The organism is Actinomadura graeca, assembly GCF_019175365.1.
Lineage (GTDB): Bacteria > Actinomycetota > Actinomycetes > Streptosporangiales > Streptosporangiaceae > Spirillospora > Spirillospora graeca.
The window spans coordinates 613,052-1,065,847 of sequence record NZ_CP059572.1 but is presented as its reverse complement, the minus strand read 5'-3'; the positions used below and the strand labels follow the sequence as shown (position 1 = coordinate 1,065,847).

Sequence of the window (452,796 nt, the reverse complement as noted above, 5' to 3'; positions counted from 1 at the left end):
GACGATCGAGCGCCTCGCGGCGTCCCGGCTGACGGGCGTCGTACGGGGCGCGCGCCCGCCCTATCCGGAGGGGAAGCGGCCGTCCGGCCGGCCCGGTGCGCGGGCCTCCGGGGAGCCGTCCGCTCCGCCCAGCCCGGCCCGCGTGGCCGCTCGAACTCCTATCGGGATGTGACCTATGCGAGACACCACCGTGCCGGGCCTGGAGATCGGGACCCGGCGAGGCTTCATCGTGCTCAGCCTGCCCGCGCAGGTCAGCTGGCAGAACTACGCGGGCATCAGGGAGGGGATCTGCCGGGCGCTGTCCCTCGCCTCGGGGACGGCGGCCGCCGGGCGGCGCCGCAGCGGCGTCGTCGTCGACTTCGGCGACTCGGTGCTGCTGGACGCCTCCGGGCTGGTCCTGCTGGCCCGCACCGAGACCCGCGCGCAGCTGCTCGGGTGCCCGCTGCGCGCCGTGGTCCCCGCGCTCGACGGACCGGTGCGGCGCGCGCTCCACCTGACCGGCCTCGCCCAGATCGTCCCGGTGTTCCCGGACGTGGCGGCGGCGACGGCCGCGCCGCCGCCGGCGGGCGCCCCGACGGCCGTGGACACGGCGCACGTCCTGGACGCGATCAGGGCGATGCACCCCGGTGACACCGGGTTGTCCCCGGCCCCGGCGGCCGCCGCCGAATTAGTGATCACCACGACGGAGGCCGGCGACGGCGACCACACGGTCGTCCACCTGTCCGGCGTGCTCGACCGGATCACGGTGCGGCGGCTCGGCGAGACGCTCACCACGCTGGTCGAGGGGAACCTGCGGCACCTCATGGTGCGGATGCACGAGCGGCTCGGGTTGCGCTGCGACCCGCTGCCGATCCTGCTCGGCATCCGGTGGCGCGTCGCGGCCGAGGGCGGCTGCCTGTCGCTGCCGGCGCCGCCCGTCCGGCTCCGCGAGATCATCGACCGCGAGGGCCTCGGCCCGGTCTTCACCGCGTGCCGGAGGGCCGGGACCCGCCGGACGGCCGCCGGACCGATCTGACCCGGCCCCGTTCCGGGAGGCGTGCGCCCGCGCCGTCCGCCCGCCGGCCCGACGTTCCCGTCCCGCTGCCGGACGGGCACCCGCCGGCCCGCCCGCGTCCGCCGTCCGTGTCGACGGTCAGGATGTGCGCGGGCTGCGTATGCGGATCGAGCCGGATGTAGTTGGAGCGGTGCCAGGTGTAGGTGGCGCCGGTGAGCTGGTCGGTGACGGTGTGGGGGTGGTCGGGGTCGTCGGGGAGGCCGAGGGCGGGGAGGTCGAGGTGGAGGGTGGCTTCGCGGGGGTGGTGGGGGTTGAGGTTGATGACGGTCAGGACGGTGTCGCCGGTGGGGTGGTGTTTGGAGTAGGCCAGGAGTTCTGGTTGGTCGATGGTGTGGAAGTGCAGGTTGCGCAGTTGCTGGAGGGCGGGGTGGGTGTTGCGCAGTGTGTTGAGGCGGGTGATGAGGGGGGCCAGGGTGGTGTGGTGGCGGTCGGCGGCGTCGAAGTCGCGGGGGCGGTACTGGTATTTCTCGGAGTCGCGGTATTCCTCGCTGCCGGGGCGGACGGGGGTGTTCTCGTGGAGTTCGTAGCCGGTGTAGATGCCCCAGGCGGGGGAGAGGGTGGCGGCCAGGATGGCGCGGATGGCGAAGGCGGGGGGTCCGCCGTGCTGGAGGTATTCGCTGAGGATGTCGGGGGTGTTGGTGAAGGTGTTGGGGCGCATGTAGGCGGCGGCGGGGCCGGTGAGCTCGGTGAAGTAGTCGCGTAGTTCGTCGGCGGAGTTCTTCCAGGTGAAGTAGGTGTAGGACTGGTGGAAGCCGATTTTGGCCAGGGTGTGCATCATGGCGGGGCGGGTGAAGGCCTCGGCCAGGAAGAGCACGTGGGGGTGGGTGGCGGCGATGTCGGCCAGCAGGCGTTCCCAGAAGGGGACGGGTTTGGTGTGGGGGTTGTCGACGCGGAAGATGTGCACGCCGTGGCCGATCCAGTGGTGGATGATGCGGCGGACTTCGGTGTACAGGCCCTCGGGGTCGTTGTCGAAGTTGAGGGGGTAGATGTCCTGGTATTTCTTGGGCGGGTTCTCGGCGTAGGCGATGGTGCCGTCGGCGCGGGTGGTGAACCACTCGGGATGCTCACTCACCCAGGGATGATCGGGCGAACACTGCAATGCCAGATCCAGGGCCACCTCCATGCCCAGGTCCCCCGCATAGCCCACGAAGGCGTCGAAGTCCTCCATCGTCCCCAGGTCGGGGTGGACGGCGTCGTGGCCGCCGTCGGCCGAGCCGATCGCCCAGGGAGAGCCGGGGTCGTAGGGCCCGGCGTCCAGGGTGTTGTTGGGGCCCTTGCGGAACGTCGTCCCGATCGGGTGGATCGGCGGCAGGTAGACGACGTCGAAACCCATCTCGGCGATCGCCGGCAACCGCTTCATCGCCGTGCGGAGCGTCCCCGACATCGGTCCTCGCCGCCCCTTGCGGTCGAGCAGTGCCCCCTCTGAGCGGGGGAAGAACTCGTACCAGGCGCCGGTGAGGGCGCGCTGCCGGTGCACGGCCAGCGGGAACCACTCGCTCACCGTCAGCAGGTCCCGCAGCGGATGCCGCTCCAGCACGTCCAGGACGGCGGGGTGCCTGGCCGCGTCCAGACGGCCCAGAGGGTCGGCGTTCTCGTCCGACAGCGTGCGGGACAGCCGGGCCAGGACGCGCCGGTCCCCGGCGGTCAGCCGGCCTGCCGCCCGCGTGACCAGGGCCGCGCCTTCGGCGAACATCAGCTCGACGTCCTGGCCGCGCGGCACCTTGATCTCCGCGTCACGCCGCCAGTGCGCCACCGGATCGCCCCACGCCTCCACCCGGAACGACCACGACCCCGGCTCGCCCGGCGTCACCGGCGCCGCCCACCGGTCCAGCCCCTCACCGACCTCCGCCATCCGCGACGGCGGCAGCTCCTCGCCCTCCGGCGTCCGCAGCACCACCGCCGCACCCAGCATCTCGTGCCCCTCACGGAACACCGTCGCGGCGACCTCGACCGTCTCCCCCGACACCGCCTTCGCCGGCCACCGGCCCCCATCCACCACCGGCGACACGTCCAGGATCGGGATGCGGCCCAGCCCGGCCTCCGCCTTCCCCCGCATGCCCCCGCTCCCGCCTCTCAGGATGCGCGTCCCCCGTGAGGCGCCCCTCCCGGAGATGTACCAAGGGCATCCATGCCCCGTCCTCAAGTCCCGGGCGTCTGCCGGGCGACAAGATCATGCAAAGAGATCCCCGGCCCGCGCGCCCTAGGGCCGGCCACACCCGCCGGCCGGGGGGCAGCCCGATGGCGGCGGGGGCCCGGCCGCGGCCAGGCTGGACGCATGAGACCGCTCCCGCCGTCCCGCCGCCGTTTCCTCGCCGCCTCGCTGCTCGCCGTGCCGGGCGTGCCGGCCACCCGCGCCGCCGCCGCGGACGGGCGCCCCGGCCCCGTCCCGGCCCTCGACCGGCACGCGCGCCCGCTGCGCTCGACCGAGCCGTCCGGCGGGCCCGGCGACCTGCGCGCCCTCGGCCGCGCGGTCGGCGGCGCGGCCGTGGTCGGCGCCGGGGAGGCGACGCACGGCTCGCACGAGTTCTTCACGATGAAGCACCGGATCTTCCGCCATCTCGTCGGGCACCACGGCTTCACGACGTTCGCGATCGAGTCGAGCTGGAGCACCGGGCTGCGCCTGGACGACTACGTCGTGCACGGCACAGGCGACCCCCGCGCGATCATCGAGGAGGAGTTCGGCTCCAGGGTGCCGTGGAGCACCCGCGAGTTCCTCGACATGCTCCTGTGGATGCGCGCGTGCAACGCGCGCGGGCACCGCCGGGTGCGGTTCATGGGCGACGACCTGAACTACCCGACGCTCGGGACCGAGCTGGCGGCCAAGGTGACCGGCTACGTCCGCGACCGCCATCCCGCCCATCTGCCCGGGTTCGAGGCCCGGTACCGGGACCTCCGCGGGGTGAAGGACGGCGACGCCTACATGGCGCTGTCCGTCGCCGAGCGCCAGAAGATCGCCGGTCAGGCCGCGGAGGCGCACGGCCTGCTGGCACGGCTCCGCCCGTCCTCGGGGGCCGGCCCGTCCGGGAGGGCGTCGCGTTTCGAGTGGACGCTCCAGCACGCGCGCTCCCTCGTCCATCGCGCTCGGCCGCGCGTTCGACACCGTGATCCACCTGCGCGGCGTCACGGCCGCGAAGCTCCTGCGCTAGTTCAGGGGGTACGGGACGGCCAGCGCCTCGCGGGCCGTGGCCACGTCGGGCGCGATGGCGACGCGGCGCTGGAGCCCCGCCACGTCCGACACCCGGCGGACGATCCCGCGGTGCGGCAGCACCACCCACATCGGGACGCCAAGCTCCGACGCCCGCATCTGCGAGCGGGTGATCACGTTCAGCCCGCTGGAGTCGCAGAACGTGCAGCCGGTCAGGTCGAGGATGAGGCCCGGCACCCCCGCGTCGAGGAGGCCGACGGCCTGGGCCAGGATCGCCTCGCCGTTGCTCAGGTCGACCTCGGCGGGGAACACCAGCACACCGCAGGTCTCCGTGCTCTCCACTCGCGCTACACCGAGGTCCATGCCCAGCCCCAAGGTCGATTCCTCACCTGGATGACAGTCGGGGGTACTTCTCTGCGACTGTAAGCCCCAAAGCTGGACGAAACCTGAAAGAGATGGTCAAGTCTCGGGAGTCGCTCCACCATCACCAACCCTCCGACGTTTACTACGATTGATCCGGGTTTGCCGTTCATAGGGGTCCTCACATGCGCGAGCCGCTCACCGTCGCCGTGGCCCAGCCCGCATGCGCGCCCGGCGACGTCGGGGCCAACGCCAGGGCGCACGCGGACGTGGTCCGGTCGGCACGCGCCCGCGTCGTGGTCTTCCCCGAGCTGTCCCTGACCGGCTACGAGCTGGACGCCCCCGCCGTCGCCCCGGACGATCCGCGTCTCGCGCCGCTCGCCGGCGCCTGCCGGGAGACCGGCACCCTGGCCCTGGCGGGCGCGCCCGTCGCCGGGGGCCCCGGCGCCCGCGGCGACTCCATCGCGATGCTGGCCGTCGGCGACGCGGTGACCGTGGTCTACCGCAAGATGTGGCTGGGGGCCGCCGAGACCGCCCGGTTCGCCCCGGGCACCGGACCGGCCGTCCTCACCGTGGACGGCTGGCGCCTCGGCCTCGCGATCTGCAAGGACACCGGCGTCCCCGAGCACGCCGCCGGGACCGCCGCCCTCGGCATCGACGCCTACCTCGCCGGCGTGTGCGACCACGACGCGTCCACCGTGGACGAGCGCGGCCACCGCGTCGCCGCAACCCAGCGGGTCTGGGTGGCCGTCGCCAGCTTCGCCGGTCGCACCGGCGGCCACGACCCGGCCGCCGGGCGCTCCGCCATCCGCGCCCCCGGCGGGGACGTGGTGGCCCAGGCGGGTCCCGGGCCCGGCGAGACCGTCCGCGCGGCGTTCCGGCCCCCGGTCGTCATCGACGGCGGGGACAAGGCATGCGTCCGCCTCCTGCTGGAGCTGCGGAGCCACCTCGCCGAGCTGGCGCCCGGCACCATCGTCCACCTGATCGCCACCGACCCGGCCGCGCCCATCGACCTGCCCGCCTGGTGCCACCTCACCGGCCACGGCTACCTGGGCCCCGTCGGCTCGGACCCGCCCGCCTACGCCCTCCAGGTCACGGACGCGCCCGTCCCGACCCACCCGGCCTCCCCCTGGCGCCCCCGCTGACCCGCCCGCCCGGCGGCGCCCGCGCGGGGCCCTGTCGGCGGCGCGTGCGAAGCTGGGACGGTGAGCGCCGATGAGGAGCGGGACGGTGTGCCGCTGACGAACCTCGGCCAGCCGCTGTTCGCGGGGTCGGAGGCGACCAAGCGCGACCTGGTCGACTACCTGGACGCCGTCGCCGGGCGTCTCGTCCCGCAGCTGGAAGGCCGGCCGCTGTCGGTGGTCCGCGTGCTGCGCGGCCAGAAACCCTTTATGCAGAAGAACGTCCCGAAGTACACGCCGTCCTTCGTCAAGACGATCGGGGTGTGGGCCGAGACGTCCCGCCGCGAGGTCTCCTACGCGCTGTGTGACGACCGGCGCACGCTGCTGTGGTTCGCCAACCAGCGCGCGGTCGAGTACCACCCCCCGCTCGTCCGCGCCGGGGCGTGGGACCGGCCCACCCACCTCGTGATGGACCTCGACCCCCCGTCCGGCGGCGCGTTCGCCACGGTCGTCGGCGCCGCGCACCTGGTGCGGCGCGCCCTCGCCGGCGCCGGACTGGAGGGCGCCGTCAAGACCAGCGGCGCCAAGGGCGTGCACGTGTTCGTCCCGCTCGACGGGACGGCCCCCGCCGAGGACGTCGCGGCCGCCACCCGCGCCCTCGCGGCGCGCGCCGAGCGCCTCGACCCCGCGCTCGCCACCACCGCCTTCATCCGCGAGGACCGCGAGGGCAAGGTGTTCCTGGACTCCACCCGCGCGGGCGGGGCGACGGTCGTCGCCGCCTACAGCCCGCGGATCCGCCCGGGCACCCCCGTCTCGTTCCCCCTTCCCTGGGACGGGCTCGACGGCGCCGACCCCGCCGCGTTCACCCTCCGCACCGCCGTCCGCCTGCTCGGCGACCGCGACCCCTGGGCCGAGCTGATGCCCGCCCCGCAGCCCCTGCCCGCCGACCTCGTCGAGGAGGGACGCGCGATCCCGATCGCCCGCGTCCAGGCGATGCATGAGGGCCGCCGCCGCGCCCGCGCCCGCGCCCGCCGCGCCGCCGCCGACCCCCCGGACGCCCCATCGCCCGAACCGTGACCCCCGCCGGGTGATCGGTGGCCCTCGCCGGGCCGGGGAGCTTGCCGGGGGCGCCGGATGCGCCGTGGGGCGCGGAAGGCGGAGGTCAACGGTTCTTCCATGATCCTTTAAGGGCCGCGTGCGGGGCCGCCGGGACGGGTATGCCGCCGCCGTCGCGGGAGGCGGCGCGGGGGGAGTGGGATGCCGGTGGGCGCGCAGTGGGCGGCCGCCGCCACCGGGGCGGACCTCGGGGCGGCGCGGACGCAGATGGGGCTGTCCCTCGGCTGGCACATCGTGCTCGCCTGCCTCGGCGTCGGGATGCCCGCCATCACACTGATCGCCGAATGGCGGGGGCACCGGACGGGCGACGCCGCCTACCGGCTCCTCGCGCGGCGCTGGGCGCGCGCGATGGGCGTGCTGTTCGCCGTCGGCGCCGTGTCCGGGACGATCCTGTCCTTCGAGATGGGCCTGCTGTGGCCGGGCTTCATGGGCGCCTACGGGCAGGTCATCGGGCTGCCGTTCTCCCTGGAGGGCATCGCGTTCTTCATCGAGGCGATCTTCCTCGGCCTCTACCTGTACGCGTGGGACCGGCTGCCGCCCCGCCGGCATCTGCTGGCGGGCCTGCCGATCGTCGCCGCCGGGGTCGCCAGCGCGTTCTTCGTCGTCACCGCCAACGCGTGGATGCAGCGGCCGGTCGGCTTCGACACCGAGGACGGGCGGGTCGTGGCCGTCCGGCCGTGGGAGGCGATGTTCAACCCGGCGATGCCGTCCCAGACCGTCCACATGATCCTGGCGGCGTTCATGGTCGCCGGGTTCGGGATGGCGTCGGTGTACGCGGTGGCGATGCTGCGCGGCCGCCGCGACCGCTACCACCGGCTCGGTTTTTTGCTGCCGTTCACGGTCGCCGCGCTCATCACGCCCGCGCAGATCGCCGTCGGCGACTGGTCGGCGCATTTCGTCGCGGACGACCAGCCGGTCAAGCTGGCCGCGATGGAGGGCCTCTACGAGACCGGGCGCGGCGTCCCGCTGCACATCGGCGGCATCGCCGTGGACGGCGAGCTGCGCTACGCGGCGGAGATCCCCGATGGGCTGTCGCTGCTGGCGCACTGGGACCCCGACGCCGAGATCGCCGGGCTGGACGGCGTCCCCGGCGCGGACCGGCCGCCGGTCAACGTCGTCCACCTGGCGTTCCAGGCGATGGTCGGGCTCGGCTTCGCGATGCTCGCGCTCGCGGCCTGGTTCGCGCTGTGCTGGTGGCGCCGCCGGGACCTGCCGCGCACGCCGTGGTTCCTGCGGGCCGCGTCGCTGTCGGGCGTCGCCGCGGTCGCCGCGCTGGAGGCCGGGTGGGTGGTCACCGAGGTCGGGCGGCAGCCGTGGATCGTGTACGGGGTGCTGCGCACGGCCGACGCGGTCAATCCCGCGCCCGGCCTGGTGTGGGGGTTCGCGCTCGTCGCCGCCGTGTACGCGGTCCTCACCGTCGCGTCGGTGTACGTGCTGCGCCGCATGGCCCGCGACAAGCCCGTCCCGATCGCGCCGCAGGAGCACGACGTCACCGGCTTCACGGTGGTCTGAGGATGCTGCCGGAGATCATGCTGGCCGTCCTGTGGGCCGGGCTGAGCGCCTACGTCCTGTTCGGCGGCGCCGACTTCGGCGGCGGCGTGTGGGACCTGCTCGCCGGGGGCGCCGAGCGCGGGTGGCCGCAGCGCGCCCTGGTCGAGCACTCCATCGGCCCGGTCTGGGAGACCAACCACGTCTGGCTGATCTTCGTCCTCGTCATCACGTGGACGGGGCTGCCCGGCGTGTTCGCCGCGGTCGCCTCCACCCTCTACGTCCCGCTGACGCTCGCCGCGCTCGGCATCATCGCCCGCGGCGCGGCGTTCGCGTTCCGCAAGGTCGCCACCGGACCGCGGCAGCGGCGGCTGTTCGGCGCGACGTTCGCGTTCTCCTCGCTGGTCACGCCGTTCTTCCTCGGGACGGTGGCGGGCGCGGTCGCCTCCCGCCGCGTCCCGCCCGGCGTCGCGCGCGGCGACCTGGTGACGAGCTGGGCCAACCCGACGTCGCTGGTCAGCGGCGCACTCGCGGTCGGCACCGCCGCCTACCTCGCCGCGGTCTTCCTCACCCGCGACGCCGAGCGCGCCGGTGACACCGCCCTGGCCGAGGGGTTCCGCCGCCGTGGCCTCGCCGCGGGCGCGGCCGTCGGCGCCCTGTCGGCGGCGGGCCTGCTCGTCCTGCGCGCCGACGCGCCCGGACTGTTCGACGAGCTGACCTCGGGGAGGGCGCTGCCGCTGCTGGTGCTGTCCATCACGGCGGGCCTCGCGTCCCTGGCCCTGCTGTGGCGGCGCTCCTACGTCGCCGTCCGCGCGACGGCCGCTCTCGCCGTGGTCGGGCTGCTGTGGGGCTGGGGCGTCGGCCAGTATCCGCACCTGCTGCCCGGTGTCGACCTGGACGACGCGGCGGCGACGCACGCCGTGCTGGCGGCGAGCCTCGGTTCCCTCGCCGTCGGAGCCGCGCTGCTCCTGCCGTCACTGTGGTGGCTGTACTCGACGTTCCAGCGCGACTGACGCGGCCGGTCAGCCCGGCGCCAGCGCGACCGGGAGGCGGCGGTGCCCGTTGGAGATGAACGACGGCACCGGACGCAGCTCGGACGGGTCGACCGCGAGCGCCATACCGGGGAACCGCCCGAACAGCTCGGGGAGCGCGACCTCGGCCTCCAGCCGGGCCAGGGGCGCCCCGACGCAGAAGTGGGCGCCGTACCCGAACGACAGATGCTCCTTGTTCGGGCGGGTCAGGTCGAAGACGTCGGCGTCGCGGCCGTGCAGGACGGGGTCGCGCCCGGCGGCGGCGTACCCCGCGAGGATCGCCTCGCCCTTGGGAATCGTCACGCCGTCCACCTCCACGTCCTCCACCGCGTAGCGGAGCGGGAGGTTCGCGACGGGCGCCTGCCAGCGCAGCGCCTCCTCGATCACCTCGCCCCACCCGGCCCTCCCCGCCCGGACCAGCCCGCGCTGGACGGGATGGGTGAGCACGGCCGCGATCGCGTGGTCGAGCAGGTTCACGGTCGTCTCGTGGCCCGCCGAGATCATCAGGATCAGCGTCCCGACCAGCTCGTCCTCGCTGAGCCGGGAGCCGTCGTCGTCGCGGGCGGCGATGAGGACGCTGGTCAGGTCGTCGCCCGGCGCGCTCCGCTTGCGGTCGACGAGACCTTGCAGGAGGGCGTACATGTCCTCCCGGCCGGAGGTCTCGGTCGGCGCGGTGGTGAACACGCCGTCGACGGCGCGCCGCAGGGCCGGGCGCGATCCGTCCGGGACGCCGAACAACCGGCAGATGACCTCGATGGGCAGCGGGTAGGCGAAGCCCTCCCGCAGGTCGACCGGGCCCGGCGGGAGCGCGGCGAGGCGGTCGAGCAGATCGCGGGCGATGTGCTCCACCCACGGGCGCATCGCCTCCGTGCGGCGCGGCGTGAACGCCCGCGAGACCAGCGAGCGCAGGCGCCGGTGGTCCGGGCCGTACGCGGTGAACATGTTCCTGACCGAGACCCAGTTGCGCAGCGGCCAGTCCTCCGGGATCCCGCCCTCCGCCCACGCCCGCCAGTGCAGGTCGGGGTCCTTGGAGACGCGCGGGTCGGCCAGTAACCGCTTCAGGGACTCCTGCCCGGTCACGGCCCACGCGACGACCCCGCCGGGCAGTTCCACGGGCGTCACCGTCCCCCGCTCCCGTATCTTCGCGGCCTCGCCCTGGATGTCGTCGCCGAACGGGTCGATGACGTACGGACGCTCCATCGGTGCTCTCCCAGACGCCGCGGAAAGGGCAACTCCGCCAACGTACGGCGCGCCGTGCCGGGCGCCACCTCACCGGGACGATGCAGTTTCCTTCTCCCGAACGCGTGTCCACGCGCTACCGGACGCGCCGCCGCGCCCGCCCCACCGGGCCTCTCGAGATCCCGCGGCGCTGAATCGTCCGAATGAATCTGCATCAGAGTGGTTGACGGCCGCGTCTCGCGATGATTGCGTGTGCATTGCTGTGAATAGTGACGGGTCGGGGACGGGGATGGGAGAGCGGGAGCGGCTCGCGGCCGAGCTGCGCCGCCTCCGCGACCAGGCGGGCCTGTCCGGCCGCCGCCTGGCGGAGGGGATCGGGGGGCTCAGCCAGTCGAAGGTGTCGCGCATCGAGGCGGGCGGCGCGATGCCGACCCTCCCGCAGGTCGAGCGGTGGGCCGACGTGACCGGCGCGTCCCCGGGGCAGCGCAGGTCGCTGCTCCGCCTCGCCGAGCGCGCGTTCACCGAGATCCACGCCTACCGGGCGTCCCAGCGCGACCCGTCGTCGCACCGCCAGGAGGAGGTCCGCACGCGGGAGGCGGGAGCACGCATGGTGCGCACCTTCCAGCCCTCGGCCGTACCCGGGCTGCTCCAGACGGCCCAGTACGCCCGGCAGGTCTTCGCCCTGTCGCAGCTGCCGGGCGCCGCGGAGGGGCTGCCGTCCGCGGTGGCGGGCCGGATGGACCGCCAGCTCGCGCTGTACGAGCAGGACCGCGCCTTCGAGTTCCTCATCGCCGAGGCGGCGCTGCGCTGGCGGCCCGGCCCGGACGCCGACCGGCTGCTGCCCGCCCAGCTCGACCGCGTCGCCTCGCTCAGCACGCTGGACAACGTCTCCATCGGCATCGTCCCGGACGGCGCGCAGGCCCTCGCCTACGTCTCGCACGCCTTCGTCATCTACGAGGGGCACGACATCGACGACACCTTCGTGACGATCGAGGCCGTGCACGCGGCCATCACCGTGCACGACCCCGACTCGATCACCCTCTACGAGCGGACCTGGTCCGCGCTGGCCCGGATGGCGGTGTTCGGCGACGAGGCCCGCGGGCTGCTCGCCGGGCTCGCCGCCCGCGTCAGGGTCCCGGTGGAGTGACCGGTGCGTCAGCCCTCGGCGAACTGGCGCACCGCCTCGGCGAACGCCAGCCGTCCCGCGCGCGCCAGCCGGACCATCGGGCCGTCCGGGTCCTTGGAGTCGCGCACGCAGAACACCGCCCCGTCGACGGCGATCTCGACGCATTCGCCATGCGGCCCGCTCCGGCTGCTCTTGCGCCATTTCAGTGAGCCCCGCACGCTCCCGTTTCCGATTTTATCCATTTCGACCGACCTTTCTGTTCGGGGGACGAATCCCCGCTCCGACAGGAAGAGGGTCGAATACCGTTCCGGCGTCCTTCCGGCAGCGGACCGGCCGTACCGGCCGCCGTCCGGCGGGATTCCGGCGATCGCAGCTCCCGTCTGGGGTGAGACGTCATGAGATTCCGCTTGCTCGGTCCCGTCGAGGCCGAATCCGATGGCCGTCCAGTCGAACTCGGGGGCCCGAAGAAACAGCTTCTGCTGGCCGTTCTGCTGGAGGCCGAGGGCCGGCCGGTCACCCCGTCGCAGCTGCTCCAGCGCGTCTGGCACGAGGGGCTGCGGGAGGGCTCGACGCCGCAGGAGACGGTGCAGTCCGGCGTGCGGAACCTGCGCAACGCGCTCGGCCGGGGGGAGCCCGGGGCGAACGAGCTGATCCCCAAGAAGGACCCGCGCTACCGGATGACGGCGAGGGCGGGCGACGTCGACCTGCACCGGTTCCGCGTCCGGGCGCGGCGGCTCCGCCCGCTCGTCGCGCGCGGCGACGCGGGGAACGATCCGGGGATCGCGGCCCTCGGCCGGGAGGCGCTCGCCGAGTGGCGGCAGGGTCCCGTGGCGGGCCGCGGCGACGAGGCCCTGGCCGGGCTGGACGGGCACTGGGCGGACGGCGTCCGCAAGGAGCTGGTCATGCAGTACCACGAGGTGCTGGTGGCGTGCCTCGGGGCGGAGATACGGCTGGGCCACGGGCCCCGGCTCGTTCCGGAGCTGGAGGAGCTCCACCAGGCGCGCCCGCTGAACCGGCAGCTCGCCTTGCACCTCATGCGCGCCTGCCACCTGGCGGGTGACCGGCAGCGGGTGATCGAGGTCTACGAGCGGTTCCAGCGCCGCGTGGAGCGGCGCTACTCGGCCGGCCCCGACCCGGCGGCACGGGACCTCTACCGGCGCATCGTCGAGGACGACCCGACGCTGCGCCCCCGGGTCGCGGCGCCACCCGGAGCGCACCCGGGAGCGGCCACCGGCTCGGCGGCCCGTGCGGGCACCGGCGCGGACCCCGGCGCGGGCACCGGCGCGGACACCCGCGCCGCCGCCCGGGAGGACGCCGAACGAACCACCGGAGAGAACACCGAAGCGACCGCCGAGGGAGCCCGCATGTCATCATCCGGAAAGCCCGATATCGCGGGAGAGATGCTCGATCTTCTCGCGCCCGCGCTGCCGGTCCTCACCGGCCGCGCCCCCGAGAACGCGAATGGGGCCGTCCCGTCCGCGCGGGCCAGGGAACTGTGGCGCGTCCTCCAGATTCATGAGGCGGTGAGCGATCTCCCCGAGGCGTGGCGGAATTCGCCCGACCCCGATACTCTGCACGCTCAGCTCGCCGATGTGGTGGCCCGCGACGGGACACTGGCGGAGGACGTGGCGGCCATTCTCGCCGGAAGGTTCACCGAGCACGAAAAAGGGCAGATCACCAATTTCGGCCAGTACTATCAGCGGGGGGACAACATCCTCGGCACCTCGATAAAGAACTATCACCGGTAGGCCATGGAAGAGCCTCCCCGGCCCCGTGGCGGGCACCTCCGCAACGACGGATGGCTGATCGTCAACGGGGATCTGATCTTCGGTGACCAGTTCACGACCCATGTCGGAGGCGACGGCGCCGGGCCGGAGTCTGGCGGGGGGACCACCCCCCGGAACGGCCCGATCCTCCCGGTCCGTATCCCCGCGGGCGAGACCGCCGGGACCGGCGGGGCGCGCGACTGGCGGGGCGGCGCGGACCTGGAGTTCGGCGGCGAGTCCTACCTCCTGCACGACCTCCACCTCGGCGAGCGCCCGTCCCGCGACGGCTCCGCCGTCCACCGGGAGGCATGCGCCCTGCGCCGTGCCCCCGGGCCCGGCCCCGCCACCGCGCGGCGCCCCCGCCGCGGGCGGGACCGCCGTCCCCGGGAGGGGCCCCGGTACGCGTGGCTGCGCCAGGTCGCCGTCCGCGAGGACACCCCGGCGGCGCGGCGCGCGCTCGCCGCGCTGTCCGGCGAACGCGACCTGCTGACCGGGCTGGGCGGCGTCCAGGGCGTGCCGGAGCTCCTCCGGCACGACGGCTCGCCCGACGGCCGGACGGCCACCCTCATCGTCACCTGGCCCGTCTCGAAGTTCGCCGGGCGCCCGTGCCAGTCCCTCGACACGGTGGTCGAGCCCGGCGAGGATCCGGGGGCGTTCGCCCTGGCCCGCCTGTTCGGCGGCCTGGCCGGGCTGTGCGCCACCCTCGCGCACCTGCACGGCCGCGGCCTCGCGCACCGCGCGCTCACCCGCCCCGGCGTCATCGTGCTCGACGGGGGGCGCCTCGTCCTGCGCGACCTCGGCCTCGCCGCCCGCGGGCCCGAGCCGGGCGAGGGACCGCCGGACTACCAGGCCCCCGAGCAACGGCGGCGGCAGTCCGCGCCGCCCGGCCCGCCCACCGACGCCTACCGGCTCGCGGCCCTCGTCCACCACCTGCTGACCGGCCGCCTCCCGGCCCTCCCGGCGCCACCGCCCCTCGGCCGCCTGGTCCCCGGCCTGCCCGAGCGGCTCGGCCTCGTCCTGGACGGCGCGCTCGCGCCCGACCCCGCCCGCCGCCCGGACGCCCGCACGCTGGGGGCCGCCTTCCGGGCCGCCCGTGACGACCTCTCCCGAGGAACCTATGACGTTTCGTCCAGTCCGCCTCCCCGGCCCCCTCACCCTCGTCCCCGGTGACAGCCTGGCCGGCAGGACGCGGGCGCTGGCCCTCGACCACCCGCACCTGCGCCCGATGGCCGACCCCGGGCGGCTCGTCCAGGCCCTCAACGACATGCCGGACGGCGTGGCGGCGACGTTCGACGAGCCGAAGCGCGCGGGCGGCGACCCCAGCCTCGTGCTGTACCTGCCGTCCTGCACGGTCCGGCTGTTCCTGACGCCGAAGTACAGGGACGCCTACTCGATCGCCTCGGTCAACCCGATCCGGATGCGCGACCACCAGCGGCTCGCCCGGGGCTGCCTGCTGGTCAGGCCCGCGCTGTGGCGGCTGGCGTTCGACGTCCACGCCATCCCCCGCCCGTCCGACTCGCACTGGGGCCCGCTGACCGCCGAGTGGCGGCTGCTCGGCGACCGGCTGGCCGCGGTCCGCGGCGTCCCGGAGCTCACCCCCGGGCAGGCGGCGTTCCTGGACACCCTCGACCGGACGATCGAGGCCACCGAGCGGATCAGCGAGGACGCACCGGACTCCGGCCGCCTCTACCCGTACCGGGACGTCGCCTCGACGGGGGAGCGGCGGCACGGCACCCGCTCGGTCTACGTCTTCAGGATGGTGGGGGCGGCGCGGCCCGAGGAGCGGGCGTTCGTCCAGGTGCACGGCGAGCCGGGGCTGCGCGGGCAGGTCACCCGCGTGGACCGGGACGCGGTGACCGTCCGGTTCGAGAAGGCCGTCGCGTGGGCGCGGTTCGGCGACGCCCGCCAGGGGCACCTGGAGGCGACGCCGAGCCGGGTCGTGTACGCCAAGCAGACCGAGACCGTCGCGCTGCTGCGGTCGCGGCAGGCGCACAACACCACCCTGCTCCCGGCCATCGTCGAGGGACGGGTGCGGCGCATCCCTCCCGCGCGGGCGCGTCCCGCCGAGGACCTCGACCTCGGCGGCCAGCTGGAGGCGTTCGAGAAGGGGACGGCGACCGAGGACGTGCTGGTCGTCCTCGGCCCGCCCGGGACGGGCAAGACGCGGGTGATCAGCCAGCTCGCCCTCGCCGCCGCGGCGCAGGGGGAGCGGGTCCTCGTCACCTCCAAGACCCACCGCGCGGTGGACAACGTGCTGGCCCGCCTGCCCGCGCACCTGGAGGTGGTCCGCGTGGGCCACGAGGGCAGCGTCACCGCCGAGGGCAGGCCGTACCTGCTGGAACGCCGGGTCGCCGAGCTGCGCGGCCGGGTCGCCGACGCCGCGGCGCGGGCGGAGGACGGCTACGGCGGGCTCGACGCCGCCCGGGGCTGGACCGCCGAGCTGGACGCCCGCGTCCGCGAGCTGGACGCCGCGCGGGACGGGCAGGCCCGGGCCGGGGAGCGGCTCGACGCCGTCCGGCGCGCGGTCGGCGGCCCGGCGCAGGCCCGCGTCGACGCCCTCACCGCCGAGCGGGACGCGCACCGCCGGGCGCTCGACCGGCACCTGCGGTGCGCGGAGCGCCAGGGGCGGCGCGTCCAGCAGGCCAGGTCGTGGGCCCGGCGGCCGGTGCTCGGTGTCCTCTTCGGGAGGTTCGCCGCGTTCCTGGACGCGCGGCGGGCGGCCGGGGAGGAGCAGGGCCGCGCGTGCCATCAGGCGTGGAGCGCGGCGTGCGGGGCGCTCGCCGCAGCCGCGCGGGACCTGGACGCCGCCACCCGCGCCGACCCGTCGGTCCGCGCGGCGGCTGATGCGGCAGAGGCCGCCGCCTTCCGCCTGGACGGCTGCCGCGCGGCCGCCCGGAAGGCGGCGCTCGAAGCGTCCGCCGCCGTCGCGGCCGTGGCTTTGCCGCCGTCCCTCGACGACACCGGCCCCGGCCCCGGCGCGGGCACCGGCCCCGACGCCGGGCTCGCGCGGCTGCTCCAGTGGCTGCACCGCACCCTGCCGCTGCTGGAGGCCCGCGCAAGGCTGCTCGCCGAGTGGCGGCGCGAGGTCGCGGGCGCCGCCGAGCAGCTCTACCCGGAGCTGGTCCGCTACGCCGACGTCATCGCCGCGACGTGCATCGGCGCCGCGTCCCGCCCGGAGCTGTCCGGCGTGGACTTCGACCTCGCGATCGTGGACGAGGCCGGGCAGATCGGCGTGGCGGACGCGCTCGTGCCGCTGGCGCGCGCAAGGCGGGGCGTGCTGGTGGGCGATCCGCAGCAGCTCCCGCCGTTCCTGGACTCCGACGTCGAGGCGTGGGGCAGGACGGCCGGCGACGACGCCGTCCGCGAGCTGCTGGGGGTGAGCGCGCTCGAACGGCTGGCCGCGCGGCTGCCGCGCGACCACGTCGTCCGGCTCACGCGGCAGCGGCGGATGCCGAGGGCCATCGCCGACTTCGTCTCCGCCGCCTTCTACGACGGGGTCCTGGTCACCGACGTCGAACGCGAGCACCGGGACGCGCTGTTCGCCCGCCCGCTGGCGCTCGTCGACACCGCGCGGCTGCCCGGCGGCGGCCGCTTCGAGCGGCCCGGGCAGGCGCGGGAGCGCTGGGGGCGCGCCGGATACGTCAACCAGGCCGAGGCCAGGCTGCTGTACGAGCTGGCCCTGCACTACCACCGGACCGGCGGCGACTGGGCGGTCATCGTCCCGTACCGGGCCCAGGCGACGAAGATCACCGCGGCGCTGGCGCGGCGGATCGGCGCGGACGCGGCCGAGCTGCACGTCGGCACCGTCGACTCCTTCCAGGGCGGCGAGCGCGACGTCGTCCTGTACGGGTTCACGCGCTCCAACACCGACGGGCGGGTCGGGTTCCTCAAGGAGCTGCGGCGGGCGAACGTCGCCTTCACCCGCGCCCGGCGCCAGCTCGTCCTGGTCGGGGACGTCACGACGCTGACCACGGCGCGCGACGTGCCGTTCCGCGCGATGGCCGGGGCGCTGCGCGACCACGCGGCCGCGCACGGCGACGTCCGCCAGTACCAGGAGGTCCTCGACCAGGTGACCAAGCTCAACAGGGGAGGCCGGGCGTGACCGCGGAGACCGCCGCGACGAGGCTCATCCGCTACCCGGAGACGCGCGCGCTGGAGGACGCCGCCTTCACCCGGGGGGTGACGCCGACGCGCCTGTTCCCGATGCTGCTGCCGCTGTGGTGCGTCGAGATCGAGGCGGAGGTCCGGGAGGCCGAGGACTACTGGCTGATCGACCGCTTCATCGAACTGGGCATCGCCAGGGCCGGGCTGGACAACGCCGCCGACCTCGCGCGGTTCCTCTCCCTGGACGAGACGCTCGTCGACCGGGCGCTGCGCGTGCTGTCGCGGATCGGGCACATCACCGGCGACTCGGCCGGACGCGTCGCGCTCACCCCGATCGGGCACGAGTCCGTCCGGGACGGGAAACGCTACGTCCGCACCCAGCGGGACCGCCGCAGGCTCTACTTCGACGCGTTCGGCTCCCGCCCGCTGACCCGCCCCTACTACGACTCGTCGCGGGTCGGGCTGCTGTCGCCGCAGGACGTCATGGAGGTGGCGGCGCGGCGCGACGGCCCCGCGTTCCGCCCGGTGTACAGCCTGCGGATGTTCAGCGACCGGGCCCTCGCCGATCTCGCGGCGCTGCGCGACCGCGACCGCTTCAACCTGCCGGAGCGCGTCGAGTCGCCCGCGCGCGTCGGCGACCCGGAGCCGCTGCACCTGCCCGTCTACCTGGTGCGCGCGGTGGAGGGGACGGGGCGGACCCGCTACCTCGCCTACACGCAGGCGGCCGACACCGCCGACGAGGACGTCACCGCGATCTGCGAGCACAGCCCCGAGATCGCCGGTGTGGTGGAGGCGGAGGAGGCCGACGCGCGCGGCGGACGGGACGAGCGGCGCGTCCGCGAGTGGCTGCGCAGGCGCGGGCTGGAGGAGTCGTGCCTCGCCCGGACGGCGGAGGGGATGCTGCGCGTGACGCTGCCCGCGGCGGCGTTCGGCGACGGGGACGGCGGCCTGCCGCCCGGCAGGCTCGGGACGTTCACGGTCCTCGGCAACGACTTCTTCCACGTCTGGTGCCCGGACGAGGGGCTCCGCCGCGGCGTCCTGCTCGACCGGGCCGGCTCCTACGTCGGCTCGCGGGCGCGTCCGGACGCCGGGGACGTGGCGGCCCGGCTCGGGTCGTTCGGCGTGCAGCTCGGCTTCGGGCGGGTCGGCACCGCCGCCGTCCGCCGGATGGCCGCGGACGCGGGGCGCCGCGACCTGGCGAGGCTGCTCGACGGCCTGTGACCCGGCACGCGGCGGGGCGGGCGGGCCGGCCCGGGGGCGCCGCTCAGGCGAGTGCGCCCCCGGGCGGGCCGTCAGGCGGCCAGCTCGGGCACCGGGGTGTAGTGGGCGGCCTCGTCACCCTCCAGGATGTAGCTGACGTCCCCGGTGACGCCCGCCGGGGCGTCCCCGGCGACGGTGACGCGGTGCAGGACGCGCGGCAGGTCGCCGTAGTCGTCGGGCGCGTAGTGCTGGGTGATGCGGTTGTCGAACAGCACGAGGTCGCCCGGGTTCCATTGGACGCGCACGATGTTCTCCGGGCGGGTGACGTAGGACTGGAGGATCCGCAGCACGTCCCGCGACTCGCTGCCCGACAGCCCGATGATCTTCTGTGCGAACCCGCCGATGAACAGCCCGCGCTCGCCGGTCTCGGGATGCACCCGGACGACGGGGTGCGCGGTCCGGTAGGTGCGCGACACGAACACCCTCCGGTACTCGGCCGCCTTCTCGGCGTTGGTCCTCGGGACGGCGTAGTCGTAGTCGTTGGTGTGCACGGCCCACAGCCGGTCGGCGAAGTCCCGCAGCAGCCGCGGCAGGTCGCGGTAGGCGGAGGCCGCGTTCGCGATGAGCGTGTTCCCGCCGTACGGCGGGACGACCAGGGCGCGCAGCGTGCTCAGCTTCGGCGGCGTCCGGACGAACGTGACGTCGGTGTGCCAGGTGTTGGAGCGGACGCCCTCCTCGCCCCGCACCGGCAGGATGTCGGGCTGCCCGTCCACGGACGGCACGGTCGGATGCGCCTTGGTGAGCCGGCCGAACCGGGAGGCGAAGCGGAGATGGCCCTCGTCGTCGAGGCCGGCGTCGCGGAACACCAGCACCTTGTGCCGGCGCAGTGCGGTCGTGATCTCGTCCAGGGACAGCGCGTTCGGGTCGGTGCCGGTGTACTCGGCGCCGATCCGGCCGCCGATCTGACGGAGCTCGGACATGGATCTTCCCTTCTGACGGCGGACGGTCGATCTAGCGGCGGACGGTCGGGTCGGCGAGCCGCAGCAGCAGCCGGAGCAGCCCGTCGAAGGCGAAGCCGAGAACGGCGATCTCGGCGATCCCGCTGAAGATCAGCGGGGTCTGCAGGTAGTTGCCGGCCTGGAGGATGAGGAAGCCGACGCCGCCGGTCGCGGCGATCATCTCGGCGGCGATGATGGCGGTCCAGGCGCCGCCCATGGCGAGGCGCATCCCGGTGATGACGCCGGGCACCGCGGCGCGCAGCCGCACGTGCAGCATCGTGCGCAGCGGCGACGCGCCGAGGCTGCGGCTGGCGTTCAGCAGGTCGGAGGGCACCGCGTCCAGGGCGCCGAGCGTCGCGACCGTCACCACCGGCAGCACCCCGAAGAAGATCAGCGCGATCTTGGAGGTCTCGCCGATGCCGAACCAGACCACCAGCAGCGGGATGAACGCGATCGGCGGCAGCGGCCGCATCACCCCGATGATCGGGTCGGCCAGCTCGCGGACCACCCGCACGCCCGCCATGGACGCGCCGAGCAGCAGGCCCGCGGCCGTGCCGAGCAGGAACCCGGCGAGGATGCGGCCGGTGCTGATGAGCGCGTCCTCCAGCAGCGTCTTGCCCTGCACCTCCGGGTACGGCCTGGTGAGATAACGGGCGAACGTGCGCGCGGTCTCGGTGACGGTCGGCAGCGTGACCGCGTCGCCGATGACCAGCGCCGCCGCCTCCCAGAGCACCAGGGCGAGGCCGAGCGCGGCGGCGCCCGCCCAGATCCTGCGGTACGACCGCGGCCGCCGTGCGGCGGGCGCGACCGCGGGCGCGTCGGGCGCGGCGGGCGTGGCGGTGCGCCCGGGGTCGTGCCCGGTCGCCGTCGTCATCGCTCCAGCACCTCCCGGATGCCGCGCTTGGCGTTCACGAACGCGAGGGTGTCGGTGTCCTCGTAGGAGCGCGGCCGGGGCAGGCCGATGTCCAGGACGGCCTTGGTGCCGCCGGGCGGCGCCGACAGCACGCACACCCGGTCGCCCAGCAGGGCCGCCTCCTCGACGTCGTGGGTGACGAACACGATGGTGGTGCGCCGCCGCTGCCACAGCTCCAGCAGGAACCGCTGCATGCCGGCGCGGGTGATGGCGTCCAGGGCGCCGAACGGCTCGTCCATGAGCAGCACGCCCGGATGGTTGATCAGCACCCGGGCGAACGCCGCGCGGTGCCGCATGCCGCCGGACAGCTCGTGCGGGTAGGCGTCGCGCGCGTCGGCGAGGCCGACGGTCTCCAGCAGCTCCGCCGCCTCGTCCCGGACGTCCGCGGTGAGGGCGCCGCGCGCCTTCGGCCCGTACAGGACGTTCTGCCAGGTGGTCAGCCAGGGGAACAGGTTGGGGGTCTGGAAGAGCACCCCGCGCTCGTGACCCGGCCCCTCGACCGGCCTGCCGCCGACCTGCACCTCCCCGGAGTCGGCGGGCGTGAACCCGGCCAGGATGTTCAGGAGGGTGGACTTGCCGCATCCGGACGGTCCCAGCAGGCACAGGAACTCACCGGGCGCGACGTCCAGGGACACCCCGTCCAGGGCGACGCGGCCCGGGCGGCGCCGGCGGCTGAACGTCTTGCGGACCTCGCGCAGCCGGACCCCGGTCGCGGGCGGTGCCTCGACGGCGCTCACGTGCAGCCTCCCGCCTGGGCCTTGTCCCAGAACCGCGGGTCGACGTGGGCGGCGATCTCGTCCGGCGTGGGCACGCTCTTCGCGCGGCCCTGCGCGACGAGGAACCCGGCGGTGAGGGTGAAGTTCTTGACGAGCCGGCCGGAGGCGACCCTGCCGTCCGGGCCCTTGAGCCAGGACGCCTCCTCCGCGGCCGGGATGTAGGGGTAGGTCCGCGTGGCCTCGATGGCGTCCTCGGGCTTGACGCCCTGGAACCGGGCCGCGGGCCTGATGTACTTCTCCGCCTCCGGGCCCTTCACGAGGGCCGCCGCCTTGGAGATCTGGCAGACGAGCGCCTGCACGACGTCCGGGTGCTTCTCGGCGTAGGAGGACGACACGGCGAGCATGTTGACCGCCGCGTACCCGAGCTTGGCGATGTCGGTCGAGCGGACCAGGACCCGCGCGCCGTGCTTCTGCAGGTCCAGCAGGTACGACTGGCTGATGTAGACGGCGTCGATCTTGCCCGCCTTCCACGCCGCCGCCTCGGCGGCCTCGCTGGCGAAGGCGGCGACCTGCACCTTCCCGGTGCGGCCCTGCGACGTCAGCCAGCCGCGGAGCTGGAAGTCCAGGGTGGAGCCGACGAGCACGCCGACCTTCCGCAGGTCTCCCGCCGAGACGCCGTCCCGGACGGCCAGCCCGGAGGCGTCGATCCCGAGGACGTACACGGCCCGCACGTCGGTGCCGCTGGTGAACGCGCCGACGAACGGCGGGTTCCCGACGCCGGACACGAACGGGAAGGCCCCGGCGCGCAGCTGCGCCATGCCGGCGACCCCGCTGTCGATGGGCCGCAGCTCGATCTTGCCCGGCACCTTGGAGGCGAGTCCCGGGTCGGCGGCGACGATGGCCTCCGGCCCGGTGACGGCCCCCTGGAAGTAGCCGATCTTGACACCTGCGGTGGCGCCGCGCGCGGACGTGCCGCACCCGGCCGCCGCGACCGCGAGCACGGCCGCGAGGATCTTCTTGAACATGGGGAAAGCGCTCCCTGGGCGTGGTTCGGCGGACGGCCTGGAAGATCGTCAGGCCGGACAGCAGGCGGCGGCCACGCGGAGGAGGTCCACGTGGCGCCGCCGGATGAGGTAGAGCCGAACACGCATGCCGGTATCAGAACACGCGGACCCGCCCGAAATCAACTATTCCTACCATTTTTATCGAGAATCGCCGTTCGACTGCGGCTCCGGTCGAACGGCGCCCTCCGGGTGGGGCCGGTGCGGGCCGGTCCCCGCCGCGCCCACTACGGCGCGGGAGGGGAGGCGGGCCCCGCGCCCGGGGCCCGCACGGAGACCCGGGTGACGCCGGGGACGGTACGGGCGAGCACCTCGGCGATCCGCCGGGCGGACTCGCCCGCCGAGCCGCGCAGCTCCACGGCGCCGTCGTCCACGGACACGTCCCACGGCGCGGCGCCGTACTCGGCGATGGCCGCGAGGACGTCGTCGCGGATGCGGGCGTCGCCGCGCGCCAGGATCGCCACGAGGTCGCGCCGGCCGACGATCCCGACGATGTCGGGGCCGTCCAGGACCGGGACGCTCTTGATCCGCGTCCGCATCATCATCTCCGCCAGCTCGGCGACGTCGGTGGTGGGGCGGGCGGTCCGCACGTCCCGCGTCATGACGTCCCCGACGTGGCGGGGCGACGGCGTCCCGGGCGTCGCCACCGGGCGGGCGAACGCGCGGGGGTCGGCCTCGAACTCGCCGCGCAGCAGGTCCATCTCGCTGACGATGCCGACCAGCCGCCGCCCGTCCACCACGGGCAGCGCGGTGATCTCGTGCTCGTCCAGGACGCGGACGGCCTGCCGCACGGTCGCGCCCGGCGGGATCGTCACGACGGGGGACGTCATCGCCTCTCGGACCAGCATGGCGTTCTCCTTTGCTCGTCCCCCACCCTCTCCCCTCACGCGGACCGTCGTATGCGTCGCCGCGGCGGCCGCCTCTCCGGCCGCCGCCACGTGTCCGGGCGGACGCGGCGCCCCGCCGGTTCTAGAGTGTCGGCGACATGCGTGCGGTTTTCGTGATCGTCGGCGCGGCGCTGCTGCTGGCGGCGGCCGCGGGCGACGGCCTGCCCGCGGGCGGCGCCGGGCGGCCCGCGCGCGGCATGGCGGCCCGCGGGGTGGTCGAGGCGGCGGCGGGCCGGTGCGGCGCCGGTTGGACGCCCGCACGCGCGGGACGGCAGACGCTGATGCTGCGCAACGGCGGCAGCGCCGTCGCGGAGGTCGCGCTGGTCGACGCGGGGAGCGGCGCGGTGTACGCGGAGATCGAGGGTCTCGCGCCGGGGACCGTCCGCCCGATGCGCGTCCGGCTCGGCGCCGGGGTGTACGCGCTCCGCTGCGCCGACCACGGCGCCGTCGACCCGGTGACGGGCCCGCCGGTCCGCGTCACCGGGCCGGGACGGGGCGGCCCGGCGGTCGTCCCCGTCGGCGAGAACGACCTGTACGGCCCGGCCCGCGCGTACGAGCGGCACGTCGCGGCGGGGCTCGGCCGTCTCGCCGCCAGGACGGACGGGCTGCGCGCCGCCGTCCGCCTGCGGGACCGGCGCGCCGCGAAGGCCGCTTGGACGTCCGCCCATCTCGCCTACGCGCGGCTGGGCGCGGCCTACGGGGCGTTCGGCGACCTCGGCGACGCCGTCGACGGCCTGCCGGACGGGCTGCCCCGCGGCGTCCGCGACGCGGGTTTCACCGGCTTCCACCGGCTGGAGCGCGGGCTGTGGCGCGGCGAGCCGATGGCCGCGCTCGCGCCGGTCGCCGACCGTCTCGCCCGCGACGTCCGCGCCCTGCGGACGGCGTTCGCGGGCGAGCGCGTCGACCCCGCCGACCTCCCGCTGCGCGCCCACGAGATCCTGGAGGACACGCTGCGCCTCCAGCTCACCGGCGCCGCCGACCAGGGCAGCGGCACCGCGCTGCGGACGGCGGCGGCGGACCTGGCGGGCACCCGCGAGGTCGTCGGGCTGCTCCGCCCCGTCCTGCGCCCGCGGTTCCCCGCCCTGGGCGAGGTGGACCGCTGGATGGACCGGCTCGGGGCGCTGCTGGAGGGGTGGTCGTCGCTCGCGCGGCTGTCCAGGGAGGAGCGCGAGCGCCTGAACGGCACGGCCGGGCGGCTGGTCGAGCTGCTGGCGTCCGTCGCCACCATCGCCGAGCCGAGGCGCACCCCCGCGGGTGCACGACCCCCCACGCCCCCTGTCACGGGAGGTGGCCGGTGACCGGCAGGCGGACGTTCCTGCGCGGCGCGCTCGCCGCCGGGGCCACCGGGGCGGCGGGCCTCGCGGCGGGATCGGCGGCCGCGGGTCCGGCCCGTCCCGCGCCCCCCGCGCGAGGCTTCCACGGCGAGCACCAGGCGGGCGTCCTGGAGGAGCCGAGGCGCCGTACCGTCGTCGCGGCGTTCGACGTCATCGCCGGCGGCCGGGCCGAGCTCGCCGACCTCATGCGCGCGCTCACCGCGCGGGCCCGGGCCCTGACCTCCGGCGGCCCGCCCGACGAGCCCGGCATCGCCGCGCCGCCCGCCGACTCGGGCGTCCTCGGCCCGGACGTGCCGGGCGGGGGGCTGCTGGTGACGGTCGGCGTCGGCGCCTCGCTGTTCGACGACCGCTACGGGCTGGCCGCACGCAGGCCGTCCGGGCTCGTGCCGATGCGGACCTTCCCCGACGACGCGCTCGAACCCGGCTGGTGCCACGGCGACCTCAGCGTCCAGCTGTCGGCCGACGACGAGGACACGGTCGTGCACGCGCTGCGCGACATCACCCGGCACACCCGCGGCGCCGCGCAGCTCCGGTGGCGGATCGGCGGCTTCTCCGGCCCGCCCCGGCCGGACGGCGCGCCCCGCAACCTCCTCGGCTTCAAGGACGGCACCGCCAACCCCGACGCGTCCGACCCCCGCGAGATGGACCGGCTGGTCTGGCTCGACGGCCGGGACGGCCCGGCCGGCGGCACGTACGCGGCGATCCGGCTGATCCGGATGCTGGTGGAGTTCTGGGACCGGGTCGGGCTGCCCGAGCAGGAGCGGATGTTCGGCCGCGCCCGCGACACCGGCGCGCCCCTGGACGGCGTCCGCGAGACCGACGAGCCCCGCTACGCCGAGGACCCGGCCGGCGAGGTCATCCCGCTGACCAGCCACATCCGGCGCGCCAACCCGCGCACGCCCGCGACCTCCGGAAGCCGGATCCTGCGCCGCGGCTTCAGCTACGACCGCGGCGTGGACGGCGCCGGCGACCTCGACATGGGCCTGATCTTCACCGCCTACCAGCGGGACCTGCGGCGCCAGTTCGAGGCGGTGCAGGACCGGCTGGCGGGCGAGCCGCTGACCGACTACGTCCGCCCGTTCGGCGGCGGCTACTTCCTGGTGCTCCCGGGCGTGCGCGACGCGTCGGGCTTCCTCGGCCGCGGTCTGATCATCTAAGGTCGCGGCATGGGCCCGGGAACGTGGAGGCGGCGGGCCGCCGGCGCGGCGGCGGCGCTCGCGCTCGCGGCGGTCCCGGGGTGCGCCCCGCCCGGCGGGCAGGGGACGGCCCGCACCGCCGCCCGCGCGCCGCGGGGCCCCCGGACGCCGATCGAGCACGTCGTCGTCATCTTCGGCGAGAACATCTCCTTCGACCACTACTTCGGCACCTACCCGAAGGCCGCCAACACCGACGGGACGAGGTTCGCCCCGGCGCGGCACACCCCCCGCGTCGACGGGCTGACCAGGCGGCTGCGCGAGCACAACCCCAACCGGTACGACCCGAGGCGCCTCACCCACGAGCAGGCGCTCACCTGCGACCAGGACCACTCGTACGCCAACGAGCAGAAAGCCGTGAACGGCGGGCGGATGGACCGGTTCGTCGAGTTCACCGAGCACGACAAGTGCACCGGGCAGCCGATCCTCTACGGCGCGCCCGGCCTGGTCATGGACTACTACGACGGCAACACCGTCACCGCGATGTGGAACTACGCGCAGCACTACGCGATGAGCGACGCCTCGTGGGACACGGTCTTCGGGCCGTCCACGCCGGGCGCGCTCGACCTGGTCTCCGGCCAGACCCACGGCGCCCACGCCGTGGACCCCTACACCCACGAGCGGGTGACGGACGCCACCGTCGTCCAGTCCCCGGACGGGAACGGCGTCGGGACGGTCATCAACGACCCGCAGCCCGCCTTCGACGACTGCTCGGCCAAGAACCACACCGCCCACAACAACCTGGCGGTGATGACCGGCCGGAACGTCGGGGACCTGCTCAACGCCCAGGGGGTCACCTGGGGCTGGTTCCAGGGCGGGTTCCGGCCGACGGGCAAGGCGAACGGGTACGCGGTCTGCGGCGCGGCCCACGAGAACATCGGCGGGAACCCCGTCGTCGACTACGTCCCGCACCACGAGCCGTTCCAGTACTACGCCTCGACGGCGAACGAGAAGCACCTGCCGCCGTCCTCGCCCGCCGCGATCGGCCGCACCGACCAGGCCAACCACCAGTACGACCTCGCCGACTTCGACACCGCGCTCGGCGCCGGGCACATGCCCGCCGTCAGCTTCCTCAAGGCCCCCGCCTACCAGGACGGGCACGCCGCCTACTCCGACCCGCTGGACGAGCAGCGCTTCGTCGTCACGGCCGTCAACCGGATCCAGCGGTCACCGGAGTGGCGATCCACCGCGATCGTCCTCGCCTACGACGACTCCGACGGCTGGTACGACCACCGGGCGCCGGTGATCCTCAACGGCTCGGCCGACGCGGCGGCCGACTCCCCGCAGTGCGCGGCGGGACCGCCGCCCGCCGGCGGGTACCAGGACCGCTGCGGCCCGAGCCAGCGCCTGCCGCTGCTCGTCGTCTCCCCGTACGCGAGGGTGAACCATGTCGATCACCGCTTCACCGAGCAGACGTCGGTGCTGAGGTTCATCGAGGACAACTGGGGCCTCGGACGAGTCGGCGACGCGTCCTTCGACGCCCGCGCCGGCACGCTGGACGGCCTGTTCGACCTCCGCCGCCCGCGCGCCGGCAGGCTCGTCCTCGACCCGCGGACCGGGGCACCCGCCCGCTGACCCGTGCGGGAGGCGGGCCGTGCGGAAGGCCGGGCCCGTGCGGGAGGCGGGGCCGGCCCGCCCCCCGCGCCGGATCAGGACGCGCGGTCCCGCTCGGCGACCAGCCCGAGCGCCACGTCGATGATCATGTCCTCCTGCCCGCCGACGTAGCCGGCCTCGCCGACCCGCTGCAGGATCTCGTGCGCGGGCACCCCGTAGCGCTCGGCCGCGCGCTCGGCGTGCAGCAGGAAGCTGGAGTACACGCCCGCGTACCCCTGCGTGATCGCGCCGCGGTCGGCGAACGGGAGCCGGTGCAGGAACGGCTTGACCACGTCGTCGGCCGCGGCGAGCGCGCCCTGGACGTCCACGCCGGTCGGGACGCCGAGCCGCTCGAACGTCGCGACGAGCACCTCGGTGGGGGAGTTGCCCGCGCCCGCCCCGAGGGCGCACAGCGCCCCGTCGATCTGCCGGGCGCCGTTCTGCTGCGCCAGGACGGAGTTCGCGACGCCGAGCGAGAGGTTCTGGTGGCCGTGGAAGCCGACCTGCGCCTCGTGCCCGATCTCCCTGACCAGGGCGCTGATCCGCTCCTGCGCGTCGCCGAGGACGAGCGCGCCCGCCGAGTCGACGACGTAGACGCACTGGGCGCCGCCGTCCACCATGATCCGGGCCTGCGCCGCCAGCGCCTCCGGCCCGACGCGGTGCGAGAGCATCAGGAAACCGACGGTCTCCATGCCGAGGTCGCGGGCGGCGGCGAAGTGCTGGAGCGACACGTCCGCCTCGGTGCAGTGGGTGGCGATCCGGGCGACGGACGCGCCGGCCCCGTGCGCCTTCCGCAGGTCCTCCACGGTCCCGAGGCCCGGCAGCAGCAGGACGGCGATCTTCGCGGCGGCCGCCTCGTCCACCGCGGCGGCGACCAGCGAGATGTCGTCCTCCAGCGAGAAGCCGTAGTTGAACGACGAGCCGCCGAGCCCGTCGCCGTGCGTGACCTCGATGACCTCCACGCCCGCGCGGTCCAGGGCGTGCACGACGCCGCGGACCTGCTCCTCGGTGAAGCGGTGCGCCATCGCGTGGCTGCCGTCCCGCAGCGTGGAGTCGGTGATCCTGATCTTCTCGCTCATGTGGCGGCGACCTTCCTGCGTGCCAGCTGCTCGCCCACGCGGGCCGCGGCGGCGGTCATGATGTCCAGGTTCCCCGCCCACGGCGGCAGGTGGTCCCCGTTGCCGCGGACCTCCAGGAACACCGCGACGCGGGCCATCCCGTTCCAGATGTCGCGGGGCCCGTCGAACTGCGGCTCGGCGCGCAGCGTGTAGCCGGGGACGTAGACGGCGACCTCGGCGGCCATCGCCTCGATCGAGGCGGAGACGGCCGCGGTGTCGGCGTCGGCCGGGATGGCGCAGTACACCGTGTCCCGCATGATCATCGGCGGCGACACCGGGTTCAGGATGATGATCGCCTTGCCGCGGGCGGCGCCGCCGACCTGCTCGATGGCGCGGGCGGTGGTCTCGGTGAACTCGTCGATGTTGGCGCGGGTGCCGGGCCCCGCCGACCGCGAGGCGATCGACGCGACGATCTCGGCGTAGGACACCGGCACCACCGACGAGACGGCGTGCACGATCGGGATCGTCGCCTGCCCCCCGCACGTGATCATGTTGAGGTTCGGGGCGTCCGACAGGGTGTCCAGGTTCACCGGCGGGCACACGAACGGCCCGGCGGCGGCGGGCGTGAGGTCGATGGCGGTGACGCCGGCGGCGGCGTAGCGCGGCGCGTTGGCCAGGTGCGCCTTCGCGGACGTGGCCTCGAAGACCAGGTCGGGCAGGTCCGGCTGCGCCAGCAGCCAGTCCACGCCCTCGTCCGAGGCGGGCACGCCCAGCGTGCGGGCGCGTGCCAGCCCGTCGGACGCCGGGTCCACCCCGACCATCGAGTGGACGTCGATCAGCTCGCTGCGCAGCAGCTTGACGAGCAGGTCGGTGCCGATGTTGCCGGGCCCGACGATCGCCGCGGTCAGCCTGTCCATGGGTCCTCCGCTCATGTCCGCTCCCTCCCGAACCGGGCGGTCACGGAGCCGATCCCGCCGAACGTCGCGGTGAAGACGTCGCCGGGCGCGACCGGGACGGCCGCGGTGACCGAGCCGGGCAGCACCACGTGCCCGGCCTCCAGTGTCTCCCCCCGCTCGCCGAGCACGTTGGCCAGCCACACCAGCGCGTTGACCGGCGAGCCGAGGACGGCGCCGCCCGCGCCGGTGTCGATCAGCTCGCCGCCGCGGTGCAGCAGGCACCCGGTGAGGGCGAGGTCCAGCGCGTCCAGCCGGGCGGGGCCCGTGCCGAGCACGACGCCGCCGCTGGAGGCGTTGTCGGCGATCGTGTCGGCGATGGTGATCCGCCAGTCCGCGATCCGGGAGTCGATGATCTCCAGGGCGGGCAGCACGAAGTCGACGGCGGCGACGGCGTCGGCCGCGGTCACCCCCGGCCCGCGCAGCGGGCGGCCCAGCACGAACGCGATCTCCGGCTCGATCCGCGGCTGGAGGAACCGGCCGGGGTCGATCGGGGTGTTCTCGGGCAGGAACATCGAGTCCAGCAGTACCCCGGAGTCCGGCTGGTCGACGCCGAGCTGCCGCTGCATCGCGGCCGAGGTCAGCCCGACCTTGTGGCCCTTGATCCGCGCGCCGCCGGACGTCCACGCCGACACCTGGGCGAACTGGATCGCATAGGCGTCGGCGACCGACATATCCGGATGGCCCGCCGTCAGAGGGGGGAGTGGAGTGCCGCCGGCGTACGCGTCGAGCAGCGTGCCCGCGGCCTTCTCCACCGAGTCCGCGTCCATGGGGGTCCTTTCATCGTCGTCGCGACCGAGCCTCGCCCCGCGGGGCACCGTGCGGCAACGTCCGCGTCCCGCCAGGTGGGACGTCCCTTTCCGGCTCCTCCTACAGTGGGGGCATGACGTCCGACGGCTCCTTCCTCCGGCGCGCGGTCGCGGTGCTGACCGCGTTCCGCGCGGACGACGACGGCCTCGGCGCGGCCGAGCTGGCGCGGCGCAGCGGGCTGCCGAGGTCGACGGCGCACCGGATCGCGCTCGACCTCGTGGAGGCCGGGCTGCTGGAGCGGCAGGGGACCAGGGTGCGGCTGGGGCTGCGGCTGTTCGAGATCGGCCAGCGGGTCCCCCGCCAGCGGGTCCTGCGGGACGCGGCCGTCCCGTACATGTCCGACCTGCGGGAGGCGACGCGGCAGACCGTCCACCTGGCGGTCCTGGAGGGCGCCGAGGTCGTCTACGTCGAGATCCTCGGCTCGCCCGGCGGCCCGCCGATGCCGTCGGAGGTCGGGGGGCGGCTCCCGGCGCACGTGACCGGGGTCGGCAAGGCGATCCTCGCGTTCTCCCCGCCGGACGTCGTGCGGGCCGTCCTCGACGCCGGGCTGCCGCGGGCGAGCGGCCGCAGCGTCGCCGCGCCGGGGCTGCTGGCCCGGGAGCTGGACCGGATCCGCGAGGAGGGCGTCGCCTACGACCGCGAGGAGTCCGGCCTCGGCATCGTCTGCGCCGCGAGCCCGGTCCTCGGCCCGGACGGCGAGGCCCTCGGCGCGCTGTCGGTGTCGGGGCGGTCGGGACGGATGCGCCTGACGGCCGTCGCCCCCGCCGTCCACACCGCGGCGCTCACCCTGTCCCGGGCGCTGCGGGAGAGGGACCGTCTCCGATCCAGCTGAGCGGGGCACCGTCACCGCCGCCGGCGAGGGGCCGCGGGCGAGGACCGGCCGGGGGCTTGACCTCAAGCGCGCTTGACGTCCCAGAGTGATCGTCATGGACAGGACGGACATCGGCCCGCGGGCCCGCGAGACGGAGATCGCCGCGATCGGGCGGCTGGTCGCCACGGTCGAGCACGCCCAGAACAACGAGCTTCCCGACGAGTTCCTCGCCCTCTTCCGGGCCGACGCGGTCTGGACGACGGGCGGCGGCAAGCGGCTCTTCGGCATCGACGAGATCGAGGCGTTCACCCGCGAGGTGCTGCCCGGCGGGATGGAGGGCATGACGGTCGCGTTCGAACTGGAGCACGTCCTGTTCGTCCGTCCCGACGTCGCCGCCGTCAAGCTGCGCCAGGTGTACGAGACGCCCGGCGGGCGCGACGTGGGCTCGCCCCTGTGGATCCTGTCCAAGGAGGACGGGCGGTGGCGGCTGGCGGCCGCGCAGAACACGGCTGCCCCCGACGACGAGCTGGAGGCGGGCGCGGAGACCAGGCCCGTCTTCACCACCGGGCGGTGACGCCGTCAGAGTCACCTCCAGGTCACCCTGAAGCGTCCTGGCCGATATGTGCCGGACGGAATACGCTGCGAGCAAAACGGAGGAACCAGCCCGGCGATTCTGGACTCGGGAGGCGCCGTTGCGGCCCAGTGCCCCCTCGGCGGGCGAACTGGCAGGGTGGGTGATCGACGCGGCCACCCGGGCGTGGCAGCTCGTCGCGGACCTGGACGCCGACCAGCTGGCCGTGCCGCTGCTGCCGACCGTCAACCCGCCGCTGTGGGAGGTCGGGCACCTCGCCTGGTTCCAGGAGAAGACCGTCCTGCGCGACGCGTGCGGGGAGGCGCCCGCCCTGGAGTCCGCCGACGCCCTCTACGACGGCGCCGCCGTCCCGCACGACACGCGCTGGCGGCTCGACCTGCCTCCGGTGGCGGTGATCGCGGCCTACGCCCGCACGGTGGCGGAGCGGGTCGCGGAGGAGGTGACCCGCCCGGACGCGACCGACGTCGTCCGCCATCTCGCCCGCCGCACGGTGCACCACTACGACGCCCGCGCCGAGGCGCTCACCTCCGCCCGGCAGACCCTCGGGTATCCGCCGCCCTTCCTGCCCGGCCTGTCCGGCGCCGAGCCGCCCGCGGGCCACGCCGGCGCGCTGTCGGGCGACGCGGAGTTCGCCGGGGGCCGGTTCCTGCTCGGCGCCCGCATGTCCGAGCCGTTCGTCCACGAGGCCGAGGAGTGGGCGCACGTCGTCGAGGTCGCGCCGTTCGCGATGGCCCGGGCCGCGGTCACGCAGGCGGAGTACGCGGAGTTCGTGGAGGCCGGCGGCTACTCCGACGCCCGGCTGTGGCCGGACGGCGGCGCCTGGCTGGCCACGACCGGCGCGACCCGGCCGCGGTACTGGCGGGGCGGGCGGGGCGGCTGGCGGCGCCGCCACTTCGACACCTGGGTCGACCTGGAGCCGCACCTGCCGGTGAGCCACCTCTCCTGGTGGGAGGCCGCCGCGTACTGCCGGTGGGCCGGGCGGCGGCTGCCGGGCGAGGCCGAATGGGAGTTCGCCGCGGCGGGCGGCGCTCCGGACCGTCCGCGCTACCCGTGGGGCGACGAGCCGCCCGCGGCCAAGACCGGCGTGACCGACTGGCGCTCCAGCGGCCCGGTCGACGTCGGCGCCTGCGCGGCGGGGGAGGGGCCGGGCGGCTGCCGGCAGCTCATCGGCAACGTCTGGGAGTGGACCGCGAGCGACTTCGCCGCCTACCCGAACGCCGGGCCCGGCGCCCCCGCCGCGAGCCCCGGGCGGTTCCCCGGCGGGCGGCGGACGCTGCGCGGCGGGGGCTGGGCGACACGCGGCCGGCACGTCCGGTCCACCATGCGCGACGGCCTGGCCCCCGGCCGGTGGGACGTGGCGGCCGGCTTCCGCACCTGCGCGGTGACCGCCCCCGCAGACGCGCCTACATGAAGTTGCGGGTGTGCAGCGCGGACAGCTCCGCCGCCTCGTCGGCGGGGAAGCCGAGCCGGATCAGGCGGTGCCGCCTGCCCTCGTACATCTCCCGCTGGAGCAGCCGCACCCTCTCGTAGCCGCGCCGGACGCCGCGGGGCGTCCACTCCCCGGCGGCGAGGACCACGAGGGCCTCTAGGACGTCCTCGCCGAGCCCGGCGGTGCCCGACAGGGCGTCGTGCCGGCGCTCGACCGCGGCCCGCAGCCGCCCGTGCAGCCCCGGATCGACGGCGGCCTGATGCTGGATGTGCGCCACACCGAACGCGACGTGCCGCGCCTCGTCCTGGCGCGCCAGGCGCGTCACCTGGCGCGTGACCGGGTCGGGCGCGTGCCGGTCCAGGAAGCTCAGCAGGTTCAGCAGGCTCCCCTCGCCGAGCACCGACAGCAGGAACGAGGCGAGCGAGAAGTCCGGCTCGGCGATCAGCGTGGCCAGCGACTCCCGCCCGCCCGCCGACGACGTGCCGAGGGCGCGGCCCTTCAGCAGCGCCCGGCGGCTGAACACCTCCAGGTGCCGCGCCTCGTCCGCCACCTGCACCGCGAGCAGCTGCTGGACCTCGCGGAAGTGCGGGTGGATCCGGCCGAGCAGCCGCGCCGGGACGATCAGCGCCGCCTGCTCGTTCTCGGCCAGGTACGTCATGACCTGGACGACGGCCCGCTCGAGCTCGTCCGGGAGCGTGAACTCGGCGTCCCAGGGGATCGCCACGTCGGGGTTCCACTGCGCCGCCGCCGCGCTGGTGTACAGGCCCGGCGCGATGTCGGCCCAGATCAGGTCCCGGTCGATCAGGTCGCACGGCAGCGCGGGCCCACCGGGCTCGACGAGCGCGCCGCGCGCCGCCAGGCCCCAGCCCGGATCGGCACGCGGGACGATCCCGTCCGGCGCCGGGCCCCCGGCCCGCCGCGCCTCCGCCCAGCGGCCGTCGCCGGTGCCGCGCACCACCCAGGCGCGGACGCCGGAGTCCGGGTCGTCGGCCGGCCGCACGCCGTGCCCGTGCTCCCCGCACCATTCCGAGAGCCGGTCGGGCAGGTCGCGGCCGCGGCCGGCGACGCCGAGTTCCGCGCCCGGCGGCAGGTCCTTCAGCGCGCGCCGCACCAGCAGGTGCGCGCCCTCCTCGAAGCCGAGGTCCGTGAGGTCCACGATCGGGACGGTCGCCGGCGTCACGGCGCGTGCCCCACGGTGATGATCGCCCCCGCCGGGGCGCGGAAGCCGGCGTCGTCGACGGCTTGTGGATGCGCCATACCACGTCCTTTTCGGGCACGTCGCTGTCAGCTGATCTCGTCCTGCGATTGCGACGATCCCACCAATGTCTTGGCGCGGCAAGGGGGCGGGCGGTGACCACTGAGTCCTCCTTCACAGAAGGCTCGGATCCGTGCCCGATGTGCGATACGCATGCGAATGGAAAGTGATATTGGAACGTTCGCCGAACGGGCCGCCGCGGCCGCCGCAACGGGCCGAAACCCCTTCCCCAGCGCACCGCGCGCCGCCGCGCGGGCACCCGCCGCGGTGATCGGCGCCCGGCTGGCCTGATACGGCCAGGAATCGTCGGCCAGAGCCATTCTGAAAATTTCCGCCAAAGTCGCGAACGTCGGCGGTAACGTTCTGGCACGACTGCGCGGCTTACTGATGCGGTTCAGTTCATTTCTTCGGGGGCATTCGCCGCATCACCTCATTGGCGCGGGCGGCGGGTCCGCCGCGCGGGAAGCGCGACCCGCACCGGACCGCCACCCGGGCAGGCGAACCTCTCGCGGGAGATGTCGTCGGGCTCGACGGACGTTGAGGCCTGATATGTCCAAGCGGACACGCCGCGCGACCGGAAGATCCCGATGGAGCCGCCGCTGCGCGCCCGCCGCCCGGTGCGGGGCCGACCGGCGCCGAGGCGTCGATGCCGCCGCGGGCCAGCGCCGCCGGGCGCTCATCCCGTAGGACCGATCACCGCTACCCCTCAGCCGGACGTCGGCCCACACTCGCCTGCGGCCGCCGTGGAGGCGCCGCCTGCCCTCCTGTGCCCGGCGAAGAACCGGCCCCGGCCAATGCGGCGCTCGGCTCGGCGGGCGGCGGGCACGATGTCGGACACGGTGTGACCGCCACGCGGAATGCATCGTTCCAACGAGAATGACCCGATAGCCGCGTGACGGCCTCCGCGGTCGATGTCCCGAATTCTGGTGTACCGTTGCCGCCATGCCGCCCGCCATGCAATCACGGCGTATCGGATTGGCGCTCCTACTGTTCTGTACCGGAGCCGCCGCCGGGGGAGCCGTGTTCCATTACCAGGCGACGCAGGAGGCCAAACCACGCGTCGTGCGGGGTACGTTCACGGCCGTGTCCTCCGACGAATTGCAGGCCGCGTTCCATGCCGACGGCTCGGAGGCGGCCAGGTCGCCGTCCTATGGGCTGGTGAAGCCGACACCCTGGGAAGACGGGTCGGGCCGATGGCAGGAAGGCCGCCGCCCGGACTGCCTTTCCGCCGGGCGGCGGGCCGAGATCGCGGTGGCCGATATCCCCTACTCCGAGGGTCATCGCTCCGCGAAGATAATCGTGTCGGTACGGTGCCGCTGAGTCGCTAAAGGACTCCTTTCAGACATTGGCCGAGACCGTCCACGGAACCGTGCGGGCGTTCGACCGGATCCGCGTCCGAAACCAATTGAGCGCAGAACGGATCAGACGGGAAGGCGTGACCGTGTCCTTAGGGGACACCACCGCGCACACCTTTGGACGGAAGCCGGTCGAGCGTCATCTTCTGTCGGGGGATCGCGCCGCACGGGGGCATGCTGCGCGATGAGCACGTCTCGGGCGGTCCTGATCTCGGAGAGCCCGCCGGGCGCGGGTCCGGTCGCCGCGCAGACCTCCTGGAACTTCGCCAGGTTCGCCGGTGAGAGCGAGCCGACGCCGTACCGCTTCCACAGGTCGTCCGACAGCCGCGCGACCTGCCCGGGGTCGCGCTTGAGGATCCCGGCCGTCCGTCCGGCCTCGGCGTCGCCCGCGGCGACGACGGCCGACGCCTCGTCGAACACGGTGACCGGGAGCGAGCGCTCGGGCAGGGTGGTCGCAGGCCGCCACGGAACGCCCGCGGAGTCCCCGGCAAGGAGCCGTGCGCGCTCACGGATCAGGGCGGGCCCGCCCACGCCGACCGGGAAGGGCCGGACCAGCACAGCCCAGTCGACGACGGTGGTCCTCAGGTGTGCCAGCCGGATGGCGCCCCAGGAGTGCCCGATGAATCCGCGCAGCCTCAGCCCCCGGCTCTGCGTGACGCCCGTGACGACCTGCTGGAAGGTGCGCGCGTCGAAGCCCCACATCGGCGCGCCCCCGGCGAGGCCGCAACGGCGCGCCATCTCCTCACCGGCGGCGCGGACGTCCCGCGGTGCCGAACGCGCCGCCCGGTAGTAGCCGCTGAGCGCCGCCGCGCACCCGGGATCGGTCTCCTGCGTCACCCAGGGCTCTTCGAGGACGAGCAGGTTGTACCGCTCACCGAGTTCCGCGAAGGCCGCCTTGAAGCGGCCCAGTCCGATCTCGCCGGAGAGTGCGGCTCTGCCCGGCCCGCCGAAGTCGACCAGAACCGTGTCCGCGGTCGCGGCGCGGCCCGCGGGCAGCAGCGCGTACCGCCGGATCCGCCCGTCGATGACGAGCTGGCCGCACGGCTCCCGGGTCGGCTGTTCCTTGCAGGTCGCGCCCGCCGGGTGCGGGACCGCCGTCGTCCGCGCGCCGTCGCCCGTGCTTCCGTGCCGCGCCGTGACGAACAAGCCGGCGACCAGGACCGTCACGGTGGTCAGCAGGGCGGGGACGGCGCGCCGGAGGTGCCGCCCGTTCACCACCCGCTGTCGGCTTTCTCCCAGGTCTCCTGCCGGCAGAGGGTCAGGGTGCAGTAGCTGAGCTGCACGTAGTTGCGGTCGGCCAGATCGATCACGACGTTCTTGTCCTTCGCGTCATACTTGCCCGCGATGTCCATGTACATCTGGTTGGTGCGCTTGCCGTCGAAGTCGATGGTCATGCGGTTCTGCGTGCCCTCGCCGGCGCTCACGTTGAGCCAGTAGTTCTCGCACGTGTTGATGGGCATCGTCACCGAGCCGCTGATGCCCGGCACCCCGCCGCTCAGCGTGAACTCCGTCTTGGTGTCGCACTTGTCCTTGGGGGCCCGCGGGACCCAGTCGGCCAGCTGCTTGACGTTGGCCTCGCGCCCCTTCCACGGACGGGCGGAGACCTCCATGTCCACGGTCTCGGCCTTGATGCCGAACGGTGTCGGGGCGGGCGTCCACAGCGTCCAGCGGTTGTAGTACCAGACCGGTGTGTTGCGCAGCGCGTACTTCTCGAAGCACGAGACGATCTTGTGGTCCCGCTCGCTGTCGTAGTGCGGCTTGAACCAGCCCGTCGAGCACGCGTTGTTCGCCAGGTAGGTGTTGTCGGTGTGCTTGAACACCGCGTCGTACCCCGCGGAGCCCTCTGCCGGCGACTTGCCGGGGACGCGTTCCTCCGGCAGGCCGGACGTGTCGCCGCCGCCCAGCTGGATGCCCATCGCGGTGTTGTAGCCGGAGCCGGAGGAGTGCTCCTTGCGCGAGTACAGGACCTCCTCGGGCGCGGAGCGCCCCTCCCACACGACGGTGATCTTCTCGCCGGAGGCGAACGGATCGGGGACCGAGGTGATCTGAAGCTGCTTCTGGTCCACCAGCCTGCCGTTGCGGGCGGCGTCGTCGAGGTGCTCCTGGACCTTCGCCTGCGCCTCCGTCTCGGACCGCTGAAGCCGGTCGACGTGGCGCCGCGCCCGCATGAGCTCGGGGCCGGTGTACTTCTTGATGTGCGCCCGCGGTTCTCCGGCGGTGGCCGCGCCGGCCGTCCCGGCGAGTCCCGACATCAGCGCCGGAACGCCCGCGGCCACGGCCACCGCCGTGACCATGCCCTTGTTCCGCCTCATGTCGACTCCTTTCGTTGCGCTTGGTCAAGCAGATGATTACTGGAGTGTCCATGCGAAAGATCGACTCGTCCACAAAGGCTGCGGTGATTTGAATCACAGATTGCACTTTCGTCCCATTGACATGATCATTTCGAGAGTGGAGATGCTGGTCGAAAGCCATTCTTCACTTGCGGTGAACGAGGTGCCACGATCAACGGTCTTGCGGACATGCGCGCACCGTCCTACCTTCTCGTCGTCCGCTTGACGCCGCCTCATCGAGAGGGGATCACAGAGTGGAAAACCGAGGCAGGACGCTTGTCGTCGCGCTCGCCGCCGCAGGCGGGATGGTCGGTTTCGCGGTCGCCGGGGTGCCCGCGAACTCGGCCTCCCGGTATGTCGGCACCCCCGGCCAGGAATCGCGCTGCCGTGATCATGATTCGGTTCTGGCCTGTTACTACTACAGCGAGTGGACCAGTGCCTATTGGGGCAAGGGGGTGAACGATCCAGATCTCGGCGACAACCGCTATTTCGCCGGGACGGGGACGGGCGCCGACCAGGTGGTGCGGAACAACTCTCGCAGGATGGTGTGCAAAGTCCAGGTCCCGACCAGGTGCGAAAGCTTTTACAGCACCAATTACATGGGGAATATGGACTGGATGTACAACGGAGAGCGCGGCGAGTTGTCCTACACCAGGAACGACAACGCCTCGGTGATGATCCGGTAGTCGCCGGTGTCCAGCAGACCGTCCCGCCGCCGGGCCCCGCTCGTCGTCGCGGCCCTCGTCCTGGCGACCGGGGGCTGCGCCTCCGGCGGGGCGCCGGGCGCCGCACCGGCCTCGCAGTCCCCGCCCGCCGCTCCCGGCGACTTCGCCCTGCCCGTCAACGCCTACCTGCCGACGGTCACCGAAACCGGCCGGCTCACCCGGGCAAGGACGCTGCTCCTCAGGAAGTGCGTCAGCGGCTTCGGCCTCGCCGTCGGTTCCGACGACGGCTCCGTGGAACGCGCCGCCCGGGCGGAGATCGCCGATCACGGTGTCTACGGGAACAAGCGCCGCTACGGCGTCACCGTCCTGAGCGACGCCGTCCGCAACGGGTACCGGCTCCCCTCGGCCGTCGGCGGAACAGCCGCCCCGGGACACGGCGGTGACCGCCATCCCTGGCTGGGAGAGCTGACCCCGGTCAAGATCAGCGTGCTGTACGGACGGGGCACCGGCGGCGGGCCCGCACCGGTCGTGAACGGAAGGCCCGTTCCCCAGGGCGGCTGCACGGCGCAGATCACGGCCAGGCTGGCGAGGGCAGGAGGCCCGCCCAGCTTCCAGCAGGCCGAGCTGCCGTCCCGCATCAAGGCGGAGTCGTTCACGTACTCCCTGGCCCACCCCCGGCTGATCGCCGCCTTCCGCGCGTGGAGCCGGTGCATGAGGTCACGGGGACACGAGGTGACGCACCCCCTCGACGCCGGAAAGGGCACCGGTGACGACGGCCGGACGGTGCCCCCGGCGGAGATCGCCCTGGCACGCGACGACGTCGGCTGCAAGCAGCGGGTCCGGCTGGTGAAGACCTGGTTCGATATCGAGGCGGCGTTCCAAAGGGAACGCATACGCGCCCATCACCGGGAACTCGAGTCAATCCGCTCGGCCAACCGAAACCGAATGAAGGCCGTCGCCGACATCATCCGGACCGGCGCGTAATGCACGCTGCGCACCGTCCAATACCGAGATCAGGCGCCCTCCTCCCATCCCGACGGCACCTGACCCTCGCCACCGGCGCGGCCAATCCGCCCTCTACCGACTCTCAGGCGACCGCCACCACACAGGTACATCGACCCGGACACCGCGAAGGCTTGCGGCTATCCGTACATCACAGCGGGAGGGCTCACGTATCGGGGCAGCGTTTCCAAGCGAGGTGATAGGTGCTGCGTACGCTGCCGTCGGTGGCGTCCAAGGTGAGCAAACTGACCCTGGTTTTGTCGGAGGTCCCAAATCGGCCTGCAACTGCGTGCTGAGCGTGATCTCGTTCTTCTCGCCGCAGGGCTTATAGACGATCCAGGTGATGTCGTCCTTGGCGGTGAAGTCCCAGAAGTCAGAGAACGGGCCGGAGAGCGTGTTGTCTCTGAAGACGGACCTCTTCTGCGCATAGGTGAACGTCGTTTTCATTGCACCGGACGCGCCGGGCTCAAGGGAGGCGAAGCCGCGGAGGCGACTGCGGGACCGCCGAAGCGGGGGCCGCGACAAGGCCGATCGAGACGCTCAGGGTTGCGGTCGCAATACGCCCGGTGTTCATCATCGAACTCGACCTTCCAGGACCAGGTCCTGATGACGGCCATCGAGGAACTCGTGGTCGCGTAGCCGTCCCTCCTCGGCGAAGCCGAGCTTACGGTGGAGCGCGATCGAAGGCTCGTTGAAGGCGTAGATGCCCACTTCGCACACATGTCCGCAGAGTGCTGGTCGAACTCTCTGAACGCCTGCCAGTCCTCGGGCTCGACGCCGCGCAGACGCACCCGTTCACCGGCCCAAAAGGAGGATGCAACCGAACAGAGGAGGTCGTCGGGCCGCAAACGATCGGCTTCCGAAGCGCGGCCCACTCCCGCGTATGCGCCTAACAGGCAGGCCAGGACACCCGATCGGTCAGGAATAGAGAAGCTCCCATGACCGAGTCATACCTAGGGTGACTGGCATGGACGCCAAGACGACCGGCAGGAGGCGCACGATGACGAAGGATCAGAAGACGAGGAACGACGGAGGACATGGGGCGGTGTCGCGGTGGTTCCAGCACCGCATGAACGCCCGCGTGAACCGGAAGATCCGCAAGGGCCGTGGCGCCTTCATGGGCATGGACGTCCTGATCCTGCACACGGTGGGACGCCACAGCGGGCAGATGCGGGAGACGCCGGTCGCGTGGTTCGCCGACGGCGAGGACGCCTGGCTGATCGTCGCATCGGGAGGCAAGAACCGGGACCCGGATTGGCACCTCAACCTGATGGGCCGCCCCGGACGGGCGTCGATCGAACTGCCCGACCGCCCGGCCGTCCCGGTGACGCCGCAAGTCCTTGAGGGCGCCGAGCGCGAGGAGGCGTGGCGGCGCATCACGGCGGCGCAGCCCCGCTACGAGAAGTACCAGCGCAAGAGCGGCCGCGAGTACCCGATCGTCCGGCTCACTCCACGCTGACACCCCGCAGCGGGATGCCGTTGAAAGGGGCAGCGGGCCCCTTGCGCAAGAGATCACCCACGACGTAGGCGGCCCAATCCTCCGGCGGGTCCCCCAGGTTTCGAACGCGCAGGGTGGGGCTGCCGCCCACACGAGGACCCTGGCATTTCCTATCGGTCTCATACGAACGTTGGCCCGGGCCCTGTGGAACCGGATGCGGGTACATCTCCGTGCTTCAGGTGGGCGTCAATCTGGTCGGCTGCGGCCTCGGGGCTGCCGCAAAGGAGCAGGATGTCGGACCCTCCTCGTCCGAGCGAGAAATAGCCCGCCATCTCGCGGCGTGACGCCCCCGCACAGTGATCACCATTCCGGCACCGCGGTTCTCGGTCCGGCCTTCGACTGCGGCCTTGACGATGCTCTCGGCCTCGTCGCGGCCGCCCGCCGTCACGTGCGCTTCGAGGTTCTGGGTCATAGGGCCGGCCCCAGCCATGGGCGGACGGTCGGGGCGGTGCAGATTCGAGGAGTGTAGGCGCCCGCTTTTGAGCAGGCGGCTCTTGTGCGGTGCCTAGTGCGGGTTGGTGTGGGTTTCGCTTAGCCATTTCTCGATGGTGCGGTAGTCGGCTTGGGTGATGCCGCTTTCGGGGTTGATGGTGTGCAGGAGGGACGGCCCTGGGTGGTGTGCGGATGCCCAGGTGCGGTCGTTGTCGGTGATCTCGTCGTCGAGCCAGGCGAAGGGGCGTTCCGCCGCGTATGTGACGAGGGTCCTGGTCTTCCAATGCAGGCCCGCGCGCTCGTCCTGCTCCTCGGTCGCGGACGCGTCCGGCCAGGTCACGAGAGGCAGCGGCGGGAGGCCGAGGCGTGGCGCGATGCATTCGTTCGCGTCCTCCATCCAGGTGGTGGCCCAGACAAGCTCGCAGTCGAGCCTTTCCAGCCGCCTTCCATGCTCCGGATCGATCCTCGACAGGAGCGGATTGTCGTCGGCACCGGACGGCCGGTGAGTGGGGTAGGTCCCGGATGCGGCGCCGAAAGGGATGAGGGGGCCGTCGATGTCGAGGAAGAGCAGCGGACGGCGGATGGTCACGGGCGTGTGAGGGTGGTGGTGAGCACCAGGGCCGTGTAGTGCATGGTGAAGGAGCCTCCGGCGGCGTCGATGACCTCGCCGATGCCCGTCAGGAGTTCCTCCAGCTTGGCGGGGGAGAACAGGGTGTGGCCGCCGGACGTGGGGACGAGGTCCAGCCACTCGTCCCGCGTGTAGTCCCGCTCCCATTCGAAGTTCCACTGCTCCGGGTCGCCGAAGGCGTCCACGGCCCGCATGCCGTCGATCGGCTTGGCGAGGAGGGCCGTGTGGTCCCCGGGAGGCGGCAGCATGCGGCTGAAGATCGGCGAGTCGGGCAGCACGCGGCGGTAGACCGCGGAGAACGCCTCGCCCAGGTCGGGCGGCGGCCGGAAGACGTTCCAGAACGCCGCCAGGCGTCCGCCGGGACGCAGGATCCGCGCCGCCTTGGCCGGTCCGGCGGCCGGGTCCACCCAGTGCCATGCCTGGCCCGCGGTGACCGCGTCGAACGCCCGGCCGGCGGGGTCCCAGTCCTCGAAGGACGCCACCTCCACCTCGACGCCGGTCCGCCGCGCGAGGGCGGCCATGCGGGCGTCGGGTTCGACGCCCAGGACGCGGCAGCCCGCGTCCTGGAACTGGCGGGCGGCGATGCCGGTGCCGCAGCCGACGTCCAGGACGCGGGGGCCGGGGCTGCCGGTCACGATCGCCTCGATCATGGCGCCGGGGTAGCGGGGGCGGTTCCGGTCGTAGCGCTCGGCGTCCGAGCCGAAGGACTCCGCCATCGACCGGTGGCGGTGGGGGGCCTCGTGGAAGGGCCGGGTCTGGTCCGGCGGTTGAGTGGGCACATGCCCACTCTAGTGGGACGTGTACCTCCCGTCCACGGGGCGACTCAGCGGCGCGGATTTGACGGTTCGGGGTGCCGCTTGTGGAAGCGGCCGTCCTTCATGATGTAGTGCAGTTTCGCGGGGTCCTGCAGGACGGTGATGTCAGCCAGGGGGTCACCGTCGACGAGTAAGAGGTCGGCCAGGTAGCCGGGCAGGACCTTGCCGAGCTCGTGGGGGCGGAGCATGATCTCGCCGCCCGTGGCGGTCGCGGCGATGACGGCCTCCATGGGGGTGAAGCCCAGCAGCTCGACGAAGTGCTGGAGGTCGCGGGCGTAGGTGCCGTGGGGCGTCCAGGCGAAGCCGTAGTCGCCGTCGGGCAGTAGCCGGACGCCGCGGCGGTGCATCTCGCGCAGCCCCTGGACGGCGATCTCCAGCTCGCGTTTGTAGCCGGCGGCCTCGGCGGCGGCCTGGGGGAAGCCGAACGACGCGGCCTCGTACAGGGTGGCGACGAGCCAGTTGATGCCGGGGGCGACGAACACCCAGTGCCTGCCGGCCTCCAGCATGTCCATGCCCTCGGCGTCGGTGAAGCTGGCGTGGTAGATGACGTCGACCCGGTGCCGCAGGCACATCTTGACGCTCTCCGCGCTGCGGGCGTGGGCGCACACGCGCTTCCCGCGGCGGTGGGCCTCGGTCACGGCGGCCGCGACCTCCTCGTCGGAGAAGTAGGTGTCCTCGGCCCGCCGGGTCCCGGTGATCTCCTCGCCGGTCATCGAGAGCTTGATCTGGTCCACGCCGAGGGCGACGAGCTCGCGGACGGCCTTGCGCATCTCCTCGGGCCCGTCGGCGAACTTGGTGATGCCCTCGACCAGGGCACCGCCGGTGACGGCGATCTCGGGGCCGTTCGCCAGGTAGCGGGGGCCGGGGACGCGGCCCGCGTCGATGGCGTCGCGGCAGACGACGTCGAGGCGGTCCTTGGCCGAGGCGGCGCCCAGGCACATGGTGTAGCCGGAGTCGAGGTAGGTGCGCGCCGCGTCCAGGCAGTCCAGCAGGTGCTCCTCGACCGGCAGCGCGCCGAGGCCGTCCAGGTCGGCGCTGTTGTTCCAGGACAGGTGGGTATGGGCGTCGCACAGCCCGGACATCAGGGTCCGCCCGCGGCCCTCGACCACGCGGGCGCCGGTGGCGTGCGCGGCGTCGACCGTGCCGACGGCGGCGATGCGGTCGCCGTCGACGAGGACGTCGCCGGGATAGGGGGCGGCGCCGGTGGAGTCGAGGATCCGGACGTCACGGAAGAGGGTCTTCGGCATGGCGGATACTCCCGGGGTTCGGCCAAGCGCGTCAGGGGTGCCGCGTACTGTCGTCCCCCCGACGGCACGGCGCTACGCTGCCTGCCCGGCTGCCATCGGCGGGTGCCGGTCACCCGTCCGCCGGGCGCCCTGGCCATAGGGAACGCGTGAAGATCGGGGCCCGGCGCGTAGGGAAGTCGTCAAGATCCGCACCTCGGCCCGGCCGCCTCCCACCAGGGCTGAGAGGATGACGGCCATGGCCAGGGGGCAGCTCCGCATCTACCTGGGGGCCGCCCCCGGGGTCGGGAAGACCTACGCCATGCTCTCCGAGGCGCGGCGCCGGGCCGAGCGCGGCACCGACGTCGTCGTCGGCTACGTCGAGACGCACGGCCGGCCCCGCACCGCCGCGCTGCTGGAGGGCCTGGAGACGCTGCCGCGCGCCCGGTACGCCTACCGCGGCGCCGAGTTCACCGAGCTGGACGTCGCGGCGGTGATCGGCCGCGCCCCCGAGGTCGTGCTCGTCGACGAGCTGGCCCACACCAACGCCCCCGGCGGCCGCCACGGCAAGCGCTGGCGGGACGTCGAGGACATCCTGGACGCCGGGATCCACGTCATCTCGACCGTCAACATCCAGCACCTGGAGTCCGTCAACGACGTCGTGGAGGAGATCACCGGGGTGCCGCAGCGCGAGACCGTCCCGGACGAGGTCGTCCGCCGCGCCGACCAGGTGGAGCTGGTCGACATGGCGCCCGAGGCGCTGCGACGCCGGATGGCGCACGGCAACGTCTACACGCCCGAGAAGGTGGACGCCGCGCTCTCCCACTACTTCCGCGTCGGCAACCTGACGGCGCTGCGCGAGCTGGCGCTGCTGTGGCTGGCCGGGAAGGTCGACGAGCAGCTCGACCGGTACCGCGGCGAGCACGGCATCGGCGGCACGTGGGAGGCGCGGGAGCGGATCGTCGTCGCGCTGACCGGGGGGCCGGAGGGCGAGGCGCTGCTGCGCCGCGCGACCCGGATCGCCGCCCGCTCCAAGGGCGCCGACTTGCTCGCCGTGCACGTCACGCGCGGGGACGGGCTGGCCGGGGCGCGCCCCCGCGACCTGGCCAGGCAGCGGGAGATCGTGGAGGGCCTGGGCGGCACCTACCACCAGGTCGCCGGGGACGACATCCCGCGCGCCCTGCTGGACTTCGCCGGGGCCGTCAACGCGACGCAGCTCGTCCTCGGGGTGTCGCGGCGGCGGCGGATCGCGCAGCTGCTCCGGCCGGGCATCGGGGTGACGACGACCGCGATGTCCGGCACGATCGACGTGCACATGGTCACCCACGACCAGGCCCGCCGCGGCATCGTCCGCCCGGCGCGCGACGGGGGCCTGTCCCCGGGACGCCGCATCGCCGGGTTCGCGCTGGCCGCCTGCGGGCTGCCGCTGCTGACGGCCGGGCTCGTCCAGGCGCGTCCCGCGCTCGCGCTGCCGAGCGACATCCTGTTCTTCCTCGCGGCCGTCGTCGGGGTCGCGCTGGTCGGCGGGATGTGGCCGGCGCTGCTCACGGCGGTGACCGGGTTCCTGCTGCTCAACTGGTTCTTCACCCCGCCGCTGCACCACTTCACCGTCGCCGAGGAGGAGAACCTGGTCTCGCTGGCGGTGTTCGTCCTCGTCGCCGTCGGCGTCAGCCTGGTCGTGGACCGCGCCGCGCGGCGCTCCCGCGAGGCCGCGAGGCTCGGCGCCGAGGCCGGCGTGCTGTCGGCGCTCGCGGGCAACGTCCTGCGGGGGGAGCGGGCCCTGGACGTGCTGCTCGGGCGGCTCCGCGAGACGTTCGCGCTGACGTCGGTGACGCTGCTGGAGCGGCCCGCGCCCGCGACGCCCGACAGCCACGGCGACCCGTCCGGCTGGCGGATCGTCGCGACCGTCGGCGGGCGGCCCTGCACGTCGCCGGGGGAGGGTGACACCGAGATCCCGGTCGGCGACGACCTGACCCTCGCGATCCGCGGCCGCCCGCTGCCCGCCGGTGACCGGCGCGTCCTGGAGGCGTTCGCCGTCCAGGCCGCCGGGGCGCTGCGCCACCGGCGGCTGGAGGCCGAGGCGGAGCGGGCCCGCCCGCTGGAGGCCGCCGACCGGATGCGGACCGCGCTGCTCAACGCCGTCAGCCACGACCTGCGCACCCCGCTCGCCTCCGCGAAGGCCGCCGTCGACAGCCTCGCCACGTCCTCGGTCGCGTGGACGCCGAGCGAGCGCGAGGAACTCCTGGACACCGCCCGGCAGTCCCTTGACCGCCTCGACCGCCTGGTCGCCAACCTCCTCGACATGAGCCGCCTCCAGGCGGGCGTGCTCGGCATGGCCGCCCAGCCCATCGCGCTGGACGAGGTGGTGCCGCGCGCCCTCGACGACCTGCGGCCCGACCTGCTGGACGGCGGAGGCGAGGTGTCGGTCCGGCTCGCCGGGGACCTGCCGGAGGTCACCGCCGACCCGGCGCTGCTGGAGCGCGTGCTGGTCAACCTGATAGCCAACGCGGTGCGGCACAGCCCGCCCGGCGCGCCCGTCCTCATCACCGCCGGCGCGCTTCGCGACCGCGTCGAGCTGCGCATCGCCGACCGCGGGCCCGGCGTCCCCGCCGCCGACCGGGAGCGGATCTTCCTGCCGTTCCAGCGGCTCGACGACCGCGACAACCACACCGGCGTCGGCCTCGGCCTGGCCCTGGCCCGCGGGCTGACCGAGGCGATGGGCGGCGAGCTCGTCCCCGAGGACACCCCCGGCGGCGGGCTGACGATGATCGTCGCGCTGCCCGTCCACCACCGCGCGTCGCCCGCGCCGGACCCGAACGGGCCGGGCATGGCCGGGCCGGATGCCGGCGGGCCGGACGGGGAGGGGGCGCCGTGACGCGCGTCCTCGTCGTCGACGACGAGCCGCAGCTGCTGCGCGCACTGCGGATCAACCTTCGCGCCCGCGACTACGAGGTGCAGGTCGCCGCGGACGGCACCACGGCGCTGCGCCAGGCCGGGGCGTGGAAGCCGGACCTGGTCGTCCTCGACCTCGGCCTGCCCGACATCCCCGGCCTCGACGTCATCCACGGGCTGCGCGGCTGGACGCACGTCCCGATCATCGTGCTGTCCGGCCGCGCCGGGAGCCAGGACAAGGTGGAGGCGCTGGAGGCGGGGGCCGACGACTACGTCACCAAGCCGTTCGACATCGAGGAGCTCGTCGCCCGCATCCGCGCCGTGAGCCGCCGCGTCCCCGGGCCGGAGGCGCCCGCGTCGGTGGAGGTGGGCGAGCACACGGTCGACCTCGCCGCCAGGACGGTGACCGGCGGCGTGCACCTCACGCCCACCGAGTGGGAGCTCCTCGGTGTCCTGCTCCGCAACCCCGGCAAGCTCATCAGCCAGCGGCAGCTCCTCACCACCGTCTGGGGCCCGTCCTACCTGCGCGAGACGAACTACCTGCGCCAGTACATGGCCCAGCTCCGCCGCAAGCTCGAAGCCGACCCGGCGCACCCCCGGCACCTCCTGACCGAGCCGGGCATGGGATACCGCTTCCAGCCCTGAGCATGAGCGTGCCCGGCCCGGCCTTCCCACCCCTGTGGTGAAGGCCGGACCGGGCACGTTCTGACTGTGTTAGTGGTCGCTGCTGGTGGTGTCCCGGATCGCGGTGTCAGCGGATCCGGGTGGGGTCAGGACCGCCTGCTGGTGGCAGGTGGTGCCTGGGGGCTGACGGCGACCTTCCACAGGGCGTGGGCGATCGCGTCGGAGCAGCGGTCCAGGGCGGTGGTGTCGATGTTGTCGGGGTAGCGGTCGCAGGCCTGGTGGTAGCAGCGGTCGAAGGCCTGGTTGGCGGTGCCGCCCCATTTTTGTGGCTGGGCGGCGGATTTTTTGGCCGGGGCGCCGGTGAACAGGAAGGTGGTGGCGATGCCGGCGTCGCGGAAGGAGCCGTCGTCGCTGCAGCATTCGGCGACTTCTTCGGTGGGGATCTTCAGGGTGTCGAAGTATTCCTTGAGGTTGCCGGCCAGGGGGGTGCTGAGGTTGTCGATGAAGTAGCCGGGGTTGGGGGAGCCGACCATGTCGAAGTTGAAGTAGCCCTTGATCTTGGTTTTTTCGGCGGCGGTGAGGCGGCCGACGTAGGATTTGGAGCCGCGCAGGCCTTGTTCTTCGTCGGTCCACCAGCCGAAGCGGACGTGGTTGAGCATGGCGGGTTTGGCTTTGGCCAGCTGGAGTGCGACCTCCAGCTGGGCGGCCGAGCCGGTGCCGTTGTCGTTGATGCCGGGTCCGGCGGCGACGCTGTCGAGGTGGGCGCCGAACATGTAGACGGTGTTGTCGTTGCCGCCGGGCCAGTCGGCGATCAGGTTGGGTCCGGCGCCGCTGGTGCAGCCGGAGGTGCAGGGCTGGCGGGCCACGGTGAACCCGGCCTCTTTGAGCTTGCCCTCGATGTAGGACACCGAGCCGGTGTAGCCGGCGCCGGTGGAGCGGCGGGTGCCGCCGTTGGCCGTCGCGATCGTCTGCAGCTGCTGCAGGTGCGCCTTGACGTTCTCGACAGGGACGTCAGGCGCCGCCGACAGCGGCTTGGCGGGCGGTGCCTGGCCGCCCACGGCGACCTTCCAGAGCGCGAACGCGATCGCGTCGGCGCTGCGGTCCAGCGCGGTGGTGTTGATGTTGCCGGGGTAGCTGTCGCAGGACTGGTGGTAGCAGCGGTCGTACGCCTGGTTGGCGGTGCCGCCCCACTTCTGCGCCTGCGCCGCGGTCTTCCTTTCCCCCGCGCCCGTCGACAGGGTCGTGGTGGGGATCCCGATGTTGCGGAAGGAGCCGTCGTCGCTACAGCACTCGTTGACCTCCTCCGTCGGCACGTTGATGGAGTCGAAGTACCCCTTCAGGTTCGCCGCCAGCGGCGTGGTGATGTAGTCGATGAAGTAGCCGGCGTTGGGCGAGCCGATCATGTCGAAGTTGAAGTAGCCCTTGATCTTCGACCGCTCGGCGGTGGGCAGGCGGCTGGCGTAGAACTGCGAGCCGCGCAGGCCCTGCTCCTCGTCGGTCCACCAGCCGAACCGCACATGGTTGAGCATGGTGGGCTTGTTCTTGGCCAGTTCGAGCGCGACCTCCAGCAGGGCCGCCGACCCCGAGCCGTTGTCGTTGATGCCCGGGCCCGCGGCGACGCTGTCGAGGTGGGCGCCGAACATGTAGACGGTGCTGTCGCTGCCGCCGGGCCAGTCGGCGATCAGGTTGGGTCCCGCGCCGCCGGTGCAGCCGGAGGTGCACGCCTGCCGGGCCACGGTGAACCCGGCCTCCTTCAGCTTGCCCTCGATGTAGGACACCGACCCGGTGTAGCCGGAGCTCGTGGAGCGCCGGTTGCCGCCGCTGCCGGAGGCGATCGTCTGGAGCTGCTGGAGGTGGGCCTTGACGTTCTCGATGTTGATGTTGGGCGCGGCCGCCGTGGTGGGCGCGCCGGTGACCTCGACGGTGTACGAGGCGGTGTGCGTGCTGCCGCCGGCGGCGTTCACGGTGACCGTGTACGACCCGGCGCGTGCCTTCTCACCGGCCGTGATGGTGAGGGTGGAGGTGTTGCCGGCCTGGACCCGTGCCGGGTCGAAGGCCGCGCTCAGCCCGGAGTCGGCGGGGGAGACCGTCGCGGTCAGGTCGACCGGCTGGGACTCGCCTCCGGTGACGGTCGTGTTGACGGTGGTGCGCGCCGACTCGCCGGCCTTGATCGAGCCGGTGCCGGGCGACACCGTCAGCGAGAAGTCGTTGCCGGCGGCGGAGCAGGACGGCTCGCCGGACTGCGCGCCGAGCTGGACGGCGTTCCAGGCGTCCTTGACCTTGTTGTACCAGTTGCAGGTCGGGTCGAGGTTCTTCGCCGCGGTCAGCGTCAGCGTCCGGTACCGGGCGTAGTCGGTGCCGGAGGTCTTCAGCAGCATCGCGTTGTAGAAGATCTTCGCCGCGTTCAGGGCGCCGATCCCGGTCACCGACGAGGGACCGCCCTGGCAGATCGGGCTGCTCGGCTTGCCACCGCCGGGGTTGGAGCCCTCGGCGAGCAGGTAGAACCAGTGGTTGCCCGGTCCCGCCGCCTTGTGCACCTCCATGTTCGGCACGGAGGAGGAGTAGCAGTTCGGGTCGTTGTCGACCAGCGACGGGTTGTACATGTTGCGGATCGGGCCCTGCCCGACCAGGTCGACCATCTCGCCGACGGTGTAGTCGGGGGTGTCGACGCGGTTGTTCAGGAAGTGCTCGGCGGCCGCTCCCCAGACGTCGCCGACGAACTCCTGCGTGCCCCCGCCGGAGATCCCGCCGGGGGTGAAGTTGTCCAGCGCGTGGCCGAACTCGTGGTCCACCACGTCGGTCGCGGTGATCCACTCGTTCCGCTCGTTGAAGCCGAAGTTGGCCTCGTTGCCCGTCCAGTAGGCGTTGATGTCGTTGAGGCCGACCTTCGCCGGGGCCCACCGGCCGTTCTGCAGGCCGGTCCGCCCGAAGGTCTTCAGCAGGTCCCAGAAACCGGCGGCGGCGTACATGACGTCCACGCAGCCGGACTCCTTGTCGGTCTTGGACGAGCTGCCCCAGACGTCGTCGGGCCCGGAGAGGACCTGGCCGGTGCTGTAGTCGGCGCACGAGAGACCGGGCCTGCCCGGGTCGTTCATCGTGTAGGAGCCGCCGGACTGGGTGGTGCCGATGGTCAGGTTCGACCCCTCCCAGACACCGGTGCCGGTGCCCGCGTAGATGGTCTCCTGCTCGTCGAAGCGCTTGCCGGTCAGGGCGTCGACGTAGACCTTCTTGCGGCTCATCTGCTTGCCGTCGCGGCCGGAGACGACCGTCTCCCACGCCAGCCGGGGCTTGGCCAGCGCGTGCACGACCAGACGCGGCTTGAGCCGCTGGCCGTCCGGCTTGGTCAGCGCCGTGCGCGACCGGCCGGCGGCCGTGTCCGCGCCGACCTTCGGGGCGACGCCGACCGCGATCCGCTGCTTCTGCGCCACCGACACGGTGCGCACGTGGCCCTTGGCGTCGGTCGCGACGACGAAGTCGCCGCCGACCACGGGCAGGTCGCGGTAGGTGCGCTCGTAGGCGACGTAGTACTGGTCCCAGGGCGTGCCGACCACCTGGGTCCGGACGAACTTCTCGTCCTTCCCGGCGCGCAGCTCGGCGACGCGTCCGCCGACCAGCCGGTCCGCCGACGCCATCGCGGCCGCCTTCGGATCGGCGCCGGGTCTCGGGCTGCTCGCGGGGGCCGACATGGCGAGGGCCGCCATGCCGGTGACCGTGAGCGCGGCGACCAGAACGGTCACCAGAAGGAATTTGCCTTTCACAGCCGCATGCCTCCATGGGGCGGGGGGTGGCCGCCCCGCGGGGTCGGGGCGGCGGCCGACGCGACGACCTGCCCCGGCGCGGAAGAAGGGGCGCGGTTCGGTGACGGGAGCGCGCACGGGTGGCGAATTGTCGCGTCTGCGAAGACGAGAGTGACAGGTGATGCGCTCTTGCGGACCCTCGCAATTGGGCATAGCTTCCCGGCTATGCAGGTTGAACTGCGCCACCTGCGCGTGCTGAGCCGGATCGCCGAGGCGGGCAGCATCACGCGCGCCGCCGCCGACCTCGGCGTCTCCCAGCCGACGCTGAGCGCCCAGCTCCGCCGGATCGAGCAGGCGTTCGGCGGCCCGCTGTTCCACCGCGGCCCGGACGGCATCGCCCCCACCGCGCTGGGACGGCACGTCCTGTCCCGGGCCCGCGGCGTGCTGGCCGACATGGACGACCTGCTCGCCACCGCCCGCACCAACGGCACGCGGACCGGGCTGCGGCTCGGCACCCACCCGAGCATCCTGCTGGGGGAATGGCTGCGGCGCCTGGAGACGGGGCCGCTGGGCCGGACGGTCAGCACCAGCCTCGACTACTCCGGCGGCGTCCTCAACCATCTGCTCGCCAACGACCAGGTCGACGTCGTGTTCATGGGCCGGGTCACCGACCACCACGCGCCGGCGTGCCCGCCCGGGACCGACGAGCGGATCATCAGCATCGAGCCCTGCGGGGTCGCGCTGCCCTCCACCCACCACCTCGCGAAACGCGGGCGCATCGAGCTGGCCGACCTGGCGGACGAGACGTGGATCCCGCCGCAGGGCGGCGACGACGGCGGCACCGCCATGCTGCGCTCGGCGTGCGAGGCCGCCGGGTTCTCGCCCCGGTTCCGCTACCACGACGTCGACGCCAACGGCATGGCGGGCTTCGTCGCCGCCGGGTTCGCCATCGCGCTCGTCTCGCCCACCTGGCAGCCTGCCGAGGGCATCACCGTCGTCGCGCTCGCCGGCCGCGCCACCGACGCCCACCTCGTCCTGCGCTGGCGGACGGCCACCGTGACCCCCGAAGAGATCGACATCCTGCACAGGAGCTACCACGAGATGTACGAGCCGGTCGTCCGGCGGCACATCGCCGAGCTCCCGTGGCTGGCCGACAACCCCGACGCCCGCCCCAGGCTGATCGCCTGCGGGGCGGCCCCGCCTTGACCGCCACCGCCGCCGGCGGGCGCCGGGGAGCCCGTGCTACCCGGCGGCCGTCGCGGTCCCGGGGCCGCGACGCATCGGGAACGCGCGCCGGGCCAGCTCGTCGTAGGGGCGGCCCGCGGCATCCTTCCGGTTCCGGGTGACGAGGCTGGCGGCCCAGGCGCACAGGAACCCGGCCGGCACCGACACCAGCGCCGGGATCGACAGCGGGAACAGGTGGCCGTCGCCGAGCACGTCCGGCCCGACGAGGACGAGCCCGACCGAGGACACCAGCCCGCCGAGCAGCCCGGCCACCGCCCCGTACCGGGTGAGGCCGCGCCAGTAGATGGTCAGCACCAGCACCGGCATCGTCGTGCTCGCGGCGACCGCGAAGGCGACGTTGCCGAGGAAGGCGATGTTGAGGTCCTTCGCCCACAGCGCGAGCAGGATGGCCGCCAGCGAGATCGCGACCCCGGCGAGGCGGCCGACGACGAGCTGGCCGCGCGGCGAGACCCGCCCGCGCCTGAGCACGGTCGTGTACAGGTCGTGGGCGATCGCGCCCGACGAGGCGATGGCGAGGCCCGCGAGCACCGCGAGGATCGTCACCATCACCACGCTCGCGGTGACGGCGAAGAGCAGGTTGCCGCCGAGCTCCTCGGCCAGCCGCGGCGCCGCGAGGTTCCCGGCCTTGTTGTCGGTCACGATCCGCTGCCGGCCCACGAGGTTCAACGCCGCGTAGCCGAACACCGGCAGGACGGCGAAGAACCCGGCGAAGATCCACATCGCGACCTGCGCCGAGTCACGGGCGGCGCGGGCGTCCCGGACGGTCAGGAACCGCACCATCACGTGCGGCAGGCCCATCATGCCGAGCACCATCCCCATGGTCAGCGACACCGTCTCCAGCGAGGCCGCCGTCCCGCCGCGGTGGGGCGCGACGGCGCCGTCCCCGAACCGCGCGGCGGCGTCCCGCATGGAGCCGAGGACGTCGCCGCCGGTCCGCACCGTCAGCAGGACCAGGAGCAGCAGGATCGTGGCGATCAGCACGCCGGCCTTGAACACCTGGATGTAGGTCGTCCCGACCATCCCGCCGAGGAAGGTGTAGACGGTCATCAGCGCGCCGACGACCAGCACCGCGACCGGGAAGTCCACGCCGAGCAGCAACTGCGCGAGCAGCCCCGCCCCGACGAACTGGATCACCATGTAGATGATGCTGATGACCAGGGTGGACACCGCCATCGCGACGCGCAGGCCGCGTCCCTCGAACCGTGCCGCCACCGCGTCCGCGAGCGTGTACCGGCCGAGGTTGCGCAGCGGCTCGGCGATCACCATGAGCATCAGCAGGTACGCGGCGGGCACGCCGACGGCCAGGTAGAACCCGCCGAAGCCCGTCAGCGCCACGGCGCCGGTGATGCCGAGGAACGAGGCCGCCGACAGCTGGTCGCCGGCGAGCGCGAGGCCGTTCTGCCAGCCGCCGACACGGCCGCCCGCCACGTAGTGGTCGTCGGTGTCCTTGTTGCGCCGCGCGGCCCGCGCCGTGAGCACGAGCGTGACCGCGATCAGGGCGAGGACGATCAGGACCGCCGTGCGGTTCACCGCCGCACCCCCCGGCCGGGACGCGCGGCCCACCTGCGGTAGGCGATGGCCGCGAGGACGGGGGCCACGATCACCGCGAGGCCGGCGGCGTAGCCGATCCCGATGCCGTGGACGACCCCGTCCAGCGCCCCGGTGAACGAGGTCGTGACCGGGAAGGCCATGAACAGCAGGAACGTGGCCGCCGCGGCGGTGAGGACCAGGCGTTTGTGCCGTGCGATGGCGGCGTCGTGCTCCGCGAGGTGCGTCTCCTCCGCGAGGTGCGCGTCCTCCGCGACACGGGTGCCGGTGTGCTCGGAATCGTGCGAATCGGTCATGCGCGTTTCGCCTTCCCCGGCGCCCGCACGGCGCCGTTCCGTCGCTGCGCCCCCGATCGTTCGTATGAGATTACATACACGAAATCGTATATGACAAGACCCGGGCGGCCTCCCGTGTCCGGGCGGCGCCCGGCCGTCACCGCCCCCGCCGTGCCCGCGGAGGGCGGGACGGCCGTTCCGGAGATCCGGGCCCTGTCATGGCGGCACCGGTGCCCCCGCGGCCGATCTTTGCTCGGGTTTGGCCGCCGGGCAATGCCGCCGGAAGTGATCGGCGCGAGGATGGGGAACCGGTGCCGCCGCGCGAAAAGAAGGGGGCACGGAACGACGGACCGCCATTGTAGGGAATTGCCATGATCTGTGTTCGGAAAACGGCCCCGTGACGACGGCGGAGCGACCATCGCCCGGAATGCGCGCCGCCCGGGACGGCGTGGTCGTCGTCATGCCCGCCTACCACGAGGCGGAGAACCTGGCCGCGACCGTGCGGGACTTCCTGACCACGCTGGAGGGGGCGGGCCACGACCACCGGATCGTGGTGGTCGACGACGGCAGCGCCGACGCCACCGGCCGGGTCCTGGACGACCTGGTCGAGCGGTACCCGGACCGCGTCATCGGGGCGCGGCACGAGCGCAACCGGGGCTACGGCGCGGCGGTCCGCACCGGGATCTCCGTCGCGCTGGCCCGGACCGACCTGCGGCTCCTGCTGCTGACCGACTCCGACGGCCAGTTCAAGGCCGCCGACCTGCCCGCGATGCTGCTGGCCAGGCGGGAGCAGCGGGCCGACGCCGTGACCGGGTTCCGGCGCAGGCGCGCCGACCCGCCGGCGCGCCGGGCCGGCGGGCGCCTGTGGACGCTGGTCAGCCGGCTGCTGCTGGGCACGCGGAGCCGCGACGTCGACTGCGCCTACAAGCTGCTCGACCGGTGGCTGCTGGAGGACCTGGTCCTGGTCGGCGACGCCGCGGCCATCGACCCGGAGCTGCTCGCCAAGATCGGCAAGCGGGGCGCGCGGGTCATCGAGCACCCGGTCGATCACCACCCGCGCGTGCACGGCCGTCCGACCGGCGCCTCGCCCTGGGTCATCGCCCGGTCTCTGCTGAGCCTGGCGCGGGTCCACCGCGGCCTGGTCCGGGACGGCCACGGCCTGCGCTGGGCGCGGTGGGCGTTCGACCCGGGGGACCCGGTGCTGACGCTGGTGACGCTGGCGGCGGCCGTCCTGTCGGCCGGGGCGCTCCTGCACCACCTCGGTCTCGGGACCGTGCTGGCCTACGACGACGCCGTTTCGCACCTGCTCATCGCCCGCCGGGTGATCGACAGCCCGACGGCGGGCGCGGCCCAGCTCGGCGCGGTGTGGCTCCCCCTGCCGCACCTGCTGGACCTGCCGCTCACCTGGCAGGACGCCCTCTTCCACTCCGGGCTCGGCGGCACCGCGATCTCGGCGCTCGGCTACGTGATCACGGTGCGGTACGTCTACCTGATCGCGCTCTGGATGGCGGCGGGCCACACCCGCCCGGCGCCGCGTCCCCGCGACCGCGCCGCGGGCGCCGCCGCGGCCGGGCTGTTCGCCCTCAACGCCAACGTGCTGTACATGCAGAGCACCCCGATGACCGAGCTGCTGCTGTTCGCCTGCATCGCGGCGGCCGTCCACCACCTCCAGGCGTGGTGCCACGGCGGGCGCCTTCCGCGGCTGGCGATGGCGTCGGCGGCGACCGCGGCGGCCACCCTGACCCGCTACGAGGGCTGGCTGCTGGCGGTGGCCGTCCTCGCCGTCGTCGGCTACACCGCGCTGCGGCGCCGGAAGGGATACGCCTATCTGGAAGCGCACCTCGCCTTTTTCGCGATCGTGGCCTTCAGCGGTATCGCGGCCTGGACGGGATGGGCCTATGTGATCTTCGGTGACCCTTTCTTCTGGTATTCCGGCGAATATGCGAAACCCTCGAATTGGGTCATGGCCGGGGACGAGAATGTCGGTGCCCTGGCCGCCTCGGCGCGGACGTACGCCATGGCCGTCGTCCACGATCTCGGTTATCCGGCGCTCGCGGCGGCCCTGGCGGGGCTGGCCGCCTACGGGTGGCGGCTGCGGCTGCGGCCGTCCGCCGTCGCCCCCTACGTCCTGCTGGTCTTCGCGCCGTTCTTCGTCTACGCCCTCTTCAGCGGGCAGCGTCCGCTGCACGTCCCCGAGGTCCACGGGCACTTCTACAACGTCCGGTTCGGGCTGGTGATGGCGCTGGCGGTGGCGGTCTTCGCCGGGTACCCGGTGTCCCTGCTGCCCTCCAGGCCGCGGATGCTCGGGCGCGTACGCGCCGCCGCGGCGGCCGCCGTGGCCGCCACCGTGGTCGCGGTGCCCGGGACCGCGACCCTCGCCGAGCCGCTGGGCTGGAAGGACGCCGCCCCCGGGCAGCGCGCCCGCGACGCCGCGCGGTGGCTGCGGGCCCATTACGACGGCGGCACCGTCCTGATGGAGAACCACGGGAACGAGCAGGTCGCCTTCGGGTCCCGGGTCCCGATGGGGCGGGTCCTCTACGAGGGGAGCTTCCGCCTGTGGGAGCGGGCCCTGGCGGATCCGGCCGACAGCCGCGTCCGCTGGATCTACGCCCGCACCCTCGCCGGTTCGCCCGACCGGACCTGGCGCACGCTGCGCGGCGACCCGTCGGCGCTCCGCGGCTACGCCCTCGTCTACCAGGACGCGGACCAGCGCGTCTACCGCCGGGCGGGCACGCCATGACGCTGACGGGGACCGCGCTCGGGTCGTCCGCCCCGTCCGTCCCGATCACGCCGCTGGATGACGGGCTGAGCGCCCGGCGGGTGCTGAGCCGCGGACAGGTGGCCGTCGCCGCCGTCCTGGTCACCGCCGTCGGCGCCGTGTCCGTCCTGCATGTGACGGCGGGCCTCGGGCCGCCGCCGGGCCGGCTGGCCGAGACGGCGGTCACCGTGGTCACCGCCGTCTACCTGCTGTCGCTGGTCTTCCGGGCGGCGATGGTGGCCGCGGCCTGGACGTCGCGGCCGGCCGATCCGGGGGAGGACGGGACGCCGCCCCTCCCGGACGGCGAACTGCCCGTCTACACCGTCCTGGTCCCGCTCTACCGCGAGGCGAACGTGCTGCCGGAGCTGCTCGACCGGCTCGGGCGGCTGGACTATCCCGCCGACCGGCTCCAGATCCTCCTGCTGATCGAGGACGACGACGAGGAGACCCGGGCCGCGCTGCCCGGCCTGGGCCCGCCGTTCGAGGTCGTGCGCATCCCCCCGTCCCTGCCCCGCACGAAGCCGAAGGCGTGCAACGTCGGGCTCGCCAGGGCGCGCGGCGAGTTCGTGGTCATCTACGACGCCGAGGACCGTCCCGACCCTGACCAGCTCCGCAAGGCGGTGCGGGCGTTCCGCTCCCAGCCCGACCGGGTGGTGTGCGTCCAGGCCGAACTCCAGTACTGGAACCCCTGGACCAACTGGCTGACCCGATGTTTCGCCGCCGAGTACGCCACCACCTTCGGCCTCTGGCTGCGCGGTCTCGACCGCCTGCGCCTCGCGATCCCGCTCGGCGGCACGTCCAACCACTTCCGCGGCGACGCCCTCGCGGCGCTCGGCGGCTGGGACCCCTACAACGTCACCGAGGACGCCGACCTCGGCATCCGCATCGCGCGCCGGGGCTGGGAGGTGCGCATGATGGCCTCGGTCACCGAGGAGGAGGCCAACAGCAGGCTCGGCAACTGGATCCGCCAGCGCAGCCGCTGGATCAAGGGCTACCTGCAGACGTGGCTCGTCCACACCCGCCACCCGGTGCTGCTGTGGCGCCAGCTGGGGACGAGGCGGACCCTCGCCTTCCACCTCACGATGGGCTTCCCGGCGCTCACCACCCTGGTGAACCCGTTCTTCTGGACGCTGACGCTGGTCTACCTCTGCACCGGCACCCGCCACATCCAGCCGATGTTCGCGCCCCTGACCCTCTACGGCGGCGTCACCACGATGATCGTCGGCAACCTCCTGATGATCTACTGCGCGATGGCCGGGTGCATGGAGCGCGGCCTGTTCCCGGCCGTGCGCACGATGGTGACCGTCCCGCTCTACTGGGGTCTGATGAGCGTCGCCGCCTACAAGGCGCTCTACCAGCTCGCCAGGCCAAGCCGACGCCACTTCTGGGAGCTCACCGACCACGGCCTCGTGGGGCAGGACCGACCGTCAACGCCCCCTCGTCCTCGGGTAAATCCGGCTACCGAATCGCCGATAAGGCGCTAAAAAGTGACAAATGGGGTGTTCTGGGGCCGGTGTTCCGCGCCTCAATGGAAGTGAGCGGACCCAAGCCATCACCGGGGCATGAGATGGAACTCTACGAGCGGGAGCACGACCGGCAGCGCGCGGAGGCGGCGCGCCGGGTGGCGGAGCGCACGCCGGAACGGCGCGAGCGCGAGACGGCACTGGCCTCACCGGGCGGCCTGGCCGTGGCCGACAGCCCGGAGCGGATCGCCAGGCGGGTCGACCGGCTCGGCCGCCTCGCCGGGGACGGCGGCGTCCTGGAACCGGACCCGCGCCTCCAGCGGATCATCGACACGGTCGACTACCTCGGCGTGCGGTACCTGGACGCCGGCGTCGCCGCGTCCCGCGCCGTGGCGCGGATCGACATCCGAGACGGCGACGGGCGCACCGTCGGATACGGGACCGGCGCGCTGGTCTCCCCGGTCCTGCTGCTGACCAACCACCACGTGCTGCCGAACGCCGCGACGGCGCGCACCAGCGCGGCCGAGTTCGACTACCAGGACGGCGTCGACGGCCGCCCGCTGCCGAGCGTGGTCCACCCGCTGGACCCCGACCGGTTCTTCCTCGCCGACGCCGGGCTCGACTTCGCCCTGGTCGCCGTGGGCGCCCCGCCCGCCGACCTCGCGGAGTTCGGGTTCGACCCGCTGATCGAGGCCGAGGGCAAGGAGATCGTCGGGGAGTTCGTCACGATCGTCCAGCATCCGCGCGGGGGGAGGAAGCAGGTGGCGCTCCGCGAGAACCGGATCGTCGACGTCCCCGGCGGGTTCCTGCACTACGCGGCCGACACCGAGCCGGGCTCGTCCGGCTCGCCGGTGTTCAACGACCAGTGGGAGGTCGTCGCGCTCCACCATGCCAGCGTGCCCGCGCCGCGGCAGGACGAGCTGGGCGGGTTCGTCAACGAGGGGATCCGCATCAGCCGGATCTGCCGCGCGGTGCGCGAGGCGGACCTGACCGGCGAGCAGCGTGGGCTCGCCGAGGCGATCTTCGCGCCCGCCCGGCCCGAGGGCACCGCCCTCCGCGACGCCCCCGCCGTCGCGCTCGACCCCGACTACGCGGGCCGCGGCGGCTACGACCCGGCGTTCCTGGCCCGGCCGCTGCCGCTGCCCGTCCCGTCCGCGGAACTGGCCGCCGTCGCGTCCGCCGAGCTGCGCTACCACCACTTCAGCGTCGTCATGCACAGGCGCCGCAGGCTCGCCCTGTTCACCGCCGGGAACATCGACGGCGCGCTCGCCAAGCGGCCCAAGCGGCAGAGCGACCGCTGGATCTTCGACCCGCGGTTGCCGGTGGGGGAGCAGACCGGCGAGAGCGTGTACCGCGACAACGACCTGGACCGCGGGCATCTGGTGCGCCGCCTGGACCCCGCGTGGGGCACCACCGCCGTCGAGGCCAAGGCCGCCGAGGACGACACGTTCCACTTCACGAACTCCACCCCGCAGCACCACGCGTTCAACGCGGGCCAGACCCTGTGGCTCGGGCTGGAGGACTACGTCCTCGGCAACGCCGACAACCACGACCTGGCCGTCACCGTCTTCACGGGCCCCGTCCTAGCGGACGACGACGACGCCTACCGGGGCGTCCAGCTGCCCCGCGAGTTCTGGAAGGTCGTCGCGATGGCCCGCGAGTCGGGCGAGCTGTCGGTGACCGGCTACCTGCTGAGCCAGGCGGCCCTGATCGAGGACCTGCCGACCGAGGAGTCCTTCTCCTACGGCGCCTACAGGACGTTCCAGGTGCCCGTCCGCCGCATCGCCGACATCACGGGCCTGGGCTTCGACCAGCACATCCAGGCCGACCCCCTGGAGCGCTTGGAAGCGACACCGGCGCCCCGAGAGCTCACACGCCCCGAGGACATCGTCCTCTGATCCCGGGCGGCTGCCCGCCAAGCATGCGCCGAGAAGGGTCCGAGCCGACCTGCCAGAGGACGAAAGTGCAGGCCAAAGCGTCTCGTTCACCAATACGACCTACTAGCCAACCCCCGCCGCGCTGGCGAAAGCACAGCGGGCAACCGCAAATCCGCCCGAAGGGCAGTGAGCATACGTTGCTGCCGTGGAGCTCGTCCGCTGGTAGGCCAACCGAGTAGATATTCTCATTGATCTTGAACACACCGCGCGGAACCTACGCGCGAGCTTCGAGGACGGCACCGAGACCTCCACCAGCGTGCGGTCAGTACGGACGTTTCGCCCGTCGCGCCGCGTCAAAGATCGGCTGACCGAGGACGACGATTACAGCGATGGTGTCGCGCTATCGCCGGTGAGCCAGCATGGAAGCTAGCTGAGGCTTACGAGGTGGGGCGAACGACGTTGAAACAAATCTTGCGTGAGCGTGGGGCCCTACGCCGTGACCAGCGTTGAGCGTGGCTCAGTCACTGCTCAACCGCTCCGCCACCGCTTGAACCGCCAGATGCCAGGGGTAGCGGTCGAGGTACTGGCTACCGGTGCCGGGCTCGTGGAGGGCGTAGACGTCGGGACCGACCAACATGGTCACGCCCCAGGACCGTAGCCGGGCAACGTTCTCGACGAAGGCGGGGTGGGCGGCGTGAGCGCGGTTGCTAAAGGGCAGCGCCACGGTTGGCAGCTCCAGTCCAATGGCCTCCACCAGCAGTCCCAGGGGCAGCGTGTCGCAAATCCCGGCGGCCCACTTGTTCACGGTGTTGACGGTCGCCGGAGCCACAATCAGGGCGTCCGGCGGCGGCAGGACGTCGGGCGTGCCCGGCTCCTTGTACTCGCTGCGCACCGGGTAGCCGGTCTGGTGCTCTAGCGTCGCCACATCAAGGAAGCGGCGAGCCGACGGCGTGGCCAGGACGCAAGCTGACCACCCCTGCGCGTGCACGAGCGTCACGAGCGTGCCCAGGTCGCGGGCCGGTGGGGCAGCGCAGGCGATGAGGTAGACAACCGGTCCGTTCGTCATACCGCCACGCCCACATCCCGCGCCAAGACGCTAAAGGCCGCACTCGGTTTGGACCCGCGCGGGTAGCTGCGCACCAGCTCGCGGATCAGGGCGCGCGTCGCGGGACGGCAGCGTACCTCTTCCCGGGCGAGAGCGTCCGCTTGGAGGACGTGACTCACCGCCTCCTCCCGCTTGCCCCACTGGGCGTAGCCCCGGGCTACGTCAATGGTGTGGTTGGCCCGCCGCTCCCGGGGGAGGGTGGCGAGCTGCTGCGGGGTGAGCGTGCGGGCGTACTCCACCACCCGGCCGCCCTCCTGCAAGTCGGCGAGAGCCGCCACCCGGTGGACACCTACGTTTGTTGGGCCGAAGGCGCTCCAGTGCTCGTTCCGGTCGCCGCCCAGGAGGCCGGCCACGGTCGCAGCCTCGCTATTGAAGTCGCGCGCCAGACGGGCATCGCCCTGGTGACCCGCCGCTATGGAGCCGTTGAGAAGCAACATGCCCAGCGCTGAAAGATGCGCCGGGGTGGCCGTGCCCATGCCGGGCTCCAAGCGGTCGGCCACCGTGCGCACGAGCGCCACGGCGTTGCGCCGGCTCGTCTCGTCGGGTGACTCCGCCATGGCATGCACCACCCGCCGGGCCGTCCCGCCAATGAGCGTCAGGTCCCCCGTGCTTTCCGCCAGCACCATGCCCCGGTCAGCCGCCACCCAGCCCAGATCAGTGCGGCCGAACTTGAGGGCGACGCCCGCGGCCAGCCAGTACCCATAGGTGAGCAGCTCGGCCGCCTGGTCGCGGTCATCGCCTTCGCGGGTGCGCACGGCCCGTTGGAGATCAACCAAGAGCTGAGGCAGTACGCGGGTGGCTACTTGGTAATGGGAGGCTTGAAAAGCCGTCCAGCCATAGGCGACGGAGCGGCGCAAGGCGGGCATTGTGGCAATAGTGCCGGGGCCGTCACTTATCAGGCCGTCATAGCGCTGGAGGGCGTCACGTAGCTGCGCAATTTCGACCTCATCTGCGCAGTGCTGTGAACGCCGGGCCTCGTCCGGGTCGATCAAGGCGGCGAGCGGCACGGCCAGGATGTCCGCGATCTTTTCGAGCACGCTCAGCCGGTCGAGCTGGCGATCACCCCGCTTGACCTTATCGACCCAGCTCACGGACTTGCCGATGCGGTCAGCGAAGACCTGGCGGGTGAGACCTCGGCGAGCCATCCAGTACTCCAGACGTTTCGCGATCTCGTGGCGTCGGACGTCGGTTGGTTCATTCATGTGGCCAACTTCCCAGGTCAGGGCATTTTCGACACTAGACAAACTGTACAGCGTCCTGCCCGCCCGTGGGCAATAACGTCGCCAGACCGTGCCGGCATTCGTCCTGAACCGATCTTGTGGGGTTCTCAGTGCGTGATCTTCAGGGCGGAAGGGAGGACACCATGGCAAGCCGGGTATTTGCGCCCCCGATTGCAGAGCCATCGATTGAGATTGGGCTGGCTTCGGCACCAAATGCCGTGGGCCTCGTACGCAAGCTGGTCTGTGAGTGGTACCGACATTGGCAGTCGCCCGCGACCGTCATCGAAGCAGCGGAACTGGTCACCTCAGAACTCGCCACCAACGCCATTAAGGCCGACGGCCGGGAATTTCGCGTCCGGCTGCGCTGGGACGGTACCTGTGGCTACGTCGAGGTATGGGACGCCGACCCCAACCCGCCGGTGCAACAGGTGGTGGATGAAACTGACCTTGGGGGACGGGGCTTGCTTCTGGTGAGCCAGTACGCCGCTCGCTGGGGCTTCTACTCCTCGGATGGCGGCAAAGTGGTGTGGGCGGAGCTGCGGGTGGCGGGGGCATGAGCAATTTGGAAGAGGTATTTGGAAAGGAGGTGCCATCTTGGCCGGAGTGAGCTGGGTGTGAGGTGAGGTGTGACAACGAGAAGCCCCCCTGATTCTGGCGGGGCTTTCTCGTTACTCAGATACAGTCTGTGCGTTGCTCGACCTCTAGATGCACAATAAGGCGCGCAATGGCGGCACGATTAGCCGGACCAAGGTGGGTTACCTGAACGTGCGCAAACGTATCGGCGGAGCGGAAGTGCGGACGGTTGAACCTGACCCGGAGCGGGCCGCGTTCATGGCCAGCGCCTTCGAGTGGTTTGCTACCGGGCGCTACACGGTGGAGACCCTCTAGGAGCGGCTGACGGACGCCGGGCTGTACCTGCCGCCGACGGCCAAATGGCCTGCCGTCCGATATCTGAGGAGTCGCTAGGCAAGGCGCTGCTGGAGCGCATCGCGTACGGCTATCGCCTGGACGGCGGCCTGTTCGAGCTCTCGATGAGGGCTTCGCCTGAGCGCTTCCTGATCGAGGTGAGCGCACCATACCTGCACGAACTCCTGGAGCGGACGCACGAGACCGTCCACCTGGGCGTCCTGCGGGATCTCGAGGTCGTCTACCTCACCAAGATCGACGGCTGGAGGCGGGCGGCGGCGCCCTCCCGGACCGGCGGCCGGATCGCCATCCAGCTCAGCGCCACCGTCGCCAAAAGCAACGACACCCAACCACTCAGCTAGCCTTAAGGATCCCGACAGGGGCAACCCGAACAGCTCCGCGCACGCCCGCTTCCCGTCCCGCGCCCCCCAGGCCGACCACGCTCGTCGGCCTCAGCCGACACGCCAGGGGAGTGGAGGCAAACTTCGCATCGGCGCTTGAGAATCGTCCGAGGAAAGCACTATGAGCGACGGTAACTCGGCCGAAGGCCGGTGGGTAACCGCCACCACCGGGTAGGGCGGGGCCCTGACGTCGAAGGGGTCTGGGAGCTGTCCCCGAGGTAAGCGGTGCGGGCAACGGTGGATCTGGCCGAAGGCCGAGGAGTGACCGTCACCACCGGGTGGGGGCGGAGCCCCCACACCGGGGGTCTGGGGGTCGCCCCCCAGAAAAACACTGCGAGCAACGGCGAAACTGCCCAAAGGGCAGTGAGCATACGTTGCTGCCGTGGGCGATACTGGGATTGAACCAGTGGCCTCTACCGTGTCAAGGTAGCGCTCTCCCACTGAGCTAATCGCCCTTGTGTACTACGAGGTGGAGACGGGATTCGAACCCGTGTACACGGCTTTGCAGGCCGTTGCCTCGCCTCTCGGCCACTCCACCAGAGCGAGGCCAGGGCCTCTCAGAGCGGACGACGGGATTCGAACCCGCGACCCTCACCTTGGCAAGGTGATGCTCTACCAACTGAGCCACGTCCGCGTGGCGGGCCGGTGCTTGCCCGGCGCGCATGGACAACTCTAGCGGAATCCGGGGGCTGCTGCGTACTCGGAATCGGTGCTCTCGGCGTGCAGGGAGTTCCAGAAGGCGAGCTCCTGATCCTCTTCGAGGTGGGCGATGCGGCCCCAGAACTCGCGGTCTTCGGCCTCGTGGGCTGCGGCGAGGGAGAGGATGGGCATGAGGGTGGTCCCGGCGTCGGCGGCGTCGAGGTCGGCGGGGGTGACGTCGGCGGGCAGGGCGACCGGGGTGGCCGGGCGGTGGTGCTTGCCGCGCTTGCGGACGCGGATGGGGGCCGCCGTGGGGGCCTTCGCGGCGGCGACGCGGCCGGCGGCGAGGGCGACGGTGCCACAGAGGATGAAGGCGAGGATGCCGCCGAGGACGACCTCTTGTGTGGGGAGGGGCTGATCGGGGGCGCTGTGCTCGCGCTCCTGGGTGTTGCTGGCGGCGGCGGGGGCGCCGAGCTTGTCGACGGTGGGGGCGGGGGCGGCGTGCTTGGGGGCGTACTTGGGCGCGGCCTCGACCTTGATCTTGCCGGGGTAGCCGAAGCCCACGACGGTGTCGAGGTCGCGGGTCTTGCGCGTGAGCTTGTAGCCGTCGGCGTTGCCCTCGATGGTGTGCAGGGTCTTGCCGTCGACCTTCTCGACGATGCCGACGTGGTCGATCTGGTCGGGGTCGTCGGAGCCGCTCCAGTCGTAGAAGACGAGGGCGCCGGGCTCGGGCTTCGTCCCCCAGGCGTCGTGCTTCCGGAACCACTGGGCGTGCTCGATGGTCGAGGCGAACTGGCCCGCCTGCTCGGTGACGCCCGCCTTGTCGGCGGCCCAGGCGAGGAACATGTCGCACCAGGGTGCCGTCTTGAAGTAGTCGTCGTGGTCGCCGTCGACGTTCTTGGCGTACCAGTCGCCGAACTTCGTGTAGCCGTCGCCTTTCTCGGTGTAGCCGAGCTGGGCTTTGGCCACGTCGAGCAGCTTCTTGCCGATGGGGTCCATCACGCTCCCTGCCGCCTGACTGGGTTCGGGCAGGGGAGGCGCCCGACCGGGGAAGATCGGAACGTTCAAGGTCACGCTTCGATCTCGACGGAATGTAGTGGAGGTAAACAGCGGCGGCAAGTCGTTCTGTGGAAACGGTCAAAACGGGCCACTCAGAAGTAGCCCCTCGGGAGGACGGTGACCGGACACGGGGCGGCCCGCAGGACCTTGAGGGCCACTTCGCCGAGGAAGACCCGATGGGCGGAGGCGTCCTCGCTGGACGCGCAGACGAGCACCTCGCCCTCGGCCCAGTCGAGGTCCTCCAGGGCGGCCGCGACGTCGTCGCCTTCGGCGAGCTCGGCGGAGACGTCCTCGGGGAGGAGCTCGGCGGAGTCGAGGGCGAGCCGGATGGCGAGGGCGAGGTCGTCGCGCAGGCGCTCGGGGTGGGCGTCGCCGAGCGAGAGGGTCACGAGGCGGAGCGGGACGTCCAGGAACTCGGCGGCCCGCGCGGCGCGGATCACGGCGTCGTCGCACTGGGGGCGGCGGACGTACATGACGGTGATGCGGTCCAGTTCCTCGGGGACGGTGTAGCCCGACGGCGCGAGCATCACGGCCTCGGTGGCCGAGTGCAGCAGGTGGTCGGCGGCGGAGCCGACGCCGATGCGGCCGCGGGCGCCGCCTTCGGGGGAGCCGACGACGATCAGGTCGGCGCCGGCCCTGCTGGCCAGCAGGGTGAGCCCGCGCCCGACGCCGCGTCCCTCCTGGACGAGCAGGTCCACGGGCAGGCCGTCGAGGCGGCCGGTGGCCTGTTCCAGCGCGGCGCGTGCCTCGCCCTCGGCGGCGGGCAGCCCCGGCGGGTGGACGGTGGCCACGCTCAGCCGCCCGCCGGTCAGCCCGACGATGGCGCGGGCCAGGTCGAGGGCCTCCCGGCCGCCCGCGCCGGGGGCGTATCCGGCCAGGACGTGTTCACCGATCATGTCCGGAGCATTCCCCGGGAGAGCCGTGTCAGACGTCGGGCGATCTTGACGATCTTGGCGTCATTTGGGGTAACTTCTCCGGATTGCAACGGATTTCACTGTTTAGGGGGATTTATATGGGAGCCGAGGTGTCCGGGCTCGAACCCGGCCGCTGGCGGATCGATCCCGTCCATTCCGAGATCACCTTCACGATCAGGCATCTGATGACGACGGTGCGGGGCAGCTTCCCCGACTTCGGCGGCGAGGTGGTGATCGGCGCCGACCCGCTCGACTCCAGCGCGCACGCCGAGATCCGGATGGAGTCGATCGACACCCGCAGCGCCGAGCGGGACGCGCACGTCCGCTCCGCCGACTTCCTGGACGTGGAGAAGCACCCGGTCATGACCTTCGACGGGACGGGGGTGGAGCCCGCAAGCGTCGGCCGCCGCGCCCGCACGCCGCGCTACCACCTGGACGGCGATCTGACGATCAAGGAGGTCACCCGGCCGGTCCGGCTGCTCGCCGAGTTCCACGGCGTCGAGGACGACCCGTGGGGCGGCACGCGCGCGGGCTTCACCGCCACCGGCTCGATCAGCCGCCGCGACTTCGGCATCGAGTTCAACGTCCCGCTCCAGGGCGACAAGGTCATGCTCGGCGACACGATCACGATCGCGCTGGAGATCCAGGCCGTCCACGACCTCCCCTAGGCCCGCCTCCGCGGTCACGGGGGCGTCTCGTCGGGCCGGCGGGGCGACGCCGGGGGCGCGGTGAGCCCGGTGAGCGCGAGCAGGTCGCGGGCCGGGCCGGCGGGACGCTGGCCGGACGGCCAGACCGCGCGCAGCGGCCGGGACAGGTCCAGCTCCGGGACCGGCACGCGGACCAGCCGCCCGCCCGCCAGCTCGTCGGCGACGGCGAGGTCGCTCACCACGACCGGGCCCGCCCCGGACACGGCCGCGGCCTTCAGCGCCGTGGTCGAGGCGAGCTGGAGCAGCGGCGGCGCCGTCCCGCCGTGCCCGGCCAGGGCCCGGTCGAGCACCTCGCGGGTGCCCGAGCCCTCCTCGCGCAGGACGAGCGGGGTCTCCGCCAGCTCGCCCGCCGTCACCCCCGACCGCCGCCGCGCCCAGGGGTGCCGCGGGGACACGACCACGACGAGGTGGTCGCCCGCGACGACGGTGCCGCTCAGCCCGGAGGGGGTGCGCGCCCCCTCCACGAACCCGAGGTCCGCCTCGCCGCCGCGCACCTGGTCGGCGACCACGGTGGAGTTGGCGGTGCGCAGCGTCACCGCCACGTCCGGGTGGACGCCCTTCAGCGCGACGAGCCAGCCCGGCATCAGGTACTCGGCGACCGTGAGGCTCGCGGTGACGCGGAGCCTGGCGTCCCGGCGCCCGCGCAGGGCCGACAGCCCCGCGTCGAGCGCCTCGGCGGCGGCGATCACCTGGCGGGCCCACTCGGCGACCAGCGCCCCGGCCTCGGTGGGGCGCGAGCCGCGCGGGGAACGTTCCAGCAGCGCCACGCCGACCTGGCGTTCCATCGAGCGGACGCGGGCGCTGGCGGCGGGCTGCGTGACGCCCAGTTCCGCGGCCGCGCGGCCGAGGCTGCCCAGCCGGACCACGGCGAGCAGCAGTTCCAGGGCGCCCAGGTCGGGGACGCGGTGCGAGACGGTCATGGCGGCCACTCTACGTCACTCATAAGCCCTCCTTATGTCCTCATAGGGCCGTGACCTCTACCGGCGCCGCCCGGGCGCCCCCACGCTGGACGTCATGGGCCTCCTCACCGCACCCCCGGACGGCGTCCTGCTGGGCGCGCTCGACCGTCCCGCCGACCTGTTCCGGCACCTCGGGCCCAACTGGTACGCCGCGGTGATGGGCACGGCGATCGTGGCGAACGGCGCGAACGCGCTCCCGGTGGGGGTCCCGGGCCTGCACGCGTTCGCCGTCGCGGTGTGGGCGCTGTCCCTGGCGATGCTCGCGGCGCTGATGGCGGCGCGGGCCGTCCACCTCACCCGGCACCGGGACGTGGCGCGCGCCCAGCTGCTGGACGATCCCGCGACCGCGGTGTTCTACGGCTGCCCCCCGATGGCCATGCTCGCGGTCGGCTACGGCACGCTGACGCTCGGGCCCGCGGTGCTCGGCACCGGCGCCGCGGTCGCGCTCGACGCCGTCCTCTGGACGTCCGGGACGCTCTACGCCGTGCTCGCCGCCGCGGGCGTCCCGTACCTCATGATCACTCGCCATGGCCGGGTGCCCGGCGGCGCCGCCCCGACGTGGCTGCTGCCCGTGGTCGCGCCGATGGTCGCCGCCGCGCTCGGCCCGGCGCTCGTCCCGCACCTGCCGGAGGGGCAGGCGCGGGCCACGATGCTGTACGGCTGCTACGGGCTGTTCGGCGCGAGCCTGCTGGCCACGCTTGTCCTGCTGCCGGGGATCTGGGGCGGGCTCACCGGGGGGAGGGCCGCGCCGGTGACGCTCACGCCGACGCTGTTCCTCGTCCTCGGGCCGCTGGGGCAGTCCACGACGGCCGTCGTGCAGATCGCGGGGGCGGCCGGGCAGGCGGCGCCGGAGTACGCGGCGGCGATGCGGGCGTTCGCGGTCCTCTACGGGGCGCCGGTCATGGGCTTCGCCCTGCTGTGGCTGGCCCTCGCCGGGGCGGCGAACGCGCGGGCGCTGCGCCGTGGGATGCCGTTCGCGATGACGTGGTGGGCGTTCACGTTCCCGGTCGGCACGTGCGTGACGGGCGCGTCCGGGCTGGCGAGGGCCACGGGGCTGGACGCGCTGACCGGCGTCGCCGTGCTGCTCTACCTGCTGCTCGTGACGGCCTGGGCCGTCGCCGGATACCGGACCGCCCGCGGTGCGCTGACCGGACGATTGTTCCTTCCCGCCGTCCCGCAACCGTTTTAAGGAAACTTTCCATTTTCGGTCGACTCTCAGTCCGTTTTTTGCTTCCATTCCCGACTCGTCCGACACCTTTCTGACGCTCCGCGTAAGGGGATGGTTGCGAACGGTTCACGCGTGGGTACGATCTGGCTGTCCTCCCCGCGCGCCGGCCCGGCCGGCGAGAACCGAACAAGAGGCGGCGGTGTTGCCGACTAGAAGGCTGGAACTGCGGTCGGGACGGCCGCCCGCGGAGCTCACGAGCTTCGTCGGCCGCCGCGAGGAGCTGGCCGAGCTGACCCGGCTCCTCGACCGGTGCAGGCTCGTCACGCTGACCGGTCCGGGAGGCGTCGGCAAGACCCGCCTCACGCTGCGGGCCGCCGCGGCGATCGGCGGGTCGTTCAGGGACGGCGTGGCGTTCGCCGACCTGTCGGCCCTGCACGAGCCCGGGCTGCTCACCCAGGCGATCGGGGAGACGCTCGGGCTGCTCGACCAGAGCCCGGCGACGGCCCTGGACGCGCTCGTCCACCATCTCGCCGACCGCGACCTGCTGCTCGTCCTCGACACCTGCGAGCATCTGGTGGACTCCTGCGCGATGCTCGCCGAGATCCTCCTGCAGAACGCGCCCGGCCTGCGGATCGTCGCGACCAGCCGGCAGCCGCTCGACATCCCGGGCGAGCACAGCCTGGTCGTCGCGCCGCTGGCCCGCCCCGAGCCCGGCTGCTACGACCCCGAGCTGCCGTGCGACTCGATGACGCTGTTCGCCGAGCGGGCCGCCGCCGTCGTCCCCGGCTGGAGGCTGACCAAGGGCAACCGCCCGGCGGTGGCGCTGCTGTGCCACCGGCTGGACGGCATCCCGCTGGCGATCGAGCTGGCCGCAGTCCAACTCCGGGCGCTGTCCGTCGAGCAGATCGTCGAACGGCTGGACCACCGCATCCTGCAGGTGCGCGGTCGGCGTTCAGGTTTGCCCCGGCACCAGACGCTGCGGGCGGCGATCGACTGGAGCCACGAGCTGTGCTCGCCCGGCGAGCGGCTGCTGTGGGCGCGGCTGTCGGTGTTCGCGGCCGACTTCGACCTCGACACCGCCGAGCAGGTCTGCGCGGACGACGCGCTGCCCGCCGACCGGGTCTTCGAGCTGATCGCCGGGCTGGTCGACAAGTCGGTCGTGCTGTGCGTCGACCGCGAGGGCGCCGTCCGCTACCGCATGCTCGACATCATGCGCGAGTACGGCGCGTACCGGCTGGACGAGGCCGGTGAGACCGAGGCGGTGCGGGCCCGCGCGTTCGACCGCTTCGCCGGGGCGATCACCGAGGCCGCCGCAGCGCTGGCGGGCGCCGACCAGCCCCGCTGGCTCGCCTGGTTCCGCCGGGAGCAGGCCAACGTCCGCGACATGATCGACTACGGTGTGCGGCGCGCCGGGGACGACGTCCTCGTCCGGGTCCTGCTGGGCCTCGGCCGGATCTTCGCACTCCAGGGGATGATCGGTGAGGCGCGGCACTGGTCGCTGCGCGTCATCGACGGCCGCGACCTCGGGCCCGGCGCCGCCTGGACGGAGGTGCTGGCCCTGGCGGGCCTGCTCGCCGCCCTCCAGGACGACCTCGACCCCGCCCGCGACCTGCTGCGCCGCGCCGAGCGGCGCGCCGTGGCCGAGGACGACCCGCACGGCCTCGGCTACGTCCGCGAGGTCGAGGGCGTGGCCGCGCTGTGCTCCGGCGACCTCGGCGAGGCCGCCGCGCGGCTGGAGGAGGCCCGCGACCTGCACCGGCGCGCGGGCACGGCCGACGTGCTCGTCCCGATCGCCGACGTGTTCCTCGCGGTCACCCGCACCATGGCGGGCGAGGCCGCCGCCGCCGTCCGGCACGCCGACGACGCCGTCCGCATGACGGAGGCGGCGGGGGAGCAGTGGTGCCGCTCCTACGGGCTGTGCGTGCGCGGCCTCGCGGTCCTCACCGGCGGGGACGCCGAGGCGGCGCTGGCCGACGTGCGCGCCGGCCTCCGGATGAAACGCGACCTCGGCGACCGGCTCGGCGTCGCGCTGGCGCTGGACATGGCGGGCTGCTGCCTGGTCGCCCTCGGTGACGCGGTCGCCGGCGTCCGGCTGCTGGCGGCCTCGGACTGGGCGCGCGACTACACCGGCACGTCCATGTTCGGCCCGCAGCACGCCCTGCTGCGCGAGGTCTACGAGCAGCAGGCCCACCTGGTCCTCGGCGACGCGCTGTTCCAGGCCACCCTCGAAGCCGGGGCCGGGCTCGACATGGAGACGGCGGTCGCGGAGGCGCTCGGCGAGGGCCCGCCGCCCCCGCCGCCCCGGGAGCCGCCGCGCGGCGGGACGGCCGGGCAGGCGGCCCTGACCCCGCGGGAGAACGAGATCGCGGCGCTGGTCGCCGAGGGCCTCACCAACCGTCAGATCGCCGAGCGCCTCGTCATCGCCAAGCGCACCGTCGACTCCCATCTGGAGCACATCCTGGCCAAGCTCGGCTTCGCCTCGCGCGCCCAGATCGCCGCCTGGTTCACCGCGATCCCGGCCCCGAGGCGCTCGCCCGGCCGCTCGCCCACGTGAGCGTGCCCGGGCGCGCGGCGTCGCGCCCGGGTGGTGGGCGGGCTACTCGCCGACCTGGCCGTCCGACAGTTCCCGTACGACGTCGAGGTGGCCCAGGTGCCGCGCGTACTCCTGGAGAAGGTGGAACAGGATCCAGATCAGCGACGGCGTCTCCCCGGCGTCCCCGAAACGCCCGCCCGGAGCCGCGAAGCCGTCGAGCGGCGCCTCCGCGACGATCCGGCGGGACCGCTCGCAGGTGCGCAGGAACGCGGCTTTGAGGTCGTCGAGCGTCTCCTCCGCGCCGACGTGCCAGCGGTCGTCCGGGCCCCGGTCGCCCCACGGCTCGGGGACCTCCTCGGCCGCGAAACCCCACTGCAGCCACCTGATCTCGACGTAGGTGAGGTGCTTGAACAGCTCCAGCGGCGTCCACCCGGACGGGAGCGGGCCGTCACGCAGCGCCGCCTCGGACATGCCGTCCAGCTTGCGCAGCAGCGCGTCGCGGTAGAAGTCGAGGTACCCGGCGAGCAGCTCGCGCGGATCGGTCAGCGTACCGGGCGGTTCGGGCGGGGGCTCCACGGGCGTCACCATGATCCCGACCCTAGCCGCACGTCCCGGCCGGATCGGGATCCCGGTGGGGAGACGGCGTCAGAAGGCGGTGTTGGCCAGCCAGTGGTCCAGGACGGCGCGCTCGCCGGTGATCACGGCGCCGGCGTCCTCGGGGGACAAGCGGCGCGTGAGCATCAGCAGCAGGTCCCGGGCGGGCGCGCAGGCCGAGACCGCCGCCTCGCCGTCGGAGCGCTCGCACCTCGGCCCGTCCGGCTCGCGCGTGAGGAGCCAGCCCGGCCCCTCCACGTCGTCCGCGCGCAGGTACAGGGTCTCGCCGCGCCCCCGCAGGGCGGCGAGACCAGGCTTGATCTTCACGGCGTGGGGCGAGGTCATCAGCTCCAGGCCCTCGCTGATCGCGTCCGCCGCCAGGTCGGGCGCGATGGCGAACGGGACGCCCACCGCGAGCGCGGCGTCCGCGTGGTGGACGGACGTGTCGTGCAGCATCCGCCGCAGCCAGAACGCCGCCGGGAGCGGGCCGATGGGGCCGCGCACCACGGTCTCGGGCCCCCTCTTCTCGACGGCGGCGGCGAGGTCGTCGGCGCCCCCGCGCAGCCAGCCGGGCCAGTCCCCGACCGGGCCGGGGTCGGCGTGGGCCGGGTCCGGGGTGGGGGCCGCCTCGCCCGTCAGCACGAGTCCCGCGGCCCAGCGGTGGGCCTGCCCGACGTGCCCGACCAGGTCCCGCAGCCGCCACTCCGGGCAGGTCGGGACGGGGGCGGCCGGGTCCCGTCCCGCGACGGCGGCCGCCATCGCGGCGGTGTGCTCGCGGAGCCCCTCGGCCAGGCGTGGGATGTCCGGTGTGCTCATGTCCGTGTCCTCTCTCGCGGGTGCCCCCGTAACGTAGGAGCTCCACCCGGGTGGAGGTTCAAGTGACTGTGACGCACGCCACAACCGCCACGGCACTCGGGATCGGCGACCTGGCCGCGCTGACCGGTGTGCCCGTCCGGACGATCCGCTTCTACTGTGACGAGGGCATCCTCGAACCGGAGCGCAGCGCGGGCGGGCACCGCCGTTTCGGCGCTCCGGCGGTGGAGCGGCTGAGGCTCGTCCGGCGGCTGCGCGGGCTGGGCCTCGGCCTGCCCGCCATCGCCGCGGTCCTGCGCGGCGAGCGCTCGGTCGGCGAGGCCGCGGCGGCGGAGCGGGCCGCTCTCGACGTGGAGCTGGCCACGCTGGCCTGGCGGCGCGCGGCGCTCCGCGCGGTCGAGGACGCGGGCCCGGCCGAGCGGGCGGCGCGGCTGGAGCTGCTCGCCGCGGTCGAGGACGGGCCCGCGGCGCGCGACGTCCTCGCGGCCTTCTGGCGGCGGCTGGTGCTCGCTCCGGTGCCGCCGGAGATCGAGTTCTCGTTCGTGGACATGAGCGTCCCGCCGCCGCCCGCCGACCCGACGCCCGGCCAGGTGCTCGCCTACGCCGAGATGGTCGTGCTGGTCGGGGACGAGTCGCTGGTGCGGAGGCTGATGGCGCGGGGGCGGGTGAACGCCGAGCGGGTCCGCGACGAGCGGACGCTGCTGAACGGGATGAGCGAGGCGATCCGGCTGGCGCTGCCGAGCGTGGCCGCGGGGGAGGAGCCGGGACCCGGCCCCGCGCTGGACCTGTACGTCGGCGCGCACGCCTCCGGCCGCGACGAGCGGGACACCCCGGAGTTCCGGCGGACGCTGCTGGCCGGTGCCGTGGTCGACGGGGACCCCCGGATGCGCCGGTACTGGGACCTGTTCGGCGCGGTCACGGGGGAGACGGTCACGGGCGGCACGGCGCACATCTGGCTGGTCGACTCCCTCGCCCGGACGGTCGGCTGAGCCCTCCCGCCCCCCGGAATACCCGGGGCCCCGGCGCCGTTCCGGTACAATAGTTGAAAGTTCTACTACTTGGAGGACGGCATGCAGTTCGGGATCTTCTCGGTCGGCGACGTCACCCCGGACCCGACGACCGGCCGTACCCCCTCCGAGGCCGAGCGCATCAGGGCGATGGTCACCATCGCCGAGCACGCCGAGCGGGCGGGCCTGGACGTGTTCGCCACCGGCGAGCACCACAACCCGCCGTTCGTCCCGTCCTCGCCGACGACGATGCTCGGCTACATCGCCGCGCGCACCGAGCGGCTGATCCTGTCCACCGCGACCACGCTGATCACCACCAACGACCCGGTGAAGATCGCCGAGGACTTCGCGATGCTCCAGCACCTGGCGGGCGGCCGGGTGGACCTGATGATGGGCCGCGGCAACACCGGCCCCGTCTACCCGTGGTTCGGCAAGGACATCCGCGACGGCATCCCGCTCGCCATCGAGAACTACCACCTGCTGCACCGGCTCTGGCGCGAGGAGGCCGTCGACTGGGAGGGCGAGCACCGCACGCCGCTCCAGTCGTTCACCTCGACGCCGCGCCCGCTGGACGGCGTGCCGCCGTTCGTCTGGCACGGCTCCATCCGCAGCCCCGAGATCGCGGAACAGGCCGCCTACTACGGCGACGGCTTCTTCGCCAACCACATCTTCTGGCCCAAGGAGCACTTCCAGCGTCTCATCGGGCTGTACCGGCGCCGCTACGAGCACTACGGGCACGGCGCGGCCGACCAGGCGATCGTCGGGCTCGGCGGGCAGGTGTTCATGCGCCGGAACTCGCAGGACGCCGTCCGGGAGTTCCGGCCATACTTCGACAACGCCCCGGTGTACGGGCACGGGCCGTCGCTGGAGGAGTTCACCGCCGAGACGCCCCTCACGGTCGGCAGCCCTCAGCAGGTGATCGAGAAGACGCTGACGTTCCGGGACCACTTCGGCGACTACCAGCGCCAGCTGTTCCTGATGGACCACGCGGGGCTGCCGCTGAAGACCGTCCTGGAGCAGATCGACCTGCTGGGGGAGGAGGTCGTCCCGGTCTTGCGCGAGGAGTTCGCGTCGCTGCGCCCGGCGCACGTCCCGGCGACCGCACCCACGCACGCCTCCCGCGTGACCGCGGGGGCCGTCCGATGAGCGGGCTGGTCGTCGTCTCCGCCGGGCTGGGACAGCCCTCGTCCACGCGCCTTCTCACCGACCGGCTCGCCGCGGCGGCGTCCGATGCCCTGCGCCCGGGCACCGCCGTCGAGACGGTCGAGCTGCGCGACCACGCCCACGCGATGGTGGACGCGGCGCTCACCGGATTCGCGTCCGGCGCGCTCCGGGCCGCCCTGGACGCCGTGGCGGACGCCGACGGGCTCATCGCGGTGACGCCCGTCTTCAACGCCTCCTACAGCGGCCTGTTCAAGACGTTCTTCGACGTCGTCGAACCCGGTGCGCTGGAGGGGACGCCGGTGCTGCTCGGCGCGACGGGCGGCACCGCGCGGCACTCCCTGGCCATCGACTACGCGATGCGGCCGCTGTTCGCCTACCTGCGCGCCACCGCGGTCCCGACCGCCGTGTACGCGGCGTCCGAGGACTGGGGCGGCGCGGGAGGCGGCCTCGCCGAGCGCGTCGCCCGCGCCGGGGCGGAGCTGGCGGCCCTCGTCGAGGCCCGTCCCGCCGCGGCGGCGCAGGACCCCTACGACGACCCCGTCCCCTTCGAGGAGCTCCTCGCCGGCGGCGGCCGGTGACGTTTCCTAACGCGTGACTTATATAAGCTGAGGCTGTATCTTGTCGGGTGTGCACGCCTTCGATGTGCTGGGCGACCCGGTACGGCGCCGGATCCTGGAGCTGCTCGCGGACGGCGAGCGGGCCTCCGGTGAGGTGTCGGCCGTCGTCCAGGAGGAGTTCGGCATCTCGCAGCCCGCCGTGTCGCAGCACCTCCGGGTGCTGCGCGACACCGGCTTCGCCGTCGTGCGGGCGGAGGGCACCCGCCGCCTCTACGCGGTGAACGCCGCGCCGCTGCGGGAGGCCGACGCCTGGCTCGACCGCTTCCGGCGGTACTGGACCCCGCACCTGGACGCCCTGGCGACCGAGATCGCCCGGGGCGGGCGTGCCCGACGACCACCGGGGAGCAAGCCATGATCGACGTGACCGAGCAGATCAACTCCGTCGCCCGCCGGGTCGGCGACCGCGTGCTGGAGGCCGGGACCGCCCGCACCGTCACCATCGGCCGGACCTACGACACCGGCGCCGACGACCTCTGGGACGCCTGCACCAACGCCGAGCGCATCCCGCGCTGGTTCCTGCCCGTCTCCGGCGACCTGCGCCCCGGCGGCCGGTTCCAGATCGAGGGCAACGCCGGAGGGACGATCGAGCGCTGCGACCCGCCCAAGGGGTTCTCCGCCACCTGGGAGTTCGCCGGCCAGACCAGCTGGATCGAGGTGCGGCTGATCCCCGAGGGCGACGGGCGGACCCGCTTCGAGCTGGAGCACATCGCCCACGCCGACGACCACTGGGACACCTTCGGCCCCGGCGCCGTGGGCGTCGGCTGGGACATGGCCGTCCTCGGGCTGACGCTGCACCTCGCCTCCGGCGGCGACCCCGGGATCGGCCCCGACTGGCCGGCCACCGACGAGGGCAAGGAGTTCTCGCGGCTGAGCGGCGCCGCCTGGGGGGCCGCCCACGCGGCCGCCGACGGCGACGAGGCCCTCGCCCGCGCCTGCGCGCAGCGCACCATCGCCGCCTACACCGGGGAGGACGCGGACACCGCCTGACGCCCAGGCGCCGCCCTCGTCGCCGGTGGCCCCGGGCGTGTCCCTGACCTGGAGGCTCTGACCAGGCAGAATGACGCGGGTGGACGTTCGGGTGGGCGTCCGGGTCGAGGGCGTCGTGCAAGGGGTCGGGTTCCGGCCGTTCGTGCACGGCCTCGCGACCGGCCTCGGGCTGTCCGGGCTGGTCGGCAACGACGCGGGCGGCGTGTTCATCGAGGTCGAGGGCGCCCCCGACGAGGTCGGGCGGTTCCTGGACGGGCTGCGCGCGCGCCCGCCGCGGCTGGCCGTCGTCGAGCGGGTGACGACACGCGAGCTGGCGGCGGACGGCCGGGCCGGATTCGCCATCGTCGGCAGCGACGCGGCGGGCGAGCGGCGCGCGCTGGTGTCGGCCGACTCCGCGACGTGCGGGGACTGCCTGCGCGAGATGCGCGACCCGGGGGACCGGCGGTACGGGTACCCGTTCATCAACTGCACCGCCTGCGGGCCCCGCTTCACGATCGTGACGGGCGTCCCCTACGACCGGCCGAACACGACCATGGCCGGGTTCGCCATGTGCGGCGCGTGCGCCGCCGAGTACGCGGACCCCGCGGACCGCCGGTTCCACGCCCAGCCGGTGTGCTGCCCGTCCTGCGGCCCCGCCCTCGCGCTGCACCCCCCGGCGGACGATCCGCTGGCGGCGGCGCGGGCCCTGCTCGCGGACGGAGGCGTCCTCGCGGTCAAGGGCCTCGGCGGCTACCACCTCGCGGCGCGGGCGGCGGACGGGCCCGCGGTCGCGGCGCTGCGGTCGCGCAAGCGCCGCGCGGACAAGCCGTTCGCCGTGATGGTCCCGGACGCGGCGGCGGCGCGGGAGCTGTGCGTCCTCGACGAGGCCGAGCGCGCGCTGCTGTGCGGGGCGCGGCGCCCCATCGTCCTGCTGGGCCGCCGCCCGGACGCCGCGCTCGCCGACGCGGTCGCGCCGGGCGGCCGCTCGGTCGGGCTGATGCTCCCCTACACGCCGCTGCACCACCTCCTCGTCACCGAGCCCACCGTGATGACCAGCGGGAACGTCGCGGACGAGCCCATCGCCCACCGCGACGAGGACGCCCTGGACCGGCTCGGCGGCATCGCCGACGCGTTCCTCACCCACGACCGCCCGATCCACGTCCGCACCGACGACTCGGTGGTCCGGTCGTTCCGCGGGCGCCCCCTCGCGGTCCGGCGATCGCGCGGCTACGCGCCCGAGCCGCTGCCCATCGGGCGGGGCGCGCCCGTGCTGGCGTGCGGCGCGGAGCTGAAGAACACCTTCTGCCTGACCCGCGAAGGGCGGGCGTTCCTGTCCCACCACATCGGCGACCTGGAGAACCACGAGACGCTCCAGGCGTTCGAGGACGGGATCGGCCACTTCCGGCGGCTGTTCGGGATCGTCCCCGAGCTCGTCGCGCACGACCCGCATCCGGAGTACCTGTCGACCAAGTACGCGCTGGAGCTGGACCTCCCGGCGGTCGCCGTCCAGCACCACCACGCGCACATCGCGTCCTGCCTCGCCGACAACGGGGCGGACGGCCCGGTGATCGGGGTGGCGTTCGACGGCACCGGCCTCGGCGCGGACGGCACGCTGTGGGGCGGCGAGTTCCTCGTCGCGGACCTGCGCGGCTACCGGCGCGCCGGGCACCTCGCGCCGGTGCCGCTGCCGGGCGGCGCGGCGGCGGTCCGCGAGCCGTGGCGGATGGCCGCGGCGTACGGCGTCCCGGACGACCTGCCCGTGGCCCGCCGCCCCGGATGGGACGCCGTCACCGCCCTGGCCGCCGCCGGGCCGCCCCTCGCGCCGGCCACCTCCAGCATGGGACGGCTGTTCGACGCGGTCGCCGCCGTCCTGGGCGTCCGGGACAGCGTCACCTACGAGGGGCAGGCCGCGATCGAGCTGGAGCAGCGGGCCGATCCCGGCGAGCGGGCCGCCTACCCCGCCGCCGTGACCGCGGGGGACGTCTTCACGGTCGCCGGGTCCGACCTGGTCGCCGCGGTGGTGGACGACCACCGCGCGGGCACGGGCGTCCCGGTGATCGCCGCGCGTTTCCACAACGGGGTGGCGGCGCTGACGGTCGGGGCGGCGCGCCGCGTCCGTGACGCCACGGGGCTCGGGACGGTCGCGCTGTCCGGCGGGGTGTTCCAGAACATGCTCCTCCTGGAACGCGCGGTGACCGGCCTCTCCGAGGCGGGCTTCGAGGTGCTGACGCACCATCGCGTCCCGCCCAACGACGGCGGCATCAGCCTGGGGCAGGCCGCCGTCGCGACGGCCCGGAGCGGCGCCGTCGCGGACGCGGCTCAGCCGTCCTCCAGGTCGCCCTCCACTTCGAGGTAGAGGCGCTTGAGGGCCTCCAGGGTCTCCGGCTCGGGGTGCTCCCACATGCCCCGGTCGGCGGCCTCCAGCAGGCGCTCGGCGATGCCGTGCAGCGCCCACGGGTTGGACTCGTCGAAGAACGCGCGGTTCTCCTCGTCCAGGGCGTAGGTGTTGGCGAGCTGCTCGTACATCCAGTCGGCGACGACCCCGGCGGTCGCGTCGTAGCCGAACAGGTAGTCGACGGTCGCGGCCAGCTCGAACGCGCCCTTGTACCCGTGCCTGCGCATCGCGGCCAGCCAGCGCGGGTTGACGACCCGGGCGCGGAACACGCGTGAGGTCTCCTCGTCCAGCGTGCGGGTGCGGACGGCGTCCGGGCGGGTGCTGTCGCCGATGTAGGCCCGCGGGGCCCGCCCGGTCAGCGCCCGGACCGTCGCGATCATGCCGCCGTGGTACTGGAAGTAGTCGTCGGAGTCGGCGATGTCGTGCTCGCGGGTGTCGGTGTTCTTGGCCGCGACGCTGATCCGCCGGTAGGCGCTCTCCATGTCGCCGCGCGCCGGGACGCCGTCCAGGCCGCGGCCGTAGGCGTAGCCGCCCCACACCGCGTACACCTCGGCGAGGTCGGAGTCGTCGCGCCAGTTGCGGCTGTCGATCAGCGGGAGGATCCCGGCCCCGTACGCGCCCGGCCGCGACCCGAAGACCCGCAGGGTCGCGCGCCGCTCGTCGCCGTGCGCTTCACGGTCGGCGCGGACGTGGGCGCGGACGTGGTTGTCCTCGTCGGGCTCGTCCTGGGCCGCCGCGAGCCGCACGGCGTCGTCCAGCATGGCCACCGCGTGCGGGAACGCGTCGCGGAAGAAGCCGCTGATGCGGATGGTGACGTCGATGCGGGGACGGCCGAGCTCCTCCAGCGGGACGGGCTCCAGCCCGGTCACGCGCCGGGACGCCTCGTCCCAGACCGGGCGGACGCCGAGCAGGGCGAGGACCTCGGCGATGTCGTCGCCGGAGGTCCGCATGGCGCTGGTGCCCCACACCGACAGGCCCACCGAGCGCGGCCACTCGCCGGTGTCCTCGCGGTAGCGGGCCAGCAGCGAGTCGGCCATCGCGCGGCCCGTCTCGTACGCCAGCCGGCTCGGGACCGCCTTCGGGTCCACGGAGTAGAAGTTGCGCCCGGTCGGCAGGACGTTGACGAGCCCGCGCAGCGGCGAGCCGCTCGGACCGGCCGGGACGTATCCGCCGTCCAGCGCGTGCAGCACGTTGCCGATCTCGTCGGACGTCCTCGCGAGCCGGGGGACGATCTCGGTCGCGGCGAACCGCAGGATCTCCGCGACCCGCCCGCCCGCGCCGTCACCGGCGATCTCCCCGGCGACCGCGCCGGCGGCGGACGGCTCCCAGCCCCGCTCCTCCATCGCCGCGACCAGCGCCCGCGCCCGCTCCTCGAACGCGTCGACCTCCCGCCGGTCGGTGCTCTGCTCGTCCAGGCCGAGGGCCTCGCGCAGGCCGGGCAGCGTCGTGGACCCGCCCCAGATCTGCCGGGCCCGCAGCATCGCCAGGACGAGGTCGATCCGCGGCCCGCCTTCCGGCGCGGCACCGAGCACGTGCAGCCCGTCGCGGATCTGGACGTCCTTGACCTCGCAGAGCCAGCCGTCGACGTGCAGGAGGAAGTCGTCGAACTCCGCGTCGTGCGGGCGGTCGTCCAGGCCGAGGTCGTGGTCGAGCCGCGCCGCCTGGATCAGCGTCCAGATCTGCGCGCGGATCGCCGGGAGCTTCGCCGGGTCGAGCGCCGCGATGGTGGCGTGCTCGTCCAGCAGCTGCTCCAGCCGGGCGATGTCGCCGTAGCTCTCGGCGCGCGCCATCGGCGGGATGAGGTGGTCGACCAGCGTCGCGTGGGCGCGCCGCTTGGCCTGCGTCCCCTCCCCGGGGTCGTTCACCAGGAACGGGTAGACCAGCGGCAGGTCGCCGATCGCGGCGTCGGGCCCGCACGACGCCGACATCCCGGCGGACTTGCCGGGCAGCCACTCCAGGTTCCCGTGCTTGCCGACGTGGACCACCGCGTGCGCGCCGAACTCGTCCGCGATCCACCGGTACGCGGCCAGGTAGTGGTGGCTGGGCGGCAGGTCGGGGTCGTGGTAGATGGCGACCGGGTTCTCCCCGAACCCGCGCGGCGGCTGGACGATCAGCACCACGTTCCCCGACCGCAGCGCGGCGAGGACGATCTCCGGTTCGCCCGAGTCGTCCACGAACAGCTCACCGGGCGGCGGGCCCCAGTGCCGCTCGACGTCGGCGCGCAGCTCTCCGGGGAGGGTGGCGTACCAGCGCTCGTAGGCCGCCGCCGGGATGCGGACGGGATTGCCGGCCAGCTGCTCCTCGGTCAGCCAGCCGGGGTCCTGCCCGCCCGCCGCGATCAGCGCGTGCATCAGCGCGTCGCCGTCGCCCGGCAGGCCGTCGCCGACGTCGTAGCCGCGCTCGCGCATCGCGGCGAGCAGCGCGACGACGCTGGCGGGCGTGTCCAGCCCGACCGCGTTGCCGATCCGCGCGTGCTTGGTCGGGTACGCCGACAGCATCAGCGCGACCCGCTTCGCGCCCGCGGGGACGTGCCGCAGCGCGCCGTGCCGCACCGCGATCCCGGCGACCCGGGCGGCGCGCTCGGGATCGGCGACATAGACGCTGAGCCCGTCCTCGTCGGTCTCCTTGAACGAGAAGGGGACGGTGATGATCCGCCCGTCGAACTCGGGCACGGCCACCTGCGTCGCGGTGTCCAGCGGCGACAGCCCGTCGTCGTTGTCCTCCCAGGCCGCGCGCCCGCCCGTGAGGCACAGCCCCTGGAGGATCGGCACGTCCAGGCCGGCCAGGGCCCCCACGTCCCACGCCTCGTCGTCGCCCCCGGCGCCGGCGAAAGCGGGCTTCGTCCCTCCGGCGGCGAGGACGGTGACGACGAGGGCGTCGGCGCGCCCGAGGGTCTCCAGCAGGGCGTCCTCGGCGGTCCGCAGCGAGGCACAGAACACCGGCAGCGCCCGCCCGCCCGCCGCCTCGATCGCCGCGCACAGCGCCTCGACGAACGCGGTGTTCCCGGCGAGGTGGTGGGCCCGGTAGTACAGCACCCCCACCAGGGGCCCGTCCTGGCCTCCGGCCTCGCGCTCCAGCACACCCCACGTGGGCGTGGCGGCCGGCGGGGCGAACCCGAAGCCCGTGAGCAGGACGGTGTCGGAGAGGAACCGGAACAGCTCGCCCAGGTTCCCGGGGCTGCCGTGCGCGAGGTAGGCGTGGGCCTCCGCGCAGACGCCCGCGGGCACGGTGGACAGCGCCATCAGCTCGGCGTCGGGGGACTGCTCCCCGCTCAGCACGACGACCGGCCGCGGCCCGGCGAGCAGCGCGTCCAGGCCCTCCTCCCAGGCCCGCCGCCCCCCGAGGAGCCGGACGACGACGAGGTCGGTGCCCTCGACGAGCGCCGGGAGGTCCTCCGCGCCGGTGCGCGCGGGGTTGGCGAGACGGAAGCCGGCGCCGCTGGCGCGCGCGCTGAGCAGATCGGTGTCCGACGTGGACAGCAGCAAGATCACGCGGATCGTGTCCTCACCCGGGGTCCTCGCCCCGAATCGCAGGCTGAAACGGCGGCGGCCCGGAGTCTCCTGGCTCCCGGATCGGCGCTCGCCCCGGCCTTCCCGCTCGCGCGGTGGCCGTACGCGGGGTCCGCTCCCCGGTGACAGTGGCGGGACCGCGCCGGATTCGCACCGGCTTCCTCCACAAGTCGCCGCCCACACCCTAACCGGTCGCCGCCCGCCGCTCCTGGCCGAGGCCGGACGGTACACGCGCGGGACCTGCCGCCGGGAGGACGGCCGAGTTCGCAAATCTCCCGAAACCGGTGTGGATGCCCGGCGGACCCGCCATGATCATCGGATGGAACCGGACATCGCGCGGGACGCGGGGACGGGGACGTGGCGGCTGCGGCGGTGGGCGGCGCCGATGGCGCTGGCCGTGCTGGTCGCCGTCTCCATCGGCGGCGTGCGGCTGGCGGTGGGCGGGCACGTCCCGTCCGCGCCGCCGCCGCACACCGAAAGCCGGGACCCGCGGTTCCTGGTCGGCGTGGGCCGGGCGGGCCCGCCCGGGCAGGAGGGCGGGCGGACGCCGTTCGTCGAGGTCCACGCGCTCCGGGCGGACGGGTACCGGCGCCCCGCCGACTCGGTGCCCGCGCCCCGGTCGGCGGGGGAGGCGCAGGAGGTCGTCGCGGGCCCCGGAGGCACCTTCGTCGTCGCGTCCTTTTCGAGGCCATGCGAGTCGCATCTGCACGGCTTCCGGCTGACCGGCGACGGGCACGTGACCGGCCTGGTCCCGCTGCGCGGCGGCACGGCGCCCGGCCTCGTGGCGGGCACGGCGGTCAGCCCCGACGGGCGCCGCGTCGCCTACGCCACGGCGCCCTGCGGGGGAGGGCCGCGCCTGGCGGGTGCGCCGCGCGCCGCCGTGACCGTCCTGGACACCGGCACGGGCCGGCGCCGCACCTGGACCGCCGCCGGGAACACGGTCGTCGGCCACATCGTCTGGGCCGCGGACGGCCGGACGCTCGGCTACACCACCAGCGACGTCGTCCCGGCGTCCCCCGGCGGGCTCCCCGGCGGGAAGGTGGCGAACGGCACCGTGCACGCCCTCGACACCGCCGCCCCAGGATCGGACCTCGGGGCGGGCCGCGTGCTGTTCCGCGCCCCCGCGGGCGCCGTGACGGTCACGACCGCCGTCATGGCCCCGGACGGGCGCACCGGCTACGGCGTCCTGCGCAGGGGCACGCCCGCGGCGACCGTCCTGTTCACCTTCGCCGAAGGACGGGGGATGCGGGTCACCCGGACCTACCCGCCCGACCCGAACAAGGTCCAGCTGTTCTCCTTCGTCTCGGACGACGAGCCCCGGCACGCCTGCCTGAGCGGGCCCGACGCCTTCGGCCGGGTGATCGAGGGCCGCTTCGACGCGGACTCCCCGGCCACTGGCCGCTGCACCACCGCCATGGGCGGCTGAACCCGGGGGCGCCGTAGGATCCGGTCATGCGGTCTGGGGTGGACGGATGTCCGGGTGCTCTGCGGGTGCATCCCGCCGCCGACGGGGGCCTCGCGCGCGTCCGGCTGCCCGGCGGCGCGCTGGACAGGCCCCGCCTCACGGCGCTGGCGGACGCCTCGCGGGAACTGGGCGACGGGTTCCTGGAGCTGACATCCCGCGCGAACGTGCAGGTGAGGGGGCTGGCGGACGGCGCGGAGCGCGAGCTGGGCGCCCGCCTGAGGGCCGCCGGTCTGCTGCCGTCCGACACGCACGAGCGGGTCCGCAACATCGTCGCCAGCGTCCTGAGCGGACGGGACGGCGGCGGGCTGCTGGACGTCCGTCCCCTCGTGGCCGAGCTGGACGCTGCGCTCCGCGCCGACCCCGGGCTCGCGGAGCTGCCGGGGCGGTTCCTGTTCGCGCTGGACGACGGGCGCGGCGACGTCATCGCGATGCGCGCGGACGTGGGCCTCTACGCGACGCGTCACGACCGCTTCGCCCTCGTCCTCGCCGGGGCCGACAGCGGCCTGCGGGCCGGCCCGGACGGCGCGGTCGCGCTCGCGCTCGACGCCGCCCGGACGTTCCTGCGCGTCCGGACGGGCGAGTGGCGTGTGGCGGAGCTTCCCGGCGCCCTCCCGCTGGCCGGCCCGCGCGAGGACCCGGTGCCCGTCCCTGCGGCGCCCCGGCGCACGCCGGCCGGCCGGATCGCGCAGCGCGACGGGCGGACGGCGTTCTCCGCGCTCGTCCCGCTCGGCCGCCTCGACCCCGCGCCGCTCCGGGACGCCGAAGAGATCATCATCACGCCGTGGAGGGGGGTCGTGATCCCGGACCTCACCGACGTGCCACACTTCCCTGGCCTGGTCACCACACCGGAGTGGGAGGGACTGACCTCCTGCGCGGGACGGCCGGGCTGCGCCAGGTCGCTGACCGACGTCCGCGCCGACGCCGCCCGGGCCAGGGGCCCGGCGGGCGGGTTGCCGGTGCACTGGTCGGGCTGCGAACGGCAGTGCGGCCGCCCGGCCGACCGGCACGTGGCGGTCGTGGCGACCCCCGGCGGCTACGAGGTGCGGCTCGACGGGACGGCGCGCCCGGGGGGCCTGACGGCGACGGCGGCGGCCGTCGCGACGACACGGAGGAGCGAGTGATCGACTACGTCCGCGACGGCGCGGAGATCTACCGGCGGTCGTTCGCGACCATCAGGGCGGAGGCGGACCTCGCGGGGCTCCCCGGGGACGTCGCCCGGGTCGCCGTCCGCATGATCCACGCGTGCGGGATGACCGACCTGGTGGAGGACCTGGAGTACACGCCCGGCGCCGTCGCCGCGGCGCGGGCGGCGCTGCTGGACGGGCGGCCCGTCCTGTGCGACGCGCGCATGGTCGCCGCCGGGGTGACGCGCGCGAGGCTGCCGAAGGACAACGACGTCGTCTGCACGCTCGGCGACCCGCGCGTGCCGGGGCTGGCGAGGGACCTCGGCACCACCCGCAGCGCCGCGGCCCTGGAACTGTGGCGGGACAGGCTCGCCGGGTCGGTGGTGGCCATCGGCAACGCGCCGACGGCCCTGTTCCGCCTGCTGGAGATGGTCGCCGGCGGGGCGGGCGTCCCGGCGGCGGTCATCGGCGTCCCGGTGGGCTTCATCGGCGCGGCCGAGTCCAAGCAGGCCCTCGCCGCGTCCGGGCTGCCCCACCTGGTCGTGCACGGGCGGCGGGGCGGCAGCGCCATGGCCGCCGCCGCGGTCAACGCCATCGCCAGCGAGGAAGAGTGATGACCGGACACCTGTACGGCGTGGGCCTCGGCCCCGGCGACCCCGAGCTGATCACGCTCAAGGCGGCCCGGCTCATCGCCGCCGCGGACGTGGTCGTCTACCACTCGGCGCGGCACGGGCGCAGCATCGCCCGGTCGATCGCCGAGGGCCACCTGCGGGACGGGCAGGTCGAGGAACCCCTGATCTACCCGGTGACGACGGAGGCGACCGGGGACTACCGGCGGGTCCTGGAGGAGTTCTACGACCGGTGCGCGGCACGCCTCGCCGGGCACCTCGACGCCGGGCGCGACGTGGTCGTGCTCTGCGAGGGCGACCCGTTCTTCTACGGCTCCTACATGCACCTCCACAAGCGCCTCGACGGCCGGTACCCGACGACGGTGGTGCCGGGCGTCACCTCGGTCAGCGGCGCGTGCGCCGACCTGGGCAGGCCGCTCGTCGAGCGCGACGAGGTGCTGACCGTCCTGCCGGGGACGCTGCCGCCGGACGAGCTGGCCCGCCGCCTCGCCGCGACCGACTCGGCCGCCGTCCTCAAGCTCGGCCGGACGTTCGGCGGCGTGCGGCGGGCCCTGGAGGAGGCGGGCCGCCTGGACGACGCCTGGTACGTCGAGCGCGCCACCACCGGCCGGAGGCGCGCCCTGCCGCTCGCCGACGTGGACCCCGCGACCGTCCCGTACTTCTCCGTCGCGGTCCTGCCCAGCCGGGTGCACGAGCGGACGCGCCGGAGCCTGCCGGAGCCCGCGGCGGCGGGCGGCCCCGGCGAGGTCGCGGTCGTCGGCCTCGGCCCCGCGGGCCGCGCGTGGCTCACCCCCGAGGCGCAGGACGCCCTGGCCGCCGCCGACGACCTGGTCGGCTACGCGCCCTACCTGGCGCGCGTCCCCGCCAACCCCCGGCAGGCCCGGCACGCCACCGACAACCGGGTGGAGTCCGAGCGGGCCGAGTTCGCGCTGGCGCTGGCCGAGCGCGGGCGGCGGGTCGCGGTGGTGTCCTCCGGCGACCCGGGCGTGTTCGCGATGGCCGCCGCCGTCCTGGAGGTGGCCGCCGAGGACCGCTGGAAGGACGTGCCGGTGCGCGTCCTGCCCGGCCTGACCGCCGCGAACGCCGTCGCGGCCCGGATCGGCGCGCCGCTCGGGCACGACTACTGCGTGCTGTCGCTGTCGGACCGGCTCAAGCCCTGGGACGTCGTCGAGGCGCGGCTGGCCGCCGCCGCGGCCGCCGACCTCGTCATCGCGATCTACAACCCCGCGTCCCGGACCCGCACCGCGCAGCTGGCCAAGGCGCGCGACGTGCTGCTCGCGCACCGCTCCCCGGACACCCCCGTCGTCATCGGCCGCGACGTCGGCGGCGCGGAGGAGAGCGTCCGCGTCGTCCGGCTGGAGGACCTCACCGCCGACGGCGTGGACATGCGCTGCCTGCTGCTGGTCGGCTCGTCCCGCACGCGCGCGGCCGAACGCGGCGACGGCGCGACCACGGTCTTCACCCCGCGCCGCTACCCGTGACGCGCCAGCCAGGCCACCGCCTCCGCGGCCGTCGCGGCGACGGGCACCCCCTCGGGGGCCGGGGGACGGTCGACCATCACGACCGGCAGCCGCAGCGTCCGCGCGGCGGTGAGCTTCGCCGACGTCATCGCGCCGCCGCTGTCCTTGGTGACCACCACGTCGACGGCATAGCCGCGCATCAGCGCCAGCTCCTCCTCCACGGTGAACGGGCCCCGCGCGAGGACGGTCCCCATGCGCGGCGGCAGCGGCGGCTCCGGCGGGTCCACCGACCGCACCAGGAACCAGCGGCGCGCGTCCCCCGCGAAGGCGGCGAGGTTCTTGCGGCCCGTCGTCAGGAAGACCCGTTCCCCGGGCAGGGCCGCGGCGGCGGCCTCCAGGGACGGGACGCGCCGCCAGTCGTCGCCCGGCCCCTCCCGCCAGCCCGGGCGGCGCAGGACCAGCAGCGGGACGCCCGCGCGCCCCGCCGCCACGACGGCCGAGGCGGTCATCAGCGCGGCGAACGGGTGCGTCGCGTCCACCACGGCGTCGATCCCCTCCTCGCGCAGCCAGGCGGCGAGGCCGTCCGGCCCGCCGAAGCCGCCGACCCGCACCCGCCCCGGCAGGGGAGCGGGGGCGGCGGTGCGCCCCGCCAGCGAGCTGATCACTTCGCGGGACGGGTCGGCGGCCAGCTCCTCCGCCAGCCGGCGGGCCTCACCGGTGCCGCCCAGCAGCAGTACACGCATGGTCACCCGGGCATGGTAGGGGTGTGAGCGGGCCGGGAGCGGGAGGGCTCCGCTACGGATGGACGACCGGCGCATGTGCGACGGCCGCGACCAAGGCCGCGCACACGGCGCTGCTCACCGGCGAGTTCCCCGACCCGGTGGAGATCACCCTGCCGAAGGGGCAGCGCCCCGCGTTCGCGCTGGCCGTGGAGGAGCTCGGCGACGGGTTCGCCACCGCCGGGATCGTCAAGGACGCCGGGGACGACCCGGACGTCACCCACGGCGCCCTCGTCCGCTCCACCGTCCGGCCCGGCGCGCCGGGGACCGGCGTCGTGTTCCGGGCGGGCCCCGGGGTCGGCACCGTGACCCGCCCGGGCCTGCCGCTGGAGGTGGGGGAGCCCGCGATCAACCCGGTGCCCCGGCGGATGATGCGGGACGTCCTCGGCGACGCCGACGTGATCGTGGAGATCTCCGTGGACGGCGGCGCCGAGCTGGCCCGCCGGACCTGGAACCCGCGCCTCGGCATCCTCGGCGGGCTGTCCATCCTCGGCACGACCGGCGTCGTCGTCCCGTACTCGTGCTCGGCGTGGATCGACAGCATCCGGCGCGGCATCGACGTCGCCCGGGCGGCCGGGCGCACCCACGTCGCGGGAGCGACGGGCAGCACGTCCGAGCGGGTCGCCGCCGAGCTGCACGGCCTGCCCGAGGACGCGCTGCTCGACATGGGCGACTTCGCCGGGGCCGTCCTGAAGTACCTGCGGCGGCACCCCGTGCCGCGGCTGACCATCGCCGGCGGCATCGGCAAGCTCGCCAAGCTCGCCGCCGGGCACCTGGACCTGCACTCCAAGCGCTCCCAGGTCGACTTCGCGCTGCTCGCCTCGATGGTGGAGGACCCCGAGACGGCCGCCCGCGTCCGCGCCGCCAACACCGCGCTGGACGCCCTCCAGATCTGCGGGCGCGCGGGCGTCCCGCTCGGGGACCTGGTGGCCGCCCGCGCCCGCGACACCGCCCTCGGCGTCCTGCTCGGCGCCCCGGTGGCGGTCGACGTCGTGGTCATCGACCGCGCGGGCACCATCGTCGGCCGAGCGGGGTAGACGGCGGTCCCGGCCCTGGACGCGGACCGGGACGGTGTCAGCGGGGGCGGTCGGCGGAGTACAGGTGGCTGTCGGCGAAGCCCTCGGCGGCGAGGGCCGCGCCGACGACGATGACGGCCGTCCGCTCGATCCCCGCCGCGCGGACCTGCGCGGCGATGCCGGCCAGCGTCCCCCGCACCACCACCTCGTCCGGGCGGGACGCGCGGGCGACGACCGCCACCGGGCAGTCCGTCCCGTAGTTCGGCGTCAGCTCCTCCACCACCGCCTCGATCCGCTGCACGGCGAGGTGGAGCACCATCGTGGCGCGGCTCCGCCCCAGCGTGGTGAGGTCCTCGCCCGGCGGCATCGGCGTGGCGCGCGCGGCCGTCCGGGTGAGGACGACGGTCTGCGCCACCTCCGGGACGGTCAGCTCCCGCCCGAGCGCGGCGGCGGCCGCGGCGAACGCCGGGACGCCGGGGGTCACGTCGTAGGGGACGCCCCGCGCGTCGAGGCGGCGCATCTGCTCGGCCATCGCGCTGAACACCGACGGGTCCCCGGAGTGCAGCCGCGCCACGTCCTGCCCCCGGGCGTGCGCGCCCGCCAGCTCGTCGACGATGTCGTCCAGCACCATCGCCGCCGTGTCGACCACGCGCGCGCCCGGCGGGCACCACTCCAGCACCTCGCGCGGGACGAGGCTGCCCGCGTAGAGGCAGACCGGCGACGCGGCGATCAGGTCGCGGCCGCGCACCGTCATCAGGTCGGCGGCGCCGGGCCCGGCGCCGATGAAGTGCACCGTCACTCCTCCCGCACCGCCGTCCACTGCGTCACCGGCATCATCGGCCTCCATCCCGTGAACCCGCCGACGGGCGCGGCCCGGCTGATCGCGATCCTGGTCAGCTCCCCGCCGAGCCGCCCGCGCGCCTCCGCGACGACCTGCTCCGACTCCACGGTGACGGCGTTGACCACCAGCCGCCCGCCCGGCCGCAGCGCGTCCCAGCACGCGTCCAGCAGGCCGGGCGCGGTGGCGCCGCCGCCGACGAACACCGCGTCCGGCGGGGGGAGCCCGCCGAGCGCGGCGGGCGCCGCGCCGGTCACCACCCGCAGCCCGGGCACGCCATGGGACGCGGCGTTCGCCTCGATCCGCGCCGCGCGGCCCGGGTCCCGCTCGACGGCGACGGCGCGGCACGACCGGTGCGCCCGCATCCACTCGACGGCGACGCTGCCCGCGCCCGCCCCCACGTCCCACAGCAGCTCGCCCGGGACGGGGCCGAGCCGCGCCAGGGTGATCGCCCGGACCTCCCGCTTGGTGAGCTGCCCGTCGTGGTCGTACGCCGCGTCCGGCAGTCCCGGCACGAGCGAGACGCCCTCGCCCCGGCAGCGGACGGCAACGATGTTGAGGGCGTCGACGCCGTCGCGGAGCGGCCCGACCCGCTCGTCGGGCGCGCCGAGCCGTTCCAGGACGGTCAGCCCGCTGCCGCCGTAGCCGCGTTCCTCCAGCAGGGCCGCGACCCGCGCGGGCGTCCCGGCGCCCGCGCTGAGCACCAGCACCCGGCGGCCCGGTGCCAGCACCGCGTTCAGCGCGGCCAGCGGCCTGCCCACCGCGCTGACGACCTCGGTGTCCTCGACGGGCCAGCCGAGCCGCGCGCAGGCCAGGGACACCGACGAGGGATGCGGCAGCACCCGCACCCGGCCCAGGAGCCCGACCAGCGTGGACCCGACGCCGTAGAACAGGGGGTCGCCGCTCGCCGCCACCGCGATCCGCCGTCCCCGGTGCGCCTCGAACAGCCCCGGCAGGGCGGGCAGCATCGGCGACGGCCACGGGACGCGCTCGGCGGCCAGGCCGTCCGGCAGCAGCCCGAGCTGCCGCGCGCCGCCCATCACCACCTCGGCGTCGCGGAACGCCTCCCTGGCTGGGGCGGCGAGGCCGTCCCAGCCGTCCGCGCCGATGCCGACGACGGTGACCTCCGGCGCGGTGTCCTCCGGCACGGTGACCTCCGGCACGGGGGCCTCAGACATTGCCGAGGACCCGGGTGACCGCGATCTCGATGACGACCCGCCGCGGGTTCTCCCGCGGCGGCCTGTACCGCTCGGCGTAGCGGCGCTCGGCGTCGGCGACGGACTCCGCGTCCGTCCTCAGCACGGCGCGGCCCTCGATCGTCGCCCAGCGGCGCCCGTCGACCTGGCCGACCGCGACGGGCAGCCCGGCGGCACCCGCGCGCTCCACGTGCCGCGCCTTCGCCGACGTGCCCGAGGTGATCACCCGGACGAGCCCGGCGGCGGCGTCCAGCGTGGCGCCCACCGGCACCGCGTGCGGCGTCCCGTCCGGGCGGACGGTGACCAGCGTGCACAGATGCCGCTCCCGCCAGAAGGCCAGCAGCCGCTCGTCGTCCAGGTCCAGCCGGTGTCGCGTCGTCCCCTGCATGGCCAGCAGGATTTCAGAACCGCCCCGGCGCGCGTCCACCCGGGGCGGCGGGCGTCCCCGGCGACCGTCCCTAGGGGGTGCCGGACGGGGTGGGGCAGGGCGCCTGCGGAGCCGGTTTCGCCTTCTTGCGGGCCGGGGCGGCGGCCTTCGGGCCGGTCCTGCGGAGGTTGTGGCGCTTCATGACGGACTGGAGGTCGGGACGGCCGCCCGTCCCGTCGGCGTCGGCGAGCGTCGGGCACGCCCACGCGTCCTGGCGGCCCCACGAGTAGCTGATGTCGAACGCGGGATCCGGCACGACACGGTCCCAGCGGTTCAGGATCGACTGGAGCTGCGCGCCGTCCGGCAGCCGCCAGTTCCGCTCGCCGTCGTTGCAGGACTGCCCGAACGTCTGCACGACGGGGACGATCATCCGGCGCGGGTATCCGGCGCGGGCCGCCTGGCCGACCATCGTGTCGATGGTCCCGAGGTCGCAGCCGGCGGAGCCCGCGCGGCAGGGATAGGGGTCGAGGCCGATGAGGTCCAGGTGGGTGTCGGACGGCCCGAGCGACCCCATCGGCCAGTCGGTGAGCGACGCGAACGCCTTCTGGCCCGGCGCGAACTTGTGCACGATGTCGGCGCGTTCCCGGATCTTCGCGGCGATCCCGGGACATTCGGCGGGGTTCGGCTCGTCCGAGAGGTACCAGCCATAGACGCGCTTGTCCCGGGCGAACCGCCTGACCGTGCCGGCGAACGCGGAGGTGTCGGCGATCTGGAAGCCGCCGCAGGTGGTGTTGCCGACCCACAGCAGGGCCCGGCCGCCCTCTGGCAGGCCGGCGAGGTCGCCCTCGTCGGGGTCGGCGTCGAACAGGTCGTAGCCGAGCCGCGCGGCCTTCGCGCGGTCACCGGCGGGCATGTTCAGCGCGAGGTGCAGGGTGCCGCCCGCGCGGGCCGGGCGGGCGAGCGCGGCCGGGCGGGCGGCGGCGTCCCCCGGCGAGGGGGCGATCAGGTATCCGGTGAGGGCGCCGCCCAGTGCGGCGACGGCGGCCACGGCGGCGAGACGCGTCTTCATTCGCTCTCCCGGCATCGCTGGTGCGGACGTGCCCAGCGTCGCACGGGCGGAGCGTGATCGCGGCGATACGCCGGACAACGGCCGCTTCGGGACGGATCCTGCGGGCCGGGCGCGACCTCAGACGCGCCAGGAGCGGACGAGCTCGTCCAGCGCCGACTGGTCGAAGAGGATGCCCTGCGAGATCAGCTCCTGCGCCACCAGGTCGCCGTCGCCGTGGTGCTTGGCCAGCAGCCGGTACACCGCGTAGGGGAACCAGTGGTTGTCGCTGATCCGCTGGATCTCGGCCTCGTCGCAGGTGTAGCCCTCGGCGCGGACCTCCGCGAGGGTGGCCGCGACGTCGCCGTGCCGCCGTTCCAGGATGTCGATGACCAGGCCGCGCAGGTTCTCGCTGTTCTGCGCGGGCGTCGGGTCGTCATGGACGGTGCCGTAGCCGCTGTGCCCGTTGAGGCTGCCGCGGGAGGCGGCGCTCACGACGGCCAGCTCGGGCTCGGGCTCGGGCACGGGGACCGGCTCGGGCGCCGGTGCGGGGGCGGAGGCCGGGGCGGCCTGCTGCTGCGCCTTCGCGGCGGCGGGCGCGGGCTCGGGCGCGGCCTGCGCGGGCACCTCGGCCGGGGCCTCCTCGGCGGCGCCGTCCTCGGCGGTGCCGGAGGCGGCCGCGCCGGCCGCGCTGCCCGACTCGATCGCCTTCCCGGAGTGGCCGGGCACCTGGATCTGCGGGAAGGGGCCGGTGTTGCGCAGCGGCATCAGCGTGATCTGCTGCAACGTGACGGGCCCGGCGATGGCGCGGTGCTGGGGATCGGGCTGCTTCGGCGCCTCGTCCTTGTCCTCGTCCTGGCGCGACACGTACCGGTGCAGCGTCCTCAGCAGGACGAACAGGCCGAGCATCGACACGATCGGCGGGACCGCGGCCGTCGCCTGGTAGGAGAACGTCCGGTGCCCGACGTGCCCGACGTTGAAGATCAGGCTCGCCGTCCAGCCCGCGAGGGCGATGCTCAGCGGGAGGAAGAAGTCGAGCCAGCTCAGCAGCTGGCGGCGGTGCAGCACGAAGGCGTCCACCGCCAGCAGGAACAGGCCGAGCTCGCCCACGATGATGAACAGGTCCACCAGCAGGGGGAACGAGTCGGCCTTCCAGCCCCGCAGCCCGTGTTCGAGGGCCCAGTGGTAGAGACCTGCGTACGACTGGGCGAAGCCGCCCACGGTGGCGGTCATCACCGCGGCGGCCATGAACGCGATGGCCCCCCACCGTGTGATGGCCTGTGCCCGGTTGGCAGCGCTCATGCGGGGTGTGCTCCAGATTTCCCAACGCGTACAAGAGTGATCGCTGGGAGACTATCGATTCCTTTGCGGTTTCGTGGGGGAATCGCGTCACGTCTCGGTCGCGGTCCGCGTCGGGGCCCGGGCATGAGCCGTCCCCACCAGGCCCAGCGGTGGCCTGGCGGGGACGGGGTTCCGCAGAGGGAGCTTCTACGGGACGTTGAGCACGAAGTCCATCACGGCGTCGCGGCCGGTGGGCGTGTTCGTGACCTTCATGAGCAACCGGGCGTCATAGATCGTGTCCGTCTGGTTGCGGGGCTCGCCCGGGAAGTACGTCTGCGTCGTCAGGATCGGACGGTTGGGAGCCTGCAGCTTCACGTGGATGTGCCGGGTACGGCCGGGGTACAGGCCGGGCACGATCGTGGTGAGCTTGTAACGACCCTGGTCGTCGGTGAACAGGTGACCGCGCAGCGTGAACCCGGTGTTGTCGTACTCCCCGGCGTTGTCGGCCTGCCAGAAGTCCAGCAGCGCCTTCGCGATCGGCTTGCAGGACGTCGAGTAGACGACGCCGCTCACCGTGAGCTTGGTGCCGGGCATTCCGGGCGTGGTCAGGTCCGATCGCTCAGGCGAGTTGGGCTTGAAGTACGGGCCCTCCGTCTGAGCCGGGGTCTTCTCGCTGTCCCCGTCCGTGCACTTGGGGGTCGGGGTCAGGAGCTGTCCGCCCTTGAGCGCGGCGGTACGCGCCTGGGCCGGCGCGGCGGCGGACAGGGCGGCCGGGACGGCCAGTGCACCGGCGCCGACGGCGACGATGAAGTGCTTGCGGCTGATGCCGCCGTGTTGCTGCTCGTCCTCTGGCATGGCGGGTTCCTCTCGGCGGGTCTTCGAGGTGTGTGGGGGCGCGCACCCAGGACGTTCGTCGGGATATGTATAGGCCGCATGCGGACGGACGGTCTTGGCCATGCCTGCCGCGACTTTGGCGGCGTGTGCCAAAGACCCCCGATATCGTCGTGCCGACTCGCTCATTGACCTTCTTGACCCATCGTAGAAGCCTTGCAAGTGGCGTCCGGGAACCGTCCATCCAGCGCGAGGGAGCGCAATGCCCACGCTCGTCAACACCTCGGACCACCCTGCCGCCGATCAGGCGGACTACTGGCGCCACCTGATCAACAGCGCGTTCGGCCCCTTCCACCTGCAGCCGGCAGGCCGCGGTCCGTTCGCCGCGCGCCTGGTGGCCCGAGCGCTCGGCCCCATCGAGGCCAGCGACGTCCGCGCCCCGGCCCACGCGGTGCGTCGCACCACCCGCCAGATCGACCGCGACACCCGCGAGTGCTACAAGCTCGGGCTCGTGCTGCGCGGCTCCTGCGTCCTGCGCCAGAACGACCGGCAGGTCAGGGTCGGGCCCGGTGACGTGGTCTTCTACGACCTCACCCGCCCCGTCGAGATCGCCTTCGACGCGCACCACATCTTCACCGTCGTGATCCCGCACCGGGCGGTCCCGCTGTCGTCGGACCGGCTGGCCGAGCTCGGCGGCACGCTGCTGTCGGAGCGCGCCCGCACCGGGCGGCTCGTGACCTCGCTGCTCGCGGCGCTCGCCGAGGAGGGCGGGGAGGCGGACGAGCCGTACGCCCACCACCTCGGCGGCGCGGTCGTCGAGCTGGTGACGGGCGCGGCCAGCGAATGGCTCGGCGCGGAGCCCGCCCCGTCCCCGGAGGCGGCGGAGATGCTCCGCGCCATCGTGGACTGGATCGAGACACGCCTGCACGACGCCGGGCTGACACCCGCCGCCATCGCCGCGGCGCACCACATCTCCGTCCGGCAGCTCTACCGGGTGTTCCAGCCGCAGGGCACCACGGTCGCCCGGTACATCCGCGCCCGCCGTCTGGAGCACTGCCGCCGGGAGCTGCGCGACCCCTTCCTCGCCACCCAGCGGATCGGCGCGATCGCCTGCCGCTGGGGCCTGCCGGACGCGGCCGCGTTCAGCCGCGCGTTCCGCGCCGCCTACGGCGTCACTCCCAGCGCCTACCGTGCCGCGGCGACGGGGATCGACCGGGCCGACTGACCGCGTGGACCGGCCCCCCGGCCTCCGGGCCGGGACGCCGGCCGGGTCCGGCCTGCGCCGCGCGGTCCCGCGCCGGCGCACGGCCGCGGGGCCCCGTCCGGCGGGCCGGCGACGATGCCCACCGGCGGCCGGGGAGGAACGGTCCTCCCGGACGCCGCCGACGGGCGCCGCCGCACCGGACCACCGTTCCGATGGCGGACGTCACGGCGGGCGCGGGCGTGGCCGGGACCACCCGGCAACCGGCTTCCCCTGGTCGGCATGACCGGTTTACCGTTCGGGTAACCCGGTCATGACGAGGGAGAGGGGGCCCGGTGACGTCGTACGCGCCCTCCTCCTCGCGCCCCGGCTTCTGGGCCGCGCTCGACCGCGTCCAGCAGGCCGCGCTGCGGTCGGCCGCGCGGCCCCGCCACTTCGCCGTCAAGGCGCCGCTCGTCTACCAGGGGGACGAGTCCGACCACGTCATCATCATCGAGCGGGGCTGGGCGAAGGTGACCTCGGCGACCGAGGACGGCCACAACGTGGTGCTCGCCGTCCGCGGTCCCGGTGACCTGCTCGCCGAGAGCGCGGTGCTGGGCGGGCGCACCCGCTCGGCCACCGTGACGGCGCTGTCGCCCATCCGCGCCCTGGTGGTCCCCGCCGCCCGCTTCACCGGCTTCCTGGACGCCCACCCCGAGGTGTGGATGCTGGTCACCGGCACCTTCGTCCAGCGGCTGGACGACTCGGACCGGCGGCTGAAGGCGCACGTCACCAGCCGGGGCACCCGGCGGCTCGCGCAGCTGCTCGCCGACCTCGCCGAGCTGTCGGCGCAGCACACCCCGCCGGCTCGCGACGGCAGCATCGACATCGGGCCGCCGCTGTCGCAGGAGGAACTGGGCAGCTGGATGGACGCCTCCCGCGAGACCGTCGCGCGCGCCCTGAACGGGCTTCGCCGCGACGGCCTGATCCGCACCGGCTGGCGCAAGATCACGGTCGTCGACCTGCCCGGCCTGCGCGCCGCCGCGCGCGACCGCGACTGAGCGCGGTCCGGCACCGCCCTCGCGGCACCCGCCTCACGAACCGCCTTCCTGCCGGGCGGTGTCCTGCCGGTCGGCGCCGTCCTTGGTGGTGCCTTTTTCACCGGTGCCGCCGTCGGCGATGCGCTGCCGGGCGATGCGCTGCTGGGCGTCGGGCCACCCGATGGGCAGGTCCGCCGCCGGCACGTTCCAGAAGACGAAGGTGGAGTCGCGCATCACCGCCCGCTTGCGGCGCATGGTGGACACGTGCGGCTCCGCGGCGGCGTAGGACCGGAGGGCCTCGCCGCCGCTCCACGCCGAGAGCGTCCAGAACGTGCGTTTCAGGAGCTGGGCCTTGAGCGTGACGCCGTGCGCGCCCTCCGCCCGGCGGGCCTGGCGCAGGAGCGCCAGGGAGGCGAGGAAGAACCCGGGCACATGGCGCAGCGAGCGCACTTCGAGGCGTGAGGCCATGACCAGCACCTCGGCGTCGGGGCCGGCCTTCGCCAGCGGGATCCACGGCAGCGTCGGCATGGCGCGTCCTCTCGGTCGATGAATCTTGACACTGTCTATATTGCCGGGACGGCTTCCGTCTTGTCAATGACAAGATAGAGTGGCGGTGACCGGCGACAGAGGAGGCGAGCGAGATCGACCAGCCGAGCTATCACCACGGCGACCTGCGGCGGGTCATCCTGCGGGCCGCGGTGGAGGCGATCCGCGAGTCCGGGCCGGCGGGCTGGAGCCTGCGCGAGCTGGCCCGCCGGGCGGGCGTTTCGCACTCCGCGCCCGCCCACCACTTCGGCGACAAGACCGGGCTGCTGACCGCCGTGGCCGCCGAGGGGTACGCGCTCTTCGCGGACGCGCTGGAGCGCGCCGGCGGCGGCCTCCAGGAGGTGGGGCTGGCCTATGTGCGCTTCGCCGTCGACCACCGGGCGCACTTCGAAGTGATCTTCCGGCCCGAGCTGTACCGCGCGGACGACCCTGCGGTGGACACCGCCCGGCGCCGTGCGGACGGCGTCCTCACCGCGGGCGTCCGGGACGTCGCGCCCGGCGACCCCGGGCGCGAGCGGACGGCCGCGATCGCCGCGTGGTCCATCGTGCACGGCTTCGCCGCCCTGTGGCTGAGCGGCGCGCTGCCCGACGACCTGGGCGATGACCCCGTGGCCGCCGCGCGCCCGGTCATCCACCTGCTGTTCGCCCGCTGACCCGGACCCGCCAGGCTCAGCCCGAGGGCGCGTCCGAGCCGGCGGGCCGCCGCTCGTCCCGCCGCTCGTCCCGCCCCTCCAGCGCGGCCGCGGGACGCTCGGGGACGACGGCGAGGTCGGCCCTGAACCTGCGGTTGAGCGCGGCGCGCAGCCGCCCGGCGGCGCGGCGTCCCCGGGGGCTCTCCACGCCCCCCACCGGCGGCGGCACCTCCAGGTCGACGGCGGCCGGCGGGCGCGGATCGGTGATCGCGGCGATCCGCTCGGCGGGGAGGTGCCGCTCCGCCTCGCTGAACCCCCCTTCCGGGGACCGGAGGACGATGCCGGTCTCCAGCCCGTGCCGGACGAGCCCGAGGTCGCGGCGCTGGAGCCCGACGCAGATCCGGTAGGCGACGCTGTAGGCGAGGACCGGCCCGAGGACGACCGCGCCGCGGAAGAACCACGTCGTCCAGAACAGCGGGACGTCGAACCTGGCCGCCAGGACGTCGTTGCCGCCCGCCGCCCACAGCACCCCGTAGAACACGATGCCGCCGACGCCCACACCCGTGCGCGCGGGCACGTCACGGGGACGGTCGAGCAGGTTGTGGATCCGGTGGTCACCGGTCACCCAGCGTTCCAGGAACGGGTAGACGGCCAGCCCGGTGAACAGGATCCCCGGGACGGCCAGCGCCGGGACGATCACGCTCAGCGTCACGGTGTGGCCCCACGCCGTGACCTCCCAGGCCGGCATGATCCGCAGCGCGCCCTCCAGCCAGCCCATGTACCAGTCCGGCTGGGAGCCCGCGCTGATCGCGCCCGGGTCGTAGGGGCCGAACAGCCAGATCGGGTTGATCTGGACGAACGCCGCCAGCAGCGTCGTGACGCCGAGGACCCACAGGAACAGCGCCGTCGTCTTGGCGATGAACACGGGGAAGAACGGATAGCCGCGGACGGTGGTGTTCGAGCTGCCCTTGCCGGGGAACTGCGTGTGCGTCTGCCGCCACGTCAGCACGACCGCGTGCAGCGGGATCAGCGCAGCCAGCAGCCCGGGGATCAGCAGCACGTGGACGACGTACAGGCGGGGGATGATGTCGCCGCCCGGGAACTCCCCGCCGAACAGGAACATCACCAGGTAGGACCCGACCAGCGGGATCGAGGCCAGCACCCCTTCGAGGATGCGGATGCCGGTGCCCGACAGCAGGTCGTCCGGCAGCGAGTAGCCGAACAGCCCGTTCACCATGACGAGCATGAACATGGTCACGCCGATGATCCAGTTCAGCTCGCGCGGCTTGCGGAACGCGCCGCTGAAGAAGTTGCGCAGCAGGTGGACGAGGATCGCGCCCATGAAGATCAGCGTCGACCAGTGGTGGATCTGCCGGACGAGCAGCCCGCCCCGGACGTCGAAGCTGATCTTCAGGGTCGAGGCGTACGCCTCGCTCATCGCGACCCCGCGCAGCTTGGTGTACGAGCCGTCGTAGACCACCTCGTGCATGCCCGGCTTGAAGAACAGGGTCAGGTACACCCCGGTCAGCAGGATGATCACGAAGGAGTACATCGCGATCTCGCCGACGAGGAAGCTCCACTGGTCCGGGAACGCCTTGCGCAGTGCCTTGCGGGCGAAGCCGGACGTGCCGAACCGCTCGTCCAGTGCCCGGGACGTCGCCTCCACCGCCCTCGGCGGCCTGCCGGATCCGGTCCTCCCGGTGGTCGCGCCGCCGCCGGGCGCCCGTGTCCCCGCCATCGTCACAGTCCTTTCGTCGAGCCCTCCGCCCTCAAGACCGTTCCGGCGGGGCGAATGTGACATCGGCGGGCGGTCCCCCCACGCGAGACCGGGCCCCGGAAGTGTGACATCGGCCTGGTCACCGGGGGTGATACCGCTATTACGGGAACGGTCCAATTCTGGGGAAACGCTGCCACGACGCACGTCCTGGCGTAGCCTGCGCCGCGTGATCGACGACCAGACGCTGATGAGCTCACGTCATGTCCTGTGCGTTCTCGGCACCGGACTGGACCTCGGCGCGGTGGAGGCCACGGCCGCGAAGGAGGGCTTCGGGCTCGACTGGGAGTACTCCGCCGCCGAGCCCGACCCGCGGATGGGGGAGGCGTTCGAGGCGTGCGCGGCGCGCGTGTCCTTCACCGCCGCCGACTGGGACGCGGTCGAGTCGCACGACACCGTCGCCTACGTCCTGTCGCCGCCCGTCCTGCCGGACGTGGCGTTCACCGTCGCGCGGCGGACCCTGGTGCTGGCCGCCGACCTGCTGCGCTCCGGGGCGACGGCCGTGAAGAACGAGAGCAACGGCCTCACCCACGGGCGCGACCGCTGGCTCGACCTCGCCGCGGGCATCTACGACGGGAGCCCGGACGATTCGGCGATCCCGCTGTACCGCGCGCTGGTGAAGCGCCCGATCTCCGACGGGCCCCTGCACTACAGCTGCGGCATGCACCTGCTCGGGTCGCCCGACGTGGAGCTGGACCCGGGAGAAGGGCTGGAGCCCGAGGACGTGGCGGGGCTCATCGACTCCCTCGCCCTCTACCTGCTGACCGAGTGCCGTGCCGGGGAGATCGAGGACGGCGAGGGCTTCCGGTCCGCGCCCGGCGAGCCCCGCTGGATCCTCGGGCACCGCCCCTGCGACCGGTACGACGAGGACGACATCTTCTTCAATCCGCACGGCTATCTGCGGATGACCCCCGGATGACCGGCGGGGCGCCGGACGCCCCGGCCGGGATCGGGGCGATCCAGCGCTGCGCGACCCACCGGCGCACCTGACGGCCCGCGGCGGCGGCGTCCATCCCCGCCCGGGCGGACGCCGCGTCCAGCGGCGACCCGGCGAGCAGCACCTCCAGCAGCACGAACGCGGCGGGAGGCGGCGATGCGGTGACGACCCGGTAGTCGCGGCGGAACACCACGAGCCGGACCGGCACGGGAGGGGGCACCGCCGCCCGCCCGCCCCGCCGGACCGCGGAGTGGTACCGGTGGACGTGCGCGCGGGCCCGCAGCAGGCGGACCCCGGGCGCGGCGCGCACCCTCTCCGGCGGCTCGGCGGGCCAGGCCCCGGGCGGCTCCTCCTCGGTGCCCGGGCCGTCATGGACCTCGGCGAACAGCCGCTCGTAGCGGACGAGGTCGATCACCAGGTCGATCCACGGCTCCCGCCGCCCGGCGGGCAGGACGCGGTCGGGCCGGTGCTCTTCGAGGTGGGCGGCGAACCGCTCGCCGAGCCGGGCCGGAGTGCTCGCGCGCGGCGGCGGCACCGCCTTCAGGTACGCGGCGGCGAAGGCGTCGAACAGCTCGCCGCCGAGCAGCTCCCGCAGCGCGGGATGACCGTCCCGCATCGACTCCATCGGGTGCGGCTGTTCGCCGGTCCGGCGCGGCGCCTGCGCTGCGTGCGGGGTCGCCGGGTCGCTCGTCGCGGGGCGCGCCGCCCGCTCGTCGATGACCTCGCGGGCCCGCTCCCACAGGCCGGTGCCGGGGGAGGGGGCCGCGGATTCTTCCCTGCGTCCGGCGAAGGCGTCCGGTTCCACGGGCTCAGCCGCGCCGGTCGCGGCAGCGAGCGGGTCGGCTCGTCCGGTTCACGGGGCTCCCATCGCGAGACGACTACTCGTACCAGCCTAGTGACTTTGAGTAATCACCGGGTGACAGATCCGTGTCACCCGCCCCAGAGGAATCCGTACCGGAGCGGAGACGGGCCCGGCCGGCGGTCAGCCCTGAGGCTCCGACGAGGCGGACGCCGCCCGGGCGCGGGCGTCGATCCGCTCACGCTGCGGGACCACCGTGTACTTGGGGTCCTCCGCCGACCGCACGCCCGCGTAAAAGACGCCGAACCGCGTGCACGCGGACGCGGTGAGCAGCGCGGCGCCGCTCAGCGCCGCGGCCGCCCGGCTCCGTCCGGCGAGCAGTGCGGCACCGGCGGCCCCGGCCGCGCCGAGGACCTCCGCCGCGCGCATCAGCCGGCCGGCCCTCCCCTCCTCGTAGTTCTCTCCGATCATCCCGAGCCGCCGCCGCATCAGCCGGGCGGCCCCGGCCTCCAGCGCGGCGCCGAACACGGCGGCGCTGCGCAGCGGGCCGGTCTCGGCGACCGGGGAGGTGAGGAGCGCCATCCCGGACGCGGCGGCCGTCGCCGACCCGGCGAACACGAACGGCAGCTCCCGGTGGGCCTCGTGCCACGCGGGGACGGCCGTGTCCGCGGCCAGCACGGCGGTGTACGCGGCGACGGCGGGTCCGAGGACGGCCGCGCCCGCCGTGGCCGCGGTGCCGAGGCGCGGGAAGAGGCGCGTCACGTCCAGGACGGCGGCGGCGCCCGCGGCCGGGCCGTACGCCGCCAGCAGCCAGGAGCCGACGCTCATCGGCGAGGTCGGCTTCATGACCCGGAGCATGTGGTGGAAGCGGGCGGGCCGCCCGAGGTCGTGGACCAGCGCGGCGGTCGAGCCGCCGATGGCCACGAGCGAAGAGGTCTTCAACGCCCGGGCCGTCGCGGGACGGCCCGTGAGCTGGGCGCCCGCCGCGAGCACCGAGCCCGCGCCCGCGAGCCCGCCGAGGAAGAAGTACCCCGCGATGTCCAGGGCCTTCCAGGTGGGCGGGTTGAGGATCGGCTTGCCGTAGTAGGAGGTGAACTCCGCGTCCGGCACCATCGCCCGCTCACCGCGCCGGCCGCGCCGGTTCCGCCGCCCGCCCCCCTTGCGGTGCGCTTCCTTGCCCGTGGTCTCGTCGCCGGGGACGCCTTGGCCCACCTGCGCCTCCCGGCCGGGGCGTGCGCCCTCCCCGGCGCCGGGGCCGCTCACCGCCGTCCTCGCGCGCGGCCGTGGACCGCGAAGACGGCGGCGGCCCCGCCGAGCAGGGTCAGCGCGGCGGCGCCCGCGTGCCGCCACATGGACGGCAGGTCGCGGGTCGTCACGACCGGATCGGGCGGCAGGCCGTACACCTCGGGCTCGTCCAGCAGGAGGAAGAACGCTCCATCGCCGCCCACGCCGTCCTCCGGGTCCTCCCCGTAGAGGCGGGCGTCGTCCACGCCGAGATCGTGGAGCTGGTCGAGACGCGCGGCGGCGCGTTCGCGCAGCTCCTCCAGCGGCCCGTACTGGATCGAGTCGGTGGGGCACGCCTTGGCGCAGGCGGGCTGCTGCCCCGCGCCGAGCCGGTCGTAGCAGAGCGTGCACTTCCAGGCGCGGCCGTCGCCCTTGCGCTGGTCGATGACCCCGTACGGGCAGGCGGGGATGCAGTAGCCGCAGCCGTTGCAGATGTCCTCCTGGACGACGACAGTGCCGAACTCGGTGCGGAACAGCGACCCGGTGGGGCAGACGTCCAGGCAGGCCGCGTGCGTGCAGTGCTTGCACACGTCCGACGCCATCAGCCAGCGCATGCCGGTGCCGTCGGCGGACGTGCCCGTCGCGGCGTTCCCCATCGGCTTGTCCTGCTCGATGAACGCGACGTGCCGCCAGGTGTCGGCGCCGAGCCCCTGGGTGTTGTCGTAGGACATCCCCGTGAACTCCAGGCCGTCCTCGGGGACGGCGTTCCACTCCTTGCAGGCGACCTCGCACGCCTTGCAGCCGATGCACACCGACGTGTCGGTGAAGAAGCCCATCCGCGCGGGCGCGTCCGGATACCCGGCGTCGGCGGCGACGTCGGGTTCGGGTCCGGCGAGCAGGTTGCGTCCGATCAGGCCGCTCATCCGCCACCTCCATCGATGGACAGGGCGCTGGGCCCTTTCCCCAGGTGGCCACTCCTACACCTCCGGAGGTGCCGGCGGTGCGGGCGCCGGTGGGCGGGCGGGCCTGCGGGGGAGGGCCTCCGGCCTGCGGCGACTCGCCGTCCGTGACATCCCGGACACGCCGCCGGGGGACGCCGGGAACGCGTTCGGGGGCGTGCCGCGGGCGGGGGCCGGGCTTCCGCCACCGCCCGCCCGCGCCGTCGTCCCGCCGCAGGCCGGAGCCGTTTTTCTAGCCGATCTGAACGGTTTCTGAAATTCGATTGAGTCTGTTCCTGGACCGATCCGGGGAGATGCCGGGGACCGCTCGGAATGTTGGACGGTCCGTTTCCGCAGATTGGACGGGTTTCCCTCCCTGGCCGGTGGGCTTTGCCGGGCCGCCGCACTGAAGGTTCAAGGGAAGTTAAAAACAGGACGTTGACCCCCTTGATCGGCGCCGTTACTCTTCGGGCAAGATCCTGGATCACGTTCCACTCTTCGGCCGCCGAAGGAAAAAAACGCGTCCGCCCCCAGCGAAGAGGAATCGCATGCGTAAAGGGATCGCTATTTCCGCAGCCGCCCTGGCGATGACCGCCACGGCCGCCGTGGCCGCCCCCCCGGCCTCGGCTTCAGCCTCCTACTTCACCCGCGGGCCCAACGGGGTCACCATCGAGATCGCGACGGTGAACGGCTCCGGCTGCCCCACGGGCACCGCCGCCGTGGCCATCTCCGATGACAAGGAGGCCTTCACCGTCACCTACAGCGACTACATGGCGCAGGTGGGAGGCACCTCACCGGCCACGGACTTCCGGAAGAACTGCCAGATCGCGATGAAGGTGCACGTCCCCCAGGGCTTCACCTACGCGATCATGTCTGCCGACTACCGGGGATTCGCGTCCCTCGAGCCCGGTTCGTCTGGCCTGGAAAAGGCTCACTACTACTTCCAGGGCATGTCGCAGACCGGTAAGGCCGAGCACCCCATCAAGGGCGCTTACGCCGACAACTGGCAGTTCACCGACAAGAACGATGTCGCGCAGCTCGTCTACAAGCCATGTGGCGAGGAGCGCAACTTCAACATCAACACCGAGCTGCGGGTGAACAAGGGAACGTCCGACCCGAACAAGGTCAGCTTCATGGCCATGGACTCGACGGACGGCAGCATCAAGACCACCTACCACTTCGCCTGGAAGCGCTGCCCCTAGGCGAGCAGACCATTCACATCCGGCGCTCCCCCGAATTCCTCCAGCGCCGGATGTGAATGACCCCGAGTTCCGCGCCTCCACCCCCGTAAGGAGAGAACAACCGATGCGTAAGGCAATCACCGCCACGGCGGCCTGCGCGACCGCTCTGGCCCTGGCGGGCGCAATGGCTCCCACCGCCTCCGCCGGCACCGACGACCCGCCGCCCCCGGACCGGATCGTCATCGACGTCCTCACCGTGAACGGCTCCGGCTGCCGCGCCGGCACGGCCGCCGTCGCCACGGCGAGCGACAACACCGCGTTCACGGTCACCTACAGCGACTACCTCGCCCAGGCGGGCGGGGACTCCAAGGCGACCGACTTCCGCAAGAACTGCCAGATCAACCTGCGGCTGCACGTGCCGCAGGGCTTCACCTACGCGATCGCCGGCGCGGACTACCGCGGCTTCGCGCACCTGGAGGCCGGCGCGTCGGGTCTGGAGCGCGCCAGTTACTACCACCAGGGCATGCAGCAGACGACCCCGGTCAGCCACACGGTCAAGGGCTCGTACTCCGACAACTGGCAGTTCAGCGACCGCACCCCGGTCGCCGAGCTGGTGTTCAAGCCCTGCGGTGAGGACCGCAACTTCAACGTGAACACCGAGCTGCGCGTGAACAAGGGCAGCGACGCCAACAAGACCAGCTTCATGGCGTTCGACTCCACCGACGGCAGCGTCAAGACGACGTACCACTTCGCCTGGAAGCGCTGCCCCGCGTAACACCCCGCCGACGGTCGCCGAACCCCGCCGGCGACCGGCTTACCGGGCCGCGTCCACTCTCGGGGGTGGGCGCGGCCCTAGCGGCGTCCGCGGCCGGGGCCGCGGGGGTCAGCGGGCGAGGTGGCGGGAGATGACGAGCCGCTGGATCTGGTTGGTCCCCTCGAAGATCTGCATCACCTTCGCCTCGCGCATGAAGCGCTCGGCCGGGAAGTCGCGGGTGTAGCCGGCGCCGCCGAGGACCTGGACCGCGTCGGTCGTCACCCGCATCGCGTTGTCGGTGGCGACCAACTTCGCGATCGACGCCTCCCGGCCGTAGGGGCGGCCCGCGTCCTTGAGCCGTGCGGCGGCGAGGTAGGTGGCGCGGGACGATTCGACGGCGGCGGCCATGTCCGCGAGCACGAACGCGAGCCCCTGGTGCTCAATGATCGCCTTGCCGAACGCTTCACGTTCCTTGGCGTAGCCGACGGCGGTGTCGAGCGCCGCCTGGGCGAGGCCGGTGGCGACCGCGGCGATGCCGAGCCGCCCCGCGTCCAGGCCCGCGAGGGCGATGGCCAGGCCCTGGCCCTCCGCGCCGATGAGGTGGTCGGCCGGGATCCGCGCGTCGACGAGCCGGACCGTCGCCGTCGTGGAGCCCATCAGGCCCATCTTGTCCTCGGGCGGGTCGAACTCCAGCCCCGGCGTCCCGGACGGGACGTGGAAGCAGGAGATGCCGCGCGACCCCTCGGCGGACGTGCGGGCCATGACGGTGTAGAAGTCGGCCTCGCCGCCGTGGGTCGTCCACGCCTTCGCGCCGTTCAGGACGTAGGAGTCGCCGTCGCGCACGGCCTTCGCGCGCATCGCGGCCGGGTCGGAGCCCGCGTGCGCCTCCGACAGGCAGTACGCGCCGAGCCGCTCGCCCGACAGCAGGTCGGGGAGCCATCGCCCGCGCTGCTCCTCGGTGCCGTACGCGAACAGGGGGAAGCAGGAGAGGGCGTGCACGCTGACGCCGACGCCCACGCTCGCCCAGGCCGTGCCGATCTCCTCAAGGGCCTGCAGGTAGACCTCGTAGGGCTGGTCGCCGCCGCCGTACCGCTCCGGGTAGGGCAGTGTCAGGAGCCCCGCCCGTCCGAGCGTCGTGAAGACGTCGCGGGGGAAGTCGCCGGCGCGCTCGGCGTCGGCCACGCGCGGCGCCAGCTCCTTGGCCGCTATCTCGCGGACCAGTGCGACCAGGTCCGCCGACTCGGACGTCGGCAGGTGGCGGGTGGCGGGCATGGTGACTCCTTTCGCCGACCCTCAGAGTACCAGTGTCAGTACTGGAGAACCCTCTTTGGTACTGTCTCCGGATGGACGGCATGACGCGGACGCTCACGGGGCTGTCACGGGCGGAGCGGCGGCGCGAGGACCTCGTCGAGCGGCTCATCGAGGTGTTCCTCGACCGGGGCTTCGCCGGGCTGAGCGTGGCGGAGCTGGCCGCGGTGCTGCACTGCTCCAAGAGCACGCTCTACGCCGTGGCGCCCAGCCGGGAGCAGATCATCGTCACCGTGGTCCGCGCGTTCTTCCGCCGCGCGACCGCGCGGGTCGAGGCCGCGCTGGACGGCGGCGCCGACCCCCGCGACCGCGTCGGCGCGTACCTGCGCGCGATCTCCGACGCGCTCGCGCCCGCCTCGCCCGCGTTCTTCGCCGACCTCGACGCCTTCGCCCCCGCACGCGAGATCTACCAGCGGAACACCGCCTTCGCCGTCCGGCGCGTGCAGGGGCTCGTCACGGAGGCGGATCCGGGAGGGGACGCGGACGCGGCGTTCGTCGGCGCCGTCGCGGGCCAGGTGATGGAGTCCATCCACCGGGGCGAGATCAAGGCCCGGACGGGCCTGGACGACTCCGCCGCCTACGCCGCGCTCGCGTCCCTCATCGTGGCCCGGATGACTGCAGGGCGTGCTCGACCAGTGTGACCAGGATGTTCTTGGCCACCTCCGGGCGGCGCACGTCGCACAGCATGACCGGCACCTGGGGATCGACGTCCAGCGCGCTCCGGATGTCGTCGACGGTGTACCGGCGCGCGCCGTCGAAGACGTTCGCGGCGATCACGAACGGGATCTCCCGCTGCTCGAAGTAGTCGATGGACGCGAAGCTCGTGGTCAGCCGCCGGGTATCCACGAGCACGATCGCGCCCACCGCCCCGTAGGCGATCTGGTCCCACATGAACCAGAACCGCTCCTGCCCCGGAGTCCCGAACAGGTAGAGCCGCACGCCGCCGGAGAACGTGAGCCGGCCGAAGTCCATGGCCACGGTGGTGGTGGACTTGCTGGCCAGCCCGTCGAGGTCGTCCACACCGGTCGAGGCGTCGGTGAGCCTCTCCTCGGTGCGCAGCGGGCGGATCTCGCTGACCACCCCCACGAACGTCGTCTTGCCGACGCCGAAGCCGCCGGCCACGAGGATCTTGAGGGTGTGCTGGGGGATGTCGTCGGCGTCGTGTGGCGGGACGGCGCCGAAGGTGTCAGAGGCGGCGAAGTTCATCGAGCACTCTCATCAGTATCCGGGGGTCTGGGCGATCGGGCTGCTCGGACTGCCGCTTCTCCTCGATCAGGCCGTACTGGTGCAGGTCGGCCAGCAGGATCTGGACGACTTGTAACGGCAGATCGGTCTCCGAGGCCAGGTCCGCGGGAGTCGACGGCTGCCGGCACAGCTCCAGCAGCCGCCGTTGTTCGCGTGAGAGCCACACCCGGTCGGCGGGCGTCCGCCCGGTGGCGACCAGGATGGTGACGATGTCCATGGCCGGGCCTATCGGCCGGGTGCGGCCGCGCGTCACCGCGTACGGCCGTACGACCGGCCCGGCGTCGCGGCCGATCCAGCGCTCCTTCGGCGTCTCCACGGCGGCTCAGGTCCGCGTGGGCGGGTCCGACGGCTCGCCCGTCGCGCGCGGCGCGGCGCCCAGCTGCCGCCGCACCCGTTTGATCAGCATGGTCGTCTCGTAGGCGACGAGCCCGGCGTTGCCGCCGGCGTCGCTCAGCACCGCGAGGCAGCTGCCGTCGCCGGCGGGCATGACGAAGAACAGCATTCCGTCAAGCTCGACGACGGTCTGCCGCACCTGCTTGGCCCCGAAGTGCTCGCGCGCGCCGTTGGCCAGGCTGTGGAAGCCGGACGACAGCGCCGCGAGGAACTCGGCGTCCTTGCGGGTGACGCGGCCGGAGGCTCCCATGACCAGGCCGTCGCGCGACAGCAGCACCGCCTGGCGAACCTCCCCGACCCGCTCCACCAGGTCGTCGAGCAGCCAGTCGAGCTCACCGCCGGCATGTGCCTGCTGCGTCATGATTCCCCCCATTCGTCACGTGCACCGGATTCGCCGGTCTCGTCGTCGGTGTCCCGGCCGCGGAGCCATCCAGACTGTAGCGAGGACATGAGGTCCCGGCTGAGCTCAGGGCTCGGCTCGTCGAAGTCGTCCGGCTGCTCCTCCGGCTGCGCGCGGTCGGGACGCTTCCGCAGCTGAGGGGCCAGATTCCGTTGCCGTATACGGCGCGGGAGCCTGCCGGTGATCTCGCTGGACGCGCCGTTGGACGCAGGCGGATCCTCGGGGGACGGCCGGGTGTGGCCAGCGAAACGTCCGAGCGGATCGCTCCCCGGTGCCGGCGGCGCCGAGGGGGCCGTCGGCGCCATGGGCGCCATGGGCGGCATCGGGGCCGCGGGCGCCGCGGGAGGCTCGGCGGGCGGCGTGTACGAGGGAGGCCCCGGCAGTGCCGGCAGGGGGGAGGTGACCATGCCGCCGGGCCGCAGCGCCGTCGCCGTGACGGCGGGCTCGGGCATCGCGACCTCGCCGAGCGCCGGGCGCCAGTCCTCGTCCAGCACGACCAGGGCGTGCGGGACCAGGACGATCGCGGTCGTGCCTCCGTAGGCGGAGGGCTGGAGCTGCACCCGGATGCGGTGCCGGGCGGCCAGCCGCGCGACGACGAACAGCCCGAGCCGCTCGGTGTCGACCAGGTCGAACTCGACGTCGGAGGCGAGCCGCCGGTTCAGCTCCGCGAGCTCCTCGGGGTGCAGGCCGACGCCGCGGTCCACCACCTCCACCGCCAGCCCGTTGGCGACGGTCTCCACCTTCACGGTGACCTCGGTGGACGGCGGGGAGAACGCGGCGGCGTTCTCGATGAGCTCGGCCAGCAGGTGGATGACGTCGGCGACGACGTTGCCGGTGACGGCCGCCGACGAGGCGCCGGTCACCTCGATCCGCCGGTAGTCCTCGACCTCGGCGATGGCGGCGCGCACGACGTCCTCGGCGGCGACGGGATGGTCCCAGGCGCGGACGGTCGGCGAGCCGGACAGGATGACCAGGCCCTCGGCGTGCCGCCGCATGCGGGTCGTGAGGTGGTCGAGCCGGAACAGGTCGTCCAGTTCCTCGGGGCTGCGGGCGCGGCGCTCCATGGCGTCCAGCAGCCGGAGCTGCCGGTGCAGCAGCGACTGGCTGCGCCACGACAGGTTGATGAAGACGCGGTTGATGCTCGCGCGCAGGTCGGACTCGCCGACGGCGGTGCTGACCGCGGTGCGCTGGACGGCGTGGAACGCCTCGCTGACCAGCGCGACCTCCAGCGTCCTGCCGGTCTCCGGTGGAGGCGCCTCGGCCTCCACGTCCACCCGCTCACCGCGCCGCAGCCGCGCCACGACGCGGGGCAGCCGCTCGTGCGCCAGCACCTGCGCCGTCCGCTGGAGGGCGCGCAGTTCCTCGGTGAGCCGCCGCGCGAACACCAGCGACAGCACGATCGAGGCGACGAGCCCGATCAGGCCGATACCGCCGACGAGGTAGAAGCCGATCAGGATCTTCTGGCCGGCCGGCTTGACCTCGTTGGTGTCCACCCGTTCGCTGGACTGCTGGGCGGCGCGCTGCCATGCGGGGATGACCGCGTCGAGCGTGGCCTTCCACCGCCGCGGGTTCGGCGCGATGCCGTTCCACAGGATGGCCCCCTCCAGGGTCGTGTAGCTGGAGTAGGGGATGCTCCCTTGCAGGCCGGACATGATCGTGTTGACGTCGTCGCCCGCCGTGGCCCGGCCGAGGTCCAGCATCTGCTCGCGGCTTCCCGCCCACGAGCCGAACGCGGCGCGTTCCTCCGGCGTCATCCGGGCGACCCTCAGCCCGGACATCAGCGCGTGCTCCCGCAGCATGAACTCGCGGGCCCAGTAGTTGTACAGGACACCGTTGGTGTGCTGGTAGACGGTGACCTCGTCGACGCTCACCAGCGTCGTCAGCACGCGCATCGTGATGTCGACGAGCGAGCTGTACCGGTTGACGGCGAAGAGGCGCGTGCCGCCGTCGCCGCGCACCTCGTTCCGCAGCGCCGGCAGGCCGCCGTAGATGGCGTCGAGCTGCTCCACGCGGTGCAGCACCGCGTCGTCCATCGCGTCCTTGCTGTCCGAGGAGAAGGCCGACCTGCGGAACGCGGCCACCGCCTCGTCCGTCTTGGCCATGCGCTCCTGGAACTGCCGTTCGCTCCCGCTCGTGCGCGACCCCGCGGCGACGAGGGCCGCGAGGCGCTCCTCCTGGATCGCGTCGGTGACCGACTGCGCGGGCACGGCGACCTTGTCGTAGACGGTCGAGTAGTCGAACCGCTGGAGCGCCTGGGTCCACGTGACGACCGTGGGGACGGCCCACTGGACCACCAGGGAGACGAGCGGGATGGCGAGGAGCAGCGCGACACGCTGCGTCACCGTCCGGGTGCGCGGCCGTGGCGGGGCGGCCGGAGGCAGGGCCGGGGGGCCGGCCGGGGGAGCGGCGGGGGGAGAGGCGGGCATCTGCCCGGGTCGCGTCACTGGCTACTCCCTGGTCATCCGAAACCGCCATCAAACGGTGAGGCAGCATACTTAGTTTGATTTAGCGAACGCCAGCGTTCTCCTGTTAATCAGATGTGTGTCGTTCGCCTGCCGTGACGCATGATCTTGCTGGTGGGACCCCGCGGAGCCCGGCGGACCCGGCGCGGGCGGCCCCGGGGGGAGTGCGGGGGACGGGGGCGGACGGGCCGTGTGGGGCGTCCGTCACCGGCCGTACCGATGCCGATTTGTGCCTTGTAGCGGTTTTTGGCACATGCCAGGCTTCGGATGCTTTGTCCCCCTCGTCATCGGAGACCGAGTCATGCGCAAAGTCGCGCTAGCATCACTCCTCGGCCTGTCGCTCGCCGCCACCACCCTGACGGCGGCCGGGGCCCAGGCCGCGCCGGCACCACCGAAGCTGGCCTCGCTCGTCACGCTCAAGGCCGTCCGCCACCACCAGCTGAACCTGGAGAAGATCGCGGACGCGAACGGCGGCAACCGTGCCGCCGGGCTCCCCGGCAACAAGATCACGGTCAAGTACATCGCGGACCAGCTCAAGCGGGCCGGCTACGCGCCGCAGGTGCAGAACTTCACCTTCGACTTCTGGCAGGAGAAGTCCCCTCCGGCGTTCGCCGTGACCGCCCCGAACCCGAAGGCGTACACGCCGGACAGCGACTTCGAGACGTTCCAGTACTCGGGGTCGGGCGACGTCACGGCCGCCGCCACCCCCGTCGACCCCGGCGCCACCGGGACGGGGAGCGGCTGCGAGGCCGCCGACTTCGCGGGCTTCCCGAAGGGGCACGTCGCGCTGATCCAGCGGGGCGGCTGCCTCTTCTCCGTCAAGAGCGACAACGCCGTCGCCGCCGGCGCGAGCGCCGTGGTCATCTACCAGCTCCCCGGCACGCCGGGCCCGGTCGCGGGGACGCTGGGCAAGCCGTACACGATCCCGGTGGTCGGCCCGACGAACGCCATCGGCACCGACCTGGTGAAGCAGGCGCAGAACGGCGGCCTCACGCTGCGCGTGCGGACCGACACCCTCACCCAGAAGCGCGAGACGTCCAACGTCATCGCCAACAGCAAGCGCGGCCGCGCCGACAACGTCGTCGTCCTCGGCGCCCACAACGACAGCGTCACCGAGGGCCCCGGCATCAATGACGACGGCTCGGGCACCGCGACGCTGCTGGCCGTCGCACAGCAGATCGGCAAGCTCGGCGGCAAGGTCCGCAACCAGGTGCGGTTCGCGTTCTGGGGCGCCGAGGAGGAGGGCCTGCTCGGCTCCCAGCACTACGTCGACGGGCTCCCGCAGGCCGAGCGCGACAAGATCGCGCTGGACCTGAACTTCGACATGCTCGCCTCGCCCAACTTCGTGCGGTTCGTCTACGACGGCGACAACAGCGCGGGCCAGAACAACGTCGAGCCGCCCGCCGGTTCCGGGGCGATCGAGAAGGCGTTCAACGACCACTTCGCGTCCGCCAAGCTCGCCACCGACCCGACCCCGTTCAACGGGCGGTCGGACTACAACGCCTTCATCACCGCGGGCATCCCGGCAGGCGGCATCTTCACCGGCGCCGAGGGCATCAAGACGCCGCAGCAGGCCACGGTGTACGGCGGCACCGCCGGGAAGCCGTACGACCCCTGCTACCACCAGGCATGCGACCGCTACGGCAACGTGAGCACCACGGGCTTCGAGCAGATGATCGGTGCCACCGCGGCGGTCACGGAACTGTTCGCCCACAGCACGCTGACGGTGAACGGCAACGAGTTCGCCAAGCGGCGGGCGCAGCCCAAGGCCGTGGCACCGCGGCAGGCGGGCCCGTACGCCACGGAGTGACCCCCGCGGGGTGATCTCCGCCGAGTGACCTTCCTCTGAGGGACGCGCCCATGCCGGGCGCGTCCCTCGGCCATGTCAGGCGTCCCTCACCGCTTCCGGCCGAGGCCCGCGTAGAACCAGAACCGCTCGGGGTCCTCCGGGACGTCCTGCGGGGAGTCGGGACGCCAGAGCGGGCCGTGCACGAGCCCGGGGTCGAGGAGGTCGAACCCCGCGAAGAGGTCCCTGATCTGGCCGGCGGTGCGGAGGGTGGCCTGGCCGCCCGACACCGCGCGGCGGTAGACCTGCCGGACGGCCTCGGCCGTCTGCTCCTTGTGGGTGCCGTGGCTGATGGCCAGGTGGCTGCCCGGCGGGAGCGGCGCGGTCAGCGCGGCGAGGATCGCGGCGGGGTCGCGGTCGTCGGGGACGAAGTGCAGCACGGCCACCAGCAGCAGCCCGACCGGCTCGTCGAAATCGATCATCTCGCGGACGGCGGGGTGCTCCAGGATCGACCCCGGGTCGGTGATGTCGGCCTGCACCACGTCCGCGTGCGGGTTCTCGGCCAGGATCGAGGTGCTGTGCGCCACCGCGACCGGGTCGTGGTCCACGTAGACGACCCTGGCCTCCGGGTCCACCCGCTGGACGATCTCGTGCACGTTGCCCTGTGTCGGGATGCCCGAGCCGATGTCGATGAACTGCCGGACCCCCGCCTCCGCCGCCAGGTACCGGGTCGCCCGGGTGAGGAACGCCCGGTTCGCGGCGGCGATCGCCCGCGCCCGCGGCTCGATCGCCTCCAGCGTGCGCGCGACGTCCCGGTCGGCGGAGAAGTTGTGCGCCCCGCCGAGCAGGTAGTCGTAGACGCGCGCGACGCTTGCCCGCCCCCGGTCGATGCCGGAGGTCCAGTCGGGTCCGTCCACGTGCTACCTCTCCTCTGGTCCGGGGATCTCGTCCTGGTCGTGGGCGCGGACGAGCATCACCGTGACGTCGTCCTGGCTCGGCGTGGAGACGAGCTTGGCGACGACGGCGCCGCACGCCTCGTCCAGGCTCGCGGTGGCGTCGGCGAGCGCGGACCGCAGCGCGGCGAGGCCGGCCTCCAGGTCGCGCTCGCGTGACTCGATCAGCCCGTCGGTGTACAGGACGAGGGTCGTCCCGTCGGGGAAGGGCACGCTGACGTCCTCGTAGACGGTGTTGCCGAGGCCGAGCGGCAGCCCGGGCGGCATGTCCACGATGTCGCAGCCGCCGTCGGGGCGCAGCATGATCGGCGGTGGGTGCCCGGCGCGGCCGAGCACGCCCGTCCGCGTGGCGGTGTCCAGGACGGCGCAGGCGCAGGTGGCGAACTGGACGGGGCCGAGGCTCGGCGCGATGCGGTCCAGCCAGGTGAGGATCCGCGCCGGGCCGAGGTCGAGCATCGCCAGCGTCCGCGCCGCGGCGCGCAGCTGCACCATCGCCGCGGCGGCGGCCGAGCCGTGCCCCATCGCGTCGCCGATGACGAGCGCGACCCGCCCGGCGGGCAGCGGGACGATGTCGCACCAGTCGCCGCCGACCAGGTTGGCGTGCCCGGCGGGCACCGAGCGGTGCGCGACCTGGACGCCGGGGACGGTGCCGGGTGTCCGGGGCAGCAGGCCCGCCTGGAGGGCCCGCGCCGCCGCGTGCTCGCGCTGGTAGCGGCGGGCGTTGTCCAGGCAGCCGGCGGCCAGCGCCGCCAGCTCCGCGGCGACCGCGGTGTGCTCGGCGGTGAACGGGCCCGCGTCGGCGTCGCGCGCGAACGCGGCGAACCCGAGGACCGCCGTGTCGGTCCGCAGCGGGACGAGCACGAAGTCGACCAGGTCGCCGAGCCGGTCCCGCGCGCCGGGGTGCGCGGTGCCGATGTCGGCGGGCAGCTCCGCGAACCGTTGGAGCGTGCCTTCCCGGACGCAGGCGGCGACCGCGGTGTCGGGGGCGAACACGAGGACCTCGCCGGGTGGGAAGCAGTCCTCCAGGTCGGCGTGCGCGGCGCCGAGCGCGATGCGCCGCACCTCGACCGACCGGGACCCGGACGGCCGGGGGACCTCGTCGCCGACGATGAGGTGCTCGGCCACGTACACCCCGGCGGTGTCGGCGAACCCGCCCAGCGCCACCTCGACGAGCTGCCGGGCGACCCGCTCCATGTCCAGGGTGCCGGCCATCCGGGCGCCGGCCATGGTCAGCAGGCTCAGCCGCGCGATCGCGGCGTCCGCCGGGGCCGGGTCGCGCGGCGGCCCGCCTGCCTCGACATCAGCGTTCACGCCTCGCGCCTCCCGCCGGACGGTCAGATGAAAGGCAAGCCTAACCATGAGAGTGGGACACCCCTTATCTGTGCATGCATTCGTCCCGTCTCCAGACGGGCCGTAATAGAGGGGAGCCGTTAAAACGGTGGCCGGGACAATTGCGGTGGCCCGTCGAGAAAGCAGGAATCGGCGGTCGCGGTGCCATGTGCGCACCCTCGAACGGTGCCCGCGCGGGCGCGGATGCCAGGATGGGCTCATGACCGACCGGCCCCGCCTGCTGCTCCTGGACGGCCACTCACTGGCCTACCGGGCGTTCTACGCGCTGCCGGTCGAGAACTTCAGCACGACCTCCGGCCGGCCCACCAATGTCGTCTACGGGTTCGCGAACATGCTGGCCAATGTCCTGCGCGACGAAAGGCCCACCCACGCGGCGGTGGCCTTCGACGTCTCCCGCCGGACGTTCCGCACCGAGGCGTTCCCCGGCTACAAGGCCGGCCGGTCGCGGTCCCCCGAGGGGTTCGGCGAGCAGCTGGCGGTCCTGGACGACCTGCTCGCCGCGATGAACATCGCGACCGTGCGGGCGCCCGGATACGAGGCCGACGACGTCATCGCGACCCTGGCCGCGCGGGCCGAGGCGGCCGGGCACGGCGTGCTGATCGTCACCGGGGACCGGGACGCGCTCCAGCTCGTGAAGGACGACGTGACCGTCCTGTACTTCTACCGGACGGCGTCGGAGATGGTCCGCTACACGCCCGCCCTCGTCCAGGAGAAGTACGGCCTGACGCCCGCCCAGTACCCGGACTTCGCGGCGCTGCGCGGCGACCCGTCCGACAACCTCCCGGGCATCCCGGGTATCGGGGAGAAGACGGCCGCCCGGTGGATCCGCGAGTACGGGTCCCTGGACGCGCTGGTGGAACGTGCCCACGAGGTCACCGGCAAGGCGGGGGAGAGGCTGCGGGCGGCGCTGGACAGCGTCCTGCTCAACCGGCGGCTGACCGAGCTCGTCCGCGACCTGGACCTCCCCGCCGGCCTGGACGACCTGCGCCGCCGCCCCTACGACCAGGCGGCCCTCACGGCGCTGCTGGACGACCTGGAGTTCCGCAACCCCAGCCTCCGGCAGCGGCTCTTCGCCGCCGACCCCGGCGGCGGGCGGCCCGCCGGGGCCCGCGCGACGCTGAAGGGCCGCGGGCTCGGCCCGGGCGAGCTGGCCGGCTGGCTGGCCGCGCGGCCGGCGGGCCTCATCGGGATGGCCGCCGACCACACCTGGGAGCGGGGCGCCGGACGGATCGGGCGGATCGCGCTCGCCGCCCCCGACGGCCACGCCGCGTCCTTCGAGCCCGCCGCGCTGACCGCCGCCGACGAGCGGGCCTTCGCGGGCTGGCTCCGCGACCCCGGCCGCCCGAAGGCGCTGCACGACGTGAAGTCGCTGCTGCGGGTCCTGCCCGAGCACGGCTGGACGCTCGACGGCGTCGCCTCCGACACCGCGATGGCCGCCTACCTCCTCCTGCCCGGCCTGGCCGCCTACGGCGTCGCCGACCTCGCGGCCCGCCACCTCGGCCGCCGCCCGTCCGCCGAGGGGGCCGCCGGGACGATGCTGCGGGCCGGGGCCGTCCTCGACCTGGCGGGCCGGCTCGCCCCCGAGCTGACCGCGGCCGGGATGGACACGGTGATGGACGAGGTGGAGCTGCCCCTGTCCGCCCTGCTCGCCCGCGCCGAGCGCACCGGCGTCCACGTCGACGGGGACCTGCTGCGCGAGCTGGAGCGGCGCTTCGCCGCCGGGATGGACAGGGCCGCGGACGAGGCCGCCGCGATCGCCGGGCGCCGGTTCAACCCCGGGTCGACCAAGCAGCTCCAGGAGGTGCTGTTCGGCGAGCTGGACCTGCCGAGGACCAAGAAGATCAAATCCGGGTACTCCACCGACCTGGACGCGCTGACCTGGCTCGCCGGCCGGACCGGGCACGAGCTGCCGCGGATCCTGCTGCGCCACCGCGACCAGGCGCGGCTGCGCGCGACGGTCACCGGGCTGATCCGGGAGATCGGGCGGGACGGGCGGATCCACACCACCTTCCAGCAGACCGTCGCCGCGACCGGGCGGCTCACCTCCGCCGACCCGAACCTCCAGGTCATCCCCGTCCGCACCCCCGAGGGCCGGCGGATCAGGCGGGCGTTCCGGCCCGGCGAGGGCTTCGAGTCGCTGATGACCGCCGACTACGGCCAGCTCGAACTGCGCGTCATGGCGCACCTGTCGCAGGACCCGACGCTGCTGGCCGCCTTCGCGTCCGGCGAGGACCTGCACACCACGACGGCGGCGCAGGTCTTCGGAGTCCCGCCGGACGCCGTCACCCCGGACATGCGCCGCAGGATCAAGGCGATGTCCTACGGCCTGGCCTACGGGCTGTCGGCGTTCGGGCTGGCCAAGCGCCTCGGCGTGCCGATATCCGAGGCGCGCCCGCTGATGGACGCCTACTTCGCGCGGCTGGGCGGCGTGCGCGACTACCTCGACCACGTCGTCGCCGAGGCCCGGGTGACCGGGTACACCCGCACGCTCCTCGGCCGCCGCCGGTACCTGCCGCACCTGTCCAGCGACGACCGGCGGCGCCGCGAGGCCGCCGAGCGGATGGCGCTGAACGCGCCCGTCCAGGGCTCGGCCGCCGACATCGTCAAGATCGCGATGCTGCGGGTGGACGGGGCGCTCCGCGCCGCGGGACTGCGCAGCCGCCTCCTGCTCCAGGTGCACGACGAGATCGTCCTGGAGGTGGCGCCGGGTGAACGGGACCGTGTCGCCGGGCTGGTCCGCGCGGAGATGACCGCCGCCTATCCGCTCGCCGTCGGCCTCGACGCCGCGATCGGCTGCGGGCCCGACTGGGACGCCGCCGCGCACTGACCATTCCCGGCACCGCCCCTCACCTTCTTTTCGCACCGCAGTCGAACATCCCCCGGCGGCCCGAGAAGAAATGATCGATTCGAACATCGTTAAGGCGTTCCACGGTTACCGGCCAGTGTTATCGTGCTCGATATCGTTCTGCTTTGTTCGCCAAAGGCTGCGCGTCTCCGGGTCCGTCGGCGCCTACGAGGCGGCGTGGACGCCGGACCGACGGCCGAGGATGAGGCGCAGGAGCCGCCGGCTGCGCCCGCGGCGGAATTCCTCGCGGTCGTTCACCCGGGGGAACGGCTCGTCCGGCACCGGCACGCCGAGGAACGCGCACAGCGGCTCCCAGCCCTCCCGCACCTCGTAGACGAGCAGGCGCCCGGGCGGGATCGCGGCCTTCACCTCTTCGGTGTGCCGGCGGAAGACCTCGATCGCGTGGGCGCGGTCCCCGGCGCGTCCGCCGAACACGCCGTCGCTGATGATCGCCTTGTGCATCCGGGGGTAGAGCGCGACGCCGGGGGACCGGCGTTCGGCGAGCCGCTGCAGCACCCGGTGGCGCAGCGGCCGGCGGCCCTGCCGGGCGCGCTCCCTGGCGAAGATCGTGGCGTCGGCGCTCTCGTACCACCGCTCCGGGTCCCGGACGGTCAGGACGACCTTGGCGTCCGGGTAGTGCGCGGCGAGCTCACGCCAGTAGGCGGCCGCGGGCCAGTCGACCGTGGAGCGGAAACCCGCGAACACCTCGTCCCAGTCGGGCGGACGGCCCTCGCCGATGTCGAACCAGTGGCCGACCCGGAACGGCTCGTCGATGACGACGTGCATGTGGTAGCAGGGACCGAGCCCCAGCGTCTCCAGCGCCGCCCTCAGCGACGCCGTGCCCGTCCGGCCGAAGCCCGCGCCGATCACCTTCACGCCGTGGTCCCTCCCCGCCGTTCTGATCGGGCTCTCATCCGCGCCGCCTAGCTTCGTCGTCGACACGACGGTTGTACGACGGTCCGCTGCGCCGGGCAAGCGGCGCACGGAGAGGGGACGGGCCATGGTCACCGAGACGGCGCGGACGCGGCCGGTCTTTCCGCAGCAGGTGCTCGACGCCCTCCGGCGGAACCCGGGCGGCCCCGCGTTCGAGCACGAAGGACGCGTCGTCTCGCGCGGCGCGCTGCTGGAGACGATCGGGCGGGTGGCGGCGGCGATGCGCGACGCCGGGCTCGGGCCGGGATCGGGGGTGGCCGTGCGGACGGCGGTGTCGCCGGAGGCGTTCGCCGCCCACATCGCCGCGCACACGCTGGGCTGCCGCGTCGTCGGCGTCCGGCCCGGGTACCCCGCCGCGCATCTCGCCCACGTGCTCGGCATGGACGTCGACGCCGTCGTCGTCGACCCGTCGACGGCGGCGCCGGAGCCGACGCGGGCGGGCCCGGTGCTGTCGCTCGGGCCCGTCCCGGGGGCGGACGACCTCCTGGCGCACCCCGGCGCCACCGCCGGGGCGGCCCCGCCCGCCGTGCTCGCCCGTCCGGACGACGTGGCCCTCCTGGCCTTCACCAGCGGCAGCACCGGACGTCCCAAGGGGTGCGCCTTCACCTACCGGGCGCTGGGCGCCCACTGGGCCTGGCAGCCCGCGGCGTGGAGCCCCGTCGCCGCGGAGATGGCCGCGGGCTTCGGCCGCTACCTGCTCTTCGGGACGCTGGCCAGCATGGTCGTCTTCGAGTTCCTCGGGCTGTGCGTGCTCGGCGGCGGCACGGCGGTCATCCCCGGCGAGGACGGGCGGCCCCTGTTCCCGGACGCGATCGAGCGGTACCGGATCACCGGCTCGATCGTGACCGTGCCCCGGCTGTGCCGGATGCTCGACACGCTGCGGGACGCCCCGGCGGACGTGTCGAGCCTGCGGGCGCTCCTGGTCTCAGGGTCGCCGATCGCCCCCGGCAGGCTCGCCGAGGCGGCGCGGCGTCTCGGCCCCGTCGTCTACCAGGGATACGGCCAGACCGAGGCCGGCTCGATCTCGCTGCTCACCCCCGCCGACCTCGCCTCGGGCCCGCCCGGCGCGGCGGCCTCGGTCGGCCGTCCGCACGCGGGCGTCGAGATCGCCGTCCGGGACGCGGCGGGCCGCGGGCTCGGCGTGGGGGAGACCGGGGAGATCCACGTGCGCGGCCCCTACCTGATGACCGGATATTGGGGACGGCCGGAGGAGACCTGTGAGACCCTGCGCGGCGGGTGGCTCGCCACCCGCGACCTCGGCCACGTCGACGCCGACGGGTACCTCCATCTCACCGGCCGCGCCCGCGACGTGATCATGGTGGACGCGATGGTCGTGTACGCGGGGCCGGTCGAGCGGGTCCTGGCCGCCCACCCCGACGTCATGGAGTCCTACGTCGTGGGGGCGCCCGACGAGGAGACCGGCGAGGCCGTCCACGCGTTCGTCGTCCCGGTGCCCGGCCGGACCCCGGACCGCGGCGACCTGGCCGTCCGGGTCCGCGCCGAGCTGGGGGCGGGCAGCGTGCCCCGGACGGTCACGGTGGTGCCGTCCGTGCCGGTCGCCGCGAGCGGCAAGCCGGACAAGCGGGCGCTGCTGCGCCTGCTCTGATCGAACTCTGAGAATCGCCCGTCACGCTGGCCGTTGTCGCTTCAACCACATCGCCGTGACGGAGGGGTGCCGTGCCTGACGAGCCGCTGGACCACCTGGTGATCGGAGCAGGCCCCGCGGGCCTGCAGCTCGCCCACTTCCTGGAACGCGCGGGGCGGAGCCACCTCGTCCTGGAGGCGGGCGCCAGGCCGGGCATGTTCTTCACCACGTTCCCGCGCCACCGCCGGTTGATCTCCATCAACAAGAAGCACACCGGGACCGCCGATCCCGAGCTGAACCTCCGGATGGACTGGAACTCCCTCCTGTCCGACGACCCGGAGCTGCTGTTCACCCGCTACAGCGACCGGTACTTCCCGGACGCCGAGGACATGGTCCGCTACCTCGCCGACTTCGCCGGGACCCACTGCCCCCGGATCGCCTACCGCACCCGCGCCGCGCACATCACACGCGACGGCGCGGCGGGCCCCTTCCGGGTGACCGACGAGCGCGGCGGGACCCACACCGCGAGGCGGCTGGTCGTCGCGACCGGGTTCGGGCTGCCGAACGTCCCCCCGATCCCCGGCGTCGAGACCGCCGACCTCTACGGCACCGCCCCCACCGACCCGTCCGACTACACCGGCCGGCGGGTGCTGGTCATCGGCAAGGGGAACTCGGCGTTCGAGACGGCCGGCAACCTCATCGAGACCGCCGCCGTCGTCCACGTCGCCGGGCCGCGGTCACTGCGGCTGGCGTGGCGGACGCACTTCGTCGGCCACCTGCGCGCCGTCAACAACGACTTCCTCGACACCTACCAGCTCAAGTCGCAGAACGCCGTGCTGGACGGCGACGTGCGCCGCATCGAGCGGCGGCCGGACGGCACGTACCTGGTCACGGTGGCGTTCGTCCGCGCGGACGAGGTGACCAAGGACATCCCCTACGACCGGGTGATCGTCTGCACCGGCTTCCGGATGGACGCCTCGATCTTCGGCGAGGGCTGCCGTCCCGAGCTGGCGATCCAGGACCGGTTCCCGGCGCTCACGCCCGCGTACGAGTCGGTCAACGTCCCCGGCCTGTACTTCGCCGGGACGCTGACGCAGTCACGGGACTTCAAGCGGGGCACGAGCGGGTTCATCCACGGCTTCCGCTACGGCGTCCGCGCGCTGCACCGGATCCTGGAGCTCCGCCACCACGGCGTCGCGTGGCCCGCCCGCGACCTGCCCGCCGGCCCCGGGCCGCTCGCGGCGGCGGTGATCGAGCGCGTCAACCGGTCGTCGGCGCTGTTCCAGCAGTTCGGGGTCCTCGCCGACGTCATCGCCCTCGACGGCCGGGGCGGTGCCCGCTACCTGGAGGAAGTGCCGGCCGGCCTGACCGGCCCCCCGCTCGGCGACGGCGCGGACGGCCACTTCGCGATCACGCTGGAGTACGGGCCGGACCACGACAGGCACGACCCGTTCGACCTCTCGGTCGGGCGGATCTCCCAGAGCGACGCGAACCGCGCGCACGAGGGCCACTACCTGCATCCGGTCGTCCGGTTCCACCGGGCGGGCGCGCCGCCGACCGTCCACCACGTCACCGAGAACCTGGAGAACGAGTGGACGTCCGAGGAGGTCCACGTCGCACCGCTCCGGGCGTTCCTCGCCCGGCACCTGGCCCCGGCGGCGGTGTGACCGCCGTGGCCGGCGTGCGGTCCCCGGCGACCCCGCGCGACTTCGAGGCGGCGGCGCGCGCCCGCCTGGACCCGGCGCACTACGACTACTTCGCGGGCGGCGCGGGCGGCGAGGCCACCCTGCGGGCCAACGAGGCCGCGTTCGGGCGGCTCGCGCTGCTCCCCCGCGTCCTGCGCGGCGCGGGCGCCGCCCGGACCGGCGTCACGCTGCTCGGCCGCCCGGCGGGCATGCCGGTGCTGGTGGCGCCGACCGCCTTCCACCGGCTCGCCGACCCCGAGGGCGAGCGCGCCACCGCGCGCGCCGCGGCCGCCACCGGCACGATCATGATCGTCAGCATGGCCGCCACCGTCGCGGTCGGGGACGTGGCCGCCGCCGCGCCCGGGGCCGTCCTGTGGTTCCAGCTCTACGTCCAGCCGGACATGCGCTTCACCGAGACGATCGTCCGGCGTGCCGAGGCCGCGGGCTGCGCGGCGCTGGTCGTCACCGTCGACTCGCCCGCCCGCGGCGTCCGCGAGCGCGAGCTGCGGCACGGCTTCGACGACCTCCCCGACGGCCTGAACTGCGAGAACCTCCGCGACGGGACGCGCGTGCGGCCGATCGTGATGTCCCCGGAGATCGGCTGGGGGCACATCGCCCGGCTCCGGGGGATGACCGACCTGCCGATCGTCCTCAAGGGCGTCCTCAACCCCGCCGACGTGCGCCCGGCGCTCGACCACGGCGCCGCCGCGCTGATGGTGTCCAACCACGGCGGCCGCCAGCTCGACTCGCTCCCGGCGACCGCCGACATGCTCCCCGAGATCGTCGCCGCGGCGGGCGGGGCCGTGCCGGTGCTGCTGGACGGCGGCGTCCGGCGCGGCACCGACGTCGTCAAGGCGCTCGCGCTCGGCGCCGCCGCCGTCGCCGTCGGCCGCCCGGTCCTCTGGGGCCTCGCCGCGGACGGCGAGCGGGGCGCCGCGCGCGTGCTCGGCCTGCTGCGCGCCGAGGTCGCGGACGCGCTCACCCTGTGCGGCTGCGCGTCCGCCGCCGACGTCGGCCCGGACCTGGTGCGGCGCGCATGCTGATCCCGGCGGCCGCGGCGGTGCTGGCGGCCGTGCTCAGCCTGCCGTGGTGGCTGCCGGGCCGGGTCGTCGCCCTGCGGGTCCGGCTGTTCGCCCGGATCAACGGCGACGAGGGCATCCCCGTGCCCGGCGACCTGGTCGGGGTGGAGCGCTTCATGGAGGTCTACTCCCACCCCGCCGCCGGTGGGCGGAGCAAGGGCGCCGCCCTCTCGGACCTGTTCTGGTACTGGCTCGCCCCCGGCCCCCACGTCCACCAGGAGCACCTGGAGGCGGGGGAGCGCTACGAGGCGGTCGCCGCCGCCACGCGCGGGTTCCTCGCCGTCCGGCGCACCGACGCCGAGGGCCTCGCCCGCCGCTGCGTCGCCGAGGTCCTGGACGACACGGGTGTGCGCGCGCACGTCCGGCTGCGGGACCTGATGATGCCCGTGTGGGCCGCGTTCTACTACGAGACGGTCTTCGGCGAGCCGTGCCCGCGCGGCGCGCGCGACCTGATCGTCGGCCACGCCGACGACGTCGTCACCGCACTCAAGTGCTGCGGGCTGCGGCACATGCGCCGCCGTGACCGGCTGACCCGCTACCTCGCGGCCCGGCTGCCGGACGTGCGGTGCCCGCTCCCCGCCGGGCTGCCCGACGAAGAACGCGCCCTGTACCTCCAGGGGACGTTCTTCAACACCGCCGTCGTCCAGATGTCGGAGGCCATGGCGCACCTGCTGATGGTCCTCGCGCAGCACCCGCGCGCGCAGGAGGAGGCCCGGACCGGCGACGACCGGCGGCTCGACCAGCTGATCGCGGAGACGATGCGGCTCTACCCGCTGTTCGGCGTCGCGCACCGCATCACCACCGCCGACATCCCCCTCGGCGGCGGCGCCGCGATCCCGTCCGGATCGGTGCTGTGCTTCAACTACCCCGACTACCACCGCGCCGGGCTCCCCGACCCCGGCCGCTTCGACCCGGACCGTTTCGCCCCGCCCCGCCACCGCGACCTCAGGCACATCCCGTTCGGCGTCGCCGCCAACCGCCCGTGCCCGGCCTGGCGGCTCGCGCCGATCACCATGCGGGCCGCCGCGCGGGAGGTCCTGCGCCGCCACACGCTCGTCTCGTCCGCCTCGCACACCCGGTCGATGCCCAACCGGGGGCCGTGCCTGCTCGTCCCGCGCGGCGACACGCGCCCGCACCGTCCCGCGCTGCTGCTCATGCGGCTGCGCGACCGCTGGGAGGACGTCTGGCGCAGCCTCGTCCAGCTCGTCCTCGGGACCTACATGGTCCGGGACGCGCGGCGGCGGCGGATGTGCGGACGCCACTTCGACCCCGACCCCTCGTGAGTGGAGGAGCGCATGGACACCCCCGCCCCCGCCGCCGTCCTGGCCGCGCCGGCCGACGCGAACCTGGCCCTGGTCCTCGACGTGCTGCCCGCGCTGGCGGTCATCCTGATCACCGCCGCGGTGTGCGGGCGGCTCGCGACGATGATGATGCAGCCGCGCGTCCTCGGCGAGATGGTCGCGGGCGTCCTGCTCGGCCCGACCCTGTTCGGCGCCCTGTTCCCGGACGCCCAGAAGGCGGTGTTCCCCGCCGACGCCCGGCCCGTCCTCTACGTCCTGAGCACGATCGGGCTGACGCTGTACATGTTCCTCGTCGGCGCCGGGATGGACCACGCCGCCGCGCCGCCCGGCGAGGGACGCCGGGCGGCGGTGCTCGCCGCGTCGGGCGTCCTGCCCTCGCTGCTGCTGGGCATGGTCACCGGCGCCCTGCTGTGGGGGACGCTGTCGCGCGCCGACGTCCCACGGCTCCAGTTCGCCCTGTTCGTCGGCGGGGCGCTGTCGCTGACCGCGTTCCCGATGCTCGCGCGGATCCTGTACGAGCGGAACCTGGAGAACAGCCCGCTCGGGCGGCTGTCGCTGCTCGCCGCGTCCGTCGACGACGCCCTCGCCTGGTGCCTGCTGGCCGTCCTGTCGGCGCTGCACCTCGGCTCGGGCATGGGCGGGGCGGTGCGCACCATCGTCCTCGCGGTGGTGTTCGCGGCGGTGACCCTGCTCGTCGTCTCGCGGCTGCTGCGCCCGCTCGGCAGGGAGTTCGCCCGCACCGGCGAGTTCGGCCCCACGATGATGTACGCCGCCGTGCTCGTCCCGCTCGTCGGCGGCTGGCTCACCGACTGGATCGGCGTCTACTCGGTGTTCGGCGGCTTCGTCGCGGGCCTGGCCATGCCGCGGGACGCGGCGTTCCGCAGGGCGCTGCACGAGCGGATGATGGGCGTCGTCTCGACGCTGCTCCTCCCGGTCTTCTTCGCCTTCTCGGGCCTGAACACCGACCTCGGCGGCATCACCGGCGGCACCATGCTGCTCGCGCTGCTGCTGATCATGGCGGCCGGGTTCTCGGGCAAGTACTTCGGCTGCTCGCTGGCGATGCGCTCGCTCGGATTCGGCCGCCGCGAGTCGTACGCGGTCGGCGCGCTGATGAACGCGCGCGGGCTGATGATCCTCATCTTCATCAACATAGGGCTGGCCCAGGGGATGATCACCCGTGAGCTGTTCGCCATGCTCGTGCTCGTGGCGGTCATCACCACGGCGGGGGCGCTTCCGCTTTACAAGCTGGCCCTCCCGGAGAGGCTTGAGCAGAGGGAAAAAGACGTTCCCCTCGGAGTTCCGGTTCAATGATCACCAAAATTGTCCACATCTGCCCTCCGCTATGGAGCTTCCCTCGCCGCGGTGCGACGGTGGCGTCGTGGCCGCGCTACCCGCCCAAGCCGGCCGGACCGCACACCGGTTGCTCATCGTCGAGGACGACGGCGAGCTCGGCCGGACGCTGACCGGCCTGTTCGCCGCGCAGGGGTACGCGGTCGACCTCGCCGCCGACGGCCAGCGCGGGCTGCACCTCGCGCTGAGCCGCGGCCACGACGCGATGATCGTCGACCGGGGGCTGCCGGACGCCGACGGGATCGAGCTGGTGCTGCGGCTGCGCCGCCGCGCGGTCACCGCCCCGGTGCTGGTGCTCGGCGCGTCCGGCGCGGTCGCCGACCGGGTCGCCGGGCTGGACGCCGGCGCCGAGGACTACCTGGTCAAGCCGTTCGAGGTGGACGAACTGCTGGCGCGGGTGCGGGCGCTGCTGCGCCGGAACCTGGACCTGGCGTGGCTGCTCCCGCTCGGCGCCGGCTGGTTCGACGCCGAGTGCCGGGTCGTCGGCCTGCCGAGCGGCGAGCAGGTGCGGCTGTCGGACCGCGAATGCCGGCTGCTGCGCGCGCTCGTGACCCGCCCCCGGCAGGTGCACACGCGCGCCGCGCTGCGCCAGCGGGTCTTCGACGGCGCCCGGACGGAGTCCATCGTCGACACCTACGTCTACTATCTGCGCCGCAAACTGGGCGACGGCGTCGTGCACACCGTGCGCGGTGTCGGCTACCGCATGGGCGAACTGTGATGATCAGGTGAAACGCCGCGAGAACGGCCGGCCTGGCGGATCGGGTGGGCCGGTTCCGGGGCGAATCGTCAACATTTGTTGATACCGAACCCACCACGCCTTCACCCTTCGCGCGTCATTATCAGCAGGTCCTGTTTCTGCTGTGAAAGGCGTTGCCGTGGTGACGAGGATTGCGGCCGTGCTCGCGGCCGGGACGACGATCGTGCTGGTCGCGGCGGTCCCCGGCGCCGCCGCCGGGTCGCCGCCGCGGCCGGGCCGTCCCGGGCCCGACGGCGCCGGATCGGGCGAGCGGCCGGAGAGGCGGTCGGGGGGCGCCCCGGCCGGGCCCGTCGTCGTGGCACCGCCGCGCTACACCTCGACGACCCGGCTGGCGCCGGGGGTGGTCTTCAAGACGTTCGAGACGTCCGGGTCCGGCGGGCCGGTGCTCGGCGACCTGCTGGAGGTCGATCTGCGCGCCCCCGGCGTCCGCGTGGGCCTGCTGCGCCCCCCGGCCGTCGCCTCCCGCCGGACCGTCTCACGGATGGCGGACGCGCAGCACGCCCTGGCGGGGGTGAACGGCGACTTCTTCAACATCAGCGAGACCCGGCCGGGCGTGCCGGCGACCGGGGCCGCGTCCGGCCCCGAGATCGACGACGGCGAGCCGCGCAAGGCCGCCGTGCCGGACGGGCAGCGGTTCGGCCCGGCCCTGCCGCCGGGCACCTCCGGTGAGGACGTCATCGGGGTCGGCGCCGACCGCCGCGGCCGGGTCGCGCGCCTGCGCCTCAGCGGCACGATCAGCGCCGGGGACACCACGATCCCGCTGCGCGGGCTCAACCAGTACGCGCTGCCGGACGACGCCGCCGGGGCGTTCACCAGCGCGTGGGGCACGGTGTCGCGGCGCCGCGCCGTCTGCGGCAGCGACACCCGCCGCGACGACCCGTGCGACACCGACACCGCCGAGGTGACGGTGCGGAGCGGCGTCGTGGTCAAGGTGTCCGACACCGTCGGCGAGGGCGCCATCCCGGACGGCACGACCGTCCTGGTCGGGCGGGGCAAGGCGGCGGGCCGGCTGCGGGAGCTGGCCGAGGGGCGGCGCGTGGGCGTCCGCTACCGGTTCACCAAGGCCGAGGGGCTCCGGTTCGCCGTGGGCGGCTTCGCCATCCTGCGCGGCGGCGAGCCGCTCGACGGCCTGGACCCGCGCGGCCCCGCCCCGCGGACCGCCGCCGGCGTGGGCGACGGCGGCCGCCGCTTCTACCTGCTCGTCGTGGACGGCCGGTCGGCGAAGAGCCGCGGCCTGACCGTCGCGGAGATGGCCGGGCTCCTGGAGGAGACGGGCTCGGACGACGGGGTGAACCTCGACGGCGGCGGCTCCACCACGTTCGCCGCCCGCCGCCAGGAGGAGCCCGCCGTCACCGTGCGCAACGCGCCGTCCGACGGCTCCGAGCGCGCCGTCGCCAACGGCATCGGCGTCTTCACCGGATCGTGACCTCGGCGTCCCGGCCCCCGGGTTGACGGGCCCGTCTGACAGATCACCCGGACCGGGTCGGCCGCGGGCGCTCCGCGTGTAATTGGAACGTTCCCACGATTGACGCGTAACCCTGACTCCGACGGCCCGCTGACCGACTCCGTGCACGTCAGAGCGGTGATTGACGGACTTCGATCACATCCGCCGCGACTGATGACCGAAGTCATGCAGAAGTGTTACGTTCGCCTGCGTGACATCGAGCAAGCGTCGTGCGCAGATCGTGTCGTCCGTGCGCACCAAGGGAGCCGCCTCCGTCCGCGAGCTGGCCGCGACCCTCCAGGTGAGCGAGTCGACGATCCGCCGCGATCTCGACGTGCTGGACCGCAACGGCGAGCTCGTCCGGACCTACGGGGGAGCGGCACTGTCGCCGCAGGCGGCGTCACCGGAGATCTCCTTCGCGGCGTCGGCGGAGCGCGACAGCGCCGAGAAGGAGGCGGTGGCCGAGCGCGCCGCCTCCCTCGTCGAGGACGACATGGTCGTCGTCCTCGACATCGGCACCAGCACCCGGCTGATCGCGCGGCGGCTGCGCGGCCGGCCGGTCACGGTGATCACCGCGAACCTCGCGGTGCTCGACGAGCTGCGCGACGACGACGCCGTCCGGGTGTGCCTGCTCGGCGGCGTCGTGCGGCGCAACTACCTCTCGCTCGTCGGGTCGCTGACCGAGGCGGCGCTGCGCCAGGTCAGCGCCGACCTGGTCTTCCTGAGCTGTACCGGCGTCCGCCCCAACGGCCACGTCGTGGACGACATGGAGATCGAGACGCAGCTCAAGCGGGCCATGATCGAGGCCGCCGACCGGGTGGTCCTCGTCGCGGGCGAGGCCAAGTTCCCCGGCACCGGGTCGCTGCGCGTCTGCTCCCTCGCGCAGATCGACACGCTGGTCACCACGCCCGGCGCCGACCCCCGGACTCTCGGGCTCTGCCGGCAGGCGGGCGGGAAGGTGTTCATCGCATGAAGCTGGCCATTCTCGGCGGCGGCGGGTTCCGGGTGCCCTACGTGTACCAGGCCCTGCTGCACGACCACGGCTCCCCGCGCATCGAGGAGGTCCGGCTCCAGGACTCCGACCCCGGGCGGCTGGAGGCGATGGCGGCGGTGCTCGCCGCGCTCGCCGAGGGTGTCGCGGACGCGCCGGCGGTCCGCACCGGCACGGACCTGGACAGGGCGCTGGAGGGTGCCGACTTCGTCTTCGCCGCCGTCAGGGTCGGCGGCGTCGCCGGGCGCGTGTGCGACGAGCGCATCGCGCTCGACCTGGGCGTCCTCGGGCAGGAGACCACCGGGCCGGGCGGCATCGCCTACGGGCTGCGCACCATCCCCGTCATGGTCGACATCGCCCGCCGGGTCAAGGCGCTGGCCCCGGACGCCTACGTCATCAACTTCACCAACCCCGCCGGCATGATCACCGAGGCGATGCAGGGCGTCCTCGGGGACCGCGTGCTCGGCGTCTGCGACACCCCGTCCGGGCTCGGCACGCGGGTCGCCGCCGCGCTCGGGCTGGAGCCCGCGCGGCTCCAGCTCGACTACGTGGGCCTGAACCACCTCGGCTGGATGCGCCGCATCCTGCACGACGGCGTGGACGTGCTGCCCCGCCTGCTCGCCGACGACGCGCTGCTCGGCTCGCTGGAGGAGGGCGTCGTCTTCGGCCGCGAGTGGCTGCGCGACCTCGGCGTCATCCCCAACGAGTACCTGTACTACTACTACTTCAACCGGGAGGCGGTGCGCGCCACCCTCGACGCGCCGCGGACCCGCGGCGAGTTCCTCGCCGCGCAGCAGGAGGCGTTCTACGAGCGGATCGCGGCGGCGTCCGGCGGCGCGGCGCTGAGGCTGTGGCGCGAGACCGTCGCCTCCCGCAGCGCCAGCTACATGGCGGAGATGAAGGGCGCGGAGACCGGGCAGGCGCTCGACGGCCACGCCGGGGTGGACCCGGTGGACGAGGGGTACGCCGGGGTCGCGCTCAGCGTGATGGCCGCGATCAGCCGCAACGAGCCCGCCACGATGATCCTCAACGTCCGCAACGGCGCGACCGTCGCCGCGCTGCCCGCGGACGCCGTGGTCGAGGTCCCCGTCACCGTGGACGCCAACGGGATCCACCCGCTCGTCCTGGACCAGCCGGACCTGCACCAGACCGGCCTCATGCAGCAGGTGAAGGCGGTGGAGCGGCTGACCGTCTCGGCCGCCCTCACCGGGTCGCGGACCGACGCCGTCAAGGCGTTCGGCCTGCATCCCCTGGTCGACTCGGTGTCGGTCGGCCGCCGCCTGCTCGACGGCTACATCGACCGCGTCCCCGAGGTGGCGGCGGTCTTCACACCCGGAGGCGGCAGGTGACCCGCGCCCGCCCCCCGGCCCCGACCCCCCGACAGGAGCGCATGATGACCAGACGATCGATCACCGGCGCCCCCAGAAGTTCCGGGGGGTGTGGGGGGTCGTCCCCCCGCAAGGGACAGGGCAGTTCCGGGGGGTGTGGGGGGTCGTCCCCCCACAAGGGACAGGGCGGTTCCGGCCGCCTCGCGTGCGCCGCGGCGGCGTCATGACGGCGGAGATCCTGAACGGGGCCCCGCCCCGCACGGACGCGGCGGAGCCCGCACGGGAGGAGGCCGCCGGGCGCGCGCCCGAGCCGTCGCTCGCCGACCCGTGCGCCGAGCGCGGCCGCGCGGGCGAGCTGCTCCGCCGCGCCGGCGACACCGGCGCCTCGCCCGGCCTGGACGTCTTCCTGTCCGGCCAGGTGTTCATGGACATGATCTTCACCGGGCTGCCCGGGCTGCCGCCGCCCGGCACCGAGCTGTTCACCGACGGGCTCGGGTCGGCGCCGGGCGGTATCGCCAACATCGCGGTCGCGATGAGCCGGCTCGGCCTGCGCGTCGGCCTCGCGGCCCCCTTCGGCGACGACCTGTTCGGCGCCTACCTGTGGCGGACCCTCGCCGAGCAGGAGGGCGTCGACCTCGGCCACTCCCGGCGGGTGCCGGGCTGGCCCACGCCGGTCACGGTGTCGCTGGCCTACGACTCCGACCGCAGCATGGTCACTTACGCCAAGCCCATGCCGGACCTCTCGTCCGGCGCGGTCGCGGGTCTCGCCGGCGGTGCGGGGGGTGCGGGCGCCACGGGGGCGGTGCTCGGCTCCCCGCCACCTCCCGCGCGCGCCTGCTTCGTCGACATCGAGCGCCCCGTGCCGGGCTGGGCCAGGGAGATGCGGAGGTCGGGCACGACGGTGTTCGCCGATCTCGGCTGGGACGCGACCGAGACGTGGTCCAGCGAGGTCCTGGACCGGCTGGAGCACGTGGACGTGTTCCTGCCGAACGCCGTGGAGGCCATGGCCTACACCCGCACCGGCTCGCCCGAGGAGGCCGCGCGCGTCCTCTCGGGGCGCGTCCCCGTGGTGGTGGTCAAACGCGGCGGCGACGGCGCCATCGCGATCGACTCCCGGACGGGCGAGGTCGCCGAGACCCCGGCGCTGCCCGTGGAGGCCCTCGACGCGACCGGGGCGGGAGACGTGTTCGGCGCGGGGTTCCTGTTCGGGACCCTCGCCGGGCTGCCGCTCGCCGAGCGGCTGCGGTTCGCCAACCTGTGCGCGGGCCTGTCGGTCCGGCACCGCAGCGGCTCGCTCGGCGCCCCGTGCTGGGGCGAGATCGCCGCGTTCGGCGAGTCCGGCGAGGTCCCCGAGTCCGAGCTCGAGAAGTACGCCTTCGTCGTCGACTACATCCCCGACTCGGCCACCGACACCGTCGTCCGGGCCGAACCCACCCTCCGGGCCGACCCCCCGCGGCCGTCCTAGGGACGGGGACGGGGGCGGACCGGCGCGGCGCACGGCCCGGGGGCGGCGCACGACCGGAACAACGCAGTAGCAGGAAGAAGCAGGGAGCCGCTGAAATGCCGACACTGATGAGGCGAGGGGCGGTCGCGGCCGCGGCCGCCCTCGTGACCGCGCTCGCCGCCGCGTGCGCCCCGGGCTCGTCCGGCGACAAGCCCGCGGGCAAGGCGCCCGCGGCGGTCAGCACCGACGTCGCCAAGGCGGGGAACGTGACGCTCACCGTCTGGGACCAGGAGGTCCAGGGCGGGCTGAAGGAGCAGATCGAGAAGCTGAACGCCCAGTTCCAGGCCACCTACCCCAACGTCAAGATCAACCGGGTGTCGCGGTCCTTCAGCGACCTGCAGAAGACCCTGCGGCTGGCGCTGTCGGGGAGCAACCCGCCGGACGTCGTGGAGGCCAACCAGGGCTACGCGTCGATGGCGCAGTTCGTCAAGGCGGGCATGCTGCTGCCGCTCGACCCCTACGACCAGGTGTACGGGTGGAAGAAGCGTTACCCCAAGGGCCTGCTGGACCTCAACAGCGTCACCGACGACGGGAAGCTCATCGGCTCGGGGAAGCTGTACGGCGTCTCCCTCAACGGTGAGATCGTCGGCCTGTACTACAACAAGGAGAAGCTGCAGAAGCTCGGTATCCAGCCGCCGAAGACGTGGGCGGAGTTCGACCAGGCGCTCGCCACCGCCAAGGGCAAGGGCGAGGTCCCCATCGCGTTCGGCAACGTCGAGAAGCTGCCCGCGATGCAGCTCTACGGCATCCTCCAGGACGGCCTCGCCGACAAGGAGGCCGTCCGCAGGCTCGTGTTCGGCAGTGGCGGCTCCTGGACCGACGGCCCGAACGTCCAGGCCGCGCAGAAGCTCGCCGACTGGTCCAAGAAGGGCTACTTCACCAAGAACGCCAACTCCATCAAGTGGGACGACACGCCCGTGAACTTCGCCAAGGGGGAGGGCGTGTTCATGTTCGGCGGCACCTGGTGGGCGCCCGACCTGAACGACCGCATGAAGGAGAAGGTCGGCTTCATGCTGCCGCCCGCGTCCCAGGCCGGGGCGCCGGTGGCGACGATGGGCGGCGAGAGCCTGCCGTGGTCCATCACGGCCAAGTCCAAGCACGCGGACGTCGCGGCGGCCTACATCAACTTCATCACCTCGCCGAAGGCGATGGACGTCTCGGTCGAGACCGGCAACCTGCCTGTGCTCCCCGCGCCGTCCAGGCAGCCGTCGGCGGCGCTGATGCGCGAGGTGTCGGCGGCCTGGGGTGAGCTGAGCAGGAACGACGGCACCACTCCCTACCTCGACTACGCGACGCCCACCTTCACCGACGCGTTCGGCGGCCCGCTCCAGGAGCTCGTCGCGGGGAGGAGGTCGCCGGAGGAGGCCATGAAGGCGGCCCAGGACGACTACACCGCCTTCCAGAACAAGAAGTGACCGGGGCCGGGCGCGGACCGGCCCGATGAGGACGAGGAGCCCGCACATGACGACGGCCGCGCGGCACGAGGGGCCGGGATCCCGGCGCGAGGCACCGGACGCCCGTGCCGCGCGGCGCCCGGGGGGACGCAACGGGGGCCGTCCCCCCGGCGAGGCCCGGGGGATCGGGTGGCTGTACGTCCTGCCCGCCCTGCTGGTGTACGGGGGGTTCCTGCTGTGGCCGCTGGTGCGGGGCGCGCAGTTCTCCCTGTACCACTGGGACGGGCTCGGGACGGCGACGTGGGCGGGCGTCTCCAACTACACCAGCACCTGGTCCGACCCGGCCCTGCGCGGCGCGTTCGGCCACCTCCTCGTCCTCGTCGTGTTCTATTCCGTGCTGCCGTGCTGCATCGCGTTCGTGCTGGTCGGCGCGATGTCCCGGACGAAGATCCGCGGCCTGGCGTTCTTCCGCACCGTGCTGTTCCTGCCGCAGGTCATCGCGATGGTCGCGGTGGCCGTGGCCTGGCGGTGGGTGTACTCGGCGGACGGCCCGGTCAACACCGTCCTCGGCGGGCTGCACGCGCTCGGCCTGCCGGACTGGCGGCGCGGCTGGCTCGGCGACTTCACCTTCGCGCTGCCCGCCGTCGGGGTCGTCGGCACCTGGGTGGGGATCGGGCTGGCGCTGGTGCTGTTCCTGGCCGGGGTCCAGAAGATCCCCCGGGAGCTGTACGAGGCCGCGCGGATCGACGGCGCCGGGCCCGTCCGCGAGTTCATCGCGGTCACGCTGCCCGCGCTGCGCCGCGAGCTGGCGGTGGCGCTGACGCTGACGACGATCATGGCGATCCGCAACTTCGACCTCATCTACATGGCCACCGAGGGCGGGCCGGGCAACGCGACGAAGGTGCCCGCCTACGAGGTGTACAACCGCACGTTCAACACCGGTGAGGTCGGGCTCGGCTGCGCCATCGGCGTGACGCTGGCCGTGCTGGCGTTCGCCGTCACGGCCGGCATCGGCCGCCTGGTGGAAGGGAGGGACGCATGAACCCGCGGGGGGAACGGGTCGTCAACCACGCGATCCTCGCCGTCTTCGCGGTCATCGCGGTGTTCCCGATGATCGGCGTCGTGACGCAGGCGCTGCGGCTCCCGGGCCTGGACCTCTCCTCGTTCGAGACGGCGTGGCGGGACGGCCACTTCGCCACGTACCTGCGCAACAGCCTCATCGTCACCACGGTCACCGTGGTCGTCGCGGCGGTGCTGTCGATCATGGCGGGGTACGCGCTCGGCGCGATGCGCTTCCGCGGGGCGCCGGCGCTGTTCCTGCTGTTCCTCGCGGGGCTGACCATCCCGACCGAGGCGGTCGTCGTCCCGCTGTACTTCGACCTCAGGTCGATGGGGCTCGACAACACCTACGCCGGGCTCATCCTCCCGCAGGTCGCCATGTCGGTCGCGTTCGGCACGTTCTGGATGCGCGCCTACTTCCGCAGCGTCCCCCCGTCGCTGCTGGAGGCCGCGCGGATCGACGGCGCGTCGAGCTGGACGACGCTGTGGCGGGTGCTGGTGCCGATCGGCCGTCCCGCGATCCTCACCATGCTCCTGCTCACCACCATGTGGACCTGGAACGAGTTCCTGCTCCCGCTGGTGATCATCAATTCCGACGAGGGGCTGCGCACCGCGCCCCTCGGCCTGTCCTTCTTCCAAGGGACGCACAAGACCGACTACTCACTGCTCATGGCGGGCGCGCTGATCATCGCGGCGCCCATCGTGATCGTCTATGTCTTCCTGCAACGCCAGTTCATCGCAGGGATGCTCTCGGGGGCCATCAAGGAGTAGGGAAGAACAGGAGATTCGATGCGAAGACTCGCCCTACCCGCAGTCCTGTCCGCCGCGCTCGCGGCGTCCGCTCTCGTCCTGACGGGCCCGTCCGCGCAGGCGGCGCCCGATCCCGGCGGCGGCGCGCCGCCCGGGGCGCCGTCCGGGGCGCCGTCCGATGCCGGGTCCGGGGACGGCCGGCTGGACGTCCTGTTCGTCGGGGCGCACCCCGACGACGAGGCGGGCACGCTGTCCACGCTCGGCCAGTGGAACGAGTTCGAGAAGGCGAAGACCGGCGTCCTCACCGTCACGCGCGGCGAGGGCGGCGGGAACGCGGCCGGGAACGAGGAGGGGCCGCCGCTCGGCCTGCTGCGCGAGAACGAGGAGCGGCGCGCCGTCGGCAAGGCCGGTGTCACCGACATCCACTACCTGGACGAGGTCGACTTCTACTACACGGTGAGCACGCCGCTCACCGCCAAGACCTGGGACCACGGCAAGACGCTGGAGAAGGTCGTCCGGCTGGTGCGGGAGACACGGCCCAAGGTGATCGTCACCATGGTGCCCGCGCCGCTGCCCGGCCAGCACGGCAACCACCAGGAGGCCGCGCGCCTGGCGACCGAGGCGTACTTCGCCGCGGCCGACCCCCGGGCCTATCCCGCGCAGCTCGGCGAGGAGGGACTGCGCACCTGGGCACCGGGACGGATCTTCCAGACCGGCGGCGCGTCCGGGCCCGCGGGCGCCGCCTGCGCCACCGACCTGAGGCCGGCCCGCCCGGGCTCGCTCGTGCGGGGCGTGTGGGGCGGCCGCGCGTCCGCCCGCAACGGCGGCAAGACGTGGGCGCAGGTCGAGCGCGAGGCGCAGCGGACGTACGTCAGCCAGGGCTGGGGCGGGTTCCCGGACGTGCCGTCCGACCCGTCCAAGATCGGCTGCGACTACTACACGCAGATCCACAGCCGGGTGCCGTTCACGCTGGGGAACACCGGCCCGGCGGCGATGCTGGAGGGCGCGGTGCGGCCCGGCGAGGGCGGCCTGCCGCTCGGCACGGAGTTCTCCCTGACCACCCGGTCGCTGGGGGTGACGCCCGGCGCCGGGTTCGCGGTGACGGCGCACGCGAGCTCATCGAGGACGCTGCGCGAAGCGAAGGCTGTTTTGTCCGTTCCGTCTGGTTGGAACGTTACAGGTTCGGGTGATCTGGGCACGGTGGGCTCCCGGGAGCGCACCGCGACCTTCACCGTCACGCCCCCGGCCGGGGCCGCCTCCGGGCGGGTCCAGCTCGCGGCGACGCTCAGCAGCGGGAGGGCCAAAGGCCAGGCCGTCGCGCAGGTGCAGGTGCAGCCGTCCGTCACCGGGACCATGGAGCCGCTGCCCCGCGTGTCCGACTTCGACTCCTGGGCGGCCAGGACCGGTGTCCCCGCGCTCACCGGGCAGGTCAAGCCGGTGCTGACGCTGGCGTCCGGGAAGTCGCGCAAGGTGCGCGTCGACCTGGCCAACACCACCGCGTCCGCGCAGTCGGGGACGGTCCGGCTGGACCTGCCGAAGGGCTTCGCCGCGGACGCACCGTCCAAGCCCTACACGCTCGCGGCCGGGGCGAAGGGCTCGGCGACCTTCACCGTCACCAACACCGACGCGTCCCTGCCCACCTCCAACGAGGGCGGCAGCGGCGGCGACTACGACGCGACCATCACCACGACACCGTCCTCGGGCGCCGCGGACGTTCAGACGGGCGGGCTGGAGCTGGTCCCGGCCGCCGTCCTGCCGAAGGCGCAGGGCACGCCCGCCGTGGACGGCAAGGAGGGGCCGGGCGAGTATCCCGGGCCGGAGCTGAACCTGTCACGCCTCTGGGAGGGCTCGCCCTGCGCGTCGGCGGCGGACTGCTCGGCCACCGGCAAGGTCACCTGGACCGGCGACGCGCTGCACGTGCTGGTCAAGGTCCGCGACGACAAGCCCGGCACCGTGCTGGACGCCGGCGACTGCAAGCGGCACTGGCGGACCGACTCCGTGGAGATCGCCGTCGACCCGCGCGGTGACTCCGAGAACACCTCGACCACGTTCAAGACCGGCATCTTCCCGAAGATGGCCGACGGCAGGCCGTGCTTCGAGCGCGACGCCGACGCGCACCAGGGCGGGCCGGAGACCGCGCCCGGGATGCAGGTCGCCTCGACGGTGGCCGACCCGTACGACGGGTACGTGATCGAGGCGAAGATCCCCTTCAAGGTCCTGCCGACCGCCGTGGACCCGGCGCGGATGGGACTCAACATCTTCGTGTACGACTCCGACACCCAGGACAAGGTCGGCAAGTCCCGGATCGGCTGGTCCACCTGGGGCGGGGTGCAGGGCGACCCGTACCGCTGGGGCCTGGTCTCGCTTCCCGGCCACACGCCGCCGCCCGGCATGCCGACCACCCCGGGGGACCCGGTCATGCCGACCGACGCGGCGTCCTCGCTCGACTCGCCCGAGTCCATCCTCCAGGCGGTGCGCACGGGCGTCCCGCTGGCGGGCGGTCCCGCCGCGCCCCGGTCGGACACGGCGCGGATCGTCGGCAGGCCGGAGGTCTCGGGCGGCTCGGCGGCCGTCAGGCTGCGCGCCACCGGGCCCGGCACCGCGCACGTCCACGTCTGGGACGGCAAGGTGCTCGGCACGAAGAAGGTCGAGTTCCGCCGCGCGGGCGTCCAGACCGTGACGGTCCAGGGCGCGAGCGGGATCGTCGCGCTGGCCTTCGAGGCGGCGAAGGGGGGAACGGCGAGTTCCGTCGCCCGGATCTCCCGGTGACGTGACGCCGCCGCGCCGGGCCGCGGTCCCTCCGGACCCGCCCGGCGCGGCGGTGCCGCTACTTGCCCACGAGTGTGTGCGAGAACGTATACCGATCGGCACGGTAGACGTGGCAGCCGTACTCGGCGGCGGCGCCCTTGTCGTCGTAGGCCGTACGCGTCATGGTGAGCAGGGGCGTGCCGCGACGCTCGTCCAGCAGCCGGGCCTCGGCCGCGGTGGCGGCGCGCGCCCCGATCGTCTGGTGCGCGATCCGCAGGTTGACCCCCGCGTCCCGGAGCGTCTCGTACAGGCCGTGCTCTTCAAGATGGGCGGAGGTGATGTCTATCAGCCCCACCGGCAGGACGTTGGTCATCAGCGCGAGCGGCTCGCCGCCGGTGGAACGCAGCCGGCGCATCCGCAGCACCTCGGTGCCGGGCGCGACCCCGAGCCGCCCGGCGGCCTCCTCGTCCGCGGGGACGGGGCCGAGCTCCAGCACCCGCGTGCGCGGCTCGGCGCCGGCCGCGGCGAGGTCGTCGTACAGGCTGGACAGCTCGATCGGCCGCCGCACCGGGGACCGGACGACCTGCGTGCCGACCCCGCGCCTGCGCACCAGCAGGCCCTGGTCGACCAGGTGCTGGATCGCCTGCCGGACGGTCGGCCGTGACAGCCGGTAGCGGGAGGCCAGCTCCAGCTCGTTCTCCAGCCGCGCCCCGGGTGGCAGCTCGCCGGTGCGGATCGCCTCCTCCAGCTGCCGGGCGACCTGGAAATAGAGCGGGACGGGGCTGCCGCGATCCACTCTGACGGTGGGTCCGTGCACCTCGGGACTCCTTCGGCTCTGTCGCGATGAGGATAACGGACAGTCCACAACAAAGCGCTAAAGTCCTTATGTCATGACATACCCTTGACAGAAATTGGAGCGTTCCATGAAACTCGGTCACGGGCGACGCGGCACCGGGAGGGGGACCGGATGAGGATCGGGCTGGCCGGTGTGGGCCGGATCGGCGGGGGACACGCGGAGACGCTGCGGGGGATCGCGGAGGTCGAGGAGGTGGTCGTCGCCGACGCCGACGCCGGACGGGCGCGCGAGGTGGCGCGCAAGCTCGGCGTCCGGGCCGCCGCCGGAGTGGACGCGCTGTTCGCCGCCGGGCTGGACGGCCTGGTCGTCGCCACGCCCACCGCCGCGCACGCCGGCCTGGTGATCCGCGCCGTGGAGGCCGGGCTGCCGGTCTTCGTGGAGAAGCCGGTGGCCACCGATCTTGATGGAACGATCCAAGTGCTGACGGCCGTCCGCGGCTCCGGCGTGCCGGTGCAGGTCGGCTTCCAGCGGCGCTTCGACCCCGGGCACCGGGCCGCGCGCGAGGCGGTCCGCTCCGGCCGGCTCGGCTGGGTGCACACCGTCCGCTCCTGCACGCTCGACCCCGTCCCCCCGCCGGAGGAGTACCTGCCCACCTCGGGCGGGCTGTTCCGGGACTGCTCCGTCCACGACTTCGACGCCGTCCGGTTCGTCACCGGCCGCGACGTCGTCGAGGTGACCGCGGCCGGGGCGGACCGCGGCGCCGCCGTCTTCGCCGAGTCCGGCGACGCCTCCGCCGCCTCGGCGGTCCTCACGCTCGACGACGGCACCCTCGCGGTGGTCTCCGCGAGCCGCTACAACGCAGCCGGCTACGACGTCCGGCTGGAGGTGCTCGGCTCCCGTGACTCGGTGGTCGTCGGCCTGGACGACCGGACCCCGCTGTCACCCGCCGGTCCCGGCACGCGCCCGGCGGGCCCGCCGCACACCGGCTTCCTCGAACGGTTCGCCGAGGCGTACACCGCCGAGCTCCGGGCGTTCACCGGCATGGTCGCCGAGGGCGCGGCCAGCCCGTGCCCGCCGGAGGAGAGCCTGGAGGCGTTCTACGTGGCCGAGGCGTGCGAGACCTCCCGGCGCGAGCGGCGCGCCGTCGCGATCGAGGAGGTCCGCCGATGATCGCCGCCGGGCGCGTCGCCGCCGCGCCGATCTCCTGGGGAGTCTGCGAGGTCCCCGGCTGGGGGCACCAGCTCGCCGCCCGGCGCGTCCTCGCCGAGATGCGCGACCTCGGCGTCGCCGCCACCGAGTTCGGCCCGGACGGCTTCCTCCCCGCCGACCCCGCGGAGCGTTCCGCGCTGCTCGGCGCGTACGGGCTGCGCCCCGTCGGCGGGTTCGTCCCCCTCGTCCTGCACGACCCCGGCCGCGACCCGCTCCCGGGCCTCGCCCGCGCCCTCGACTCCTTCGGCGACGCGGCGGTCGTGGTGCTCGCCGCCGCCACCGGGCGGGACGGCTACGACGCGAGGCCCGTCCTGGACGGGCGGCAGTGGACCGCCCTCCTGGCCAACCTCGGGCGCGCCGCCCGCCACGCCGCCGGGCGCGGCCACCGCGCCGTCCTGCACCCGCACGTCGGCACGGTCGTCGAGCGGCGCGAGGAGGTCGAGCGCGTCCTGGACGGCTCCGACATCGGGCTGTGCCTCGACACCGGCCACCTGCTCATCGGCGGCACCGACCCGCTGGCCCTGGCGCGCTCGGCACCGGACAGGATCGCCCACGTCCACCTCAAGGACGTCGACGCCGCCCTCGCCCGCGCGGTGCGGACCGGCGGGACCGGCTACACCGCCGCCGTCCGGGACGGGATCTACCGCCCCCTCGGCCGGGGCGACATCGACATCGCCGGGATCATCGGCGCGCTGGAGGACGCGGGATACGGGGGTTGGTACGTCCTCGAACAGGACATGGTCCTCACCACCGACCCCGCGCCGGACGCCGGGCCCCGCGACGACGTCCGCGCCTGCCTGGAGTTCCTGGAGGCCGCATGACCCACGACCTCATCACGATGGGCCGGGTGAGCGTCGACGTCTACCCGCTCCAGACGGGCGTCCCGCTGGAGAAGGTCGAGTCGTTCGGCAAGTACCTGGGCGGCAGCCCGACCAACGTCGCGGTCGCCGCGGCCCGCCTCGGCCACCGCGCGGCCGTCATCACCCGGACGGGCGAGGACCCGTTCGGCCGCTTCGTCCACCAGGCGCTCACCGGCTACGGCGTGGACGACCGGTTCGTCACGGCCGTCCCCGGGCTCCCGACGCCGCTGGCGTTCTGCGAGATCTTCCCGCCCGACCATTTCCCGCTGTACTTCTACCGCCATCCCAAGGCGCCCGACCTGGAGATCCATGAGCACGAGCTGGACCTGGACGCGATCCGCGCCGCCCGCATCTTCTGGGCGACGGTGACCGGGCTGTCCGAGGAGCCGAGCCACGGCTCGACGCTCGCCGCGCTCGCCGCGCACCCGGGCACGACCGTCCTCGACCTCGACTGGCGGCCGATGTTCTGGGCGTCGCCCGGGGAGGCCCGGGCCCGCGTCGGCCGCGCGCTGGAGCACGCCACCGTGGCCGTCGGCAACCTCGACGAATGCGAGATCGCCGTGGGCACCCGAGGGCCCCGCGACGCCGCCCGCGCGCTGCTGGACCGCGGCGTGTCCGTCGCCATCGTCAAGCAGGGCCCCCGCGGGACCCTCGCCGCGTCCGCCGAGGGCGTCGTCGAGGTCCCGCCCACGCCCGTGCGGGTCCTCAACGGGCTCGGCGCGGGCGACGCCTTCGGCGGCGCCGTCTGCCACGGGCTTCTGGAGGGCTGGGACCTGGAGCGCACCGTCCGGTTCGCCGGCGCCGCCGGCGCGCTGGTCGCCTCCCGCCTGGCCTGCGCCGACGCCATGCCCACCGAGGACGAGGTCGGGCACCTCCTGGCCGGCCGCGAGGAGGCCGGACGGTGAGCACGGGGACGTTCGCCGGGCGGCTCGCGGAGATCGCCGAGATCAGGGCGGTGCGGCCGGCGGCCATCGCGGAGGCCGCCGCCCGGCGCGTCCGGTCCGCGGCGCCGCCCGCCCGCCTGATGATCATCGCGGCCGACCACCCGGCCCGGGGCGCGCTGCGCGCCGGGGGCGATCCGCTGGCCCTGGGCGACCGCGCGGACCTGCTGGAGCGGATGTGCGTCGCGCTCGCCCGGCCCGGCGTCGACGGCGTGCTCGGCACCCCGGACGTGATCGAGGACCTGCTGCTGCTCGGCGCGCTGGAGGGCAAGGTCGTCATCGGCTCGATGAACCGCGGCGGCCTCGCCGGCGCCGCGTTCGAAGCCGACGACAGGTTCACCGCCTACACCGCGCCCGCCCTCGCACGCGCCCGGCTGGACGGCGGCAAGATGCTGCTGCGCGTCGACCTCGCCGACCCGGCGACCGCGCGGACGCTGGAGGCGTGCGCGCACGCGGTGACCGACCTCGCCGCGCACGGGCTGATGGCGCTGGTCGAGCCGTTCATGTCGTCCCGGGAGGGCGGCGGTCGCCTGCGCAACCTGCTGACGCCCGAGGCGATGGTCCACGCGGTGTCGATCGCCTCGGGGCTCGGCGCCACGTCCGCGCACACCTGGTTGAAGGTCCCGGTGGTGGACCGGATGGAGGAGGTCATGGCCGCTTCGACGCTGCCCGCCCTGCTGCTCGGCGGGGAGGTCCCCGCCGACCCGGACGCCGCGCTGGCCGGCTGGAAGGCCGCGCTGGCGCTGCCGACCGTCCGCGGCCTGGTCGTGGGCCGCTCCCTGCTCTACCCGCCCGGCGGCGACGTCGCGGGGGCCGTCGACGCCGCGGCGGGCCTGCTGTGAGCGGGGGACCGGCCGTGGACGGCGGGACCGCGGTGTGCACGGTGACCCCCGCGAGCGCCGGGTGGGCGTACTCGGGGCTGCGCGTCCTCGCGCTCGGGCCGGGGGAGGAGGCCGCGCTGGAGACCGGCGACGCCGAGACGCTCGTGCTGCCGCTGGCCGGGGCGTGCGCCGTGACGGTCGCCGCCCCGGCGGGCGGCACCGTGACGTTCGAGCTCACCGGCCGCCGCGACGTGTTCTCCCGGGTGACCGACTTCGCCTACGTGCCCCGCGACGCGGCGGTGCGGGTCTCCTCCCGGGAGGGCGGCCGGTTCGCGCTGCCCTCCGCCCGCTGCGAGCGGCGGCTGCCGCCCCGCTACGGCCCCGCCGAGCGGGTGCCCGTGGAACTGCGCGGCGCGGGGGGCATGGCCCGGCAGGTCAACAACTTCTGCACGCCCGGCGCGTTCGAGGCGGACCGGCTGATCGCCTGCGAGGTGCTGACGCCGGGCGGGAACTGGTCGTCCTACCCGCCGCACAAGCACGACGAGCAGACGCCGGAGGAGTCGGTCCTGGAGGAGATCTACTACTTCGAGGTCGCGGACGCGCCGGACGGCGGCCCCGGCATCGGCTACCAGCGGGTCTACGGCACCACCGACGTGCTGGAGGAGGTCCGGACCGGCGACACGGTGCTGATCCCGCACGGCTGGCACGGCCCGTCCATGGCCGTGCCCGGCTACGACCTGTACTACCTGAACGTGATGGCCGGACCGGGCGAGCGCGCCTGGCGGATCTGCGACGACCCCGCGCACGCCTGGATCCGCGGCACCTGGCCGGGGCTGCCGGCCGACCCGCGGCTGCCGATGACCTCGGCCGCCGGACCCCGCGACCACCGGGAGGGCGGACGATGACGGCGACCGAGCGGCTCACCGTCGGGCAGGCGGTCGTCCGCTTCCTGGCGAACCAGTGGACCGAGCGCGACGGCGAGCGGCGCCGGTTCTTCGCCGGCTGCTTCGGCATCTTCGGCCACGGGAACGTGGCGGGGCTCGGGCAGGCGCTGCTCCAGCAGGACGGCGCGCTGCCCTTCCGCGCCGCGCGCAACGAGCAGGCCATGGTGCACGCCGCCGTGGGATACGCGCGGACGCACGACCGGCTGCGCGCGTACGCGTGCACGACGTCGATCGGGCCGGGCGCCACCAACATGGTGACCGGCGCGGCGCTCGCGACGATCAACCGGATCCCGGTGCTGCTGCTGCCCGGCGACGTCTTCGCCACCCGCGTCGCCAACCCGGTGCTCCAGGAGCTGGAGGACGCCCGCTCCTACGACGTGTCGGTGAACGACTGCCTCAGGCCCGTCTCGAAGTACTGGGACCGGATCAACCGTCCCGAGCAGCTCCCCGCCGCGCTCCTGGCGGCGATGCGGGTGCTGACCGACCCGGCGGAGACCGGCGCGGTCACGCTCGCGCTGCCGCAGGACGTCCAGGCCGAGGCGCACGACTGGCCGCCGGAGCTGTTCGCCGGGCGCACCTGGCGGATCCCCCGCCCGGTGCCCGAGCCCGCCGTGCTGGACGAGGCGGCGGCGCTGCTGCGGGCCGCGCGGCGGCCCCTGGTCGTCGCCGGTGGCGGCGTCGTCTACTCCGGCGCGGCCGCGGAGCTGGACGCGTTCGCCAGGGAGACCGGGTTCCCGGTGGCCGAGACCCAGGCGGGCAAGGGCTCCCTCCCGTGGGACCACCCCGCGTCGGCGGGCGCGATCGGCGCGACCGGGACGTCCGCCGCGAACGCCCTCGCCCGCGAGGCCGACGTGGTCCTCGGCGTCGGCACCCGCTACAGCGACTTCACCACCGCCTCGCGGACGCTGTTCGCCCGTCCCGGCGTCCGGTTCGTCAACCTCAACGTCGCCGGGCCGGACGCCGCCAAGCACGCCGGGCTCCCGCTGACCGCCGACGCCCGCGCGGGACTGGCCGCCCTGCGCGGCGCGCTGGCCGGGCACACCGTCGATGAGTCCTACCGGGCGGAGGCCGCCGCGCTGACGGCCCGCTGGAACGCCGCCGTCGACCGCTCCCGCGAGCCCTCCGGCGGCGGCCTCCCGTCCCAGCCGGAGATCATCGGCATCGTCAACGAGACCGCCGGCCCGCGCGACGTGGTCGTCTGCGCGGCCGGGTCCATGCCCGGCGACCTGCACCGGCTGTGGCGGACCCGCGACCCGAAGGGCTACCACGTCGAGTACGGCTACTCCTGCATGGGCTACGAGATCGCGGGCGGCCTCGGCGTGAAGCTCGCCGCGCCCGACCGCGAGGTGTTCGTCCTCGTCGGCGACGGCTCGTACCTGATGATGGCGCAGGAGCTCGTCACCGCGGTCGCCGACGGCGTCAAGCTCGTCGTCGTGCTCGTCCAGAACCACGGGTTCGCCTCGATCGGGGCCCTGTCGGAGTCCGTCGGCGCGCAGGGGTTCGGGACCCGGTTCCGGCTGCCGGGCGACCTCGCCGCGAACGCGGCCTCGCTCGGCGCCGACGTGCTGCGCGCCACCACCGCCGCCGGGTTCCGCGCCGCCCTCGCCAAGGCCAGGGACGCGTCCAGGACGACCGTCGTGCACGTGGAGACCGACACCTCCGTGGCGGTGCCCGACGGCGGGGCGTGGTGGGACGTCCCGGTCGCGGAGGTGTCCACCCTCGACTCGACCGTCCGGGCCCGAGCCGCCTACGAGGAGGGGAAGGCCGGGCAGCGCCCCCTGGTCTGATCGCGGGGCGAGAATCCCCGACGGAAAGTGGTGTTAGGCCCACCGGCGGCGGGCCCCCAGTCCCACCGACATGTGCCGCGCGCGGGCACAGGATTGCGGTCATCGGCCCATCCGTCGGACAAAGGATTCCCATGAACGAGAACCTCGCGCGGCGCTTCACCGGCATCGCGGGCACCGCCTCGGCCGCCGCGCTCATCCTGGAAGTGCCGCTCTACTTCGTGTACTCGGACGAGCCCCCGGCCTCCAACGTGCTGAGCCGGATCCTGATCGGGCTCTTCGCCCTCGCCGCGCTGCTGCTGTTCGTCACCGGCTTCCGGGAGCTCGTCAAGAGGGTGGCCCCGGAGTACGAATGGGCAGGGTCGATCGCGTCCGCGGCCGGTCTGACGTACGTCGCGGTGACGCTCGTGTCCTCGGGCCTGGAGGCGGGCGCGGTCATCGCCGCCGACCGTCCGATCGACCCGACCATCGCCGTCGACGGCACCTACATCCTCTACGGGACGATCGGCCGCATCCTGCTGGCGCTCTTCCTGGCCTCGGTCGGCTTCGCGCTCCACCGCACCCGCGCCCTGCCCCGCTGGACGAGCCGGGCCGCCTACGTGCTGGCGGCGGTCAACCTGGCCTTCGTCCCGTCCCTGTTCTTCGGCAACACCCCGGCGGACTTCTACGCGGCGAACGGCTGGGGCACCACCGCCCTGATGGGCGCGATCCTCAGCTACTGGCTGCTGGCGATGGGCGTCACGCTGCTGCGCAGTGCCCGCGCCGGGCGCTGACCCGCACGCGGCCGCCGGTGCCCGCGGGCGGCGGTGGCCGCGGCGCGACGAAAGATTGTGGAAGAACCCGCCGGGCATGTCGAAGACGGCGGCGCGGCTCCGATCTGTTGGTGAGCGGCGCCGGAGGGGCGCCGGGAAACGGAGGCAGTGAGATGGGCGAGGTCACCTGCGACATCACGATGTCCCTGGACGGTTTCGTCGCCGGCCCGGACCAGGGCCTGGCCGACCCGCTGGGCCGGGGCGCCGAGCGGCTGCACCGCTGGATGTTCGAGGAGCCCGAGGCCAACGCCGAGGCCATCGAGAAGATCACGTCGGCGCGCGCCTACATCATGGGCCGCAACATGTTCGGGCCCGGCCGCGGCGCGTGGGATCTGGAGTGGAACGGCTGGTGGGGCGAGGAGCCGCCCTACCACGCGCCGGTGTTCGTCCTGACCCATCACCCGCGCGACAGCGTCACGATGAAGGGCGGCACGACCTTCGAGTTCGTGACCGACGGGATCGAGGCCGCGCTCGCCCGGGCGCGGGAGGCCGCGGACGGCGCGGACGTCGCGATCTGCGGCGGCGCCAGCACGGTCGGCCAGTACCTCGCGGCCGGGCTGATCGACGAGCTGCGGCTGCACGTCGCGCCGATCACCCTCGGCGCCGGGGAGCGGCTGTTCGAGGGGGCCGGTGACCTCCGGCTCGAACAGACCGCCGTGTCGGGGACCGGCCTGGTGTCCCACCTCACCCTCCGCCGCGCCCGCGGCTGAGGCCCGCGGCGACGGCGCCGGCCTCCGGGCCGGCGCCGCGCGCGGCGGTGGCGCGTCAGACCTCCAGGACGCGGACCGCGGGGTTGCGGACCGTGTTCAGGTAGAGCTTCTCCCGGGTGTGGTCCTGCTCCAGCTCAAGGACGAACCGGTACCGGTAGAGCCCCGGCCGGGCCGTGCTCAGGATCGCCCCGGCCCAGTAGTAGTAGACGGGGGTGTACGGGGAGCGCATCCGGTCGGGCGCCCCGTAGATCTTCAGCTCCGTCATGATCCGCCGCTCCGCGACGTCCTCCTCGTCCCCCCGCTCGGTGTCGAGGAACACCAGGTTGTTGATCTTGGGCATCGGGGGCCAGGTGCCGTCCGGCCGCTTCTCCATCTCGACGGGACGGATGATCCAGTTGAGCACCTGCCCCTGCTTGCAGACCGTCTCCAGGTGGTCGGTGCCCTGCCCGACACCGCCGACGCTGTTGTCCATCATGAACAGGGCGTCCTCCAGCGAGCCCGTCGCCGCCGCCCGCTCCATGTTCACCAGCGTCACGATGTTGAGCTGCACCGAGTTGAGCTGGCCCCGCTGCTCGGACTCCACGACACGCTGCGGCCCGGTCATGCGCGCTCCTTCGCGACGGTGGCCCGCGCGGGCGCGCCGTGTCCGACGAGGGCCGACTCCGCGGTGGTGAACGGCTCGGTGACGGTGCCGAGCCGGAACCGCAGCCGGTAGGGGACCGGCTCGGTGACGGCCCGCTTCACCGTCCCCGTCCAGTAGACGATGTCGGTGCCCGGGTACACCTTCCGCACCGGCTCGCAGACCCGCTCGTCGATCTCGATGCCGTCGATGGCGGCGTAGGTCTCGCACTCCAGGACGACGACGTTCCACAGGAGGCGGTCGCCCGACCGCACCCGGGTGCGCAGTTCCCCGGTGCCGAAACCGGTGGACCCCTCGGCCTTGTTGGTGTCGTACAGGTAGAGGCTGTTCTGGATGTTCCCGGCGGCGAGGGCGGCGACCGGGTCGACGACGGCGGTGATCGAGACGGGCCGGGTGGCGACCGGCTCCGCCGGCTTGGCCTTGGGGGGCATGGGCTCCTCCGTTTCCAGTGCTGCGGCTACGGGACGTGGTTCCGGGCGGCTCGTGTCAGGGCGACGGGGCGGCGGGGACGGGCAGCGGCCCCAGCCCCGCGCCGGTGAACGCGTTGTACTTGGGCTCGGTGGTGACCCGGATCGCCGAGTCGCAGGTGAGGTCCACCGGCTCCCAGACCTGCTCGCCGTCGCGGATCACCAGCTCGTGGAGCTGGATGTGCATCGTGTAGGCGTAGGTGCCCGGGCGGGCGGTGTCCACGGTCGCCGACCAGTACCACCCGTCGGACACCATGTCCGGTGAGCCGTACTGCGCCGGGTACATGATCTTCTCGTCCACCGCCTCGCCGGTGACGTCGGTGATGATCGGCGCGGGGGGGTTCACGGCGGCGGTGCCGGCGCCGGTGACGGCGTTGCCGGTGATGTCGAGGAGCTTGCCGCCCACCGGGGCGCGGCCGCCGCGCGCCCGGCGGGCCCGCGTCCCGACCCGGCTCCGGATGTCGGCCAGCCCGGCCGCGGGGTCGGCGCCGGGGACCGTGCCCTGGCCGGCGAGCGCCGTCAGGTCCTCCAGCGCCTGCCGGTCGATCGCCTGCGACCGCTCCGTGTGGTAGCCGCGGGGGACGGTCGGCGGGATCGACCCGAGGCTGGACGGCAGCCAGTTCAGCACCTGCTCGCTGCCCTGCGACCCGTCGCTCCAGTACGAGCCCGGGATGGCGGTCACCAGGTCCCCGGTCCCCTCCCCGGTGGAGCCGAGGAAGCGCATGTTGTCGAAGAGGTAGACGTTGCCGCGCAGCGTCCGCTCACGCAGCGCGTTCGCGATGTCGACCAGCACGATGATCGCTTGTTGTTGGGCCATCGGTCCGCCTTCCGGGTCGGGGTGTTGTCACGCGCTCATCAGCGCGGGCGAGTCGACGTGCAGCACGCTGTTCGGCCCCTCGTGCATCTGCAGCTCCAGCCGGTACCGGTAGGGCGCCCCGGGCACCAGGTAGGGCGGGACGAACCCGGACCACACCTTGAGGTCGGGCGCGGTGCCCTCGTGCGCCGGCACGTCCTGCGCGTCCGCCGCGTCCGGTTCCTCCAGCGCGGCGTCACCGGACCCGAGGAAGGTGATGCTCCGGATCTCGACGGGCGTCTGCACGTCCACGGCCACGGCCGTCCACTGGACGAGCTGCCCCGGCGAGACGACGGTGCACAGCCGGGTCGTGCCCTGGCCGGGGCTGTCGAACTGCCCGTCGTCCACCAGGGACAGGTTGCCGTCGTTCAGCGTCCGCTCCGACAGCGCTCCGACGACGTCCACGAGGACGATGATGTTGACCTGCGGTTTCATTCCCGCTCCTGTCGTGGTTGCCGATGACCGCCGTGCGGCGGCCGCTTCTCATCCCCGGTCGCGCACCAGGGGGACCTTGCCGACGGCCGTCCGCTCGATCTCCGGGGACGCCCGGTGGACGAAGACGAGCCGGAAGCCGTACCCGGACTTCTCCACCGCCGCCTGGGTGGCCTCGCGGTCGTTGAACAGCGACAGCGACCGGGCGAGCGCCCCGGCGAACACCCGCTGGACGCCGGCGGGGCCGAGGGCGGCGGCCGTCGTGTGCGTCAGGCCCTCGGCGTCGTCGACCGACGCGAACAGCGTGATCGTCTTGTACTCGCGGTGGTTGACGAACTGGACCTCGTGGGCGGCCTCGTCCAGGTCCACGCCGGCGGCCTTGCGCAGGTCGTCGCGCAGGGCGTTGTAGGCGAGCGCCGCGGAGTACTGGCTGTCGTTCAGGTGCAGGACATCGCCGGTGCGTCCCGCGAACTCGAACCGCCGGGTCTTCAGCCCCGGCCCGGTCAGGGCCGGCCGGCGGATCATCCGGTCGCCGAGCTTGAGCCGCAGCAGCGGCGCCTCGTGCGCGTGCAGCCGCGTGACGACCAGCTCGCCCTCCTCGCCCTCGGCGACCGCGCGGCCGTCCGCGTCGACGATCTCGATGTGGTGCAGGCCGGGCACCGCCGACAGAACGGGCGAGTCGTCCCGGAGCTGGAGCCCGATCGTCTCGGCCTGGGTCGCGGCGAAATAGCTGAGGATCGCGATGTTCGGGTACAGCGCCCGCAGCTCGGCCCGCTTGCGGTGCGGCAGCACCCCGCTCCCGTACAGCGCCACCCGGAAGCTCTCCCGGGCCTCCCTGCTCAGCCCGGCGCCGAGGTCGCTGAGGATCGCGACGCCCGCCGAGATCCCCATCAGCGCCTTCGGCCCCTGGTAGGAGAACATGTGCTGGAACACCGGGCCCGTGACGGGGCCGGCACCGATGTAGTTGACGCCCGGCACCTGCTGGAGGACGCCGCCGACCATCGTGCCGCTGCTCCACATCTGGTAGTCGGCGAGGCTCGTGAACAGCCATTTGGGGTCGCTTCCCCGCAGGTGCTCGCGGAGCTGGTAGGTGCCCATGAAGTGCCCGGCGACGCGGTAGGTGTCGTGCAGCTCCCGCAGCGAGTAGACGATCTCCAGGGGCAGCCCGTCGCTGGTGCCGCCGCTCGCCACCACCTCGAACCCGCCGTGGCTGAGCGGCACGACCATCCCCGGGCGGTCGCCCATGAACATGTCGCGCTGGACGGTCTTGTCCGACAGCGGGATCCGCTCCCACTCCTCGAACGTGGCGGGCGGGCCCCCGATGTCGGAGGCGGCGAGCCGCTCCTTCCACAGCGGGTTGAGCAGCATGGTGTTCACCATCTGCTGGAGGCGCCGCAGGACGAGGGCGTCCTGGACGTCGTGCGGCGTCTCGCTGTAGGGCGTCCCGCGGAGCCGCTCGCACTGCCGCATCTTGCTCGCGAAGGAGGGCAGCGACGGCACCGCCTCCACCGACCACGGCTGGAGCTCCTCGTCGGGGATCAGCCGTGCCGCGAGCTCCGCGGCGTCCCCGCCCGCCCGGTCGATCTCCACGGTGCCCATCGGGTTCATCGTCCACTCCTCTTCGTGAGCAGGTGCGCGCCGATCCGCCTGATCTCATCGACGAGCATCCGGAAGTGTTCGCCAGTGGTCTGGTGGTTCATGAAGACGACGCGCAGCGCGGCGACGCCATCGAGGTCGACCTTGGATATGAAGAACCGGCCGCCGCCCCTGACCTGGTTCCTTATCTGTAATTGCAGGTGGTGGACGTGTTCATCCTCGACTCCGCCGGGACGGTACCGGAAACACAGGATGTTGGCCTCTGGAGAATGCGGTGTCTCGAAGTCGGGCTCGGCCGCGACAATGCGGTGCGCCTCTTCGGTGAGGTGGCACAGATATTCGATCTTCTCGGCGAACAGCGCCCGCCCGTACATTGCCCACAGCGTCCATAGGGGCATGATCATCGGGCGCTTGGTGCATTCGAGGTTCTTGTCGCCCCCGTCGAAATCGTGGTAGGCGTCGGGCTCCTCGTCGAAAACGTAGCTCGCGCGCTGCCGGAAAGCGCCGATCGCCTCATGCGCGTGGCGGTAGAAAAGCAGGGTGCAGGGGGCGGGGACGAACATCATCTTGTGGGCGTCCCAGGTCAGGGAATCGGCCTTGTCGATGCCGCGGAGTTTCCGGCGCAGCCGGTCGGATACCAGCAGGCTGGCGCCGTGCGCGCCGTCGACGTGCAGCCAGGCGCCGGCCTCGGCCGCGACGTCGGCGAGCTCGTCGACCGGGTCGAAGGCGCCGACCGGCGTGGTGCCGGCGGAGGCCACGACGCAGAACACCTTGAGGCCGCGGGCCTCGGCCGCGGCGATCGCCTCGCGCGCCCGGTCCGCGCGGATCTGCCGCCTCCGGTTCACCGGCAGGCGGACGATCCGCGCCTCCCCGACGCCGAGGACCCCGGCCGCCCTGGTCACGCTGTAGTGCACGTCCTCGCTCACCGCGATGGCCGGCCGCGGCCCGCCCGTCTCCCCGCCGGTCTCCCCGCGCGCCCAGATGCCGGGGAAGGCCCTGTTGCGGGCGGCGAGCAGCGCGGTCAGGTTCGCCAGCGAGCCGCCCGACGTCGTCACCATGGCGAAGCGCCCGGGCTCCCACCCGATGAAGCGGTTGAGCTCGTCGGCCATGATCCGCTCGGCGACGCTCGGCAGCTGCCCCGCCTCGTAGAACGAGGACGGCTGGTTCACCACCGAGCCCACGAAGTCGATGACGCCGGCCAGCGGGACCGTACCGGAGAACTGCCGTCCCATATACCCGGGGGAATGAACCTGTATCCCCGTACGGACATAGAGCTCTATGATGGCCGCCAGTTTCTTCTCGTCGAAACGGGCGATACTTTGGTGCTCCGTCGTCATCAGCGCCCGCGCGGCTTCGGATAAGACCAGCGGATCGGTGAGTTCGAGACCCCGGATGGAGAGGTCCGCGAGATGGGACTCCAGCTGGGCGACGGCCGTCTGTGAATTCTCCCGGAAGAGCCGGGGGTCGAAAACGGCGGTCAGTGGTTCGTTACGCAGAGTCACCGGGTATTCCCCGGCAGGCTTCGTCACAGTACGGACTCCCCGAATCCCACGACAAGCGAAGGAAAAGCCTCTGACGCCAGCGATCTTAGGCAGAATCCAACGGGCGTAACAAGGGAAGTCATTCCTAGCCGTCAGGACATGCGGAGTACCGCGGGCACTCCCCGCGCCTCTCTATCGCTGTCCGCTTTATCCTCATTGTGAGGAAAGAAAGAATGCGGCCGGGCCATGTGCGCGCCCCGGCGCCGGCCCGCCTCCGAGATCCTTGCCGCAGGTCGCGCGCACATCGGAGCCCCCCATGCGGGGACGGTCCCGCCGGGGTGTCAGGGACCGTTCCTCAGTCCTCGGGGCCGGCCGCCTCCGCCGCCTCCGCGTCGTCGGCCGTTCCGGTGTCCTCTTGCGGACGCCGGGTGACCTGATGGACGCGGACGGCCAGGATCGCGCGGGCGAACCGCGCGGCCGTCTCGCCGTCCAGGACGTCGGGCACCCGCTCGATCCCGATCAGGCCGCCGGGCCGGGCCATGACCGCGCCGGACTCGCCGACCGGGACGCCGTGCCCGTCGCCGACGTCCTCGACGCTCGGCAGGTCCAGCGCCGAACGCAGGGTGTCCTGCAGGGCGTGCGCGGCGGCGGCGTCGCGGTCGGCGCGGGCGCCGGTGGCGTCCGCGCGCCGTTCGGCGCGCTCCGCCCGCGCCTCCGCCTCGGCGGCGCGGGCCGCGGTCTCGTCGGCGAGCCGCTCGGCGCGGTCGGCGCGCGCGGCCTGCTCCTCGGCGCGGGCGGTGGCGGCGTCGCGCTCGATGACCAGCCGGGCCGTCTCGGCCTGGGAGGTGGTGAGCTCGGCGCGCAGCCGCCGTTCGGACTCGGCGGCGCCCTCCGCGCGGATCCGCGCGTCCTCGGCCTCGGCACGCCCGTCCTTCAGCTCGGCGTGCACGGCGGCCAGCGCGACCTGCTCGGCGGCGAGCCGCGTCGCCAGGTCGTCGCGCTCCCGCTCGGCCTCGACGCGCGCCTGGTGCTCGGTGCCCCAGGCGGCCTCGGCGCGCTTGCGGAGCCCGTCGGCGTGGGCGGCCTCGTTGGCCGCGGTGGCGCGGACCTGCTGGGCCGCGCCGGCCTCCTTCCACGCGTTGGCCTCGCTGGCCTGCGCGGCCGCCACGGTCGACTTGGCCGCGGCCAGGCCCTTGCGGAGCTCCTCCTGCGCGGCGGCGGTCTCCTCGCGGGCGGCCTCCGCGCGGGCCTCGGCCTCGCGCATGAGCTCCTCGGCCTCGGCGGTCGCGCGGCGCGCGGCGGCCGCCTCGGCGAGGGCCTCCTCGGCGCTGTCGAGGACGCCGCGCACCTCCTCGTCCAGCCGTCCGTCCAGCGCGGCGGCGGTGGCGGTGAGCCGCCGGACCAGCTCGCCGAGCCGGTCGACGTCCTCGGCCAGGCCGCGCACCCGCGCGGTGCCCGGGGCCTCCGGGCCGGGGGCCTGCCGGTCGGCGGCGGCGCGCCGCGCGCTCACCGCGGTGGCCGCCTTGGGGGACGGGCGGCGCCCGCCCGTCGTGACGTCGCCCGCCGGTTCCAGGGGCGCCGTCGTGATGTCGTCGGTTCCGGTGTCCGTGGTGGTCCGCCCACCCCCGCCGTCTTGATCTTCGTTCACGGGAAACATCCTAGTAAACGACCCGATAGGCACTTATCTCATCTGCGTCACGGGTCTTCTCGATGTCACAGGCCGGGCTCCTCGGCGGCGCGCTCGTACAGGCGCGCCGCCTGGAGGGGCTGGTTGTTCCGGCTGTGCAGCTCGGCGGCGCGCTTCAGCTCCCCGGCGACCTCCAGGGCGTACGCCTCCTCCTGCCACGACGGGGCCCGGCGCGGCGTCCGCCTCAGGTCCCGGACGGGGGCGGAGCGCGCCCGGGAGGGGCGCGGCGACGGGTCCCTCGGCTCCCGCTTCGACGTCCTGGGCGCGGGGACGAGGTCCCGGTCGATCTCGTGGAGGAGCCCGGTCACGGCGGCGGGCAGCTGCGGGTCGACCTCCGGGGCCGGCCCCGCCCACAGCGTCCAGACGGGCACGGCGGTCGCCAGGTCGAAGCCGAGGCACTCGCGGGGCGTCATGACGACGGCCCGCCCGTCCGCCGCGGGGAGCAGGGCGCCCCGGGCGGCCGCGGGGAGCCGGGGCCTGAGCCGGTGGCCGAGGGGCAGGAAGAACTGCCCGGGCCCGGCGCAGTAGAGGGCCTCGCCCACCGGGACGTCCTCCAGCAGCCCGCCGGGCGCCGTGAGCAGGTGGCGGTCGCGGCCCCGCACGAGCAGGGCCGTCTCGGCGAGGGGATGGCCCTCCAGCACCATGGGGAGCGCGGCCAGCGCCTCGTCGGTGAGCAGGACGGCGTCGACCGGGAGCCCGCGGGTCCGGGCGGGGACCACGGTCAGCTCTGGCGGCTCGGGGATCACGTCGGGCCAGCCGTCGGGCGGCGGATCGGCCAGGGGGAGGTCGGTGCCCAGGCGGACGAAGGCGGTGCCCGGCTGCGGCTCGCCGTGCAGGACGAGCCGCAGGCAGCCGTGCCCGTCCGCGGCGAGCACCCAGGCGTCCTCGTCGACCAGGGCCGAGAGCGCGCCGTCGGCGAGCGGGGACTCGTGCCGGTGCTGGACCAGCAGCCGCTCCGACACCCGGCGGCAGACCACCACGAAGGGGTCGTCCTCCAGCGCGGTGATCAGTGCGGCGGGTATCTCGCCGGTCGCGGCGGCCAGGGTGACCGCATAGGCGGGCCTGCCGGGGCCGTTGGCGAAGAGGGGCCTGAGCCCGGCGCGCTGGTAGGTGACGGTGAGCCCGAGGTCCAGGGACCGGCGCACGGTCCCCGGCAGGTGCGCGCCGGGGAGCAGCAGCGTGACCGCGGTGACGGGCGTCGGCGGCCTCCTGCTCAGTCCGGCGGTGCGGACCAGGTCGAGGAGGGAGGCGGCGGTGAGCGCGGCGAGGGCCGGGCCGGTGCCCGAGGCGGGCGGGTCCCCCCAGCCGCGGTCGGGGACGAGCAGCCCGCCGACCTCCACGTGGACCTGCCCGCCGCAGCTCAGCGCCGCGTCCCTGGCGGCTTCGAGACCGAGGTCCATCGGCACCCACCAGGCGGAGTCGCCGCGCAGGCAGCGCGCGTTCCGCAGGTCATCGGCCGGGTGGAGCTGGCCCGCGAACACCAGTGCCGCGGTCGCGGTGGGGAAGCGCGCCGCCAGCCGCGGCGGGCCCGGGGCCGCGGGCGCCCGCCGTCCGCCGGGGGCCGGGAGGGAGAAGGGCGGCAGCGCCTCAGCCGACCCGGCGGGCGGCCTTGGAGGAGACGGCGGCGAAGGCGGTCCCGCGGGGGAGGGCGCGGGGGCCGGGACGGGGTTCGGCGCGGTGGTCGCGGCGGCCTCGTCCGGCGGGGGCGCGGCGGGCAGCGGCTCCAGATGCCCGGACGGCGGGCGGGTGCCGTCGTTCTTGGGACGGCGCAGGAATCGGGGCGACATGGCTCATCCTTCGGCGATCACGAGCGGGGTGCCCAGGACACGGTCGGCCCAGCGGCTCCACCGGCCGGTCGCGCCCGGGCGGCGGCCGCGGACCGCGGCGGCGAAGATCAGGGCGGCCTGGTCGAACCGCTGGGCGAGCTCGGCCACGATCAGCCCCCACTCCTCCAGGTCGCGGTGGGGATAGGGGACGCGGCCGGGGTCGGCGAGGTCGTCGCGGACCCGGCGGAGCGCGGGCAGGACCAGGGCGGGCGGGCCGCCCTCGGCGAGGTCGCAGCGGGCGAGCACCAGGTCCCGCCGGGGCCCGTCGGACGCGCGGGCGACCGCGTCCCGGGCGGGCCCGGGGGCGTCGAGGCGGTGCACCAGCAGCCAGCCCGCGGTCTCCGGTTCGCCCGCCGCGCCGTAGTCCTCGGCCGCCGCGTCGAACTGGCCGAGCCGCTCGTGCAGGGCGGCGGCGCGGAGCGGCATCCCGGCGGCGCGGTAGCAGCGGGCCGCGTCCGTCCAGTGCCGTGCCCGCTCGTAGCAGGCGGCGGCCTCGCGGTAGAGGGTGGCGTCAGGCATCGCGGCCCCGCTCGCGCTCCTGCTCGCCGCCGTCGTCCTCCGTGAGCGGCCGGGGCGCCGCGGCGGCCTGGCCGGGCGCGACCTCCTCGATGAGCGCGCCCCGCTCGACGACACCGGCGATCTCGGCGGCGATCCGGTCGTGCTCGTCGTCGTGGCCGGCCTCCTGCGGGCCGGCGGACACGTCGTCGACGCGGAACGTCTCGACCCGCCCGGTCTCGGGGTCGTAGCGGAACCTCACCCGGACGCGCATGTCAGACCTCCAGCTCGAACTGGATGTCCACGACGCCGTCGGCGCCCTCGGCGCAGCTGACGCCGGTGGCGCCGTGCGTGCGGGCGTAGGCGAGGATCGCGTCGCGGTACGCCTCGGCCAGCGCCCGGTGGAACAGGCCGCGGCCCGTCTCGCCGATCGCGGCCAGCACGTCCGCGGCCTGGGCGCGCAGCTCCCGCTCGCGCTTGCGCCTGGTGGCGGCCAGCGAGTCCTCGGCGTTCCTGCGGGCCTGCTCCCGCACGTCCTGGGCGTGTGCGCTCTCGGCGCGCTCGCGTTCGCGGGTGCGGGCCCGTTCCGCCGCGTCGTCCAGGGCGGACTCGGCGGCCAGGTCCGCCGTGCGCTCGGCGCGTTCCCGGGTGTGCCCGCCCCACTCGTCGTCGTAGTATGTCCCCGTGCCGGACGCCCGGAGGAGGTCGCCGACCTCCGCCCGCACGATCGTCACCGCCTCACCCGACGCCTCGACCCGGGCGCTCACCCGCGCCACGATCTCCAGTTCGCGGGAGTCGGGGTCGAAGGAGATCACGCCGCCGTCGAGCCGGTGGCGGAACACGCCGTCCTCGCCCTCCTGCCAGCCCTCGGTGCGGGCGAGGACGCGGGCGAGCGCCGCGAGCGTGGGGGCGCCGACGGTCGCGGCGAGCCGCTCGCGGACCCGCGCCTCGCCGGACGCCTCGCCGGACAGGACGACGCGGCGGCGGACCTCCTGGTCCCACGCCTCGGCCAGCTGCCGGGTCGCCCTGACCTGGATCCTGCGCGGATTGCACATCAGCTCAGCCACCTGTCCGGGTCGAGTTCGCGGAGCCTGGTCATCAGCGCGGTCTGCTCCCGCTCGACCGCGCGGAGCAGCTCGGGCTCCCCGGGATGGTGGCGGCGCACCTCGTTGGCGAGCCGCCGGTTGTCCTGCGCGAGCCGCTGGATCTCGGCGCCGGTGGCGGCCCGCGCCCGCAGCTCGCCGATCTCCCGCAGGTCGATCCCGATGAGCACGGGGTCGCGGGTGCCGCCGCCGGGCTCGTCCACCGGGATGCCGCTGTCGGCGGCGATCCGCCGAATCGTGGCCTCGTCGCGCGCGTCGGTCCACAGGTGCACCAGCCGGGCGAGGTCGCCCTCCTCGGCGGTGCGGCCGCCGCGCAGCAGCGCCGACGCGGCGAACACCTTCTGCGCCTTGACGGCGCGCCGGTCGGAGAAGGTGACCCCCTCGCTGCGCAGCGCCTGGAGGATCTTGGCGTACGGGCCGCGGACGGGGGTGAGGTCCACCTTCGCGACGGCCTGCTGGAGCGTGGCGAGCTCCGGCGCGGTCAGCGGCACCAGGTCGCGGTCGTGGTCGTCGCCGCCGTCGCCGGTCTGCCCGGCGGCCCTGATCCGGTCCTGCTCGTCCTGCCAGCCCAGCTCCAGCAGGTCCTCGATGGCGTCGTCGCCGACGTGGTCGACCGTGCAGCGCAGCAGGAAGCGGTCGCTGAAGGCGGCCAGCTCGGGGTCGTCGGGGATGTCGTTGGCCGAGCCGACCAGCGTGATGAGCGGGCACCGCAGCGAGGTCTGGCCGGTGTGGAACGTCCGCTCGTTGATCAGGGTGAGCAGCGTGTTGAGGATCGCCGAGCTGCCCCGGAACACCTCGTCGAGGTGGGCGATGCGGGCCTCGGGCAGCATCCCCGCGGTGTTGACCTTGTAGACGCTGTTGTCCTGGAACTCCTTCACGTCGATCGAGCCGAAGATCTCGGCGGGCTCGGTGAAGCGGGTCAGCAGGTAGCTGAACGGCTCGGTGTCCAGGAGCCGGCAGAACCGCGTGAGCAGCCGGCTCTTGGCGGTGCCCGGCGGCCCGACGACCAGGACGTGCTCGCCGCACAGGGCGCCGAGCGCGAGCAGGTCCACCACCTCGTCGCGGTCGACGAACAGTTCCTTGACGGCGCGGAGCCGGCCCGCGAAGGCCAGCCCGAGCTGTTCGGGGGTGCGGCTCACTGGTGTCCGCCTTCCTGGTTTCCGGTGGGCTGCGCGGGGACGGTCATCTCCGCGAGGAACGGCCGGGCGCGCGCGTCGAGCGCGATGTAGGCCGTGTCCGGCGCAGGCCGGCCCGCCGGCCTGCGCTGGTCGGCCTCGCGCTGCTGCCGCTCCCGGTGCAGGGCGCCGATCAGCTCGCCGAGGCGGTGGGCGTCCGGGCGCGCGGCGGGGCCGTTGATCAGCTCGTCGGCCCGCGCGTCCCGGAAGATCGAGCGGATCTCGTCGCCGTTGAACCCCTCGGTCGCGCGGGAGATCGCCCGCAGCAGCTCCTCGCCCGGCCGCTCCCGCAGGAACGCCTCGGCGTGGACCCGGGCGATCGCCTGCCGGGCCTGCTCGTCCGGGAGGTCGATCTTGATGGCGCGGAACCGGCTGGGCCGCAGCAGCGCGTCGTCGATGATGTCGATGCGGTTGGTGGTGCCGATGATCAGCACCGGCACCTCGGGGCGGAACCCGTCCAGCTCGGTCAGCAGCTGCGCGACGACCGCGTTCCCGGCCCGGCTGCCGCCGTCGTCGCGGCCGGTGCGCTTGGCGGCGATCGAGTCGAACTCGTCGAACACCAGCACCGAGGGGGCGTTCCGCCGCGCCTCGGCGAACAGCTCCCGCACCTTGCGCTCGCTCTCGCCGACGTACATGTCGGTGACCTCGGGGCCCGACACCACCAGGACGGTGGCGTTCAGCTCGGTCGCGACGGCCTTCGCGAACAGCGTCTTCCCGGTGCCGGGCGGGCCGTGGAAGATGAACCCGCGCGGCACCAGGTCCTGGCGGACGGGCTCGGGCAGGTCCGCCAGGCCCGCCGCCGCCCCCGAGATGATGGTCAGGGCCCGGCGGAGCTCGTCCTTGACCGGCTGGTAGCCGCCGATCCGGTCGAACGGCACGTTCGGCACCTCGAAGGAGTTGGAGGTGTGCGCCTTGAACAGCGCCAGCTCCTGGAGCAGGTCGGTGAAGGTCGGCGAGGGCCGCTGGTGGTGCTCGTGGTAGGCGAAGCGCATCCCGAGCCGGAGCCGGACGGCGTTCATGCCGGCGATGTTCTTGTACAGGGCCACCGGGTCGAACCGCGCGAACAGCTCGGCCTCCTCCCTGCGGACCAGCGCCTGCCCCACCGGGACGGGACGGCCGTCGGTGGCGGCGACCTCCCGGGGCAGCACGTCGAGGGACAGCCGCACCGCGAACCGGTCCGCCAGCACCTCGGGCAGCACCAGCGACGGGTCGGTGAAGGCGAGCAGCACCCGTGTGCTCCGCTCGTAGAGCACGTCGGTGAGCTCGCGGGCCTCGGAGCTGATCGCCGTGTTGCTGCCGCCCGCGAGCAGGTCCAGGTGCGGCACGACGACGATCCTGTCCTCGTCGTCGTCGTTGACCTCCCGTTCGAGCGCGGCGAGCAGGGACGCGCGGCGGCCGGCGGGAGGCAGCCCCAGCGGCGACTCGGCCGCCTCGCCCGCCTCGGCCTTGATCACGGTGCGGGTCCGCCCTGACTGGCCGACGATCTCGTCGATGAGGTGCTCGACCAGCAGCTTCTCGCACTGGATCAGCACCGACAGGCCGCGCCTGAGGTAGGCGCCCACCCGGTCGATCTCCACCTGGTGCGCGATGAGCACGGCGGCGCGCTCGCCGAGGTTCTCCGGATGCCCGCCGGCCTCGGCCAGTTCCCGCCCGGCGCCGGTGGCCGCCGCGTCACCGGGGACGTCCGGGTCCGTGGTGATTTCGGCGGCGGCCTCGTCCGCCTGGCCGTCCCCGCCGGGCCCGGCCCGGCAGAGGGCGGCGAGCGGGACCCCCGGGGGCAGGTGGAGCGCGACACCCTCGGCGGCGGCGGTCGCGCCGACGTTCAGCGAGCTGAGGGCGACCTTCAGGTAGTCGGGGTCGAGCGCCTCCAGCGCGAACGCGGGACTCTCGCTCAGCAGCCGGCCCAGCGTCCAGTCGTCGTTGTGGAGGATCGCGAGGTCGTCGAACGCCTGCGGATCCGTGCTGACGAACCTGAGCCGGGGACGTCGCGGTGGCATCAGCCCGTTCCTCCTGTCCAGTTGCGGTGGCGGCGGACCAGCGTGAGCGCCCTCTCGTGGCCCCGGGCGACGGGGCGCCGGAGCCGCAGCGGCACCCGCTCCGCCGCCGTCCAGTAGCGGGCGGTCCCGGTCATCACCGGGTCGGGCCTGCCGTGCCAGTTCAACGCCGCCCCTATCTGCTCGTCCCAGCGTTCGCCGTACCGCAGCCGCGCGAGGGCGTAGGTGTCGAGGACGAGGTCGGTGCGCCCGTGCCGGAGCCAGAGGTTGAGCAGGTGCGCGCGCCAGGCCAGCACGTCGGGGACCCGGCTGTCGGCCGCCAGCGCCGCGACGAGGACCTCGCGTCCGCGCGGCGCCTCCAGCAGTGTCTCCGCCGTCCGTTCGGCCGCGGGGTAGTTCCGCTCCGCGGCGGCGCCCCCGGGCGGGTGGTGCAGGACGGCGGTCAGCGGCGAGGCGTGCAGGAGGCTCTGGACGAGGGCGCCGTCGGTGCGCCACCGGGGCGATGCCCGCAGGACGGGCAGGAGCACCGCGTTCCGGGCGGAGAGGTCGTGCCAGCCGGGCGCACCGCCGGCGTCTCGCGGCGGCGTGCTCGCCCTCGCGATCCGCTCGGCGTGGTCGGCCTGCTCGCGCCCGCCGATCGCCGCCGCGAGCAGGACGGCCCCCAGCCCGACCGGCGCCGCGTCCCCGAACGGGGGATCGCCCGCACCGGCCAGCGCGTTCGCGGTGCGTGTGACCGAGCGCAGCCTGTCCAGGACGGCCTGCCCCGGCGCGGCCAGCTCGGAGGACTCCCACAGCGTCCCGTTCGGGACAAGGCCGGTGGGCCGCGCGACCCAGTCGAGGATCCGCCGCGCCGTCTCCACGGCCCCCATCACGGCACCGTCCAGTAGGGGGTGCGCGCCATCCCCTCGTCGGTGCGCCGGTAGAACCGCAGCAGCCGGCCGCCCGCGGAGATGTTGACCAGCGCGGCGACCTGCCAGGGCCGCTGGAAGGTGGAGCGGTGCAGCCGCATGTCCACCGACGACAGCCCGAAGCCGCGCCCGGCCGCGAACAGGTGCGTGTGGTACCAGCCGACCAGCTCCTCGCCGTCGTGGCGGGCGTCGAGCGCGGCGCCCACGCGCAGGAAGCTCTCGCCGGTGAACGTGAACTCCAGCAGCGACGCGCCGGTCCGCTCGGCCGGGATGAGCGCGGTCATTTCGATGAGATGGCAGCCGGGCGCGTCGGCGTTCCGGTAGACGCGGCCCGCGAGGAACCCGCCCTCCTCCACTTCGGCGGAGAACGGGTGCCCGGCGGTGAACGCCTCGTACAGGCGCTTGCCGATCACCACCGACACGGGCGCCGCCGCCTCACCGCCGGGGCCGCCGTCCGGCACGTCCGCGCCGAGGTCTGCCAGCGTGCGGAGCGGGGCGTCGGGCGGTTGCAGCTCCTCCATCTGGAAGACGCGCCCGCGCCGGGCGCCGACCTCGATCTGCACGCCGTGGTCCATCTCCGGGACCGGCCTGACGAGCGGGACCTGGTCCAGGTTCGGCCCGCGCAGGCCGACGCCCCAGCGCCGCTCCTGCGGCGCCCGCTCGGTGAGCGTCTCGCGCAGCACCCGTCCCAGCAGCTCGCTCACCGGATGGGGATGCTGGTAGAGCAGCTCGCCGTCGAGGAGGACCTTCACCTGCACGTGGCCGTACCGCGGCCGGAGGTTGGCCAAGGAGAACCCGCCGGTCTGCTCGCTGGAGAACGCCGCCGTCTCCGGGTCGGGCAGGAACAGCAGCTGGATCACGGCGCCGTCGAGCCGCTGGTCGAGGTGGCTTTCGAAGAACCGGCGCAGCAGCGGCTCCAGCGGCAGCCGCCCGTTCGGCCGGAGCTCCTCGCCGCGGAACAGCTCGACCTCGTAGCCGCTCATGCGCGATCGGTCTCGATCCGCTCGACCAGATTCGGGTAGCTGCCCTTGGCCTGCCTGCGCGCGAGCGACGGGGCGCCGCCGATCCCCATGATCCGCCGTGCCCCCTCCGGCGACATCGCCCACGCCGCCGCCGCGCCGTCGAAGTGGTCGCCCTGGAGCCCGGCGCGCCCGGATGCGGTCACCGTCCCGTCGGGCTTGAAGATGGCGTAGTTGCGGTACGCGGCGATGTCGCAGAGCATCGCGCACAGCTCCCCGAAATGCAGCGCGGCGTGGTAGCCCTCGTCCAGCGCGCCCAGGCAGACCAGCCCCCCGGCCGCCTTGTTCTCCCGCAGCAGGGGGCTGTCGTAGTTGGGGTAGACGTTCGGATGGAAGATCGGCGTCATCCAGAACGCCGTGGGCGCGGTCACCGGGAACTCCGGCCCCAGCATGATCACCACGACGTGGCGCGAGACGTCCACCGGCTCGCCCCCCTCGGGCGGCGGCGGCCCGAAGCTCGGCTGGACGAAGGTCAGCCGGTACTCGGTCGGCGCCAGCGGGAGGTTCGCCGCCACCTCGAAGCCGGGCCGCCCCGCCGCGTACGCCAGGATCTGGTTCTTGACCCGGTACAGCGCAGCCTCCCGGTCGGCGGGGTGGACGGCGGCGGCCGTCGCCTGGAACCCGACCCGGAGCCGGTCGCCGTCGCGGACGCCCGCGTCGTGCAGGGTCCGCTCGGGGTCCACCCGGCGGCCGGAGCCGTCGGAGTCCACGCGGTCGACGACGGTGGGCCGCTTCGCACCGGGGAAGTTCGGGCCGTAGGCGCCCACCACCTCGGCGGCGATGTTCCCGACGGTCTGCTGGGCGGGCGCGTCGACGATCCGGAAGCGGCGGCCGTCCGGGCCGTCCACGTAGATCTGGCGGAGCAGGTAGTCGGGGGCGCCGGGCGGCACGACCGTCCAGCCGAACGCGGTGCGGTCCAGGAGCCTGCGGATCTCCCCGGGATCGCCCGAGGAGACCCGGAACGACAGCGACGACGGCGTGGACCAGACCTCGACCGGCGCCAGGTCCGCCCGCTCAAGCCACTCCCGCAGCGCGGCGCGCTCGTCCTCGGTGTCCGCGCGGAAGATCACGTGACAGGCCGGCGGCCCGGGCGGGGACGTGGCGCCGGGTACGGCACCCGCCGTGCTGCCAGCCGTGCTGCCCGCCACCTCGTTCGCGGCGGGATGCGCGGCGGGCGCGCCGGGCCGCGGCGCCGCGGCGGGCTCGGGCTCGGGCGCGGCGGGCGGCTGGAGGTACCGCTCGCTGAGCGCCAGGAACGCCGCGTTGCTCCCGTAGACGCGCAGGGAGTTCTCCAGGAGGCGCCGGAACCCCGCGTGCACGACGCCGTTCACGATCTCCCGGAAGATGTCGTTCCACGCCTGCTCGGGCGAGCCGGTGAACGAGGGCCGCAGCCGGGCGGGGAAGTCGATGGTGTCCAGGATCCGGTCGGCGCGGCTCGCCGTGGAGTAGATCTCGGCGAGCGCCTCCAGGAAGTACGCCCGGTCCTGGCCCGTCATGGGGAGCTCCTCGGCCCGCTCCCGCCCGGATCCGGGATCCTCCCCGGGGCCTAGCCGCGATTCAAACGCACGCATCGGTGTTCTCCCTCCGCTCCCCGCACGGGGAGGATCTCCTGCGGCGCGACGCCCAGCTCGCGCAGCTCGCTGCCCGGATCGGCGTCCCGCAGGCGCACGCTCGTCACCGGCCGGAGCAGCGCGCCGCACCCCTCGCAGGTGAGCGCCCCCGCACGCGGTGCCGCGCGCCCGCCGTCCCCGCCCTCGCACACCCGGCACCGCGGCGGCAGCGGGAACTCCGCCCACGTCTCGGGCTCGTCGCCGTCCGCCAGCTCCGCGAGGAACTCCGCCACCGTCGCCCGGTCGGTCGCCGCGACCCGATCTGGCGGTCCCTCCCACGGATGGTGGTACGGGCAGCCGGGGTCGCGCGCGACCTCCACGGGCCCGGCGCGGCCCGCGGACTCCACGGCGAGGAACCGCCAGGCGGGCCGCCGTCCCATCAGCAGCTCCAGCGCCGCCGTGGTCATCCAGCCCGCGACCAGCGCGGTCGCGGCGATGCTCGACGGCTCGGGCCCGTCCGCGCGCGGCTCGAAGCAGCTCCACGGCAGGTCGCCGTGCCCCCGCTGGTGCTCGGTGAGCGAGCACCCGTGGCACGGCTCGTCCGGCGACAGCCGCAGCCGCACCTCGCCGCCCCAGGGATGGGTGCCGCCGTCGACCAGCGCCGCCCCCACCAGGGCGCAGCGGCCGAGCAGCTGCATCCGCGCCCGCAGCGTGTCCACACAGCCGACGACCAGCGCCGCGTCGGCGAGCTCACCGGTGCCCACCCCGCTGACCAGGGGCGCCACCCGCGCCTCGACCTCGGTCCCGGGGGCGATGCGGCGCAGCCGCCGTGCGGCGGTGCCCGCCTTGGCGTCCCCGAGGTCGGCGGACGAGAAGAGCACCGTGCGGTCGAGGTTGGCCGGCGACACCGTGTCGGGATCGCACAGGATCAGCCTGCCGACGCCCGCGAGCGCGAGGTTCTTGGCGACCTCGTTGCCGAGGGCGCCCACCCCGGCCACCACCGCGGTCGCGGCGGCCAGCCGGTCCTGGTCCCACCCGGGCAGCAGCCGCTGCCGGTCGTGGACGCGCTCAGCCATTCCCGTCCGCCCTGGCCTTGGCGACGGGGCAGATCGTGACCGTCCCGTCCGGGCGCCAGCGCTCCCAGCACGGCAGGCCCCGCGCGGGGTCCCGGTGCACGGCCGCGTCGCACACCGGGTCGTCGCGGTGGCACGGGCAGACCACGACGTACTCGCCCGGGCGGAAGGTGTTGGCGCAGTGCAGGCACCGCGGCGCCGGGCCCTGCCCCGGCCGGGGGAGCCGCGGGTCGCCGTCGGCGAGGCGGACCACCGGCGCGTCCGTCGTCCAGGCCGACAGCAGCCCGGCGGCGAACTCGTCCGCCTCGGTCGTCCGCTCGGCGGCAGGGCCGCCCGCGCAGCCCAGGCCGGGTTCCAGGTGCTCGGCGGTGCGGTTCTCCGCGTCCACCCGGACCCGGTCGCCGCGTCTGAACGTGTGCCCGCAGGATCGGCAGTCCAGGCTGAACCACCAGGACGGGGGAGCGGTCACCGCGACGCCGCCCGCGTCGCCGTCGTCCGGTTCCTCCGGGCGCGGGACGAGACCCTCGTCGATGCCCCGCTGGAGCTCGTTCTCTATCCGCACAGCATCTGCTCCATCTCGGGCCCCTCGTCGTCCGGGCCGGACAGGCTCCGCAGGACGGCCTCGATGTGCTCGGGGCGCATGCCGTCGCCGAGGACCTCGACGCCGTTCCCGGTCACGGTGATCTTCAGCCGCACCAGGCCGCCCTCGGGGTGCGCGGCGTACTCGCCGGGGTCGATGAGGTCGGGCAGCGAGGGGACGAACGTGTGCTTGTCCATGGAGGCGGCTCCCGCGCGCTGTGTCCGGGTCATCGCGCCGCCCCCGGGAGGAGCAGGGCGCTGACGAGGTCGTCCAGTTCCATGCCGCCCGGCTCGGGGGGCAGCTCGTGGTGGTCCGGGTGCGCCGGCCGCGGCCGTGCGGGCTCGACGGCGTGGCGTGTGGTGACGAACGGCGTGGCGGGACCGGGTGCGCGGTCCTTCCCGGCGCTGTGGTGGTGCAGGAGCAGCACCGTCGTGCGGCCCGTCTGCGCGGCGGTGTCGAGGGCGCGGTCCAGCGCCGGATACGGGGGCTGGAGGGTCCTGCTGGTCCACATCGTCAGCAGCTGCCTGGGCCCGGTCAGCGTCAGAGCCCGGTCCGGGTCGGTGAGGGTCACCAGCACCGGTTCCAGGCCGTGCTCCCAGGACGCGACCGTGAGCGCGTGGACGGCCATCCGCAGGACCAGCTCGACCGTCCCGTACGTCGGCGGCGTGGTGTCCAAAACGAGCGTCAGCGGCCGGGGCGTCGGCGGTTGCGGCGTCGTGTGCCGCCGGTAGAGCAGCTGGTTCTCCAGCCTGCGGAGCGCGAGCAGGTCCGGGGGCAGCGCCAGGTCGGTGTGGAGCATGTGCCGCAGCAGGCCGTGCCGGACGATCCCGGCGGTGCCCGGCGTGTGGCGCGGCGTCCCCCCGCCGGACCGGCGCAGCCGCCGGTCGGGCGGGTGGCCGTGCTGGGCGAGCAGCCGCAGCTGCCGGTCCGTCAGCGGCGGCAGCGCCACCTCCAGGTGGCCGAGGTGCAGCGGGAGCAGCGGGTCCTCGGCCGCGGCCCGCGGCCCGATCAGCGCGAGCAGCGCGACGGTCTGCTGGGTGATCTCGTCCGCCGCCGCGGCGAGCGCCTCCGGCTCCGCGGCCGGCTCGGCGGCGGGCAGCGTCGCCGTCGCCAGCGCGCGCCCGAGCGCCTCCTCCAGACGCCGCACCCCGGCACCCGGCGGGCCGAACCCGGCGTCGTCCGGCAGCCGGGACGCCAGCAGCGCGGCGAACGCGACGCGCGCGGCGGCCGGCCAGCCCAGCTGACGCAGGCGGGCGACCCCGGGATGCGCCTCCAGCACGGCGAGCCGCGGGTCGTGCAGCTCCCCGGTGTGCCGCCCGGTGAGGCTGAGCAGATCCGCGACGAGCCCGAGCGCCGGCCACAGTGCCCCCGACCCCAGCTTGAGCAGCCCGAGCCTGGCCGGGACGAGCGCCCGGCTGGGGGCGGGCGCGTCCGCGGCGGCGGGAGGCGGCCCGCTCCCGGGCGGAGGCGGCGTCACCGTGACGTCGGAGACACCGCTCTGGTTCGAGTCGCCGAGGACGATCTGGAGTGGTCCGTGCTCCTGCCGGATCCAGGACACCGTCGGAGGCTCCGCCGTCCCGACATGGGTCCCGAGCCGGTGGGCGGCGCCGGTGCGGGCGTCGTGGACGCGGACCTCGCGGGTGGCGAACCCGACCGTCGCCAGCAGGAGACGCCCGTCGGCAAGGGCCGTCAGGTCCACGGACGTCAGCGGCTCACTCTGGAGAAGGGGGAACGCCCGCAGGACGGTGCCGCCCTTGTCGACGATGAGGATCTCGGACGACGCGAAGATGGCGAGATAGGCGGTCCCGTCCGGGAGCACGGCCCACCGGAGCGACGTGATCGGGTACACGTGATGGGGCATGGACATGCTGAAACGTCCGCGCTCGTCCCAGATCTGGACCTTGCCCTGGTCGTCGGCGGTCGCCAGCCGCGCGTGGCCGTCCGACAGCACCGCCCACCTGGCCGAGGTGATCGCGCCGCCGTGTCCCGGCACGTTCCCGGCGACATAGGTGTGCCCGGGAAGGGGCAGCGGGCGGTCGCCGGTCTCGTCCCAGAGCGTGAGCTCCCCGGACGCGGTTCCGGCCACCGCCACGAGACGCCCCTGGGGCAGCGCGGCCAGCGCCACCGCCGTCACCCGGCCGGGGCAGGTGACGGCGGTGATCAGGCGGCCCGACTCGACGTACCAGACGCAGAGCTGCCCGGTCTCCCCGCCGGCGGCGAGCACGAGCCTGCCCTCGGAATCGGCGGTCCAGTCGTACGACGTGATCGGCTCGGTGTGACCGGCGAGGCGGGCCACCTCCTCGCCGGTCTCGCGCCGCACGATGCGGATGCCGAGCCGCTCGACGACGGCGTTCACCCCACCCGGCAACGCCCGGCCGGGCGTCGGCACCGGATCGTTGATGAGGACTTCCTCGACGGGCGGGATCACCTCCGGGACGCCCGTGGGTGCCACTGCGGCCGTCGCCCGGGGCGCATCGGGAAGCGTCAGGGAGAACACGCGGATGCCGTCGGTGGCCCCTCCGGCGGCCAGGAGAAGGCGGCCGTCGGGGCTCCGGCCCCACGAAACGGCGTGGAGGACCCCGCCCAGATCATCGGACGTCGCGAGGCACACACCCGTCCGGCCGTCCCACACACGCACGGTCCGGTCGTAGCTGCACGTTGCGAGGAGGGCCCGCCCGTCCGGCAGGACCGTCCAGTCGACGCAGGAGACCTCCATCAAGTGCCCGCGCAAGGTGTGCAGGAGATCGCCGGTCAGGGGATTCCAGATACGCGCGAAGCCGTCGTTCGCGGCACTCGCGAGCAGCGATTCCCCATCGGGCATCTCGGCGAACGCGACATCGGAGACCCAGGCGCGATGCGCGAGCACATGGAGCCGCTGGTGCCGCTGCCAGTCCCACACGTGGACGGTCCCGTCGGCGCTCCCGCTGGCCAGCAGGCCGTGTGCGCTCCAGCCGACGGAGAGGACGAGGTCCGAGTGCCCCACCAGCCTGGAGATGGAACTCGGATCCGGCTCGTTGATTCCCCATACGCGCACGACGCCATCGGTGCTGCCGGTGGCGATCAGCTCGCGGAGGCCGTCGAAGGCGATGGCACGAACGGACTCGCCCTCGACACTGGCATACCGGGTCCGAGTGGAGCCCGGCGAGTCGGGATGCCACAGCGTGGTCCGCAGACCGTCTGTGGACAACAGATGCCACGTGCCCGCCGCCTGTGCCCAGCGCACCAGCAGCCCCGCATGGAACCAGCTTCCCCGCCTTTCCCCCTGGCTTCCGCCGAGTATGGTGACGCCTTCGCCGTTCCCGCACGCCAGCAGCGGCTCGCCGTCGTCCGCCGGCTTCCAGTCGAGGGAACGGACCACCTCGGGGCCGGGCAGCCACGTCCCGACGTCGAGGAGGTCGCCGTCTCCGCCCGTCGTGCCCGGACGGGAGCCGACGCCCGCGCGGCCCGCCGAGCGGGCGTGGGCGGCGGCCCAGGCGTCGAGTCGCGGATCGCTCACGTGCCCACCCTCCACCGGCCTGGCACGCGCGTGCCGCAGTCCGGGCAGGCGCCCGCGTCCAGGCGAGAGCCGGCCGTCTCCCAGATGCCGCGCTCCACCAGCGTGCTCCCGCATCCGGGGCAGAGCGTCCTGCGGCCCTCCGCGCCGAGGGCCCTTTCGACGTAGACGTACCGGAGGCCCGCTTTGCGGCCGATCTCCCGTGCGGACGCGAGATCCTCGGGCGGTGTCGGCCGCTCCCGCCGCATCTTGAAGTCCGGGGTGAACCGGAGCAGGTGCCACGGGAGGTCGGGGGAGAGGTCCGCCAGCGTCGTCGCCATCGCTTCGAGCTGCCCAGGCGAGGCGGAGACCCCGGGGATGAGGGGCGTGCTGACCTCCACCCAGACGCCCGCGGCCCGGAAACCCGCGATGGATTCGAGGACGGGTTCGAGTGGCGCGCCGGTCAGTGCCCGGTGGGCGCGCGAATCGGCGGCCTTCACGTCGATGTTCACGGCGGTCAGCACCGGGGCGACCAGGTCGATCGCCTGGGGGGTGAGGAACCCGTTGGACTTCCAGACGATCGGGAGCCCGTGTTCGGCGAGGGCGAGCGTCAGCTCGGGGGCCAGTGAGGGCTCGGAGTAGGAGAGGCCGAGCATCGCGCCGTCCGCGCGGGCCCGCGCGGCCAGGTCCCCGGGAAGCGCCGGTGTGCCGATCCAGGGCGCGGTGTCCTCGCGGCCGTACTGGGAGAGCCTGTGGTTGACGCAGTACCCGCACGCGAAGGTGCAGCCCGGCCCGGCGACCGTGAGCACCTTCGCGCCGGGGCTCAGATGATAGAAGGGCTTGCGCTCGACGGCGTCCAGGTGCGCGACCGCGGCGGTGAACGTGGCGGTCTCCAGGGTCCCGGCCCTGTTCCGCCGGACGCGGCACGGCCCGGTCCGGCCCTCCGCCAGGACGCAGCCGAAGGGGCAGAGCCCGCACCGCACCCGCCCGCCCGGCTCGGCCGAGGCCAGCAGCGCCGTCCGCCAGGCCGGGCCCATGTCAGCACCCCTCGCCGAAGGTCATCAGGTTGCCCGCGATCCCACCGCACTCCTCGTCCTCGCGGGCCATGTCGTCGGCGGCGTCCCGCGCGGCCCGGACCAGGGACGGCACGTCGCGCAACCCCTCGTACAACCGGCGGGTGAACAGCACCGCGCAGGCGTCGTCGAGCGGCCCGCGGTGCGCGACGACGGAGTCGGCCACGTCCAGGAACGCCTCGGCGGCCGCCTCGCTCTCGCAGGACGCGAGCACCAGGCCGCCGAGCCGCACGCCGTCGGCGTCCCGGTACCGGGCGAGCGTCGCGGCGACCTCGGTGACCGGAACGGCCTGCCGGTCGCCGAAGGAGGACTCGAAGTACAGCAGCGAGCCGTCGCCGTGCGTGGACAGGTGCAGGACGTCGGGCCGCGCCCGGAGGATCTCGCGCAGGTCGGACGCCTGGGCCGCCAGCACCGCGGAGACGTCGAGATGCCCGAGCCGCGCCGCGGCGCGTATCTCCCGCAGCTCCCGGTCCGCCCGGACCGCGTCGTCCTCGTCGGGACTCGCCCCGATCAGCAGCACCCGCCGCACCCGCCCCGCCGCGAACGCCTCACCGGCCGGGAACGCCCGGTGGGCGGCGGCGAGGATCCGGCGCCGCCCACCGGGCAGGGCGCCGTTGGCGAGGGCCCGGGAGACCTCGCTCCAGAAGTCCCCGGAGTTCAGGACGGTGCTCGGCATCGTCCTGTCCGGGAAGCCGACGCCCCAGAGGAACTTCTCGGCCCGGACGGAGGGATAGGCCCGGGCGAACGCGTCGATCTCCGCCTCGGTCAGTTCGTCGCTCATCGGTCAGAGGTCCGCCGACAGCCGCAGCGGATCGGCGACCGCCCGGTAGCGGCGCAGGACGGAGGACCTGGTGGTGGCCGTGACCTCCAGGCCGAGCGTCGTGTCCGCCTTCCGATCCCCCCGGACGATCATCACCAGGCGCTGCTTCCCCTCCAGCGGCAGGCCCTTGGTGCGTCTCAGCTCCCATCCCGGGTCGGACCGCAGCTCGCGCAACGCGAGGAGGAACGGCTCACGCGCGCGGGGAAGGGAGCCCGTCACGCCACCGGCGGACACCTCGACCCCGGCGAGCTTCAGCTGGGGCCGCAACTCGATCCGCAGGTCGCGCTTGGACGGGTCGTCGATCAGCGACGGCGCCAGCGACCAGGCGATCGGCGGCTCCGCCGGCGCAGGCGCGCTCAACGTGACACCGACCATGACCGAGTGCAGCCGCGGGCCGTCGTCCGGGTCGGCGAAGCTGAGGGACAGGTGCACCTCGTGATAGCGGTGGTCCTTGTCGCTTTCCAGGTAGGAGCGCATATCGGGGTAGCGCTTCGCGTTCATCGGAAAGGCGACCGGCCCGCCCAGCAGGACGCGGCCCTGGAGGGAGCCCTGCGGCCCTCCGGAGACCCCTCCGGGAGCGCGGACCCGCGCCTCCGCTTCGAACTCGACCGGATGCTCCGGTAGTTCCGGCAACCGCATGTGGACCATCGCCCAGCCCCCATCGGGAACACCGTTCGACCCTGACCCCCGTCAGATTTCCCTTAAAGGATGTCACGGGAGGCGTCGGAACGAGGCGGAGGAATACAGAGAGAATGGCGTTATGTGGACAAGGACGCACAACCGCCGTCCGAAGCGCTGGTGAGCCAGACGCCCACCCCATCCAGGCGGAACACAAACTCCCCGGGCACCGCTGGACGAAGCCCAGCGGTCCGCACGCCACCAAGGCCCCCACCCACCCCAGCCCCCGCAACGGGAACGCGGGCGAGGCCCCAACATCGAGACTGAGGGTCGTCCTCCAGGAAGACATGCCGGACGCCGGGGAAGCCACGCGAAGTGCGACGGGCAAGCGCCACCAACAGGGGACGGAGCCCCTACAACGGGGGCCTGGGCGTCGCCCCAGGCAAAACATGACGGACACCAAGGAAGCCGCGCGAAGCGCGGCGAGTAAGCGCCACCACCAGGTGGGGAGAGTCCCCATACTGGGGACCTGGGGGTTGTCCGAAAAGAAGAGGACGAGCACCAGGGAAGCCGCGCGCAGCGCGGCTGGGCAAGGCCACCACAGCGTGAGGGCGGAGCCCCCGCATCGGGGGTCTGGGGGTCGCCCCCCAGGTAGACATGATGGGAACCGGCGAAACCGCGCGCAGCGCGCCGGGGTAAGCGCCACCACCAGGGGGCGGAGCCCCACATCGGGGGTCTGGGGGTCGCCCCCCAGGTAAACATGACGGGCACCGGCGAAGTCGGCCAAAGGCCGACGAGCAAGCGTCGCCGCCGCGTGGGCGATACTGGGATTGAACCAGTGACCTCTACCGTGTCAAGGTAGCGCTCTCCCACTGAGCTAATCGCCCTGAGCCGCCGCCTCCGGGGGGAGGCACGGTGTCGAGGTGGAGACGGGATTTGAACCCGTGTACACGGCTTTGCAGGCCGTTGCCTCGCCTCTCGGCCACTCCACCAGAATCGGAACCTTCTGGGTCATAGCCTGAAAGGCCCCTCAGAGCGGAAGACGGGATTTGAACCCGCGACCCTCACCTTGGCAAGGTGATGCTCTACCCCTGAGCCACTTCCGCGTGTGCGCCCCGTGCTGCGGCGACGGGGAAACATTAGCGCGTCCGGGCGCGTTCCCCAAACCGGTTTGGTGGCGGGTCGCTTCGCCGGCCGTCGAAGGGTGGGCCGCATAGGCTCGGGTCATGGACTCCGAACTGGCCCTCACCTCCGACTTCGCGCCGGTGGCGGCGCTGCTGGCCGATCGGGCGCGGGCGGCGATGCTGACGGCGCTGCTGGACGGGCGTCCGCTGGCGGCGGGGGAGCTGGCGCGGACGGCGGGTGTGAGCGCCCCGACGGCGAGCGCGCATCTGGCGCGGCTGCTGGACGGCGGGCTGGTGACGGTGGTGAAGCAGGGGCGGTGGCGGTACTACCGGCTCCGGGGGGCGGACGTCGCGCAGGTGATCGAGGCGCTGTCGCGGATCAGCCCGCCGGTGCGGGTGCGGAGCCTGCGGCAGTCGCGGGACGCGAGGCGGCTGCACGCGGCGCGGACGTGCTACGACCATCTGGCGGGGGAGGCGGGCGTCGGCCTGTTCGCGGCGCTTCTGGACGGGGGGCTCATCGAGCCCGACGGCGACGAGGCATACGAGGTCACGGGCAAAGGCGAGGAGCGGCTGGAGGCGCTGGGGCTGGACGTCGCGGCGCTGCGGAGGACGCGGCGGAAGTTCGCCTCGCACTGTCTCGACTGGACGGAGCGGCGCCCGCATCTGAACGGGGCATTGGGGGCAGCGCTGACCGACCGGATGATCGAGCTGGGCTGGTTCGAGCGCGGGACGACGCGCCGGGCGCTGACGGTGACCGAGGCGGGCCTGGCGGGGCTCGCGGACTCGTTCGGGTGTGTCCTGCCGTGAGTTTCGCGTACGCAGGGGGGCTCCTGGCGACCGGTCTCGCGGATGTGACCACCGACCTGGCGGCGCTGGACTCGCGGGGCTGGTGGGCCGTGGTGGTCACCTACGAGGGCAAGGTCACGTGCGCGCGGTTCGACACGGTCCGCCCGGCGCGCCATCCGGGGGGTGCCTGGCACGCGCCGGGGGAGTGGACGAGCTCGCTGGACGAGTCCCGTTACGTGGCGGGCGTCGAGCGGATCAAGGCGTCGATCGCGGACGGCATCGTCTACCAGGCGAACCTGTGCCGGGTGCTGTCCGCGCCGCTGGCGCCGGGCGCGGGTGTCGCGGGGCTCGGCGCGCGGCTGGCGCGGGGGAACCCGGCGCCGTACGCGATGACGCTGGAGGTTCCGGGGACGGCGGTCGCCTGCGCGTCGCCGGAGCTGTACCTGAGGCGGGACGGCGAGGTCGTGGAGTCGCGTCCGATCAAGGGGACCGGGCGGACGGCCGCGGACCTGCTGGCCAAGGACGAGGCCGAGAACATCATGATCGTCGATCTCGTCCGGAACGATCTGGGGCGGGTGGCGCGGACCGGGTCGGTGACGGTGCCGGCGCTGTGCGAGGTGGAGCCGCATCCGGGGCTCGTGCACCTGGTGTCGACGGTGCGCGCGCGGACCACGGCGGGGTGGCCCGAGCTGGTGGCCGCGACGTTCCCGCCCGGGTCGGTCACCGGTGCGCCGAAGTCCAGCGCGCTGAGGTTGCTGGATGAGCTCGAACCCGTCCCGCGCGGCCCGTACTGTGGGGCGATCGGCTGGGTGGACGCGGACACCCGGCGCGGCGCGCTCGCGGTGGGGATCCGGACCTTCTGGGCGGAGGACGGCCTGCTCCGGTTCGGCACCGGCGCCGGGATCACGTGGGCGTCCGATCCGCGGAGCGAATGGCGCGAGACCGAGCTGAAGGCGGCTCGGCTTTTGGAGGTGGCCTCGGGTGACGCAGCCCAGGATCTGGATGAACGGGGAGCTGCTCGACCCTGAGCGCGCCGTGGTGTCGGTGTTCGACCACGGCATGCTCGTCGGGGACGGGGTCTTCGAGACGGTGAAGGCGGCTCAGGGGGAGCCGTTCGCCCTTACCCGGCACCTGCGGCGGCTGGCCCGGTCGGCGGCGGCGCTCGGGCTGCCCGCGCCCGACCACGACGCGCTCGCCCAGGGGGTGCTGGAGGTGCTGGCGGCCGCGCCGAAGTGGCCGCTGGCGCGGATCCGCGTCACCTGCACGAGCGGGCCGGGCCCGCTCGGCTCGGACCGGGGCGACGCGGGCCCGACCGTGTCGATCATCGTGGCGGAGCAGCGCCCGTTCCCCGCGACGGCGGACGTGGCGGTGGTGCCCTGGCCGCGCAACGAGCGGGGCGCGCTCGCCGGGGTCAAGTCCACCTCCTACGCCGAGAACGCGCTGGCGCTCGCCCACGCGCGCGAGCGGGGCGGCGGCGAGGCGATCTTCGGCAACGTCGCCGGGAACCTGTGCGAGGGGACGGGCAGCAACGTCTTCGTGGTGCGGGGCGGGCGGCTGGTCACGCCGCCGCTGTCGGCGGGCTGCCTGGCCGGGGTCACCCGCGAGCTGGTGCTGGAATGGTGCGGCGGCCAGGAGGAGGACGTCCCGCTGGAGGAGTTCCCCCGGGTGGACGAGGCGTTCCTGACGTCCACGACCCGCGACGTCCAGCCGATCCGGGCGGTGGACGGGACGGTGCTGCCCGGCGCGCCGGGGCCCGTCACCGCCAGGGCCATGGAGGTCTTCGCGGCGCGCGCCGCGGGCCTGATGGACCCCTGACGAATCCTGGCGGACACCCTCACGAACAATGATCTCCGGGGGGTTTACGCGGCCTGATTCATCGGTCACGTTGTGTGGTGACGCGTGTAGGAGGTCACCATGGCTTTCTCCAGTAGCGGCTCCCTCGGCCGGCGCCCGTCCCCCAGGCGGACCGGCGTCGCGGCGGCACTCGTGATGGCGGGCGCGGCGCTCGCCGGATGCGGTGGCGGATCCCCGGCCGATCCCGACCGCGGCAGGGACGCCAAGAACATCACCCTGACGATCACCCGCAACGCCATCGAAGGCGGCAAGAACACCGAAGAGGCCGAATGGATCTCCAGGACGGTGATCCCCGGGTTCGTCGCGGCGCAGAAGGCCAAGGGCGTCACCGCGAAAGTGACGTTCCGCGGCCAGGGCGTGGACGACGAGGCGTACAAGACCAGGCTGGCGCTCGACCTGAAGTCGCGCTCCGGCGCCGACATCATGGACGTCGACGGCATCTGGGTGGGGGAGTTCGCCCAGGCCGGCTACCTCAGGCCGCTGGCGGACGTCGTGGGTCCCCCGGCGGACGCCTGGGAGGGCTGGTCGAAGATCCCCGGTTCGGTGCAGCGGCTGGCCTCCTTCGAGGGCAGGCGGTACGGGATCCCGCCGGCGACGGACGGCCGCGTCCTGTTCTTCAACAAGAAGCTGTTCGCGCAGGCCGGTCTCCCAGGGAATTGGCAGCCCCGAAGTTGGCAGGACATCCTCACCGCGGCGCGCGCGCTGAAGAAGGTCCCCGGCGTGACACCCGTCCAATTAGACGCGGGCACCGCGATGGGCGAGGCGACCAGCATGCAGGGGGCGCTGCCCCTGCTGGCCGGTGCGGGGGCGGAGATCTACTCGGGCGGGAAATGGACGGGCGGCGGGCCGGCCGTCCAGCAGGTCCTCGGCCTGTACGCGCAGGTCTACGGGCCTGAGGGCCTCGGCGACCCCAAGCTCCAGCAGGAGGCGAAGGGACGCGACAAGTCCTTCGAGGAATTCGCCGCGGGGAAGATCGGGATCCTCGCCGAGGGCGACTACTTCTGGCGCGACGTCCTCAACCCCAGGAGCGGCGTCGCGAAGATGCGGACCCGCGACCAGGACGTGGGGTACGCGCTCATCCCCGCCGTGTCACCGGGGAGGGGGGTGCGCGGGCAGTCGTTCGTGAGCATGTCGGGCGGCGCCGTCACCACTCTCAACCCGAACACCAGGTATCCGCAGCAGGCGTTCGAACTGCTGGCGTTCATGAACTCCGCCGCGATGACCAGGGCGCGCACGGCCGGGACCCCGGAGATCACCTCCCGGACGGACGTGAACAAGCAGATCCTCGCGGGCGACCCGTTCCTGACGTTCGTATCGGAGAAGGTGCTCCCGGTGACGTCCTACCGCCCGGGCCTCACGGTGTACCCGCAGGTGTCGACGGCCTTACAGGAGGCCACGGCGGCGGTCGTGTCGGGCGCGAGCCCGCAGGAGGCGGCCGCCCGGTACGCCGGGAAGCTGGAGGGGATCGTCGGTGGCGCCGCCAACGTCGCGGCCCGCTGACCCCCGCCCGCCCGGCCGCCGCCCGCCCGGCCGCCGCCGCTTCGGCGGCGGCGCGGCCGCCGAAGACGCCGCGGGTCTCGGACGCGGGCGCGCCGCGGCGTTCGTGGCGCCCGCGCTCGTCCTCATCGCGGTGTTCCTGGTGTTCCCGGCGCTCTGGACGCTCTACCTCGGCGCGACCGACTACCGGCTCACCGGTGTCGCGGCGAGCGACCCGTCGTTCGTCGGCGTGGACAATTACCGCCGCGTGCTCGGCGACGGCCGGTTCCACCGGTCGCTATGGCTGACGCTCCAGTTCGTCGCCGGGTCGGCGGTGCTCGGCCAGACGCTCCTGGGGTTCGCCGTCGCGTGGGTGATGCGCGACCGGCGGGGCCCGCTGCGGCGGCTGGTCGAGGGGCTGGTGCTGCTCGCGTGGATCCTGCCGTCCTCGGTCATCGCGTTCCTGTGGATCGCGCTGCTCGACCGCGACGGCGGCACCCTGAACGCGCTGCTGGGCACGCCCGGGACGGCCTGGCTGCTCGACCATCCGATGGCGTGCATCGTGGTGTTCAACATCTGGCGCGGCACCGCCTTCTCGATGATGTTGTACGGAGCGGCGATCGGGAACGTTCCACCGTCCCATCTGGAGACCGCGCGGCTGGCCGGGGCCTCGACCCTCCAGACGCTCCGGGACGCGGTGTTCCCGCAGGTCCGCGGGCACGTGCTGACGAGCCTGCTGCTGGTCGGCCTGTGGACGTTCAACGACTTCACCCCCTTCCTGATCACGGCGGGCGGCCCGGACGGGCGCTCGGAGATCATGTCGGTGTACGTGTACCGGACGGCGCTCGGCGACGGCCGCCTGGGCTTCGGCGCCGCCGTCTCGCTCGTCATGCTCCTCATCAACCTCGCCATCGCGCTGGTCTACCTGCGTGCCCTCCGCGACCGCGAACCGGCCCGCGCGGGCCGGTCCCGCGGCGGCCGGTCCCGCGGCGGCCCGACGCGCGGTGGCCCGACGCGTGGCGGCCCGACGCGCGGGGGCCGGGCGGGGAGGGCCGCCGCGTGAACGACGCCGTCCGCGAGGCGCTGCGCAGGATCGGGCTCGCCACCTTCCTCTCGGCCGTCCTCGGGTTCTTCGCTCTGCCGCTGCTGTGGCTCGCGTTCGCGCCGTTCGACGCGAGCCCCGGCGTCGCGGCGTCGCTGCCCGAGTTCACCCTGGACAACTTCCGCGTCCTGATGGACGACCCGTACGCGCTGGCGTCGCTGCGCAACTCCGTCCTGCTCGCCGCCGGGACGGCCGCGCTCGTCGTCACCTGCGCGGCGCTCGCCGCGTACGCGCTGAGCCGGGTCCGCGTGCCGGGCCGGGACCTGCTCCTGTACGTCCTGCTGCTGCTGTCGTCCATCATCACCGGCACCGCCGCGATGGTGCCGGTCTTCCTGCTGGCCTTCGACCTGCACCTGATCGACTCGCGGCTCGGGGTGGTGCTGGTGCTGTCCGGCGGGCTGCTCCCCGCGGCGATCTTCCTGCTGAAGGACTTCACCGACGGCGTCCCCGCGTCCTACGAGGAGGCCGCGCGGGTCTTCGGCGCCTCGCCCCTGCAGGTCCTGCGGCACGTGGTCGTCCCGGTGATCAGGCCCGGTCTCGCCACCGTCGCGGTGTGGACGGTCGCGCAGGTGTGGGGCGACTTCCTGATGCCGTTCCTGCTGCTGCGCGACCCGGGCAAGGCGCCCGCCTCGGTGATCATGTACACGTTCTACACCGAGGGCGGGCAGCCGGACCTGGCGCTGATCTCGGCGTTCTCGCTGCTGTACTCCCTGCCGGTCGTGGCGATGTACCTGGTCGTGAGCCGCCGGTACGGGTTCCGCTTCCACGGAGGGATCAAGCGCTGATGGCGACGATCACCCTGCGCGGGCTGACGAAGGTGTACCCGGGCGGCGCGCGGGCCCTGGACGCCCTCGACCTCGACGTGGCGGACGGCGAGTTCTTCGCGCTCCTCGGCCCGTCCGGCTGCGGCAAGACGACGCTGCTGCGCACCGTCGCCGGGCTGGAGACCGCGACCGGCGGGACGGTCCGCCTCGGCGCCGCCGACGTCACGCGGCTCCCGCCGGGACGCCGCGACGTCGGCATGGTGTTCCAGGACTACGCGCTCTTCCCGCACATGACCGTCCTGGACAACATCGCCTACCCGCTGCGCATCAAGAAGCGGCGCCGCGCCGACCGGTACCGGGCCGCGCGCGAGGCGGCGCGGGAACTGGGCCTCGACGGGCTGGAGGGACGCCGCCCGGCGGAGCTGTCGGGCGGCCAGCAGCAGCGGGTCGCGCTGGCCCGCGCCCTGGTCGCCCACCCGCGGACGTTCCTGCTCGACGAGCCGCTCTCCAACCTCGACGCGCGGCTGCGGCTGGAGGCGCGCACGTTCCTCAAGCGGCTCCAGCGGCGGCTCGGCGTCACCACCGTGTTCGTCACGCACGACCAGGCGGAGGCGCTCGCCCTCGCCGACCGGATCGCGGTCATGGACGCCGGCCGCGTCCGCCAGCTCGGCACGCCCGCCGAGGTCTTCCGGCGGCCCGCGAACCTGTTCGTGGCGTCGTTCATCGGATCGACGCCCATGAACCTGCTCCCCGGTATCGTCCGGGGCGGGGCCGTCGCCACCGCCGGGGCGGAGCTGCCCGTCCCGGACGAGGCGCGCGGGCGGCTCGCCGACGGGGAGCCCGTCGTGTGCGGGATACGGCCCGAGTACCTCGACTACGGCGAGGAGCCGCTGGACGGGGCGTTCCGCGGCACCGTGTCCGTCGTCGAGCACCTCGGCGGGTCTTCGCTGGTGACCCTGGACGTGGAGGGCGGGCCGGTGCGCGTCGTCGTGGGAGAGGACCTCGACGCCGCCCCGGGCACCGCGGGCTGGGCGCTGCCCCGCCCCGGCCGCCTGCTGCTCTACCGCGACGGCGAGCTGGTGACGGCCGCCGCCCGACCCGCCGCCCGACCCGCCGCCCGACCCGCCGCCCGACCCGCCGCGCGTCCCGCCACCGACACGACACGCCAGACCGACCCGACCGAGGGAACCCACGTGCCTGATGACACACCGCCGGAGCCTGGCACTCCGCCGACCAAGGACGGAGGACGCGGATGACCTCCCACAGCGGACGCTGGACCCTGGAGGACCGCCTCGAACAGGGCCTTCGCGAGCTGCCCTTCGACGTGCCGCCGGGCACGGCGTCCATCACGGTCGAGCTGTCGCACGAGGGCGGCGTCATCGACCTCGGCTGCCACGGGCCGTCCGGGTTCCGCGGCTGGTCGGGCGGGGCACGCCGGGCCTTCACCGTGGCCGCGGACTGGGCCACGCCCGGCTACCTGCCCGGCGAGCCGGAACCGGGCATCTGGCACGTCTGGCTCGGCCTGCACCGGATTCCGCCCGGCGGCACCCCGTACGAGGTCACGGTGACCACGTCCACCGTCCCGCCCGACGCGCCGGACGCGCCGCCACCGCCGCCGCGCCCCGCGCGCCCGCCGCGCCGCGCCCTGCCCGCGCCCGCCGGGACCCGCTGGCTCGCCGGCGACCTGCACTCCCACACCGTCCACAGCGACGGGACGCTCACCGTCCACGAGCTGGCCTGCCTCGCCGCGGGCCGCGGACTGGACTTCCTGGCGGTGACCGACCACAACACCGTGAGCCACCATCCGCTGCTGCCCGCCGCGGGCGCGCACGCGGGCGTCCTCCTGCTGCCCGGCCAGGAGGTGACCACCGACCTCGGCCACGCGAACGTCTTCGGCGACACCGGCTGGATCGACTTCCGCCGCCCGAGCGCCGACTGGGCCGCGGCCGCCGCCGGGAACGGCGGGCTGATGTCGATCAACCATCCGCTCAGCGGCGACTGCGCCTGGCGGCGGCCCCTGCCGGAGGAGGACCGGCCGCCCTTCGTGGAGATCTGGCACTCGTCCTGGTGGGACCGGACCTGGGGCGCCCCGCTGGCCTGGACGGACCTGTGGCTGCCGGGCGGCGGCGCCGTCCCCCTCGGCGGCAGCGACTTCCACGACCCCGCCCAGCACAAGACACTCGGCGAGCCCACCACCTGGGTCCTCGCCGAGGACGATGACGTGCTCGGCGCCCTCGCCGCCGGCCGCACCTCCGTCTCGGCGGACCCGGGCGCGCCCGTCCTGCTGCGCGTGGAGGACGACCTGATCGCGATCGGCGCCGACGGCACCGTGGTCGTCCGGCCCGACGGACGGCGCGTCGCCGTCCGCGGCGACCACGTCCGGATACCGGCGGGCGGCCCGGGGATGCACCGGCTGGAGACCTCGGTGAACGAAGTGATCGCACTGTGCGGGTGAAACCCTGCGAGTGAAGGAGTGTGGATGAGCGAGCCCGGCCCGATCGTCGTCGTCCCCCACACGCACTGGGACCGGGAGTGGTACCTGCCCTTCCAACGGTTCCGCCTGCGGCTGGTGTCGCTGCTCGACGGCGTCACGGACCGGATGGCCGCCGACCCGCGCTGGCGGTTCACCCTGGACGGCCAGATGGCCGCGGTCGACGACTACCTGGAGATCCGCCCGGAGCGGCGCGAGGAGATCGCCGCGCTCGTCCGCGACGGCCGGCTGGCCGTGGGCCCCTGGCAGATCCTCCACGACGAGTTCCTGTGCTCGGGGGAGAACATCGTCCGCAACCTGGAGCTCGGTCTGCGGCGCGCGGAGGAGCTGGGCGCGGCCATGATGGTCGGTTACCTGCCGGACCAGTTCGGGCATTGCGCGCAGACACCGCAGATCCTGCGGCTGGCGGGGCTGGAGCACGCGTGCGTGTGGCGCGGCGTGCCGTCCCGCGTCCGGTCCAGGGCGTTCGTCTGGGAGGCGCCGGACGGGACGGCCGTCCGCACCCAGTACCTGCCCGAGGGCGGCTACGGCAACGCGGCGTCGATGTTCGAGCAGGCCGGGGGAGCGGCGCCACCGGCCGGACGCGTCGCCGGGTTCGCGGCGTCGATGGGCCGCTGGTATCCCGACGGCGGCCCGCTGCTGGCGATGTACGGCGCCGACCACACCGCGCCCGCCGCGGACCTCGCCGACCGTGTCGCCGCCGCGGGCCACGGCATGCGGCTGGACACCCTCGCCGGGTACTTCGCCGGGCAGGACCCGTCCGTGGAGGGGCTGACCCGCGTCCGGGGCGAGCTGCGCTCGCACGCCCGCGCCAACATCCTGCCCGGCGTGATCTCCGCAAGGGTCCGGCTGAAGCAGCTCATGGGGCGCGGCGAGCGGCTGGTCGAGCGGTACGCCGAGCCGCTCGCCGCGCTCTGGTACGCGGGCGCCGCGCAGCGGTTCCTGGACCTCGCCTGGCGCCGCCTCATCGAGGTGAGCTGCCACGATTCCGTCACCGGCTGCGGCAGCGACGAGACCGCCGAGCAGGTCGCGGCGCGGATGGCCGAGGCCGAGCAGCTCGGGCGGGCCGTCTGCGACCTCGTGACGGCGGAGCGGGCCGCGGCGGTGCCGCTCGGCGCGCACCTGGTCTTCAACCCCTCCCCGCGCGCCCGCCGCGGGCTGGTCGTGCTGGACGTCCCGTCCGATGGGGAGCCCGTCCTCGCCACCGGGGAGGGGGCGCGCGTGCCCGTCCAGACCCTCGACGTCGCGCCGACCGTGCTGGACGACGCCGTGCATCCCGCGTCCGCGCTGCCCGTCCTGCTGGAGCGGATCTACGGGCGGGTCCTGTTCGGGCGGGAGATCCGCGACTGGACGGTCTCCCAGGACGACCGCACCCTCACCTTCCACGTGACGGCCCGCTCGGACACCCCCTTCGACATCGGCGACGTGCGGGCGGCGCTTCGCGGCGCGGACGGGGACTGGCGGGTCCGGATCGTGGCCGACCCGCGCCGCACGGTCGCCGCCCTCGTCGACGTGCCCGCGCTGGGACTGACCGCAGTGGGCCCGGCGACCACGCCCACCACGGCCGACGCCGCGGGAGAGGCCACCCCGCCTGGGAAGGCCGCATCGCCGGCCTCCGCGGGGGGCGGAGCATCCGTCCTGAACGCGACGACCCTGGACAACGGGCTGCTGCGCGCCGACGTGCGCGACGACGGCACCGTGGGCCTCCGCACCCCGTCCGGCACGGTCGTCGAGGGCCTCGGCCGGATCGTGGACGGCGGCGACCTCGGCGACACCTACAACCACGCGCCGCCCGCGGACGACCGCCTGGTCACGACGCCGCTGGCCGTCCGCGTCGAGCCGGTGAGCGAGGGGCCGCTCGTCGCCGCGCTCGACATCGTCCGGACCTACCGCTGGCCGGTGTCCGGCGACGTCCTGGGCCCGGTCCCGGGCAAGGGCCGCTCGGACGTCGAGGAGGACGTCACGGTCGTCACGCGCGCCGAGCTGCGCGCGGGCGAGCCGTTCCTGCGGCTGCGCGTCACGTTCGACAACCGGTGCGACGACCACCGCGTGCGGCTGCACGCGCCCCTGCCCCGGCGGGCCGCGTCGTCGTTCGCGGACGGGCAGTTCGCGGTCGTCGAGCGCGGCCTGACCGCCGAGGGCGGCTTCGGGGAGCGGCCCGTCCCGACCTATCCCGCGTCGGGGTTCGTCGCGGCGGGCGGCCTGGCCGTCCTGCTGGAGCACGCCAGCGAGTACGAGGTCACCGGCGGCGGGCGCGAGCTGGCCCTCACCCTGCTGCGCTCGGTGGGCTACCTGTCCCGCGACCGCAACGCGCACCGCGACCAGCCCGCCGGCCCGCAGCTGCCGACGCCGGCGGCCCAGTGCCGGGGGGAGCGGACGGTCGGCCTGGCCGTCCTGCCCTACGACGGCGACCGGCCGGGCGAGGAGGTCCTCCGCGCCGCCGAGGAGTACCGGCACGACCTGCTCGCGGCGCCCGGGTACGGGCCGCCCGGCGCGCCCGTACCCGCGTCCCGGGAGGGCATGTCGGTCACCGGCGCCGGCGTCGTGATGACCTCGCTGCGCGGCCGGGACGGCGGCTGGACCGAGGTCCGGATGGCCGCCCAGACCCCGGCGCCCGCCACGGCCGTGCTCCGCGGCCCGTTCACCGAGGCCGCCCACGCGGACCTGCGCGGCCGCCCCGGCGAGCCGCTGGAGGTCCGGGACGGGACGCTGACCCTCGCCCTCCGTCCCTGGGAGATCGCCACCGTCCGCCTCAGGCTCTGAGGCGCGGCCCGGTCAGCCGCCGGAGCCCTCCGCCGCCATCGCCGCCCCGACGATGCCCGCGTTGTTGACCAGCTTCGCCGGGACGATCGGCGCCCGCACGCCCTTGATCAGCGGCAGGAAGTGGCCCGCCTTCTTGCTCACCCCGCCCCCCACGATGATGAGCGACGGGGAGATCAGCGCCTCCAGGTGCGCCATGTACTCGCCGAGCCGCTTCGCCCACTTCTCCCAGCTCAGGTCGTGGTCCTCGCGCGCCTTGGCGGACGCGCGCGCCTCGGCGTCCTTGCCGTGCAGCTGCAGGTGCCCGAACTCGGTGTTCGGGACGAGGACGCCGTCGGTGAACACGGCGCTGCCGATGCCCGTCCCGAGCGTGAGCAGCACGACCGTGCCCGGGCGGCCGCGGCCGGCGCCGAGCCGCATCTCCGCGATCCCGGCGGCGTCGGCGTCGTTGAGCAGCGTCACGGGCCGCCCGGTCGCCTCCGACAGCAGCGCCCGCGCGTCCAGCCCGATCCAGTGCTTGGACACGTTCGCCGCCGACAGCGTCACCCCGTCGATCACCACGCCCGGGAACGTGACGCCGACGGGCCCGTCCCAGCCGAAGTGATCCACGATCTTGGCGGCGACCGCCGCGACCGGCTCGGGCGCGGCCGGCCGGGGCGTGTCGATCCGGAACCGCTCGCGGGTGAACGCACCGTCCGACAGGTCGACCGTGGCGCCCTTCATGCCCGTCCCGCCGATGTCGATCCCCAGCATTTCCGTCGTCATGCCCCCCTTCCTACCCACTTGTCCCTCACCTTCGCCGGCGCGGGCCGATCACCCGGGTCGCTCACACCAGTTTCAGGAGCACCGCCGGCACCAGCAACACCCTGGGCATCAGGCCGCGTACCCTCCGTCGACCGCGATGGACGCCCCGGTGATCCGGCGTTGTCGACCAGGACGTCCAGCCGCCCGAACTCCGCCCCGGTGCGGTCCACGGCCACGGTGACGGCCGACGGGTCGGCCGCGTCGGCGGCGATCGCGAGGCCCCGCCCTCCGGCGCCCTCGATCCCCCGGACGACCTCGGCGGCCCGCTCAGGGGCCCGCACATAGGTCACCGCGACGTCGGCGCCGTCCCGCGCCGGCCGCAGCGCGATCGCCGCGCCTATGCCGCGTCCGCCGCCGGTCACCAGTGCCGCCCGCCTCACCGGCTCGTTCCTGCACGCCCTGGCCGACCGCACCGAGGCCCAGGCGGATCTCCTGCTCATGGCCGAGTCCGCCCCGCCCGGCGCCCGTTTCCGGGACGGCTCCTACGGCCTCTACCGCAGCCACCTGGCGATGCTGCTCGCCCGGATCCGTCCCGGCGCCGACGCGGAGTGCCTCGCCGACGCCCTCCTGGCGCCGCTGGCCGCCAACCTCTTCCTCCACCAGCACCGCACACGCGGCATGACCGTCGAGCGGATCAAGGCGGGCCTGGACGCCCTCCTGGGGGGCATCGGCCGAGATTAATCGCCCCGAAGCCTTTATGCGGGCGGCGCGGGAACGACAGACTAAGGGCGTGAACGACTTCGATCTCCTCGTGCTCGGGTCGGGTCCCGGCGGGCAGCGCGCGGCCATCGCCGCCGCCAAGCTCGGCCGGCGGGTCGCCATCGTCGACCGCCGCGAGATGATCGGCGGCGTCTGCATCAATACCGGGACGATCCCGTCCAAGACGCTCCGCGAGGCCGTCCTCTACCTCACCGGCCTCAGCCAGCGGGAGCTGTACGGGCAGAGCTACCGGGTCAAGGACGAGATCACCGTCGCCGACCTCGGGATGCGCACCCAGCACGTCATCGGCCGCGAGGTCGACGTCATCCGCAGCCAGCTCGCCCGCAACCACGTCACCGTCGTGCCGGGAATGGGCCACTTCCTGGACCCGAACACCATCGGCGTGACGGGGGGCCAGGACCGCGAGCGCAAGATCACCGCCGACCGCGTCGTGATCGCCACCGGCACGACCCCCGCCCGCCCCGGCACCGTCGAGTTCGATGACCGCACGGTCATCGACTCCGACGGGATCCTGCACATGGACCGCGTCCCCGAGACCATGGTCGTCGTCGGCGCCGGGGTGATCGGCATCGAGTACGCCTCGATGTTCGCCGCGCTCGGCACCAAGGTCACCGTCGTCGAGCGGCGGGAGCGGATGCTGGAGTTCTGCGACCTGGAGATCGTCGAGGCGCTCAAATACCACCTGCGCGACCTGGCCGTGACCTTCCGGTTCGGCGAGACGGTCGCCTCCGTCGAGCGGATGGCGCGCGGCGCGATCACCGTCCTGGAGAGCGGCAAGCGCATCCCCGCCGACACCGTGATGTACTCCGCCGGACGCCAGGGCATGACCGGCGGGCTGTCACTGGAGTCCGCCGGGCTCGCCGCCGACCGCCGCGGCCGGATCAAGGTGGACGAGAACTACCGCACCGACGTCCCGCACATCTACGCGGTCGGCGACGTGATCGGCTTCCCGTCCCTGGCCGCCACCTCGATGGAGCAGGGCCGCCTCGCCGCGCACCACGCCTGCGGCGAGCCCGTCCAGGAGATCCACGAGCTCCAGCCGATCGGGATCTACACGATCCCGGAGATCAGCTTCGTGGGACGCACCGAGGACGCCCTCACCGAGGCCAAGGTCCCCTTCGAGGTCGGCGTGTCCCGCTACCGCGAGCTGGCCCGCGGCCAGATCATCGGGGACTCCTACGGGATGCTCAAGCTCCTCGTCTCGCCCGAGGACCGCTCACTCCTCGGCGTCCACGTCTTCGGGACGGGCGCGACGGAGCTCGTCCACATCGGCCAGACCGTCATGGGCTGCGGCGGCACCGTCGACTACCTGGTCAACGCCGTGTTCAACTACCCCACCCTCGCCGAGTCCTACAAGGTCGCCGCCCTGGACGCGATGAACAAGATGCGCCACATCGCCCGCCTCAGCGAGTGATCAGGACGGCCAGAGCAGGTTCTCCAGCTCGGCGTCGATGTCGATGAACTCCGACTCCTGCCCCGCCGGGACGGCCTGGTAGGTGCGGTGGAGGAAGTCGGCCAGGGGGGACAGCGGCACCTCGAACAGGGCGTTGCCGAACGGCGACGACAGGGCGATGTTCAGCGACGTGTCGTCGTCGGGCGCAGCGGGCCAGACCTCCACGTCCCCGTCGCCGACCCTGCGCACGATCCCGACGGTGAGAAGCTCCCGCGCGAAGATCCACTCCACCGGCTCGTCATCGCCCACGTAGAAGGCCATGCGGATGGCGTACGGGTCGTCCGCCGCGTACTCCAGCCCGGCCAGCAGGGGGACGGCCGTGCGGTCGGGGACGACGAGGCGGAGGCCCAGCTCTGCTGAGACGGTGGTGCTGCTGTCCATGGCCATTCCTTCATACGTCGGTACCGCTGGCGCGCGGGCGATCGGTGAGCTGCTTCTCTTCCTTCTCACGGATGTCCCCGCGATCTATGACGCCTAACTGCCGGAACTCGGCCGAACATTCCACCGGCCCGGGGCTTTGTGATCCATCTCACCCTGTCAAAAGTATCCCCTGACCTGGGCAAAAGCGGATCTTTTGGGAGGATCCCCTAGGTCCAGGGGTGCCGCATGTGTAACGATCTAGGAGGTACGTGGAACGCTCCGGCCGGTCTCCGCCCGGCCTCCTGCCTTAGGGTAAAACTGTGGCAATAAATCATGAAAAGGATGCCCGGCCGGACAAGGAGCCGGGTCCCTTCCACCGGTTCCGCGAGACGCTCCGCCGCAACGCGGTCCTCAACACCGCCTGGCGCGTGGGCGTCTTCACCGTCGGCGCCACCGTCCTCATCGGCGGCCTGGTGATGATGGTCACCCCCGGCCCCGGCATCGTCGGCATCGTCGTCGGCCTGGCGATCCTCGCCACCGAGTTCGCCTGGGCCCAGCGCGCCCTCCACCGCGCCAAGCAGGCCGCCGAGCGCGCCAAGGAGAAGGCCCTCGACCCCCGCACGAAGCGCCGCAATACCATCCTCGCCGTCATCGGCGGCATCCTCGCCGGCGCCGCCGTCATCGCCTACCTGGTCGTCTACGGCTTCAACCTCCCCTGGAACGTGGAGGACCTGACCTTCTGGAACTGACGCCCCCCGCCGCGACCCCGTCCACCCCACCGGCTCCCGCCCGCGCCCCCGCGGCCGCGAATCCCCGCGCGAACACGCCCCGACATGCGCTAGAGTTTCCGACGTCGGTCCGCCCCCCAGGGCGACCCGCGGGCGATTAGCTCAGTGGGAGAGCGCTTCGTTCACACCGAAGAGGTCACTGGTTCGAACCCAGTATCGCCCACCCAGCAAAGACGAGGTGAGAGGCCCCTTCCGATCTCTGGAAGCGGCCTCTCTCGCGTTGCGATGCGTCCCTCGTGCGTCGAACCTGACCAACTGCCTGACCATGCCCCGTCGCCGGCGCCGGGGAAGGCACGGTCCATGGCAGTAGCGCCCTCCTCCATGACCGGCTGGATCTGGAGCGATGCACACTCTCGGCCACCGCGGTGCCCTTGTGGCCCACCAGTCGGGAGATGTGCTCCACGGCCACGCCGTTGGCCGAGAGCACGGAGACGAAGCGGTGCCGCATCTCCCGCGGCGTCCACTCGGCCTCGGATGGGGCGCCGTCGCGGGCGCTCAGCTCGTCCCACAGCGCAGCCAGGGCGTAGACGCACACCCATGGGAGTTTCAGCGTGCGGCGTGATCTCGGGGTCCTTGTGTCCCTGTCGCGCGCACCGTGCGCCAGACCTACAGGGTGAATCCATCATGCTTCCAGCCGGCTGCGGTGACCGGACGCCATTGCTTCTGGCCAGCGTCATAGGCGACGACATGCGACCACGTCAGCCCGCGCAGTGACGTGCGCGCGCCAGTCAATAGCGACAGGACCACATACGCGCGTAGCCAGGGCTTCGCGCTCCCGGCCGCCTGCAGCACCGCTTCGCCTTGAGCCATGGTCAGGGATTCGGACGGTCGTCGGCGCGACCCTGCGGGAGTTCGCAGAGCATCACCACGTTCCGCTTCACCTCGTCGCGGGCTAGGGCGCGGGCGACCGATCGCTTGAGGATGAAGCGGAGCTCCTACAGCGTCCACGTGCTGACCTATCCGGCCTTGCGGGCCAGCCACTGGTCGACGTCGTCGGCGGACAGTTCGCGGAGCTTGCGGGCGCCCGGCTCGGGGATGACGTGCTTGTGGGCAAGGATCCGCGCTGGTTTCGATGGTGCTCGCTGCGTACTGGAGCCAGTGCTCGGCGGCATGGGCGACGGTGTACTTGATGTCTTCGCTGGGCAGGCCGTCATCGCGGTCGCGGAGCTTGGTGCAGCTTCTTGAGCGCCCTCGTCTTACTCCTGTCGCTGGCGGTCCGGACTATCCGCTTGTCGGCGGGCGTATACCCGACCGTGAACTCGGCGATCAGCACTGTCGGCTCTCACTCCACCGCAGGCCGCGATCGCCCCGCGGCCGTCGCTTCTTGGACTCGTCGCGTCCCTTGTTCTGGCCGCTTTCCTCGGGCGGCACTGGACGAGAATGCTTCTGACCTAGCCAGACTAACCTTTACGGTTTTCCACCCCCACCCCAAGCCACCCCAAACCCCCGAGCCTCCAACACCCACCCCACCATCTCCCAATCCCTAGAACAGCAATACACCGTCCTAACCCCCGAAGCCCTCACCACAAAATCAGCTAGCTCACCGCACATATCACAAGCTCGTCCCTCCTCCCCACAAACCGCCACCAGATACTCGACCTCGGAGTGGTCGACCGTAGGACTGGCGAAGCCAGTTCTACTTCCCCCTCCACTCCTCGCTGCTGCCAGACCTGGCCCGTCCCCCTCGGCCGTCAGTGCCATTCCCCCAGCCCCCGCCCCTGGATCCTGAAAGCCCCTGTGGCCGACCCTGTCGGTGATACACCTTTTTAAGAACCGTCCGACCCACTCCCGTCCGAACCCCCATCGCCGCCTGGTCGCCAGAAACGACACGATCAAGAAAGCCTCCTGACTCGAAGAGGGAAGAGACGGATCGGAGAAGCGGAAGCGGTGGATATGGCGCTACGCCCCCACGGTTGACCTTGCTGCGAATCCAGACCTCACCTTGGTCAAGACGGTGTCCGTCCCCACAGTGCGCGACGAGCTGCTTCCTGCGGCGTGGAGAACGACACCTCTTCCAGCGAGGTGGTGTCTCCAGTGCTGTCGGCTTCCTCTGCGTCACTCATGGGCCTGGTCCTTCACCCGCTCGGTCCGCTCGGCCAGCCCGGCCAACCGGATGACCGCCAGCACGTACACAAGTGCCAAGCCATCCACCAGCTCTGCAGCCGAGATGGCCCCTTCTCCAACTCGCAGGGGCCGACCATCCAGGCGGTGAAGCACCAACATTCGGGCTCGGGTCCAGGCCGTCTGGGAGAACGGCAAGTGGGGGCGAGCAAGATGGTGGTGAATTTGGCGGGTGACGACGGAGGGGGCTTCTCCCGTCTCCTGGGCCAAGGCGTACACCGCCCGAGCGACCAAGGTTGAGAGGTAGTCAATGAACCGATGGTCCCCATCCCGGGTCAGGGCTCCTTGGATTGTCTGAAGGGCCTGATGCAACTCTGCTTGAGTCCGTGGGCTCACCACCGGCTGCGACGCGGACTGTTGCTGCTGGTTCACGACTGACCCACAGCCGACGACGATTCCCGCAACTCGGCCCAGACGACCTTGCCGGCGGCCGGTGTCGGGTACCACCCCCAGGCTTCGGAGAACGCCCCGACCACGAACAGGCCCCGACCACTCTCTGAGACAAAGTCCGGCACCTGCTCTTCGGGCGGCTCTTCATTTCGATCCCACACCTCAATGAGCAGCCGGCCGGGGGCGGCAGACAGACGAAGCCGCACCACCTGGAGCTTCTCTACTCGGGTGAGAAGGACGGGCTGGCAGCGGCCGTCGAGCGCTGGGTCGTCCTCGACCGATCCACCTGCGCTGCTCTCGACGCCGCCGACCCGAGCAGCAAGATCCAGGCCACCACTGATCTTCAACGCATTGGTCACCAGCTCGGTCGTTACCAGGGCGGCATCGGCCAGCAAGGCTTCAAGGTGCCACTTGAGCAAGACGTCCTGAAGATGCCGCCGTGCCCAGTAAGCGGCATCAGGCACGGCCGCCAAGGTCAGGGTGCTTTGCTCGGGCCAGGTGTTCATGGGGCTGCCAATCCAAGGGGCGGGGTGGAAGCGAGGCCGACGCCGGAGCAGGGCTCACACAAGTCCGGGGCGAACTTGTTGACGGCGTCGGCCCTGCGGCCTTCCGTCGTACCGGTGGCTTCCTAGCCTTTGGCCCTAGCCGCTAGCGGTCTACGCCAAAAGCGCATAGGCCGTATACGCGACAGGTATACGTACGCCAGTGCGGGCCGCCTGGCGGGCTTAAACTAGCCCCGGCTAGCCGCCCACAGAGAAGGGCACACGGGCATGGGTGCACCAGGTAGTCAACGCGTTTGCCTGTTGTGCGGTATTCGTCTGGCTCGGGACAATTCCGCCACGATGTGTTCGCCCTGTCAGGGCAAAGCCCGTGATCGCTTTTCAGCCCCACCACAGGTGCCGGCGGATTTCTGGGATGGCGCGGCTATCCAAATCGCGCTGGAGGCTCGGCACCTGGGGAAGGTGCTTCGGGCGTACCGGCACCACCGGTTCCATGGGCCTCGACCACTGTCGCAAGGGGTGGTCGCTGGCTGGCTGCACCTGACCCAAGCACAGATCAGCCGAATTGAGGGTGGGCCACCGGTCACGGATCTGGAGCGGCTGAGCGTCTGGGCCCGGATCTTGGGCATTCCCTCGCGGTTGCTATGGTTCGCGCTACCCGATGAACAGGGCGCGGCGGTCACCGTTGAGCAGGCTCCACCACGGCGGTCCCTACCGGCACTGCCTACGGCAGTGCGTCAGGCGGACGTGTTGCCCCTGGCGCCGCTGGCGGTAACGACCAACACCAATACCGATGTGGCCACCCTGGAAGCCTTTCGAGTGGCGGATCGTCAGGTCGGCGGTGGCCACCTCTACGCCACGGTGACCAGGTACCTCCAATCGTCACTGGCCCCGCGGTTGTTCGGCAGCCGGGCGGTCGCCGACGGGTCGAGTGTCTTCACGGCCGCCAGCGGTTTCACCGAGATGGCCGGTTGGATGGCCCATGATGCTGGACACGACGACGTTGCCGAACGCCACTTCCAGCGTTCGTTGGACCTGGCCGACAATGGCGGGGACCGCCAACTACGGGCCCACATCTACGCCAGCTTGAGTCACCTGCTTCTCCATCTCGGCCGGCCGGAGGCGGCGGTCTCCCTGGCCCAGCAGGGACAGACTGTTCTGGTTGACACAATGGTGGCGCCCTCCCTGACGGCTCGGCTGCTGGCCATGGAAGCGCGTGGCCTGGCGGTGCAAGCGGAGTCGACGGCTTGTGCCAAGGTCTTGCTAAGCGCTGAGCAGGTCTTGGAGCGCTCCCCAGCGGAGGCACCCTCACCGTGGGTCAGTCCCTTCGACGCTGGATCGCTGGCCAGTGAAGCGGCCCGTTGTATGCAGCACCTTGGGCAACTTAGTGAAGCGGAGAAGCAGGCTCGGCGCATCATGGAGTTGCGGGCTGACGGTCACACCCGGAGCCGAGCCTTTGGCCAGTTGCTCCTCATTGCGGTGCTCATCGCCAAGGGCCATGCCGATGAAGCCTGTGACCTGGCCCGCGAGGTGCTCGACAACACTGAAGGATTGGGATCGCAGCAGGTCAGTCATCAGCTTGAGGATCTCCAGGCGATGTTGGAGCCGTATCACGGCAGTGAGACGGTGGTCGAGTTCCTACCATGTCTGGAGGAAGCCGTCCGGCAGCGAAGCAGCCGGTACGGCTGGATCGGCCAGGATGGTTCGACCGTGTGAGCCTGGGAGGCCCCGTGGTGCGCGCCGAAAAGCAGCCGCTCTATGAGCGGGACCCAGATGCCTGGCAGGCGTACTTGGCTGAGGGGAACGCCACCCAGCCGCGGAAACGAGTCGGGGCTGACGTGCTCATCCGAGATGACCGGGGCCGGCTCCTCTTGGTCGACCCGCAGTACAAGCCGGATTGGGATCTGCCCGGCGGCATGAGTGAGGCCAACGAGTCGCCGGCGGACACGGTGAAGCGCGAGCTGCGGGAAGAACTGGGGCTGGACATCGTCCCCGGGCGGCTGCTGTGTGTTGACTGGGTAGCACCCCATGGTCCGTGGGACGACTCTCTGATGTTCCTCTTCGACGGTGGGGTGCTCAGTGGGGAGCAGATCGCCAGGCTTAGCTTGCACGACGATGAACTGAGTGCCTTTGCCTTTTGTAATGAGGCAAAAGCGGCTGAAAGACTGCGGCCGTACGTCTGGCGACGAACGGCCGCGGGGCTGGAGGGGTTGCGGTCGGGAAGGGTGGGGTATTTGGAGGATGGATGGGGGTGAGTTGGGGGGCTTGCTAATGCGAGTCACTGATCGACCTTTTCGCCGAGGCGAATGCCGGGCAGCGGCCGAGCCGATCCTGGGGGAGACCGCAGCCGCGCTATGGCAGCCTCACGCTCTCCCCGATTCGGCTAGGCAAGATGGAAGCCGCACGTACCGCTATGCGTGACACCATCGAAGTCGTGGAACTGACTCGGGGCGGGTGGCGCACTTAACTTGGTCTTTACTGCCGGACGAGAGCTGCGGCAGTGGCAGCAGAAGCGACGGGCGCAGGACGTCCAAGATTGGTTGCTGCGCTCATCGCGGCGATCTAGAGGCGGTGTCGGCGGACGTTGACCAGCATCGATGAGGCCAAGCAGGCAGTGCGGGATCGCGTCTGGCGCCGCCTGGAGCGCGAAGGCGCAGTGCCGGAAGGCTCCTATGGGAAGATCCCGGGCTTTCGCGGTTCGGAGGAGACCGCCGAGCGCCTGGCCGAGCTGGGCGTCTGGCGAACAGCGCGCACCGTCAAGGCGAACCCCGACTGGGCGCAGTTCCCCGTCCGTGTCCGCGCGCTTCAGGACGGCAAGCTGCTGTATATGGCTGTGCCGCGGATGGCGACACTGCAGCCGTTCTACCTGCTTGACCCCGAGACGCTCTCGGTTCCACCCGAGCAGGCCGCCGAGAAGAAGGGCGCGGCGAAGGTCGCTCGTCGTGTTGGCGTCGACGACATGTCCCCGATAGACGTGGTGGTCTGCGGCAGCGTGGCGGTCAGCCGCTCTGGAGCACGAATCGGCAAGGGGGCGGGCTACTCGGACTTGGAGGTGGCGTTGCTCATCGAGGCCGGGCTCGTCACCGACGCGACGGTCATCGTGGCTCCTGTGCACCAGCTCCAGGTCGTGGACGAGGACATTCCCGAGACCGAGCATGACTTCAGCGTCGACCTCATCGTGACGCCCGATGAGGTGATCGAGTGTTCGGACCGGCACCGACCGCAGGGTTTGATTTGGGAGCATCTGACGAGCGAGAAGGTGGCGGCGATACCTCTACTTGAAGCGCTTGCTCACAGTCGGCCGGCGTAATCAGGAGGACTGGACAGGCGTCGGCGCAGGCGTGTTGATCGCGCAGGCATTACCGTGCTTGTTGCCATCGTCGCTCTTGCGTATTCGCGGGATTCGGATGCATCAGCCTCGGTAGCGGCAGCGTCGGGCGTCCCACGGACGCGGTCGTCGGGTCGTGAGTAGGCGACTTCGATGGTGCCCCTTTTGGCTTGCTCGCTACTCGGGGTAGTTGTTGTAGGTGCGGAAGGTTGCCAGGGAGCGGCGGGCGCTTGCGGGGGACAGGCTGAGTTCTTGGCGGGCTACGGCCAGGGCCGCGTAGGAGCCGGGGGTGTCCTGGTCGGTCGCCGTCTTCGCCTCGTTGAGGTCGAAGGAGGCGAAAGCCTGGATGATGGCGAGGCCGAAGTCGGCGAAGGCGGCCATGTCGCCTACTGTCAGGTATGCCCTTTCGTCGGCGTCCGCGGCAAGTGGTGGTAGTGGCAGCGCCTTCAGTTTCCGGGCGAGGGGTGCCACGGCGGTCGGCCCCTGAAGGTCCGCCATGATCTCCTGCATGGCGGTGAAGACCGGTGCGTAGGCGTCGCCGAGGCCGAATTCGCTCAGGCGGCTGCGGGTGCCGCCGATCAGTTCGCGGAGCTCCTCTCGGACAAGGAGTTCGGCGAGGACGCCGACACGGGGATGGACGGGTTGTTCCGCGTTCAGCTCCACCATTCGCCTGGTCACCCGGATCAACTCGCGGGGCAAGCCGCCTGACAGGGCGTAGGCCAGGAACACGAAGGTCTCGGTGAAGCCGCCGACGCGAAGCTGGAGCAGTTCCTTGGCCTCGGCGAGATTCAGCGGCTCGATCGTCACGAGGTGGTCGAACGCGTTCTCGAAGACCGAGCGTCCGGCTATGGCCCGCCTGGCGAAGATGGACCCGACCTCATCGGCGACCGAGACGACGAAGAAGCAGTTCGCGATCCCGAAAATCGCCTTGATTTCGCTGAGGAACCGTGCGGCCTGGTCGACTGAGCCGATCCGGTCGACTTCGTCGATGCAGATCAGGACGTTCCGCCCCTTGGCGGCCTCCCCGGTGGCGACCTTGTCGAGGAAGCGCCGCAGATCGCCGACGAGCTGCGGCATCGTCCAGGGCAGGTCCTTCATCGCGGAGTTGCCGGTGAACGTCAACGTCGAAAGGGCACCGCTGATCCCCATCGTCGTCGTCTTCTCCTGACGCAGCCGACGCCAATAGCCTCGTGCCTCGTGGACGGCCTCGGGCTGCCAGAGCCTGCGCAGGAACCGCCAGAGAGCCGCTTTGGGAAAGAAGAAGAACGCGGTGAGCGCGAGAACGATCTGGGAGAAGGTCCGCCATTCCGTCCAGAACCATTTGCCGATCGACGACCCTTGCTCACCGAGTCTTTCTGCCACGTCGCGCACTCGGTCGGTGGGTGGTGTGAGTGCATGCCGCATCGACCAGATGACGAAGCCGAGCACCGCGAGGGAAATCGCCGCGCGCAAAGACACCGTTGTCGCCCTGCGGAGGACGTACGTCAGTCGGCGTCGGCCGCGGACCCATCGCCCGCGTACCCGAGGCCGCGGCGCGAGACCGCGGTGTTCCAGATAGCCCTCGCAGACCTGGAGGAAGAGTTCGATGAGGAACTCTTTCCGATCGTATTCCGCGGGTGCGGACACGAGGACGCGGAGCCCCGGCGGGCTGGTCGGCTCGCACAACTGCCTAAGGAGGGTCGACTTCCCCGATCCACGTGGCCCCGCAATTGCGATGCTTCCGCCGTCCATTCGCCCGAGGGCCCGCTCGACGTGCCGCCGTGACCGGGTGGGGACGATGAGACCTGGGTCGTGCAGCCGCCGCAGGCCCTCGGAGTGCTGTTCGACCAGCAGCTGCTCGCGCTCGGCCCCAAGATGGTCGTTGATCACCTGGGTGAGGCGGTCGACGATCACCTTTTCCTCGGCCTCGATCAGCCATCGCAGGAGCGGTGTGGTGTCCGGGTTGGGAAAGTACTCCTTCTTCGGTTCGGTTTCCGGAGAGAGCATGTGGGCCAGCTTGTGAAGATCCCGCATCCTGGGTTCTTGGAGTATCAGTTCCCAGGCCCGGACGGGGTGGGCCAGGAGTCGGAGGGCAATGCGCACGAGCGGCGTGGTGTGGAAGTGCACCATGGCGAGCAGGAAGGCACCGGTCGCGCAGAGGAGGGAGCTCTGCAGGATTTTGCTGTCGTCCGTGAAGAAGCGAGCGGTCGCGCCTGCTATCACCAGGCTCACAGCGATGACCGCGGTGATCCCGACCCGGATGCCGGTGCGCAGGTGCAGCACTCGAAGTAGAAGGACCTGCAGGAGAAGGCCGCCGGCCGCTGCGGCCGTAGGTATGAGGATGGACTGGGCGATGCCCAGGAGCCGGCCATTGATCAGCTCCGGTACGGCGGTCACCAAGAACACGGCCAGTGTTCCGCCGAGGAGTGTCGTGAGCACCCATGTGAGGGTGACCGTGTCATCCGATTCGTCGGGTTCTTTGATGCTGACCGCGACCCGATGGGCCGCGGTCTTCCATTCAGCTGCGATCCGGGCGCGTTCCAAGGCGACCCGCTGGGCCGCCGGATACGTCCGGAGCGCTCGTGCTTCATGCGGCGCGGGCCCGGTCATCAACCGTTCCAGAGCCACGTTAGGGGCGACCAGCTTGGGGAAGTAGCCGCGGACACTCGGGTTGTCCCGGATCACTTTGGCGGCGAAAGCCCGGAAGTCGGAGGTGGTCTTCGTGTCGGCGGCCTGCAGGATGTCGGGGGTGTCCACCTCGCAGACTCTAAGATGTCGTGATGTTCTGGGATGAGTGTTCGGTCAGAGAGCGAAAGGCCGGATGGAGCCATTCACGGCGCACCGGGCTCGTCCAGTGACGCGTCAGTGGGGGGAATCATCGACGATGCCCCCGTCGTGGCGGCGAGCACGGACCTGAGCGAGGCTCGGCGCTCGTCCAGGTACAGCGCGGTGTACCGGAGCCCGGTGATGGCCTGATCTGCGTGAACTCTCCCGCCGTTGTCGGCATGGACGAATTGCGGTGTCAAGGATGGCCGTTGCGACGCCGATGACGTGGTCGTTTTGCGATACGGCCGGGCCCCGACGGCGGGAACCACCGGCAACGGAGTCACCGATCGCGGCAATGGCGGTACGTTCGGTTGGCCGCTCTTTGCCGTGCCACTGTTCGGGACGGCCGAGGGCGGCTCGATGATCGGGTTGTGGTGTGCCTGCGTCACTCCCGCTCGGTGGTGAGTCCGGTCACCAAGATCTGGCCCGCGTCGTCGTCAGGCGCCGATATCACCTCGGTCGTGAACCCCCGGGCTCGGAGCAGGGCTTCGAGCGCCGGATTCATGGCGGCGAAGACCTTGGCCGTCAGTGCCTCGTCGTCGTACAGCGCGAAGTCCTTGAACGCCCAGCCGACGGCGACGCCGTCGTCGCGGAGCCAGGGCGCGATGTTGACGCCGCCCGGCGCCTTATCGAGATCGTGCCGGTGGAACCCGAGGGGGATCAGGGCTTTGTCGATGGCGGCGGCCAGGGGCGACCACCTCTCCAGACGCGAAACGAAGGCCTCGGTGGCCTCTCTGGGAAGGAAATCGAGTTCGGGACGCCAAAAGCCGAGCCGCCGTAGCGGGTGATCGTCAGGAAGGTTCGAGGATTCGAAGTCGTCGGGGGCATTGCCGGCGGACCACAAGAACGGATCGCTCATGCTCGCATGTTACTCCGGGCCGTACCGGTGCATCTCTCCTTCGCCCCGACCCGGGAGGGCAGTTCGGGCCCGAAAGGTTCCGGGCACGAAATCCGGCTGTCGGAGATCAATCTGTACCGTCCGCTTCGCTTTGATCGAGAACCTGGAGGATCATGTTCTCCAGAGAGCGGAGCGCGTACCCCTTCTCCCCGTTGCAGTAGTCGACGAAGTTCACCAGTGACCAGGCGGCGAAGAGCCAGGCCAGGGTCTCGTTGCGGGGGTGCGTGCCGGAGGACTCCTGCCACTCGGCCACCGGCTGCTGGAGAAAGGCCGCCGTGAGTCCGCTCGCTACCGCGGGGAGGACGTCGTCCGAAACCCCGCTGAAACTCCGGATCTTGCGGATCGCGGCCGGTACGAAGTCGAGGGGCGGTTCGGAGAGCATGGCCGCCAGGAACGTGACCAGGGTGGTGCATCCCCGGCGGACGTCCAGTATGTCCTGTTGTGTCTGGAACCGGGCTTCGAGGTGAGCTCGGAACCCGGGATCGTCGGGGTTGACGTCGAGTTCGTCGTTGAGTCCTCGGACCATGTCGATGGCCGTCTCCAAGTCGCCGAAGTCGTCGAGGTAGTCCCGGTCGTCGGGGCGGGTAAGACTCCAGTTCGTCATGAGGTCGACACTAACCGTGTCGGATGATCGCCGAGCTGTTTCCCGGTAACCGTCGGATTCCGCGGTCACGGAGGCCGGTTCCACCCTTCGCTACGCGTCCTTTGATGCACATTCTTGTGCAAATCGGTTGAAGTTGGTCGCGGGGGAATAAGTTTGAACAGCCGCGGTCTTGAATTGAGGGAACGGCCGGGCGACGTGGAATAGCGACTCGGAAAACACGAGAGTTGTCCCGAGCGAAGCATACGGCGCTCGAGTGCGTGATTGCGGGTTCTTGTCTTGGCCGCATTCGGACGTTGTTCCCGCGGGCTGTGTTTCCGTCGCCTGATTGTGTTGATCTCCGGGGCACGCGATATTGATGGGCGTGGAGGGGAGGGCCGCCATGGTGATGGCCTATCGGGTGGAACGAGCGGGGTCCTACAAGATCAGGGTGGACAAGGACGGGAAGATCACCTCCTTCAACGCCACCGACGACGAGGGTGGGGTGAGCATCAGCTTCGTGCTGTCGGACCACTCCGACTACTTCGCCGAGGAGCACAAGGGCGAGCGTGGCGTGCGGGTCGTCCGTTTCGCCATGAAGGACGACTTCTACAGCGCCATCCGGTACCTCAAGAAGATGGGGAAGGAGAGTGACTGGAAGGCGGGCAAGCAGTGGCTGGAGAACAAGAACCGCAAGAAGCTCTCGGCGCCGTCGGGCTCGGACGGCGCGAGCCTCACCTCGTTCACCAAGAAGACGGCGCTCAGCTTCGATGCGGCGTGGTTGCCGCACCTGCTCTCGTCGGTCGACGGCCGCGCGACGGTCGAGTACCAGAACGAGGAGACCGAGGTGTTTCCCGCCATCGATGCCGAGGGCGAGAAATACGGCGAGATGCTGCTCAGTGAAATCCGGGATGCCGGACTGCTCGTCGACCAGGACGCGATGAACGAACAGGACGACTGAGCGCCTGAAGGAGGGCGGGCCGATATCCCGGGCTGGCGCGTGACCGGCAACCGGCTAGAGGGCGCGCCGCAGCCATCGCTGCGGCGCAGCCCGGCGTCCGGGGCGGTGTTCTGCGTCCGGGCCCGTCGCGATCGGGGTATGCGTCTCAGATGCCGATCCTTTTGCAGGCGAACCCCACTGGTCCTCGAAGTCAGCTGACGCGTTCATACCGATCGCGGATCGTGCGTAGGTGCGGACAGGTGGCCGAGGCGCCGGGCGGTGCACGGTGGACGGGAAAGGCTCCGTCATTCGATCGGCGTTCACCGGCTCGGGCTTCGCGCTGCTGAGCGGCCGTGCGACCTAGCGACCTTCCGTCACCCAATGTTCTGCTCGCTTCACCGAGACCGGTGGGTGTGAAATGTCATTGCCGTGAGCCTGGTCGGCGTACCTTGATCGTGTCCGTCAGGGCGTCGTTCGGGGCAGGGGCCCAGGGTCGTGGCCGGGGTCTCGATACCGGCGGCGAGGTGCTGGTGAGGCGAGGGCGTGCATGGCTACTGACCAGCGGGATGTCCGCTATGAGGTTCGGTACGGCTGGCGGGGGCGATCCGGCGGCGCGGTCGGGTTGGTGGTGATCGCGGTGCTCGTCGTGGCGGGCATCGTGATCAATCCGGGCGGTGACCGGCTCGTGTACGTGGCCGGGCCGTTGTTCCTGGCGCTGGTGATCGCCCTCTTGGTGCGTCAGGTCCGGCCTTTTTTGCGGCGGCAGGTGGCGCTGCGGGTGGACGCCGCAGGGGTGGTGCTCGGCGGCTTCGGCCCGCGTGCGGGCGGCAGCCGGACCTACGCATGGGACCGAGTCATTCGCATTCAGGTGTACGAAGTGGACGTCATGCGCGCGGCACCGGACGACGGCCCGCATCGCACCGACACCAGCCGGTGGGTGCAGGTGGATCTACGGGACGGCGCGCCCGAGCGCACCGAGCTGTCGGGGGCCCGCCTTGATGAGGCGGCCCTGGTGCGCGCGGTGCAGGCGCTGATGCCGCAGGTGACCGTTTCCGTCGGCGGGCATTACGACGAGTCCACCGATCCGGCCAGGGATCCGGGGCGGCCGCCGGGGCCTGAACATCTCGCCGAAGGGATGAGCCGGTTCGTGCGCCGGTTGCGTCAGGACCGCGCGGGCTCCTCCGAGGGCTGATCGCAGACCGTTACTCCAGGGCGCCGGCGAAGACCACGATCTGGTCGATCTCGCCTGCCGCCGAGACGTGGACCATGTCCGTGCCCGACAGCAGCGCATGGCCGTCCCCGGCCTCGTAGCGCCAGCCGAAGCGCGCCCATTCCTCCGGTGCGTCGACGCGGGTCGTGCGGACCATGCGGCACGGGGCGGCCGGGTGCCCCTGGACGACCTCGGTGATGAAGTCCTCGACGGCCTGGCGGCCGACGCTTCGTCCCAGCGGGCCCCAGAAGACGACGTCGGCGGTGAGCGCGCTGTTCAGCAGCGTCGCCCGCTCGGCGGGGTCGTGGGCATTGGTGGCCGCGATGAAGGCGTCAATGGCCTGGACGTGGGGGGCGTCGTGCGTCACTCTCCGATCATAGTCGGCGACGCGCGCCTGCCTCCACCACCGCTCTTTCACCTCCGGCCGCCTGATTTCTTGGCTTGCCTGGTGATGTGTTGTGGGCTTCATTCGAAGTCGCAACCGGGGTTCGGGGCGTCTTCGGCGAGCGGGCTTCCGTGGGGGAGCGTGTAGAGCGCGGTCAAGACGAGTGGGACGGAGCCCAGGTTGCGTCCGATATGCGTGTGCCCGGCACCCGCGGATTCGACGATCACCTCGCCCGGTTCGTAGACCCCGTCCACGGAACAGTCGGCGGCGTTGTGGGTGAGGGTGCCCCGCTCGATCAGCGCGCGAACGGGTCCGTCGTGATAGTGCCAGCCGGTGCCGCCGCCCGGGGCGATCACCAGCCTGCGGACGATGTGGTCGGTGCCGCCCGCCGTCCACTGCGCGAGGATCGTCCCGGTCACGCCCGACGGCGGTGTCGCCAAGGCCACGCCCTGCCAGGCCGTCATGAGCATCACGCCGCCGAAAGCGGACGCCGCGGTCCCTCTCGCAATCGCCATCATCAGTCCATTGTGACCGATGCGGAACGCACGGTGGCGCTCGGCTCGCGGTGTGCGCTCCCGGTCCGGGCGCCGTCAGGCAGGAAGGCGGGTGGAATGGGCGGCCGCCGGACAGGTGATCGCCGAATCGCATTCCGTGATGAATCGGCCCGGTTTTCGATGGTCGTGGTAGTCGGATGGATTCTGGACGACCTTTGGCAGGCCGTTTTTGTTCTGACCCTAAGTCGCTTCCGGCGGTCGTGGTCACTGTCCAACAATGTCCAATGGACGGGCTGATGGACGTGTGGTGATCATCGTCATCAACGGTGAAAAAGTGCTGGCTGTGATCTCCCTGTTTGTGACAGTTCACAAATCATTCGGCAGTGATCAACTATATTTGTCCTTCATCGGTCATCACACTTGTTTTCCAGGGGTGCGATGGCGCGAATTGGGGGTGGCGCCGGCGATCGACCGGCGCCGAAAGGAGAACGGGCGAATGCAGCTCCGAACGATCCTCGGGACGCTGACCCTGCTCGGCGCGGCCCTCACCCCGGTCGCCTCGGCGGTGCCGTCCGCCGCCGAGGCCGCGTCGTGCGTCGACGAGCGGACCGGCCAGTCGATGACCGTCAGGGTCACCGGCTCCACGGGTTTCGACAACCTCTGGGCGGTCACCGGCGACGTCATCTCCGCCCAGAGCGGTGACGACCGGATCTTCCTCGACCAGATCAGCGACGGCCCCTTCGGCTCGGACGTCGTCGCCTGCGGGGACGGGGAGAACGACTGGATCGGCTTCTTCCTGGCCCAGCCGACGGGCACGCTCGCCGCGCGCGGCGGGACCGGGGCCGACACGCTGCTGGGCGGCAGCAACTCCGACTTCCTCAACGGCAACGCCGGGACCGACACGCTGATCGGCAACGACGGCGACGACACGCTGAAAGGCGAGGACGGGAACGACAACATCTGGGGTGGCGACGGCAACGACGTCATCGACGGCGGCGACGGGCACGACATCATCGACGGTGGACCGGGCCGCGACACCTGCAAGGGCGGCGAAGAGCGGAACTTCTACACGGTCAACTGCGAAGTCTTCTCCTGAACATCCCGGCTCCCGAAACGACCTCTTCTGATGAACGCGTCCGGTGACCAGCTCCTGTGTTCAGGCTGAGGTGTCGGCTTGAATCGATAGAACGAGGATGCGTCCTGGTGTCGTCTGGTGGTCGCCCGCCATAAAGGCCACCGCCAGACGACCTCAGCGTCCTTGCCTGAAGGTCGCCGTGACCGTCATCGCTGACGCGGCACCGGCCGCCATCGGCGGTCCGTGGATGCCACGTCCGCGGTCGCCCTTCGCTGTTTGCGCGTTGCCGTTGCGTGACCATTCACGTACGATCGAAGACGTTGATCAACAGGAATTCGGTGACCGTATGAAGTTCGGTATCTACACGCTTTTGACCGATGAGGGGATCCGGCCGGACGTCGTGGCGCGCGCGGCCGAGGAACGCGGCTTCGACTCGCTGTTCATCGCCGAGCACTCGCACATTCCGGTCAAGCGCGAGAGCCTCTTGCAGGGCCGGGCCGAGCTGCCGCGTCCCTACTACCGCACACTGTCCCCGTTTCTGGCGCTCACCGCTGCCGCGACGGCGACCTCCAGGCTGCTGCTCGGCACGGCCATCTCGCTCCTCCCGCAGCGGGACACGATCCACACCGCCAAGGAGGTGGCGACCCTGGACGTCCTCTCCGGTGGCCGCGCGATCCTCGGTGTCGGCGTGGGCTGGAACCGCGAGGAGATGCGCAACCACGGCGTCGACCCCGGCGTCCGGGGTGCGCTGCTGAACGAGCAGCTGGAGGCGATCAAGGTGATGTGGATGCAGGAGGAGGCCGAGTTCCACGGCGACCACGTCGACTTCGACCCGATCCACATCTGGCCGAAGCCGACGCGGCGCCCGCATCCGCCGATCTACATCGGCGGCGAGAGCCCGGCGGCGCTGGCACGGCTCGCCCGGCACGGCGACGGATGGCTGCCCCGCGCCGCGACCCCGCCGGCTGAGATCCGCCGTGTCTCCGCCCAGCTGGCCGACCAGGGCCGCCCCGACGTCCCGATCACGCTCTGCGGGCTGGAGGCCGACGCCGGAGCGGTGGAGGGGCTCGCCGGTGCCGGCGTCGAGCGGATCGCGCTCCTTCTCCCCACCGCGCCCGAGGACGACTCGCTCCGTGCCCTGGACGGCCTCGCCGCCTTCGCGGACGGGCTGCGCTGATCCCCCGGCCCCTCCCGGTACATCCCGGCGCTGCTGGGCGAGGTGCTCGACGGGACGATCACGCCGGACGAGGTGTTCGACCTGTCGGTGTGTCCCTCGACGACGTGCCCGCCGGGTTCCATGCCATGGACGACCGCACGACGCTGAAAGTCCTCGTCCGACCCTGACCTCACGGGCGCGGTTGACACCACGGGCGCGGGGGACCGCGCGGGCGCGGGTCACGCGGCGGCGAGGATGCGGGCGACCGCGGCGCTGAGCGTCCGCACGCCCCGCGTGGTGGTCGGGTCGATGCCGGTCAGCTCGCGTGCCCGGCGCAGGCGGTAGTCGAGGGTCCGCGGGTGGACGTACAGGTGCGCCGCGGTGAGCAGGCGGTTCATGTCGTGGCGGTAGTAGGCGTCGAGGGTGACCACCAGGTCGGGGCCCTGGAAGAGGAGGTCGGCGATCCGCCGGAGCCACCGGTCGATCTCCGGCAGCCCGGCGGCGCCCAGCTCCACGAAGACGTCGGCGATGGTGCTGACCCGCCGCGGGACCGGCTCCAGCGGGGCGGCCCGGCAGATCCGCCGGGCCAGGGGAAGGGCCTCGGGCAGGCCGCGGGCGTCGGAGACGGTGGCGCCGACGGCGCAGCGGCGGCCCACCGACTCGGCGAAGGCGGCGGCCAGGGTCAGGGCCCGCCGCCGGTCCTCGGCGGTCGCCTCGGCCGGGTCGCAGCCGCCGGCCGGCGGCAGCACCACGAACTCCAGCGGGCCCTGCCATCCCATGGGCACCCGGTCCAGGTCGAGCAGGATGCCGAGGATCTCGGACCGGACGGACGGTGCGGGCACGGCGTCCTCGTCGGCGATCCGCACGACGGTCAGCAGGTAGGCAGCGGGGACGGGCATGCCGAGCCGGCGCGCGAGCTCCGGGCCGGCCGGTTCACCGGCGAGCAGCGCCCCGGCGAGCTGCTCGACGCGCTCGGCGAAGGGCAGCGTGTGCCGCTGGCCTTCCAGGAACCCGCGTGTGTAGGCGTCCTGGGTCGCGACGCCCTGCGGGCCGATCCAGCCGAGTATCTGCATGAGGGCGTCCAGTTCGGTGGCGCCCGCGGCCTCGTGGATCTCCCGGACCGTGAGCGTGGAGTGCAGCCCCAGCACGCGGCGGTGCGAGCCCAGCGAGACACCCGCCCGCCCGCGCTCGTGCCCGACCGAGGCGATCAGCGCCAGGTCGGCGTCGGTGAAGGGCTGGACGTCCCGCGCCAGTTCCACGGTCCGGCGCCGCAGCAGCACGGCGAATTCCAGCAGGTCCGCGAACTCGCGGTCGCCTGCGGCCATCGTCCGGTACTCGGGCAGCTCGCGCGTATACGCGTCGACGGCCCTGCGCGCGTTGGTGTCCACGCGTCGCGTCAGCGAGCCGAAGAGGTCTCCCATCACTGACCCTCCCGCCAGTCAGGTGTCACCTGTCCTTCGCGCGGGAGGCGGCCGCGGATGATCGTGGACGGACCCGGCTGTGGCCGGTTGCGGCCTACCGGCGGCCAGTGGTGAGAGTGGGCCGGCACGCATGACGGACCCCCGCCCGTGGGCGCGGCTGCGCGCGGCGCCCACCGGCGTCCCGCACGCGGCGGGCGTCGGGTGCAGCGCCGCCGCGCGCCGCCGGTCCTTCATGGGGTCCGGGGTGCGCGCCGCGGAGCCCGCGAGCGGGTGCGACACCACCTCCCGCCCGACCTGGGAGACCAGCAGCTCGGAACTGGCGCCGAGCATAGTGCGCGGCCCGTTTCCCGCCCGGCACGGTCACCGCGAACACGTGCCCGTGCGGGTCGCCGGCCGCGAGGTTGCGGAGAAGCCGCGCCACGTCCAATTGGTCGGCGTCGAGGTAGAGGGCGCGGGTGAGTAGGCCACCGCCGGCCAGCGGCGGCCCCCTGCGGCCCCCTGCACGGACGTCGCCGTTGGCCCGCCGGGGAACGCGGGCTTGACCTCTTCTTCCGACCCTTGCCCGAGGGGCCGCGGCGCAATTCCCATAAGCGGTGGCGGGGCATTCCTCGATCGCTCGGAGACGCCCGCTATTGCGAACGGCGTCACGATCGTCCGGGTCTTTGGCCGGATATCTGTGGCCTAATGTGGCATGAAGCACAGACGCCGGGTCCCGGTGCTGGGAGGCTGGCGCGGGCGCCGGAACGGGCCGCGGCCGGATGTGTCGGCGGGCGGCCGATAGGGGCGCGTGAGCGGCGAGGAGCCGATGTCGTGGCGAAACGGAAGCCCACGGTGCCGTGGCAGCGGGGACGGCTCGTCGTGGGCGGCCTGCTGTCGGTCGCCCTCGGCGGCCTGACCGCCATCGCCGGGGAGACCGACACCCGGCTGGCGCTGCTCGTCACGCTGGGCAGCGTCAACCTGACCCTCGTCATCGACGCCTTCTTCCGCCGCGAGGAGAGCATCCACCACGACGAGGGCCGGCTGAGCGAGATCTCCGCCGGGCTGGCCATCACCAAGTCGCTGGCCGACGCCCCGCCCGGCTGCCACGCCTTCGTCCGCGAGATCGCCGAGCAGTGGACGCTCATCGAGCGGCGCAACAGCGCGATCCTGCTGAAGCTGCGCGAGGCGCGACAGCGGGCCTTCACCGAGGAGATGCGGGATCTGGCGAGCGGCCAGTCGTCGCTGGGGCGCCGCCAGGAGTTCAACCCAGGGATACTGCCGGAGCTGACGGAGATGACGGCGCTCAGCGCGACCGGCAACGATTACTGGTGGACCGGGCGCGACACCGGCTACCTCGTCACCGAGCGGTCCGCGATCACCGCGAACGGCCTCAAGCTGCGCCGGATCCTGGTGCTGCCGGAGGCCGAACTGGACGACGCCATGAAGGACGTCCTGCGGGAGCAGATGGACGTGGGGATCGACCTTTACGTCGTCATTCTGGAAGAGGTCCCGCCGCTGCACAAGAAATGCCTGACCGACGACCGCGCGCTCGTCACCGACAAGAGCGGGATCGTCGGCGTCGTCATTCCCGGGAACGACCGCGAGGACGCCGTCACCGACGCGGGGCATTTCACGATCAACGAGGACAAGATTCAGACCACCCGCGACATCCTGGACACCCTGGCGCCCTATCAGGTCCCCGCGGGCACCCTCCTGCAGGACGACCGGAACCCGGCCCGCCCGGCGTAGCCTCCGCCGCCCGGTGACCGTCCGCGGACCCCGAGAAGCTCGTCCACTGGACGGAGTTCGACCGCGGCGGCCATCTCGCGGCGCTGGAGGAGCCCGGCCTGCGCGTCTCCGACGTCCGGGCGTTCTTCCGCTCCCTTGGGTGACACCTAGCGGGACGCGCCGGGACGTCCGTGCCGCCGTGACCGGCCTCGTCTAGGGTCGGCCGCATGAGCGAACCGGTGGCGGTCGGACTGGTCGGGGCGGGCCCGTGGGCGCGCAAGGCGCACGCCCCCGCGCTGGCGGCGGGGCCGGTCACCCGGCTGGCGGGCGTCTGGGCGCGGCGTCCCGAGGCGTCCGCCGACCTGGCCGGACGGCACGGCGTGCCCTCGTTCGAGCGGATCGAGGAGCTGTTCGACGTCTGCGAGGCGGTCGCGTTCTCCGTCCCGCCTGACGCCCAGGCGGTGCTGGCGGCGCGGGCCGCCCGCGCCGGCAAGGCCGTCCTGCTGGAGAAGCCGCTGGCGATGGACCTGGACGGGGCGCGCCGCCTCGCCGGGGTGATCGCGGAGACGGGCGTCGCGTCGCAGATGTCGCTGACGCTGCGCTACTCCCGCGCGGCGCGGGCGTTCCTGGAGCGGGCCCGGGAGCTGGAGCCGTTCGGCGGCCACGGCCTGTTCGTCTCCTCCACCCTCGCGGGCGGGCCGTTCGCCACGCCGTGGCGCCTGGAGCACGGCGCCCTGCTGGACCTCGGGCCGCACATCGTCGACCTCCTCGACGCCTCCCTCGGACGCGTCGCCGGGGTCCGCGCGCACGGCGACCCCCTCGGCTGGGTGGGGCTGCTGCTGGAGCACCACGGCGGCGCGGTGAGCCAGGCGTCGGTGTCGATGGCCGGGGCCGGTGACCTGCCGCCCGCCCGGGTCGAGGTCTACGGGCGGAGCGGCCACGCCGTCCTCGACTGGGCCGCGCTCGGCGGCGACGCGTTCCCGACGATGATCGGCGAGTTCGCCGCCACCGTCCGGGACGGCGGCGGGCACCCCCTGGACGCCGCGCACGGCCTGCGGATCCAGGAGGTCATCGCCTCGGCCGCCGCCCAGCTGGGCCGCTGACCCGCGATATTCCAGATTGCATCGGTAGGGAATCCGGTGCCATGCTGGGCCGCATGCCCCGCACCATCGACGACATCCTCGACGACGCCCGGGCCCGGCTGGAGCGCATCGCCCCCGGCCGCGCCCACGCCGAATCGCTGGACGGCGCGCTCCTGGTCGACATCCGCCCCGCCGCGCAGCGGGCCGCCGAGGGCGAGGTGCCCGGCGCGCTGATCGTCGAGCGCAACGTCCTGGAATGGCGGCTGGACCCCGCCTCCGACGCGCGGCTCCCGCAGGCCACCGGCTACGACCTGCGCGTCATCGTGTTCTGCTCGGAGGGCTACACCTCCAGCCTCGCCGCCGCGTCCCTGCACGACCTCGGCCTGACCCGCGCGACCGACATCGTCGGCGGCTTCCAGGCGTGGCGCGCCGCCGGGCTCCCGGCGACCGGCCCCGGGTCGTAGCGTCCCGGCACACCGGAGAGGGGAGGACGGCCGGACCCCTCGGCCGGTGCAAGGGGGTGGTCTTCCTCCTCGGGGCCCGGCCGTCCCCCTCACCCCCGCGGTACAGGGTCGCCGCCGGGGCCCGGCCGGGGGCGTATGGCCGGACCTGCGGATCACCGCGAGGGGTTCGAGCCTAACTCCGCAGGTCAGCACGGGGAAATGACTCACTGCTTACAGTTGTTTCCCACGTGTGTCCGGAGTGTGGCGTCGCAAAATCACCCAAGCCGCTCCACAGGCCCCGAGCCGGTGCCCCCGACCGCCGATGTCACATCCCGCCGCGCGGGACCGTCCTGACGCCGAAACCGTTCCCACCCGGCCGGACGGACCGGGGCGGATGTGGGGAGTCGTCATGCGCGTTCTCGTCGCCGGGGCCACCGGGGTGATCGGCGGCCGCCTCGTGCCGCTGCTGCACGCGGTGGGACACGAGGTCATCGGGCTGGCGGGGTCGCCGCGCAGGGCCGCCCCCGGAATCGTCGTCGCGGACGCGCTCGACCGGGCCGCCCTCGCCCGCGCCGTGGCCGATGCCGCACCCGATGCTGTGGTGAACCTGCTCACCGCCGTCCCCGCGTCACCCTGCCCGCGGCGCCTGGCCCGGGACTTCACGTTCACCAACCGCCTGTGCACCGAGGGCACCCGCAACCTGTACGACGCGGCGCGGGCCGCCGGTGCCTCGCGGATCATCGCTCAGGGCCTCGCCTACGCCTACGCGCCGGGGGAGGGCCTCGCCGACGAGGACGCCCCGCTGTGGACCGACCGCACCCCCAGGCAGTTCGCGCCCGTCCTGGCGGCGCTTCTGGAACTCGAACGGATGACCGCGGACGCCGATGGCCTGGTGCTGCGGTTCGGCCACCTGTACGGGCCCGGTTCGGCGTACGCGCCGGACGGATTGTTCACCGCCCAGGTCCGCGCAAGGAAGGCACCTCTCGCAGGCGAGGGCTCGTCGGTGCTGTCGTTCACGCACGCCGACGACGCCGCCACCGCGATCGTCGCGGCCCTGGACAAAGAGGAGCGCGGCCCCCTCAACATCGTGGACGACACGCCCGTCACCATGGCGGAGTTCCTGCCCGCGTTCGCGCGGGCACTCGGCGCGCCCCCGCCCCGGCGCGTTCCCGCGGCGCTCGCGCGGCTCGCCGTCGGCGGATGGGGCATGGCGTTCATGAACGGGCTGCGCGGCGCCGGCAACGCCCGCGCCCGCAACGCCCTCGACTGGCGCCCCCGGCACGCGTCCTGGCACGACGGCCTCGCGGTCGCCGGACGCGCCACCTGACCCGCCGTCCCGCCGGCGTCGGCCGTGGGCGAGAATGGGCCGGGTGAGGGCGGTGGCGATATCCGACACGCACGCGCCCCGGCGCTGGAAGTCATGCCCGCCGGAGGTGGCCGGGCATCTGCGGGACGCGGACGTGATCCTGCACGCGGGCGACGTGTGCGTCGCGTCCGTCCTGGACGAGCTGGCGGCCTACGCGCCCGTCCACGCCGTTCTCGGCAACAACGACGGGCCCGACGTGGCGGACTGGGGCGCCCCCGAGCGCCTGGAACTCGACCTCGACGGCCTCGCGGTCGCGATGGTCCACGACAGCGGGCAGGCACGCGGCCGGACCGCGCGGATGCGGCGCTGGTTCCCGCACGCCGACCTCGTCGTCTTCGGCCACTCCCACATCCCGCTCGACGAGACCGGCGACGGCGTCCGCATCTTCAACCCGGGATCGCCCACCGACCGGCGCCGCCAGCCGCACGGCACCCTCGGGCTCCTCGACATCCACGACGGCAGACTGACCCGCGCCCGGATCGTCCCCGTCACCTGAAACAAGCCCCACCTCCGGACGCGATCCCCGGCCGAGGCGGAGCCGACAGAAACCGCGACACCCGCCGATGCGGCGCCATCTTGGGAACCAACAATGTCGCCGACGATTCCAGGCCCCGGAAAAGGCCGGCCGGACCCCGACCTGCGACCACGGATCCTCGGACGCCGATGCCCTCCGAGAGAAGCACGCTGTCCGCAATGTCCCGGACGCCTTGCCCGCATTCGGCAGGATGGGCGCACGGCACTCGCTGAGTGATATACCGGACACGCCCGGTCCTTCCGTTCATCTCCGAAAGGGGCCGACGTGCTCCCGGCCGTCACGGCGGCGAAATGGTCCGCGGTCCGGCATTGCGTCGAGACCACCGGCGACCGGTTCGCCGAACTGCTGCTCACCGTCCCGTCCGAGGCCATGGCCACCGCCGACTGGACGGTGACCGACACCGCCGCGCACCTCGTCACCCTCTCAGGCTCCTACGCCCGCATGTTGAACGGCCCCAGCGACCCGGCGGGCGTCATCGGCTCGGCGCGGCCGGGCGGCCTCACCGGCGTCCCGGCCCTCGAAGAGATCATCCCCGCCACGACCGTCGACACCCTCGCCCACCTCAACGAGGCGGCGATGGCCCACATCACCGAACGCGGGCCCCGCACCCTCGCGGCACGGTTGCGCGACGACATCGCCGCCATTCTGCGGGCCTGCGACGACCTCGGACCGGACGATCCGGTCCACTGGCTCGGCGACTCCCGCGTCCCGGTGGCGGGCCTGCTGGCCAACCTCGCGAACGAACTCCAGATCCACGGCCGCGACATCGCCCGCGCGACCGGCGCGCGCTGGGAAGTCGCCCCCGCGGACGCGGCCCTGTTCTTCGAGTTGTTCCTGCTCGGAGTCACCAGACACGGCCACGGGCGCCTCCTCGACCGGCACGGCCCCGAGCGCCCGGGACGCATCGCCGTCGAATTCCACTCCCGCCACACGGCACCGGCGGCGATGGTGCTGCAAGACGGACGCGTGACCATCGGCGAACCACGCTGGGACATCGACGTGAAGGTGTTCTTCGAACCGGTCACCCTCAACCTCGTGCTGTTCGGCCGCATGAGCAGGACACGGGCAATCCTCACTGGACAGGTGGCCGTCTGGGGACGACGCCCATGGCTCCTGCTGCCCTTCATGCGCAAGATGCGCCTACCGTCCTGACCTGTCCCCACTCCTCGGCTCGATACAAAAGCTCTTCCTTACGCTTCGCAATTTCAACCCCGTCAGGGCGAGCAGGTGTGCGCGAACAGCACCCCCCAGCACGTGTCAGCAGCTCCTCTGGCCGGGCTGGGGCCACCAGCCTGACCGCCTTACGATCAGCCCGGTGACGCCTCGCCGCGCTGCGCGTGTTGTTCGCCGCCAGGTCGGGAGAGCTCCTGCGCGACGACCGTGGGCGGCTGGCGCCAGTCCTCAACCCAGAATTCCGCCACTCTTGCGGCGATGGCCTCACCCTGTGCGAGCCCGGCACCGGCCGCCGGAGTACGTGTCGCCGGATCCAGCGGGTCATCGCCGAACGCCGCGGCGGACGCTTCATCAGGATTGATCACCTCAACGCGCCCGCCGCGCTCCTCCACTGCGGCGATGTCCACGTCCAGGCCCGGATCCTCCATCGGCGCGACGAGCAGGACCCGTTCATACCCCGCCGCCAGCCCGACGTTGTTCACCGACCAGACCCCGCCGTCCACGTACCGGACGCCCTGGATCGTCACCGGCGGCCAGATCATCGGGACCGCGGAACTCGCGGCCACCGCATCCACAAGATCGACCTTCGAGTCGCGGTCGAACACCCGCCGTTCACCTGTGAGCGCGTTCACCGCCGTGACCAGCAACCTCCGCGACGGCCACTCGTGCACGGGAAGCCGCCCCTCGATCACCGCCCGCCGCTCCGGCTCCGGGATCGTCACCGCAGCCAGTGCCCGTGCTCCGAGCGCCCTGCGCATCTCGGCCGGATCGTCGATCTCGGCCGAGAGCCGCGCCCAGATCTCGGCGAACTCCGCCACCGTCACGCTTCCCGACGGCGTCACTTCCCGGTTCTGCAAGCCCGGATCCACTTGGCGGGCAAGCAACTCCCTCAGCCCCATGCCACTGCCCAACTGCGCCGCCACCGTCGACCCGGCCGACGTACCGATAAGCGCATCGGCATCGGTCACATCGGCACCCGCCGTCGCGAGACCGGCAAGGACCCCGGTCAGCCAGGCGATGCCCGCCACGCCTCCGCCCCCGAGAACCAGGGCACGTCCTGTCCCGCTCATCCGACCCCTCCTCTGACTCTCCGAGAGTAGGACCCCGACTTCAGCCGCATACCCGCGGCCTCATCTTGTGGATAACCCGACCACGCCGTGACGTCGCCGCCGCGTCGGGGATGGGACGGGCCGCAACGCCGCGGGGACTCGATTTGACGCGGTCGCTCGGAGCACGTAAGTTAACCCCTCGTCCCCATACGGATGCAGGACGCCTGCGAGGTGGCCGGCCGATCGGGGGACCCACTAACGAATCAGCCGACGCGGCTTCGTCGTGTCTGCTGTCCGGTGGTGGGCCGGAACGGCTCGATTTTGAGAATCGCGCCGGGTCTGGTGAAATAGCGTCACCTCCTGAAGGGGCCGCGCAAGCGGAACTGGAAGGCGTTATCGGAAAAGACCGGAAATTGACAAGCCGGACGGATCCGATAAAGTAAAAGAGTCGCCCCGGAGCGAGGCTCGCGAAAGCGGGTCAAGCGCGGTGGGTGTCCGTTTCTTGAGAACTCAACAGCGTGTTAAAAGCCAGTGCCTTTATCGGCTCGGTCGGCAGGCCGGGTCGCCCCGTGGTCTTGATTCGTTGGTGGATCGGGGCCGGGGATTTCTTTGAGGCAATGCGATCCTCCATCCGTGGAGGGTTGTTTGCTGGGATTTTCTTCGGAGGTTTGGCTGCCTGGGGTTCGCCCCTCGGGTGGTCGTGTGGCCTTGATGGAGAGTTTGATCCTGGCTCAGGACGAACGCTGGCGGCGTGCTTAACACATGCAAGTCGAGCGGAAAGGCCCCTTCGGGGGTACTCGAGCGGCGAACGGGTGAGTAACACGTGAGCAACCTGCCCCTGACTTTGGGATAAGCCTGGGAAACCGGGTCTAATACCGGATATGACCATGCTGCGCATGTGGTGTGGTGGAAAGTTTTTCGGTTGGGGATGGGCTCGCGGCCTATCAGCTTGTTGGTGGGGTGATGGCCTACCAAGGCGACGACGGGTAACCGGCCTGAGAGGGCGACCGGTCACACTGGGACTGAGACACGGCCCAGACTCCTACGGGAGGCAGCAGTGGGGAATATTGCGCAATGGGCGGAAGCCTGACGCAGCGACGCCGCGTGAGGGATGACGGCCTTCGGGTTGTAAACCTCTTTCAGCAGGGACGAAGCTAACGTGACGGTACCTGCAGAAGAAGCGCCGGCTAACTACGTGCCAGCAGCCGCGGTAATACGTAGGGCGCAAGCGTTGTCCGGAATTATTGGGCGTAAAGAGCTCGTAGGCGGTTTGTCGCGTCTGTCGTGAAAGCCCACGGCTTAACCGTGGGTCTGCGGTGGATACGGGCAGACTAGAGGCAGGTAGGGGAGAATGGAATTCCCGGTGTAGCGGTGAAATGCGCAGATATCGGGAGGAACACCGGTGGCGAAGGCGGTTCTCTGGGCCTGTACTGACGCTGAGGAGCGAAAGCGTGGGGAGCGAACAGGATTAGATACCCTGGTAGTCCACGCCGTAAACGTTGGGCGCTAGGTGTGGGGTTCTTCCACGGATTCCGCGCCGTAGCTAACGCATTAAGCGCCCCGCCTGGGGAGTACGGCCGCAAGGCTAAAACTCAAAGGAATTGACGGGGGCCCGCACAAGCGGCGGAGCATGTTGCTTAATTCGACGCAACGCGAAGAACCTTACCAAGGCTTGACATCGCCGGAAAACCAGCAGAGATGCTGGGTCCTTTTGGGGCCGGTGACAGGTGGTGCATGGCTGTCGTCAGCTCGTGTCGTGAGATGTTGGGTTAAGTCCCGCAACGAGCGCAACCCTCGTTCCATGTTGCCAGCACTTCGGGTGGGGACTCATGGGAGACCGCCGGGGTCAACTCGGAGGAAGGTGGGGATGACGTCAAGTCATCATGCCCCTTATGTCTTGGGCTGCAAACATGCTACAATGGCCGGTACAGAGGGCTGCGATACCGTGAGGTGGAGCGAATCCCTTAAAGCCGGTCTCAGTTCGGATCGAAGTCTGCAACTCGACTTCGTGAAGTCGGAGTCGCTAGTAATCGCAGATCAGCAACGCTGCGGTGAATACGTTCCCGGGCCTTGTACACACCGCCCGTCACGTCACGAAAGTCGGCAACACCCGAAGCCCGTGGCCCAACCCTTGTGGGGGGAGCGGTCGAAGGTGGGGCCGGCGATTGGGACGAAGTCGTAACAAGGTAGCCGTACCGGAAGGTGCGGCTGGATCACCTCCTTTCTAAGGAGCACAATCGGTTCAGGCCCGGCCCCGGTGACGGGGTGTTCCTGGATCGGTGGCCGCCGTTGACGGCGCATGTCCGTCAGGTGGCTGCTCATAGATGTGGAGCACTGGTTATTCAGTCTGCGGGCCGTGCGGCCCGGTCAGTACCGCCGTGTGAGGGAGTGATCCTTCACGGGGAGTGGGAGCACCGGAGCTGGGCGTCTTGGGGGCTGGGCACGCTGTTGGGTCCTGAGGGAACGGGCGTTTGGCGCCTGGGTGCCTCTGGATCGCGGGACCACGTTTACTCCGTCTTTCCGATGGGTGTGGCGTGGTGGGCCCGGTTGTTTTTTGAGAACTGCACAGTGGACGCGAGCATCTCTGGTAGATGACGAGAGATCTTCGGATGTTCCCCTGGTTTGTGCTGGGGGTTTCCGGGGTTTTTTGTTGTTTATCTGCGATTTGTTTTGATCGTTTTGTGTGTTCAAGTTTTTTAGGGCATACGGTGGATGCCTTGGCATCAGGAGCCGATGAAGGACGTGGGAGCCTGCGATATGCCTCGGGGAGTCGGCAACCAGACTGTGATCCGGGGATTTCCGAATGGGGAAACCTGGCACCCGTCATGGGGTGTCGCCGCCGCCTGAATGTATAGGGCGGCTGGTGGGAACGCGGGGAAGTGAAACATCTCAGTACCCGCAGGAAGAGAAAACAATTGTGATTCCGTGAGTAGTGGTGAGCGAAAGCGGAGGAGCCTAAACCGTGCGCGTGTGATAACCGGCAGGTGTTGCGTGTGCGGGGTTGTGGGACCATCCGGTCAGTGCTGCCGCGCTGGCAAAGAGTTACAAAACATCGTGATAGTCGAACGGCATGGGAAGGCCGGCCATAGACGGTGAGAGTCCGGTAGGCGAAATCATGATGTCTCTTGGGTGTGTTCCCGAGTAGCACGGGGCCCGTGAAATCCCGTGTGAATCTGCCACGACCACGTGGTAAGGCTGAATACTTCCTGATGACCGATAGCGGACCAGTACCGTGAGGGAAAGGTGAAAAGTGCCCCGGTGAGGGGTCGTGAAATAGTACCTGAAACCGTGTGCCTACAAGCCGTCAGAGCGTCCTCAACGTCCTTCTTTTGGGGGGTGTTGTTCGTGATGGCGTGCCTTTTGAAGAATGAGCCTGCGAGTTATGGTGTGTGGCGAGGTTAACCGGTGGCGGGTAGCCGTAGCGAAAGCGAGTCTGAAGAGGGCGTTTTAGTCGCATGCTGTAGACCCGAAGCGGGGTGATCTAGCCATGGGCAGGGTGAAGCGCCGGTAAGACGGTGTGGAGGCCCGAACCCACCAGGGTTGAAAACCTGGGGGATGACCTGTGGTTAGGGGTGAAAGGCCAATCAAACTCCGTGATAGCTGGTTCTCCCCGAAATGCATTTAGGTGCAGCGTTGCGTGTTTCTTGCCGGAGGTAGAGCTACTGGATGGCTGAGGGGCCCTACAAGGTTACTGACGTCAGCCAAACTCCGAATGCCGGTAAGTGAGAGCGTGGCAGTGAGACTGCGGGGGATAAGCTTCGTAGTCGAGAGGGAAACAGCCCAGATCATCGGTTAAGGCCCCTAAGCGTGTGCTAAGTGGGAAAGGATGTGGAGTTGCCGTGACAACCAGGAGGTTGGCTTAGAAGCAGCCATCCTTGAAAGAGTGCGTAATAGCTCACTGGTCAAGTGATTCCGCGCCGACAATGTAGCGGGGCTCAAGCACACCGCCGAAGCCGTGGCACTGCACCCTTTTGGGGGTGTGGTGGGTAGGGGAGCGTCCTGCAGCCGGTGAAGCCGCCGGGTGACCGAGTGGTGGAGGCTGCGGGAGTGAGAATGCAGGCATGAGTAGCGAATCACACGTGGGAAACGTGTGCGCCGGATGACCAAGGGTTCCTGGGGCAGGCTAATCCGCCCAGGGTAAGTCGGGACCTAAGGCGAGGCCGACAGGCGTAGTCGATGGACAACGGGTTGATATTCCCGTACCCGCTGGTATGCGCCAACGCCGAACCCTCTGATGCTAACCACCCGAACCGTTGCCGGGGCCTTCGGGCTGCGGTGGTGGGGAGCGTGGGGCCCGAGGGGGTAGTAGGTGAGTGATGGGGTGACGCAGGAGGGTAGCTCAGCCCAGGCGATGGTTGTCCTGGGGTAAGCATGTAGCCCGTGCCATAGGTAAATCCGTGGCGCATTGAGGGTGAGATGTGATGCCGAGCCGTTTTAGGTGAAGTGAGTGATCCCATGCTGCCGAGAAAAGCCTCTAGCGAGTGTACCGGCGGCCCGTACCCTAAACCGACTCAGGTGGTCAGGTAGAGAATACCAAGGCGATCGGGTGAACTGTGGTTAAGGAACTCGGCAAATTGCCCCCGTAACTTTGGGAGAAGGGGGACCTGGCCTGGTGAGGGGATTTACTTCCTGAGCTGGGCGGGGTCGCAGAGGCCAGGGGGAAGCGACTGTTTACTAAAAACACAGGTCCGTGCGAAGTCGTAAGACGCTGTATACGGACTGACGCCTGCCCGGTGCCGGAACGTTAAGAGGACCGGTGAGACCCCTTGGGGTCGAGGCTGAGAATCTAAGCGCCGGTAAACGGCGGTGGTAACTATAACCATCCTAAGGTAGCGAAATTCCTTGTCGGGTAAGTTCCGACCTGCACGAATGGCGTAACGACTTCCCCGCTGTCTCAACCACAGGCCCGGCGAAATTGCAGTACGAGTAAAGATGCTCGTTTCGCGCAGCAGGACGGAAAGACCCCGGGACCTTCACTATAGCTTGGCATTGGCGCCTGAAGCGTCTTGTGTAGGATAGGTGGGAGACTGTGAAGCCCAGACGCCAGTTTGGGTGGAGTCGCTGGTGAAATACCACTCTGGTCGTTTTGAGCGTCTAACCCGCACCCGTGGATCCGGGTGGGGGACAGTGCCTGGTGGGTAGTTTAACTGGGGCGGTTGCCTCCTAAAGTGTAACGGAGGCGCCCAAAGGTTCCCTCAGCCTGGTTGGCAATCAGGTGGCGAGTGCAAGGGCACAAGGGAGCTTGACTGTGAGACGGACGTGTCGAGCAGGTGCGAAAGCAGGGCCTAGTGATCCGGCACCGACGTGTGGAAGTGGTGTCGCTCAACGGCTAAAAGGTACCCCGGGGATAACAGGCTGATCTTCCCCAAGAGTCCATATCGACGGGATGGTTTGGCACCTCGATGTCGGCTCGTCGCATCCTGGGGCTGGAGTAGGTCCCAAGGGTTGGGCTGTTCGCCCATTAAAGCGGCACGCGAGCTGGGTTTAGAACGTCGCGAGACAGTTCGGTCCCTATCCGCTGCGCGCGCAGGAGAATTGAGAGGGTCTGTCCCTAGTACGAGAGGACCGGGACGGACGAACCTCTGGTGTGCCAGTTGTCCCGCCAGGGGCACGGCTGGTTGGCTACGTTCGGCAGGGATAACCGCTGAAAGCATCTAAGCGGGAAGCCTTCCTCGAGATGAGTTCTCCCTCCCGCTTTCGGGTGGGGTAAGGCTCCCGGTAGACGACCGGGTTGATAGGCCGGAGATGGAAGCGCGGTAACGTGTGGAGTCGACCGGTACTAATAGGCCGAGTGGCTTGAACACACTTGACGTTCAATCCAAATCGCACACTGCACGTTCGTGTGTGGTGGGTCTGCGTGTTCGCGTCCCTGTGTGGTTCCCGGGAAACAAACGGGAACCCCGCGTGCTTGTTGTGCGCGTGTTGATAAGTGAATGGTTTGTTCGAGCCTGGCTCGGACGCCCCTGAAGTTTGCCCGCCCCTGTGTGTGGGGTGGTGCGTTGGGCGTTCGGTGGTTATGGCGAGGGGGAAACACCCGGTCCCATCCCGAACCCGGAAGTTAAGCCTCTCAGCGCCGATGGTACTGCACGGGAGACTGTGTGGGAGAGTAGGACACCGCCGGACATTTATTGCAGGAAGGGCCCCGCCGTACGGCGGGGCCCTTTCTCATTTCCGAGGATGGTGGCCGGCTGCGGGGAGCGGCGGAAGCTACGTCGCTGCAACGTTCCATGTGAGAAGATCGGCCCGCTTGGCAGGGTTGGAAACCATGGTCGCGCCGGTGCCACCCACACGAAACACCGCACCGGCGCGGCCACCCCCGCGGTCGGCCGGTGTCCGGGCCGCGGGCATGGCCGAGGCGCCGGAGACGGCCGGTGGTCATTGTGACCTTTGCGTGGTTGCGAGCGAGCCCGGCGGGCGGCAGGGTACAGGCCATGACTTGGGACGTTCCGGGCTATTCCGTGGTGCGGGTCCTGAGCGATGGACCGGCGGGACGCGTCGTCCAGGCGTCGAGGGACGGGTTCGGGGAGCGGGTCGTCATCCTGGACCGGGCACCGGTCGTCCAGGACGAGGCGCGGCTCCTGACGACTTTGCGCGATCCGCATGTGGTGCGCGTCCACGAGTACGTGGAGCGCAGACGGGCGCTGGTCATGGAGCTGGTCGACGCGGTCTCGCTCGAGCGGATGATCGGCGAGTCGGGGCCCATGGCACCGGAGGCGGCGCTACGGGTGCTGAAGGGGTGCCTGCTCGGGCTCGCGGCCGCGCACGAACTGGGCGTCGTGCACCGGAACCTGACCCCCGCCAGCGTCCTGGTGGTCGGCGGATCCTGCAAGGTCACCGGATTCGGGATCGACATGCCCGGAACGCCCGGTTACCAGGCGCCGGAGCGGGGCGACGAGATCACTCCCGCGGGCGACCTGTACGCGGCCGCGGCGATTTTCTCCCTGTGCCTCACGGGGCAGCCGCCGGGACGGCTCCGGCTGGACCAGCTGCCGGAGAGGATGCGAGGGCTCGTCGCACGGGGGATGGCGCGCAATCCGCTCGCCCGGCCCAAGTCGGCGGCGGCGTTCGCGGCGCTGGTGGATGCGGTCGCGCAGAACCGGTGGGTTCGGCCCAGCGCTGAGCCCGCGCCGTCGGCCGCCACAGAGGACGAGGCCCGCCCCGGGCTGGTGAAGCCCATGGCCGCCGTCATCGCGGTCGGTCTGGTCTGCGGCGGCGGGGCCTACGGCATCGCGAAGGCCGTCGACAAGATCGATGACGACGATCCCGCGCCTCCTGCTCCGGCCGTCACCCGCAAGGCCGCGCCGCCGGTCTCACCGGCGCCGGTTCAAGCCGCGGGGATCTCGCGGGGGAGGCTGGCGTACGCGGTGGGCGTGGCCGGTGCCGCGACCGGACGGTCCCGGATGGACGTGGCGCTGAGCGTGGCGCCCGCCGTCGTGCCCGTGGGGGGCGCCGTCACCCTGAAGGTGGTGGAGCGGCGGGTCAGCAACGGCTGCCCGCCCGGCGTGAAATGGAACGTCGGGGACGGGCAGGGCGGCCTGTGGCTCTACCCCCGGTCGGCCGGGCCCCTGCCCGCCGGGCGGAGCGGGACGCCGGTGAAGGCGTCCGTGCTGAGGCCGAAACCCAAGGTCTCCGTGAAGGGGTGCGTGCGGACGACCGTCATCCGTTCGACCTACACGTTCAAGGCCGCGGTGAGACCCGGCGCATACCTGCTGTCGCCTTGGAGCCCTCCGCGAGTCGGACGGGTCGCCGAGGGCGGCGCGCGCAGCGTGAGCAAGGGCCGGCTACCGGCGCTCACGGTCCGGTAGAGCATGACCGTCCGGGAGACCGGACATGGCCTTTCTGTGGATTCGGTTGGCCCATCTGCGGGGCGGCCGTAGGCTTTCCGGATGACCGACAAATGGTGGGAGATCGAGCCGTCGGGACCGTTGCGCGGCGATGTCACCGTGCGGGGGGCCAAGAACGCGGTCAGCAAGCACATGGTCGCGGCCATGCTCGGCGCTGAGCCGAGCACCATCCGCAACGCGCCGGACGTCGGCGAGGTCGGGATCACCGCGGGCATGCTGGAGCACGTCGGGATGACCGTCGAGCGCTCCGGGGGCGAGGTCGCGGTCGTGCCGGGGCCGGTGTCCGACCCCAGTGTCGGCAAGGCCTTCACCGGGCTGAACCGCATCCCGATCCTGATGCTCGGCCCGCTGCTGCACCTGGCGGGGGAGGCGTTCGTCCCGCTGGTCGGCGGCGACCCGATCGGACGCCGGCCGGTCGACTTCCACGTGGAGGCGCTGCGGGCGTTCGGCGCCGAGGTGACGATCGCCGCGGACGGCATCCACGCGCGGGCGTCGCGGCTCGTCGGGACGCGCGTCGACCTGCCGTACCCGAGTGTCGGCGCCACCGAGACCGTGCTGCTGGCGGCGGTGCGGGCGGAGGGCAAGACGGTCATCCGGAACGCGGCGACGGAGCCGGAGATCATCGAGCTGGCGCTGTTCCTGCAGCGGATGGGCGCGCGGATCTCCTTCGCGCCGGACCGGCGGATCGTGGTCGAGGGCGTCGAACGGCTGGGCGGCGCGCAGACACGGCTGGCGGGCGACCGCATCGAGGCGTTCTCCTACCTGGTCGCCGGGCTGGTCACGGGCGGTGAGGTGCGGGTGCACGGCTGCCCGCAGGACCGGCTCGTCACCGCGATCACCACGCTGACCGGGATGGGCGCCCGCTTCGAGATCACCGACGACTGGATCATGGCGTCGGCGCCGGGCGGGCTGAGCCCCGCCGCCGTGCAGACCGACACCCATCCGGGGTTCGCGACGGACTGGCAGACGCCGCTGATGGTGCTGTTCACCCAGGCGGACGGCATGTCCGTGCTGCACGAGACGGTCTACGAGAACCGGCTCGCGTACGTGCCCGCATTGCAGAGCATGGGCGCGGAGATCGAGGTGTACGACACCTGCCTCGGCGGCCCGGCCTGCCGCTACCACGACACCCCGGCGCTGCACTCGGCCGTGGTGCGGGGCGTGAGCAAGCTGCGCGGCGGGGACGTGACGATGCCCGACATCCGGGCGGGGTTCTCGGCGGTGCTCGCCGCGGCGGTCGCCGAGGGGCCGTCGACGCTGCGGGGCGTGCACCACATCGAACGCGGCTACCACCATCCGGTGGAGCAGTTCCGCGCGCTGGGTCTCGCGCTGCGCGCCGGCTGACGCGTCAGGACGACGGCCGGGCCCTCGGCGTCGTGCCCGGCCACGTGAAGGTCAGCGAGCCGCCGATGGGGAGGCCGTGCCAGAGCGGCGCGGTCTCGTCAAGACGGTCCAGGATCCGGCCGACCTCGGGCGTGTCCCCGGGCGGGACCGGCCTGCGCTCGGCCCAGGCGGGCGTCCGCGCACCGGCCCGCCGCCTCCAGGCGAGATCGCAGAGGCCCGCGAGGTGCTCGGACGTCGCCATGTCGCCCGGATCGGACCTGCGCAGCGACGCCTCGCGCCTCCTCAGCCTGCGCTGCGCGCGGGCCCGGCGGCGCGGATCGCCCGGTGTCTCCGCCGTCTCCCTGAAGTCTCCGCCGCCCGCCAGCGCCCGGCCGAACACGCCGGACGTCAGCCCCAGCTCGGCCTCGGTCAGGTAGTGGACGAGGTCGTGCGGGATGTGGTCGTCGTATCCGGGCGCGGGGTCCATGCGCCTCGGTGCGTGTCCGGGCAGCGTGACGACGGTCGCGTAGCGGCGTTCACCCGTCCGCTCGAAGGTCACGTCCATGACGCGAGACTAGGACGGCGTCCGGCCGCCCGCACGCCATTTATCGGGCGGTGGCGGGCGCCCGGGGCAAGGCGGGCCGCCTTGGTGCGCCGTTCCTGACCCGGTGATGACCGAAACCTACAAGACGGTCACGTGCGCGGCGGACAGGCTGGAGACATGGATCTCAGCAAAGCAGCGGACTTCATGGCCACGCACGCGCGCAAGCTCGACCACCGCCGTTTCCAGGCGCTGACGGGGGAGGGCGACGCGGAGGCGCTGCGGTCCGCCGTCAACGCCTACCGCAACCCCGACGGCGGATACGGATGGGGCCTGGAACCCGATCTGCGGTCCCGGACGAGCCAGCCGGGACCCGCCCTGCACGCCTTCGAGGCGTTCGCCGATCTCGCCCCCGGCACGGCGCCCGAGGCGGCCGTGCTCTGCGACTGGCTGGAGTCGGTGAGCCTCCCGGACGGCGGCCTCCCGTTCGGGCTGCATGTTCCCGACCCGGCGGGCAGCGCGCCCTTCTGGGTGAACGCCGACCCGAAGACGTCGTCGCTGCAGATCACGGCGGTCGTCACGGCGACGGCGCGGCGCGTCGCCGACCACGACCCGGCGGTGGCGGCGCATCCGTGGCTCGCGCGGTCCGTACGGTACTGCCTCGACGCCGCCCGGGCGGTGCGCGAGCCGCACGCGCTGGAGCTGGCGTTCGCGCTGTGGCTGCTGGACGCCGTCCACGCCACCGAACCCGAGGCCGCCGGGCTGATCGAGGCGCTCGGCAGGCACATCCCCGCCGACGGGCTCCTGCACGTCGGGGGCGGGCTTGAGGACGAGCTGATGCGCCCCCTCGACTTCGCGCCCTTCCCCGGCACGCCCGTGCGCGCGCTGTTCGCCCAGGACGTGGTGGACGCCGAACTCGACCGGCTGGAGCGGCAGCAGCAGGACGACGGCGGCTGGGTGGTCGACTTCGCCACCTACTCGCCGGCGGCGGCCCTCGAATGGCGCGGCTACGCGACGGTCAAGGCCGTCGCGATCCTGCGCGGCAACGGCCGCGGCTGAGCCTGCGCCGTCCCGGGCGACCGTAATGTATGTGGGGTGATCGATCCTTTCGGGCCGTTGCCGAAGTACCTCCAGCTTCGTGCCGTCCTGCTCGACCTGATCGAGCAGGACGGGCTGCCGGTCGACGCCCCCGTCCCGTCCGAGCGGGAGCTGTGCCGCATGTACGGGGTGTCGCGCATGACGGTCCGGCAGGCCGTCGACCAGCTCGTCGCCGAGGACCGGCTCCGCCGCATCCCCGGCAAGGGCACGTTCGTGGCCCGCCCGAAGGTGCAGATGCCGAAGGAGCTGGTCTCCTTCACCGAGGACATGCGGGCGCGCGGCCTGCGCCCCGGCTCGGTCGATCTCGCGACCCGCACGGTCGAGGCCGATCCCCGGCTCGCCCGGCTCCTGGACGCCGAGCCGGGCGTCGCCGTGCACGTCCTGGAGCGGCTCCGGCTGGCCGACGGGGAGCCGATGGCGGTGGAGCGCTCGCACATCCTCGCGTCGGCGGCGCCCGGCCTGTTCGCCCGGCGGCCGCCCGGGACCCCGCTGTTCGAGACGCTGGAGCACGCGTACGGGATCGTCATGGACGCCGGTGAGCAGACGATCGAGGCGGGTCCCGCGGACGCGGACGACGCGCGGCTCCTGGAGATCCCGTCCGGCGGGACCGTGTTCCTCCTGAGGCAGCGGACGTTCAGCCGCGGGCTCTGCGTGGAGGTGGCGCTGGCCACCTACCGCGCCGACCGGTACAGCATCCACCTCGGCCTTGACGCCCCGCGCGGGCCGGCGGCCGCGCCCGCCTGACGCGCACGCAGGCAGCCGTGTCCCGCGCGTCCCGTCTCAGGGCCCGCGTGAGAGCCTGGGAGACGCAGGTCCCGTCCGGGTCCGGGCATGTTCCCGGCCGACGCCAACGGAGGATCGCGCATGGACAACGGCCCGGGTCACACCGCTCTCACCCCGCTGGCGTTCCTCGGGCGGTCGGCCGAGGTGTTCCCCGGCAAGACCGCCTACGTGCACGGTGACCGCAGGGTGGACTACGCCGCGTTCGCCGCGGAGGTGACACGGGCGGCGAACGCGCTGCGCGCCCTGGGGATCCGGCCCGGTGACCGCGTCGCCTGCCTCGCGCCGAACGTGCCGGAGCTGCTCATCGCCCACTTCGCCGTACCGCTCGCCGGGGCCGTCCTCGTGGCGGTCAACACGCGCCTCGCGCCGGAGGAGGTCCGCTACATCCTCGACCACTCCGAGGCCAAGGCGCTGATCGTGGACGCGGGCCTCCACCCGGTGGTGGCCCCGCTGGCGGGCGCGCTGCCCGAGGTCGTCACCGTGCCCGCGGCGGGCGCCGGCCACGACCCGCTGGTCGGCGGGACGGTCTACGGCGAGTTCCTCGGCCGCGGCTCCGACGACCCGCTCCCATGGGGGGTGGACGACGAGGACGCGCCCATCTCCATCAACTACACCTCCGGGACCACGGGACGGCCGAAGGGCGTCGTCTACACGCACCGCGGCGCGTATCTGAACGGGCTCGGCGAGGTACTGCACTCGCGTCACACGCCCGACAGCGTCTACCTGTGGACGCTGCCGATGTTCCACTGCAACGGCTGGTGCACGCCATGGGGGCTCGTCGCGATCGGAGGGACGCAGGTGTGCCTGCGGGCGGTCACCGGCGCGGAGATCTGGCGGCTGATCGACTCCGAGGGCGTCACGCACCTCAACGGCGCGCCGACCGTCCTGGCCGCCATCGCGAACGCGCCCGGGGCGCACCCGCTGGACCGCCCGCTCGTGGTCACCACGGCGGCGGCCCCGCCCAGCCCGACGATCATCGCGCAGATGGAGGGGCTCGGCGCGCGGATCGTCCACGTGTACGGGCTGACCGAGACGTACGGGCCGTACTCGGTGTGCGAGCCGCAGCCCGGCTGGTCAGGGCTGCCGGGGCCGGAGCGGGCGCGGCTGCTGGCCCGGCAGGGCGTCGGCATGATCCAGACGGACGGGCTGCGCGTCGTCGACGACGCCATGCGCGACGTCCCCGCGGACGGGGAGACGCTCGGCGAGATCGTCATGCGCGGCAACAACGTCATGAAGGGCTACCACCGGGACGACGAGGCGACCGCGAACGCGTTCCGGGGCGGCTGGTTCCACTCCGGCGACCTCGGCGTCCGCCATCCGGACGGCTACGTGGAACTGCGCGACCGCTCCAAGGACATCATCATCTCCGGCGGCGAGAACATCTCGACCGTGGAGGTCGAGCGGGCGATCGACGCGCACCCGGCGGTGCTGGAGGCCGCCGTCGTCGCGGTGCCCGACGACCGCTGGGGCGAGCGCCCGAAGGCGTTCGTGGTCCTGCGCGACGGGTTCGCCGCGACCGAGGCCGAGATCATCGGGCACGTCCGGGAGAGCCTGGCGCGCTACAAGGCGCCCGACCGGGTGGAGTTCGTCGCCGGGCTGCCGAAGACCTCCACCGGGAAGATCCAGAAATTCCAGCTGCGCGAGCGGGAGTGGGCCGGGCGCCGCAACAGGATCCAGGGCTGATCCGGCACCCGCGCAGACTGCCTTCTTTGCGTGATATCTCCCCTTGCGGGGGAACGTTCGGAACGACGGAGACCGAGGCGGCCGAGGAGTGGGAGGGAGCGGTATGTCGTCCACCGGCATGCCCGCCGGAGAGCCGGCCGGGACCGTGGTGATCGTGGGCGCGGGCCCCACCGGGCTCCTGCTGGCCGGTGACCTCGCCGCGGCCGGGATCGGCTGCACCGTGCTGGAACGCCGCCGCGAGGAGACCGGCAACGAGACCCGCGCGTTCGCCGTGCACGCGCGCACGATGGAGATCCTCGACGCGCGCGGCGTCGCCGACGAGCTGGCGTCGACCGGGGAGTGGGCCGGAAGGCTGCGGCTGCTCGGCCGCGCCTCCCTCGACCTGTCCCGGCTCCCCGGCCGGTTCCCGTACGTGCTGATCACGCCGCAGTACGAGACCGAGCGGGTGCTGAGGGAACGGGCGCTGGCGGCGGGAGCGGAGATCGTCCACGGCGCCGAGGTGACCGCCCTGCGGCAGGACCGGTCGGGCGTCGACCTCGACGTCCGCTCCGGCGGCGGGACCACGACCCGGCGCGCGTCGTACGTGGTCGGCGCCGACGGGGTCCGCAGCACCGTGCGGAAGGCGCTCGGCCTGCCGTTCCCCGGGCACTCGGTGGTCCGCTCGGTGATGCTGGCGGACGTGCGGCTCGACGACGCGCCGAGGGAGGTCCTCACCGTCGGCGCCACCGGCGACGCGTTCGCGTTCCTCGCCCCGTTCGGGGACGGCTGGTACCGGGTGATCGCCTGGGACCGCCATCGCCAGGTCGCCGACTCCGAGCCCGTCGACATGGACGGGCTGCGCGAGGCGACGCGGCGCGCCCTCGGCACCGACCACGGCATGCGCGATCCGCGATGGACGTCGCGGTTCCACAGCGACGAGCGGCAGGTCCCGAGGTACCGGACCGGGCGGGTGTTCCTCGCCGGTGACGCCGCGCACGTCCACTCCCCGGTGGGCGGGCAGGGGATGAACACCGGGCTGCAGGACGCCGCCAACCTCGGCTGGAAGCTGGCCGCCGAGCTGCGCGGGTGGGCGCCGCCGTGGCTGCTCGACAGCTACCACGACGAGCGCCACCCCGTCGGGCGGCGCGTCCTGCGCGGCAGCGGGACGCTGCTGAGGCTCGTGCTCGTGGAGCCGGCCCTGCTGCGGACGGCGCGCGGCGCGGCGCTCTGGGCGGTCACGCACGTCCCGCCGGTCGCCCGGCGGGTGGCGGGCGCCGTCTCCGGGCTCGACATCGCCTACCCGGCCCCGCGCGGGGCGCATCCCCTCGCCGGGCGCCGCGCGCCCGACATCCCCCTTGCCGGCACCCCCGGACGGCTCGCCCGGCTGCTCGGCGACGGCCGGTTCGTGCTCGTCACGGCGGTCAACGACCCAGCGGTCACCTATGCCGCGAGGCTGTGGAAGGACCGGGTCCGCTGCGCGCTCGCGGGGCGCGCGACGCGCACCACCGCCCTCGTCCGCCCGGACGGGTACATCGCGTGGGCCACCGACGAGACCGCGCCCGACCGGCGGGCCGCGGCGATCCGCGGCGCGCTCACCCGCTGGTGCGGGAGTCCCGCGCACGAGCGGCGCACGCCCGGAGGGGCCATCGGCACGGTCCGGGAGGAACGAGGGGGCTGACAACGAGGGAGCTGACATGGCGGACGGCGCGGGGGCCGGCCACGCACCGCCTCTCGCCGCGTCGGCGGGTCCTCGTCACCCGCCGGGGGCCGGATCCTGCTCTTGGGCGCCCGGTCCCGCTGACGGGACCGGAGGCCGGAGTCGATTTCCGGCCCGCGGCGACGCTCCGGGGAGAGTCCAGGCCCGGAGACCGAGTTCGTCGGGAACGGCTTAGAAGCGGCGCTCCTCGCGGCCGTAGCCCAGTTCCTCGGCCACGTCCGCGACGTTCTCGTACTCGCGGTCCGGGAGCGTCTCCAGGGCGCCGATGGCGTCGTCGGAGGCACCGCCGTCGGCGGCGTGGTGCACGAGGTCCCCGGGACGGGCGGGGTACCGGACGCCGGTGAGCGTGCGCGCCAGCGCGCTGCGGCCCTCGACGTCGCGTGCGGTCATCCCGGGCGGCGTGCCCTCGCGGGGGTCGCCGCCGGACGCGGCGGGCTCCCAGGGCGCGTCGTCGGAGTAGGGCTCGGTCTCCTTGAACTCCTCGGCGTGCGTGGGGTGGCCGCCGCGGACCATGCCCTCGGTCTCCCGTGCGATCTCGTCGTCCACCTTGGGGCCGTGCTTGTCGCTCTTGTCTGGCATCGTTCTCCCTCCTTCCGCGTAGGACCTTCCCGGGCACGGGTGTCTAAACAGACGCCGATCTTGGACGCCGGGCGCGGTACGGTGTGGCGCATGCTGCCGGAAGAGGGCGTCAACGCCGTCCGCGTCGTCATCGCGCTGCTGGTGCGGGGGCACTTCGAGGAGCTGGAGACGCTCACCGAGGGGCGCAGGCTGAGCGCCTCGGCGATGGCCGACGCGGTCGACCGCTACGGCGGCGACCTGATCAGCCCGCCCGAGGAGGCGTTCGCCGCCGTCGAGGAGAGCGCCGCCGCCGAGGCCGACGGGGAGCGGGTCTTCGCCGTCGACTTCCCGCTCTGGACGGCGCAGGAGGGACGGTCCGCGCTGGCCGCCCGCCTCGCGCTCACCGAGGTCATGGACGGGGTCTGGACCGTGGAGCTGATCGCGCTCGGCGCGCCCTGACCCGCCGCCGCGCCTACCGGGCCCCTCGTCCGGAGCCATATCATCCGAGGGTCCGATCAGGGGGGAGGACACGGTGGCAGGGCACATGACGCCGGAGGAGTTCCGCCGGTACGGTCGGCAGGTCGTCGACTGGATCGCCGACCACCAGGAGCGCATCGAGTCCTATCCCGTGCTGTCGCGGGCGCGGCCGGGCGACGTCCTGGCGGGCCTGCCCGCCCATCCGCCGGAGCGGGGCGAGGGCTTCGAGGCCGTCCTGGCCGACCTCGACCGCGTCGTCATGCCCGGCATCACGCACTGGCAGCACCCCGGCTTCTTCGCCTACTTCCCGTCCAACGCCACCGGCCCGGCGATCCTCGGGGACCTGCTCTCGGCCGGTCTCGGCGTCCAGGGGATGCTGTGGGCGACGAGCCCCGCCTGCACCGAGCTGGAGATCCGCGTCCTCGACTGGCTCGCCGAGCTGCTCGACCTGCCCGCCCGGTTCCGGAGCGACGGGACGGGCGGAGGCGTCATCCAGGACTCGGCGTCCAGCGCCGCGCTGGTCGCGATCCTCGCCGCCCTGCACCGCGCGGACGGCGGGACGGCCGGGCGCGACGGCGTGACCCGGCGCCACACCCTGTACATCAGCTCCCAGACGCACTCCTCCCTGGAGAAGGCCGCGAAGATCTCCGGGATCGGGTCGGCGAACGTCCGCGTCGTGGACGCCGACCCCCTGACCCTGGCCATGGACCCCGCCCACCTGGACGCGCTGCTCGCCGGGGACGCCGCCGCGGGCGCCCTGCCGGTCATGGTCTGCGCGACCGTCGGCACGACGTCGACCACCGCCGTTGACCCCGTGCCCGCGATCGGCGAGGTCTGCCGCCGCCACGGCGTCTGGCTGCACGTGGACGCCGCGTACGCGGGCGTCGCGGCGGTCTGCCCCGAACTGCGCTGGATCAACGACGGCCTCGCCGAGTTCGCCGACTCCTATGCCACCAACCCGCACAAGTGGCTGCTGACGAACTTCGACTGCACCGCGATGTGGATCGCGGACCGCGCCCCGCTCGTGGGCGCCCTGTCGATCCTGCCCGAGTACCTGCGCAACCAGGCCACCGCGTCCGGCGAGGTCGTCGACTACCGCGACTGGCAGATCCCGCTCGGCCGCCGGTTCCGCGCGCTGAAGCTGTGGTCGGTGATCCGCTGGTACGGCGCGGAGGGGCTGCGCGAGCACGTCCGGACGGGCGTCCGGCTCGCCCAGGACCTCGCGGCGCGGATCGCCGCCGACCCCCGCTTCGAACTGCTGGAGCACCACCCGTTCGGGCTCGTCTGCTTCCGCCCCCGCTGGGACGGCCTGCCGGACGCCGAGGGCGACATCGCGACCATGCGGCTGATGGACCGACTCAACGCCTCCGGCGACCTCTACCTCACCCACACCCGGGTGGGCGGGCGGGTGCTGCTCCGCATGGCGATCGGCGCGCCCGCCACGGTCGGCGCGCACGTCGAGGCCGCCTGGGACCGCATCCGCGAGGAGGCCGCCGCCGGGCCGTGAGGGCTCCGGGGCGCAGCGTCAGGACTGCCCGATGCGCATGACGCGCAGGAGGCGCCGGACCAGCGACCGCGCCTCCGGCTCGTCGGCGTCCCGCTCCGGGGCGTCCGGCTCGGGGCGGGCGGGGGCCGGGGCCGGGTCGTCCGCCAGCTCGTAGGTGACCGGCAGGGCGCGCAGCCCCCGCATCATGGGCGAGGACCGCCACGGCAGCTGGTCGGCGGGCAGCGCGGGACGTATCCCGGCGAACCGGTCGAACAACCGCTCCACCGCGATCGTGGTGATGGTGGTCGCGAGGTCGCGCCCGAGGCAGGCGTGCGCGCCCGCCCCCCACGCCAGGTGCGCGCGGGAACTGTAGATCGAGTCGGCGGTGGCGCCGTCCGCGAACGCCGCGTCGAGGTGCGCGGCGGCGGGCGACAGCATCACCGGGTCGCCGGCCGCGACCTGGAACCGGCCGATCCGCACGTCGACCTTCGGCCAGCGGAACGTCAGGTTGGCCATCGGCGGGCTGGAGATCGCCACCCGGTTCACCGCCTCCTGGATCATCCCAGCGGACAGGCTGTCGCGGACCCCGGCCGAGCCGACGATCACCTCGGCGATCGTGTTGGCGATCAGCGTTCCGGTGAAGTCGCCGATCAGGCCGGTCAGCATGACCATCTCGCGGGTCAGCTCGTCCACCGTCAGGTCCGGCACGGCGGCCAGCATGTAGGACGGCAGGTCCTCCCCGGGCGTCCCGGCCTTCGCCGTGCAGACCTGCGCGAGCTCCGCCCGCAGCCTCCCCGACGCCTCGGCGGCCTCCGGGCCCGCGTCCAGCACCCGCCACACGTCCATGATCAGCTCATCGCCGCGCCCGGTGTCGGCGCCGAGCAGCCGCCACATCACCATCAGCGGCAGCGGCCGGGCGTACTGCGCCGACAGGTCGGCCCAGCCCGTCCGGCCGCCCTCCGACAGGACGGTGATCAGCTCGTCGGCGTACCGGCGGACGGCGAGCTCCAGCTGCTTGGCCTGCGGCCGGGTGCGGTCCTGGAACGGCCGCAGGCCCTCGCTCCACGCGCTGCGCAGCCGCGTGAGGTCGGCGCCGTCGCGGAAGACCGACATGTCGAGGTCGTACACGGGCAGCAGCGGCCAGTCGGCCGGGACACGGCCCTCGCGGCGCGCCCGCCAGGCGTCCAGGCGGCTGCTCCACACGCCCCGCGCGTCGCGCAGGATGTCGAGCGTCTGCGGATAGCCGAGGACGAGCCACGCCGGGACCCCCAGGACGTCCACCGGCGCGACCGGCCCGTACTCGGCGCGAAGCCGTTCGTAGAAGAGCGCGGGACGGGACTCGTAGTCCCGGTTCAGGAGCGGCTGGACGGCGAGCGCCTCCAGCGGCGGATGTGCGGGGGCGGGCTCGGCCTGCGGGATCTGGGGGTCCACGACCCCACACCCTAGGGGAGAGCGTCCGGAAATCGAGCGGTCCATACCGAAATCACGGGGAATGATCTTCCCGGTGGGTCCCTGGTCCGCTCCCGGGCCGGGTATGTGAGGCTAGTGGGTGCCCCTACAACGGCTGGAGGTCCGCATGGCCGACTCGTCAGGAGATGAGAAGGACGAGAACGAGGACGACGTGAAGCGCAGGTTCCGGGAGGCCCTGGAGCGCAAGCGCGGAGCGGCGGCCGAGAAGAACGCGGGCGGGGCGGGCAGGAGCGGCTCCAAGGTGCGCGGCACCCACGACCGCGCCGACCACCAGCGCCAGTTCCGCCGGAAGAGCGGCTGAGCGCGGGCCCTGCCCGACACGGATGGCGGCCGGAAGGGGCCGCGCAGAAGGCAGGCCCCCGCGCGCCCACGCGCGGGGGTCTGGCAAGGTGACGCCTGTCGAGAGGGGGCGTCTCAGCTCCCGTACAGCTTCTTGGCGTACTCGGGGCCGTAGTAGCGCTCCAGCTCCTCCAGGCTCGCCTCGGTGTACTGGACGTCCTTGAGGATCCGGGCGCGTGAGGGCAGCGCGTCCGGCTCCCAGGTGCCGGGCTTCCACAGGTCCGAGCGCATCAGGGCCTTCGCGCAGTGGAAGAAGATCTGCTCGATCTCCACCACCAGCGCCAGGGCCGGGCGGTGGCCCTTGACGACCATCGCCTCGAAGAAGGGCGCCTCCCGCACGAGCCGCGCCCGGCCGTTGATCCGCAGCGTCTCGCCGCGTCCGGGGATCATGAAGATCAGCCCGACGTGCGGGTTGTCCAGGACGTTGAGGAAGCCGTCCGCCCGGCGGTTCCCCGGACGGTCCGGGACGGCGATCGTGCTGTCGTCCAGGACGTGGGTGAACCCGGGCGGGTCCCCCTTGGGGGAGACGTCGCAGTTCCCTGCGGCGTCGCTGGTGGCGATCAGGCAGAACGGCGACCGGGCGAGCCATTCCCGGTCCCAGGCGTGCAGGGTGACGCGCTCCTTGTCGAGCGCCCGGCGCATCGGCGCGCCGAGCAGCGCCCGCAGCTCCTCCGCAGAAGTGATCTCCGTGAACTCGGGGGCGAGCGTCATCAGGGCTCCTTCGGAAAGGGGATCCGGAGCGTCAGCGTAACCCTGGACCGGTCCGTTCCGGGGGGTGTGGGGGGTCGCCGGGCGGGGGTGGGGGCCGCCCCACTCCGGACCCACCAGGTGGCCCCGTCGTGGCGCCGGACCGCGGTGCCTAGCGTGAATCCGGGCGGCGTTGGCCGACGGACGGAGAAGGCATTGAGCACGCTCGGCAGGACCCGCCGGGGGGTCGTCGCAGGACTCGGGGCGGCGGTCGTGGCAGCGACGGGCGGCACGGCGCTCGCGGACCCGGGCGGGAGGACGCTCCAGCGGGACGTGGACGCCGTCAGGGCCACCGGCGTCACCGGTGTGCAGGCGGAGGCGAGCACGCCGGAGGGGACGGTCAGGGCCCGGGCCGGGGTGACGGACGTGCGGAGCGGGCGTCCGATCCCCTACGGCTCGTACTTCCGGGGAGGGAGCAACACCAAGACGTACGTGGCGACGGTCATCCTCCAGCTCGTGGGGGAGGGGCGGCTGAGCCTGGACGACACGGTCGACCGGTGGCTGCCCGGCCTCGTCCGCGGCAACGGCAACGACGGGAGGAAGATCAAGATCCGCCATCTGCTCCAGCACACCAGCGGGCTCTACGACTACACCGAGGACCTGCCGTTCGGCTCCGCGGAGGAGGCCGCAGCCCACCGCTTCGACCACTACACCCCGGAGCGGCTGGTCCGGATGGCGCTCGCCCACCGGCCGGGCTTCCGGCCGGGGGAGACGGGCCCGGACGGCAAGCCCCGGTGGTCGTACAGCAACACCGGCTACGTCCTCGCCGGGATGCTCATCGAGCGGATCACCGGGCGGACGTGGGAGGCGGAGGCGGGACGGCGGATACTCCGGCCGCTCGGCCTCACGCGGACGGCCTTCGTGAGGGCGCGCGAGTTCCCCCGCCCCCATCCGCACGGCTACCAGCAGTTCGCCGAGGGCGGGCCGCTCATGGACATCACCGACATGGACTACAGCTGGGCGTCCTCGGCGGGCACCGTCGTCACGACGGCCGCCGACCTCAACCGGTTCTTCACCGCGCTGATCGGCGGGCGGCTGCTCGAACCCGCGCAGCTCGCCGAGATGCGCACGACGGTCCCGACCGGCATGGACGGGTCCTTCACCGGCTCCCGCTACGGGCTCGGACTGCTCTGGTTCCCGCTGAGCTGCTCGAAGGCGGGCTTCTGGGGCCACGGCGGGGACACACCCGGCTATATGACCCGCGGGGGCGTCACCCCCGACGCGCGGCGCAGCGCCACCGTCAGCGTCACCACGCAACTGGAGGGCGACGGCGGCTTCCGCGAGGACGCGACGGCGGCCAACACCGTCCGCAACGCCCTCTGCGGGCGCTGACGCCGAGGGCGCCGGAACCGCGGGCGGCCGCGCGGTGGCCTCCCCCGTGAGGGGCCACCGCGCGGCCGCCGGGCCGCCGTGCACGGCGCCCCGGGAACAGGGCGCCGGTGGGAAGGGGCACGGCGTTCTCAGGAGGGGTTCAGCGGGAGTACTCGTCGTCGTACTCGTCCGGATAAGGAAGCCTGCTCCCCGCGGCCATGCCGCCCGACCCCCGGCCCTTGGGCTCCTCCCACGGCTCCTGGCGGCCGAGCGCCGTCAGGTCGAGGTAGTAGTAGGAGCCGCCGACCTGCTCGGCGCCGCGCGCGTACATCGAGTACGTGTGGTAGACGGTGTCGCCGTCCCGCAGGAAGCAGCTCATGCCGGGCGTCTCCATCGGCCGCTCGTCCCCGAAGGGCGTGCCCGCCTCCGCGTACTCGGCCACGGTCCGGTAGTTGTACTCCTCCGGCGCGACGGAGCCGTCGATGGTGACGTGGTAGTCGTAGTTGAAGTCGCCACCGGCGGAGGAGTACCAGGGGAACACCCAGCCCATCTGCTCCCTGAACGGTGCGATCTTCGCCTGCGGGGCGCGCGAGACGGCGGCATAGGTGGTGTCGCGCTCGTGCAGGTGCCGCAGGTGCCCGACGGAGATCTCCGCCAGGCCGGACGAGCAGCTCCGGCACGCCCTCTCCCAGGAGGGGTCCCACATCACGTGCCCGACGATGAGCTGGGCGCGGCCCTCGAACAGGTCGAGGAGGCCGGCCTTGCCGTCCGGTCCCTCGAAGACGTACTCCTTGTCCACCCGGACCATGGGCAGGCGGCGCCGCTCGCTGTTCAGCGCGTCGCGCGCCCGGGTGAGCTCCTTCTCCTTCACGAGCAGCGCCTTGCGCGCCGCCACCCACTCTTCTCGTGAGACGACCTCGGGAAGGGCCATCGTTCCGCCTCCGTCCGGCTCCGGGATCTGTGTGCCGTCATCGATGCAGACCACGGGGTGCGCGGAAAGTCATCGCCCCGGCGCCGGTGACTTCCGGGACGCGGCCTGGTCGGTCCTTGTGAGGGATCGACTCCAGGAGAAGAGGGTGCGCATGGACGCGGTGGAGACGGCGGCGTCGCAGGGCTACGGACCGGGAATCCTGGAAGGGGCGGTCGAGTTCGCGCTGGAGGCCCTGGACGGCGTGACCGGCGGGGCGCTGCCCGCGCCGACGCCGTGCCGGGACTGGGACCTCGGGATGCTGCTGCGGCACACCGGGGACTCGCTGGCCGCGCTGCTGGAGGCCGTCGACACGGGCCGGGTCGGGCTCGTGCCGGAGGCGGACCCGCCGCCGGAAGGCGACCCCGCGGACGCGCTCGTGGTGGCGTTCCGCGCGGGCGCGGAGCGGCTCCTCGGAGCGTGGACGGAGGCCGGGGCCGATCTGCCGGTCACCGTCGGGGGCTGCCCCCTCCGCGCGGACGTGGTCGCCGCGACCGGGGCCATCGAGATCGCCGTGCACGGCTGGGACGTCGCGCAGGCGACCGGGCGGCCGCGTCCGATCCCGCCCGCGCTCGCCGAGCGGCTGCTCGGCGTCGCGTCGGTGATGGTGACCGGTGCCACCCGGCACGGCCTGTTCGCGCCGCCCGTCGCCGTGCCCGCCGCCGCCGGGCCGGGTGAGCGGCTGCTGGCCCACCTCGGCCGCGACCCGGCGGCCTGGCCGGGCTGACCGGGCCGGGCTGACCGGGCCGGGGGACCGGTCAGGGCAGGGCGTTCAGCCGCGGACGGCGTAGACGCGGACGCCCGCCTCGTCGTGCGCGTCCAGGACGCCCTGGTCGGCGAGGACGTCCAGGTGCGCCTCGATCTCCAGGACGGCCAGCATCCGGCTGAAGGCGTCCATGTCGGCGAGCCTGCGCCGCCGCCGCGTCCACGGCAGGGCGGCGGCGACCTCGAACGCCGTGCCGTGGCCCGCGCGGACCTGCCCGGCGGCGGCGTCCAGGCGCGCGGCGTGGTGGTCGAGGAGCTCGTCGATCCGCGCGTGCGCGCTGCCCGTGACCGGGCCGTGCGCGGGGAGCAGCAGGGTGTCGGGCATGTCGCGGACGAGCCGCAGCGACTCCAGGTAGCTGCGCAGCGGCCTCGGCTCCGGCTCGGTCTCCAGCCCGATCGAGGGGCTGATGTGCGGCAGGACGTGGTCCCCGGCGAACAGCAGCCCGGCGGCGGCGTCGCGCAGGACGATGTGGCCGCGCGTGTGGCCCGGGGTGGCGACTACGTCCAGCGCCCGCCCGGCGAGGCCGATCCGCTCCCCGTCGTCCAGCCAGGCGTCCGGCAGCGTGTGCGGCATGTTCCGCGCGGCCGCCCCGACCGGCCTCCCGGCGATCTCGTCGGCCAGGTCGCCCGCGCCGCAGCGGCGCAGCATCTCGACCTGCCGCGGGTGCAGGCCCCGCCGGGCGTCGAACGCCTCGATGGAGGGCCGCTCGCCGCGGCCGACGCGGACGCGGGTGCCGAACGACTCGCGCAGGGCGAGGGCCTGCGAGTAGTGGTCCCAGTGCGCGTGGGTAACGAGGAACTGGGCGACGTCGTCCAGTCCGTGGCCGAGCGCGCGGAGCCCGCCCTCCAGCGCCGTGCGGGTGTCGGGCATCGCCCAGCCGGAGTCGACCACGACCAGGCCGCCGGGGTCCTCGATCACGTACACGTTGACGGCGTGCAGCGACGGGATCGGCAGGGCGAGGGGGATCCGGTGCACGCCGGGGGTCACCGGATGGGCGCCCGGCTCGGTCCAGTCCGTCGGCTGCTCCACGACCGGTGCCGTCACCGCGCCCCCTCGTTGTCGAATCCCATTCCAGTGGAACCTACTTCATCTGGAATGTCCGATTCGGAGGCGGGTCGCCGGTCAGCCGCGCCCGGCGTCGCGGTCGGCGGCCGCGCGCGCCTCCCCGGCGGCCTCGCGGGCCTCCCGGGCCGCGTCCTCGGCCCGGGCGTGCGCCTGCCCGGCCCGCTCGGCCCTGCGCGCCGCCGCGTCGCGCTCGGCGACGGCCCGTTCCAGCTCGTGCCGCAGCCGCCCCACCTCGGCGGCCGCCTTCTCGGCCGCCTCCCGCGTGCGCCCGGCCTTCTCCCGGGCGTCGGCCAGCGCCGCCTCCGCCTCCTCGGCCCGCCTGCGGAGCGACTCGGCCCGCTTCGCGCGGGCGGTGCTCGTCCGGACCACCGCGGCCCCCGCCGCGGGACGCGCCTTCTTCACCGGGCGCCCGCGTCCGGGCCGCTCCGGCTTGGACCGCTCCGGCTTGGACCGCTCCGGCCGTGCGCCGTCCGGGGCCACCTGGAAGCCCGCCGGGACGAACCCCGAGTGGCTGCGCGGCCGCGTGAGCCGCCCCTCGCGGACCTCCTCGGCGATCCCGGCGTCGACCGTCGCGGCCTGGAGGGTGTCCTCGACGTCCCGGAGGGCCTGGTCGCGCAGCGGCCGGCCCGCGTCCGACGCCAGCCCGGCCGCCGTCCGCACCAGCTCCTGGACGAGCCCCGCCCGCCGCCGTTCCAGGTCGCCGAGCCCCCCTCCCGAGCCCCACGCCTCCCGGATCTCCGCTCCGACGTCCAGCAGGCGCCCGAGGTCGTCCCGGGCCGAGCGCGCCAGAAGGTTGACCGCCCATGCCGGGGGCGCCGGGCGGCGCAGCGCCGCGATCCGCTTGGCGAGGGCGGCGTCGCCGTCCTGCCTGGCCTGCCGTGCCAGGCGTGTCCTCGCCTCGACGAACGCGTCGGGTGCGACGGCGTACAGCTCGTCGGCCGCGCTGGAAAGGTCCACAACGGATCCCTACCCGCGTGCGGCGCCGGGCACGACGCGCTGCGCCGTCCCTCTGCCGGCCCTGACCGCGGCGGCGGTGGGCCTCACGGTCACGGTGACGGGCGGGTCGCACGGATACCTCCTCCGGGAGGATTGGCGGGACGCCCGCCCCGTGTGACCATCCGCTCCATGGACACCTCGTTGAAGGCATTCCTGGAAGGCGGTCCGGCGGACCTCACCGACCGGATCGCCCCCATCACCCCTCCCGGTGTCGAGGTGAGGCTGCCGTTCCGCGGCGGCTACGAGCACTTCACGGCGACGGCCCGGCACCGGGACACCCCTGAGGGCAGGCTGCCCGTCTTCCGCTGGTCGGGACGCACCGCCACCCCCGGCTGACACGCGCGCCCCGGCCGGTCAGCGCGTGTCGAGGAAGCGGTCCAGGACGCGGGTGCCGAAGGCCAGGCCCTCCAGGGGGACGCGCTCATCGACGCCATGGAACATGCCGAAGTAGTCCAGGCCGGGCCCCAGGAAGAGGGGGGCGAAGCCGAAGCTCGCGATGCCGAGGCCGTGGAACGACTTCGCGTCGGTGCCCCCCGCCATCACGTAGGGGACGGGGCGCGCCGCCGGGTCCTCCGCGCGCAGCGCGGCGGCCAGCGCGGTGAAGGTCCCGCCCGCCGGGTCCGCCGTCGGGGCCTCCTCGTGGTTGAGGAACTCGCGGGTGACCCGCGGCCCGAGCAGCCGGTCGACGGTGGCGAGGAACTCCTCCCGGGTGCCGGGCAGGAAGCGGCCGTCGACCTGCGCGGTCGCGACGCCCGGCACCACGTTGATCTTGTACCCGGCGTCGAGGCGGGTCGGGTTCGCCGAGTTGCGGATCGTCCCGGCGAACAGACGGCCGGCACCGCCGAGACGGCGGGCCTCCGCGTCGAGGCGGTCGTGGTCGATGGTGGTGCCGAGCGCGTCGGCCAGGCCGTCCAGCAGGGCGCGGACCCCCGGGGTGAGGCGCACGGGCCACTCGTGCGAGGCGAGCCGCGACACGGCGTGCGCGATCTCGGCGACCGCGTTGTCGGGCGCCGGCTTGGAGCCGTGCCCGGCCGTGCCGCGCGCCGTCAGCCGCATCCACGCCGTGCCGCGCTCGCCGGTCGCGATCGGGTAGACCCGCGCCCCGCCCGCGTGCACGCTGAAGCCGCCCGACTCGCTGATCGCCTCCGTGCAGCCCTCGAAGAACCCGCGATGCTCGCGCACCACGTACCGGGACCCGAGGTCGCCGGTGCACTCCTCGTCGGCCAGGAACGCCAGCACCAGGTCGCCGCGTGTGCGGCGGCCCTCGCGCAGCCGCCACCGGACGGTCGCCAGCGTCATCGCGAGGGTGCCCTTCATGTCGACCGCGCCGCGGCCCCAGACGCATCCGTCCCGCACCTCGCCCGAGAACGGGGGGACGCTCCACTCGGACGGGTCGGCGGGCACCACGTCCAGGTGCCCGTGGACCAGGAACGCCGGATGCCCCGGGTCGCTCCCGGGGACACGGGCCAGGACGCTGGCGCGGCCAGGGGCGGCCTCCACGATCGTGGAGGGCACGCCGGCCTCGTCCAGCAGCGCCGCGACGTGCTCGGCGGCGGGCCGCTCGGGACGGGCCACGCCCTCGCCCCGGTTGACCGTGTCGAAACGGATCAGGTCGGCACAGATCGCCGCCGCCTCGCGGCCCGCGGCTTCCGCGCCCGCCGCCTCCCGTCCCGCGGTCTCGCGCGCCCCCGGCTCGGTCACTCCGCCACCGCCTTTCGTAACAAGTCTTCATTTTCTTCCCGCGCTGACCTCTGCCAACGGTTGATCAAAAACGTATCGATCCGGTTTCGAATCGTTCAGCGCCGTACCCAAACCCTCCGGGCGGTACGACGCTGCCACCAGTCTGAAGAGCGGCGGCCGGGTGCCCGGCCGCGCACGCGAGAGGGGACGAGGAGGAAATGACCGGCCTCAGGGGTTCGAGACGGGGCGTCCGCCGGTCCGCCGGCGCCGGCCGCGGGACCGCCGGGCTGGCCGCACTGCTGCTCGCGGCCTCGCTCGGCGCGTCCGGCTGCGGTGGCGGCGGCGAGCCGGGAGACGGCACGTTCACCGCGGGCCACCCCGAGCCGGACCACCTGGTCCCCGCGAACACCACGAGCAGCTACTCCTTCGACGTCCTCAGCGGCCTGTTCGACAACCTGGTGGGCCTCACCAGGGAAGGCAAGGGCGTCAACCTGGCCGCCGCGTCCGTCACCAGCGACGACCAGAAGGTCTGGACGATCAAGATCCGGCCCGGGCAGCGGTTCCACAACGGCGAGCCGGTCACCGCGGGCAGCTTCGCCGACGGCTGGAACAACGCCGCCTACGGCCCGAACGCCTACGGCGCCAACGCCTACTTCTCGCACATCGAAGGCTACGCCGCGATGAACCCCCGGGACGGCAGGGCCAAGCCGCGCGCCGACAGGCTCTCCGGCGTCCAGGTCGTCGACGAGGGCACCCTCAGGGTCACGCTGACCGACCCGTTCAACCAGTTCCCGCTCCTGCTGAGCTACCCCGCCTTCGCGCCGATGCCGAAGGCGGGACTGGGCGATCTGGAGTCCTTCGAGGAGCACCCGATCGGCAACGGCCCCTACATGATGAGCGGCGACTGGGAGCGCAACAGGCAGATCAAGCTCGTCGCCTACCCCGGCTACACCGGGCCCCGCAAGCCCAAGAACAAGGGCGTCACCTGGAAGAGCTACTCCAGCGCCGAGACCGCCTACACCGACCTGCGCGCCGGGCGGCTGGACGTGCTCCAGACGATCCCGTCCGCCAAGGTGCCCGAGGCGCGGCGGCTGCTGGGCGACCGGTTCCTGCCCCGTGAGATGGGCACGGTCGACTACCTGGGCTTCCCGCTGTTCGACAGGCGGTTCGCCAGCCCCGACCTGCGCAAGGCGATCTCGATGTCCATCGACCGGCAGGGCATCAACAAGGCCGTCTACAACGGCGACTACATCCCCGCCGACTCGCTCCTGCCCGCGATCATCACCGGGCACCGGCCGAACGCGTGCGGCGACCTGTGCACCTACGACCCGGTCCGGGCGAAGGAACTGTACGCGAAGTCAGGCGGATTCAAGGGGACCCTGGAGCTGTACTTCTCCAACGCGCAGCCGACCTATTACCAGTGGATGCAGATCGTCGCGAACTCGCTGCGGCAGAACCTCGGCATCGAGGACATCGAGTTCCGGCAGGTGCCCGCGTCCGACTACTTCGCGATGCTGAACAAGCGCACCGAGAAGGGCCCCTACAGGCAGAACTGGGAGGCCGACTATCCGAGCGCCCAGAACTACCTGGAGAACATGTGGAGTTCGGGGAGCAACCGCATGGGCTGGAAGAGCGCGGAGTTCGACGGCCTCATCGCCAGGGCCAACCGCTCGGACGACCAGCAGGAGGCGCTGCGGCTCTACAACCAGGCCGAGGACGTCGCCCTCCGCGAGATGCCGATGATCCCGCTGTGGACCTGGGCGGGCCAGGGCGGGCGGTCCGAGAGGGTCGGCAACGTCACGATCACGGCCTACGCGACCGGGCTGCTCGCCAACGAAGTGACGGTGGGGTAGCCGATGTGGCGCTACGCCCTCCGGCGGCTCCTGCAGGCGGTCCCCGTCTTCGCCGGTACGACGCTGCTCATCTACGCGATGGTGTTCGCGCTGCCGGGCGACCCGATCCAGGCGCTCGCCGGGGACAAGCCCGTCCCCGAGAGCGTGCTGCGGACGCTGCGGGAGCGGTACAACCTGGACGACCCGCTTCTCGTGCAGTACGGGAAGTACATGTGGGGGCTGCTCCGGGGGGACCTGGGGGAGAACTACACCGGCCAGAAGGTCGCGGAGATGCTCGGCGGACGCTGGACGGTGACCGCGCGCCTCGCGGTCACCGCCTGGATGTTCGAGCTGACCATCGGCGTCCTGCTCGGGGTGTGGGCGGGCCTGCGGCGCGGGAGGATGGCCGACACGCTGGTCCTCGGCGGGACGACCCTGCTGATCGCCGTGCCCGTGTTCGTGCTGGGCTACACCGCGCAGATCCTCTTCGGGCTGCGCTGGGAGGTCTTCCCGACCGCCGGGACGGACGGCGGCTGGCCGGCGAGCTACGTGCTGCCGGGGATGGTGCTCGGCTCGCTCGGGCTGTCCTACGTCGCGCGGCTCACCCGGACGAGCCTCGCGGAGAACCTGCGGGCCGACTACGTGCGCACCGCCAACGCCAAGGGGCTGTCGCGGATGCGGGTGGTCGGCCGGCACGCGCTGCGCAACTCGCTGATCCCGGTCGTGACGTACCTCGGCGTGGACTTCGGCTCGCTGATGGGCGGCGCCATCGTGACCGAGGGCATCTTCAACCTGCCGGGCATCGGCCAGCAGGTGTTCCAGTCGATCCAGCTGAAGGAGGGGCCCGTCGTGGTCGGCGCGGTCACCGTGCTCGTGCTGATCTTCCTGCTGGTGAACCTGCTGGTGGACCTGCTGTACGGGCTGCTGGACCCCCGGATCAGGTACGGGTGAGCCGCGGGATGGACACGGCGGGGGACACGGCGGCCGGACCGCCGGGCGAGGTGGGCGCGATGGCGGGCGGCGCGATCGCGGGCCCCGGGATCGCGGGCGGCGGGACCGGCCGGGCGTCGCTGTGGGACGACGCGTGGCGCGACCTGCGGCGCCGCTGGGTGTTCTGGGCGTCGGCCGCGATCCTGGCGCTGGTCGCCCTGATGGCCGCCGTCCCGCGGCTGTTCACCGGCCGGGGCGTCAACGAGGGCTGCGACGCCAACGACGCCAAGCTCGGCCCGTCCGGCGCCCACTGGTTCGGCACCGACCTCGCCGGCTGCGACTACTACGCGCACGTGGTGCACGGCGCCCGCCCGACGCTGCTGATCGGCGCCGCGGTCACCCTGTTCGCGCTGGCCATCGCGCTGGCGTTCGGGATGCTGGCGGGCTACTACGGCGGGCTCCTGGACGCGGTCATCGCCCGGCTCACCGACGTGTTCTTCGGGCTGCCGTTCGTGCTGGGCGCCACCGTCATCCTCGTCGCGTTCCCCGGCCACGGCGTCGGGGCGATGACGCTGGTGCTGGTGCTGCTCGGCTGGACGACGATGATCCGCATCATGCGCGGGCAGGTCATCTCCGTCAGGGACGCCGACTACGTGCAGGCCGCGCGGCTGCTCGGCGCCTCCGACGCGCGGATCATGGCCCGGCACATCCTGCCGAACACCCTCGCGCCGGTGCTCGTGGTCGCGACCCTCAACGTCGGCAACGTGATCGCGGGGGAGGCGACGCTGGACTTCCTCGGCGTCGGCCTCCAGTACCCGGAGGTCTCCTGGGGGCTGCAGCTCAACCAGGCCAAGGACGCCTTCGTGGACCACCCGCACCTGCTGGTCTTCCCCGCGGTGTTCCTGTCGGCCACCGTGCTGGGCTTCCTGCTGCTCGGCGACGCCGTCCGCGACGCCCTCGACCCGAAACTGCGGTGACGAAGCGATGACGACGGACCTGGTGGACGCGGCGGCCGGCGGGCCGCCCCCGGCGCCGCCGCTCCTGGAGGTGGAGGACCTGCACGTCCGCTTCCACGTCCGGGGCCAGGACGTTCGCGCGGTGAACGGGCTGTCCTACTCGCTGGCCGAAGGCGAGACGGTCGCGATCCTCGGCGAGTCGGGGTCGGGCAAGAGCGTCGCCGCGCAGGCCGTCATGGGCATCCTGGACACCCCGCCCGCGCGCGTCACGGGCGGCTCGGTACGGCTGCGCGGCGAGGATCTGCTCGGGCTGCCCGAGCGGCGCCGCCGCGCGTACCGCGGCGACCGCGTCGCGATGATCTTCCAGGACGCGCTGAGCGCGCTGAACCCGGTGTTCACGGTCGGCGACCAGATCCGCGAGATGTACCGGGTGCACCGCGGGATGCGGCGGAAAGCGGCCACGGCCCGGGCCGTGGAGCTGATGGAGCGGGTGCGCATCCCGTCCGCCGCGCGGCGGCTCGGCGACCACCCGCACCAGTTCTCCGGCGGCATGCGCCAGCGCATCATGATCGCGATGGCGCTGGCGCTGGAACCGGACGTGCTGATCGCCGACGAGCCCACCACCGCCCTCGACGTGACCGTCCAGGCGCAGATCATGCGGCTGCTCGCGGAGCTGCAGGAGGAGCTGCGCATGGGCATGGTGCTGATCACCCACGACCTCGGCGTCGTCGCCGGCGTCGCCGACCGGATCGTCGTGATGTACGCGGGCTCGGCCGCCGAGCAGGCGCCCGCCAGGGAGCTGTACGCCCGGCCCGCGCACCCCTACACCCGCGGGCTGCTCGCCTCGGTGCCGCGCCTGGACCGTCGCGGCGCGCCGCTCGTCCCGATCCGCGGGACGCCGCCGGACCCCGCGGCGCTGCCGCCCGGCTGCGCGTTCGCGCCCCGGTGCCCGCGCGCCGAGCCGGTCTGCGCGGTGGAGCGGCCGGTGCCGGTCGCCGTCGCGCCCGGTCACCACGCGGCCTGCCATTTCGCCGGGGAGGTGCACCGTGCGGGAGATGGATGAGGCCCCCATCCTGCGGGTGGAGGGCCTGGTCAAGCACTATCCGGTGACGCGCGGCGCGGTGGTCAGGCGGACGGTCGGCACCGTCCGGGCCGTGGACGGCGTGGACCTGGAACTGCGGCGCGGGGAGACCCTCGGCGTCGTCGGCGAGTCCGGCTGCGGCAAGTCCACGCTGGCGAGGCTGCTGCTGGCGGCCGAGCGTCCCACCGCCGGGACCGTCCGGTTCGAGGGCCGCGACATCTTCGGGCTGCCGAGGGCCGAGCTGCGGGCGCTCCGCCGCCGCGTCCAGATGGTGCTCCAGGACCCCTACTCCTCCCTCAACCCCCGGATGACCGTGGGGGACATCGTGGGGGAGCCGTTCGCGATCCACCCCGAGGCCGCCCCGAAGGGGGAGCGGCGCGCGCGCGTCCGGGAACTGCTCGAACTCGTCGGCCTCGACCCCGGCCACGTCGACCGCTACCCGCACCAGTTCTCCGGCGGGCAGCGCCAGCGCGTCGGGATCGCCCGGGCCCTCGCGCTGCGCCCCGACGTGATCGTCTGCGACGAGCCGGTGTCGGCGCTGGACGTGTCCGTCCAGGCCCAGGTGATGAACCTGCTCGCCGGGCTCCAGCGGGAGCTCGGCCTGGCGTACGTGTTCATCGCGCACGACCTCGCCGCGGTCCGCCACATCTCCGACCGCGTCGCCGTCATGTACCTCGGCAAGGTCGTCGAGACGGGCGACGGGACGCGGATCTACGAGCATCCGACCCACCCGTACACGCGGGCGCTGCTGTCGGCCGTCCCGGTCCCCGACCCGGACGCGCCCGGCCTGGCGGGGCAGATCCTCCTGGAGGGGGAGCCGCCGTCGCCGCTGGACCCGCCGTCGGGCTGCCGGTTCCGCACCCGCTGCTGGAAGGCGCGGGACGTCTGCGCCGCCGAGGAACCCGCCCTGCGCCCGCGGGACGGCTCGGCGCACCCGAGCGCCTGCCACTTCGCCGCCGAGGCGGAGGAGGACGCCTCGCCGAGCGCGGCCGGGGGCCTGAGCACGCCCGGATGAGGCCGTCCCAGGGGGTTCCGTAGGGTGGGGGAATGGCGCGCAAGGGCAGGCGGGAACCCCGGCTGGACCGGCACAGGATCGCCGGCGGGGAGGCCGAGCTCCTCCGGGACGCCGACCGGGACGGCGGGTGGATGCTGCTCGTCGGCGGCGTGCCCCAGTCGTACGTGGACCTCGGCGATCCCACCTACCTCGACTTCGAGTACATGCGGCTGATGGGCGACGTCGTCGACACGCTCGGCCTGGAGGGCGAGGCTTTCGACGCGGTGCACGTCGGAGGCGCGGGGTGCACGCTGCCGCGCTACATCGCCGCGACCCGCCCGGGCTCCCGGCAGGTGGTGCTGGAGCCGGACGGCGCGCTGGTGCAGCTGGTCCGGGAACGTCTGCCGGTCAAGAACGTCCGCGGCCTGAGGATCCGCGTCACCGACGGCCGCTCCGGCGTCGCGGCCGTCCCCGACGGCGCGGACGACCTGGTCGTCATGGACGCCTTCGCCGAGGCGTCCATGCCGGTCGAGCTGGCCACCCGCGAGTTCGTCCAGGACGTCGCGCGCGTGCTGCGCCCCGGCGGCGCCTACCTGGTCAACGTCGCCGACGGGTTCCGGCTCCCGTTCGCGCGGCGGGTCGCGGCGACCGTCCGGTCGGTGTTCCCGCACGCGCTTCTGCTGGGCGACCCCGGCGTGCTGCGGGGCCGGCGGTTCGGCAACCTCATCGTCGCCGCCTCGCGCGAGCCGCTGCCGGCCGCCGAGCTGGGCCGCCGCGCGGCGGGCGGCATCACGCGGGCCCGGCTGGTGGACGGCCACGACCTGGCCGCGTTCTGCGCCGGCGCCGCGCCGCTGTGCGACGGCGAGGAGATCACCCCGCCCGTTCCGCCGCCCCAGGTGTTCGGAAGGTCATGAGGGCGGCCGGGGAGCGGACACTATCCTGCGGACGACGCGGTTCCACGCCCTGCCCGCCCGGATCCCGGGCGCCCTGGCCACGGTCCCCGGCGTCCCGCCGCCGCCCGCGGGCCTGCCGCGCCCGGCTTCCCGTCCCGCTCCCGGGCGCGTGGTCCGCGGATTCCGGGGAGGGACGGCACCTCGCGCCGGACCACGCGGTGGGCCGGCGGACGTGGCAGGAGTTCCTCGACGCCGGCCGCCGGAGCGCGTGACCGGAAATGTCCTCCCCGCCCGGACGGGCGGGAATTCCGCTTACCTGGACCGATGTCGGCCCGTCCCCCGCAGCGCCCACGGGATCGGGGTCACGGGTGGGATTCCCCCGCCGTATCGGCCTCATAGAGAGGCTCCATGTCCCATAATCGAGCGATGGAGTCGTCCACCCGAATTCTTATTCTCGGCATGGATTCGTCGGGGAGAATACTCCAGTTCGACCGTAACGCCGCCGCCGTTCTGTCCCCGAAACCGGACGGGCTGCACGGTGCCCTCCTGGACGAGGTGATCGCCGGTGCGCGCAAGCCATTGCTGGAGGCCCTGACGGCCGGGCGGGAGCGCACCGCCATGCTCGCCGTGGAGACCCCGGCGGGCGCCACGCTCGACGCCGTCGTCACCGTGCACCCCATGAGCGGCGGGCCGCCCGGCCTCGCGGCGCTCGCCGTCGTCCGCGTCCCGGTGCCGCTCGCCGACCGGTTCGTCGACCCGGCGGTGATCCGCCGGGCGCTCCTGGACGACGCGCTGCCCCGCATCGGCTCCACCCTCGACCTCGACCTGCTCGCCCGCGGCCTGATGGACGTGCTGATCCCGCACTTCTGCAACTCCGGCGCGCTGCTGCTGCTGGAGAGCCTGGTGGACGCCGACGAGCCGCCCGCCGGGGCCGAGGGGGCGCTGCTGCTGCGCCGGATGGCCCTCGGCTTCGACGACGGCGACCCCGCCTGGGACGCGACGTTCCCCACCGGCGAGGCGCTCGTCTACCCGTCCGGCACCCCGTACGCGCGGTGCATGCAGACCGGGGAGCCGGTGCTGGTCGGCCTCGGCGGCGACGGCGCGGCCCGGATCGCCGCCGCCTGGCGCCGCCCGCCGGTCGCCGACCTGCTCAAGGGCGCCTCGATGCTGCTGCTGCCGATCACCTCCGCCGCGGGCGTGCTCGGCTTCTTCGTCTGCACCCGCAGCGTCGCGCACCGCCCGTTCGACGCCTACGACGTCGAGATCGGGATGGAGTTCGCCAGCCGGGCGTCCATCTTCGTCGAGAGCGCCCGGCAGTACTCGCGGGAGCGGGCGACCGCGCTGACCCTCCAGCGCAGCCTGCTGCCGACCGGCCTGTCGGCGCCGTCGCCGGTCGAGGTGCACCACCGCTACCTGCCCGGCAGCCGCCTCATCGAGGTCGGCGGCGACTGGTACGAGTCGATCGCGCTGCCCGGCGCGCGGGTCGCGCTCGTCGTCGGGGACGTGGCCGGGCACGGCGTCAAGGCCGCGGTCACCATGGGACGGCTCCGCACCGCCATCCACACCCTCGCCGGGCTGGAACTGCCGCCCGCCGAGGCCCTGGAACGCCTGGACTCGCTGATGCGGACGCTCGGCGAGCGCGAGCCGCACTTCGCCACCTGCGCCTACGTCGTCTACGACGCGGTGAGCGGCCGCTGCGAGGTCGCCAGCGCCGGGCACCTGCCTCCCCTGATCGCCCCGCCCGGGGCCGGGCCGGACTACCTGGACGTGCCGCCCGCGCCCCCGCTGGGCGTCGGCGGCGACGGCCCGATCGTCAGCCGCGAGTTCACCGTCGAGGACGGGACGCTGCTGTTCCTGTACACCGACGGGCTGGTGGAGAACCGGGCCCGCGACATCGACGACGGGCTCGCCCGCCTCCAGCGCACGTTCGGCGCCGACGCCGCCTCCCGCCCGCTGGAGGACCTGTGCCAGGCCGCCCTCGACGGCGTCTACGACGACCAGCACCGCGACGACATCGCGATGCTGGTGGCGCGGCTGCGGCGCATCCCGTCCGACCACCACGCGTCCTGGGACCTGCCCGCCGAGCCCGCCGCGGTGCGCCGGGCGCGCGGCCTCGTCCGCGACCGGCTCGGCCGCTGGGACCTGGCGGACCTGGCCGACACCACGGTCCTGGTGGTCTCCGAGCTGGTCACCAACGCGATCCGGCACGCGGGCGGCCGTGTCACGCTCCGGCTCGTCCGCGAGGGCGGGCTGGTGTGCGAGGTGTTCGACTGCTCCGACGGCCGTCCCCGGATCCGGCATCAGGAGGACCACGACATGCCGGAGACGGGCCGGGGCCTGCACGTCGTCGGGCGCCTCGCCGAGCGGTGGGGCGTCCGCCGCACCAGCGGCGGCAAGGTCGTCTGGTGCCAGCTCGCCATCCCCTGAGCGCCCGGCGGCCGCGCCCGGGCAGGGTGGCGCGGGCCGTCAGCGCAGCACGGACACGTGCACGTGGTCGAAGTGGTTCTGGGTGATGCCGCCGCGGTCGGCCATCGGGCGCCATCCGCCGCCTCGGACGTTCCAGATGTGCTGCTTCCAGATGACGTAGGAGATCCCGAGCCGCCGCGCGTTGGTGATCACGTACTGGGCGACCTGGTCGCCATGCCGCCGCGCGTCCGCGCTCGGCATGCGGCCCCCGGCGCCCTCCATGAAGTCGCAGGCCCGGCCGTCGCCGTGGTCCTGCGCGTCCGCGTCCGAGCGGTGGCAGCCGATCGCCGGGAACGGCCCGAACATCCTGTTGATCTCCAGCAGCGCGGTCCGCATCGCCGGCGTCATCGTGTTCCCGGTGATCGGCGAGCCGGCACCCCTCCCGCCGTCCGGCCGGGCCGTCACCCGGGGCCCGCCGCCGGTCCCGGCCGGCGCCCGCCGCGTGTTCAGCGGCGCCACCCTCGTGCCGCGCGGCATGATCCTCCTGAGCTGACCGGTCAGCCGCGCGACGTCGGCCCTGGGGGCGCTGAGGACGAGTCCGTTGCCGTCCGGCAGGCCGAGCGCGCGGGCCTGCGCGCGCGAGACCACCGCGTCGACGTCGCCGATGCCCATCGAGGCGTAGGCGCCGACCCGCACCCGCCCCGGATGCGCGCTGGAGCCCGCCTCGACGACACCGCCGAGCGGCAGCGAACCGTCCCGGCCGAGGTCGAAGGACACGGCGAGTCCGCCGGTCGCGATCGTCTGCCACAGCCCGTCGGACTCGGCCGTGCGCGGCGGCGCGAACGCCCGGAACGACGACGGGTCCACGCCGAGCAGCCCGACCCGGCGGCCGCCGACCTGCGCGCGGGCCGCGTCGACGACCGTCGCCCCCGCGACGCCCCGCAGCCGCGAGGCGCGGACGACGGCCGCGGCCGGCAGCGGCGCGGCGCCGGCGATCAGCAGGTGGGGGATGTGGCGGCGGGTCAGCGGCGCGACGGCCGGCGGCGCGGGCGCCGCCCCGTCCGGGACCGACACCAGGTCCCCGGGCCGGTCCGCGGCCGGGAGCCGTGACAGGACCACCGTGACGTCGGCGGCGAGGGTGAGGGTGAGGGCGGCGGCGACCACGGCGGGCAGCGCCCGGCCCGGCCCTGTCAGTCCCACCAGAACGACCACCAGGTCTTGCCGCGGATCTCCTCGGCGTAGCCGGCGAGGGTGCCGGGGCCCTGGAAGAGGATGTCGGGGCAGAACGCCCAGTGCTCGGCGGCGACGTGGACGGCGTGCCGCGTCGTCACCGGCGGCGCGGCGACGCTGAGCTCCAGCGTGTTGAAGCCCATCCCCACCACGCGGGCGCCGAAGCGCTCCTCCCAGCCGCGGACGACGGCGGCGAGCGGCGCCGTCCACTCGTTGTGGTTGAGCGCGCCCTGCCAGCCGACGGCGGCGAGCGCGTCCGCGCCCCGATCCACGGCGGCGAGGGCGAGCGAGGGCCCGCGGGCGCCGAGCGTGCGCGCATGGCGGTCGGCCAGGGCGTCGGGGTCGTCGAGCGGATGCCCGGGCGCGGCCGGGCCGGGGCAGTGCCGGCCGAACGGCGCCAGGTCGCCGTGGTCCTCCTCGGCCGCCTGCTCCGCCCAGTCGGCCCACACCTCGTACATGAACGCGTGGGGGGCGTAGTTGCCGATCTCGGCCACCGGCTCGGGGGCGATCTGCCCGGCCGCCCACGGCTGGTCGGTCTCGTCCATCAGCAGCGGCCACAGCCCGGAACGCGGGTGCTCGGCGCGGAGCCTGCCCCACAGGTCCCCGTGCACGGGCTCGTCGCTGAGCCAGAACGCGGGCCGCATCAGCAGCTGGCGCTGGGGGTAGCCGGGATCGGGCCACACCACGTCCCCGTCGGGCAGCGGCAGCGACAGCGTCCGCCCGGCGGGGTCGTCCCCGTCGCCGGTGAACAGCTGCGGCAGGTTGCCCGGCAGGTGCCGCCGGACCTCTAGGTCATCCATTTCACGCCGTTCCGGTACAGAGCATGCCAACGGGATCTTGGCACTCCGAGATGGTAACGGCGCCCGGCGCTCCCTGGGGGCGAGCCGCCGCCTTCGGTCACGCACCGTTGCAAACCGGGTGTACTCCGCTCCACCCCCGGCCTGGGGGCGGGCCCCGGTGCGCGGCGCGGTCCCGTCCCCTACCGTGTGCCGTGAGGAGACATGAACGAGGCGACGAGACGCGGTACCGAGGCCCTGAGACGCAGCGGGGACGCGACCCGCTACCTGGTGGGAGGGCTCGGCACCGGCCTGCCCGCCCTGCTGGCGATCGGGCCCGTCCTGGTGTTCCTGGCGCTGCTGGCGTTCACCCTGCCGTGGCTGCCGGACGCGGTGAAGCCGCTCCGCGCGCTCGCCGGGATGGAGCGGCGCCGGGCTGCGCGGCGGCTGGGCCGCGAGATCCCCGAGCCCTACGGGACGGCGGACGTCAAGCCGGAGGATGCGCGCCGGCTCCTGAGGTCCCCGGCCCTGTGGCGGGACGTGGCGTGGACGCTCGCGCACGGGTTCACCGCGCTGGTGGCGGCCGTCCTCGCGGTGGGCCTGTGGCCGGCGATCCCGTTCTCGTTCTCCCTGCCGCTGTGGTGGTGGGCCGCGCCGGAGGGGTCCCAGTCGGCGTTCGTGACGCTGGACAGCTGGCCCAAGGCGCTGACGCTTCCGTTCCTGCAAGTGGCCCTGGACGCGTTCCTCCTGCTGTGGCTCGTGCCGCGGCTCGCCCGCTGGCAGGCGCTCCTCGCCGAGGCGCTGCTGCGCCCCACCCGCCGCACCAGCCTCACCGAGCGGGTCGAGCAGCTGACCGAGACCCGCGCCGGGGCGTTGGAGGCGCACGGCGCCGAGCTGCGCCGCATCGAGCGGGACCTGCACGACGGGACGCAGGCGCAGCTCGTCGCGGCGGCGCTGCGGCTCGGGCTCGCCGACCGCCGTTTCGACGCCGACCCCGACGCGGCGCGGGCGCTGTTCCTGGAGGCCCGGGACGGCGTGGAGGAGGCCCTCACCGACCTGCGGACGGTGATCCGCGGGATCTACCCCCCGATCCTGTCCGACCGGGGCCTGGCCGGGGCGGTGCGGGCGCTGGCGGCGGGGCGGCCGATCCCCGTCGAGACGGACCTCACGGACGCGCGGGCGCCCGCCGCCGTGGAGGCCGCCGCCTACTTCGTCGTCGCCGAGGCCCTCACCAACGTCGCCAAGCACAGCGGCGCCTCCCGCGCGTGGGTGACCGTCCGCCGGGACGGGGCGCTGCTGAGGATCGTGGTGCGCGATGATGGCAAGGGCGGGGCCGACGCCGGCCGCGGCAGCGGCCTCGCGGGCATCCGCCGCCGGGTGGCCGCGCTCGACGGCGCCACCCGCGTCGACAGCCCCGACGGGGGAGGCACGACCCTGGAGGTGGACCTGCCGTGCGGATCGTGATCGCCGAGGACAACGTCCTGCTGCGCGAGGGCCTGGTCCTCCTGCTGACCTCGGACGGGCACGAGGTCGTGGCGGTGGCCGACAGCGGGCCCGACGTGCTGCCGGCGCTGCTGGAGCACCGGCCCGACGCCGCCGTCCTCGACGTCCGGCTGCCGCCCGGGTTCCGCGACGAGGGGCTCCGCGCCGCCGTCGAGGCCCGCAAGCAGCTGCCGGGGCTGCCGCTGCTGGTCCTGTCGCAGTACGTCGAGGAGACCTACGCCGCCGAGCTGCTCGCCGGGGGAGCGGGAGGCGTCGGCTACCTGCTCAAGGACCGCGTGAGCCGCGTCGACGAGTTCCTGGACGCCCTCGCACGCGTCGCCGCGGGCGGCACGGCGCTGGACCCCGAGGTCGTGTCCCAGCTGATGACCGCCCGGCGCGACCCGCTGCGGGCGCTCACCCCCCGCGAGCGGGAGGTGCTCGGGCTGATGGCGCAGGGCCTCGACAACGCCACCATCGCCACCACACTGGTGATCACCGAGCGGTCGGTCAGCAAGCACATCGGCGCGGTGTTCGCCAAGCTCGGCCTGCCGCCGAGCGACAGCGGCCACCGCCGCGTCCTCGCCGTCCTGGCCTACCTCAACTCCTGACGGCGTCCCCGGGGCCGGGACGCCCGCCGGGCGGGGCCGCGCCCGCGATCCCGTCCAGCAGGTGCCCGAGGCCCTGGGCGAACGCCGCGTCCCAGTCGTGCCCGCCGAGGTGGCCGTGCGCGGCGAGGCTCGGGTACCGCCCGCGGTCGCGCTCCAGATACCCGGCCGCGGACGCCCGCGCGTCCTCCCCGGCGCCGCGCGCGCCGCGTGCCTGGTGGCAGGCGGGAGGGCCGTAACGGCGGCGGAGGGCAAGCCGAGTGGGATAGGGGCCCTGCTCGGTCTCGTCCCGACCGTCCGACCGGTGACGGTCCCGACTCGCCGTCCGTGTCCGGCCGGAGCGAGCGTCACCGGACCCGACCCGAACCGGCGAGCAGCGGCACGACAGACGCAAAGGCGCGCGTCCAACGGCGCGCGCCCTAGACCTGGTCGGGAAAATCCTCACACGATGGGTTAACGGCAGCCCACGGACTTGAGGTGATCCCGAGCGTTACGAATCTCAGACACCGCTAGCCATCTGGTGGAGGTCGCCAAGATCTCTTGCACACGCGTGTTCACCCTTGCCGACTCCACGAACGGGACCGCTCGCGCGAGCTTGTCCATATGGTTGGCGGCAAGCTCTGGGTTTCTACCTCGTAGTGCTGCTTGTACCTGGCGCCCAAGGTACTGTGCCTGAAACAGAGGTGACCATTCGCCGATGCACTCGGCCGCCTCGCCTAGGAGCGTTCCGGCCTCTCTGTAGCGACGAAGATTTCCTAGGCCGATACCGACGTCGCCGATAAGCGCGGCTTCGGTAAAGGGCGACAGACCGGTCACTGTACGGGCGTCGTCCAGAGCAGTACGGGCGTTGGCCTCCTGGTGGGATATGAGTGCAAGCGCGCGGCCTAGTCGCATGAACAAGGTGGCTCGTTGGCTGTATGAAACGTCAGGGACTTTCAGCCCTTGCCGTGCGTAGCTCGCTGCTCGACTGAAGTCGCCTCTGTAGAGGCTGATACGACTTAGACCGTCATAAGCACGTGCTTGCCCTTCGCGGTCGGCGCCATGGACGGCATAGTCCAGGGAGAGGCTTCCCATTTGTTCGGCCGCTGTCAGGTTGCCTGCATCGTAAAACACCAGCGCTGCCTGATTGGTCAGTTCAGAAGCGGCGCCACCCAAGGCGGACTTTGGCGCGTCCTTCAGTGCACGCTGCACTTGGCTGACATGGTTGGTGGCGCTCGACACGAGCGGTAGGCCACCCAGTTCGTAGCGGCTACGGGCTAGCGAGATCGCGAGAGCCTTGACGTACGCCGGATCGCAGTAAGGGGTAGCCGTCCCACTAGGGGCGAAGATCACGGATGCGGCTGCGGTCATGAACTCCCTACGGTCCACAGAACCCTCCTTGGGCGATATGCGTATTTCCCACCCTACTTTACCTAAGAGGACGATCGCCGTACGGACTCTCGTGTCCTGCTTTCCTCCGGATACCTGGGACACCCAAGTCTGAGAGACGCCCAGCTCACGGGCTAGTCGCCCCTGGGACCATCCGCGAACAGTCATGATCGTCTGGAGTGCCTCCGGCAGGGTTCGGACTTCCATGATCACTCCCTATTGCTCTCAGCAATGAGTGCTCTACCACAGCACCGAATGGTTCTGGATTATACGGGGCACCAAGCAAAGCGGCCCCGGCCCGACGTTGCAGCGTCGGGGGGTCCGGGGCCTTGGCCCGACAGGGAGGTCGGACCCGATGCACGATGTTAGATGCATCCTGACCGGGGTGAGGCGGTCAAAGGTCACATATCGGCGTGGGTCTCGCGCGGCGGGGGGCCGGTGATATCGGGCGTGATCCTCGCTCATGCGCCGGAAAGCAGCGCGGCGGCTCGGGAGTTCGTCCGGAAGGCTGCGGTTGATTGGATCATTGATTTCGATGATCCCCTTACCGTCGTAGGTGAGCTGGTCGGGAACGCCGTGGTGCACACGCGGGGCGAGTCGATCGTGGTCAGGGCTTACGAGTTGCCTGCCTGGTATGTGGTGGAGGTCTGGGATTACTCCTCCCGGATGCCTGAGCGCCGGACGCCGGATCTGGGCTGGGAGTCGGGGCGCGGGCTGGTGGTGGTGGCGGAGCTGGCGGGCGACTGGGGTGTGCGGCGGTTACCCGCTGGTGGCAAGGCGGTCTTCGCGAGGTGGGCGCGGTGACCACGCCCGAAGAACGGGCCGTGGACGCCCTGTACCTGCGTGCGGTGATCCGGGTCTATGAGCCGTGGGCGCGGGGCGCGGCGGGGCGGGTGGTCCCTGACGGTGAGCGGCTGCGGGCCGAGCGCATCGTCCGCAGCGCCTCCGAAATCCTGGTAATGCGTGAATTGGATGGCGGGCCGGACGTCGGCGCCGCGTTCAGCGAGGAATGGGAAAGGGAGGCAAATGGCGGCGAAGGCTGAAATACCCGCCGAATGGGCGGGCCTTGGCTGGTATTACGGCGGGGATGGGCTGTATCCGGGTGAGGCGTCGGGGATCTTGGGGGTGGAGACCCGGACGGTGCGGCGGTGGGCGATGCGCGGTCATGTGCGCGGGATCGGGCTGGAGCCGGATCGGGTCCGGCGGCTGCACACGTTGTACGCGGGTGCGGACGTGCGGGCGCTGGGTGCGCTGCTGGAGGGGGCGTGGGAGGCCAGGGGCCCGGCGTCGCCGGTGACCTTGCGGGATGTCGCGCGGGTGCACGTGCCGTATCAGATGTACGGGCCGGTGGGCGGTGCGGTGCCCGGGGGTGGCCGGGAGGGCGGCCGCCGCGAGCTGGAGGAGGCTGTCGCGCTGGTGTGCGATGTGTACGCCGGGGTGCTGGAGGCGGCGGGGCTGGACGATGCCCGGCGCGCGGAGATCGCGGCGGCGGCCGAGACGGCGCTGCGGCGGGTGCTGCGGCGGGTGCCCGACGGCCCGGCGGGCAGCGCGGGAACTGACCAGATCGCAGGCGGCAATGGAGCTGGGAATGGCGGGGGGAATGCGGGGAGGCTGGGGAGGAACGGTCAGAGGTGAGAAGAACGATCATGTCAGATACCCGGATTCACGAAAGGGGATGAGAGGATAAGTGGAAGAGGCGGAGGCGCCTGGGAATCAGGCGCTCAAATGGCATTCTCTTGAGTGGTATCGGCGGGGGGACGTGGTCGGTGCGGGGCAGGCGGCCGGTCTTTTGGGGGTGTCGCGGAGGAAGGTCCGGCGGTGGGCGCTGCACGGTCACGTGCGCGGTCTCGGGGTGGCGGGCGAGCGGTGCCGGACGAGCTATTCGGGGGAGGACGTGCGGGCGCTGGCTGCGCTGCTGGGGGTGGTCCGGGTGTTCAAGGGCGGCCCGCCGCCGACGTTGAGGGATGTCGAGCGGGTCCACCTGGCGTATGAGCTGTACGGGCCGGGAGACGTCCAGACCGGCAACAGCGGAGGCCGGCTGCTGATGGAGGCGATCCGGGTGGTCTCGGCCGCCTACGCCGGGGCTCTGCAGGAGGCGGGGCTGGAGGCGGGGGTGCGTCGTCGGATCATGGGCTCGGCTGATGCCGCGGTGCGGCGGTCGCTGCGGCTGCCAGGCAAGGACGCGTGGTGAGGGCGGCACGGGATGGCCACGGCCGGGGCGCGGTGCGCAGTAGTGCGGAAGCGCCTGGATCGGCGCGGGCGGCTGAGCCGGGGGACTGGCACTCGGCGGACTGGTACTACACCCAGGCGAGCATGGGCGCGCGGGAGGCGGCCGACGTCTTGGATCTGCCTGCCGCGACGGTGCGGCGGTGGGCGGCGCGGGAGCACCTGCGGGTCTTTGCGCCGGGCGGGGAGGGCCTGAGCGCTCGCACGGTTAAGTACGCGGAAGCGGACGTCCGTGCGCTGAAGGTGTTCCTGTCGGCGGTCAGGGCGGCCAATGGCGGCAGGCGGCCGGGTGTGCTGGATGTCGAGCGGTTCCATGTGCCGTTTCAGATGTACGCGCCGATGAGGGTCCATGACGACGACACTCCTTGCGACGATCACGAGGTGCTGATCAGGGCGGTGGCGATGGTGATGACCGCTTACGGGGAAGCACTGGATGAGGCTGGCCTGCCACGGGACCGGTACCTGAAGGTGACGACGTCGGCCCTGTCGATCATGCAGCGGCTGCTGCGGACGCTGGAGAACGGGCCCGTGCGGAGTTCTGGTGAGTGAGGGCGCGCTCGGATCGGGGGCCGGGGTGTGCCGGGGCTGCGGGCGTGCCGGGGGTGGGGGAGAGCAGGGTCGGCCGGTGCAGGGTGCGGATGCGGTGCTGGCCAGGGCATCGGATGCGCTGGATGAGGTGAAGCCCCTGGTCCGGGCCGGTGCGCCGTGGCTGCGGGTGGATGGGCTGGGAAGGGCGATAGAGGATCTGGAGGACCTGCTGCTGCCGGTGTATGAGCTGCTGGTGCCTGTGACGGGGCGGCTCACCGCGATACGGCGGCTGGAGCTGCGGGCGCCTGCGGATCGGTGTGATCGGGTGCGGGCGGACCGGGCGCTGGCACATCTGGACGCGGGCCGGGAGGCACTGACGCTGGCCGGTCATCTCATGGCCACCGGGCGGGAAGTACTCCATGAGCTGCCAGAGAGCGCGGGGCTGCTGAGCCTGGGCCAGTCCGGGGATTAACGAGTGTGCGGGGTGTGCGGGCCGCCCTCGCAAGGGTGACGCCGGAAGTTGAAGGGGGCCGTTGCCTGAGAGGGCCGCGGCCCCCTTGTCGTCTGCGTGGGGGCTGGTCGGCGGAATAGCGGAGCCACCCGCAGGCCCGGCTGCAAATCCTGCTGCTGGAGCTGTCGGGCGCGACGCTCCTGCTGCTCGACGAGCCCACCGACAACCTCGACCTGGCCAGCGCCGAGGCCCTGCAGGAGGGCCTCGCGTCCTACGCCGGGACGGTCCTGGCCGTCACCCACGATCGCTGGTTCGCCGCCGACCTCGACCGCCATCTGGTCTTCGCCGCGGACGGCCGCGTCCGCGAGTCGGACGAGCCGGTCTGGGACGAGGCGCCCCCGCGCCGGGGCCGGCCGCTGCGGAGGCCATAGCCCGGCGGTGATAGCGGCGGACGGGAACGGTATTTGATCCCGGCGGCCCGCGGCGGGAGGCTGGTCCCCGATCGGGAGGTATGCGCGTGGAGACCGTCGACCTGGACGACTGGCCCGGCCGTGGGCTCAGCGACGAGGAGCTGGACGTCGCCTACAACGTGCGCCGCAAGGCCGGGCCCGAGCTGTTCGAGCGGCACATGGGGCGGTACCGCGCCGAGTCCGCGCGGGCCGTCGACGGGCTGCCCGGTCACCCCGGGATCGTGTACGACGAGGCGAGCGGCGAGCGCCTGGACGTGTGGGGCGCCGGCGGGCCGGACCTCCGGCCCGCGTTCGTGTTCCTCCACGGCGGCTACTGGATGGCGCTGTCGCGGCACGAGTCGTCCTTCATGGCCCGCGCACTGCACGGGCAGGGCGTCGCGACCGTCGTGCCCGACTACACCCTCGCGCCCGAGGCCACGCTGGAGGAGATCGTCCGGCAGGTGCGGGCGGCGGTCGCGTGGGTCCACCGGCACGGCCGCGGGCACGGGCTCGACCCGGACCGCATCGTCGTCGGCGGGAGCTCGGCGGGCGGCCACCTGACCGGGATGACGATGGTCGGGGGATGGCAGGCGCCGCTCGGGCTCCCCGAGGACGTCGTCAAGGCGGCGATGCCCTTCAGCGGGCTCTTCGACCTGCGCCCGCTGACGCGCGTGTACGTCAACCAGGTGGTGGGGCTCGACCTACCCCGCGCCGCCGCGCTGAGCCCGGCGCTGCTCCCCGCGCCGCGCCGCTGCCCCGCCGTGATCGCCGTCGCCGAGCACGACGGCGCCGGGTTCCTGGCGCAGTCACGGCGGTTCGCGCCGCACTGGGACGCGGCCGGACCGCTGGTCGTGCCGGATCGCGACCACTTCGACGTCGTCCTGGACCTCGCCGACCCCGGCTCGGCGGTCTTCCGCGCCCTGCTCGCGCTCATCGGCCCGCGGCATTGACCGGCCGGCATGCCCCCTGATCGGCGCGTCCCGCCGGTCAGCCGGCGACCAGATCGCGGATCTCGGCGGCCTCGCGCCGCAGATGGTCGAGCATCAGCCGGGCGGACGGGGTCGGGGAGCGGTGCGCGGGCAGCGTGACGCCCACCTGCCGGCGGACGGCCTCCAGCGGCACCGGCAGGGGCGCGATGCCCGCGTCGGTCCGCGCGACCAGCTCGGGCAGCGCGGCGATCATGTCGGTGTCGCGGACCAGGGTGCGGACGGTCAGCACCGACGTGCACTCGACCAGGTTCCCCGGCGGGACGAGCCCCTCGGCGCGGAAGAGCTGCTCCAGCTCCGCGCGCAGCGCCGTCTGCTCCAGGGGCAGCACCCAGGGGTAGTCGAGCAGGTCCGCGAGGCTCAGGCCCCGCCGCGTCCGCGCCGGATGGCCGTGCCGGGCGACGAGGCGGACGGGCTCGCCGTAGAGGGTGACCTGGCGCAGGCCCCGCAGGTCGCCGATCGGGTTGAGACGCCCGAGGATGAGGTCGATCTCCCCGTCCAGCAGGCGCGGGACCTGCGCGTCGAACGTCGCCTCCTGGACGATCACGGTGATGCCGGGGCGGTCCTCCTTGAGCGCGGCGATGGCGCGGGGCAGCAGCACGTTGGACCCGGCGAGGAGCGTGCCGATCGTGACGGTGCCGACCTCGCCGTCCGCGAGGCCGGAGATCCGCTCGCCCGCGCGGCGCAGCTCGGCCAGGACGGCGCGGGCGTGCTCCAGGAACGCCTCGCCGAACATCGTCGGCGTCACCCCGCGCGGGCCGCGGACGAACAGCTCCACGCCGAGCAGGGTCTCGACCTCGCGCAGGCTGCGGGTCACCGCGGGCTGGGCCAGGTGCAGGTGCTCGGCCGCCCGCAGGACGCTGCCCTGGTCGGCGATGGCCGCGACCAGGACGAGGTGCCGCAGCTTCAGCCGCCCGTTGAGCAGGTCGATCGCGCGCATGCCCCCTTCCTATCACAGCTTGGTGATAGCAACAGGGGGCTTTGGTATTTGCCAGGCATAGCTCGGGTGGCGCAGGATCGCAGGTGTCCGGGCAGATCACGGGGTGGAGGAACGAGATGAAGGCTGAGCACTACGTCGGCGGGATCTTCCGTTCGGACGGTCCGGCCTTCCCCCTCCTCGCGCCCGCGGACGGCTCCGAGCTGGGCACCGTCCCCGAGGCCACCCGCGAGGTCGTCGACGACGCCGTGACCGCCGCCCGGGCCGCGCTCGACGGCGCGTGGGGCGCGACCGGCGCCGAGGAGCGGTCCGCCGCCCTGCGCCGGATCGCCGGCGGCATCCAGGCGCGGTTCGAGGAGTTCGTCGACGCGGAGGTCGCCGACACCGGCAAGCCCCGCGAGCTGGCCTCCACCGTCGACGTCCCCCGCGCCATCGGCAACTTCCGCGCCTACGCCGAGCTGCTGTACGGGCGCCCCGAGCGGGCCTACACCACGCAGGTCCCGGGCTGGAGCGCCGGGACGGGGCAGGCGCTCAACTACACCGTCCGCCGCCCCCTCGGCGTGGTCGCGGTCATCTCGCCGTGGAACCTGCCGCTGCTGCTGCTGACCTGGAAGGTCGCCCCGGCGCTCGCGGCCGGGAACGCGGTCGTCGCCAAGCCCTCGGAGGAGACGCCCTCGACCGCGACGCTGCTCGCCCAGGTGATCGACCAGGCCGGGCTGCCGTCCGGCGCGTTCAACCTGGTGCACGGGCACGGCGCCGGCGCGGCCGGCGAGTTCCTCACCGGGCACCCCGGCGTGGACGCCATCGCGTTCACCGGCGAGTCGGCCACCGGCGCGGCCATCATGCGCAACGCCGCCGACCACGTCACCCCCGTCTCGTTCGAGCTGGGCGGCAAGAACCCCGCGCTGGTGTTCGCCGACGCCGACCTCGACGCGGCCGTGGAGGGCACCGTCCGCTCCTCGTTCACCCACTCCGGGCAGATCTGCCTGTGCACCGAGCGCGTCTACGTCGAGCGGCCCGTGTTCGGGGAGTTCACCGCCAGGCTCGCCGAGCGGGCGCGGGCGCTGGAGGACTACGGCCCGATGATCTCGGCAGAGCACCGCGAGAAGGTCCTGTCCTACTACCGGCTCGCCCGCGAGGAGGGCGCCGAGGTCCTGGCGGGCGGCGGCGTCCCGGCCTTCGGGGACGCCCGCGACGGCGGATTCCACGTCGAGCCCACCGTGCTCACCGGGCTGCCCGAGACGGCCCGGACCGTCCGCGAGGAGATCTTCGGGCCGGTCTGCCACGTCGCCCCCTTCGACACCGAGGACGAGGCGCTGCGGCTCGCCAACGACAGCCCCTACGGCCTGGCGGCCACCCTCTGGACCCGCGACCTGTCCCGGGCGCACCGGGTCGCGCCGCGCGTGCAGACCGGGATCGTCTGGGTGAACTGCTGGAACCTGCGGGACCTGCGGACCCCGTTCGGCGGCGTCAAGGCGTCCGGCATCGGGCGCGAGGGGGGAGAGTACTCCCTGGACTTCTTCTCCGAACCCGTCAACGTGTGCATCCAGATCTGAGAGCGGACCCGTGACCGATCCTTCCAGCAGTGACCCCGAGGGCGGCTCCGGCGCCATCGACGCCGCCGCCGGGCGCCTCCTCGGCGCCCACGCCTCGGGCGTGCCGTGCGAGCCCGTGCGCGACCTGATCACCACCGCGGACGAGGCGTACGCCGTCCAGGACCGGCTGACCGCCCGCTGGCTGCGCGACGGCCGCCGCCTCACCGGCCGCAAGATCGGCCTGACGTCCGCGGCTGTGCAGGACCAGCTCGGCGTCGCCAGCCCCGACTTCGGGATGCTGTTCGCCGACATGGCCGTCCCGGACGGCGCGGAGATCCCGCCCGGCGCCGTCCTGCAGCCCCGCGCCGAGGCCGAGGTCGCGCTCGTCCTGGACGGCGACCTGCCCCACGAGCGGCACACCGTCGCCGACCTGATCCGCGCGACCGCGTTCGCGCTGCCCGCCATCGAGATCGTCGGCAGCCGTGTCCGCGACTGGGACATCACCCTCGCCGACACCGTCGCCGACAACGCCTCGTCGGGCATGTACGTCCTCGGCGCCCGGCCCGTCCCGCTCGCCGACGTGGACCTGCGGCTGTGCGGGATGGTGCTGGAGCGCCGCGGCGAGCAGCTGTCCACCGGCAACGGCGCCGCCTGCCTCGGCCATCCGCTGAACGCCGCGCTGTGGCTCGCCGACACGCTCGCCCGGCTCGGCCGCCCGCTGCGCGCGGGCGACACCGTGCTCACCGGCGCGCTCGGGCCGGTGGTGCCCGCCGCCCCCGGCGACGTGTTCGAGGCGCGCATCGACGGCCTCGGCGACGTCCGCGTCGCCTTCGGCAAGGAGGAGTCCTGATGGTGGACGTGGGGGACCTGGCGGCGAGGCTCGACGAGGCCGCGCGGGACGGGCGGGCGATCGACCCGCTGACCGGCGCGTCCCCGTTCGACGTCGCCACCGCCTACGCCGTCCAGCGCGCGGTCATCGAGCGGCGCCGCCGTCGCGGGGAGCGCCTCGCGGGCGTCAAGATGGGCTTCACCAGCCGCGCCAAGATGATCCAGATGGGCGTGGACGACGTCATCTGGGGACTGCTCACCGACGCGATGCTCGCCGGGTCGTCGGTCGACCTGTCCGCCCTCATCCATCCGCGGATCGAGCCGGAGATCGCCTACCTCATCGGCCGGGAGGTCCGCTCCGTCGCCGAGGTGGAGTCGGCCGTGGCGGGCGTCGCCGTCGGGTTCGAGGTGCTCGACTCCCGCTACCGGGACTTCAAGTTCACGCTCCCGGACGTGATCGCCGACAACGCGTCCGCCGCCCGGTTCGGCTTCGGGACCTGGCACCCGCCGCGTGCGCTGCCCAACGCCGGTCTGCTGATGGAGATCGACGGGCGTCCGGTGCAGACCGGCTCGTCCGCCGCGATCCTCGGCGACCCGGCGCGGTCGCTGCGCGCGGCGGCGCGGCTCGCGCTCGGCGCCGGGATGAGGCTCGAACCCGGCTGGGTGGTGTTGGCCGGCGCCGCGACCGCGGCCGTCCCGCTGCCCAAGGACGCGCACGTCCGCGTCACCGGCGCGGGACTCGGCTCGGTGGAGGTGACGACCTGATGGGGCGCGGCGAGGCGGCGGGCGGAGCGATCACCGTCGCGGGCAAGGCCCGGCCGCGCGGCCGCTTCCCGCACGTCAAGCGCGCCGGCGACCTGGTGTTCGTGTCCGGGACGAGCTCGCGCCGCCCCGACGGGACGTTCGCCGGCGCCGCCGCCGACGCGATGGGCGTCACCGACCTCGACATCCGGGCGCAGACCCGCGCCGTCATCGAGAACATCGCGGACCTGCTGGAGGCCGCCGGGGGAGGGCTCGCCGACCTCGTCAACGTGACCGCCTACCTGGTCAGCATGAACGACTTCGGCGGTTACAACGAGGTCTACGGGGAGTTCTTCGACGAGGACGGCCCCGCCCGGACCACCGTCGCCGTCCACCAGCTCCCGCATCCGCACCTGCTCATCGAGATCGCGTGCGTGGCCCACATCCCCGGCGCCCGCACCACCGGAAAGGAGACCGGGGCATGACCCTGCCGCAGCTGTCGTTCGGGCGGCCGTTCAACTTCGAGGCGTGGATCGACGGGCACCGCGACCTGCTCAAGCCGCCGGTGGGCAACGTCCAGGTGTTCGACGACGCCGGGCTGATCGTCATGGTGGTCGGCGGCCCCAACCAGCGCACCGACTTCCACGACGACCCGAAGGAGGAGTTCTTCTACCAGCTCAAGGGCAACATGGTCCTGCGGGTCATGGAGGAGGCGGGCCGCCCGCCGGTCGACGTCCAGATCAACGAGGGCGACGTCTTCCTGCTGCCGCCGCACGTCCGGCACTCGCCCCAGCGGCCCGAGACCGGGTCGATCGGGCTGGTGGTGGAGATCCCGCGCCCGGAGGGCGAGCGGGAGGCGTTCGAGTGGTACTGCACCGAGTGCCACCACCTCGTGCACCGGGTCGACCTCCAGGTCCGCTCGATCGTCGACGACCTGCCGCCGGTCTTCCAGGGCTTCTACGACGGCGACCGCACGTGCCCCAGCTGCGGCGCCGTCCACCCGGGCAAGCAGTGGCCGGAGTCCATGGTCCCCGCGACGGCGCCCCGTGCCTGACCTCGGACCCGCGCCGGTCACCGACGTCCACTCCCACGTCTTCCCCCGGTTCACCCGCGCGGAGGGACGCGCCCTCGCCGGTGCAGGGGAGCCGTGGCTGCGCGTCGGCCCCGGCGGCACCGGGATGATGATGAGCGGCGACGAGGAGTACCGGCCCGTCGAGGAGGGCCTGTGGGACCCCGCGCGGCGGCTGGCCGACATGGACGCCGCGGGGGTCGGCGTCCAGGCCGTCTCGTCCACGCCGCTGATGTTCGGGTACGCCGCCGAGCCGGCCCGCGCCGCCGACTGGTGCGACCTCGTGAACGAGCGCATCCTGGCCTTCTGCGCGGACGCCCCCGGCCGGCTGCTGCCGCTCTGCCAGGTCCCCCTCCAGGACCCGGCGCTCGCCTGCGAGGTGGCGACCAGGGCCCAGGCCGCGGGGCACCGCGGCGTCCACATCGGCAACCACGTCGGCGACCGCAACCTCGACGATCCGGGCATCACGGGGTTCCTCGCGCACTGCGCCGACATCGGCCTTCCCGTCCTGGTCCACCCGTGGGACATGCTCGGCGCCGACCGGATGCGCGGGCACATGCTGCCGTGGCTGTCCGGGATGCCCGCGGAGACGCAGCTCAGCATCCTCGGGCTGATGCTGTCCGGCGCGTTCGAGCGGCTCCCGGCGTCGCTGCGGCTGTGCTTCTGCCACGGCGGCGGCAGCTTCGCCTTCCTGCTCGGACGGGCCGACAACGCCTGGCGCAACCGCGACATCGTCCGCGCGGACTCGCCGCGCCCGCCGTCGCAGTACACCGACCGGTTCTACGTGGACTCCGCGGTGTTCGACCCGCGCGCGCTCCGGCTGCTCATCGACGTGATGGGCACCGGCCGCGTGATGCTGGGCACCGACTACCCGTTCCCGCTGGGCGAGACAGAGCCCGGCGCGACGATCCGGGCCTGCCCCGGGCTGGACGACGCCGAGCGCGCCAGGCTCCTCGGCGGCAACGCCCGGGAGTTCTTCGCGCCGGTCCCCGCCGGCCTGGTCGTCTCCGAAGGGGGGACGCGGTGACCCCCGGGGACACGGCGGGCTCCAGGGACGCGGCGTCCGCCGAGGACGAGGCGCGGCGCCTCGATGAGACCGACCCGCTGCCCACGCTGCGCGGGGAATTCCTTGTCCCGCCGGCGCCCGGCGGGTCCCACCCGGAGGCGGCGTACTTCGCGGGCAACTCGCTCGGACTCCAGCCGAGGTCGGTGGCGGGCCTGCTCCGCGAGGAACTGGAGGACTGGGCGCGGCTGGCGGTCGAGGGCCACACCCGCGCGCGCCGCCCCTGGGTGGACTACCACGAGCTGCTCCGCGAGCCCGCGGCCCGCCTCGTCGGCGCCCTGCCGCACGAGGTCGTCGCGATGAACTCGCTGACCGTCAACCTGCACCTGATGATGGCGACCTTCTACCGGCCCGCCGGGGACCGCACCCGCATCGTCATCGAGGACTCGGCCTTCCCGTCCGACTCCTACGCGGTCGCCAGCCAGGCCGTCCACCACGGCCTGGACCCGGCGCGGACCGTCGTCCGGCTGCGGCCGAGGCCGGGCGAGGAGCACCTGCGCACCGAGGACGTGCTCCGCTTCCTCGAACGCGAGGGCCCGACGGTGGCGCTGCTCATGCTCGGCGGCGTCAACTACCTCACCGGCCAGCTCATGGACATGCCCGCGATCACCCAGGCGGGCCGAGCCGCCGGCGCCGCCGTCGGCTGGGACCTCGCGCACGCCGCCGGGAACGTGCCGCTGCGCCTGCACGACTGGGACGTGGACTTCGCCGCCTGGTGCTCCTACAAGTACCTCAACGGCGGCCCCGGCGCGGTCGCCGGGTGCTTCGTCCACGAGCGGCACGTCCGGGACGCCTCGCTGCCGCGGCTGGCGGGCTGGTGGGGGACCGACCCGTCCGTCCGGTTCCGGATGGAGCCGCAGATCGCGCCGCCCGCCTCGGCCGACGCCTGGCAGCTGTCCAACCCGCCGATCCTGGCGCTCGCGCCCGTGCTGGCCTCCCTGCGGATCTTCGACCGGGTGGGGATGGACGCGCTGCGCGCCAGGAGCGGGCGCCTCACCGGCTACCTCGCGTCGCGGCTCGCCGCCGTCCGCGGCGCCGAGACGATCACCCCGGCCGATCCGGCGGCGCGCGGCTCCCAGCTGTCGCTGCGGGTCACGGACGCGGGCGGCCTGGTCAGGCGGCTCGCCGAACGGCACGGGGTGGTCGCCGACGCCCGCGAGCCCGATGTGATCCGGCTCGCGCCCGTCCCGCTGTACTGCACGTTCCACGACTGTCACCGGGCCGCCGAGGCCCTCGCGGACCTCGCCCCGGGCGCGGCGTGACGGCGGGCCACCGCAGCCGGTGTGTCGGTGTCGGGCGACCCCGAAATGAGGTAGGTTCGATGCGTTGCAGTCAGGCAGGCAGTCGGCCAGCAGTCTCGAACGTTTGCAAGAAACGCCCGCAGAAGTTCTAGACGTCGGGCGTTCTCCGTTTCCCCCGGGTGATCCGGCGGACGCGAGATGAGTCCGCAATGCAGCCCGGCCGTCGCCCGGCGGCCGGTGAAGCGTCACCCAGAGGAGAAGGAAACGTGGCAGAAGGCACCGTGAAGTGGTTCAACGCCGAGAAGGGCTTCGGGTTCATCGCTCCTGACGGCGGCGGCCCGGACGTGTTCGTCCACTACTCGGCGATCACCACCAGCGGCTACCGCAGCCTGGACGAGAACCAGCGCGTGGGGTTCGAGATCACCCAGGGGCAGAAGGGCCCGCAGGCCGAGGGCGTCTACCCGCTCTGAGGCCCCGGCTCATCCGGTCCTGCGCCCCGGCACCGCACCGCGGTGACCGGGGCGTTCGGTGTCCAGCGCGGGTTCGGCCGCGGGTTCGGCCCCGGGCCCGGAGACCGCCGGGGCGGGCGCCCGTCCCGGGCGCAGGGCCCCGGCCGCGACGGTCATGAGCGACACGACCCCGGTGATCATGGCGAAGGCGGCCGGGTAGGACAGGGCGCCGGCGGCCCAGCCGGTGACGGCCGGCGCCGTCAGGCCCGACAGGTAGGTGATCGTCGCCACGCCCGCCACGCCCTCCCCGGCGCTCGGCCCGGCGTTGCCGGCCGCCGCGAAGACCAGCGGCACGATGGTCGCGACGCCCACGCCGATCAGAGCGAACCCGATCATTCCGGGCAGCGGGCTGCGGGCGGCCACGACCAGCACGCCGCCGGCGACCGCGAGCACCCCGCCGCCCCGGACGACCGCCACCGGCCCCGCCCGGCGGACGAGCCGGTCACCGGCGAGGCGCGTCGCCGCCATGCAGGACATGAAGACCGTGAAGCTGGCGGCGGCGAGGCCGGGGCCCGCCCCGGCGACCTCGGTGAGGTAGACCGCGGCCCAGTCGGCGCTGGCGCCCTCGGCGAAGGTGGCGCAGAACCCGACCGCGCCGATCGCCAGGATGGGCCGCCCGGGGAGGGCGAACCGGCGCGGGGCGGGGGCGCCGGGGGCCGTCCCGTCCGGGAGCAGGCCGCGCCCGGCGACGATCCCCGCGGCCAGCAGCGCCGCCGCGAGCGCGCCGAGGTGCAGCCTGGCGTCGATCCGGGCATGCGCCGCGAGGACGCCGAGGCCGCCCGCGGCGAGGCTCCCGACGCACCACAGGCCGTGCAGTCCGGAGATGATCGGACGCCGCAGCCGCCGTTCCAGCGTCAGCGCGTGCGCGTTCATCACGACGTCGCACATGCCCGCGGTGACGCCGTAGAGCAGCATCGCCGCGAACAGCCAGGCGGGCGCCGGTGCCAGCGCGGGCAGCGCGAGCACGCCGCACCACGCCGCGAGCAGGACGCGGGTCGCGGCGCGCCCGCCGAACCGGTGCGCCAGCCGGCCGGCCATCGGCATCCCGGCGAAGGCGCCGATCGAAGGGCAGAGCAGGGCCATGCCGAGGATCGTGGGCCCGAGCCCCAGATGGTCCTGGATCCAGGGGACGCGGGTCGCCAGGCTCCCGGCCACGGCCCCGTGCAGGGCGAAGACGACGCTGATGGCACTGCGGTTGCTCATGGTCCGAGAAACTAACAGGAAGGGTTCCTGATGAAAAGAGGTTATCAAGCAGGAACCCTGACTAATATGTCGGTGTGAAGACCGCCACCCCGACGCTGGCCCGCGCCATCAACGACCGGCTCGCGCTCGACCTGCTGCTCGACCGCGGCCCGCTGACGGCGCCGCAGTTGCGGACGCTGACCGGACTGTCCCGGCCGACCGTCTCCGACCTGATCGAGCGGCTCCGCACCGACGGGCTGATCGAGGTGACCGGCGAGGCCGGCGCCGACCGGCGCGGCCCGAACGCCCGGCTCTACGGGCTCGTGGCCGGCCGCGCCCACGTGGCGGGGGTGGACCTGCGCCGCGACGCGGTGCACGTGGCCGTCGCCGACATCGCCGGGAACCCGGACGGATCGGCCACGGCCGCGATGCCGCCGGGACCGGAGCCGGACATCGCCGCGCTCGTCGCGGGGGCGGTCCGGGAGGCGGCGGGCGGGCGCGTCCCGCACACGGTCGTGGTCGGCGCCCCCGGGCTCGTCCACCCGCGGACCGGGCTGACGTCCTGCGGCGGGCTCCGCGGCGCGCGCCCCGACCTGCGGACGGCGATCGAGGACCGGCTCGGCGCCCCGGTCGTCCTGGAGAACGAGGTGAACCTGGCGGCCATCGCCGAGCACCGCGACGGCGCCGCCGCGGGCCGCGACGACTTCGCGCTCCTGTGGCTGGACGACGGGATCGGCGCGGCGGTGGTCCTGGACGGGCGGCTGCGGCGCGGCGCGTCCGGCGGCGCGGGCGAGGTCGGGCTGCTCAGGTTCGCCGGCACCGACTTCTGCCACCTGATGGAGGCGGGCGTCGCCGGGGGACTCGCGGCCGAGGAGCTCGCCGGCCCGATCGTCGAGGGCGTGTTCGCGCTCGTCGCCGTCCTGGACCCGGGCCTCGTCGTCCTCGGCGGGACCCTGGGGCGCGGGGGCGGGGAGCGGCTCGCCGACCTGGTCGCCGAGCGGCTCGGCGCGCTCTCGCCCGCCGACACCGAGGTGCGTCCCAGCGTCGTCGAGGGCGACGCCGTCCTGCGCGGCGCCGTCCTCAGCGCCCTCGACCTCGCCCGCGACGACGTCTTCGGGAGCGCGTGACCCTCCGCCCAGGCCCGTGGCAGGGCGGCCCGGCGGGACCTCACGCCTTCGGCAGGCGCTCTCCGGTGCGCAGGCGGTCCAGGCCGAGCCAGATGAACTCCACGGCCATCTGCTCGGCGTGCTCGCGCCGCGTATCGGGATGTTCCAGCCACCACGAGACCATCGACAGCATCGACCCGTACATCAGCGGGACGAGCAGCCGCGCCCGGTGCTCGTTCACCGCCAGCGCCGCCGCGGACAGGCCGGGATCGGCGCGGCGGCGACGCAGCAGCAGCGCGGCGAGCACGGCGCCGAGCCGGTCGCGCAGCTCCCGCAGCTCCCGCAGCTCCAGGCCCGCTTCGGGCTTGTCGAGATGGCGGACCAGCAGCGCCCACGCGTCCGGTTCGTCGGTGGCGTGGTCGAACAGCACCCGGACCATCGCCCGGACGCCCTCCGCGGAGCCCTGCCCGGCCGCCACCGCCTCGTCCAGCCGCGCCGTGAGCCCGGCGACGATCGACCCGGTCACCTCGGCGAACAGCACCTCCTTGGAGGCGAAGTGCTGGTAGAGCAGCGCCTTGGAGACCCGCGCGGCCGCCGCGACGTGGTCCATCTGCGTCCCGTGGTAGCCGCGGCGGCCGAACTCGGCGAGCGCCGCCGCGAGCAGCTTCTCGCGGCGCAGGGCGTGCGGCATCCGCCGCCGCGCGCCGGGCGCCGCGTCCCCCGCCCCGCCGGTCATGCGCCGGTGTGGCGGGCCAGCTCGCGGCGGGCGACGGAGCGGACGTGGACCTCGTCCGGGCCGTCGGCCAGCCGCAGCGTGCGCAGCCCCGCCCACATCCCGGCGAGCGGCGTGTCGTCGCCGACCCCGGCGCCGCCGTGCACCTGGATGGCCCGGTCGACGACGTCCAGGGCGACCCGCGGCGCGATCACCTTGATCGCCGCGACCTCGGACCGGGCCGCCTGGACGCCGTGCCGGTCGATCAGCCACGCGGTCTTCAGGGTGAGCAGCCGCGCCTGCTCGATCGCCATCCGCGACTCGGCGATCTGCGCCTGCACGACGCCCTGACCGGCCAGGGGCCCGCCGAACGCCTCGCGCGACAGCGCCCGCCGGCACATCAGCTCCAGCGCCCTCTCGGCCGTCCCGATCGCGCGCATGCAGTGGTGGACGCGCCCGGGGCCGAGCCGCGCCTGCGCGATGGCGAAGCCGCCGCCCTCCTCCCCGACGAGGTTGCCCACCGGGACGCGGACGTCGGTCAGGGTGATCTCGCAGTGGCCGTGCTGGTCCTGGTAGCCGAAGACGGGCAGCGGGCGGACGACCTCCACCCCCGGCGCGTCCAGCGGCACCAGCACCATCGACTGCCGCCGGTACGGGTGGGCCTCGGGGTCGGTCCGGCCCATCACGATCATGACCGCGCAGCGCGGGTCGGCGGTGCCGGTGATCCACCATTTGCGCCCGTTGAGGACGTAGTGGTCGCCGTCACGCTCGATCCGGGTGGCGATGTTGGTGGCGTCCGAGCTGGCGACGTCCGGCTCGGTCATCGCGAACGCGCTGCGGATCTCGCCGTCCAGCAGCGGCCTGAGCCACCGTTCCTTCTGCTCGGGCGTCCCGAACAGGTGCAGCACCTCCATGTTCCCGGTGTCGGGGGCGGCGCAGTTGGTGGCCTCCGGCGCGAGGACGGGGGAGCGGCCGGTGACCTCGGCGAGGGGCGCGTAATCGGTGACGCCCAGCCCGTGCGCGGGGTCCTCGCAGCCGGGGAGGAACAGGTTCCAGAGCCCGCGCCCGCGCGCCTCGGCCTTGAGCTCCTCGACGACCGGCGGGACGTGGTGCTCGCGCCCCGCGGCCCGCAGCTCGCGCCGCTGGGCGGCGTAGACCGGCTCGGCGGGGTAGACGTGGGAGTCCATGAAGTCCTGGAGGCGGCCGAGATGGTCCCGCGCCCGCGCGCTCAAGCCGAAGTCCATTCCAGTAGGGTAACTGACGAGTAAGTTACCAAGGGTTCCCGGGCCCCGCTGGTCAGGCCGTCCGACCGACAGGAGAGTCATGCGCGCCATCCAGATCACCGAGTTCGGCGGCCCCGAGGTGCTGACCGTCACCGAGCTGCCCGACCCGGTCGCCGGCCCGGGGCACCTGCTCATCGACGTGGCCAGGGCGGGGATCAACTACGCCGACACCCACCAGGCCGAGAACAGCTACCTGGCCGAGGCGTCGCTGCCGCTCGTGCCCGGCGGGGAGGTCGTCGGCACCGCCCCTGACGGCCGCCGGGTCGTCGCCCTCGTCGGCTCGGGAGGCTACGCCGAGCGCGCCGTCGCGCCCGTCCCGCTCACCTGGGACGTGCCGGACGCCATCGACGACCTCACCGCCCTCGGCATGATCGTGCAGGGTGCGTCCGCGTGGCTGCTGCTGCGCCGCAGCGTCCACCTGGCGCAGGGCGAGTCGGTCGTCGTGCACGCCGCCGCGGGCGGGGTCGGGACGCTCGCCGTCCAGCTCGCCCGGGCGTGGGGCGCCGGGCGGATCATCGCCACCGCGTCCTCCGAGGCCAAGCGGCGGCTCGCGCTGGAGCTCGGCGCCGACGCCGCGATCGACCCGGGCGTGCCCGATCTGACGGACGCGCTGATCGAGGCGAACGGCGGGCGGCGCGTCGACGTCGTCCTGGAGATGACGGGCGGCACGGTGACCGACCAGAGCCTGCGCGCCCTGGCCCCGTTCGGGCGCCTGGCCTTCTACGGGATGGCGTCACGGCAGGAGCCGGAGCCGGTGCGGCCCGCCACGCTGCTGTCGCACTCGACCACGATCGCGGGCATGTGGCTCGCGCACGTCTTCCAGCTCCCCGGCGACGTGATGCGCGCCGCGCTGGACGAGCTGTTCGGGCTCGCGGCGGACGGCCGCCTCCGGGTGGTGGGAGGCGGCGAGTACGGGCTCGCCGAGGCCCGGCGCGCCCACGAGGACCTGCGCGCCCGCCGCACCACGGGCAAGCTCGTCCTCGATCCGTCGCGCTGACGCCGGATCAGCCGACGAGGCCGTTCTCGTAGGCGTAGACGACGGCCTGGGTGCGGTCGCGCAGCGCGAGCTTGGTCAGCACGTGCCCGACGTGCGTCTTGATCGTCTGCTCGGCCAGGACCAGCTCCCCGGCGATCTCGGCGTTGGACAGCCCCCGGGCGATCAGCCTCAGCACGTCCAGCTCGCGCGGGGTCAGCCCGGCGGTCGCGTTCGGGCTCGGGCGCTGGTGCCGCCGCCGCCGCGCGAAGTCCCCGATCAGCCGCCGGGTGATCGACGGCGCCAGCAGCGCGTCGCCCGCCGCCACGACCCGGACGCCGTTCACCAGGTCGGCGGCCGAGGCGTCCTTCAGCAGGAACCCGCTGGCGCCGGAGCCGAGCGCCTCGTAGACGTACTCGTCCAGGTCGAAGGTGGTGAGCACCAGCACCTTGGGCCGCGTCCCCGCGGGGTCGGCGTCGGCGGCGGGCTCGCCGATCAGCTCGGCGGTGGCGGCCAGCCCGTCCATCTCCGGCATCCGGATGTCCATCACGATCACGTCCGGGTCGAGCTCGCGGGCCATCGTCACCGCCTCGCGGCCGTTGCCCGCCTGCCCGATCACCTCGATCTCGGGGTCGGAGGACAGCAGCGCCGCGAGCCCGTCGCGGATCATCACCTGGTCATCGGCGATCAGCACCCGAATCGTCACGACAGCACCCTACGGGCACCGGGTTCAGCCCGCGTCCCCGTAGGGCAGCTCGGCGACCACCTCCCAGCCGCCGGAGTCGCGGGCGCCCGCCGACAGGCTGCCGCCCAGCATCGTCACGCGCTCGCGCATCCCGACCAGGCCGTGGCCGCCGCCGTGCGACTCCTCCGGCGTGGTGCGGGCCCCGTCGTCGGTGACCGCGACCGTCAGCGTGGCCGTCCCGTACTTGATCTCCACGTGCACGCGCGAGCCCGGCGCGTACCGGGCGGCGTTGCTCAGCGACTCCTGGACGATGCGGAACGCCGACAGGTCCACACCGGCGTCCAGCGGCCGCGGCATCCCGACGATCACGGTGGCGACCGACAGGCCGTAGCGGCGGGCGGTCGCGGCCAGGTCGTCCAGCCGGTCGAGGCCGGGCTGCGGCGCGCGCTCGGCGCCCTCGTCGTCGGAGCGCAGCAGCCCCACCACGCGGCGGGTCTCGGTGAGCGCCTCGCGGGCGGCGTCGCGGACCACCCCGAACGTCTGCCGCGCCGCCTCCGGCAGGTCCGGGATCTTGTACGGGGCGGCCTCGGCCTGCATCGCGATCACCGACATGTGGTGCGCCACCACGTCGTGCAGCTCGCGGGCGATGCGGGCGCGCTCCTCCAGCACCGCCTGACGGGCCAGGTCCTGGCGGTGCTGCTCCTCGCGCCGGCGCAGCTCCTCCACGGCCGAGTGGCGGCCCCCGACCGCGTCGCCGAAGGTGAGGGCGACCACCACGATGCCGGCGAGGATCATCCCGAACCAGCCCGGCATCCCGAACAGCACGGCGGGCACGAGCGTCCCGACGATGGTGACCGCGCCCACGCCGAGGGTGGTCTGGCGGTCGCAGCCGACGCCCGCGAAGAACAGGATGACGATCAGCGCGAGGATCGCGGTGACCGGCCACGGCATGAAGCCCACGCCGTGCCGGACCACGACCGTCAGCAGCAGCCCCACCCCCGCGACGCGCCAGGCCGCCAGCGGCCACCGGGCCGCGAAGACCAGCGGGGCCGCCTGCAGGATGCCGAGCGGCCAGGCCCAGCCGGTGTCGACGTGGTACACCTGGGTCGCGATGGCGATCGACCCGGCGGTGAAGCCGATGGTCATGGCCAGCAGGAACAGCAGGATCGGCACCCGCAGCAGCATCCGCCGCGGCAGCAGGGTGACGGCCGGGTCGTCGTGGCCCGGCACGAGGGCCGCGCTGATGCCCCGCACCAGCCTGACCCGCCTGCCGGTCTCGGAGCGCGATGGTTCGTTCATTTGACTGCGAGCCTAGGACGCGCGGCGCCGAAACGGACTGGCCCGGAGGAGGGAGATCCGATCCGCTCCCTGGGTATCAGGCATGAGCAGCGCCCCCGTGACCTTCTGACCAATCCCGATTGACTTTGTAGGGAATATGGGTCAGGCTCGGGGTGTGACGTTCACCAGTCTCCACGAGCGCCTGCACGTCGACCTGCGCCGCCAGGCCAGCGCGCTGTGTCGCCGGCCGTCCCGCTGAGCCCGCCAGGACGCCGACCACACCGCGAGGAGCCGACCGCATGACCGTCATCACCGAATCGAGCACGCCCGCGAAGCCGCCCGCCACCGCGCCGTTCGCGCCGCCGCGGCTGGCCGAGCGCGCCCGCGAACTCGCCCGCGACTCCGGGCAGTGGCTGCACCGGGTCCGGCTGGACCCCGAGGGCCGCTGGTACGAGCGGCTCCACCAGGACGCCGACCACGAGGTCTGGGTGATCAGCTGGCTGCCCGGCCAGTCGACCGGGTTCCACGACCACGGCGGCTCGTCCGGGGCCTTCGCGGTCGCCCTCGGGACGCTGCGCGAGCACCGCGTCCGCGTGGCGCGGGACGTGGGCGCCGGCGAGGCCCGCTCGTTCGGCCCCGACTACGTGCACGACGTCCGCAACACCTCCGACGCCCCGGCGGTGAGCGTCCACGTGTACTCCCCGCCGCTGTCGTCCATGCGGCGCTACGACCTCGACGCCTCGGGCGGCCTGGTCCAGCTCGCGGACGAGTCCGCCGAGGACTGGTGACCCGTCCCGTCCCTCGTCCGCGGCCCGCCGCCACCGGGCCGCGGGCTGCCGGAGCCCACTGATGATCTTGCGGTGCCCGGCGGGGGGACGGACACTGCGGGGATGACCGATCTCAGGCATCCGATCTTCGCCCGGCTCTACCCGCGCCTGGACGCCGCCTCCGTGAAGGCGGGCGGCGACGCCCACCGCGCCGAGCTGCTGGACGGGGCGTCCGGCCGGGTGCTGGAGGTGGGCGCCGGGTACGGGGCGAACTTCCCGCACTACCCGGCCGCCGTGACCGAGGTGATCGCGCTGGAGCCCGAGCCGCGGCTGCGCGGCATGGCCGTGACCGCGGCCGCCCGGGCGCCGGTCCCGGTGTCGGTGCGCCCGGGCCTCGCCGAGTCCCTGGACCTGGACGACGCGTCGTTCGACGTCGCCGTGGCGTCGCTGGTGCTGTGCTCGGTGCGCGACCCCGTCCGCGCGCTGGCCGAGATGCGGCGCGTGCTCAGGCCCGGCGGCGAGCTGCGCTACTACGAGCACGTCCGCGGCGGGACGGCCCGCAAGATCCGCTTCCAGCGGTACGCCGACCTGGCCTGGCCGCTGGTCGCCGGCGGCTGCCACGTGTCCCGCCGCACGGACGAGTACATCGCCGGCAGCGGCTTCACCGTCCGCGGCGAGCGCCGGTTCGAGTTCCCGCCCGGCCGGCTGCCCAACCCGGCCTCCCCGCACGTGATCGGCGTGGCCGTCCGGGACTGACCGTGCCCGGGCCTCGCCCGTAAAGGGTCCGGCCCCTCCGGGTGGCCTGCTCGCAAATGGCCCTCCTACCTGCGAGGCTGCCAGGCATGACTACAGCGAGTAGCGGACGACGTCACTCTCCGGAGCAACCCCAGTCGTCGCGCCCGGCCGCCACCGCCGTCATGCTGGCGAGCGCCGCGGCGTTCGGCGGATTCCTGTTCGGCTACGACACCTCGGTGATCAACGGAACGGTCGGCGCGCTCAAGGATGAGTTCCACCTCAGCTCGTTCGTGCTGGGCCTCGTGGTCTCGGCGGCGCTGCCAGGCTGCGCGGTCGGGGCCTGGTTCGCCGGTCCGCTGAGCGACCGCGTCGGCCGGGTGCGGGTCATGCAGATCGCCTCGGCGCTGTTCGTGGTGAGCTCGCTCGGCTCGGCGCTGGCCTTCAGCGCGGCCGACCTCACCTTCTTCCGGGTGGCCGCCGGCTGCGCGATCGGCGCGGCCTCCGTCATCGCCCCCGCCTACATCGCCGAGATCTCGCCCGCCGAACTGCGCGGCCGCCTCGGCTCGCTCCAGCAGATGGCGATCGTGCTCGGCATCTTCACCGCACTGGTGGTCGACTACCTCATCGCCCGCGCGTCCGACGGCGGTGCGACTGGAACGTTCCCCTGGGGCGGCGGCGCGTGGCGGTGGATGTTCGGGAGCACCGTCGTGCCCGCCGTCACCTACGGCGTGATCGCCAAGGCGATCCCCGAGTCGCCGCGCTACCTGGTCAAAAAGCACGAAGTGGCCCGGGCGCGGCAGGTGCTCACGAGGGTCATGGGAGGCGACGTCGAAGCGAAGCTCGGCGAGATCGTCCGGTCCATCGCGGGTGACCGCCCCATCCGGCCGAGGGACCTGCGCGGCCCCCGGTTCGGGCTGATGCCGATCGTGTGGATCGGCATCCTGCTGTCGGTGTTCCAGCAGTTCGTGGGCATCAACGTGATCTTCTACTACTCGTTCTCCCTGTGGCAGGCGGCCGGGCTGAGCGAGAGCGACGCCATGCTCACATCCGTGATCAACTCGGTGGTGAACGTGGTGTCCACGCTGGTGGCCATCGCGCTGGTCGACCGGGTCGGGCGGCGGCCGCTGCTGCTCGCCGGCGCCGCCGGGATGGCGCTCACCCTCGCCACCCTCACGGTCTGCTTCGCCACCGCGCCCGTCGTGGACGGCGATCCGCACCTCGGCGACGTCGCCGGGCCGGTCGCGCTCGTGGCCGCCAACCTCTACGTGTTCGCGTTCGCCGCGACGTGGGGCCCGGTCGTATGGGTGATGCTGGGGGAGATGTTCAACAACTTCATCCGCGCCTCGGCGCTGGCGGTCGCGGCGGCGGCGCAGTGGATCGCCAACTGGGTGATCACCACCACCTTCCCCGGCATCTCCGGCATCTCCCTCGGGCTCGCGTACGGCGTGTACGCGCTGTTCTCGGTGCTCGCGCTGCTGTTCGTGAAGCGCGCCGTCCCGGAGACCAAGGGCCGGGAGCTGGAGGACATGGACGGCCTCGCCTCGCCGTCCGCCCGCGCGTAAGGGAATGCGCGTGCGCGCGGGCGTCGGCTAGAGTGGCACCATGCGAGCCGTGCCGGAGACGACGACGCCGGGCCCACCCCGGCGTGACGGCCGCATGTCCTGACATTGCACGCGGTTGAGGCCCCGGGAGCGATCCCGGGGCCTCACGGCTTTCCGACCACCATCACGAGGAGTTCCCGTGTCCACCGTGTCCGATCTGCGCATCACCCTCGGAGGCAGCGAGCGCGTGGTGCCCGCCGGCACGACCGCGGGGGAGGCGCTGGAGGCCGACGGCCGCTCCGTGATCGCCGCCCGGGTCAACGGCGAGCTGCGCGACCTCGCCGGAGGGCTGCGCGACGGCGACGCCGTGGAGCCGGTGGAGATCGGCTCGGACGACGGCCGGGCCATCATGCGGCACTCGGCGGCGCACGTGATGGCGCAGGCCGTCCAGGAGCTGTTCCCGGACGCCAGGCTCGGGATCGGCCCGCCGGTGGAGAACGGCTTCTACTACGACTTCGACGTCGCCGAGCCGTTCACCCCCGACGACCTCAAGCGCATCGAGAAGCGCATGCGGGAGATCGTCAAGCAGGGGCAGCGGTTCTCCCGGCGCCCCGTCTCCGACGAGGAGGCCCGCGCCGAGCTGTCCGCCGAGCCGTACAAGCTGGAGCTCATCGGCCTCAAGGGCGCCGGGCCCGTCCAGGACGCGGCCGACGGTGCGGACGTCGAGGTCGGCGGCGGCGAGCTGACCATCTACGACAACCTCGACGCCAAGTCCGGCGAACTGCGCTGGAAGGACCTGTGCCGGGGCCCGCACCTGCCGACCACCCGGGTCATCCCGGCGTTCAAGCTGATGCGGACCGGCGGCGCCTACTGGCGCGGCAGCGAGAAGAACCCGCAGCTCCAGCGCATTTACGGCACCGCCTGGGAGTCCCGCGAGAGGCAGGACGAGTACCTGAGGTTCCTGGAGGAGGCCGAGAAGCGCGACCACCGCAGGCTCGGCGCCGAGCTCGACCTGTTCTCCTTCCCCGCCGAGATCGGCAGCGGCCTCGCGGTCTTCCACCCCAAGGGCGGCGTCGTCCGCCGCGTCATGGAGGACTACTCGCGGCGCCGGCACGAGGCGGGCGGCTACGAGTTCGTCAACACCCCCCACATCACCAAGGGCGACCTGTTCGAGGTCTCCGGGCACCTCGGCTGGTACAAGGACGACATGTTCCCGCCCATGGAGGTGGACGGCGGCGACTACTACCTCAAGCCGATGAACTGCCCGATGCACAACCTCGTCTACCGGGCGCGCGGGCGGTCCTACCGTGAGCTGCCGCTGCGGCTGTTCGAGTTCGGCTCGGTGTACCGGTTCGAGAAGTCGGGCGTGGTGCACGGCCTCACCCGCGTCCGCGGCATGACCCAGGACGACGCGCACATCTACTGCACCAAGGAGCAGATGGGCGGCGAGCTCAAGAACCTGCTCTCCTTCGTCCTGGACCTGCTGCGCGACTACGGGCTGGACGAGTTCTACCTGGAGCTGTCCACCCGCGACGACTCGCCCAAGTTCATCGGCGAGGCCGCCGACTGGGAGGAGGCGACCGGGGCGCTCCGCAAGGCCGCCGACGAGTCCGGCCTCGACCTCGTCGCCGACCCGGGCGGCGCCGCGTTCTACGGCCCGAAGATCTCCGTGCAGGCCAAGGACGCGATCGGCCGGACCTGGCAGCTGTCCACCATCCAGGTCGACTTCAACCAGCCCAAGCGGTTCGGCCTGGAGTACCAGGCGGCCGACGGCACCCGGCGGCGCCCCATCATGATCCACCGGGCGCTGTTCGGGTCGATCGAGCGGTTCTTCGGCGTCCTGCTGGAGCACTACGCGGGCGCGATGCCGCCGTGGCTGGCGCCGGTGCAGGCCGTCGGCATCCCGATCGGCGACGCGCACGTCCCGCACCTGGACAGGGTCGCCGAGCGGCTGCGCGAGCGCGGGATCCGCGTCGAGGTGGACGCCTCGTCCGACCGGATGCAGAAGAAGATCCGCAACGCGCAGAAGCAGAAGGTCCCGTACATGCTGCTCGCGGGCGACGACGACGTCGCCAAGGACGCGGTGTCGTTCCGGTACCGCAACGGCGAGCAGAAGAACGGCGTCCCCCTCGACGAGGCCGTCGAGGAGATCGTGAAGGCCGTCGAGGCGCGCATCCAGATATGACCGGCTGGTAACCTCGACGGCCCACGTGCCACGACCGGGGAGACGCGGATGAAGCCCACGAGGCGGGGACGCGGGCCCCGGCCGGTCCTCGCCCGGGTCGCCGGGTACGGCGGCGCGCTGCTGCTCGTGGCGGCGGCCGTCGTGGTGCTGCTCATGCCGCTGGCCGACGGTGACGGACGTGACGGTGACGGCGCGGGCGCGGCCGGGACGCGGGGCCTCCCGGGCTCCGGCACGACCGCCGCCCCCGGCCCGGCGGGCGCGGCGGACGTCCCGCGCGGCACGTCCACCGGCGCGCCGTCCGGGCCCGTCCTCCCGCAGGACGACGGCGCGGGGCCCGGCACCGGCGGCGGCCCCACGCTGCCCGGCCGCGGCGGCTCCGGCACGGAGACCACGTGGTGCCCGCGGGGGACGGCCTTCTACCGCGAGGCCGGGGACGCCGTCGACGTCGTGATCACCGCCGCCACCGGCGGCGCGGTCCGCGCCGAGCTCACGCTCCGCGGCTACGCGCCGCAGTCCCAGCAGGCGGCCGTCCGGGGCGGCGCGCCGCACACCTTCCATTTCCGGGGCGTGACGGCGCGCCTCGTCCGGCGGGTCACGGTCACCACCGTCTCGGCGGGCACGGCCGTGCAGACCTGCCACGCCCGCGCCGCCGCCTGAGCCGCGGGCTAGTGCGCGGCCGTACCCGGGAGGGGAGGGGCCTCCGCGGTCACGCGGACGTCCTCGACCGCGACGTTGACCGCCACGACCCTCATCCCGAGCATCAGCCCCGCGACCCGCGCGACGTTGGACTTCACCACCCGCGCCACCTCCATGATCACATTGCCGTATCCGACCGCGATGCCGAGGTCGAGCGTCACCTCGTCCCCGTGCAGCCGGACCCGGACGCCCCCGGCGCCGCGCCGCTCGTCGGGCCCGGGCCGCCCGGCGAGGCCGACGACCCCCGGCACCTCCAGCGCGGCCAGCGTGGCGATCTTCTCGATCACCTCGTCCTCGATCGTGATACGGCCGTCCACCGGCGCCCCGTCCCCGCCGGCCTGCGCCTCCGCCGTCCGCTCCCCGGCGGACGGGCCGCCCCCGTGGAGCGGCACGGCGGGCGACACCGGCGCGTGCGGCGTCGGCGTGACAGGCGGCGAGAGCGTGTGGGAGGACGGACTATGGGAGGACGGATCGTGCGTGACCGGGCCCGGTGTGGGCGGGCCGTGTGTGGCCGGGCTGTGGGGGGACGTGCCCGGCAGGGTCACTCCCGGCAGCGAAAGCCCCGGTGAGGCCGGGGGAGGGGCCGAGAGAGGCGTGCCCGAGGGCGTCGGCGGCCCGGACAGGCCGGGAGGTCCGGGGAAGTACGGCTGTGGGCCGGCCTCGGCTTGCGGCTCCCCGCCGGTCGCGGCGCCGCCCTTGTCGAGGTCCGTCATGATCGCTCCCTGCGGTCGGTGAGGTGACCCATGGTGTCGGAGCGGGCCGTGAGACGTCACGGAAGTGGGGATTTGCGGGCGCGTCCCCGTCCCCGCGGGGGATCCCGGCTACAGGACGGCGGGCGTCCCTCTCTATGCTGCTGGTCAGGCCGTGAACAAAAGGAGACCGCCGCCTTGAGCGCAGAGCCGGAGAAGCCCGTTGTCCACGAGGGACGCGACGACGCGTCCGGGGCGGGCCCCGGGAACGAGAGCGGCCCCCGCTTCGAGGAGCACAGGGGCGGCGCGGGCGCGCCCGACAACTTCCAGCGGCTGTGGACCCCCCACCGCATGGCCTACATCAAGGGCGAGAACAAGCCGACCGGCGCGGGCGCGGGCGAGGGCTGCCCGTTCTGCGTGATCCCCGGGATGTCCGACGAGGACGGCCTGGTCGTCGCGCGCGGCACGTCGGTGTTCGCGGTCCTGAACCTCTACCCCTACAACTCGGGGCACCTCATGGTCGTCCCGTACCGGCACGTCGCCGACTACGCCGACCTGGACGGGCCGGAGTACCGAGAGCTGGCCGTGTTCACCCAGCGGGCCCTTTCGGCGCTGCGCAAGGCCAGCGGCGCGCAGGGGTTCAACGTCGGCATGAACCTCGGCCTGGTGGCGGGCGCGGGCATCGCCGCGCACCTGCACCAGCACGTCGTGCCGCGCTGGGGCGGCGACACCAACTTCATGCCCGTCGTCGGGCACACCAAGGTCCTCCCGCAGCTGCTGCGCGACACCCGGCAGCTGCTCGCCGACGCCTGGCCCCAGGACGTCCAGGACGAACCCGGGAGGGACGCGTGAGCGGACGCGGGCGGCGACGCGGAGAGGGGACATCATGACCACGCGGGAGCGGCCCGTGCTGGTGTACGACGGGGACTGCGGGTTCTGCACGTCCTCGGTGCGGTTCCTGGAGCGGCGGGTCCCCGTGGACGCCACGATCGTCGCCTTCCAGTTCGCCGACCTCGACGCGCTCGGCACCACGGCGGAGCGGGCCCGGCACGAGGTGCTGTGGATCGACCGGGCCGGGCGGGTCTCCGGCGGCGCGGAGGCGATCGGGCGGCTGCTGACCGACGCGGGCGGCCTCTGGCGGGCGGCCGGCGTCGTGATGCGCGTCCCGCCGGTCAGCTGGGCGGCCCACCTCGTGTACCGGCTCGTCGCGGACAACCGGCACCGGATGCCGGGCGGCACGGCCGCCTGCATGCTCCCGCCGGCGGGCCGGCCCGGCGCGGCGGACTGAACACCGGTCAGCCCGGCAGCGGCTGCGGGGCGTCCGACGGCTGCGAGGCCGGTTCAGCGGCGTGGCCGCGCCAGCGTGCGGGCAGCAGCCCGGTGAGCCGCTCCAGCGGCAGGAACGCCGCCAGCCAGATCGCATGCGGCAGGAAGTGGATCGTCATCAGCGCGTACGTGACGGCGTGGAACCCGGCGAAGAACAGCACCAGCAGGTAGAGCGGCCTGCCGCGCAGGAACAGCAGGGCGGGCGAGGCGGCCTCCGCCAGGAACATGAACCACTGGCTGATCCTCAGCAGCAGCGGGTACCCGATGAAGCTCCGCCCGAACGGCGTGCCCCGGCGGCTCAGCGCCCACTGGACGGTCGCGCCGTTCTGCCACTGGGGGAACCCGCCGATGCGCACCTTGGCCCACGCCGACAGGAAGTAGGCGGCGACCACCGAGACCTGGACGCAGCGGACCGACCACGCCGACGCCTCGCAGCCGCGCCGGTCACCGATCCCGGCGCGCCCGACGCCCGGCAGCACGAACAGCGCGATGACGAGCGCCAGGTGGTCGTGGTCGACCTTGCCGTACGACATGCTGATGGTGACCCACCACAGGTAGCCGCACGCGGTGACGTAGCCCGTCAGCCGTGGCAGGACCCGGCCGGTGGCCGCGACGAGCCCGGCCGCGATGGTGACCACCAGCAACGCGTGCATGGCGCCGGGGGTGGGCGCGGGCAGGTGCAGCCAGCGCGCCAGCCGCACCGGCTGGTACAGGTCGGCGGGCAGCCGCGCGTGCGCCATGGAACTGCTGGTCAGCAGCAGCATGTCGAACGGCAGGAAGCCGTACCCGAGGATCCGCAGCCAGGCGATCCGGGCGCGGGGCACGGGCCCGTACCACCAGCGGCCCCAGGGCGTGCGGCGCGGCGCGGGGGCGGGCTCCGCGGCGAGGGCGGGACGGGGCGCCTCCGGCGTCGCGGCGGCGGTCACCGCACGTCCCAGACGACGCGGTTGGTCCTGGTGGTGGACACCACCTTGCCGTGCTTCAACGTCTGGACCTGTTTCACGATGTAGATCCTGGTCAGGCGAGGCCGCCCGGGATGCAGACTGCGCTGCCCGTCCGCGATGCCCTGCAGCAGGGACGGGTCGCGGGCGAGCCGGGTCATCTGGCCCTCGATCTCGGCGCGCTTCATGCCGGACCCCACGGCGTCCATGGACAGCTTCACGTGCGTGCCCGCCGCGGTGTCGGCCTCCAGCCAGTGGGAGTGGATCTCGCCGCCGTCGTTGTCGACCGAGAACGCGAACTGGGTCATCGGCCCGAACGGGAAGTCGTCGTCGGTCCCGTACGCGCTCGTCCAGAGCAGCGCCCCGATCCCGGCCGCCGCCGCGGCGGAGCGCCAGAGCCTGGCGCGCGGGCCGAGGCGGAGGGCCGGAGAGTGCATCACACCACCCTAGGGCCGCCTCTGCGGCTTCGGCGCGACGACCGGCCGCGCCGACGTGGCGCCGCCGCGCGAGCCCGCCTCCCGGAGCTGCGACACCGTGACGAACTCGAACCCCCGGGCCCGCAGGCCCCGGATCATGGCGGGCAGCTGCTGGACGGCGACCTTGCGGCTCGGCGCGCCGACGTCGTGGGCGAGCAGGATCGTGCCGGGCCGGGCGTTGGCGACGACGGTGTCCACGAGCTCGGACGGCTCGTCCCCGAACCGGCGGTCCTGCACCAGCAGCGACCACAGCGCGATGTCGTAGCCGTGCTCGGCGGCGACGTGCAGGGTGGTGCCGCCGAGCCGGCCCCACGGCGGGCGCAGCAGCCGCGGCTCCCGGCCGGTGACCTGCCTGATCGCCTCGTGGGTGCGGTGGATGGAGCGGTAGGCGCTGCGGTGGCTCATCCGCGACAGGTCGTCGTGCTGCCAGGTGTGGTTGCCGACCTCGTGGCGGTCCAGGCGTCCCCTGACCAGGTCGGCGTTGCGGGCGAGCCGGCTGCCGACGACGAAGAACGTCGCCGGGACCCCCTCGGCGTCCAGGGCGTCGAGGGCCTGCGGCGTCCACCGCTCCATCGGCCCGTCGTCGAAGGTCAGCGCGATGAGGCGCCGCGCGGTGTCGACGGTCCACACGACGTCGACCTGGCTCCCGGGCGGCTGCCAGGAGTCCACCGACGCCGCCGACGCGGGCGTCGGCGGGTCCTGCCTGCGCCACGCCTCCTCGGCGGCGAATCCGGCGCCGGCGGCCAGCAGTCCCCCGGCGGCCAGGCCGAGCCTCCTGACCACCCGGCGGCGGCCGGGCTCCTCGGGCCGCCGCACCTCCCCCGCGTCTTCCATAGCCCAGCCAGAATTTCACGGCGGGGCCCGAAGATGATCGCCCCGGGGGTCGAACCGGCGCTCACCCTCTGGGATGAGGCCGGGGTGTCGAAAGGATGAATTCCGCCGTGGAACACCAGGCCGGAAGGGTCCGGCCGGACCCGGCCGTTCCGGCCCGGTGTCCGCGGGGCTAGGTGTCCCTGGACTCGGCGGCGACCTTGTCCGCCAGGTGGGAGGGGAGCGGTTCGTAGCGGAGGAAGGAGCGGTTGAAGGTGCCCGTGCCCTGGGACATCGAGCGCAGGTCGATCGCGTAGCGGATGATCTCCAGCTGGGGGACCTCCGCCTTGATCATGGTGCGGCCGCCGGGGACGGCCTCGGAGCCGAGGACGCGCCCGCGCCGGGAGGTGAGGTCGGACATGACCGCGCCCACGTACTCGTCGGCGATGAGCACGGCCACCTCGTCGACCGGCTCCAGCAGCAGGATCGGCACCGAGCCCGCCGCGTCCTTGAGCGCCAGCGCGCCCGCGGCCTGGAAGGCCATGTCGGAGGAGTCCACCGAGTGGGCCTTGCCGTCGTGCAGGGTGACCTTGATGTCGACGAGCGGGTAACCGGCCGACACGCCGCGCTCCATCTGCTGCCGGAGCCCCTTCTCGACCGAGGGGATGAACTGCCGCGGCACCACCCCGCCGACGATCTTGTCGACGAACTCGAAGCCCTCACCGGACGGCAGCGGCTCCACGTCGATGTGGCAGATGCCGTACTGGCCGTGCCCGCCGCTCTGCTTGACGTGCCGGCCGAGGCCCTTGGCGTTCCCGCCGAACGTCTCCCGCAGCGGCACCCGCAGGCCGATCCGCTCGACCTCGACGCCGTAGCGGGCGTGGAGACGGTCGATCAGCACGTCCGCGTGGGCCTCGCCCATGCACCACAGGACGAGCTGGCGGGTCTCGGCGTTGTTCTCCAGCCGCAGCGTCGGATCCTCGGCGACGAGCCGCCCGAGGGCCTGGCTGAGCTTGTCCTCGTCCGCCTTGGACCTGGCCCGGATCGCGACGGGCAGCAGCGGGTCCGGCATCGACCAGGGGGCCATCACCACCGGCGCGGACGGGTCGGACAGGGTGTCGCCGGTCTCGGCGCGCGCCAGCTTGGCGACCGCGCAGACGTCGCCCGCCGCGCAGGACGAGACGGTCCGCTGGGTCTTGCCGAGCGGCGAGGTGAGGGCGCCGACGCGCTCGTCGACGTCGTGGTCCTCGTGCCCGCGGTCCTCCATGCCGTGCCCGGAGACGTGCACGACGGTGTCGGGGCGCAGCGTCCCGGAGAACACCCGGACGAGCGAGATCCGCCCCACATAGGGGTCGGAGGTGGTCTTGACGACCTCGGCGACCAGCGGGCCCTCCGGATCGCAGGAGATCGTCTTCGGCGGCCCGCCCTTCACCGGTGTCACCGGCGGGATCCCGTGCTCCAGCGGAGACGGGAACCCCTGCGCGATGACCTCCAGCAGCTCCTGCATGCCGATGACCGGGCCGGGATGGTCCCCGTGCGGGACGGACGTGGCCAGCACCGGGTAGAAGCTGCCGCGCGCCACCGCGGTCTCCAGGTCCGCGACGAGCGCCTTGACGTCGATCTCCTCACCGGACAGGTACCGGTCCATGAGGCCCTCGTCCTCGCTCTCCTGGATGATCCCCTCGATCAGCGACGCGCGCTGCTCGGAGATCTGGTCCAGGTACTCCGGATCCGGCATGCACTCGGTGCGCTCGCCGGTGGAGTAGTCGAGGCAGCGCTGGGTCAGCAGCCCGATCAGGCCCTTCAGCCCGTCGCCGCCGCTCACCGGGAAGTACAGGGGGGCCACGCCCTCGCCGAAGACGTCCTGGCACGTCAGCACCACGTCGTCGAAGTCGCCGCGCTGCTGGTCGATCTTGGTGATGACGACCGCGCGCGGCATCCGGACGGCCGCGCACTCCTCCCACAGCATCCGGGTCAGCCCGTCGATGCCGTCCACCGCCGAGATCACGAACAGGGCCGCGTCGGCGGCGCGCAGCCCCGCCCGCAGGTCGCCCACGAAGTCGGCGTATCCCGGCGTGTCGATCAGGTTGACCTTGATGTCCCCGTACTGGAACGGCGCGAGCGCGAGGTTGACCGAGCGCTGCTGGCGCGTCTCGACCTCGTCGAAGTCGCTGACGGTCGTGCCGTCCTCCACCTTCCCCGCCCGCTGAACCGTGCCCGTCGCGGCGAGCAGCGCCTCCGCCAGCGTGGTCTTGCCCGCCCCCGAATGGCCGACCAGTACGACATTGCGCACCTTGTCGCACCCGCCGGCCTCCGGTGCCCTGCCGGGGGCTCCCGGGTGGCCTGCCTTGTCCGCCATGGCTACCTCCTCGGACGGGCCTCGCCGCGGAGGCCCGCGTGTGGCTGGGGCCGGGCCCGGCGGGGCCCGCCCTGACGTCCGAGTGCGGCGGCCGACCTCCTCCGACGTGCGTGACCGGCGTCACACCCGTGTCAACACCCTTTCCCGTGACGGGCCGGATCACAAGGGGTGAACGACAAACATCCGTCATCTCCGCGTCCCGCGCGCGACCGGAACCCGGCCTGACCGCCTCTGGGCTGCGCGCGCACTACGATTGAGCGCGCTGCGGCAGCCCGCGGGGGGCCTCTACCCGACATCACGAGAACGGACGGCGATGCTCAACAGAATCAGGCCCGCGCTGGGGCGCGTACTGACGCCCATCGGCCAGGCGGTCGCGCGGACCGGGGTCTCGCCCAACGCCATCACCGTGATCGGGACGGTCGGCGTGGCCGCCGGCGCGCTCGTGCTCTTCCCCCGGGGCGAGTTCTTCTGGGGCACGATGGTGATCACCGCGTTCGTGCTGTTCGACATGCTGGACGGTGCCGTCGCCCGCGTCACCGGCAAGATCTCCAAGTTCGGCGCCTTCCTGGACTCCACGATGGACCGGGTCGCCGACGCCGCGATCTTCTCCGGCCTGATGATCGGGCTCTACCGGGACGGGCAGGAGCAGCTCGCCGCGGTCGCCCTCTACTGCCTGGTGTCGGGCGTCGTGGTCTCCTACGCCAAGGCCCGCGCGGAAGGGCTCGGCTACACCTGCGACGTGGGGATCGCCGAGCGGGCCGAGCGGCTGATCGTCGCGCTGGTGGCGGCCGGGTTCGACGGCCTGGGCGTCCCGTACATCCTGGCGCTGGCCCTGTGGGCGCTGGCGGCCCTCAGCACGGTCACGGTCGGGCAGCGGTTCGCGGCCGTCCACGCCCAGGCGAAGGCCGACCGCGGCCGCGAGGCCGCCTCCGAGCCCGCGGCGGAGCCGCGCCCATGACCGCGCGGCGCGGCTCCGGGCCCGCGCCGCCCCGCCCGCCCGTGCCGCTCCGCGACGAGGTCATGGACGCCGCGTACGCGCTGGGCTGGACGGTCGTCCGCAAGATGCCCGAGCGGGCGGCGCGGCTGGCGTTCACGGCGCTCGCCGACCGGACCTGGCACCGGCACGGGGCGGGCGTCCGGCAGCTGGAGAGGAACCTGTGCCGGGTCCTCGGCAAGCGGGGGGTGGACGATGAGGTCCGCGTCCTCAGCAAGAAGGTGCTGCGGTCCTACTTCCGCTACTGGCTGGAGGTCTTCCGGCTCCCCGAGTACGACCGGGAGCGGATCCTCGGCCGGATGCGGGTCACCGGCGAGAAGAAGATCTTCACCAACCTCGACGCCGGCCGGGGCGTGATCCTGGCCCTGCCCCACATGGGCAACTACGAGCACGCCGGCGCCTGGCTCGTCCACAACGGCCACCCCTTCACCACCGTCGCCGAGCGTCTCAGGCCCGAGTCGCTGTTCGACCGGTTCGTGGAGTTCCGCGAGGGTCTCGGCATGGAGGTCCTGGCCCACCGGGGCGCGTCCGCGTTCGGGCTGATGGCGCGGCGGCTGCGCGCCGGGCGCCCGGTGTGCCTGGTCGTCGACCGCGACCTGACCGCGACCGGCGTGGACGTCGAGTTCTTCGGCGCGACGGCCCGGATGCCCGCGGTGGCGGCCGCCCTGGCGGTCCAGACGGGCGCCGCGCTGATCCCCGTGACACTGTGGTACGAGGGCGAGTACTGGGCGGCACGTGTGCACGAGGAGATCCCCGTCCCTGACGAGGGCGTCAGACAGGAGAGGATCCAGGCCATGACCCAGGAGATGGCGCGCGTCTTCGAGGAGGGCATCGCGGCCCACCCGGAGGACTGGCACATGCTGCAGAAGGTCTGGGTGGAGGATCTTCCGGAGGGCGGCCGATGAGGGTCGGCATCGTCTGCCCCTACACGTGGAACGTCCCGGGGGGCGTCCAGCAGCACATCCGCGACCTGGCCGAGGCGCTGATCGCGCTCGGCCACCGGGTGTCGGTCATCACGCCCGCCGACGACGACGCCGAGCTCCCGCCCTACGTGGTCTCGGCCGGGCGCGCCGTGCCCGTCCCCTACAACGGCTCCGTCGCCCGGCTGGCGTTCGGGTTCCTGTCGGCGGGACGGGTCCGCCGCTGGATCAACGAGGGCCGGTTCGACGTCCTGCACGTCCACGAGCCCGCGGCGCCCTCGCTGGGGCTGCTGGCCTGCTGGGCGGCCGACGGGCCGATCGTCGGCACGTTCCACGCGTCCTACGAGAAGTCCCGCGTGGTGTCGGTCACCGCGCCGATCCTGCAGAGCGCCCTGGAGAAGATCACCGGGCGCATCGCGGTGTCGGAGGCGGCCCGCACCACCCTCGTCGAGCATCTCGGCGGCGACGCCGTGCTGATCCCCAACGGCGTGGCGACCGAGCGGTACGCCATGGCCGACCCGCTGCCCGGCTGGCCCGGGCGCGGCGACGGGCGCGGCCCGGACGGGCCCGCCGGCGCCGGCGACGGCGGGGCGCTGGGCTTCCTCGGCCGCATGGACGAGCCCCGCAAGGGGCTGCCCGTCCTGCTGCGCGCCTTCGAGATCCTCGGCCGGAGCCGTCCCCGCCTGCGGCTCCTGATCGCCGGGCCCGGCGACGCCGACGACGCGGTGGCGCGGATCCCGCCGGAGCTGCGCGACCGCGTCGTCGTCCTCGGCATGGTCAGCGAGGAGGACAAGGTCCGCGCCTACCACTCGGTGGACGTGTTCGTCGCCCCCAACACCGGCGGGGAGAGCTTCGGCATCGTGCTCGCCGAGGCGATGTCGGCGGGCGCCCCCATCCTGGCCAGCGACATCGAGGCGTTCGACCGGGTGCTGCTCGGCGGCCGGGCCGGGGCGCTGTTCCCGGCCGGTGACCACGAGGCCCTCGCGGCGGCCGCCGGCGACCTCCTGGACGACCCCGCGCGGCGCAAGCAGCTGTCGGCCGAGGCCCGCGCGGCCGTCCGCGCCTACGACTGGTCGTCGGTGGCCAGGGACGTGCTGAGGGTGTACGAGACCGTGTCCGAGCGGGCCGCCGGGCACGACGGCGCCGGGGTCGTCGAGTCCGGCCTCGGCGCCTAGGAGGCCGCGGATGTCCTACGACTGGATCATCGACGTCCTCTTCTGGATCTCCGTCGCCTTCCTGGCCGCCGTGTACGTCTCGTGGCGCGCCACCCGCCTGGACAGGCTCCACGTCCGGGTCGAGACCGCCCGCGCCGCGCTGGACGCCGCGCTCGTCCGCCGCGCCGCCGCCGCCCTGGAACTGGCCGCCTCCCGGCTGCTGGACCCGGCGACCAGCCTGGTGCTGGCGACCGCGGCGCACGAGGCCCGCACCGCCGACGCCGAGAACCGGGAGTTCGCCGAGAGCGACCTGTCCCGGGCGCTGCGCGCGGTCGTCGGCCAGCCCGAGTTCGCCAGCACGCTCGGCGCCAAGGGGGGAGAGGCCGGGACGGCCGTCCTGGAGGAGCTGTCCTCGGCCGCCGCGAAGGTCGCCTACGCCCGCAGCTTCTACAACGACGCCGTCTCGCAGGCCCGCATCGCGCGCCGCAAGATGCTCATCCGGGTGCTGCCGCTCGCCGGGCGCGCGCCGCTGCCCGGTTTCTTCGAGATTGACGACTCCCCACCGGGCATTTAAGACGGTTCGCTAGTCTCGGGCAGACCGTCAAGGGAGGCCCGTATCGTGCGAATCGCGCGGGAGACAGCCCTCCGGGGCAGGACGGCCGCGGGGATCGCGGCCCTCACCGCCCTCGCCGGCGGCCTCGCCGCCTGCTCCGATGACCGCGGCCCCGAGGGCGCCGCGCCGCCGCACGCCGGGGGGACCGGGCCGTCCGGCGCCGCGGCGCCCGCGACGCATCCCTTCACCGGAGGCAGGACCGGCCTGCGGAACCCGGTGCTCGCCGTCAAGATCGAGAACACGGCCCCGGCGCTGCCGCAGTCCGGGGTGTCGGCCGCCGACATCGTCTACGTCGAGCAGGTCGAGGGCGGCGAGACGCGGCTCATGGCGGTCTACTCGTCCCGGCTGCCGCGGCGGGTCGGGCCCGTCCGCAGCGCCCGCATCTCCGACCTGCACATCCTGCCGCAGTTCGGCCGCCCCGCCTTCGCCTTCTCCGGCGTCCAGAGCAAGATGAAGAAGTACATCCGCGAGGCGCCGGTGTACGACATTTCCCAGGACAACGGCGGCGCCGCCTACTTCCGCGCCGGGCCCAAGCCCATCCCGTACAACCTCTACGCCGACCCGAGGAACCTCCTCAAGCAGGCGCCCCAGGCCGGGCCGCCCCGCGACATCGGCTTCCGCTTCGGCCCGGCGCCCGAGGGCGGCAGGCCCACCCGGTCCTTCACCGCCCGGTGGCCGGCCGCCACCATGGGCTTCACCTGGTCGGCCGCGCAGCGCCGCTGGCTGGCGAGCTGGGGCGGGCGGCCCGACCTCGCGGCCGAGGGCGGGCGGCTCGGCGGCCGGACGATCGTCGTCCAGTACGCCCGGACGACCCGCTCCCCCTTCCATGACTTCCTCGGCAGCTACACCCCCCTGATCCACACGACCGGCACCGGCCGCGCGCTCGTCCTGCGCGACGGCAAGTCCTACCAGGCGCGATGGTCGCGGCCCACGGAGGCGCAGGGCACCACCTACACCACCCCCGACGGCAAGCCGATCGGCTTCGCGCCCGGGCAGGTCTGGGTCGTCCTGCTGAACGACGGCAAGCCCCGCATCCCCTAGCGCGGGCGGTCACTCCGTAAGCCGGAGCGGCCCCGTGCTGACACTCTGCCGGGTCGAGCGGTCGCCCGAGCAGGCAATACCATGGAAGGGACCTGCCGACCGCCCATGTGAGGAAATGCCCGTGTCAACTTCCAGTCCCGCCCCCGAGAACGCCGCGCCCGAGACCGGGACCGCCCGCGTCAAGCGCGGCATGGCGGAGATGCTCAAGGGCGGCGTGATCATGGACGTCGTCACGCCCGACCAGGCGAAGATCGCCGAGGACGCCGGCGCCGTGGCGGTCATGGCCCTGGAGCGGGTGCCCGCCGACATCCGCGCCGAGGGCGGCATCTCCCGGATGAGCGACCCCGACATGATCGACGGGATCATCTCCGCGGTGTCCATCCCGGTGATGGCCAAGGCCCGCATCGGCCACTTCGTCGAGGCGCGGGTGCTCCAGGCCCTCGGCGTCGACTACGTCGACGAGTCCGAGGTGCTCACCCCGGCCGACTACGACAACCACATCGACAAGTGGGCGTTCACCGTGCCGTTCGTGTGCGGCGCGACGAGCCTCGGCGAGGCGCTGCGCCGCATCACCGAGGGCGCGGCGATGATCCGCTCCAAGGGCGAGGCCGGCACCGGCGACGTCTCGAACGCCACGACCCACATGCGCCGGATCCGGCAGGAGATCCGCCGGCTGCGGTCGCTGCCCGAGGACGAGCTGTACGTCGCCGCCAAGGAGCTCCAGGCGCCCTACGAGCTGGTCAAGGAGGTCGCGGCGGCCGGGAAGCTGCCCGTCGTGCTGTTCACCGCCGGCGGGATCGCCACCCCAGCGGACGCCGCGATGATGATGCAGCTCGGCGCCGAGGGCGTGTTCGTCGGCTCCGGCATCTTCAAGTCCGGCAACCCCGCGCAGCGGGCCGAGGCGATCGTCAAGGCCACCACCTTCCACGACGACCCCGACGTGATCGCCAAGGTCTCCCGGGGCCTCGGCGAGGCCATGGTGGGTATCAGCGCCGCCTCCCTCGGCGAGGACCAGAAGTTCGCCGGCCGCGGCTGGTGACCCGTCCCGGCCGCGCCGCGGGCCCGTGAGGTGATCGTCCGGCCGGGCCGCCGGGCGATTACTTCCGGTCCCCCCTCTACAGAGCCAGGCGGGAGGGATTACGCTGGCGACGCGGCCGGTAAAAGTAGTTCTGGGGGGTCTGGGTCGATTCCCTCAGGGCGACACCCGGACCCGGATGGTGTGGGGACATCGTCCGGTGACAGGTGGTACCGCGGGGTTCTGGGAGGTGCCCCGGGGTTGTGGCGGCGCCCGGCCGTGGGAGGGGAGAGCATGGCTTGGTCGGTCGCGCTGGCATGCGCGAGCGCGGGTGAACCAACCGAGGTGTTCCGGCCGGGCCTGGTGGCCGATCCGGACGCCGCCGCGGCCATAGCCCGCGGACTCTATCCGGCGGACAGCCTCACCGAGACCGGTGACACCGTCCTGGATTTCGCGTTGTGGCCGTACGAGGACGAGCTGTTCGTCGGCGCGTTCGAGCGGGCGCTGCTGCTGTGCGACCGGCGGCTGTTCTGCCTCGACGACGACGCCCGCCGGATCGCCGACACGGCCGCGGCGGCCCTGCCGGGCTCGCACTGCGGCGTGCTCGTCCTGCACAACGTCATCCGCGGGTGCTGGTTCCGCTGGTACGAGTCCGGTGAGCTGCGCCGGGACGTCTTCGTGACAGCCGAGGACGGCGTCATCGTCGACCAGGGCGAGCGGCTGCCCGCCGAGGCGCCGTTCTGGCGGCCCATCGACGAGGGCGGAGCCGACGTGCCGCTGCCCTTCGACCCGGAGGAGTTCGGGCTGGCGCTCGCGGAGGAGCACATGTTCGGCCGCGGCATCGCCCACCGCGGCAAGGACGGCTTCCTGCCGCTGGAGCTCCCGCTGCGCCGCTTCAAGCACGCCTGACCACGTCCTGGCGGAAGATCCGCGACGTCCTGGAACGTTGTATGTGACGTCCGCCGTTGAAGCGCCCCCCGCCGCCCCCGGAAGGTTCATACGTGACTGCTGTGCCGACGATCGGAGTGCTCGCCCTCCAGGGCGACGTGCGCGAACACGCCCGGGCGCTGGAGGCCGCGGGCGCGCGGGCCCTCGACGTGCGCCGCCCCGAGGAACTGGAGCGCGTGGACGGCCTGGTCCTGCCCGGCGGCGAGTCCACCGCGATGTGGCGGCTGGCCCGCGCGTTCGACCTGCTGGAGCCGCTGCGCAAGCGGATCGAGGCCGGGATGCCCGCCTACGGCTCCTGCGCCGGCATGATCATGCTCGCCGACCGGATCCGCGACGGCGTGGCCGGCCAGGAGACCGTCGGCGGGATCGACATGACCGTGCGGCGCAACGCCTTCGGCCGCCAGGTGGACTCCTTCGAGGCGGACGTTCCGCTGACCGGAATGGACGGAGCGCCGTTCCACGCCGTTTTCATCCGCGCCCCGTGGGTCGAGTCCGTCGGCGACGCCGTCGAGGTGCTCGGACGCGCCGAGGGCGGTCCGAACGCCGGTAGGATCGTCGCCGTCCGTCAAGGCCGCCTCATGGCGACCGCCTTCCACCCTGAACTGACGGGCGACTTCCGCGTGCACCACTACTTCGCCGATCTGGTGCGCCGGGCGACCGAGGAGGATTGACAGATGTCCGGCCATTCCAAATGGGCGACGACCAAGCACAAGAAGGCGGCCCTCGACGCCAAGCGGGGCAAGCTCTTCGCCAAGCTGATCAAGAACATCGAGGTGGCGGCCCGCACCGGCGGCGGCGACCCCGACGCGAACCCCACCCTGTACGACGCGATCTACAAGGCGAAGAAGAACTCCGTCCCCAACGACAACATCGAGCGCGCGCGCAAGCGCGGCGCCGGTGAGGAGGCGGGCGGCGCCGACTGGCAGAACATCACCTACGAGGGCTACGCCCCCGGCGGTGTCGCCGTGCTCATCGAGTGCTTGACCGACAACCGCAACCGGGCCGCCTCGGAGGTCCGGGTGGCCCTCACCCGCAACGGCGGCTCCCTCGCCGACCCGGGCTCGGTCTCCTACATGTTCAACCGCAAGGGCGTCGTCATCGTCCCGAAGGCGGGCGTGGGCGAGGACGACCTGATGATGGCGGTGCTGGACGCGGGCGCCGAGGAGGTCAACGACCTCGACGAGGAGAACTTCGAGGTCGTCAGCGAGGCGGGCGACCTGGTCGCCGTCCGCAGCGCCCTCCAGGACGCCGGCATCGACTACGAGTCGGCCGAGAGCAAGTTCCTGCCGAGCGTCACCGTCCCGCTCGACGAGGACAACGCCAAGCGGGTCTTCCGCCTCCTGGACGCCCTGGAGGACTCCGACGACGTCCAGGACGTCTACGCCAACTTCGACGTCTCCGACGAGATCATGGAGCAGATCGACGCCTGAGGCGCCCGGCCGGAGGTTCGAGGCGGACTTCCGGGACACGCCGCGCCGCACGTGAACGGGGCGCGGCGCCGCTTGGTAGCGTGTCGGCCGAACAGATGATCGAAGGAGCGGCCGTGCGGGTGATGGGGGTGGACCCCGGGCTCACCCGGTGCGGGGTGGGCGTCGTCGAGGGCGCCCCCGGGAGGCGGCTCAGCCTCGTGCACGTGTCGGTCGTGCGGACGCCGCCCGACGACGACCACGCCCTGCGCCTGCTCGGCGTCGAACGGGGCATCGAGGCGCTGATGGACGAGCTGGCCCCGGACGCCGTGGCCGTCGAGCGCGTGTTCTCCCAGCACAACGTCCGCACCGTGATGGGCACCGCCCAGGCCGCCGGGATCGCCATGCTCGCCGCCGCCCGCCGCGGCCTGCCGGTCGCCCTGCACACCCCCAGCGAGGCCAAGGCCGCGGTCACCGGCAACGGCCGCGCGGACAAGGCGCAGGTGACGCATATGGTCACGCGCCTGCTGGGCCTGGACGACGCGCCGCGGCCCGCCGACGCCGCCGACGCCCTGGCGCTCGCCATCTGCCACGTGTGGCGCGGCGGGCCCCGGCGGCGCCTGGACGCGGCCCGCACGTCGCGGATCGAGGAGGCGGCCAGGGCCGAGCGCGAGCGGCTCGCCGCCCGGACCAGAGGAGGGACCCCCGAGTGATCGCCTTCGTCAGCGGCCAGGTCGCCGCCGCCGGGCCCGACGGGGCGGTGATCGACGTCCACGGCGTCGGCTTCGCGGTGCAGTGCACCCCCGCCACCCTCGCCGGGCTCCGGATCGGCGACAGCGCCACCGTGCCGACCTCCCTGGTCGTCCGGGAGGACTCCCTCACCCTGTTCGGGTTCGCCGACGACGACGAGCGCGTGGTGTTCGAGCTGCTCCAGACGGCGAGCGGCGTCGGGCCGCGCCTGGCGCTGGCCATGCTCGCCGTCCACACGCCCAACGCGCTCCGCCACGCCGTGGCGGCCGAGGACCTGGCCGCGCTCACCAAGGTGCCCGGCATCGGCAAGAAGGGCGCGCAGCGCATCGTCCTGGAGCTGAAGGACCGGCTGGGCGGCCCGTCCGGCGACGGCGCGGGCGACGTGCGGGCGCCCGCGCGCGGGGAGGCGTGGCGCGGGCAGGTCCAGACCGGCCTGATCAACCTCGGCTGGTCGGCCAAGGACGCCGACGCCGCCGTGGACGCCGTCGCCGCCGACCTGGACGGCGCCGAGGCGCCGCCGGTGGCGGCGCTGCTCAAGGCCGCGCTGAAGAAGCTCAGCAGATGAGCGAGGACGAGCGGCTCGTCTCCGCCGACGCCGACGGCGCCGAGGAGCAGGTGATCGAGGCCGCGCTCCGGCCGAAGAGGCTCGGCGACTTCGTCGGGCAGGAGCGGGTGCGCGAGCAGCTGTCGCTGGTCCTGCACGGCGCGCTGGGCCGCGGCCGCACGCCCGACCACGTGCTGCTGTCGGGCGGGCCCGGCCTGGGCAAGACCACCCTCGCCATGATCATCGCGGCGGAGCTGGGGCAGCCGCTGCGGATCTCCTCCGGCCCGGCGATCGAGCGGGCGGGCGACCTCGCGGCGGTGCTGTCCACCCTCGCCGAGGGCGAGGTGCTGTTCCTGGACGAGATCCACCGGCTGGCCCGTCCCGCCGAGGAGATGCTCTACATGGCGATGGAGGACTTCCGGGTCGACGTCGTCGTCGGCAAGGGCCCCGGCGCCACCGCCATCCCCCTGGACATCGCGCCGTTCACGCTGGTGGGCGCCACCACCCGGGCGGGGATGCTGCCCGGGCCGCTGCGCGACCGCTTCGGGTTCGTCGCGCACATGGACTTCTACGAGCCCGCGGAGCTGGAGGTGATCGTCCGGCGGTCGGCGCGGCTGCTGGACGTCGAGATCAGCGGCGACGGCGCCGCCGAGATCGCCGGGCGGTCCCGCGGCACGCCCCGGATCGCCAACCGGCTGCTGCGCCGCGTCCGCGACTACGCCGAGGTCCGCGCCGACGGGGTGATCGACCGGGACCTGGCGCGGTCGGCGCTGACCCTCTACGAGGTGGACGAGCGGGGCCTGGACCGCCTCGACCGGGCCGTCCTCGCCTCGTTGCTGCGCAAGTTCGGCGGGGGGCCGGTGGGGCTGTCGACGCTGGCGGTGTCGGTGGGGGAGGAGCCGGAGACGGTGGAGGTCGTCGCCGAGCCCTTCCTCGTCCGGCAGGGGCTGCTGGCGCGCACGCCGCGCGGCCGGGTCGCGACGGGCGCCGCCTGGGCGCACCTGGGGCTGACGCCGCCCCCCGCCGCGCCGCTGACCGGGACGCTCTTCGAGATGGACGGGGACCCCGCGCCGCCCGAAGGATGATCATCTGATAACGGCTTGGGAACTTCCCGGCGTCACCGATCGTCACGTCGTTGCCGGGGTCTCGCGTACTCTCTAGACTCCGGGACTTGGTTCACCGTCCCCAGCCGACGGTCCCGTGGGAGTGGCCGATCCGGCCACAGGCTGGGCAAACCACATCGGAAGGATGCCCCAGTAATGGGCAGCGACATGATTATCGCGGCGTCATCGGGCGGCGGCGGGGCCTTCAACCTGCTGCTTCTCCTCGCCGTTCCCCTGGTCTTCTACTTCCTGCTGATCCGGCCGCAGAGCAGGCGCCGCAAAGAGCAGATGCAGATGCAGAACCGCATGCAGCCCGGCGCGCGCGTTCTGACGACCAGTGGTATGAGGGCGACCGTCGTCGAGGTTGACGACGACGGGGTGCTCCTGGAGATCGCCCCGGGCGTCGAGGTGCGCTTCGTCAAGCAGGCCGTCATGCAGGTCCTCAAGGACGACGAGCCCGAGGACGTCGACGACGAGCTCGACGAGGACGAGGACGACGACGACCTGAAGGGCGACGGCGGGCGCGTCGAGCTCACCAAGGACGAGGCCGGCGCGAAGGACGCCGAGGACGAGGGCGGCGACGACGCCAAGGGCGCCAAGGGCGCGGGGGCGACCGCCGCCGCAGAGGACTCCGCGGCGGAGGAGTCCGGGTCCAAGCCGAGGGTGCGGGTGAAGGCGAAGGCCGCGGAGAAGCCCTCGGCCTGACGCCCCTCCGGCACCGAACTCAAGACGGGAAGTAAGACGACCAGTGGCTCCGCCTAGCAATGTCCCCAAGCCAGGGCGCACGCTCCTCGCGCTCCTTGTGATCATGGTAGTGCTGGCCTGCGTGGCGGTCCTGCAGGGGCGGACCACGCCCAGGCTGGGGCTGGACCTCGCCGGCGGGACCACCGTCACGCTCACGGCCAAGACCGAGAAGGGCAAGAACCCGCCGGCCTCGCAGATGAACCAGGCCGTCAAGATCATGACGCAGCGGGTCAACGGCCTCGGCGTCTCCGACGCGGAGGTCGCCAAGCAGGGCAGCAACAACATCGTCGTCAACGTGCCGGGGGAGGGGCAGGGCCGCGTCGTCTCGCTCATCGGCACGACGGCCAAGCTGCAGTTCCGGCAGGTGTTCGCGGTCGCGGACGGCAAGCCCACCGCGGCCGGGGCGGCGCCCGCGCCGTCGGCGAGCCCGGGCAAGGGCAAGAAGGACGACAAGGCCAGCCCGTCGCCGTCCGCCTCGGCGTCGTCCTCCGCCTCGCCGTCGGCGACGCCGCGGGGGAGGGCGCTGTCGCAGGCGCTCACCGCGCCCACCCCGACGCCGTCCGGCTCGGGGACGCCGTCGGGTGCCCCGTCCGCCTCGCCCTCGGCCGCGCCGTCCGGCCTGCCGACGGGGGCGCCGCAGCAGCAGGCCCCCCAGCAGGACTACACCGGCATCGACGACAAGGCCGTCATCAAGCAGTTCGAGGCGCTCAACTGCTACACCGGCGACAAGCGGGCCCCCGGGTCCAACGACCCGAACCGCAAGTGGGTCGCCGCCTGCGACCAGAAGGAAGAGAACGGCCAGGTCACCAAGTACATCCTCGGGCCGGTGCGGGTCCTCGGCGAGAACGTCGACGGCGCCAGCGCCATGCCGCCGGACGCGCAGCAGGGCCAGGCGAGCTGGTCGGTGTCGCTGAAGTTCGACGGCAAGGGCGGCCGCCAGTTCGGCGAGGTCACCACCGAGGCGTACCGCTCCTACCAGCAGAGCCCCAGCTCCCCGCGGTCCCAGATCGCGATCGTCCTGGACGGGCAGGTCGTCTCGGCTCCGAGCATCAACCGGGGCGCGATCACCGGCGGCACCGCCAGCATCGACGGCCCCCCCGACAGCTTCAACCAGCGGTACGCCACCGACCTGGCCAACGTGCTCAAGTACGGCGCGCTGCCCCTGGAGTTCACGCAGAGCTCCATCGACGAGGTGTCGTCCACGCTCGGCGCCGACCAGCTGGAGGGCGGCCTGATCGCCGGCGGCATCGGCCTCGGCCTGGTGGTCCTGTACTGCATGCTGTACTACCGGGGCCTCGGCCTGGTGGCGGTGTCCAGCCTGATCGTCGCGTCCGCGATCACCTACATCTCGGTGGTGATCCTCGGTGAGGGGATGGGCTTCCGGCTGTCGCTGCCGCACATCATCGGCCTGATCGTCTCCATCGGCATCACCGCGGACTCGTTCATCGTGTACTTCGAACGGCTCCGGGACGAGCTGAGGGCCGGCCGCAAGCTGCGATCGTCGGTGGAGAACGCCTGGAAACGGGCGAGGCGGACGATCCTCGTCGCCGACGCCGTGACGTTCCTCGCCGCGCTGGTCCTGTACTTCCTCGCGGTCGGCGGCGTGCGGGGCTTCGCGTTCGCGATGGGCCTGACGACGCTCATCGACGTCATCGTGGTGTTCTTCTTCACCAAGCCGATGGTGGCGCTGCTGTCGCGCACCGACTTCTTCGGCCGCGGCCATCCGCTGTCCGGGCTCGACGCCAAGCGGCTGCGCCGGACGGCGCAGAACGCCTCCGGCGGCCAGGCCGCCCGCACGACGAGCCAGGAGGTCTGAGCCATGGGGACGCGTGCGATCATCTCCCGGATCTACCGGGGCGAGGTCAGCGCCGACATCGTCGGCAAGCCGAAGATCTGGTATTCGATCTCCGGGTTCCTGCTGGCGCTGTCGATCGCGGGCCTGCTGATCCAGGGCCTCAACATCGGCGTGGAGTTCAAGGGCGGGTCGGTCTTCACCTTCAAGGCGTCCGGCCACTCGATCGAGCAGGTGCGCGGCGCCGTCACCGGCGGCGGCGCCCACCAGGCGATCGTGCAGAAGGCGGGCGGCGACTGGCGCGTCACGACCGAGAGCCTGTCGTCGGCGCAGGTCACCGGGATCAAGCAGAACGTGACCAAGGAACTGCAGATCCCCGCCGACAAGGTCAGCACCCAGGTCGTCGGCGCCTCGTGGGGCGGTGAGATCCAGAAGAAGGCCTGGCAGGCGCTGATCGTCTTCATGATCCTGATCATCGGGTACCTGTCGGTGGCGTTCGAGTGGCGGATGGCGCTGGCCGCGGTGGTCGCGCTCGTCCACGACCTGGTCATCACCGCGGGCGTCTACGCTTGGTCGGGATTCGAGGTCACCCCCGCCACCCTGCTGGGCTTCCTGACGATCCTCGGCTACTCGCTGTACGACGCGGTCGTGGTCTTCGACATGATCAAGGAGGTCACCAGACCGCTCGGCCCGACCTCCAAGACCACCTACAGCGAGGCGGCGAACCAGGCCCTCAGCAGCACCCTCGTCCGCTCCCTGAACACCTCGCTGGTGGCGATCCTGCCGGTCGGCGCGATCCTGTTCATCGGCACCACGCTGTTCGGCGCGGGCACCCTGAAGGACCTGTCGCTGGCCCTGTTCGTCGGAATGATCATCGGTACGTACTCCTCGCTCTGCGTGGCGACGCCGCTGCTCGTCCAGCTCAAGGAGCGGGAGCCGAAGTACAAGGAGATCCGCGCCAACATCGCGCGCCGCGAGTCCAGCGCGAAGCGGCAGGCCAAGGCCGCCAAGGTCAAGGCCGCGACGGGGCCGTCCGGCGACGCCTCCGGCTCCTCCTCCGACGACGACGGCGATGGCGGCGGCGGCGACGGCGACGGCGAGGACGGTGCCGCGAGCGTGACCGTCCGCAAGGTCGTGCAGCAGGGTCCGCGCCAGCAGCCCAAGCGCGGCAGCCGCCAGCAGCGCCGAGGCAAGTAGCGCCGGCGCGGCGGACATCTCCGGCCGTGCCCGCGTCCGGCCCCGTCCCGGGGCGGGTGCGGGCACGGCCGGCCCATGACCAGCGGGACCCAGCACAGGGGAGTGCAGCGTGGACCTCGGCAAGCTGATCCAGGACCGGATCCGTGACGTGGCCGACTACCCGAAGGCGGGCGTGGTCTTCAAGGACATCACCCCGCTGCTCGCCGACCACGTCGCCTTCGCGGGCGTGGTGGACGCGATCGTCAACCACCACGGCCGCGGCACCATCGACAAGATCGTCGGGATCGAGGCGCGCGGGTTCATCCTCGCCGCCCCCGTCGCCTACCACTTCGGCGCGGGTTTCGTCCCGGTGCGCAAAAAGGGGAAGCTGCCGTCACGGACGCACGAGGAGACCTATGATCTCGAGTACGGGACCGAGACGATCGAGCTCCATGTCGACGCGTTCGCGCCCGGCGACCGCGTGCTGATCGTCGACGACGTGCTGGCCACCGGAGGGACGGCCAGGGCGGCCGCCGACCTCGTCCGCCGGGGCGGCGGAGACGTCGTGGGCCTCTCGGTCCTGATCGAGCTGTCGTTCCTGCGCGGACGCGGGAGGCTCGGGAATCTGGACGTCCACTCGCTGGTTACGGTCTAGCACTAAATGGGTGCCGGATACACTGGCGAGATCGGGGTCCGGCGTGACCCGCGAGGCGCAGTGGAGACCGCGCCCGCAAGGACCAGGGAGGCTGGGTGCCAGGTGAGGTGGTATCGACCGACGCGGCGGTGACCGACGCCGCGGCGGAGCCCCAGGCAGAACGCCGTCCCGCACGGGGAGCCGCCGGGCAGGAGGCCCCCGGGGCCGCCGGGCCGCCGCCCGGAGAGGCCCTGCCCTCCGACCGGCCGTCCGCCGACCGGAAACCTCCCGAGCAGACGCCTCCCGAGCAGACACCTCCCGACCAGACGCCTTCCGATCAGACGCCTTCCGACCAGCCCGCGGCGCCGCCCGGCGCCCGCCCGTCCGAACGGCCCGAAGGCCCCGCCGGACGGCCGGGGGACACCGCCGCCGACGACCCCGCCGCCACAGGCACCACGTCCACGACCACCGTCCCGCCTTCCGCAGCCCGCGTCCGCCGCAGGCTCGCCAGGCTGGGCGCCCAGCGCGGTCCCACTATGAATCCGGTACTCGAACCACTCATCAAGACCGTCCGGAACACGCATCCGAAGGCGGACCTCCGGCTCATCGAGCGCGCCTACGACGTGGCCGCGCACTATCACCGCCACCAGAAGCGCAAGAGCGGCGACCCGTACATCACGCATCCGCTCGCCGTCGCCACCATCCTCGCCGAGCTCGGCATGAACACCGAGACCCTCTGCGCGGCGCTGCTGCACGACACCGTCGAGGACACCCCGTACACCCTCGACGAGCTCGGCGCCGACTTCGGCGACGAGATCGCCGCGCTGGTCGACGGCGTCACCAAGCTCGACAAGGTCAAGTACGGCGAGGCGGCCGAGGCCGAGACCGTCCGCAAGATGGTCGTCGCGATGTCCCGCGACATCCGCGTCCTGGTGATCAAGCTCGGTGACCGGCTGCACAACATGCGCACCCTGCGCTACATGCCGCGGCACAAGCAGGAGAAGAAGGCCCGCGAGACCCTGGAGGTGTTCGCGCCGCTCGCCCACCGCCTCGGCATGAACACCCTCAAGTGGGAGCTGGAGGACCTCGCGTTCGCCACCATGTACCCCAAGCGGTTCGACGAGATCGCCCGCCTGGTGTCCGAACGCGCCCCCCGCCGCGACGTGTACCTCCAGGAAGTGATCGAGAACGTCTCGACCGACCTGCGCGAGGCCCGGATCAAGGCCACCGTCACCGGGCGGCCGAAGCACTACTACTCGATCTACCAGAAGATGATCGCGCGGGACGTCAGCTTCGACGACATCTACGACCTGGTCGGCATCCGGGTCCTCGTCGACAGCGTCCGCGACTGCTACGCCGCCCTCGGCTCGATCCACGCGCGATGGAATCCGGTCCCCGGCCGGTTCAAGGACTACATCGCGATGCCGAAGTTCAACATGTACCAGTCGCTGCACACCACCGTGATCGGCCCCGAGGGCAAGCCCGTCGAGCTGCAGATCCGCACCTGGGGCATGCACCGCCGCGCCGAGTACGGCGTCGCCGCGCACTGGAAGTACAAGGAGGAGACGGTCGGCGGCCGCAAGGCCGGCGACATGCAGTGGCTCCGCCAGCTCCTGGACTGGCAGAAGGAGACCGCCGACCCCGCCGAGTTCCTGGAGTCGCTGCGCTTCGACCTGTCGGTCTCCGAGGTGTTCGTCTTCACCCCGAAGGGCGACGTCATCGCGCTGCCGCAGGGCGCGACCCCCGTCGACTTCGCCTACGCGATCCACACCGAGGTCGGGCACCGATGTATCGGCGCCCGCGTCAACGGCCGCCTCGTGCCCCTGGAGTCCACCCTCGACAACGGCGACACCGTCGAGGTGTTCACCTCCAAGTCCCAGGACGCCGGGCCCAGCCGCGACTGGCTCGGCTTCGTCAAGAGCGCCCGCGCCCGCAACAAGATCAAGCACTGGTTCTCCAAGGAGCGCCGCGACACGGCCATCGAGTCCGGCAAGGACTCCATCGCCCGCGCGATGCGCAAGCAGAACATGCCGCTCCAGCGCATGATGTCCGGGGAGGCGCTGCTCGCCCTGGCCCGCGACCTGCGCTACACCGACGTCTCGTCGCTCTACGCGGCCGTCGGCGAGGGCCACGTCTCCGCGCAGACCGTCGTCCAGCGCCTCGTGGACGCCCTCGGCGGCGTCGAGAGCGCCGAGGAGGACCTCGCCGAGATCGCGCTGCCCACCCGCCGCAAGCGCAACCGCCCGGCGGGCGACCCCGGCGTCGTCGTCGCCGACGACCCGGACGTGTGGGTGCGGCTGTCGCGGTGCTGCACCCCCGTGCCCGGCGACGACATCGTCGGCTTCGTCACCCGCGGCCACGGCGTGTCCGTCCACCGCGCCGACTGCGCCAACGTCGGCAGCCTGAAGTCCCAGCCCGACCGCCTGATCGACGTCAAGTGGTCCCCGGGCGAGGACTCGGTCTTCCTCGTGGCCATCCAGGTCGAGGCGCTCGACCGGCCCCGGCTCCTGTCGGACGTGACGCGCGTGCTGTCCGACCAGCACGTCAACATCCTGTCCGCCTCGGTCACCACCACCCGCGACCGCGTCGCCGTCAGCCGGTTCACCTTCGAGATGGGCGACCCCAAGCACCTCGGGCACGTCCTCAAGGCCGTCCGCTCCATCGACGGCGTCTACGACGTCTACCGCGTCACCAGCGGCGCCACCAGGTAAGGGCCCTGGGCCACCCGGTAGGGCGGCCCCGGAGGGCCGCCCTGCGGAGGGTCAGGCGTCGGCGTCGTCCTCGTCCTCGGGGATCACGTCGACCCCCGCCTCCTCGCGCTGCTGCGCCGTGATCGGCGTGGGCGCGGCGGTCAGGGGGTCGCTGCCGGACGCGGCCTTGGGGAAGGCGATGACGTCGCGGATCGAGTCCTGCCGGGCGAGGAGCATCACCGTCCGGTCCCAGCCGAAGGCGATGCCGCCGTGCGGGGGCGGGCCGAACTTGAACGCCTCCAGCAGGAAGCCGAACTGGGACTCCGCCTCCGCCTTGGACAGGCCCAGCACGTCGAACACCCGCTGCTGCATCTCGGCGCGGTGGATGCGGATGGAACCGCCGCCGATCTCGGTGCCGTTGAGGACGAGGTCGTAGGCGTCGGCGAGCGCGGCGCCCGGGTCCTCGTGGAAGGTCGCGGCGAACTCGGGCTTGGGCGCGGTGAACGGGTGGTGCACCGACGTCCAGCCGATCTGCTCGCCCTTGGCGTCCTCGACGGGCTCGAAGACCGGCGCGTCCACGACCCAGACGAACCTCCAGGCCGTCTCGTCGATCAGGTCCCGGCGGCGGCCGATCTCCAGCCGCGCCGCGCCGAGCAGCTCCTGGGTGGCGTGCCGCTTCCCGGCGCCGAAGAAGATCGCGTCTCCCACGTCGGCGCCGACCTCGGCGGCCAGCCCCGACTTCTCGGCGTCGGAGAGGTTCTTGGCGACGGGGCCGCCGAGCGTGCCGTCCTCCTGGACGAGCACGTACGCCAGCCCGCGGGCGCCGCGGGCCTTCGCCCAGTCCTGCCAGCCGTCCAGCTCCTTGCGGGTCTGCGACGCCCCGCCGGGCATGACCACCGCGCCCACGTAGGGGGCCTGGAACACCCGGAACGACGTCCCGGCGAAGTACGCGGTCACGTCGGTCAGCTCGTTGCCGAACCGCAGGTCGGGCTTGTCCGAGCCGTAGCGGGCCATCGCGTCGGCGTAGGTGATGTGGGGGATCGGGCGGGGGATCTCGTAGCCGGCGATGTCCCGCCAGAGCCGCGCGACGAGGTCCTCGCCGACCTTCAGGACGTCGTCCTGGTCGGCGAACGACATCTCGATGTCGATCTGGCTGAACTCGGGCTGCCGGTCGGCGCGGAAGTCCTCGTCCCGGTAGCAGCGGGCGATCTGGTAGTAGCGCTCCAGCCCGCCCACCATGAGCAGCTGCTTGAACAGCTGCGGCGACTGCGGCAGCGCGTACCAGTGGCCGGGCTTGAGCCGGACGGGGACGAGGAAGTCGCGGGCGCCCTCGGGGGTGGACCGGGTCAGCGTCGGGGTCTCGACATTGACGAACCCGTGCTCCCGCATCACCTCGTGCGTGAGGAACGCGGCCTCCGAGCGGATCCGGACGGCGCGCGCGACCGCGTCGCGGCGCAGGTCGAGGTAGCGGTACTTGAGCCGGATCTCCTCGTTGACGTTCACGTCGCCCTCGATGGGGAACGGCAGCGGCGCCGCCTCCGACAGCACCTCGATCTCCGTCGCGGCGACCTCGATGTCGCCGGTGGGCAGTTCGGGGTTCTCGTTGCCGGCGGGCCGGATCCGGACCTCCCCGACGACCCTGACGCAGAACTCGGCGCGCAGGTCGTGCGCCGAGCTCAGCACGCCGCCCGGGCCCACCTCGTCCTCACGAAAGACGACCTGCGCGGTGCCGGACGCGTCGCGCAGGTCGATGAACGTGACGCCGCCGTGGTCGCGGCGGCGGCCGACCCAGCCGGCCAGCGTGACCGGCCGCCCGGCGTGCTCCCTGCGGAGCGTCCCCGCCTCGTGCGTGCGGATCATTTCGAGAGCCTTTCCTTCAACGTCGTGATGATGTCGGCGAGGGGGACGGCGTCCTGCTCGCCCTCGGCCAGATCCTTGACCTGGGCGACGCCGTCCGTGATATCCCGCTCGCCGAGGATCACGGCGTACCGGGCGCCGGAGCGGTCGGCGTCCTTCATGGCGCCCTTCAGCCGCTTCCCGCCGAAGGCCATGTCGGCGGCGACGCCCGCGCGGCGGAGCCCGTCGACGAGGGCGAACATCCGGCGCTCGGCCGCCTCGCCCAGCGCCACCCCGAACACCTCGCAGCGCGGCCCGGCGGGGAACGCGGCGCCCTCCGCCTCCATCGCCAGGATCGTCCGGTCCAGGCCGAGCCCGAAGCCGATGCCGGGCAGCGGCGGCCCGCCGATGCTCTCCGACAGCCCGTCGTAGCGGCCGCCGCCGCCGATGCCCGACTGGGCGCCGAGCAGCGGGTGGTCGAACTCGTAGGTGGTGCGGGTGTAGTAGTCGAGGCCGCGGACGAGGGCGGGCGTGTCCTCCCACGCGACGCCGAGGTCGGCGAGGAGCTGCCGGACGCGGTCGTGGTGGCTCTTGCACGCCGGGCACAGGTGGTCGGCCATGAGCGGCGCGTCCGCGAGCTGGGCGCGGACCTGCGGGCGCTTGTCGTCCAGCACCCGCAGCGGGTTGATCTCGATGCGGGCGCGGGTCGCCTCGTCCAGGTCCAGGCGGCGCAGGAAGTCCTGCAGCAGGGCCCGGTAGGCGGGGCGGCACTCCTTGCAGCCGAGCGAGTTCAGCAGCAGCCGCACCTGCGTCAGGCCCAGCGAGCGGTACCAGTGCACGGCGACGGCGATCGTCTCGGCGTCGACCTGCGGGTCCTCGCTGCCGATCGCCTCCAGGTCCAGCTGGTAGAACTGCCGGTAGCGGCCCTGCTGGGGGCGCTCGGCACGGAACGCGGGCCCGGTCGTCCACACCTTGACCGGCAGCGCGCCCTGCTTGTGGAGGTTGTTCTCCAGGACGGACCGCAGCACGCCCGCGGTGAACTCCGGGCGCAGCGTCAGCGACCGGCCGCCCCGGTCCTCGAAGGTGTACATCTCCTTGGACACCACGTCGGTCGACTCGCCGACACCGCGCCGGAACAGCGCGGTGTCCTCGAAGACGGCCAGCTCCAGGTAGCCGTAACCGGCCAGCCGGGCCTGCTCGGCGAACGCCTCGCGGATGGCGAAGAAGAGGTCCGCGCGCGGCGGGACGTATTCACTGACCCCCTTGGGGGCCTGGAAGCTCGAACTCATGGTCTCTCAGGCTCAGAATCCCTTGTTGGGCCCGTCCGCCGGCACCAGGCCGGAGAGGAACGGGTTGGTCGCGCGCTCGCGTCCGATTGTGGTCTGCGGGCCGTGCCCGGGCAGGACCGCCGTCTCGTCGGGGCGGGACAGGCACACCCGCGACAGGCTCGCGAGGATCTCCTCGTACGAGCCGCCCGGCAGGTCGGTGCGGCCGATCGACCCGGCGAACAGCAGGTCGCCCGAGAACATCACGCCGGGCAGGTCCGCCGTCGCGGGCGTCCGGAAGGTCACCGACCCCGGCGTATGCCCCGGGGCGTGATCGACGGTGACGCTCAGCCCCGCCAGCTCCAGCACCGCCCCGTCCGACAGCTCCCGCACGTCGTCGGGCTCGGTCAGCTCCAGCCCCCCGAACAGCTGCTGCCCGGCGCCGAGGGACAGCCCCTTGGCCGGGTCGGTGAGCAGCTCCCGGTCGTCCGGATGGATGTAGGCCGGGACGTCCTTCGCGCCGCAGACCGGGGCCACCGACCAGACGTGGTCGAGATGGCCGTGCGTGAGCAGTACCGCGACGGGCTTGAGCCGGTGCTCGCGGAGGATCTCCTCGATTCCGGCCTCGGCGCCCTCGCCGGGATCGACGATCACGCACTCCTCGCCCGCGGCGGGCGCCACGACGTAGCAGTTCGCCTCGAACGATCCAGCGGGGAACCCGGCGACGAGCACGGTCGTCCTTCCTTCGAACCATCTCGGATGGGCGTGTCCGAGGGTACCGGCGCCGCCGTGGCCACCGCGAACGGGATTGGACGATCGCCGTGTCGCGAGGCCCTTCCGGGAAGGGGACCGGCGGCTTCCTCCACGTTCGTTCAGGGGAAGGGGCGCCTTCCCCCCAGGACCGCTACTATGCGCTCCACGTTCACCTGATCACGGCGGAAAGGCAGGGAAGTGGCCGGGAAGGACCGCAAGAAGCAGCTCGCTCGGCAACGCTACGAGCGCCAGGAGCAGCGCCGCCAGGCCGAGGCGGCCCGGGCCCGCCGGCTCAAGATCATAGGGTCGGTCGCCGGGGTGGTGGTCATCGCGGGCGGCGGCACCGCGACCGCCATGGTCATCGGCAAGGACGACAATGCGGGCGGCCGCTGCACGTACAAGCCCGCCCAGGCCGACGGCGCCCCCAAGAACCTCGGCAAGCCGCCCAAGGACCCCGCCTACAAGGGGATGGTCACGGCGACGGTCAAGACCAACGAGGGCGACGTCGTCATGTCCCTGGACGGCGGGAAGGCGCCCTGCACCGTCAACTCGTTCGCGTTCCTGGCGGGCAAGAATTTCTTCGACAACAGCCCGTGCCACCGGCTGACCAGTGGCGGCCTCAATGTCCTTCAGTGCGGTGACCCCAAGGGCACCGGAATGGGAGGCCCGGGCTACCAGTACGCCAATGAGAACACCGCGGGCGCCAAGTACCTCAAGGGGACGCTCGCCATGGCGAACTCCGGCGTCGACACCAACGGAAGCCAGTTCTTCATGGTCTACGGCGATTCGCAACTCCAGCCCGACTACACCGTGTTCGGGAAAATAACCAAGGGTATGGACGTGCTGGAGAAGATAGCCAAGGGCGGCTCGGATCCCAAGGGCGACGGCAAGCCCAAGAAGAAGGTCACGATCCAGGACGTCACGATCGTCGGGAATTAGGCGAACGGGATACTAAGGTGTGGAGGGTCCGGTGGCTGTGAACACGATCGGACCTGCGATTCAGGAGGCAAGGGTGTCCAGCGCTACCGATCCCTGGGGCCGGGTGGACGAGGACGGCACCGTCTACGTGAAGACGTCCGACGGTGAGCGTGTCGTGGGTTCCTGGCAGGCCGGTGCACCGGAGGAGGCTCTCGCCTACTTCAAGCGCAAGTACGACGCGCTGGTCACCGAGATCGGCCTGCTGGAACAGCGCGTCCGCACCACCGACCTGCAACCCGGCCAGGCCCAGCAGAGCATCCAGCGGCTGCGCGAGGCCGTCACCGACGCGCACGCCGTCGGCGACCTCGACGCCCTCGCCCGCCGCCTGGACGGGCTGACCGAGCAGGTCGGCCGCCGCCGCGAGGAGGTCAAGGCCCAGCGCGAGCAGCACCGCAACGAGGCCCGCGAGGTCAAGGAGCGCATCGTCGCCGAGGCCGAGCGGATCGCCGTCGAGGAGACGCACTGGAAGAACGGCGGCGAACGGCTCCGCCAGCTCGTCGAGGAGTGGAAGGCCGCCGACCGCATCGACCGTCCCACCGAGACCGCCCTCTGGAAGCGGCTCTCGGCGGCCCGCAACGCCTTCACCAAACGCCGCAAGGTCTACTTCGCCACCCTCGACGACCAGCGCGAGGAGGCCCGCCGCGAGAAGGAGCGCCTCGTCGCCGAGGCCGAGTCGATGTCCGCCTCCACCGACTGGGGCGACACCGCCGCCGCCTACCGCGACCTCATGCGCCGCTGGAAACTGGCCGGCCGCGCCTCCCGCGACGCCGAAGAGGACCTGTGGGCCCGCTTCAAAGGCGCCCAGGACACCTTCTTCCAGGCCCGCAGCTCCGCCTTCGCCGAACGCGACGCCGAATTCCGCGTGCACGCCGAGGAGAAGGAGAAGATCCTCGCGGAGGCCGAGCGCCTCCTGCCCGTCCGCGACGTCCGCCAGGCCAGGCAGGCCCTCCGCGCCATCCAGGAACGCTGGGAAGCCGCCGGCATGGTCCCCCGCGACCAGCGCGACCGCCTCGAAGGCCGCCTCCGCAAGGTCGAGGAGGCCGTCCGCTCCGCCGAGGAGAACGAGTGGCGCCGCACCAACCCCGAAGCCCGCGCCCGCGCCGAGGCCACCGTCAACCAGCTGCGCAGCTCCATCGACCAGATCCAGAAACGCCTCGACAAGGCCCGCACCGCCGGCCGCGACAAGGACATCAAGGACGCCGAAGAGGCCCTCACCGCCCGTCGCGCCTGGCTCGAAGAAGCCGAACGCACCCTCGCCGAGTTCTCGTAGATTTTGCTCCGGTTGTTGGCGTTTGCTCCTGTGTGGCTCAGGGGTGGGGGGCCGTGCTTGCGGGCTGGGGGCGGCCCAGGAAGGACAGGAGGCGGGTCTGCTCGTCGGCGCCCTGGGGGGCGCGGAGGGGTGGGGCCAGGCGGCCGTCGGCCCTGAGAGGGGCGGCTATGAGCTGCGCGGTCGCGAACGCGTGGTGGACGAGGTCGCGGTCCAGGCGGGTGGGCTGGCCGGTCGCCACGGCCAGGTCCCAGGCGTGCACGAGGGGTTCCAGGACGTAGCCGCCGAGGAAGTCGACCAGCGGGAGCTCGCCCAGCCCGCTCACGGGGACGAGGCGTCTCAGGGCGTCGGGGGTCAGGGACGCGGCGGACTGCTTGCGGGCCGTCCGCCATGCCATGAGGACGTCGCCGGGGACGAAGCGCGCGGGGGCCTCGGTGGTGTCCGGCGCGGGTTCCCCGGACGCCAGGGCGCGGATGAGGTGCTGGCCGCCCGTCACGTGCCCGGCGAGGTCGCGGGCCGTCCAGCGGCCGCAGGGCGTCGGGGCGTCCCAGGAGTCCCGGGGGGCACCGGCCAGCAGGCCCTCGAAGAGGTCCAGTGCCCGGTGGTAGCCGTCGAGGTTCTGAGCCATGGTGGTCAGTGACCCGCGATCGGGCGGCGCTGTCAAGCGTTATCGCCGGAGTGCTCAGGCCGCGGTGCTCCCCCTCTCGCGCAGCATGCCGTTCATCAGGGTGATCTCCGCCTTCTGGCCGTCCACCATCGTGCGGGCCAGCCGCCGGACCCGGTCGTGGTCCGTCCGGGTCAGGACGGCCTCCGCCATGCCCACGCCGCCGCGGTGGTGGGCGATCATCAGCCGCAGGTAGCGGACCTCCGCGTCGCGTCCACCGGCCTTCTCCAGCTCCGCGAGCTGCTCCCGGGTCGCCATGCCCGGCATGCGGGCGGGGGCGGCCGTGGCGGGCGCGTGGCCCGCGTGGCCCATCCAGCGCATGGGGCCGGACGGGTCGGTCTTCGGCAGGTCCCATTCGTCCAGCCAGGCGGTCATCATCCCGATCTGGGCCGACTGGGTGTTGATGATGTCGTAGGCCAGGAGCCGGACGCGGGGGTCCCGGGTGCGGTCCCGGACGACGAACGACATCTGCACCGCCTGGGCGTGGTGGGCGCTCATGTCGCGGGCGAACCCGGCCTCCGGGCCGTCGGTGCCGGGGCGGCCCGAGCGGGCCGCCGCCAGCGCGACGAGCGCGGCGGCGACCGCCAGGACGAGGACCGCGAGGACGGCGGTGACCCGCCGCCCCCGCACCGCCGGGGCGTCCGCGCTCACGCCGTGGCCTTGGCGCCGCTGCAGGCGGCGCCCGGCTCCGGGGTCTGCGGGCCCTTGACGAACGCGCGCAGGAACGCGTCCACCCGCTGGTCGCCCGCGTCCTGGATCTTGACCTGGCGGCCCCACGCGGTCAGCGCGATCGGGGCGTCCAGGGACGGGTAGGGGCTGAGGAAGGTGTAGTCGGTCGCCGCGACCTTGGCCTTCAGGCGGTCGAGCTGCGCGGCGGCCAGCCCCGGCCTATAGGTGATCCACACGGCGCCGTGCTCCAGCGAGTGGACGGCGTTCTCGTTGCGCAGGGGCTGGTCGTAGACGCGGGCGTCGCAGTTCTGCCACATCGGGTCGTGATCGCCGCCCATCGGCGGTGTCGCGTTGTAGCGGACGGGGTTGCCGGTGTGCTCGCGGCCCAGGTCGTCCTTCTGCACGAGGCCGGCGATGGACGCCGAGCCCGCGGAGGCCGACGACCTGCTCTGCATGAAGGCGTAGGCGATGGCGACGACCGCGACCAGGCCGATCACGGTGAAGAAGGCGATGCCGCCCCACGGCACCTCCCGCTTGGTCAGGACGTTCTTCCGGGTGTTCCTGTTCCGGGCGCTCTTGGACATGGGTGTCCCCTCTGTTTCGGCTGGATGTTCGGAAACGACGGCAGCGGCGCGCCACGGGGGCGCGCGGTGCCGGTGGCCTTACGGCCTGTCCGTCACAGCCGGAGCACTTGGAGGGTGGGAGGGGACGCGAGCACGGGGAGGGCGCCGCGGGGGAGGGCGGCCGTCCACGAGGCGCGGGCGGGGACCCGCAGGAGGGGACGTCCGAGACCGGCGGCGAGCAGGGCGAACACCATGAGGGTGAACAGCACGGCCAGGCACAGGCAGGCGTCCGAGGGGCCCTGCGGGGGGAGGGGCGGCGGGGCGTCCATCACCGCGTCCGCGGGCTTGGGGACGGTGCCGTGCGGCCCGTGGTCGGCCAGGGCGGCGCCCACGGGGACGGTCACCGCGTGCTCGGTGCACACGCGCGGCGGAGGTGCGTGGCCCAGCCCGTAGCTGAAGACGAGCCCGGCCACGACGAACAGGCCGACGAGCAGGCCCGCCAGCCCGTGTCGCCGTCGCGAGGTCGTACCGGACATCTTCACATTCCTACACTCTGTTTCCGCCTTCCGGGCGGTTTCAACGCCGCAGCCTCCTCCAGGGTTCCCGGAGGACTGGGACCTGCGGCGGAGCCCGAACCCTCCTGACGTATCAGGTGGGCGGCGCCGGGTAGCTAGATGATGAACGGATGCGGCGATGGGCGGGTGAGGGAGCGACACTGCGGCACGACAGGCGCGTGACGGGCCTGGCGTTCGCGGCCGCCCTGCAGTTCGTGCTGATGGCGGCCGTGCTCGGCGCCTACGGCTACGGCCGCCACCTCGCCGACGGGGACCCCGGCAGGGCGTTCTCGAACGCGCGGTGGCTGTGGGACCTGGAACGTGCCCTGCGGCTGCCGGACGAGGCGTCCCTGCAGAAGGGCGCCCTGCGCTGGGACGGCTGGGTGCGGCCCGCCAACGAGTACTACGTCCGGGTGCACTTCCCGGCGATCACCGTGTTCATGGTCTGGGTGTACTTCTGGCGGCGGCGGGCGTGGCCGCGGGTCCGCGCGGTGATCCTGGGCTCGGCGGCGGTGGCCCTGCTCGTCCACTTCGCGTTCCCGCTCGCGCCGCCGCGGATGCTGGACGGCCACGGGTTCGTGGACCTGATGACCGCCTACGGCCCGAGCGCGTACTCCTCGGAGCCGGGCGAGGGCATGACGAACCAGTTCGCCGCGATGCCGTCGCTGCACGTCGGCTGGGCCCTGCTGATCGCCTGGGGGGTGATCCGCCACGGCCGGGGCCGCTGGCGGTACCTCATCGCCGCCCACCCGGTGATCACGTTCCTGGTCGTGGTCCTGACCGCCAACCACTACTGGCTGGACGGCGTCGCCGGGTCGGCCATCGTGGTGGCGGCGCTGTGGCTGACCGCCGGGATCCCGGCCCTGGACGACCGGACGCCCGGCGGGGCGGGAACGTCGGCGCGGCGAGATAGTGTCGGAGCGTGACCAGCAGGGCGGAATCGGGCCAGCCGGAGGGCCTGTTCGACGATCCGGAGGCGGGCTCCGCGCCGGCCGCCCCCCGCGACCCCGATCCGGATCCGGGCGGCGGCGCGGGCAGGCCGCTCGCGGTGCGGATGCGTCCCCGGGGCCTGGACGAGGTCGTCGGGCAGGGCCATCTGCTCGGCCCCGGCACCCCCATCCGCCAGCTCGTCGACCGTGACGTCCCGATGTCGCTGGTCCTGTGGGGCCCGCCCGGCACCGGCAAGACCACGCTCGCCACGGTCGTGAGCCACGTCACGTCCCGCCGGTTCGTGGAGGTCTCCGCCGTCAGCGACGGGGTCAAGCGCGTCCGCGCCGAGATCGACCTGGCGCGCCGCGAGCTCGGCATGACCGGACGGCAGACGGTGCTGTTCGTCGACGAGGTCCACCGCTTCAACAAGGCCCAGCAGGACGCGCTGCTCCCCGCCGTGGAGAACCGCTGGGTGTCGTTCATCGGCGCCACCACCGAGAACCCCTTCTTCTCGGTGATCAGCCCGCTGCTGTCGCGGTCGCTGCTGCTCACCCTGGAGCCCCTCGGCGAGGACGACCTGCGCGAGGTGATCCGCCGCGCGCTCGCCGACGAACGCGGGCTGGACGGTTCCGTGGGCCTCGACCCGGCCGCCGAGGACCACCTGATCCGCCTCGCGGGCGGCGACGCCCGGCGCGCCCTGACCTACCTGGAGGCCGCCTCCCTCGTCGTCGGCGACGGCGAGGTGATCGACGTGGACGTGCTGGAGAAGGCCGTCGACCGGGCCGCCGTCCGCTACGACCGGGAGGGCGACCAGCACTACGACGTCATCAGCGCGTTCATCAAGAGCATCCGCGGCAGCGACGTGGACGCGGCGCTGCACTACCTCGCCCGGATGATCGAGGCCGGCGAGGACCCGCGGTTCATCGCGCGGCGGCTGATCGTGCACGCCAGCGAGGACGTCGGCATGGCCGACCCGACGGCCCTGCAGACCGCCGTGGCGGCGGCGCAGGCGGTGGAGTTCGTCGGCCTGCCCGAGGCGCGCATCAACCTCGCCCAGGCGGTCATCCACCTGTCCCTGGCGCCCAAGTCCAACGCCGTGATCACGGCCGTGGACGGGGCGCTCGGCGACGTCCGCAAGGGCCTGGCCGGCCCCGTCCCCGGGCACCTGCGCGACGCGCACTACAAGGGCGCGGCGAAGATCGGGCACGGCCGGGGCTACCAGTACGCCCACGACCACCCCGGCGGCGTCGTCCGGCAGCAGTACGCGCCCGACGCCGTGCACGGTCGCGAGTACTACCGGCCGACCAGGCACGGCGCCGAATCCCGCTTCACCGAGGTCCTCGCCCGCATCCGCTCGGTCCTGCGCGGGTCCCGGACGGGCGAGGCGCCCTGACCCGCCGCCCGCCCGCCCACGGCAAGATCACGCGGTGATCCCGACATCGGCGACCTCCGCCCGCTAGCCTGGATCGCCCGCACGGCCGTGACCGGCGGCCACGGTAGGGTCGTCCCCACCGAGCCCGGCCCGAGCCGAACCCACACCGAAACGGAAAGCCCTGATGCTTACTGGTGGACAGCTAGCAGGTCTCATCGTGGCCGTGTTCTGGGCGGTGCTCGTCACCTTCGTCGCGCTGACGCTGCTGCGGCTCGCCCGCCTGCTCGGCGAGGCCAGCAAGGTCGTCCGCGACTTCGGCGACCAGGCGGCCCCGCTGCTGGACGACATGACCCGCACGGTCAACCGCGCCAACGAGCAGCTGGGACGCACGGACGTCATCACCAAGCAGGTCGCGGGCGTCACCCAGAACGTCTCCGCCGTCACGACCGTGATGACCTCGGTCGTGGGCGGCCCGGTGGTGAAGGCCGCCGCGTTCTCCTATGGCGTCCGCAAGGCGCTGTCCTCGGGCAAGAGCCGTCCCGACGCGCCCGAGCGGCCGCAGCTCCCGGCCCGCCGCGGCGGGAAGGGGCGCAGATGAGAAGGCTGTTCTGGCTCTCGGTCGGCGCGGGCGCCGGCATCTACGCCTCCCACCGCGTCAAGCGCCGGGTGGAACGGTTCGCGCGCGCGTGGTCGCCCGGCGGCGTCGCCGCCCGCGCGGTGTCGACCGGGCAGGGCGCGGGCGGGCGGCTGCGGCTGTTCGCCGCGGACGTGCGCACCGAGATGCACGCCCGCGAGAAGGAGCTGCGCGAGGCCGTCCGCATGGACCAGGCGCCGCCCGAGCCCGGCGCCCACCGCCCCCGGCGCGTCCTGCGGGCCCGTTACACGATCATCGACGACGACAAGGATGGCCACTGATCATGGAGTCGGCAGAGGTCGCGCGCCGCTTCCTCAAGTTCTTCGAAGAGCGCGGGCACACGGTGGTGCCCTCGGCCAGCCTGATCGCCGAGGACCCCACCCTGCTGCTGGTCAACGCCGGCATGGTCCCGTTCAAGCCGTACTTCCTCGGCCAGCGGACACCGCCGTCGCCGCGGATGGCCAGCGCCCAGAAGTGCGTGCGGACGCCCGACATCGAGGAGGTCGGGAAGACCACCCGGCACGCCACGTTCTTCCAGATGCTCGGCAACTTCTCCATCGGGGACTACTTCAAGGAGCAGGCGATCCCGTTCGCGTGGGACCTGCTCACCAAGCCCCGCGCCGAGGGCGGCTTCGAATTCCCCGAGGAGCGGCTCTGGGTCACCGTCTTCACCGACGACGACGAGGCCCAGGACATCTGGCACCGGAAGGTCGGCGTGCCGCTGGAGCGCATCCAGCGCCGCGGCATGGAGGACAACTTCTGGTCGATGGGCGTCCCCGGCCCGTGCGGGCCCTGCTCGGAGATCTACTACGACCGCGGCCCCGAGTACGGGCGCGAGGGCGGCCCCGTCGCCGACGAGGACCGTTACCTCGAAGTGTGGAACCTCGTGTTCATGCAGTTCGAGCGCGGCCCCGGCGAGAGCAAGACCGACTTCCCGATCCTCGGCGACCTGCCCGCCAAGAACATCGACACCGGCATGGGCCTGGAGCGGATGGCGGCGATCCTGCAGGGCGTCGACAACATCTACGAGACCGACACCCTGTGGCGGGTCCTCGACCGCGCCGCGGGCCTGACCGGCGCCGCCTACGGCCGCGACCACCGCACGGACGTGTCGCTGCGCGTCGTCGCCGACCACGTCCGCAGCGGCACGATGATGGTCGCCGACGGCATCCGCCCCGGCAACGAGGGCCGCGGCTACGTCCTGCGCCGCATCCTGCGCCGCTCCATCCGCAACCTGCGGCTGCTCGGCGGGCAGGACGCCGGGCTGATGCACGAGCTGACCGCCGTCGCGATCCAGGCGATGGGCGAGCAGTACCCCGACCTCGTCCGCACCGCCGCCAACATCCACACCGTCATCGACGCCGAGGAGGACTCGTTCCTCCAGACGCTGCGCACCGGCACGGCGATCTTCGACACCGCGGCGGAGGAGGCCAGGCGAGGCGGCCGCCGCGCGCTGGCGGGCGACCAGGCGTTCAAGCTGCACGACACCTACGGCTTCCCGATCGACCTCACCCTGGAGATGGCTTCTGAGCAGGGACTCCAGGTGGACGAGGAGGGCTTCCGCAGGCTCATGAAGGAGCAGCGGGACCGCGCGAAGAAGGACGCCCGCGACAAGAAGACCGGCAACCTCGACGTATCCGTCCTGGACGAGCTGCTCACCGGCGCGGGCGGCAAGGTCGACTTCATCGGCTACAGCAGCCTGCTCGGCGACTCCCGCGTCGCGGGGCTGCTCGTCAACGGCGCCAACGCGCGGGCGGCGGGCGAGGGCACCGAGGTCGAGGTCGTCCTCGACCGCACCCCGTTCTACGCCGAGGGCGGCGGCCAGCTCGCCGACCAGGGGCTGATCAGGCTCGGCAACGGCGCCGTCGTCGAGGTGACCGACGTGCAGGCGCCGCTCCCGGGCCTCATCGTCCACCGCGGGCGCGTCCGCAGCGGCGAGGCGCAGGTCGGTGACGCCGCGCACGCCGAGGTCGACGTGGAGCGGCGGCGGGCCATCTCCCGCTCGCACACCGCCACCCACATGGTCCACGCGGGGTTCCGGCGCGCGCTCGGGGAGTCCGCCGCGCAGGCCGGGTCGGAGAACTCGCCCGGCCGGTTCCGGTTCGACTTCACCGCCTCCGGCGCCGTCCCGGTCACCGTGCTGCGCGACGTCGAGGACGAGGTGAACGAGGTCCTGATCAACGATCTGGACGTCCGCGCCTTCCACACCTCGATCGACGAGGCCCGCGCCATGGGCGCGCTGGCGCTGTTCGGCGAGAAGTACGGCGACGAGGTCCGCGTCGTGGAGGTCGGCGACTACTCCCGCGAGCTGTGCGGCGGCACCCACGTCGCGAGCTCCGGCCAGCTCGGCCTGATCAAGGTGCTCGGCGAGTCGTCCATCGGCGCCGGCGTCCGCCGCGTCGAGGCCCTCGTCGGCATCGACGCGTTCCGGTTCCTGGCCCGCGAGAGCGTGCTGGTCGCCCAGCTCGCCGAGCAGATGAAGGCCCGCAAGGAGGAGCTGCCCGAGCGCGTCTCCGGCGTCGTCTCCCGGCTCCGCGACGCGGAGAAGGAGCTGGACAGGCTCCGCGCGGCGCAGATCCTGGCGGTCGCCGGGTCGCTCGCCGACGGTGCCCGCGACGTGAACGGCACCGCCTTCGTCGGCCACCGCGCGCCCGACGGCGCCGGCGCCGACGAGCTGCGCAAGCTCGCCGTCGACGTCCGCGGGCGGCTGGCGTCCCGGCCCGCCGTCGTGATGGTCACCGGCGTCCCCAAGGACCGCCCGGTCGTGGTGGTCGCCGTCACCGAGGGCGCCCGTGAGCGCGGCCTGAGGGCCGGCGCCCTGGTCGGCCTGGCGGCCAAGGCCCTCGGCGGCGGAGGCGGCGGCAAGGACGACCTCGCGCAGGGAGGCGGCGCGAACCCTTCGGCCGTGGGCGAGGCCCTCGCGGCCGTCGAACGAGCCGTAGGGGCCGCGTGAGCCCCGCACACGGGGGGAGTGGCAGACCGGGGCCGGGCGGCGGGAGCCGCCCGGTGGGGCCGGGCCGCCGGACGGGGGCGAGGCCATGAGGCCGGGCGTCCGGTTGGGGGTCGACGTGGGGAGCGTCCGGGTGGGCGTCGCCCGGTGCGACCCGGGCGGGATCCTCGCATCGCCGTTGGAGACCGTGAAAAGCGGCAAAGGCGACATCGACCGGCTCGTCGGGCTTGTCGGCGAGCACGAGGCCGTGGAGGTGGTCGTGGGGCTGCCGACGTCCCTGTCGGGACGGGAGGGCCCCGCGGCCGAGGCCGCGCGCCGGTTCGCCCGGCGGCTGGCGGACCGCCTGCCCGAAGGGACGGTCCGCCTTTACGACGAGCGGCTCACCACGGTCACGGCCGAGGCGGGGCTGCGCGCCGGCGGAGTGCGTGGTCAGGCCCGCCGCAGGGTCGTGGACCAAGCCGCGGCGGCCGTCCTGCTTCAAGCGGCACTTGACGGGGAACGGTTGACTGGGCGCCCCCCAGGCGAGATCGTCCGGGGAAGCTCATGAACGATTTGGACCTTTTTTCCGATCCCTACGGGGACGGCCCGCCGCCGGAGGAGCGCTCCGGCCGACGGGCCCAGCGGCGCGGGCGCAAGCGGCAGCGGCGCCGCAAGAGCAGCGGCCGCGCGGCGGCGCTGTTCGCGATGGCCTTCATCGTCGCGGTGTTCGGGACGGGCGGGGTGCTCGGCGCCGCGTGGCTGGACAACAAGATCCACCCGCCCGACTACAAGGGCGCCGGCAGCGGGAACGTCACCGTCCAGATCAAGGACGGCGACAGCGGCTCGCAGATCGGCGCCACGCTGGAGGAGCACCGCGTCGTCAAGAGCACGCGGGCGTTCGTGAAGGCGTACGGGAAGGAGACCCGGGCCTCGGGCATCCAGCCCGGCTTCTACCAGATGCGGCTGAAGATGTCGTCGTCGGCGGCGATGGCGCTGCTGCTGGACCCGAAGTCGCGCTCCGGCAACCAGATCACGGTCCCGGAGGGCCGCCGCGCCGTCGAGATCTACCAGCTGCTGGCGAAGAAGACCGGCATCCCCGTCGGCGACTTCCAGGCGGCCGCCAAGGACGGCCAGGGCCTCGGCCTGCCGCCGTACGCCAAGGGCAAGGTCGAAGGGTTCCTGTACCCGGGGCGCTACGACCTCGACCCGAACGGGTCGGCGAAGCAGGTCCTCAAGCAGATGGTGGACCGCTTCCTCAAGGAGGCGGACAGCGTCGGCCTGGAGGAGAAGGCCCGGACGGCGCGCCTGAGCCCTGCGACGGTGCTGACGCTGGCGAGCCTCGTCCAGGCGGAGGGCGGCCTGCCCGACGACTTCCCGAAGATCTCCCGGGTGATCTACAACCGGATCGCCGCAGGGATGCCGCTGCAGTTCGACACCACGGTGCTGTACGCGCTGAACAAGCGCACCCTGGACGTGCGCGAGCGGGACCTCCAGGTCGACTCGCCGTACAACACCTACAAGCACAAGGGGCTCCCGCCGGGGCCGATCTCCAACCCGGGGCCGGAGGCGATCGAGGCGGCGGTGTCGCCGAAGAAGGGCACGTGGCTGTTCTTCGTCGCCACCGACCCGACCAACAAGATCACCAAGTTCGCCACGACGGAGGCCGAGCGCAAGGAGCTGGAGCGCCAGTTCCGCGAGTGGCAGAAGCAGAACCCGGGCAACTGACGTGAGGAGAGACACAGTGGACGGCGCGGGCCGCCGTGCCGCGGTGCTGGGCTCGCCCGTCGGGCATTCGCTGTCGCCGGTGCTGCACCGGGCCGCGTACGCGGCGATGGGACTGGACGCCTGGTCCTACGACGCGATCGAGTGCGCAGAGGACGGGCTCGCCGCGTTCCTGGACGGGCTCGGCCCGGAATGGGCCGGGCTGTCGCTGACCATGCCGCTCAAGCGGGTGGCGCTGAAGCTGGCGGACTCGGTGTCGGACCTGGCCGCGAAGGTCGGCGGGGCCAACACGATCGTCCTGCGCGACGGCCGGCGGCACGCCGACAACACCGACGTGCACGGGATCGTCACGGCGCTCGGCGAGGCCGGTCTCGGGGCGCCCGCGTCCGCGCTGGTGCTCGGCGGCGGCGCCACCGCGGGCTCGGCGCTCGCGGCGCTCGCCGGGCTCGGCCTGGACGAGGCGGTGCTCGCCGTCCGCACGCCCGCCCGCGCCGCCGAGGCCGCCGAGGTGGGGGAGAGGTTCGGGCTCGCGGTCCGGGTCGTCACGCTGGACCGGCTGCCCGAGCACCTCACCGCGGAGCTCGTGGTATCCACCCTGCCGGGACGTGCCGCGGACGCCTTCGCCGAGCCGGTCGCGGCGTCCGGCGCCGCGCTGTTCGACGTCGTCTACGCCCCCTGGCCCACCGCCCTCGCCGCCGCCGTGGCGGACGCCGGGGGCACGGCCGCGGGCGGCTTCGGCATGCTGCTGCACCAGGCCGTCCGGCAGGTGTCGCTGATGACCGGCCGCGACGACGTCCCGGTGGAGGCCATGCGCGCCGCCGGGGAGGCGGAGCTGGCCCGCCGCGCCTGAACCGGCCTCAGGGCACTCCGCGCGGCGCGCGGCGCCGCTTCACCGACAGGTCGACCGTGGCCAGGACGATCGGCAGGATCACGCTCAGCCAGAAGTCCCGCCACCCCCACGTCCCGATGGCGGCGCCGAGGGCGCTCACCAAGCAGATCAGCGTCAGTAACAGCGCCGACCAGTGCCGCCGGACGAGCCCCACCGGAGTCAGCCGCCGGTGCGGCAGCAGCGCGCCCAGCGGCCGCTCCCGCGCGTGCGCGCGTTGCACGACCGTCGCGTCCGGGAGCCAGTGCAGGATGTCGGCGGCCCCGGCGAGGGGGACCCGGGTGAGCGCGACCAGGCTCTCCAGCCGCCACCACAGCGTCCACAGCGAGGTGCGCCCGCTGCCGGGGTAACCCGTCCAGCGCGGGTCGGTGATCTCACCGCGCACCAGCGCCCGGAACACCCGCGCGACGGTCGGCCCGTGGGGGCCGCGCGGGTCGCGCAGCAGCGCGATGAGCGCGATCGGCAGCCCGTAGTGCCACAGCGCGAGCCGCCACACGGGCTTGGAGCCGGCGCCGTGCGGGGAGACGTCGTAGGTCTCGATCCAGGTGTGGCCGTCGGCGGGGTCCAGGTGCCCCAGCAGCCAGTCGTAGGCGTCCAGGATCCGCTCGGTCTTCAGGTCGGGGCGTGCCTCGGCCAGCGTCACCAGCGCGAACGCCGTGTGGGTGACGGTGGGCCCGGCCGCCGGGGTCGGGCCCCACGCCGGGCGGTGCGCCGTCCGGTCGGCGGTCAGCCACTCCACGCCCCGGTCGACCGCCGCGTCGTGCGGGTTGAGCTGGCTCAGCGCCCGCAGGGCCACGCACGTCAGCCACACCCGCGACGGGCAGCCGCGCAGCGACCCCCAGCCGCCGTCGGGATTCTGGTTCTGCAGCAGCCACCGGTAGGCGCGCCGCAGGTCGGGGGCGTCCTCGCGCAGGTCGCAGCGGGCGCGGGCCAGGAAGCGGGCGATCCAGCCGGTCGCCTCCACCACCGGCATGCCGAGGCTGGTCTTGGTGGCCCAGCCGCCGTCGCGGAGCACGTCCCCGGACGAGCACTGCCGGGCCGCGAGGAGCGCCAGCCCCTCGTGGAAGTACTCGAAGGGGCGGCCGGTCTCCACGAACGCCAGCAGCCCGAGCGCCGTCGCCGTCGTCCCCGGCTCCGGCCGCGCCAGCTCGTGGTACCAGCCGCCGCCCGCGCCGAGGGCGGGGGCGTAGGTGTCGCGCAGCACGTCGAGGGACTCCTCCAGCCGGGACGCCAGGACGGCCATGTCGATCACCGGATCGGCGGTGGCGGGCGGGGCCGGGGGAGGGGCGGCGCGGGTCGGCTGCGGGGGGAGCGGGGGAGTCTGGTACACGGGGTTTCCTTCCCTCCCCTTTATTCCCGTTCGGCCAGGCTTTGTACCCCGTGGGTTCCGTGTCTGTATCGGCCGCTGTACAGATCACGACGGCCGCGCGGCGGGCACGCTGGGAGTCGAGAGAACGCGCACGTCCCTTCCCTGGAGGACGGTTGGCCGAGCCATCGACATGGAACGGGCCTGGTCCCGAGTGCGTCCTTTGCCCGCCCCTGCGGTTCCGGATCAACGACATGGCGGACCTGCCCGGGGAGGCGTCGGTGCTCGCGAGCGACACCGGCTTCTTCCTCATGCCGGACGTGGCCCCGCTCGTGTCAGGCCACCTGCTCCTGGTGACCTGGCACCACCACCAGTGCGCCGGCGCGTTCGGCCACGAGATGTGGGAACAGGCCCGCCGGTGGCGCGACCGCGTCTCCCGGCTCTACGAGACGGCGTACGGGAGCGGCGAGCTTCTGCTGTTCGAGCACGGTCCGGCGGACTCGCAGGGCGGTGGCGCATGCATCGACCACACGCACTGGCACTTCCTGCCGGGCACGCCCGGTGTCCGCGCCGTCCTGGAAAAGGGCGGTCGGCCCGGAACTCCCGCCGGGCACGCGACCCTGCGCGCCTACTTACGGACGGGCCGTTCCTACCTCCTGGTCGAGGAGGAGGGCCGCGTCACCGTGCACCCCGGCGACGGCGTCCGGAGCCAGTTCCTCCGCTGGGCCGTGACCGCCGCCGGGCCAGGTGAACCCTGGCGCTGGCAGGAGACCTTCGGCCTGCCGGAGAGCAAGCGCCGCTTCCTGCGCACCGTCCAGGCGATGCGCGGCGCCATCGCCGGCGAGCGCCACGCGGCCCGCGCCGGAGGGGGAGCGGCCGGCGGGCGCCGGGACGGTCAACGGCGGGACAGCCACCAGTAGAGCTCGCCCGAGACCAGCCGGTCCCCGAACCCGGTGCGCTCCACGTCCTCCCGGTACCCGGACGGATACTCGGCCAGCAGGCGCTCCCGCTGGTAGGCCAGCACGTACTCCAGGGACGTCGCCCCGAACCGCAGCAGCCACAGCGGCCGGCCGGGGACGGCCCGGTCCAGCGCGGGCAGCAGGTCCCGCACCTCGCCCGACCCGGCCGGGGGAGCGTGGCCGAGCAGCCGCGCCAGCGTCGGCGCCTCGGAGACGACGATCTCCGCGAGCGACAGCAGGGGCAGCACGTCGATCGCCGGGAGCCGCGCGTCGATGTCGTGCGGGACGAGGTCGAACGCGACCGTCGTCCCCGCGTCCCGGGCGACCCGCGCCGCCGCGTGCAGCGCCGCCCGCGAGACCGGGGACAGCAGCGCGTACCCGTCGGCGAACAGCACGTCCGCGCGGCGGATCCCGGCGGCGGCCGCGTGCACCTCCGACTCGGTCAGCCGCCGTCCCGGCGCGTCCTCCTCCGCGACGAGCAGCCGCACGCCGGGGCCCTCGCCGCCGGGGCGCTCGCGCAGCATCACCGTCACCCCGTTGGAGGCGCCCGGCTCGACGCGGAGCCGGTCGCGGACGCCGATGCGCCGCAGCTCCCGCCGGATCACCGGCGTGAAGTCGTCGTCCCCGATCTTGGCGAGCACGCTCACCCGGCGGAAGTAGCCCGTCGCGCAGCGGGCCAGGTTGACCGCCGTCCCCGCGACCATCGCGCGCGCCGGGGCGTAGGCGAGCCGGTCGGCGGTCACGTCGCTGAACCGGACGTCCGGCAGCGTCGCGCGCACCTCGATCCGGACGTCCCCCATGACGAACAGCGAGAAGCGCCGCCGCGGGGCGCCGTCCAGGCCAGGCCACTGCGCCGGCGAGAGGGCGGAGGGCACGGTGTCCATGGCGCCCGGCTCAGCCGGACCGGGCCAGGAACGCCCGCACCACCGGACGCAGGCTCGGGATCAGTTCCCGCGACTCGACCTCCTCCAGCGGCACCCAGGCGTACTCGGCCAGGTGGTCGCCCGCCTCCTGGTTGTCGAGGCTGGCGTCCAGCGTCACCGGCCGGCAACTGCGCGCCGTCGCCACCACCCGCACCTGCCCGCCGCGCATCCGCGGGTCCCGCTCGGGCATGAACCACTGCCACAGGTGGAACGGCGGCCCCGGGTCGACCTTGAGGCCGACCTCCTCCCAGACCTCCCGGCGGATGTGGTCGTCCAGGTCCAGGTCGGCCTCCACCTCCAGCCGCCCGCCGGGGACCTCCCAGCGGCCGGGGTGGAACGGGTCGTCGGCGGACTTGCGGACCAGCAGCAGGTTCCCCCCGGCCTCGATGAACGCCTTCTGGGCGAACTCCAGCCGGACGGGGGACAAGGCGGTGAGGGGACCGGGGGCGCCGGGCTCGACCGTGGGCATCGCGGGAATACCTCCCTGTGCCGGCCCCACGGGGCCATCCTCGCCCTACCGTAACAAGCCTCGCCCCCGACGCCGAGAGCCCAGGCAGGGCAGAACAACCTCACCCGCCATACCGGGAATGCGAGGACGATCCGCCCGGTTGACGTGGACATCAACGTAGACGGCGTACCCCGCACCGGGCCCCGGCGGCCGGATCCGCCTCATCGCGGGCGGACCGCGAGGGCGCATGGGGGCCGCGCAGGTGCTAGTCTGGGTAGCCGACCGGCCCTGTGCGCGCCATCGAGGTGATGGCACGTGCCGGGCGCTCAAGCGGAGGCCACCTCCCACCTGACCGGCCGCGAGGCCGGTGGGTCCTCGGTCCGGCGAACGGGCGCGTCGCGCTCGTCCCGCCGTCGTCCCCGGGCGGCCATGCCGCGTGGGGAGACCGAAGGTGGCCCCGTGCGTGAGTCGTGCGGGGCTTTTCGCGTGAGAGCCTCGGGGTACGACCGGTCTACGAACTTGAGAACGGCCCCAAGGAGGTCCCATCAGCGCCGAACCGCGTATCAACGACCGCATTCGCGTGCCCGAGGTCCGGCTCGTCGGCCCGAACGGCGAACAGGTGGGCATCGTGCCCATCGCCAAGGCCCTTGAACTCGCGCGCGAGTCGGACCTCGACCTCGTCGAGGTGGCGCCGACCGCGCGCCCGCCCGTCGCCAAGCTTATGGACTACGGCAAGTTCAAGTACGAGTCCGCGATGAAGGCGCGTGAGGCGCGGAAGAACCAGGCGCACACGGTCATCAAGGAGATCAAGCTCCGCCCGAAGATCGACCCGCACGACTACGAGACCAAGAAGGGTCACGTGGTGCGGTTCCTGAAGGCCGGGGACAAGGTGAAGGTCACGATCATGTTCCGTGGTCGTGAGCAGTCCCGTCCCGAGCTCGGTTTCCGGCTGCTGCAGCGGCTGGCCGACGACGTCGAGGAACTCGGTTTCGTCGAGTCGCGGCCCAAGCAGGACGGCCGGAACATGATCATGGTGATCGGTCCGCACAAGAAGAAGGCGGAGGCCAAGGCAGAGCGCGCCGCGAGCCGCGGTCAGGACGCCGCCCCCGGCACCGCCTGACGGCCGCCCGGCGCCCGCCGCGGCGCCACCGGCAGAGCCGCCGCCGGAGAGCCCGGGACTTCCAGGGCGAACCGGCCACCGGGGCACGCCCTCACGGGCGGGCCCGCACGACGCCCCCGTGGCTCCACGGGGGTGGGACGCACGTACATTGAAGCCTGGCCCGGCGCGTCACACGGGGGTCCCGTGCGATGCGCCGATTCAGGCGCGCCCCTGTGCCGCCGCGCGGGGGCCCGGAGTGAGGGAGACGACGGCGACCATGCCGAAGACCAAGACCCACAGCGGTGCCAAGAAGCGGTTCAAGCTGACCGGCTCCGGCAAGGTGATGCGCCGCCGCGCCAACAAGAACCACCTGCTCGAGCACAAGCCGACCAAGCGGACCCGACGCCTGTCCGGCCCCGCCGTGGTGGCCGACGCCGACGCCAAGAACATCAAGAAGCTGCTGCGCAAGTAGCACCCGACCGGCAACATCAGCGACCGGCCGAGGCCCGGAGGCCCCGGCCCCCACGAAGGAGTGCATCACGTGGCACGCGTGAAGCGGGCGGTCAACGCCGCCAAGAAGCGCCGGGTCGTCCTGGAGCGGTCGAGCGGCTACCGCGGCCAGCGGTCGCGCCTGTACCGCAAGGCCAAGGAGCAGCAGCTCCACTCCATGACCTACGCCTTCCGGGACCGCAAGGACCGCAAGGGCCAGTTCCGCCGGCTGTGGATCCAGCGGATCAACGCCGCCGCCCGCGCCAACGGCATCACCTACAACCGGTTCATCCAGGGCCTCAAGGCGGCCGAGGTCGAGGTCGACCGCCGCATGCTGGCCGAGCTGGCCGTGAACGACGCCGCCGCGTTCGCCGCCCTGGTGAAGGTCGCCAAGGACGCGCTCCCCGCCGAGGGCTCGGAGGCGGCCTGAGCCGGGGGACCGGCGCACAGGCGATCACAGCGATATGGCGGGCCGCGAGCTGACCTCTCTCCGATCACCGAGGGTGAAGGCCGCTCGCCGGCTCGCCAAGCGCGCGTTCCGGCGCCGTGAGGGCCGTTTCCTCGCCGAGGGGCCGCAGGCGGTGCGCGAGGCGCTGCTGATCCCGGGCGGCCTCGCCGAGCTGTTCACGACGGCCGAGGCCGAGGCACGCCACCCCGAGCTCGTGCAGGCCGCGGAGCGCGCGGGCGCGCCCGTGCTGCGCGTCAGCGGCGAGGTCATGGCCGAGCTCGCGCAGACCGTCACCCCGCAGGGGCTGCTGGCGGTCTGCGGGTTCCTGGACGTCCCGCTCGGCGCCGCGCTGGAGCCCCGGCCCCGGCTCGTGACCGTGCTGGCGCACGTCCGCGACCCCGGCAACGCGGGGACGGTGCTGCGCACCGCCGACGCCGCCGGGTCGGAGGCCGTGGTGTTCACCGACGCGTCCGTCGACCCCTACAACGGCAAGTGCGTGCGCGCCTCGGCGGGCAGCCTGTTCCACCTGCCGGTCGTCGTCGGACCGCGCTTCGACTCCCTCATCCCCGAGCTCAAGGGGGCCGGGCTCACCGTCCTGGCCGCAGACGGCGCCGGCGGCCGCACCCTGGACGAGGGGATCGACGACGGCCTGCTCGCGCGTCCCACCGCCTGGGTGTTCGGGAACGAGGCGTGGGGGCTCCCCGAGGAGATCCTCCGGCACGTCGACGAAGTCGTCCGGGTGCCGATCCACGGCCGCGCGGAGAGCCTGAACCTCGCGACCGCCGCCGCCGTATGTCTGTATGCGTCGGCACGGGCGCAGCGTGGGCGTTCCCGCATGTGACAGGCGTCGCCCGCGCGGTCCCGCCGGGTTTCGATGCGTTCCGTGGTCGGATGGCCGCAAGCGGTCGCCTCCGCCGCCATTTCGCCGGTTGTGACCTGCGAGTATGGTCCCCTCACGGAGGGTGGGCAGGGGGTCCGCCTCCGCGGGGCGGCTCGTTCCCAGGGAGGAGCGGGATACCGGTCCGGCGAGGGATTTGCACGTTCCAACGGGTGCCTACGGTGGTTGACCAGGGGCGGCGAGGACGCCGCGCGAATGGGGGCGAACGTGATGACCGAGGAGACGAGGGTGGCCAGGAGGCCGGGCCGGCGCGCGCCGGAGATCAGGTGCCGGACGGGCAGGGCCGCCGTCCCCTCCGCCTTCGCCGCGTGGGCGCCCGCCGAATCGCCCGGGCTGACCATCGAGGTGACACGGGTCGGCGGCACCGCCGTGGCGGCCGTGGCGGGCGAGATCGACCTGCACACCGCGGACGCGCTGCGCGCCCGCCTCGTCGACCTGTACGCCGCGGGCTTCCGCCGCCTCGTGGTCGACTTCGCCGCCGTGCCGTTCTGCGACGCCGCGGGGCTCGGCGCGCTGGTGTCGGCGCACAACCGGATCGCCCCGTCCGGCGGGGAGATCGCCCTGGCCAGGGTGCGTCCCGCGCAGCTCCGCCTGCTCCGCATCACCGGGCTGAACCGCCTGTTCGCCCTGCACACCGACATCGGCGGCGCCCTGTCGGCGGAAGGCTCCCCGACCACCGCCCGCTGAACCCTCCCGGCGGCCCGGCACGTATCTCCTGGCGTGGATGCTCCGACCCCGGACGCAGAAGGCCACGGCGGCTACAAAAGCCTTGCCGCAAGGCGTTTTCCGGGTCCCGTAAGGGGTCCGAGTCCGGATAGAGTCTCTTCTCGACAGGCCGCGTCCCGACCGGTGTTTCTGGAGGCCGCTGTGGGCGGAGAGGAACCCCATCGCGTGGCCGCGCGCGCCCCTGCGAGCGGGCCCGGCGGCCGTCCCGCGGGGGACCCCGCCGACGACCTTCCCGACGGGCTGATGGTGGCCGACCGTGACGCCCGCGTCGTGGTCTTCAACGCCGCGGCCGTCCGGATGACGGGCATCCCCGCCGAGACCGCCCTCGGCACCGACTTCCGCGACGCCCTCCCGCTGCACGACGCGGAGGGACGCGACTGGTGGAAGTGCCTGGCCCCCTACGAGGGCCTGTGCACCCGGACCCGGCACCCCGAGCGCGTGCTGTTCCTGCCCGGGGGCACCGAGCTGCTGGTCACCGCCGCCTACCGCCGCGACGGGCAGGGCAGGGTGGAACGGTTCAGCGTGTGCCTGCGCGACGCCGCGCACCGCGCCCGGCGCGAACGCGACCGCGCCGACCTCGTCTCCACGGTGGCGCACGAGCTGCGGTCCCCGCTGACCAGCGTGAAGGGCTTCACCGCGACGCTGCTGGCCAAGTGGCACCGCTTCAACGACGACCAGAAGCGCGTCATGCTGGAGACCGTCAACGCCGACGCCGACCGGGTCACGCGGCTGATCACCGAGCTGCTGGACGTCTCGCGCATCGAGGCGGGCCGGCTGGAGATGCACCGGCAGGTCGTCGACCTCCCCGAGGAGGTCCGCAAGGTCATCGCGGGACGGGTCGCGGCCGGCGAGGCCGAGGACCGGTTCCGCTTCGAGGCCCGCGGCGAGCTGCCCGAGATGTGGCTTGATCCCGACAAGATGGACCAGATTCTCGGGAACCTCCTGGAAAACGCGGTGCGGCACGGAGCGGGTACCGTCACCATTGTGGTGGAGCCGGACGCGCACAAGGAGGGGGCCGCCGTGTCGGTGCGGGACGAGGGCGAGGGCATACCGCCCGAGGCCGTCCAGCGCGTCTTCCGGCAGTTCTGGCGCGGTCCCGGCGGCAACCGCCGCGGCGGCACCGGCCTCGGCCTGTACATCGTGAAGGGCCTCGTCGAGGCGCACGGCGGCGTGATCACCGTGCGGCGCGCGCCCGGTGGCGGCGCCGAGTTCCGATTTACCGTGCCCGCAGGGGCCCCCGACTACGCCACCTGAGCCCGGACCGGGCCGGGGTCGGCGCGGGGCCCCGCGGCGGGCCGCGCGATTCGCGCACGTCTTTCCGGATCCTTACCGCCCGCGCACTAGACTGCGGGCGTCCCACGCCGACCGGAGTCGCTCACACCCATGTCTGCACCCAACAAGTCCTACGATCCCGTCGAGGTGTCCGCGCTGCGGCCCGACGAACTGGAGCGGGCCCGCGACGAGGCGCTCGCCGCCATCGCCGCGGCCGCCGACCTCGACGCACTCAAGCAGGTCCGCCTGGCGCACGCCGGCGACCGTTCCCCGCTGGCCCTCGCCAACCGCGAGATCGGGGCCCTGCCGCCCGCGGGCCGCGCCGAGGCCGGCAAGCGCATCGGCGCCGCCCGCGGCGCGGTCTCGCAGGCCCTCAAGGCGCGCCAGGCCGAGCTGGAGGACGAGCGCGACCAGCGCGTCCTCGTCGAGGAGACCGTCGACGTCACCCTGCCCTGGGACCGCGCCCCCCGCGGGGCCAGGCATCCGCTGACCACGATGCAGGAGCGGATGGCGGACGTCTTCGTCTCCCTGGGCTTCGAGGTCGCCGAGGGCCCCGAGGTCGAGGCGGAGTGGTTCAACTTCGACGCCCTGAACTTCCTGCCCGACCACCCGGCCCGCACGATGCAGGACACCTTCTTCGTCGGGTCCGAGGAGACGGGCCTGGTGATGCGCACCCACACCTCGCCGGTGCAGGTCAGGTCGCTGCTGAGCCGCCCGCTGCCGGTGTACGTGGTGATCCCGGGCAAGACGTTCCGCACCGACGAGCTGGACGCCACGCACAGCCCCGTCTTCCACCAGCTGGAGGGCCTCGCCGTCGACGAGGGCCTGACCATGGCCGACCTGCGCGGCGCCATCGACGCGTTCGTCGGGGGCATGTTCGGGGAGGGGCTGCGGACGCGGTTCCGCCCGTCCTACTTCCCGTTCACCGAGCCGTCGGCCGAGGTCGACATGCAGTGCTTCGTGTGCCGGGGCGCGTCGGTGGAGCCGGGCGCCGATCCGTGCCGCACCTGCGGCTCGGAGGGCTGGATCGAGCTCGGCGGCTGCGGCATGGTCAACCCGCGGGTGCTGGTCGCCTGCGGCGTCGACCCGGAGCGCTACAGCGGCTGGGCGTTCGGGCTGGGCGTCGAGCGGACGCTGATGTTCCGGCACGGCGTCGAGGACATGCACGACATGGTGGAGGGCGACGTCCGGTTCACCCTCCCGTTCGGGATGGAGATCTGATGCGGGCCCCGCTGTCCTGGGTGCGTGAGTACGCCGAGCTGCCCGCCGGGGTCACCGGCCGCGAGCTGGCCGCCGCGCTGATCGCCGCGGGCCTGGAGGTCGAGACCGTCGAGCAGGCGGGCCTGGACGTCACCGGCCCGCTGGTGGTCGGCGAGGTCCTGGAGATCGAGGAGCTGACCGGCTTCAAGAAGCCGATCCGCTACTGCCGGGTCGACGTCGGCGAGGCCAACGGCACCGGCGAGCCGCAGGGCATCGTCTGCGGCGCCACCAACTTCGCCGTCGGCGACCGCGTCGTGGTGATCTTGCCGGGCGGGGTCCTGCCCGGCGGGTTCGAGATCGGCTCCCGCAAGACCTACGGCCGGCTGTCGGAGGGCATGATCTGCTCGGTGGCCGAGCTGGGCATCGGCGAGGACCACGGCGGCATCCTCGTCCTGCCGCCGGACACGCCCATCGGCGCGGACGCGGTGGAGCTGCTCGGCCTGCGCGACGACGTCCTCGACATCGCCGTCACGCCGGACCGCGGCTACGCCCTGTCGATCCGCGGCATCGCCCGCGAGGCGGCCACGGCGTACGGGGTGCCGTTCACGGACCCCGCGGCCGTCGAGCCGCCCGCCGAGACCGGCGGGTCCTACCCGGCGAGCATCGCCGACCCGTCCGCCTGTGACCGGTTCGTCCTTCGGGAGGTGCGCGGCCTCGACCCGGACGCGCCGACCCCGCTGTGGATGCGGGTCCGCCTGCACCGCGCGGGGATGCGCCCGGTGTCGCTGGCCGTGGACGTCACGAACTACCTGATGCTGGAGCTCGGGCAGCCGCTGCACGCCTTCGACCGGGCCAAGCTCACCGGCCCGGTCGTGGTGCGCCGCGCCCGGCCCGGCGAGGTCCTGGAGACGCTCGACCACGTCAAGCGGACCCTCGACCCCGAGGACATCCTCATCACCGACGACTCCGGGCCGATCTCGATGGCCGGGACCATGGGCGGGCTCGCCACCGAGATCGGCGAGCGTTCCACCGACATGGTGGTCGAGGCCGCGCATTTCGACCCGATCGGCACCGCCCGGATGGCCCGCCGCCACCGCCTCCACAGCGAGGCGTCGCACCGGTTCGAGCGGGGCGTCGACCGGGAGCTGCCGCTGTACGCCTCGTACCGGGCGGCGCGGCTCCTCGCCGAGCTGGGCGGCGCCGAGATCGTGCCCGGCGTGACCCACGCGCAGGCGCCGGTCGAGGAGACCGTGGTCACCATGGCCGCCGGGCACCCCGACCGGGTCGCCGGGGTGGAGTACGGGCGTGACGCGGTGGTGCGGCGGCTGGAGCAGGTCGGCTGCGCCGTCGAGGGCGGTGACGTCCTGACGGTGACGCCGCCGTCCTGGCGGCCCGACCTCACCGACCCCAACGACCTCGCCGAGGAGGTCATCCGCCTGGAGGGGTACGAGAACATCCCGTCGCGGGCGCCGCGGCCCGTCGGCGGGCAGGGCCTGACCGTCCGGCAGCGGATGCGCCGCCGGGTGGGCCGGGCGCTGGCGGGCGCCGGGTACGTCGAGGTGCTGGCGTTCCCGTTCGCCGCGGAGAAGGACTGGGACGACCTGCAGCTGCCGTCCGACGACCCGCGCCGCGTGGCGCTGCGGCTGGCCAACCCGCTGTCGGAAGACGAGCCGCTGCTGCGCACCACGCTGCTGCCCGGGCTCCTGCGGGCCCTCGCGCACAACGTGGGACGCGGTTTCGGTGATGTGGCGCTGTTCGAGATGGGGCTGGTGTTCCGTCCCCGCCCGGATGCGCCCGCCCGGGCGCCGCGGCTTGCCGTGGACCGCGGACCGACGGCGGAGGAGGTCGCCTCCGTGGAGGCGGCGCTCCCCGACCAGCCGCACCGGGTGGCCGTCGTGCTGTCCGGCGACCGGGAGCCCTCGGGCTGGTGGGGGCCGGGCCGTCCGGCGCTGTGGGCGGACGCCGTCGAGGCCGCCCGGACGGTCGCGCGGGAGGTGGGCGTCGAGCTGACGGTCGAGGCCGACCGGCACGCCCCGTGGCATCCGGGCCGCTGCGCCGCGCTGTACGCGGGGGACACCCTCGTCGGCCACGCCGGGGAGCTGCACCCCCGCGTCACCAAGGCGTACGGGCTGCCGCCGCGCACCTGCGCGATGGAGCTGGAGCTGCGCCGCCTGGGCGAGCCCGTCCTGCCCCGCGCGCCGCACGTGTCGACGTACCCGGTCGCCACCCAGGACGTCGCGCTGGTCGTCGACTCCGCGACGCCCGCCGCGCGGGTCGAGGCGGCGCTGCGCGACGGGGCGGGCGACCTGCTGGAGGCGATCCGGCTGTTCGACGTCTACACCGGCGAGCAGGTGGGCGAGGGGCGCAAGTCGCTCGCCTACACCCTGCGGTTCCGTGCGCCTGACCGCACGCTCACCGCCGAGGAGGCGACCGCGGCCCGGGACGCCGCGGTCGCCGCCGCGGCCGACCGTACCGGCGCCACCCTGCGCGGCGCCTGAACGCGTGACCCGCCCGCCCCGGCCCCGGGGCGGGCGGGAGCGCCTTATCGCTACTTGTGTTGCGATAAGGCTCCGTGTATTCTGGTGGCGTCACATCGCCGCCCGGCAGGGGAGTCCATTGAGGATCTGAGGTCCGACACCGCGCAACGGCCGTCCGACGGCCCGCGCACGTGACCTCAGCCGTGGACCTTCGTCCCGCCGGGCTTTTCTCATGCCGTGACGGCATGTCCGGCCGCGTCGCGCGTTCCCCGCGGTGTCTCCATGTGTTCAGCACCCGCCCACCGCCATGGAGGCCCCCCATGTCCTTTGCCATCGTGTGCTCCGGCCTGTCGTTCGCCTGGCCCGACGGCACCGTCGTCCTGGACGGCCTGGACGCCGCGTTCGGCGCCGGCCGCACCGGCCTGATCGGCGTCAACGGCTCCGGCAAGTCCACCCTGCTGAAGCTGATCGCGGGGGAGCTGCGCCCCGCGTCAGGCAAGATCGGCGTGGAGGGGGAGGTCGGGTACCTGCCCCAGAACCTGCCGCTCGACGGCGCCCGCACCGTGTCCGACCTGCTCGGCATCAGCGGGGCCCGCGCCGCGCTGCACGCCATCGAACGCGGCGAGGCCACGGAGGAGAACTTCTCCGCGGTCGGCGACGACTGGGACGTCGAGGAGCGCGCCCGCGCCGAGCTCGACCGCCTCGGCCTGGAGCACGTGGGCCTGGACCGCACCGTCCCCACCCTGTCGGGCGGGGAGGCGGTGATGGTCGGGCTCGCGGCGCTGTTCCTGGCCCGCCCGGACGTCCTGCTGCTCGACGAGCCCACGAACAACCTCGACCTGGACGCCCGCCGCCGCCTGTACGACGCGGTCGCCTCCTGGACGGGCGTGCTCGTCGTCGTCAGCCACGACCGGGAGCTGCTCGACCGCGTCGAGGAGATCGCCGACCTGCGCGACGGGTCGGTCCGGACCTTCGGCGGGAACCTGTCGGAGTACGAGGCGCTCCTCGCGGTCGAGCGGGAGGCCGCCGAGCGGACCGTCCGCGCCGCCGGGACCGACATGCGCCGGCAGAAGCGCGAGCTGGAGGACGCGCACGTCAAGCTGGCCCGGCGGCTCCGGTACGGGAGGAAGATGCAGGAGAGCAAGCGCGAGCCGAAGATCGTGATGGGGGAGCGCAAGCGGCAGGCGCAGGTCGCCGCGGGCAAGCACCGCATCATGCACGAGGAGCGGCTCGCCGGGGCCCGTGCCCGGCTCACCGAGGCGGAGGAGGCGGTGCGCGAGGACGCCGAGATCCGCGTGGAGCTGCCCGCGACCGAGGTCCCCGCGGGGCGGACGGTCGTGACCGTCACCGGTCTCGCGCCGCCCGAGCCGGAGACCGGCTCGCTGACGGAGCTGATCGTCCGGGGCCCGGAGCGGATCGCGCTGGTCGGCCCGAACGGCTCGGGCAAGACCACGTTCCTGCGCGTCCTCACCGGCGAGGCCGTCCCGGACGGGGCGGCCGTCAGGGTCGGCGTGCAGGGGGTCCGGTACCTGCCGCAGCGGCTCGACGTCCTCGACGAGTCCCTCAGCGTCGTCGACAACGTCCGCGCGGTCGCCCCGTCGGTGCCGGTGAACGAGGTGCGGGCGGGCCTCGCGCGGTTCCTGTTCCGGGGCGCGCGGGCCGAGCGGCCCGCGAGAACCCTGTCGGGCGGCGAGCGGTTCCGCGCCGTCCTGGCGTCGCTGCTGCTCGCCGAGCCCGCACCGCGGCTGCTGCTCCTGGACGAGCCGACGAACAACCTCGACCTGGCGAGCGTCCGGCAGCTCGGCCAGGCCCTCGCCGGCTACCGGGGCGCGCTGCTGGTCGTCAGCCACGACCTGCCGTTCCTGCGGACGATCGGGATCACCCGCTGGCTGGCCATGGACCGCCGCTCCGGCCTCTCCGAGGCGGACCCCATGTGAGCCGCGCGGCGGTCAGCGCATGCGTCCGCGCGCGGCCTGCTCAAGGGCCGGGGGGAGTTCGTCGAGGAACTTGCCGAGGCCCTGGTCGGGCAGCTGCGCGCACGTCGTCGCCATGCACGTCAGCTGCGCGTGCACCCTTGCCCGCAGCTCCCGGCTGAACTCGGGGTAGTAGGGGGACGAGGGGCGCGGGCGGGCGCCGGCCACCGCCTGGTAAATCACCTGCGCGTCGGCGTGCAGGACGATCCGCTTGTGGGAGGTCCCCTGCCCGGCGCAGTCACCGGCCCCGAGCCGGTAGACGTCGGCGCGTACCGACGCCCAGCCGCCACAGGCGAACAGCCGCCGTTGCTGTTCCCGGTCGGTGATGTACCTGAGCAGGTCGCGGGCCGCGCGGGCGCGGCCGTCCGGCAGGGACGCCGCGATGGCCAGGCTCTGCCCGCCCAGCACCCGCTCGCCGGGGAAGGGGACGGCTCCGATCTGCCAGGGCTTGAGCTTCCCGTTGTTGGAGATCAGGGTGTACTGCGTCGGCCAGTTGCGCATGAACGCCACCTCCCCGTCCTCGAAGGCGGCCCGGTCCTTGTCCTCGTTGGAGTCCAGGGAGGCCGGCCTGATCGCCGGGTGTGCCCCCTGGAAGCCGGAGCTCAGCTCCCGCAGGGCGGCGCCTACCGCCTCGCGGCCGATCGTGACCTTGCCGTCCTCGCCGACCGTGATGTCCCCGCCGTGGTCGCGGACCAGTTCGAGGAGGTTGACGGTGAGCCCCTCGTAGCGCCTGAGCTGGAGCGCGAGCCCGCTGCCCAGGCGGCTGCCGGGCGTGTTCGCCAGCGTGGACGCATCGGCCATGAGCCGCTTCCTGTCCTGAGGGACGTTCCCGACGAGGTCCTTGCGGTAGAGCAGGAGCGGTGCGTCGGTGTTGAGCGGAACGGCCCACAGATCGCCCCGGTAGCGCGTGGTGGCGAGAATCTTCGGCATGATCGGCCGCAGCTCGCGCTCGGGGATGCCGACGGGGTCGATGTACCCGGCCTTGGCGAACTCCGGGATCCACGGGGTGTCCACGATGTAGACGTCCGCGCGGCACGTGCCGGAGCGCGCGGCCGAGACGACCTCGCTGTGTTCGAGGTCGGTGTCCGACGGCAACTCCTGGAACTCGGCCTTCATCCCGTGGGATCCGGGCCAGGCGCCGATGAGCGAGCCGCGCGCTCCGGAATCGTCCCGCCCGCCGAGCACGACCAGCTTCTCGCCCGGCTTGCAGCGGCCGGTGTCGGAGGACAGCACATGGGCGCCGAGCAGCGCGACGAGGGTGATCACGGCTCCGGCGAGGGCGAAGAGGAGGTAACCGTGCTGCGTGTCCGGTCCCGTTCCTGGTGCGAGCCGCACGTTCGGGCCCCTTCCTACAGCCGGGAGAACAGGTCGTGGAGCAGGGAGTCGCGGGTCCGGCCTCCGCCGAGGCAGTGGAAGCGGGGCCGGGCGTGTTCCATCGCGACCAGGTCCTTGCCGCAGCCCGCCCCCTTCAGCACGAGGACGTAGACCTGCGGGCCGTCGGCCCCGGCGAGGGCGTCCCTCAGCTCCCGCGCGGAGGAGAAGCCGTCGTGGCGGGGGTCGTCGTCGACGCCGTCGGTGAGCACCACCAGCGTGCGCTTGGCGGTGCCGGTCCCGGCGGCGTGCGCGATCGCGTGATACAGCGGCGTCGTCGCGGAGTCGGCGCGTTGCAGCCGGCCCAGCGCGTCCTCGATCCGCCCGGTCTGGGCCTCGTCGACGGGCGCCGGGGCCGTGAGCGACGAGGGGTCGCGCCCGGTGCTGTGCGCGGGGAACCGCGACAGGCCGACCCGGTCGTCGCGGCCGAGGCGGTCCACCGCGTCGGCGATGAGGGTCCGCGCGTTCGCCAGCAGCGTCCCGCCGGGCACCTGCGCGTTCATCGTCCCCGACATGTCGAGCATGAACTCCAGTGTCAGCGGTTTGCGCGCCTCGTCCCGGAGGCGGCGTCCCTCCGCGAGCCGCCCGGGTGTCAGTGTGCTGCCCGGGGAGCCCGCCCTCTCCGGGCCGTGCCGGGTCAGCCAGTCGCTGAAACGCCCGGCGTACCGGTCGCGCCCGGCGTCGCCGTCGTCCTCCCAGCGGAGACGGACGATGGGCCGGTCGACCGCCGGGGACTGGTCCGCGGGCCCGAGGGCGGTCAGCCTCTCGGCGGCGGAGACGGGGATCCCGCCGCAGGACGACCCGGAGTTGTACGCCTCCACGGAGGCCAGCGGCACGATGGCGGCGGTGATCGTGTAGGGGCCGGGGTCCAGGTTCCGCAGGCCGCACAGCAGGTCGTCGGGGTCGGCCGGTGCCGGGCCGTCCGGGTTGACCAGGTCGACGAGCTCCCTGCGCCGCATGCGGGATGCCTCGTCGTTGCCGGTGCTGCCGGTGAAGAGCGCGAACGCACCGGCCAGCCCGGACTCCGTCGTCTCCAGGTCGGCCGTTAGCAGCCGGGTGCCCTTGCCGTTGAGGGCGGTGGCGATCTGCGCCCACGACACGGGCCCGATGAGGCCGTGGTCCTGGGCGACCCGCTGCGGGGCGGCGAGCACCAGCGGTGAGGCGGCGCCGTAGTGGCCGTCGATCCACAGGCGGGGTCCCCGGGTGCCGCGTTCCGATCCGACGGGCACGGGGGCGGTGGTCGCGGGCAACCAGATGTCGGGGTGCGGCAACTGCGCCAGGTTCCAGTTCCCCGTGAACGCCTCGCCCAGGAGGTCGTCCGGCGCGGGGGCCTCGAAGACCGTCACATGGACGGGTACGCAGCCGCCGCTCTTCCCCTGCTCCTGGACGAACCGGTCGGCGGCGCGCTCGAGGTCGCCCTTGTTCTCCGGAGCCGCCATGACCCGCAGCTCGGGCGGCGGATCGCAGCCGTCCGACGCCCAGGATCCCACCTGGGGGACGGCGATCCAGCCGGCGGCGGCCACCGCGGCCCCGCCGAGGAACGCGGCCGCGCGGCGGAGCGCCGCGCCCAGCGGCTTCCGCCGGCGCGGTAAGCGCGCCAGGGCGCCGAGCCTTCCGACCTGCGACAGCACGCCGGTGCTGCCGGCCTGGGACATCGTCCAGTCCAGCAGCAGCAGCGCGGCGAACACGGCGAGGAGGTAGTACGGGAAGCGCTGGACGCCGCCGGCCGCCGCCAACCCGCCCGCCACGGGGGCGGAGACGCCGAGCAGGGGGATCCAGTTCTCGCGCACCCTCTCGGGCCAGGACTCACCTGGGCCCTTCGCCATCTTGCGCCTCCAGCCCCCGCGCGGCCCGGCCGACGCCCGGCTCCACCGTCGATGATGGGGTGGGATCACCGTACGTCTTTGTAATGCGACTCCTTCACGGCCGCATGGGTTCCGGGCCGGATGCGGTCAGGTGAGGACGCGCTTGGTGAACGTGCGGGTCGCGCCCCAGGTCAGCAGCGCCGTCCCGCCGATCACGGCCAGCAGGAACGCCCATACCGGCATGTGGTCGATGTCGGGGGTCAGCGCGGTGCGCAGGCCCTCGCTGATGTAGACCAGCGGGTTGACCAGGCTGGCGATCTGGAGCCAGCGGATGTTCTCCAGCGCCGACCACGGGTAGTACACGCAGCCGAGCATGGTCATGGGCAGGAGCACCAGGGCGAACAGGACCTGGACCTTCTGCGGGTTTAGCAGGGTGCCCAGCAGCAGGCCGCCGGCGGCGGCCAGCAGCGCGCCGGCCACCATGACCAGGATCAGGATCGGCCAGTTCGCGACGTGCACGTGCGGGGCCTGGCCGTCGGCGTGGATGTACAGGACGGCGGGGAAGACCAGCAGGCCGCCGATGAGGCCCTGCAACGCCGCCGCGAGGATCTTCTGGACCGCCAGCAGCGGGATCGGGACGGGGGCCAGGGCGCGGTCGGTGATGGACTTCTGCCAGTTCAGCTCCATCATCAGCGGGAAGATCACCGCCATCATCGCCTGCATGACGATGGACGAGCCGACCAGGCCGGGCAGCAGGACGGTCGAGAACGTCGGCCCGCCGGGCCGTCCGGCCGCGGCGCCGCCGCCGAGCTTGGGCAGGACGTAGGCGAACACGAACACGAACATCACCGGCTGCACCAGCACCCGGACGAACGTCGACAGGAAGTTCTTGCGCATCACCCGCGCCTCGCGCGCCATCATCGCGGCGAAGGTGCGCGGGATCGTGGCCCGCGCCGGGGGCGGCGGGGTCAGGGTGAGGGAGCTCATTCTCGGTATTCCCTTCCGGTGATGGTGAGGAAGACGGTCTCCAGGCTCGGGCGCAGCTGGGTGGCGTCGGTGACGCCGATGCCCGCCGAGGCTCCGATCGTGACCAGTTCACCGAGCACGCCCTCGGCCTCGGCGGCGAACACCCGCACCTGCCCGTCGTTCACCTCGACCTTGCTGATGCCCCTCCGGTCGGCGAGAGAGGTGATCTCCCGCGGTGCCGGGGCGTCGTAGGAGACGGTGATGATGGTGTCGGCGCCGGCGGTGCTCTTCAGCTCGTCCACCGTGCCGCTGGCCAGGATGGTGCCGTGGTCGACGACGGCGACCTTGTCGCAGAGCGCCTCCGCCTCCTCCATGTAGTGCGTGGTGAGGACGATCGTCTGGCCGGCGGCCTGGAGGCCGCGCAGCACCTCCCACAGGTTGGTGCGGGTCTGCGGGTCGAGACCCGCGGTCGGCTCGTCCAGGAACAGCACCTCGGGGCCGTGCATGAGGGCGCGGCAGATCATGACGCGCTTGGCCTGGCCGCCGGAGATCTCGAACGGGTTGCCGCCGCGGTGCTCGGTGAGCCCGAACAGCTCCATCAGCTCGTCGGCGCGGCGGCGGGCGTCACGTCCGCTCAGGCCGAAGAACCGGCCCCGGAACTCCAGGTTCTCGGCAGCGGTCAGCTCGTTGTCGAGGGTGTTGTTCTGCGACACGACGCCGATGCGGCGCTTGATCTCAACGGCGTCCCGGACCACGTCGAGCCCGCACACACGCGCGCTGCCGCCCGTCGGGACGACCAGCGTGGTGAGCATTCCGATGGTGGTCGACTTGCCCGCGCCGTTGGGGCCGAGCAGGCCGAAGAACTCGCCGCGCGGGACGTCCAGGTCGATGCCGCGGACGGCGTGCACCTCGGGCCGCGGGCCGGAGGCGGGGTAGGTCTTCTTCAGGTCCGCCGTGGTCACGGCGGATTCCGGGGGGGCGCTCACGCGCAGTCTCCCTTCGCTTCCGGATAGTCCTCGAAACGCTTGATCAGGTTCAGCAGGAACCGCCGGACGGCGGGTTCGTCCCCTTCGTCGACGACGTCGTACAGGTTCCACAGGTCGTGGCCGATGGGCTTGCCCTTGTCGGCGATGAGCGTGCGGCCCGCGTCGGTGATGTGCACGAGGACGGCGCGGCGGTCGGCCTCCGAGCGGCGCCGTTCGACGTGGCCGTTGCGCTCCAGGGTGTCGACGACCGAGGTGGCGGACGCCGGGGTGATGAGCAGCCGCTTGGCGATCTCGCCGGCGCGCAGGCCGTCCTCGGCGAGGAGCATGCGCAGCGTGAAGAAGCCGGCGGGGCTGACGCCGTGTTTCTCGATCAGCCGCCACACCACCGGGCCCGACATGCGGGACGCGAGGGCGAACAGCCGCCCGATGGGCCACTCCTCGACCGGCCCGAGGGCGGAGAGCTCTCCGAAGCCGAGTTTGCCGGTGTCCACCATGGCCCCGATTATTAGGCAGCTGACCTTTAGCAGTCAAATCATTAGGCACCTAAATATTCGCTGTGGCGCTCGTCTCAGACGCCGGGGAGCGGTGCCCTCACTGTTGAATAGACATCCACGGTCATGCATACTCTTGCTCATTGCTTCCGAAGGGCTGAGGGGACATGGGAATCCGGACGGCGGTCGCCGGCGCCAGCGGCTACGCGGGCGGCGAGGTGCTCCGCATCCTGGCGGGACATCCAGAGTTCGAGATCGGCGCGCTGACCGCGGGATCCAACGCGGGTACCGAGCTGGGCGCGCACCAGCCCCACCTGCGGCCCCTGGCCGGGCGCGTCCTCGCCGAGACCACGCCCGCCGCGCTCGCGGGCCACGACGTCGTGTTCCTCGCCCTGCCGCACGGCCGGTCCGGGCCGCTCGCCGAGGAACTGGGCGACGACGTCCTGGTGGTCGACTGCGGCGCCGACCACCGGCTCGCCGATCCCGCCGACTGGGAGCGGTTCTACGGGACGCCCCACGCGGGCACCTGGCCCTACGGGCTCCCCGAGCTCCCCGGACAGCGTGAGATCCTGCGCACGGCGAAGCGGATCGCGGTGCCCGGCTGCTACCCGACGGCCGTCAGCCTCGCCCTGTTCCCCGCGTTCGCCGCCGGCCTCGCCGAGCCCGACGTCGTGGTGGTCGCCGCGTCCGGCACCTCGGGCGCCGGGCGTGCCCTGAAGCCGCACCTGCTGGGCAGCGAGGTGATGGGCTCGGTCAGCGCCTACGCCGTCGGCGGGACCCACCGCCACACCCCCGAGATGGCGCAGAACCTCGGCGCGGTCGCGGGAGGGCCGGTCACGGTGTCCTTCACCCCGACGCTCGCGCCGATGAGCCGGGGCATCCTCGCGACCTGCACGGCCAAGGCACGCCCCGGCGTCACCGCCGGGACGCTCCGCGCCGCCTACGAGTCCGCCTGCACCGGCGAGCCGTTCCTCGGCCTGCTGCCCGAGGGCACGTGGCCCGCGACGTCCATGACGCTCGGCGCCAACACCGCGCTCGTCCAGGTCGCGCTGGACGAGGCCGCGGGGCGCATCGTCGCGGTCGCGGCCATCGACAACCTCACGAAGGGGACCGGGGGCGGCGCCGTGCAGAGCGCGAACCTCGCCCTCGGCCTCCCCGAAGAACTCGGGCTGACCACGATCGGAGTGTCCCCTTGAGCGTCACCGCCCCCCAGGGTTTCCGCGCCGCCGGCGTCGTCGCCGGGCTGAAGGACAGCGGGAACCGCGACGTCGCCCTCGTCGTCAACGACGGGCCGTCCCGCGCCGCGGCGGGCGTGTTCACCCGCAACCGCGTCAAGGCCGCGCCCGTCGTGTGGTCGGAGCAGGTCCTCAAGGGCGGCCGCGTCCGCGCCGTCGTCCTGAACTCCGGCGGCGCCAACGCCTGCACGGGCGCGCCCGGCTTCCAGGACACCCACGCCACCGCCGAGAAGGCCGCCGGGCTGCTGGAGGACTCCGCGGGCGAGATCGCGGTCTGCTCCACCGGGCTGATCGGCGAGCGGCTCCCCATGGACGCGCTCCTGACCGGCGTCGGCGCCGCGGCGGCGGAGCTGTCGCGCGGGGACGGCGGGCTCGCCGCCGCCGACGCCATCCGCACCACCGACACCGTCGCCAAGATCTCCTTCCGGCAGGGCCCCGGCGGCTACATGATCGGCGCGATGGCGAAGGGCGCGGGCATGCTCGCCCCGTCCCTGGCCACCATGCTGTGCGTCATCACCACCGACGCCGACCTGCCCGCGGAGACCCTGGACCGGGCGCTGCGCGCGGCGACCGGCGTCACCCTCGACCGGCTCGACGCCGACGGCTGCATGTCCACCAACGACACCGTGCTGCTGCTGGCCTCGGGCGCCGCCGGGGTCGTCCCGGACGAGGACGGGTTCACCGCGCTGCTCACCGAGGTGTGCGGCGACCTCACCCGGCAGCTGCTCGTCGACGCCGAGGGCGCGTCCAAGGCCATCGCGATCGAGGTCGTGGGCGCCGCGTCCGGCGGCGACGCCGTCACCGTCGGACGCTCCATCGCCCGCAACAACCTGCTCAAGTGCGCCATCCACGGCGAGGACCCGAACTGGGGCCGGGTGCTGTCGGCCGTCGGCACCACCGACGCCGCGTTCGAGCCCGGCCAGCTCAACGTCGCGATCAACGGCGTGTGGGTGTGCCGCGACGGCTCGTCCGGCGACGACCGCGACAAGGTGGACCTGCGCCCCCGCGACGTGACGATCACCGTCGACCTGTCGGCGGGCACGCACAGCGCGACCGTCTGGACGACCGACCTCACCGCCGACTACGTCCACGAGAACTCGGCGTACTCCACATGAGCGCGCGCGAGCGGAAGGAGGCCATGGCCCGGGCGGGGACGCTGATCAAGGCGCTGCCGTGGCTGGAGCGCTTCCACGGCACCACCGTCGTGATCAAGTACGGCGGGCACGCGATGACCGACGAGGCGCTGCGGCACTCGTTCGCCGAGGACGTGGTGTTCCTGCGCTACGCCGGGCTCCGGCCCGTCGTCGTGCACGGCGGCGGCCCGCAGATCAACTCGGCGCTCGCCCGCAACGGCATCGACTCCACGTTCACCGCGGGGCTGCGCGTCACCACCCCGGAGGCCATGGAGGTCGTCCGGATGGTGCTGACCGGCCAGGTCCAGCGCGACGTCGTCGGGCTCGTCAACCGGCACGGCCCGTTCGCGATCGGCATGTCAGGCGAGGACGCCAACCTGTTCACCGCCGAGCGCAAGCAGGCGGTCGTCGACGGCGTCCCCGTCGACCTCGGCCAGGTCGGCGAGATCGTCGAGGTCCAGGTCGGGGCGCTCCGGGCGCTGCTGGACGACGGCCGCATCCCGGTCATCTCCAGCGTCGCGCGCGGCGACGACGGCGAGGTCTACAACGTCAACGCCGACACCGCCGCCTCCGCGGTCGCGGTCGCGCTGGACGCGGCCAAGCTCGTCGTCCTCACCGACGTCGAGGGCCTGTACGCCGACTGGCCCGACAGCGACGACGTGATCGACCGGCTCACCACCGACGAGCTGGCCGCCCTGCTGCCGGACCTGTCGGCGGGCATGGTGCCGAAGATGGAGGCGTGCCTGACCGCCGTGCGCGGCGGCGTCCCGCAGGCGCACGTGCTGGACGGGCGGGTGCCCCACTCGCTGCTGCTGGAGATCTTCACCGACGAAGGGATCGGCACGATGGTGCTGCCCAGCCCCCACGGGACGACGGAATGAGCGCGGCCGGGCTGCGGAGGCGGTACGAGGCCGCGTTCATGCCCAACTACGGCGTGCCGCCGCTGGCGCTCGTCCGCGGCGAGGGCTGCCGGGTCGTCGACGCCGACGGCCGCGAGTACCTCGACCTGATCGCCGGGATCGCGGTCAGCTCCCTCGGGCACGGCCACCCCGCCCTGGTCGAGGCGGTGTCATCGCAGGTCGCGGCATTGGCCCACACCTCCAACCTGTTCCTGCACGAGCCCGAGGTGCTGCTCGCCGAGCGGCTGCTGGACCTGCTCGGCGGCGGCGGCCGGGTGTTCCTCACCAACAGCGGCACCGAGGCCAACGAGTGCGCGCTGAAGCTCGCGATCAAGTACGGGAGGGCCTCCGGGCGCACGTACTTCGTCGCGGCCGAGAACGGGTTCCACGGCCGCAGCATGGGCGCGCTGGCGCTGACGGGGAAGGCCGCGATCCGCGAGCCGTTCGGACCCCACGCGCTGGACGTCCGGTTCGTCCCGTACGGGGACGCCGACGCGCTCAAGGCCGCCGTGGACGACGACTGCGCGGCCGTCTTCCTCGAACCCACGCAGGGCGAGGCCGGGGTCGTCCCCCCACCGGACGGGTACTTCGCCGCCGCCCGCGAGATCTGCGACTCCACCGGCGCGCTGTTCGTCGCCGACGAGATCCAGTCGGGGATCGGCCGCACCGGCACCTGGTTCGCCTTCCAGCACGAGGACGCCCGGCCGGACGTGCTGACCCTCGCCAAGGGGCTCGGCGGCGGCCTGCCGATCGGCGCGTGCGTCGCGTTCGGTCCGCACGGCGGCATCTTCGCCAAGGGCGACCACGGCAGCACCTTCGGCGGCAACCCCGTGGGCGCCGCCGCCGCCCTCGCCGTCCTCACCACGATCGAGCGGGACGGCCTGCTCGCCAACGCCGCCGCCGTCGGGGACACCCTCGCCGGCGGGCTCGCCGCCATCGACCATCCGCTCCTCGCGGGCGTCCGGGGCCGCGGCCTGTGGCGCGCCGCCGTCCTCACCGGCCCGCACGCCCCGGCCGTCGAGGCCGCCGCCCGCGACGCCGGATTCCTGATCAACGCGCTCCAGCCGGACGCGCTGCGGATCGCCCCGCCGCTCGTCCTCACCGCGGCGCAGGCGGAGTCGTTCACCGCGGCGTTCCCCGCGATCCTCGACGCGGCCGCGGGTACGCCCACCGCCAAGGAGAAATGACCGTGACCAGGCACTTCCTCCGGGACGACGACCTCACGCCCGCCGAGCAGGCCGAGGTGCTCGACCTCGCCGCGCGGGCGAAGGCGGACCGGTTCGGGCTCCGGCCGCTCGAAGGGCCGCGGACGGTCGCCGTCCTGTTCGACAAGTCCTCCACCCGCACCCGGATCTCCTTCGCCACCGGGATCGCCGAGCTCGGCGGCCACGCCCTGATCATGGACGCCGGCACCAGCCAGCTCGGCCGCGGCGAGACCATCGCCGACACCGCGCGCGTCCTGGAGCGGCAGGTCAGCGCCATCGTGTGGCGGACGGGCGGGCAGGAGCGCATCGAGGAGATGGCCGAGGGCACCACCGTCCCGGTCGTCAACGCCCTCACCGACGCGTTCCACCCCTGCCAGATCCTCGCCGACCTCCAGACCGTCCGGGAGGCCAAGGGCGCCCTCGCCGGCGTCACCCTCGCCTACCTCGGCGACGGCGCCAACAACATGGCCCACTCCTACCTGCTCGGCTGCGCCACCGCCGGGATGCACGTGCGTATCGGCGGCCCCGCCGCGCAGCCGCCCGACGCCGGGGTGGTGGCACGTGCCACCGAGATCGCCGCCGCCACGGGCGGGTCCGTCACCGTCACCGACGACCCCGCGCGGGCCGCCGGCGGCGCCGACGTCCTCGCCACCGACACCTGGGTGTCGATGGGGGAGGAGGGCAAGGGCACCGCCCTCTACGAGCCCTACGCCGTGGACGAGAAGCTGCTCGCCCTCGCCGACCCCGAGGCGATCGTCCTGCACTGCCTGCCCGCCTACCGCGGCAAGGAGATCGCCGCGTCCGTCCTGGACGGCCCCCGCAGCCGCGTCTGGGACGAGGCGGAGAACCGGCTGCACGCCCAGAAGGCGCTCCTGGCCTGGTTGCTGGAGCGCTCCCCGTGACGACCCCCATGACCAAGGCCGCCCGGCACGCCCGGGTGATCGAGCTGCTGACCCGGCACCCCGTCCACTCGCAGGGCGAACTGGCGAAGCTGCTCGTCGACGAGGGGGTCGAGGTCACCCAGGCCACGCTCTCGCGGGACCTGGTGGAGATCGGCGCGGTCAAGCTCCGCGCCGACGACGGCAGCCTCATCTACGCCGTGCCGGGCGAGGGCGGCGAGCGCATCCGGCGCGCCCGCACCGGCGCCGCGGAGACGTTCGCCGGGCGGCTCGGCCGGATCGCGGCGGAGCTGCTGGTGTCGGCCGAGGCGTCCGCCAACCTCGTCATCGTGCGGACCCCGCCCGGGGCCGCGCAGTACCTGGCGTCGGCGATCGACCACGCCGAATGGCGCTCGATCCTCGGCACCGTCGCCGGCGACGACTCGATCCTGGTCATCGCCCGCGACCCGCGCGGCGGGGAGCACGTCGCGGAGTCGCTGCTGAAGCTCACCAACGGCCGCGAACGACGAGGCTAGGGGCCGCAGGCCCCCGCCCCCGTCCATCCACACCGAACACACTTCACAGGAGATGACGAGCATGAGCGAGCGCGTCGTACTCGCGTACTCCGGGGGTCTGGACACCTCCGTGGCCATCCCGTTCCTCGCCGAGCAGACCGGCGGTGAGATTATCGCGGTGGCGGTCGACGTCGGCCAGGGCGGCGAGGACCTCGACACCATCCGCAAGCGGGCCCTGGCCTGCGGCGCGGCCGAGGCCGTCGTCGTGGACGCCAGGGAGGAGTTCGCCGCGGACTTCTGCGTCCCCGCCCTGCAGGCCAACGCCCTCTACATGGACCGCTACCCGCTGCTGTCCTCGCTGTCCCGGCCGCTGATCGTCAAGCACCTCGTCTCGGCCGCCAAGGAGTTCGGCGGGACGACGGTCTCGCACGGCTGCACCGGCAAGGGCAACGACCAGGTCCGCTTCGAGGCCGGGCTGTCCGCGCTGAACCCCGACCTGAAGGTCATCGCGCCCGCCCGCGACTTCGCCTGGACGCGCGACAAGGCGATCGCGTTCGCCGAGGAGAAGGGCCTGCCGATCGACGTGTCGGCCAAGTCGCCCTACTCCATCGACCAGAACCTGTGGGGCCGCGCCGTCGAGACCGGCTTCCTGGAGGACATCTGGAACGGCCCCATCGAGGACGTCTACGACTACACCGCCGACCCCGCGCAGCCCCGCGAGGCCGACGAGGTCATCATCACCTTCGCCGCCGGCGTCCCCGTGGCGCTGGACGGCCGCCCGCTCACCCCGTACGAGGTCATCGCCGAGCTGAACCGGCGCGCCGGCGCCCAGGGCGTCGGCCGCATCGACATGGTCGAGGACCGGCTCGTCGGCATCAAGAGCCGCGAAGTGTACGAGGCCCCGGCCGCCATCGCGCTGATCGCCGCGCACATGGAGCTGGAGAACGTCACCGTCGAACGCGACCTGGCCCGGTTCAAGCGGTCGGTGGACCAGCGGTGGGGCGAGCTCGTCTACGACGGCCTCTGGTTCTCGCCGCTGAAGGACGCCCTGGACGCCTTCATCGCCGACGCCCAGCGGCAGGTCTCCGGCGACGTCCGGATGACCCTGCACGGCGGCCGCGCCGTCGTCACCGGCCGCCGCAGCGACGCGTCCCTCTACAGCTACGACCTCGCCACCTACGACACCGGCGACACCTTCGACCAGAGCCTCGCCAAGGGCTTCGTCGAGCTGTGGGGCCTGCCCAGCAAGATCGCCGCGAAGCGGGACCGGGACACCGGCGCCTGAGGGCGGACGCCCGGCCGGGCCGTACCCTGTGGCGGGCGCCGCGTCACCGTGCGGGACACCGTGCGCGCGGCGTCCCCCATACGGCGTCGTCACGGCGCGCGGCATGGTGGGATGGCAGCGACACGAACCTACAGCGGTGGGAAGAAGAGGATCTCCGTGACCAAGGCACCGACGCGACTGTGGGGCGGCCGGTTCGAAGGCGGCCCGTCGGACGCGCTCGCGCGGCTCTCGGTGAGCGTCCAGTTCGACTGGCGGCTCGCCCCGTACGACCTGATGGGCTCCCGCGCGCACGCCCGCGTCCTGAACAGGGCGGGCCTGCTCACCGACGACGAGCTCGGGCGCATGATCGGCGCCCTGGACGACCTGGAGGCCGCCTGCCGGTCCGGGGAGTTCCGGCCCGCCGTCGCCGACGAGGACGTCCACACCGCCCTGGAGCGCGGCCTGCTGGAACGCCTCGGCGCCCTCGGCGGCAAACTCCGCGCCGGCCGCAGCCGCAACGACCAGGTCGCCACCGATCTGCGCCTCTACCTGCGCGACCACGCCCGCAAGATCGTCTCCCGGCTGGTCGAGCTGGAGACCGCGCTGATCGCGCAGGCCGAGCACAACCTCGGCGTCGCCGCCCCCGGCATGACCCACCTCCAGCACGCCCAGCCCGTGCTGTTCTCGCACCAGCTGCTCGCGCACGTCCAGCCGCTGACCCGCGACATCGACCGGCTCCGCGACTGGGACCGGCGCGCCGCGGTGTCCCCGCTCGGCTCCGGCGCCCTCGCCGGGTCGTCGTTGCCCCTGGACCCGCAGGCCACCGCCGACGAACTGGGCTTCGACGCCGCCGCCCCCAACTCCATGGACGCCGTCGCCGACCGCGACTTCGTCGCCGAGTTCCTCTTCGCCGCCGCGCTGATCGGCGTCCACCTGTCGCGCCTGGGCGAGGAGATCTGCCTCTGGGCCTCGCAGGAGTTCCGCTGGATCGAGATGGACGACACTTACGCCACCGGGTCGTCGATCATGCCGCAGAAGAAGAACCCCGACGTCGCCGAGCTGGCGCGCGGCAAGGCCGGCCGCCTCATCGGCCACCTCGTCGGCCTCCTCACCACCCTCAAGGGGCTGCCGCTCACCTACAACCGCGACCTCCAGGAGGACAAGGAGGGCGCGTTCGACGCCGTCGAGACGCTGCTGCTCGTCCTGCCCGCCATGGCCGGGCTCATCGCGACCATGCGGGTCAACACCGACCGGCTGGAGGCCCTCGCCCCCGACGGCTACGCGCTCGCCACCGACCTCGCCGAGCTGCTCGTCCGCCGCGGCGTGGCGTTCCGCGACGCCCACGAGGTCGTCGGCCACCTCGTCGTCTGGTGCCAGGTCAACGACAAGGACTTCGACGACCTCACCGACGACGAGCTGGCCAAGGTGTCCCCGCACCTGACCCCGGACGTCCGCGAGGTCCTCAACGTCCAGGGCGCCCTCGCGTCCCGCAAGGCGTACGGCGGCACCGCGCCCGACCGTGTCCGCGAGCAGCTCACCGCCCTGCGCGCCCTGACCGACGAGCACGCCGCCTGGGCGGCGGTGTGAGCGCGACCCCGGCCCAGGAGGGCTCGTCCTCCTGACCGTGCCCGGGCAAGCGCGACATCGCTTCACGATCAGCCCGCGCGAGGCTCGCCCCCGGCTCTGCCTCGCGCGGGCCGGTAGCGCGCTCGCGTGACGGTTGAGGCCACTTCCTGAGGGGTCCTAGGCTGGACGCGGTCAGAGCCACCCCCACGACCACGGTGAGGCGATGTTCGGAGCTTTGCTGCCACGGGACTTCTTCGACCGGCCGGTGGAGCAGGTCGCGCCCTCGCTGCTCGGGCAGGTGCTCCGGCACCGCGCACCCGGCGGTGAGACCGCGGTCCGGCTCACCGAGGTGGAGGCGTATGCCGGGCCCCTGGACCCGGCCTCCCACGCCTACCGCGGCCGGACGCAGCGCAACGCCGTCATGTTCGGGCCGCCCGGCTTCGCGTACGTGTACTTCACCTACGGCATGCACTTCTGCATGAACCTCGTCTGCGGGCCGGACGGGACGTCCTCCGCGGTGCTGCTCCGCGCCGGGGAGATCGTCGCGGGGGAGGAGGCGGCGCGGGCCCGGCGGCCCCGGTCGTCCGTCCGCGACCTCGCCCGCGGGCCCGCGCGGCTCTGCCAGGCCCTCGGCATCGCCCGGGACCAGAACGGGCTGGACGTCTGCTCGCCGGACGGCCCGCTCACCGTCCACGCGGGCGAGCCCGCCGACCCGGCGCTCATCAGGACCGGGCCGCGGACCGGCGTCAACGGCGCCAAGGAGGTCCCCTGGCGCTTCTGGATCGACGGCGACCCCAGCGTCTCCCCGTACCGGGCCCACGTCCCCCGTCGGCGCAGAAAGATCACAGCCGATGGCTGATCCGGCCCCGCCCGGGGACGCCGAATCCCCGCGTCCGCCCTGACGGGCCAAGATGATCTTTGCCCCGGACGCGGGGTGCCCGCTGGTTCCCGTGCGCCCCCCGGCGGGCGGTCGTTGAATATCGTTGGCGTGACGCCCACCGGATCCAGCAGCCTGGTGGGGACATGGAAGGCAAGCCGGAGACGAGGGAGACCGTGACCGACATCCTGGACGATCTCGCGTGGCGCGACCTGATCGCGCAGTCCACCGACCTCGACGAGCTGCGGGCGCGGCTCGCCGAGGGGCCGGTCACGCTGTATTGCGGGTTCGATCCGACGGCTCCCTCGCTGCACCTGGGACATCTCATCCAGATCTTCACGCTGCGGCGCTTCCAGCAGGCCGGGCACCGGCCCCTCGGCCTGGTCGGCGGCGCCACCGGCCTGATCGGCGACCCGAGCGGCAAGAGCGCCGAACGCGTCCTGAACTCGGAGGAGACCGTCGCCGGCTGGGTCGAGCGGCTCCGCGCGCAGATCTCGCGGTTCCTGGACTTCGACGACGACCGGACCGGCGCGACGATGGTCAGCAACCTCGAATGGACCGGGCGGATGTCCGCGATCGAGTTCCTGCGCGACATCGGCAAGCACTTCCCGGTCAACCGGATGCTCGCCCGCGAGACCGTCAAGGCCCGCCTTGACACCACCGGCATCAGCTACACCGAGTTCAGCTACGTCCTGCTCCAGTCGCTGGACTTCCTGGAGCTGTACCGCAGGCACGGTTGCGTCCTCCAGACCGGCGGCAGCGACCAGTGGGGCAACCTCACCGCCGGGGTCGACCTCATCCGGCGCGTCGAGGGCGCCGGCGCGCACGCCCTGACCACGCCGCTGCTCACCAAGGCGGACGGGTCCAAGTTCGGCAAGACGGCCGGCGGCGAGACCTACTGGCTCGACCCGGAGCTGACCTCGCCGTACGCCTTCTACCAGTTCTGGATCAACGCCGACGACCGCGACATCGAGATGTACCTCAAGGTCTTCAGCTTCCGTCCTCGCGAGGAGATCGAGGACCTGGTCAAGCAGGGCGCCGACCGGCCCGCGGCCCGCGCTCCGCAACGCGCGCTGGCCGAGGAGATGACCACCCTCGTCCACGGCGCGGACGAGACGGCCCGCGTCATCGCCGCCTCACGGGCCCTCTTCGGCCAGGGTGCATTGGAAGAGCTGGACGAGCGCACCCTGAGATCCGCGCTCGCAGAGGTCCCCCGCACGGAAGTCCCCCCAGGCCAACTCCCGACGGTCGCCGACCTCCTCGCGGCCACGGGGCTGTGCAAGAGCAAGTCCGAGGCCCGACGCGCCATCGCCCAAGGCGGTGCCTACCTGAACAACGCCAAAGTCGAATCGGAGGATTTCGCTCCAGCGCAGGCGGATCTCCTGCACGGCCGTTTCCTCGTCCTGCGCCGAGGCAAGCGCAGTGTGGGCGGCGTCGAGGTGACCGCGCCCTGAACGGCCGCTGACCTGCAGAGAACGAGCGCCCGTCCGGATGTCTCCGGGCGGGCGCTCGTCACTGAACGGGCAAGCTTCGGTAGATACACGTCACAGTGCGGTCACAGAGCACCGGAAGCGGGCATGTCCAAAGGCCCGAAAACGGCGTCTGACCTGCCGATACGTGGCCCCAGGAGAATGATTTGACGGTCCTGGCAGGTGGACCTAATGTTCTACCCACCCACGGGGGAGCCGGACGCCGATCTGGCGGCCGACCCCGGGGAGACCTCCACAGACCAGCTGGGCGGGAGTTTCTCGCGCCCAAAAGGGACGTGTAGGGCCGAAACGCCCACAGGTTGACAAGTCGGGCGGATCGGGTAGACTTGAAGGGTTGCCCCGGAGCAGGGTCCGTGCGAGCGGGTCCGGCGCGGTGGGTGTCCGTTTCTTGAGAACTCAACAGCGTGTTAAAAGCCAGTGCCTTTATCGGCTCGGCCGGCAGGCCGGGTCGCCCCGTGGTCTTGATTCGTTGGTGGATCGGGGCCGGGGATTTCTTTGAGGCAATGCGATCCTCCATCCGTGGGGGGTTGTTTGCTGGGATTTTCTTCGGAGGTTTGGCTGCCTGGGGTTCGCCCCCTGGGTGGTCGTGTGGCCTTGATGGAGAGTTTGATCCTGGCTCAGGACGAACGCTGGCGGCGTGCTTAACACATGCAAGTCGAGCGGAAAGGCCCCTTCGGGGGTACTCGAGCGGCGAACGGGTGAGTAACACGTGAGCAACCTGCCCCTGACTTCGGGATAAGCCTGGGAAACCGGGTCTAATACCGGATATGACCATGCTGCGCATGTGGTGTGGTGGAAAGTTTTTCGGTTGGGGATGGGCTCGCGGCCTATCAGCTTGTTGGTGGGGTGATGGCCTACCAAGGCGACGACGGGTAACCGGCCTGAGAGGGCGACCGGTCACACTGGGACTGAGACACGGCCCAGACTCCTACGGGAGGCAGCAGTGGGGAATATTGCGCAATGGGCGGAAGCCTGACGCAGCGACGCCGCGTGAGGGATGACGGCCTTCGGGTTGTAAACCTCTTTCAGCAGGGACGAAGCCAACGTGACGGTACCTGCAGAAGAAGCGCCGGCTAACTACGTGCCAGCAGCCGCGGTAATACGTAGGGCGCAAGCGTTGTCCGGAATTATTGGGCGTAAAGAGCTCGTAGGCGGTTTGTCGCGTCTGTCGTGAAAGCCCACGGCTTAACCGTGGGTCTGCGGTGGATACGGGCAGACTAGAGGCAGGTAGGGGAGAATGGAATTCCCGGTGTAGCGGTGAAATGCGCAGATATCGGGAGGAACACCGGTGGCGAAGGCGGTTCTCTGGGCCTGTACTGACGCTGAGGAGCGAAAGCGTGGGGAGCGAACAGGATTAGATACCCTGGTAGTCCACGCCGTAAACGTTGGGCGCTAGGTGTGGGGTTCTTCCACGGATTCCGCGCCGTAGCTAACGCATTAAGCGCCCCGCCTGGGGAGTACGGCCGCAAGGCTAAAACTCAAAGGAATTGACGGGGGCCCGCACAAGCGGCGGAGCATGTTGCTTAATTCGACGCAACGCGAAGAACCTTACCAAGGCTTGACATCGCCGGAAAACCAGCAGAGATGCTGGGTCCTTTTGGGGCCGGTGACAGGTGGTGCATGGCTGTCGTCAGCTCGTGTCGTGAGATGTTGGGTTAAGTCCCGCAACGAGCGCAACCCTCGTTCCATGTTGCCAGCACTTCGGGTGGGGACTCATGGGAGACCGCCGGGGTCAACTCGGAGGAAGGTGGGGATGACGTCAAGTCATCATGCCCCTTATGTCTTGGGCTGCAAACATGCTACAATGGCCGGTACAGAGGGCTGCGATACCGTGAGGTGGAGCGAATCCCTTAAAGCCGGTCTCAGTTCGGATCGAAGTCTGCAACTCGACTTCGTGAAGTCGGAGTCGCTAGTAATCGCAGATCAGCAACGCTGCGGTGAATACGTTCCCGGGCCTTGTACACACCGCCCGTCACGTCACGAAAGTCGGCAACACCCGAAGCCCGTGGCCCAACCCTTGTGGGGGGAGCGGTCGAAGGTGGGGCCGGCGATTGGGACGAAGTCGTAACAAGGTAGCCGTACCGGAAGGTGCGGCTGGATCACCTCCTTTCTAAGGAGCAACCAGCTGGCCCGCGCAGCCCATCCGGCCCCTCGTGCAGGGGTTGGTGGTGTGCGGGTCGGTGGCCGCCGTTGATGGCGCATGTCCGTCAGGTGGCTGCTCATAGATGTGGAGCACTGGTTATTCAGTCTGCGGGCCGTGCGGCCCGGTCAGTACCGCCTCGTGGGGGAGTGATCCCTCAAGTGGAGTGGGAGCACCGGAGCTGGGTGTCTTGGGGGCTGGGCACGCTGTTGGGTCCTGAGGGAACGGGCGTTTGGCGCCTGGGTGCCTCTGGATCGCGGGACCACGTTCACTCCGTCTCTCCGATGGGTGTGGCGTGGTGGGCCCGGTTGTTTTTTGAGAACTGCACAGTGGACGCGAGCATCTCTGGTAGATGACGGCATCTGGTCGGGCCTTTGCGGGTTCGTGCCGGGTGTTGTTGTTTATCTGCGATTTGTTTTGATCGTTTTGTGTGTTCAAGTTTTTTAGGGCATACGGTGGATGCCTTGGCATCAGGAGCCGATGAAGGACGTGGGAGCCTGCGATATGCCTCGGGGAGTCGGCAACCAGACTGTGATCCGGGGATTTCCGAATGGGGAAACCTGGCACCCGTCATGGGGTGTCGCCGCCGCCTGAATGTATAGGGCGGCTGGTGGGAACGCGGGGAAGTGAAACATCTCAGTACCCGCAGGAAGAGAAAACAATTGTGATTCCGTGAGTAGTGGTGAGCGAAAGCGGAGGAGCCTAAACCGTGCGCGTGTGATAACCGGCAGGTGTTGCGTGTGCGGGGTTGTGGGACCATCCGGTCAGTGCTGCCGCGCTGGCGGAGAGTTACAAAACATCGTGATAGTCGAACGGCATGGGAAGGCCGGCCATAGACGGTGAGAGTCCGGTAGGCGAAATCATGATGTCTCTTGGGTGTGTTCCCGAGTAGCACGGGGCCCGTGAAATCCCGTGTGAATCTGCCACGACCACGTGGTAAGGCTGAATACTTCCTGATGACCGATAGCGGACCAGTACCGTGAGGGAAAGGTGAAAAGTGCCCCGGTGAGGGGTCGTGAAATAGTACCTGAAACCGTGTGCCTACAAGCCGTCAGAGCGTCCTCAACGTCCTTCTTTTGGGGGGTGTTGTTCGTGATGGCGTGCCTTTTGAAGAATGAGCCTGCGAGTTATGGTGTGTGGCGAGGTTAACCGGTGGCGGGTAGCCGTAGCGAAAGCGAGTCTGAAGAGGGCGTTTTAGTCGCATGCTGTAGACCCGAAGCGGGGTGATCTAGCCATGGGCAGGGTGAAGCGCCGGTAAGACGGTGTGGAGGCCCGAACCCACCAGGGTTGAAAACCTGGGGGATGACCTGTGGTTAGGGGTGAAAGGCCAATCAAACTCCGTGATAGCTGGTTCTCCCCGAAATGCATTTAGGTGCAGCGTTGCGTGTTTCTTGCCGGAGGTAGAGCTACTGGATGGCTGAGGGGCCCTACAAGGTTACTGACGTCAGCCAAACTCCGAATGCCGGTAAGTGAGAGCGTGGCAGTGAGACTGCGGGGGATAAGCTTCGTAGTCGAGAGGGAAACAGCCCAGATCATCGGTTAAGGCCCCTAAGCGTGTGCTAAGTGGGAAAGGATGTGGAGTTGCCGTGACAACCAGGAGGTTGGCTTAGAAGCAGCCATCCTTGAAAGAGTGCGTAATAGCTCACTGGTCAAGTGATTCCGCGCCGACAATGTAGCGGGGCTCAAGCACACCGCCGAAGCCGTGGCACTGCACCCCTGTGTGGGGTGTGGTGGGTAGGGGAGCGTCCTGCAGCCGGTGAAGCCGCCGGGTGACCGAGTGGTGGAGGCTGCGGGAGTGAGAATGCAGGCATGAGTAGCGAATCACACGTGGGAAACGTGTGCGCCGGATGACCAAGGGTTCCTGGGGCAGGCTAATCCGCCCAGGGTAAGTCGGGACCTAAGGCGAGGCCGACAGGCGTAGTCGATGGACAACGGGTTGATATTCCCGTACCCGCTGGTATGCGCCAACGCCGAACCCTCTGATGCTAACCACCCGAGCTGCTGCCGGGGCCTTCGGGCTGCGGTGGCGGGGAGCGTGGGGCCCGAGGGGGTAGTAGGTGAGTGATGGGGTGACGCAGGAGGGTAGCTCAGCCCAGGCGATGGTTGTCCTGGGGTAAGCATGTAGCCCGTGCCATAGGTAAATCCGTGGCGCATTGAGGGTGAGATGTGATGCCGAGCCGTTTTAGGTGAAGTGAGTGATCCCATGCTGCCGAGAAAAGCCTCTAGCGAGTGTACCGGCGGCCCGTACCCTAAACCGACTCAGGTGGTCAGGTAGAGAATACCAAGGCGATCGGGTGAACTGTGGTTAAGGAACTCGGCAAATTGCCCCCGTAACTTTGGGAGAAGGGGGACCTGGCCTGGTGAGGGGATTTACTTCCTGAGCTGGGCGGGGTCGCAGAGGCCAGGGGGAAGCGACTGTTTACTAAAAACACAGGTCCGTGCGAAGTCGTAAGACGCTGTATACGGACTGACGCCTGCCCGGTGCCGGAACGTTAAGAGGACCGGTGAGACCCCTTGGGGTCGAGGCTGAGAATCTAAGCGCCGGTAAACGGCGGTGGTAACTATAACCATCCTAAGGTAGCGAAATTCCTTGTCGGGTAAGTTCCGACCTGCACGAATGGCGTAACGACTTCCCCGCTGTCTCAACCACAGGCCCGGCGAAATTGCAGTACGAGTAAAGATGCTCGTTTCGCGCAGCAGGACGGAAAGACCCCGGGACCTTCACTATAGCTTGGCATTGGCGCCTGAAGCGTCTTGTGTAGGATAGGTGGGAGACTGTGAAGCCCAGACGCCAGTTTGGGTGGAGTCGCTGGTGAAATACCACTCTGGTCGTTTTGAGCGTCTAACCCGCACCCGTGGATCCGGGTGGGGGACAGTGCCTGGTGGGTAGTTTAACTGGGGCGGTTGCCTCCTAAAGTGTAACGGAGGCGCCCAAAGGTTCCCTCAGCCTGGTTGGCAATCAGGTGGCGAGTGCAAGGGCACAAGGGAGCTTGACTGTGAGACGGACGTGTCGAGCAGGTGCGAAAGCAGGGCCTAGTGATCCGGCACCGACGTGTGGAAGTGGTGTCGCTCAACGGCTAAAAGGTACCCCGGGGATAACAGGCTGATCTTCCCCAAGAGTCCATATCGACGGGATGGTTTGGCACCTCGATGTCGGCTCGTCGCATCCTGGGGCTGGAGTAGGTCCCAAGGGTTGGGCTGTTCGCCCATTAAAGCGGCACGCGAGCTGGGTTTAGAACGTCGCGAGACAGTTCGGTCCCTATCCGCTGCGCGCGCAGGAGAATTGAGAGGGTCTGTCCCTAGTACGAGAGGACCGGGACGGACGAACCTCTGGTGTGCCAGTTGTCCCGCCAGGGGCACGGCTGGTTGGCTACGTTCGGCAGGGATAACCGCTGAAAGCATCTAAGCGGGAAGCCTTCCTCGAGATGAGTTCTCCCTCCCGCTTTCGGGTGGGGTAAGGCTCCCGGTAGACGACCGGGTTGATAGGCCGGAGATGGAAGCGCGGTAACGTGTGGAGTCGACCGGTACTAATAGGCCGAGTGGCTTGAACACACTTGACGTTCAATCCAAATCGCACACCACACGTTCGTGTGTGGTGGGTCTGCGTGTTCGCGTCCCTGTGTGGTTCCCGGGAAACAAACGGGAACCCCGCGTGCTTGTTGTGCGCGTGTTGATAAGTGAATGGTTTGTTCGAGCCTGGTCTCGGACGCCTCTGAAGTTTGCCTGCCCCGGTGTGTGGGGTGGTGCGTTGGGCGTTCGGTGGTTATGGCGAGGGGGAAACACCCGGTCCCATCCCGAACCCGGAAGTTAAGCCTCTCAGCGCCGATGGTACTGCACGGGAGACTGTGTGGGAGAGTAGGACACCGCCGGACTCATATTGGTCGAGGGTCGCCCCGATATGCGGGGCGGCCCTCGACGCATGTGTAGGGCCTGCCAAAGTAGGCTGTAAGTGTCCAAGAACCACCATCAAGAACAGTGACGGACGTGATGAGCGCGGAAGAGGACGGCCGCAGCGACGACAACCGCGGGCGGCGCGGCGACAACGGGGGGCGCAAGACGCCCGGCCGTCGCGAGGGGAACGTTCGTGGTGGGCCAGGAGGCTCCGGCGCTCGCAAGGGCGGCGGTCCGCGCGGGGCCTCGCCTCGGGGCAACGCGTCGCAGGGCGGCCGTGGCCGCTCCGGGGGCGGAGGGTGGAAGGACCGGGATGCGCGCGGGCAGCGCGATGACCGCCGTCCGGCCCGGCCGTTCAAGCGGTCCGATGACCGTCGCACGGAATCACGCGATGACCGCCGGCCCGACGAGCGTCGTGAGGGGCGCCCCGGCGGTCCGCGCGCGGGGCAGAGCGGTGGGGAACGCCGTGATGGGCGTTTCAGTGGCCCTCGGGGTGGTCAGGGTGGCGAACGTCGCAGTGGCGGCGGTCGCTCTGGGCCGCCGCGTGAAGGGCGCGCTGGAGGAGGTCGTGAAGGCCGCGCCGGTGGGAGCCGTGAAGGGCGTGCCGGTGGCGGGCGCGAGGGACGTACTGGTGGTGGGCGCGAAGGACGGTTCGGGCCGCCGCGGGGTGAGCGTGGCGAGCGCCGGGAAGGGCGCGAGGGGCGCGAGCGCAGGGAAGGCCGGGAAGGCCGCTTCGGCGCGCCGCGTGCCGAGCGGGGTGGCGAAGGGCGTGGCGGCCGCTTCGGTGGTCAGGGTGGCGAGCGTCGTGAGGGACGATACGGAGCCCCACGCGGCGGTCAAGGTGGCCCCGGTGACCGGAGGGCCGGAGACCGCCGGGCCGGAGGCCGTAAGTTCGAAGGCAAGCGTGATGGGCGCCCCGGCGAACGGGGTGGCTCGTTCAAGGGGCGTGGTGGTGGGAAGCGGCCCCAGCAGGCCGGACGGTCCTACGGCCCGCCGCGTGACCGTGCCCGGACGGACGACCGTGAGCGTCCGGCGCCGAAGCACGACGACCCGCTGTTGCCCGACGAGGTGACAGGTGAGGAACTGGACGCGGACGCGCGCATGGAATTGCGCACGCTGCCGAAGGAACTGGCGACGAAGGTGGCCCGCCATCTCGTGATGGCGGGGCGGCTCGCCGAGGACGAGCCGGAGAAGGCGTACAAGCATGCGCGTGCGGCGCGTCGCCTCGCGTCGCGGGTCGGTGTCGTCCGGGAGGCGGCCGGTCTCGCCGCCTATCACGCCGGGGAGTGGGCGGAGGCGCTCGCCGAGCTGCGGGCCGCGCGGCGGCTGAGCGCGGGTGACGACTCCTATCTCCCGGTGATGGCCGACTGTGAGCGTGGTCTCGGACGTCCTGAACGTGCCCTGGAGCTGGTGAAGTCGCCGGAGACCGCGAACCTCGACCCGGCGGGCCGCGTGGAGCTGCGCATCGTCGAGTCGGGTGTGCGCCGCGACCTCGGCCAGTTCGGGGCGGCGGTGGTGACGCTCCAGATCCCCGAACTCCGGGACAGGCGTCTGAGGCCCTGGTCCGCGCGGCTGTTCTACGCCTATGCCGACGCCCTGGTGGAGGCCGGACGTGGCGAGGAGGCGTCCGACTGGTTCGCGCGTGCCGCCGCGGCCGACCGGGACGGCGAGACCGACGCCGCCGAGCGCTACGCCGAGCTTGAGGGTCTCCACATCCTCGACACCGAGGACGAGGAGACCGAAGAGACCGAGGAGGGCGACGCTACGACGGAGGGGCTGGGCAACCCGTCCGAGGGGCTCGTCGTCGACGAGGACACCCCGGAGGAGGCCACGGACGAGCCTGTGGAGCTTCCCGGCGACGAGGCGGCGGGCGCGGCGGGCGCGGCGGACGCGGATCCCGGGATCGGCGTGGCCACGGCCATCGAGTTCAAGCCCGCCGAGACCGAGGCGCCGGACGCCGCGGTGGAGGAGGAGGTGCCAGAAGCACCGGCCTTGTTCCTCGAACCGAAGCAGTCGGAGAACGAGGGGCCGCCCGCCGCGGAGTGAGTGGCGCCACGTCTCACCGGATGTTCATGAGATCGTGCCGTTCGCGGGCCGCCGGGGACGCCCGGCGGTGATCGACTCAGCGTGCGACCGGAGTCCGGAGGAGCGCCATGTCCGTGCATCGCGTGCCTTCCTGCGTGCCACCGCCGCTGCGGGTGGTATGGCGGCCTTCTCCGGGGTGGTGATGGCGGCACGCGTCCGCCGGCGTGGGGCCCGCACAGCCGGGACCGGGCCCGTACGGGCCGCCTCAGGCCACCGACGCGAACGGCGTCCGGCTCCCTGAGGGCTTCACGAGCCGTGTCGTGGCCCGGTCGCTGCACCGAGTCGAGGGGACGCGGCACACCTTTCATCCCGCGCCGGACGGAGGCGCGTGCTTCCGTGACGGGGACGGCTGGATCTACGTCAGCAACTCGGAGGTCTCGGTCGTCGGCGGCGCGTCCACGCTGCGGTTCGACGCGTCCGGGAGGATCACGGCGGCCTACCGGATCCTGAAGGGGGCGACCCTCAACTGCGCGGGCGGCGCCACTCCCTGGAACACGTGGCTGTCGTGCGAGGAGTACGACTTCGGCTTGGTGTACGAGACTGACCCGCGCGGTGAGAAAGCCGCCGAGGCCCGGCCCGCCCTCGGGTGGTTCAAGCATGAAGTGCTGCGTGGCTCGGGCAAGGGGCGGTGCGTTGGGGGAGGATCCGAACCCGCGGTTCTGGGTCACGCCGACCCGCGGGCAGGTGCGGGACGCGATGCGGTTCGACGGCGGCGAGGGTTGCTACTACACCGGCGGTGGCTGCTACTTCACGACGAAGGGCGACAACCGTGTGTGGGCGTACGACGCGTCCGCCGAGCGGCTGGACCTAGCCTACGACGACGACCTGGTCACCGGGGCGTGCCGCCGCTGACGGGGGTGCACAACGTGGCCGCCGCGTCGTCCGGCGACCTGTACGTTGGCGAGGACGGCGGCGACATGGAGGTCCACGTCATCACCCCGGAGGGGGTCTTGGTGCCGTTCCTGCAGGTCGTGGGGCAGGACAGGTCGGAGATCACCGGTCCCCGCGTTCAGCCTGGACGGGTCGCGGCTGCACTTCTCGTCCCCGCGCGGCGGCAGCGGGGCCGCCGGAGGCACGGACGGCGTCGCCTACGAGGTAACAGGACCCTTCCGCGTTTAGGACGACTGGCCCGGGTCAGGGCGACTGGCCCGGGTCAGGGTCTGCCTCCGAGCAACCTCCGGGCGTCCCAGGCGTCCCAGGCGTCCCGGGCGTCGCGGGCCGGGACTTGCGGCACCGTCACGCGTGGCGGTCGAGGGCGTGCATGATCCCGGCGACGTTGCCCTCGGTGCTGTTGAGGACCTCGTACTTGGCGACGAGGTCCGGGTCGGCGTCCTCGCGTGTGAGGGCGTACCGGCCCTTCGTGCGTTCCGTCACCATCGCGACGGCGTGGTCGAGGTCGAGGCCGCGGTCCCGGGCGTCCCGGACGGTGTCCACCCAGATCCGCAGCTCCTCCGCGGACCGCTCCAGGGTGCCGTCGACCTCCGAGACGGGCCCGTAGTGCGCGAACAGCAGACGTTGCGGGCCGAGCGACCGGAACGTCCCGAGCGACTTCAGGGCGGTGTCCAGGTCGAAGTCGGGCGGCGGTGTCGCCGGGCGGACGTCCGCGGTCTCGGGGATGTAGATCCCGGCGGCGTCGCCCACGTACAGGTCGCCGGTGGCGGAGTCGATCAGCCCGACGTGGTGCTTGGCGTGCCCGGGGGAGTGGTGCGACTCCAGCCGCCGCCCGCCGCCGAGGTCGATCACGCCGGTGTCCTCCACGGCGCGGATCCGCGCCGCCTCGGTCGGCCTCAGCTCGCCGAACAGCGTGTCGAGGCTGTCGCCGTACACCATGCGGGCGCTGCGCATCAGGCGCTCCGGGGACGCCAGGTGCCGCGCGCCCTTCTCGTGGACGACGACCTCGGCGGCCGGGTAGGTCTCCGCGATGTCGCCGACGCCGCCCGCGTGGTCGAGGTGGATGTGCGTCACGACCACGCTGGCCAGGTCGCCTGGCCCGACGCCGAGCTCCGTCAGTGCCCGCCGGACGATGGGCGCCGACCCCGCCGTGCCGGGTTCCACCAGGCAGGGACGGTCGGACAGGATCAGGTAGCCGGCGGTGATGCCGGTGTATCCCGCCATCCGGGTGTCGATCTCGTAGACGTCCCCGCCGAGCGGCGTGATCGTGGTCGCGGTGTCCATAGGACGATCATCGCCCGGGGGAGGGGCGGGGGCCAGGGCCGGTGGGCGGGCCGAGCCGTCCGGCGGCGTGCAGGTCGTCGAAGATGAGCCGGTTGACGGGGGACACCCGGTCGCGGTCGGCGTAGGTGAGCCAGGCGACCTCCTCGACCTCGCCTCCCGGAGCCGGCCGTCCGGTGTGGCCGCCGGTGTAGCAGGTCATGCGGACGGTGACGCCACCGTGGCCGTGGGCCTCGGCCTCCCAGGTGCCGAAATGCTCCAGCGTGCCCGGCAGGAGATCGACGGTCAGCTCCTCCCTGACCTCGCGGACGAGCGCGTCGGCGTCGGACTCGCCGGGCTCGCGCTTGCCGCCCGGCAGGTAGAAGACGTCCTTGCCGCGCGAGCGGGCACCGAGGATCCGGCCGCCGTCGAGGTGGATCCAGGCGAGCTTGTCGATCAACGGTCGTCTCCGGGGTCGAGGAGGCGCAGGACGAGGCCGGTGCGGGGCTTCGGGCCGAACGAGGTGGACTTGCGCGGCACCCGCTCGCCGCCGCCCGCGACGGCGAGGACGTCCTCGACCTTCAGGGGGTTGAGGACGACCGCGGTGCCGCCGGTGCGGCGGGCGCGGGCGATGGCCGCGGACGGGTCGTCGTGCACCACCTCGATGGCGTCCTCGTTCTCGGGGACGTTCCACACCCCGCCGACGAGCAGATGGTCGAGGACGGCGGTGTCGAGGCCGCGCCACCGCGCCGAGCGGCCGGGCGGCATCGACCGTCCGAGGACCGCCGGGTCGGGCGCGGTGAGCAGGTACAGCCCGTCGCCGCCGCCCAGCACGAACGCGGGGCGGGGCGCCGCGGCGAGGGCGTCGAGGGCGGCGGCCTCACCGGGCAGGGGCGTGACGTGGAATACCGTGCGGGCCCGCGCCACCGCGTCGTCCGGCGGGAGGCCCGGCAGGACGCGGTGGATGGCGCCGAGGTGCGGCGGGTAGCGGGTGGAGTCCACGAGGAGCGCGAGGCCGAGGTCCCAGGGCCCGGCGCCGTCCCCGGCGGCGTGGTGGCGGGCCTGGAGCGCGCGGTAGGTGGCGTAGCGGTGGTGGCCGTCGGCGATGAGGGCCTGCCGGTCGTGCAGGTCGGCGGACACGCGGGCGTGCAGCGCCGGGTCGGTGATCGGCCACAGGCTGTGCGACAGCCCGTCGCCGGCCCGGAAGCGCAGGAGCGGGACGGCCCCCGTGGCGTCGTCGACGATCCGGGCGGTGTCGCCGCCGCCCTCGTACACCAGGAAGATCGGCTCCAGGTTGGCGCGCGCGGCCGACATCAGCGCGAGCCGGTCCCGGACCGGGCCGGGGAAGACGTTCTCGTGCGGCAGGACGATCCGGTCCGCCTCCGCGCGGAGCCCCAGCGCGCCGATCAGGCCGCGTTGCAGGACGGCCCCGTCCGACGCGGCCTCGTAGACGTAGAGGGCCGGGTCGGGATCGACCGTGAGCGCGCCCTCGTCGAGCCACCGGCGCAGCAGCCCCGCCGCCTGGTGATAACTCTCACCCGCGGCGCGCGGCGTGTTCAGCCGGACGATGTTGTGCCCGCCGTTCGCCATCAGCCGCCGCGCGGCCGGCTCGTCGACCAGGTCGTACGGCGGCATCGTGACGGAGGCCAGGTCACCCACCGTCCCGGGGTCGAAGCGGACGCCGCGGAAGGGGGCCAGCTCCAGGCCGCCACCGGCCCGGGGCCCCGCGGTGCCGAAGATCCGGGCACTGAATTCCTCGGGTCCGAGCCCGGAGGGGAGGTCGTCGTCCACTGTGGGCATGGTAATCACCGGCGGCCCCGTGTCCAGCCGACCGGTACCGTCGAGGTGATCAGAGTCCAAGGGGAGGTCCACATGAGTGGTCAAGGACCAGGGCGGCCGGAGGATTCCCCGGGGGACGGCCAGGAGGGGCACCCGGCCGCTCCGGACGGCGGGGTGTACGAGTGGTACACCCGCGGGCTGGAGCTGCTGCGGGCGGGCAGCGCCTCCGCCGCGCTGCAGCTGCTCGCGCGCGCCGCCGAGGCCGAACCGGACTCGCACAGCATCCGCGAGGCCCTCGGCCGCGCGCAGTTCGGGGCCCGGCAGTTCGGCGCGGCCGCCGACAGCTTCCGGTGGATCGTCGAGGAGGAGCCGGCGGAGGACTACGCGCGGTTCGGACTCGGGCTGGCGCTCAGCCGGATGGGCGACTTCGAGGGTGCCGTCGAGCATCTGGCGCTCGCCGCGGCGATGCGTCCCGACAACAAGGACTACGAGCGGGCCCTCCGGCACGCCAGGGCCACCCTGGCGTCCCGCCGCTGACCAGGGACGGCGCGACGCCGTCCCGCCCCCCGACGCAGAGGAACACGATGAAGGACGGCGCATGACCAAGGGCAGTGACCGCCCCCTGAGCGAGGCGTACGACGTCGCGCTGCTCGACCTGGACGGCGTCGTCTACATCGGGCGGCGGCCGGTGCGCGCGGCGGCCGAGTCGCTCGCCAAGGCGCGCGCGGCGGGGCAGCGGCTCGCGTTCGTCACCAACAACGCCTCCCGGACGCCGTCGGCGGTCGCGGCGCTGCTGACGGACGTGGGCGTCCCCGCCTCGGCCGACGACGTGGTGACCTCGGCGCAGGCCGCCGCGCGGCTGCTCGCCGAGCGGCTGCCCGCCGGGGCGAAGGTGCTGGTGGTGGGCGGGATGGGACTGCGGCAGGCGCTGTACGCGCAGGGGCTGCGGCCGGTGTCCCGCGCGTCGGAGGGACCCGCCGCGGTCGTGCAGGGGTTCACGCCGGGCGTCACCTACGACCAGCTCTCCGAAGGGGCGCGGGCGGTCGGCGAGGGCGCCCTGTTCGTGGGGTCCAACGGCGACCTGACCATCCCGGGCGGGGACGGGCCGCCGAACCCGGGCAACGGGGCGCTGCTGCGGGTGATCAGCTCCTCCACCGGCGTCGAGCCGATCGTCACGGGCAAGCCGGAGCGCCCCCTGCACCAGGAGTCGATCCGGCGCACCGGGGCGCGGCGGCCGCTGGTGGTGGGCGACCGTCTCGACACCGACATCGAGGGCGCGCACAACGGCGGCGCCGACAGCCTGCTGGTCCTCACCGGCGTCACCGGGCCCCTCCAGGTGCTCACGGCGCCGCCCCGGCAGCGCCCGAGCTACCTCGCCCCCGACCTGACCGGGCTGCTCGTCACGCATCCGGAACCGGTCCGCGACGGCGAGGGGCACCACTGCGGCGGCTGGACGGCCCGCGAGGACGGCGGGCGGCTCACGCTGACCGGTTCCGGCGACCCCTACGACGGGCTGCGGGCCCTGGCGTCGGCCGCCTGGGAGGACGGCGCCCGGCCCGCGGCGGAGTCGCTCACCGGCGCGCTGGACGCCCTCGGCCTGCCCCACGGCCCCTGAGTCGGGCACCGGCCCCCCGGGGGACTCAGATGATCACAGGAGCCTGCGGAGGCGGAGCAGGTCGAGGATGCTCGCCTCGATCTTGAGCCGCCCCGTCGCCCACGCCTTGGCGGGGTTCAGCTCGTCGCGGGCCAGCGCGACCAGGTCGTCGCTGCCCACGGTGAGCCGGACCTGGGCCGATCCCGGGTCGTCGTCCGGGACGAAGCCGTCCAGGCCGTCGGCGCGCAGCCGGGTCCGGAACGCCAGCCCGAGATCGGGGACGCGGCAGCTGATCGTGCGCTCCACGACGTGCTCGGCGAGGCGGTCGGCGTCCACCGCCGCCAGGCGCTCGGCGATCCGGCCGAGCGCGGCCCGGCAGTCCTCCTCGTTCGCCATGGTCAGGCCGTTCCCCGTTCGGTCGGCAACGATGTCGTGTAGGGACGGTAGCGTTCTGACCGAGACCGGAGCGACTCGGTGCGCGCGCCCGGGTGCGACTGGGAGGTGAACGTGATGTCCGACGAGGAGCTTGCTCCGGAGGGGGAGCGGGAGCCGCGGGGGGAGCACGAGATCCCCGCCGCGCCGCCGCCCGGGCCCACCGGCGACGCGCGGGTGGACGCCGTGCTGGCCCGGCTCGGCGACCTGCCCGGACGTCCCGTCCCCGAGCACGTGGAGGTCTTCGAGGAGATCCACCAGCGGCTCCAGGAACTGCTCGCCTCCGCCGACGAGGACGAGCCCGGCCCGCCCGAACCCGCCGATCCCTCCCGGCCCGCCCCGCCGCCGCTCACGCAGCGGCCCGTGCATCCCCCCGGCCGGCCGCCCGTGCAGCCGCCGCCGTCGCAGCACGGCGGGCCGCCGCGCCCGCCCTTCCCCGGCGCCCTGCGGCCCCGTCCCGGAAACCCGGCGTGACCAGGCGGCGCCTGGACGCGGAACTGGTCCGGCGGAAGCTGGCCCGCTCACGCGAGCACGCGTCCCAGCTCATCGGCGACGGGTTGGTGCGGGTCGGCGGGCAGCGCGCGGGCAAGGCGGCCACGCAGGTCGACGCGGGCGCCGCGATCGTGGTGGACGAGGCCGACGCCGGCCCCGGGTACGTCTCGCGCGGCGGCCACAAGCTCGCGGGGGCGCTCGCCGCGTTCGCCGGGCTGGAGGTGAAGGGCCGCCGCTGCCTCGACGCGGGCGCCTCGACGGGCGGGTTCACCGACGTGCTGCTGCGCGCCGGCGCCGCGCACGTGGACGCCGTCGACGTCGGCTACGGGCAGATCGCCTGGTCGCTGCGGACCGACGAGCGCGTCACCGTCCTGGAGCGGGTGAACGTCCGCGACCTGGAGCCCGGCATGCTCGGCGCGCCGCCCTCCCTCGTCGTCGGCGACCTGTCGTTCATCTCGCTGCGGCTGGTCCTCCCGCCGCTGCGGCGCTGCGCCGCCCCGGACGCCGACTACGCGCTCATGGTCAAGCCGCAGTTCGAGGTCGGCAAGGACCGCGTCGGGGCGGGCGGAGTCGTGCGCGACCCGGACCTGCGCGCCGACGCGGTGCGCGGGGTGGCCGAGCACGCCCGGACCCTCGGCCTCGGGGTTCTCGGGGTGACCGCGAGCCCCCTGCCCGGCCCGTCGGGCAACGTGGAGTACTTCCTCTGGATGCGCGCCGGGGCCCCGCCGCTGGACGGGGCCGACCTGGCGAAGGCCATCGCCGAGGGGCCGCAGTGAGCGTCACGGGGACGCCGCCCGTACAAAGGTCGTTTGTACAGACGGCGGCCGTGCACCGGGACGCTCCTGGGAGTGACGCGCCGGGGAGTGGAGCGAGGGTATGACTACAAGGTCGGTGCTGGTCGTGACGCACACCGGGCGCCCTGAGGCGGTCCGCAGCGCCCAGCTCGTGATCAAGCGGCTGAGCGCGGCGGGCATCGCCGTCCGCGTGCTGGAGAACGAGGCCCGCGAGATCGGCTGCGTGGGCGTGGACGTCATGCCCGGCACCGCCGTGGCCGCCGAGGACGCCGAGGTCGTCATGGTCCTCGGCGGGGACGGGACGCTGCTGCGCGGCGCGGACCTGACCCGCGGCTCGCGCACGCCCCTGCTCGGCGTCAACCTCGGGCACGTCGGGTTCCTCGCCGAGGCCGAGCGCGACGACCTCGCCGCGACCGTCGACCGCGTCGTCGACCGCCGCTACGACGTCGAGGAGCGGATGACGATCGACGTCACCGTCCGCCGCAACGGCTCGGTCATGGGCACCACGTGGGCGCTGAACGAGGCGAGCATCGAGAAGGCCGAACGGGAGCGGATGCTGGAGGTCGTCGCCGAGATCGACGGCCGCCCCCTGTCGAACTGGGGGTGCGACGGCGTCGTGTGCGCCACGCCCACCGGCTCCACCGCCTACGCCTTCTCCGCGGGAGGGCCCGTGGTGTGGCCGGAGGTCGAGGCGCTGCTGGTCGTCCCGATCAGCGCGCACTCGCTGTTCGCCCGCCCCCTGGTGGTGTCGCCGCGGTCGGTGGTCGCGGTCGAGGTGCTGGAGGGCACGTCCCGCGCCGTCCTGTGGTGCGACGGACGCCGCACGCTCGACCTGCCGCCGGGCGCGCGGGTGGAGGTCCGCCGCGGCACCGAGCCGGTGCGGCTCGCCCGCCTGCACCTCACCCCGTTCACCGACCGGCTCGTCACCAAGTTCGGGCTGCCCGTGACCGGGTGGCGGGGCCGCGTGCGGCAGCCGTCGCACCCCTCGCCCGCCGCGGACGGGGAGGCGTCGGGCGGGCAGAGGGGATAATCTCCACAGGCGCTGAACGGGGATCTGTTTGCGGAGGGTTGTGACGCTGGTGCGCCCGATGGTCGATGAGGTGCGGATCCAGGGCCTCGGCGTGATCGACGAGGCCGTGCTCGATCTGTCACCGGGTTTCAACGTCGTGACCGGGGAGACCGGCGCGGGCAAGACGATGGTGGTCACCAGCCTCGGGCTGCTGTTCGGCGGCCGCGCCGACCCGCAGCGCGTCCGGCCGGGCGCCAAGCGCGCCACCGTCGAGGGCCGCATCGTCGTCGACCCCGGCGGCCGGGTGGTGGAGCGCGTCGAGGAGGCCGGCGGCGAGCTGGACGAGGACGCGCTGATCGTCACCCGGTCGGTGTCGGCGGAGGGCCGCTCCCGCGCGTTCCTCGGCGGCCGGTCCGTCCCGGTGAGCCTGCTCATCAACCTCGCCGACGACCTGGTCGCCGTGCACGGGCAGTCCGACCAGCAGCGGCTCCTGCAGTCGGCGCGGCAGCGCGCCGCGCTCGACCGGTACGCCGGCGGCGCGCTGACCAAGCCGATGCGCGCCTACACCAAGGCGTACCAGCGGCACCGGCAGGTCGGCGCGCTGCTGGAGGAGCTGACCACCCGGGCGCGCGAGCGCGCCCAGGAGGCCGAGATGCTGCGCTTCGGCCTGGAGGAGATCGAGAAGGTCGGGCCCAAGGACGGCGAGGACACCGAGCTCGCCGCCGAGGAGGAGCGGCTCGGGCACGCCGACGCGCTGCGCGGCGCCGCCGACTCGGCGCACGAGGCGCTGCTCGGCGACCCCGCCGCCGCGTTCGAGGCCGCGAACGTCGCCGGCCTCCTCGGCACGGCCCGCAACGCCCTGGACGCCGTCCGCGACCACGACCCGGACCTCGCCGCCCTCGCCGACCGGCTCGCCGAGGCCGGCTACCTCGTCTCCGACGTCGGCACCGACCTGGCCTCCTACGCCGAGTCCGTGGACGCCGACCCGGCGCGGCTCGCCGCCGTCCAGGAGCGGCGCGCCGAGGTGACCGCGCTGACCCGCAAGTACGGCGGGGCGGACGGGACGGTCACCGCGGTGCTGGAGTGGGCGCGGCGCTCGGCGGCCCGCCTCACCGAGCTGGAGGGCGACGACGAGCGCATCGAGGAGCTGCGCGGCGAGCACGCCGAGCTGGCCGAGCGGCTCGCCGCCGAGGCCGGCGAGCTGAGCGCCGTCCGCACCCGCGCCGCCGAGCGGTTCTCCGGCGCCGTCACCGAGGAGCTGACCGCGCTCGCGATGCCGCACGCGCGCGTCCACGTCACCGTCGCCCGGTCGCAGGACTACGGGCCGCACGGCCTCGACGAGGTGGAGGTGCGGCTCGCCCCGCACCCCGGGTCGCCGCCGCTGCCCCTGCACAAGGGCGCCTCCGGCGGCGAGCTGTCGCGGGTCATGCTGGCGATCGAGGTGGTGTTCGCCGGCGCCGACCCGGTGCCCACCTTCGTGTTCGACGAGGTGGACGCGGGCGTCGGCGGCAAGGCGGCCGTCGAGATCGGGCGCCGGCTGGCACGGCTCGCCCGCAACGCCCAGGTGATCGTCGTCACGCACCTGCCGCAGGTCGCCGCGTTCGCCGACCAGCACCTGCTGGTGGAGAAGTCCGACGACGGCACCGTCACCCGCAGCGGCGTCACCGCCCTGGACCGCGAGGGCCGCGTCCGGGAGCTGTCCCGGATGCTCGCCGGGCTGGAGGACTCCGAGCTCGGCCGCGCCCACGCCGAGGAGCTGCTGGCCATGGCCGCCGAGGAACGCTGATCGGGCGAACGGCGAACGGGGGAGTGAAAACTACAGAGGGTGCGCGAACGGACACGCCTGGACGTCCGTCCCTGCCGATGTTCTCCGCCGCCCTCTGGCAGGATGGTCGGTGATGAGCGACCCGTCTCCCACCACTGATCGGCGCGTCCGGCTGGCCCAGCGGCTGCCGCGGCGCGTCCTGGCGCTGGGCCGCGCCCGCGACGACGGCAGGACGGGCGTCACCGCCGTCGCCCGCCTCGACCGCCGCACCAAGGACCTCACCAAGCGGCTCCAGCCCGGCGAGGTCGCCGTGATCGACCACGTCGACCTCGACCGCGTCAGCGCCGAGGCGCTGGTGTCGTGCGGGGTGGGCGCCGTGGTGAACGTCGCGCCGAGCATCTCCGGCCGCTATCCCAACCTCGGCCCGCAGATCCTCATCGAGGCCGGCATCCCGCTCATCGACGACGTCGGGCCGGAGATCTTCGGCAGGCTCGCCGAGGGCGACCCGGTCCGGATCGAGGAGTCCACCGTCTACCGCGGCGAGGACGTCGTCGCCAAGGGCACCGCGCAGAGCGCCGAGACCGTCGAGACGGCGCTCACCGAGGCCAAGGCGGGCCTCGCCAGCCAGCTGGAGGCGTTCGTCGCCAACACGATGGAGTACGTCAAGCGCGAGCGCGACCTGCTCATCGACGGCGTCGGCGTCCCCGAGGTGACCACGAAACTCGCCGGGCGGCACGCGCTGATCGTGGTCCGCGGCTACCACTACCGCGAGGACATCGCCACCCTGCGGCCCTACATCCGCGAGTACCGCCCGGTGCTGATCGGGGTGGACGGCGGCGCCGACGCGCTGCTGGAGGCCGGCTACCGGCCCGACATGATCGTCGGTGACATGGACTCGGTCTCCGACGACGCGCTGACCTGCGGCGCCGAGATCGTCGTGCACGCCTACCGCGACGGGCGGGCGCCGGGCCTGAAGCGGGTGCACGAGCTCGGCGCCGAGGCGGTCGTGTTCCCCGCCACCGCCACCAGCGAGGACATCGCGATGCTCCTCGCCGACGACAAGGGCGCCACGCTCATCGTCGCGGTCGGCACCCACGCCAACATGGTGGAGTTCCTCGACAAGGGCCGCGCCGGCATGGCCAGCACGTTCCTCACCCGGCTGCGCGTCGGCAGCAAGCTCGTCGACGCCAAGGGCGTCAGCCGCCTCTACCGCAGCCGGATCTCCACCTGGTCGCTGCTGTTCCTCGTCCTCGGCGCGTTCGTCGCCATCGTCACCGCCGTCGCCATGTCACCGGCGGGGGACGTCATCAGTCCCCTGCTCGCCGACCGCTGGCACGCCTTCGTCTTCTGGCTGACCGGACTCTTCACGTGATCGATTTCCGCTACCACCTCGTCTCCATCGTCGCGATCTTCCTCGCGCTGGCGCTCGGCATCGTGCTGGGCTCCACCACCCTGTCGAACTCGGTGAGCGACACGCTCCGCCAGCAGGCCAGCTCCGCGGCCAAGACCGCGCAGCAGGCCCGCCTCGACCAGCGGCGCATCGAGCGGCAGCTGCGCGGCGAGGAGCAGTTCGCCGCGGGCCTGGCACCCCAGCTCGTCGCCGACCGGCTCAAGGGCCAGTCCCTGGTGCTGATCGAGACGCCCGGCGCCGGCAACGACAGCATCGAGCAGCTCAGCGAGCTGGCCAAGAACGCGGGCGCCACCGTGACCGGGCGCGTCGTCGTCCAGAAGAAGCTCCTGGACGACGACCAGCGCGACACCGTCGACGAGCTGGCGTCCCAGCTCAAGGGCGACGGCGTCGAGTTCCCCGCCGACGCGGACGCCTACGCGAAGGCCGGCGCGGTGCTCGCCGGCGCCCTCGTCACCAAGGACGGCGCTAAGACCGGGCGCGAGGACGCCTCCGGCGGCGCCGTCCTGAACGGCTTCAAGCAGGCCGGGTACGTCACCACCAGCGGCAAGCCGGGCCAGCACGCCACCCTCGCGGTGATGGTCGCGCCGTCGGCCGCCTACGCCTACGACGGCGGCGGCGAGGACAACAAGGCCCTGATCTCGCTGGCGGCCGCACTGGACGCCGCCGATCGCGGTACCGTCGTCGGTGGCCCGGCGACCTCCGCGCAGGAGGGCGGGCTGATCGCGGCGCTGCGCGACTCCGACGCCAAGGACGAGGTCTCCACGGTCGACACCGTGGACACCTCCTCCGGGCAGATCGTGACGATCCTGGCGCTGCAGACCGAGATGGGCGGCAAGTCCGGGCAGTACGGGACGGGCGCCGGCGTGAGCGGCTACCTGCCCTCGCCCGCGCCCACGGTGGGGAAGAACGGGTGACCTGATGGACCGACGCATCGCCTCCGGCACGGAGCGGGGCGCGCGGCTGCTGGCCGGCGCGCTGCTGGGCGCCGCCGCCGCGCGCGCCGCCTACACCGCGCTGACGCGCCGGCCCCCCGGCCTGAACGGCCTGCCGGGCGAGGAGGTCTGGGGCCGCACCAACCACCGCGGTGAGCCGGTCACGCTGCTGGAGGGGCCCGCGTTCGTGGCGGGCGCCGCCGCCGGCGGGCTGCTGACGCCCGGCCTCGGCGGCCGGACGCGCGCCGCGGTGCTGCTCGCGGGGGTCGGGTCCGGTGTCCTCGGCGGCTACGACGACCTCGCCGGCTCCGCCTCGTCGCGCGGGTTCAAGGGGCACCTCGGCGCGCTCGCCCGCGGCGAGGTCACCAGCGGCGCGGTGAAGATCCTCGGCATCGGCGCGACCGGCCTCGCCGCCGCCGCGCTCGCCGGGTCGCCCGCCCCGTCCCGGACGGGCCGCGCCTTCGACACCCTGGTGAACGGCGCGATCGTCGCCGGGGGCGCCAACCTGATGAACCTGTTCGACCTGCGTCCCGGCCGTGCCATCAAGGTCGGCGTCCTCACCGGCGCGCCGCTGGCGCTGACCGCGTCCGGCTCCGCCGTCGTGGCCGCGCCGCTCGGCGCCGCCGCCGCCCTGCTCGGCGAGGACCTCGCCGAGCGCGCCATGCTCGGCGACACCGGCTCCAACGCGCTCGGCGCGCTGCTCGGCCTCGCCGCCACCCGCCTCGGCCGCCGGCGGCGGCTCGCGGTCCTCGCCGGGCTCGCCGGCCTGAACGCCGCCAGCGAGTTCGTCAGCTTCACCAAGGTCATCGCGAAGACCCCGGCGCTGAACCGCATCGACATGCTCGGCCGCCGCCCACCGGCCCCCGCCACGGCCTCGTCTTCCGAGAAGGCTCCGGCGGACGACGAGGGCGCCCCCGGCCCGCAGGCTTCCGACCCGCAGACCCCCGAACCGCAGACGCCCGACCCGCAGGCTGCGAGCGCCCAGGCCCCGGTCGCCCAGGCCCCGGAGACGCAGGTCTCCGGCTCCCAGGTCTCCGGCTCCCGGGTCTCCGGCGCGGAAGCCTCCGGCGCGGAGGTCTCCGAGGAGGGATCCCCGGGCGCGGACGTCCCCGCGGGGGAGACGCCGTTCGTGCCGAGGCAGGCGGACCCGTCCAGCAACGGCGTCGCCGCCGACCCGGCGTAGGCGCCCGGCACCGCCCCCCGCAGCGTCCACCGACACGTGTCCCCTCGCGTCCCCTCCCGCGTGCGCCGCCTCACCGGCGGCCTCGCCGGCGCGGCCGTCGTCATCGGGGCCATCACGATCCTGTCCAGGCTCGCCGGGTTCGGCCGCACCTACGCCTTCTCCCAGACGGTCACGACGTCCTGCCTCAGCCAGGCGTACTTCACCTCCACGCAGTTCCCCAGCATCGTCTACGAGATCGTCGCGGGCGGCGCCCTCGCCTCCATGGTCGTCCCGGTGCTGGCCGGGCCCGCCGAGCGCGGCGACCGCGAGGAGGTCCGCCGGATCGGCTCGGCGCTGCTGACCTGGATCGTCGCGGTGATGGTCCCGCTGTCGGCGCTGATGGCGCTGGCCGCACGCCCGATCATGGACCTGCTGGTGGGCGGCGACCTGAAGGGCTGCGAGCGCGGGCAGATCGTCGACGTCGGCGGGAGCATGCTCGCGGTCATGGCGCCGCAGATGGTGATGTACGGGCTGGCCGTCGTGCTGTACGGGCTGCTGCAGTCGCACCGCCGGTTCGTCGCCCCCGCGCTGGCGCCGCTGATGTCCAGCCTCGTCGTCATCGGCGCCTACCTGGTGTACGCGCCGCTCGGCGACGGCCACGAGAACGACCTGGCCGGGCTGCCGCTGGACGCCGAGCTGACCCTCTCGGCCGGGACGGCGCTCGGCGGCGTCGCCATGGCCGCCACGGCGGGCGTCGCGGCGTGGCGGCTGCGGCTCGGGCTGCGGCCCACGTTCCGCTTCCCCGACGGGGTGGCGCGCCGCGTGCGGCGGCTCGCGCTCGCCGGGCTCGCCACGGTCGCGGCTCAGCAGCTGTCGGCGCTGCTGGTGGTCCGGCTCAGCTACGAGGGGACGGGCGGCGCGCTCGCCAACTACCAGTACGCGTGGGCGGTCTACCTGCTGCCGTGGGCGATCCTGGCGGTGCCGATCGCGACCAGCGCGTTCCCGCTGCTGTCCGCGCGGACGGGCGCGGGGGAGCGGGACCGGTTCGACCGGATCACGGCCGCCACGACCCGCGCGGTGATCCTGGTGTCGTGCGGGGGCGCCGCCGTCCTCGCCGCGGTCGCGCTGCCCGTGGCGGCCGTGTTCAACCCCGCGGACCCGGCGCAGCAGGACGTCCTGTCGCGGGCCGTCCTGGCGTTCGCCCCCGGGCTGGTCGGCTACGGGCTCGTCGCCCACCTCGGGCGGGTCCTGTTCGCCTGCCACCGCGGACGGATGGGGGCACTCGCCGTGGTGGCGGGCTGGCTGGTCGTCATGGCCGCCGACGTCGCGCTGGTGCTGTCGGCGGACCGGCGGTGGGTGGTCGCCGCGCTCGGCCTCGGCAACGCCGCGGGCATGACCGTCGCGGGCGTGCTGCTGCTCGGCACGCTCGTCCGGGCCCGGGGCGCGGCCGCGGTGCGCGGGGTGCCGCGCGTCCTCGCCGCCGGGCTCGCGGGCGCCGCCGGGGGAGGCGCGGCCGGGTACGCGGTCGCCGCGGCCCTCGGCACCGGCGGCCAGGCGCGGGGCGCCGCCTCCGGTGTCCTCGCCGCCGCGGCCGCCGCCGTGGTGTTCACCGCCATCGCGTTCGTGATCGACGGCCGTGACCTGCGGGCCGTCCTCAGCCGGAAGGTCGCACGCAATGCCTGAGAACCCGATGCACGAGGACTCCAAGGACTCCACGCCCGAAGACGTCCTGCCCGAGCGTCCCCGGCCGGAGGACCCGGGGCCCGGGACGCCGGAGGACCGGCGCCCGCGGGAAGGGGGCACGAATGTGGACGGGCTGCGCGTGGCGCTCGTCCTCGGGACGAGCGCCGGCGGCGTCGGGCGGCACGTGCGGTCCGTCGCCGCCGGGCTGGCGGCGCGCGGCGCGCGGGTGCTGGTCTGCGGGCCCGCCTCGGCCGAGGAGGCGTTCGGGTTCGCGGACGGCGGCGTCCGCTTCGCCGAGGTCGACCTCGGCGACCGCCCCCGTCCGGTGCGCGACGCGAAGGCGGTGGCGCGCCTGCGGGGCCTGCTCCGCGACGCCGACGTCGTGCACGCCCACGGGCTGCGCGCGGGGGCGCTCGCCGTCGCGGCGTGCGCGCGGGTCGCGCCCGGCCCGCTGCGCTTCTCGCGGGGCGGCGCGCCGCTGGTCGTGACGCTGCACAACGCCCTGATCGGCGGCGGGCGGACCGCCGCGGTGCACGGCGCGCTGGAACGCGCCGTGGCGCGCGGCGCGACCCTCGTCCTCGGCGTCTCACCGGATCTGGAGGAGCGGATGCGGCTCCTCGGCGCCCGGTCGGTGGCGCACGCGCTCGTCCCCGCGCCGACGCCCCGCGCGCAGCCCGGGCCCGCCGCCCGCGCCGACGTGCGCGCCGAGCTGGGCGCGGGGGAGCGGCCGCTGATCGTCACGGTCGGCCGCCTCGCCGAGCAGAAGGGCCTGACGACCCTGCTGGACGCGGCGCGCGGCTGGGCGGGCCGGGCCACGCCGCCGCTCGTCGCCCTGGCCGGTGAGGGGCCGCTGGAGGACGGGCTGCGCGCCCGGATCGAGGCCGAGGACCTGCCCGTCCGGCTGCTGGGGCGCCGCTCCGACGTCCCGGCCCTGCTCGCCGCCGCCGACGTGGCCGTGGTGCCGAGCGTGTGGGAGGGGCAGCCGCTGATCGTCCAGGAGATCCTGCGGGCGGGCCGGCCGCTGGTCGCCACCCGCGTGGGCGGGATCCCCGGCATGGTCGGCGCGGGCGTCCGGCCCGCGGACGGCGGCGGGCTTCTCCAGGGGCCCGAGAGCGACGCGGCGCTGCTGGTGCCCGCGGGCGACGCCGGGGCGCTCGAACGCGCCGTGAGCCGCGTCCTGGACGACCCGGCGCTCGCGGCTCGGCTCGGCTCGGCCGCCGCGCAGCGCGCCGCGCTGCTGCCAGGTGAGGACGACGCCGCCGACCAGCTCGCCGGGCTCTACCTGGACCTGACCGCCGCCCGAGGCCGGAGGCGGGGAAACCCCCCAGGAAAGGCCCGCTGAGCGGGAACCCCGCCGGATCGTCGCCCGTTGGACAGGACAGTGGAGGGGAGTATCCCCGCGCGCGGTTCTCGTCAGCACGGCCGGTCCGCACCGGCCCGGGTCCGCGGTCCTGGCCCGTCAGGGCGGGAGAGACCTCCGGCGCTCTTTCGTGTCCGCCGGAGGTGTCACGTTGTCCGTCTCACCCTGGGTGTGGGCCCTGACCTTGGCCGGGATCCTCGCCGTCATCGCCACCGATCTCTTCCTCATCCACCGGGGCGACACGCGGGAGTTCACCACCCGCCGCGCGGCGTTCTGGTCGGCGGTCTACATCGGCCTCGCCGTCGCGTTCGGCGCGGGCGTCTGGCTCTTCTCCGGCGGCGAGCACGCCGCCCAGTACTTCGGCGGCTTCGTCACCGAGAAGAGCCTCAGCGTCGACAACCTCTTCGTGTTCATGGTGATCCTGACGCGGTTCGCCGTGCCCAAGCACGCCCAGCACACCGTCCTGATGGCGGGCATCGTCATCGCGCTGGTGCTGCGCGGGCTGTTCATCGCGGTGGGCGCCGCGGCCATCGCGACCTTCACCTGGGTGTTCTTCATCTTCGGCGCGTTCCTGATCTGGACGGCCTACGGGCTGGTGCGCGGCGGCGACGAGGACGAGTTCAAGGAGAACCGGCTGCTGCGGTGGGCCACGCGGGTCATCCCGACGGCGGAGGAGTACGACGGGAACCGCTTCCTCGTCCGGCGGGACGGCCGCCGGATGGTGACGCCGCTGATGATCGTGATGATCGCGATCGGGACCACCGACGTGCTGTTCGCCCTGGACTCCATCCCCGCGATCTTCGGGCTGACCACCGAGCCGTACCTGGTGTTCACCGCCAACGCGTTCGCGCTGATGGGCCTCGTCCAGCTGTACTTCCTGCTGGGCGGGCTCACCGACCGGCTCGTGTACCTCGGCCACGGGCTGGCGTTCATCCTCGGCTTCATCGGTGTCAAGCTGATCCTGCACGCGCTGCACGAGTACGGGGTCGCGTGGGCCCCCGACGTGCCGATCTGGCTGTCCCTGTCGGTGATCGCGGGGACCCTCGTCGCTACCACCGCCGCGAGCCTGGCCGCGGGCCGCCGCGCCCCCGCCGGGGGACGCCGGAGAAGCCCGGCGACGCGGAGGCCGAGGCGGTCGCGGAGGGCCCGGCGGCGCCGTAGTCGCCGCGCGGACACGGACGACGTGGGGAGAAGGACGGCGCGCGTCCCGCACAGAATCAGAATCCTGTTCTAGAATCTCGGTCGACACGGTCTGAGAGAGGGTGACGCATGGCCATCGGGCTGACCGAGGAGCACGAGGCGCTCGCCGCCTCGGTGCGGGGGTTCACCGGGCGCAACGTACCGCCGGCGGCCGTACGGGCCGCCCTGGAGGCCGACGAGGAGTCCCGTCCCGCCTTCTGGCCGGCGCTGGCCGAGCAGGGCCTGCTCGGGGTGCACCTGGCGGAGGAGCACGGAGGGCAGGGCTACGGCCTGCTGGAACTGGCCGTGGTGCTGGAGGAACTGGGCCGCGTCGCCGCCCCCGGCCCGTTCCTGCCCACCGTCCTGGCGAGCGCGGCGATCGACGCCGGGGGCGACGCCAAGGCCCGCGCCGGGCTGCTGCCCGCCCTCGCCGACGGCTCCCGGACCGCCGCCGTCGCGCTGGAGGGCGGGCTGACGGGCCGCGGCGACGACGGCGCGCTCGTCGTCACCGGCACCGCCGGCCCCGTGCTCGGCGGCGGCCTCGCCGATCTCCTCGTCCTGCCGGTCGCCTGCGAGGACGGCGTGCGGTGGGTCGCGGTCGACGCGGCGGACCTGACGGTCACCCCGGTCGAGGCCAGCCTGGACCGCGTCCGCCGCGTCGCGTCCGTCGAGGCGGCCGGCGTCCGCGTCGGCGCCGACCGGGTGCTGGACGGCCTCACCACCGCCCGCGTCCGCGACCTCGCCGCCGCGCTGTTCGGCGCCGAGGCCGCCGGGCTCGCCGGCTGGCTGGTGGCCACGGCCGCCGAGTACGCCCAGGTCCGCGAGCAGTTCGGGCGGCCGATCGGCCAGTTCCAGGGCGTCAAGCACAAGGCCGCCCGGGCGCTGACCGCGCTGGAGCAGGCCCGCGCCGCCGCCTGGGACGCCGCCCGCGCCCTGGACGAGAACGCACCCGCCGCCGGGTTCGCCGCCGCCGTCGCGGCCGTCGTCGCCGTCGAGGCGGGCGTGCGGACCGCCCGCGACGCGATCCAGATCCTCGGCGGCATCGGCTTCACCTGGGAGCACGACGCGCACATCTACCTGCGCCGCGCCCTGACCCTGCGGGCGCTGCTCGGGCCCGCCGCCGGCTGGGCCGCGACGGTCGCCGCGCTCGCGCTGGACGGCGGCCGCCGCCCCGTCGAGCTGGAGCTGGACGAGGAGACCGCGCCGCTGCGCGAGCGGATCCGCGCCGAGGTCGCCGGGCTCGCCGCCATCGGGGACCGCGACGAACTGCACACCAGGATGGGCGACGAGGGCTGGACCGCTCCGCACCTGCCCGTCCCGTGGGGGCGCGGCGCCGGGCCCGCCGAGCAGATCCTCATCCGGCGGGAGCTGCGCGCCGCCGGGATCAAGGCGCCGAACCTGCTGATCGGCGCCTGGCTGGTGCCCTCCCTCGTCCGGTACGGGACACCGGAGCAGAAGGAGCGGTTCCTGCGCCCGACGCTGCGCGGGCGGATGTCGTGGTGCCAGCTGTTCTCCGAGCCGGGCGCGGGCTCCGACCTGGCCTCGCTGTCGATGCGGGCCGAGCGGGCCGAGGGCGGCTGGCGGCTCACCGGCCAGAAGACCTGGACGTCCGTCGCGCAGATGGCCGACTGGGGTTTCTGCCTCGCCCGCACCGACCCCGGCGCCCCCAAGCACGACGGGATCACCTACTTCCTGGTGGACATGGCGTCCGAGGGCGTGGACGTCCGCCCGCTCCGGGAGCTCACCGGCGAGGCGATCTTCAACGAGGTGTTCCTCGACGGCGTGTTCGTCCCCGACGACCAGGTCGTGGGGGAGCCGGGCCGGGGCTGGCAGGTCGCGCGCAACACCCTGTCGAACGAGCGGGTGTCGCTGTCGACCGGCGGCGGCCTCGGCATGGGCGTCCCCGAGCTGCTGGCGTTCTACGCGGGCCGGACGCCGGACGCGGTCGCCGCGGCCGAGGTGGGCGGGCTCGTCGCGCAGGGGCACTCGATCGACCTGCTCGGCCTGCGCGCCACGCTCAAGCAGCTGAACGGCGTGGAGCCGGGCGCGGAGGCCAGCGTCCGCAAGCTGCTCGGCGTCCAGTTCAACCAGGACGTCGCCGACCACTGCTGGGCGGCGCAGGGCCCGGCGGCGGCCACGGAGGTGCCGTTGGCCGAGAGCGGCCTGATGGCGCGCGCCATGCTGTTCAGCCGCGCGATGACGATCTACGGCGGCACCACGGAGGTGCAGCTCAACATCATCGGCGAGCGGCTGCTCGGCCTGCCCCGCGATCCCGAGCCGGGCAGGTGAGGCGCCCGCCGCGGCCGGGCGGGGCGGACGGTCAGGGGCGGCGGGGCCGGCAGGTGTAGGTGACGTTCACCAGCACGATCATCGTGCAGGTGAACAGCAGGCCCGGCAGCCCGGCGTTCACCACGGCGATGGCGCTGAGCGGGATCGCCGCCAGCAGCGACAGCACCGCCATCGCCAGGCTGTGGTCACGCTCACCGGCGGCCCGGCGCGGCCTCCGGGGCTCCGGCTCCGGCATGGCCGCGCCGCCCGCGCGGACGGCCAGCGTCTCCTCGATGCGGCTCACGACCGTCTCGATGAACGCCTCGTCGTAGTCGGGGCCGAGCTCGCGCCGGGCCGCCAGGGCCGCCCTGAGGTCCTCGCGGGGCAGGCGAGGGGTCGTCGTCGTCATATCTCGGTTATAGGCAACCAGGGACGTCGCCTGCCTCACTCCCCGGGGCGAACCGTCGCATACCCCTCAGGGATGAGGTGGATCACACGGCCGCCGGCGGATCGTCCGCCCCCGCCGGCGACCGAGCGCGCCGGTCCGGCGCGCGGCGCTCATCGGGGGGCCGGCCTGAGCGCGGCCGCCAGCGCGGCGCTGGCCAGCGCGACGACCGCGGAGGCGAGCATCGCGACGTTCGTGCCGTGCGCCAGCCCGGACGGGCCGTCGCCGCCCCCCGTGGCGATGGCGCCGACGACCGCGACGCCCACGGACGCGCCGATGTAGCGGGCGGTGTTGTTGGCGCCCGAGCCCATGCCGGCACGGTCGGCGGGGACGCTCTCCACGGCGAGCCGGGCGAGCATCGCGTTCGCCAGGCCGCTGCCGGCCCCCGACAGCGCCAGGCCCGGGGCGAGGCGCCACCAGTGCGCGTCCGGCGCCAGCCCGAGCATCGCCAGCTCGCCCGCCGCGCTCAGCGCGAGCCCCGCGGCGAGCAGCCGCCCGGCGGGCAGCCGCGACGGCAGGCGGCGCGCCTGCAGCGCCGCGGCGAACGACAGCACCGACCAGATCGCCAGCACGAGCGCCGCCGCGAGCGGGGACAGGCCGAGGACGATGGTCATCACCGTGGCCAGGTAGCTCATCACCCCGATCACGGCCAGCCCGGTGATCAGCGCGCCGATGACCGACAGCAGGAACGCCGCCCGCCGGAACAGCCCGAGGTCCAGCATCGGGTCCCGGCGCCGCCCCTCGACCGCGGTGAACGCGGCCAGCAGCACCGCCGCCGCGGCGAACAGCGCGAGGACGGCCGGGCGGGTCCAGCCCACCCGTCCCCAGGTGATCGCCGCGACCAGCGCCGCGACGCCCAGGCCGAGGGTGGCCACGCCCGGCAGGTCCAGGCCGCGCGGCCGGGCCGCCCGCGACTCGGGCAGGGTCCGGGCGGCCGCGCCCAGCGCGACCGCCGCCGCGGCCGCGAGCCAGTACCAGACGCGCCAGTTCCCGGCCGCGGCGGTGCCCGCCGCGGCGATCGGGCCGAGCGCGATGCCGAGCCCGAGCATCGCCCCCCAGACGCCGGTGGCGTGCGCACGGCGCGGCCCGGGCGCGAACACGGCGGCGACGGTGCCGAGCCCCGCGGCCAGCAGCGCCGCGCTCGCCGCGCCCTGCACGATCCGCCCGATGACGAACACGAGGGCGGTCGGCGCCACGGCGCAGGCGATGCTGGAGGCGGCGAGCGCGCCGGCGCCGAGCGTGAACACGCGGCGGCGCCCGTGGTCGTCGGCGAGGCTGCCGAGCGCCAGCAGCGCCGCGGCCAGGCCGAGGCTGATCGAGCTCATCAGCCAGATCCGGGCGGTCCCGCCCGCGTGCAGCCCCCGCGCGGTGTCGGTCAGCACCGCCATCGGCGCGGTGTACATCAGCGCCAGCAGCGTCGCGGCGGCGGGCAGCACCAGCGCGGCGGTGGAGCCCGGCGCGCGGTGACCGGCGCGGGGGGTCGCCAGGGTCGTCATGCGGTCTCCCAGGATCGAGTGGCGGATCCGGTTCGGTGAACGAACTTGATCTCCGACCGTAGCATGATCCGGTTCGGTGAATGAACCTCAGGGGCGGTAGTGTGACCTGCATGGCACTCGGCAAGGACTACGTGGCGCAGGACTGCTCGCTGGCCCGGGCGCTGGAGGTCGTGGGGGAGCGCTGGACGCTGCTGATCGTCCGCGACGCCATGTACGGCGTGCGCCGGTTCAGCGACTTCCTGGCCCGGCTGGACATCCCCCGCGCGGTGCTCTCGGCGCGGCTGCAGGCACTGGTGGAGACCGGCGTCCTGGTCAAGGACGGCCACGACTACGTGCTCACCGAGATGGGCGAGGAGCTGTTCCCCGTCGTGCACGCGCTCTCCTGCTGGGGGGAGCGGCACCTGTCCGCCGAGGTGTGCCGCATCTTCGTCCACGCCGGCTGCGGCACGCCGGTGGAGGTCGACGGCACCTGCCCGTCCTGCGGCCGCGCGGTCCCCCTGCGCGACCTGGAGATCCACGCCGGCCCCGGCGCGCTCTACCGCGACGACCCGGTCAGCGTCGCGCTCCGCTCACCGCACCGCATGCTGGAGCCGATCCGCCCCTGACCCGTCCCCGCCGGGGTCAGGCGCCCAGGGCGCGCGCGATGAGGTCGGCCACGGCGTCGGGGTCCATGTGCTGCCCCGTGAGGGACGCCAGGTTCTCCTGGTAGATCAGGACGGCGGTGAACGTGGCGGCCGCGACCTCCAGCCGGGCCTGGTCGCCGCGCGCGCCGGGCAGGGCCAGTTCGAGGGCGTGCCGCGCGCGCCGGAACACCTCGCCGTTCAGCCGCCCGAGCCTCTCCCGGACCGACCGGTGCGTGTCGGCCTCGCGGAACAGGATCCGCCGCATCGCGGGCGAGGCGTGCAGCGGGAGGCGGCGCGCCAGCCGCGACAGCGTGCCCGCGGGGTCGCCCGGCAGCGCCTCGACGGCGCCGTCCGGCAGCTCCTCGACGAACGTCCGCTCGTCGACCAGTGCCACCAGGACGTCGATCTTCTGCGGGAAGTAGTGGAACACCAGGCCCTTCGGGACCTGCGCGTGCCCGGCGATGCGGGCGGTGGAACTGGCCTCGTAGCCGCGGTCGGCGAACAGCGCCTCGGCCGCGTCCAGGATCCTCGTGCGCGAGTCGGCCGTGCCGGTCCCGCCGGATGCGCTCATCGGCTCCGCCCCCGAAACGGCCGCTGGGTCCCGGGGCGCTCTCGCGCCCGGGGACCACGTGTCGGTCTCTGTGTCGGTCTCGTCGGTCTCGGGGTGGGTCAGGCCGCGGCCTCGCCGCCTCCGCGCGCCCGGGTCGCACCCCACACGCCGACGATAGTAGCGACGCCGCCCGCGATCCACGCCGTCCAGGCCCCGGCGTCCTCGCCGCTGAACCCGAACGCCCACGGCGCCACGAAGATCAGCAGTGCGAACGCGGTCGCCGTCCAGGCCGTGGGCCCGGCCGCGCCGAGCAGCGCGTACAGCCCCGCGGCCGCGAGCAGGGCGCCCAGCACCATCAGCGGCTGCTTGCCGGCGTCATCGGCCCACAACCCGGGGGCCAGGAGCGCGGCGAGGCCGGCCAGGAAGGCCACCCCGTCCTGCCATGCGAACCGTTCCATCCGCCACCTCCAGTATGGAGTTTTCGTTCACCCGGTCAGTTCCCTGATTGACCGCCCGGTCAATCTTTCCCGGACGCCTGTTCGATAGCGCCCAGAGGTGAGCCCACCGGGACGCCAAGACAGGTGGGCGGGACGTCCGCACCAACCGGCCCCCAATCCGCTCATGAGGTCCGGACAGGAACGGATGTCGGCGGGCGGACGGCGCCGCAGCGCCGAGATCAGCGGCACCTCGGCGGCCAGCAGGAATCCTCCGGCGAGCTGGGCGCGGTTCGCCGCGATCTGCAACCCGGGACGGTGGTCTGGCCCCCTGCCATGGACGCGGGCGGGAAGGCGGTGAGTGGTCTGCGGCTCCAGGGTCTACTTGAGGTCGAACGCCAACTCGACAGAGAAGTCGTAATTGGTGACGGCGGAGACGTTGCCACTGGACGTCGCAAGGGTCAGGGTCCACTGGTCGCCACCGGCCTCGACCGGGAAGGATTGGTCCCCGAGGTCGCAGAAGTCGCCGTCCTGGGGTCCGCTCTCGTTCGAGGCTAGTCTCCAGTGAATTTTGGAACGCTCACATGAACCATGAACGGCAAAACGCAGCCGTGTGGTCAGCAGCGGTGTTCTGAACGTGAACTCGTGTTCTTCGCCGGGGTGATCCAGGGTGCCGACCCAGGGATCGGGGTGACCGCCGCCCAGCCGCTCCGAGGCTTTGACGATCAGTTTGTGCACCGCAGTCTCCTGCAAGAGAAAGGAATAGTTCTTGACGCTTGCGGTTCCGGTGACCTCCAACTGGTAGCGGCCCGGCTTGTCGATCTTAAGGGTGGTGTCGCTGAACTGGTTGGGGTAGGGCTGGCCGACGGGCTGGCCGTGCTCGTCCCGGAGTGTGAAGGACAGGCTGGGCTGATAGAGCGGTTTCCTGTTCTTGTTGGTGCCGAGCGCAACGAACTGGACGGCGTTCAAAGCGCCCGAGTGAAGAAAGTCGAACTCGTACCGGTCCTTCTCGCCCGGGCCGGAGATGGAGCCGCGGCCGTCGCCGCTGGAGCCCACCTTTTCGCCCATCTTAAGAGGCCAGGTCTTCGGCCGATCCGGGACGACGGGCCGCTCGTTGTCTGTGAGAAGCACGGCAGCCCCGACGCTCGCGACCATGAGCAGGATGGCACTGGCCGATACCGCGATGGTGCGCCGCCATTTGGGGCGGTCCGTCACAGTGGGAGCGGCGGGGGAGTGGTTGGGCGGGTCCGCCCGGGTCTGCTCGGCGTGAGGTCTGGTGTCGGTGAGGAGCGCCAGGAGCGTCTGGGAGGCCGTTGGACGCTCCCGGCCGTCCTTGGCGAAGGCCAGTTCCACCAGGGTGCGCAGCGGTTGAGGCACGCCTTCCAACTCGGGTTCGGTGGTGACGATCCGGTGCATGACGGCGGCGCCGTTGTCGCCGTGTCCGAACGGTGGCATTCCCGTGGCGGCGAAGACCATGGTGGATGCCCAGGAGAAGAGATCGGTGTGGGTGCCCACCTCGCCCATCTGGATCTGCTCGGGGGCCATGTAGGCGGGGGTGCCGATCTGGCGGCTGATGGCGGGATCGAGGGTTTCGAGCGCCCGCGCGATACCGAAGTCGATCACCCGGAGCCCGTGCGGGCTGACGATGATGTTCCCGGGTTTGAAATCGCAGTGGACGATGCCCGCCGCGTGGATGGCCACGAGCGCGTTGAGCGTGCTCACGGCGAGACGTTCGAGCTCAAGTGGCTCGTAGGGGCCATCGGTGTCCAGGGCTTCGAGGAGCGTGCGTCCTTCGACGAATTGACTGACGACGTAGGGGGCCGATTCGTCGGTGGCGACCGCCATCACTCTCGCGGTGCAGAACTGGCGGACCCGCTGGGCGGCACGGGCCTCCTTGACGAACTGGGTCCGGGCCCAGGTGTTCCCGGCCAGATGTGGATGCAGTCGTTTGACGGCCACCCGCCTGCCTTCGGCGTCGACGGCTAAATAGACACTGCCCTGCCCCCCCGCCCCCAGCCGGCCGATGATCCGGTAATCCCCCACGTATTCCGGGTCGTCTGGCCCAAGAGGCTTCATTTCGGGCATTTCGCTCCCCGGATCGCAGTGAATTACGTGAATGAGACGTCCTCACCACCGGTGCGGTTGCCCTGAAACAGAAAAACGGCTCTCGTCTTCGGTGCAGCGCCTTGCTCAGGATGGGCCTAGGGTGGCGCCGCGCAGGGTTGTGTAGAACGGGGATCCGGACAGGCGGGAGCCGCGTTCCTCGCCGATGTAGACGTCGGCGTGGTCCTCCCCGCCGTATCCGGGGCGGAACAGGTCGGTGACCGTCCAGCGGGCCTTTTGGAACGCGCGGCACACCTTCGCCTCGACCCGGCGGCCGTTCCCCTCCCGTCCGCAGCCGGTGATCGCGAACCGCTGGCCCCGCGCGAGGACGGACCTGTCGGCCGCCGCCGACGTCCAGGCCCGCAGCGGCCGTCCCGCCGAGTCGCGTGTGGTGTCGTCCAGCCAGAAGCCGACGCTGGACGACCAGTTGAGGTAGCGGCCGCGCTCCGGCCCGGACGTGATGCGCCCGCTGCCCTCGGTCTGGATCACTTTGAGGAAGTCCTCAGGGTAGGAGCCCAGCGGGTCCTTCCCGTGCGAGCAGTGGAACTTCAGGCAGCCGCGCACCGCCTTGGGCTTGCCCCGGTAGAGGCTCTGCGACGCCGTGTAGTAGGTGGTGATGCGCCACTTGCCCGGTCGTCCGAGGGGCTTGCCGTCTGGGACGGCGGCCGCTGCCGTGGGTGATGCTGTGGGGGAGGGGGCCGGTTCGGGGGCGGCCACGGTGGGTGGGGGGACCGCCAGCTCGCCGGACGGGCCTTGGGTGTTCTGCCCGCATCCCCCCATGGCCACGGTGACGGCCACGCACAGCGCGACCGGTGCTCTGGGCCGCATCCCACCCCCGAAGCTCGCCGTGAAGTCAGCTCACCGCGGAGTCCCGCGCGGGCTCCTCCGCCACCGCGGACCCTATCGCGGCGCCCCTGTCCGGACGGCCCGGCAGCGAGAACGCGGCGACGACCAGCACCGCCGCCGCCAAGACCATCCACCAGAACGCCGTGCCGAACGCCTCCGCCCGGGACGCCCCGTCCGAGACGCGATCCTGCAGCAGGAGGGTCACGACCGTGATGCCGAGCGCCGCGCCGATCTGGTTGAGGACGTACAGCGTCCCGGTCGCGCTGGAGGTCGACTCCGCCGGGACCGACCGGTAGACCGAGGCCATCGTCGGCGCGCCGATGAAGCCCAGCCCGAGACCGCACAGCACCGAGCACGCTCCCAGCCAGAGCGGGCTCGTGTCCGTCCCGGCCTGGGTGTAGGCGAGGGTGGTGAGCACGACGATCGCGCCGCCGGCGGGGACCAGCGCGCGTGCGCCGACGCGGTCACTGAGCCGTCCGGCGATGGGCATGCCGAAGAACGCGCCGACCCCCTGCGGGACGAGCAGCAGCCCGGCCGACAGGACGCCGTGTCCCTGGACCTGCTGGTAATAGAGCGGGATGAGGAACAGCAGCGCGAACAGCACGCCGCCGACGAGCGTCATCACCGCGACGCTCGCCGCGTACGGGCGGATCGACAGCAGCCGCAGGTCCACCAGCGGCGCGACGCGGGGCCGCAGCGCGTGCACGACGTAGGCCAGGACGAGTGCTGCGCCCAGCGCGATGCCGGCGACCACGCGCGGCGCGCCGAACCCGGCCGTCGCCGCCTGGGAGAGCCCGTACATCACCGCGACGCAGCCGGGGCTGAGCAGCAGCAGGCCGAGCACGTCGAGCGGCCTGCGGGCCGTCCCGTCCGGCGCGCCGCGCGGGACGGACCGCACCGCGAGCGCGATGGCGAGCGCGCCCACCGGCAGGTTGACCAGGAACATCCACCGCCAGGGCAGGTACTCGTTGATCAGCCCGCCGGCCACCGGGCCGAGGATCGGGCCGAGCGTCATCGGGACCGACATCAGCGCCATCGTCCGGCCCGCCCGCCGCGGCCCGGCGGCGCGGGCGAGCACGGTCAGCAGGGTGGGCTCCATCAGGCCGCCGCCGAGGCCCTGCACCACCCGGAACGCGATCAGGGCCCCCGCGTCCCAGGCGAGCGCGCAGAGCAGGGACCCCGCGGTGAACAGCGCGAGCCCGGCGAGCCACACCGCGCGCCCGCCGTACCGGTCGACGGCCCAGCCGCTCACCGGGATCGCCGCGGCCAGCGTCAGCATGTAGGCGCTGGCCGTCCACTCGACGGTGTCCAGCGGCGCGCCGAAGTGCGCGGCCAGCGTGCCGATGCCGACGTTGACGATCGTCGCGTCCAGCAGCGCCATGAAGCCGCCCAGCATCATCACCCCGATGAGCCGCGCCAGCGGCCCGTCGATCCGGTCCTCCGCGTCCATCTGAACTCCTAGTTCATTGGATTGAACTGACTAGTTCAATGCTGTGGGCGTCACGGTAGCATGGCGATGTGAGCGCGGGCGAGATGACCGGGGAGCGGTCCCGGGGCCGGCTGGACAAGCGGGCGGCGATCCTGGACGCGGCGCTGCGCGTGTTCTCCCGCGAGGGCTACGAGCGGGCGAGCATCGACATGATCGCCGCGGAGGCGGGCGTCGCGAAGCCGACGATCTACAACCACCTCGGCGGGAAGGAGAACCTGTTCCGGCAGATCATGATCGACGCCGCGCGGGAGACCAGCGCGACGTTCCTGGCCGCCCTGGAGGGCTTCCCGGGCGACCCCGGTGACGCCGGGTCCCTGCGGGACGGCCTGCTGGCCGTGGCCCCGCGGCTCGTCGGGTGCTTCCACCGGCCCGAGTCATGGGCGTTGCAGCGGCTGCTCTACGCCGAGTCCGTCCGCTTTCCCGACCTGTACGCCACCGTCCGGGCCAACGGCGCCGGCCAGATCGCCGACGCCCTCGCGGGGCGCCTCGCCCGCCTCGGCAACGCCGGGCTCCTGGAGATCGCCGACCCCGACCGGGCCGCCGGGCACTTCATCGCCCTGCTCACCCACGAGCTGGTGGCCCGCTCCGAGCTGGGCAACCGGACGATCTCCGCCGAGGAGCAGGACACGGCCGTCGCCGAGGGGATCGACGCCTTCCTCCGCGCCTATTCCCCCCGCTGACGGGCACGAAGGCGGCGCCTCCCCCGGAGGACGCCGCCCGTGCGCGGGTCAGTGGCCGCGCGCCACCCACTCCTCCAGATGCGGTGCCTCGGCGCCGATGGTGGTCGGGTCGCCGTGGCCCGTGCGGACGACGGTCCCGGCGGGCAGCGTGAGCAGCCGCCCGCGGATCGACTCGATGATGGTCGGGAAGTCGGAGAACGACCGGCCGGTCGCGCCCGGCCCGCCCTGGAACAGGGTGTCGCCGGAGAAGACCGTCTCCAGCGCGGGGGCGTGCAGGCAGACCGCCCCGGGACTGTGCCCCGGCGTGTGCAGGACGGTCAGATCGGTACCGGCGACGGTGATCACCTGGCCGTCGGCCAGCTCCCCGTCCGGCGTGGTCCCCGGATGGCGCCGCTCCCACAGCATCAGGTCGTCCGGGTGCAGCAGGACGGGCGCGCCCGTGCGCGCCGCCAGCTCCGGCGCGGCGTCGATGTGGTCGTCGTGGCCGTGCGTGGACACGATGGCCACCAGCCTGCGCCCTCCGAGCGCCTCGGCGATGGCGCCGGCGTCGTGCGCGGCGTCGATGACGAGCGCCTCCGCGTCGTCCCCGACGATCCACACGTTGTTGTCGACCTCCCACGTCCCCCCGTCCAGCGAGAACGTGCCGGACGTCACGAGATGGTCGATGCGGGCGGCCATCAGAGGAGCACCACCGAGCGCAGCACGTCGCCGTGGTGCATCTTCTCGAAGGCCGCCTCCACGTCGTCCAGCGTGATCGTCTCGGACACGAACGCGTCCAGGTCGAGCCGCCCCTGGAGGTAGAGGTCGATGAGCATCGGGAAGTCGCGGGACGGCAGGCAGTCGCCGTACCAGGACGACTTCAGCGACCCTCCGCGCCCGAACACGTCCAGCAGCGGCAGCTCCAGCCGCATCTCCGGCGTGGGGACGCCGACGAGCACGACCGTCCCGGCGAGGTCCCGCGCGTAGAACGCCTGCCGGTAGGTCTCCGGGCGCCCGACCGCGTCGATGACGACGTCCGCGCCGAAGCCCCCGGTGAGGTCCCGGACGGCCTCGACCACGTCGGCGTCCGCGGCGTGCACGGTGTGCGTGGCGCCCAGGGACGTCGCGGACGCGAGCTTGCGCTCGTCCAGGTCGATCGCGATGATCTTCGCCGCGCCCGCGAGCCGGGCCCCGAGGACCGCCGCCGCCCCGACGCCGCCGCAGCCGATCACCGCGACCGAGTCGCCGCGCCCGACCCCGCCGGTGTTGATCGCCGCGCCGAGCCCGGCCATCACGCCGCAGCCCAGCAGCCCGGCGGCCGCGGGCGCGGCGGCCGGGTCGACCTTGGTGCACTGCCCCGCGGCCACGAGCGTCTTGTCCGCGAACGCCCCGATCCCGAGCGCGGGCGACAGCGCCGTGCCGTCCTCCAGGGTCATCTTCTGCGCGGCGTTGTGCGTGTCGAAGCAGTACCAGGGGCGCCCGCGCCGGCACGCCCGGCACCGCCCGCACACCGCCCGCCAGTTCAGGATGACGAAGTCGCCGGGCTCGACCTCGCCCACGCCGGCGCCCACCGCCTCCACGACCCCGGCGGCCTCATGCCCGAGCAGGAAGGGGAACTCGTCGTTGATCCCGCCCTCGCGGTAGTGCAGGTCGGTATGGCAGACCCCGCATGCCTGGATCCGCACGACCGCCTCGCCCGGCCCGGGGTCGGGGATCGTGACCGTCTCGATCCGCACCGGCTCGCCCCGTCCCGGTGCGACGACCCCGCGTACCTGCTGCCCCATGCTGCCGCCTCTCGTCGAATCCGTGCCCCACGACCCTATAGATCGGTTTCCCGGCGCCCCACCTCGCCTCGGCCACGCGCTGCCCCGGATTCCCCCGTCCGGCCGTCCGCGGTCAGCCGAACCGGATGACCTTGAGCCTGTCGGCGGCGTCACGGTCCAGGACGGTGACGCCGGCGGCGGGCGGCAGGGTGCCGCCGCGGGCGCGCTCGACCAGCGGCAGCCACCGCCGGCAGTGGCGGGCGAACGTGGCGCCGGTGACGACCCGGCCGCGCGCGACCTGCCCGGCGCGCGCGGTCTCGGGGTCGACGTCGATGAGGACGAGGTGCACCTCGCCGCCGCGCAGGCGGGCCAGCCAGGAGAAGCAGTGCAGGATGTGGGGCCAGGTGCCGCGGGTGTGCGCGACGACGCCGTGCCCGGCGGCGACCGCGCGGCCGATCCGCCACACGTGCGTCGCGTGGACGAGGGGGGTGCGCAGGCGCGGGGGGAGGGGGCGCAGGGCGGGCGCCCACCAGTTGCGGGACTGCCGGGAGTCGATCACCCGGACGTCGCCGAAGGGCACCGGGGCCGTCTCGTCGCCGCGCAGGCGGTAGATGCGGTTCAGCAGGGTGCTCTTGCCCGCCCCCGGCAGGCCCGCGACGAGCACCAGCGAACCGGCGGGGAAACGCAGGGCGGGTCCCGGGTCCACGTCAGTGGGTTGGTGGATGGTCCATCTCCTGGTTCGGGCCCCGAGGTCGGTGGGAGTGTGGTTGGAGAAACGAACACCCCGCACCGGTTGTTCCTCGGCGCGCCGGAGACGGTCACCAGCCGCGGGACCGCCATTCCGGCAGCGAGGGGCGCTCGCGGCCGAGCGTGGAGTCCTTGCCGTGGCCAGGGTAGAACCAGGTGGCGTCGGGAAGGCGGTCGAACACGCGCTCCTCCACGTCCGCCAGCAGCTGCTTGAACAGGGTCGGGTCGCCCCAGGTGTTGCCGACGCCGCCGGGGAAGAGGCTGTCGCCGGTGAACAGGTGCGGGGTCGCCGCCAGCTCGCCGCCCGCGTCGTACAGCAGGGCGATCGAGCCGGGCGTGTGCCCGCGCAGGTGGACGACCTCCAGGGTCGCGCGTCCCACCCGGACGGTCGCCCCGTGCTCGACCGGCTCGGCGACCGGCTCGGGCAGCGCCTCGGCGTCGCGCGGGTGCGCCACGACCGGCGCGCCCGTGGCCCGCGCCACCTCGGCCAGCGCCATCCAGTGGTCCTGGTGGCGGTGGGTGGTCACGATGCGGGAGAGCGGCCCGTCCCCGAGCAGCTCCAGCAGGCGGGACGCCTCGTTGGCCGCGTCCACCAGCAGCTGCTCGCCGGTGGCGGTGCAGCGCAGGATGTAGGCGTTGTTGTCGTAGGGGCCCACCGCCACCTTCGTGACGGCCAGGCCCGGCAGCTCCCGGACGTCGGGGCGGCCGCCGGCCTCGACGTTGCCCGTGTAGCTCATGAGTCCTCCCGCCGGATGGTCAGGGTTTCCATCCTCCACCATCGGCCGCCGCGGGCACCGGCGGGTGGTCCACTGAGTGAAATGAGTCGCCAGACGCAGCCGGTTCGTGCATACGCGGACGGAAGTTTCACCCTTGTTGCCCGACGATGGTTTGTGGAAGATCAGATCGACCGGTGAGGACGGTGACGCGTTGGTTACAGCATTCCGTCCCGGACGGGACGGGGAGACCCCCGAGGACATCCTCGGGCACGCCTGCGTCCTGGTCCGGCTCTGCGGCCAGGACGCCGCGATCGCCGCGGTGCTGCTCGCCCTGGTCCTGGTGGGGACCGTGACCCGGCTGGCGGCGGGCCTGCCGGGCGCCGTCGCGCTGGCGCTGCTGCCGGTGGTGGCGGGGACGTTCACGGTCTCGGCGGTGTACGCGGTCCGCTCCCGGCGGACGCTGGTGTCGGTGCTCGGCCGGGTGCGCGGCGGCACCGGCGCGCCGGTCGACCCGGGCGTGCCGTGGACGCCGTTCGGCTCGTCGGTCGTGCTCGACGACCGCGTCCGCGACACGCAGCTGCGCCGCCTGCTGTCGGCGGCGCACCGCTGCGGGGAGCTGTCCTGGCAGGCGCTCGCGTGGGCGGTGACGACCGCCGTCCTGTTCCTGTTCTGGACGCTGGCGGCGGCCATGGCGGGCGGGTGACCGGGTGATCGGCCATGACGTGCGGCCGGGCAGCTTCTGGGGGCTGCTGTCCCCGACGGACCGTCAGGCGCTGCGGGCGATGGGCCGGCGCACCGACATCCCGCCGGGCGGGATGCTGTGCCATCAGGGGGTGACCGCGCCCGCGGTGTACGTGGTCTTCAAGGCGGCGCCGCGCGCGGCGGGCAACGCGGTGGCCAAGGAGTTCGTGGACTCCAGCGAGGGCGATGAGTCGATCATCGACCTGTTCGGGCCGGGCGACCTGGTCGGCGTGCTCGGCCCGTGGGGGCATCCGCAGCGCGGGACGGTCGCGGCCCTGGACCAGGTCGCGGCGCTGCGCGTGGACCGCGGCAAGTTCCGCAGCCTGCTGGCGGCCAGCCCGCAGGTCGCCGAGGCGATGATGCACACCGTCTCCGAGGCGGTGACCTACGGCGGCAGGCGGCACGCGGTGCGGGCGGCCGATCATCCGCAGCGGCTGGCGTACCACCTGCTGGAGCTGGCCCACCGGTTCGGGGAGCGCACGGCGCGGGGCACGGAGATCCCGCTGCGGCTCAGCCAGGCCGAGCTGGCCAACTGGGCCGGGATCTCCCGCGAGACGCTGGTGCGCTGGTTCCGGCTGTGGCGCGACAAGGGGATCCTCGACCGCAGGCCGCGGCCCCTGACCGTCCTGGACCTGGAGAAGCTGCGCCGCGCGGCCAGCCCGTGGGGCGACGAGTGGCCGATCGCCGTGAACGACCCGGGCTCCTTCGTTCCTTTAGGGACTCCTGAGCCGGCACCTGCGGCGGGCGCGGGTATCGCCGCGCGCGCGCCTGTGCGCATCGAGACCTCTAGTGGACGGCCGCCCGGGATGCGCCTGCCGGCGGACAATCCGTTCTTCGCCGGGCGGAACGTCAGCCTGGGCAAGCTGGACATGCTGGTGGCCCAGTCGGAGTGGCCGCGCGCGGTGGTCGTGCAGGGGATGGCGGGCGTCGGCAAGACGACCCTGGCCCTGCACTGGGCGCACCGGGTCGTCGACCGGTTCCCCGACGGGATCGTCTTCGCCGACCTGCGCGGGACGACGCGGAGCCCGGTCACCCCGGCCGAGGCGATGGGGCAGGTGCTGCGCGCGGTCGGCGTCCCCGGCCACCAGCTGCCGCGCACCGAGTCCGAGCTGGCCGCGCAGTGCCGGTCGCTGCTGGCGGACCGGCGGATGCTGCTGATCCTGGACAACGCCGCGCGGCCCGAGCAGATCAGGCCGCTGCTGGCGGGGACGGTGTCGGGGCTGGTGGTGGTGACGAGCCGGCGGCGCCTGCCCGCGCTGCTGGAGGGCGCCGACGTCCGGACGCTGGAGCTGCGGGAGATGGTCACCCAGGAGGCCGTGGACCTGATCGCGGGCGTCCTCGGCCCGGCGGACGAGCGCGTCCGCGACGAGCGCCGGGCGGCCGAGCGGCTGGCCCGCGAATGCGGGCACCTCCCGCTGGCCCTGGCCGTCATGGCGGGGAAGCTCGCGGAGAACCCCGGCGAGTCCATCGCCGAGACCGTCCGGGAGCTGACCTCGCGGGACGGGCGGACCGCGCCGTACGGGGCGGGCGTGCCCGGCGCCGGCCTGCACGCGGGCCCCGCCGCGGGGCCGGAGCTGCAGAGCGTGCTCAGCCCCACCTTCGACGTCGCCTACCGGGGCCTGCGCCGCGACCAGCGCGAGGCGTTCCGCCGCCTCGGGCTGATCGCCGGGCCCGACTTCACCCCGAGCGCCCTGGCCGCGCTCCAGGACCGGACGGTGGAGGAGTCCCGCGAGTGCCTGGAGGGGCTGCGGCAGGCGTACCTGGTGCACGACGTCGGCCCCGGCCGTTACCGGATGCACGACCTGCTGCGCGACTTCGCCGGAGAGCGGGGCCTGCGCGAGGACGCCGACAGCGACCTGCTCGCGGCGCAGCAGCGCCTGCTGGCCGGGTACCTCGCCGAGGCGCGGGAGGCGGGCGCGGTGCTCGCCGGGCGCCGCCGTCCCGTCGTCCACGGGGGCCGGGGGGAGGACACGAGGTCCCGGCCGCCGGACGCGTCCGAGCGGGCCGCCGGCCTGGCCTGGTTCGAGGCCGAGCGCCGCAACCTGGTCGCGGCCGTGCGCCAGGCGGCGCGGCTCGGGCTGCACCGCACCTGCTGGGAGCTGGCCGACGCGCTGTTCGACTTCCTGGAGTTCCGGCGCTACAGCGAGGACAACATCGCCGTCCACCAGGCGGGCCTGCACGCCGCCCGCACCGAGGAGGACTGGGCCGCGGCCGCCGTCATGCTGCACAACCTGGCCGTCGCGCACCTCGAACTGGGCCGCTCCGTCCCGGCCATCGGCTACGGGGAGGACGCCCGCCGCGGGTTCAGGGCCGTCGACCCGCCCGACCGGTACGGCGAGGCCGCCGTGCTGGCCACCCTCGCCGACGTCCACGCCGCCTTGGGCCGCTACCTGTCGGCGATCCAGCACGCCCGCCGCTCCCTGGACATCTACCGCGACCTCCAGGACGACGGCGGCGTGGCCAAGGGGCACGACACCCTCGCCCGCGCGGGCCTGGGCCTGGGCGACTACGAGAACGCGCTGCACCACGCGGGCGAGGCACTGGACGCGCGCCGGCGCCTGCGGGACCAGCCGGGCGTCGCCGAGACCCTGCTGACCCTGGCGCAGATCCACCGGCGCCGGGGGAACGTCCACGACGCCGTCTCGCACGCGCTGGAAGCCCTCTACATCCGCCAGGAACTGGCCGACCGGCACGGCGCCGCCCAGGCGCTCACCGAGCTCGCACGGATGAACGCCTCGCTCGGCCTGCGGGACATGGCACAGCGCGACGCCGACCAGGCGCTGCGCGACTACCGGGCCTTGGGCGCACGCCACGGGGAGGCGCGCGCGCTGACCACACTCGGCATGCTGATGTGCGACGCCACCCGCTTCGCCGAAGCGTTCACCTACTGCGGGCAGGCGCTGCGCCTGCACCGCGACATCAGCGACCGGCACGGCGAGGCCGAGACGCTCGCGCAGATCGGGATCGTCCACTGGCGCCTGGGCCGCTACCTGGAGGCGCGCGAGCACCTGCTGCGCGCCCTGGAGATCCGCCGCGAGATCGGCGACCAGCACGGCGAGGCCCACGACCTGGAACACCTGTCGGTGGTCATGCGCCGCCTGGAGCGCCCCCAGGAGGCGTTCGTCCTCGGCCTGGAGGCCCTGGACCTGTGGCACCACCTCGGCGCGCAGGCCGGGCTCGCCGGCACCCTCGGCAGCCTCGCCCGCACCTACCTGCGGCTCGGCCTGCCCGACGACGCCGAACGCGCCGCCCAGCAGGCGCTGCAGATCCGCCGCGACACCGGCGACTCCTACGGCATGGGCACCGGCATGGACACCTTCGCCGCCGTCCTGCGCCGCAGCGGCCGCCCCGAGGAGGCCCTGGAGAAGGAGCTGGAGGCACTGCGGCTGCTCGGCGAGGTCGGCGACCGGCACAGCGAGGGCACCGCCCTGGCCCACCTCGCCGGGATCCACCTCGACCTCGGCCGCGCCGACGAGGCCCTGGAGACCGGGCGCCGCGCGCTGGAGCTGGCCACCGAGCTGGGCGACACCCGCGAGCAGGCGTCCGCGCTGCACACGATGGCGTGCGCGTCCCAGACCCTCGGCAAGCACACCCGCGCCGCCGAGCACTTCCACGCCGAGATCGCCATCCGCCGCGACATGGACGACCACCGCGGCCAGCGGCAGGCACTGGATCTGCTGCGCGACTCCCACCTCGCGCTCGGTGACCAGACCTCCGCCGCCGACTGCGCCCGGCGCGCCCGGGCCCTCGACAAGTGGCTGGAGGATATGTCGCTCGACGTGTGACGGAAGACGCAGTCCGGAGCCTTACCGGCAAGTTGACTGGAGTCGGGGCGCACCGTCCCCGCCCGGATCCGGCGAGGAGGCGAGATGGGGACCACCCGGTTCTGGGACGCGCTGCCCGCGCACGCGCGTGACGGGCTGCGGCGGGCCGGTACCACGGCGATGATCAGGCCCGGCGCGTTCCTGATGCGCGAGCACACCCGCGCGGCGCAGGTGTTCGTGCTCCGCGCGGGCGCGGTCAAGGTGTGGGTGGACCGTGACGGCGAGATCGCCATCCTCGACGTCCTCGGTCCCGGCGACCTGGTGGGCGAGATGGAGGCGGTGGACGGCGGGACGCGGCACGCCAATGTCGAGGCGCTCACCCCCGTGGAGGCGCTCGTGCTCCCCGCCGCCCGCTTCCGGACCGTCCTGGACGAGCACCCCGGCGCCGCGTGGGCGGTGGCGGGCGTCCTGGCCGAGCGGCTCCGGGACGCCAACGACCTGCGCATCGCCCACTTCCCCGACGATCCCGAGCGCCGCCTGGCGAGCCGCCTGCTCCGCCTCGTCGGACGCCTCGGCTCGCCGCTCAAGGAGGAGCGGCCCGACGGCGTCACCCGCGCGCTGGACGGCGGCTACCAGGTCCAGGTCCCCGTCACCCAGCAGGACCTCGGGCGCTGGGCGGGCATGGGCCGCCGCAAGGTCGCCCAGATCCTCTCCTCCGCCCCCGTCCGCGGCCGCCTCACCGTCAGCCGCAACATGATCGTGGTCCGCTCCGTCGACGCGCTGCACGCCCTGGCGCGCGGCGAAGACTGGAACGGAACCGGCCCGCACGGCGACGGCCCGCACGGCGACGGCCCGTTCGGCGACGGCCTGCCCCAGGAGGACTAGAAACCGGCGGGGCGGTGGGGCCAGGGCGGGGGAGCGGGGAGCGGGCCGTCCGGGCGGAGGGCCACCCCCGCGCCGTGCGAGCGGCCGCTCAGCCAGCCCAGCAGGGCGCGTCCCGACCCGGACACCTCCGGCCCGCCGGGCGCCCAGCCCAGGTCCGCCGACTCCCCGGAGTCCGTGGCGGTGACGCGGTGGCCGCCGAGCCCTGCGCGATGCCTCTCGGGGAGCGCCGCGAGGTCGGCGAGCGTGCTGGTCAGCGCCCACCGGACGTAGCTCTCCGGCCAGTCGGCGGGCCCGTAGCCCGCCGCCAGGTCCACATGGTGGGCCTCCACCTCGTGCCAGCGCCGCATGACGGTGAACCACGCCGGATGGGGCCAGCCCGGCATGGCCCGGACAGGAGCGTTCCAGACCTCCTCCGGCAAGGTCCTGGCCTGCTCGGAGAACCTCGCCGCGCTGGCCCGGACGTCGTCGGCCATCTCGCCGGGGCTCCGCTTGGCGCCCTCCTCCAGCGCCGCGTTGCGCGCGTCCACGCTCGGGTACTGCGGTATCTCCACGCCCGTCCGCGCCCATTCGAGCAGGTTCCACAGGGAGTCGGCGTTGCGGGCGATGTGCGTCGCGACGTGGCCGCGGCTCCAGCCCGGCAGCGCGGACGGCGCGCGCACGTCCTCCTCGGTCAGCGAGGACAGCGTCTCCGCGACGCGATCCGAGCCCGAATCCAGCTCACCGATGACGCTCCGCCACTCCATCGAGGCCCCCTCGTCCGCAGGAGGCTCCATCCTGTCGCACCCGCCGTACCGGTGCCAGACCGCTCACGCGAGCGCCTCCGCCATCGCGGCGCGGTCCTGGTACTCGCCGCCACCGCGCGATCCGGCCGTCCCGCGCCCGCAGCACCACCACGAACGAGCCCGCCGGGGGCGGTGTTGCGGTGGCGGGGGGTGTTCGAACACGTGTACGGTGCCAGAGAGCCGCCGGGGCCGCGAAATGCGGCGGCGGCAACCGCTGTTATGGACTCGGGGGATTCTGTCCGACCCCCTGGCTAGCCTTGATGCCGCCACCACCGCGCCCAGAAGAGGAACCGGAAGTACGCCGTGCATGACCGACTCATCGTGCGTGGAGCACGCGAGCACAACCTGAAGGACGTCTCGCTCGACCTCCCGCGGGACTCCATGATCGTGTTCACCGGTCTGTCGGGGTCCGGGAAGTCGAGCCTGGCGTTCGACACGATCTTCGCCGAGGGCCAGCGCCGGTACGTCGAGTCGCTGTCGGCCTACGCCCGGCAGTTCCTCGGCCAGATGGACAAGCCCGACGTCGACTTCATCGAGGGCCTGTCGCCCGCGGTGTCCATCGACCAGAAGTCGACCAGCAAGAACCCCCGGTCGACGGTCGGGACGATCACCGAGGTCTACGACTACCTGCGGCTGCTGTACGCCCGGATCGGGCATCCGCACTGCCCCGACTGCGGGCGGCCGATCAGCCGGCAGGCGCCGCAGCAGATCGTCGACCGGGTCCTGGAACTGGAGGAGGGCACGCGGTTCCAGGTGCTCGCGCCCGTCATCCGCGGCCGCAAGGGCGAATACCTGGAGCTGTTCCGCGAGCTGCAGTCCAAGGGGTACTCGCGGGCGCTGGTCGACGGCCGGATGGTCCGCCTGGACGAGCCGCCCACGCTGAAGAAGCAGGAGAAGCACGACATCTCCGTGGTCATCGACCGGCTCTCGGTGAAGGACTCCGCCCGGCAGCGCCTCGCGGACTCGGTGGAGACCGCCCTCGGCCTCGCGGGCGGCACGATCGTGCTCGACTTCGTGGACCTGGACGAGGACGACGAGCACCGCACGCGGATGTACTCCGAGCACCTGTACTGCCCCTACGACGACCTGTCGTTCGAGGAGATGGAGCCCCGGTCCTTCTCCTTCAACTCCCCGTACGGCGCCTGCCCCGACTGCACCGGGCTCGGGACGCGCATGGAGGTCGACTCCGAGCTCGTCGTCCCCGACGGGGAGCTGACGCTCGGCGAGGGCGCGATCCAGCCGTGGTCCAACGGCCACGTCAGCGACTACTTCCTGCGGCTGCTGTCGGCGCTGGGCGACGCCATGGGCTTCGATCTCAACACGCCGTGGGACCGCCTGCCCGCCAAGGCCCGCAAGGCGGTCCTCAACGGGCACGAGACCCAGGTCCACGTGCGCTACAAGAACCGGTACGGGCGCACGCGCTCGTACTACACCGCCTACGAGGGCGTGATCCCCTACATCCAGCGGCGGCACGCCGAGTCCGAGAGCGACTCCAGCCGGGAGAAGTTCGAGGGCTACATGCGGGAGATCCCGTGCCCGACCTGCAAGGGCGCCCGGCTCAAGCCGGTCGTGCTGGCGGTCACCATGGGCGGGATGTCCATCGCCGAGGTCGCCGCGATGCCGATCGGCGAGGCCGCCAAGTTCCTGCTGGCGATGGAGCTGAACGAGCGCGAGACCCACATCGCCGAGCGGGTGCTGAAGGAGATCAACGCCAGGCTCGGGTTCCTCCTGGACGTCGGGCTGGACTACCTCACCCTGGACCGGGCGTCGGCGACGCTCGCGGGCGGCGAGGCGCAGCGGATCCGGCTGGCCACCCAGATCGGGTCCGGGCTCGTGGGCGTGCTGTACGTCCTGGACGAGCCGTCCATCGGCCTGCACCAGCGCGACAACCACCGGCTGCTGGAGACGCTGCTCCGGCTGCGCGACATGGGCAACACCCTGATCGTCGTCGAGCACGACGAGGACACCATCGCCGCCGCCGACTGGGTCGTGGACATCGGCCCCCGCGCCGGCGAGCACGGCGGCGAGATCGTCGTGTCCGGCACGGTCGACGACCTGCTGAAGTCGGAGGACTCCCTCACCGGCGCCTACCTGTCGGGGCGGCGCGAGATCGCCGTCCCGCGGATCCGCCGCCCCAGGGCGAAGGGGCGCGAGGTCACGGTCAAGGGGGCCCAGCAGAACAACCTGCGCAACGTGGACGTGTCGTTCCCGCTCGGCATCCTCACCGCGGTGACGGGCGTGTCGGGTTCGGGCAAGTCCACCCTGGTCAACGACATCCTCTACAACTCGCTGGCCAAGCAGCTGAACGGGGCGCGCACCGTTCCCGGCAAGCACCGGCGGGTCAACGGCGTCGACCAGCTCGACAAGGTCGTGCACGTCGACCAGTCGCCGATCGGGCGGACGCCCCGGTCCAACCCGGCGACCTACACCGGTGTGTTCGACCACATCCGCAAGCTGTTCGCGCAGACCACCGAGGCGAAGGTGCGCGGCTACCAGCCGGGCCGGTTCTCCTTCAACGTCAAGGGCGGCCGCTGCGAGAACTGCTCCGGCGACGGCACCATCAAGATCGAGATGAACTTCCTGCCGGACGTGTACGTCCCGTGCGAGGTCTGCCACGGCGCCCGCTACAACCGGGAGACCCTGGAGGTCCACTACAAGGGCAAGACGATCTCCGAGGTGCTCGACATGCCGATCGAGCAGGCCACGGAGTTCTTCGAGCCGATCAAGGCGATCCACCGGCACCTGAAGACGCTCAACGACGTCGGGCTCGGCTACGTCCGGCTCGGCCAGCCCGCGCCGACCCTGTCGGGCGGCGAGGCGCAGCGTGTCAAGCTGGCCTCGGAGCTGCAGAAGCGCTCCACCGGCAGGACGATCTACGTGCTGGACGAGCCGACCACCGGCCTGCACTTCGAGGACATCCGCAAGCTCCTCGGGGTGCTGAACGGGCTGGTGGACAAGGGCAACACCGTGATCGTCATCGAGCACAACCTGGACGTCATCAAGACGGCCGACTGGATCATCGACATGGGCCCCGAGGGCGGCTCGCGCGGCGGCACCGTCGTCGCGACGGGCACGCCCGAGGACATCGCGGGGGTCGAGGCCAGCCACACCGGCCAGTTCCTCACCAAGATCCTCGGCTGACGGGCGGAGGGTCACGGCGGGTCGCCGCGCGGTCGCGCCGGGCGATCGGGGATCATGGGCGCATGACTGACGAGGTGACGCCCGGGGCCGGTCCCGGGATCGGGCGCCGCGCGGCGCTGTGCTGCGCCGGGACCGCCGGCGTGATGCTGCTCGCCGGCTGCGGCGGCGACGACGGGGAACCGAAGGACCTGTCGGGCAAGGAGGTCGCGAAGACCGCCGACATCCCGGTCGGCGGGGGGAAGGTCTACCCCGACACCAAGGTCGTCGTGACGCAGCCGTCCCAGGGTTCGTTCAAGGCGTTCACCGCCGTCTGCCCGCACCAGGGCTGCACGGTCGGCACGGTGTCCGGCGGGCTGATCAAATGCCCCTGCCACGGCAGCGAGTTCGCGATCGCGGACGGCGCCGTCCGGCACGGCCCGGCCGAGAGCGGGCTCAAGGAGTACCCGGTGCGCACCGAGGGCGGCGGCATCGTGATCCTCTGAGAGTGATCATCGGATCGGTACGGATTTGAACCTTCGCGGTCGCGCGTACGTGCTTCCCGGTGACACATCGCGACCAGAGCGCGCCGGAGGGCGGAGAAGCATGGCACAGGATTCCGGGACGAAGGCGAACACGGAGCGGGCGGCGGACGGCGCGCCGGCGGGCGGCCCGGCGGGCAACACCCGCCGCGGGATGCTCATCGGCGTCGGGCTCGCGGGCGTCGCCGGGCTCGCGGCGGCGTGCGGCGGGTCGGACGACCCGTCCGGCGGCTCGGAGGGCGACGCCGGAAGCGGCGGCCAGGCCCCCTCCCAGGGCGGGTCCGGCGGCGCCGGGGCGGGCGGCACGGCGCTGGCCGCCGCCGCCGACATCCCGGTCGGCGGCGGCAAGATCTTCGAAGCCGAGAAGGTCGTGGTGTGCCAGCCGGCACAGGGCGAGTTCAAGGCGTTCTCCACGACCTGCCCGCACCGGGGCTGCGCCGTCGGGTCGGTGTCCGGCGGCACGATCAACTGCCCCTGCCACGGCAGCAAGTTCAAGATCACCGATGGTTCGGTGGCGAACCCGCCGGCGAAGGAGCCGCTGAAGGAGCGGAACGTCACCGTGCAGGGCGGCAAGATCATGCTCGCCTGAGCGACGTCGCGCGCGCCGGGCCGCCCCGCCGCGGGGCGGCGCCGTCGCCGTCCGCCCCGATGTCCCCGCCGCGCTCCGGCGGATCGTCCGGGGCGTCGTCCGGGGAGCCGCCCGGGCCGGTACGGAAGCGGGGGAGGGCCCCCGGGTAGACGGAGCGGATATGGGCGATCAGATGCTCGCGCACGTCGCAGCGCAGGTCCCAGGCGCTGGCCGAGTCCGCGGCGCTCATCATGGCGCGCACCTTCACCAGCCCGTTCGGCAGGACCTCGACGGCCTGCAGCACCCATTCGCGGCGGTCCCACAGCGGATGGTCTCGGAGCATCCCGTACAGCTCGGTCCGCAGCTCCTCGATCGGGACGGCCCAGTCCACGTGCAGGTCGACCGAGCCGAGGACGCGGCTGCTGTGCCGGGTCCAGTTCTCGAACGGCTGCTCGGTGAAGTAGGACACCGGGAGGATGAGCCGCCGCTCGTCCCACAGGCACACCACCACGTACGACAGCGTCAGCTCCTCGACCCGCCCCCACTGGCCCTGGACGACCACGACGTCGTCCAGCCGCAGGGCGTCGCTGAAGGCCAGCTGCAGCCCGGCGAGCAGGTTCCCCAGCGTCGGGCGGGCCGCGATCCCGACGACCAGGCCCGCGACGCCGGCGGAGGCCAGCACCCCCGCGCCGACCGCCCGCACGCCGGGGAAGGTGAACAGCGCCGCGCCCACGGCCAGCAACACGATCGCCATGGCGGCGATACGGCGCAGCAGCATCATCTGCGTGCGCGCGCGCCGGGCCCGCCGGTTGCGCTCGCCCTCGATGCGCATGAGCCGCGCCAGCGGCGGGTCGGTGAGCGCGTAGGTGATCCGCAGCACCAGCCACGTGGTGGCGCCGATCGCGGCGATCCGCAGCGCCTGCCGGACGGGGCCGTCCGCGCCGTCCGGCAGCAGCCGGTACGGCATCGCGGTCCCGGCGCTGACCACCGCCGCGAACGCGAACGCCGGCGCGGTGCAGCGCCGGGCCACCCGGCCGGCCCCCGGCCAGCGCGACGACATGCGGCGGCCCGCCAGCAGCCGCCGTCCTCCCTCCACGACGATCACCGACGTGGCGACGACGGCCGCCAGGGTGATCCATGCCCACAACGCGGACACGCTGCCCACTACCTCCTCCGGACGCGCGGATACTCCCGTCCGAACATCCCTTTCCGATCTCTTTGCCGTCATCCGGGCGGCCGGGGGAGACCTGCGTCACCCGGCGGGCGGGACGGCGCTCCGCGCGCGTCCGGGGTGTCGGTGGGGCGCACTAGGCTTTCACCGTGGCAGATCCGGCGACCTACCGACCCGCCCCGGGCTCCATTCCGGAGTCGCCCGGGGTGTACCGATTCCGTGACGAGCACGGCCGGGTCATCTACGTGGGGAAGGCCAAGAGCCTGCGCTCACGGCTCAACTCCTACTTCGCCGACTACTCCTCGCTGCATCCGCGCACCCAGACGATGGTGCAGACCGCGGCGCGGGTCGACTGGACGGTCGTCGGCACCGAGGTCGAGGCGCTCCAGCTGGAGTACTCCTGGATCAAGGAGTTCGATCCGCGGTTCAACGTCCGTTACCGCGACGACAAGTCGTATCCGTATCTCGCCGTCACCCTCAACGAGGAGTTCCCGAGGGTGATGGTGATGCGAGGCGCGAAGAAGCGGGGCGTGCGCTACTTCGGGCCGTACTCCCACGCGTGGGCGATCCGGGAGACGGTCGACCAGCTGCTGCGCGTGTTCCCCGTCCGGACGTGCAGCGCCGGGGTGTTCAAGCGGCAGCACCAGCTCGACCGGCCCTGCCTGCTCGGCTACATCGGCAAGTGCTCGGCGCCGTGCGTCGGCCGCGTCTCGCCGGACGAGCACCGGCTCCTCGCCGAGGACTTCTGCGACTTCATGGCGGGCAACACCACCCGCTTCATCAAACGGCTCGAACGCGACATGCGCGAGGCGGCCGCGTCGCAGGAGTACGAGCGCGCCGCCCGGCTCCGCGACGACGTCCGCGCGCTGGAGCGCGCGCTGGAGAAGCAGGCGGTCGTCCTCGCCGACTCCACCGACTGCGACATGATCGCCTTCGCCGAGGACGAGCTGGAGGCGGCCGTCCAGGTCTTCTACGTGCGCGGCGGGCGGATCCGCGGCCAGCGCGGCTGGGTCGTCGACAAGGTCGAGGACGTCACCACCGCCGACCTCGTCGAGCACTTCCTGATCCAGATCTACAGCGAGAGCGACTCGGTGCCCCGCGAGGTGCTGGTCCCGGCGCTGCCGCCGGAGGCCGAGGCCATGACCGAGCTGCTCGGCGAGCAGCGCGGCGGGCCGGTCCGGCTGCGCGTCCCGCGGCGCGGCGACAAGAGGACCCTGCTGGAGACGGTCGCGCGCAACGCGCACGAGGCCCTCAAGCAGCACAAGTCGCGCCGCGCCAGCGACCTGACCACCCGGAGCCGCGCGCTCCAGGAGATCCAGGACGCACTGGAGCTCGACGACGCGCCGCTGCGCATCGAGTGCTACGACGTCTCCAACCTGCAGGGCACCAACGTGGTCGCGTCCATGGTCGTGTTCGAGGACGGCCTGGCCCGCAAGAGCGAGTACCGCCGGTTCACGATCAAGGCGGTGGAGGGGCAGGACGACGTCCGCTCCATCCACGAGGTGATCACCCGCAGGTTCCGGCGCTACCTCGCCGAGAGCGAGAAGCTGGGCGAGCTGGACGCGTTCGGCGACCCGGCCGGGGACACCGCGGGGGAGCCCGGCGGGGGGCCCGGCGACGCGTCGTCCCCGCGGGGCGAGACCGGCGAGGGCGCGCACCAGCCGATCGATCCCGAGACCGGCAGGCCCCGCAAGTTCGCCTACCCGCCGAACCTGGTGATCGTCGACGGCGGCCCGCCGCAGGTGGCGGCGGCGCGGCGGGCGCTGGAGGAGCTGGGTGTCGACGACATCGCCGTCTGCGGCATCGCCAAGCGGCTGGAGGAGATCTGGCTGCCCGGCGAGCGCGATCCGGTGATCCTGCCGCGCAACAGCGAGGGCATGTTCCTCGTCCAGCGGGTCCGCGACGAGGCGCACCGGTTCGCGATCACCTTCCACCGGCAGCGGCGGTCGAAGTCGATGACGGTGAGCGAACTCGATAACGTTCCGGGTCTGGGCCCGGCGCGGCGCGCGGCGCTGCTGAAACACTTCGGATCGCTGAAGCGGCTGAAGGAGGCCACGCCCGAGCAGGTCGCCGAGGTCCCCGGGATCGGGCTGCGCAGCGCGGAGGGCATCGTCGCCGCGCTGAACGGCCCGCCCGGACCGGCCCGGACGGGCGGCGGGGAGCACAGGGGGGGACGCGAATGAGCGGCGAGACGAAGATCCCGGACATCGTGATCGTCACCGGCATGTCCGGTGCGGGGCGCAGCACGGCGGCCAAGTCGCTGGAGGACCTCGACTGGTACGTCGTCGACAACCTCCCGCCGGGGCTGCTGGCCACGATGGCCGACCTCGGCGGCCGGGTGAAGGACGCGGTGCCCCGCATCGCGGTCGTCGTGGACGTGCGCAGCCGCGCCTTCACCGACGACCTGCACTCCTCGATCGCCGAGCTGGAGGCCCGCGGCGTCCACCCGCGCGTGGTGTTCCTGGAGGCGAGCGACGCCGACCTGGTGCGCCGGTTCGAGAGCGTCCGCCGGCCGCACCCGCTGCAGGACGACGGGCGCCTCGTCGACGGCATCGCCCGCGAGCGCGAGCTGGTGCGCGAGGTCCGCGCCGAGGCCGACCTGGTGATCGACACCAGCGGGCTGAACGTGCACGAGCTGCGCAACAAGATCATCGGGTTCTTCGGCAACGACACCGGGGAGTCCAGCCTGCGGGCCACCGTGGTCTCGTTCGGCTACAAGTACGGCCTGCCCGTCGACGCCGACCTTGTCGTCGACTGCCGTTTCCTGCCGAACCCGCACTGGGTGCCGGAACTGCGCCCGAAGACCGGCCGCGATACCGCCGTCCGCGACTACGTGCTCGGCCAGCGGGGCGCCAAGGAGTTCCTCGACGCCTACTCCGAGGTGCTGCGGCTGCTGGCGGACGGCTACGAGCGCGAGGGCAAGCACTACGTGACACTGGCCGTGGGCTGTACCGGGGGCAAACACCGTAGTGTGGCCATGGCGGAACAGATCGCCGCCCGGCTGCGGGACGAGGGCATCGAGGTGCAGGTCGCCCATCGTGACCTCGGCCGTGAGTGAGATCCGTGGCTGAGACCCGGCCCGGGTCCCGGACGAGGAGAGAAGCGGCACGGTGAAGCCCCTCGGCCCCAAGGTCGTCGCGCTCGGCGGGGGCCACGGCCTGTACGCCTCGCTGTCGGCGCTCCGTCGCGTCACCGACCGGCTGACCGCGGTCGTCACGGTCGCCGACGACGGAGGTTCCAGCGGCCGGCTGCGCCGCGAGCTCGGAGTGCTGCCGCCCGGGGACCTGCGGATGGCGCTGGCCGCGCTGTGCGGGGACGACGAGTGGGGGCAGACCTGGCGGGACGTCGTGCAGCACCGGTTCCGCAGCGAGGGCGACCTGCGCGGCCACGCCGTCGGGAACCTGCTGATCGTCGCGTTGTGGGAGCTGTTCGGCGGCGGGGAGCCCGGCGGCTCGCCGTCCGGCTCGACCGTCGCGGGGCTGGACTGGGTGGGCCGGCTGCTCGGCGCGCACGGCCGGGTGCTGCCGATGGCGGCCGTCCCGATGGACATCGTCGCCGAGGTGCGGGGCGCCGACCCGGCGTGCCCGGACGAGATCACCCACGTCAAGGGGCAGGTGGCCTGCGCGCGGACGCCCGGGACCGTCCTCGGCGTGTCGCTGGTCCCCGCCGACCCGCCCGCCTGCCCGGAGACGATCGCCGCCGTCGAGGACGCCGACTGGATCGTGTTCGGCCCGGGATCGTGGTTCACCAGCGTCCTGCCGCACCTGAAGGTGCCCGCGCTCGCCCGCGCGCTCACTTCGGCCCGCGCCCGCCGCGTCGTCGCGCTGAACCTCGCGCCGCAGCCCGGCGAGACCGACGACTTCTCCCCGCAGACCCATCTGGAGGTCCTCCAGGCCCACGCGCCCGGCCTCGGCGTCGACGTCGTCATCGCCGACTCCGGCGTGGTCGACGACCCGGGCGCCCTCGACAAGGCCGTCCAGGAACTCGGCGGGCGACTCGTGCTCGCCGAGGTCGCCGCCGACGACGGCTCACCGCGTCATGATCCCGCCCGCCTGGCCCAAGCCTTCGTACAGATATTCAGTGAGTGACGTCCGGCCGGGCCGTCATCGGCGAGACTGCTGGAAGTCCGATAGGGGGAGGGTTCATCTATGGCGATGACCGGTGTGGTCAAAGACGAGCTGAGCAGGCTCACGGTGCTGAAGCCGTGCTGCCGCAAGGCCGAGGTCTCGACGCTGCTGCGTTTCGCGGGGGGTCTGCACCTGGTCAGCGGGCGCATCGTGATCGAGGCCGAGATCGACACCGGGGTGGCGGCGCGACGGCTCATCAAGGACATCGCGGAGGTGTTCGGGCACACCTCGGAGGTGGTGGTGCTCGCGCCGAGCGGGCTGCGCAAGGGCAACCGCTACGTCGTCCGGGTGTTCCGCGACGGTGAGTCCCTCGCGCGGCAGACCGGGCTCATCGACAACAACGGCCGTCCCGTCCGCGGGCTTCCCCGGCACGTGGTCGCGGGGGCGGCCTGCGACGCCGAGTCGGCCTGGCGCGGGGCGTTCCTCGCGCACGGCTCGCTCACCGAGCCGGGCCGGTCGATGTCGCTGGAGGTGACGTGCCCGGGGCCGGAGGCGGCGCTCGCGCTGGTCGGCGCGGCCCGCCGGCTGAAGATCCACGCCAAGGCGCGGGAGGTCCGCGGCGTCGACCGGGTCGTGGTCCGCGACGGCGACGCGATCAGCGCGCTGCTCACCCGGCTCGGCGCGCACGACAGCGTGCTGGCCTGGGAGGAGCGGCGGATGCGCCGCGAGGTCCGGGCGACCGCGAACCGGCTCGCCAACTTCGACGACGCGAACCTGCGCCGCTCGGCGCGCGCGGCGGTCGCGGCGGGCGCGCGGGTCGCCCGCGCGCTGGAGATCCTCGGCGACGACGCGCCCGAGCACCTGGTGAACGCGGGCCGGCTCCGGCTGGAGCACAAGCAGGCGTCGCTGGAGGAGCTCGGCCAGCTCGCCGACCCGCCGCTCACCAAGGACGCCATCGCCGGCCGGATCCGGCGGCTGCTCGCCATGGCCGACAAGCGGGCCGGTGACCAGGGCATCCCCGGCACCGAGGCGAACCTGACCGCCGACATGCTGGCCCCCTGAGCCGCCCCTCCGCTGACGCCCTCGCCGCCTACGAACCCCCCGATCCGGAGCAGATCCCGGCGGACGTGACGAGGGTCATCGACTCGTCCGTGCCGTGACCCCAAGGCCGGAGTTGTGCGTGAACGCTTGGCGGCGGTACGGAACGCGCGTCCCAGGCGGGGTGCCGTGCGCGGGACGGACGGCACCCGGCCCGTGCGCCGGCGTCCTCGCACGTGGCCGATGTCGGGCTACCCACCGGTCATTGGATAGGGTCGGGAGCAGGGGGAGACCCCGGTCCGACGCAGGAGGACGGCCCGGTCACACCGGGCGCGACGACGTATGAGGAGAGCCGTTCCGTGACCATCCGAGTAGGCATCAACGGGTTCGGCCGGATCGGCCGCAACTTCTACCGCGCCGTGAAGGCGAGCGGGGCCGACATCGAGATCGTGGCGGTCAACGACCTGACCGACAACGCCACCCTCGCCCAGCTGCTCAAGTACGACAGCATCCTCGGCCGCTTCCCCGAGGAGGTGCGCGCCACCGCCGACGAGATCGTCGTCGGCGGCACGGCCATCAAGGCGTTCGAGGAGCGCGACCCCGCCAACCTCAAGTGGGGCGACGTCGGCGCCGACATCGTCGTGGAGTCCACCGGGTTCTTCACCGACGCCACCAAGGCCAAGGTGCACGCCGACAACGGCGCCAAGAAGGTGATCATCTCCGCGCCGGCGAAGAACGAGGATCTCACCGTCGTCCTCGGCGTCAACGAGGACCGCTACGACCCGGCCGCGCACACGGTGATCTCCAACGCGTCCTGCACCACCAACTGCCTGGCGCCGCTGGCCAAGGTGCTGCACGACAGCTTCGTCATCGAGAAGGGCCTGATGACGACGATCCACGCCTACACCCAGGACCAGAACCTCCAGGACGCCCCGCACAAGGACCTGCGCCGCGCCCGGGCCGCCGCGCTCAACGTCGTGCCGACCTCCACCGGCGCCGCCAAGGCCATCGGCCTGGTGCTGCCCGAGCTGAACGGCAAGCTCGACGGCTACGCGCTGCGCGTCCCGGTGCCGACCGGCTCGGCGACCGACCTCACCGCGACCCTGTCCCGCGCGGTCACGGCCGACGAGGTGAACGCCGCGTTCAAGGCCGCCGCCGAGGGGCCGCTGAAGGGCTACCTGACCTACACCGAGGACCCGATCGTCTCCAGCGACATCGTCACCGACCCGGCGTCCTGCATCTACGACTCCGGGCTGACCAAGGTGATCGGCGACCAGGTGAAGGTCGTCGGCTGGTACGACAACGAGTGGGGCTACTCCAACCGCCTCGTCGACCTCGTCAAGCTCGTCGGCTCGCAGCTCTGACCCGCTGACCGCGCCGTGGCCACGCCTCCGGGCGGCCACGGCGCGGCCGTATCCGGAAGGACAACGCATCCCGATGCGCACCATTGACGATCTGGACGTCGCCGGCAGGCGGGTGCTCGTCAGATCGGACCTGAACGTCCCGCTGGAGGACGGCCGGATCACCGACGACGGGCGGATCAGGGCCGCCCTGCCGACGATCGAGGCGCTGCGGGCGCGCGGCGCCAAGGTCGTCGTCTGCGCCCACCTCGGCCGTCCCAAGGGCCAGGTCAGGCCCGAGTTGTCGCTCGCCCCCGTCGCCGGGCGGCTCGGGTCGCTGCTGGGCGCGGACGTCGCGCTCGCGGGCGACGTCGCCGGCGACTCCGCCCGCGCCACCGTGGACGGCCTCGCCGGCGGTGACGTCGCGCTGCTGGAGAACCTGCGCTTCGAGCCGGGCGAGACCAGCAAGGACGACGCCGAGCGCGGCGCGTTCGCGGCCCGGCTCGCCGACCTCGCCGACCTCTACGTCGGCGACGGGTTCGGCGCCGTGCACCGCAGGCACGCCAGCGTCTTCGACGTCCCGGCGCTGCTCCCGCACGCCGCGGGCGGTCTGGTCGTCGCCGAGGTCGAGGTGCTGCGCAGGCTCACCGAGCGGGTCGAGCGGCCCTACGCCGTCGTGCTCGGCGGCTCCAAGGTGTCCGACAAGCTCGGCGTCATCGACAGCCTGCTCGGCAAGGCCGACCGCATCCTCGTCGGCGGCGGCATGGTGTTCACCTTCCTCAAGGCCCAGGGCCACGAGGTCGGCAAGAGCCTGCTCGAACCGGACCAGCTCGGCACCGTCCGCGAGTACCTGCGCCGCGCAGAGGAGACCGGCGTGGAGTTCGTCCTCCCCGTCGACATCGTCGCCGCGGCCGCCTTCGCCGCCGACGCCGAGCACGAGGCCGTGCCCGCCGCCGCGATCCCCGCCGACCGGATCGGCCTGGACATCGGCCCCGAGTCCGGCAAGCTGTTCGCCTCCCGCCTCGCCGGCACCCGGACGGTCTTCTGGAACGGCCCCATGGGCGTGTTCGAGATGGAGCCCTACGCGCACGGCACCCGCGCCGTCGCCCAGGGCCTCATCGACTCGGGCGCGTTCACCGTCGTCGGCGGCGGCGACTCCGCCGCGGCCGTCCGGCGGCTCGGCTTCGACGAGAGCTCCTTCTCCCACATCTCGACCGGCGGCGGCGCCAGCCTCGAATACCTCGAAGGCGCGACGCTCCCCGGCCTGCAGGCCCTGGAGGACTGACCGATGGCCCCCGTCACCCCGTCCCGCAAGCCGCTCATGGCCGGGAACTGGAAGATGAACAACAACCACCTGGACGCGATCCTGCTCGTCCAGAAGATGGCGTTCGCCCTCAAGGAGGCCGACTACGACGCCGTCGACGTGGTCGTGCTGCCGCCGTTCACCGCCCTCCGCTCCGTCCAGACGGTGATCGAGGCCGACCGCTACGCGATCCAGTACGGCGCGCAGGACGTCTCGCAGCACGCCTCGGGCGCCTACACCGGCGAGGTCGCCGCGTCGATGCTGGCCAAGCTCGGCTGCTCCTACGCCGTCGTCGGGCACTCCGAGCGCCGCCAGTACCACGCCGAGGACGACGCGCTCGTCAACGCCAAGGCCCGCGCCGCGCTCGCCGCCGACATCACCCCGATCCTGTGCGTGGGGGAGGGGCTCGACGTCCGCAAGGCCGGCGGGCAGGTCCCGCACGTGCTCGGCCAGGTCGACGGCGGGCTGGACAAGCTCACCGCCGAGCAGGTCCGCCGCACCGTGATCGCCTACGAGCCGGTCTGGGCGATCGGGACGGGCGAGGTCGCCACGCCGAAGGACGCCCAGGAGGTCTGTGGCGCCATCCGGACGCGAATCGCCGAGCTCTACGACGGCGGAGTGGCCGACCAGGCGCGTATCCTGTACGGCGGCTCGGTCAAGGGGAACAACATCGCCGGGATCATGGCGCAGTCCGATGTGGACGGCGCCTTGGTCGGTGGTGCCAGCCTCGACCCGGGTGAGTTCGTCAAGATCTGCCGGTACCGTGATCTTCCCGTCTGATCACAAACTGATCAATTCTGCGTGACATGGGAGTTCCTGCCGTACCAGGAGAGACTTCGACGTACCCTTCGTAGCTGACGGGTAAACCCGCCCGGCTCGACCCTCCGTCCTTGAACGACAGACAAGCCCCGCCCCGCGCGGGTCTGGCCAGAGAAGGCGCTGAAGAACTGTGATCATCGCAACCTCTATCGTGCTCATCGTCACGAGTCTGCTGATGGTGACCTTCGTCCTGATGCACAAGGGCAAGGGCGGCGGCCTGTCCGACATGTTCGGGGGCGGCATCTCGTCGTCGCTGGGCGGATCGTCGGTGGTGGAGCGCAACCTCGACCGGCTGACCGTCGGCACCGGTGTCATCTGGTTCGCCTCGATCATCGTTCTCGGGCTGCTGTTCAAGCACAAGGGCGTCGGCTGAGCCCCCTGTTCCATATGTACGAGCGCCGCGCCGCCCTCGGAGGTCACGGGCGGCATGGGCAAAATGAGCGAGGAGTAGTCCGTGGGTAGTGGCAACGCGATTCGGGGCAGCCGTGTCGGGGCCGGTCCGATGGGAGAGGCGGAGCGCGGCGACGCCGCCCCCCGCGTCTGGGTGACCTTCTACTGCGCCAACCGGCACGAGACCCGTCCCAGCTTCGCGACCGACGTCGCGGTCCCCGAGACGTGGGACTGCCCCCGCTGCGGGTTCCCCGCGGGCCAGGACTCGGAGAACCCGCCGGCGCCGCCGAAGACCGAGCCTTACAAGACGCACCTGGCGTATGTGAAGGAGCGCCGCAGCGACGAGGACGGCGAGGCCATCCTCGAAGAAGCGCTGGCCAAGCTCCGCCAGAAGCGCGCCGCCGTGAAGAAGGCCCTGGAGGCCGCGGGCCGCAGCTGACCGGCTCCGCACTCCACGCGCATGGCCCCCGCCGGGGGCCATGCGCTTGTCGTGTCAGGGGCCGTGCGCCGTGTCCCTCCCGGCGCGGACGCGGGCGTCCGGCGGGCCCGGATCGCTATGATGAGGCGAACGCGACTGGCGCAGTCAAGGTGGAGACAACCACCGGGAAGCGAAACCGAGTCCGCACACCGCGCGCCTGGGTGTACGGGTCCCCAATGCCGGGGCGCCCGAGGCGAGCCCGGCGCGAACAGCGCGGAGGCAGTCATGCACGACCCGGCCGTTCCCCACCTGAGGGACCAGGACCCCGAGATCGCCGGACTGGTCGAGGCGGAGGCCCGCAGGCAGTTCGAGAAGATCAGGCTCATCGCCTCGGAGAACTACGTCTCGCCCGCCGTGCTGGAGGCCACCGGCACGGTCCTGACCAACAAGTACTCCGAGGGCTACGCGGGCAAGCGCTACTACGAGGGCCAGCAGAACATCGACCCGATCGAGCTGCTGGCGGTCGAGCGCGCCAAGGGCCTGTTCGGCGCCGAGCACGCCAACGTCCAGCCGTACTCCGGCTCGCCCGCCAACCTCGCGGTGTACCTGGCGTTCCTGGAGCCGGGCGACCCGGTGATGGGGCTGTCGCTGCCGATGGGCGGCCACCTCACGCACGGCTGGTCGGTGTCGGTCACCGGCAAGTGGTTCCGGCCCGTGCGGTACGACGTGCGTCCCGACACCGGGCGGGTCGACATGGACCAGGTCCGCGACCTCGCGCTCAAGGAGCGGCCGAAGGTCATCTGGTGCGGCGGCACCGCCGTCCCGCGCACGATCGACTTCCCGGCCTTCGCCGAGATCGCCCGGGAGGCCGGGGCGGTGCTGGCCGCCGACGTCGCGCACATCGCCGGCCTGATCGCGGGCGGCGCCCACCCCTCCCCGGTGGGCCACGCCGAGGTGATCACCACCACGACGCACAAGACGCTGCGCGGCCCGCGCGGCGCGATGATCCTGTCGACGACGGAGCACGCCAAGGCGATCGACAAGGCGGTCTTCCCCGGCCTGCAGGGCGGCCCGCACGACCACACCACCGCCGCCATCGCGGTCGCGCTGAAGGAGGCCGCCCGGCCGGAGTTCGCGGGCTACGCGCGGCAGATCGTCGCCAACGCCGCGGCCCTGGCGGCGGAGCTGCTGGACCGCGGCTACGACCTGGTCTCCGGCGGCACCGACAACCACCTCATCCTCATCGACCTCACGAACAAGGGCGTCGCGGGCAAGCCCGCCGCGCAGGCCCTCGACCGGGCCGGGATCGAGCTGAACTACAACGCCGTCCCGTTCGACCCGCGCAAGCCGTTCGACCCGTCCGGGCTGAGGCTCGGCACCGCCGCGATCACCACCCGCGGGCTGGCCGAGGAGCACATGCCGCGCGTCGCCGCGTGGATCGACGAGGTCGTCCTGGCCACCGCCAAGCAGGACGACACGGTCGTGGAGCGGGTCGCCGGGGAGGTCCGCGAGATGCTCGCGGCCTACCCGATCCCCGGCTGGGCGCCCGCGCCCTGATCAGCCGGGGCGCAGGACGGTGATCATGCGCCACGCGTCGGGGTCGGTGAGCGGCACGGCGTCCGCCCCGGCCCCGAAGTCGCCGTACCGGCCCGCGACGGCGAGCCCGCCGGCGAGGCGGATCGCCGCGTCCAGCTCGGTGGCCGTCCAGAATCGGTAGGGGACGACGTCGTGGATCACCCTGCCGTCGTCGATCGCGACCGTGACGTGGTCGTCGGCGATCTGGGTGACCGGGTCGAGCCGGTCGGCGGGCTCGCCCCACCGGACGGTCGCCCGGACGCCGCCGCGCTCGACCGTCCAGCCGGTGCTCACGCTCGGGTCGTCGCCGAGCCGGTCGCGCGGGTGCGACATCTCCACGACGTAGAGCCCGCCGGGGGACAGGTGCGCAGCGACCCGCCGCAGGTGCGCGACGAACGCGTCCAGGGTCATCAGGTGGGACGTGGAGTCGAGCATGGTCACCACGAGGTCGAAGCGGCGCCCCAGGTCGAACAGGGTCATGTCGTCCTGGACGACCTCCAGTGCGACACCGGCGCGCGCGGCCTCGGCGGCGGCGTAGGCGCACATCGCCGGGTTCAGGTCGAGGGCGGTCGCGGCGAGGCCGCGGCGGGCGAGCTCGCGGGCGTGCTCGGCCGGCCCGGCGGCCAGTTCCAGCACCGTCCGGGCGGGGCCCGCGCCCTCGGGACGGTGCTCGGCGCACCAGCCGAGCAGGACGCCGGCCTCGGCGGGCACGTCGCGGAACGAGCACGCCAGCTCGTACGCCCAGGGATCGTCATAGATGCCGGTCACCGGGACATCCTCCCAGCGCCGCCCGGGTGTCACGCCACCGCTACGTCATCGTGCGCACGGGGTTTCACATTCCGGACGGGGGTTGAGGCGGCCGCTCCGACGGCCTAGCGTGCGGTAAGTGATCGACCCCGCGAACGGTGAACATGTCAATGACCGACACGCCGGAGTCCGACGGAAACGCGAACCATTCGCGATCCGTCTCCCCCTGCTGTTCCCCGGTTCGCTGGGCGACGAGCAGCGCGCCGTCTACGAGGCGGTGACCGGCGGTCCCCGTGCCGACGCGGCCCGGGCCTCCGGGCCCGACGACGCCCCGCCGCACCCGCCGTTCCGTTCCGTCGACGACGCGGGGCGCCTTCTCGGCCCCTTCAACGCGATGCTCTACAGCCCCGCCGTCGGCCTGCCGCTCCAGGACCTCGGGGCGGCGCTGCGGTTCCGCACCTCGTTCACCGGGCGGGAACGGGAGATCGCGACGCTGGTCGTCGCCGCGTACCTGCGCTCGGACTTCGAGTGGTACGCGCACGAGCGGGTCGGCCGCGGCGCCGGCCTGGAGGAGGACGAGCTGCGCGCGCTGCGCGAGGGCCGCGCGCCGATGTTCGCCGACGTCCGCGAGCGGGTGGTGTACGAGGCGGTGCGGCAGCTGGTGGCCGACCGTGACCTCGGCGACGCGGTGTTCACCGAGGCGGTCGCGACGCTCGGCAGGTCGGCCGTCGTCGAGCTGGTCACGCTCGTCGGGTATTACTCGACGCTGGCGCTGCAGCTCCGCGTGTTCCGGGTGGGCGTGCCCGACGGCGAGCCCGCGCCGGACTGGCCACCGGAGGAGGACCATGAGTGAGGTGCTGCGGACCGGGCGGCTCGCGCTGCACCCGGTGAGCATGGGCGACCATCGCGCCCTGCTGGCGCACTGGACGGGCCCGCTCGTCCGGCGCCACCTGTTCGACGACAAGGTGATCTCGCCCGTCCAGGTCACCGAGATCATCGCGGCCAGCCAGCGCGACTTCGCGATCGAGGGCTACGGGCTGTGGGGGCTGCGGCCGGGCCCGCGGGGCGGCGCCGACCCGCGCGGCGGCCCGCTGGTCGGGGTGGCCGGGCTCCGCCGCCACGACGGCCCGGTGCACAGCGCCGTGGACGTCGAGATCCTCTACAGCCTGGAGCCGGACCGGTGGGGCCAGGGCCTGGCCGTCGAGGCGTCCCGCGCGGTGCTCGGGTACGCGTTCGAGGTGGTCGGGCTGCACCGCATCACCGCCGAGATCGACACCGGCAACACCACGTCGGCGGCCGTCGCCGAGCAGCTCGGCATGCGGCCGTGGCGGGCCGGCCCCGACGGGCCGGACGGGGCCTCCTACGTCGCCGCCGACCGCACCCACTGGCTCGGATCCCGGCGCGGCATCGACGCCGTCCCCTAGGGCGGAATGTCGGCGGCGCCTGCGATGATCCGGGCATGGTCAACACGACGTACCGGAGCCTGGCGGGCCGGCTGGCGGCGCTCGGCATGGCGTCCGAGGACGAGGCAGCGGCGGCGCTGGCGGCCCTCGGCGAGCCGCCCCCCGACCCCGACGACGAGCCCGAGGAGGCCGACGTCCTGGACGTCCTCGACGAGTGCGGCCTGCTCGTGTGGGTCCCCGCCGGCGACGTCGGGAACCTGGAGGAGGGCTACCGGGAGGTCCTGGAGAGCGCGGCGGAGTGCGGCGCCGTGCCGGTCTCCGGCGTCGAGCTGGTCGAGGACGAGGACGGCGAGGAGAGCCTGCACTTCCTGCGCGACGGCGAGCCGGTGTGGTGGGCCGTCGAGCACGAGGCCGGGGACCGGCTCGACCTGCTCACCGTGATGGAGTGCATCGACGATCTGGAACCCCGCGGCGGCGACCCGCGGATGTTCTACGCCCTGCCGGGGGAGGAGCAGGACGAGGACGACGTGTACGTCCTGGCGACGCCGGAGCAGGCGCGGGCGCTGCACGACGACTTCGGCCTCGACCTGGAGGGCCTCGACCGGGTGAAGCCGCCGAGCGCCGGGCCGCCCGACGCCGAGCCGGGCACGCTCGACTGGTACATGCAGAGCGACCGCGGCCGCATGACGGGTTCCGCCCGCGACTTCCTCGACGGCTGGACCTCCGGCATGGACGCCGAGCTCGCGCGGTGGCGGTCGGAGTACCTCCCGGAGGGCTTCCCCTTCGACTTCTCGCCCGCCTCCCTGGACGAGCTGGAGCCGATCGTCCTGGAGCGCCTGTCCGGCTGGGACTCCGTCATCGCCTCCGGCGGCGACCCGTTCGTGTCCGGCGCCGTCCGCTACCTCGGGGAGTCGATGCTGCGGGAGGTCCCGAGCCGCTGGGGCTACCAGGACCTCGGCCTGTCCGACGCCTACGACCGCATCCCGATGATCCGCTCGAACACGCCGCAGGGCTTCACGCAGACGGTCGTCCCGCTGCACCGCCTCGCCGCGCTGGCCAAGGAGCGCGAGCGCGGGATGCTGGCGGAGTCGTCGCGTTTCCTCCAGGACGCCGTCGACGCGCACCGCAAGGCCGTGGCCGCCCGCCGCGCCTGACCACGGACCGCACCGCCGCGTCCGCACGGCCGCACGTCACCCTGCGATGAGGTTCTGGCCCGTGGTCGGCCGACCCTAGGGACGATTCGCTTCGCCGCCCGCCGAAGTGCCGCCCGCGCGGTCCACGATGCCGGTGAGCAGCGAGACGAGCCGCTCCCGGTCGCCGGGGGCGAGCCAGCCGAACAGCCGCTCGCCCACCACGGCGGCCGCCTCCGCCGACGCGCGCGCGAGCCGCCGTCCCTCGGCCGTGAGCCGGATCGCGTAGGCGCGGCGGTCGTGGGAGGCGCGGTTGCGGACGGCGAGGCCCAGCCGCTCCAGCTCGTCCATGATCCGGACGACGGCGGACTTGTCGAGGCCGAGCAGGGCGCCGAGCCGCCGCTGGCTGGTGGGGCCCTGCCGGTCGAGCGTGGCGAGCACGCCGTAGTGCCGCGTCTCGATCCCGAGGGGCCGGAGCTCGGCGTTCAGCGCCGCCCGGGCGGCGTCGTGCGCGGTGGCGAGCAGGAGGCCGAGGGCGGGGCCGTCGGCCTGCGGGTCGCCGAGGGCCGTCGGCGTGCGCCCGGAAGTGTCGGTGTCCACGTCCCCGAGTTTAGGCGCGGTCAATATAGTCTCGGCCGAGACATTCTCGTATACTCCCTATCGGGCGGCGTCGACGAGAACGCTGGGAGAACCGATGCACTCCGAAGGAAGGGACCGGCCGTCCGGTGCGGGGACGTCCGGGCCGAGCAGGCGTGGCCTGATGCGGACGGCCGCGCTGGGCGCCGCGGTCGGCATGGCGGGCGCCGCCGGGCTCGGCGCCGCCAAGACGGCCGCCGCCGGGAACGGGCCGCGCGGCGGCCGGATCGACGTCCACCACCACGTGCTCCCGCGCAAGATGCGCGACTGGGCCGTCGAGCACGGGCTGCTGGTCCCGGGCCACACTCCGCCCTGGGCCGACTGGGATCTTGAGCGGACGCTGGACCAGATGGATGCCAACGACACCGCGGTGGGCGTCGGCTCGGCGCCCGCGCCCTCCACGGGGTTCTGGGACCGCGGGCTCGCGATCGAGGGCGCCCGGGTGTTCAACGAGTCGATGGCCGACCTGGTCAGGGACCACCCCACCCGGTTCGGCTTCTTCGCCTACCTGCCGCTGCTGCACGTGGACGTGGCGCTCCAGGAGGCGGCCTACGCGCTGGACGAGCTGGGCGCCGACGGCGTCCTGATGATGGCCAACTCCGACGGGACCTACCTGGGCGACCCGAGGTTCGAGCCGCTGTTCGCCGAGCTGGACCGGCGGGCCGCCGTGGTGTTCACCCACCCGTCCGAGCTCGCGGGCGCGAAGCCGCTGCCCGGGATCGAGCCGTGGGTCGCGGACTTCATGCTCGACACCACGCGGACCGCGCTCAGCCTCATCTCGGCCGGGACCCTCGACCGCCACAAGAGGGTCTCGGTGATCCTGCCCCACGCCGGTGGGTTCCTCCCCTACATCGGCGGGCGCGTCGAGGCGGCCTCACGGAACGGCATGCGCTGGAGCGACGACGCGTTCCGGCGCGCCATGCGGCGCTTCTACTACGACACGGCGATGCCGCCGACCCCGTACGCGACGCCGAGCCTCCTCGCCGCCGCCGGGCACCGCCACCTGCTGTACGGCACGGACTGGCCGCAGTTCGCGGAGGACGAGGTGGGCCGGATGACCAGGTCGCTCGACCGCGACCCCCTCCTCGATCCCGGGGCCCAGGCCGACGTCGCCCGCGAGAACGCCCTGCGCCTGCTTCCGACCCTGGCGAGGCGGCTGAGGCGCTGACGCGGGGACCCGGGCCCGTCCTCGCCGTGGCCGGGCGCCCCCGCCGCGGCGCACAAACCGTGATCGCGGGGTTTGTCGGCCTCGCGCCTTGGCCCGGCGGGACGGCCCGGCGAGGATGGTCCACCATGAGCCTTCTGGAGACGCTGGCCGGCAAGGGACTGCGGCGCGAGCCGCCGACGCGGGAGGAGGCGCTGGCCCTGCTGGCGACCTCCGACGACGACCTGCTCGACGTCGTGGCGGCGGCGGGACGCGTGCGGCGGCACTGGTTCGGGCGGCGCGTCAAGCTGAACTACCTGGTGAATTTGAAGTCCGGGCTGTGCCCGGAGGACTGCTCCTACTGCTCGCAGCGGCTCGGCTCGAAGGCCGAGGTGCTGACCTACACGTGGCTGAAGCCCGAGGAGGCCGCGGACGCCGCCGTGGCCGGGGTGTCGGCGGGCGCCAAGCGGGTGTGCCTGGTCGCCAGCGGCCGGGGCCCCACCGACCGGGACGTGGACCGCGTCGCCGACACGATCGCCGCCATCAAGGACCGGCGGCCCGACGTCGAGATCTGCGCGTGCCTGGGCCTGCTGCGCGACGGCCAGGGCGAGCGGCTGCGCGACGCGGGCGCCCACGCCTACAACCACAACCTGAACACCTCCGAGGAGCGGTACGGCGGCATCTGCACCACGCACGGGTTCGACGACCGGGCCGACACCGTCCGCCGGTCGCGGGACGCGGGCCTGTCGGCGTGCTCGGGGCTGATCGCGGGCATGGGGGAGTCCGACGAGGACCTGGTGGACGTCGCGTTCGCGCTCCGCGGGCTGGGCGTCGACTCGGTCCCGGTCAACTTCCTGATCCCGTTCGAGGGCACCCCGCTCGCCGGGCAGTGGCGGCTGACGCCGCAGCGGTGCCTGCGCATCCTGGCGATGGTCCGGTTCGTCTGCCCGGACGTCGAGGTGCGGCTCGCCGGCGGCCGCGAGATCCATCTGCGCAGCCTGCAGCCGCTCGCCCTGCACGTCGTCAACTCCATCTTCCTCGGCGACTACCTGACCAGCGAGGGGCAGGCGGGCAAGGCCGACCTCGACATGATCGCCGACGCGGGCTTCGAGGTGGAGGCCGCGGACGTCCCCACCATGCCCGGTCCCGGCCCGGCGCCCGGCGGCGGGGACGGGGCCGTGCCCGTCCCCGAGGGGGAGCCGCCGGTCTCCCACGCCGGCCTGGTCGCGGTCCGCCGTCGCGGCGCCGGGACGGACCTGCCCCCGAACGCCTAGGCGGAGCGCGCCACGGGGGGCGCGCCGCGGAGGTGAAGGCGGGCAGCGTGAGGGCCTCGGGTGCGCGGGCTGCGGCCCGGGTGAACACCGGGTTCAGGTGCGCCCTTCCTCAGGCGCGGGGATCCAGGAGCCGTGGAAGCCCGTCGGGACGCCGCGCGGCAGGTCGACGGCGGCGACCGGCCCGGCGGGCAGGTCCGCGGCGTCCAGGACGAGGAGCCGCGACGCGGTGCCGTCGCGGGTGGTGGCGATGGCGACGAGCCAGCCGCCGTCCTCGTCGCGGGGGCCCCCGGCGGGGACGAAGACCGCCTCGCCGATCATCGTCGCGGGGCCGAGCGGGCACGAGACGGCCGTGCCCGCGGCGGTGTCGTACTTGACGATCGCGCATTCGTCGCGGCTGAGCGGCTCGGTGCCGGTGACGGCGTAGACGTGGCGGGCGGGACGGCCGGTCCGGTCGTCGTCGAGGGTCGGGTACTCCACGGCGCGGTCGTCCAGCGGCTCCTCGCGCGCGGTGCCACGGGCGGGGTCGAGGGTCCAGCGGTGGAGGCGGGCGCGGCCGACGGCGGGCGCGGACGGCGAGGGGGGCTCGACGGCCCGCGACAGCAGCTCCCACAGGGCCGCGAACTCGCCGGGGGAGTACCGGACGGCGTCCAGGACGATCCGGCCGGCGTCCTCGTGCGCGTTCGCGACGTGGAAGACGAAGCAGGGGTCGATCTCGAACCACTGGACGGGCGCGTCCGGGCGGTCGTGGCGCATGACGCCGAGGCGGGCGCCGTACGCGTCGTCCCAGCCGTAGGGCATGCCGCGCCCGGCGAGCGCGGGCTGGAAGGTCATCGGCAGGTCGAGCCACACGACGTAATGCTCGGTGATGGCGAAGTCGTGCGTCATCGTGCCCGCGGGGACGGCGACCTCGCGGCTGTGGACGAGGTCGCCGCGCGCGTCCAGCCGGTGGTAGGTGAGGAACGGCGGGCGCATCCCGTAGCCGAAGAAGTGCAGGTCGCCGGTGGCCGGGTCCTGCTTGGGATGCGCGGTCATGGCCGTGGTCAGGCGCCCGCCGAAGTCGCACGGGCCGACGGTCGCGAGGTCGGGGGTGACCTCCTGCGGCAGGCCCACCTCGACCAGCGCGAAGACGCGGCCGGCGTGGTGGACGACGTGCGTGTTGGCCGAGGGCGCGGTGAGGTCGATCGTCCCGTCGGGGCGGACGAGGGAGCGGCCCTCGAAGACGCCCGTGCGCACCCAGCGGTTGCGGTACCACTCGGCGCGCCCGCCGCGCAGGCGCACGCCGTGGAGCATGCCGGGCCCGGTCTGCATGTGCCCGCCGCTCATCCCCGGCAGGAGGTTGGGGCCGTTGCGGATGTACCGGCCGTCCAGTTCGGGCGGCAGCGCGCCGGTGACCGGCAGGTCGTGCGCGTCGATCTCGTCCGGCACGGACCTGAGGTGGCCCGGCAGGCCGTAGGCCGCGACGGTCTCGGCATCGATCACCGGAATCCCCGTTCGCCGGACGGCGCCCCGCGCGCCGCCGAGGGCACCAGGCTCCGTCCCCCGGCGGCGGTTTGTCATCCCGTTTTCCGCGCCCCGCCGGTTCCGCGCCCGGCGGTACCGTCAGTCGTAGGTGCGGACGAAGCGGGTCAGCAGGCGGGCGAACTCGTCCTGCTCCGCCTCGCTCCACCCGTCCATGGCCCGGGCGAAGTGGTCCTGGCGGGTGCGGCGGGTGGCGTCGACGACCGACCGCCCGGAGGCGGTGAGCTCCAGGTGGATGCGGCGGCCGTCCTCCTGCGACGCGACGCGGCGCACATAGCCGAGCTTGACGGCCTCGGCGACGACGCGGCTGCCGCGCGAGGCGTCGACGCCGAGGCGCGCGGCCACGAGGCCGACGCTCATCTCCCGGCCCTCGGGTCCGGGCCCCTCGTCGAGGACGTCGACCACGTGCAGCACCTGCACGTCCACCGGGAGGTTGTGCTCCCGGATCGCGGCCTTGGCGAGCCGCTGCCGCGCCATGCCCCGGCGCAGCTTGACCATGCTCCGCTCGACGGCGTCCACCGCGTCCTTGCCCATGGCCGCGAGTCTACCCCGTCCTGGTGCGCTGCTCATGTAAATGTGCTCGGCATTCACATGCTACAAGCAATCAATATACGAGGCGTGGCTCAGTCGACGGGGTCGGTGATCGCCGCGTCGTGGACCAGCAGCGCGATCTGCACCCGGTTGTTCAGCTCCAGCTTCGTCAGCAGCCGTGACACGTACGCCTTCACGGTCGCGACGCTGAGCGACAGCTCCCGGCCGATCTCGCCGTTGGTCCGGCCGCGCCCGACGAGGGCCGCGACCGACCGCTCGCCCTCGCTGAGGCGGCCGAGCAGCTCGCGGGCGCGGTCGCGGCGGGGGTCGACGCCGGCGTCGGCGACGTAGGACATCATCTTGCGCATCACCGCGGGCGACACCATCGGCTCGCCCGCCGCGACCTGCCGGATCGCCCGGACGATCTCCGGCGGCGGGGTGTGCTTGAGCAGGAACCCGCTCGCCCCGGCCCGCATCGCGCGCAGGATGTGCTCGTCGGTGTCGAACGTCGTGAGGATGATGATCTCGGGCGGCTCGCGGCGGGAGCGCAGCCGCTCGGTGGCGGCCAGGCCGTCCAGCCGCGGCATGCGGATGTCCATCAGCACGACGTCGGGCCGGTGGGCGTTCACCGCGGGCACGACCTCGGCGCCGTCGGCGACGTCCCCCACCACCTCCAGGTCCCCCGCGCCCGCCAGCATCATCGACAGCCCGGCGCGGACGAGCGCGTCGTCGTCGACGATGAGCACGCGGATGGGCGGTGAGTCCATCCCGTCACTCTACGGCCCCGGCGCGCGTCCGGTCCGGCCGATCACCCGCCGCGCAGGCGGCGCCCGCTGACCTCCGCCGCCGACAGCCGGAACCACGCCTCCCGCTCGTCGCCCGGCCACGGATCGACCCGCACCGCCGCGTCGCGTTCCTCGTCCGACAGGCGGTGGGCGCCGCCGCGCAGCAGCACGCTCCACCCCTGCCGGGTCGTCTCGTCGAGGTGGTCGACCTCGAACGCCGCCCGGACGTCACCGCCCATCACGGCCGTCCGCAGGCTGCGGTTCAGCCGTCCCGACACCGACGTCCGGAAGATCACCGATTCGCCGTCCACGGCGTAGTTGACCGGGACCACCGTGGGCCCCTCGCCGTCGTCGTAGGCCACCCGCCCGACGCCGCCCGGGGCGATCAGGCGCAGGCACTCCGCGCGTTCGAGCTCTTCCAGACGGGGCTTCCCGGACGACTCAGATGCCATGTCCCTCCCCATGCCCCCCACCGGCGCGGCCCATGCGCGATCGGCCGGGAGTGATCGGCGCGTGCGGGACCGGTCACGGGGGGAGGGGGAGCCGGACGCTCAGCCGGAACCGGCCCGAGCCGGACGCGGCGCCGGCCTCGGAGGGTGGCGTACATGGGGTCTGCACCAACCCGCCCGTGCGGCTGCCCCGACACCCGTCCGGGGAGATCGCCGCACTGTGCCGGAGGCCCCGGCCGCCTAGCGTCAGAGCACATGACGGACACAGGAACCAGGCGAAGAAGGGTCGCGCGGCGGGTGGCCGGGCTGCTCGTGGCGGGCGCCGTGATGGCGGGCACGGCGACCCTGCCCGTCCCGGCGCGGGCGGGGGCGGTGGCGTGGGAACCGCCCGGAGACGGGGGCCTTGCGCGTTTCTCCTCCCAGCACCTGCACTGGAAGGCGTGCACACTGGGCCCGGACGACAAGGTCGGCAGGGACCTGGACAAGGCGGGGGCGCGGTGCGCGGACGTGACCGTCCCGCTCGACTACGCCCGCCCCGGCGGGCGCACGATCAAGGTCGCGATCTCCCGGCTCCCGGCGTCGGACCGGGCGCACCGGATCGGCACGATGATCCTCAACGGCGGCGGCCCCGGCCCGGCCATCGACATGCCGCCGTACATACGCGACCTCATGGGCGACGCCGGCCGCCGCTACGACCTCGTCGGCATGGACCCGCGCGCGCTCGGGCGCAGCACCCCGATCGACTGCGGCTGGCCGAGCGGGACCTGGATCAGGTCGGCGGGGGAGGACCGGCGCGGGTTCGACCGGACCGTGGCGTTCGCCCGGGACCTGGCCGGACGGTGCGCGCGGACGAGCGGCGACATGCTGCCCCACATCAGCACCCGCAACATCGCCCGCGACATGGACATCGTCCGCGGCGTCCTCGGCGAGCGGAAGATCGCCTACAACGGCGCGTCCTACGGCACCTACCTCGGCGCCGTGTACGCGGCGATGTTCCCGGGGCGCCTGTCCCGCACCGTCCTCGACAGCTCCGTCGACCCGGCCCGCTGGGGCCCGCGGCTCCTCAAGGGCACCGAGGCCGCCAACGAGCGGGCGCTCGGCGACTGGGCGGCCTGGACGGCGGCGCGCGACGGCGAGTACGGCCTCGGCCGCACCCGCGCCGAGGTGCTCGCCACCGTGCGCGGCGTCGTGCGGGCGTCCGCGCGGGAGCCGCTGCGGGTGGGCCGCCACCGCGTGGACGACGGGATCGTCCCCGTCGTCCTGTTCATCGACCTCGGCACGGACGAGGACGCGGCGCGGGGCGCTCTGGCGGAAACCGTCCGGGTGTTCAGGAAGGCCGCCGCGGAGGGATCGGCAGAGCCGGCCAAGGCCCTGGACGAGGAGCTGACCTACCTGCTGACCGGCGCCGAGTCCCGCGACGGCAGCGGCCAGGTCGCGATCCTCTGCGGGGACGAGACACTGCCCCGCGACCCGGAGGTGTACTGGCGCGACATCCAGGCGCACCGGAAGGACAGCCCGTTCTTCAGCGCGCTCACCTACAACGTGAACCCCTGCGTGTTCTGGCCGGGTGAACCGCGCCAGGAGCCGGCGGAGGTCGGCGGCCGGCTGCCCGCGCTGATGGTCGCGGCGACCGGCGACACCCGCACCGACTACGCGAGCAACGTGGGCCTGCACCGGCTGCTGGAGGGCTCCCGCATGATCACGCTGGAGGCGAACGTCCACGCGCCGTACCAGCGCGGCTACCCGAACCAGTGCGTGAACGGCCGCGTCAACGGCTACCTCGCCACCGGCGTCCTGCCCGCGCGCGACCTCACCTGCGCCCCGGAGCACTGACCCGCGAGGGCCGGGCGGGGGGCGGCGTCCACGGGCGCCGCCCCCGTCACTCCAGCGGGGCGCCGGTCACCGGGGCGCCGAGCGCGCTGCCCTTCAGCCACTCGTCCCAGGACTTGGCCCAGGGCGTCGGGCCGTTGCCGAACTGGAGCCGCCTGGACGTCCCGGTCACCGTGATGACGTCGCCGCGGTTGGTGAAGTCGAAGAACCACTTGGCGTCGGCGGGGGCGGCGTTCACGCATCCGTGGCTGACGTTGTCGTTGCCCTGCGCGTCGGTGGACCAGGGCGCCGAGTGCACGAACGTCCCGCTGTAGGTCATCCGGACGTTCCACTTCGTCGGGATGCGGTACTCGCCGGGGTCGCCGGTGGTGGCCGAGTCCATGACGATGTGCGCGGCCTTCTCCTGGGCGATCATCGTCCCGCTGTAGCTGTCGTGGCCGGGCTTGCCGAGGCTGACCTTCATCGTCCGGACGGTCCTGCCGCCGTCGGTGACCGTCGCGCGGTGCCGCTTGGCGTCGATGGTGGTGACGTGCCGGGGGCCGACCTTGAAGGTGAGCGTGCGGTCCTTCATGCCGTACATGCCCTCGCCCGCCTTGAGGCCCGCGAGGTGCGCGACGACCTTCACCCTCTCCCCGGCCGGCCAGTAGTCGCGGGGCCGGAAGTCGACCTCCTTGTCGCTGATCCAGTACCAGGCGCCCTGGACGGGCCGCGACATGCGCACCTCCAAGGCACGCTCGACGGCGGCCTTGCCCTCCTTGGTGGTGACCGGCCTGGACAGCAGCAGCTGCACCGGCATCCCGACGCCGACGGTCTCGCCCTCCAGGGGCGACATGCCGCTCTCCAGCTTCTTGCGCGGCGTGAGCGTCGTGAACGTGGACGTGGCCGTGACCTGCTTGCCGCCCTCGCCGCTGCCCCGCGCCGTCACCGTGTACGTCGTGGCGGGACGCAGGTTCGAGGCCGACCGCCAGGACCGGCCGTCGGCCGCCAGCGTTCCCGGGGCCTTCTGGTTCCCGCCGTAGGTGAGGGTGACGCTCGTCAGCCTCCCGTTGTCGGCCTTGACCGTGACGGGCTGCTCGGGCGCGACCTGCGCGGCCCCGGTCGCGGGGGAGATGGCCAGCCTGGCGGGCGGCCCGCCGTCGCCGTCCCCGCCCTTGCCGCCGCCTCCGGACGAGCAGCCCGCGGCGGCGATGGCCACCGCCCCGACGATCACGGCGCCCGCCGATCCGACCCGGCCCTTGCGCACGACGGCCCTCCCCTTCACTCGACACCGGTGGTCCTGTCAGGTTATGCACGGATTTGTCGAATGAATGCGTATATATCGATCGCGTTCGCCCGCCGCGCGCGGCGGCCCGGCCGTGCGCGGTGACGCGTGGCGGGGATCCCCGCCACGCGTCACCGCCGTGACCTCAGGCGGAGCCGTCCCGCCCGGAGCCGGGGCCCGGCTCCGGCGCGGCGGCGCGGTCGATCAGGAACAGCGTGCGCTCCGACCCCCGCGCGCCCGCGACGGGCGCCCGCGACGGGTCCGTCTCCGACAGGCCCAGCCGGACGGCCTCCGCCTTCGACGCGCCCGACGCCAGCACCCACACCTCGCGCGCCGCGCGCAGCGACGGGAACGTCAGGGAGATCCGGGTCGGCGGCGGCTTCGGCGCGCCGCGCACCGCCACCGCGGCGCGCCCGTCGTCCAGCGCGGGCATGCCGGGGAACAGGGACGCGACGTGCGCGTCCGGCCCGACGCCCAGCATCAGCACGTCGAACGCGGGGACCGGGCCGCCGCCGGGACCGGCCGCCGCGCGCAGCCGCGTGACGTACCGCTCGGCGGCGGCGTCGGGGTCGTCGCCGTCCGGGCCGTCCTGCGCCCCCATCGGATGGACCCGCGCGGGGTCGAGCGGCACGTGGTCGAGCAGCGCCGCGCGGGCGCCGGTCTCGTTGCGCTCGGGATCGCCGGACGGCAGGAACCGCTCGTCGCCCCACCACACGTCCAGCCGCCCCCAGTCGACCGCGTCCCGCGCGGGCGACGCCGCGACCGCGGCGAGCACCGCCGTGCCGACGCCGCCGCCGGTCAGCACCACCGACGCCGACCCGCGCGCCGCCTGGGCGTCCACGAGCCGCGTCACCAGCCGCGCCGCGACGGCGTGGGCCAGCAGGTCCTGGTCGCGGTGGACCACGACGCCCGGGGCCGTCACGCGTCCCTCGGGGGCAGGTCCGGCCCCGGCTTCTTCGGCAGGAAGTTGCGCGCGCGCCCCGGACCGGGCGTGCCGTTCGACCCTCCGGACGCCTCCGGCCCCGGCGGCGGCTTCCCCGGCCCGGCCGGGCCCGGGGGGCGGCCGGACTCCTCGGCGTCCTTCGCGGCGGCCTCGGTCGTGGCCGCGGCGGCCGTCGCCGACAGCGGCTCGCTCGCGACGCCCTCGCTGGTCGCCCCGCCCGCCAGGTCCTTGGCGAACCGGGCCGCCGCCTCCTGGTAGACCTCGTCGGGGTCGAGGCGCCGCAGCTCCTCGGCCAGCAGCTCCGCCATCGGGCGCCGCACCAGCGACACCTGCCGGTCGGGCTGCCCGGGACGGCACAGCGTCGCCACCCGGCCGTCCGGGCGGTCGATCACGATGTCGCCGCCCGACGTCGCCAGCTTCACGCCGGTGATGCCGGGGCCCTCGGAGACCGTCCGGCCGACGGCGACGCCGAGCCGGATCGACAGCCACGCGGCCAGCAGCTCCGCGCTCGGGCTGTCGGGCTCGGCGACGACCTCGCCCGACACGATCTCGTCGTGGTCCTGGTCGAGCGACGCCGCCAGCAGCGACCGCCACGACGTCAGCCTCGTCCAGGTGAAGTCGGTGTCGCCCGGGCGGTAGCCCTCGGCGAGCTGCGCCAGCGTGCCCAGCCGGTCGCGGGCCGCGTAGGAGTCGGTGACGCGCCGCTGCGCGAGCCGCCCGAGCGGGTCCTTGGCCGGGTGCTTCGGCACCTGGCCGCCCGGCCACCACGTGACGACGGGGGTGTCGGGCATCAGCAGCGGGACGACCACCGAGTCGGCGTGCTCGGCGAGCGGCCCGTACATGCGCAGCAGGACGGTCTCGCCGGGGCCGGTCTCGCCCATCCGGATCTCGGCGTCCAGCCGGGAGGAGCTGCCGCGCGGGTCGCGGGAGATGACGGTCAGCACCCGGCACGGGTGCTCGCGCGCCGCCTCGGTGGCCGCGCGGACCGCGTCGTACTGCGCCGACTCGTCCGTCACGATGATCAGGGTGAGCACCATGCCGACGGCCGGGCCGCCCATCAGGTGCCGCGCCTGGGTCAGCGCCTCCTGGATCCTGCGGGTGGAGGTGCCGGTGAGATCGATGTTCATCGTTAGAGTCGCCTCCAGGTACGCCCGTCGCGCGCCATCAGCTCGTCGGCGCTGTCGGGCCCGTAGCCGCCGGACCGGTACTGGTCGAGGCCGCCCCGCTCCGCCCAGTACTCCTCGATCGGGTCGAGGATCTTCCAGGACAGCTCGACCTCCTCCTGCCGCGGGAACAGCGGGGGATCGCCGATCAGCACGTCCAGCAGCAGCCGCTCGTACGCCTCGGGGGAGGACTCGGTGAACGACTCGCCGTAGGCGAAGTCCATGTTGACGTCGCGGATCTCCATCGAGGTGCCCGGCACCTTCGACCCGAACCGCACCGTGATGCCCTCGTCCGGCTGCACCCGCATCACCAGCGCGTTCTGCCCGAGCTCCTCGGTGTCGGTGTGCGAGAACGGCAGGTGCGGCGCCTGCTGGAACACCATCGCGACCTCCGTCACCCGGCGGCTGAGGCGCTTGCCGGTGCGCAGGTAGAACGGCACGCCAGCCCAGCGGCGGTTGTCGATCTCCAGCTTGACCGCGGCGTAGGTCTCGGTGCGCGAGTCGGCGGGGATGCCCTCCTCCTCCAGGTATCCCCGGACGCTGACGCCGCCCTGCCAGCCCGCGGCGTACTGGCCGCGGGCGGTGGACTGGGCGAGGTCGCCGGGTACCCGCACCGAGGACAGGATCTTCGCCTTCTCCGCGCGGACGGCCTCGGCGCTGAACGACGTCGGCTCCTCCATCGCCGTCAGCGCGAGCAGCTGGAGCAGGTGGTTCTGGATGACGTCGCGGGCGGCGCCGATGCCGTCGTAGTAGCCGGCGCGGCCGCCGATGCCGATGTCCTCGGCCATCGTGATCTGCACGTGGTCGACGAACGAGCGGTTCCAGATCGGCTCGTACATCGTGTTGGCGAACCGCAGCGCCAGGATGTTCTGGACCGTCTCCTTGCCGAGGTAGTGGTCGATCCGGAAGATCGACTCCTCGGGGAACACGCGGTGGACGGTGGCGTTCAGCTCCTTGGCGCTCGCCAGGTCGTGCCCGAACGGCTTCTCGATGACCACCCGGCGCCACGAGCGCTCCCTGCGCTCGGCCAGCCCGCTGCGCTGCAGCTGCTCGACGACCTGCGGGAAGAACTTCGGGGGGATCGACAGGTAGAAGGCGTAGTTGCCGCCCGTCCCGCGGCTGTCGTCCAGCTCCTTGACCGCCATGGCCAGGGTGTCGAACGCGCCCGGGTCGCTGAACTCACCGGGGACGAAGTGCATGCCCTCCGACAGGTGCGTCCACACGTCCTCCCGGAACGGGGTCCGCGCGTGCGCCTTCACCGCCTCGTAGGCGATCTGCCGGAAGTCCTCGTTCTCCCAGTCGCGCCTGGCGAACCCGACGAGGGAGAACCCCGGCGGGAGCAGCCCGCGGTTCGACAGGTCGTAGATGGCCGGGAGGAGCTTCTTGCGCGCGAGGTCCCCGGTGACCCCGAACAGCACGAGCACGCACGGCCCGGCCACGCGCGGCAGGCGCTTGTCCCGCGGGTCCCTGAGTGGATTTGCGGCGTTTGTCACGTGACGGCCCCCTCTGCACCTGTGTGGACCGTTCCTGCCCACTGTCCCGTCCTGGTATCGCGGTCCGCCCCGGATGGACGGCCCGCTCTGCACTCATTGCGCATCCTGATATGACCACGCATTTCGTGTCGATGACGTGTCAAGCTCTGTGGCGGCGCGGCACGGGGCGTCGCGGGCGCGGGTGTCGCCGCCGGCGACGCGCTCATGCCCCTCCTCGGGCGGAGTCGAGCAGCCGGGCGAGGCCCGCCCAGCGGTCCTGCAGGTGCAGCCGCACCACCGGCCGGCCGTCCCCGCGCGCCGCGCGGGCGTCGCCGAGGGCCTGCGCGAGCTGGAGCATGCCCAGCCGGTGATGCCGGTCCGGGACCGGGACGTCGCGGACGACGTTTCCGGTCACCAACAGGTATACGCCCTTCTCCCGGAGATCATTCCCGAACGCCGGGTAACGGCAGCCCCAACTGACGGTGACGGGACGGGCGCACCGCGAGGCCAGCAGCGCCGCCAGCCGCCGGACCTGCGCTCCCTGCCCGCGCGCCTCGTCGGCGTCGAGATAGGCGACGATCGCCAGGTGCTCGTCCGGGCCGACCCGCCGGGCGAGCCCGTCCAGCAGGGGCGCCAGGCCGCCGGCGTCCGCGAACCCGGCCTCGCCGGTGTACGCCTCCACTGCGGCGCCCGGCTCGCCGTCCACCAGCAGCGGATCGCCCATTCCCCCGTCGAGGGTCTGCGGGGCGGGACGGGCGGGCGGCGTGAGCGGGTCCAGCTCCAGCAGGTAGGCGGCCACGGCCGCGGCGTACTCCCAGACCACCAGCTGCGCGGCCAGCGGCCCGGACACGGTGGCGTCGTCCTGGCGCGGGCGCCCGTCGAGCGTCACCAGGAACAGGTCGTCGGCGGGTGCCAGCGGCAGGCCCCCGGCCTGGACGACCGGCATGAGCCGCCCGTGGACGGCCTCGTCCAGCAGGCGCCCGATCCACGCCCCGACGCCCGGGAGCCCCGCGGGGTGGCCGCCCAGCACGACCGTCCGCCGCCCGGTGCGCGCGGCGCCGCCGAGGATCGCGCCGAGGACCAGCCCCGGGTTGTTCTCCGGCCGGGTCAGCGACGGCAGGACGGCCGCGGCGCCGTCGAGCAGCGCCGCCGTGTCCGCGCCCGCGAGCGCGGCCGGCACCAGGGCGTAGGGGGACAGGGCGCCGAAGGCGGTGGGCGCCGGGGCCTCGACCACGGCGTGCCCGGCCTCGGCGGCGAGCTTGGCCGGTGCCGCGTCCGGCGCCGCCACCGTGACGAACCGGCGCGCGACCTCGGCGGGGGACAGCCCGGCCTCGGCCAGCATGCGGAGCATCACCCGGCGGAGCGTCTCGGTGCCGGGGTCGTCGCCGGTGACCACGACCACGGTCCGGGCGAGCCGCTCCCGGTCGTCGCCGAGGCGCACCAGCGGGCCCGGCTCCGGGCCGTCCAGCACCGTCAGGGAACCGGGCGCGGAGAACCGGCCGGACGCGTCCAGCGGGTCGAGCGGCCCCGGCGCGCCCGCCGCGTGCCGGACGATCGCCTCCGCCGCCCGCGCCGGGGCGCCGTGGCCGAGCAGGACCACCTCGGAGAGCCCGTCGTCACGGGCCCGGTCGCGCAGCTCGGACGCCCGGTCGAGCACCGCCCGCGCGGCGCCCGGCTGCCCGGGCCAGCACAGCGCCCGGCCCTCCTCGTCGGCGGCGGCCGAGGACGGCCACAGCGTCGCCTCCTCCGAGGCGAGCCGGACGGGGACCTGATCGATCCACAGGCGGCCGAGGACGCGCTCGGCCGCCTCCCGGAGCATCCCCCGGGCGGTGATCGCCGTCTCCCCCGAGACGACCGCGGTGAAGCCGGTCACGTCCCGCGTCCCGCTCCCGCCACGGCCCGCACCGCCTCGGTGAGCACGCCCGCACCGTCGACCGGGTCGCCCAGGTGCAGCCGGAGGACGGGCAGGCCGCGGTTGCGCAGCGCACGCACCTCGGCCAGCGCGCGCGCCAGCTGCAACTTGGCCAGGCTGTAGGGCCGCCCGGGCACGGGGTGCTCGGCCAGCGTGTCACCCGGCGACGGGTCGCCGGTGATGACGAGGAACGCGCCGTTGCCCCGCCCGTCCTTGTGGATGGGGCCGGTGGCGTGGGGATAGGAGGGGCCCGGCCCGTACACCACGGGACGGCCGGAGGCGCGCGCGAACGACGGCGCGAGGTAGCGGCCCGAGAAGTCGCCGGACAGGTACGTCACCACCGACAGGTAGCCCTCGGAGGGCACCGCGGCCGTCAGCCCGCCGAGGACCGTCCGCAGGTCGGCGCCGGGCGGCCACGGGAAGTCGGCGTGCACCTCGATGCCGTCCTCCTCGTACACCGGCGGCTCCGCCGCCAGCGGGCCCCCGCGCGCCGCGCGCAGCAGCGCCGCCGCGTCGTCCTCGGTCTCCTGGACGGACGTGCCGCCCGCCTCGAACGGGTTGACGCCGAGCAGCCACCCGGCGACGGCCGTCGCGTACTCCCACAGCAGGAACTGTGCGCCCAGCGGCGCCCACACCGAGGTGTCGGCGTCCTCCTGGGCCGGCGACCGCGGGTTCAGCGCCACGCCGTGCACGTCCGGGAACGCGCCCTTGACGCCCGGCGGCTCGAACGCCAGCACGCCCCGCCCCCGCTTGCCGGTGCCGACCGCGAGGAGCTGGGAGATCCACGCCCCGAGCGCGCCGGGCCCGCCCGCCTCGCGCAGCATCACCTTGTCGCGGGCGATGGCCCCGGAGCCCTGCTGCGCGCTGCCGCCGAGGATCGCGCCGAGCAGCAGGCCGGGGTTGTCCTCGTCCTTGGACAGCGACGGGACCAGGGACGCCGCCTCGTCCAGCAGCCGCTCGGCGTCGGCGCCCGCGAGCACCGAGGGCACCAGCCCGTACGCCGACAGCGCGCCGAAGTGGCCCGGCAGGTACGGGTCGGTGAGCCCGATCCGGTACCCGCACTGCCGCGCGAAGTCGTGCAGCGGGCTTCCATGGTCGGTGATCACCAGGAACCGGCTCGCGATCTCCCGGTCGGACAGCCCCCGCTCGCGGAACGCGTTCGCGAGGATCCGCCGGTAGGCGTCGCCCTCCAGCGACACGCCCGCCTTGCTGGCCAGCACGACCAGCGTCCGGTCGAGCCGCTCCAGGACGAACGCGAGCCCGGCGGTGTCGCTGCCGTCCAGCACGGTCAGCTCGCCGGTGGGCCGGCCGGGCGCGCCGTGCCGCGGCGGCGCCGTCGCCGCGGGCGCGTGCGCCTCCATGATCGCCTGGGCGGCCAGGCTCTCGGCGCCCACCCCGATCAGCGCGATGTGGTCGAGGCCCGAGTAGCGCGCCTCGGTGACCAGCCCGTCCACCTGCTTCAGCAGGCCCCGGGAGGCGAACGGCAGGTCGAGCCATCCCAGCCGGCTGTGGTCGACCGCTCGCCGTCCCCACAGCCGCGGGTCCTTGGCGGCGAGCGCGCCGGGGACGCCGCAGCCGACGAGGTAGTCCCTCGCCCGCAGCGCCGAGTCCAGCACGTCGCCGCGCGTCAGTACGTCGAATCCGGACACCGTTCCTCCTCCCCCCATCGTTCCAGGAGAGAAAGGGCATCCGCGACCATCTCCCACGATCTTCTGCCACCGGTGAACGGGCTCCGGCCGCGCCCGCCGGCGGTCAGCCGAGGGCGTCCCTCAGCTGCGCGATGCCCTCCCCGCGGTCGAGCAGGTGGAGCCGCGCGGCCGGGCGCGGCAGCGAGCGCAGGACCCGCAGGTCGCCGAACGCCTGGGCCAGCTGGAGCTCGCCCAGGGTGTGGGGACGGCCCGGGACCGGGACGTCGGCGGTGACGGCCCCGGTGATCTGCAGGAACGCGCCGTTCGGCGGGCCGCCCTTGTGGAACTGCCCGGTCGCGTGGAGGTGCCGCGGCCCCCATCCGAACGTGACGGGCGCCGGCCGCTTGCGCAGCTTGGCCGCCCGTGCGGCCAGCAGGGCCCGCAGGTCCGCGGCCCCGGCGTCGCCGGAACGGTCCAGGTAGGCCAGGACTGCGAGGTACCCGCGCTCCGGGACGGCCTCGATGAGCGCGTCCACCGCGTCGGCGAGGTTCCCGGCGCCCCTCAGCAGGTCGTCCGGCGCGTGCACCTCTACCGCGCCCGACACCAGGGCCGGCGGCGTCCGGACCACGGTCGGCGCCGCGCCCTCCTCCGAGCGCAGCAGCGCCGCCGTCGCCGCCGCCGACTGCCCGGCGTCGGGCTCGCTGAACGGGTCGACGCCGATCACCCGCGCCGCGACCGCCGTCGCGTACTCCCACAGCAGGAACTGCGCGCCGAGCGGGCCCGCGACGCTCAGCCCCGCCTCGCGGCCCGGCCCGGGCTCGTCCGGGCGGCGGCCGAGGATGACCCGCCGCAGCTCGCCGGTCAGCTCGAAGCCGGGGGAGTCGACCCCCTCCACCACGACCGGCAGCAGCCCCTTGCCCTGCTTGCCCGTCGCGCCCGCCACCAGCTGCTCGGCCCACCCGGCGAACCCCGCGAGGCCGCTGCCGTGGTCGGCGATCACCAGCTTGTCGCGGTGGGCGAGCGCGGAGGAGCCGAGCGCCGCTCCCAGCGCGAGGGCGGGGTTGTCGTAGGGCTGGCGGAGGGTACCCGCCAGCCGGGACGCCTCGTCCAGCAGGGCGTTCACGTCCACCCCGGCGAGAGCGGCGGGCACCAGCGCCCGCACGCCGAGCGCGCCGAACCGCCCGCCCACGTCCGGCTCGGCCTGGACGACGTGGTGGCCCGCCTCGCGGGCCGCGCCCTCCAGGGACGACCCCGCGTCCGCGACGACGACGAACCGGCGCGCCAGCGCCCCGCCCGTCACGCCCGCCTCGGAGAACGCCCCCGCGAAGACGCGGCGGAGCGACTCGGCCTCCAGGCCGTCCCCGGTCACGACGACGAGCGTCCGCTCCAGCCCCGCGGCGAGGACGCCCGACACCTCGTGCGGGTCGGTGGTGTCCAGGACGGTCAGCTCCGCCCCCGCCGTCCGGCAGACGGCCTCGGTGGCGAGCGCGGGACCGCCCGCGCCGGCCAGCACGACCCGGTCCAGGCCCGCCTCGCGGGCCTCGGCCGCGGGCCCCGCCAGCCGGGCCGCCAGCGACCGGGAGGTCTCCGGCAGGCCCAGCCAGCCGAGGCTGCGGGCGGCCAGCGGGGCCGCGTCCGGTCCCCAGAGCTTGGCGTTGCGGGACGCCAGCGACCCCGGCACGCCGTCGGAGACCAGCCGGTCCAGGACCGTCTCGCCCTCGTCGACGACCGGGCCGCGGATGGTGACCGAGATCCCCCCGGCGGTCACCACCGAGGTCACGCGCCGGCCCTCTTGGACTCCAGCTCCGCGGCGATGGTCTCCAGAAGCTCCTTCCAGGAGACCGCGAACTTCTCGACGCCCTCGTCCTCCAGCACGCGGACGACGTCGTCGTAGTCCACTCCGGCGTCCTTGAGCGCCGCCATGTGCGCGCGGGCGTCGTCGTAGGTGCCGCGGACGGTGTCGCCACGCAACTGGCCGTGGTCGGCCTCGGCGACCAGCGTCGCCTCCGGCATGGTGTTGACGGTCCCGGGCGCGACCAGCTCGTCCACGTAGAGCGTGTCGTTGAGGTCGGGGTCCTTCACGCCGGTGGAGGCCCACAGCGGGCGCTGCGGGCGGGCTCCGGCGTCCTTGAGCGCCGTCCAGCGGCTCGTGCCGAACTTCTCCTCGTACAGCGCGTACGCCAGCCGGGCGTTCGCCAGGCCCGCCTTCGACCGCAGTGCCTTGGCCTCCTCCGAGCCGATCTTGTCGAGCCGCTTGTCGATCTCGGTGTCGACCCGGCTGACGAAGAACGACGCCACCGACGCGATCTTCGACAGGTCGTGCCCGTTCGCGCGGGCCTGCTCCAGGCCCGTGAAGAACGCGTCGATGACCTTGCCATAGCGCTCCAGGGAGAAGATCAGCGTCACGTTCACGCTGATGCCCTCGGCCAGCGCCGCCGTGATCGCCTCCAGCCCCTCCTCGGTCGCCGGGATCTTGATGAACAGGTTGGGCCGGTCCACCATCCACCACAGCGCCCGCGCCTCGGCGACGGTCTTGGCGGTCTCGCGGGCCAGCCGCGGGTCCACCTCGATCGACACGCGCCCGTCGAGGCCGTCCGTCCTGTCGTAGACGGGGCGGAGCACGTCGCAGCCCCAGCGGATGTCGTAGGTGGTGATCGCGCGGGACGCCTCCTCGACGTCCACGCCGCGCAGCGCCAGGTCGCGGACCTGGTCGTCGTAGGCCGATCCCTTGCTCAGCGCCTTGGCGAAGATCGTCGGGTTGGACGTGACGCCCACGACGTGCTTGTCCCTGACCAGCTCCGCCAGGTTGCCCGTGCGCAGCCGCTCCCGGCTGATGTCGTCGAGCCAGATCGACACGCCCTCGTCGGAGAGCCGCTTCAGAATGTCGCTCATCGCTTTCTCCTCGTCTTCGAGTTCGGCGGGGGCCGACGCGGCGCGGGCCCCGCCGGGCGGGGCCCGCCCGGTCAGTTGCCGGTGGTGGAGCCTCGCCCGGCGTCCTTGACGCCGGCCTTGATCAGGCTGGCCTTCGCCGCCGCGACGACCCGCTCGGAGGTGAGTCCGAACTGCTGGAACAGGGTCTTGTAGTCGGCGGACGCGCCAAAGTGCTCCAGGCTCACCGACTCGCCGGCGTCGCCGATGTAGCCGCGCCAGCCGAGCGCGATCCCGGCCTCCACCGACACGCGGGCGCGGACGCCCGGCGGCAGCACCTCCTGGCGGTAGGCGTCGGTCTGCTCCTCGAACCACTCCACGCACGGCATCGAGACAACGCGCGTGGGGGTGCCCCCGGACTGCAGCGCCTCCCGCGCCTCCAGCGCGATCTGCACCTCGCTGCCCGTCGCGATGATGATCACCTCGGGGCGGCCGCCCTCGGCGTCCGCCAGCACGTAGCCGCCCTTGGCGACGCCGTCCGCGGACGCGAACTCGCCGCCGCGCTCCAGCGTCGGCAGCTTCTGCCGGGTCAGCGCCAGCCCCGCCGGGCGGTCGGCGTGCCGCAGGACGGTCCGCCACGCGACGGCCGTCTCGTTGGCGTCCGCCGGGCGCACCACGTCCAGGCCGGGGATCGCCCGCAGCGCCCACAGGTGCTCGACCGGCTGGTGGGTGGGGCCGTCCTCGCCGAGGCCGATCGAGTCGTGCGTCCACACGTAGGTGACCGGCAGCTTCATCAGCGCCGCCAGCCGCACGGCCGGGCGCATGTAGTCACTGAAGATCAGGAAGGTGCCGCCGTACGGGCGGGTGCCGCCGTGCAGGGCGATGCCGTTGCAGATCGCGCCCATCGCGTGCTCGCGGACCCCGAAGTGCAGCGTGCGGCCGTACCGCCCGCCGGGGAACTCCTTGGTCTGGAACTCCTCGGGGATGAAGGACGGCTCGCCCTTCATCGTCGTGTTGTTGCTCTCGGCCAGGTCCGCCGAGCCGCCCCACAGCTCCGGCAGCGCCGGCGCCAGCGCGGTGAGCACCTCGCCGGACGCGGCGCGGGTCGCGAGGTCCTTGCCCGCCGCGAACTCCGGGAGTGCCTCCTCCCAGCCCGCGGGAAGGGTCCGGGCCGAGATGCGGTCGTACTCGGCGGCGCGCTCGGGGTTCGCCGACCGCCACGCCTGGAACGCCGCGTTCCACTCGGCGTGGCCGGCCCGGCCGCGCGCGGTCACCTCGCGGGCGTGCGCCAGCACGTCCTCGGGGACCTGGAAGGTCTCCGCCGGGTCCAGGCCGAGGATCGCCTTGGTCGCGGCGACCTCGTCGGCGCCCAGGGCGGAACCGTGGATCTTGCCGGTGTTCTTCTTGTTCGGCGCCGGCCACCCGATGATCGTCCGCAGCGCGACCAGGGACGGGCGGGACGTCTCGGCCTTGGCGGCGGCGAACGCCGCGGCGAGCGCGCCGACGTTCTCCTCGTAGTCGCCGTTCTCGGTCCAGTCGACGCTGTGCACGTCCCAGCCGTACGCCGCGTACCGGGCCCGCACGTCCTCCGACAGCGCGATCGCGGTGTCGTCCTCGATCGAGATGTGGTTGTCGTCGTACAGCAGCACCAGGTTGCCGAGCCGCTGGTGCCCGGCGAGGGCGCTCGCCTCGTGGCTGATGCCCTCCTCGATGTCGCCATCGGACGCGAACGCCCAGATGGTGTGGTCGAAGGGGGAGCCGCCCTGCGGCGCGTCCGGGTCGAACAGGCCGCGCTCGCGGCGCGCGGCCATCGCCATGCCGACCGCGTTCGCGATGCCCTGGCCGAGGGGGCCGGTGGTCGTCTCCACGCCCGCGGTGTGCCCGTACTCCGGGTGGCCGGGGGTGAGGCTGTCCCACTTGCGCAGCGACTTCAGGTCGTCCAGCGTCAGGGGGTAGCCCGACAGGTACAGCTGGATGTACAGGGTCAGGCTGGAGTGCCCGCAGGAGAGCACGAACCGGTCGCGGCCGGCCCAGTGCGGGTCCGTCGGGTCGTGCTTGAGGAACCGCTGGAAGAGAAGGTAGGCGGCCGGTGCGAGGCTCATCGCGGTCCCGGGGTGACCGGAGCCCGCCTCCTCGACCGCGTCCATGGCGAGGGCGCGGATCACGTCCACCGCCCGCCGGTCCAGGTCGGACCATTCAAACGTGCTGTTGTCCCCACTCACGGAACGCCAGGCTCCTCTCGAACCGCTCTCTGGAACCACTTGTCAGCGATGCCACTTGCCAGTGATGTGCCCGCCGCGGACGCGGGCGCGCCTTCCGCGGAGGCCCCATGGTCGTAACGCCCGGCCCCGCCGTGCGTCTTCCCCTCGGGCCCCTTCCGACCATCGTCCGCATGGCCGACGAAAGATCGTGCCGCGCCCTCCGCGACCCTATCGCGCGGGCGGCCCGCCGCAGGCAGGAGCGTGACCGGCGGTCCGCGCCGCTCCGACACCCTGCCCGATCGGCGTGCCGCTAACCTCCGTCCGCGCCCCGCCTGCGCGGGCCTGCCGGCGACCCGGTGAGCGACCCGCGGAGGGGTCGGTCTACAGTGATTGCGCGGCTGACGGCAGCCGCCGCGGTATCTTCACCAAGCCGAAGTCGCACCCAAGCCGAGGCCGGCCCGGATCGCGGGGGGCACCACCGAGGCGGCGCGCGATTTCCCATCCCTAGTTGGACGTGGACCCGATTGTGACGGTGCTCAGTAACAAGCGCGGGGTCGAGCTCGACGAGCAGGTGCCGGAGGTGCCCGTGGCCCCCCTCGAACCGGTGGCCGGCCCGGTGGCCGCCGGGCGGTCCCTCGGCGGCGCGCGGGCGCTCGGCGCGAGCCTGCGGGCCTACGTGGCGCTGACCAAGCCGCGCGTGATCGAGCTGCTCCTGATCACCACGATCCCGGTGATGTTCCTGGCCGAGCGCGGCGTCCCGCGGCTGTCCACCGTCCTGCTGACGCTGGCGTTCGGGACGATGTCGGCCGGTGCCGCCAACGCGGTCAACTGCTACATCGACCGCGACATCGACGCCAAGATGCGCCGCACCCGGCGCCGCCCGCTGGCCCGCCACCAGGTCACCCCCGCCCGCGCCCTGATCTTCGGGATCACGCTCGCCGCGCTGTCCACCGCCGGGTTCCTCGTCACGGTGAACCCGCTCGCCGCGGCGGGCTCGCTGTTCGCGATCCTGTTCTACGTCTTCGTCTACTCGCTGCTGCTGAAGCGGCGCACCTCCCAGAACGTGGTGTGGGGGGGCATCGCCGGGTGCATGCCCGTGCTCATCGGCTGGGCGGCGGTCACCGGCGGCGTCGCGTGGACCCCGTTCGTGCTGTTCGGCGTCGTGTTCCTGTGGACGCCGCCGCACACCTGGACGCTCGCCATGCGCTACCGCGAGGACTACGCGGTCGCCAAGGTCCCGATGCTGCCGGTCGTCGCCGGGGAGCGCCGCGTCGTCACCGAGAGCCTCGCCTACACCTACGCGACCGTGGCCTGCTCGCTGCTGCTGTGGCCGGTGGCCGGGATGGGACCGGTGTACGGCGCCGTCGCCGTCGTCCTCGGGCTGGTGTTCCTCGCCGAGGGCCACCGGCTGCTGAGGGCGGTCCGCGCCGGGGTGACCGGTGTCCACCTGCGGCCGATGCGCTTCTTCCACCTCTCCAACGTCTACCTCGCGTTGCTGTTCACGGCGGTCGCCGTCGACCCGCTGCTCCACTGAGCCCGCCCGGCCTGCCCCGGCCGCCACCGTCCTGTCCCCCTCCGTGACGGGACGCGCTTCGCGCTCCGCCCGACGTGCCCGATACGCTCGCGTCATGGCGCGTGTCGATCCCAAGGCGGTGCTGGAGGGGCGGATCCCGGGCCGGCCCCCGGTCGCCCTCATCGCGGGACTGACCGTCTCCGGCTTCTGCGCGGTGGTCGCGCTCGGCATCGACGCGCTCTACGGCGGCGCCGGGTTCTGGGTGGGGGCGCTCCTCGCGATCATCCCGATCCCGCTGCTGATCGCGCTCGCGCTCATGCTGGACCGGCTGGAGCCCGAGCCGCCGCGCGCCCTGGTCTTCTCGTTCATGTGGGGCGCGGGCGTCGCCGTCCTCGGGGCCCTGGTGCTCAACACCCTCGGCCTGCTGTACGTGACCGTGCCGATCTTCGGCGAGCAGAAGGGGCACTTCGTCAGCGCCACCTTCGGCGCCCCGCTGATCGAGGAGTCGCTGAAGGGCGCCGTGCTGTTCGGCCTGCTGTGGTTCCGCCGCAACGAGATCGACGGCTTCGCCGACGGGCTGATCTACGCCGCGATGGTCGGGCTGGGCTTCGCCATGATGGAGAACATCACCTATTACATGCGGGCCTTCGACGACGGCGGCGCGCAGCAGCTCACGTCGGTGTTCGTCCTGCGCGGGCTGATCGCGCCGCTCAGCCACCCGCTGTTCACGGCGATGACCGGCCTCGGCGTCGCCTACGCCGCGACGCACCGCAGGGGGCAGGTCCTCGCGCCCGTCCTCGGCCTGCTCGGCGCGATGCTGCTGCACGGGCTGTGGAACGGCGCCACCACGTTCGGCCTCGGCGGCCTCGGCGTCGTGTACGTCCTGGACTTCTGCGTCCTCGTCGCGCTGATCGTGATCGTCGCGGTGGAGCGCCGCAACACCGTCCGGCGGATCGAGGCGTACCTGCCGATGTACGCGGGCACCGGGCTGGTGACGCCGCAGGACGTGCGGATGCTGCGCTCGATCCCGTCCCGGCGGGCCGCCCGCCGCTGGGCGCGCTCGGTCGGCGGCGCGCCCGCCGGGCGCGCGATGGTCGACTACCAGCTCGCCGCGACCGAGCTGGCGCTGCTGCACAAGCGCGCCGACCGGGGCGTCGCCGAACCGCACTGGTTCGCCGCCCGCCGCGAGGCCCTGCTCGGCCTGATGGCGCTGGCCAGGCAGGCGTTCCTGCGCACCCCGCCGCAGGCGCGGCAGGGCCCGCCGTGGGCGCCGGACGGGCCGTCCGGGTTCCTCCCGCCGCAGGCCCCGGGGCCCTATGGCGTGTGACCGGGGGCCGGATCCCGGCGGCGGGCACCCGGCCATACGATGGTCCCCGTGGCCGAACGATCCCCGAACCCGCTGACCCGGGCGCGCGACGCCGTCTGGCGTCCCACCGCCGGGTCGCTGCGGTTCCTGGCGCTGCTCGGCGTCATCGGCAACGCGGCGATCGTCGCGACCGGCGGTGCCGTCCGGGTCACCAAGTCGGGGCTCGGCTGCCCCGATTGGCCCCGCTGCACCGGGGACAGCCTCGTCCCGACGCACAGCCCGGAGCACCCGGCGCTGAACATGGCGATCGAGTTCGGCAACCGGATGCTCACGTTCGTCGTGCTGGCGGTCGGCGTGCTGGTGTTCGCCGCCGCGCTGCGCCTGCGGCCCCGCCGCCGCGACCTGGTCCGGTGGGCGCTGGCCCAGCCGATGAGCGTCGTCGCCCAGGCCGTGATCGGCGGCATCGTCGTCCTCACGGAGCTGCACCCGGCGTCGGTGTCCCTGCATTTCCTCGTCTCGCCCGCCCTGCTGGTCTTCTGCGTCGTCCTGTGGGTCCGCGCCGGGGAGGGCGACGCGCCGCCCCGGCCGCTCGTCCCGCGTCCCGTCCGCCGCCTGGCCGCCGGGCTCGTGGCCGCCTGCGGCGCCGTCCTCGTGACGGGCACGGTCGTCACCGGCACCGGCCCGCACGCGGGGGACGCCGAGTCCCGCCGCTGGGGTTTCAACATCGAGGACGTCACCCGCGTGCACAGCGTCCTTGCCTGGGCCGCGGTCGCCCTGACGGTCCTCACCGCCGCCGCGCTCCACCGTGTGGGCGCGCCGCCGGCCGCGCGCCGCCGCGTCCACGAGCTGATCGCCCTGGAACTCGCCCAGGGGGCGGTGGGCTACATCCAGTACTTCATGGGTGTGCCGGGGCCGCTGGTGGTGCTGCACATGCTCGGCTCCGTCCTCATGTGGATCGCCGCGTGGCGCCTCGTCTGCGCCCTGCGGGACCGGGGGCCCGCGCCGGTGACCGCGTCGCCCGCGCCCGGTCCTGCGGCGGCCGAGGCGCCTCAGCCCGCCTGACGCCCCTGGACCGCCTCCCACGGGGGCCGGACCGGGGATCTGCGCCGCGTCCGGTGGCTCAGGGCTTCTTCTGGAGGAACTCGCGGAGGCGCGGCAGGGGCCAGGTGTTGATGACGTCGTCGGGGGTCAGCCAGCCCCGCTGGGCGGTGCCCACGCCGTAGCGGATGTTGGCGTGATGGCCGACGGAGTGGGCGTCGGTGTCGATCGCGAACACGACCCCGAGCCGCTTGGCCCGGCGGACCAGGTCGGCGGGCAGGTCGAGCCGGTCGGGGAACGAGTCGATCTCCATGGCGGTGCCGGTGCGGGCGGCGGCGCGGAAGACCTCGTCCCAGTCGGCGTCCACCGGCGCGCGGCGGCCGATGCTGCGGGCGGTGGGGTGCCCGATGACGTGGACGTGCGGGTTCTCGCAGGCGCGGACGAGGCGCCGGGTCATGTCCCGCCGGTCCTGCGTGAAGTGGGAGTGGACGGAGGCGACGCAGACGTCGAACGCGGACAGGAAGCCGGCGTCCCAGTCGACGCCGCCGTCGGGGCCGATGTTCAGCTCGGTGCCGTGGAGGAGCACCAGCCCGGGATAGTGCTCCTGGAGCGCGGCGATCCGGTCGCGCTGGGCGAGCATCTTCTCGTCGGTCATGCGCTGCATGACCAGGTCCGGCGCGTGGTCGGTGATCGCGTAGTACTCCAGGCCGCGGGCCGCCGCGGCGTCGGCCATCTGCTCCAGCGTCGCGACGCCGTCGGTCAGGTCGGTGTGGCTGTGCAGGTCGCCCCGCAGGTCCTCGACGGTGACCAGGGAGGGGAGGGCGTCGCCGAGCGCGGCCTCGATCTCGCCGGTGTCCTCGCGGAGGGCGGGGTGGATCCAGGGCAGGCCGAGCCGCCCGTAGACCTCCTCCTCGGTCTCGGAGACGACCAGCTCGCCGGATCCGGCGTGGAACAGGCCGTACTCCGACAGCTTGAGGCCGGCCTTGACCGCGATCTCGCGGGTGCGGATGTTGTGGGCCTGGGAGCCGGTGAAATACTGGAGGGCCGCGCCCCACGACTCGGGCGGCACGACCCGCAGGTCGACCTGGAGGCCCGTGGACGTGCGGATCGAGGTCTTCTTGTCGCCTCCCGCGACGACCTCGGCGGCGAACGGCAGCGCGGTGAACGCCTCCATGACCGGGCGGGGATCGCGGGACGCGGCGAGGACGTCGACGTCCCCGATCGTCTCGCGCATCCGGCGCAGCGACCCGGCGTGCGCGCAGCGCTCCACCTGCGGCAGCCGGGACAGCGCGGCGACGACCTCGTCGGCGACGCCCGCGGCCGCGTCGACCAGGACGCGCTCGCCGGCGTCGCGCATCAGCCCGATGCCGCGCAGGATGTTCTCCTCGGTCTTGGCGCCGAAGCCCTTGAGGCCGGCGAGCCGGCCCTCGGCGATGGCGGCGGCCAGCTCGTCCACCGAGGAGATGCCGAGCTGCTCGTAGACGGCCAGGGCCTTCTTCGGGCCGAGCGTCGGGATGGCGGTGAGGGCCCGCACCCCCGCGGGGATCTGCAGGCGCAGTTCCTCGACCTGCCGGATCGTGCCCGTGGCCGTGTAGTCGAGGATCTTCTTGGCGATGGCGTCGCCGACCGAGGGGATCGCGCGGAGCCCGGCGAGGTCGAGGCCGGTGATGTCGTCGGGGTGCCCGGCGACGGCCCGCGCGGCCTTCTCGTACGCCCTGATCTTGAACGCGTCGCCGCCCGTGATCGAGAGCAGGTCCGCCAGTTCCTGGATGAGGGCCGCCGCCTCGTCGTTCGCCCGTGCCATACCGGCGAGTCTACGAGCCGGGTCCGACGCCGCCGGGGACCGGCGGGACGCTCAGCGCAGCGGCGCGACCGGGCCGCCGGGCGCGGCCAGCCGTCCCTCCAGCACCTCGCCGGCGACGGCGGCGACCTCGTCGGCGGGCAGGGCGCGGTAGCCGTCCTCGGTGACGACGGCGATCGTCGGGTAGATGCGCCGCGCCGGGTCCGGCCCGCCGGTGGCACTGTCGTCGTCGGCGGCGTCGTAGAGGGCCTGGACGCAGACGGTGGCGGCGTCCCGGATCGACAGGTCCGGCCGGTAGAGCTTCTTCAGGGCGCCCAGCGCGTACGGGGAGCCGGAGCCGTCGGCGTGGAAGCCGCGGGCCTCCTGCGGGGCGCCGGTGATGTCGTAGGTGAAGATCCGCCCGGTGTCGGCGCCCGGCTCGTATCCGGCGAACAGCGGGACGACGGCGAGGCCCTGGAGCGCCTGCGCGAGGTTGGCCTGGATGACGGCGCCGAGGCGGCGGGCCTTGCCCGGCAGCGACAGCGGCACGGTCTCCATCTTCTCGTAGTGCTCCAGTTCGACCTGGAAGAGGCGCACCATCTCCAGGGCGAGGCCGACGGTGCCCGCGAACGCCACGGCCGAGTACTCGTCGCCGCGCTGGACCTTCTCCAGCTCCCGGTAGGCGATGCGGTTGCCCTGGGTGGCGCGGCGGTCCCCGGCCATCATGACCCCGCCCGGGAACGTCAGCGCCAGGACGGTCGTGCCATGCGGCAGCTCGGGGACGGTCCCGGCGTCCGGCACCCGGTTGACCGGCAGCAGGTCGGGGGAGTGGACGCGCAGGAGGTCGACGAACGACGCCGATCCCGCCTCGAAGAACTCGGGCGGCACTCCCTGGTCCTCGGTCCGGCCGGTCACGGCGGCTCCTCTCCCTGTCGGCGATCGTCCGTACCGATCCTTGCACGCCGCCGAGGGCGGTCGCGACCCGGCGGAGCGCCGGTCAGGCCTCGGGTGCCTCGGGCGGGTCCTTCTGCCCGCGGGTGGCGCCCGCGCACGCCACGATCACGCAGCCGATCGCGATCCACTGCCGCCCGCTGAGGACCTCGCCGAGGATCACCACGCCGGCCAGCGCCGCGACCGCGGGCTCCATGCTCATCAGGATGCCGAACACCCGGGCGGGCATCCGCCGCAGCGCCTCCAGCTCCAGCGAATAGGGGATCACCGAGGACAGCAGCCCGACGCCGACGCCGATCAGCAGCAGCTCCGGGTCGAGGAACGCGGCGCCGCCGGACGCGGCGCCGAGCGGCAGCACCACGGCCGTCCCGACGACGCTGGCCAGGGCGAGGCCGGTGGAGCCGGAGAACCGCCGTCCGGTGGCGGCGGTGAGCAGGATGTAGGCGGCCCAGCACGCCCCCGCCAGCAGCGCGAAGCCGATCCCGGCGAGGTCGGCGTCCCCGCCGCCCCGGGCCAGCAGGACGACGCCCGCGCCCGCCAGCACCGCCCAGATCAGGTCGCGCGGGCGGCGGGACGCGACGATGGCGACCAGCAGCGGCCCGAGGAACTCGATCGTCACCGCGACGCCGAGCGGGATACGGGAGAACGACTGGTAGATCGAGAAGTTCATCAGCGCCAGCGCCAGCCCGAACCCGCCCGCGACGGCGAGGCTGGAGCGGGAGTGGTCGCGCAGCACCGTCCGCAGCGCCCGGCGGGCGACGAACGCCAGCACGATCGCCGAGGTGAGCAGCCGGATCGTCACGACGGCGCTCGGCGGCAGCCGGTCGAACAGGTGCTTGGCGAGGCCCGCGCCGACCTGGACCGAGACGATGCCGATCAGGATCAGCGCGGGCGGCGGCACCGAGCCGAGCGACAGCGCCCGGCCGCCTCCCGCCGCACGGGCGGCGCCGCCGGGGGACGGCCCGGGCGCCTCAGCGAGTGCCACCGGTCACTCCCACTCGAAGAACCGGGCCGCGAGCGCGAGGCCCGCGACGGCCCAGACGGCCAGGATCACCAGCGGCCCCCCCGGGAACGCGGCGCCGTCCTGCAGGACCCGCCGCAGCCCGTCGGCCAGCGCCGACACGGGCAGCAGCTCCAGGACGTGCCGCACCCCGCCCGGGAACTCCTCCAGCGGGAACACCACGCCGCCCGCGGCCAGCAGCAGGACGTACACGAGGTTGGCGGCGGCGAGGGTGGCCTCGGCGCGCAGCGTCCCGGCCATCAGCAGCCCGAACCCGCTGAACGCGGCGGTGCCGAGCAGGATCAGCGCGAGCGCCGACACCGGGTCGCCGTGCGGGTGCCAGCCGAGCGCCAGCGCGACCGCGCAGACCACCACCGCCTGGAGGGCCTCGACCGCGAGGACGGTGAGGGTCTTGGCGGCGATGAGGCCGCCGCGCGGCAGCGGCGTGGCGCCGAGCCGCTTGAGCACGCCGTAGCGCCGCTCGAAGCCCGTCCCGATCGCCTGCCCGGTGAAGGCGGTGGACATCACCGCCAGCGCGAGGATCCCGGGGGTGAGGAAGTCGACGCGGCGGCCGGCGCCGAGGTCCAGCAGGGACGTGGCGCTGAACAGCGTGAGCAGCACCACCGGGATGATCAGCGTGAGGAGGAGCTGCTCGCCGTTGCGCAGCAGCGTCCGGAGCTCGTAGCCGGCCTGCGACAGCACCATCCGCGGCAGCGGGGCGGCGCCCGGCGCGGGGGTGAGGTCCAGCGGGTCCGCCGCCGAGGGGCCCGCGCGGCGCGGTGTCGTGGCGGTCATGGGCGCAGCTCCCGTCCGGTCAGCTCCAGGAAGACGTCCTCCAGGGTGCGGCGCTCGATCCGCAGGTCCTCGGTCAGGACGCCGTGGGAGGCGCACCAGGCGGTGACGGTGGCCAGCAGCTCGGGCCGCACGTCCGCCTCGATCACGTAGTGCCCGGCGGGCGACTCCTTGGCGGCGCTCCCCGCGGGCAGCGCCGCCAGCAGCTCCTCCAGGCCGAGCGCGGGACGGGCGCGGAAGCGCAGCTGCCGCTCGGCGCCGGTGAGCCCGGCGGGGGCGTCCTCGGCCACGACGGTGCCGCGGTCGACGATGACCACCCGGTCGGCGAGGCGTTCGGCCTCCTCCATGTTGTGCGTGGTGAGCACCACCGACACGCCCGCGGCGCGCAGCGCCTCGATCAGCTCCCAGGTGGCGTGCCTGGCCTGCGGGTCGAGCCCGGTGGTTGGCTCGTCGAGGAACACCAGCTCGGGCCGCCCGACCACGGCGACCGCCAGGGACAGCCGCTGCTGCTGCCCGCCCGACAGGCGCCGGAACGGGGTGCGGGCGTGCTCGGTGAGGCCGAGCCGCGCGAGCAGCGCGTCCGGGTCGAGGGGGGAGGAGTGGAACGAGGCGACGAGCCGGAGGAACTCCGCGGCCCGCGCCGTGCCCGGAACGCCGCCCGTCTGCGGCATCACGCCCACGCGGGGCTTCAGCGCCCGAGCGTCGGCGACCGGGTCCAGGCCGAGCACGCGCACGGACCCGGCGTCGGGGCGCCGGAAGCCCTCGCAGATCTCGATCGTGGTGGTCTTGCCGGCCCCATTGGGCCCGAGCAGGGCGGTGACGGCGCCCCGGGCGGCGCTGAGCGACAGGCCGTCCACGGCCGTCACCGTGCCGTAGCGCTTGACGAGCGAGGCCAGCTCGACCGCGCCGTCTCCGGGGGGTGTCATGCAGACGAGTCTAGGTCCGGGCCTGGCCCGTTCCGCGCCCGGCGCCGCCCCCGCGCGTTTCCGCGGGCCGGGCGCCGGGTAGCTCACCGCCCGTACGGGCGGAGCGGGAGGGCGGGACGGGATGCGTGTACTGGTCGCGCTCGGCGGCAACGCGCTGGTCGAACGAGGGGACACGCCCGACGCCGATCTCCAGCGGGCCAACGTCATGAAGGCGGTGCGCGCGCTCGCGCCGCTCGCCGAGCGGCACGAGCTGATCCTCACCCACGGCAACGGGCCGCAGGTCGGGGTGCTGGCGCTGGAGAGCGTCAACGACCCCGACCTCACCAGGCCCTACCCGCTGGACACCATCGGCGCCGAGACCCAGGGCATGATCGGCTACTGGATGCTCCAGGCGCTGCAGAACGCGCTGCCCGGGCGCCAGGTGGTCGCGATGATCAACCAGACGCTCGTCTCGGCGGTCGACCCGGCGTTCGAGGACCCTGCCAAGTTCGTCGGCCGGGTCTACCCGCACGAGGAGGCCGAGCGGCTGGCCGCCCGGTACGGCTGGGCGATCGCGCAGGACGGGGACAGCTGGCGCCGGGTGGTCCCCTCGCCGCGGCCGCAGCGGGTGATCGAGACCCGGCTGATCAGGCAGCTCGTCGGCGCCGGGGCGGTCGTGGTGTGCGCGGGCGGCGGCGGGATCCCGGTGTTCCGCAACGACGTCGGGCAGCTGGAGGGCGTCGAGGCGGTGATCGACAAGGACCTCACCGCGTCGATCCTGGCCGAGGCGCTGGAGGCGGACGCGCTGCTGATCCTCACCGACGTCCCGCAGGTGATGCGGAACTTCGGCACGCCCCGGCAGGAGGGGATCGGCCACACCACCCCCTACGAGCTGCGCGACGAGAAGTTCCCCGCGGGGTCGATGGGGCCGAAGGTCGAGGCCGCGGCGGGGTTCGTCGAGCGGACCGGCGACATGGCCGCGATCGGGACGCTCGGCCAGTGCCTCCAGATTTTGGAGGGGACGGCCGGGACGATCGTCACGCCGAATGCGACCTGGCCGCTGGCCAGCACGCTGTGACCACGGCGGCGGGGGCGGGCCCGGGCTCCCTGCGGGGCCTGTTCCGGACCAAGCCCGTCGACCGGATCGTCGCCGAGGGCGGGCACGGCGAGGGCGGCGAGCTGAAGCGGACCATGAGCCTGCTCCAGCTCACGCTGTTCAGCGTCGGCGCGACGCTCGGCACCGGCATCTTCGTCGTGCTGGGGGAGGCGGTGCCGAAGGCGGGCCCGGCGGTCGTGCTGGCGTTCGCCCTCGCGGCGGTCACCGCGCTGTTCTCGGCCCTGTCCTACGCCGAGCTGGCCGGGACGATCCCGGTGTCCGGCTCGTCCTACTCCTACGCCTACGCCACCCTGGGCGAGCTGGTCGCGTGGGTGTGCGGCTGGTGCCTGCTGCTGGAGTACGCCGTCTCGGTGTCGGCGGTCGCGGTCGGCTGGGGGTCCTACCTCAACGAGTTCTTCTCCAGCGCGTTCCACTTCACGATGCCCGCCGGGATCAGCAACTCCCCGGGCGAGGACGGCGGGATCGTCAACCTCCCCGCCGTGGCCGTGGTGCTGATCGCCACGCTGCTGCTGCTGCGCGGCACGTCCGAGAGCGCCACCGCCAACACGATCATGGTGTTCCTCAAGATCGGCGTCCTGCTGTTCTTCTGCGCGGTGGCCTTCACCGCGTTCGAGGGCGGGAACCTCACCCCGTTCGCGCCGATGGGCTGGGCCGGGATCAGCGCCGCGGGCTCCAAGGTGTTCTTTTCCTACATCGGCTTCGACGCCGCCTCCACCGCGGGCGAGGAGGCGCGCAACCCCCGGCGCGACCTGCCGCTGGCGATCGTGCTGTCGCTGGCCATCGTGACCGCCGTCTACGTGCTCGTCGGGCTCGCCGCCGTCGGCGCGATGAACTGGAAGCGGTTCGAGCTGAGCGGCTCGGAGGCGTCCCTGGCGCAGGTGCTGGACGAGGCGACCGGGCGGTCCTGGCCGTCCATGATCCTCTCCCTCGGCGCCGTGGTCGCCATCGCCAGCGTCGTGCTCACGGTCATGTACGGGCAGACCCGCATCCTGTTCGCCATGTCGCGCGACGGGCTCGTCCCGGACGTATTCCAGAAGGTCAGCCCCCGGCGCGCCGTCCCCGTCGCCAACACCCTCATCGTCGCGGTGTTCATCGCCGCGCTGGCCGCGCTCGTCCCGCTCGGCCGGCTCGTGGACGCCACCAGCATCGGCACCCTGTTCGCGTTCGCGCTGGTCAGCGTGGGCGTCATCGTCCTGCGCCGGACCAGGCCCGATCTGCCCCGCAGCTTCCGCACGCCGCTCTACCCGCTGACCCCGCTGCTCGGGGTCGGGTTCTGCGTGTACCTCATGGTCGGCCTCGGCGGGGTGACCTGGCTGGTGTTCCTGCTGTGGACGCTCGCCGGGCTGGCCGTCTACTTCCTCTACGGCCGCCGCCATTCACGGCTCGCGGCGGACGGCGGGTCGGACGGCGCCGGGAGGGGGACCGCATGAGCGACCCGGGCGGCATGCACGTCCTCGTGGGCTACTCGCCCGACGAGCGCGGCGGCGACGCCCTCGCCCTGGGCGCGCTGGTGGTCCGGGCCGCCGGCGGGCGGCTGACCGTGGCCAACGTCCATCCGCCGGGCTGGCGCACGCGCGGGCCCGGCTCCGTGGACGCCGAGTGGGTGGCCTACCTGCGGGAGCGGTCGGACGCCGCGCTCGCCCGCGCGGCCGGGCTGCTCGGCGGGCTGGGCGTGCCCCCGGAGGACGCGGCGCTGCGCGTGCACGCCCACCGGGGCAGCGGGCGGGGACTCATCGAGGTCGCCGCGGACACCGGAGCCGACCTGATCGTGATCGGCTCCGCGCCGCGCGGGCGGCGCGGCCGGATCGCCATCGGCAGCACCGCCGACCAGCTCCTGCACGGCTCGCCCGTGCCCGTGCTGCTGGCGCCCCGCGGGTACGCCGCCGAGGCGCCGCCCCGGTTCTCGCGGCTGACGGTCGCCTACTGGCACGCCCACTGGCGCCGC

At 73.2% G+C, this 452,796-nt stretch carries 400 protein-coding genes, 7 tRNA genes, 6 rRNA genes, 5 pseudogenes and 2 riboswitches (1 of these 420 running past the window's edge); of the genes and pseudogenes, 247 read left to right on the top strand and 171 right to left on the bottom strand.

The genetic code is table 11. From position 1 onward, the window contains the following. Positions 1 to 175: 175 nt before the first annotated feature. Positions 176 to 1,015, top strand: a complete 840-nt coding sequence (locus tag AGRA3207_RS05120) for an STAS domain-containing protein (protein WP_231333390.1) — start codon at positions 176 to 178, stop codon at positions 1,013 to 1,015. Here AGRA3207_RS05120 and AGRA3207_RS05115 read toward each other — a convergent pair. Then, positions 963 to 3,110 carry an alpha-1,4-glucan--maltose-1-phosphate maltosyltransferase gene (locus AGRA3207_RS05115; RefSeq protein ID WP_273700005.1) on the bottom strand — a complete coding sequence of 716 codons (2,148 nt, stop codon included), beginning with the start codon at positions 3,108 to 3,110 and terminating at the stop codon, positions 963 to 965. The genes AGRA3207_RS05120 and AGRA3207_RS05115 overlap by 53 nt on opposite strands. A gap of 72 nt (positions 3,111 to 3,182) precedes the next feature. On the opposite strand from AGRA3207_RS05115, the pseudogene AGRA3207_RS40200 reads away from it, so the two are divergent. Further along, positions 3,183 to 4,070, top strand: a pseudogene (locus AGRA3207_RS40200) (erythromycin esterase family protein); the annotation flags it as partial. 126 nt (positions 4,071 to 4,196) lie between these two features. On the opposite strand, the gene AGRA3207_RS40195 reads toward AGRA3207_RS40200, so the two are convergent. Beyond that, positions 4,197 to 4,562, bottom strand: coding sequence for an STAS domain-containing protein (locus AGRA3207_RS40195; protein WP_420830903.1), 366 nt, complete (start codon positions 4,560 to 4,562; stop codon positions 4,197 to 4,199). A gap of 182 nt (positions 4,563 to 4,744) precedes the next feature. Between AGRA3207_RS40195 and AGRA3207_RS05105 the strand changes: the two genes are divergently transcribed. The 4 genes from AGRA3207_RS05105 to AGRA3207_RS05090 all read left to right on the top strand — a co-directional run bounded on the left by AGRA3207_RS05105 (position 4,745) and on the right by AGRA3207_RS05090 (position 9,297). Then, the gene (locus AGRA3207_RS05105) at positions 4,745 to 5,704 is read left to right on the top strand and encodes a nitrilase-related carbon-nitrogen hydrolase (RefSeq protein WP_231333388.1); all 960 of its coding nucleotides are present in this window, start codon (positions 4,745 to 4,747) and stop codon (positions 5,702 to 5,704) included. A 60-nt stretch (positions 5,705 to 5,764) separates the two neighbouring features. Next, complete coding sequence (locus AGRA3207_RS05100; protein WP_231333387.1) at positions 5,765 to 6,757, top strand: DNA polymerase domain-containing protein; 993 nt, start codon at positions 5,765 to 5,767, stop codon at positions 6,755 to 6,757. Positions 6,758 to 6,937: 180 nt separating this feature from the next. After that, positions 6,938 to 8,308, top strand: a complete 1,371-nt coding sequence (locus tag AGRA3207_RS05095; RefSeq protein WP_231333386.1) for a cytochrome ubiquinol oxidase subunit I — start codon at positions 6,938 to 6,940, stop codon at positions 8,306 to 8,308. Between the two features lie 2 nt (positions 8,309 to 8,310). Beyond that, on the top strand, positions 8,311 to 9,297 hold the full coding sequence (locus AGRA3207_RS05090) for a cytochrome d ubiquinol oxidase subunit II (protein WP_231333385.1): 987 nt from the start codon (positions 8,311 to 8,313) through the stop codon (positions 9,295 to 9,297). 9 nt (positions 9,298 to 9,306) lie between these two features. Here the strand turns inward: AGRA3207_RS05090 and AGRA3207_RS05085 are convergent, their stop codons facing one another. Continuing rightward, the gene (locus AGRA3207_RS05085) at positions 9,307 to 10,515 is read right to left on the bottom strand and encodes a cytochrome P450 family protein (protein WP_231333384.1); all 1,209 of its coding nucleotides are present in this window, start codon (positions 10,513 to 10,515) and stop codon (positions 9,307 to 9,309) included. Positions 10,516 to 10,783: 268 nt separating this feature from the next. On the opposite strand from AGRA3207_RS05085, the gene AGRA3207_RS05080 reads away from it, so the two are divergent. Further along, positions 10,784 to 11,641 carry a helix-turn-helix domain-containing protein gene (locus AGRA3207_RS05080; protein ID WP_231333383.1) on the top strand — a complete coding sequence of 286 codons (858 nt, stop codon included), beginning with the start codon at positions 10,784 to 10,786 and terminating at the stop codon, positions 11,639 to 11,641. Positions 11,642 to 11,649: 8 nt separating this feature from the next. Here AGRA3207_RS05080 and AGRA3207_RS05075 read toward each other — a convergent pair whose 3' ends face one another. Continuing rightward, positions 11,650 to 11,838 carry a DUF397 domain-containing protein gene (locus AGRA3207_RS05075; RefSeq protein WP_231333382.1) on the bottom strand — a complete coding sequence of 63 codons (189 nt, stop codon included), beginning with the start codon at positions 11,836 to 11,838 and terminating at the stop codon, positions 11,650 to 11,652. A gap of 177 nt (positions 11,839 to 12,015) precedes the next feature. Here AGRA3207_RS05075 and AGRA3207_RS05070 point away from each other — a divergent pair, with 177 nt between their 5' ends. From AGRA3207_RS05070 to AGRA3207_RS05055, 4 genes are read left to right on the top strand one after another with little or no spacing between them, the layout of a single operon-like run. Next, positions 12,016 to 13,368: an AfsR/SARP family transcriptional regulator gene (locus AGRA3207_RS05070; protein ID WP_231333381.1), complete on the top strand. Its 1,353-nt coding sequence runs from the start codon at positions 12,016 to 12,018 to the stop codon at positions 13,366 to 13,368. Positions 13,369 to 13,371: 3 nt separating this feature from the next. Then, on the top strand, positions 13,372 to 14,556 hold the full coding sequence (locus AGRA3207_RS05065; RefSeq protein WP_231333380.1) for a protein kinase family protein: 1,185 nt from the start codon (positions 13,372 to 13,374) through the stop codon (positions 14,554 to 14,556). Further along, positions 14,504 to 17,488 (top strand): DEAD/DEAH box helicase, encoded by a 2,985-nt coding sequence (locus AGRA3207_RS05060; RefSeq protein ID WP_231333379.1) that lies wholly within the window; start codon positions 14,504 to 14,506, stop codon positions 17,486 to 17,488. The genes AGRA3207_RS05065 and AGRA3207_RS05060 overlap by 53 nt, the downstream gene beginning before the upstream one ends. Further along, positions 17,485 to 18,711, top strand: a complete 1,227-nt coding sequence (locus tag AGRA3207_RS05055) for a hypothetical protein (RefSeq protein ID WP_231333378.1) — start codon at positions 17,485 to 17,487, stop codon at positions 18,709 to 18,711. The genes AGRA3207_RS05060 and AGRA3207_RS05055 overlap by 4 nt, the downstream gene beginning before the upstream one ends. 71 nt (positions 18,712 to 18,782) lie before the next feature. On the opposite strand, the gene AGRA3207_RS05050 is transcribed toward AGRA3207_RS05055, so the two are convergent. The 6 genes from AGRA3207_RS05050 to AGRA3207_RS05030 form a co-directional block, all read right to left on the bottom strand. After that, entirely contained in the window at positions 18,783 to 19,670 is an 888-nt protein-coding gene (locus AGRA3207_RS05050; protein ID WP_231333377.1) for a TauD/TfdA dioxygenase family protein, read from the bottom strand. A 31-nt stretch (positions 19,671 to 19,701) separates the two neighbouring features. Continuing rightward, complete coding sequence (locus AGRA3207_RS05045) at positions 19,702 to 20,562, bottom strand: ABC transporter permease (RefSeq protein WP_231333376.1); 861 nt, start codon at positions 20,560 to 20,562, stop codon at positions 19,702 to 19,704. Continuing rightward, the gene (locus tag AGRA3207_RS05040; protein WP_231333375.1) at positions 20,559 to 21,338 is read right to left on the bottom strand and encodes an ABC transporter ATP-binding protein; all 780 of its coding nucleotides are present in this window, start codon (positions 21,336 to 21,338) and stop codon (positions 20,559 to 20,561) included. Before AGRA3207_RS05040 ends, AGRA3207_RS05045 begins: the two co-directional genes overlap by 4 nt. Further along, the gene (locus tag AGRA3207_RS05035; protein ID WP_231333374.1) at positions 21,335 to 22,342 is read right to left on the bottom strand and encodes an ABC transporter substrate-binding protein; all 1,008 of its coding nucleotides are present in this window, start codon (positions 22,340 to 22,342) and stop codon (positions 21,335 to 21,337) included. The genes AGRA3207_RS05040 and AGRA3207_RS05035 overlap by 4 nt, the downstream gene beginning before the upstream one ends. A 48-nt stretch (positions 22,343 to 22,390) precedes the next feature. Next, positions 22,391 to 22,468: a putative leader peptide gene (locus tag AGRA3207_RS40190; protein WP_420830902.1), complete on the bottom strand. Its 78-nt coding sequence runs from the start codon at positions 22,466 to 22,468 to the stop codon at positions 22,391 to 22,393. 137 nt (positions 22,469 to 22,605) lie between these two features. Then, positions 22,606 to 23,226, bottom strand: a complete 621-nt coding sequence (locus tag AGRA3207_RS05030) for a CBS domain-containing protein (protein WP_231333373.1) — start codon at positions 23,224 to 23,226, stop codon at positions 22,606 to 22,608. Positions 23,227 to 23,363: 137 nt separating this feature from the next. Here AGRA3207_RS05030 and AGRA3207_RS05025 point away from each other — a divergent pair, with 137 nt between their 5' ends. Genes AGRA3207_RS05025 through AGRA3207_RS05015 form a run of 3 tightly spaced genes read left to right on the top strand, consistent with a single transcriptional unit; the run spans position 23,364 to position 27,367 of the window. Further along, entirely contained in the window at positions 23,364 to 24,563 is a 1,200-nt protein-coding gene (locus tag AGRA3207_RS05025; protein WP_231333372.1) for an EfeM/EfeO family lipoprotein, read from the top strand. After that, the gene (locus AGRA3207_RS05020) at positions 24,560 to 25,756 is read left to right on the top strand and encodes a Dyp-type peroxidase (RefSeq protein WP_273700004.1); all 1,197 of its coding nucleotides are present in this window, start codon (positions 24,560 to 24,562) and stop codon (positions 25,754 to 25,756) included. The genes AGRA3207_RS05025 and AGRA3207_RS05020 overlap by 4 nt, the downstream gene beginning before the upstream one ends. Positions 25,757 to 25,765: 9 nt before the next feature. After that, positions 25,766 to 27,367, top strand: a complete 1,602-nt coding sequence (locus AGRA3207_RS05015; RefSeq protein WP_231333371.1) for a phospholipase C — start codon at positions 25,766 to 25,768, stop codon at positions 27,365 to 27,367. A gap of 74 nt (positions 27,368 to 27,441) precedes the next feature. On the opposite strand, the gene dmpG is transcribed toward AGRA3207_RS05015, so the two are convergent. Genes dmpG through AGRA3207_RS05000 form a run of 3 tightly spaced genes read right to left on the bottom strand, consistent with a single transcriptional unit; the run spans position 27,442 to position 30,166 of the window. Next, positions 27,442 to 28,464: a 4-hydroxy-2-oxovalerate aldolase gene (gene dmpG / locus AGRA3207_RS05010; protein ID WP_231333370.1), complete on the bottom strand. Its 1,023-nt coding sequence runs from the start codon at positions 28,462 to 28,464 to the stop codon at positions 27,442 to 27,444. After that, on the bottom strand, positions 28,461 to 29,375 hold the full coding sequence (locus tag AGRA3207_RS05005) for an acetaldehyde dehydrogenase (acetylating) (RefSeq protein ID WP_476692277.1): 915 nt from the start codon (positions 29,373 to 29,375) through the stop codon (positions 28,461 to 28,463). The genes dmpG and AGRA3207_RS05005 overlap by 4 nt, the downstream gene beginning before the upstream one ends. Further along, positions 29,372 to 30,166, bottom strand: coding sequence for a 2-keto-4-pentenoate hydratase (locus tag AGRA3207_RS05000; RefSeq protein ID WP_231333369.1), 795 nt, complete (start codon positions 30,164 to 30,166; stop codon positions 29,372 to 29,374). Before AGRA3207_RS05000 ends, AGRA3207_RS05005 begins: the two co-directional genes overlap by 4 nt. 113 nt (positions 30,167 to 30,279) lie before the next feature. Between AGRA3207_RS05000 and AGRA3207_RS04995 the strand changes: the two genes are divergently transcribed. From AGRA3207_RS04995 to AGRA3207_RS04985, 3 genes are all read left to right on the top strand, one after another. Then, complete coding sequence (locus AGRA3207_RS04995; RefSeq protein WP_231333368.1) at positions 30,280 to 31,038, top strand: IclR family transcriptional regulator; 759 nt, start codon at positions 30,280 to 30,282, stop codon at positions 31,036 to 31,038. Between the two features lie 94 nt (positions 31,039 to 31,132). Continuing rightward, positions 31,133 to 31,591 (top strand): SgcJ/EcaC family oxidoreductase, encoded by a 459-nt coding sequence (locus AGRA3207_RS04990; RefSeq protein ID WP_231333367.1) that lies wholly within the window; start codon positions 31,133 to 31,135, stop codon positions 31,589 to 31,591. 118 nt (positions 31,592 to 31,709) lie between these two features. Beyond that, a complete protein-coding gene (locus AGRA3207_RS04985) occupies positions 31,710 to 33,020 on the top strand; it encodes an SUMF1/EgtB/PvdO family nonheme iron enzyme (RefSeq protein ID WP_231333366.1) in 1,311 nt (436 codons plus the stop codon). On the opposite strand, the gene AGRA3207_RS04980 is transcribed toward AGRA3207_RS04985, so the two are convergent. Next, on the bottom strand, positions 33,013 to 34,194 hold the full coding sequence (locus AGRA3207_RS04980; RefSeq protein WP_231333365.1) for a ferritin-like domain-containing protein: 1,182 nt from the start codon (positions 34,192 to 34,194) through the stop codon (positions 33,013 to 33,015). The genes AGRA3207_RS04985 and AGRA3207_RS04980 overlap by 8 nt on opposite strands. Before the next feature lie 1,041 nt (positions 34,195 to 35,235). Here AGRA3207_RS04980 and AGRA3207_RS04975 point away from each other — a divergent pair. Next, positions 35,236 to 35,613 carry a hypothetical protein gene (locus AGRA3207_RS04975; protein ID WP_231333364.1) on the top strand — a complete coding sequence of 126 codons (378 nt, stop codon included), beginning with the start codon at positions 35,236 to 35,238 and terminating at the stop codon, positions 35,611 to 35,613. Between the two features lie 101 nt (positions 35,614 to 35,714). Here the strand turns inward: AGRA3207_RS04975 and AGRA3207_RS04970 are convergent, their stop codons facing one another. Together AGRA3207_RS04970 and AGRA3207_RS04965 are read right to left on the bottom strand one after the other, a co-directional pair. Then, on the bottom strand, positions 35,715 to 36,863 hold the full coding sequence (locus tag AGRA3207_RS04970) for a hypothetical protein (protein WP_231333363.1): 1,149 nt from the start codon (positions 36,861 to 36,863) through the stop codon (positions 35,715 to 35,717). Next, complete coding sequence (locus tag AGRA3207_RS04965) at positions 36,860 to 37,960, bottom strand: hypothetical protein (RefSeq protein ID WP_231333362.1); 1,101 nt, start codon at positions 37,958 to 37,960, stop codon at positions 36,860 to 36,862. The genes AGRA3207_RS04970 and AGRA3207_RS04965 overlap by 4 nt, the downstream gene beginning before the upstream one ends. Positions 37,961 to 38,232: 272 nt before the next feature. Between AGRA3207_RS04965 and AGRA3207_RS04960 the strand changes: the two genes are divergently transcribed. Beyond that, positions 38,233 to 38,664, top strand: coding sequence for a hypothetical protein (locus AGRA3207_RS04960; RefSeq protein ID WP_231333361.1), 432 nt, complete (start codon positions 38,233 to 38,235; stop codon positions 38,662 to 38,664). A gap of 6 nt (positions 38,665 to 38,670) precedes the next feature. Then, entirely contained in the window at positions 38,671 to 39,627 is a 957-nt protein-coding gene (locus AGRA3207_RS04955) for a hypothetical protein (protein WP_231333360.1), read from the top strand. Positions 39,628 to 39,720: 93 nt separating this feature from the next. Here the strand turns inward: AGRA3207_RS04955 and AGRA3207_RS40185 are convergent, their stop codons facing one another. Together AGRA3207_RS40185 and AGRA3207_RS04950 are read right to left on the bottom strand one after the other, a co-directional pair. Further along, entirely contained in the window at positions 39,721 to 40,092 is a 372-nt protein-coding gene (locus tag AGRA3207_RS40185; protein WP_420830869.1) for a hypothetical protein, read from the bottom strand. 126 nt (positions 40,093 to 40,218) lie between these two features. After that, positions 40,219 to 40,356: a GNAT family N-acetyltransferase gene (locus tag AGRA3207_RS04950; protein WP_231333359.1), complete on the bottom strand. Its 138-nt coding sequence runs from the start codon at positions 40,354 to 40,356 to the stop codon at positions 40,219 to 40,221. A 289-nt stretch (positions 40,357 to 40,645) separates the two neighbouring features. Here AGRA3207_RS04950 and AGRA3207_RS04945 point away from each other — a divergent pair, with 289 nt between their 5' ends. Continuing rightward, a complete protein-coding gene (locus tag AGRA3207_RS04945; RefSeq protein ID WP_231333358.1) occupies positions 40,646 to 41,104 on the top strand; it encodes a nitroreductase family deazaflavin-dependent oxidoreductase in 459 nt (152 codons plus the stop codon). Positions 41,105 to 41,648: 544 nt separating this feature from the next. Here the strand turns inward: AGRA3207_RS04945 and AGRA3207_RS04940 are convergent. Genes AGRA3207_RS04940 through AGRA3207_RS04930 form a run of 3 tightly spaced genes read right to left on the bottom strand, consistent with a single transcriptional unit; the run spans position 41,649 to position 44,265 of the window. Beyond that, a complete protein-coding gene (locus tag AGRA3207_RS04940; protein ID WP_231333357.1) occupies positions 41,649 to 42,164 on the bottom strand; it encodes an HAD domain-containing protein in 516 nt (171 codons plus the stop codon). Then, entirely contained in the window at positions 42,161 to 42,982 is an 822-nt protein-coding gene (locus tag AGRA3207_RS04935; protein ID WP_338028257.1) for a class I SAM-dependent methyltransferase, read from the bottom strand. The genes AGRA3207_RS04940 and AGRA3207_RS04935 overlap by 4 nt, the downstream gene beginning before the upstream one ends. A gap of 44 nt (positions 42,983 to 43,026) precedes the next feature. Then, positions 43,027 to 44,265: a metal-dependent hydrolase family protein gene (locus tag AGRA3207_RS04930; protein ID WP_231333356.1), complete on the bottom strand. Its 1,239-nt coding sequence runs from the start codon at positions 44,263 to 44,265 to the stop codon at positions 43,027 to 43,029. Positions 44,266 to 44,500: 235 nt separating this feature from the next. On the opposite strand from AGRA3207_RS04930, the gene AGRA3207_RS04925 reads away from it, so the two are divergent. Together AGRA3207_RS04925 and AGRA3207_RS04920 are read left to right on the top strand one after the other, a co-directional pair. Beyond that, positions 44,501 to 47,116: a sensor histidine kinase gene (locus tag AGRA3207_RS04925; RefSeq protein ID WP_231333355.1), complete on the top strand. Its 2,616-nt coding sequence runs from the start codon at positions 44,501 to 44,503 to the stop codon at positions 47,114 to 47,116. Next, on the top strand, positions 47,113 to 47,778 hold the full coding sequence (locus AGRA3207_RS04920) for a response regulator (RefSeq protein ID WP_231333354.1): 666 nt from the start codon (positions 47,113 to 47,115) through the stop codon (positions 47,776 to 47,778). Before AGRA3207_RS04925 ends, AGRA3207_RS04920 begins: the two co-directional genes overlap by 4 nt. Before the next feature lie 125 nt (positions 47,779 to 47,903). Here AGRA3207_RS04920 and AGRA3207_RS04915 read toward each other — a convergent pair whose 3' ends face one another. Beyond that, positions 47,904 to 51,494 carry a M28 family peptidase gene (locus AGRA3207_RS04915; RefSeq protein ID WP_231333353.1) on the bottom strand — a complete coding sequence of 1,197 codons (3,591 nt, stop codon included), beginning with the start codon at positions 51,492 to 51,494 and terminating at the stop codon, positions 47,904 to 47,906. A gap of 225 nt (positions 51,495 to 51,719) precedes the next feature. Between AGRA3207_RS04915 and AGRA3207_RS04910 the strand changes: the two genes are divergently transcribed. Further along, the gene (locus AGRA3207_RS04910) at positions 51,720 to 52,700 is read left to right on the top strand and encodes a LysR family transcriptional regulator (protein WP_231333352.1); all 981 of its coding nucleotides are present in this window, start codon (positions 51,720 to 51,722) and stop codon (positions 52,698 to 52,700) included. 36 nt (positions 52,701 to 52,736) lie between these two features. Here the strand turns inward: AGRA3207_RS04910 and AGRA3207_RS04905 are convergent, their stop codons facing one another. Beyond that, a complete protein-coding gene (locus AGRA3207_RS04905) occupies positions 52,737 to 54,269 on the bottom strand; it encodes a solute symporter family protein (RefSeq protein WP_231333351.1) in 1,533 nt (510 codons plus the stop codon). Then, a complete protein-coding gene (locus tag AGRA3207_RS04900; RefSeq protein ID WP_231333350.1) occupies positions 54,266 to 54,583 on the bottom strand; it encodes a DUF485 domain-containing protein in 318 nt (105 codons plus the stop codon). The genes AGRA3207_RS04905 and AGRA3207_RS04900 overlap by 4 nt, the downstream gene beginning before the upstream one ends. Before the next feature lie 406 nt (positions 54,584 to 54,989). Between AGRA3207_RS04900 and AGRA3207_RS39735 the strand changes: the two genes are divergently transcribed. The 3 genes from AGRA3207_RS39735 (at position 54,990) to AGRA3207_RS04880 (ending at position 60,681) form a co-directional block, all read left to right on the top strand. Next, the gene (locus AGRA3207_RS39735) at positions 54,990 to 57,302 is read left to right on the top strand and encodes a glycosyltransferase family 2 protein (protein ID WP_273700003.1); all 2,313 of its coding nucleotides are present in this window, start codon (positions 54,990 to 54,992) and stop codon (positions 57,300 to 57,302) included. Further along, the gene (locus AGRA3207_RS04885; protein ID WP_231333349.1) at positions 57,299 to 58,804 is read left to right on the top strand and encodes a glycosyltransferase family 2 protein; all 1,506 of its coding nucleotides are present in this window, start codon (positions 57,299 to 57,301) and stop codon (positions 58,802 to 58,804) included. The genes AGRA3207_RS39735 and AGRA3207_RS04885 overlap by 4 nt, the downstream gene beginning before the upstream one ends. 83 nt (positions 58,805 to 58,887) lie before the next feature. After that, on the top strand, positions 58,888 to 60,681 hold the full coding sequence (locus AGRA3207_RS04880; RefSeq protein ID WP_231333348.1) for a DNA/RNA non-specific endonuclease: 1,794 nt from the start codon (positions 58,888 to 58,890) through the stop codon (positions 60,679 to 60,681). Positions 60,682 to 61,177: 496 nt separating this feature from the next. Here the strand turns inward: AGRA3207_RS04880 and AGRA3207_RS04875 are convergent, their stop codons facing one another. Together AGRA3207_RS04875 and AGRA3207_RS04870 are read right to left on the bottom strand one after the other, a co-directional pair. Next, positions 61,178 to 61,726 (bottom strand): flavoprotein, encoded by a 549-nt coding sequence (locus AGRA3207_RS04875; protein ID WP_231333347.1) that lies wholly within the window; start codon positions 61,724 to 61,726, stop codon positions 61,178 to 61,180. Next, entirely contained in the window at positions 61,723 to 62,967 is a 1,245-nt protein-coding gene (locus AGRA3207_RS04870; protein ID WP_231333346.1) for a helix-turn-helix domain-containing protein, read from the bottom strand. Before AGRA3207_RS04870 ends, AGRA3207_RS04875 begins: the two co-directional genes overlap by 4 nt. Before the next feature lie 161 nt (positions 62,968 to 63,128). Here AGRA3207_RS04870 and AGRA3207_RS04865 point away from each other — a divergent pair, with 161 nt between their 5' ends. Together AGRA3207_RS04865 and AGRA3207_RS04860 are read left to right on the top strand one after the other, a co-directional pair. Next, positions 63,129 to 63,542: an ATP-binding protein gene (locus AGRA3207_RS04865; RefSeq protein ID WP_231333345.1), complete on the top strand. Its 414-nt coding sequence runs from the start codon at positions 63,129 to 63,131 to the stop codon at positions 63,540 to 63,542. A 375-nt stretch (positions 63,543 to 63,917) separates the two neighbouring features. After that, positions 63,918 to 64,253 (top strand): IclR family transcriptional regulator domain-containing protein, encoded by a 336-nt coding sequence (locus AGRA3207_RS04860; RefSeq protein ID WP_231333344.1) that lies wholly within the window; start codon positions 63,918 to 63,920, stop codon positions 64,251 to 64,253. Positions 64,254 to 64,675: 422 nt separating this feature from the next. Here the strand turns inward: AGRA3207_RS04860 and AGRA3207_RS04855 are convergent. From AGRA3207_RS04855 to AGRA3207_RS04835, 5 genes are all read right to left on the bottom strand, one after another. Further along, positions 64,676 to 64,747, bottom strand: a tRNA-Val gene (locus tag AGRA3207_RS04855). A gap of 12 nt (positions 64,748 to 64,759) precedes the next feature. Continuing rightward, positions 64,760 to 64,830 (bottom strand) — tRNA-Cys (locus AGRA3207_RS04850). Between the two features lie 23 nt (positions 64,831 to 64,853). Further along, positions 64,854 to 64,926, bottom strand: a tRNA-Gly gene (locus AGRA3207_RS04845). Between the two features lie 38 nt (positions 64,927 to 64,964). Continuing rightward, entirely contained in the window at positions 64,965 to 65,930 is a 966-nt protein-coding gene (locus tag AGRA3207_RS04840; protein ID WP_231333343.1) for a CHAP domain-containing protein, read from the bottom strand. Between the two features lie 152 nt (positions 65,931 to 66,082). Next, entirely contained in the window at positions 66,083 to 66,886 is an 804-nt protein-coding gene (locus AGRA3207_RS04835) for a universal stress protein (RefSeq protein ID WP_231333342.1), read from the bottom strand. A 116-nt stretch (positions 66,887 to 67,002) separates the two neighbouring features. Between AGRA3207_RS04835 and AGRA3207_RS04830 the strand changes: the two genes are divergently transcribed. Further along, positions 67,003 to 67,572, top strand: a complete 570-nt coding sequence (locus AGRA3207_RS04830) for a YceI family protein (RefSeq protein ID WP_231333341.1) — start codon at positions 67,003 to 67,005, stop codon at positions 67,570 to 67,572. Between the two features lie 14 nt (positions 67,573 to 67,586). Here AGRA3207_RS04830 and AGRA3207_RS04825 read toward each other — a convergent pair whose 3' ends face one another. Continuing rightward, the gene (locus tag AGRA3207_RS04825) at positions 67,587 to 68,531 is read right to left on the bottom strand and encodes a LysR family transcriptional regulator (protein ID WP_231333340.1); all 945 of its coding nucleotides are present in this window, start codon (positions 68,529 to 68,531) and stop codon (positions 67,587 to 67,589) included. Positions 68,532 to 68,625: 94 nt separating this feature from the next. Here AGRA3207_RS04825 and AGRA3207_RS04820 point away from each other — a divergent pair, with 94 nt between their 5' ends. Together AGRA3207_RS04820 and AGRA3207_RS04815 are read left to right on the top strand one after the other, a co-directional pair. After that, complete coding sequence (locus tag AGRA3207_RS04820; RefSeq protein ID WP_231333339.1) at positions 68,626 to 69,759, top strand: TDT family transporter; 1,134 nt, start codon at positions 68,626 to 68,628, stop codon at positions 69,757 to 69,759. A 181-nt stretch (positions 69,760 to 69,940) separates the two neighbouring features. Further along, positions 69,941 to 72,292 (top strand): ATP-binding protein, encoded by a 2,352-nt coding sequence (locus tag AGRA3207_RS04815; protein ID WP_231333338.1) that lies wholly within the window; start codon positions 69,941 to 69,943, stop codon positions 72,290 to 72,292. Positions 72,293 to 72,334: 42 nt separating this feature from the next. On the opposite strand, the gene AGRA3207_RS04810 is transcribed toward AGRA3207_RS04815, so the two are convergent. Both AGRA3207_RS04810 and AGRA3207_RS04805 read right to left on the bottom strand, forming a co-directional pair. Continuing rightward, positions 72,335 to 72,859: a DinB family protein gene (locus AGRA3207_RS04810; RefSeq protein ID WP_231333337.1), complete on the bottom strand. Its 525-nt coding sequence runs from the start codon at positions 72,857 to 72,859 to the stop codon at positions 72,335 to 72,337. 57 nt (positions 72,860 to 72,916) lie between these two features. Next, positions 72,917 to 73,681 carry a maleylpyruvate isomerase family mycothiol-dependent enzyme gene (locus AGRA3207_RS04805; RefSeq protein ID WP_231333336.1) on the bottom strand — a complete coding sequence of 255 codons (765 nt, stop codon included), beginning with the start codon at positions 73,679 to 73,681 and terminating at the stop codon, positions 72,917 to 72,919. Between the two features lie 68 nt (positions 73,682 to 73,749). On the opposite strand from AGRA3207_RS04805, the gene AGRA3207_RS04800 reads away from it, so the two are divergent. From AGRA3207_RS04800 to hypF, 6 genes are all read left to right on the top strand, one after another. Then, on the top strand, positions 73,750 to 74,667 hold the full coding sequence (locus AGRA3207_RS04800; RefSeq protein ID WP_231333335.1) for a MerR family transcriptional regulator: 918 nt from the start codon (positions 73,750 to 73,752) through the stop codon (positions 74,665 to 74,667). Between the two features lie 81 nt (positions 74,668 to 74,748). After that, entirely contained in the window at positions 74,749 to 75,831 is a 1,083-nt protein-coding gene (locus AGRA3207_RS04795) for an LLM class flavin-dependent oxidoreductase (RefSeq protein ID WP_231333334.1), read from the top strand. Further along, the gene (locus AGRA3207_RS04790; protein ID WP_231333333.1) at positions 75,828 to 76,427 is read left to right on the top strand and encodes a CE1759 family FMN reductase; all 600 of its coding nucleotides are present in this window, start codon (positions 75,828 to 75,830) and stop codon (positions 76,425 to 76,427) included. Before AGRA3207_RS04795 ends, AGRA3207_RS04790 begins: the two co-directional genes overlap by 4 nt. Before the next feature lie 49 nt (positions 76,428 to 76,476). Further along, on the top strand, positions 76,477 to 76,821 hold the full coding sequence (locus tag AGRA3207_RS04785; RefSeq protein ID WP_231333332.1) for an ArsR/SmtB family transcription factor: 345 nt from the start codon (positions 76,477 to 76,479) through the stop codon (positions 76,819 to 76,821). Continuing rightward, entirely contained in the window at positions 76,818 to 77,453 is a 636-nt protein-coding gene (locus tag AGRA3207_RS04780) for an SRPBCC family protein (protein ID WP_231333331.1), read from the top strand. Before AGRA3207_RS04785 ends, AGRA3207_RS04780 begins: the two co-directional genes overlap by 4 nt. 70 nt (positions 77,454 to 77,523) lie before the next feature. Beyond that, positions 77,524 to 79,788 (top strand): carbamoyltransferase HypF, encoded by a 2,265-nt coding sequence (hypF, locus tag AGRA3207_RS04775; protein ID WP_420830868.1) that lies wholly within the window; start codon positions 77,524 to 77,526, stop codon positions 79,786 to 79,788. Here the strand turns inward: hypF and cobN are convergent. Next, positions 79,752 to 83,318, bottom strand: coding sequence for a cobaltochelatase subunit CobN (gene cobN, locus AGRA3207_RS04770; protein WP_231333329.1), 3,567 nt, complete (start codon positions 83,316 to 83,318; stop codon positions 79,752 to 79,754). The genes hypF and cobN overlap by 37 nt on opposite strands. A gap of 63 nt (positions 83,319 to 83,381) precedes the next feature. Continuing rightward, a riboswitch (cobalamin riboswitch) is annotated at positions 83,382 to 83,499 on the bottom strand. A 156-nt stretch (positions 83,500 to 83,655) separates the two neighbouring features. On the opposite strand from cobN, the gene AGRA3207_RS04765 reads away from it, so the two are divergent. From AGRA3207_RS04765 to AGRA3207_RS04750, 4 genes are read left to right on the top strand one after another with little or no spacing between them, the layout of a single operon-like run. Further along, entirely contained in the window at positions 83,656 to 84,762 is a 1,107-nt protein-coding gene (locus AGRA3207_RS04765; RefSeq protein WP_231333328.1) for a hypothetical protein, read from the top strand. A gap of 26 nt (positions 84,763 to 84,788) precedes the next feature. After that, positions 84,789 to 85,922, top strand: a complete 1,134-nt coding sequence (locus AGRA3207_RS04760) for a nitrite/sulfite reductase (protein ID WP_231333327.1) — start codon at positions 84,789 to 84,791, stop codon at positions 85,920 to 85,922. Next, positions 85,919 to 86,539 carry a precorrin-8X methylmutase gene (locus AGRA3207_RS04755; RefSeq protein WP_231333326.1) on the top strand — a complete coding sequence of 207 codons (621 nt, stop codon included), beginning with the start codon at positions 85,919 to 85,921 and terminating at the stop codon, positions 86,537 to 86,539. The genes AGRA3207_RS04760 and AGRA3207_RS04755 overlap by 4 nt, the downstream gene beginning before the upstream one ends. Then, positions 86,539 to 88,035 carry a precorrin-2 C(20)-methyltransferase gene (locus AGRA3207_RS04750; protein WP_231333325.1) on the top strand — a complete coding sequence of 499 codons (1,497 nt, stop codon included), beginning with the start codon at positions 86,539 to 86,541 and terminating at the stop codon, positions 88,033 to 88,035. The genes AGRA3207_RS04755 and AGRA3207_RS04750 overlap by 1 nt, the downstream gene beginning before the upstream one ends. Here the strand turns inward: AGRA3207_RS04750 and AGRA3207_RS04745 are convergent. Then, positions 88,026 to 88,757, bottom strand: coding sequence for a cobalt-precorrin-6A reductase (locus tag AGRA3207_RS04745; protein ID WP_231336233.1), 732 nt, complete (start codon positions 88,755 to 88,757; stop codon positions 88,026 to 88,028). The two genes, AGRA3207_RS04750 and AGRA3207_RS04745, sit on opposite strands and share 10 nt — an antisense overlap. A 23-nt stretch (positions 88,758 to 88,780) precedes the next feature. Between AGRA3207_RS04745 and AGRA3207_RS04740 the strand changes: the two genes are divergently transcribed. Beyond that, positions 88,781 to 89,830: a cobalt-precorrin-5B (C(1))-methyltransferase gene (locus AGRA3207_RS04740; protein ID WP_231333324.1), complete on the top strand. Its 1,050-nt coding sequence runs from the start codon at positions 88,781 to 88,783 to the stop codon at positions 89,828 to 89,830. A gap of 37 nt (positions 89,831 to 89,867) precedes the next feature. Here the strand turns inward: AGRA3207_RS04740 and cobM are convergent, their stop codons facing one another. From cobM to AGRA3207_RS04710, 6 genes are all read right to left on the bottom strand, one after another. After that, positions 89,868 to 90,608 carry a precorrin-4 C(11)-methyltransferase gene (gene cobM / locus AGRA3207_RS04735; RefSeq protein ID WP_231333323.1) on the bottom strand — a complete coding sequence of 247 codons (741 nt, stop codon included), beginning with the start codon at positions 90,606 to 90,608 and terminating at the stop codon, positions 89,868 to 89,870. Continuing rightward, complete coding sequence (cbiE, locus tag AGRA3207_RS04730; RefSeq protein WP_231333322.1) at positions 90,605 to 91,825, bottom strand: precorrin-6y C5,15-methyltransferase (decarboxylating) subunit CbiE; 1,221 nt, start codon at positions 91,823 to 91,825, stop codon at positions 90,605 to 90,607. The genes cobM and cbiE overlap by 4 nt, the downstream gene beginning before the upstream one ends. Then, entirely contained in the window at positions 91,818 to 92,231 is a 414-nt protein-coding gene (locus AGRA3207_RS04725; RefSeq protein WP_231333321.1) for a pyridoxamine 5'-phosphate oxidase family protein, read from the bottom strand. Before AGRA3207_RS04725 ends, cbiE begins: the two co-directional genes overlap by 8 nt. Before the next feature lie 70 nt (positions 92,232 to 92,301). Continuing rightward, on the bottom strand, positions 92,302 to 93,279 hold the full coding sequence (locus AGRA3207_RS04720; protein WP_231333320.1) for a hypothetical protein: 978 nt from the start codon (positions 93,277 to 93,279) through the stop codon (positions 92,302 to 92,304). Positions 93,280 to 93,396: 117 nt separating this feature from the next. Continuing rightward, positions 93,397 to 94,557, bottom strand: coding sequence for a DUF2637 domain-containing protein (locus AGRA3207_RS04715; protein ID WP_231333319.1), 1,161 nt, complete (start codon positions 94,555 to 94,557; stop codon positions 93,397 to 93,399). 186 nt (positions 94,558 to 94,743) lie between these two features. Beyond that, entirely contained in the window at positions 94,744 to 95,391 is a 648-nt protein-coding gene (locus AGRA3207_RS04710) for a dioxygenase family protein (RefSeq protein ID WP_231333318.1), read from the bottom strand. Positions 95,392 to 95,629: 238 nt separating this feature from the next. On the opposite strand from AGRA3207_RS04710, the gene AGRA3207_RS04705 reads away from it, so the two are divergent. Together AGRA3207_RS04705 and AGRA3207_RS04700 are read left to right on the top strand one after the other, a co-directional pair. After that, a complete protein-coding gene (locus AGRA3207_RS04705) occupies positions 95,630 to 96,592 on the top strand; it encodes an AraC-like ligand-binding domain-containing protein (protein ID WP_231333317.1) in 963 nt (320 codons plus the stop codon). A 311-nt stretch (positions 96,593 to 96,903) separates the two neighbouring features. Then, positions 96,904 to 97,608 (top strand): Crp/Fnr family transcriptional regulator, encoded by a 705-nt coding sequence (locus AGRA3207_RS04700; RefSeq protein ID WP_231333316.1) that lies wholly within the window; start codon positions 96,904 to 96,906, stop codon positions 97,606 to 97,608. A 33-nt stretch (positions 97,609 to 97,641) separates the two neighbouring features. Here AGRA3207_RS04700 and AGRA3207_RS04695 read toward each other — a convergent pair whose 3' ends face one another. Further along, positions 97,642 to 98,115 carry a DUF3291 domain-containing protein gene (locus AGRA3207_RS04695; protein ID WP_231333315.1) on the bottom strand — a complete coding sequence of 158 codons (474 nt, stop codon included), beginning with the start codon at positions 98,113 to 98,115 and terminating at the stop codon, positions 97,642 to 97,644. Positions 98,116 to 98,285: 170 nt separating this feature from the next. On the opposite strand from AGRA3207_RS04695, the gene AGRA3207_RS04690 reads away from it, so the two are divergent. Then, positions 98,286 to 98,786: a TetR/AcrR family transcriptional regulator gene (locus AGRA3207_RS04690; protein WP_231333314.1), complete on the top strand. Its 501-nt coding sequence runs from the start codon at positions 98,286 to 98,288 to the stop codon at positions 98,784 to 98,786. Between the two features lie 16 nt (positions 98,787 to 98,802). Here the strand turns inward: AGRA3207_RS04690 and qcrB are convergent, their stop codons facing one another. Next, on the bottom strand, positions 98,803 to 100,503 hold the full coding sequence (qcrB, locus tag AGRA3207_RS04685) for a cytochrome bc1 complex cytochrome b subunit (RefSeq protein WP_231333313.1): 1,701 nt from the start codon (positions 100,501 to 100,503) through the stop codon (positions 98,803 to 98,805). A 205-nt stretch (positions 100,504 to 100,708) separates the two neighbouring features. On the opposite strand from qcrB, the gene AGRA3207_RS04680 reads away from it, so the two are divergent. Beyond that, a complete protein-coding gene (locus tag AGRA3207_RS04680; RefSeq protein WP_231333312.1) occupies positions 100,709 to 101,458 on the top strand; it encodes a DUF4261 domain-containing protein in 750 nt (249 codons plus the stop codon). Here AGRA3207_RS04680 and AGRA3207_RS04675 read toward each other — a convergent pair. The 3 genes from AGRA3207_RS04675 to AGRA3207_RS04665 form a co-directional block, all read right to left on the bottom strand. Beyond that, positions 101,421 to 102,281, bottom strand: a complete 861-nt coding sequence (locus AGRA3207_RS04675) for a DNA-binding domain-containing protein (RefSeq protein WP_231333311.1) — start codon at positions 102,279 to 102,281, stop codon at positions 101,421 to 101,423. The two genes, AGRA3207_RS04680 and AGRA3207_RS04675, sit on opposite strands and share 38 nt — an antisense overlap. Positions 102,282 to 102,458: 177 nt before the next feature. After that, positions 102,459 to 103,538, bottom strand: coding sequence for an NrfD/PsrC family molybdoenzyme membrane anchor subunit (gene nrfD / locus AGRA3207_RS04670; protein WP_420830867.1), 1,080 nt, complete (start codon positions 103,536 to 103,538; stop codon positions 102,459 to 102,461). Beyond that, positions 103,535 to 104,335, bottom strand: coding sequence for a 4Fe-4S dicluster domain-containing protein (locus AGRA3207_RS04665; RefSeq protein ID WP_231336231.1), 801 nt, complete (start codon positions 104,333 to 104,335; stop codon positions 103,535 to 103,537). Before AGRA3207_RS04665 ends, nrfD begins: the two co-directional genes overlap by 4 nt. Positions 104,336 to 104,985: 650 nt before the next feature. Here AGRA3207_RS04665 and AGRA3207_RS04660 point away from each other — a divergent pair. Beyond that, positions 104,986 to 105,639 (top strand): DUF4360 domain-containing protein, encoded by a 654-nt coding sequence (locus AGRA3207_RS04660; protein WP_231333310.1) that lies wholly within the window; start codon positions 104,986 to 104,988, stop codon positions 105,637 to 105,639. Positions 105,640 to 105,742: 103 nt separating this feature from the next. Beyond that, positions 105,743 to 106,393, top strand: a complete 651-nt coding sequence (locus tag AGRA3207_RS04655) for a DUF4360 domain-containing protein (RefSeq protein WP_231333309.1) — start codon at positions 105,743 to 105,745, stop codon at positions 106,391 to 106,393. Between the two features lie 108 nt (positions 106,394 to 106,501). Here AGRA3207_RS04655 and AGRA3207_RS04650 read toward each other — a convergent pair whose 3' ends face one another. After that, positions 106,502 to 107,644: an acyl-CoA dehydrogenase family protein gene (locus AGRA3207_RS04650; RefSeq protein ID WP_231333308.1), complete on the bottom strand. Its 1,143-nt coding sequence runs from the start codon at positions 107,642 to 107,644 to the stop codon at positions 106,502 to 106,504. 71 nt (positions 107,645 to 107,715) lie between these two features. Here AGRA3207_RS04650 and AGRA3207_RS04645 point away from each other — a divergent pair, with 71 nt between their 5' ends. Then, the gene (locus AGRA3207_RS04645) at positions 107,716 to 108,321 is read left to right on the top strand and encodes a TetR/AcrR family transcriptional regulator (RefSeq protein ID WP_231333307.1); all 606 of its coding nucleotides are present in this window, start codon (positions 107,716 to 107,718) and stop codon (positions 108,319 to 108,321) included. Here AGRA3207_RS04645 and AGRA3207_RS04640 read toward each other — a convergent pair. The 4 genes from AGRA3207_RS04640 to AGRA3207_RS04625 are packed head-to-tail and all read right to left on the bottom strand — an operon-like array spanning position 108,278 to position 112,060. Beyond that, a complete protein-coding gene (locus AGRA3207_RS04640; RefSeq protein ID WP_231333306.1) occupies positions 108,278 to 108,886 on the bottom strand; it encodes a GTP-binding protein in 609 nt (202 codons plus the stop codon). The two genes, AGRA3207_RS04645 and AGRA3207_RS04640, sit on opposite strands and share 44 nt — an antisense overlap. Next, positions 108,867 to 109,241: a DUF742 domain-containing protein gene (locus AGRA3207_RS04635; protein ID WP_231333305.1), complete on the bottom strand. Its 375-nt coding sequence runs from the start codon at positions 109,239 to 109,241 to the stop codon at positions 108,867 to 108,869. Before AGRA3207_RS04635 ends, AGRA3207_RS04640 begins: the two co-directional genes overlap by 20 nt. Before the next feature lie 6 nt (positions 109,242 to 109,247). Continuing rightward, a complete protein-coding gene (locus AGRA3207_RS04630; RefSeq protein WP_231333304.1) occupies positions 109,248 to 109,679 on the bottom strand; it encodes a roadblock/LC7 domain-containing protein in 432 nt (143 codons plus the stop codon). Beyond that, positions 109,676 to 112,060: a sensor histidine kinase gene (locus tag AGRA3207_RS04625; protein ID WP_231333303.1), complete on the bottom strand. Its 2,385-nt coding sequence runs from the start codon at positions 112,058 to 112,060 to the stop codon at positions 109,676 to 109,678. The genes AGRA3207_RS04630 and AGRA3207_RS04625 overlap by 4 nt, the downstream gene beginning before the upstream one ends. 421 nt (positions 112,061 to 112,481) lie before the next feature. Between AGRA3207_RS04625 and AGRA3207_RS04620 the strand changes: the two genes are divergently transcribed. After that, positions 112,482 to 113,990, top strand: a complete 1,509-nt coding sequence (locus tag AGRA3207_RS04620; protein ID WP_231333302.1) for a M20/M25/M40 family metallo-hydrolase — start codon at positions 112,482 to 112,484, stop codon at positions 113,988 to 113,990. Positions 113,991 to 114,076: 86 nt separating this feature from the next. On the opposite strand, the gene AGRA3207_RS04615 is transcribed toward AGRA3207_RS04620, so the two are convergent. Further along, on the bottom strand, positions 114,077 to 114,883 hold the full coding sequence (locus tag AGRA3207_RS04615; RefSeq protein WP_231333301.1) for an SAM-dependent methyltransferase: 807 nt from the start codon (positions 114,881 to 114,883) through the stop codon (positions 114,077 to 114,079). 3 nt (positions 114,884 to 114,886) lie between these two features. Next, positions 114,887 to 116,230, bottom strand: coding sequence for a PP2C family protein-serine/threonine phosphatase (locus tag AGRA3207_RS04610; RefSeq protein WP_231333300.1), 1,344 nt, complete (start codon positions 116,228 to 116,230; stop codon positions 114,887 to 114,889). Between the two features lie 238 nt (positions 116,231 to 116,468). Here AGRA3207_RS04610 and polA point away from each other — a divergent pair, with 238 nt between their 5' ends. Further along, complete coding sequence (polA, locus tag AGRA3207_RS04605; RefSeq protein WP_231333299.1) at positions 116,469 to 119,096, top strand: DNA polymerase I; 2,628 nt, start codon at positions 116,469 to 116,471, stop codon at positions 119,094 to 119,096. 183 nt (positions 119,097 to 119,279) lie between these two features. Here polA and AGRA3207_RS04600 read toward each other — a convergent pair whose 3' ends face one another. Beyond that, positions 119,280 to 119,990 (bottom strand): sulfotransferase family protein, encoded by a 711-nt coding sequence (locus AGRA3207_RS04600; RefSeq protein WP_231333298.1) that lies wholly within the window; start codon positions 119,988 to 119,990, stop codon positions 119,280 to 119,282. A 124-nt stretch (positions 119,991 to 120,114) separates the two neighbouring features. Here AGRA3207_RS04600 and AGRA3207_RS04595 point away from each other — a divergent pair, with 124 nt between their 5' ends. The 14 genes from AGRA3207_RS04595 (at position 120,115) to AGRA3207_RS04530 (ending at position 139,043) form a co-directional block, all read left to right on the top strand. Next, positions 120,115 to 121,653, top strand: coding sequence for a class I adenylate-forming enzyme family protein (locus AGRA3207_RS04595; protein WP_231333297.1), 1,539 nt, complete (start codon positions 120,115 to 120,117; stop codon positions 121,651 to 121,653). Positions 121,654 to 121,724: 71 nt separating this feature from the next. Continuing rightward, entirely contained in the window at positions 121,725 to 123,299 is a 1,575-nt protein-coding gene (locus tag AGRA3207_RS04590; protein WP_231333296.1) for an NAD(P)-binding domain-containing protein, read from the top strand. Next, a complete protein-coding gene (locus AGRA3207_RS04585) occupies positions 123,296 to 124,360 on the top strand; it encodes an alpha-hydroxy acid oxidase (protein ID WP_231333295.1) in 1,065 nt (354 codons plus the stop codon). Before AGRA3207_RS04590 ends, AGRA3207_RS04585 begins: the two co-directional genes overlap by 4 nt. Beyond that, positions 124,354 to 125,679 carry a cytochrome P450 gene (locus AGRA3207_RS04580; RefSeq protein ID WP_231333294.1) on the top strand — a complete coding sequence of 442 codons (1,326 nt, stop codon included), beginning with the start codon at positions 124,354 to 124,356 and terminating at the stop codon, positions 125,677 to 125,679. The genes AGRA3207_RS04585 and AGRA3207_RS04580 overlap by 7 nt, the downstream gene beginning before the upstream one ends. Before the next feature lie 12 nt (positions 125,680 to 125,691). Next, the gene (locus AGRA3207_RS04575; RefSeq protein WP_231333293.1) at positions 125,692 to 127,008 is read left to right on the top strand and encodes a cation:proton antiporter; all 1,317 of its coding nucleotides are present in this window, start codon (positions 125,692 to 125,694) and stop codon (positions 127,006 to 127,008) included. A gap of 67 nt (positions 127,009 to 127,075) precedes the next feature. Next, positions 127,076 to 127,765 carry a response regulator transcription factor gene (locus tag AGRA3207_RS04570; RefSeq protein ID WP_231333292.1) on the top strand — a complete coding sequence of 230 codons (690 nt, stop codon included), beginning with the start codon at positions 127,076 to 127,078 and terminating at the stop codon, positions 127,763 to 127,765. 157 nt (positions 127,766 to 127,922) lie between these two features. Further along, positions 127,923 to 129,230, top strand: a complete 1,308-nt coding sequence (locus AGRA3207_RS04565) for a phosphodiester glycosidase family protein (RefSeq protein ID WP_231333291.1) — start codon at positions 127,923 to 127,925, stop codon at positions 129,228 to 129,230. Between the two features lie 229 nt (positions 129,231 to 129,459). Next, on the top strand, positions 129,460 to 130,221 hold the full coding sequence (locus tag AGRA3207_RS04560) for a DeoR/GlpR family DNA-binding transcription regulator (RefSeq protein ID WP_231333290.1): 762 nt from the start codon (positions 129,460 to 129,462) through the stop codon (positions 130,219 to 130,221). After that, positions 130,218 to 131,588, top strand: coding sequence for a 6-phospho-beta-glucosidase (locus AGRA3207_RS04555; protein ID WP_231333289.1), 1,371 nt, complete (start codon positions 130,218 to 130,220; stop codon positions 131,586 to 131,588). The genes AGRA3207_RS04560 and AGRA3207_RS04555 overlap by 4 nt, the downstream gene beginning before the upstream one ends. Positions 131,589 to 131,790: 202 nt before the next feature. Then, positions 131,791 to 133,032 (top strand): carbohydrate kinase family protein, encoded by a 1,242-nt coding sequence (locus AGRA3207_RS04550; protein ID WP_231333288.1) that lies wholly within the window; start codon positions 131,791 to 131,793, stop codon positions 133,030 to 133,032. A gap of 95 nt (positions 133,033 to 133,127) precedes the next feature. Then, complete coding sequence (locus AGRA3207_RS04545; RefSeq protein ID WP_231333287.1) at positions 133,128 to 134,486, top strand: extracellular solute-binding protein; 1,359 nt, start codon at positions 133,128 to 133,130, stop codon at positions 134,484 to 134,486. Positions 134,487 to 134,532: 46 nt separating this feature from the next. Beyond that, positions 134,533 to 135,507, top strand: a complete 975-nt coding sequence (locus tag AGRA3207_RS04540) for a carbohydrate ABC transporter permease (RefSeq protein ID WP_273700002.1) — start codon at positions 134,533 to 134,535, stop codon at positions 135,505 to 135,507. After that, a complete protein-coding gene (locus tag AGRA3207_RS04535) occupies positions 135,504 to 136,295 on the top strand; it encodes a carbohydrate ABC transporter permease (RefSeq protein WP_231333286.1) in 792 nt (263 codons plus the stop codon). The genes AGRA3207_RS04540 and AGRA3207_RS04535 overlap by 4 nt, the downstream gene beginning before the upstream one ends. Positions 136,296 to 136,313: 18 nt before the next feature. Beyond that, a complete protein-coding gene (locus AGRA3207_RS04530; protein ID WP_231333285.1) occupies positions 136,314 to 139,043 on the top strand; it encodes a sugar-binding protein in 2,730 nt (909 codons plus the stop codon). A gap of 58 nt (positions 139,044 to 139,101) precedes the next feature. On the opposite strand, the gene AGRA3207_RS04525 is transcribed toward AGRA3207_RS04530, so the two are convergent. Further along, positions 139,102 to 139,839 (bottom strand): GntR family transcriptional regulator, encoded by a 738-nt coding sequence (locus tag AGRA3207_RS04525; protein ID WP_231333284.1) that lies wholly within the window; start codon positions 139,837 to 139,839, stop codon positions 139,102 to 139,104. A gap of 150 nt (positions 139,840 to 139,989) precedes the next feature. On the opposite strand from AGRA3207_RS04525, the gene AGRA3207_RS04520 reads away from it, so the two are divergent. The 8 genes from AGRA3207_RS04520 (at position 139,990) to AGRA3207_RS04485 (ending at position 147,899) form a co-directional block, all read left to right on the top strand. After that, positions 139,990 to 140,988, top strand: a complete 999-nt coding sequence (locus AGRA3207_RS04520) for a Gfo/Idh/MocA family protein (RefSeq protein ID WP_231333283.1) — start codon at positions 139,990 to 139,992, stop codon at positions 140,986 to 140,988. Beyond that, on the top strand, positions 140,985 to 141,848 hold the full coding sequence (locus AGRA3207_RS04515; protein WP_231333282.1) for a TIM barrel protein: 864 nt from the start codon (positions 140,985 to 140,987) through the stop codon (positions 141,846 to 141,848). Before AGRA3207_RS04520 ends, AGRA3207_RS04515 begins: the two co-directional genes overlap by 4 nt. Then, the gene (iolC, locus tag AGRA3207_RS04510) at positions 141,845 to 142,792 is read left to right on the top strand and encodes a 5-dehydro-2-deoxygluconokinase (protein WP_231333281.1); all 948 of its coding nucleotides are present in this window, start codon (positions 141,845 to 141,847) and stop codon (positions 142,790 to 142,792) included. The genes AGRA3207_RS04515 and iolC overlap by 4 nt, the downstream gene beginning before the upstream one ends. Next, positions 142,789 to 143,670: a Cgl0159 family (beta/alpha)8-fold protein gene (locus tag AGRA3207_RS04505; protein WP_231333280.1), complete on the top strand. Its 882-nt coding sequence runs from the start codon at positions 142,789 to 142,791 to the stop codon at positions 143,668 to 143,670. Before iolC ends, AGRA3207_RS04505 begins: the two co-directional genes overlap by 4 nt. 14 nt (positions 143,671 to 143,684) lie before the next feature. After that, positions 143,685 to 144,554, top strand: coding sequence for a 5-deoxy-glucuronate isomerase (gene iolB / locus AGRA3207_RS04500; RefSeq protein ID WP_231333279.1), 870 nt, complete (start codon positions 143,685 to 143,687; stop codon positions 144,552 to 144,554). Then, positions 144,551 to 146,380, top strand: coding sequence for a 3D-(3,5/4)-trihydroxycyclohexane-1,2-dione acylhydrolase (decyclizing) (gene iolD, locus AGRA3207_RS04495; protein WP_231333278.1), 1,830 nt, complete (start codon positions 144,551 to 144,553; stop codon positions 146,378 to 146,380). The genes iolB and iolD overlap by 4 nt, the downstream gene beginning before the upstream one ends. A gap of 131 nt (positions 146,381 to 146,511) precedes the next feature. Next, positions 146,512 to 147,150 carry a hypothetical protein gene (locus AGRA3207_RS04490; RefSeq protein WP_231333277.1) on the top strand — a complete coding sequence of 213 codons (639 nt, stop codon included), beginning with the start codon at positions 146,512 to 146,514 and terminating at the stop codon, positions 147,148 to 147,150. 152 nt (positions 147,151 to 147,302) lie between these two features. Continuing rightward, the gene (locus tag AGRA3207_RS04485) at positions 147,303 to 147,899 is read left to right on the top strand and encodes a dihydrofolate reductase family protein (RefSeq protein WP_231333276.1); all 597 of its coding nucleotides are present in this window, start codon (positions 147,303 to 147,305) and stop codon (positions 147,897 to 147,899) included. A 55-nt stretch (positions 147,900 to 147,954) separates the two neighbouring features. On the opposite strand, the gene AGRA3207_RS04480 is transcribed toward AGRA3207_RS04485, so the two are convergent. The 26 genes from AGRA3207_RS04480 to AGRA3207_RS04350 all read right to left on the bottom strand — a co-directional run bounded on the left by AGRA3207_RS04480 (position 147,955) and on the right by AGRA3207_RS04350 (position 173,867). Continuing rightward, entirely contained in the window at positions 147,955 to 148,503 is a 549-nt protein-coding gene (locus AGRA3207_RS04480) for a hypothetical protein (protein ID WP_231333275.1), read from the bottom strand. Next, positions 148,500 to 148,970, bottom strand: a complete 471-nt coding sequence (locus tag AGRA3207_RS04475) for a hypothetical protein (protein WP_231333274.1) — start codon at positions 148,968 to 148,970, stop codon at positions 148,500 to 148,502. Before AGRA3207_RS04475 ends, AGRA3207_RS04480 begins: the two co-directional genes overlap by 4 nt. A 55-nt stretch (positions 148,971 to 149,025) precedes the next feature. Then, positions 149,026 to 149,823: a hypothetical protein gene (locus tag AGRA3207_RS04470; RefSeq protein WP_231333273.1), complete on the bottom strand. Its 798-nt coding sequence runs from the start codon at positions 149,821 to 149,823 to the stop codon at positions 149,026 to 149,028. 27 nt (positions 149,824 to 149,850) lie between these two features. Then, positions 149,851 to 150,294 (bottom strand): hypothetical protein, encoded by a 444-nt coding sequence (locus tag AGRA3207_RS04465; RefSeq protein WP_231333272.1) that lies wholly within the window; start codon positions 150,292 to 150,294, stop codon positions 149,851 to 149,853. Positions 150,295 to 150,342: 48 nt separating this feature from the next. Beyond that, positions 150,343 to 151,899 carry a phenylacetate--CoA ligase family protein gene (locus AGRA3207_RS04460; RefSeq protein ID WP_231333271.1) on the bottom strand — a complete coding sequence of 519 codons (1,557 nt, stop codon included), beginning with the start codon at positions 151,897 to 151,899 and terminating at the stop codon, positions 150,343 to 150,345. Beyond that, positions 151,896 to 153,389, bottom strand: a complete 1,494-nt coding sequence (locus AGRA3207_RS04455) for a pyridoxal phosphate-dependent decarboxylase family protein (RefSeq protein WP_231333270.1) — start codon at positions 153,387 to 153,389, stop codon at positions 151,896 to 151,898. The genes AGRA3207_RS04460 and AGRA3207_RS04455 overlap by 4 nt, the downstream gene beginning before the upstream one ends. A 334-nt stretch (positions 153,390 to 153,723) precedes the next feature. Next, positions 153,724 to 155,016 (bottom strand): coiled-coil domain-containing protein, encoded by a 1,293-nt coding sequence (locus AGRA3207_RS04450; RefSeq protein ID WP_231333269.1) that lies wholly within the window; start codon positions 155,014 to 155,016, stop codon positions 153,724 to 153,726. Between the two features lie 65 nt (positions 155,017 to 155,081). Beyond that, a complete protein-coding gene (locus AGRA3207_RS04445) occupies positions 155,082 to 156,842 on the bottom strand; it encodes a hypothetical protein (protein WP_273700001.1) in 1,761 nt (586 codons plus the stop codon). A gap of 3 nt (positions 156,843 to 156,845) precedes the next feature. After that, the gene (locus AGRA3207_RS04435) at positions 156,846 to 157,400 is read right to left on the bottom strand and encodes a soluble NSF attachment family protein (protein WP_231333268.1); all 555 of its coding nucleotides are present in this window, start codon (positions 157,398 to 157,400) and stop codon (positions 156,846 to 156,848) included. Further along, on the bottom strand, positions 157,393 to 157,650 hold the full coding sequence (locus tag AGRA3207_RS04430; protein WP_231333267.1) for a hypothetical protein: 258 nt from the start codon (positions 157,648 to 157,650) through the stop codon (positions 157,393 to 157,395). Before AGRA3207_RS04430 ends, AGRA3207_RS04435 begins: the two co-directional genes overlap by 8 nt. Before the next feature lies 1 nt (position 157,651). Further along, entirely contained in the window at positions 157,652 to 158,443 is a 792-nt protein-coding gene (locus tag AGRA3207_RS04425; protein ID WP_231333266.1) for a hypothetical protein, read from the bottom strand. Next, positions 158,431 to 159,618, bottom strand: a complete 1,188-nt coding sequence (locus AGRA3207_RS04420; protein ID WP_231333265.1) for an AAA family ATPase — start codon at positions 159,616 to 159,618, stop codon at positions 158,431 to 158,433. Before AGRA3207_RS04420 ends, AGRA3207_RS04425 begins: the two co-directional genes overlap by 13 nt. After that, complete coding sequence (locus tag AGRA3207_RS04415) at positions 159,615 to 161,651, bottom strand: ATP-binding protein (protein ID WP_231333264.1); 2,037 nt, start codon at positions 161,649 to 161,651, stop codon at positions 159,615 to 159,617. Before AGRA3207_RS04415 ends, AGRA3207_RS04420 begins: the two co-directional genes overlap by 4 nt. Beyond that, positions 161,651 to 162,517 (bottom strand): hypothetical protein, encoded by an 867-nt coding sequence (locus AGRA3207_RS04410; protein WP_231333263.1) that lies wholly within the window; start codon positions 162,515 to 162,517, stop codon positions 161,651 to 161,653. Before AGRA3207_RS04410 ends, AGRA3207_RS04415 begins: the two co-directional genes overlap by 1 nt. Continuing rightward, a complete protein-coding gene (locus tag AGRA3207_RS04405) occupies positions 162,517 to 163,539 on the bottom strand; it encodes a JAB N-terminal domain-containing protein (protein WP_231333262.1) in 1,023 nt (340 codons plus the stop codon). The genes AGRA3207_RS04410 and AGRA3207_RS04405 overlap by 1 nt, the downstream gene beginning before the upstream one ends. After that, positions 163,536 to 165,071 (bottom strand): effector-associated domain EAD1-containing protein, encoded by a 1,536-nt coding sequence (locus AGRA3207_RS04400; RefSeq protein ID WP_231333261.1) that lies wholly within the window; start codon positions 165,069 to 165,071, stop codon positions 163,536 to 163,538. Before AGRA3207_RS04400 ends, AGRA3207_RS04405 begins: the two co-directional genes overlap by 4 nt. Before the next feature lie 50 nt (positions 165,072 to 165,121). Then, positions 165,122 to 166,201, bottom strand: coding sequence for a ThiF family adenylyltransferase (locus tag AGRA3207_RS04395; RefSeq protein WP_231333260.1), 1,080 nt, complete (start codon positions 166,199 to 166,201; stop codon positions 165,122 to 165,124). Continuing rightward, a complete protein-coding gene (locus AGRA3207_RS04390; protein ID WP_231333259.1) occupies positions 166,194 to 166,760 on the bottom strand; it encodes a hypothetical protein in 567 nt (188 codons plus the stop codon). The genes AGRA3207_RS04395 and AGRA3207_RS04390 overlap by 8 nt, the downstream gene beginning before the upstream one ends. Next, on the bottom strand, positions 166,751 to 166,975 hold the full coding sequence (locus tag AGRA3207_RS04385; protein ID WP_231333258.1) for a radical SAM-modified peptide, FtsH ternary system-associated: 225 nt from the start codon (positions 166,973 to 166,975) through the stop codon (positions 166,751 to 166,753). Before AGRA3207_RS04385 ends, AGRA3207_RS04390 begins: the two co-directional genes overlap by 10 nt. 29 nt (positions 166,976 to 167,004) lie before the next feature. Continuing rightward, positions 167,005 to 170,274, bottom strand: coding sequence for a WD40 repeat domain-containing protein (locus AGRA3207_RS04380; protein WP_231333257.1), 3,270 nt, complete (start codon positions 170,272 to 170,274; stop codon positions 167,005 to 167,007). Continuing rightward, positions 170,271 to 171,287: a radical SAM protein gene (locus AGRA3207_RS04375; protein WP_231333256.1), complete on the bottom strand. Its 1,017-nt coding sequence runs from the start codon at positions 171,285 to 171,287 to the stop codon at positions 170,271 to 170,273. The genes AGRA3207_RS04380 and AGRA3207_RS04375 overlap by 4 nt, the downstream gene beginning before the upstream one ends. A gap of 1 nt (position 171,288) precedes the next feature. Continuing rightward, entirely contained in the window at positions 171,289 to 172,104 is an 816-nt protein-coding gene (locus tag AGRA3207_RS04370; RefSeq protein WP_231333255.1) for an effector-associated domain EAD1-containing protein, read from the bottom strand. Positions 172,105 to 172,107: 3 nt separating this feature from the next. Then, complete coding sequence (locus AGRA3207_RS04365; protein WP_231333254.1) at positions 172,108 to 172,782, bottom strand: hypothetical protein; 675 nt, start codon at positions 172,780 to 172,782, stop codon at positions 172,108 to 172,110. Positions 172,783 to 173,576: 794 nt separating this feature from the next. Continuing rightward, a tRNA-Val gene (locus AGRA3207_RS04360) sits at positions 173,577 to 173,648 on the bottom strand. 34 nt (positions 173,649 to 173,682) lie between these two features. Further along, positions 173,683 to 173,753, bottom strand: a tRNA-Cys gene (locus AGRA3207_RS04355). Positions 173,754 to 173,795: 42 nt separating this feature from the next. After that, a tRNA-Gly gene (locus tag AGRA3207_RS04350) sits at positions 173,796 to 173,867 on the bottom strand. A 120-nt stretch (positions 173,868 to 173,987) separates the two neighbouring features. Between AGRA3207_RS04350 and AGRA3207_RS04345 the strand changes: the two genes are divergently transcribed. The 9 genes from AGRA3207_RS04345 to AGRA3207_RS04305 all read left to right on the top strand — a co-directional run bounded on the left by AGRA3207_RS04345 (position 173,988) and on the right by AGRA3207_RS04305 (position 185,121). Further along, positions 173,988 to 174,692 carry an ArsR/SmtB family transcription factor gene (locus AGRA3207_RS04345; protein ID WP_231333253.1) on the top strand — a complete coding sequence of 235 codons (705 nt, stop codon included), beginning with the start codon at positions 173,988 to 173,990 and terminating at the stop codon, positions 174,690 to 174,692. Beyond that, on the top strand, positions 174,689 to 175,699 hold the full coding sequence (locus AGRA3207_RS04340) for a chorismate-binding protein (protein WP_231333252.1): 1,011 nt from the start codon (positions 174,689 to 174,691) through the stop codon (positions 175,697 to 175,699). Before AGRA3207_RS04345 ends, AGRA3207_RS04340 begins: the two co-directional genes overlap by 4 nt. Further along, complete coding sequence (locus AGRA3207_RS04335; protein WP_231336228.1) at positions 175,674 to 176,486, top strand: aminotransferase class IV; 813 nt, start codon at positions 175,674 to 175,676, stop codon at positions 176,484 to 176,486. Before AGRA3207_RS04340 ends, AGRA3207_RS04335 begins: the two co-directional genes overlap by 26 nt. Before the next feature lie 99 nt (positions 176,487 to 176,585). Continuing rightward, the gene (locus AGRA3207_RS04330) at positions 176,586 to 178,025 is read left to right on the top strand and encodes an extracellular solute-binding protein (protein WP_231333251.1); all 1,440 of its coding nucleotides are present in this window, start codon (positions 176,586 to 176,588) and stop codon (positions 178,023 to 178,025) included. Beyond that, complete coding sequence (locus tag AGRA3207_RS04325; RefSeq protein ID WP_231333250.1) at positions 177,997 to 179,064, top strand: carbohydrate ABC transporter permease; 1,068 nt, start codon at positions 177,997 to 177,999, stop codon at positions 179,062 to 179,064. Before AGRA3207_RS04330 ends, AGRA3207_RS04325 begins: the two co-directional genes overlap by 29 nt. Continuing rightward, entirely contained in the window at positions 179,061 to 179,888 is an 828-nt protein-coding gene (locus AGRA3207_RS04320; protein ID WP_231333249.1) for a carbohydrate ABC transporter permease, read from the top strand. The genes AGRA3207_RS04325 and AGRA3207_RS04320 overlap by 4 nt, the downstream gene beginning before the upstream one ends. Further along, a complete protein-coding gene (locus tag AGRA3207_RS04315) occupies positions 179,888 to 181,123 on the top strand; it encodes an ABC transporter ATP-binding protein (RefSeq protein WP_231333248.1) in 1,236 nt (411 codons plus the stop codon). The genes AGRA3207_RS04320 and AGRA3207_RS04315 overlap by 1 nt, the downstream gene beginning before the upstream one ends. After that, positions 181,120 to 182,322 (top strand): CehA/McbA family metallohydrolase, encoded by a 1,203-nt coding sequence (locus AGRA3207_RS04310; RefSeq protein ID WP_231333247.1) that lies wholly within the window; start codon positions 181,120 to 181,122, stop codon positions 182,320 to 182,322. Before AGRA3207_RS04315 ends, AGRA3207_RS04310 begins: the two co-directional genes overlap by 4 nt. A 24-nt stretch (positions 182,323 to 182,346) precedes the next feature. Continuing rightward, positions 182,347 to 185,121, top strand: coding sequence for a glycoside hydrolase family 38 N-terminal domain-containing protein (locus AGRA3207_RS04305; RefSeq protein WP_231333246.1), 2,775 nt, complete (start codon positions 182,347 to 182,349; stop codon positions 185,119 to 185,121). 12 nt (positions 185,122 to 185,133) lie between these two features. Here AGRA3207_RS04305 and ppgK read toward each other — a convergent pair whose 3' ends face one another. Continuing rightward, a complete protein-coding gene (gene ppgK, locus AGRA3207_RS04300) occupies positions 185,134 to 185,883 on the bottom strand; it encodes a polyphosphate--glucose phosphotransferase (protein ID WP_231333245.1) in 750 nt (249 codons plus the stop codon). After that, on the bottom strand, positions 185,880 to 186,284 hold the full coding sequence (locus tag AGRA3207_RS39730; RefSeq protein WP_273700000.1) for an SDR family NAD(P)-dependent oxidoreductase: 405 nt from the start codon (positions 186,282 to 186,284) through the stop codon (positions 185,880 to 185,882). Before AGRA3207_RS39730 ends, ppgK begins: the two co-directional genes overlap by 4 nt. On the opposite strand from AGRA3207_RS39730, the gene AGRA3207_RS04290 reads away from it, so the two are divergent. Together AGRA3207_RS04290 and sthA are read left to right on the top strand one after the other, a co-directional pair. Continuing rightward, positions 186,262 to 186,603 carry a hypothetical protein gene (locus AGRA3207_RS04290; protein ID WP_231336546.1) on the top strand — a complete coding sequence of 114 codons (342 nt, stop codon included), beginning with the start codon at positions 186,262 to 186,264 and terminating at the stop codon, positions 186,601 to 186,603. The genes AGRA3207_RS39730 and AGRA3207_RS04290 overlap by 23 nt on opposite strands. Before the next feature lie 49 nt (positions 186,604 to 186,652). Further along, complete coding sequence (gene sthA, locus AGRA3207_RS04285) at positions 186,653 to 188,056, top strand: Si-specific NAD(P)(+) transhydrogenase (RefSeq protein ID WP_231333244.1); 1,404 nt, start codon at positions 186,653 to 186,655, stop codon at positions 188,054 to 188,056. Here sthA and AGRA3207_RS04280 read toward each other — a convergent pair whose 3' ends face one another. Next, positions 188,057 to 188,476, bottom strand: coding sequence for an SsgA family sporulation/cell division regulator (locus AGRA3207_RS04280; protein WP_231333243.1), 420 nt, complete (start codon positions 188,474 to 188,476; stop codon positions 188,057 to 188,059). Positions 188,477 to 188,775: 299 nt separating this feature from the next. Between AGRA3207_RS04280 and AGRA3207_RS04275 the strand changes: the two genes are divergently transcribed. Together AGRA3207_RS04275 and AGRA3207_RS04270 are read left to right on the top strand one after the other, a co-directional pair. Beyond that, positions 188,776 to 189,204 (top strand): PGPGW domain-containing protein, encoded by a 429-nt coding sequence (locus AGRA3207_RS04275; RefSeq protein WP_231333242.1) that lies wholly within the window; start codon positions 188,776 to 188,778, stop codon positions 189,202 to 189,204. A 130-nt stretch (positions 189,205 to 189,334) separates the two neighbouring features. Beyond that, positions 189,335 to 189,406, top strand: a tRNA-Val gene (locus AGRA3207_RS04270). Between the two features lie 443 nt (positions 189,407 to 189,849). On the opposite strand, the gene AGRA3207_RS04265 is transcribed toward AGRA3207_RS04270, so the two are convergent. From AGRA3207_RS04265 to AGRA3207_RS04255, 3 genes are all read right to left on the bottom strand, one after another. Further along, positions 189,850 to 190,053: a site-specific integrase gene (locus tag AGRA3207_RS04265; protein ID WP_231333241.1), complete on the bottom strand. Its 204-nt coding sequence runs from the start codon at positions 190,051 to 190,053 to the stop codon at positions 189,850 to 189,852. Between the two features lie 146 nt (positions 190,054 to 190,199). Continuing rightward, the gene (locus AGRA3207_RS04260; protein WP_231333240.1) at positions 190,200 to 190,355 is read right to left on the bottom strand and encodes a hypothetical protein; all 156 of its coding nucleotides are present in this window, start codon (positions 190,353 to 190,355) and stop codon (positions 190,200 to 190,202) included. Between the two features lie 1,377 nt (positions 190,356 to 191,732). Then, positions 191,733 to 192,260, bottom strand: coding sequence for an ATP-binding protein (locus AGRA3207_RS04255; RefSeq protein WP_231333239.1), 528 nt, complete (start codon positions 192,258 to 192,260; stop codon positions 191,733 to 191,735). A gap of 513 nt (positions 192,261 to 192,773) precedes the next feature. On the opposite strand from AGRA3207_RS04255, the gene AGRA3207_RS04250 reads away from it, so the two are divergent. From AGRA3207_RS04250 to AGRA3207_RS04240, 3 genes are all read left to right on the top strand, one after another. Beyond that, a complete protein-coding gene (locus tag AGRA3207_RS04250; protein WP_231333238.1) occupies positions 192,774 to 193,970 on the top strand; it encodes an NsdA family TPR-like regulatory protein in 1,197 nt (398 codons plus the stop codon). Between the two features lie 14 nt (positions 193,971 to 193,984). Next, positions 193,985 to 194,509, top strand: a complete 525-nt coding sequence (locus AGRA3207_RS04245) for an NUDIX domain-containing protein (protein WP_231333237.1) — start codon at positions 193,985 to 193,987, stop codon at positions 194,507 to 194,509. Between the two features lie 329 nt (positions 194,510 to 194,838). Further along, positions 194,839 to 195,564, top strand: coding sequence for a 5-formyltetrahydrofolate cyclo-ligase (locus tag AGRA3207_RS04240; protein WP_231333236.1), 726 nt, complete (start codon positions 194,839 to 194,841; stop codon positions 195,562 to 195,564). A 195-nt stretch (positions 195,565 to 195,759) separates the two neighbouring features. Here the strand turns inward: AGRA3207_RS04240 and AGRA3207_RS04235 are convergent, their stop codons facing one another. From AGRA3207_RS04235 to AGRA3207_RS04225, 3 genes are all read right to left on the bottom strand, one after another. Further along, positions 195,760 to 198,318, bottom strand: a complete 2,559-nt coding sequence (locus tag AGRA3207_RS04235) for a hypothetical protein (protein ID WP_231333235.1) — start codon at positions 198,316 to 198,318, stop codon at positions 195,760 to 195,762. 454 nt (positions 198,319 to 198,772) lie between these two features. Beyond that, positions 198,773 to 199,246: a hypothetical protein gene (locus AGRA3207_RS04230; protein WP_231333234.1), complete on the bottom strand. Its 474-nt coding sequence runs from the start codon at positions 199,244 to 199,246 to the stop codon at positions 198,773 to 198,775. Between the two features lie 106 nt (positions 199,247 to 199,352). After that, positions 199,353 to 199,889 carry a hypothetical protein gene (locus tag AGRA3207_RS04225; protein WP_231333233.1) on the bottom strand — a complete coding sequence of 179 codons (537 nt, stop codon included), beginning with the start codon at positions 199,887 to 199,889 and terminating at the stop codon, positions 199,353 to 199,355. Positions 199,890 to 200,268: 379 nt separating this feature from the next. Between AGRA3207_RS04225 and AGRA3207_RS04220 the strand changes: the two genes are divergently transcribed. Next, the gene (locus tag AGRA3207_RS04220) at positions 200,269 to 200,826 is read left to right on the top strand and encodes a hypothetical protein (protein WP_231333232.1); all 558 of its coding nucleotides are present in this window, start codon (positions 200,269 to 200,271) and stop codon (positions 200,824 to 200,826) included. Between the two features lie 526 nt (positions 200,827 to 201,352). After that, complete coding sequence (locus tag AGRA3207_RS04215) at positions 201,353 to 201,997, top strand: hypothetical protein (RefSeq protein WP_231333231.1); 645 nt, start codon at positions 201,353 to 201,355, stop codon at positions 201,995 to 201,997. A gap of 10 nt (positions 201,998 to 202,007) precedes the next feature. On the opposite strand, the gene AGRA3207_RS04210 is transcribed toward AGRA3207_RS04215, so the two are convergent. Both AGRA3207_RS04210 and AGRA3207_RS04205 read right to left on the bottom strand, forming a co-directional pair. Beyond that, a complete protein-coding gene (locus AGRA3207_RS04210) occupies positions 202,008 to 202,382 on the bottom strand; it encodes a nuclear transport factor 2 family protein (protein ID WP_231333230.1) in 375 nt (124 codons plus the stop codon). A 98-nt stretch (positions 202,383 to 202,480) separates the two neighbouring features. Then, complete coding sequence (locus AGRA3207_RS04205; RefSeq protein ID WP_231333229.1) at positions 202,481 to 202,918, bottom strand: cupin domain-containing protein; 438 nt, start codon at positions 202,916 to 202,918, stop codon at positions 202,481 to 202,483. Between the two features lie 283 nt (positions 202,919 to 203,201). Between AGRA3207_RS04205 and AGRA3207_RS04200 the strand changes: the two genes are divergently transcribed. Together AGRA3207_RS04200 and AGRA3207_RS04195 are read left to right on the top strand one after the other, a co-directional pair. Next, positions 203,202 to 203,990: a calcium-binding protein gene (locus AGRA3207_RS04200; protein ID WP_231333228.1), complete on the top strand. Its 789-nt coding sequence runs from the start codon at positions 203,202 to 203,204 to the stop codon at positions 203,988 to 203,990. A 325-nt stretch (positions 203,991 to 204,315) separates the two neighbouring features. Beyond that, positions 204,316 to 205,146 (top strand): LLM class F420-dependent oxidoreductase, encoded by an 831-nt coding sequence (locus tag AGRA3207_RS04195; protein WP_231333227.1) that lies wholly within the window; start codon positions 204,316 to 204,318, stop codon positions 205,144 to 205,146. Positions 205,147 to 205,364: 218 nt separating this feature from the next. Here AGRA3207_RS04195 and AGRA3207_RS04190 read toward each other — a convergent pair whose 3' ends face one another. Further along, positions 205,365 to 206,546: a PucR family transcriptional regulator gene (locus tag AGRA3207_RS04190; protein WP_231333226.1), complete on the bottom strand. Its 1,182-nt coding sequence runs from the start codon at positions 206,544 to 206,546 to the stop codon at positions 205,365 to 205,367. A gap of 130 nt (positions 206,547 to 206,676) precedes the next feature. Here AGRA3207_RS04190 and AGRA3207_RS40075 point away from each other — a divergent pair, with 130 nt between their 5' ends. From AGRA3207_RS40075 to AGRA3207_RS04155, 7 genes are all read left to right on the top strand, one after another. After that, positions 206,677 to 207,009 carry a hypothetical protein gene (locus tag AGRA3207_RS40075; RefSeq protein ID WP_338028256.1) on the top strand — a complete coding sequence of 111 codons (333 nt, stop codon included), beginning with the start codon at positions 206,677 to 206,679 and terminating at the stop codon, positions 207,007 to 207,009. 347 nt (positions 207,010 to 207,356) lie between these two features. After that, positions 207,357 to 208,274, top strand: a complete 918-nt coding sequence (locus tag AGRA3207_RS04180; RefSeq protein ID WP_231333224.1) for a hypothetical protein — start codon at positions 207,357 to 207,359, stop codon at positions 208,272 to 208,274. A gap of 206 nt (positions 208,275 to 208,480) precedes the next feature. Continuing rightward, positions 208,481 to 209,356: a Gfo/Idh/MocA family protein gene (locus AGRA3207_RS04175; RefSeq protein ID WP_231333223.1), complete on the top strand. Its 876-nt coding sequence runs from the start codon at positions 208,481 to 208,483 to the stop codon at positions 209,354 to 209,356. 53 nt (positions 209,357 to 209,409) lie between these two features. Then, positions 209,410 to 209,799, top strand: a complete 390-nt coding sequence (locus AGRA3207_RS04170; RefSeq protein WP_231333222.1) for a rhodanese-like domain-containing protein — start codon at positions 209,410 to 209,412, stop codon at positions 209,797 to 209,799. 388 nt (positions 209,800 to 210,187) lie between these two features. Continuing rightward, on the top strand, positions 210,188 to 211,105 hold the full coding sequence (locus tag AGRA3207_RS04165; protein ID WP_231333221.1) for an NAD-dependent epimerase/dehydratase family protein: 918 nt from the start codon (positions 210,188 to 210,190) through the stop codon (positions 211,103 to 211,105). Between the two features lie 52 nt (positions 211,106 to 211,157). Then, on the top strand, positions 211,158 to 211,640 hold the full coding sequence (locus tag AGRA3207_RS04160; RefSeq protein WP_231333220.1) for a metallophosphoesterase family protein: 483 nt from the start codon (positions 211,158 to 211,160) through the stop codon (positions 211,638 to 211,640). 303 nt (positions 211,641 to 211,943) lie between these two features. After that, entirely contained in the window at positions 211,944 to 212,831 is an 888-nt protein-coding gene (locus AGRA3207_RS04155) for a maleylpyruvate isomerase N-terminal domain-containing protein (protein ID WP_231333219.1), read from the top strand. A 155-nt stretch (positions 212,832 to 212,986) separates the two neighbouring features. Here the strand turns inward: AGRA3207_RS04155 and AGRA3207_RS04150 are convergent, their stop codons facing one another. Beyond that, positions 212,987 to 213,922, bottom strand: coding sequence for a patatin-like phospholipase family protein (locus AGRA3207_RS04150; RefSeq protein ID WP_273699999.1), 936 nt, complete (start codon positions 213,920 to 213,922; stop codon positions 212,987 to 212,989). Positions 213,923 to 214,609: 687 nt separating this feature from the next. On the opposite strand from AGRA3207_RS04150, the gene AGRA3207_RS04145 reads away from it, so the two are divergent. The 5 genes from AGRA3207_RS04145 to murA all read left to right on the top strand — a co-directional run bounded on the left by AGRA3207_RS04145 (position 214,610) and on the right by murA (position 223,089). Continuing rightward, positions 214,610 to 216,125 (top strand): 16S ribosomal RNA (locus AGRA3207_RS04145). A 461-nt stretch (positions 216,126 to 216,586) separates the two neighbouring features. Further along, a 23S ribosomal RNA gene (locus AGRA3207_RS04140) occupies positions 216,587 to 219,705 on the top strand. 202 nt (positions 219,706 to 219,907) lie between these two features. Next, a 5S ribosomal RNA gene (rrf, locus tag AGRA3207_RS04135) occupies positions 219,908 to 220,024 on the top strand. Together the 16S, 23S and 5S rRNA genes form the textbook arrangement of a ribosomal RNA operon. A gap of 308 nt (positions 220,025 to 220,332) precedes the next feature. After that, positions 220,333 to 221,706: a serine/threonine-protein kinase gene (locus AGRA3207_RS04130; protein ID WP_231333217.1), complete on the top strand. Its 1,374-nt coding sequence runs from the start codon at positions 220,333 to 220,335 to the stop codon at positions 221,704 to 221,706. Between the two features lie 81 nt (positions 221,707 to 221,787). Continuing rightward, a complete protein-coding gene (gene murA, locus AGRA3207_RS04125; protein WP_231333216.1) occupies positions 221,788 to 223,089 on the top strand; it encodes a UDP-N-acetylglucosamine 1-carboxyvinyltransferase in 1,302 nt (433 codons plus the stop codon). A gap of 4 nt (positions 223,090 to 223,093) precedes the next feature. On the opposite strand, the gene AGRA3207_RS04120 is transcribed toward murA, so the two are convergent. Beyond that, entirely contained in the window at positions 223,094 to 223,633 is a 540-nt protein-coding gene (locus AGRA3207_RS04120) for a hypothetical protein (protein ID WP_231333215.1), read from the bottom strand. Between the two features lie 156 nt (positions 223,634 to 223,789). Here AGRA3207_RS04120 and AGRA3207_RS04115 point away from each other — a divergent pair, with 156 nt between their 5' ends. The 4 genes from AGRA3207_RS04115 to AGRA3207_RS04100 all read left to right on the top strand — a co-directional run bounded on the left by AGRA3207_RS04115 (position 223,790) and on the right by AGRA3207_RS04100 (position 228,830). After that, positions 223,790 to 224,668 (top strand): hypothetical protein, encoded by an 879-nt coding sequence (locus AGRA3207_RS04115; protein WP_231333214.1) that lies wholly within the window; start codon positions 223,790 to 223,792, stop codon positions 224,666 to 224,668. Between the two features lie 36 nt (positions 224,669 to 224,704). Further along, positions 224,705 to 225,451, top strand: a complete 747-nt coding sequence (locus tag AGRA3207_RS04110) for a GntR family transcriptional regulator (RefSeq protein ID WP_231333213.1) — start codon at positions 224,705 to 224,707, stop codon at positions 225,449 to 225,451. A 120-nt stretch (positions 225,452 to 225,571) separates the two neighbouring features. Next, complete coding sequence (locus AGRA3207_RS04105; RefSeq protein ID WP_231333212.1) at positions 225,572 to 227,173, top strand: long-chain-fatty-acid--CoA ligase; 1,602 nt, start codon at positions 225,572 to 225,574, stop codon at positions 227,171 to 227,173. Between the two features lie 103 nt (positions 227,174 to 227,276). Further along, on the top strand, positions 227,277 to 228,830 hold the full coding sequence (locus AGRA3207_RS04100) for an FAD-dependent monooxygenase (RefSeq protein WP_231333211.1): 1,554 nt from the start codon (positions 227,277 to 227,279) through the stop codon (positions 228,828 to 228,830). Between the two features lie 210 nt (positions 228,831 to 229,040). On the opposite strand, the gene AGRA3207_RS04095 is transcribed toward AGRA3207_RS04100, so the two are convergent. Continuing rightward, a complete protein-coding gene (locus AGRA3207_RS04095; protein ID WP_231333210.1) occupies positions 229,041 to 229,448 on the bottom strand; it encodes a DUF2795 domain-containing protein in 408 nt (135 codons plus the stop codon). A 90-nt stretch (positions 229,449 to 229,538) separates the two neighbouring features. On the opposite strand from AGRA3207_RS04095, the gene AGRA3207_RS04090 reads away from it, so the two are divergent. Further along, the gene (locus AGRA3207_RS04090; RefSeq protein ID WP_231333209.1) at positions 229,539 to 229,886 is read left to right on the top strand and encodes a DUF7668 domain-containing protein; all 348 of its coding nucleotides are present in this window, start codon (positions 229,539 to 229,541) and stop codon (positions 229,884 to 229,886) included. Between the two features lie 73 nt (positions 229,887 to 229,959). After that, positions 229,960 to 231,411: a pyridoxal-dependent decarboxylase gene (locus tag AGRA3207_RS04085; protein WP_231333208.1), complete on the top strand. Its 1,452-nt coding sequence runs from the start codon at positions 229,960 to 229,962 to the stop codon at positions 231,409 to 231,411. 18 nt (positions 231,412 to 231,429) lie between these two features. Here AGRA3207_RS04085 and AGRA3207_RS04080 read toward each other — a convergent pair whose 3' ends face one another. Then, positions 231,430 to 232,821 (bottom strand): cytochrome P450 family protein, encoded by a 1,392-nt coding sequence (locus AGRA3207_RS04080; RefSeq protein WP_231333207.1) that lies wholly within the window; start codon positions 232,819 to 232,821, stop codon positions 231,430 to 231,432. Between the two features lie 145 nt (positions 232,822 to 232,966). Between AGRA3207_RS04080 and AGRA3207_RS04075 the strand changes: the two genes are divergently transcribed. After that, on the top strand, positions 232,967 to 233,161 hold the full coding sequence (locus AGRA3207_RS04075) for a DUF5302 domain-containing protein (protein WP_231333206.1): 195 nt from the start codon (positions 232,967 to 232,969) through the stop codon (positions 233,159 to 233,161). A 113-nt stretch (positions 233,162 to 233,274) separates the two neighbouring features. Here the strand turns inward: AGRA3207_RS04075 and AGRA3207_RS04070 are convergent, their stop codons facing one another. After that, positions 233,275 to 233,910 (bottom strand): pyridoxamine 5'-phosphate oxidase family protein, encoded by a 636-nt coding sequence (locus AGRA3207_RS04070; RefSeq protein ID WP_231333205.1) that lies wholly within the window; start codon positions 233,908 to 233,910, stop codon positions 233,275 to 233,277. A 192-nt stretch (positions 233,911 to 234,102) separates the two neighbouring features. Between AGRA3207_RS04070 and AGRA3207_RS04065 the strand changes: the two genes are divergently transcribed. Continuing rightward, entirely contained in the window at positions 234,103 to 235,278 is a 1,176-nt protein-coding gene (locus AGRA3207_RS04065) for a serine hydrolase domain-containing protein (RefSeq protein WP_231333204.1), read from the top strand. Between the two features lie 139 nt (positions 235,279 to 235,417). Here AGRA3207_RS04065 and AGRA3207_RS04060 read toward each other — a convergent pair whose 3' ends face one another. Then, positions 235,418 to 236,188 carry a DUF899 domain-containing protein gene (locus AGRA3207_RS04060; RefSeq protein WP_231333203.1) on the bottom strand — a complete coding sequence of 257 codons (771 nt, stop codon included), beginning with the start codon at positions 236,186 to 236,188 and terminating at the stop codon, positions 235,418 to 235,420. Between the two features lie 151 nt (positions 236,189 to 236,339). Here AGRA3207_RS04060 and AGRA3207_RS04055 point away from each other — a divergent pair, with 151 nt between their 5' ends. Next, positions 236,340 to 236,951, top strand: coding sequence for a TIGR03086 family metal-binding protein (locus tag AGRA3207_RS04055; protein WP_231336227.1), 612 nt, complete (start codon positions 236,340 to 236,342; stop codon positions 236,949 to 236,951). 45 nt (positions 236,952 to 236,996) lie between these two features. Here AGRA3207_RS04055 and AGRA3207_RS04050 read toward each other — a convergent pair whose 3' ends face one another. Beyond that, positions 236,997 to 238,034 carry an MBL fold metallo-hydrolase gene (locus AGRA3207_RS04050; RefSeq protein ID WP_231333202.1) on the bottom strand — a complete coding sequence of 346 codons (1,038 nt, stop codon included), beginning with the start codon at positions 238,032 to 238,034 and terminating at the stop codon, positions 236,997 to 236,999. Positions 238,035 to 238,112: 78 nt separating this feature from the next. Then, positions 238,113 to 239,012 (bottom strand): hypothetical protein, encoded by a 900-nt coding sequence (locus AGRA3207_RS04045; protein WP_231333201.1) that lies wholly within the window; start codon positions 239,010 to 239,012, stop codon positions 238,113 to 238,115. A 168-nt stretch (positions 239,013 to 239,180) separates the two neighbouring features. Here AGRA3207_RS04045 and AGRA3207_RS04040 point away from each other — a divergent pair, with 168 nt between their 5' ends. Next, complete coding sequence (locus AGRA3207_RS04040; protein ID WP_231333200.1) at positions 239,181 to 239,387, top strand: DUF5988 family protein; 207 nt, start codon at positions 239,181 to 239,183, stop codon at positions 239,385 to 239,387. A gap of 18 nt (positions 239,388 to 239,405) precedes the next feature. Here the strand turns inward: AGRA3207_RS04040 and AGRA3207_RS04035 are convergent, their stop codons facing one another. Beyond that, positions 239,406 to 240,752, bottom strand: coding sequence for a M20/M25/M40 family metallo-hydrolase (locus AGRA3207_RS04035; RefSeq protein WP_420830866.1), 1,347 nt, complete (start codon positions 240,750 to 240,752; stop codon positions 239,406 to 239,408). A 197-nt stretch (positions 240,753 to 240,949) separates the two neighbouring features. Between AGRA3207_RS04035 and AGRA3207_RS04030 the strand changes: the two genes are divergently transcribed. From AGRA3207_RS04030 to AGRA3207_RS04000, 7 genes are all read left to right on the top strand, one after another. Further along, positions 240,950 to 242,584 (top strand): peptide ABC transporter substrate-binding protein, encoded by a 1,635-nt coding sequence (locus AGRA3207_RS04030; protein WP_231333199.1) that lies wholly within the window; start codon positions 240,950 to 240,952, stop codon positions 242,582 to 242,584. A gap of 3 nt (positions 242,585 to 242,587) precedes the next feature. Beyond that, positions 242,588 to 243,514, top strand: coding sequence for an ABC transporter permease (locus tag AGRA3207_RS04025; RefSeq protein ID WP_231333198.1), 927 nt, complete (start codon positions 242,588 to 242,590; stop codon positions 243,512 to 243,514). Positions 243,515 to 243,522: 8 nt separating this feature from the next. Continuing rightward, positions 243,523 to 244,470, top strand: coding sequence for an ABC transporter permease (locus AGRA3207_RS04020; RefSeq protein ID WP_231333197.1), 948 nt, complete (start codon positions 243,523 to 243,525; stop codon positions 244,468 to 244,470). A gap of 7 nt (positions 244,471 to 244,477) precedes the next feature. Further along, entirely contained in the window at positions 244,478 to 245,512 is a 1,035-nt protein-coding gene (locus AGRA3207_RS04015) for an ABC transporter ATP-binding protein (RefSeq protein ID WP_231333196.1), read from the top strand. After that, positions 245,505 to 246,545, top strand: coding sequence for an ABC transporter ATP-binding protein (locus AGRA3207_RS04010; protein WP_231333195.1), 1,041 nt, complete (start codon positions 245,505 to 245,507; stop codon positions 246,543 to 246,545). Before AGRA3207_RS04015 ends, AGRA3207_RS04010 begins: the two co-directional genes overlap by 8 nt. 32 nt (positions 246,546 to 246,577) lie before the next feature. Next, positions 246,578 to 247,438 carry a spermidine synthase gene (locus tag AGRA3207_RS04005; protein ID WP_231333194.1) on the top strand — a complete coding sequence of 287 codons (861 nt, stop codon included), beginning with the start codon at positions 246,578 to 246,580 and terminating at the stop codon, positions 247,436 to 247,438. Between the two features lie 438 nt (positions 247,439 to 247,876). Next, positions 247,877 to 249,844: an ATP-binding SpoIIE family protein phosphatase gene (locus tag AGRA3207_RS04000; RefSeq protein WP_231333193.1), complete on the top strand. Its 1,968-nt coding sequence runs from the start codon at positions 247,877 to 247,879 to the stop codon at positions 249,842 to 249,844. A gap of 39 nt (positions 249,845 to 249,883) precedes the next feature. Here the strand turns inward: AGRA3207_RS04000 and AGRA3207_RS03995 are convergent, their stop codons facing one another. Further along, on the bottom strand, positions 249,884 to 251,023 hold the full coding sequence (locus tag AGRA3207_RS03995) for a VldE C-terminal domain-containing protein (protein ID WP_231333192.1): 1,140 nt from the start codon (positions 251,021 to 251,023) through the stop codon (positions 249,884 to 249,886). Next, the gene (locus AGRA3207_RS03990) at positions 251,014 to 251,853 is read right to left on the bottom strand and encodes a DUF4253 domain-containing protein (RefSeq protein ID WP_231333191.1); all 840 of its coding nucleotides are present in this window, start codon (positions 251,851 to 251,853) and stop codon (positions 251,014 to 251,016) included. The genes AGRA3207_RS03995 and AGRA3207_RS03990 overlap by 10 nt, the downstream gene beginning before the upstream one ends. Before the next feature lie 201 nt (positions 251,854 to 252,054). Between AGRA3207_RS03990 and AGRA3207_RS03985 the strand changes: the two genes are divergently transcribed. Together AGRA3207_RS03985 and AGRA3207_RS03980 are read left to right on the top strand one after the other, a co-directional pair. Then, the gene (locus AGRA3207_RS03985; RefSeq protein WP_231333190.1) at positions 252,055 to 253,293 is read left to right on the top strand and encodes a sensor histidine kinase; all 1,239 of its coding nucleotides are present in this window, start codon (positions 252,055 to 252,057) and stop codon (positions 253,291 to 253,293) included. Beyond that, on the top strand, positions 253,281 to 253,919 hold the full coding sequence (locus tag AGRA3207_RS03980; protein WP_231333189.1) for a LuxR C-terminal-related transcriptional regulator: 639 nt from the start codon (positions 253,281 to 253,283) through the stop codon (positions 253,917 to 253,919). The genes AGRA3207_RS03985 and AGRA3207_RS03980 overlap by 13 nt, the downstream gene beginning before the upstream one ends. Here AGRA3207_RS03980 and AGRA3207_RS03975 read toward each other — a convergent pair. Both AGRA3207_RS03975 and AGRA3207_RS03970 read right to left on the bottom strand, forming a co-directional pair. Then, the gene (locus tag AGRA3207_RS03975) at positions 253,909 to 254,310 is read right to left on the bottom strand and encodes a hypothetical protein (protein WP_231333188.1); all 402 of its coding nucleotides are present in this window, start codon (positions 254,308 to 254,310) and stop codon (positions 253,909 to 253,911) included. The genes AGRA3207_RS03980 and AGRA3207_RS03975 overlap by 11 nt on opposite strands. A 59-nt stretch (positions 254,311 to 254,369) precedes the next feature. Beyond that, on the bottom strand, positions 254,370 to 255,137 hold the full coding sequence (locus AGRA3207_RS03970; protein ID WP_231333187.1) for a tetratricopeptide repeat protein: 768 nt from the start codon (positions 255,135 to 255,137) through the stop codon (positions 254,370 to 254,372). Between the two features lie 597 nt (positions 255,138 to 255,734). Here AGRA3207_RS03970 and AGRA3207_RS03965 point away from each other — a divergent pair. From AGRA3207_RS03965 to AGRA3207_RS03930, 8 genes and pseudogenes are all read left to right on the top strand, one after another. Beyond that, positions 255,735 to 256,088, top strand: a complete 354-nt coding sequence (locus AGRA3207_RS03965; protein ID WP_231333186.1) for an ATP-binding protein — start codon at positions 255,735 to 255,737, stop codon at positions 256,086 to 256,088. Further along, positions 256,085 to 256,327 carry a hypothetical protein gene (locus AGRA3207_RS03960; RefSeq protein ID WP_231333185.1) on the top strand — a complete coding sequence of 81 codons (243 nt, stop codon included), beginning with the start codon at positions 256,085 to 256,087 and terminating at the stop codon, positions 256,325 to 256,327. Before AGRA3207_RS03965 ends, AGRA3207_RS03960 begins: the two co-directional genes overlap by 4 nt. Then, a complete protein-coding gene (locus AGRA3207_RS03955; protein WP_231333184.1) occupies positions 256,311 to 256,919 on the top strand; it encodes a hypothetical protein in 609 nt (202 codons plus the stop codon). The genes AGRA3207_RS03960 and AGRA3207_RS03955 overlap by 17 nt, the downstream gene beginning before the upstream one ends. A 160-nt stretch (positions 256,920 to 257,079) precedes the next feature. Then, on the top strand, positions 257,080 to 257,475 hold the full coding sequence (locus AGRA3207_RS03950) for a hypothetical protein (protein WP_231333183.1): 396 nt from the start codon (positions 257,080 to 257,082) through the stop codon (positions 257,473 to 257,475). A gap of 122 nt (positions 257,476 to 257,597) precedes the next feature. Next, positions 257,598 to 258,059 (top strand): hypothetical protein, encoded by a 462-nt coding sequence (locus AGRA3207_RS03945; protein WP_231333182.1) that lies wholly within the window; start codon positions 257,598 to 257,600, stop codon positions 258,057 to 258,059. A 76-nt stretch (positions 258,060 to 258,135) separates the two neighbouring features. Beyond that, positions 258,136 to 258,510 carry a hypothetical protein gene (locus tag AGRA3207_RS03940; RefSeq protein WP_231333181.1) on the top strand — a complete coding sequence of 125 codons (375 nt, stop codon included), beginning with the start codon at positions 258,136 to 258,138 and terminating at the stop codon, positions 258,508 to 258,510. A 131-nt stretch (positions 258,511 to 258,641) separates the two neighbouring features. Next, a pseudogene (locus tag AGRA3207_RS03935) lies at positions 258,642 to 258,920 on the top strand (ABC transporter ATP-binding protein); the annotation flags it as partial. Between the two features lie 86 nt (positions 258,921 to 259,006). After that, the gene (locus AGRA3207_RS03930; protein WP_231333180.1) at positions 259,007 to 259,888 is read left to right on the top strand and encodes an alpha/beta hydrolase; all 882 of its coding nucleotides are present in this window, start codon (positions 259,007 to 259,009) and stop codon (positions 259,886 to 259,888) included. A gap of 37 nt (positions 259,889 to 259,925) precedes the next feature. Here the strand turns inward: AGRA3207_RS03930 and AGRA3207_RS03925 are convergent, their stop codons facing one another. Further along, on the bottom strand, positions 259,926 to 260,864 hold the full coding sequence (locus AGRA3207_RS03925; protein ID WP_231333179.1) for a LysR substrate-binding domain-containing protein: 939 nt from the start codon (positions 260,862 to 260,864) through the stop codon (positions 259,926 to 259,928). A gap of 116 nt (positions 260,865 to 260,980) precedes the next feature. Between AGRA3207_RS03925 and AGRA3207_RS03920 the strand changes: the two genes are divergently transcribed. From AGRA3207_RS03920 to AGRA3207_RS03885, 8 genes are all read left to right on the top strand, one after another. Continuing rightward, a complete protein-coding gene (locus tag AGRA3207_RS03920; protein WP_231333178.1) occupies positions 260,981 to 262,417 on the top strand; it encodes a 2-hydroxymuconic semialdehyde dehydrogenase in 1,437 nt (478 codons plus the stop codon). A gap of 10 nt (positions 262,418 to 262,427) precedes the next feature. Continuing rightward, on the top strand, positions 262,428 to 263,246 hold the full coding sequence (locus AGRA3207_RS03915) for a 2-keto-4-pentenoate hydratase (protein ID WP_231333177.1): 819 nt from the start codon (positions 262,428 to 262,430) through the stop codon (positions 263,244 to 263,246). After that, positions 263,246 to 263,989: a 2-keto-4-pentenoate hydratase gene (locus AGRA3207_RS03910; protein ID WP_231333176.1), complete on the top strand. Its 744-nt coding sequence runs from the start codon at positions 263,246 to 263,248 to the stop codon at positions 263,987 to 263,989. The genes AGRA3207_RS03915 and AGRA3207_RS03910 overlap by 1 nt, the downstream gene beginning before the upstream one ends. Beyond that, positions 263,989 to 264,450 (top strand): RidA family protein, encoded by a 462-nt coding sequence (locus AGRA3207_RS03905; protein WP_231333175.1) that lies wholly within the window; start codon positions 263,989 to 263,991, stop codon positions 264,448 to 264,450. The genes AGRA3207_RS03910 and AGRA3207_RS03905 overlap by 1 nt, the downstream gene beginning before the upstream one ends. Then, positions 264,447 to 265,019, top strand: coding sequence for a 3-hydroxyanthranilate 3,4-dioxygenase (locus AGRA3207_RS03900; RefSeq protein WP_231333174.1), 573 nt, complete (start codon positions 264,447 to 264,449; stop codon positions 265,017 to 265,019). Before AGRA3207_RS03905 ends, AGRA3207_RS03900 begins: the two co-directional genes overlap by 4 nt. Then, positions 265,012 to 266,061: an amidohydrolase family protein gene (locus tag AGRA3207_RS03895; RefSeq protein ID WP_231333173.1), complete on the top strand. Its 1,050-nt coding sequence runs from the start codon at positions 265,012 to 265,014 to the stop codon at positions 266,059 to 266,061. Before AGRA3207_RS03900 ends, AGRA3207_RS03895 begins: the two co-directional genes overlap by 8 nt. After that, positions 266,058 to 267,359, top strand: a complete 1,302-nt coding sequence (gene kynU, locus AGRA3207_RS03890; protein WP_231333172.1) for a kynureninase — start codon at positions 266,058 to 266,060, stop codon at positions 267,357 to 267,359. Before AGRA3207_RS03895 ends, kynU begins: the two co-directional genes overlap by 4 nt. Before the next feature lie 245 nt (positions 267,360 to 267,604). Next, positions 267,605 to 267,808: a cold-shock protein gene (locus tag AGRA3207_RS03885; protein ID WP_067468803.1), complete on the top strand. Its 204-nt coding sequence runs from the start codon at positions 267,605 to 267,607 to the stop codon at positions 267,806 to 267,808. A 9-nt stretch (positions 267,809 to 267,817) separates the two neighbouring features. Here AGRA3207_RS03885 and AGRA3207_RS03880 read toward each other — a convergent pair whose 3' ends face one another. After that, entirely contained in the window at positions 267,818 to 269,050 is a 1,233-nt protein-coding gene (locus AGRA3207_RS03880; RefSeq protein ID WP_231333171.1) for an MFS transporter, read from the bottom strand. A gap of 74 nt (positions 269,051 to 269,124) precedes the next feature. On the opposite strand from AGRA3207_RS03880, the gene AGRA3207_RS03875 reads away from it, so the two are divergent. After that, positions 269,125 to 270,156: an ROK family transcriptional regulator gene (locus tag AGRA3207_RS03875; protein ID WP_231333170.1), complete on the top strand. Its 1,032-nt coding sequence runs from the start codon at positions 269,125 to 269,127 to the stop codon at positions 270,154 to 270,156. Positions 270,157 to 270,196: 40 nt separating this feature from the next. Here AGRA3207_RS03875 and AGRA3207_RS03870 read toward each other — a convergent pair whose 3' ends face one another. Together AGRA3207_RS03870 and AGRA3207_RS03865 are read right to left on the bottom strand one after the other, a co-directional pair. Then, positions 270,197 to 270,871 carry a TetR/AcrR family transcriptional regulator gene (locus AGRA3207_RS03870; RefSeq protein ID WP_231333169.1) on the bottom strand — a complete coding sequence of 225 codons (675 nt, stop codon included), beginning with the start codon at positions 270,869 to 270,871 and terminating at the stop codon, positions 270,197 to 270,199. Then, positions 270,868 to 272,091, bottom strand: a complete 1,224-nt coding sequence (locus AGRA3207_RS03865) for an acyl-CoA dehydrogenase family protein (RefSeq protein ID WP_231333168.1) — start codon at positions 272,089 to 272,091, stop codon at positions 270,868 to 270,870. The genes AGRA3207_RS03870 and AGRA3207_RS03865 overlap by 4 nt, the downstream gene beginning before the upstream one ends. A 79-nt stretch (positions 272,092 to 272,170) precedes the next feature. On the opposite strand from AGRA3207_RS03865, the gene AGRA3207_RS03860 reads away from it, so the two are divergent. Beyond that, positions 272,171 to 273,127 (top strand): quinone oxidoreductase family protein, encoded by a 957-nt coding sequence (locus tag AGRA3207_RS03860; protein WP_231333167.1) that lies wholly within the window; start codon positions 272,171 to 272,173, stop codon positions 273,125 to 273,127. A 7-nt stretch (positions 273,128 to 273,134) separates the two neighbouring features. Here the strand turns inward: AGRA3207_RS03860 and AGRA3207_RS03855 are convergent, their stop codons facing one another. Together AGRA3207_RS03855 and AGRA3207_RS03850 are read right to left on the bottom strand one after the other, a co-directional pair. Then, the gene (locus AGRA3207_RS03855; RefSeq protein ID WP_231336225.1) at positions 273,135 to 273,773 is read right to left on the bottom strand and encodes a LuxR C-terminal-related transcriptional regulator; all 639 of its coding nucleotides are present in this window, start codon (positions 273,771 to 273,773) and stop codon (positions 273,135 to 273,137) included. A 60-nt stretch (positions 273,774 to 273,833) separates the two neighbouring features. After that, positions 273,834 to 275,087 carry a sensor histidine kinase gene (locus AGRA3207_RS03850; protein WP_231333166.1) on the bottom strand — a complete coding sequence of 418 codons (1,254 nt, stop codon included), beginning with the start codon at positions 275,085 to 275,087 and terminating at the stop codon, positions 273,834 to 273,836. 136 nt (positions 275,088 to 275,223) lie between these two features. Between AGRA3207_RS03850 and AGRA3207_RS40180 the strand changes: the two genes are divergently transcribed. The 6 genes from AGRA3207_RS40180 to AGRA3207_RS03825 all read left to right on the top strand — a co-directional run bounded on the left by AGRA3207_RS40180 (position 275,224) and on the right by AGRA3207_RS03825 (position 280,951). Further along, positions 275,224 to 275,325 (top strand): putative leader peptide, encoded by a 102-nt coding sequence (locus AGRA3207_RS40180; RefSeq protein WP_420830865.1) that lies wholly within the window; start codon positions 275,224 to 275,226, stop codon positions 275,323 to 275,325. A 40-nt stretch (positions 275,326 to 275,365) separates the two neighbouring features. Beyond that, positions 275,366 to 275,854: a cysteine dioxygenase gene (locus AGRA3207_RS03845; RefSeq protein WP_231333165.1), complete on the top strand. Its 489-nt coding sequence runs from the start codon at positions 275,366 to 275,368 to the stop codon at positions 275,852 to 275,854. A 102-nt stretch (positions 275,855 to 275,956) separates the two neighbouring features. Then, entirely contained in the window at positions 275,957 to 276,589 is a 633-nt protein-coding gene (locus AGRA3207_RS03840; protein WP_231333164.1) for a class I SAM-dependent methyltransferase, read from the top strand. 86 nt (positions 276,590 to 276,675) lie between these two features. Then, positions 276,676 to 278,130: a sugar porter family MFS transporter gene (locus AGRA3207_RS03835; protein WP_420830864.1), complete on the top strand. Its 1,455-nt coding sequence runs from the start codon at positions 276,676 to 276,678 to the stop codon at positions 278,128 to 278,130. Positions 278,131 to 278,308: 178 nt separating this feature from the next. After that, positions 278,309 to 280,294: a threonine--tRNA ligase gene (gene thrS, locus AGRA3207_RS03830; RefSeq protein ID WP_231333163.1), complete on the top strand. Its 1,986-nt coding sequence runs from the start codon at positions 278,309 to 278,311 to the stop codon at positions 280,292 to 280,294. Between the two features lie 48 nt (positions 280,295 to 280,342). Continuing rightward, positions 280,343 to 280,951: a hypothetical protein gene (locus AGRA3207_RS03825; RefSeq protein WP_231333162.1), complete on the top strand. Its 609-nt coding sequence runs from the start codon at positions 280,343 to 280,345 to the stop codon at positions 280,949 to 280,951. Positions 280,952 to 280,959: 8 nt separating this feature from the next. On the opposite strand, the gene AGRA3207_RS03820 is transcribed toward AGRA3207_RS03825, so the two are convergent. Further along, the gene (locus AGRA3207_RS03820; RefSeq protein ID WP_231333161.1) at positions 280,960 to 281,703 is read right to left on the bottom strand and encodes an Asp23/Gls24 family envelope stress response protein; all 744 of its coding nucleotides are present in this window, start codon (positions 281,701 to 281,703) and stop codon (positions 280,960 to 280,962) included. A 174-nt stretch (positions 281,704 to 281,877) separates the two neighbouring features. Here AGRA3207_RS03820 and AGRA3207_RS03815 point away from each other — a divergent pair, with 174 nt between their 5' ends. Together AGRA3207_RS03815 and AGRA3207_RS03810 are read left to right on the top strand one after the other, a co-directional pair. Next, entirely contained in the window at positions 281,878 to 282,531 is a 654-nt protein-coding gene (locus AGRA3207_RS03815; protein ID WP_420830863.1) for an HIT family protein, read from the top strand. A 34-nt stretch (positions 282,532 to 282,565) separates the two neighbouring features. Continuing rightward, positions 282,566 to 282,967, top strand: coding sequence for a thiol-disulfide oxidoreductase DCC family protein (locus tag AGRA3207_RS03810; RefSeq protein WP_231333160.1), 402 nt, complete (start codon positions 282,566 to 282,568; stop codon positions 282,965 to 282,967). 7 nt (positions 282,968 to 282,974) lie between these two features. Here AGRA3207_RS03810 and AGRA3207_RS03805 read toward each other — a convergent pair whose 3' ends face one another. The 4 genes from AGRA3207_RS03805 to AGRA3207_RS03790 form a co-directional block, all read right to left on the bottom strand. Then, positions 282,975 to 283,931 carry a hypothetical protein gene (locus AGRA3207_RS03805; protein ID WP_231333159.1) on the bottom strand — a complete coding sequence of 319 codons (957 nt, stop codon included), beginning with the start codon at positions 283,929 to 283,931 and terminating at the stop codon, positions 282,975 to 282,977. After that, positions 283,928 to 284,383 (bottom strand): hypothetical protein, encoded by a 456-nt coding sequence (locus AGRA3207_RS03800; protein ID WP_231333158.1) that lies wholly within the window; start codon positions 284,381 to 284,383, stop codon positions 283,928 to 283,930. The genes AGRA3207_RS03805 and AGRA3207_RS03800 overlap by 4 nt, the downstream gene beginning before the upstream one ends. Positions 284,384 to 284,392: 9 nt before the next feature. Next, positions 284,393 to 285,256, bottom strand: a complete 864-nt coding sequence (locus AGRA3207_RS03795; RefSeq protein ID WP_231333157.1) for a polysaccharide deacetylase family protein — start codon at positions 285,254 to 285,256, stop codon at positions 284,393 to 284,395. Between the two features lie 169 nt (positions 285,257 to 285,425). Next, the gene (locus tag AGRA3207_RS03790; RefSeq protein ID WP_231333156.1) at positions 285,426 to 287,591 is read right to left on the bottom strand and encodes an elongation factor G-like protein EF-G2; all 2,166 of its coding nucleotides are present in this window, start codon (positions 287,589 to 287,591) and stop codon (positions 285,426 to 285,428) included. 313 nt (positions 287,592 to 287,904) lie between these two features. On the opposite strand from AGRA3207_RS03790, the gene pgsA reads away from it, so the two are divergent. The 17 genes from pgsA (at position 287,905) to AGRA3207_RS03705 (ending at position 305,136) form a co-directional block, all read left to right on the top strand. Then, complete coding sequence (gene pgsA / locus AGRA3207_RS03785) at positions 287,905 to 288,549, top strand: phosphatidylinositol phosphate synthase (RefSeq protein ID WP_231333155.1); 645 nt, start codon at positions 287,905 to 287,907, stop codon at positions 288,547 to 288,549. Next, on the top strand, positions 288,546 to 289,490 hold the full coding sequence (locus AGRA3207_RS03780; RefSeq protein ID WP_231333154.1) for a phosphatidylinositol mannoside acyltransferase: 945 nt from the start codon (positions 288,546 to 288,548) through the stop codon (positions 289,488 to 289,490). Before pgsA ends, AGRA3207_RS03780 begins: the two co-directional genes overlap by 4 nt. Next, complete coding sequence (locus AGRA3207_RS03775) at positions 289,487 to 290,680, top strand: glycosyltransferase family 4 protein (RefSeq protein WP_231333153.1); 1,194 nt, start codon at positions 289,487 to 289,489, stop codon at positions 290,678 to 290,680. Before AGRA3207_RS03780 ends, AGRA3207_RS03775 begins: the two co-directional genes overlap by 4 nt. Before the next feature lie 10 nt (positions 290,681 to 290,690). After that, entirely contained in the window at positions 290,691 to 291,233 is a 543-nt protein-coding gene (locus tag AGRA3207_RS03770) for a LemA family protein (protein ID WP_231333152.1), read from the top strand. A gap of 45 nt (positions 291,234 to 291,278) precedes the next feature. Then, entirely contained in the window at positions 291,279 to 292,313 is a 1,035-nt protein-coding gene (locus AGRA3207_RS03765; RefSeq protein ID WP_231333151.1) for a DUF3048 domain-containing protein, read from the top strand. A gap of 115 nt (positions 292,314 to 292,428) precedes the next feature. Then, positions 292,429 to 293,352 carry a pyridoxal 5'-phosphate synthase lyase subunit PdxS gene (gene pdxS / locus AGRA3207_RS03760; RefSeq protein ID WP_231333150.1) on the top strand — a complete coding sequence of 308 codons (924 nt, stop codon included), beginning with the start codon at positions 292,429 to 292,431 and terminating at the stop codon, positions 293,350 to 293,352. A gap of 270 nt (positions 293,353 to 293,622) precedes the next feature. Further along, positions 293,623 to 294,237 carry a DUF6928 family protein gene (locus AGRA3207_RS03755; protein WP_231333149.1) on the top strand — a complete coding sequence of 205 codons (615 nt, stop codon included), beginning with the start codon at positions 293,623 to 293,625 and terminating at the stop codon, positions 294,235 to 294,237. Positions 294,238 to 294,329: 92 nt separating this feature from the next. Next, positions 294,330 to 294,947 carry a pyridoxal 5'-phosphate synthase glutaminase subunit PdxT gene (gene pdxT, locus AGRA3207_RS03750; protein ID WP_273699998.1) on the top strand — a complete coding sequence of 206 codons (618 nt, stop codon included), beginning with the start codon at positions 294,330 to 294,332 and terminating at the stop codon, positions 294,945 to 294,947. Between the two features lie 3 nt (positions 294,948 to 294,950). After that, positions 294,951 to 295,706, top strand: a complete 756-nt coding sequence (locus AGRA3207_RS03745) for a YebC/PmpR family DNA-binding transcriptional regulator (RefSeq protein ID WP_231333148.1) — start codon at positions 294,951 to 294,953, stop codon at positions 295,704 to 295,706. A 95-nt stretch (positions 295,707 to 295,801) separates the two neighbouring features. Then, a complete protein-coding gene (ruvC, locus tag AGRA3207_RS03740; protein ID WP_231333147.1) occupies positions 295,802 to 296,395 on the top strand; it encodes a crossover junction endodeoxyribonuclease RuvC in 594 nt (197 codons plus the stop codon). Then, positions 296,392 to 296,997 (top strand): Holliday junction branch migration protein RuvA, encoded by a 606-nt coding sequence (ruvA, locus tag AGRA3207_RS03735; protein ID WP_231333146.1) that lies wholly within the window; start codon positions 296,392 to 296,394, stop codon positions 296,995 to 296,997. Before ruvC ends, ruvA begins: the two co-directional genes overlap by 4 nt. Beyond that, positions 296,994 to 298,061 carry a Holliday junction branch migration DNA helicase RuvB gene (ruvB, locus tag AGRA3207_RS03730; RefSeq protein WP_231333145.1) on the top strand — a complete coding sequence of 356 codons (1,068 nt, stop codon included), beginning with the start codon at positions 296,994 to 296,996 and terminating at the stop codon, positions 298,059 to 298,061. The genes ruvA and ruvB overlap by 4 nt, the downstream gene beginning before the upstream one ends. A 174-nt stretch (positions 298,062 to 298,235) precedes the next feature. After that, positions 298,236 to 298,784 carry a preprotein translocase subunit YajC gene (yajC, locus tag AGRA3207_RS03725; RefSeq protein ID WP_231333144.1) on the top strand — a complete coding sequence of 183 codons (549 nt, stop codon included), beginning with the start codon at positions 298,236 to 298,238 and terminating at the stop codon, positions 298,782 to 298,784. 103 nt (positions 298,785 to 298,887) lie between these two features. Continuing rightward, positions 298,888 to 300,639, top strand: a complete 1,752-nt coding sequence (secD, locus tag AGRA3207_RS03720; RefSeq protein ID WP_231336221.1) for a protein translocase subunit SecD — start codon at positions 298,888 to 298,890, stop codon at positions 300,637 to 300,639. A gap of 3 nt (positions 300,640 to 300,642) precedes the next feature. Next, positions 300,643 to 301,812, top strand: coding sequence for a protein translocase subunit SecF (secF, locus tag AGRA3207_RS03715; protein WP_231333143.1), 1,170 nt, complete (start codon positions 300,643 to 300,645; stop codon positions 301,810 to 301,812). Between the two features lie 109 nt (positions 301,813 to 301,921). Next, positions 301,922 to 302,446, top strand: a complete 525-nt coding sequence (locus AGRA3207_RS03710; protein ID WP_231333142.1) for an adenine phosphoribosyltransferase — start codon at positions 301,922 to 301,924, stop codon at positions 302,444 to 302,446. 515 nt (positions 302,447 to 302,961) lie between these two features. Continuing rightward, on the top strand, positions 302,962 to 305,136 hold the full coding sequence (locus AGRA3207_RS03705) for a RelA/SpoT family protein (protein WP_231336220.1): 2,175 nt from the start codon (positions 302,962 to 302,964) through the stop codon (positions 305,134 to 305,136). Positions 305,137 to 305,187: 51 nt separating this feature from the next. On the opposite strand, the gene aspS is transcribed toward AGRA3207_RS03705, so the two are convergent. From aspS to AGRA3207_RS03690, 3 genes are read right to left on the bottom strand one after another with little or no spacing between them, the layout of a single operon-like run. Continuing rightward, entirely contained in the window at positions 305,188 to 306,975 is a 1,788-nt protein-coding gene (gene aspS, locus AGRA3207_RS03700) for an aspartate--tRNA ligase (protein WP_231333141.1), read from the bottom strand. Further along, complete coding sequence (hisS, locus tag AGRA3207_RS03695; RefSeq protein WP_231333140.1) at positions 306,972 to 308,240, bottom strand: histidine--tRNA ligase; 1,269 nt, start codon at positions 308,238 to 308,240, stop codon at positions 306,972 to 306,974. The genes aspS and hisS overlap by 4 nt, the downstream gene beginning before the upstream one ends. A gap of 12 nt (positions 308,241 to 308,252) precedes the next feature. Next, on the bottom strand, positions 308,253 to 308,948 hold the full coding sequence (locus tag AGRA3207_RS03690; RefSeq protein WP_231333139.1) for an MBL fold metallo-hydrolase: 696 nt from the start codon (positions 308,946 to 308,948) through the stop codon (positions 308,253 to 308,255). 219 nt (positions 308,949 to 309,167) lie between these two features. Here AGRA3207_RS03690 and AGRA3207_RS03685 point away from each other — a divergent pair, with 219 nt between their 5' ends. Both AGRA3207_RS03685 and AGRA3207_RS03680 read left to right on the top strand, forming a co-directional pair. Next, positions 309,168 to 309,908 carry a peptidylprolyl isomerase gene (locus AGRA3207_RS03685; RefSeq protein ID WP_231333138.1) on the top strand — a complete coding sequence of 247 codons (741 nt, stop codon included), beginning with the start codon at positions 309,168 to 309,170 and terminating at the stop codon, positions 309,906 to 309,908. Between the two features lie 73 nt (positions 309,909 to 309,981). After that, positions 309,982 to 311,217, top strand: a complete 1,236-nt coding sequence (locus AGRA3207_RS03680) for a DUF349 domain-containing protein (protein WP_231333137.1) — start codon at positions 309,982 to 309,984, stop codon at positions 311,215 to 311,217. A 37-nt stretch (positions 311,218 to 311,254) separates the two neighbouring features. Here the strand turns inward: AGRA3207_RS03680 and AGRA3207_RS03675 are convergent, their stop codons facing one another. The 4 genes from AGRA3207_RS03675 to AGRA3207_RS03660 all read right to left on the bottom strand — a co-directional run bounded on the left by AGRA3207_RS03675 (position 311,255) and on the right by AGRA3207_RS03660 (position 313,646). Beyond that, positions 311,255 to 311,842 (bottom strand): TIGR03086 family metal-binding protein, encoded by a 588-nt coding sequence (locus AGRA3207_RS03675; RefSeq protein ID WP_231333136.1) that lies wholly within the window; start codon positions 311,840 to 311,842, stop codon positions 311,255 to 311,257. Between the two features lie 54 nt (positions 311,843 to 311,896). After that, positions 311,897 to 312,529 (bottom strand): DUF305 domain-containing protein, encoded by a 633-nt coding sequence (locus tag AGRA3207_RS03670; RefSeq protein WP_231333135.1) that lies wholly within the window; start codon positions 312,527 to 312,529, stop codon positions 311,897 to 311,899. Further along, positions 312,526 to 313,131 carry a DUF3105 domain-containing protein gene (locus tag AGRA3207_RS03665; RefSeq protein ID WP_231333134.1) on the bottom strand — a complete coding sequence of 202 codons (606 nt, stop codon included), beginning with the start codon at positions 313,129 to 313,131 and terminating at the stop codon, positions 312,526 to 312,528. The genes AGRA3207_RS03670 and AGRA3207_RS03665 overlap by 4 nt, the downstream gene beginning before the upstream one ends. 92 nt (positions 313,132 to 313,223) lie before the next feature. Next, a complete protein-coding gene (locus AGRA3207_RS03660) occupies positions 313,224 to 313,646 on the bottom strand; it encodes a hypothetical protein (RefSeq protein WP_231333133.1) in 423 nt (140 codons plus the stop codon). A gap of 149 nt (positions 313,647 to 313,795) precedes the next feature. On the opposite strand from AGRA3207_RS03660, the gene AGRA3207_RS03655 reads away from it, so the two are divergent. The 8 genes from AGRA3207_RS03655 (at position 313,796) to AGRA3207_RS03620 (ending at position 322,101) form a co-directional block, all read left to right on the top strand. Continuing rightward, on the top strand, positions 313,796 to 314,590 hold the full coding sequence (locus tag AGRA3207_RS03655; RefSeq protein WP_231333132.1) for a phosphatase PAP2 family protein: 795 nt from the start codon (positions 313,796 to 313,798) through the stop codon (positions 314,588 to 314,590). Positions 314,591 to 314,718: 128 nt separating this feature from the next. After that, a complete protein-coding gene (locus tag AGRA3207_RS03650; RefSeq protein WP_231336219.1) occupies positions 314,719 to 315,987 on the top strand; it encodes a replication-associated recombination protein A in 1,269 nt (422 codons plus the stop codon). Between the two features lie 163 nt (positions 315,988 to 316,150). Further along, positions 316,151 to 316,564 carry a DUF948 domain-containing protein gene (locus AGRA3207_RS03645; RefSeq protein WP_231333131.1) on the top strand — a complete coding sequence of 138 codons (414 nt, stop codon included), beginning with the start codon at positions 316,151 to 316,153 and terminating at the stop codon, positions 316,562 to 316,564. After that, complete coding sequence (locus tag AGRA3207_RS03640) at positions 316,561 to 316,881, top strand: hypothetical protein (RefSeq protein WP_231333130.1); 321 nt, start codon at positions 316,561 to 316,563, stop codon at positions 316,879 to 316,881. The genes AGRA3207_RS03645 and AGRA3207_RS03640 overlap by 4 nt, the downstream gene beginning before the upstream one ends. A 2-nt stretch (positions 316,882 to 316,883) precedes the next feature. Then, entirely contained in the window at positions 316,884 to 319,553 is a 2,670-nt protein-coding gene (alaS, locus tag AGRA3207_RS03635; protein ID WP_231333129.1) for an alanine--tRNA ligase, read from the top strand. Positions 319,554 to 319,638: 85 nt separating this feature from the next. Then, a complete protein-coding gene (gene ruvX / locus AGRA3207_RS03630; protein ID WP_231333128.1) occupies positions 319,639 to 320,097 on the top strand; it encodes a Holliday junction resolvase RuvX in 459 nt (152 codons plus the stop codon). Continuing rightward, positions 320,094 to 321,254, top strand: coding sequence for an endolytic transglycosylase MltG (gene mltG, locus AGRA3207_RS03625; protein WP_231333127.1), 1,161 nt, complete (start codon positions 320,094 to 320,096; stop codon positions 321,252 to 321,254). Before ruvX ends, mltG begins: the two co-directional genes overlap by 4 nt. A gap of 16 nt (positions 321,255 to 321,270) precedes the next feature. Further along, complete coding sequence (locus tag AGRA3207_RS03620) at positions 321,271 to 322,101, top strand: shikimate dehydrogenase (protein ID WP_231333126.1); 831 nt, start codon at positions 321,271 to 321,273, stop codon at positions 322,099 to 322,101. 7 nt (positions 322,102 to 322,108) lie between these two features. On the opposite strand, the gene AGRA3207_RS03615 is transcribed toward AGRA3207_RS03620, so the two are convergent. Further along, positions 322,109 to 323,467, bottom strand: a complete 1,359-nt coding sequence (locus AGRA3207_RS03615; RefSeq protein WP_231333125.1) for a prenyltransferase/squalene oxidase repeat-containing protein — start codon at positions 323,465 to 323,467, stop codon at positions 322,109 to 322,111. Between the two features lie 230 nt (positions 323,468 to 323,697). Here AGRA3207_RS03615 and AGRA3207_RS03610 point away from each other — a divergent pair, with 230 nt between their 5' ends. Then, positions 323,698 to 324,363, top strand: a complete 666-nt coding sequence (locus AGRA3207_RS03610) for an HIT family protein (protein ID WP_231333124.1) — start codon at positions 323,698 to 323,700, stop codon at positions 324,361 to 324,363. Here the strand turns inward: AGRA3207_RS03610 and AGRA3207_RS03605 are convergent. Together AGRA3207_RS03605 and AGRA3207_RS03600 are read right to left on the bottom strand one after the other, a co-directional pair. Beyond that, positions 324,339 to 325,286 (bottom strand): PfkB family carbohydrate kinase, encoded by a 948-nt coding sequence (locus AGRA3207_RS03605; RefSeq protein ID WP_231333123.1) that lies wholly within the window; start codon positions 325,284 to 325,286, stop codon positions 324,339 to 324,341. The genes AGRA3207_RS03610 and AGRA3207_RS03605 overlap by 25 nt on opposite strands. 10 nt (positions 325,287 to 325,296) lie before the next feature. Beyond that, the gene (locus AGRA3207_RS03600; protein ID WP_231333122.1) at positions 325,297 to 325,794 is read right to left on the bottom strand and encodes an NUDIX domain-containing protein; all 498 of its coding nucleotides are present in this window, start codon (positions 325,792 to 325,794) and stop codon (positions 325,297 to 325,299) included. A gap of 559 nt (positions 325,795 to 326,353) precedes the next feature. On the opposite strand from AGRA3207_RS03600, the gene infC reads away from it, so the two are divergent. The 9 genes from infC to AGRA3207_RS03555 all read left to right on the top strand — a co-directional run bounded on the left by infC (position 326,354) and on the right by AGRA3207_RS03555 (position 336,319). Further along, on the top strand, positions 326,354 to 326,893 hold the full coding sequence (gene infC, locus AGRA3207_RS03595) for a translation initiation factor IF-3 (protein WP_231333121.1): 540 nt from the start codon (positions 326,354 to 326,356) through the stop codon (positions 326,891 to 326,893). Positions 326,894 to 327,149: 256 nt separating this feature from the next. Next, positions 327,150 to 327,344, top strand: coding sequence for a 50S ribosomal protein L35 (gene rpmI, locus AGRA3207_RS03590; RefSeq protein WP_067468638.1), 195 nt, complete (start codon positions 327,150 to 327,152; stop codon positions 327,342 to 327,344). Between the two features lie 69 nt (positions 327,345 to 327,413). Beyond that, the gene (rplT, locus tag AGRA3207_RS03585) at positions 327,414 to 327,791 is read left to right on the top strand and encodes a 50S ribosomal protein L20 (RefSeq protein ID WP_131736762.1); all 378 of its coding nucleotides are present in this window, start codon (positions 327,414 to 327,416) and stop codon (positions 327,789 to 327,791) included. A gap of 34 nt (positions 327,792 to 327,825) precedes the next feature. Further along, complete coding sequence (locus tag AGRA3207_RS03580; protein ID WP_231333120.1) at positions 327,826 to 328,650, top strand: TrmH family RNA methyltransferase; 825 nt, start codon at positions 327,826 to 327,828, stop codon at positions 328,648 to 328,650. A gap of 252 nt (positions 328,651 to 328,902) precedes the next feature. Further along, a complete protein-coding gene (locus tag AGRA3207_RS03575) occupies positions 328,903 to 329,394 on the top strand; it encodes an STAS domain-containing protein (protein ID WP_231333119.1) in 492 nt (163 codons plus the stop codon). A 282-nt stretch (positions 329,395 to 329,676) separates the two neighbouring features. Further along, positions 329,677 to 330,687, top strand: coding sequence for a sensor histidine kinase (locus AGRA3207_RS03570; RefSeq protein WP_231336218.1), 1,011 nt, complete (start codon positions 329,677 to 329,679; stop codon positions 330,685 to 330,687). A gap of 129 nt (positions 330,688 to 330,816) precedes the next feature. Next, on the top strand, positions 330,817 to 331,926 hold the full coding sequence (gene pheS / locus AGRA3207_RS03565) for a phenylalanine--tRNA ligase subunit alpha (RefSeq protein WP_231333118.1): 1,110 nt from the start codon (positions 330,817 to 330,819) through the stop codon (positions 331,924 to 331,926). Further along, complete coding sequence (pheT, locus tag AGRA3207_RS03560) at positions 331,926 to 334,403, top strand: phenylalanine--tRNA ligase subunit beta (protein ID WP_231333117.1); 2,478 nt, start codon at positions 331,926 to 331,928, stop codon at positions 334,401 to 334,403. Before pheS ends, pheT begins: the two co-directional genes overlap by 1 nt. Positions 334,404 to 334,702: 299 nt before the next feature. Continuing rightward, entirely contained in the window at positions 334,703 to 336,319 is a 1,617-nt protein-coding gene (locus tag AGRA3207_RS03555) for an ABC-F family ATP-binding cassette domain-containing protein (RefSeq protein WP_231333116.1), read from the top strand. 12 nt (positions 336,320 to 336,331) lie between these two features. Here AGRA3207_RS03555 and AGRA3207_RS03550 read toward each other — a convergent pair whose 3' ends face one another. From AGRA3207_RS03550 to AGRA3207_RS03530, 5 genes are all read right to left on the bottom strand, one after another. After that, on the bottom strand, positions 336,332 to 337,690 hold the full coding sequence (locus AGRA3207_RS03550; RefSeq protein ID WP_231333115.1) for an extracellular solute-binding protein: 1,359 nt from the start codon (positions 337,688 to 337,690) through the stop codon (positions 336,332 to 336,334). Between the two features lie 14 nt (positions 337,691 to 337,704). Continuing rightward, positions 337,705 to 339,552, bottom strand: a complete 1,848-nt coding sequence (locus tag AGRA3207_RS03545) for a vWA domain-containing protein (protein ID WP_231333114.1) — start codon at positions 339,550 to 339,552, stop codon at positions 337,705 to 337,707. Between the two features lie 126 nt (positions 339,553 to 339,678). Next, positions 339,679 to 340,518, bottom strand: coding sequence for an ABC transporter permease (locus tag AGRA3207_RS03540; protein ID WP_231333113.1), 840 nt, complete (start codon positions 340,516 to 340,518; stop codon positions 339,679 to 339,681). Further along, entirely contained in the window at positions 340,515 to 341,483 is a 969-nt protein-coding gene (locus tag AGRA3207_RS03535) for an ABC transporter ATP-binding protein (RefSeq protein WP_231333112.1), read from the bottom strand. The genes AGRA3207_RS03540 and AGRA3207_RS03535 overlap by 4 nt, the downstream gene beginning before the upstream one ends. Beyond that, on the bottom strand, positions 341,480 to 341,977 hold the full coding sequence (locus tag AGRA3207_RS03530; RefSeq protein ID WP_231333111.1) for a MarR family winged helix-turn-helix transcriptional regulator: 498 nt from the start codon (positions 341,975 to 341,977) through the stop codon (positions 341,480 to 341,482). Before AGRA3207_RS03530 ends, AGRA3207_RS03535 begins: the two co-directional genes overlap by 4 nt. Positions 341,978 to 342,141: 164 nt before the next feature. Between AGRA3207_RS03530 and argC the strand changes: the two genes are divergently transcribed. From argC to rrf (AGRA3207_RS03465), 13 genes are all read left to right on the top strand, one after another. Then, a complete protein-coding gene (gene argC / locus AGRA3207_RS03525; protein ID WP_231333110.1) occupies positions 342,142 to 343,170 on the top strand; it encodes an N-acetyl-gamma-glutamyl-phosphate reductase in 1,029 nt (342 codons plus the stop codon). After that, on the top strand, positions 343,167 to 344,324 hold the full coding sequence (gene argJ / locus AGRA3207_RS03520) for a bifunctional glutamate N-acetyltransferase/amino-acid acetyltransferase ArgJ (RefSeq protein WP_231333109.1): 1,158 nt from the start codon (positions 343,167 to 343,169) through the stop codon (positions 344,322 to 344,324). Before argC ends, argJ begins: the two co-directional genes overlap by 4 nt. Further along, a complete protein-coding gene (gene argB / locus AGRA3207_RS03515) occupies positions 344,321 to 345,223 on the top strand; it encodes an acetylglutamate kinase (RefSeq protein WP_231333108.1) in 903 nt (300 codons plus the stop codon). Before argJ ends, argB begins: the two co-directional genes overlap by 4 nt. After that, positions 345,220 to 346,428, top strand: coding sequence for an acetylornithine transaminase (locus AGRA3207_RS03510; RefSeq protein ID WP_231333107.1), 1,209 nt, complete (start codon positions 345,220 to 345,222; stop codon positions 346,426 to 346,428). The genes argB and AGRA3207_RS03510 overlap by 4 nt, the downstream gene beginning before the upstream one ends. 2 nt (positions 346,429 to 346,430) lie before the next feature. Then, positions 346,431 to 347,348: an ornithine carbamoyltransferase gene (argF, locus tag AGRA3207_RS03505; RefSeq protein ID WP_231333106.1), complete on the top strand. Its 918-nt coding sequence runs from the start codon at positions 346,431 to 346,433 to the stop codon at positions 347,346 to 347,348. 8 nt (positions 347,349 to 347,356) lie between these two features. Beyond that, on the top strand, positions 347,357 to 347,860 hold the full coding sequence (locus AGRA3207_RS03500) for an arginine repressor (RefSeq protein ID WP_231336217.1): 504 nt from the start codon (positions 347,357 to 347,359) through the stop codon (positions 347,858 to 347,860). Positions 347,861 to 347,921: 61 nt separating this feature from the next. Further along, positions 347,922 to 349,124 (top strand): argininosuccinate synthase, encoded by a 1,203-nt coding sequence (locus AGRA3207_RS03495; RefSeq protein ID WP_231333105.1) that lies wholly within the window; start codon positions 347,922 to 347,924, stop codon positions 349,122 to 349,124. A 156-nt stretch (positions 349,125 to 349,280) separates the two neighbouring features. Continuing rightward, positions 349,281 to 350,690 carry an argininosuccinate lyase gene (argH, locus tag AGRA3207_RS03490; RefSeq protein WP_231333104.1) on the top strand — a complete coding sequence of 470 codons (1,410 nt, stop codon included), beginning with the start codon at positions 349,281 to 349,283 and terminating at the stop codon, positions 350,688 to 350,690. 202 nt (positions 350,691 to 350,892) lie between these two features. Continuing rightward, positions 350,893 to 351,528: a DNA-3-methyladenine glycosylase gene (locus AGRA3207_RS03485; RefSeq protein ID WP_231333103.1), complete on the top strand. Its 636-nt coding sequence runs from the start codon at positions 350,893 to 350,895 to the stop codon at positions 351,526 to 351,528. A 194-nt stretch (positions 351,529 to 351,722) separates the two neighbouring features. Beyond that, entirely contained in the window at positions 351,723 to 353,000 is a 1,278-nt protein-coding gene (tyrS, locus tag AGRA3207_RS03480; protein WP_273700057.1) for a tyrosine--tRNA ligase, read from the top strand. A gap of 630 nt (positions 353,001 to 353,630) precedes the next feature. Next, a 16S ribosomal RNA gene (locus AGRA3207_RS03475) occupies positions 353,631 to 355,146 on the top strand. 462 nt (positions 355,147 to 355,608) lie between these two features. Continuing rightward, positions 355,609 to 358,728 (top strand): 23S ribosomal RNA (locus AGRA3207_RS03470). 203 nt (positions 358,729 to 358,931) lie between these two features. Beyond that, positions 358,932 to 359,048: ribosomal RNA gene (gene rrf, locus AGRA3207_RS03465) — 5S ribosomal RNA — on the top strand. Positions 359,049 to 359,451: 403 nt separating this feature from the next. Here the strand turns inward: rrf (AGRA3207_RS03465) and AGRA3207_RS03460 are convergent. Continuing rightward, on the bottom strand, positions 359,452 to 360,111 hold the full coding sequence (locus AGRA3207_RS03460; protein WP_231333101.1) for a hypothetical protein: 660 nt from the start codon (positions 360,109 to 360,111) through the stop codon (positions 359,452 to 359,454). 12 nt (positions 360,112 to 360,123) lie between these two features. Between AGRA3207_RS03460 and AGRA3207_RS03455 the strand changes: the two genes are divergently transcribed. The 3 genes and pseudogenes from AGRA3207_RS03455 to AGRA3207_RS03445 all read left to right on the top strand — a co-directional run bounded on the left by AGRA3207_RS03455 (position 360,124) and on the right by AGRA3207_RS03445 (position 362,004). Then, entirely contained in the window at positions 360,124 to 361,113 is a 990-nt protein-coding gene (locus AGRA3207_RS03455) for a hypothetical protein (protein ID WP_231333100.1), read from the top strand. Positions 361,114 to 361,316: 203 nt separating this feature from the next. Further along, positions 361,317 to 361,628 (top strand): annotated as a pseudogene (locus tag AGRA3207_RS03450) (translocation protein TolB); the annotation flags it as partial. Positions 361,629 to 361,785: 157 nt separating this feature from the next. Next, complete coding sequence (locus tag AGRA3207_RS03445) at positions 361,786 to 362,004, top strand: hypothetical protein (RefSeq protein ID WP_231336545.1); 219 nt, start codon at positions 361,786 to 361,788, stop codon at positions 362,002 to 362,004. Positions 362,005 to 362,388: 384 nt separating this feature from the next. Here the strand turns inward: AGRA3207_RS03445 and AGRA3207_RS03440 are convergent, their stop codons facing one another. The 3 genes from AGRA3207_RS03440 to AGRA3207_RS03430 are packed head-to-tail and all read right to left on the bottom strand — an operon-like array spanning position 362,389 to position 365,103. Further along, the gene (locus AGRA3207_RS03440) at positions 362,389 to 363,327 is read right to left on the bottom strand and encodes an MBL fold metallo-hydrolase (protein ID WP_231333099.1); all 939 of its coding nucleotides are present in this window, start codon (positions 363,325 to 363,327) and stop codon (positions 362,389 to 362,391) included. A gap of 7 nt (positions 363,328 to 363,334) precedes the next feature. Then, a complete protein-coding gene (locus AGRA3207_RS03435; protein ID WP_231333098.1) occupies positions 363,335 to 363,763 on the bottom strand; it encodes an NUDIX hydrolase in 429 nt (142 codons plus the stop codon). Beyond that, positions 363,760 to 365,103 (bottom strand): DUF1015 family protein, encoded by a 1,344-nt coding sequence (locus AGRA3207_RS03430; RefSeq protein WP_231333097.1) that lies wholly within the window; start codon positions 365,101 to 365,103, stop codon positions 363,760 to 363,762. The genes AGRA3207_RS03435 and AGRA3207_RS03430 overlap by 4 nt, the downstream gene beginning before the upstream one ends. A gap of 72 nt (positions 365,104 to 365,175) precedes the next feature. Between AGRA3207_RS03430 and AGRA3207_RS03425 the strand changes: the two genes are divergently transcribed. Next, complete coding sequence (locus tag AGRA3207_RS03425) at positions 365,176 to 365,619, top strand: tetratricopeptide repeat protein (protein WP_231333096.1); 444 nt, start codon at positions 365,176 to 365,178, stop codon at positions 365,617 to 365,619. A 61-nt stretch (positions 365,620 to 365,680) separates the two neighbouring features. Next, the gene (locus AGRA3207_RS03420) at positions 365,681 to 366,697 is read left to right on the top strand and encodes an HAD-IIA family hydrolase (protein WP_231333095.1); all 1,017 of its coding nucleotides are present in this window, start codon (positions 365,681 to 365,683) and stop codon (positions 366,695 to 366,697) included. Between the two features lie 33 nt (positions 366,698 to 366,730). Here AGRA3207_RS03420 and AGRA3207_RS03415 read toward each other — a convergent pair whose 3' ends face one another. Continuing rightward, positions 366,731 to 367,072: an SCP2 sterol-binding domain-containing protein gene (locus AGRA3207_RS03415; RefSeq protein WP_231333094.1), complete on the bottom strand. Its 342-nt coding sequence runs from the start codon at positions 367,070 to 367,072 to the stop codon at positions 366,731 to 366,733. A 114-nt stretch (positions 367,073 to 367,186) separates the two neighbouring features. Between AGRA3207_RS03415 and AGRA3207_RS03410 the strand changes: the two genes are divergently transcribed. The 11 genes and pseudogenes from AGRA3207_RS03410 (at position 367,187) to AGRA3207_RS03360 (ending at position 381,184) form a co-directional block, all read left to right on the top strand. Beyond that, the gene (locus AGRA3207_RS03410; RefSeq protein ID WP_231333093.1) at positions 367,187 to 367,582 is read left to right on the top strand and encodes a hypothetical protein; all 396 of its coding nucleotides are present in this window, start codon (positions 367,187 to 367,189) and stop codon (positions 367,580 to 367,582) included. After that, positions 367,579 to 368,376: a TlyA family RNA methyltransferase gene (locus tag AGRA3207_RS03405; protein WP_231333092.1), complete on the top strand. Its 798-nt coding sequence runs from the start codon at positions 367,579 to 367,581 to the stop codon at positions 368,374 to 368,376. Before AGRA3207_RS03410 ends, AGRA3207_RS03405 begins: the two co-directional genes overlap by 4 nt. Positions 368,377 to 368,476: 100 nt before the next feature. Continuing rightward, entirely contained in the window at positions 368,477 to 369,424 is a 948-nt protein-coding gene (locus tag AGRA3207_RS03400; protein ID WP_231333091.1) for an NAD kinase, read from the top strand. A 58-nt stretch (positions 369,425 to 369,482) separates the two neighbouring features. Next, positions 369,483 to 371,189, top strand: coding sequence for a DNA repair protein RecN (gene recN / locus AGRA3207_RS03395; protein WP_231336216.1), 1,707 nt, complete (start codon positions 369,483 to 369,485; stop codon positions 371,187 to 371,189). A 178-nt stretch (positions 371,190 to 371,367) separates the two neighbouring features. Then, on the top strand, positions 371,368 to 372,540 hold the full coding sequence (gene steA, locus AGRA3207_RS03390; RefSeq protein ID WP_420830901.1) for a putative cytokinetic ring protein SteA: 1,173 nt from the start codon (positions 371,368 to 371,370) through the stop codon (positions 372,538 to 372,540). Beyond that, positions 372,537 to 373,493 (top strand): copper transporter, encoded by a 957-nt coding sequence (locus tag AGRA3207_RS03385; protein WP_231333089.1) that lies wholly within the window; start codon positions 372,537 to 372,539, stop codon positions 373,491 to 373,493. Before steA ends, AGRA3207_RS03385 begins: the two co-directional genes overlap by 4 nt. Positions 373,494 to 373,497: 4 nt before the next feature. Further along, positions 373,498 to 374,400, top strand: a pseudogene (locus AGRA3207_RS03380) (hypothetical protein); the annotation flags it as partial. 330 nt (positions 374,401 to 374,730) lie between these two features. Continuing rightward, positions 374,731 to 376,356 carry a murein biosynthesis integral membrane protein MurJ gene (murJ, locus tag AGRA3207_RS03375; protein ID WP_231333088.1) on the top strand — a complete coding sequence of 542 codons (1,626 nt, stop codon included), beginning with the start codon at positions 374,731 to 374,733 and terminating at the stop codon, positions 376,354 to 376,356. Positions 376,357 to 376,489: 133 nt separating this feature from the next. Beyond that, on the top strand, positions 376,490 to 377,698 hold the full coding sequence (locus AGRA3207_RS03370) for a glycosyltransferase family 4 protein (RefSeq protein WP_231336215.1): 1,209 nt from the start codon (positions 376,490 to 376,492) through the stop codon (positions 377,696 to 377,698). A gap of 169 nt (positions 377,699 to 377,867) precedes the next feature. After that, a complete protein-coding gene (locus AGRA3207_RS03365) occupies positions 377,868 to 378,950 on the top strand; it encodes a TerC family protein (protein ID WP_231333087.1) in 1,083 nt (360 codons plus the stop codon). 35 nt (positions 378,951 to 378,985) lie between these two features. Continuing rightward, positions 378,986 to 381,184, top strand: coding sequence for an acyl-CoA dehydrogenase family protein (locus AGRA3207_RS03360; protein ID WP_231333086.1), 2,199 nt, complete (start codon positions 378,986 to 378,988; stop codon positions 381,182 to 381,184). 31 nt (positions 381,185 to 381,215) lie between these two features. Here the strand turns inward: AGRA3207_RS03360 and AGRA3207_RS03355 are convergent, their stop codons facing one another. After that, the gene (locus tag AGRA3207_RS03355; protein ID WP_231333085.1) at positions 381,216 to 381,572 is read right to left on the bottom strand and encodes a hypothetical protein; all 357 of its coding nucleotides are present in this window, start codon (positions 381,570 to 381,572) and stop codon (positions 381,216 to 381,218) included. Between the two features lie 149 nt (positions 381,573 to 381,721). Further along, positions 381,722 to 383,104 (bottom strand): MFS transporter, encoded by a 1,383-nt coding sequence (locus AGRA3207_RS03350; RefSeq protein ID WP_231333084.1) that lies wholly within the window; start codon positions 383,102 to 383,104, stop codon positions 381,722 to 381,724. 110 nt (positions 383,105 to 383,214) lie between these two features. Between AGRA3207_RS03350 and AGRA3207_RS03345 the strand changes: the two genes are divergently transcribed. Next, positions 383,215 to 383,709, top strand: coding sequence for a winged helix-turn-helix transcriptional regulator (locus AGRA3207_RS03345; RefSeq protein ID WP_231333083.1), 495 nt, complete (start codon positions 383,215 to 383,217; stop codon positions 383,707 to 383,709). Between the two features lie 16 nt (positions 383,710 to 383,725). Here AGRA3207_RS03345 and AGRA3207_RS03340 read toward each other — a convergent pair whose 3' ends face one another. The 5 genes from AGRA3207_RS03340 to AGRA3207_RS03320 form a co-directional block, all read right to left on the bottom strand. Next, entirely contained in the window at positions 383,726 to 384,298 is a 573-nt protein-coding gene (locus AGRA3207_RS03340; RefSeq protein ID WP_231333082.1) for a TetR/AcrR family transcriptional regulator, read from the bottom strand. 98 nt (positions 384,299 to 384,396) lie between these two features. After that, positions 384,397 to 384,735 (bottom strand): SPW repeat protein, encoded by a 339-nt coding sequence (locus tag AGRA3207_RS03335; protein WP_231333081.1) that lies wholly within the window; start codon positions 384,733 to 384,735, stop codon positions 384,397 to 384,399. A 357-nt stretch (positions 384,736 to 385,092) separates the two neighbouring features. After that, positions 385,093 to 386,796, bottom strand: coding sequence for a serine/threonine protein kinase (locus AGRA3207_RS03330; RefSeq protein ID WP_231333080.1), 1,704 nt, complete (start codon positions 386,794 to 386,796; stop codon positions 385,093 to 385,095). Between the two features lie 105 nt (positions 386,797 to 386,901). Further along, positions 386,902 to 387,642, bottom strand: a complete 741-nt coding sequence (locus AGRA3207_RS03325) for a hypothetical protein (RefSeq protein ID WP_231333079.1) — start codon at positions 387,640 to 387,642, stop codon at positions 386,902 to 386,904. 25 nt (positions 387,643 to 387,667) lie between these two features. Next, positions 387,668 to 389,110: a DHA2 family efflux MFS transporter permease subunit gene (locus AGRA3207_RS03320; protein WP_231333078.1), complete on the bottom strand. Its 1,443-nt coding sequence runs from the start codon at positions 389,108 to 389,110 to the stop codon at positions 387,668 to 387,670. Between the two features lie 68 nt (positions 389,111 to 389,178). Here AGRA3207_RS03320 and AGRA3207_RS03315 point away from each other — a divergent pair, with 68 nt between their 5' ends. Beyond that, complete coding sequence (locus AGRA3207_RS03315; protein WP_231333077.1) at positions 389,179 to 389,829, top strand: TetR/AcrR family transcriptional regulator; 651 nt, start codon at positions 389,179 to 389,181, stop codon at positions 389,827 to 389,829. A gap of 48 nt (positions 389,830 to 389,877) precedes the next feature. Here AGRA3207_RS03315 and AGRA3207_RS03310 read toward each other — a convergent pair whose 3' ends face one another. The 4 genes from AGRA3207_RS03310 to AGRA3207_RS03295 all read right to left on the bottom strand — a co-directional run bounded on the left by AGRA3207_RS03310 (position 389,878) and on the right by AGRA3207_RS03295 (position 393,055). Continuing rightward, the gene (locus AGRA3207_RS03310; protein ID WP_231336214.1) at positions 389,878 to 390,510 is read right to left on the bottom strand and encodes an MBL fold metallo-hydrolase; all 633 of its coding nucleotides are present in this window, start codon (positions 390,508 to 390,510) and stop codon (positions 389,878 to 389,880) included. Then, positions 390,507 to 391,592 (bottom strand): S-(hydroxymethyl)mycothiol dehydrogenase, encoded by a 1,086-nt coding sequence (locus AGRA3207_RS03305; protein ID WP_231333076.1) that lies wholly within the window; start codon positions 391,590 to 391,592, stop codon positions 390,507 to 390,509. The genes AGRA3207_RS03310 and AGRA3207_RS03305 overlap by 4 nt, the downstream gene beginning before the upstream one ends. A gap of 112 nt (positions 391,593 to 391,704) precedes the next feature. After that, entirely contained in the window at positions 391,705 to 392,277 is a 573-nt protein-coding gene (locus AGRA3207_RS03300; RefSeq protein ID WP_231333075.1) for an ATP-binding protein, read from the bottom strand. Between the two features lie 112 nt (positions 392,278 to 392,389). Then, positions 392,390 to 393,055, bottom strand: a complete 666-nt coding sequence (locus tag AGRA3207_RS03295) for an MBL fold metallo-hydrolase (RefSeq protein WP_231333074.1) — start codon at positions 393,053 to 393,055, stop codon at positions 392,390 to 392,392. Positions 393,056 to 393,245: 190 nt separating this feature from the next. On the opposite strand from AGRA3207_RS03295, the gene AGRA3207_RS03290 reads away from it, so the two are divergent. The 3 genes from AGRA3207_RS03290 (at position 393,246) to AGRA3207_RS03280 (ending at position 398,424) form a co-directional block, all read left to right on the top strand. Further along, on the top strand, positions 393,246 to 393,737 hold the full coding sequence (locus AGRA3207_RS03290; RefSeq protein ID WP_231333073.1) for a hypothetical protein: 492 nt from the start codon (positions 393,246 to 393,248) through the stop codon (positions 393,735 to 393,737). Positions 393,738 to 393,741: 4 nt separating this feature from the next. After that, positions 393,742 to 397,560, top strand: a complete 3,819-nt coding sequence (locus AGRA3207_RS03285) for a tetratricopeptide repeat protein (protein ID WP_231333072.1) — start codon at positions 393,742 to 393,744, stop codon at positions 397,558 to 397,560. An 84-nt stretch (positions 397,561 to 397,644) separates the two neighbouring features. After that, entirely contained in the window at positions 397,645 to 398,424 is a 780-nt protein-coding gene (locus AGRA3207_RS03280) for a Crp/Fnr family transcriptional regulator (RefSeq protein ID WP_231333071.1), read from the top strand. On the opposite strand, the gene AGRA3207_RS03275 is transcribed toward AGRA3207_RS03280, so the two are convergent. Next, positions 398,421 to 399,197 (bottom strand): maleylpyruvate isomerase family mycothiol-dependent enzyme, encoded by a 777-nt coding sequence (locus AGRA3207_RS03275; RefSeq protein WP_231333070.1) that lies wholly within the window; start codon positions 399,195 to 399,197, stop codon positions 398,421 to 398,423. The genes AGRA3207_RS03280 and AGRA3207_RS03275 overlap by 4 nt on opposite strands. Positions 399,198 to 399,509: 312 nt before the next feature. Between AGRA3207_RS03275 and uvrA the strand changes: the two genes are divergently transcribed. From uvrA to AGRA3207_RS03260, 3 genes are all read left to right on the top strand, one after another. Next, positions 399,510 to 402,347, top strand: coding sequence for an excinuclease ABC subunit UvrA (gene uvrA, locus AGRA3207_RS03270; protein ID WP_231333069.1), 2,838 nt, complete (start codon positions 399,510 to 399,512; stop codon positions 402,345 to 402,347). 62 nt (positions 402,348 to 402,409) lie between these two features. Next, on the top strand, positions 402,410 to 402,829 hold the full coding sequence (locus AGRA3207_RS03265; protein WP_231333068.1) for a Rieske (2Fe-2S) protein: 420 nt from the start codon (positions 402,410 to 402,412) through the stop codon (positions 402,827 to 402,829). A 100-nt stretch (positions 402,830 to 402,929) separates the two neighbouring features. Continuing rightward, positions 402,930 to 403,454: a Rieske (2Fe-2S) protein gene (locus AGRA3207_RS03260; protein WP_231333067.1), complete on the top strand. Its 525-nt coding sequence runs from the start codon at positions 402,930 to 402,932 to the stop codon at positions 403,452 to 403,454. Here the strand turns inward: AGRA3207_RS03260 and AGRA3207_RS03255 are convergent. Beyond that, positions 403,441 to 404,598, bottom strand: coding sequence for a mechanosensitive ion channel family protein (locus AGRA3207_RS03255; protein ID WP_231333066.1), 1,158 nt, complete (start codon positions 404,596 to 404,598; stop codon positions 403,441 to 403,443). The two genes, AGRA3207_RS03260 and AGRA3207_RS03255, sit on opposite strands and share 14 nt — an antisense overlap. A 155-nt stretch (positions 404,599 to 404,753) precedes the next feature. Between AGRA3207_RS03255 and uvrC the strand changes: the two genes are divergently transcribed. The 10 genes from uvrC (at position 404,754) to AGRA3207_RS03205 (ending at position 415,536) form a co-directional block, all read left to right on the top strand. Continuing rightward, on the top strand, positions 404,754 to 406,787 hold the full coding sequence (gene uvrC / locus AGRA3207_RS03250; RefSeq protein WP_231333065.1) for an excinuclease ABC subunit UvrC: 2,034 nt from the start codon (positions 404,754 to 404,756) through the stop codon (positions 406,785 to 406,787). Continuing rightward, positions 406,784 to 407,662: an RNase adapter RapZ gene (gene rapZ / locus AGRA3207_RS03245; protein ID WP_231333064.1), complete on the top strand. Its 879-nt coding sequence runs from the start codon at positions 406,784 to 406,786 to the stop codon at positions 407,660 to 407,662. The genes uvrC and rapZ overlap by 4 nt, the downstream gene beginning before the upstream one ends. Positions 407,663 to 407,714: 52 nt before the next feature. Further along, the gene (locus AGRA3207_RS03240) at positions 407,715 to 408,692 is read left to right on the top strand and encodes a gluconeogenesis factor YvcK family protein (RefSeq protein WP_231333063.1); all 978 of its coding nucleotides are present in this window, start codon (positions 407,715 to 407,717) and stop codon (positions 408,690 to 408,692) included. Positions 408,693 to 408,752: 60 nt separating this feature from the next. Then, positions 408,753 to 409,733 (top strand): DNA-binding protein WhiA, encoded by a 981-nt coding sequence (gene whiA / locus AGRA3207_RS03235; protein ID WP_021595674.1) that lies wholly within the window; start codon positions 408,753 to 408,755, stop codon positions 409,731 to 409,733. A gap of 335 nt (positions 409,734 to 410,068) precedes the next feature. Beyond that, a complete protein-coding gene (gene gap / locus AGRA3207_RS03230; protein ID WP_231333062.1) occupies positions 410,069 to 411,073 on the top strand; it encodes a type I glyceraldehyde-3-phosphate dehydrogenase in 1,005 nt (334 codons plus the stop codon). A gap of 73 nt (positions 411,074 to 411,146) precedes the next feature. Continuing rightward, positions 411,147 to 412,334 (top strand): phosphoglycerate kinase, encoded by a 1,188-nt coding sequence (locus AGRA3207_RS03225; protein ID WP_231333061.1) that lies wholly within the window; start codon positions 411,147 to 411,149, stop codon positions 412,332 to 412,334. Between the two features lie 3 nt (positions 412,335 to 412,337). Beyond that, the gene (tpiA, locus tag AGRA3207_RS03220; protein WP_231333060.1) at positions 412,338 to 413,132 is read left to right on the top strand and encodes a triose-phosphate isomerase; all 795 of its coding nucleotides are present in this window, start codon (positions 412,338 to 412,340) and stop codon (positions 413,130 to 413,132) included. 169 nt (positions 413,133 to 413,301) lie between these two features. Beyond that, entirely contained in the window at positions 413,302 to 413,544 is a 243-nt protein-coding gene (gene secG, locus AGRA3207_RS03215; protein WP_231333059.1) for a preprotein translocase subunit SecG, read from the top strand. A gap of 129 nt (positions 413,545 to 413,673) precedes the next feature. After that, positions 413,674 to 414,000, top strand: a complete 327-nt coding sequence (locus tag AGRA3207_RS03210; protein ID WP_273699997.1) for an RNA polymerase-binding protein RbpA — start codon at positions 413,674 to 413,676, stop codon at positions 413,998 to 414,000. Positions 414,001 to 414,121: 121 nt separating this feature from the next. After that, positions 414,122 to 414,209, top strand: a riboswitch (ZMP/ZTP riboswitch). Positions 414,210 to 414,264: 55 nt separating this feature from the next. Then, complete coding sequence (locus tag AGRA3207_RS03205) at positions 414,265 to 415,536, top strand: serine hydroxymethyltransferase (protein ID WP_231333057.1); 1,272 nt, start codon at positions 414,265 to 414,267, stop codon at positions 415,534 to 415,536. Here the strand turns inward: AGRA3207_RS03205 and AGRA3207_RS03200 are convergent, their stop codons facing one another. After that, positions 415,537 to 416,322, bottom strand: a complete 786-nt coding sequence (locus AGRA3207_RS03200; protein WP_231333056.1) for a class I SAM-dependent methyltransferase — start codon at positions 416,320 to 416,322, stop codon at positions 415,537 to 415,539. It lies immediately after the preceding gene. Between the two features lie 118 nt (positions 416,323 to 416,440). Here AGRA3207_RS03200 and AGRA3207_RS03195 point away from each other — a divergent pair, with 118 nt between their 5' ends. The 3 genes from AGRA3207_RS03195 to AGRA3207_RS03185 are packed head-to-tail and all read left to right on the top strand — an operon-like array spanning position 416,441 to position 418,858. After that, a complete protein-coding gene (locus AGRA3207_RS03195) occupies positions 416,441 to 417,154 on the top strand; it encodes a carboxymuconolactone decarboxylase family protein (protein WP_231333055.1) in 714 nt (237 codons plus the stop codon). Then, positions 417,147 to 417,725, top strand: coding sequence for a GNAT family N-acetyltransferase (locus AGRA3207_RS03190; RefSeq protein ID WP_231333054.1), 579 nt, complete (start codon positions 417,147 to 417,149; stop codon positions 417,723 to 417,725). Before AGRA3207_RS03195 ends, AGRA3207_RS03190 begins: the two co-directional genes overlap by 8 nt. A 35-nt stretch (positions 417,726 to 417,760) precedes the next feature. Next, positions 417,761 to 418,858, top strand: a complete 1,098-nt coding sequence (locus AGRA3207_RS03185; protein WP_231333053.1) for a hypothetical protein — start codon at positions 417,761 to 417,763, stop codon at positions 418,856 to 418,858. A gap of 75 nt (positions 418,859 to 418,933) precedes the next feature. Here AGRA3207_RS03185 and AGRA3207_RS03180 read toward each other — a convergent pair whose 3' ends face one another. Next, positions 418,934 to 419,434, bottom strand: coding sequence for a MarR family winged helix-turn-helix transcriptional regulator (locus AGRA3207_RS03180; protein WP_231333052.1), 501 nt, complete (start codon positions 419,432 to 419,434; stop codon positions 418,934 to 418,936). 94 nt (positions 419,435 to 419,528) lie between these two features. On the opposite strand from AGRA3207_RS03180, the gene AGRA3207_RS03175 reads away from it, so the two are divergent. Both AGRA3207_RS03175 and bioB read left to right on the top strand, forming a co-directional pair. After that, on the top strand, positions 419,529 to 420,638 hold the full coding sequence (locus AGRA3207_RS03175; RefSeq protein WP_231333051.1) for an amidohydrolase family protein: 1,110 nt from the start codon (positions 419,529 to 419,531) through the stop codon (positions 420,636 to 420,638). A 125-nt stretch (positions 420,639 to 420,763) separates the two neighbouring features. Then, entirely contained in the window at positions 420,764 to 421,888 is a 1,125-nt protein-coding gene (gene bioB / locus AGRA3207_RS03170) for a biotin synthase BioB (RefSeq protein WP_231333050.1), read from the top strand. 93 nt (positions 421,889 to 421,981) lie between these two features. On the opposite strand, the gene AGRA3207_RS03165 is transcribed toward bioB, so the two are convergent. The 4 genes from AGRA3207_RS03165 to AGRA3207_RS03150 form a co-directional block, all read right to left on the bottom strand. After that, on the bottom strand, positions 421,982 to 423,367 hold the full coding sequence (locus AGRA3207_RS03165) for a carotenoid oxygenase family protein (RefSeq protein ID WP_231333049.1): 1,386 nt from the start codon (positions 423,365 to 423,367) through the stop codon (positions 421,982 to 421,984). Positions 423,368 to 423,487: 120 nt separating this feature from the next. After that, positions 423,488 to 423,940, bottom strand: coding sequence for a MarR family winged helix-turn-helix transcriptional regulator (locus AGRA3207_RS03160; RefSeq protein ID WP_231333048.1), 453 nt, complete (start codon positions 423,938 to 423,940; stop codon positions 423,488 to 423,490). Positions 423,941 to 424,029: 89 nt separating this feature from the next. After that, positions 424,030 to 424,704, bottom strand: a complete 675-nt coding sequence (locus tag AGRA3207_RS03155) for a response regulator transcription factor (RefSeq protein WP_231333047.1) — start codon at positions 424,702 to 424,704, stop codon at positions 424,030 to 424,032. A gap of 41 nt (positions 424,705 to 424,745) precedes the next feature. Next, positions 424,746 to 425,174: a pyridoxamine 5'-phosphate oxidase family protein gene (locus AGRA3207_RS03150; RefSeq protein WP_231333046.1), complete on the bottom strand. Its 429-nt coding sequence runs from the start codon at positions 425,172 to 425,174 to the stop codon at positions 424,746 to 424,748. A gap of 252 nt (positions 425,175 to 425,426) precedes the next feature. Between AGRA3207_RS03150 and AGRA3207_RS03145 the strand changes: the two genes are divergently transcribed. Next, positions 425,427 to 427,004, top strand: a complete 1,578-nt coding sequence (locus AGRA3207_RS03145; protein ID WP_231333045.1) for an alpha/beta fold hydrolase — start codon at positions 425,427 to 425,429, stop codon at positions 427,002 to 427,004. A 46-nt stretch (positions 427,005 to 427,050) separates the two neighbouring features. Here the strand turns inward: AGRA3207_RS03145 and AGRA3207_RS03140 are convergent, their stop codons facing one another. The 9 genes and pseudogenes from AGRA3207_RS03140 to tkt form a co-directional block, all read right to left on the bottom strand. Beyond that, entirely contained in the window at positions 427,051 to 428,244 is a 1,194-nt protein-coding gene (locus tag AGRA3207_RS03140) for a L,D-transpeptidase (protein ID WP_231333044.1), read from the bottom strand. A 163-nt stretch (positions 428,245 to 428,407) separates the two neighbouring features. Next, a complete protein-coding gene (pgl, locus tag AGRA3207_RS03135) occupies positions 428,408 to 429,184 on the bottom strand; it encodes a 6-phosphogluconolactonase (RefSeq protein ID WP_231333043.1) in 777 nt (258 codons plus the stop codon). 236 nt (positions 429,185 to 429,420) lie between these two features. Continuing rightward, positions 429,421 to 430,332, bottom strand: a pseudogene (locus AGRA3207_RS03130) (glucose-6-phosphate dehydrogenase assembly protein OpcA); the annotation flags it as partial. 2 nt (positions 430,333 to 430,334) lie between these two features. After that, positions 430,335 to 431,861, bottom strand: a complete 1,527-nt coding sequence (gene zwf / locus AGRA3207_RS03125) for a glucose-6-phosphate dehydrogenase (protein ID WP_231333041.1) — start codon at positions 431,859 to 431,861, stop codon at positions 430,335 to 430,337. A gap of 202 nt (positions 431,862 to 432,063) precedes the next feature. Beyond that, on the bottom strand, positions 432,064 to 433,713 hold the full coding sequence (locus tag AGRA3207_RS03120; RefSeq protein ID WP_231333040.1) for a glucose-6-phosphate isomerase: 1,650 nt from the start codon (positions 433,711 to 433,713) through the stop codon (positions 432,064 to 432,066). Next, positions 433,710 to 435,401: a phosphoheptose isomerase gene (locus tag AGRA3207_RS03115; protein WP_231333039.1), complete on the bottom strand. Its 1,692-nt coding sequence runs from the start codon at positions 435,399 to 435,401 to the stop codon at positions 433,710 to 433,712. The genes AGRA3207_RS03120 and AGRA3207_RS03115 overlap by 4 nt, the downstream gene beginning before the upstream one ends. A 103-nt stretch (positions 435,402 to 435,504) precedes the next feature. Next, positions 435,505 to 437,160, bottom strand: coding sequence for a glucose-6-phosphate isomerase (locus AGRA3207_RS03110; protein WP_231333038.1), 1,656 nt, complete (start codon positions 437,158 to 437,160; stop codon positions 435,505 to 435,507). Further along, a complete protein-coding gene (gene tal, locus AGRA3207_RS03105) occupies positions 437,157 to 438,272 on the bottom strand; it encodes a transaldolase (RefSeq protein WP_231333037.1) in 1,116 nt (371 codons plus the stop codon). Before tal ends, AGRA3207_RS03110 begins: the two co-directional genes overlap by 4 nt. A gap of 71 nt (positions 438,273 to 438,343) precedes the next feature. Then, the gene (gene tkt, locus AGRA3207_RS03100; protein WP_420830900.1) at positions 438,344 to 440,395 is read right to left on the bottom strand and encodes a transketolase; all 2,052 of its coding nucleotides are present in this window, start codon (positions 440,393 to 440,395) and stop codon (positions 438,344 to 438,346) included. Between the two features lie 580 nt (positions 440,396 to 440,975). On the opposite strand from tkt, the gene AGRA3207_RS03095 reads away from it, so the two are divergent. The 3 genes from AGRA3207_RS03095 to AGRA3207_RS03085 all read left to right on the top strand — a co-directional run bounded on the left by AGRA3207_RS03095 (position 440,976) and on the right by AGRA3207_RS03085 (position 444,330). Then, entirely contained in the window at positions 440,976 to 441,983 is a 1,008-nt protein-coding gene (locus AGRA3207_RS03095) for a heme o synthase (RefSeq protein ID WP_420830862.1), read from the top strand. Between the two features lie 94 nt (positions 441,984 to 442,077). Continuing rightward, a complete protein-coding gene (locus AGRA3207_RS03090; protein ID WP_231333035.1) occupies positions 442,078 to 443,289 on the top strand; it encodes a PrsW family intramembrane metalloprotease in 1,212 nt (403 codons plus the stop codon). A 39-nt stretch (positions 443,290 to 443,328) separates the two neighbouring features. Beyond that, positions 443,329 to 444,330, top strand: a complete 1,002-nt coding sequence (locus AGRA3207_RS03085) for a COX15/CtaA family protein (protein WP_231333034.1) — start codon at positions 443,329 to 443,331, stop codon at positions 444,328 to 444,330. A 58-nt stretch (positions 444,331 to 444,388) separates the two neighbouring features. Here AGRA3207_RS03085 and polX read toward each other — a convergent pair whose 3' ends face one another. The 5 genes from polX to AGRA3207_RS03060 form a co-directional block, all read right to left on the bottom strand. Then, complete coding sequence (polX, locus tag AGRA3207_RS03080; RefSeq protein WP_231333033.1) at positions 444,389 to 446,110, bottom strand: DNA polymerase/3'-5' exonuclease PolX; 1,722 nt, start codon at positions 446,108 to 446,110, stop codon at positions 444,389 to 444,391. 51 nt (positions 446,111 to 446,161) lie between these two features. Continuing rightward, positions 446,162 to 447,001, bottom strand: coding sequence for a proteasome subunit beta (gene prcB / locus AGRA3207_RS03075; RefSeq protein WP_231333032.1), 840 nt, complete (start codon positions 446,999 to 447,001; stop codon positions 446,162 to 446,164). An 82-nt stretch (positions 447,002 to 447,083) separates the two neighbouring features. Beyond that, a complete protein-coding gene (locus AGRA3207_RS03070) occupies positions 447,084 to 448,022 on the bottom strand; it encodes an EamA family transporter (RefSeq protein WP_231333031.1) in 939 nt (312 codons plus the stop codon). Positions 448,023 to 448,025: 3 nt separating this feature from the next. Continuing rightward, a complete protein-coding gene (locus tag AGRA3207_RS03065; protein ID WP_231333030.1) occupies positions 448,026 to 448,832 on the bottom strand; it encodes an ABC transporter permease in 807 nt (268 codons plus the stop codon). After that, on the bottom strand, positions 448,829 to 449,755 hold the full coding sequence (locus AGRA3207_RS03060) for an ABC transporter ATP-binding protein (protein ID WP_231333029.1): 927 nt from the start codon (positions 449,753 to 449,755) through the stop codon (positions 448,829 to 448,831). Before AGRA3207_RS03060 ends, AGRA3207_RS03065 begins: the two co-directional genes overlap by 4 nt. Before the next feature lie 121 nt (positions 449,756 to 449,876). On the opposite strand from AGRA3207_RS03060, the gene AGRA3207_RS03055 reads away from it, so the two are divergent. The 3 genes in view from AGRA3207_RS03055 to AGRA3207_RS03045 are tightly spaced (each overlapping or abutting the next) and all read left to right on the top strand, a layout consistent with a single transcriptional unit that may run on beyond the window. Next, positions 449,877 to 450,812 (top strand): carbamate kinase, encoded by a 936-nt coding sequence (locus AGRA3207_RS03055; RefSeq protein WP_231333028.1) that lies wholly within the window; start codon positions 449,877 to 449,879, stop codon positions 450,810 to 450,812. Beyond that, positions 450,809 to 452,281, top strand: a complete 1,473-nt coding sequence (locus AGRA3207_RS03050) for an amino acid permease (RefSeq protein WP_231333027.1) — start codon at positions 450,809 to 450,811, stop codon at positions 452,279 to 452,281. Before AGRA3207_RS03055 ends, AGRA3207_RS03050 begins: the two co-directional genes overlap by 4 nt. Further along, a protein-coding gene (locus AGRA3207_RS03045; protein WP_231333026.1) for a universal stress protein crosses the window boundary here: on the top strand, positions 452,278 to 452,796 show its 5' portion. The gene runs 423 nt beyond the window's last position; 519 of the gene's 942 nt are visible here — the first part of the coding sequence; the start codon lies at positions 452,278 to 452,280; the stop codon falls past the right edge of the window. The genes AGRA3207_RS03050 and AGRA3207_RS03045 overlap by 4 nt, the downstream gene beginning before the upstream one ends.

Excerpts from the sequence above, each read along its gene's own strand:
- AGRA3207_RS05120 (WP_231333390.1), top strand. The coding sequence starts at position 176 with ATGCGAGACACCACCGTGCCGGGCCTGGAGATCGGGACCCGGCGAGGC.
- AGRA3207_RS05115 (WP_273700005.1), bottom strand. The coding sequence starts at position 3,110 with ATGCGGGGGAAGGCGGAGGCCGGGCTGGGCCGCATCCCGATCCTGGAC.
- AGRA3207_RS40195 (WP_420830903.1), bottom strand. The coding sequence starts at position 4,562 with ATGGACCTCGGTGTAGCGCGAGTGGAGAGCACGGAGACCTGCGGTGTG.
- AGRA3207_RS05105 (WP_231333388.1), top strand. The coding sequence starts at position 4,745 with ATGCGCGAGCCGCTCACCGTCGCCGTGGCCCAGCCCGCATGCGCGCCC.
- AGRA3207_RS05095 (WP_231333386.1), top strand. The coding sequence starts at position 6,938 with ATGCCGGTGGGCGCGCAGTGGGCGGCCGCCGCCACCGGGGCGGACCTC.
- AGRA3207_RS05090 (WP_231333385.1), top strand. The coding sequence starts at position 8,311 with ATGCTGCCGGAGATCATGCTGGCCGTCCTGTGGGCCGGGCTGAGCGCC.
- AGRA3207_RS05085 (WP_231333384.1), bottom strand. The coding sequence starts at position 10,515 with ATGGAGCGTCCGTACGTCATCGACCCGTTCGGCGACGACATCCAGGGC.
- AGRA3207_RS05080 (WP_231333383.1), top strand. The coding sequence starts at position 10,784 with ATGGGAGAGCGGGAGCGGCTCGCGGCCGAGCTGCGCCGCCTCCGCGAC.
- AGRA3207_RS05070 (WP_231333381.1), top strand. The coding sequence starts at position 12,016 with ATGAGATTCCGCTTGCTCGGTCCCGTCGAGGCCGAATCCGATGGCCGT.
- AGRA3207_RS05065 (WP_231333380.1), top strand. The coding sequence starts at position 13,372 with ATGGAAGAGCCTCCCCGGCCCCGTGGCGGGCACCTCCGCAACGACGGA.
- AGRA3207_RS05060 (WP_231333379.1), top strand. The coding sequence starts at position 14,504 with ATGACGTTTCGTCCAGTCCGCCTCCCCGGCCCCCTCACCCTCGTCCCC.
- AGRA3207_RS05050 (WP_231333377.1), bottom strand. The coding sequence starts at position 19,670 with ATGTCCGAGCTCCGTCAGATCGGCGGCCGGATCGGCGCCGAGTACACC.
- AGRA3207_RS05045 (WP_231333376.1), bottom strand. The coding sequence starts at position 20,562 with ATGACGACGGCGACCGGGCACGACCCCGGGCGCACCGCCACGCCCGCC.
- AGRA3207_RS05035 (WP_231333374.1), bottom strand. The coding sequence starts at position 22,342 with ATGTTCAAGAAGATCCTCGCGGCCGTGCTCGCGGTCGCGGCGGCCGGG.
- AGRA3207_RS40190 (WP_420830902.1), bottom strand. The coding sequence starts at position 22,468 with ATGCGTGTTCGGCTCTACCTCATCCGGCGGCGCCACGTGGACCTCCTC.
- AGRA3207_RS05030 (WP_231333373.1), bottom strand. The coding sequence starts at position 23,226 with ATGCTGGTCCGAGAGGCGATGACGTCCCCCGTCGTGACGATCCCGCCG.
- AGRA3207_RS05025 (WP_231333372.1), top strand. The coding sequence starts at position 23,364 with ATGCGTGCGGTTTTCGTGATCGTCGGCGCGGCGCTGCTGCTGGCGGCG.
- AGRA3207_RS05015 (WP_231333371.1), top strand. The coding sequence starts at position 25,766 with ATGGGCCCGGGAACGTGGAGGCGGCGGGCCGCCGGCGCGGCGGCGGCG.
- dmpG (WP_231333370.1), bottom strand. The coding sequence starts at position 28,464 with ATGAGCGAGAAGATCAGGATCACCGACTCCACGCTGCGGGACGGCAGC.
- AGRA3207_RS05005 (WP_476692277.1), bottom strand. The coding sequence starts at position 29,375 with ATGAGCGGAGGACCCATGGACAGGCTGACCGCGGCGATCGTCGGGCCC.
- AGRA3207_RS05000 (WP_231333369.1), bottom strand. The coding sequence starts at position 30,166 with ATGGACGCGGACTCGGTGGAGAAGGCCGCGGGCACGCTGCTCGACGCG.
- AGRA3207_RS04995 (WP_231333368.1), top strand. The coding sequence starts at position 30,280 with ATGACGTCCGACGGCTCCTTCCTCCGGCGCGCGGTCGCGGTGCTGACC.
- AGRA3207_RS04990 (WP_231333367.1), top strand. The coding sequence starts at position 31,133 with ATGGACAGGACGGACATCGGCCCGCGGGCCCGCGAGACGGAGATCGCC.
- AGRA3207_RS04975 (WP_231333364.1), top strand. The coding sequence starts at position 35,236 with ATGCCGCCCGCCATGCAATCACGGCGTATCGGATTGGCGCTCCTACTG.
- AGRA3207_RS04965 (WP_231333362.1), bottom strand. The coding sequence starts at position 37,960 with ATGAGGCGGAACAAGGGCATGGTCACGGCGGTGGCCGTGGCCGCGGGC.
- AGRA3207_RS40185 (WP_420830869.1), bottom strand. The coding sequence starts at position 40,092 with ATGAAAACGACGTTCACCTATGCGCAGAAGAGGTCCGTCTTCAGAGAC.
- AGRA3207_RS04945 (WP_231333358.1), top strand. The coding sequence starts at position 40,646 with ATGACGAAGGATCAGAAGACGAGGAACGACGGAGGACATGGGGCGGTG.
- AGRA3207_RS04930 (WP_231333356.1), bottom strand. The coding sequence starts at position 44,265 with ATGCCGAAGACCCTCTTCCGTGACGTCCGGATCCTCGACTCCACCGGC.
- AGRA3207_RS04925 (WP_231333355.1), top strand. The coding sequence starts at position 44,501 with ATGGCCAGGGGGCAGCTCCGCATCTACCTGGGGGCCGCCCCCGGGGTC.
- AGRA3207_RS04910 (WP_231333352.1), top strand. The coding sequence starts at position 51,720 with ATGCAGGTTGAACTGCGCCACCTGCGCGTGCTGAGCCGGATCGCCGAG.
- AGRA3207_RS04900 (WP_231333350.1), bottom strand. The coding sequence starts at position 54,583 with ATGACCGATTCGCACGATTCCGAGCACACCGGCACCCGTGTCGCGGAG.
- AGRA3207_RS39735 (WP_273700003.1), top strand. The coding sequence starts at position 54,990 with ATGCGCGCCGCCCGGGACGGCGTGGTCGTCGTCATGCCCGCCTACCAC.
- AGRA3207_RS04885 (WP_231333349.1), top strand. The coding sequence starts at position 57,299 with ATGACGCTGACGGGGACCGCGCTCGGGTCGTCCGCCCCGTCCGTCCCG.
- AGRA3207_RS04880 (WP_231333348.1), top strand. The coding sequence starts at position 58,888 with ATGGAACTCTACGAGCGGGAGCACGACCGGCAGCGCGCGGAGGCGGCG.
- AGRA3207_RS04875 (WP_231333347.1), bottom strand. The coding sequence starts at position 61,726 with ATGACGAACGGACCGGTTGTCTACCTCATCGCCTGCGCTGCCCCACCG.
- AGRA3207_RS04870 (WP_231333346.1), bottom strand. The coding sequence starts at position 62,967 with ATGAATGAACCAACCGACGTCCGACGCCACGAGATCGCGAAACGTCTG.
- AGRA3207_RS04865 (WP_231333345.1), top strand. The coding sequence starts at position 63,129 with ATGGCAAGCCGGGTATTTGCGCCCCCGATTGCAGAGCCATCGATTGAG.
- AGRA3207_RS04860 (WP_231333344.1), top strand. The coding sequence starts at position 63,918 with ATGGCCTGCCGTCCGATATCTGAGGAGTCGCTAGGCAAGGCGCTGCTG.
- AGRA3207_RS04840 (WP_231333343.1), bottom strand. The coding sequence starts at position 65,930 with ATGGACCCCATCGGCAAGAAGCTGCTCGACGTGGCCAAAGCCCAGCTC.
- AGRA3207_RS04835 (WP_231333342.1), bottom strand. The coding sequence starts at position 66,886 with ATGATCGGTGAACACGTCCTGGCCGGATACGCCCCCGGCGCGGGCGGC.
- AGRA3207_RS04830 (WP_231333341.1), top strand. The coding sequence starts at position 67,003 with ATGGGAGCCGAGGTGTCCGGGCTCGAACCCGGCCGCTGGCGGATCGAT.
- AGRA3207_RS04825 (WP_231333340.1), bottom strand. The coding sequence starts at position 68,531 with ATGACCGTCTCGCACCGCGTCCCCGACCTGGGCGCCCTGGAACTGCTG.
- AGRA3207_RS04820 (WP_231333339.1), top strand. The coding sequence starts at position 68,626 with ATGGGCCTCCTCACCGCACCCCCGGACGGCGTCCTGCTGGGCGCGCTC.
- AGRA3207_RS04810 (WP_231333337.1), bottom strand. The coding sequence starts at position 72,859 with ATGGTGACGCCCGTGGAGCCCCCGCCCGAACCGCCCGGTACGCTGACC.
- AGRA3207_RS04805 (WP_231333336.1), bottom strand. The coding sequence starts at position 73,681 with ATGAGCACACCGGACATCCCACGCCTGGCCGAGGGGCTCCGCGAGCAC.
- AGRA3207_RS04795 (WP_231333334.1), top strand. The coding sequence starts at position 74,749 with ATGCAGTTCGGGATCTTCTCGGTCGGCGACGTCACCCCGGACCCGACG.
- AGRA3207_RS04790 (WP_231333333.1), top strand. The coding sequence starts at position 75,828 with ATGAGCGGGCTGGTCGTCGTCTCCGCCGGGCTGGGACAGCCCTCGTCC.
- AGRA3207_RS04780 (WP_231333331.1), top strand. The coding sequence starts at position 76,818 with ATGATCGACGTGACCGAGCAGATCAACTCCGTCGCCCGCCGGGTCGGC.
- hypF (WP_420830868.1), top strand. The coding sequence starts at position 77,524 with ATGACGCGGGTGGACGTTCGGGTGGGCGTCCGGGTCGAGGGCGTCGTG.
- AGRA3207_RS04765 (WP_231333328.1), top strand. The coding sequence starts at position 83,656 with ATGGAACCGGACATCGCGCGGGACGCGGGGACGGGGACGTGGCGGCTG.
- AGRA3207_RS04760 (WP_231333327.1), top strand. The coding sequence starts at position 84,789 with ATGCGGTCTGGGGTGGACGGATGTCCGGGTGCTCTGCGGGTGCATCCC.
- AGRA3207_RS04750 (WP_231333325.1), top strand. The coding sequence starts at position 86,539 with ATGACCGGACACCTGTACGGCGTGGGCCTCGGCCCCGGCGACCCCGAG.
- AGRA3207_RS04745 (WP_231336233.1), bottom strand. The coding sequence starts at position 88,757 with ATGCGTGTACTGCTGCTGGGCGGCACCGGTGAGGCCCGCCGGCTGGCG.
- cbiE (WP_231333322.1), bottom strand. The coding sequence starts at position 91,825 with ATGTCTGAGGCCCCCGTGCCGGAGGTCACCGTGCCGGAGGACACCGCG.
- AGRA3207_RS04725 (WP_231333321.1), bottom strand. The coding sequence starts at position 92,231 with ATGCAGGGGACGACGCGACACCGGCTGGACCTGGACGACGAGCGGCTG.
- AGRA3207_RS04720 (WP_231333320.1), bottom strand. The coding sequence starts at position 93,279 with ATGAAGACGCGTCTCGCCGCCGTGGCCGCCGTCGCCGCACTGGGCGGC.
- AGRA3207_RS04715 (WP_231333319.1), bottom strand. The coding sequence starts at position 94,557 with ATGAGCGCTGCCAACCGGGCACAGGCCATCACACGGTGGGGGGCCATC.
- AGRA3207_RS04710 (WP_231333318.1), bottom strand. The coding sequence starts at position 95,391 with ATGCCAGAGGACGAGCAGCAACACGGCGGCATCAGCCGCAAGCACTTC.
- AGRA3207_RS04705 (WP_231333317.1), top strand. The coding sequence starts at position 95,630 with ATGCCCACGCTCGTCAACACCTCGGACCACCCTGCCGCCGATCAGGCG.
- AGRA3207_RS04695 (WP_231333315.1), bottom strand. The coding sequence starts at position 98,115 with ATGCCGACGCTGCCGTGGATCCCGCTGGCGAAGGCCGGCCCCGACGCC.
- qcrB (WP_231333313.1), bottom strand. The coding sequence starts at position 100,503 with ATGGCGGGGACACGGGCGCCCGGCGGCGGCGCGACCACCGGGAGGACC.
- AGRA3207_RS04665 (WP_231336231.1), bottom strand. The coding sequence starts at position 104,335 with ATGGGCTTCTTCACCGACACGTCGGTGTGCATCGGCTGCAAGGCGTGC.
- AGRA3207_RS04660 (WP_231333310.1), top strand. The coding sequence starts at position 104,986 with ATGCGTAAAGGGATCGCTATTTCCGCAGCCGCCCTGGCGATGACCGCC.
- AGRA3207_RS04655 (WP_231333309.1), top strand. The coding sequence starts at position 105,743 with ATGCGTAAGGCAATCACCGCCACGGCGGCCTGCGCGACCGCTCTGGCC.
- AGRA3207_RS04650 (WP_231333308.1), bottom strand. The coding sequence starts at position 107,644 with ATGCCCGCCACCCGCCACCTGCCGACGTCCGAGTCGGCGGACCTGGTC.
- AGRA3207_RS04645 (WP_231333307.1), top strand. The coding sequence starts at position 107,716 with ATGGACGGCATGACGCGGACGCTCACGGGGCTGTCACGGGCGGAGCGG.
- AGRA3207_RS04640 (WP_231333306.1), bottom strand. The coding sequence starts at position 108,886 with ATGAACTTCGCCGCCTCTGACACCTTCGGCGCCGTCCCGCCACACGAC.
- AGRA3207_RS04630 (WP_231333304.1), bottom strand. The coding sequence starts at position 109,679 with ATGACGCAGCAGGCACATGCCGGCGGTGAGCTCGACTGGCTGCTCGAC.
- AGRA3207_RS04620 (WP_231333302.1), top strand. The coding sequence starts at position 112,482 with ATGCGCAAAGTCGCGCTAGCATCACTCCTCGGCCTGTCGCTCGCCGCC.
- polA (WP_231333299.1), top strand. The coding sequence starts at position 116,469 with ATGACCGACCGGCCCCGCCTGCTGCTCCTGGACGGCCACTCACTGGCC.
- AGRA3207_RS04595 (WP_231333297.1), top strand. The coding sequence starts at position 120,115 with ATGGTCACCGAGACGGCGCGGACGCGGCCGGTCTTTCCGCAGCAGGTG.
- AGRA3207_RS04580 (WP_231333294.1), top strand. The coding sequence starts at position 124,354 with ATGCTGATCCCGGCGGCCGCGGCGGTGCTGGCGGCCGTGCTCAGCCTG.
- AGRA3207_RS04575 (WP_231333293.1), top strand. The coding sequence starts at position 125,692 with ATGGACACCCCCGCCCCCGCCGCCGTCCTGGCCGCGCCGGCCGACGCG.
- AGRA3207_RS04555 (WP_231333289.1), top strand. The coding sequence starts at position 130,218 with ATGAAGCTGGCCATTCTCGGCGGCGGCGGGTTCCGGGTGCCCTACGTG.
- AGRA3207_RS04550 (WP_231333288.1), top strand. The coding sequence starts at position 131,791 with ATGACGGCGGAGATCCTGAACGGGGCCCCGCCCCGCACGGACGCGGCG.
- AGRA3207_RS04545 (WP_231333287.1), top strand. The coding sequence starts at position 133,128 with ATGCCGACACTGATGAGGCGAGGGGCGGTCGCGGCCGCGGCCGCCCTC.
- AGRA3207_RS04540 (WP_273700002.1), top strand. The coding sequence starts at position 134,533 with ATGACGACGGCCGCGCGGCACGAGGGGCCGGGATCCCGGCGCGAGGCA.
- AGRA3207_RS04535 (WP_231333286.1), top strand. The coding sequence starts at position 135,504 with ATGAACCCGCGGGGGGAACGGGTCGTCAACCACGCGATCCTCGCCGTC.
- AGRA3207_RS04530 (WP_231333285.1), top strand. The coding sequence starts at position 136,314 with ATGCGAAGACTCGCCCTACCCGCAGTCCTGTCCGCCGCGCTCGCGGCG.
- AGRA3207_RS04520 (WP_231333283.1), top strand. The coding sequence starts at position 139,990 with ATGAGGATCGGGCTGGCCGGTGTGGGCCGGATCGGCGGGGGACACGCG.
- AGRA3207_RS04515 (WP_231333282.1), top strand. The coding sequence starts at position 140,985 with ATGATCGCCGCCGGGCGCGTCGCCGCCGCGCCGATCTCCTGGGGAGTC.
- iolC (WP_231333281.1), top strand. The coding sequence starts at position 141,845 with ATGACCCACGACCTCATCACGATGGGCCGGGTGAGCGTCGACGTCTAC.
- iolD (WP_231333278.1), top strand. The coding sequence starts at position 144,551 with ATGACGGCGACCGAGCGGCTCACCGTCGGGCAGGCGGTCGTCCGCTTC.
- AGRA3207_RS04490 (WP_231333277.1), top strand. The coding sequence starts at position 146,512 with ATGAACGAGAACCTCGCGCGGCGCTTCACCGGCATCGCGGGCACCGCC.
- AGRA3207_RS04485 (WP_231333276.1), top strand. The coding sequence starts at position 147,303 with ATGGGCGAGGTCACCTGCGACATCACGATGTCCCTGGACGGTTTCGTC.
- AGRA3207_RS04480 (WP_231333275.1), bottom strand. The coding sequence starts at position 148,503 with ATGACCGGGCCGCAGCGTGTCGTGGAGTCCGAGCAGCGGGGCCAGCTC.
- AGRA3207_RS04475 (WP_231333274.1), bottom strand. The coding sequence starts at position 148,970 with ATGCCCCCCAAGGCCAAGCCGGCGGAGCCGGTCGCCACCCGGCCCGTC.
- AGRA3207_RS04470 (WP_231333273.1), bottom strand. The coding sequence starts at position 149,823 with ATGGCCCAACAACAAGCGATCATCGTGCTGGTCGACATCGCGAACGCG.
- AGRA3207_RS04465 (WP_231333272.1), bottom strand. The coding sequence starts at position 150,294 with ATGAAACCGCAGGTCAACATCATCGTCCTCGTGGACGTCGTCGGAGCG.
- AGRA3207_RS04460 (WP_231333271.1), bottom strand. The coding sequence starts at position 151,899 with ATGAACCCGATGGGCACCGTGGAGATCGACCGGGCGGGCGGGGACGCC.
- AGRA3207_RS04445 (WP_273700001.1), bottom strand. The coding sequence starts at position 156,842 with ATGTCGCCCCGATTCCTGCGCCGTCCCAAGAACGACGGCACCCGCCCG.
- AGRA3207_RS04435 (WP_231333268.1), bottom strand. The coding sequence starts at position 157,400 with ATGCCTGACGCCACCCTCTACCGCGAGGCCGCCGCCTGCTACGAGCGG.
- AGRA3207_RS04430 (WP_231333267.1), bottom strand. The coding sequence starts at position 157,650 with ATGCGCGTCCGGGTGAGGTTCCGCTACGACCCCGAGACCGGGCGGGTC.
- AGRA3207_RS04415 (WP_231333264.1), bottom strand. The coding sequence starts at position 161,651 with ATGCCACCGCGACGTCCCCGGCTCAGGTTCGTCAGCACGGATCCGCAG.
- AGRA3207_RS04410 (WP_231333263.1), bottom strand. The coding sequence starts at position 162,517 with ATGGGGGCCGTGGAGACGGCGCGGCGGATCCTCGACTGGGTCGCGCGG.
- AGRA3207_RS04405 (WP_231333262.1), bottom strand. The coding sequence starts at position 163,539 with ATGAGCGGCTACGAGGTCGAGCTGTTCCGCGGCGAGGAGCTCCGGCCG.
- AGRA3207_RS04400 (WP_231333261.1), bottom strand. The coding sequence starts at position 165,071 with ATGACGGGCCAGGACCGGGCGTACTTCCTGGAGGCGCTCGCCGAGATC.
- AGRA3207_RS04395 (WP_231333260.1), bottom strand. The coding sequence starts at position 166,201 with ATGGCTGAGCGCGTCCACGACCGGCAGCGGCTGCTGCCCGGGTGGGAC.
- AGRA3207_RS04385 (WP_231333258.1), bottom strand. The coding sequence starts at position 166,975 with ATGGACAAGCACACGTTCGTCCCCTCGCTGCCCGACCTCATCGACCCC.
- AGRA3207_RS04375 (WP_231333256.1), bottom strand. The coding sequence starts at position 171,287 with ATGGGCCCGGCCTGGCGGACGGCGCTGCTGGCCTCGGCCGAGCCGGGC.
- AGRA3207_RS04370 (WP_231333255.1), bottom strand. The coding sequence starts at position 172,104 with ATGAGCGACGAACTGACCGAGGCGGAGATCGACGCGTTCGCCCGGGCC.
- AGRA3207_RS04365 (WP_231333254.1), bottom strand. The coding sequence starts at position 172,782 with ATGCGGTTGCCGGAACTACCGGAGCATCCGGTCGAGTTCGAAGCGGAG.
- AGRA3207_RS04345 (WP_231333253.1), top strand. The coding sequence starts at position 173,988 with ATGGACTCCGAACTGGCCCTCACCTCCGACTTCGCGCCGGTGGCGGCG.
- AGRA3207_RS04335 (WP_231336228.1), top strand. The coding sequence starts at position 175,674 with ATGAACGGGGAGCTGCTCGACCCTGAGCGCGCCGTGGTGTCGGTGTTC.
- AGRA3207_RS04330 (WP_231333251.1), top strand. The coding sequence starts at position 176,586 with ATGGCTTTCTCCAGTAGCGGCTCCCTCGGCCGGCGCCCGTCCCCCAGG.
- AGRA3207_RS04315 (WP_231333248.1), top strand. The coding sequence starts at position 179,888 with ATGGCGACGATCACCCTGCGCGGGCTGACGAAGGTGTACCCGGGCGGC.
- AGRA3207_RS04310 (WP_231333247.1), top strand. The coding sequence starts at position 181,120 with ATGACCTCCCACAGCGGACGCTGGACCCTGGAGGACCGCCTCGAACAG.
- AGRA3207_RS04305 (WP_231333246.1), top strand. The coding sequence starts at position 182,347 with ATGAGCGAGCCCGGCCCGATCGTCGTCGTCCCCCACACGCACTGGGAC.
- ppgK (WP_231333245.1), bottom strand. The coding sequence starts at position 185,883 with ATGACGACGGAAATGCTGGGGATCGACATCGGCGGGACGGGCATGAAG.
- AGRA3207_RS04290 (WP_231336546.1), top strand. The coding sequence starts at position 186,262 with ATGCCGCGTCCGCCGCCGGTCACCAGTGCCGCCCGCCTCACCGGCTCG.
- AGRA3207_RS04280 (WP_231333243.1), bottom strand. The coding sequence starts at position 188,476 with ATGGACAGCAGCACCACCGTCTCAGCAGAGCTGGGCCTCCGCCTCGTC.
- AGRA3207_RS04265 (WP_231333241.1), bottom strand. The coding sequence starts at position 190,053 with ATGGCTCAAGGCGAAGCGGTGCTGCAGGCGGCCGGGAGCGCGAAGCCC.
- AGRA3207_RS04260 (WP_231333240.1), bottom strand. The coding sequence starts at position 190,355 with ATGCCGCCGAGCACTGGCTCCAGTACGCAGCGAGCACCATCGAAACCA.
- AGRA3207_RS04255 (WP_231333239.1), bottom strand. The coding sequence starts at position 192,260 with ATGAACACCTGGCCCGAGCAAAGCACCCTGACCTTGGCGGCCGTGCCT.
- AGRA3207_RS04230 (WP_231333234.1), bottom strand. The coding sequence starts at position 199,246 with ATGAGCGATCCGTTCTTGTGGTCCGCCGGCAATGCCCCCGACGACTTC.
- AGRA3207_RS04225 (WP_231333233.1), bottom strand. The coding sequence starts at position 199,889 with ATGACGAACTGGAGTCTTACCCGCCCCGACGACCGGGACTACCTCGAC.
- AGRA3207_RS04220 (WP_231333232.1), top strand. The coding sequence starts at position 200,269 with ATGGTGATGGCCTATCGGGTGGAACGAGCGGGGTCCTACAAGATCAGG.
- AGRA3207_RS04215 (WP_231333231.1), top strand. The coding sequence starts at position 201,353 with ATGGCTACTGACCAGCGGGATGTCCGCTATGAGGTTCGGTACGGCTGG.
- AGRA3207_RS04205 (WP_231333229.1), bottom strand. The coding sequence starts at position 202,918 with ATGATGGCGATTGCGAGAGGGACCGCGGCGTCCGCTTTCGGCGGCGTG.
- AGRA3207_RS04195 (WP_231333227.1), top strand. The coding sequence starts at position 204,316 with ATGAAGTTCGGTATCTACACGCTTTTGACCGATGAGGGGATCCGGCCG.
- AGRA3207_RS04190 (WP_231333226.1), bottom strand. The coding sequence starts at position 206,546 with ATGGGAGACCTCTTCGGCTCGCTGACGCGACGCGTGGACACCAACGCG.
- AGRA3207_RS40075 (WP_338028256.1), top strand. The coding sequence starts at position 206,677 with ATGACGGACCCCCGCCCGTGGGCGCGGCTGCGCGCGGCGCCCACCGGC.
- AGRA3207_RS04175 (WP_231333223.1), top strand. The coding sequence starts at position 208,481 with ATGAGCGAACCGGTGGCGGTCGGACTGGTCGGGGCGGGCCCGTGGGCG.
- AGRA3207_RS04170 (WP_231333222.1), top strand. The coding sequence starts at position 209,410 with ATGCCCCGCACCATCGACGACATCCTCGACGACGCCCGGGCCCGGCTG.
- AGRA3207_RS04165 (WP_231333221.1), top strand. The coding sequence starts at position 210,188 with ATGCGCGTTCTCGTCGCCGGGGCCACCGGGGTGATCGGCGGCCGCCTC.
- AGRA3207_RS04150 (WP_273699999.1), bottom strand. The coding sequence starts at position 213,922 with ATGAGCGGGACAGGACGTGCCCTGGTTCTCGGGGGCGGAGGCGTGGCG.
- AGRA3207_RS04130 (WP_231333217.1), top strand. The coding sequence starts at position 220,333 with ATGACTTGGGACGTTCCGGGCTATTCCGTGGTGCGGGTCCTGAGCGAT.
- murA (WP_231333216.1), top strand. The coding sequence starts at position 221,788 with ATGACCGACAAATGGTGGGAGATCGAGCCGTCGGGACCGTTGCGCGGC.
- AGRA3207_RS04120 (WP_231333215.1), bottom strand. The coding sequence starts at position 223,633 with ATGGACGTGACCTTCGAGCGGACGGGTGAACGCCGCTACGCGACCGTC.
- AGRA3207_RS04115 (WP_231333214.1), top strand. The coding sequence starts at position 223,790 with ATGGATCTCAGCAAAGCAGCGGACTTCATGGCCACGCACGCGCGCAAG.
- AGRA3207_RS04105 (WP_231333212.1), top strand. The coding sequence starts at position 225,572 with ATGGACAACGGCCCGGGTCACACCGCTCTCACCCCGCTGGCGTTCCTC.
- AGRA3207_RS04100 (WP_231333211.1), top strand. The coding sequence starts at position 227,277 with ATGTCGTCCACCGGCATGCCCGCCGGAGAGCCGGCCGGGACCGTGGTG.
- AGRA3207_RS04095 (WP_231333210.1), bottom strand. The coding sequence starts at position 229,448 with ATGCCAGACAAGAGCGACAAGCACGGCCCCAAGGTGGACGACGAGATC.
- AGRA3207_RS04090 (WP_231333209.1), top strand. The coding sequence starts at position 229,539 with ATGCTGCCGGAAGAGGGCGTCAACGCCGTCCGCGTCGTCATCGCGCTG.
- AGRA3207_RS04075 (WP_231333206.1), top strand. The coding sequence starts at position 232,967 with ATGGCCGACTCGTCAGGAGATGAGAAGGACGAGAACGAGGACGACGTG.
- AGRA3207_RS04070 (WP_231333205.1), bottom strand. The coding sequence starts at position 233,910 with ATGACGCTCGCCCCCGAGTTCACGGAGATCACTTCTGCGGAGGAGCTG.
- AGRA3207_RS04060 (WP_231333203.1), bottom strand. The coding sequence starts at position 236,188 with ATGGCCCTTCCCGAGGTCGTCTCACGAGAAGAGTGGGTGGCGGCGCGC.
- AGRA3207_RS04055 (WP_231336227.1), top strand. The coding sequence starts at position 236,340 with ATGGACGCGGTGGAGACGGCGGCGTCGCAGGGCTACGGACCGGGAATC.
- AGRA3207_RS04040 (WP_231333200.1), top strand. The coding sequence starts at position 239,181 with ATGGACACCTCGTTGAAGGCATTCCTGGAAGGCGGTCCGGCGGACCTC.
- AGRA3207_RS04030 (WP_231333199.1), top strand. The coding sequence starts at position 240,950 with ATGACCGGCCTCAGGGGTTCGAGACGGGGCGTCCGCCGGTCCGCCGGC.
- AGRA3207_RS04025 (WP_231333198.1), top strand. The coding sequence starts at position 242,588 with ATGTGGCGCTACGCCCTCCGGCGGCTCCTGCAGGCGGTCCCCGTCTTC.
- AGRA3207_RS04020 (WP_231333197.1), top strand. The coding sequence starts at position 243,523 with ATGGACACGGCGGGGGACACGGCGGCCGGACCGCCGGGCGAGGTGGGC.
- AGRA3207_RS04015 (WP_231333196.1), top strand. The coding sequence starts at position 244,478 with ATGACGACGGACCTGGTGGACGCGGCGGCCGGCGGGCCGCCCCCGGCG.
- AGRA3207_RS04010 (WP_231333195.1), top strand. The coding sequence starts at position 245,505 with ATGGATGAGGCCCCCATCCTGCGGGTGGAGGGCCTGGTCAAGCACTAT.
- AGRA3207_RS04005 (WP_231333194.1), top strand. The coding sequence starts at position 246,578 with ATGGCGCGCAAGGGCAGGCGGGAACCCCGGCTGGACCGGCACAGGATC.
- AGRA3207_RS04000 (WP_231333193.1), top strand. The coding sequence starts at position 247,877 with ATGGATTCGTCGGGGAGAATACTCCAGTTCGACCGTAACGCCGCCGCC.
- AGRA3207_RS03990 (WP_231333191.1), bottom strand. The coding sequence starts at position 251,853 with ATGGATGACCTAGAGGTCCGGCGGCACCTGCCGGGCAACCTGCCGCAG.
- AGRA3207_RS03985 (WP_231333190.1), top strand. The coding sequence starts at position 252,055 with ATGAACGAGGCGACGAGACGCGGTACCGAGGCCCTGAGACGCAGCGGG.
- AGRA3207_RS03955 (WP_231333184.1), top strand. The coding sequence starts at position 256,311 with ATGGCGGCGAAGGCTGAAATACCCGCCGAATGGGCGGGCCTTGGCTGG.
- AGRA3207_RS03945 (WP_231333182.1), top strand. The coding sequence starts at position 257,598 with ATGGGCGCGCGGGAGGCGGCCGACGTCTTGGATCTGCCTGCCGCGACG.
- AGRA3207_RS03925 (WP_231333179.1), bottom strand. The coding sequence starts at position 260,864 with ATGCGCGCGATCGACCTGCTCAACGGGCGGCTGAAGCTGCGGCACCTC.
- AGRA3207_RS03920 (WP_231333178.1), top strand. The coding sequence starts at position 260,981 with ATGAAGGCTGAGCACTACGTCGGCGGGATCTTCCGTTCGGACGGTCCG.
- AGRA3207_RS03910 (WP_231333176.1), top strand. The coding sequence starts at position 263,246 with ATGGTGGACGTGGGGGACCTGGCGGCGAGGCTCGACGAGGCCGCGCGG.
- AGRA3207_RS03905 (WP_231333175.1), top strand. The coding sequence starts at position 263,989 with ATGGGGCGCGGCGAGGCGGCGGGCGGAGCGATCACCGTCGCGGGCAAG.
- AGRA3207_RS03900 (WP_231333174.1), top strand. The coding sequence starts at position 264,447 with ATGACCCTGCCGCAGCTGTCGTTCGGGCGGCCGTTCAACTTCGAGGCG.
- AGRA3207_RS03880 (WP_231333171.1), bottom strand. The coding sequence starts at position 269,050 with ATGAGCAACCGCAGTGCCATCAGCGTCGTCTTCGCCCTGCACGGGGCC.
- AGRA3207_RS03870 (WP_231333169.1), bottom strand. The coding sequence starts at position 270,871 with ATGACCGGCGGGGCGGGGGACGCGGCGCCCGGCGCGCGGCGGCGGATG.
- AGRA3207_RS03865 (WP_231333168.1), bottom strand. The coding sequence starts at position 272,091 with ATGGACTTCGGCTTGAGCGCGCGGGCGCGGGACCATCTCGGCCGCCTC.
- AGRA3207_RS03860 (WP_231333167.1), top strand. The coding sequence starts at position 272,171 with ATGCGCGCCATCCAGATCACCGAGTTCGGCGGCCCCGAGGTGCTGACC.
- AGRA3207_RS03855 (WP_231336225.1), bottom strand. The coding sequence starts at position 273,773 with ATGATCCGCGACGGGCTCGCGGCGCTGCTGTCCTCCGACCCCGAGATC.
- AGRA3207_RS03850 (WP_231333166.1), bottom strand. The coding sequence starts at position 275,087 with ATGAACGAACCATCGCGCTCCGAGACCGGCAGGCGGGTCAGGCTGGTG.
- AGRA3207_RS40180 (WP_420830865.1), top strand. The coding sequence starts at position 275,224 with ATGGGTCAGGCTCGGGGTGTGACGTTCACCAGTCTCCACGAGCGCCTG.
- AGRA3207_RS03845 (WP_231333165.1), top strand. The coding sequence starts at position 275,366 with ATGACCGTCATCACCGAATCGAGCACGCCCGCGAAGCCGCCCGCCACC.
- AGRA3207_RS03840 (WP_231333164.1), top strand. The coding sequence starts at position 275,957 with ATGACCGATCTCAGGCATCCGATCTTCGCCCGGCTCTACCCGCGCCTG.
- AGRA3207_RS03835 (WP_420830864.1), top strand. The coding sequence starts at position 276,676 with ATGACTACAGCGAGTAGCGGACGACGTCACTCTCCGGAGCAACCCCAG.
- AGRA3207_RS03825 (WP_231333162.1), top strand. The coding sequence starts at position 280,343 with ATGAAGCCCACGAGGCGGGGACGCGGGCCCCGGCCGGTCCTCGCCCGG.
- AGRA3207_RS03820 (WP_231333161.1), bottom strand. The coding sequence starts at position 281,703 with ATGACGGACCTCGACAAGGGCGGCGCCGCGACCGGCGGGGAGCCGCAA.
- AGRA3207_RS03810 (WP_231333160.1), top strand. The coding sequence starts at position 282,566 with ATGACCACGCGGGAGCGGCCCGTGCTGGTGTACGACGGGGACTGCGGG.
- AGRA3207_RS03800 (WP_231333158.1), bottom strand. The coding sequence starts at position 284,383 with ATGCACTCTCCGGCCCTCCGCCTCGGCCCGCGCGCCAGGCTCTGGCGC.
- AGRA3207_RS03795 (WP_231333157.1), bottom strand. The coding sequence starts at position 285,256 with ATGGAAGACGCGGGGGAGGTGCGGCGGCCCGAGGAGCCCGGCCGCCGC.
- AGRA3207_RS03790 (WP_231333156.1), bottom strand. The coding sequence starts at position 287,591 with ATGGCGGACAAGGCAGGCCACCCGGGAGCCCCCGGCAGGGCACCGGAG.
- pgsA (WP_231333155.1), top strand. The coding sequence starts at position 287,905 with ATGCTCAACAGAATCAGGCCCGCGCTGGGGCGCGTACTGACGCCCATC.
- AGRA3207_RS03780 (WP_231333154.1), top strand. The coding sequence starts at position 288,546 with ATGACCGCGCGGCGCGGCTCCGGGCCCGCGCCGCCCCGCCCGCCCGTG.
- AGRA3207_RS03775 (WP_231333153.1), top strand. The coding sequence starts at position 289,487 with ATGAGGGTCGGCATCGTCTGCCCCTACACGTGGAACGTCCCGGGGGGC.
- AGRA3207_RS03770 (WP_231333152.1), top strand. The coding sequence starts at position 290,691 with ATGTCCTACGACTGGATCATCGACGTCCTCTTCTGGATCTCCGTCGCC.
- pdxS (WP_231333150.1), top strand. The coding sequence starts at position 292,429 with ATGCCCGTGTCAACTTCCAGTCCCGCCCCCGAGAACGCCGCGCCCGAG.
- AGRA3207_RS03755 (WP_231333149.1), top strand. The coding sequence starts at position 293,623 with ATGGCTTGGTCGGTCGCGCTGGCATGCGCGAGCGCGGGTGAACCAACC.
- AGRA3207_RS03745 (WP_231333148.1), top strand. The coding sequence starts at position 294,951 with ATGTCCGGCCATTCCAAATGGGCGACGACCAAGCACAAGAAGGCGGCC.
- ruvC (WP_231333147.1), top strand. The coding sequence starts at position 295,802 with ATGATCGAAGGAGCGGCCGTGCGGGTGATGGGGGTGGACCCCGGGCTC.
- ruvB (WP_231333145.1), top strand. The coding sequence starts at position 296,994 with ATGAGCGAGGACGAGCGGCTCGTCTCCGCCGACGCCGACGGCGCCGAG.
- yajC (WP_231333144.1), top strand. The coding sequence starts at position 298,236 with ATGGGCAGCGACATGATTATCGCGGCGTCATCGGGCGGCGGCGGGGCC.
- secD (WP_231336221.1), top strand. The coding sequence starts at position 298,888 with ATGGTAGTGCTGGCCTGCGTGGCGGTCCTGCAGGGGCGGACCACGCCC.
- secF (WP_231333143.1), top strand. The coding sequence starts at position 300,643 with ATGGGGACGCGTGCGATCATCTCCCGGATCTACCGGGGCGAGGTCAGC.
- AGRA3207_RS03705 (WP_231336220.1), top strand. The coding sequence starts at position 302,962 with ATGAATCCGGTACTCGAACCACTCATCAAGACCGTCCGGAACACGCAT.
- aspS (WP_231333141.1), bottom strand. The coding sequence starts at position 306,975 with ATGATCCGCACGCACGAGGCGGGGACGCTCCGCAGGGAGCACGCCGGG.
- hisS (WP_231333140.1), bottom strand. The coding sequence starts at position 308,240 with ATGAGTTCGAGCTTCCAGGCCCCCAAGGGGGTCAGTGAATACGTCCCG.
- AGRA3207_RS03675 (WP_231333136.1), bottom strand. The coding sequence starts at position 311,842 with ATGGCTCAGAACCTCGACGGCTACCACCGGGCACTGGACCTCTTCGAG.
- AGRA3207_RS03665 (WP_231333134.1), bottom strand. The coding sequence starts at position 313,131 with ATGTCCAAGAGCGCCCGGAACAGGAACACCCGGAAGAACGTCCTGACC.
- AGRA3207_RS03660 (WP_231333133.1), bottom strand. The coding sequence starts at position 313,646 with ATGTCCGGTACGACCTCGCGACGGCGACACGGGCTGGCGGGCCTGCTC.
- AGRA3207_RS03655 (WP_231333132.1), top strand. The coding sequence starts at position 313,796 with ATGCGGCGATGGGCGGGTGAGGGAGCGACACTGCGGCACGACAGGCGC.
- AGRA3207_RS03650 (WP_231336219.1), top strand. The coding sequence starts at position 314,719 with ATGCGTCCCCGGGGCCTGGACGAGGTCGTCGGGCAGGGCCATCTGCTC.
- AGRA3207_RS03645 (WP_231333131.1), top strand. The coding sequence starts at position 316,151 with ATGCTTACTGGTGGACAGCTAGCAGGTCTCATCGTGGCCGTGTTCTGG.
- AGRA3207_RS03640 (WP_231333130.1), top strand. The coding sequence starts at position 316,561 with ATGAGAAGGCTGTTCTGGCTCTCGGTCGGCGCGGGCGCCGGCATCTAC.
- alaS (WP_231333129.1), top strand. The coding sequence starts at position 316,884 with ATGGAGTCGGCAGAGGTCGCGCGCCGCTTCCTCAAGTTCTTCGAAGAG.
- ruvX (WP_231333128.1), top strand. The coding sequence starts at position 319,639 with ATGAGGCCGGGCGTCCGGTTGGGGGTCGACGTGGGGAGCGTCCGGGTG.
- mltG (WP_231333127.1), top strand. The coding sequence starts at position 320,094 with ATGAACGATTTGGACCTTTTTTCCGATCCCTACGGGGACGGCCCGCCG.
- AGRA3207_RS03610 (WP_231333124.1), top strand. The coding sequence starts at position 323,698 with ATGGCGGACCTGCCCGGGGAGGCGTCGGTGCTCGCGAGCGACACCGGC.
- AGRA3207_RS03605 (WP_231333123.1), bottom strand. The coding sequence starts at position 325,286 with ATGGACACCGTGCCCTCCGCCCTCTCGCCGGCGCAGTGGCCTGGCCTG.
- AGRA3207_RS03600 (WP_231333122.1), bottom strand. The coding sequence starts at position 325,794 with ATGCCCACGGTCGAGCCCGGCGCCCCCGGTCCCCTCACCGCCTTGTCC.
- rpmI (WP_067468638.1), top strand. The coding sequence starts at position 327,150 with ATGCCGAAGACCAAGACCCACAGCGGTGCCAAGAAGCGGTTCAAGCTG.
- AGRA3207_RS03580 (WP_231333120.1), top strand. The coding sequence starts at position 327,826 with ATGGCGGGCCGCGAGCTGACCTCTCTCCGATCACCGAGGGTGAAGGCC.
- AGRA3207_RS03575 (WP_231333119.1), top strand. The coding sequence starts at position 328,903 with ATGGGGGCGAACGTGATGACCGAGGAGACGAGGGTGGCCAGGAGGCCG.
- AGRA3207_RS03570 (WP_231336218.1), top strand. The coding sequence starts at position 329,677 with ATGGTGGCCGACCGTGACGCCCGCGTCGTGGTCTTCAACGCCGCGGCC.
- pheS (WP_231333118.1), top strand. The coding sequence starts at position 330,817 with ATGTCTGCACCCAACAAGTCCTACGATCCCGTCGAGGTGTCCGCGCTG.
- pheT (WP_231333117.1), top strand. The coding sequence starts at position 331,926 with ATGCGGGCCCCGCTGTCCTGGGTGCGTGAGTACGCCGAGCTGCCCGCC.
- AGRA3207_RS03555 (WP_231333116.1), top strand. The coding sequence starts at position 334,703 with ATGTCCTTTGCCATCGTGTGCTCCGGCCTGTCGTTCGCCTGGCCCGAC.
- AGRA3207_RS03545 (WP_231333114.1), bottom strand. The coding sequence starts at position 339,552 with ATGGCGAAGGGCCCAGGTGAGTCCTGGCCCGAGAGGGTGCGCGAGAAC.
- AGRA3207_RS03540 (WP_231333113.1), bottom strand. The coding sequence starts at position 340,518 with ATGAGCTCCCTCACCCTGACCCCGCCGCCCCCGGCGCGGGCCACGATC.
- AGRA3207_RS03530 (WP_231333111.1), bottom strand. The coding sequence starts at position 341,977 with ATGGTGGACACCGGCAAACTCGGCTTCGGAGAGCTCTCCGCCCTCGGG.
- argC (WP_231333110.1), top strand. The coding sequence starts at position 342,142 with ATGGGAATCCGGACGGCGGTCGCCGGCGCCAGCGGCTACGCGGGCGGC.
- argB (WP_231333108.1), top strand. The coding sequence starts at position 344,321 with ATGAGCGCGCGCGAGCGGAAGGAGGCCATGGCCCGGGCGGGGACGCTG.
- AGRA3207_RS03510 (WP_231333107.1), top strand. The coding sequence starts at position 345,220 with ATGAGCGCGGCCGGGCTGCGGAGGCGGTACGAGGCCGCGTTCATGCCC.
- AGRA3207_RS03500 (WP_231336217.1), top strand. The coding sequence starts at position 347,357 with ATGACCAAGGCCGCCCGGCACGCCCGGGTGATCGAGCTGCTGACCCGG.
- AGRA3207_RS03495 (WP_231333105.1), top strand. The coding sequence starts at position 347,922 with ATGAGCGAGCGCGTCGTACTCGCGTACTCCGGGGGTCTGGACACCTCC.
- AGRA3207_RS03485 (WP_231333103.1), top strand. The coding sequence starts at position 350,893 with ATGTTCGGAGCTTTGCTGCCACGGGACTTCTTCGACCGGCCGGTGGAG.
- AGRA3207_RS03440 (WP_231333099.1), bottom strand. The coding sequence starts at position 363,327 with ATGGACACCGCGACCACGATCACGCCGCTCGGCGGGGACGTCTACGAG.
- AGRA3207_RS03430 (WP_231333097.1), bottom strand. The coding sequence starts at position 365,103 with ATGCCCACAGTGGACGACGACCTCCCCTCCGGGCTCGGACCCGAGGAA.
- AGRA3207_RS03425 (WP_231333096.1), top strand. The coding sequence starts at position 365,176 with ATGAGTGGTCAAGGACCAGGGCGGCCGGAGGATTCCCCGGGGGACGGC.
- AGRA3207_RS03420 (WP_231333095.1), top strand. The coding sequence starts at position 365,681 with ATGACCAAGGGCAGTGACCGCCCCCTGAGCGAGGCGTACGACGTCGCG.
- AGRA3207_RS03415 (WP_231333094.1), bottom strand. The coding sequence starts at position 367,072 with ATGGCGAACGAGGAGGACTGCCGGGCCGCGCTCGGCCGGATCGCCGAG.
- AGRA3207_RS03410 (WP_231333093.1), top strand. The coding sequence starts at position 367,187 with ATGTCCGACGAGGAGCTTGCTCCGGAGGGGGAGCGGGAGCCGCGGGGG.
- AGRA3207_RS03400 (WP_231333091.1), top strand. The coding sequence starts at position 368,477 with ATGACTACAAGGTCGGTGCTGGTCGTGACGCACACCGGGCGCCCTGAG.
- recN (WP_231336216.1), top strand. The coding sequence starts at position 369,483 with ATGGTCGATGAGGTGCGGATCCAGGGCCTCGGCGTGATCGACGAGGCC.
- AGRA3207_RS03360 (WP_231333086.1), top strand. The coding sequence starts at position 378,986 with ATGGCCATCGGGCTGACCGAGGAGCACGAGGCGCTCGCCGCCTCGGTG.
- AGRA3207_RS03355 (WP_231333085.1), bottom strand. The coding sequence starts at position 381,572 with ATGACGACGACGACCCCTCGCCTGCCCCGCGAGGACCTCAGGGCGGCC.
- AGRA3207_RS03350 (WP_231333084.1), bottom strand. The coding sequence starts at position 383,104 with ATGACGACCCTGGCGACCCCCCGCGCCGGTCACCGCGCGCCGGGCTCC.
- AGRA3207_RS03345 (WP_231333083.1), top strand. The coding sequence starts at position 383,215 with ATGGCACTCGGCAAGGACTACGTGGCGCAGGACTGCTCGCTGGCCCGG.
- AGRA3207_RS03340 (WP_231333082.1), bottom strand. The coding sequence starts at position 384,298 with ATGAGCGCATCCGGCGGGACCGGCACGGCCGACTCGCGCACGAGGATC.
- AGRA3207_RS03335 (WP_231333081.1), bottom strand. The coding sequence starts at position 384,735 with ATGGAACGGTTCGCATGGCAGGACGGGGTGGCCTTCCTGGCCGGCCTC.
- AGRA3207_RS03330 (WP_231333080.1), bottom strand. The coding sequence starts at position 386,796 with ATGCCCGAAATGAAGCCTCTTGGGCCAGACGACCCGGAATACGTGGGG.
- AGRA3207_RS03325 (WP_231333079.1), bottom strand. The coding sequence starts at position 387,642 with ATGCGGCCCAGAGCACCGGTCGCGCTGTGCGTGGCCGTCACCGTGGCC.
- AGRA3207_RS03320 (WP_231333078.1), bottom strand. The coding sequence starts at position 389,110 with ATGGACGCGGAGGACCGGATCGACGGGCCGCTGGCGCGGCTCATCGGG.
- AGRA3207_RS03305 (WP_231333076.1), bottom strand. The coding sequence starts at position 391,592 with ATGGGGCAGCAGGTACGCGGGGTCGTCGCACCGGGACGGGGCGAGCCG.
- AGRA3207_RS03295 (WP_231333074.1), bottom strand. The coding sequence starts at position 393,055 with ATGAGCTACACGGGCAACGTCGAGGCCGGCGGCCGCCCCGACGTCCGG.
- AGRA3207_RS03280 (WP_231333071.1), top strand. The coding sequence starts at position 397,645 with ATGGGGACCACCCGGTTCTGGGACGCGCTGCCCGCGCACGCGCGTGAC.
- AGRA3207_RS03275 (WP_231333070.1), bottom strand. The coding sequence starts at position 399,197 with ATGGAGCCTCCTGCGGACGAGGGGGCCTCGATGGAGTGGCGGAGCGTC.
- AGRA3207_RS03265 (WP_231333068.1), top strand. The coding sequence starts at position 402,410 with ATGACTGACGAGGTGACGCCCGGGGCCGGTCCCGGGATCGGGCGCCGC.
- AGRA3207_RS03260 (WP_231333067.1), top strand. The coding sequence starts at position 402,930 with ATGGCACAGGATTCCGGGACGAAGGCGAACACGGAGCGGGCGGCGGAC.
- rapZ (WP_231333064.1), top strand. The coding sequence starts at position 406,784 with ATGAGCGGCGAGACGAAGATCCCGGACATCGTGATCGTCACCGGCATG.
- whiA (WP_021595674.1), top strand. The coding sequence starts at position 408,753 with ATGGCGATGACCGGTGTGGTCAAAGACGAGCTGAGCAGGCTCACGGTG.
- AGRA3207_RS03225 (WP_231333061.1), top strand. The coding sequence starts at position 411,147 with ATGCGCACCATTGACGATCTGGACGTCGCCGGCAGGCGGGTGCTCGTC.
- tpiA (WP_231333060.1), top strand. The coding sequence starts at position 412,338 with ATGGCCCCCGTCACCCCGTCCCGCAAGCCGCTCATGGCCGGGAACTGG.
- AGRA3207_RS03210 (WP_273699997.1), top strand. The coding sequence starts at position 413,674 with ATGGGAGAGGCGGAGCGCGGCGACGCCGCCCCCCGCGTCTGGGTGACC.
- AGRA3207_RS03205 (WP_231333057.1), top strand. The coding sequence starts at position 414,265 with ATGCACGACCCGGCCGTTCCCCACCTGAGGGACCAGGACCCCGAGATC.
- AGRA3207_RS03190 (WP_231333054.1), top strand. The coding sequence starts at position 417,147 with ATGAGTGAGGTGCTGCGGACCGGGCGGCTCGCGCTGCACCCGGTGAGC.
- AGRA3207_RS03185 (WP_231333053.1), top strand. The coding sequence starts at position 417,761 with ATGGTCAACACGACGTACCGGAGCCTGGCGGGCCGGCTGGCGGCGCTC.
- AGRA3207_RS03175 (WP_231333051.1), top strand. The coding sequence starts at position 419,529 with ATGCACTCCGAAGGAAGGGACCGGCCGTCCGGTGCGGGGACGTCCGGG.
- bioB (WP_231333050.1), top strand. The coding sequence starts at position 420,764 with ATGAGCCTTCTGGAGACGCTGGCCGGCAAGGGACTGCGGCGCGAGCCG.
- AGRA3207_RS03160 (WP_231333048.1), bottom strand. The coding sequence starts at position 423,940 with ATGGGCAAGGACGCGGTGGACGCCGTCGAGCGGAGCATGGTCAAGCTG.
- AGRA3207_RS03155 (WP_231333047.1), bottom strand. The coding sequence starts at position 424,704 with ATGGACTCACCGCCCATCCGCGTGCTCATCGTCGACGACGACGCGCTC.
- AGRA3207_RS03150 (WP_231333046.1), bottom strand. The coding sequence starts at position 425,174 with ATGGCATCTGAGTCGTCCGGGAAGCCCCGTCTGGAAGAGCTCGAACGC.
- AGRA3207_RS03145 (WP_231333045.1), top strand. The coding sequence starts at position 425,427 with ATGACGGACACAGGAACCAGGCGAAGAAGGGTCGCGCGGCGGGTGGCC.
- tal (WP_231333037.1), bottom strand. The coding sequence starts at position 438,272 with ATGAGCGACATTCTGAAGCGGCTCTCCGACGAGGGCGTGTCGATCTGG.
- tkt (WP_420830900.1), bottom strand. The coding sequence starts at position 440,395 with ATGGACGCGGTCGAGGAGGCGGGCTCCGGTCACCCCGGGACCGCGATG.
- AGRA3207_RS03090 (WP_231333035.1), top strand. The coding sequence starts at position 442,078 with ATGGCGCGTGTCGATCCCAAGGCGGTGCTGGAGGGGCGGATCCCGGGC.
- AGRA3207_RS03085 (WP_231333034.1), top strand. The coding sequence starts at position 443,329 with ATGGTCCCCGTGGCCGAACGATCCCCGAACCCGCTGACCCGGGCGCGC.
- polX (WP_231333033.1), bottom strand. The coding sequence starts at position 446,110 with ATGGCACGGGCGAACGACGAGGCGGCGGCCCTCATCCAGGAACTGGCG.
- AGRA3207_RS03065 (WP_231333030.1), bottom strand. The coding sequence starts at position 448,832 with ATGACCGCCACGACACCGCGCCGCGCGGGCCCCTCGGCGGCGGACCCG.
- AGRA3207_RS03060 (WP_231333029.1), bottom strand. The coding sequence starts at position 449,755 with ATGACACCCCCCGGAGACGGCGCGGTCGAGCTGGCCTCGCTCGTCAAG.
- AGRA3207_RS03055 (WP_231333028.1), top strand. The coding sequence starts at position 449,877 with ATGCGTGTACTGGTCGCGCTCGGCGGCAACGCGCTGGTCGAACGAGGG.